Source organism: Marinobacter sp. V34, from assembly GCF_055524115.1.
On sequence record NZ_JBUPZY010000001.1, the window covers coordinates 170,593 to 628,261 of the forward strand.

Here is a 457,669-nt window from a genome sequence, read left to right on the forward strand (position 1 = left end):
TATCAACATACAGCCCGCAACTCACAGCTCGATGTAACCTTTTGGTGCATGCTACGGAGGTCCACTTTCTATGAGGGGGCTGAGTTCGTATAATGCGCCTTCCTTGGCAGGGGCTGCGGGCTCGTTGCTGCCGAGAAGCTGTCGCAAAGCCGCCGGGTTTTGCAACAGCTTTTCAAATGATAATGACTACAACGGGAGCACAGCGTTATGAGAATCATCATGTTAGGCGCGCCGGGCGCAGGCAAGGGTACGCAGGCCCAGTTCATCACCGAGCGGTTCGAAATTCCACAGATTTCGACTGGCGACATGCTTCGCGCAGCGGTGAAAGCCGAGTCTGATCTTGGCAAACAGGTCAAGGAAGTGATGGCTTCTGGCGGCCTGGTGTCTGATGACATTATCATTGCGCTCATCGAAGAGCGGGTTAAGCAGCCTGACTGTAAGAACGGTTTTCTGCTCGACGGTTTCCCCCGCACTATTCCCCAGGCTGAGGCCCTGAAAGATCAGGGCATTGTGATTGACTACGTGGTGGAGATAGCCGTTGATGACGAGGAAATCGTAAGCCGCCTGTCAGGTCGCCGCGTGCACGAGGGTAGTGGTCGCATCTATCACGTGAAGTACGATCCGCCCAAAACCGAAGGTAAAGACGACGAGACCGGCGATGCCCTCATCCAGCGCGAGGATGACAAGGAAGAAACCGTCCGCAAACGCCTGAAGATCTATCACGAGCAAACCGCGCCACTGGTCGGTTACTACCAGGACTGGGCGAAAGAAGCCCCTGCGGCTGCTCCGAAATATGTGCGCGTGAAAGGCGTCGGCAGCCTGGATGACATTCGCGACCAGATCCTTACCCAACTGAAGTAACTCTGTGAAATTACTGGCACTGGATACCTCATCAGAGGGCTGCTCGGCAGCCTTGCTGGTGGATGACAGTTTGGTGGAGCGGTTCGACCTGGCTCCCCGGGGACACACCCGCCTGTTGATGCCGATGATCCGCGAGCTTCTCGCCGAGAGGGAACTGGTGCCAGCGGACCTGGATGCGCTTGCATTTGCCTGCGGTCCGGGCTCGTTCACGGGCCTTCGCATTGCCACGGGGGTTGTCCAGGGTCTGGCCTACGGTCTCGGAATCCCCGTTATTCCGGTTTCGTCCCTGGCAGCCGTTGCCGAGGACGCGATACACCACTGGCAAATGCTGGACGGCGACGCAGTTGCTGTCGCCTTCGATGCCCGCATGGGCGAAGTCTATTGGGCCTGCTATATATGCCGCGATGGACGACCGGAGTTAATGGGTGACGAGCAGGTATGCTCTCCCGCGTCTGTTGCTCTGGCTGATGGCGCAGCCCGGTGGTTTGGGGTCGGGCAGGGCTGGAACCTGAAAGAAAACTTCCCGGACGGTATGGCCGCAACCATGGAACGCATCGACGAGACTCTGGTACCCAGGGCCTCCAGGGTAGCGGAAATCGCTGTCCGTGCCTTTCGAGCGGGCGCGGGTGTGCCGGCCGAACAGGCGCAACCAGTTTACATTCGTGATGAAGTGGCCTGGAAAAAACTGCCAGGCCGGTAACAACAACCTCACTGCTACCACCCGGAATCACTGCCCATGGAACTGTGGCACATTATTGTATTGGCCGTTATACAGGGGCTGACAGAATTTCTGCCGATCAGCAGTTCGGCCCATCTAATTCTCCCTTCACAGGTATTTGGCTGGCCGGATCAGGGCCTTGCCTTCGATGTCGCCGTTCATGTGGGGACGTTGGCGGCGGTGGTCTGGTATTTTCGCTCGGAAGTGTGCCGTCTCACCGTTGCCTGGGCTGGCGATACGGTACGGGGGCGCATTGGGCAGGACAGTGGTCTTGCCTGGGCGGTTATTGCCGGTACGGTTCCGGCCGGGCTGGCTGGCCTCCTGCTAAATGATTTCATTGAAACCTCACTGCGTTCCGGGCTGGTGATTGCGGCTTCGACCATTGGTTTTGGTCTGGTGCTGTGGTGGTCAGACGCAGTGGGGCGTCGCAATCGCGACCTTCCGGCATTGACCATGAAGGATGCGTTGATCATTGGCGTAGCCCAGGCGCTGGCGCTGATTCCGGGCACCTCCCGATCCGGTATTACCATCACGGCGGCTTTGTTTCTCGGGTTTGGCCGAGAGGCCGCCGCCCGATTCTCGTTCCTGTTGTCGATCCCGCTGATTCTCGCAGCCGGTCTGCTGAAAACCCTGGAGCTGGTAGAGCAGGGCGGGGCAACCGACTGGGCGGCCATTACCCTGGGTGCTGCGCTGTCATTTGTCAGTGCCGTGGTCTGTATCCACCTGTTCCTCAAGTTTCTTGAGCAACTTGGCCTGATGCCGTTCGTTATATACCGCCTGGTACTCGGCCTGCTGTTGCTTGTTATGCTTTGGTAGGGCAAAAATTGAACAGCCTGCTTTAAAATTGTTCCGGGATCTTCCATAATCCAGTACCTGTGGTCTTTTTAACCGGTGTGCCCGAATGATTGGTGGTGTTAACCCAAACAGCAGTCTTCCTTTCCAGTCCGGCAATAGTAGTCCGGTCCGTGAGCGCAGTGACGTCGCCCGTGCGCCTGCGTCGGCACCGGATAACGACAGTCAGGCAGTCCGCCGAGATCTCACCGACGCAAGATCCCCCAACGCCGAACAACGGCCGGTTCCTTCCGCCGAGTCGCTTGAGCGCCGGGTCGAAGCGCGTCAGGCTGCTGAAGATGTGCGCCTGGAGCGTTTTCGTGCCGATGAAGTCTCGCTGAGCACGTCCAGGGCCCTGTCCACGTTTGCTGATGTCGCCGCTGGGGGCGATGTCGCGGATGCGGGGCTCTCAGGCATTGATATCCTGGTTTGATGCCTCCCGGAAACAACCTGTCCCATCTCGCGGTCGGCTGTAGCCCCCTCGGCGATCTCCATGCCGCACGTTCCCTTGCTGAAGCATTGTCCCTGCCCTTCTTGGGTAAGGTTCGTCCGCGGGACATTGGTGATCATCCGGTGTTGCTGTTCCTGGACGAAAATGGCCTTGGCCTGCAGGTGACGGGCAAGGGCGCTCCAGGTCCGGTCAGGGCGGAGTTCGTAACCGGCAAGGCGGGATATCGGAGAGAGCACGGCGGTGGAACTGGCCAGTTGATCGCCAAGGCCGTTGGTCTGAAGAAAACCCGCCAGCCCCTGCATATTCTTGATGCAACTGCGGGCCTTGGCCAGGATGCGTTTGTATTAGCCTCCCTGGGCTGCAGCCTAACCCTTTTCGAACGATCGCCGGTCATCCATGCGTTGCTCAGTGATGGTCTTTCCCGCGCGGCGCTGAACGAGCAAAGTGCACCCATTGCGAACCGGATGGCTTTGCAGCCTGGTAACAGTATTGAGTGGTTGGCGCGGGCGGACGCGGGAGCAGCGGACGTGATCTATCTGGACCCGATGTTTCCCCATCGCGACAAATCGGCCCTGGTCAAGAAAGAAATGCAGGTGTTCCGTACTGTGGTGGGAGATGACGATGACTCACCGACGCTGCTGGAAGCCGCGTTGTCGGTGGCAACCTATCGGGTCGTCGTTAAACGCCCACGCAAGGCGGAGCCGGTTAGCGGCCCCGAACCCACCACCCGAATCGAAGGCAAGAGCAGCCGGTATGACATCTACTCCATCAAGGCGTTTCCCGCCGGATAGGTGATCGGGCGTGGGGCGTTCTCAGGCCCCGAGCATGGTCACCTGCTGGATGGCCTGGCGTTTTTCCACACTTAGTACCAAACGTGCGTCTTCTGCTACCTCATCCAGGCCGTCGGTGTAGCACAGCAGTCCGTCGTCGTCGGTGGTAATAACGCCATTGTGCTGCATGTTGGCGATGAAGTTACGGAACAGGGTCTTGTCGAAAAACTCCGGGGCATTGAGGCCGAACAGGATGGACATACGCTCTGCCAGAAGCGTGCTTTGCTCCTCCAGTTCGCCAGCGGTAATCTTGCCCGAACCGTATTTGCGCAGGATACCGATGGCAATGTGATAGCGCTCAAGGGTCTGGATAATGAATCGTGACAGCACCCGCAAGCGCAGCATGGCATCCGTGCCTTCCTCAGGGCGGCTGATCCTGTTGTCCTCTTCTTCGAACAGCAACCCTTTCGCCAACAGAACGTCGATCCATTGGTTGATGACCCCGTCGATGTCCTCGGTATCGTATTTGAGGAAAAGCTCGGACTTCAGATAGGGATACGCCACGCTGGCCAAAAACTCAATCTTGTCCCGACGCAGGGAATTCTTGTTCTCGAACAGGCTTGCGATCAGAGAAGGCAGGGCAAACAGATGCTGGATATTGTTGCGATAATAGGTCATCAGAATCGCGTTGCTGCCTTCCAGCGCGATGATGTCGCCCAGTTTCTGGGGCTGACGCGTGATCAGGCCCATGTTTTCGCAGTAGTCGACCCAATCTTTGCCGCTGCCTTCGGGTAGCGTGATGGTGTCGGCGTAGGGAAAGGCTTTCAGCAGGTCGGCATACTGGTCCATCAGGCGGATCAACTGGCCTTCATCCATAGCCAGGCGATCGGTGCCTAACAGGACCGTCGCGGTCATGCCAATGGGATTGACGGCTACGGATGCGTTAATGCTGGACGCAACACGATTGGACAATTCGGATACAGCTTGGTTGAGCCATTTTGGCCGGTACTCGGAATCGTAGGCTTCTTCCCGCCAGCTTGGTTCGACCTCGTTCAACACATCCGCAAGAGGAATGGCTTCACCGAAGTTTACAGCGACCTGGCCAAACGAGTTGCTCAACTTGCGAACCGTCTTGGCAATCGCGAACACGCTCTCTTTCTGTTTTTTCTTGCCCCTTAGTTCACCGAGGTAAGAGCGGCCTTCCATCACCTTCTCGTAACCAATGTATACCGGGACGAACACAATGGGTTTGCGGTGGTCCCGCAGGAAGCTGCGGACGGTCATGGACAGCATGCCTGGACGAGGCTGGAGCATGCGGCCGGTGCGGCTGCGCCCGCCCTCGACGAAGTATTCAACGGAATAGCCGCGGGAGAACATCACATGCATGTACTCGTTGAATACCGTGGCGTACAGCGGGTTGTCACGAAAGCTACGACGCATGAAGAAGGCACCGCCGCGTCGCAGGATGGGGCCAACAATGGGCATGTTCAGGTTGATGCCCGCAGCAATGTGTGGGGGCATCAGCCCGTTTTTATAGAGCACGTAGGACAGCAGAAGGTAATCAATATGGGAGCGATGGCAGGGCACATACACCACGGCATTGTCCTGGGCTTCTTCCTTGGCAACGCGGATGTTGTTGATGGCGATGCCGTTGTAGATGCGGTTCCACAGCCATGACAGCACCACTTCCAGGAAGCGTATGGTCACGATGGACATGCTGGCGGCAATCTCGTCCGCGTACTTGTAGGCCTTGGCGCGAACCTTTTCGGGGGGGATATCATCCTTGCGGGCCGTTTCCCGGATGGCTTCCTTGACCGCCTGGGTTCGCACCAGTCCTCCCACCAATGTGCGGCGATGAGACAGGTCTGGGCCGAGCACGGCTTGGCGTACCCGGCGGAAATGGGTGCGGAGAATGCGGGCCAGCTTGCGGTTGGCGCGTTCCTCGCTATGGCGGTATTCATCAATCACCTGTTTCAGGGACAGGGGCTGATTGAACTGCACGTAGGTGCTGCGCCCATGCACCATGATGATCAGGAATTTCTGCAAACGCCCAGCCACGGACCAGGTGTCGGACAGCAGCAGTTTGACCAGCGATTTTTCCTTGTCCGGGGAGCGGCCCCAGAACAGTGATACGGGGATGATCTGGACATCCTGCTCAGGGTGTTCCAGACCATGGCGAACCAGCGCGCGGAACTCACTGGTGGGTACCGGCGTCTGGCGACGACGGAATAGGCCGCCAATCCGACGGTAGAGGAAAAAGAAAGAGTGATTCGGCCCGTTCTTGACTGGCAGGGACGACTCGGCACCGGGTAGGCCGGCTCTCAGCACCTCCTGTTCCAGTACCAGCCGGCTGGACAGCGAGCTGTACTGCAGTACGTAGCAAACCGGTTTTTCCGGGTCTACTCCCAGGGCTTCCACGCTGTTGCCGCTCACATCTGTCCGGACCCACAAAAACAGGATTTTGCGAAAAAGGGTCAGGATCAGGCTGCGAAGGCCCAGGAAAAAACGCATAAATGGTCGCTCCGGTTCACAAAACAGGCGGTAAGTTTACTTGGTTGCGTGCAGTGCGGAAAGCCATGCGGTCGTTCTGTTGTGTTGTGCCGCTGTGATACATTTCCAGCTCTACCCACATAATAGCTTCTGGACACGGATTATGGCGTTATGGACTCCCGGCTGGTCTTCGAAAGGGCCCGACGATGACGATCTTGTGCTGACCATCGACGGTGATGCGGTGCTCAAGCCCGACATTGGCTGGCTGAAACCCTGGCGGATGGTTGTCTCTAACACGCCTGGTGATACCGGGCCGGTTTATGTTGGCCAGATGGACGGCAAGCCCGTTTATGTGGCGGAAGCCGACGCGGCCAGCCTGGCCGGATCTACAGAACGGGTGCCGCTTCGGGAAGCGCTGTTGATGATGGAGGATGCACCCGCGGAAATGCTGGGTACGGCATTCCAGGTGCATCAATGGTGGCGGGACCATCGCTTCTGCGGCCGCTGTGGTGAATTAACGGCGCAGCACCCGTTGGAGAGGGCCAAGTGGTGCGAGCCCTGCGGTATTCCCTGGTATCCCAGGCTGGCTCCCTGCGTGATCGTGGTCATCCGCCGTGGTGAGCGAATGTTGCTCGCGCGTTCATCGCGGACGAAGCGCCACTATTTCAGTCTGATTGCGGGCTTTGTGGAGCCGGGCGAAAACGTTGAAGAGGCGGTTGCCCGGGAAGTGAAAGAGGAAACCGGCCTTGATGTCAGTGGGGTTCGATACCACTCATCTCAGCCATGGCCGTTTCCCCATCAGTTGATGCTGGGCTTCTTTGCGGACTACGCTGGTGGCGAATTGGTGCTGCAGGAAGACGAAATTGCGGAAGCGGACTGGTTTCTGCCGAGCGATATGCCACCTGTACCGCCAGTGACAACCATATCCGGCAGCCTGATCCAGGCAATGGCGAGGGAAATCGAAGGGCAGGGGGCACCGTCGTGACCGTGCCAAGAGTGCTGGTCTTTGATTCAGGGGTTGGTGGGTTGAGCGTTGCTGCCTGTATCCACCGACAATTGCCAGGGGTGAGGTTAGTGTACCTGGCTGATAATGCAGGCTTTCCCTACGGCGACCAGCCAGAATCGGTGGTGATTGAACGCAGCCAGACTCTAATCCGGCTGGCGCTGTCGGAATTTCCCTGTGATGTGATTGTAGTGGCCTGCAACACCGCGAGCACAGTGGTGTTGCCGCATCTGAGGGCCATGACACCGATACCGGTGATCGGAGTGGTGCCGGCGGTAAAGCCTGCGGCGGCGGTGTCTGAAAATCGCCGTATCGGCGTGCTGGCTACTCCCGCAACCGTCCGTCGGCCCTACCTTGCCGACCTGATTGACGAGTTTGCCAGCGATTGCACGGTGGAACGGTTGGGACATCCAGACTTGGTTCAATGGATTGAAAATCTGGTATCCGGTTCGCCAGTCCCCGAACAGGCATTGTCCGCGGCATTGCAGCCGTTCCGGAGCGTGAATGTGGACACCGTGGTTCTGGGCTGCACTCACTATCCGTTGATAAAAGATCTGTTACAGCGACAGTTGCCGGCCGTAAAGCATTGGGTGGATTCCGGCGAGGCGATCGCCCGCCGGGCGACCTGGTTGTTCGAGCAGCAGGGACTGGGAGTGGAGAGTCTTATGGCCCTCAATAACGATGGAAGTGTGGTTGATGCCGCCCTGTTTTCCGGGGACATCCCTCGGGGTATTGGGGCGTTCCTGGATGGGCTCGGCCTGGCCACCAATGACCTCCGTGGTAACTGGTCCTCGTCGGCAGCCGGTGTTATAGCAAGCGGGTCAGCTTGAACATAGCCAGGAATTCCAACGCCGGCAAAGAGCGGCGGTGGCAACAGTAGGTTTTGAAGTTGTCGCCACGAAACCGTGACTTGGTAAACTCCAGCCCCTTGAAGTTATAGAGGAAATTCCCCTTCTCATACAGGCCATGCATGATGCGTTTGAGCAACCGGCTCTCCTGGTGCTCGGTGGCCGGGTCCAGTGATAGCGGAATCAAACCCAGGTCCAGGTAGGGCACGCCTTCGGCCTTGAACACATCCATGGCATGGGCCATCAGGGTGTAGAAAATACCCTGGCGGAAATCTGCGTTAGCCCTCGATATGTTAGGCACGTAACTGATGATTTCGTTATTGCGGTAGATAGGGTCGAAGTAGATAAAGCCCACCGCCTTGTCATCCTGGTAGGCGTAGAAATGGCGTTCGTTCTCCCGGTACTCCATCTCCATGGGGCGTATCAGGAAACGAATCTCCTTGCTCTTACATTTACGGGTGCGGATCCAGGCATCAGAGATTTCGCGGGTGTGGTCATCACTGAAGCGTTCCCTCACGGAGATGCCGTTTTTCTCTGCCTGGTTGAGGGCCGTGCGCAGGATCTGTTTTTTCTTTCCGCTGAGCGACCAGTTTTTCAGGTTTATACGGGATTCACTGCCAAACTGGGTGCCAAACAGGCCGAAGCGGCGGTAGAGGTAGTCCACGACAGGTTTGGAAACCTGGATATAGCAGGCGGCAGGGAAGCGCTGGTGAAATTGCTCCAGAATCACCTCAAAGTGTTCCGGGGCAGTGACCGGGTCGGAGAGCACAAAAGTACCTCCCCATTTGCGCATATACGCCAGGTAGCCAACGCCGGGCACATCGAAATACTGCATTCCGGGTTGTAGCGTTGAGAACGACTGTGAATGGGTGCCGTACTTCTTGAGGTAACTGATGCGCTCTGGAAAGGTGAACGCACCTTCGTCCAGCGAGCGGATGCCATCTAGTGAAAGGATCTGGTCTGACATTGTGAAACTCCCCCGTTTATTGTTGTAAATCCGGCGTGAGGCCTCGTGTCTATACCTGTTTCCGTCCCAGGATCGACCAGTAGCAGTTCATGTTCAGCAGTTTGAAATGCTTTTTCTCGGTGACCTGCAGGCCAAGGCGCTGCATGTGTTCGGGGTAGTTGTAAATCTTGTGAAAAGCGTTGTTGGCGAACAGCCAGAAGATGAAGACGGCCATGTACCAGTACATTTTCTTGAACAGGCGGGCCACGACGTTGCCGGTTGGGTAGCAGAAGTCGCCTACAACGACCCGGGCGTCGGCCTTGCCCAGACGGATCAGGTGCTCAAGCACCCGCACCATCATGTCTTCGTCAAACACATTGAGGAAAAAGTTGGCGACCACCATGTCGTACTGTTCGAACTCGTCAACCTTCATGATGTCGCTGTGAATGCGGCGGATGGTCAGGTGTGGCGCCTCTTTTTCCTGGGCTTCGGCAAATTTGCGCAGCATGGTCTCGGAGAGGTCTACCACAGTCACTTCCGCGCCCAGTTCCGCGGCACGGATCGCGTCACGACCATGGCCCACCCCGGCAAACAGGATGCGGGCACCGGGCTTTACGGTCTCCACGTCGAGCATGGCGGTCTTGCAGTGATGGATGTTCTTGCCGCTGTAGAGGTTGCTCAGAAAATCGTAAACCGGACCAATGTATTTGTATTTATCGCGCATGGTGACTTCTGCCTGTCCATATCCTGGGGATGCTTCCCTCCTTCTTGTGATTGTTGATCCACGCGAGGTGAATGGAAGGAAGCGCCTGTTGGATTTGAGCTTAGAGAAGCCGGTGGGGGAATTATGTGCAGTACCGCGCATTTCCAGATACATAACGTAACGAACAGCAACACTTTGCAAACCAGATCAACATTTTAGATCTGACTGTCCGACAATGGAGTATCGATAAAGCGGGAGGTTAGAAGGCGACTGCGCGCGCCGGGGTATGTCCGAGGGTTTTACCGATGACGTCTGCAGGCCGCGCCGGGCCGTAGAAGAATCCCTGAACCTGGTGGCATCCCAGGCTCTTGAGGTAGGTGAGCTGTTCATCCGTTTCCACGCCTTCGGCCACGATCTGAAGTTTCAGTCCATGGGCCATGGCGACAATGGCGTTTACGATACAGGCACCGTCTTCGCCTCTGCGGATGGCTTTGACAAAGGACTGATCGACTTTCAGGGTGTGGATGGGCAGTCGGTGAATATAATTCAGGGAGGAGTAGCCAGTGCCAAAATCATCAATGGCAATCCTGACGCCCAATGAAGCTAGTTCCCGGAGTTTCTGACTGATCTGCTCAAGATCGTTCATGATCACGTTTTCAGTGATCTCGATTTCCAGGTTCTGGGGCGGAAATCCGTGGGCTCGGAGTTGAGACATCAGGGTCTCTACAAACCTTGGGTGCTCCACCTGGACCGGGGACAGGTTTACGGCCAGTCGCAGGTCGCTGTGTCCTTCCCGAATCCATTGACCGACATCGTGGCAGGCCTGGTCGAGTACGCATTCACTGAGTTTGGCAATCAGTTTGGTTTCTTCTGCCAGTGGCAGGAAGTCCCGCGGATAGAGCAATCCCCTTTCAGGGTGTTGCCAGCGTACCAGGGCTTCCAAGCCCACCACGCGGTTGCTAGAGGAGCAGACTTGGGGCTGGTAAAACACCCGCAACTCGTCACGCTCCAACGCCATCCGCAGGTCCCTTTCCAGGCTCAGGCGATTGGCGGTGTCAATGCTCATGCTCTCGGAGTAGAAGCGATAGCCATCCTTGCCTCGTGCTTTGACGTGATACATGGCAATGTCGGCGTTCTGGATCAGTTGATCCATGGATTCGCCGGCTTCCGGATAGGTGGCAATGCCGATACTCACACCCACGAAGACTTCATGTTCGCCCAATTGAAAAGGCGCGCGCAGAGCCTTGATCAACTTCTTGGAAATCTGTCTTGCGTCCTCGTAACCGTGGATCGACGGCAACAGCAGAGTAAATTCATCACCCCCGAAGCGTGACAGGGTGTCTCCCTTGCGCAGGCATCGTTCCAGTCGTTGGGTGACCGCCTGTAGCAGGCGGTCACCCATGGCATGTCCCAGTGTGTCGTTGATAACCTTGAAGCGGTCGAGGTCCAGGAACATCACGGCCAGTTTCTGCTCACTGCGGCGTGCGTGGGTGATGGCCAGGTCGAGCCGGTCCTTGAAAAGGGCGCGGTTTGGGAGTCGGGTCAGCAAGTCGTGGTAGGCCTGGAAGTTGATAAAGGCTTCCGCTTCCTTACGCTCGGTCACATCGCGGGCGGTGCCGTAGTAGCGCGCCTCGCGGCCATTGTATTTGCCGTCGTCATGATTGGTGTGGGGCCAGGTTTCCGGGTCAATCGGAAACGCGGTAATTTCGAAGTGTCGGGTGGCTTTGCGGCTGCCACGGGTCTTGAGGCGAACTTCCAGTGTCCGGGGATTGTCGGCCGTAATGTTGGGGCCTTTCAGGGCATAGGTTCCCCGGGCGATGTCCCGGTCATCCAGGATGTGGCGAAAGTGACGTCCACACAGTTCGGCGGGCTGGTAGCCAAGCAGGCTCTCGATTTTGCTGTTCACAAAGCAGAAATGCCCTTCGCCATCGAGCATGAAAACGATATCGGGTGAACTGTTGACGATGTAGCGATGCAGTTCCTCGGATTTTTCCAGGCGCATTCGGATGTGCTCGTGGGCGCGAAGCAGTGAACGCTTGCCGAGCACGCCGTTGACCGTTGCCAGCAGTTCTTCCGGATCGAACGGTTTGCGGATATAGTCCAGTGCCCCCCTGCGCAGGGCGCGGCTGACGGAACTGAATGAGCTTTCACCGCTCACGACAATCACGCCACACTCTGGCTGCCCCGACGACAGGCGCTCCATCACGCCGAAGCCATCCACATCGGGCATGCGAAGATCAAGCATCGCCAGGTCGAACGATTCGGTTTCAAGGATGCGACACGCCATGCGTCCACCTTCCGCTTCGGTGACCTCGTACCCCTTGCTTCTGAGCAGTGAGGCAAGGCCGGAAAGCAGTCTCGGATCATCGTCGACGACCAGGATGCGTGCCTTTCTGTCGTCGCCGTAAGTCCACTCGGTGCTCGCAGGTTTCATGTCAGTACGCCCGTCGTTTCTTCGTCATTTTTCATCGTTTTTTTTATTTGCCGCCGCGGGAAACAGTATTCGGAATGCTGTCCCTCCGCGTCCCGTGCGGCAACTAATGATGCCCTCCATGTCATCAATCAACTGTTTGACCACGCTCAGACCCAGACCGCTGTGGCCCTTGCCCTTGGTGGATCGAACCGGTGAAAATAAGTGTTTTCGAACCTCGTCGGGAATTCCATTACCAGTGTCCGCCACTTCCAGTTCCACCCAGGTTTTTCCGCTCTGCCAGACTGGTGCCAGTGTGTGAATAGCCACTTCGCCGCCGTCAACGAGACATTCTGCCGCATTACGGACCAGGTTAATAACCACCTGCCGGATGACCGCGCCGGGCACGGTAACGTCGGTGGGATCCTCGCACAGATCCAATTCCAGTGACCTGTCGTCGTCGCTGAACAGGCTGTCTTCCAGTAAGTCCCGCAGAATTCTCAGTTCGTCATTAAGATTGCAGGCGCCGGTCGGGTTTGCTGCATCATGGCTCGGAGCCCGGCTGATCTGCAACAGGAGATCCCCTGCGCGATCGAGCTCGTCACGTATAACATCCAGCTCTTCCTGCACTTTTTCATCGTCCAGCCGGTTTCGCAGTTGATAGATATATTGCCGGATGATGGTCAGCGGGTTGCTCACTTCGTGGACCTGGCGCCGAATGGCCTGCCGGGCCAGTTCGGCTTCCATACCGTCCTGGGTGCCGCTATTGGCCAGCGTGGCGGTAACGGCGTCAGACAGTTTTGCGCTGAACAGGCGACCGATTTCTTCTGTCTGGTCAGAGCTGTCATGGTCGGTACCGACGATAAAGACGCCAGCACATTGATCTTCCCCACGAACGGGAATAGCCACCAGAGAAGGGCTTTTCAATAGAGAAAGCAGCTGGCGGTCCAGTACGGTCGTTGTGCGATTACCAAGACACAGGGCGCTGCCGCTGCTGTAGGCCTCGGTCAACACGCTGGTGGCTGGCCCGCTGGCAACCGTGAGATCAGGGATATCGCCGTTGCTGGCGGATAGCAGTGTCAGCCCGTCTCCGGTCTGACCAAAATAAAGTGCCGGCAGGCCGGTGATCAGCGTCAGGCTGGTGACGGTTGCAGCCAGGCTCTCCTGGGCAGTGCCTCTAATCGGCGACAGTTCCAGCGCCTGGCTGGCCATGGCCTGTTTCAGTATGGTCTGCTTGAGTTTGTGGTTGGAGTGGCGGGCGTCGTAGTCTTCCGAAAGCGGAATGCCCAGCGACTCGGCCACGCCGCTTACTTCCTGGTCGATCCTGCGGTTTATCTCTCGCGTGAGTTCTTCATTAAGGCCAAAAATGGTCCCCGCCGCAGCAACGCCCGCCGCGTCCGAAAGCGCCAGGCGGGTTGCCAGACTAATCAGTTTGACCAGATGTCCGGCATCGCGTATTTCCGTCGGCATAGCCTGCTGATAGCGCATAGCGTCAACCGCCATGGGGCCCAGGCCCCATGAATCAACCAGTTCGGCTGCAATATCGGACTGGTGGTCAAAGTAGTATTGCTGGGTTTCTCCAGGCGGGGTTTTTAGTGCGATCAGTTCACCGACGTTGTGCAACATACCCAGCATGAACGCCTGGTCGGGTTCGGGATAGCGGGTCAGTGTTGCCAGGGCTCTGGCTGTCAGTGCGGTGGTCAGTGAATGGCGCCAGAAGTCCCGCAACTGTTGCCACTGGTCTGCTCCGAGTTCGTAGAGAATTTGGCGTAATGCCGCGGTCAGGACCAAGGTATGGAAGCGTCGGGTTCCCAGCCTCAGAAGAGCCTGGTCAATGGAGCGTATTTGCGAGGAGGGGCCATACAGTGCGGAGTTGGCCAGGGCGAGAACGCGTGTAACCAGAGCGGTGTCGGCAGAAACAATATCACTTATGCGGCGATAATTTTCGTCTTGATGACAGGCTTCAAGCGCCCGAAGGGTAACCTCCGGGAGACTCGGTAGCTGTATGTCAGGGGCGATCTGCATAGGCCTGCCTGTTTAACGCGTCAGATATTGTCGTTGGTATCTGACGGATTGTTCATAAACGTTAACCCAATTGAGCTTAGACAATAACCTGCACTTATTAAACAGTTATTGTTCCTTTTTTAAGCAGAGTATTACCCGTGTTGTGATGTGTGTAAACTTTTTACAGGTTAAATGTCGCAAAACCATTCATTACCGTTCATTCAAGTTGCTTGTTTTTGTCTACAGTTAGAACTCCGTCCGGGTTACACTTTGACACAGTACTCAAATTTTTACCCGGATCACGTGTCAGTCGACGGACAAGACAGCGCCTATTAAGCATTCATGACCGACTCCCGCACTTCCAGGCACATTCCGAAGCAACCCAGAACACTGGCGATTACCGGTGGCAAGGGTGGTGTCGGAAAAACATCGGTGGCACTGAACCTTTCCCTGACCCTTGCGCGAGAGGGTTACAGAGTATTGTTGCTGGATGGTGACACGGACCTGGCCAATGTCAGTATCATGCTGGGCCGGTATCCGGAGCGCACCCTGGCCAACGTAATGGCCGGTGAGTGTTCCCTCCGCGATGTGATCATGGAAGCGGAGTGGGGGCTGCACATCATTCCCGGTGCCTCGGGGGTTGACCAATGTGTCGACATGGCCGCTGAAGAAAGCCTCCGTGTTCTCAAGGCGTTGTCGAGACTGGAAAAAGATTACGACTTCGTGATCACAGACACTGCCTCCGGTTTGCAGAAGACCGGCATGCACATGATTGCGGCGGCGGAACTAGCCTGTGTGGTGGTAACGCCAGACCCCGCATCGCTGACCGATGCCTTCTCCCTGATCAAACTGCTGATTCGCCGTGGTTACCGAAGGACGCCGAGCGTTTTGGTGAACATGGCCCAGGGCGCAAGCCAGGCCCGATCTGTATTTCAGCGCCTTGATGCCGCTGCAGTGCGGCACCTGGGGGTGCAGTTGCATTATCTGGGTGCTATCTGGCGTGACGAAACTTTGCGCCAGTCGGTGATAAATCAACGCCCTGTGGCACTGATGCCGGCTTCCGATCCATCCAGCCGTCAATTTCGAACATTGGCTGACATGCTGAACGTGCGGCTGCGCCAGTTGCCACCGAGAAAGGCGGGGATTGCGGCATACTGGCACCGGGTGTCTTCCGGTTCCGCGGACGCAGGGGCAGCATCTGGCGGTGGCGAGGCAAAAAAACCAAAGGAGCCGGCTCAGGAATGTAAGCGGCTGACCACAGAGCTTGGCGAGATACTCGCAGGCAGCAATGACAAGCCACTGCTGCGTTATGAAGCATTCCAGGGGCTTTTTGCACTGTTGGGGCGCAAAATGGACGCGGACACCATTGAGATTATCCAGACCGGTTTAGCCTCCCTCAACTGGGAAGAACTGGGAAAGGATCAGCGAGAGCATATGGCGACCCATCTCCGCCACCTCGCCGCAGAAGTTGACCCTGCGGCAGTTCCCCGCAAGGCTGGCCCAATAGCTAACAAACCGGAACGCGAGCCATACTATGACCGTATCAGCTTTGGCGAGCAGAATCGGTTGATTCGGGCGCTTAAGGAACAGCCGTCCAACATCTCCCTGGACCAGCTTTTGCGCTCGTTGGCGGACACCGACAAGAACGGCTCCTGAGTGTCATTTGTCCGGTTTTTCTCCACTCCTTTTTTTGCATTTGGTCACCTTATTTTATTGTCATTTTATTGATGCAGTTTGTAGCGTAACTTTGCTCTATGTCACCGCACTGTCATTCGGTCTGTGCAAAAATCAGCCTTATTCCCGGAATCGTGGCCCGCAAAATGCAGAGGTAGGAGGCAAGCAGTCTCTAGCCTGAAAACCTACTGCACTTGATGGCTACACAGTGAATTTGAGAAGGAGTTCTCGCCATGGCTATACAGCAGCAACAAAACGGAGCGTCGGCGTCCGGTGTTCTTGAACAACTACGCGGTAAACACGTGCTGATCACCGGTACCACCGGGTTTCTCGGCAAGGTGGTATTAGAGAAACTGATTCGCACGGTACCGGATATTGGCGGGATCCATTTGCTGATTCGTGGTAACAAAAGGCATCCAGCAGCGCGGGAGCGATTCCTTAATGAGATTGCCAGTTCTTCCGTGTTCGAGCGCCTTCGACACGATGACAACGAGGCGTTCGAAACCTTTCTTGAGGAACGCGTTCACTGCATCACCGGCGAAGTGACTGAATCCCGTTTCGGGCTTACGCCGGAGCGGTTCCGTGCGCTTGCCGGGCAGGTTGACGCGTTTATCAATTCCGCAGCCAGCGTAAACTTCCGGGAGGAGCTCGATAAGGCGCTGAAGATCAACACCCTATGCCTCGAGAACGTTGCCGCCCTGGCGGAGCTTAATAGCACTATGGCGGTTATCCAGGTGTCCACCTGCTATGTTAACGGCAAGAATTCCGGTCAGATCACGGAGTCCGTCATCAAGCCGGGGGGCGAGTCTATCCCCCGCAGCAGCGACGGCTACTATGAAACTGAAGAGCTTGTACATCTGCTGCAGGACAAAATTTCCGACGTGAAGGCCCGATACTCCGGCAAAGTGCTTGAGAAAAAGCTAGTGGACCTGGGCATTCGCGAGGCCAACAACTACGGCTGGAGCGACACCTACACGTTTACAAAATGGCTGGGTGAGCAACTCCTGATGAAAGCCCTGTCCGGGCGCTCACTCACGATTGTTCGCCCCTCCATCATTGAAAGTGCACTGGAAGAGCCCTCGCCGGGATGGATTGAAGGTGTGAAGGTGGCGGATGCCATCATCCTCGCCTACGCCCGTGAGAAAGTCTCACTGTTCCCCGGCAAGCGTAGCGGCATTATCGATGTGATCCCGGTAGACCTGGTGGCCAACAGCATTATTCTGTCTCTCGCCGAAGCCATTTCCGAACCTGGGCATCGCCGCATTTACCAGTGCTGCAGTGGCAGTTCAAACCCGATTTCGCTGGGCAAGTTTATTGACTACCTGATGGTGGAAGCCAAATCCAACCATGCGGCGTATGACCAGTTGTTCTATCGTCGGCCCACGAAACCATTTGTGGCGGTCAATCGAAAGCTGTTTGACGTTGTGGTTGGTGGTATGCGTGTGCCGTTATCCATTGCAGGCAAGGCCTTGAGACTTGCAGGCCAGAATCGTGAGCTGAAGGTTCTTAAAAACCTCGATACCACGCGTTCACTCGCCACTATCTTTGGTTTCTACACCGCGCCGGATTATATCTTCCGTAACGATTCGCTGATGGCCCTGGCTTCCCGCATGGGTGAACTGGATCGTGTTCTGTTTCCGGTGGACGCGCGCCAGATCGACTGGCAGCTATACTTGCGCAAGATCCACCTCGGAGGTCTTAATCGCTACGCACTCAAGGAGCGGAAACTGTACAGCTTGCGGGCCACCCAGACCCGCAAAAAGGCCGCCTGACACCCCGTCAATCGGCTGTCCTTTTTATTCGGATCCTGGTTCCCAGGGTCCGGAACGTTACTTGTTGTTTCTGCTGGCAGGTCTATCCTTTATGGCAGGCTCCAAAACAACAGGGTGCCCCTCGTGAAACCGTCATTCTGGCTAAAAGTGCTGGCGGATTGGGACGTTAGTCTAATTCATTGTTCACTGGCACGCGTGTTGAACTATGGGTATCCGTCTTCAGGGCTTTTTTTGCCCGTCACGCTCTTTATTAAATAACCGATAATGACAACAGACTCTGACTAATAAGGGGGAGCACAATGACTGATAAACAGGTTTATCCGGTAAGTCCGGACGTGGCCAAACAGGCCCTGCTAAATCGGGATCAGTACGAGAAGATGTACCGGCAGTCGGTGGAGGACCCGGAAACGTTCTGGGCCGAACACGGCAAGCGACTGGACTGGATCAAGCCCTTCTCGAAGGTAAAAAACACCACCTACGACTACGACAATCTCTCCATCAAATGGTTTGAAGACGGCCAACTGAACGCCGCCGCCAACTGTCTGGATCGTCACCTGGAAAAGCGCGGTGACCAGACGGCCATCATTTTCGAGGGCGATGACCCTGCCGATTCTCGCAACGTCACCTACCGCGAACTGTACGAAGAAACCTGTAAGTTCGCTAACGTTCTGAAAGACCAGGGCGTCAAGAAGGGCGATGTTGTCACTATCTACATGCCCATGATTGTTGAAACGGGTGTTGCCATGCTGGCCTGTGCCCGCATCGGTGCCATCCATTCGGTTGTCTTCGGCGGGTTTTCGCCGGAAGCACTGGGCGCCCGCATTGCCAACGGTAAATCCCGTTTCGTGGTCACGGCCGATGAGGGCGTTCGTGGCGGCCGCAAGATCCCGCTCAAGAAAAATGTCGACGCCGCGTTGAGCAAAGAAGCGGGCGCCGATGTGGACAAGGTAATCGTGGTCAAGCGCACCGGTGGTGACGTGCCCTGGAAAGACGGTCGTGACGAAAGTTACGAAGAGCTGATGAAAGGCGCATCCACGGATTGCCCGGCAGAGCCCATGAACGCTGAAGACCCGCTGTTCATGCTGTACACCTCAGGTTCCACCGGCGCACCGAAAGGCGTGTTGCACACCACTGGTGGCTACATGGTCTTCACCTCCATGACCCACGAGTATGTGTTCGACTACCACGACGGCGATGTCTACTGGTGTACTGCGGACTTCGGCTGGGTTACCGGCCACAGCTATATCCTGTACGGCCCGCTGGCCAATGGCGCTGTCACTGTCCTGTTCGAAGGTGTACCCAACTACCCTGACACCTCCCGCATGGGCCAGGTGGTGGACAAGCACAAGGTCAATATCCTGTACACCGCACCCACCGCCATCCGTGCCCTGATGGCCGAGGGCGAGTCCTGCATGAACGGCACTACCCGCGACAGTTTGCGTCTGCTGGGCTCGGTGGGCGAGCCGATCAACCCGGAAGCCTGGGAGTGGTATCACCGGGTGATCGGCAACAGCAAATGCCCGATCGTCGACACCTGGTGGCAGACCGAGACCGGCGGCATCCTGATTTCGCCGCTGCCGGGTGCCATTGATCTCAAACCTGGTTCCGCCACAGTTCCCTTCTTCGGCGTCAAGCCGGCGCTGGTGGACAACGATGGCAATATCCTGGACGGCAAGACCGAGGGTAACCTGGTAATCCTGGATAGCTGGCCTGGCCAGATGCGTACCATTTTTGGCGACCATGAGCGCTTCAAGCAGACTTACTTCAGCACCTACAAAGGTATGTACTTCACGGGTGACGGCGCCCGCCGTGACGAGGACGGTTACTACTGGATTACCGGCCGCGTGGACGACGTGCTGAACGTGTCCGGCCACCGTCTGGGTACGGCCGAGGTGGAAAGTGCCCTGGTGGCACACGATAAGGTCGCCGAGGCAGCTGTGGTAGGCTACCCTCACGAGATCAAGGGGCAGGGCATTTACGTCTATGTCACCCTGGTTCACGGAGAGGAGCCGTCAGACGAGCTCAAGAAGGAATTGGTCCAGTGGGTTCGCAAGGAAATCGGCCCCATTGCCTCTCCAGACGTGATCCAATGGGCGCCTGGACTGCCCAAGACCCGTTCTGGCAAGATAATGCGCCGGATTTTGCGTAAAATCGCGTCGAACGAGCACGATCAGCTGGGAGATACCTCCACCCTGGCGGACCCGGGTGTGGTGGATGACCTGATCAGCGGTCGTGCGAACAAGTAAAGCCTGCTTGTTATCAGGCTGTGACCCTGTGAGGAATCTGTTGAATGACACAAACCATTATCGTCGCCGATGATCACCCGCTGTTTCGGGCAGCTCTGAAACAGGCGGTCAGTCAGGCGGTACCTGATGCCAAGACAGTGGAAGTGGACAGCATCAAGGCGCTGCAGGCGGCGGTAGAGTCGCATCCGGATGCGGATCTGGTGTTACTGGATCTGAACATGCCGGGCGCCCACGGCTTCTCGGGGCTCGTGTTCATGCGCGGGCAGTATCCCGGCCTGCCGGTGGTGGTGGTGTCAGGATCGGAAGAGATGCAGGTGATGCGCCGTTCGATCGATTATGGGGCGTCGGGCTTCATTCCGAAGTCGGCGCCTCTGCCGACCATCACCGAGGCGATTCAGGCAGTCCTGGAAGGGGATGTCTGGTTGCCTGAAGGTGTGGCGGACAAGATCGAACGGATGCATTCGGACATGACGGACTTCTCCGAAAAACTGGCGTCGTTGACGCCGCAGCAGTTTCGGGTGCTGGGTATGCTGGCTGAAGGGCTTCTTAACAAACAGATCGCTTACGATCTGGATGTCTCAGAGGCCACCATCAAAGCGCATATCACGGCGGTTTTCCGGAAGCTGGGGGTTCGTAACCGGACCCAGGCGGTGATTGCGATCCAGCAGATGGAAATTGATCCTTCGGATACGTCGTTGTCTGGTAGCTGATTGGCCTGAGAAGGTTCTATTGATTCAAAAAAGCGGAAATCCTGTCTTGGGATTTCCGCTTTTTTGTTTGGGCGAGTGGGCTCACTTCTTACTGGCATACCCCAGCTTTTTGTCCACCAGATTGAACAACTCCTCACCCTGATGCCACCGATCCAGGTTCTCCAGGAACTGGTCGGTCAGTGCCCGCTTCCAGCCGATAAAGTCCCCGGACATGTGGGCAGTCATAATGACGTTCTCCATATCCCAGAGCGGATGATCGGCCGGCAGGGGTTCTTCCTCGAATACGTCCAGGGCAGCGCCGGCGATGTCGCCGTTGTTCAGGGCGGCAATCAGGTCGTCGGTCTTCACCACGGGTCCGCGACCGATGTTGATCAGGCGGGCGGACTTGCGCATGGACTTGAAGGCTTTCTCGTTGAACAGACCCTCGGTTTGTGGCGTTAAAGGTGCGGCAATGACAACGAAGTCCGCCAGGCCCAATTGTTCGGTCAGGTCGTCATTGCCGTGTACCGCAACAAAATCCGGGTCGTCGTGGCGAGGTTTACGGGCAATACCGTGGGGTTTCAGGCCGGCAGCCTTGCACAATCTGGCAATCTGGCCGCCTATGGAGCCGGCGCCGACGATCAGTACCTGCTTGCCTTCGGCTCTTTCGGTGTCCCGGTGCTGCCATTTGTGCTCAGCCTGCAGGCGCAGGGAGCGCGGAAAATCTTTGGCGAACATCAGAATCGTGCACAGCACGTACTCGGCAATGGTGCGGTCGAAGATACCCCGGGCGTTGGTCACGGTGACGTCGCCTTCAGTGAGGTCCGGGAACATCAGGGCATCCACGCCAGCACTGGTGGCGTGAATCCACTGCAGCTTGTCCGCCGACGGCCAGGCTGCGGCCAGGGCCTCGGTGCGAAAGTCCGTCACCATCATTACGTCGGTACCTGGCAACGTATCCCGCAGAGTGGGCTCGTCAGAGGCAAAGCGAACCTCTGCTCGTGCTCGCAGCGCATCCATGCCAGGAGGCTCTTTTTCGCCGGGTGCCGTCAGAACGGTTACAACCGGTTTGCTGTGTTGGGTCATCTGTCCTCCGCCAATGCAGTTTGTCCGCGTCCGGCCGCGGGAATCGACAGTCCGGATGTCGAGTCTACAGTCTGGTATCTGACTCTGAGCTGGTCAACCTGAGCCAATATAAGATAAAGGTCGTAGCCCCTGTCATGACGGCTATTGCAGCGTTTCGTCGGGGGTGCCGAATCTTTCTGTTTTATGTCTTGTACGGCCCCTGTTTACTGACTAACCTGCAGGAGTAGCTACTATTTGCCCTGCTTTCAGGAGGTGTTTATGGCAGAAGCCGCCAATCGAGAAACCGGCCAGACCAAACCGCGTAAAGTGAAATACCGGAAGAACAAGGCCAGTTGGAACCCGGCGATGCAGGCGGTTCCGGTGCCGGGCATCCGTCGCATGGTGAATATGGCGGCCACCATGAAGGATGTCATTCATCTTTCGATTGGTCAGCCGGACTTGCCGACACCCAAGCATGTTATTGATGCCTATGTTGACGCGCTGAATGCCGGGCAGACGGGTTACACAATGGACGCGGGCCTGCCCGAGCTGTTGGTTGCCCTGAGGGACTATTACGGCGCGCGCTACAATCGTAAGTTGACCCGCGACAACATTCTGATCACCAGCGGCGCTACAGAAGCCATGTACCTGGCTATTTCGGCAACGTCCGCGCCGGGCCGGCAGTTTATCGTGACTGACCCGTCGTTCCTGCTTTACGCGCCATTGATTCGTATGAACGGTGGCGAGGTCAAGTTTGTGCCGACTCGGGCCGAGAACAACCATCAGTTGGACCCGGACGAAGTGATTCGCGCCATGGGGCCGCGCACCTTTGCGCTGATTCTGAACAACCCCAACAACCCGACTGGGGCCGTTTACCCCCGCAGCACCGTCGAAACCATTCTGGAAGAATGCGCCTATCGGGGTATTCAGGTTTACGCGGATGAAGTCTACGACCACCTGATCTTCGATGATGACGATTTCGCCAGCGTACTGAACTGCTCAATGGACCTGGACAACATCATGTGCATCAGCAGCTTCTCGAAGACCTATAGCATGGCCGGATTGCGGGTAGGCTGGGTGATTGCAAGCCAGGCGGCGATCAAGTCGCTGCGGCGTTTTCACATGTTCACCACCTCTGTCGCCAACACGCCGTCCCAGTTCGCGGGGGTCGCGGCACTCACCGGAGACCAGCAATGCGTCAAGAACATGGTGGATATCTACCGTGAACGCCGCGACAAGGTGGTGGAACTTGTCGACCAGACACCGTATCTGACAGGGTACAAACCCGGCGGCGCCTTCTTTGCGTTCCCGGACTTGCCGCCCCATGTGGACGGTTCTGACCTGGCATTGCGCATGCTGAAGGAAACGGGTGTTTGCCTGGTGCCGGGAGATGCCTTCGGGGAAGGGTGCACGAACGCCGTTCGGATCAGTTTCTCGACCACGTGCGAGAAACTGGATGAAGCCTTCGACCGGATCATCCCCTGGATGGCCAAGCAGCAGTTTTGACCGTTATGTCGGCCCTGGATTCGGTACTTGTGCAATGCCCCTACTGTTGGGAGACGCTGGACATCAGCGTCGACCCCTCGGTGGAGGATCAGGAGTACGTGGAGGATTGCCAGGTGTGCTGCCAGCCGATCCTGATCCACGTAGTCTTCGACGAAAACCTGACCCCTTCCGTGACCGTCCGGGCCGAGAACGAATAGCCTCCGCCAGTCTGCTGCGGTGCCAATGCCATTCCTGAATGATGATTAACCCGCCCGGCTTGCCCGGGCGGCCACCTTGGCTCAGGATAGGAGAATCTGCAAAGGAGAGTTATTCGATGGTCAACGCATCAACCCGCCTGTTTTCTACCTTCATTCTGATTTCCATGATGGCATTGGGTGGCTGTGCCAGCCTGTCCCCCTATTCCATTTCCGAGGCGACACTTGAGCGTCACTTTCAGGACACTGTCAGCGATTTTGATCGCCGACAACTGCAGGGTGGGTCGCCACTCAGCCTGAGCCTGAGCAACGCGGATATTACCCTTGGCCCGGATGGTCGTGACGTGGCGGTCATTGACCTGAGAGGGCAGGTAGCCCTGAATGCGCTGATGGCAAAGCTACCAGTCGATATTGCTCTGAAAGTGGAAGGAGCGCCGGTGTACGACAGCGAGGAGAAAGCGATCTACATTCGGCGGCTGCAACTGTTGGAAAGCAGCATCGATTCGTCGTTTTTCAAAGGGGACCTCAAGCCGGTCACGGATAACGTCATGCGGGTGGTTGCCCAGATGCTGGAAACCATGCCGGTGTATCGGCTGGATGAAGCGGACTTCACCCAGCGCATGTTCGGCATGGTCCCCATGGACGTGAGGGTCGCGCCCGGGCGGCTTGAATTCGTTATGGCCGAGTAAGTGACTCCAGGCGCTCGCGCACGGCGGCGCCGATTTCCTGTGTACCTCTGGATTTGCCGGCGTTTTCTGCGAGGTCGGCGGCCACCGCATCAAACAATTCCCGCCCGGCAGTGGCCACCGCCGGGTCTTTCCGCCCCAGCCATTCCAACATGCGTGCCGTGGTGAACAGCATGGCCGTCGGGTCGGCCAGGCCCTGGCCGGCAATATCCGGTGCGCTGCCATGGGTTGGCTCGAACATCGACGGCATGCCATTTTCGTCGGGATTCAGGTTGCAGGAGGGCGCCACGCCCATGCCGCCGGACAATACGGCTGCAAGGTCAGTCAGGATGTCACCCTGCAGGTTGCTGGCCACCACCACATCGAACGCCCAGGGCGCCTGAACGAACTTCATGCAGGCCGCATCCACCAGTTCGTGGTGCGTTGCTACGTCGGGGTACTGTGTCGCCATTTCCTCGAAGGCTTCGGTGTACATGTCGCCCCAATAGCGCAGGGCATTGCGTTTGGTCACGATGCACACCTGGCTTTCACAGGTTTTACCGTCCAGCGTGCGGAACTGACGAACGCGACCCTCCTCGGCGCGAGCGGCGGCACGCAGGCGGGCCTGCTCGAAGCCGTAGCGGATAATCCGGTCCGTCGCCCGGCGGGTGAACACTTCCATCTGGGTGGCCACTTCGTCCGGCGCGCCCTTGCGGAGCCGGCCGCCCTGGCTGACATACTCGCCCTCGCTGTTTTCGCGAATCACCAGCATGTCGATGTCCTTAGCGCGCTCATCCGCCAGATACTGACGGGCACCGGGAAGCAGCCTGGCGGGCCGTTCGCAAACCCACTGATCAAATCCCTTGCGCATGTCCAGCAGGGGCGCGAGTGAGATACTGTCTGGCAACAGGTAGCGGTCAGGGTCGTCCACCGGGCCGGGGTCGCCCAGGGCACCAAGGAGAATGGCGTCGTAGGACTTCAACTGATCCAGCGCATCGGCCGGCATGGATTCGCCATTTTCCTCGTGCCAGGCATGGGATGGCCAGGGAAAGCGTGTCCACTCCATCGGCAGATCGTGTCGTCTGCGCAGGGTCTCCAGGCAATGTACCGCCTCGGCAACCACTTCAGGACCGATGCCATCACCGGGGGTCACGGCAATTCGGGTTTTCTGGGCCATTCCGGATACTCCTTCCTGTCGCTGTGATCTTAGTGTCAGTCGTGTGATTCAGTGTAGTCATGTGTCATGGGGATTCCACACCATTTAATCCCTCGTTTGTTTTACCAGTTATGGATTGCTGGTTATAGTGCTGTGGTTGACCAATTTGACTGAGGATTTACCTTGTTCTATCGCCTGATTACCGTCGTTGGCGGATTGTTGTTTGTTATCATCCTGTTCGCCCTGATCTGGTTCTTCTGCAAGCAGTTCCTGCTTCGTCATGGCGTCAGGGAACAGGTGTCTGATCGCGCTACGGTGCTGGCCACCTGGACATTTGCTGGCGTCAGTGTGGGGCTGGTGTTTGCGGTGTTGGGTGCCTTTATCCTTGGCCCCTGGGCGTTCTACCGCACGCTTCGAGGGCATGACGCGCAGGTGTCTGATGGCGCGGCCATCTGGTGGGGCTTTGGGATTGTTGTTGCGTCGTTGGGCATTACCGCAGCCGGATTTCTTGGTTTTCTGAAGCTGGTGGGGGCCTACTGATGGTGGCACTCACACAATGCTGGCCAACTGCTCCCGGAACCAGATAAGCGCTGGCTCCCGTTCATAGGCCTTGTGCCAGTATAGATGCACATCGATACCGGGCAGATCTACCGGAGTGGTCAGAATATCAATGTCTGCCCTCTCTGCGATGATACGGGCGTAGTTTTCCGGCATGGTCAGTAGCAGGTCGGTTCCCTCCGCTACCCGGCAGGCGGCGTAATAGTGCTGGCATCGCAGGCGGATATTTCGCTGCACTCCAAACCGCGACAGCTCAAAGTCCTCAATGCCCGGACCCTCGGAACGCGATGACACCAGCACATGTTTTGCCTGTAGATACTTGTCCATGGTCAGCCCTCCGCTTGTCAGCGGATGGCCCTTTCTCGCCAGCACCACCAGCCTGTCATGGCGTAGTAGTTCATGGCCCGTCTGATTGCTGACCGGCAACAGCACATCCACTGCAAAATCCAATTTTCCCGCCGCGAGCTGGGTTTCCATATCACGCCGGGGTACTCGCTGGCTGATGATCTCCAGCTCGGGGTAGCTTTCCAGTTTCCCCATCAGCTTTGGAAGAAATGTTGACTCCAGGATATCCCGCAGGGCCAGCGAGTAGGTTTTGCGCTGATTGGCCGGGTCGAAGGCGTGGAACTGGTTCACCGCACTCTGAATCTGGGTCAGCCCCGGGCGCATGGATTCCAGGAAGCGACGGGCCAGGGGCGTGGGCACCATCTGGTTGCCCTGACGGCTGAAGAGTGGGTCGTCGAAATGCTCCCGCAGGCGCGACAGGGAATGGCTGACTGCAGGCTGCGTAAGGTGCAGGGCCCTGGCCGCGCGGGTGAGGCTGCCTTCCCGATAAATGGTGTCGAATACGTGCAGCAGGTTCAGATCCAGTCGATTCAGTGCCATGGGCGCCTCCATTTCGCGAATAAGCCAGTCTTATGATAAATGATAAGAATAATTCAGTCGCGTAATAGTTGGTGGATAACTAGACTGGCTCCATATCGGTCAAACTACGAGGACACGGCAATGGATTTCAGTATTTCCGAGAAGGGCCAAGACTATCTCAAGCGCGTTAAAACCTTCATGAAGGAAGAAATCTTCCCGATTGAAGAGCAGTACCATAAGGAGTTGATGGCGCAGGAAAACCGCTGGGTAGTGCTGCCGATCATCAAAGAGTTAAAGGAAAAGGCCAAAGCTCAGGGCCTGTGGAACATGTTCTTTCCGGATGAGAAATACGGATGTGGTCTGCTCAACTCTGATTACGCCGTGATTGCCGAAGAAACCGGCCGCAGTTTTATCGCCCCCGAAATCTTCAACTGCAATGCGCCGGATACCGGCAATATGGAAGTGCTGATCCATTACGGTTCTGAGGAGCAGAAAGCCGAGTGGCTGCCCCGCCTGCAAAGCGGTGAGGTGCGTTCTGCGTTCTGTATGACGGAGCCGGCAGTGGCTTCTTCTGATGCGACCAACATGGAGGCGACGGCTGTTGTTGAGGGTGATGAAGTGATCCTTAACGGCCGCAAATGGTGGAGCACCGGTGTTGGTCACCCGGACTGCAAAGTTGCCATCTTTATGGGCCTGACCGACCCGGACGCCCACAAACACCGCCGTCACTCCATGGTGCTGGTGCCGCTGGATACTCCGGGGGTAAACGTGGAACGCATGTTGCCGGTTTTTGGTGCCTACGATGAGCCTTACGGTCATGGTGTTGTGTCTTTTGACAATGTGCGCTTGCCGAAGACCGCGTTTATTGCCGGCCCCGGCCGTGGTTTTGAAATCGCCCAGGGCCGTCTTGGGCCGGGCCGTGTTCACCATTGTATGCGGGCGATTGGTGCGGCGGAACGTACTCTGGAATTGATGATAAAAAGGGCGACCAGTCGTGAGGCGTTTGGTCGGCCGATCGCTAAACTGGGTGGTAATCCTGACGTCATCGCTAATGCCCGTATGGGGATTGAACAGGCGCGGCTGCTGACGCTGAAGTGTGCCTGGGCGTTGGATACCAAGGGTATTTCCGGGGCCCTTCAGGAAGTGTCGATGATCAAGGCGGTGATTCCGAAGATGCTTCAGCAGATTGTGGATGACACGATTCAGATTCACGGTGGTGCGGGTGTCAGCGACGACGATTTCCCGCTGACTCAGCTGTTTGCCTATGCTCGGGTTTTGCGCCTGGCTGATGGCCCGGATGAGGTTCATAGGGCGATGGTTGCTCGTCTCGAGCTCGCAAAATACCGAAAGTAAGCCCGCTGGTTTCGAAGTGTGAGCGGACGGACGGGGCGTTCTGAAACACGCTCCTTCGGCACATCCATGTGACGCTTGGACTCCGCCATCCATGGCTCCGTACAGTTTCAGAACGCCCCGTCCGTCCGCTCAGTCAAATTTTGGGAGTTGGCGTTTCGGGGGGCCAGCTCTTGCACGGATTCAGATAACTAAGACAACGGTGAAACACAGATGACACAGCGAGTATTTATAACCGGCGGGGCCAGTGGCCTGGGCCGGGCGATTGCATTGAGATACGCTAAAGAAGGCGCGAAAGTCTGTATCGGGGATATTAATCCTGAGCAGGGCGTTGCCGTCGAGCAGGAGATCAGCAACGCCGGGGGCGAGGGCTACTTCGTTGAGTGCGATGTGCGCCGTTTGACCGACCTGGAGAAGATCTGCGAAGACCTTACTGGAAAATGGGGTGGGGTGGATGTCGTGGTGAATAACGCTGGCGTTGCCTCTGCAGGCTCGATTGAAGACACCACCATGGCCGATTGGGAATGGATCATGGACATCAACGTGTTGGGTGTCGTTCGTGGCTGTAAAGCCTTTACCCCGCAGTTCAAGAAGCAGGGCTCCGGCGCGTTTGTGAACATCGCCTCTATGGCCGGGCTTATGCTCGCACCGTTGATGGACAGCTACAATGTCTCCAAGGCCGGTGTCATCGCGCTTTCGGAAACCCTCAGTCAGGAGCTGAGAGATTCCGGTATTCACGTTAGTTGTGTCTGCCCGGCGTTTTTCCAGACCAATCTGACCAGCAGCATGCGATCTGACATTCCCGGTATTCAGCAGAACGTCAACAAACTGATGAAGCGCTCCACTATCACCGCTGAAAACGTTGCCGACGACATTGTCCGCTCGGTAGAGAAGCGCGATTTCTGGGTGCTGCCCCATGCCAAGGAGCGTCGTATGTGGATGGTCAAACGCCATGCACCGAAGGCATTTGATTGGCTGATGCACCAGGAAAGCAAACGTTGGATGAAGAAAATGGGTGGGAAGGCCTGAGCGCCAGGCCCGTTGCCATTGTATAAATCATAGGAGAGCCCTGAATGACCCAGATCGACCAGGCTGTTGATATCCGCGAAGGCGAAGAGCTGGATGTCGTGGCTGTTGACCGCTTCATGAAGCAGGCCATTCCGGACCTTGAAGGTCAGCCTCAGATCAAGCAGTACCCCGGCGGTGCGTCCAACCTGACGTACCAGGTGGATTATGGCGACCGTTCTTACGTGTTGCGCCGGCCACCGTTCGGCAAGATCGCCAAGTCCGCCCACGACATGTTGCGGGAAGCGAAGGTGATGCGGGCCCTGAAGCCCGAGTTCTCCTACGTTCCCAATATCGTCGCCATCTGTGACGATCATGACGTACTGGGCTGCGATTTCTACGTCATGGAACGCCTGAAAGGCATCATCCTGCGCCAGGATTTCCCCAAGGATTTTGAGCTCAGCGAGGCGGATACCCGCAAGCTGTGCCTGAACGTCATCGACAAGCTGGTGGACCTGCACAATGTCGACGCCAAGGCCACAGGCCTGGACAAGTTGGGCAAGGGTTCCGGTTACGTACAGCGCCAGATCGGTGGCTGGAGTGACCGCTTCCGCAAGGCGAAGACGGATGACGTGGGTGACTTCGAAACGGTGATGGGCTGGCTGAATGACAAGATGCCGGACGATGTTGCCCAGGTGGTCATCCACAACGACTATCGCTTCGACAACGTGGTGCTCCATCAGGACAACCCGTTCGAGGTGATCGGCGTGCTGGACTGGGAAATGGCCACCATCGGCGACCCGTTGATGGATCTGGGTAACAGCCTGGCCTATTGGATTGAGGCTGATGATGAAGGCCCGTTCCAGATGTTGCGGCGTCAGCCGACCCACCAGCCGGGCATGCTGACCCGCAAGGAAGTGGTTGCTTACTACGCTGAGAAATCCGGCCGCCAAATCGACAATTTCGATTTCTATGAAATCTACGGGTTGTTCCGGCTGGCGGTGATCGTTCAGCAGATCTACTACCGCTACTACCATGGCCAGACCAAAGACAAGCGCTTTGCCGCCTTTGGTCATGCCGCGAACTACCTGGAAAAGCGCTGTCAGAGGCTGATCGAGGCGAGTGACCTGTAATGGCGACCATCTACCTGATTCGCCACGGCCAGGCCAGTTTCGGCAAGGAAAACTACGACCAGCTTTCGCCCCGTGGCTGGGAGCAGGGCCGTGTTCTTGGTCGGTGGCTTGCGGGAAAAGTGACGCCCAACGCCGTCTTTGGCGGCAACATGGAGCGCCATCGGGAAACCGTGGAAGCGATTGCCAGTGGTTACGGTGACGCACTGCCGGACATGCAGGCGGTTGATGGGTTCAACGAGTTCGACCATACCCAGGTGGTGGAGCGTTTACGCCCTGAGTGGCAAGACCGCGAACGTATGGCGCGGGATCTGGCAGCCTTCCCCAAACCGGCCAGGGCGTTTCAACAGGTGTTCGAGGAAGCCATGCAACGCTGGGTTAGTGGCGGGCACGATCACGAATACACCGAGAGCTGGGAAGCGTTCCGCCACCGGGTGATTACGTCGTTGGAGCAATTGATTGAATATGCCGACGGTGGCGAGACCCTGGTGTCCACCTCCGGCGGCCCGATTGCGGTGATTGCCCAGCATCTGCTGGAGCTGAGCGATCGCAGGGCGCTGGACATGAATTCCGTGATTGCCAACACCAGTGTGACCCGGGTTCTGCATTCCGGAGCGCGGCGCAGCCTGGCGGTGTTCAACAATTACAGTCACCTGGAAGCGGAAGACCCTTCTCTGGTGACCTTCCGATAACGCATTGAGGTGAAGAATGAGCAAGCAAGACCTGTTTGATCTGAGTGGGAAAGTGGCCCTGATTACCGGCGCCAGCCGTGGCATCGGCGAAAGCATTGCCCGCACCCTGGCCACATACGGCGCGCACGTAATTGTCAGCAGTCGTAAAATTGATGGTTGCGAGGCCGTCGCCAGTAGCATTCGCGAGGCTGGTGGCAGCGCCGAAGCCTATGCCTGCCACATTGGTGAAATGGATCAGATCGAAGACATCTGGCAGCACATTGAATCAAAGCATGGCAAACTGGATATCCTGGTGAACAATGCCGCAGCCAACCCCTACTTTGGGCCGATCGAAGATACCGACCTGGGCGCGTACCACAAGACCGTGGACGTGAACATTCGCGGCTACTTCTTCATGTGTGCCCGCGGCGCACAGATCATGAAGAAAAACGGCGGTGGCTCCATCATCAACGTCGCCTCGGTGAACGGTGTTAATCCGGGCCATTTCCAGGGGATCTACTCGGTGACCAAGGCGGCTGTGATTTCCATGACCAAATCCTTTGCCATGGAGCTGGGGCAGCAGAAGGTTCGGGTGAACGCGTTGTTGCCGGGTCTGACGGACACCAAGTTCGCCAGTGCACTGACCAGCAATGAGGCCATCAAAAAGCAGGCTATGGCCCATATCCCCATGAAGCGGGTGGCAGACCCGGACGAAATGGCAGGCACGGTTCTGTATCTGGCGTCGGGCGCCTCCAGCTATACCACGGGCACCTGCATCAACGTGGACGGCGGGTACCTGACCATCTGAGCCGGGTGTCCCGACATTAGCCGTTTAGATTTCCGGTATCCTCGCTGGTACAGGCGAGGGTATCGAAGTCGCTCCGCATGCTTTCCGCCTGTTCCAGCAGGTAGTCAAGGTGGTGCTGGTCGGCCTGCTGCAGTAGATCGGTCATCAGGCCCGCCATGGCTGTCCGGCTGTCCAACATCATCCGCTGGTATTTTTGCCCCCGCACTTCCTCGTAGTTGTTCATCAGGTAACCAACCCGGTTTGAAAAGTCGTTGCTGTTTCGTGTTTCCAGGGCATCGATTAATGCCTGTTGCCAGTTCCGGCGACCGTCCAGCCAGATTTCCGTCTGCTGGCCGCGGCCTTCCGACCAGGCGTTGACCGTTTCACGTTGGCGATCATTGAGGGAGCCCAGCCAGCGTTCAACCCGTTCCATCGTGCGCTCGGCCCGGGCCTCTCGGGTTTGTTCCGGATTCTCCGCCAGGAGTTCTTCTTCCAGTTCTTGTTGGTTCTCCCTCATATTGTTAGCCAATTGTTGCACCTGCTCATCGCTGAGGCTTGATAGCAGGCGCGTGGCTGCCGGCCTTGCGCGTTCCATAAGTGGTGGGAAGAAGGAAAGCAGCTGTTTCTGGTGGTGGGCGACGGTGGACTGATCCAGATCACCAGACCGAACATCGTGTTTTAGCTGGGTAAGCCATTGAGAATAACGTGGCAATTCAGTGGTGCAATGCCATTGGCGGATATCGCGGATATCCTGCTCGAGCCGTGATTCCTGTTCGGCGGTCATGGGAACGTAGTCGTCCACCCACCACACGATGCCCCAGTCTGCGTAGCGATAGGCCATCTTGGTGGAACTGCAGCCGGCCAGGAGAGCTAGGCTGAGCAGCGCAATGGAAACAATTCGAATCATGACCGGTCCTCGGGGAAAGCGGGTAACCTGATCAGATTCATACGCCTGGATTCAGGTCTTGGACCGTAATACTGATACTGCAGGGCTTTGTTTGACAGCCAGGCTGATCCAAAAGCGATGAGCAACGTATAAGACTTCAGAATCAGGTTGAAGCGTTGATTTTTTGCATCTTTGAAAAACGTGCCCCGGTTAAACCGGGGCTTTTTTATGGGCGATTGTCAGCGGGGCGATCAATTTTCCCGTGCTTCGATGTTGCCCTCTTCGTCAGAGATGACGATTTCCACACGGCGGTTCTGTTGTCGCCCGCCGGAGCTGTCGTTGCTGGCAACAGGGAACTGCTCACCAAACCCTTTTGTCTCCACGCGGCTTCTGCTGATGCCCATGTTGACCAGCGTATCGCTAACGGCTTGCGCCCGACGCTCAGAAAGGCCCTGATTGTAGGAAGCCTCGCCGGTACTATCGGTGTAGCCTTCGACGCGTACCCGCCGGTTTTCATACTCATTCATGAACTCAGCCAGGCGTCTGACCGTTGACTCTCCGGAAGGCTTCAGTTCTGCCCGATCCAGGTCGAACAGCACATCTCCGAGCGTCAACACCATTCCGCGATCGGTTTGCTCTGCCTGCATGGCTTCCATTTGCAGGCGAAGTTCTTTGGCTTCCCTTCTGGCCTGTGCAGCTTCGTCAGCGCGCATTTGCAGTTCCAGTTCCTTGCGACGCGCTTCTGCGGAATCAATCTGCTCCTGCAGCTCCGCGCGCTCGCCCTGCTCACCGGCTATTTGTGCATGACGGTTGGCAAGATAAGCCGCGTGCTCAATCTCGACAATGTCCGCACCATCAGCGAGGAGAGTTTCAGCGCGGGACAATTGCTCCCTTGCGCTCCTCAACTGGCGATCACCGCTGCGGGCTACGTTCGGGTCGTTGCTGATTTCCTCATAGGCGGCCCGAGCTTCATCGACCTTTGCGTTATCCTGGGGCGTGCTGGCGCACCCTGCCACGAGGACAGAAAAGCCTACAGCCATACCCAAAGTCATGTTGCGCTTGTTCATAACCATCTCCCGTTTTCGATGAGGCCTTTACTGACGTTCGTCGATTCGCTTGCGAAGAGACTCAATATTGCGATTGACCTCATCAGCCGCTTGTCTTGCTTTCGCGGTTTCCGATCGAGCGCCGGCCAGTTGCGCATCCACAGCTGCTTTCTCAAGTAGGCGGCTTGCTTCAAGGTATTGTTTCTGATTGATCATTTCCTCGGCATCGGCAACCCGGTTCTGTGCCTGGTTCAAGAGTACCGGTTCAAAATCCCTGGCATCGGACGATACCGCCTGCTGAATGGCTGACTCGGCGGACCGGAGTTCGCCATCCGGCCGTTCAACCGAACTTGCGCAGCCTCCGGCAATGACAGCGATGCTGATTACACCTGCAGCACCTAACATCGAAGTATGCTTGCTCATGCACAATCTCCTTGCAGTGAGGAACGGGGGCGATATGCCCCGTCCAGACTCTTGTTGGTACTTGTTTGGGGCACCACCTCTGATGGCTGGCGCCGAATCAGAGTACCTATGGTGGATACGCACAAGATTAGCAGCGGGATCTGATTCTGGCATGAAGGTATGGAAATAAACTTCGTAGGGGGAGGCGTCGCTACAACGTATCTGTTGCCGGATGCGCCATAAAGCGTTGCGGGTGTAGGGGTTGGGCTTTGGGCCGGAAAATGACAGAACGGTAACCCCCGGAACCAGGCAGCTACCGTTTATTGGTATGGTTCAGCGTATTTTAGTGCCGCTGGACTGTGCCCGGGAAAGCGTGGTTCCGGTGGGTGGGCGGTAGTGCAGGGAGTAAATAATTCGATCTAACACCGCCTGACCATTCCAGGCCGGGTCGTTGTTGATCATGCCTACAATAGCCCAGGTGGTATCGGTGTCGTCGCGGGTAAAGCCTGCGATGGAGCGAACGTTTTCAAGGTATCCGGTCTTGATACGCCCTTTGCCGTCCAGGCCGGAGTTCCGCAGCCGCCTGGCCATGGTGCCATCCATTGCAATCAATGGCATGGAGGCCATCAGGTCTGATGCGAACGGGCTGTTCCAGGCGTGCTGCAGAATCTGTGCACCCTGGCGGGCGGTAATACGGCCATCGCGTGTCAGCCCAGCGCCGTTTTCAATCACCAGGCCGGTGGTATTGACGCCTTTTTTCTGGAGCCATTCATGGATCACACGAATGCCGGCGATACGATCATCCTCCTCGTCTTCCAGCCGGTGTTCAGCGCCGATGGTCAGCAACAGTTGGCGGGCCATCACGTTGCTGCTCCATTTGTTGATGTCCCGCACCATGGTGACCAGATCCGGAGAGGTGGTTCGCAACAACAGGCGAGCGTTCTCCGGTGTTTTGGCCAGCAGGCTTTTGCCGTTGATCGTGATGCCCATGTCGGAAAGCAGCGACCGTATCAGCGAGGCCGTGTACTGCTCATGGGGCAGAAGCGACAGGTAGGCTGTGGTGCGGCAGCCCTGCGGCAACTTGCCGGACACCCGTACGGTAACCCGATGATCCTCGTGAAAAAACGGCTCCCAGGTAAAGTGACTACGGGCCGGGCAGGGTGCCTCTGCGATTGCAGTGACCCGGTTGTCGATCACCACGTCGTTCAACGATGGCGCACTCCATGCCTGGGTACCGCGCTCGTCCGCACGCACCTGAAAGTGCACCAGGTTGAGGTTGCTCAGGTACGGCGACGGCTGCACCAGGAAGGGCCTATGGGGGTTGTCGCCGTTATCGTCAAACGTTGGCTGCCCGTTAGCCAATCGAAAAACGTCGCCGTCCAACACCAGGTTGCCATTGATGGCGCTGATGCCCATGCCGCGCAATTCGTTCAGGGTGCTCCAAAGGCGCTCAATGGTTAGTTTTGGATCGCCCCCCATGTCAACGTAGAAATTGCCCTTGAGGGTATCGCCCACTAGCTCGCCATCGGTGTAGAAGTTGGTGTCCCAGTGATAGGTCGGCCCCAGGATTTCCAGCGCTGCGTAGGTGGTGACCAGCTTCATGATAGAGCCAGGGCTCATCAAGGCATCCGCGTTGATGTATTGCTCAATGCCCGGCCCATTCATCGGAATGGCGGCCAGGCTAAGCGCCTGTTCGTCATTCAGGGATTCGGTGGCGTAATCCCGCACCTGGTTGCTCCAGGTTTTCGTGGTGCCACCAGCCTCGGCTGACTCCGAGGCGAATGCACAGGCAGACCCCACTGACAGGACTGCAGCCATGGTAGAGACCACCATGCCACGGGCTACACGACCATGCTGGCGGATAGTTCCAAAACGGGACGTGTTCGGGTGGCGTCGTGCCTTCAGCAACATGGTGTGGCGCTCATTGATTTCAAGTGCATTAACAATAGCCCATATTCTACGCGTGTACTATGTGGAAAGGCTCTACATGACGTTAAAAAATGCCAGTAGGGGCGTTGTTTATATTGCGTTTTTGTTAACAGATGTAAGCGCCCATGCTAATCAATTGGTTAGCTTTTGTACAACCTCTTGATTAGTATGATGGAAACAGAAACTGGAGGACGTATGGCGAGCGAACTGACTCGACGGCGATTTCTGGCTGTCATGGCAGCGGCAGGTCTTTCATGTCGAATTTCTTCGCTGGCGGCGGCTCCGAAAGGGAGTGTGATCATGAATCCCATTCCCTCCTCCGGTGAAAGGGTGCCAGCCGTTGGCATGGGTACCTGGCGCACCTTCAATGTGGGAGGCGACCAGTACCTTATCGATCAGCGTACCGAGGTGCTGAGAACCTTTTTCGATCTCGGTGGCACCCTGGTGGACTGCTACCCCATGTACGGCTCGGCGGCAGCGGTGATGGGCGAGGCGCTGGCCGCCCTCAATGCCCGTGACAAGCTATTTTCCGCCACCAAGATCTGGACCGGAGACGGCGATGCAACCCGGCAACAGGACCGGGAATCACGCAGAAAGTGGGGCATTGAGCGTTTTGACCTGCAGCAGGTCCACAACCTGGTAGCCTGGGAGCAACACCTGGCAACCCTGCAGCAAATGAAAGCTGATGGGGACGTTCGCTATATCGGCATCACCACCTCCCACAGTCGCAGGCACGGGGATTTCGCACGCATCATGGAAACCGAACCGCTGGACTTTGTGCAACTGACCTACAATGTGCTGGACAGGGAGGCGGAAGATCGTCTGTTGCCCTTGGCAAGGGAGCGTGGGATCGCCGTGATTGTGAATCGGCCTTTCCAGGGAGGGCGCCTGTTCCGACGCTTCCAGTCCGAAGAGCTGCCATCTTGGGCCAATGAGGTGGGCTGTCGCAATTGGGCGGAGTTTTTCCTGAAGTACATCCTTTCCCATCCAGCCGTTACCTGTGCTATTCCGGCCACTACCAGCGTTGAGCATATGAAAGAAAATATGGGCGCCCTTTATGGTGCTTTGCCGAATGAGCAACAACGCCGCCGAATGGCGGGCTACGTCGCAGGGCTGTGATGGGTACGAACTGGCTCAGCTATTCCCTGTCGGATTTCCTGATGTTCGGGCCGGAAGTGTTTCTTCGGCTCTTTGTTCGCATCAACCAGGACATCTGGCCATGGCAGGGTGTTGCGGTGATGATGGTGATCGCTATTGGCGCCTTGCTGGTACGTGGGGACGCTATGGCGAGGCGTGGTGTACTGCTGCTGGTAGCCGCGGCGTGGCTGTGGAGTGGGGCTGGCTTTCTGATACATTACTATGGGCCGATCAATCCGCCGGCCATCTGGTTTGGTTGGATCTTCGTTCTGCAGGGTGCGTTACTGACGGTGGCGGCGCTGCTCTGGCCCTGGAATGCGGCAACAAACCGACATGCATGGTCGCGCTGGTCCAGGGGGGCTGGCTGGATTGCGTTGGTGGCGCTGTCACCGCTCATGGCTGTGGCGCAAACCGGCAATGGTCAGGCTTTGGCAATGTTCGCCATCACGCCTGACGTCACGGCGTTAGGGGCGGTGCCCTGTATGCTATTGCTTCCCCGACGGGTGCGATGGCTGTTTCTACTGCTACCAATGCTATGGTCGCTGTTCAGCGTGGCTACCCTGTGGACGTTGGGCACCGGATTTCTGGCTGTCATTCCGGGTGCCACGCTGGTATTGGCGGCGTTTGCCTGCTTCGTCAGTCCCAGGCGGGCGCGAAATCCGGATTAGCAATTCGTTCGCCACGGTCGAGCCCGTCAATCTCTGCAATCTCTTCCTTGCTGAGAGTGATGTTGAGCGCGTCCAGGTTGGATTTCTGATGCTTGGGCCGGGTGGACGATGGAATCGGTACCACACCACGGGACATCACCCAGGCAATGGCAACCTGCGCCGCCGAGGCATTGTGTTCGCGGCCGATGCGAGCCAGGGTTTCATCTTCCATTACCTTACCCACAGCCAGTGGCATGTAACCGGTTACGGTAATGCCCAGTTTCTGGGCATGCTCCACCACCTTGCGGTTGGCCAGGAATGGATGCACTTCCACCTGGTTGGTGAAAATCGGTGTGTCACCCAGTATTTCCTTCGCCTTCTCCATTTGCGCACAGGTGAAGTTGGACAGCCCGATGTGAGTAGTTAGCCCTTCCCGTTGCGCGTCGCGCAGCGCACCCAGGTATTCCTCCATGGGGATGGCATCGTCTGGCGATGGCCAATGGATCAGTGTGAGGTCGACATGGTCGGTCTTCAGGCGCGACAGGCTGTCATGCAGGCTGTTGATCAGGTCGCTGCGTTGCAACTGGTCGTGCCACACCTTTGTCGTCAGGAAAATCTCCCGCCGTGGAATACCGCTGGAGGTAATGCCATCGCCTACTTCAGCCTCATTCCCGTACATCTGGGCGGTATCGATATGCCGGTAGCCAAGGGAAAGGGCACTCTTCACGGCGTCTCGTGCGTCGTTGTCCTTCAGGCGGAATGTACCCATACCGATGTTCGGAAGCGTGCTGAATGCCATAGTGTCCTCCTTCGTGAACGCTGTGACTTATATGTGGTACCCGCCGGCTGGTTCTTCAAGTGGCGGGTGGTTATCATACCGGCCTTCGGAACCCGCAAGCGAAACCATGGTTGAGGTCACGTTATGCTGACAGGGCAATGCCTGTGCGGCGATATAAAACTTGAATACGACGGCCCGTTGGGGCCGATTGCCCTGTGCCACTGCAGCCAGTGCCGCCGGGCTCACGGCAGCGCATTTTCCGCCAGTGCGCCGATCCAGAAAATCCGTACCCGTTATACGGCGGGTGAGGACCTGATCTGTGAATACGAATCCCGGCCGGGAAAGTATCGTGGTTTCTGCCCCAGATGCGGTAGCCAGCTATACAGCCGTGTGGACGCTATTCCCGGTATTCTGCGCCTGCGGGTGGGTGTGATCAATGAACCCCTGGAAAAGGGGCCAGCCTCACACGTGTATGTGGGTTCCAAGTCGGACTGGTTCACCATCACCGACGATACCCCGCAGTTTGAGAAAACCGAGAGAACCAACGATCCGCACTGACGCTTCGCTGGTTCCTTTGCCGGGCTAGTCTGCCGGAACTATTCTGCTGGAACTATCCGGTAGACCTTGCCGTTGTCCGCGTCCGTCAACAGCCACAATGCTCCGTCGGGGCCCATTCGCACATCGCGGATGCGTTCACCCAGGTCCTCCAGAAGATCCTCTTCTTCCCTGACTGTGTCGTTCTCAATGCTCAGGCGCACCAGCTTCTGCATTTTCAGGGCGCCCACAAACAAGTCTCCCTGCCACTCGGGGAACGCCTCACCGGTATAGAATGCCATGCCGGAGGGGGCAATGGATGGGTCCCAATAGTGCAGCGGGTCCGTCACGCCCTTCATGGTGGTTTTGCTGGTAATGGGCACTCCGGAGTAGTCGATGCCATAGGTTACGTCCGGCCAGCCGTAGTTGTTACCCGCACGGATGATGTTGATCTCGTCGCCACCCCTGGGGCCGTGCTCATGGCTCCAGATGTCGCCCGTTTGCGGGTGAATGGTCATGCCCTGAATGTTGCGGTTGCCGTAGGTGAAGATGGTGTCATTCACTGACGGGTTGTCGACAAACGGATTGCCCGGCGCGGGGGCGCCGTCAACGGTCCGGCGGTGAACGCCGCCGGCATCGTCATCGGTGGCCTGGGCACGATCCATTTCACCCCGATCGCCCACGGCGACGTACAGATTGCCATCGCGATCAAATTCCATGCGACCCGCGAAATGACGGCTGGTGTTGCCTCGGGGGAGGGCCTCGAAAATCACTTCGACCTCTGACAGCCGGTCGTCGTCCAACGTTGCACGAGCCACCCGGGTTGTCAGGCCCTCGCGGCTGATCTTATGAGCGTAGCTCAGGAACAGGGTGCGGTTGTTTTCGAAGTCCGGGTGCAGAATCACATCCAGCAGGCCACCCTGGCCTGAGACTACCAGTTCGGGGACACCGGCAATCGGCTTGTCCTGCAATTCACCGTTCTCGATTCGGCGTAGCCGGCCTTCGCGCTCGGTCACCAACTGTGAGCCATCGGGGAGAAAGGCAAGGCTCCAGGGATGTTCCAGGCCCTCCGCGACCGTATCCAGACGAAATTCGGCTTTGTCTGAGCTGAACGTTTGCCCGAAGGCTGGCCCGGTTGCTGTCAGTCCGGCCAACGCCAGCAGAGTCGCCATGTTGCCGAGTCGGTTCATAAAGTGCTCTCCCTCCGCCAGATTATTCCTGCATCGATAAAGTCTAGCATTTGATACGAACGGAATGGCCGACAGTATCAGGCGATGACATTACGACTAGGACGTTACTAAAACTTTAATGAGAACGATTAACATCTGGACGAGTGTCATGTACAGTTGTCGCAGTATCAACGGGAACCATCCATACCCATGGACACAAGGAGACGTACAATGACCCCAGAAGAGGAAGCGATTGAAGGCCTGAAACTGGCCGCCGGCGCCGGTATGTTTATTCTGATCCTGGCCAGCATTTTATTGCTTTGGTAGCCGCCAGACGCCGCTATGGCTTGCCGTGGCGGCTCAACCCCCATAGGAAGTAGACGCCGCCAACCAGCGCTGCCAGCAGGCCCGCCGGCAACTGGTTGGGGAAGACCACGATACGCGACAGGTAGTCCGCCAGGGCTAACAGAAGGCCACCCACCAACCCGGCCACGACCAATTGCCTGCCAACGGTTTGCTGCCCCAATACCCTGGCCAGATGCGGTGCGATCAGCCCAACGAAACTCAGAGGGCCAATAACCACCGTAGCCGACGCAGTCAGTACCGCGGCAAGCAGCAGCAACAGCAGGCGGGCTTTAGTGACCGGAAGCCCGAGAGACGATGCCGACGTATCTCCCAAAGGCAAAAGCGTCAGGGGCCGCACAATCAGCGCCAACAGGCCGCAGATGAGAACGATGAACCCCAGTAGGCCAAACGCTTCGGTTTCAGAGACCAGCCAGGTGGAACCGTACATCCAGTTCAGCAATTGCGAAGCGACGGTGCCGCCGGAGGCCATGACCAATCTCAGCCCCGCATCCATGAATACATACAGGGCCAGGCCGCCCAGCAGCAGCTGGTTGCCAGCGAATCGATGCTTGCGGGCCAGGAGAATCAATAACCCAAGTGCGCCGGCAGCACCGAGGGTTGCAGCGCCAAGCTGCCCGGCCCGGCCCACATCTGCGCCGGTGAGCACGATCAGAACCATGGCCAGCGCGGAGCCCCCGCTAATGCCCAGCATCTCCGGGCTCCCCATGGGGTTACCCGTCATTCGCTGAATCAGCGTGCCTGCGAGACCCAATGCGACCCCGGCCAGCATGGCCGCCAACAGGCGTGGCCCGCGCCACACCCAGGCATCGTCCCATTGGGTGGTAGGCGTCCAGTTCCAACCATCCAGGCCCGGAGACCAACCCATGGAAACAACCACGGTGATTACGATCAGCCCGGTAACGATCCCGCTGACCAGCAAAGGCGGGCGCCGCCTGGGCTGGAAACCGGCAGGACTGGATTCCTGCCCGGGCATGTGATGGGTGTTTCTGAAACCCTGCAATGCCAGCAGGATAATGGGGCCGCCGATGAGTGCCGTGGTAGTGCCGGTGGGCACCAGGGAACCGTCGCCCCAGGTAGACGCCCAGTGCGCAAGGGTATCCGCCAGCAGCAATAGCCCGCCGCCCATGAGCGTGCTCCATAGAATGCGACTGGCCAATGTACGTGCACCCAACAGGCGTGCCAGTACCGGCGCCGCAAGACCCACAAAGGCCACCACACCCACCCGGCTGACAACCGTTGCCGTCATCAGCACCACCAGGAACAGCGTCAGTGCCCGAATAAGCCCGACCCTGGCACCCAGCGAGCTGGCAGACGACTGCCCTAGTTGCAGCACCTGCAGCGGGCGCATAAGCAGCAATATCAGTACCGAGATCACCAGTACGCGGGGCCAAAGCTCCATGAACGGCCCCCAGTTGTTCTGTACCAGGGAGCCGGCGCCCCAGATGAAAAGATTGCCCAGCCACTCACCCTTGAGCAGCAGAAAGGCCATGTTAAGTGCGCCCAGGAAGAAGGTGATGACAAGGCCGGCAAGGATCACCGTCATGGGCGAGAAGCCAAGCCGCCACGTCAGCGCGATGACCATGCCGATGGCGATCAGGCCACCGGCAATGGCCACCAGATCCGGGCTGAAGGCCAGCAATCCGGGTGCGAACAGTGTTGCAACCGTCACCCCGAATTGGCCACCCGCTTCCACACCGAGCGTGGTGGGTGAGGCCAGAGGGTTCCCCAGCACCTGTTGGGTGACTGCCCCGGCCAGCCCCAGACCGCAGCCGATCAGGACGGCGATAGATACGCGCGGCGCCCAACTGAAGTGGGCCAGAACTGATGAATAATTGTCCGGATTGAAGGCCCAAAACGATGACAGTACGGCACCGGCATCCAGTTGGTTGAGCCAGGGAGCGGCGCTGGCAAGCAAGGCGCCCAGCCAGAGGAGAATGGCCGCAATGGGCAGCCTGGCGGCCATAACCGGCCGGGAAGCTGGCATGGCGGAGGTGCTAGCGTACATTGTCGGAGCCCCCAGCCAGCAGGCTTTCTGTCAGCATGGTGGCTAGCCGTTTCACTGGAAAAACGCCGCCAAACGGCCAGATGGCGTCGATTTCGTAAACCTGGTGGCGGTTGACCGCCGGCAGGTATGTCCAGAACGGACTGCTGGCCAGGGTGTCAGCAAGCCCGGGGGCAGTGGGCGAAATCACTACGATACGGCTGTCTTCATAGGGGGCAATGGACTCCAGGCCGACCACTGAAAAGCCCCAGAAATTGCCTTGACGAGGCCAGGCGTTTTTCAGCCCGAGGGCGTTCAGGGCACTCTGGTAAAGGCCGTTGGGGGCGTATATGCGCACATGGCGAGCGTCCATGAAATTGACCAGCGCAACTGGCCGGTCCGTTAGTCCCGCCTCTTCCAGCCGGCGGCGTTGCGTTTTCAGGGTGGCGTCAATGTCCGCCAGTATCGATTCGGCGCGGTCCTCGCGGCCCAGCATCTCGCCGAGGGTGGTCAGCATGTCTCTGGCTTTTTCGAAGGGGTGGCTGCCTTCTTTGTACACACTGATGACGTAAGTTGGGGCGATTTGTTCCAGCAGCTTCGCGGCGGGTGCCATTTCCGCACTGGTGACGATCAGGTCCGGTTTCAGTTCGGCAATGGCCTCGAGGCTGGGGGCAACGCGGGTGCCTATGTTGGGAACCTGCTCCGGTAGCGCCGGCTTGTTTACCCACACGTCGTAGCCATCCCGGTCAGCGACGCCTACAGGCGTTATGCCCAGCAATAGCAGTGCCTCGGTGGCAGCCCAGTTCAGGGCAACAACCCGCTCAGGTTGCTTATCCAGGGTGAGGGTGCCGCCTTCGTGTTGCCAGGTGCCGGCGCTGGCGGGCAGCGACAGGGCGCCAATGAATATCAATGCAATCAGAGCTTGGGCGACACGCTCAGTGCACATACGAGACCCACTGGCCCGGCGCCCGCTCCATCACACCCATCGGCACGCCGTAGATGGATTCCAGGGTTCCTGAGTTCATAATGTCACGCGGGCTGCCATCGGCAATCAAACGGCCAGCTTTTAGGGCTACCAGGCGGTCGCAGAAGCGGGCGGCCAGGTCGACATCGTGCAGCACCACAATCACGGTCAGTTCCCGTTCTTCGGCCAGGCGGTGCACCAGGCGCAGGGTTTCCACCTGATGTTTCACGTCCAGGGCGGAAATCGGCTCGTCCAGCAGCAGGCAGCGGGTTTGTTGCGCCAGCAACATGGCGATCCAGGCGCGCTGGCGTTCGCCGCCGGAAAGCGTGTCTACGGAACGGTGCTGGAAGTGGTCAAGCCCGGTGTCGTGAATGGCCTGATCGATCAGTTGATAGTCTCCACTGTTGTAGCGGCCCAGTGGCCCGCGCCAGGGGTAGCGACCCAGGGCGACCAGCTCCCTTACGGTCAGGCCATCGGTACCCGGTGGGTGCTGGGGCAGGTAACCCACCGTGCGGGCGAATTCCCTTGCGCCGGTGGTTTGGAAAGAACTGCCAAGCAGGCTTGCGTGGCCGGAAGAGGGTGATAGCTGGCGGGCCAGCATTTTCAATAACGTGGATTTACCGGAGCCATTGTGACCGAGCAGGGCAGTGACCTCGCCTTCATGAAATTCGATGTTGATGTTTTCAAGGATGGCAGCGTCACCGATGTGCACGCCCAGGCTGGATACTTCGAAGAACGCAGACATGCAGGCTCCCGTAATTCTGAGGGCCTGCAGAATAATCTAAATGCGAATTACTATCAATGCTTGCATGGATGCAAGGGGACCGACCGGCTGTTACGCCTGGCCGGTCTGAACTCGCCACTGCGCGGAGTAGGGGCCGTTGTTCTCCAGCAGTTCCTCGTGGCGGCCGGATTCCAGAACCCGGCCGCCGGCGACGACGGCAATGGTATCCGCATCCACAATGGTGGACAGCCGATGCGCAATCATGATCACCGTGCGATTGTGCCCGATCCGTTTCAAGGAGCGCTGGATGGCTGCCTCGGTTTCGTTGTCCACGGCACTGGTGGCTTCGTCGAGCACCAGGATGGGTGGGTCTTTCAGTAGTGCGCGGGCCAGTGACAGGCGCTGGCGCTGGCCACCGGAAAGCCGAACCCCGCGTTCACCCACGGCGGTGGCAAGTCCCTCTGGTAGTGCTTCAATGAATGACCAGGCTTCCGCCGTCTTGGCAGCTTCAGTAATCTGTTCGTCACTCGCGCCGGGGGAGCCGTAGGCAAGATTGTCACGGATGCTGCCCTCAAACAGGTACACGTCCTGGCTGACCAGGCCGATGGCCTCCCGCAGAGATTTCAGGCTGACGGACTGGATAGGCTGGCCGTCGATGCGGATCTGGCCGCCCGTAGGATCATAGAAACGCAGCAACAGCTTGATCAGTGTGGACTTACCGGAACCCGTTGCCCCGACTAGCGCCAAGGTGTTTCCGGCTGGTACCGCGACAGAAATGTCATCAATACCGGCACCACTGGACGGATAGTGGAAGCTCACACCCTCGAAGGTGACTTCGCCCTTCACCGGTTGTTCCAGTGTTTTGCCGGAATCGTCCCGCACGTGAACCGGCTCAGCCAACAGGTCCAGAATGCGGCGGGTGCTCGCCATGGCCCGTTCAAAAAGGTCAATCACTTCCGCAAGGCCGGTCAGAGGCCACAGCAGACGTTGGGTCAGGAACACCAGCACGCCGTAGGCGCCCACATTCAGCGAACCTTCCAACGCCATCATGCCGCCTACAGTAAAGGTGGCCAGGAAACCCGCCAGAATTGCCATGCGGATGACCGGAATAAACGCGGAGCTGATGCGAATGGCCCGGCGGTTGGCATCCACATAGGCTTCGCTGCTGGCCTTTAATCGCTCCGCTTCCCGGTTCTCGGCCGTAAAGCTCTTAATGGTGGCAATGCCGCCCAGATTGTTCGCCAATCGGCTGGACAGGTCACCTACTTTCTCACGCACGTCGGCATACAGCGGGCCTGCCTTGCGCTGGAAGTAGAACGCTCCCCAGATGATCAGCGGAATCGGAGTAAACGCCAGCAGGGCAATGAGCGGTGATAACACGAAAAACACAGCGCCCACGGCAACGACCGTCACCACCACCTGAATCATCGCGTTGGCGCCGCCATCCAGGAAGCGCTCCAACTGGTTGACGTCGTCGTTCATGGTAGCGACCAGCTGACCAGAGCTACGGGCCTCGAAGAAGCTCATGTCGAGCTTCTGGGCGTGTTCGTAGGCATCCTGCCGAAGGTCAGATTGCAGGCGCTGGGCCAGGTTGCGCCAGAGGATCTGAAATAGGTACTCGAATATGGACTCGCCAGCCCAGATGAAAAACGTCAGGACGGCCAGAATGGTGATCTGTTCCTGGGCCGTATCGAACCCCAAACCAGCAACGAAGCTTTCTTCCTTGTTCACCACCACATCAATGGCGATACCGATCAGGATTTCCGGAGCGATATCGAACAGTTTGTTGATGACGGAACAGGTGGTGGCGGCAATGATCTGGCGACGGTAACCGCGAGCGTATTTCAGCAGTCGTCCCAGGGCGGCAAAGCTGCTGGTGGTATGAGGGGAAGACTCTGTCATGGTTCGCTCCGCTTGCGCCAGAAAGCGGCAAGGGTAGCGGATTTGTCCGTCGGTTAAAAGAGAATCATTATCATGAAGCCCCGCCGAAGCGCGGGGAATCTTTTGCTACAGAATCTCCACGCCCTCACATTTGTAGCGGCCTACCAGGGTGTCTTCCTGCAAAACCTCGCCGTCCAGGTTGAAGCAGAACAGCCAGGTTTCAGTATGATCACCGATTTCAACACTTTTCAGGCCAACGCACTCATTGGGGTAGCCTGGGATGACCTTGAACGAGGATATTCCCCGTTCCGGCACCCGTTCGCCAACTGTGAGGGTACGGATGTTGCTGAAATCCTCGTCTGCGACGATCAGGGTGTTGGCGCCGCGTTCCCGTTCATCGATAGGTTCGTCGAAGGGCTCCGTTGAAATTTTGCGGGGGAAGAACAGCCATTCCTTGCGGTCGGGATGCCACTCCGCGGCCTCGTGGATCACGTAGCCGTTCGGCCCAACCGCCAGGGCATCGCGTATGCGTTGGTAGTTTTCCCGCCAGTCGATGCTGCTCAGTGCGTACTGCCGGTCCAATACCTTGATCCACTCTTCCTGGGGCTTCTTGCCATGGCTGCCGACAATCATATTGTCGCCTTTTAAAGTAGCCCACTCGCTTTTAAAACCTTTGAACTTCTCGTCACCGCTACCGGTCATCAGGATGTGGCGGGGAACAAGCTGGTTCTCATTGCGGATCTCGCACACCAAGCCGGTGCGGTCATCAAAAGTGACCAACCGCTGTCCAAACTGCACCAGTTCGGAGAACTCCGCACCACGGCCGCCCTCGGCAATCAGGCTAATAAGGTGGTGTTCACCACCCTGGTCCTCCGGGATCTCTTCCAGGCGGTAGCTCACTTTTCCGGTATCCGGATGCACGTCGCGATAGAGCTTGTCGTAACGGAGAGTAGATTTCCAGGCGGTCTGGCCATCTTCCAACTCAACCTGGGAGGCGTGGTCTTCGTCAGTAATGATAGCAAGGGTGTATTCGCGGGTTCCCGGTTCATAGCGCTCGAAACGGGACAGGTCGGCGGGCTTCTGGCTCATGATTGTCCTCCCGGCGTTGGCTTGGCTACCTCCGTACCTTGGATGATGGCTCCAGCGATTTCCAGCCCCCGCTAATTAACGTTTCTTATTCTGTTGCAGCCAACGGTCGAGCTTGTCGGCGAATTCCTTGCGGTCGGTCTGGCTGAAGGGCGCGGGACCACCGGTGACCTGGCCGGCGTTGCGCATTTCTTCCATGAAGTTGCGCATGGCCAGGCGCTGCCGGATGTTCTCTTTGGTGAAAGCCTGGCCGCGCGGGTTAAACACGTCCGCGCCTTTTTCGATGGCTTCGGCAGCCAGGGGGATGTCCTGGGTGATCACCAGGTCGCCTTTTTCCATCTGGTCGATAATGTCATTGTCGGCCACGTCGAAACCCTGGGGTACCTGCCGGCGCTTGATGTAGGGGCTCGGGGGCAGGTTGATGGCGTGGTTGGCGATGAACGTGGTGTCCACCTGCCAGCGGGTGGCAGCGCGGCAGAGAATTTCACGGATAGGCACGGGGCAGGCATCGGCGTCGACCCAGATTGGCATGGTTGGTTCCTGTATTTGCTCAGTTATGGGCGAAGTTTACCTTTAGCAGGTGGAACCAAGGAAATTTCACAACACAGGAACCTTTTAACCGGCCTTGAGCTTTGGAACGCTATAAACCTCCTGTCCACTCAGTTGAAGGTATTTCTGAATCACCAACAGTGCAATGGTCAGTTCCATTTGTTGGTCAAAAAACTTCTCCACGTACCGGTTGGCGTTCGCAATGATCGCCTCGGCTTCGTCTGGGTGATCCTGGTAGTAACGAACCTTCTCCGGCAAGTCGGAGTGGTCGTCCGTCAGTTCCACGTAGTGGTAACCGGGCACTAGCGCACCTTCCATGAACCAGGTTTCGAAGCGGGGTCGGCGCATCAGGCACAGGGAGTTGGAGGCCATGATCCACTTCAGGTTCGTCGCCACATCAATACCTTCAACGCTCACCACGAACTGGTGCTGCAACTGCTCGTCAATGCCCATGAAGCCCTTGTGGTAGGACTGTGCCTCGGGTTCCTTATGCAGGGTACAGCCAATATCGCACAAGGGGTGGCCGATAAAGCGTGTGGCGAAATCGATACGGTGCTGGCGGTTGGACTTGCCCCGCCACACCGCCACGGGCTTCTTCTGGCGAAACGGTGTTGGGTCCTCAAAAAACTGGTAATGCCGAACCGTGTTGAGTTTGAGTAAGACTGAGTTGCGGTTGGATCCATTCTGCCGCACGGGCCGGCTTTTCACGAAACGGGCTTCGTCGGGAATCTCCGTAACATCCCCGAATTGGTAGTCCACTTGGCAGTGCCGGGGGAAACACTGGATAAGGTTGCGAAAATCGAAGCAGTAAGCGCTACTCTTGCCCGCGAAAGTAAAATCACCGGCGGGTTCTGACGTTGACGGCAGTGTGAACGGTGCCGACAGGCGATTGTAATAGGCTACCCTGGCGTCGATGGCCGCCTTGCGCTCGGGTGTTTCTGCCTCGTAAGCTGCCATCAGCAGGTCGCATTGGCGTTGCCAGTAGGCTCGGGGAATCAGGGAGCGCACCGCGTTACCGGAGTAGTAACCCAGTTTGTGCAGATTCTTGGAAAAATTGTCACCGACTCGCATTGTTGTCACCGGACGTTGATTTAGACGCCCTACCGTAACGGGCTAAGTGCAAGGAAATGTCAGGCAAACATCAATAAAACATCAAAGTGTGTCAGGAGGATGAAATGGGTGAGCCGTCTTTACAGCCTCTGCCGCCGGTGTTGGCCGGGCCGATTCTCCGGCACACCACGTTTAACCGGATCACGCTCTGGCTGGTTGGCTCGTGCGCGCTTTCTTTGAGGCTGCGCCTGTATCTGCCGGATTCGGACGAGCCGTGGATGGATCGGGTACTGGTGGAGAGAAACGTCACCAGAGTGCGTTTCGGAACGCATGCCTATCTCTACCTGATCGACGTTGAAACTGACGAAGCCTTGCCGGCAAATACCCGCGTGGGGTACGACTTGGGTGTTATGGAAGGCGCCCCGAATGCAGATGGAAGCGGCGTGCGCTGGATACGGGAATGGGCACCACACCTGTGCTTGCCGGACTCCGAACGGCCTGATTTCATAATCCGTGAGCGGTTGGACAGGATCGCCCACGGCTCATGCCGCCGGCCCCATTCTGCCGCTGCCGATGGCATGGTAAGAGTGGATCAATCGCTATTGGACGCCGGAGACAACATCTCTGGGCGGCCGGCAATGCTGCTGCTGGCCGGCGATCAGATCTACGCGGACGATGTGGCCGGCCCCATGCTGCGGGCCATACACCACTTGATCAATCGCTTGGGGCTCTATGAGGAAGCGCTTTCTGGTGGTTCGGTCAGCGACAGCAAAACCTTGCGGGAAAACGCAGATACTTACTTTCACCGTGAGAAACTGCTACCGGATGTGCGTAGTAACGAGGCGCTGATCGAGCGATTCTTCGGCGGTGTGCGAAAGCCCGTATTCACCACCGCCAGTGCCCATAATCACTTGATCTCCCTCAGCGAAGTGATGGCCATGTACCTCTTGGTTTGGTCACCTGTGTGCTGGGAACTGGTAGAGCGGGACCAGCCCGCATTGTCTTCCGAGGACGCCGCCGTTTTTCAGGACCAGCAGGCCGCCATTGATGACTTCGTTGCCGGCTTGCCGCGAGCTTCCCGGGCGCTGGCGCACCTGCCCACCTACATGATCTTTGACGATCACGACGTTACTGACGACTGGAATTTGTCTGCCCTTTGGGAAACTACAACTTACGAACACCCGTTCTCCCGGCGCATCGTTGGCAATGCCCTGGTGGCCTACCTTTTGTGCCAGGGCTGGGGCAATAACCCCGATGCGTTTGATGACATCATGCCTGACATCAAGGAACTGGCCGCCTCGGCAGAGCAGGGCGGTGTGTTCGACCAAACCGGGCAGGACCAGTTAATCGATACCCTGCTGCAGTTCCAGCAATGGCACTACACCCTGCAAACGTCACCCAAGGTGGTGGTGCTGGACACCCGCACCCGCCGTTGGCGAAGCGAACTCAACCGCGCCCGCCCCTCCGGCTTGCTGGACTGGGAGGCGCTGACGGAATTCCAGCAGGATGTGATGGGCGAAAAGGCCGTGATTGTTGTGTCTCCCGCCCCTATGTTCGGCGTGAAACTGATCGAAGCCATCCAGAGCGTGTTTACCTTCTTTGGCAAACCGTTGGTGGTAGACGCCGAGAACTGGATGGCCCACCGGGGCGCCGCCAACGTGCTGCTCAATATCTTCGGCCACTCCCGCACACCGGAAACTTTCGTGATCCTCTCGGGTGACGTGCATTATTCCTTCGTCTACGATGTTCGACTGCGCCACAGGCCGGAACGGCCCAGAATCTGGCAAATCACCAGCAGCGGCATTAAGAACGAATTCCCCCACACCCTTATGGAGTGGCTGGACAGGATCAACCGCTGGCTTTACGCGCCCTGGTCCCCGCTGAACTGGTTTACCAAACGCCGGCGCATGCGCGTAACCCCCAGGATGCCGGAAGGTCGCGACGCCGGCGAACGGCTATGGAACAACGCCGGCATTGGCATGGTGGAACTGGATGAAACCGGTGCACCAACCAACATTCGGCAACTGAACTCGCGCTCTGGCGGCACACAGTTTCGGAAACCGGAACGCCATGGCCCCGACGATCATTCCCATTAAAACAACCGTAGACGAGGTAAAAAGGAACATGAACTCACTCAAAAAACTGGCCACCAGCGCTCTGATCGCCTGCTACACACTGATCATCACCCCGGCCATGGCCCACGATCACTCCACGGATACCCTCACTGTTAATCACCCCTGGAGCCGCCCAACGCCCCCCGGAGTGCCCATGGGCGTTGGCTATATGGCTATTACCAATCACAGCGACAAAGACATCACCTTTACCAGCGCCACTACCCCAAGGGCAGAGAGCGTCTCTATCCACGAAAGCACCATGACTGACGGCACCATGAGCATGCGCCCCCTGAAAGGTGGCCTGACCATCCCCGCCGGTGAAACCGTAGAACTGAAACCCCACAGCTACCATCTGATGTTGGAAAAGCTGGATAAACCATTGAAGGAAAGCGAGCGCGTGCCTCTGACGATGAGCTTCGACGGCGTGGATTCAATGGACGTAATGCTGCATGTTGAACCGCTGGATGGCGATATGAAGATGGACGAGCACGGAATGGATCATTCCGGGCATTGATTGATGTTGACTGGGGTTTTACGAACGCTGGATATACGCCCAAGTTCGTATAACACACTGCTAGGGCTTACTACGTCCCAGCCAATAGCCAGGCTTTCGGGAGTGGTGGGCAATGGCAATTACGACCGTTTCTTCCGGCAACTCAATCGCGACTATGTCGTACGGGAAGCGGTCGAGGATTAGACGTTTTGCACCGGTATCGCCAGCTTCTTCGGGAGAGGTGATAAGAGGATAAAGTTTTCTTCAATCACGTCGATGGTGGCATCAATGGCAGCGAAAAACTCAGCTCCAAGTCCAGCCTGCTCATATTCGTACCATGCTGCTGCCTCTATTGCTTCCTGCGAGGCTTCTTCCAGTATCCTTACCGTTCGCACTGTTACTGGCCTAACCTAGCTCGCATCTTTGATCGGAATTCTTCACGGCTCAGCAGCGTGGCTTTTCCGCTCTTGACCTTGGATACACGGCGAACGATTTCATCGTTCCAAGCCTGCTCGACAGAGTCGTCGCGAGGGCCGTCCAGGCTCATTATGATCTCGCGAGCCAGCGCTGCACGTTCCGACTCGGAGAGAGTCGAAATCTGGGAGCGTAGGTGGTCTAATGTTTCGGTGGTCATGGTGCCTCCGCGACTGGCGATACGATTATGCTATCCCGATTCAATGGCCCTAACAAGGGACTGTGGACTCAATCTCTCTGGCGCTCAATTTCGCCGGTTATAAATACATTAGGAAGGGAATCATGAAACCGAAGATCAGTGTTATCACGCTTGGTGTGGAGGATCTGCAGAGGGCCACTCGCTTCTATGGTGAAGGTCTCGGTCTGCCAAAGCACGACTTTGAAGGTGGCACCATATCCTTTTTCAGTCTGGAAGGAACTTGGTTGGCGCTCTACCCGCGGGAGGAGTTGGCTAAGGACATCGGGTTAGCAGCTTCCACTCAGGTTGGCTTTTCGGGCATTACGCTGGCACACAATGTTGCAAGCAAGTCAGAAGTTGATGCTGTCCTCGATCAGGCAGTATCTGCAGGCGCCCAACTCATTAAACCGGCGGTGGAGGTTTTCTGGGGCGGCTACTCCGGTTATTTTCAAGATCCGGAAGGTCATTATTGGGAAGTAGCCTACAACCCTTATCAGGACCTGACGTAGTGGCGGAGCCATCGGCAGCTTCGTGCGTACATGCTTGGAAGCAGCTAACCAGGCGTTTCACTCGGATGCCTTTGTCTCCGTTCCGCTCTGTAAAGGCCATTGGTGAGCTCCGAGTTATGCACCAAGGAGAATGGAATGCCGATAACCGGCGAGTGTTTCTGCGGAGAGGTGAAGTACCAAGTCGATGGCAGACTTCGTGATGCGAGGTCTTGCCACTGTTCCCGCTGCCGCAAAGCATTCAGCTCCCAGGCGTCAGCATACGCATTGGTTGAACCAACTGAGTTCAGGTGGTTGTCTGGCGACGGATTGCTCACATCCTACGTCGGCAGTCATGGTTTTGGGTTGCAGTTTTGTAGTAGATGCGGGTCTACGCTTTGTGGCATTTTTGATGGCGTCATTCATGGCGTGACATTGGGTTGCGTTAACGGTGATCCGAACATCGAGATTGGTATGCACATCTTTGTGGGTTCAAAGGCTGCGTGGGAAGTTTTACCAGATACAGTGACTCAATATTATGCGCAGGGTCCGGATAGTGCATAACTGGGTAGTTAACCAGGCACTGAAAGAGTGGCCGCGTTTGGTTTCCTCGGCTGCACTCCGTACCGGCCCAGACGTTACAAATCAGGGAGTAGCCATCTGATGGAAGTGCGCAAGGACGATTACCTAATTACTGATGACGTATCCAAGGTGCAACTGGATGTCGTCCACCGCTTGCTTGCTACAACCTATTGGGGTGACCGCCGCCCCAGAGAAATCATAGAGCGCATGGTTGCGGGTTCCATCTGCTTCAGTCTTTACTTTGGTTCGGCGCAGATTGGTTTTGGGCGGGCAGTCACCGATAGTGCTACGTTTACCTGGGTAGCGGATATTGTGGTTGAGCCAGAGTTTAGAGGTGCCGGCTTGGGGCAGTGGATGATGGAATGTTTGGTCGCGCACCCTTCAATTAAGGAAACTCAAATGGTGTTGCAAACCCGTGATGCTCAAGAGCTGTACGAGAAGTTTGGCTTCGCTGGAAACAGTGCTCTCATGAGCACAAAAGTCACTGATTTATAAAAAGTCTTAGCAGTATGCGGCCGCCGGATGCCCTTTCTGTGGCTCTGTTGTCGCTTCTATAAGGTCGCCGCCTAAATGTTCACCTTTTTAAATTGTTCAAGGTTCAGCTATGGATCGACAACTATCGTTTCTGCGTGAGATAGATAAGCTCAAAAATGTGGTGCGGAAATCTCCGCTCATCGACCGGTCTCGCAAGGAGAATTCAGCCGAGCACTCCTGGCATTTGGCCATGTATGCGTTAATCCTGTCCGAATCATCAAATCAAGAAATAGATATCAACCGTGTGATTCGCATGCTTCTAATCCACGATATTGTAGAGATTGATGCCGGTGATCACCCAATACATGAATCTGCGAATAGAGAGAATCAGGATCTTTTGGAGCAGCAAGCAGCACGATGTATATTTGGCCTTCTTCCAGAGAGTCAAGGCAAGGAGTTGATTGAGCTTTGGCAAGAGTTTGAAGCGGGGACTAGTGATGATGCTGTATTTGCTAAAGCGCTAGATAGAATGCAGCCTCTCATCCATAACATTGCTACCGATGGAGGTACTTGGGCTGAATCCAATGTCACAAAAGCTCAAGTAAGGGAGCGCTATGGGCCGACTATCAACGAAGGTTCATTCAGTCTTTGGTCCAAAGCAGAAGAGTTGGTAGAAAAACACTTTGAGTAAACCTCTACTCCGTGCTAGGCGTCAGCATTTAACAAGGATGACTGTGTGAAGAGCTCGAAAGTTGGAGTGGTTCAAATTCCATCCGAAAGCGGAGGGGGAAATCCACAAACGGAGGCCATCCCAAAGGCCTCCGGGCTGGCGCCACCCAAGTGGGGATGACGACTGCAATCGAAGAGGAGTTCACATGAGCTACAAGGCGATAAACTTCAAAAACAAGCTCGATCTCTTTGATGAGCAGTGGTCGCCCAAGTTGATTGCCGAGATGAATGACTATCAGTTTAAGGTAGTCAGAATCCAAGGAGATTTTGTGTGGCACGACCATAAGGAGACGGACGAGACGTTCATTGTGCTTGAGGGCAGTCTTAGAATTGATTTCAGAGATGGCCATGTGAATCTTGCCGAGGGTGAAATGTATGTGGTTCCAAAAGGCGTTGAACATAAGCCCTATGCGGAACGCGAGGCGAAGGTTTTACTTATAGAACCGAGGGGAGTCGTGAATACCGGGGACGAGGGCGGTAGCCGCACGGCGGAAGGTGCCTGGATTTGAAGCAGCTGATAATCTGCGGCAGTTCTCCATAGAGTCTCCGTTGGTGATGGTGAGTTCTCACTTGGGTGCATTTTTGATAATGAACCGAAAAATCGGACTTTGGATGGATGATGGCGAGTGAAAGCTGGTTGTTAGTTGGTGGACTGGTCGCCATCGTTGTAGCGGTCGTCCATTCTGTGCTTGGCGAAGTTCTGATTTTCAAGCGCATGCGTAAGGAGACAATTGTCCCAACGCGGGGGCAGCCGGTCCTCAGAGAGCGTTACGTCAGAATATTGTGGGCCACATGGCACATCGTTTCAGTATTCGGTCTGGCCATTGCGGGGGTACTCGTTTTCATGTCTCTTTATCCGGTCACCGATGTCCGAGGCTTATTTCTCCGAGCGGTGGCAATTTCAATGGGCGTATCCAGCGCATTGGTTCTTTTCGCAACTAAAGGAATGCACCCGGGATGGGTCGGGCTACTGATCGTGGCGATATCAGCGGCAATGGCGTTCTAGGTCTGGGGGATGCATAACAATTCAATAAAGTTCGTTTTGCACTTCCCCCCCCCACTTCAATAGGCACGCATCGATAACTCCGCAAAGGGAGGAAACCGATGCCTGCTATCAAGACTGGCAAGGAAACCGAGAAGTCACGACGCGCAGCATGAATGCCTGGCGTCACAGTAGTCTTGGTTGTCGGACTTCGCTAGAGTTCGAGGGGAACAACTGATGGAGTGTGTCTGTTTTGGGGAAGCCCACTTATTTATGAATCAAAAATCGCGATTTTCACCAGGTGTAGCGTCAGAGGAACGGGTAGTTCTGTTTGATGGGGGATGTCGACTTTGCTCAGCCTGGGCACGTTTTCTTATCAAGTTTGATAGGAAACGTCAGTTCAAGCTGGCAACCGTACAATCATCGGAAGGAAAAGCTGTACTGCAATGGCACGGATTTCCAACCGATTATTACGAGACAATGTTGCTGGTTGAGGGAGGGCACATTTACACGAAATCTTCGGCATTTTTGAGAGTGATGCGGCGGCTTCCTTGGCCTTGGCCACTTGCGTGTATCGGCTGGGCTGTACCATCATTTATCCGGGATTGGCTTTACGATCGTGTCGCATTAAATCGTTACAGGCTATTCGGTCGATATGAGACGTGCGTTGTTCCGAATAAGGATCATGACTCCAGGTTCCTAGGTGAATAGTACATTTCTCAGTTACGCAGTTTGTCGGTGCACAATTGCCTTTGTTTGGTTCTATCATGGATTGGTTCCAAAACTGATAGATCCGCACGAAGATGAGCTGGCAATGAGTATGGCTATCGGGCTATCTCGGTCTGGTGCGGAAATGATGGCTACTATTGGTGGGGTGGTTGAGATAGCTATCTCAATTGCCGTTTTGGCATTCTGGCGCCAACGCTGGCCTCTGCTTTTGACCTTGGCAGCAATGGTCGGCCTGTTAGGATTTGTAGTTATGTTTCAGCCGGTGTTGTTAGGCGCTGCGTTTAACCCAATGACAACTAACATTGCGGTGATAGCACTTTCAGTCGTTGGTTTGCACCTTCAGCGCTTGGCGAATGTAGCGACAAGTGCGTGATGACGATGTTTTGAGGCTGTAGATAGAATCTGAAACCCCCCGGTTTTGATAGGGTCAGGCAGAAGAGGGTGCCGAGCCAGTGGCGACTATACTGCCTGGTTAGAGCTAAGTGAACCTCAATCTGAGGGAGACAAAATGAAGGTAAAACGAATAGTTACCAACATAGCGGCGGCAACCCCCTCAGAAGCAGAGAAGTTCTACTCGGCTATTTTTGGACTGAAGGTCGTGATGGATCATGGGTGGATACGAACCTATAGCTCGGGCGAGGAAATGACCACTCAGGTAAGTGTGGCATCGGAAGGTGGCTCTGGCACGCCAGTCCCTGACCTCTCTATAGAGGTTGATAACCTGGAGATCGCTTTGGAGAGAGTGAAGAACGGAAATGTTGAGATTGAGTACGGGCCGGTAAGTGAACCTTGGGGCGTTCGCAGGTTTTATGTCCGTGATCCGTTCGGGAAGCTCATCAACGTATTACAGCATGAGTAACCGTAGGGGATGCTCTAACAATTCGCTCCGTGTTAGTGGGTAAAGGTATGGAACCCGTTGTTCAGGAAGAAACCACTGGTTGTGGTATAGCCGCAAGTGCAGCTTTAGCAGGCATCAGTTATGCCGAGGCTAAACGGACTGCAAACGCGCTGGGTATTTACGCCGACGATACGGCGCTTTGGTCAGAGACAGATCATGTCCGGAAACTTCTACAGGAGTTTGGTCTCTCGGTGTCGCCTAAAGAAACGCCATTTGATTCCTGGGACTGCCTTCCCGACAAGGCCCTCTTGGCTATCAAGTGGCACATAGAGCGTGATAAGCCGTTCTGGCATTGGGTAGTCTTTGTCAGAGAGAGTGGTGAGGCAAAGGTGTTGGATTCCAAAAAGGCACTGAAAGCAAATGTTCGCAGGGATTTCGGGCGCATGAAACCCAAGTGGTACATTGAGGTGTAAAACTAATAGGCCGCAGCAGTGCGCGGCCTGAACTGAAGTTGATGTGTCAGAGTAGGAGAATCTGAAAATAAGATGTACTTACTTGGCGGTGAAAAAGTGGTAGGCATGTAACAGTTCATTCCGCCCAGGTTTTGACGGAATCAAACAAACGGACAAGGAGGTACACAAATGAAGCAAACGGGTAGCTGTCTCTGCGGAGGCATTCAACTGTGAAAGAAACCACGTCAGCAAAGCTTGTACCAGCAGCTAATCATACCGCTTCGCCATTTGGCACTGCGTTTTCTGATCAGATGACGCTCGTCCGTTATGCTGATGGGCGTTGGTCTGAGGTGGAGACGATGCCGGTAGGACCTTTGCCGCTGCACCCGGCATCTCATGTGCTGCATTATGGCAGTTCGTGTTTCGAAGGAATGAAAGCTTTTCGGATGCAGGACGGCAGCGTTCGTATCTTTCGCCTTGACCGTCATGTTGCACGTTTTCAGCGCAGCGCCGAGTTGCTTTGCTTGCCTCTGCCGCCCGCCAACATTGTTGAAGCAATGATCCGCCAACTCGTTGAATTATGCCTTGACGATATACCAGAGGCGCCTGGTGCGCTCTACCTAAGGCCGGCACTGATTGGCACGGAGGAGAATATCGGTGCAGCGGGTGCTCCCTCGGCACAAGCCATGCTCTATGTGTTGGCGTCGCCCGTTGGAGATTATTTCTCGAGAGGTGATCATGGTTTGACTATCCTGATCGAAGATCAGGAGTTGCGGAGTACTCCCGGCTTCGGCCAGGCGAAAGCTGGAGGTAATTATGCCTCAGCGCTTCGCCATGTCGTTAAAGCCAGGAAAGAACATGGAGCAGATCAGGTGTTGTTCTGCCCGAACGGCGATGTGCAGGAAACAGGGGCGTCGAACTTTTTCCTGATCAATGATTCTCAGCTGCTTACGAAGCCTTTGGATGCGTCGTTTCTGCATGGCGTCACCCGGGATTCGGTAATAACCCTTGCTCGAGACTTGAACTATGAAGTCATCGAACGAGATTTTACCGTTGCAGAGGTCATGGATTGGATTCAGGCCGGAGAAGCCGCGTTATCCGGCACAGCAGCTGTTCTTTCTGGTGTGGGATCGTTTGTGTACAAAGGTGCTACTTACAAGGTAGGCGATGGTAGCACCGGCCCTAATACTCGAAAACTGAGCGACGCACTGCGGGCACTGCAATCTGGTAGAACTGAAGATAGATTCGGCTGGCTGAGCTGATTGTTGCTTCTGGAGACGGGGTCACCGAGCTCTCGTTCTGAAGATGTTCGCCGTTTCCGCTTCTTCAAGGCTCCAAAATTACCGAAAAGTTCTGCGGAATGTTATCCAATTAGAGCGGAGGCACAGATGAAATCAATTGCGACGTCACTCATGTTTGTTGGAGAGCAGGCTGGGAAAGCCGAGGAGGCCATCAGGTTCTATACCTCGCTATTCGTTGGTTCAGAGATTGTCGATATTCAACGTTACCAAGCCGGCGAGCATGAACCAGAAGGGTCTGTGAAGATGGCGAAGTTTAAGATAAACGGTCGAGAGTTTATGGCGCTCGACAGCCACCTTGATCATCAGTTTACGTTTACGCCCTCCGTGTCACTGTATGTTGAGTGCGAGTCGGCGAGCGAAATTGAGGAAGTATTTAAAGCCCTGGCAGAAGGTGGCTCAGAGCTAATGCCGCTGGATAATTACGGTTTTAGCCAGAAATTCGGGTGGTTGAATGATAGGTATGGTGTGTCTTGGCAGCTAAACCTGTCGAACTAGTGAGTGGGAGACTCAGGCAATGGCTACAAATAAACAGCCACTACCGGAGGTCGTTTCTTCGGAACAGTGGAAAGCAGTCCTTGATCAGCTTCTTATAAAAGAGAAAGAGTTAACCCGGGCACGGGATGCACTGAACGCCGAGCGTCGGAAGTTACCGATGGTGAAGGTGGCTAAGCGCTATACGCTCCAGGGAGAAAATGGCGCAGCATCCTTGCTCGATTTGTTTGAAGGGCGCCGTCAGCTCATTGTCTATCATTTCATGTTTGCCCCGGATTGGAATGCTGGCTGCGACGGTTGCTCCTGGTTGGTCGATGCCATGACACACCCGGCCCACCTGCATGCTCGCGATACGTCGTTGGTTATGGTGTCACGCGCACCAAGGGAAAAGCTCACGCAGTACAGGTCGCGGATGGGATGGACGGCTCCTATTCCGTGGTATTCGTCTTACGAGAGCGATTTTAACGTCGATTTCGGCGCAACCACAGATAACGGCGAAAGGCACGGTGCCAGTGTTTTTATTCGCGACGGAGATGACATCTACCGCACCTACTATACGGGTGCGCGTGGCGTCGAATATCTCGGCACTCTCTGGACATACCTGGATTTGACCCCCTTTGGTCGTCAGGAAACGTGGGAAGACTCTCCGGAAGGCTGGCCGCAGACGGAGCCCTATGTATGGAATCGCCGCCACGACGAGTATGACGTCTGACAACTCGTATGGAGGAAAGATGATATGAACACGGCTCCCGCACCTTATCCCATCGGTAAACCTGGCACTCCCTGGGGTGAGATGGAACGTGCTGAGTGGTTGTCACAACAGACCCGTCAACGCAGCTACGAGTCTGATGTGTTGAGTGTGATCGAGCGTCTGAGCTCGCGTTTTGACGTGGAAGAGTATGGCCATCTGAACTATGGCCCCGAGAGTTTTCCGTTGATGGCGATCCGGAGTCGCGACTGGCACGACAATTTGCCGGTCGTGTTGGTAACGGGCGGGGTACACGGGTATGAAACCAGCGGTGTACACGGAGCGCTGCAATTCGTTGATCAACATGCGGCGGATTACGTGGGCCGCGTTAACCTATTGGTCGCGCCATGTGTCAGCCCATGGGCGTATGAGCGTATTCATCGTTGGAACCCGAATGCGGTCGATCCGAACCGTTCGTTCCGCGATGGGGGCTTGGCTGAAGAGTCAGCGGCGCTGATGCGATTGGTGGCGCCTGTCCGCGATCGTGCACGGCTGCATATTGACCTGCACGAGACCACTGACACCGACGAAACAGAGTTTCGGCCGGCGCTCGCGGCCCGTGACGGTGATCCGTTCGAGCCGGGCGAGATTCCGGACGGATTCTATCTTGTCGATGACAGCGATAGCCCTCAGCCTGAGTTTCAGCAGGCGTTGATCGAGGCAGTGGGGCAGGTGACGCACATTGCCCCGGCTGATGGTAACGGCGAGATCTTTGGCTCACCGGTCGCCGCTCCGGGCGTCATTCAGTACCCGCTCAAACAGCTGGGCTTGTGCGCCAGTACTACTCGCGCTCCCTACAGGACCACCACTGAGGTCTATCCCGACAGCCCACGTGTAACCCCAGAGCAATGCAATGCAGCGCAGGCGGCTGCAGTGTGTGCGGCGATCGACTACGTGCTGGCAAAACCGTAGGGAAGGGTGGCCAGGATTCTGCAACATAAAGTGCGTCGTTTTGAGGGGCGGCTGTCTATTTCGTAATTTGTCTCTGGTTGAAAAAGCCCCTTCCAGCCGTAACGTGATGAAGAGTGAAGCGAAAAAATTACCCATCACTCAATTGCACCAGTGGGAGGTAAGCAATGGCAAACGTGCAAAACTGGAAATCTGACCGCGAACAGTATCAAGCGGCCTGGGCCAAGTACCAGAATGTGGCTGAGCGGATAGATGCCAAATACGAAAGCCTTGATAGCGGCACCAAGGATCAGGCGCCCGCTGAGGAAGATTTATCTGAGTTACAGGAAGCTTGGAAAGAGCTTGAAAACGCTCGTGAGCGCCTTGGCGAGTATAACAATGAGCTCCATGAGCGGCATATGACCCAAGGTAAAAGCATGTGATTTTGTAGGTTTAATCTCAGCTTGAGAAAGGAAATCCGACATGACTATTTTTGAGCAGCTTCGGGCAGACCATGACACGCAGCGAGAGTTGATTGATCAGGTACTTGCAACCAGTGGGGCCAGTGACGAGCGTGATCGCCTGTTTTTGAACCTGAAAAAGCAATTGGAAGATCATGCGCTTGCCGAGGAACGTTATTTTTATGTCCCATTGATGAAGTTTGATGCAACTCAAGAGAAGGCCAGGCACAGCGTCGCAGAGCATCATGAGCTTGATGAGTTGATCGAGGCTGTTTCTGGTGCTGAACAGGACTCCGCAGCGTGGCTGTCTCACGCAAAAAACCTTGCTCACAAGCTGCTGCATCATCTTGAGGAGGAAGAGCGCGAAGTGTTTCCCAGCGCCGGCAAAGTGCTTGGTGAAGACGAAAAGTCTTTATTGGGGTCGGATTACCGAAAGGAGATGGACAAGAGGGCGTCACCCTGAGGAAGCGTTAGAGGCGTGTACTGAAGGCGTGTCTAGATAGCTTTTATCCGTGTCAAAGGCCGGAGAGTAGCGCTACTCTCCGGCCTTTGTATTTGGGATGGCAATTAAAGCCAGGTCAGGCCTGCGCTGATGATGATACCGGTGACGATCAGCAGCATTAGGCAGTAGCCCATGATGTCTTTGGCTTTCAGCCCGGCGATTGCCAGCACCGGCAGGGCCCAGAAAGGTTGCAGGAGGTTGGTCCAGGCGTCGCCCCAGGCAACGCCCATGGCTACTCTCGGTATGTCAGCGCCAAGCTCTTGTGCGGCAGGCAACATAACCGGCGCCTGAACAGCCCACTGGCCACCGCCGGATGGCACGAATATGTTGACCACCCCAGCGCTGATAAAGCTCCAGAATGGCAAGCTCTCGGCGCTTGCAATGGACACAAAACCGGTGGAGATACTTGCTGCCAGTCCAGATGCTGTCATCACGCTCATGATGCCTGCGTAAAACGGAAACTGGATAACGATGCCGGCGCCGCCTTTCACGGCTTCATTCAGGCTGGCAAGCAGACGTTTCGGGGTCTGGTGAAGGATGATTGCAACGAACAGGAACATGAAGTTCACAATGTTCAGGTTCAGTCCGCCGCCATCAATAAAGTACTGGAAGATAAATGCGATACCGCTGAAACCGATCAGCCAGGCAAGCGTTCTGCTGTTTTCCAGATAGTCGGCGGGGCGATTGATAACAACGGAGGTGTCGGGCTCGTCGTCCAGGATTTTAGGATCTGCGTACACACTGTCTCTTTCGTCGGGCAGCATGAGGCGGTTTACCAAGGGCACAACAATAAATAGTGCTGCGACAATGGCAAGGTTAAAGAAGGCGAAGATGGTTTCGCTGGTGCCGATAACGCCAATCACGTCGGCCGTGAAGTGGTTTTCGGTGGCAATTGTCAGCGGGATGGAGCCTGCAAGCCCGCCGTGCCAGACAATGAACCCGGAATAGGCACTGGCAATCAGCAACGGATAGTGTACGCGGATTTGCCGGGCGAGGGCTTTGGCAAACAGCGCGCCGACCACCAGGCCAAAGCCCCAGTTGATCCAACTGGCGACCAACGCGATGAAGGTAACCAGTACAATTGCCTGGCCCGGTGTTCTGGCAAGGCCTGCAATCCGGTTCAGGATGCCACGCACCAGTGGGGTGCTCGCCATCATAAAGCCGGTTACCAATACCAGCAGCATTTGCATTGAGAAGGTCAGCAGGTTCCAGAAACCGTCTCCCCACATCCCTACCACCGCCATGGGGCTATGCCCCTGGAACACCATAGCGGCAACGAATGACAGCAGCGTCAGTATGATGACGAACAGGTAGGGGTCTGGTAGATATTTGTCTACCAGACTGACCATTGGTTTGGATGCTCTGTCTAACACATTGACCCCCAAAATTTTTTCCAGCTTGTTTTATTGCTGGCAAGCTAAACTAAAAGCATGGGGTAGCACCAATTATCCTTTCGCCGTATTGCATTGCTCTCTCATTGGGGGAGGGTACTCCCACCTTCGTCTATTGCTCCCAGATAGCCCGATTTCTATAATCACTTGTTGGTCCGCTGCCTGATAGCGGCACAGCGATCTTCATAATCCCAATAAAAAGGAAAACCACATGTTGAAACGTCGCTCACTTCTGGCTGCCGCGGCGGCTACCCTGCTGTTCAGTGCTGTTACCCAAGCCGACTACAAGGATGAATACACGGTTTCCACCGTGCTGCCGTCTGCTTTCCCCTGGGGGCAGGCAGCTGATAAATGGGTGGAACTGGTGAAAGAGCGCTCCGATGGGCGTATCAACATGAAAATCTATAGCAATTCCCAGCTGGTCTCTGGCGATCAGACCAAGGAATTTTCGGCCATGCGTTCAGGGTTGATCGATATGTCAGTGGGGTCCACCATAAATTGGTCGCCACAGGTGCCTGAACTGAACCTGTTCTCCCTGCCTTTCCTGATGCCGGATTACGAAGCTATCGATGCGATCACTCAGGGTGAGGCTGGCGAAGCTGTCTTCGCGGCGATCAAGAAGCGTGGTGTTACTCCGCTGGCCTGGGGCGAGAATGGCTTCCGTGAGCTCTCCAACTCCAAGCTGACCATTGATGAGCCGGCCGATCTGGATGGCTTGAAAATCCGCGTTGTGGGTTCGCCGCTGTTCCAAGATACCTTCACGGCCCTGGGAGCCAACCCCACCCAGATGAGCTGGGCCGATGCCAAGCCGGCGTTGACCACCGGTGCTGTTGACGGCCAGGAAAACCCGTTGTCGGTCTTTGATGTGGCGCGTATTGATCAGGTTGGCCAGGAGTACCTGACCCGCTGGCACTACATGGCAGACCCACTGGTGTTCGCAGTCAGCAATACCATCTGGGACCAGTTTAGCCCGGAAGATCAGGCGCTGTTGAAGCAGGCGGCAATTGACGCCGGCCAGTGGGAAATCGAGAAATCCCGTAGCGAAGTCGACGCGACCCTGGCTGCCATCAAGGAGCGTGGCGTGGAGGTCACTGAACTGACTGACGAACAGCGTGATGCCTTCATGAAAGCCACGCAGTCGGTTTACGAAACATGGACTCCGCGCATTGGCGAGGATCTGGTCAAACACGCGCAGGAAGCGGTCGCCAACCGTAACCAGTAAGAGCGATCTGTTCAGGCGCCCACCATTGTCGGTGGGCGCTCTTTTCGAACCGGAGTTACCATGCCGTCCCGCCCCCCTAAGTTCCGGCTCGATGCCTGGCTGGCCACCATTGCCCTGGTTGCTATCTGCTTTATCAGCCTGGGCAATGTGATCGTGCGCTACGCAACAGATGCCTCTTTCGCCTTTACCGAAGAGTTCTCGGTTTTCCTTTTGGTGGTACTCACTTTTGCAGGCGCTGCGGTGGCTGCGCGACACAACCAGCACATTCGCATCGAGTTGATAGAGCATTACCTGCCGCCCTGGGCACGAAAGGTGGTATTTGTCCTGCAATGGCTGGGTGGTGTAGCGGTGCTGGGAATCATGACCTGGTACGGTAGTACCTTTGCTTTGCAGGAATATCAGTGGGAGTCGTTGTCACCGGGCCTGGGGTTGCCCAACTGGATTTACGTGATCTGGCTGCCACTGCTATCTGCAGCCATCATCATCCGCATGACCCAGAACCTGGTTGATCGCCTTCGCGGTAGGGAAGACCCGGAGGTGATCCATGAGTCCTGATCTGCTGATGATTGGCAGTTTCCTGCTGGCATTGCTGTTGGGCATGCCGGTGGCGATTGCCCTGGGCCTGGGTGGGCTGGTGGGTATCGTGGCGGGACTGCCGCCCGCGATGCTGGGCACGTTCGGCACCAATACCTATAACAGCGTGGCCAAATACCCGTTGATTGCGATTCCCCTGTTTATCCTGACCGGGCTGATATTTGAGCGTGCGGGTGTTGCCGCCGCGTTGGTGCGGTTTGCCCAGTCGATCATCGGCCCCCGGCATGGTGGCCTGACCGTTGTTGCGGTGCTGGTGTGCCTGATCATGGGGGGCATGAGCGGCTCTGGTCCGGCCGATGCGGCCGCTGTTGCCATGGTGATGCTGCCAAGCATGCAGAAGGCCGGTTATCCGAAGCCATTTTCGGCGTCGTTGATTGCGGCTTCTTCGTCTACCGCGATCTTGATTCCGCCGTCTATTGCGTTGATTCTCTATTCCATTGTGGTGCCCGGTGTTGATCTGCGTGCGCTGTTCGCCGCTGGTATTTTTCCCGGGATCCTGGCGGGCGTGTCCCTGCTGGCGCCAGCGTTGTATTTCGCGAAGAAGTACCGTTGGGAGGATCCGGAAGCGGTGGAGCGTCCGCCGTTTTGGCCCAGCTTAAAGGCAGCTCTGCCCGCCCTGTTTGCGCCAGTCATCATCCTTGGTGGCCTGCGTTCAGGCCTGTTCACACCCACTGAGGCGGCCGTGGTTGCGGTGGCATACGGGGTGCTGGTCGGTTGTGTGCTGTATCGCAATCTCAGCCTGCGGAACCTCTGGGGCCTGATGACGGACGCCGCCGTTACCTCCGGCGTGGTGATGTTCATCATAGCACTGGCAGGTATCTTCGCCTGGGCAGGCACCACCCTGGGCACCTTCCAGCACCTTGCCGATGCCCTGTTGTCGCTCTCGGAAAACGGCTGGGTTCTGTTGGGACTGGTGATGGTTCTGGTGCTGATTGCCGGGATGTTGTTGGATGCTATCTCCATCTATCTGATTCTGATCCCCATCGTGCTGCCGTTGATGACGCATTTTGGCTGGAACCCGATCTGGTTCGGCATCCTGCTGGCCATGAACATCGCCATTGGCCAGTTCACGCCACCCGTCGCCGTGAACCTGATGGTCACCACCCGCATTGCCAATATCCGGCTGGAGCACACCATCGGCTGGGCCATGGTTTTTGTGGCTGCGATGGCTGTCAGCCTGGTGCTGGTGATGTTGGTGCCGGGGATTGCGTTGTGGTTGCCTGAGAAGCTGGGGTACGTTGTAGGGCCATGGTAGGTGGGGTGCCGTCTGCCTAAGCCAATCATTGTTTGCTTAAGGAGAAGCAGTTTGAAGATAACGGACTTACCCTTTGGGGTTACGGACTGGTCTGAAGTTGAAAGGACTGAACACACCGGGGAGCAGGGGGTGGCTTATTGGCAGACTCGTACCTTTGGCGATATCCGTATTCGCATGGTGGAGTACAGCCCCGGCTATCTGGCCGATCATTGGTGTGCCAAAGGGCACATTTTGCTCTGCCTGGAAGGTGAGCTTCACACTGAGCTGAAGGACGGGCGCTGTTTTGTTCTCCACCCGGGGTCGAGCTATCAGGTAGCGGATGACGCTGAGCTTCATCGCTCCTCTACGGAGCAAGGAGCCAGGCTATTCGTGGTGGATTGATGTAGTCGGCACTGCCGGCGCAACGATCGTAACCTTGCACCGGCTTTGAACTCTCGTGCTTAGGGCTTTCGCGCCCGATACTCAGGCACAGGCAATCCTCCGATCCCCCAATCCGCCAGTGCCACTTCATCAATCACAACCATGGTCGACTCTGGATTCTTGTCCAGAACCCTAACGAGCAGGTCGGTAACGCCCGCGATGAGTTCTGCTTTTTGTTCAGGGGAAGGGCCCTTGCCCTCCGGGCCGCCTTCGCGGGTAATCTTGATATTGACGTATGGCATGTTCAGCCTCCTTGGATTGTTATTTCATAGTAAAAGATTTTAGCCATGATGGCCCAGCGGCCTTGATCGTAGATTAGGGTCAGGAAGTCGGTGTAGTCGCGGCCCATCAAGGTCATTTCCACTCTCGCGAACGCCAGGGTTGGGCCTCCTGTTTCGATTGAAATGATGCGCTCGTTGCGGGTTTCTCCGTTGCTTGCTGGCGGCACCCGTTGATCCAGCACCTTCCGGTATTCGTCGAACGACAGTACCCGGTAATCCTCTGGTGTTGCACTCACATACTGGGCGTGCGGATGGAACACGCCAGAGAGCATGGCGCTGTCGGCCTTGTGCAGTCCTTCAAAATAGGTTTCGAGCAGGACCGGGATGGCTTCGTAAGGCTTGGGTGAGTTCATTGTGCGACCAGTCCTTCCGACAACATTGCGGCTTTAACGCTCGGCCGGGCCGCGATGCGATTCCAGAGAGCGTTCAGGGATGGCCAATCCTTGAGATTGATCCCGGGCACGGCAGCCCAACTGCACACTACAAAAAGGTAGGCGTCAGCAACGGTGAAGGTGTTGCCCACCAGATAGGGTCGACCATCGTCGAGCAGAGACTCCAGGTAGTCGAAATGGCGGGGGATGGTCTCAAGTGCCTGGGCACGTTGTTCGTCCGTTGCGCTGGCTTTGAAGAAGGGACCAAAGGCCTTGTGCAGCTCCGATGCAATGTAGTTCAGGTGTTCCTGCAAACGGGCTCGCTCAAGGGTGCCTACGTCGGGTATCAACGTAGTTGATTCCGCCAGGTATTGGAGGATCGCAGCGCCTTCGGTCAGCACCGCTCTGCCGGTATCCAGCGACGGGACATAGCCTTTGGGATTGACGGTTTTATAGTCGATACCGGATTCGGTGCGTTGGGTTTGGGTATCAACGGACTCAAGGGTGAAATCAACACCCAGTTCTCTCAGTACAATGTGTGTGGCCAGTGAGCAGGCGCCGGGTTTGAAATACAGTTTCATGGGTAGATTTCCTCTATGTGATAAGCACTGGGCTTGGACAAAGAGGAGATTACTGCTTGCAATAAGAATAAAATAATATTGAGTTATTATGTTAATGATAATTTAATAGAATCATGTTTGGGTGGGCAAATAAGAGGCGTCGATGAAGCTGGAGCAATTGCGTGTACTGGATGCCATCGTGACGCAGGGCAGTTTTCGCAAAGCGTCTGAGGCGCTCTACAAATCCCAGCCCGCTTTGAGCCAGGCCATCAAGAACCTGGAGGAGGAAACCGGGTTAAGCCTGCTGTCTCGGGAGAGTTACCGCCCGGTGCTTACGCCAGCCGGTAAGGCCTATTACCGCCAGGCACGGGGTGTGCTGGATCAGGTACAGGCCCTGACGGAGTTGGCCGGAAAGTTATCGGCCAGCCAGGAAGCGGAGGTGCGGCTGTCGGTATCCGCCACTTGTCCGCTGGGTAATCTCCTGTCGGTGATTGGTGAGCTCAAGGAGGCATACCCAGCCACGGATATCCGGCTCATGTCCGATGCCATGGGTGGCAGTGCAGAACGACTCATGGCGGGTGAGGCTGATCTTATTATCGCCACTCTGGATGGTCTTTCCACAGAGGCAGTTCACGCTTCGCCTTACACCGCCGTGAATATCATCCCGGTGGCCCATCCCGGCTATGGTCCGGCAAGCAGTCGCATGCGGCTGAGCAATGCTGAAATGCGCCCCTACGTGCAGGTTGTGGTGTCGGGTACCGGGCAGGGTCAATATGACCAGAGCCGGGACGTGGTTCCAGACAGCCTACGGTGGACGGTGTCGGATTTTGCCGCTAAAAAAGAGATTGTGCTGGCCAGGATGGGATGGGGCGGTCTGCCGGAGCATTTGATTGCCAGTGAATTGGAGGCCGGCGAACTGGTACCTCTTGATCTGAAAGGTTACCCGATCCGCCGTTCACAGCTTCACCTGGTGCGTCGTCGGGAAGGCGCTCTGGGGGTGGTTGCCAATGAACTTTGGGAGCGACTCTCTCACTAGAAATCTACTCATCAACGGCTCAGGGGTAGCGTATGGACCTCTGCTGGTATTTCGGCAGGAATGGATTTGATGCTGGCTTTTATCGCGAGTACAGCCGGAGATGAAGTGGCGGGTCAGGTGCAATTCGCCTCTGAGTATTACCCGGATTCAATTAGTTATGGTGGGTTTGAGCGTCACCCCAATGCGCCGACGTATCTGAAACGCAATTAGTCAGTCTATAAATGCACCGGAATTGCTCGGGGTTTCTTTCCGGTCTCAAACCTGCAACTCCAGAGGGCACACCTTATGAACGAACAGGAATACGCTGGATTTTGGATCAGAACCGGGGCGGCACTTATTGATTCGCTCTTAATCCTGGTGATCGTTGCGCCGATCATCAGTCTTATCTATGGATCTGAATATTGGTTAAGCGAGTCGTTCATCGTCGGATTCTGGGACATTGTGTTGAACTATGTGTTGCCCGCAGTCGCGGTGATTGTGTTCTGGATATACAAATCGGCAACGCCCGGAAAAATGGCTACTCGGTTGGTGATCGTGGACGCCAGGACGGGTGAGAAACCCACCACCGCCCAGTTTATTGGCCGGTACCTGGCATACTACATCTCCATACTGCCGTTGTTTCTTGGGTTGATCTGGGTTGGCATCGATAAACGCAAGCAGGGCTGGCATGACAAACTTGCTGGTACGGTTGTTTTACGAAACAAGAAGCCGGAGCCGGTGACGTTTGAGGGCTAGTCGCCGCTATGATGTGGCGAAAGGCCAAATTAACCTTGTCTTCGTAGTTGCCTGCAATAGACTGATAACAGCAGCCGGAAACCCGTTTTAGGGCGTTGTGGCGGCTTGATAATCAAAGAAACGCCAACCAATGAGAGGAATAACCGTGCCCGCTATCTTTCCTTTTTACCGCGCAGCGGCTTTTACCCTTACTCTGATCGCCGGGCCGGCTATGGCTGCTGATCCAGTAGTGGTGTCGTCCAAGATCGATACGGAAGGCGCTGTGTTGGGCCAGATGATCCTGCAAACCCTTGAAGAAGCCGACATTCCGGTTGAGAACCGCCTGCAGCTCGGCGCGACCAGCATCGTTCGCAATGCTATCAAGGCCGGCGAGATAGATCTGTACCCGGAGTACACCGGCAATGCCGCTTTCTTCCATGATCAGGCAGACCGGGACATCTGGAAAGATGCCGCCAAGGCCTACGAGCAGGCTGCCAGCCTTGATAAGAAGGCACATGACATTGTCTGGCTAACGCCGGCGAAAGCCAACAATACCTGGGCCATGAGTGTGCGGGGCGATCTGGCACGTGAGAACGGCTTGAACACGCTTGAAGATCTGGCTTCCTATATCAATGGCGGCGGCGCCTTCAAGTTTGCAGCCAGTGCCGAGTTTGTCGAATCCGCCAGCGCGTTGCCGGCGTTCCAGGAAGCGTACGGTTTCAAACTGGGGTCTGATCAGTTGCTGATCCTGTCCGGCGGCAACACTGCTGCGACGCTCCGGGCTGCGGCCCTGACCGACAACGATGTGAATGGCGCCATGACCTACGGCACTGATGGTGGTCTGAACGCACTCGATCTGAAGGTGATGGAGGACACATTGGGTGTCCAGCCGGTCTATCAGCCCGCGCCTATCGTGCGCGCGGAGGTGCTGGAAACGTATCCGAACATCCGCGAAGTTCTTGCGCCGGTCTTTGAGTCACTGGACCTGGAAACCCTTCAGCGTCTGAATGGTCAGGTTGCGGTGAATGGTGTGCCTGCCGAAGCAGTTGCCCGGGACTATCTGGATTCCCTGGCTCAGGACTAAGATTTGGCGATCACCGAGACTTTGCGCCCAAACAGAGTCATTCCGGTGCTTGGAGTGTTGGCCCTGGCACTGGTCTGGTTGCTGGACCTTGGTACTATTCAGCCCAATCGTATTGTCCCGGGCACCGGCCATGGCCTGTTTTCGGCTGTGGGATGGACAGGGGCAGGGCTTGTTACGGGGATTCTGCTGGCGACCGTTGTGCTGTCGACACTGCCGTTGCGTCGGCGCTATGAGCTCCTGTTCGGCCTGACGGGGCTTTCACTGGCGATGATGCCTCTGCTGCTGGAGGTATTTGCCTCTCGCCATCTTCCCGAGGGATCGCCCTACGCGCGCTCGTCTGTAGGTGCGGGGCTCTGGTCCCTGCTGTTCCTGCTTTCTTTGATGTTGATTGAGATCCTTGGCCGGCTCAAAGCCCAGCGTTGGCTGCAGCTGATGCTGCTCGGGTTTATCGGTGGAAGCTGGCTTGTCTTTCTGCGTGGCGAGGGCCTGGAAAGTCTGTCGCTGGTGCGGGAATTCAACGCTCGCCCCGACAAGTTTCAGCAGGCACTCTGGGCGCATCTGGCTTTGGCTTTGGGGGCGGTCACGATCAGTGCCGGCCTGGCGTTCGCCCTGGCACTCAAAATGATCCGTAGCCCAGCCTGGCAACGTCCTCTTCTGGGAGCCGTGAGTTTCTTGCAAACCATTCCCAGCCTTGCGGTGTTCGGTTTGTTGATCGCGCCACTTAGTGCGCTCTCATCAGCGCTCCCGTTTCTGCAGAACCTTGGCATCCGTGGGATTGGTTGGGCGCCTGCGCTGCTGGCGTTGATCGCTTACAGTTTGCTGCCCATGGTGCGCAACACTTTTGTGGCACTTACCGAAGTTCCCGAAAGCCTGGCCGATGCGGCGCGGGGTATGGGTATGAATGAGCACCAGGTGTTTTTTCAGCTCAAGCTGCCGTTGGCGCTGCCGGTGATCATTGAGGGTGTACGCATCACAACGATCCAGGCGATCGGCCTGACGGCGGTAGCGGCCCTGATCGGCGCGGGTGGTTTCGGTGGTTTTATCTTTCAGGGGCTGGGGCAGGCGGCGATGGATCTGGTATTGCTCGGTGCCTTGCCTACTATTGCGTTGGCCCTGCTTGCCGACGCGTTACTCACGATGCTGGCAGCCAGTCTCAAGCCGGCTTCGACAACAGCCTGATAGGGGAAGGAACTGGTCGGATGATTGAACTGAAAAATGTCACCCGGCGCTTTGGCGAAACCATCGCAGTGGATGGGATTAACTTGACCATTGAAACTGGCGAGGTTTGCGTGCTGGTGGGCAGTTCCGGCTGCGGCAAGTCCACCACGCTGCGCATGATTAACCGCCTGTTGCCTCATAGTGCCGGTCAGATACTGGTGGACGGTGAAGACATTACCACCATGAACCCGGAACAGCTTAGGCTGAACATGGGGTATGTGATCCAGGGTACGGGGTTGTTCCCTCATTGGACGGTGGCGCGCAACATTGCCATGGTGCCCAGGCTGTTGAACTGGCCGAGAGAGCGGATCGACTCGCGAGTTGAAGAGTTGATGACCTTGTTGGATCTCGACCCCAGCGCCCACGCCAACAAATACCCCCAGCAATTATCCGGCGGCCAGGCGCAACGGGTCGGTGTTGCACGGGCGCTGGCAGCGGACCCCAACATTCTGCTGATGGATGAACCTTTCGGCGCGCTGGATGCGATCACTCGGGAAAACCTTCAACTCGAAATGCTGCGGATCCAGAAACAGGTCCGCAAAACCACCGTTTTCGTGACCCATGATATTGACGAAGCACTAAAGCTGGCCACCCGTATTGCCGTGATGGATCAGGGGCGCATCATCCAGCATGATACGCCAGAGAATATCCTTAGGTATCCAGCGTCAGACTTTGTTGAAAACCTGATCGGCAAGCAGGATCGTGGTCTCAAACTGATGAGCCTGCGGCCCGTGCGGGACCTGATGGCGCCTCATGCGGAGCCACGGCACTCTGAACCTGGGGAGCATGTGCTCCGGGAGGAAGACAGTATTCGCCTGGCTCTGTCGGTGATGCTCTGGCAGGACCTGCGGCAGGTTGCAGTGTTTAATACGCTGGGGCAGGAGACGGGGGTGATCACCCGTGAGCGCATTATTCAGGAAGGCGTGTAATGCGTATCTGGTTACCGGCCGTTCTACTGACCTCGCTACTGTTCGCGCTGAGTGCCGGAATGCCAGTGCTGGAACCGTTGTTTAACTGGGTACAGCCGGGTAAACAGCAGGTGATCTATGAACGGGAGAGCTTTGTGTTCCTGCTTCAGAATCACCTGTTGCTGGTTGTTGTATCGGCGGCTGTAGGTACCGTCGTTGCAGTGGCAGGCGGCATCTTCGTCACCCGTCCATTTGGTCGCGATTTCCTGCCCTTGGTTGGCCAGGTGGCCTCCATCGGCCAGACCTTCCCGCCGGTCGCTGTCCTCGCGTTAGCGGTGCCGGTGCTCGGTTTTGGCGAAGCACCGATTCTTCTTGCGTTGATCCTTTATGGTTTATTACCCATTCTGCGCAATACCCTGGCAGGCTTGGAAGGCATCGACCCCGCTGTGCGGGAGGCAGCGTTGGGTATGGGCATGTCACCCGTGCAGGTCCTCGTGCGAGTAGAGCTGCCTTTGGCCGGACGGGTTATTCTCGCGGGTATCCGAACCTCTGTTACTATCAATATCGCGACCGCCGCCATCGGCTCAACCATTGGTGCGCGCACACTCGGGGACCCTGTAATTGCGGGGCTGGTGAATGGCAATACCGCTTACGTGCTCCAGGGAGCAATACTGATCGGGTTGCTTGCGCTGACGACCGACAGCCTGTTTGAGGTAATTGAACGAACCTGGGAGCGTCAGTTTCAAACCGTGGAGGCATAGATGGGGAGTTATCTGCTGTTTGTGGTTATTGCAACAGCGACGGTGCTGAGTCCTGGACCGGGTGTGATGCTGACGCTGACAAACGCCATCCGATACGGCGTCTCCGGTGCTTGGGGCGGTATTCTCGGGATTGCCTGCGGTACGTTCATCGTTGCGGGTATCTCAGCAACCAGTCTTGGCATTGTACTGGCCACATCGGCGACGGCGTTTAGCATCATGAAGCTTATTGGTGCCGCCTACCTGATCTATTTGGGAGTAAAGCTGTGGCGGTCTCCCGTGACAAAAATGGAGGACAAAACGGCAGCGGTCAGAAGCAGAAAGTTCCAGTTCCTTGAAGGTCTGACGTTGCAGCTGACAAACCCGAAAGCCGTATTCTTTTTCCTGTCTGTTTTTCCTCAATTTATTGATTATTCGACTGAATTTGTCGGCCAATTCGCACTTCTGGTGGTGACATACAGCGCCCTGGTTGTCCTCATCCACTTGTTGTATGCGCGGCTCGCCAGATCAGCGCGTGGCTGGCTTTCATCCGAAAAAGGGGGGCACCTGGTCAATAAACTGGGTGGGGCGACGTTTGTCGGTTTTGGTGTGGGGTTGGCAACGGCGAGCAAGTAGCGGCGAATCCGTTTATGGGGAATTAGCATGGTGCAAGGCGAAGCAATGTCTCGGTTTAAAGCAGAACTACTTTGTCCGGCCAAGCCGTGCGATGACACGCCCTGGGTGTTTACGGTCTTGCCCCGAGAGGTAAGTGAAAAGCTTCCCAGGCGGGGAAGAACAACCGTAGAGGCCACCCTCAACGGACATCGCTTTCAGGTGACGCTTGAGCCTGATGGTCAATTGAGCCATTGGCTGAAGGTGAGCAACGAACACCTTGAAGCTGCAAGTGTGAGCGTCGGTGACGTTGTTGAGTTGGACATCAGGCCGGTGGATCAGGAGCCCGAGCCAGAGGTTCCCACGGACCTACAAGAGGCGCTAGCAGCGGCTCCCGAGGCTCGATCGGTTTGGGACGATACAACCACCATCGCGCGTGTGGACTGGATTCATTGGATTGTCTCAGCCAAGCAGGCTAAAACCCGAACGAAGCGGATCAACGATGCCTGTGACATGCTTGCATCGGGGAAGCGGCGGGTATGTTGTTTCGATCCTTCAGGTTATTACAGCAAAGCGCTCAGTGCGCCGAAGGCGGCGGACACTCAGGAGATTGGATGAAAAACCCTGTTTTACCAAGCCACTTGCGATTGACCCTTCCGCTCGTCGCGTTTCTTTTGTTCACCGCTTGCGATACGCCACAGCTGCTTCCGCCGGATGCCCGCCTTCCGGACGGCAGCACCTATTCCGGTGACCTACAGAACGGCTTTTTCCACGGTGAGGGTGTTCAGAAATTTGCCAGCGGGATGATTTATACCGGCCAGTTCCATGAAGGCTACTGGCACGGCCATGGCGAACTTGAATCCCCTGCGGGATGGCATTACAAGGGCGAATTCGAGAAAGGCACAATGTCAGGGAGGGGCGTGTTAGAAGATGACAGTAGCCGTTATGAGGGGGACTTCCGGAACGGCGAATTCCACGGCAAGGGGCGTTACGAAGCCGGTGGCAGCGTTTATATCGCTGAGTTTGAAGATGGCAAACCCGTGAAAGGCAAACACGTTACGGACTATGGCACTTATCAAGGACAGCTTCGGGACTGGTTCTACCATGGTGAAGGAACCTATACCTTCACCGGTGACGCTGAGGATCTGGGCAGCCTGACGGGAACCTGGGATTCAGGAGAGTTTGTTGATCAGGAAGGGTACGCCGCAGAAGAAGCTGTCCCGGATGAATCAACGCCTCTTACCGAGACCATTCTTACTGAAGACCGTCAGCGCCTGACCAGCCAGATCGAAAGCCTGGCCCCGGAACAGGCGGGTGCAGCAGACGCCTACTTCCTGGCGGTGGGTGGCGACGGTACCGAGTCGGTGTTCATGCGCGATATACAGGTTGCCAAAACGGGCCTTCAGGCACAGTTTGATGTGGAAAACCGCGCCATCATGCTGCTCAATCACCGGGACTATGAATCCTTCCCCCTGGCTACCCGACCATCCATTTCGGCCGCTCTGGAGGCATTGGATGCGCAGATGAATCCCGAGGAAGACCTGTTGGTGGTTCACCTGGTCAGCCACGGCATGCAAGACGGGCAACTGCTGTTGCAGCAACCCGGTATCGATTTGCCGAACCTCTCGCCGCAGAATTTTGCGGAAATGCTGGAACCACTGAATGTGCGCCGAAAACTGCTGGTGATTTCCGCATGCTACTCCGGCCAGTGGATAGAGCCCCTCAAGGATGCAGATACACTGATCATGACCTCCGCCCGGGCAGACCGTACCTCTTTCGGCTGCGGCGATGACTCGGAGATGACCTGGTTCACCAAGGCGGTTTATCAGAGTGTGGGGCTGTCATTGACCGATTCTGATGCGATGTTTGAAGACATTAACCAGCAGATTCGAACCTGGGAAGAAGAGATTGGTATGGAAGAACCGAATTGGTCCTATCCCCAGTCGCACGTAGGTGAGAACCTGCGGGAGTGGTTGAGCCAGTTGCCTCAGCCTAAGCCATAGAGAGCTAAAACACCGTGACGAGCCCGCGATGGACCCACTGATCACAGCCGCTGGCCGAGCACTTGCGATGGGCGACCCGTTGGCCGCGTTGAACGGCGTTGCCTTGCGCAACGATGCGCCGGCGCTTGCGCTGCGCGGCATCGCCATGGCCCAGCTCGGAGAACTGGATCGGGCCAGGGTGTTGATAGGCAATGCTATCCGTGCTTTTGGTTCGCAGGAACCACTGGCACGTGCAAAGTGCATTGTGGCCGAGGCGGAAATTGCGCTTGCTTCCCGTGATCTCGGCTGGCCATCCCGCAAGCTTGACGCAGCGCGCGAGGTGCTGGAACAGCAGGGCGACCGGGTGAACGCAACGCACGCGCGCTATATCGATATCCGGCGCCGGCTGCTGATCGGTCGACTCGACGAAGCTGAGCTCGAACTGGGGGTTATGGACGTAGCCTCTTTGCCGCCGGCGATGAGAGCCATCCACGAACTCATTGTTGCCGGGATTGCTATGCGGCGCCTGGAAACCCAGGTGGCACGCGATGCGCTGATGCAGGCCGAACGCGCGTCGCAGCACGCCGGTATCCCGGCTCTTGTGGCAGAAGTCGCCAGTAAAGTTGAACTCCTGGGTTTGCCCGCCGCTCGCCTGATCAGGATGGGTAGCGAGCGGCTGCTGCTTCTGGATGAGGTGGCAGCGTTGATGACGTCGCAGGCGTTTGTGGTGGACGGGTGCCGTTATACCGTGAAGCATAGGGAGGCCGTTGTGTCACTCGCGACGCGCCCTGTGCTGTTTGTGTTGCTTCGCATCATGGCTGAAGCCTGGCCCAAAGATGCATCCAGAGACGAGCTGATTGCACGGGCGTTTCGCATGAAACAGGCGGACGACTCCCATCGTGCACGTCTGCGGGTGGAGATCGGGCGCCTTCGTGAGTTATTGAAACCGTTGGCAACCGTGGATGCCACGTCACGGGGTTTTGCACTGGTGCCCCACGATGCGTGCGAGGTGGCCGTCCTGGCACAGCCAGTGGAGGAAAAGTACGCGCCTATACTAGCGCTGCTTTCCGATGGTGAATCCTGGTCGAGTTCCGCCTTAGCACTGGCATTGAATATCGGCCAGCGTAGCGTGCAGCGGGCACTCGATACGTTAGCGACAGAAGGCAAGGTTTACTCGTTTGGCCGGGGCCGCAACCGACGCTGGACAACGCCGCCCATCGCCGGATTCGCGACAATCTTGTTACTCCCTGGTTCACTGGCCCTTGGTTAATATGGGGACGTGATTCAGCCAACCAGGAGACAGCCATGAAACAGTTTAATGCAGAGATTCTAAACGAGTACGGCCCCTTCCACGGAGCTGAGCAGATCCATGGTGTTACATTCGATGGGCAACGCGTCTGGTTCGCATCCGGTGACAAACTGAATGCAATCGATCCGGATAGCGGCAAGCCGGTCGATTCCCTTAATGTGCCCGCAGAAGCAGGGACTGCTTTTGATGGGCACCATATTTTTCAGATTGCGGACAGCCAGATTCAAAAGGTTGATCCAAAAACCGGCGAGGTACTCGGAACCATCCCTGCGCCAGACGGCTGCTCGGGGCTGGCATGGGCGGAAGGTTCTCTCTGGGTGGGGCAGTATCAGGAGCGCAAGATTCATCAACTGGACCCGCACACAGGCAAGGTTCTTCGTAGCATCGAATCCAACCGGCATGTGACTGGCGTTACCTGGGTCGACAGCGAACTTTGGCACGCCACCTGGGACGGTGACGACAATGAGATCAGGCAGATCGACCCCCAGACCGGTGACGTTCTGAAAAGCATTGCAATGCCGCACGGTATTGGCATATCGGGGCTTGAATCCGATGGCCGTAGTCGCTTTTTCTGCGGAGGCGGAAAAAGTGGGAAGCTGAGAGTTGTTCGCTATCCGGAGTAGGCACGAAACACGTCCGTGAAACGAGATTATGAGGTACATAGTTCATTGACCGCGGAACAAATGGATACCCTGCTGGAAACCATCCCCGACGCCCGCGACGGTCTCACTCGTACCGAGCGGATCATTCTCTATGTATTACACGAAACCCAGCGAGAGTTACAAGGACGTAACGTGCCAACGGTTATGCTCTACGGTCGGGTGGTGGAATACGTCAACATCAGCGAAGCGGAGCTCCATGTCTATCTGGACAGGTTGGGTGTGAGAGGCGGCTGAGTTGCCCCAGGTCATTGATTTTCGCCGTTCATTATTTGCGCAAACGCCAATCCACTGTTAGGTTTCTAGTCATGGCTTCATCCTGAATTTTTAGGGAGAGCGCATGGCAGACACCGTCACTGACTTGCTGGCCCGCTACTGGGCCACCGGCTTCTTCATTGTTGCCACATTGGGCCTTTGCGCCTTTATGGTGGGCGCCTCCAGCTTGCTCGGGGGACGTAGCCGGGGTGTCAGCAAATCCCTCCCTTTTGAGTCCGGTATCGTCGGCACAGGCGATGCCAGACAACGCTTTTCCGTCAAGTTCTATCTGGTCGCGATGCTATTCGTGATCTTCGATATTGAGGCCGTGTTCCTGTTCGCCTGGGCCATCGTCATTCCTGACGTGGGCTGGACCGGATTCTGGGGCGCGGCGGTTTTCATCCTGATTCTGCTGGCCGGTCTGCTTTATGACAGTCGTACCGGTGCCCTGGACTGGGCCCCGGACTCATCCAGCGGTAGACCTCGTAGTCCGGCAGGCTGATTCAACGCACCCGTTCAAGGCGTGGGCCGGCGGTGATTTCACCGTTGGGTGCCACGCCCATGGAGGCGCATCATGTCTTACACACTGACCAGGGCAGAGCCATCGCCGGAAGGCGATAGCCGGTATCCGGTTCGGCAACAGGAACCTTCGGAAGATCCGCTCAAAAGCCAACTTGAGCGCAACGTGTTTACCGGTAAGCTCAGCGAGGTTCTTAACAATGCGGTCAACTGGGGCCGCAAGAATTCCCTTTGGCCCTACAACTTTGGGTTGTCCTGCTGCTATGTGGAGATGACCACGGCTTTCACCGCACCCCATGACATTGCCCGTTTCGGTTCCGAAGTTATTCGGGCCTCACCCCGTCAGGCGGATTTTATGGTGATTGCCGGCACCTGCTTCATCAAGATGGCCCCGGTTATTCAACAGCTTTATGACCAGATGCTGGAGCCCAAGTGGGTCATCTCCATGGGCTCCTGCGCAAACTCCGGTGGAATGTACGACATCTATTCAGTGGTGCAGGGCGTCGACAAGTTTCTGCCTGTGGATGTTTACGTGCCCGGTTGCCCGCCCCGGCCAGAGGCGTTTCTTCAGGGCTTGCAGTTGCTACAGGACTCCATCCAGGAAGAACGCCGACCTCTGTCCTGGGTGGTGGGTGACCAGGGAGTCTATCGGGCAGACATGCCCTCTCAACGGGAGAAGTGGCGCGATCAACGTATTCAGGCCACCGAACTTCGAACGCCGGACAAGCTGTGACTAACGCCACCATGACGACAGGTACCGCAGACTTCGAGAGCCTGCTGGGCGATTTCCGGAAGGATGTACTGCATGTACAGCCCACGCTGACAGGTATGCCCGTGTTTTGGGTGTCTCGCGAGAGCATCGTGGACATTCTGTCGCACCTGAAACAACAGCCGGCACCCTTTTCCATGCTCTACGACCTGTCAGCCGTGGATGAGCGCTTGCGTGGTCACAGGAAGGGGCTGCCAGAGGCTGATTTCACGGTGTTCTATCATCTGTTGTCCGTGCAGCGTAACGAAGACCTGATCCTGAAAGTGGCGCTGTCGGAGCATGACCTGCGGGTGCCCACTGTTAGTAAAGTCTTTGCCAACGCCAACTGGTACGAGCGGGAAATCCTGGACATGTTCGGCATCGCCGTGGCTGGGCATCCGCACCCCGAGCGCATTCTGATGCCGCCGACCTGGACAGGCCACCCGTTGCGGAAGGATTACCCGGCCCGGGCCACCGAGTTTGACCCCTACACCCTGACCGTGGAAGGCCAGGATATTGAGCAGGAAGCCATGCGGTTCGAGCCGGAAGCCTGGGGTATGCAGCGGGAGCGTGATGGGGCGGAATTCATGTTTCTCAACCTGGGGCCAAACCATCCGTCGGCTCATGGGGCTTTCCGCATTGTTCTGCAACTTGATGGTGAGGAGATCGTCGACTGTGTGCCGGACATTGGCTATCACCACCGGGGCGCCGAGAAAATGGCCGAGCGCCAGTCGTGGCATAGCTTTATTCCGTACACTGACCGCATTGACTACACCGGTGGGGTGATGAATAACCTGCCTTACGTGCTCGCCGCAGAGAAGCTGGCGGGCATCGAGGTGCCGGACCGGGTCAAGGTCATCCGCGTGATGATGGCCGAAATGTTCCGCATCACCAGTCATCTGTTGTTCCTTGGCACCTACCTGCAGGATCTGGGCGCCATGACGCCGGTGTTCTATACCTTCAGCGACCGGCAGCGAGGCTATGAGGTGATCGAGGGCATTACTGGTTTTCGCATGCACCCTGCCTGGTATCGCATTGGCGGTGTCATGCAGGATCTGCCACAGGGTTGGGAAAAGCTGGTGCAGGGTTTTCTGGACTGGATGCCTGCGCGCTTGAAAGAGTACGAGCGAGCGATGATGGAAAACGCCATCGTGCGTGAGCGTACCCGCCACGTGGCGGCCTTTAATACAGCCGAGGCGCTGGAGTGGGGGGTGACCGGGCCTAACCTGCGGGCGACCGGCTGTGACTTTGACTTGCGTAAGCAGCGGCCTTACTCGGGCTATGAGCAGTTTGAGTTTGACGTGCCGCTGGCTCACAACGGGGACGTGTTTGACCGGGGACAGCTGCGTATCGACGAGATGCGCCAGAGCCTGCGGATTATTCAGCAGTGCGTAAACAATATGCCCGCAGGTGACTACAAGGCGGATCATCCGCTAACCACGCCTCCGCCCCGGGAGCGCATGCTTCAGCACATTGAAACCTTGATTACCCACTTTCTCCAGGTGTCCTGGGGGCCGGTACTGGAACCCAATGAGTCTCTACAGATGATTGAAGCCACCAAGGGCATCAACAGTTATTACCTGACCAGTGACGGCAACACCATGAGTTACCGCACCCGCATACGTACTCCGAGTTTTCCGCACTTGCAGCAGATACCGTCGGTGATGCGCGGAGGTTTCGTGCCGGACCTGATCGCCCACCTGGGCAGTATCGATTTCGTGATGGCAGACGTGGACCGCTGATGATGGCAACGACACCGCAGACCACCAGGATTATTGGCAGCGACGGTTTTAACCTCCATCCGGAAGATGAGGCCGCGATGCGGGAGGAAGTGGCGCACTACGAGCAGCCCCAGGCCGCGTGTATCGAGGCCTTGAAAATTGTTCAGCGTCGACACGGCTGGGTGCCGGATGAAGCCATTGGCGCCATTGCAAAGGCGCTTGGTATTGGCCCCGCTGCGGTGGAGGGCGTGGCAACCTTCTATAGCTTGATCTTCCGTCAGCCAGTGGGGCGGCATGTGGTGCTGGTCTGTGACAGCAGTTCCTGTTTCCTGACCGGCTTCGATGAGCTGAAACAGGCGCTGGCCAGCCACCTGGGTATTGACTATGGCCAGACCACTGAAGACGGCCGTTTCACCTTGCTGCCGGTGTGTTGCCTGGGCGCCTGCGATGGCGCGCCGGCGTTGATGATCGACGACGACACCTATGGCCCGGTGTCACCGGATGATCTACCGGACCTGCTGGAGGGTTATCCATGAGTGAGACCATTCTCAGCCAGCGTGACTCAATGCGTTATCGCAGCCGGCTGTTGCAGCCGGAGGCTGACCGACACCCGGATACCCATCCGCTGACCTGGCGGCTGCGGGATGACGGCGAAGTGATCTGGCTTGACGAATACCTGCGCAAGGAGGGTTATCAGTCGGTTCGCGAGGCCCTGGAAAATGGCGACCCGCAGGCGATCATTGCCACCATGAAAGAGGCCAATGTGCGAGGTCGCGGCGGTGCCGGTTTCTCCGCCGGGCTCAAGTGGAGCCTGACCTTGCAGGGCGGCAACATGCCCCGTGGCTACCTGATCTGCAACGCGGATGAGATGGAACCGGGCACCTTCAAGGACCGCCTGCTGATGGAGCAACAGCCACATCTGCTAATCGAAGGCATGATTCTGGGAGCGTTGGCCAACAATGCGTTCTATGGCTACATCTTTCTACGTGGTGAATACGTGGAAGCCGCGCGAGTTCTGAACCGCGCTCTGGACGAAGCCAGGGAGGCCGGTTGGCTGGGTACTGACATCAACGGCAGTGGGTTTGATTTCGACATTGCCGTGCACACCGGCGCCGGGCGCTACATCTGCGGTGAGGAAACCGCACTGATCAATTCGCTGGAAGGCAAACGGGCCAATCCCCGCGCCAAACCGCCGTTCCCGGGACAGTCCGGGGCCTGGGGGAAACCCTCGGTGGTGAACAATGTGGAAACCCTGTGCAACGTGCCGGCGGTGATCCTCAAGGGCGCGGACTGGTATCAGGCACTTTCCGGTGATCGCACCGACGACGGCGGCAGCAAACTCTATGGCGTGTCCGGCCCGGTGGAGAAGCCCGGATTGTGGGAGCTGCCCATGGGTACGACTGGCGCCGAGATCCTTGAACGGGCTGGTGGCATGCGTGGCAACCGATCACTCAAGGCCTGGCTTCCAGGCGGCGCCAGCACGGGGTTTTTGTTGCCGGAGCATCTGGAGCTGCCGCTGGATTTCGACACCGTGGGCAAGGAAGGGAGCCGCTTGGGTACGGGCCTGCTGACGGTGGTGCCTCAGGAACAGAGCATGGTGGCGTTGATGCGTAACCTGGAGGAATTCTTTGCGCGGGAATCCTGCGGCTGGTGCACCCCCTGCCGGGACGGGCTGCCGTGGACGGTCAAACTGCTGTGGGCACTGGAACTCGGGCAGGGTGAAATCGGCGATATCGAGTTACTGGATAAGTTGGCGGCTGATTGTGGCCCGGGGTTGACCTTCTGCGCCCATGCGCCCGGCGCCGCCATGCCGTTACAGACGGCCCTCAAACACTTCCGGCAGGAGTTTGAGCAGGGCGTCGGCAAACCCAGGGGAAAGGCCCATCAGGACCCGATTCCGGTGGGCGGAATCTGAGCGAAAGTCATCGAAGGATAGGCAGGCATCATGGCGACGATTCACGTGGATGGACAACGCTATACGGTCAATGGAGCCCACAATCTGCTCCAGGCGTGTCTGTCCCTCGGCCTGGATATTCCCTATTTTTGCTGGCACCCGGCCATGGGGAGTGTGGGTGCCTGCCGCCAGTGTGCGGTCAAACAGTATAAGGACAAGGACGACGACAAGGGCATGCTGGTGATGTCCTGCATGACGCCAGCAACTGACCAGACCCGCATTGATATCGACGATGAGGAAGCCAAAGCCTTTCGCGCCAGTGTGGTCGAGTGGCTGATGATCAACCATCCCCACGACTGTCCGGTCTGCGAAGAAGGTGGCCATTGTCACCTGCAGGACATGACGGTGATGACCGGCCACGACCGCCGCCGTTATCGGTTCCGCAAGCGCACGCGCCGGAACCAGTATCTGGGCCCGTTCATTGCCCACGAGATGAACCGGTGCATTACCTGTTACCGCTGCGTGCGCTTCTACAACGACTATGCCGGCGGCACCGATCTGGGCGCCTTTGGTGCCAAGGACAATGTCTATTTCGGCCGCTACGAAGAAGGCATCCTGGAAAGCCCCTTTGCCGGCAACCTGACTGAAGTGTGCCCAACCGGCGTGTTTACCGACCAGAGCCATTCCGAGCGCTACACCCGAAAATGGGACCTGCAGTTTGCCCCTGGTATCTGCCACCAGTGTTCCATGGGCTGCAACATCAGCCCGGGGGAGCGGTACGGAGAGTTGCGCCGTATTGAGAACCGCTACCACGGTGAGGTGAACGGTTATTTCCTCTGTGACCGGGGCCGGTTTGGCTACGGTTACGTCAATCGGGCAGACCGGCCGAGGCTGCCGGAATGTCGGGAATCGTCAGATAATGAGCCAGTCACCCTGGAGGTGGACACCGCACTAGCCCGTATCAGCGACGCCCTGCGCCATTCGCGCCGGGTGATTGGCATCGGCTCACCACGGGCGAGCCTGGAGAGCAACCACCAGTTGCAGGTACTGGTCGGCGCGGAAAATTTCTCCACCGGCATCGAGTCGCGGGAACAGGCCTGCCTTGACCTGATGAACCACCTGCAGCGCCATACCGGTCTACCAACGCCCACGCCCCGGGATATGGAAAATCACGACGCCGTGCTGGTGCTGGGCGAAGACCCGGTACAGAGCGCCGGGCGCCTGGGCCTGAGCCTTCGCCAGGCGGCCCTGGCGCGGCGTGAAGCGCTGGGCGAGACCATTGGTGTACCCGCCTGGAATGCCGAAGCCCTCAAAACCCTGGCTCAGGATCGTTATCACCCTCTGTTTATCGCCTGGCCCACTGCTACGGATCTGGACGATGTGGCTGCGGCTCGTTATGCCTTGAGCCCGGATGACATCGCCCGTCTTGGCTTTGCCGTGGCCCACCGGATCGACCCGGCAGCCCCGCCAGTTGAAGGTCTCTCTGCAGACATGGCCAAAGCCGCTGAAGATATTGCCGCGGCACTGATGGCGGCGGAGCGCCCATTGGTGGTGAGTGGTGGCTCGCTGTGTTCCGAACCGGTGCTGGAAGCCGCCGGAAACGTCGCCCGAGCGCTGTCCCGGCGCGCAAAACGGGGCGGGCTGGCACTGATCCGGCGGGAGGCCAACGGCACGGGCTTATCCCTCATGGGCGGCCAACCACTGGACTGGGCGCTGGAGGAACTGACTAACGGTCATGCGGATGCCGTCGTGGTACTGGAAAACGACCTGTACCAACGACTGCCCCGGCAAACGGTGGACGACGCGCTGGCGCGGGTCGAGATCTGCGTTGTACTCGATCATCAACGTACGGCAACGGCCAACCGGGCGAACTTCCTGCTTTCCGCGGCCAGTTTCGCGGAGGCGGACGGTACGCTGGTCAATCTGGAGGGCCGGGCGCAACGCTTCTTTCAGGTATACGATCCTGGTTACATGCGGCCGGAAAGCCGTATTCATGAAAGTTGGCGCTGGTTGCATGCGCTGGCAGTGAACCTGCAAGGCGAGAAGGCCGGTGATATCACCCTGGATACCGTCATCGCAGCGTGTGTTGAGACTCATCCTGAGCTGGCGGGAATGGAGGAGGCCGCCCCCGGCTCGAACTACCGCATTGATGGGCTTCAGCTAGCGCGGGAGCCCCACCGGTATAGTGGCCGTACCTCCATGCGGGCCGACCAGGACGTCAGCGAACCACGGGTGCCGCAGGACCCGGATTCTGCGTTTGCCTATTCCATGGAGGGCTACAGCGGTTATCACGAACCCCGGCAACAGGTGCCGTTTGCCTGGGCGCCCGGCTGGAACTCGCCTCAGGCCTGGAACAAATTTACCGATGAAGTGGGTGGGCACCTGCGTGGCGGTGACCCCGGCGTGCGCTTGATTCGCCCGGTTCCGGGGCAGGGCCACTATAGCCCGTCGCCCCAAAGCGCCGGAGATGTCGAAACTGCTGAAGACTCGCCCGCTTTACGGGCCCTGATTCTGCCGCGGCTGTTTGGTGGCGAAGAGACGTCCTCATTGGCCGTACCTATTCAGGAGCGTACGCAAACGCCCAGTGTCACCCTGAGCCGAGAAGACGCTGAAAAGTTATCGGTCCGGGGCGGTGACACAGTGATCATTCTTGCGGAAACGCTAGCGGTGGTTCAGCAGGAAGGCTGGCCCAAAGGCTGGATAGGTCTTCCAGCCGGGCTGATTGCCGGACTGCTTCCTGGAGAACCCGTAACGCTGGACCACTCCGCCGGAGGTGAGCCATGAGCTGGTGGACCCCGCAACTGGCTGCCATTGCCTGGGGCATGTTCCAGGCCCTGGTGATCCTGCTCGGCGCGGTACTGCTGGGTGCCGTGATGACGATCGTTGAGCGTCGTCTGCTGGGGCTCTGGCAGGATCGTTACGGGCCCAATCGTGTAGGGCCGTTTGGCACCCTGCAACTGGTGGCGGATATGATCAAGATCTTCTTCAAAGAGGACTGGATACCGCCATTCGCCGACCGGCCGCTATTCGTATTGGCGCCGGTGATTGCCTTTGCATCATTGCTGCTCTCGTTTGTCATTATTCCCATAACCCCCGGTTGGGGCGTGGCAGACATGCACATTGGCCTGCTGTTTTTCCTGGCCATGGCTGGCGTCAACGTATATGCGGTGTTGCTCGGGGGCTGGTCCAGCGGCAACAAATACGCGCTGCTGGGCGCCATGCGGGCCACGGCCCAGACGCTGTCCTACGAAGTGTTCATGGGGTTGTCGCTGATGGGTGTGGTGGCCATGGCCGGGTCATTCAATCTACGGGACATCGTCAATGCCCAGGAGGGTTTCTGGTTCATCATTCCTCAGTTCTTCGGCTTTGCCACCTTCCTGATCGCCGGTATTGCCGTCACTCACCGGCACCCGTTCGACCAGCCTGAGGCGGAACAGGAACTGGCCGACGGTTACCACATTGAATACTCCGGCATGAAGTTCGGCCTGTTTTTCATCGGCGAGTACGTGGGCATGGTGTTGGTGTCGGCGCTGATCGTCACGTTGTTCTTTGGCGGATGGCACGGCCCGTGGCTGCCGCCAATCCTGTGGTTTGCGCTCAAGACCGGTTTCTTTCTGATGCTGTTCATCCTGCTGCGGGCGTCGTTGCCCCGGCCCCGGTATGACCGGGTCATGAGCTTTGGCTGGAAGGTGTGCCTGCCACTCACACTGATTAACTTGCTGGCCACGGGGGCGGTCATGCTCCTGGTGGCCGAATAAGGGAGGACTTATGGACAGAGAAAAGGTCCCGATCATCAAACACATGCTCTGGCTGGTGCCGGCCACCTGGTCGCAATTGCGCACACTGGGCATGGTGTTCATGCACAGCTTCCGCAAGCGGGAGACGGTGAACTACCCGGAGCAGGACGTCTATCTACCGCCTCGGTATCGAGGGCGAATCGTACTGACCCGTGACCCGGACGGAGAGGAGCGTTGCGTGGCCTGCAACCTGTGTGCGGTGGCGTGCCCGGTAGACTGTATTTCCCTGCAGAAGGGCGAGCAGGAAGACGGCCGCTGGTACCCGGAGTTCTTCCGCATCAACTTCTCCCGTTGCATCTTTTGTGGCATGTGCGAGGAAGCCTGTCCCACCTCCGCCATCCAGCTGACGCCGGACTTCGAAATGGGCGAGTACGACCGTCAACAGCTGGTGTATGAAAAAGAGGACCTGCTGATCAACGGCCCCGGCAAGGACCATGACTACCACTTCTACAAAGTGGCGGGTATGGCCATTGGTGGTAAGGACAAGGGCCAGGCCCAGAACGAGGAGGCGCCGGAGGATGTGCGCACGTTGTTGCCATAGTAGTTGCCGTAAAAGCGACCGGAAGCCGGAGGAGGCAACCTGATGGAGCTGGCCTTCTATGTCAGTGGTTTGGTGGCCGTGCTGGCGACCATTGGCGTGGTCACCGGCACCAGTCCGGTTCACGCGGTAGTGTATCTGATCGTGTCGCTGATCGCCGTGGCACTGGTGTTCTTTGCCCTGGGCGCGCCGTTCGCTGGCGCGTTGGAGATCATCGTATACGCCGGGGCGATCATGGTGCTGTTTGTGTTCGTGGTGATGATGCTGAACCTGCGGTCGGATGCGGAGCGGGAACAGTCCTGGCGGAATCCTCGCCATTGGGCAGGGCCATCGTTGCTAACGTTGCTGCTTCTGGGTGCCCTGGCGGCCCTGATCGGTCAGGGCGGCATGGGGCAGATGATCGATGGTGAGCTGCTGACCGCACGTGCCGTGGCCCTGACCCTGTTCGGGCCCTGGCTGATAGTGGTGGAGCTGGCCGCCATTCTCCTGCTGGCGGCCCTGGTAACGGCGTCCCATGTGGGCCGACGCTCAAATCCCCTGCGAAAGCAAACGTCAATGGACAACCGCAACCAGGGAGGCAACTCATGACAGGCATACCGATGGAACACGGGCTGATCCTGGCCGCTATTCTGTTCAGTCTGGGGCTGCTGGGGCTAATGCTGCGCCGCAGTATGTTGTTTGTGCTGATGAGTCTGGAAGTGATGCTGAATTCGGCGGCACTGGCATTTGTGGTGGGAGCGACAGCCTGGAACCAGCCCGATGGGCAGGCTATGTTCCTGTTGGTGATTACCTTGGCGGCGGCGGAAGCCAGTGTTGGGCTGGCGCTGATGATCCAGCTCTACCAGCGGTTCCGCTCCCTGAACCTGGATGCCGTTAGCAGGATGCGTGGATGATGGCGATGGCAGTGATTCTTTCGTTTCTGTTGCCTCTGGCGGGCACGCTGATCCTGGCGTTCAGCGGCGGACGCCTGGGTGCTTTAGGCAGCTCCATTGTGGGCGTGGGCAGTGTGGGACTGGCTGCGTTGGCAACGGGTTTGGTGGTGATGGGACATTCAGGCGGCAATGAAGGTATAACACTTTGGACCTGGATTGCCGTCGGTGATTTCCAGCCTACCATCGGCCTGGCGGTGGATGGCCTGACCCTGGTGATGATGTCGGTGATTACCGGTGTAGGCTTTCTCATCCACCTGTTCGCTGCCTGGTACATGACAGGGGAGGAGGGCATTACCCGCTTCTACGCGTGGATGAACCTGTTTGTGTTCAGCATGATGTTGCTGGTGCTGGGAGACAACCTGCTGCTGTTGTTCCTCGGCTGGGAAGGTGTAGGCCTCTGCAGCTATGGCCTGATTGGTTACTACTACCAGGGCAGTGCCAATGGCTGGGCGGCCTTCAAGGCGTTCGTGGTGACCCGCATTGGCGATGTGTTCCTGGCGCTCGGGCTGTTCCTGATCTTCATGGAGTTGGGCACACTCGATATCCAGCAATTGCTGGCCATGGCACCGCAGCAGTGGCAGGAAGGCAGTACGACCGCGAACCTGGCAGCGTTGTTGGTACTTGGCGGTGCCCTTGGCAAGTCGGCCCAGGTGCCGTTGCATACCTGGTTGCCCGACGCCATGGCGGGCCCTACGCCGGTGTCTGCGCTGATCCACGCGGCCACCATGGTCACGGCGGGCGTGTACCTGATTGCCCGGCTCAATGGCCTGTTCCTGCTGGCTCCGGATGTGCTCCTTCTGGTCGGCGTAATCGGGGCTGTGTCTTTGCTGCTGGCGGCCTTTGCGGCTCTGGCCCAGACCGATATCAAGCGCGTGCTGGCCTATTCCACCATGAGCCAGATTGGCTACATGTTCGTGGCTTTGGGCGTGGGTGCATTTGATGCCGCGATCTTCCATCTTGTGACCCACGCCTTCTTCAAGGCACTGCTATTCCTGTCTGCCGGAGCAGTAATCATCAGTTGCCACCATGAGCAGGACATGCGCCGACTGGGCGGGCTCTGGCGCAAGCTTCCCGTGGCCTATGGTGGCTTCCTCGTGGGAGGTGCTGCACTGGTGGCATTGCCACTGGTTTCGGCCGGCTTTTTCAGCAAGGACGAAATCCTGTGGCAGGCGATGGCAGCTGACCAGGCTGGCCTGCTGATGGTTGGATTGCTGGGTGCGGTGTTAACCGGCATCTACACGGTTCGGCTGATCTTTGGCACCTTCCATGGCGAGCCGGGCAGCGACCACGCCCGCCATCCCGAACCCGGCACCAACCCGCTAACCCATCACCTTCCGTTGATCGTGTTGGCGGTGCTGTCCACCTTTGTTGGGGCCTGGCTCTATCCGGGCCTTGGCGGGCTCTTCCCGGATGCACCCGGAGAAACGGCCGACACCGGGCACACCCTGCTGCAGGTGCTGGCCATGGGCGCCGCTATCGCAGGTTTATTGCTGGCAGCATGGCTGTTCCTGTGGCAAAGGGATTGGCTTGCAGAAAAGGCCGGGCAGGGCATAGGCGCCCGCTTATGGACACTCTGGCACCATGCGTGGGGTTTTGACGCCCTGTTTGACCGGGTGCTGGTGCGGCCCTGGCAGTGGATGGTGAAGGTCTTGAGGGTGGACCTGGTGAACCTGATGATGAATCTGCCCGCGCTTTTGGCACGTGTGCTTAATGCCGGGCTGGTGAAAAGCCAGAACGGTCGTGTGCGTAGCTACGCCTTGGTGATGGTGTTTGGCGCCACGATCATCCTGCTGGCTCTGGCGGTGTTGCCGGGAGGGCTAACATGATCCTTGTGTGGCTGATCCTGATCCCGTTTATGGGTGGCCTATTGTGCTGGCACGCGGATCAGTGGGGCGATCGAGCGCCTCGCTGGATAGCGCTGGCCACTATGTTGTTTGTTCTGGTCATCAGCCTGGTGCTCTGGATAACCGGCGATTTTGCATTGCCGGGTGAGGTCACCAGGCATTGGCTGCTGGAATGGAGAACGTCCTGGATTCCCCGTTTTGGCATTGAAATTCACCTGGCAATGGACGGCCTGTCGCTGATCCTGGTGGCGTTGACCGGTTTCCTCGGCGCACTGGCCGTGCTCTGTTCCTGGCACGAGATTGACCACCGTGTGGGTTTTTTTCACCTCAACCTGCTGTTCATCCTCGGTGGTGTTGTGGGTGTATTCCTGGCGCTGGACCTGTTCCTGTTTTTCCTGTTCTGGGAAATGATGCTGGTGCCGATGTACTTCCTGATTGCGCTCTGGGGGCACAGCGGCTCGGCGGGGCAGACCCGGATTCGCGCCGCTACCCGATTCTTTATCTACACCCAGGCAAGTGGCCTGCTGATGCTGGTGGCGATACTCTCGCTGGTGTTTGTGCATTATTCGAACACCGGCGAACTGTCCTTCAGCTACGACACTTTGCTGGGCACCGACGTTCCCGATGCGCTGGCGCCATGGCTTATGTTGGGCTTTTTCGTTGCGTTTGCCGTGAAGCTGCCGGTGGTGCCGTTCCACGGCTGGCTGCCGGATGCCCACGCCCAGGCGCCGACCGCCGGCAGTGTCGACCTGGCCGGTATCCTGCTGAAAACCGCCGCCTACGGCATTCTGCGGTTTGCGCTGCCCCTGTTCCCGGAAGAGTCTCAGGCGTTTGCGCCTGTCGCCATGACACTGGGGCTGGTGGGCATTATCTATGGTGCCGTACTGGCTTGTGGCCAGCAGGATATCAAGCGCCTGATCGCCTATACCAGTATCTCCCACATGGGCTTCGTACTGATTGCCTTGTATTCCGGCTCGGAATTGGCGATTCAGGGGGCGATCATCCTCATGGTGGCCCACGCGTTCTCCAGTGCCGGGCTGTTTATTCTCAGCGGCCAGTTGTACGAGCGTATCCACACCCGTGATATGCGGATCATGGGGGGCTTGTGGGGGCGTATACCGGTGCTGCCCGGGTTTACCCTGTGTTTTGTCGCGGCATCATTGGGTATGCCTGCCACCGCCAACTTCGTAGGTGAATTCATGGTGTTGTTTGGCACCTTCCCCAGCGCACCGGTCGTCGTGGTGATCGCCAGCGTCGGGCTGGTGCTGGCGGCGATCTACTCCCTGCTGCTGATGCAGCGGGTGCATTATGGTCCGGAATACCGCCAGGGCGCCCTGAGAGGGCCGGACGCGAGAGAATACGGCATGATGCTGGCGCTGCTTGTGCTGACGGTGATGGTGGGGCTTTATCCTCAACCAATACTCGACATTACCGCGCCGATAGCGGGCCCGGCTGCCGAACTGTTTCAGCAGGTCGGGGCAGAACTGGCTAGCCGCGCAGGAGAGGTGAACTGATGCTGACCCTGTCTAATCTGGTTGCACTCATACCACTGATTGTCGTCGGTGCCACCGCTGTGATCGTCATGCTTGGCGTAGCCTGGCAGCGGAACCATGGCGCCACGGCGCTGGTTTCGGCCGTCGGGCTGCTTTTGGCTCTGGCTTGCGTGCCTGTGGCTTCGACGGCAATGTCATCACCGCCTCTGATGTCTATGGATGGGCTGGCAATAATGGGCAGCGTGCTGGTGCTATTGTGCGCGCTGGTCACGGTGGCCCTGAGTCATCATTACCTGACCGGTTATATTGGCCCCAAGGAAGAGTTCTACCTGCTACTTCTGTGTGCGGTGACCGGGGCACTGGGGCTGGTCGCCAGCGACCACCTGGCGACTCTGTTCATCAGTCTGGAACTGTTGTCGATGCCCCTTTACGGCATGTTGGCCTATAGCTTTCGGGCAGAACGATCCCTGGAAGCCGGTATCAAGTATCTGGTTCTGTCTGCTGCGGCTACTGCGTTTCTGTTGTTTGGCATGGCGTTGATCTATGCCCGCACCGGGCATCTGGACCTGGCGGGCCTGGCGACGGGGCTGGCAAACACCACCGATGCATGGACGCTGGCTGGGGCTGTGCTGATGCTGGTGGGGCTTGGCTTCAAGCTCTCCATCGTTCCCTTTCATCTCTGGACGCCGGACGTCTACCAGGGCGGGCCCGCGCCGGCCACCATTTTCCTGGCCACGGTCAGCAAGCTCGCGGTGTTCGTGTTGTTGCTGCGTCTGGTGACCGTTGCGCCGGTGTTCAACAGTGACTGGTTGAACACACTGGTAACGCTGTTGGCCCTGCTTACCATGTTGGGGGGCAACCTGTTGGCGTTGTTCCAATCCAACCTGAAACGTCTGCTTGGCTATTCCTCCATTGCCCATTTCGGCTACCTGATGGTGGCCATCGTTGCCGGTGGCGCGCTGGCGGTAGAAACCGTGGGGGTCTATCTGATTACTTATCTGGTCACCACCCTGGCGGCTTTCGGTGTGGTCACCCAGCTGTCCAGCCCGTTCAGTGGTGAGGACGCCGCCGGGCTGCATTACTATCGTGGCCTGTTCTGGCGTCGGCCCTGGCTGGCGGCGGTGATGACAGTGAGCTTCCTGTCGCTGGCAGGTATTCCGCTAACCGCCGGCTTTATTGGCAAGTTCTATGTGCTGGCCCTTGGCGTTGCCGACAGCCGCTGGTGGCTGGTGGGCGGTATCGTGGCAGGCAGCGCCATCGGCCTGTTTTATTACCTGCGGGTGATGGTCACCCTCTACCTGCCTGAACCCGGCATGCGCCGGATGGATGCCACCAACGACTGGGGCAGCCGTATTGGCGGGCTTACGCTGCTGGTTGTTGCCGTATTGATCCTGGTTCTAGGCATTTATCCCTCGCCGATGATTCAGTGGGTGGCCGGACTATCTAAGGCCGCCTAGGGCCGCGTTCTGACCTGTGGCGTTTGCCGAATCAGTTATCGTTGATCACTTCGTGCTCGAAACGCCCAAGAACCACCATGATGATCAGCGCTAGTGCGGTGACCATGCCGGCCAGTGCGAGGTTGCCGATGCCGCACGCAACGCCAACCGCTCCCGCTGTCCAGATGGATGCACCGGTGGTGATACCCTGGATATTGCCGCGGCTCTGTATGATGCTGCCGGCGCCAAGAAAACCGATGCCGCCAATAACACCCTCAACGATCCGTGTGGGATCGATTCGTGCGGAAGGGTCGCCTTCAGCCGTGGCGAACAGGATGTGAATGCCCATCATAATGAAGGCCGAAGCCCCCAACGACACCAGCATATGGGAGCGCAGGCCTGCGGCTTTGCCTCTCAATTCCCTTTCCAATCCCAGTAACAGTGCCAGCCCGGCTGCGGCCAGTAGCCGGTACAACATATCCATCAGGGGAATTTCGCTGTCGAACATGGTGTGTCTCCTTTGTTGTTATTGAGTGATGAACAAGCCAACGGGATGTTTATTTTCCGAGCAGCTCACCTACCGGGCGTAAATTGACGACATGGTCGCACAGTGATTTGACGATCATCAGGATTGGAGTGGCAACCACGAGCCCTACGGGCCCCCAGAGCCACCCCCAGAACAGCAGGCCGATAAAAATGGCCACAGCATTGAGGCTTGAAATATGGCTGGTAAGCCACGGCGTCAGCAGATAGCCCTGAATACTGGTGATGGCCAGAGACGTACTAGCGACGATGATCGACATTTCCAATTCGCCAAACTGGATAAAGGCAGCCGCCCCCGTACCGATGAGCACAAGGAATGGCCCCAGATAGGGGATGGCACTGGCGACACCGGCCAGCACGCCCCAAAAGCCGGCTTGCTCAACCCCTAATGCCAGAAACGCCAGCCAGGTAAGCACGCCTACAAACACCGCACCTGCGAACATCACAAACAGAAACTGCCGTACGCTGCGATGGAACTCGTTCATGATTCGGGCAGCTTTGCGCATACGCGAGAAGGATGGCCCGGAGATCTTGACGATCTTGCGTCTGTACAGCGAGCCAATGGCGAGCATGAAATACACCAGCAACAACGCGGAGAAACATTGGGAGATCAGTACCAGCGCTGCTGGGGAGCCTTGAAGCACGTAGTCTTTGATTTCGAGTGGTTCGTCCACTACGCGCACCGGCGTTGCAGCAGATCGGGATGCGTCTCCGTTGTCCTGATCCGGACTGGCCGTTGCTTGAATTTTCTTCGCAGCGGATTGCGCTTTTTCCATCATGCTTTCCCCGTCCTTGGGGCGGTTTGCTTCATTCTGCTGAAACTGCTCGATCGCTACCGGTATCTTGTCCAGCATAGCCATCGCTTCCTGCTTCAGGGGGATGCTTGCTCCGGCGACGATCGAGATCAATAGAATCAGCACTACAGCCGCGGCCAGCGGGCGGGGTACTTTCAATCGGTTGATGGTGGCGACGAGGGGCTCAAGGGCGTAACTGATTAACACGGCCACCACTAGTGGCAAAAGGACAGCCTGGGCCCAGTCTATGAAGTACAGTGTTGCGATACTTGTGAGTGTGATAAGCGACATGCTGCGCATATTGATGGCGTCAATCAGCGCCTGACTGTTGTCAGAGTTGTGTTCTGCTCCCGGCTCGTCACGCTTAGTCTTGTCGCCGATCTCCATGGGGCATTGCCTCCGTGTTCAACCTCAAGGGTGTTTGAGAAGTAAGTCTACAGATTCGAACTATTCAGTACCTTTATGACACCGACAGCGATAACGGATCCAACCGGTAAAATCGGCGTAGTGCCTCGTAGACTTCCGGTTGTTCCGCTTTCAGATGTTCCGGCTGCTGGTAAAAGGCTTCCGTCAGCACTGCAAAAAATTCGGCGGGCTCGGTCGCGCCGTATGGGTCTAGCCAAGGCTTCTGGTGATGTTGAAGCGACTGCCTCAAATGGTCATAGGCCCGAGTCATGGTGTCCTGCCAATGGCGTGCCTGTTCCCCGCTAAGCGGCGGGGCACCATCAGCGGTGCCATCCAGGTAGTCTAGTTGATGGGCAAATTCATGAAGAATCACGTTGTGGTGCCCATCAGGATTGACCGCCCCTTCCTCGCATTGTGTCCAGGCCAGAACGACCTGGCCATGGCTGGAGGCTTCGCCAGCGCGAATCTCGTTGCTCTCGCTCACCACCAGACCATCATGCTCAATATCCCTGACACGATAGGCGTCCGGATAGACCAGAATGCTACTGATGTCGTCGAAATCGGAATAGTCGCGGTTCATGATGAGCACGCAGGCATGCCCCGCGATGGTCAAGCGTACCGTGTCGTCCACCTCGAACCCGTCGCAGCCGTAAAAGGATTTTTCCGTCAGAAACAGCTGCACATGTTGTTCCAGTTGCCGCTTGAGCTTTGCCGGCAACGTATTGAACAGAGGCACCTGGGACTCGAGCATCGCACGCCAGTGCTCCGGGAAGGGGGACTGAAGTTGTCTCTCGCGGCGCCAGTTGCGATAGAAGAACAGATAGAAAACCGAGGCGGCAATCACGGACAGCGCGCAGAGAGTGTAGATCAGCATTGGCAAGATTCCGGGCTCGTGTGATGACTTGACATTTTAGTTCAGTTTGCTAATTAATTAGATGTTGGGTAGCGACACTCCCACATCTTAATCGAATTCTGATGCCGTTCATCATAGGGGGTTGTAGGGCGGTCGTCAGGGAGCTTTTCGCTACTTCCTATCAGTAGTGGCCACCAGGTTGTTCCGTGGCATGGAAGCACAAAGGAATCTGCTCCATGTATATCGTAACCAATCGAACCGTCGATGAAAGCAAACACACTGAGAGCGAGGCTTTTGGCAGTAAACCCATCGAAGGCCCCAACGAGTTGCGGCTGGCGGAAGCATCCCGACGGCGAAACCGCTGGCATATCGATATCCTGCCTGACCAGATCACGCCGAAAATGGCGAAAAGTGTTGACCTCAATCCTGACACTATCTACCCCGCCAGCGCCTACGTGGCCCGGAAGCTGATCGAGAAATCCGGCCACGGCGCTGGTGCGCGCACAAACGGCAGGAACCTGCTGTTGTTTGTCCATGGCTTCAACAACGATATGACCGACGTGCTTGACCGAGCCGAAAGGCTGGAGCAGAACTATGGTGTTGAAGTCATTGTATTCAGTTGGCCCGCCAATGGTGGAGGGTTGCACGGAGTGCTCAGCTATAAGAGCGACAAGCGGGACGCCCTTGCCTCGGTAGGTGCATTCAACCGCGTGTTGGAGAAACTGGCAGCCCTGGTGAGTGAATTTCATGCCCAGTACGTGATGGAACTGGAGGCGCGGGCAGAAGCCCGATTTACGGACAACGCCGCCGCGTGGGATCGCTACTTTGCGAAGGAAGTCGAAAAACACTGCCCGTTCACGGTGAATCTGATGTTGCACAGCATGGGGAACTATCTCTACAAGCATTTGCTGGGGAGTTCAGTGTACAGCGGAGATCGGCTGCTGTTCGATAACGTTGTAATGGTGGCCGCGGACACCAACAATGAAAGCCACGCTGAATGGGTGGACCGAATTCCCTACCGCAATCGGCTCTATATCACCATCAACGAAAACGACGGCGCTTTGAAGGCCTCACGTTTGAAAATGGGCGAACAGCAAAAAGCCAGGCTTGGGCATTACATACGCCGGCTGGACTCGCGGGTAGCGACCTATATGGATTTTACCGGCCAGCCTCATGTGGGGGATTCGCATGCCTACTTTGAGGAAGCGCCATTAAAGAACGCGAAAGTACAGGATTTCTTCAAAGCGTCGTTGAATGGAAAGGTGGCGGAAAAGCCTACCCGTTTTGATCCGTCAAGGAACGTTCATCGGTTGTAGATCTTGGGGGTAATCCTCACCGGAGTAACTTTGTGACAGCGACCTGGTTATCTGGTCGTCAGTGCTGACAGCAGGTCGTAGGCGCTCCAGACCCTCGGAGTCTTCTCGCGCTCATGCATCAATTGCACGAGTCTGCGGTTGACTGGTGCATCCATCCCCAGCTTTTCGGCGAGTTTCACTACTTCGCCGTTGATCCAGTCAATTTCTGTCGGTCGCCCGGCCTGGAGGTCTTCCCACATGGAGGAGCGGGCGACGGGATCAATGGTGAGCATCCGTTTGGCCAACCGGGTAAACAGCCAATCCGGCAGCGACATCACTGATGGAATCAGATGGGTAGGCAGGCCTGTGAGCTTTACCGTTGGTATGCCTGCCACTTTAAGGAGTTGCAACGTCTCTCGCTGGGCCATCGCCAGGCAGCGGCGATAGTCCCGTTGTGAGAGTTCTTCCAACAGCGGAACGCCAGAAAGGGCGTTTACCGGGTTGTTCAGATTGAGTAGCAGCTTGGACCACATGACCGACTCGATATCGCGCCGTAGTTCCAGGGGGAGCCCGGCGTGTTCAAACCAGGGCAGGGCCGGTTGCAGTGACGGGTGCCGGTCGGCCATCAGGTGGCCCTCGGTGCCTTGATGGAAATGCCCCGGCTTCTGTTGCAGCACGTTGAACGGAACCATCCCGGCCAATACGTTGGCGTTAGGCATCGCGGCCTGGAGATGTTCTGCGTTGGAGATTCCGTTTTGCAGGCTGACCACCGGTATGCCATGCCTCACCCAGGGGGCGAGCTGTTTACCGGCCTCTGATGTGGCTGCGGACTTGACTGTTACCAGCACGAGATCTGCATTGCCCGCCGCCTCGGCAGAGGTCACATACTGATGGTCGGCCAGTTGGCTGTGGAAACGAAAACCCTCATAGTCGGTGACCGTCAGTGGGGTGGTTCGAAGGCGTTCCTGCGTGGTCTTTCGGCCTACCATGACCACGTTAACGCCGGAAGATAGCAGCCTGCCGCCTAGATAACAGCCGATACTGCCGGCGCCAAATATAACGACCTTGAAAGAGTTCTGCGTCACGGGCTTTGCCTTATTGTTTTCCTGAATAGTGGAAGGGCTGCCCGCGAGAGTCAACTGCCAGGGCTAGGGCAAAAAAGACGCCGAAGCCCCGTTTCGATGATTTTGTCTCAGATACGCTTCGGGTTCTGCACAGTGCCAGTCAGCCAGTGTGGCTGGACAGCTCGAAGGGTCAGATAAGCAAGTGGGGCAACTACGCCGAGCAATGGGGTGGCGATCAGGAAGGGAGCAAAGCTTCTGAAATGCCCACCTCGGGCCACGTGATCGCGGAACAGAAAGTACATCAGCAACAGCAGGGCGATGCCCAGGTCCAAGACGACCTGCAGCGATTCCTTTTCCGTGAACAGGCTGAGGAACCATTGCCAGAAATCCTTATCCGAGGTGGCCAGCACCCACAGTGTGAAGCCGGTGAAAAGTACGAAAGCCAGTGGGACGATGCGAGTCAGTATCATGGCAATATGGTTCCGTGTAGGGGGTGTAAAAATTGGTTATGCTTTCGACAAAGATCATGCGCCTGTAGCGATACCGGCGCACTTCCCGATTAGGTAAAGGCCAGGCAACATGACCACCAACGAAACGTCAATTTCCCGGGGTGGCGTACACAGCGCATTTGGCCACAAGCTGCGTTGTTGGCGCCGCCACCGGGGCATGAGCCAGCTGGATCTGGCGCTGGAGGCGGATATATCGCCCCGCCATCTGTCCTTTATTGAAATCGGCCGTTCCCGCCCGAAGCGGAACTTGATACTGAAGCTGGCGGGAACCCTTGAGGTTCCCTTGCGTGAGCGCAATGAAATGTTGATGGCTGCCGGGTTGCCGGCGGCCTATTTCGAGGAGGACTATGACAGCAAGGAACTGGCGGTCTACCGCAAGGCCATTCACGAGCTGATCAACAATCATCAGCCATATCCCGCTTTGGTGCTCAATCGCTGGGGTGATGTGGTGGATGGCAACGCGACCGCGTTCCTGATGTTTCCTGAGTTCAAAGCAGACCCGCCGGCCAACCTCTACCGGGAGTACCTGTCCTCAACGAAATGGAAAGAGTTGGTGGTAAATTGGGACGAGGTGGCTTGGGCGGCCTATGAACACCTGGTCAGTGATGCTTCACGCTACCAAGGCGACGAGCGCATGCAGGCGCTTATTCAGGAAGTCCAGGACCTGTTGCGGCACACCCCCAGGCCGGAATTGATGCCGGGCAGCCCGTCGATCCATACGCGCCTGAACATGGGGGGAGAAATTCTGGAAACCACCACAATGATTGCGCACTTCGGGCCCGCCAACGACGTGTTTCTCTCGGAGTTACGAGTCGAGATGATCTTTCCCGCCAATGAAAGCGCCCGGCGGTTTTTTTCACAGTTCGCGGGTTGAACCCTGCAATGGTGAGTCCGTATAACGGACCTTTACGCAAATAACAGGAGGATTTCATGCCTGAACAAAGAACCGTTGTGATTACCGGCGCCAATCGCGGCATCGGCCTTGAGTTGGCTCGTCACTACGCGGTAGAAGGTTGTGACGTGATTGGTGTTTGCCGGGAAGCATCCCCCGAGCTCAAGGAAGTGGCGACTCGAGTTATTGAATCCGTGGACGTCACCACGGCGAGCGGCCTTCAGACTTTGATTGATGGGTTGAAGGGCCAGTCGATCGATCTGCTGATCAACAACGCCGGTCTGCTGCAGGATGAAAAACTGGGCAGCATCGATTTCGATTCCATCCGTACCCAGATGGAAATCAACGCCTATGCGCCGCTGCGGGTGTCGGAAGCACTCATGTCCCAGATACAGCAAGGCGGCAAGATTGCCAACATCACCAGCCGGATGGGCTCCATCGCGGATAACGACTCCGGCGGCCGCTATGGCTATCGTGCGTCCAAGGCGGCGCTGAACGCCTTTGGCAAGTCCTTGGCGATGGATCTCAAACCCAAAGGCATTGCGGTGGCCCAGCTCCATCCCGGTTATGTACAAACTCGCATGGTGAACTTCGGCGGACTGATTACCCCCGAGGAATCAGCAAAGGGGTTGGCTGCAAGAATCGAGGGCCTGAACCTGGAAAACACGGGTTCCTTTTGGCACAGCAATGGTGAGGAATTGCCCTGGTAAGGACTTATTGGAGAGACATCCAAAACGAAAAAAGGCAGCCGAAGCTGCCTTTTTCAAACGTGCTGGCTGTTATTTAAACAGCAACAACGTTCTCTGCCTGAGGACCTTTCTGGCCGTCAGTTACAGTGAACTCAACCTGCTGGCCTTCTGCCAGGGTCTTGAATCCACCGCCTTGAATAGCGCTGTAGTGAACGAATACGTCCGGGCCGCTTTCACGAGTGATGAAACCAAAGCCTTTTGCTTCGTTGAAAAACTTAACAGTACCGGTAGTAGTAGACATAATGATAATCCTGAGATCGATAATTTAATGTGCTGATAGACCATCCGAAAGGACGACTGATCAGCGTTGTGCGGAAACAAAAAACGCGCGGAATCAAAAACAGGACGGAAAACTACCAGTAACAACGGTGATACGTCTTATTCGTGAAATGCTGTGCTAAATCTTTCCTACGAAGCGCACTTTACTCCTATGTCCCCGGAATTGCCAAGTTTATTTGTAGGCATTTACCGATGCGATCCAAAATCAAAACAACTACTCTGAGAGCCATAGGCCCGTTATTTGAGAAATTTCTATTTGGAACGAGGGTGAACTCATGAAATACATCTTCGAGGTTCGCATACGAGAAGGGCACACGGCAGAGGAATACGCCGATGCCTGGGTTCGCGCTAGCGAGATTATCCAGCAGGCGCCGGGTGCGCGTGGAACGGAGCTGCACCAGAAAATTGGTGACCCGAATGTGTTGATTGCCATCGCCAGTTGGGACAGTAAAGAGGCAAGGGACGCGATGGAAGGACAGCATAACCCGGAAGTGGCCCGCATTATCCGCAGTGCTGCGCCATTCTGTGATATCACCCCTCTCGGTGAGTTTGAAGACCCAGAGTGGGTGGTGGTGCCCGCTGGCAAGCGGAGTACCTGAAGAATCATGGCTGCAAGGCGCCCGCAGATTTCCTCCAGGGCCGCACTGGTATTCCAGGGCGGGATCGGTGTGCTGGGCCTGGTGGCAATCCTGCTGTTTGGTATTCCGGTCCAGAACGACGGGCTGGCAGTAGGCGCTGCGGTTCTCTGGGGACTGGCTGGAAGCGTGGCGACCTACGGCGTTATCGTGACGCTGAACTGGTTGCCCGGATTGCTGCGGCAATCCCTGGAATCCCAGATTGAGTTATTACACCGGTTTGCACGGGATTATTCCTGGCCAATTCTGGTGACCCTCTCCGTGCTGGCCGGCGTGGGGGAAGAGTTACTGTTCCGTGGTGCCATACAGGGCTGGCTGGCACAGCATCTTGACCAGAGCCTGGCTATCATGACGGCCTCGCTGCTGTTCGGGCTGGTGCACTATCTTTCTTTCACCTATTTCATGCTTGCAACCGGACTGGGGCTTGTTCTGGGAGCAACCTATGCCGTGACCGACAGCCTGTTGCTGGTGATGGTCTGGCATGGTGCTTACGACATGCTGGCACTGTACTGCCTGCGCCGATTTCCACAATGGTTCGGGGTTCGCAGTGAGTAATCCGAAAACACGTCGCCTGTTCTTTGGGCTGGAGGTTCCGGAAACCATTAAGCGTCGGTTGTTGTCGGTTCAGAAACCCGTGGCCGGAGCACGTTGGCAGCGTCCGGAACAGCTGCATCTGACCCTGTTGTTCCTTGGTAGTGTGGACAACCAGTGGTTGCCCGATGTCTGTGAGGCCGCCCTGAACCTTCCGGTTGGTGAATTTGATCTGACGGTCTGCGGCCTGGATTGCTTTGGTCAACCGGACTTTCCCAAGAACCTATGGGCCGGCGTGCAGCCGGTGGATAAACTTGCTGAGCTTCATGAGGTGCTAAGCCAGAGGCTCGCTTTATTCGGTTTCGAGCAGGAGGAACGCCGGTTTTGCCCACACATTACGCTGTCCCGTTTCAAGAGGGAGCGCGGGTCGGTCGCTGAACTGCTTGATACCCATAAGTGGCAACATGCGGGTACATTTTTAGCGTGTGAGATTGCGCTGTTCGAGAGCACCTCCGATACTCATGGGTCTGTCTATCACATCGTCGAAAGATTTCCCTTGGCCAAGGCAGAGAGGGATTAAATAGCCCTCAAAGGAGAAAATCCCGTAACATTCTGCCGTTAAGACAATACAAGGGGAGCCGAATGTTCTACTACGAAGCCGAACCAAGATTCAGCGATACCGATGCGCTCGGTCATATCAACAACACTGTCTACCCCGTCTGGTTCGAGCAGGCAAGAACCCCGATTTTCCGTATCTTCCATCCGTCCCTGGAGCCAAAAGGCTGGCCCTTGATCCTCGCCAGGATGGAAATCGACCTCAAAGCTCAGTGTTACTGGGCCTCGCCCGTGGAAGTCCGCTCCGGCATCGGCAAGATTGGCAATTCCTCTTTCGAAGTCATCCAGGAAGCTCGTCAAAACGACGTTGTGGTGGCGCGCGGCGTGACAGTGCTGATTCACTTCGATTATGAGACTCAAGCATCCGTTCCCATCCCAGAGGCAATTCGTGGCCAGCTCGCCAGGCATTCCTTCGAGGAATAGGGGATACAGAATCAGGAGATGTTGTGGAAACCGTTAACAAAAAAGAAGTGGAGCGGATTTTTTCATCCGCTCCGTTTATTGCTGACCTGGGCCTGGAGTTGGTTGCCATTGAGGCGGGTGAATGCCGCACCCGGCTGGCGCTCGAAAACAGGCACCTGCAACAGGATGGCTTTGTCCATTTCGGGGTTCAGGCCACCGTTGCTGATCACACGGCGGGGGCGGCGGGGGCCTCCATGGCTATGCCTGGGCAGATGGTGCTAACGTCCGATTTTTCACTGAAGTTGTTGAGGTCAGCCAGCGGTACGCATATCGAGTGTGTTGCCACGGTGCTTAAGGCGGGTGCGTCCCTGACCGTGGTAGAGTCAGAAGTATTCTGCGGAACGGTCGGTGACCTGCGGCTTGTTTCCAAAGCAACAGTGACATTAGCCGTTGTCAGTCCTCGCGGGACTCCCGAAAGGTAACTTGCGAATACCCCGAGCTGACTTTAAATGATGTGAGGTGGCGTGCAGTGAAAGATGTCTTTCGAAAGATTTTTTGGCCCATTCTCTTTTACTTTGAGAAGGGCGGAAGTGACGAGGGGTATCGCCCTTCCCACCGAAAAATACTGCTGGTGGTGGGCTTCCTGTTCCTGGTTTTGTCAACAGTGTCGCTGTTTTTCTCTATCTTTGCAGAAACCTTCAGTGCCCTTCTTCCCATCGTGCTGTTCTTCGTGATCAGCCTGGTCTGTTTTGTGGTGGGACTGCTCGGCAGCGACAGCGCTGTGGCCAGGATCTGGGGCACCCGATAGGCCATGAAACCTGCCATTCCACCGGAAAACTTTATCGACTTGCTGCTGGACGCCGTCTGCGTGGTGGATCGCGATGGCTACGTTCGCTACGTCAGCGCAGCCAGTGAGCGGGTGTTCGGTTATCTGCCCGAGGAAATGGTTGGACGTCGAATTCTGGGGTTTGTCCACCCGGAGGACCTGGAGAAAACGCGCAAGGCCGTCAAAGAAATCCTGCGGGGAGAGCTGAAGCCTTACTTCGAAAACCGGTACATCCGCAAGGATGGCTCGACGGCCTATATCATGTGGTCTGCCCGTTGGTCTGAGGAGGAACAGATCCGCGTGGCGGTTGCGCGTGATGTGACTCAGCGCAAACGGGCAGAAGCCATGCAGGCGGCCATGTACGCCATATCGGACGCAGCGAACAGTTCGGAGAGCCTGCCAGCCATGTTCCGACGAATTCATCAGGTGGTGGATGGCCTGATGTCGGCACCTGCTTTCATGGTGGCGCTTGAGGACCCGCAGGGCGGAGCGCTGTACTTTCCCTACAACGCCGACCGTCATGAGACGGGAACTCCGGGTTTCTCGCTGGATATTGGTTCTTTGTGCGAACACGTCATCCATTCCGCCTGTGCCATGTTGCTGATGCCGGGAAGCAACGTTGCGCCCCCGCCGCAGGCGAGCGATGCCACGCACGTTGAGATAGACCACCACTGGCTGGGTGTGCCGCTGAGATCCTCCCAGGGCGTGTTCGGGGCGATTGCCGTACAAAGGCATTCAAATGGTGCGTGTTACACGGACGAAGACAGAGAACTGTTGGAGTTTGTCGGCATACAAGTTGCCGCTGCGGTGGAGCGTAAGCAAATGCAATCGCAGTTGGAGCATATGGCCAGATACGACCAACTGACGGAATTGCCGAACCGCAGCCTGGTCCTGGACCGGATTCACACAGCCCTGGCGCGTGCAGCCAGGGAAACCGGTTTTCTGGCGATACTGTACCTTGATCTTGATGATTTCAAGCAGGTCAACGATACCTACGGACACACCGTTGGAGACCAGGTCCTGCAGGAAATGGCTCGCCGGTTGGTGCAGGGTGTTCGGGCAGCCGACACGGTAGGTCGGCTCGGCGGCGATGAGTTCATCGTGTTGCTTGATGGGATTGAGCAACCAAGCGATGCGGCCGGCGTTGCTGAAAAATTACGGACAACTCTCAGTGAACCCTATGAGTTATCCATGGCAACTCTGACATTGACTCCGAGTATTGGTGTGGCTGTCTATCCCGAACACGGCGACAGTCATGAAGCGCTGATTCGATATGCGGACAGCGCCATGTATCAGATGAAAAAAGGGAGACCTGACCCGGTTTCCTGAACGTATTCTCGTTACTCCCCCGCTCGTTTCCTCGCCTCGAAGTTTTCGAGCTCAACGTTGATGGCATTGGTCGAAATCACGATTTCGTACAGCGAGTACAACAATGATACCGATAGCAATATCAGACTGATGCCGAAGGCGATGGCCCCAGCGAGCTGGGCCCCCACAAACAGAACAAACATGGACATGGTGCAGACAAAAAAGCTGAGTACGCCGTATGCCTGCATCCGTTTAGTTAGCACAATGCGTTTGCGCAACATACTGATCTGCCGGGAGATCAGGGCGTGGTCTTCTTCCGTATCCATCTGTTTGAGTTGACGGATTAATTGGGCAAGTACGAGAAAGCGGTTGGTGTAAGCCAGCAGTAACAGTGAAATGGCGGGAAACAGAAGGGCAGGGGTGGTCAGTGTCAACGTCGACTCCTTGATCTGGACGAGTCAGACCAATATAGCAGGCTTTATCGAGCAGGTGGTGGTTACTGTAGCCCCAGCTCATGCTTGACGCGTTGGGAGGACGTCCAGGATTCATCACTGCGGTGTTGACGTTTTTGGTTGTGCCAGTGTCGTATTGGTTCAACCTGATAACTGAAAACAGGGTCACATTAGAGCTATCAACAACCCGGTAGGGGGAGATAGCAATGGCCGTTAAATTTGAGCAAGCACTTCTGGATTATCCACAGCAACGGGCGGGTGCCGCCCGCCAGCCTGACACTGTTGACCAGTCTGACCGTCGCGTTCCCATAAACCTTCGCCAGTCCGGCCCCACGCCGGTGGAGATGTTGATCTCCACTCGTGTGCGCAAGTCGCCCTATTGGCACCTGGCGTACGAAGCCGGTTGCTGGCGGGCGACCGTTTACAACCGCATGTATCACCCTCGGGGCTATGTCCGTCCGGAAGACGGCGGCGCCATGGTGGAATACGAGTCGCTGATTCATGACGTCACCATGTGGAATGTCGCCGTTGAGCGCCAGATTCAGGTCAAGGGTCCGGACGCGGAACGCTTCGTGAACTATGTGATCACTCGCGATGCCACCAAGATAAAACCCATGCGTGGCAAGTACGTCATCCTGTGCAATGAAGAGGGCGGTATTCTGAATGACCCGGTTCTGCTTCGTGTTGCCGAGGATGAATTCTGGTTCTCCCTTTCCGATAGCGATCTGGAGTTCTGGCTGCGGGGCGTCAACATCGGCATGGGATTCAACGTCAGCATTGCGGAAATCGATGTGGCTCCAGTCCAGATTCAGGGACCCAAGTCCGAAGCGCTTATGGCGGACCTTTTCGGTGAAAAGGTGAAAGACATTCCCTACTACGGGCTGATGGAAGGCCAGGTTGCCGGCCATGATGTGATTGTTTCCCAAACCGGTTTTACCGGTGAGAAGGGTTATGAGATTTACCTCAAGGAAGCCACCAAATACGCAGAAGACCTCTGGTACACAGTGCTTGCGGCCGGTGAGGCCCACAACCTGAGGGTAATTGCGCCGGCGCACCATCGGCGTATTGCTGCCGGAATTCTGTCCTGGGGCCAGGATGTTGACCAGGAAACGCTACCGTTCCAGTGCAATCTGGCGTATCAGGTGCCTCGCAACAAGGACGCGGATTACATCGGTAAGCAGAAGCTCGAAAAAGTCCGCGAGCAGCTGGATGCAGGCAGGCCGCCATTCAGCCACATCATGGTGGGTATTCGTTTTGGCGGTGGCCAGGTGACGGACTATGCCAACGATTTCTGGCTGGTGAGCGGACCGGATGGCGGCGAGCCGGAGGGCTATGTGACCTCGCCCTGGTACTCACCCGAGCTGGAAACCAACATCGCACTGGCCTATGTGCCGTTTGATCTGCGCGCCGTTGGCACCCGACTGACGGTCCATCTGCCGGTGGAATACGCCGCCGCGGATGGTTCAACGGCTGTTGAGGCGGAAGTGGTGGAAGTGCCCTTCCGGCCATCGGTGAACCCCAACGCTCGCGAGCGGGCGAGAGCGAAGGGTATCGACTTCGCTGACTAGCGTAACGGCAGGTTGGGCGGCTGGCGTCGCCTGACCTGACCAGTGGACATGGGTAGCAATGGGGTGCGTGGTTTATGAAACTGGTGAGTGATAAGCAGCCGTCCAGTGCCTGCGAAGAGGAAGCCGCTGTGCGGCTGCGCGCCCTGGTGCGACATGCGTCCATTGAGGCAACGCCCCGTCAGATACTGGCGCTGGAGCATTTGCCGGATTTGCTGCCTGTGGGCACGTGTGTTTACGTGCCCTTCCTGCCAAAGGGGCAATTCAGTGACACTCTTCAGGCCTGCCGACATCTCCTTTCTGTGGGTATGCAGCCGATTCCCCACGTACCCGCGCGCATGGCGGAAAGCCGGGGCCAACTGCGGGACTGGTTGTCCCAACTGGATGAAAGCGGCGTTGACCGGTTGTTGCTGATTGCTGGCGACAGCGATGCCATCGCCGGTCCCTTTCCGGATACGCTGGCGGTTCTGGAATCCGGGCTGCTTGCCCAGTTTCGGTTTCATGGCGTTGGGGTGGCCGCCCATCCGGATGGCCACCCCATGGCCGACCGAGCAACGCTATCGCAGGCCCTTGGCATCAAACGTGAATATGCTCGCACCACATCGACCCGGCTCTGGGTGGTCACTCAGTTTACGTTCGATGCCAATGTCGTCATCGACTGGCTGCAAAGCCTGGGCGACATCCTGGAAGAAGTGCCGGTGTACATTGGCATGGCCGGCCCCACGCGGGTGAAAACCCTCATTGCCTACGCTGCCCAATGTGGCGTAGGCGCGTCTGCCCGTTTGATGCTGAGACGCCCTGGCAGCGCCAAACTGTTGCGCGCGTGGACGCCGGACGGAATGGTGCGCGCGCTTGTCCAGTACTGCCTGAACAACCCGGATACCTTGCTACGAGGCATTCATCTTTTCCCATTCGGTGGCCTGCGCCAATCGGCGCAATGGATTCAAGAACACAGCGGGTCCGTTGAGGACCAGAGAGGTCAGTTCCATGAGTCTTCAGTACAGTAAGCTGACACCCGCAACACCACCGGAGGCCGACTTTCCGCCGCCAGGCACTCCGGATATTGAGATCGCCCGCTCGGTCCAGCCTCAGTCTATTCTGCTGCTGGCCCAACAGCGTTTTGGTCTGCCGGGGGAGAGCCTGGTGCCGTTCGGCCACTACAAGGCCAAACTGGACATGGCCTATGTGGATACCTCTGATACCGCACCTCGGGGCAAACTGGTGCTGGTGACCGCCATTACGCCCACGCCAGCGGGGGAGGGCAAGACCACCACCAGTGTGGGATTAAACGACGGCTTCAACCGCCTGGGGGTGCGTTCTTCCGTGTGCCTGCGAGAGCCCTCCCTGGGCCCCTGCTTTGGCATGAAAGGGGGCGCTGCCGGCGGTGGCCGCGCGCAGGTCATTCCGATGGAAGATATCAACCTGCATTTCAACGGTGATTTTCACGCCATCACCACCGCCCACAACTTGCTGGCGTCGTTGATCGACAACCACATTCACTGGGGCAATGAAACGGGCCTGGACCCTCGCTATGTGAGCTGGCGAAGAGTGATGGATCTGACCGACCGCTCCCTGCGCAACATGGTGTGTGGGCTTGGTGGTGCGGCTCATGGCGTGCCCCGGGAAACCGGGTTCGACATTACGGTGTCGTCCGAAATTATGGCGATCCTTTGCCTGGCGGACGGTCGGGCGGACCTGAAGCAGCGGTTGGGCAATATCATTATCGGCAGGCGGTCTGATATGACTCCGGTGACCGTTCGTGACCTGGGCGTGGAAGGGGCGCTGACCGTACTTCTGAGAGAGGCGCTGCAGCCCAATCTGGTCCAGAGCCTGGAACACAATCCGGTGTTCATCCACGGTGGGCCGTTTGCCAATATTGCCCACGGCTGCAACTCCGTAACCGCCACCCGTGCCGCCCTGGCCCTGAACGATGTGGTGGTCACTGAGGCAGGATTTGGCGCTGACCTAGGGGCGGAAAAATTCATTGATATCAAGTGCCGGCAAACCGGGCTACGCCCCGATGCTGCCGTGGTTGTCTGTACCATCCGGGCGCTCAAGATGCAGGGTGGTGTGCCTCGCAGCCAACTCTCCATTCCTGATCTTGCTGCCTTGAGGGCAGGCGCCGTCAACCTGGAACGGCATATTCTTAACCTGCAGCAGTTCGGGCTGACGCCGGTGGTGTGCATCAATCGCTTCCCGGACGATACCGAGGAGGAAATGTCGCTGGTGCAATCCATCAGCGAGTCGCTGGGTGTTCGTGCGGTGCCTGCCGACCACTGGGCCATGGGTGGTGAGGGTGCCACCGAACTGGCCCAGGCGGTGCTCGATCAGATGGACGAAGGCACACCGGAGGTGAACTTTCTCTATGAAGACAGCCTGCCACTGGCGGACAAGATTCGCACCATTGCCACGCGTCTTTACCACGCCGGTAGCGTGGAATTCACCACGGTGGCGAAGCGGCAACTGGAGGAATATGAAAACCTGGGGTTTGGCCACCTGCCGGTGTGTATAGCCAAGACACAATATAGCTTCTCGGCGGATTCGTCGGTGAAGGGAGCGCCATCTGGCCATACGCTGCCCGTAAGGGAAGTGCGCCTGGCGGCCGGAGCCGGCTTTGTGGTGGTGGTGTGTGGCGACATCATGACCATGCCCGGCTTGCCGCGCCATCCCGCGGCGCTGGATATCGCGCTGGATGAAAATGGCCTGGTGGTAGGGCTAACCTGAACCGGTGTCCTCGAAAATGCCATAGGTTGGTTCAGCCCGGGCGCGTCTCAATGCCTGCCGGGAGGAGGATGGCAGGCTGGCCATGGAATCGGTAAGAACCGTATTGGAAGAGCCCTGGGAATAAATCTCCATTCGCTCGTATTTGGGCGCGCGCCCCATGGTCTTGCGATAGCAGCGGCTGAAGTGAGTGGCAGACACGAAACCACACATGGAGGCGATTTCCACAATTGAGCAGGACGTCTGCTTGAGTAGTCGGCGCGCCCGGTTGAGACGTACCCGCAGGTAATAGCGTGAGGGCGTGCATCCCATGTGCTTGAGAAACAGCCGTTCCAGTTGCCGCCGCGAAATGCCGGCCAGTGTCGCCAGTTCCTTCAGTTCGATGGGCTCCTCAATATTCGCCTCCATCAACTGGGCCGCTTCCGCCAGTTTGGGTTGGGCGCACGCCAGCCGTGGATGCATGGGCATGGGTTGCTGTTCGCTTTCCTCGCGAACCCGGTCGCATACAAACATGTGGGATACTGCGTTGCTCAGTTCCTGGCCATGACGCCGTGCCAGAAAACTGAGCATCATGTGCATGGGTACGGTGCCGCCGGTGCAGGTCATGCGTTCTCGCTCGACAGTGAACAGGCGGTTGTTGGTCTGTACCCGTGGGAAGCCTTCCTGCATGGCTTCCAGGCACTCCCAGTGGGCGCTACAGGCATGGCCGTCCAGAAGGCCCGCACTGGCCAGTACATAGGGGCCGGTGCAGACTGCTCCGAGTAGGACGTGGCGCCGCGCCATCAGCTTCAGCCAGATGACCTCCTTGCGAGAGAAACTGCGTGTGACATCAATGCCGGCCACCACGATCACCAGGTCAAAGCGATGTTCTTCTTGGATAGACGCATCCGGCAACATGGAAATGCCATCGCTGGCACGGGCGGGTTCGCCTTCGGCGGTGAGCAGCTTCCAGGAATAGAGTTCAGTACCGGCCAGCTGGTTGGCCATGCGCAGTGGTTCAACGGCCGTGGCCAGGGCAATCAGGGTGAAATTATCGATCAGCAGAAAGCCGACCCGGTAGGGCTCTTGGGCGGGCCTGTCTGTGTGTGAGCCTTTGTCAGCGGTCATGGTAAACCCCCTTGCCCCGCCTGGGCCTGTCGCGGCAATGTCTGGCTGTCACACCTAATTTGATTGCCTCAACTTGAACACTAGCTGTTGCGCTTTCATAGTGCAATAAGTGATCAGCTCCAATGTGACCTCATTCTATGCTGGCGGCCCGATAGCGAATGGTCCATAACCGACACGCGACTTTGCGGAATGATCCAGATGCGACGTACATTCTGTTGTTAGAGGATCAGAGCTGTCGTAAACCATCGTTCGAGTGTCGTCAGCAAGCAGGCGTCGGACCGCCGATAGCGCTATCCTTGAATCACACCCCAAGGCAGGAGGCTGCAAAGTGGCTGTCAGTCTGTTTGAGCTGTTCAAGGCCGGCATTGGCCCGTCCAGTTCCCACACCGTCGGGCCCATGGAGGCCGCGCGCCGGTTTGCAGGTGGCCTGGCCGATAAACGTCTGCTGGCTTCCGTGCACCGGCTGAAGGTATCCCTGTATGGCTCTTTAGGTGCTACCGGCAAGGGTCATGGCACTGGCCCGGCTGTGATGATGGGGCTGGAAGGAGAGCGGCCGGCTCGGATTGATCCCGAGCAAATGCCGGGTCGGCTTGAGCGTATTCGAGGCACCGGAACCCTCAGCCTCGCCGGTCAACATCAGATTCGTTTCTGCGAGAGTACCGATATCGTGTATTACCGCCGAAAATCCCTGCCTGAACACCCCAACGGTATGGTCTTCCAGGCCCTCGGCGAGGACGGGCAGTGCCTGTGTGAGCACACCTATTACTCGGTAGGCGGTGGTTTTGTGGTGGCGGCGAACTCTGACGGTAGCCTGGAAATCCGCACAGACGACACGCCTTTGCCGTATTCCTTCAACAGCGGGAAAACCCTGTTGTCCCTGTGTCGGGAAAACGATCTCACCATCGCCGACATTATGTTGGCCAACGAGCAGGCCTGGCGTACGCCCGATGAGATTCGAGAGGGCATTCTCGAGCTCTGGCGAGTCATGCGTGAGTGCGTGCAAAACGGTATCCGCCATGAAGGCGAATTGCCCGGAGGCCTCAAAGTCCGGCGGAGGGCGGCGTCGCTGTATCGCTCGCTGATGGATAAAACGCGGGTGGACCTGATATCGCCGTCGTTGAGCGCGCTCGACTGGGTGAATCTCTATGCTCTTGCCGTGAATGAAGAGAACGCGGCCGGCGGCCGGATTGTGACCGCACCGACCAACGGTGCCGCCGGCATTATTCCTGCGGTGCTGCATTACTACTGGGAGTTCTGCCCCCAGGCGGATGAGGATGGTGTTATCCGATTTATGCTGACAGCAGCGGCGATTGGTGTGCTGTTCAAGGAAAATGCGTCCATTTCCGGGGCGGAAGTGGGCTGTCAGGGCGAAGTGGGATCGGCCTGTGCGATGGCTGCTGCCGGCCTGGCTGCTGCCACGGGTGGCTCACCTGAGCAAGTGGAAAACGCCGCCGAAATCGGTATGGAGCATCATTTGGGCATGACCTGTGACCCCATCGGAGGGCTGGTGCAGATTCCGTGCATAGAGCGCAACGCCATGGCGTCGGTGAAGGCCATCGATGCGGCCATTATGGCCCTGCGAGGCGACGGCAAGCATTTCGTCTCCCTCGACAAGGTGCTTCACACCATGCGGGAAACCGGCCGCGATATGCTGGACAAGTACAAGGAAACCTCAAGGGGCGGGCTGGCGGTCAACATCATCGAATGCTGACCGCCAGATAGCGAGACTTGACGCTGATCAGGACTTCACCCGTTCGTTGTCTGGATCAAACAGCGCGCGGTAACCCACCGCCTCGATGCGGACAGGGTAATGCTCCATGAAGTATTCCAGCATCAGTTCCCGCCCTTCCTGGGCGTACTCCACGGGAATGTAGCCCAGCAGGATAATCCGCCCCACAGAAGGCCCCCAGACCGCACTGGTGTTGTAGGAACGGCGGCCGTGTCTGTCTATCAGTACCTCGCCGGTTTGCGGGTCGAGGATGGGCCATTGGCCCACCGGATAGCGCAGCACGCCGTTGGCGTCCCGGTGGTCTGTCATGGTCATGGTGCACAGGTAGGCGGCCTGTTGAGGCCATTCCCGCTGCTCCAGATAGGCGGCCTTGCCGTGGAAATCCGCTTCTTTGACCTTGGGCCGTTGCAGCCCAGCTTCGTAAAGGTTGTATTCCGTTTCCAGATCCACGTTCTGCAGCCGCAGGCTCTTTTCCAGGCGTCGGGTGTTGGCGTAGGTTTCGATGCCCACGGGGGTAACACCAGCGTCGTAGAGCAGGTCCCAGATGCGCAGGCCGTAGCTGAACGGGAAATAAAGTTCCCATCCCTGCTCGCCCACGTAGGATATCCGGAACGCCCACACTGGCACGCCCTGAACGTTCAGTTCCCGCGCGGTGGCGAAGGGGAAGTTCTCAGCCGACAGGTCGTCAGGGTTGGTGACGAACTGTGCCAGCGTTTCCCGCGCCTTTGGCCCCCAAAGCCCCAGGGTGGCCAGGTCATCGGTGCGGTCCTGCAGGTGGATGTTGTTCAGACCTTTTTCCCGTGCGATGCGTTTGATCCAGCAATGGTCCCGATGGCCAGTGTCGCCGCCGCAGACCACCCGATAATCGTTGTCGCCCCGCCGGATGATGGTCAGGTCTGAGCGGATGCCGCCACGGGCATCGAGGAAGTGGGTGTAGACACCCTTGCCATGAGGAACGGTGCCGCCCACCTTGGCGACGGACAGATACTCAAGCAAGGTTTCGGCATCATCACCGGAGATATCGAAAATGGCGAAGTGGGAGAGGTTGATCATGCCCACGGATTCGCTCATTTCCAGTTGCTCGGCGTTGGACACTTCCCAGAAATGCCGGGCGTCCCATTCATGCTCCCGCACTGGAATGCGATCGCGATATTTCGCCAGCAGAGTGGGTTCGTTGGCAGCGTAACCATGGGCCCGTTCCCAGCCTGCGGCTTCCATAAAATAGGCGCCCAGTTCAACTTCCCGCAGATAGAACGGGCTAGTCCGCATCTTGCGGCCAGTCATGTAGGGCTCACGGGGATGAACCGCCGGGGTGTAGATTTTCTTGGCGGTTTCATAGCAGCGGCTATACACGTAGTCCGGGGTTTTCTGCAGTGGATAGTGGCGGGCGATGTCGATGCTGTGAGGGTCCATTTCCGGAGAACCATGGGTCATCCAGTCCGCCAGGACTTTGCCGGCACCGGGGCCGTCTTTGACCCAGACCGCTTCACAGAACCAGAGGTTGTGCACTTCCGGGGATTCCCCCATCAGTGAACCACCGTCGGGCGTCACCGACAGCAGGCCGTTGAAAGAGTGCTTTTCCTCCCAGCCCAGTTCGCCGAGGATCGGCGTCATTTCGATGGCTTTTTCGTACGCGTCCATAACCTGGTCCAGTGTCAGGTCACGCATGGAGGGCGACATTCGTGCCTCGCCGGGTTCGGAAATAGCGCCTGGGTAGACCAGCCGAGGGTCTTCCGCTTCGTAGTAGCCCCATTCAATGCGCCCACCTTCGGTGGTGGTGGGGTCGCCCGTGTCACGCACATAGGCGGAGTTACCCTGGTCCCGGAACAGGGGATAGACAATCTGCTTGCCGGTGCCGGCCAGCTCCTCGTAGGGGCCGAAGAACAGCAGCGGATGCTCCAGTGGCATCAGAGGCAGGGGCGAGTTGGCGGTGTTTGCCATCAGCGGTCCCCAGATACCCATGGAGAGCACAACATACTCGGTTTCAATGTAGCCCTTATGGGTCTCGACACCCCGCACCTGGCCGTCCTGTACGTCGATGCGGATGGCCGGGGTGTAGGCAAAGGCTTGCAGTTTACCAGTGGCGACGGCTTCCTCCACCAGGTCGCCCGCGACACTCTGGGAGCGGGGCACCACCAGCCCTGCGTCCGGGTCCCACATGGCGCCCTGGATACAGTCTTCGTTCAGCAGGGGAAACAGTTCTTTCGCCTGTTTCGGTGAGATCATACTGACGTTGGTGCCGAACGCCTTGCCGGAACCGACCTTGCGGTGGAGTTCGTCCATGCGCTCGTCGTCATCTACGCGGGCCACCTCCATACCACCGCATCTCACGTAATTGCCGCGTTTCTCATAGAACGCCTGGCTGTACTTGGTGGTATAGATGTTCAGCTTGTCGTGGGAGGTGGTGAAGCAGAAGTCCGAGGCGTGGGAGGTGGAACCGATGTCTGAGGGAATGGCGGACTTTTCCAGCCCTACGATGTCGTCCCAGCCCTGTTCTATAAGGTGGTGGGCTACCGATGAGCCAACGATACCGCCCTGGCCAATGATGACGACTTTTGCACGTTTCGGTAGTTGTGCCATCTTGATCCCCCTATACTCACAATGACAGCCGCATGCGCGGCCTTGATTCAATGTGGCCCGGATTGGTCATGGGTGGTAAATCCAATACGACACCAAGTCGTCCAAAAGCGGCAGAGACATTCGCGCAATATTCGCTCCTGACCGGTTTTCGAGGTGAACAGTTGAGTCCCGTGGCAATCGGGACTTTACTTGCGGTATGGACAGGAGCGGCGTTCGGCAGATCGTGTATCAGATTGGCATGGTGACAGTGGTGGCCATCGCCGTAGGGAGTGCTGCTTCGCTGGCAGCGATCGGATTTGTGGATGCGGTGCATTATCTAAACGACCGCCTGCTTGTTTCCCCTTACGCCCGCATACTCGCGGAGGACCAACCGGGGCTGGTAGCGGCTGCGACGCTTCTCGTGCCCACCGTTGGTGGCCTGATCGTCGGCCTGGTTGTGCACTTCCTGGTTCAGGAAAAACGTGGCCTGGCCCCGCCGGATGCGATCCTGGCTGCGCAGACCACCAGGCCGGCTCCTGGCTTCAGGAGCGGTGCGGCATCAACATTTGCGGCGCTGGTCTCTCTGGGTAGTGGTGCGTCGGTTGGGCAGTATGGTCCGTTGGTGTACCTGGGCGCGGTGTTCGGGAATCTGGTTGGGCGTCTGCGGCTCAATCTGCGTCACCAGCGTTCCATTGCGATTGCCTGTGGTGTGGCGGCGGCCATTTCCACGGCGTTCAATGCACCGATTGCAGGGCTGGTGTTTGCCCACGAAGTGATCCTGCGACACTATTCATTGCGTGCGTTTGCACCGGTTACGGTAGCCGCTGCGACCGGTTATATCATCGCCAATGTGATTTTTGACCGGCCCGCGCTTTTCCTGGTGCATTTTGATCGCGTGGCGCATAGCTACGAGTTCGTGTTCTTCGCTCTCGAAGGTGTGCTGTGCGCGGGGCTGGCCTGGGTGTTCATGGTGCTGCTTCGGGTCAGCACCAATGCCGCACATCGATGGATAGGCGTCGCGTGGGCACGACCGGCTGCTGCGGGGTTGACCGTGGGGCTGGTGGCCCTGTGGATACCGGAGGTGCTGGGGATTGGGCAGGAAACCCTGCGCTTTGCCACCATCGGGGGTGCATTCGGTATTGGTGAACTGGCGTTGATCATCGTTGCCAAGCTTGGGTTGACGGCGATGTGCGTGGGGTTTGGCTTTGTGGGTGGGGTTTTCAGTCCGGCCCTGCTGATCGGAATTCTCTTCGGAGCTTTTTTCGGTCTGGTGCTGCCCTATGTGGTACCAGTGCCCCACTCAGGCCTGGTGGTGTATGCCATTTGCGGCATGATGGCACTGGCCAGTTCCGTTATCGGGGCCCCGCTGACCACCATTCTGATTGTGTTCGAACTGACCCGCAGTTACGACCTGACGATCGCCGCCATGGTGTCTGTGGTGTTTGCCAATCTGATTTCCTATCGCGTGATTGGGCGTTCGCTGTTCGATCTGCAATTACGTGCCCGTGGCTTCGACCTGTCCCTGGGGCGCGACAAGGCGATACTGGAAACTCACAGGATCTGTGACTATCTCTCCAGGGTAGTGACCACGGCCAACGCCCACGACACAGTGGGCGATGTTCGTCAGCGCCTGGTGGAGGACCATCGTTCGGAGGCCATGGTCCTGAACCTGGAGGGCAAACTGCTGGGTGTGCTCAGGCTGCAGGGCATAGTTAACTGCGCCGCCGATACGCCGGTGTCTGACGTGGCGATCAGATCGTTCACCCTTTTCGATCACGACACCACGGTGTGGCAATCCATGGAGTTGTTGAGGGGGTTCCTCGGCGAAGCTGTACCGTTGGTGGACCGGGATGGCCGATTGATTGGTGTGGTTCCGGAAGAGGCGGTCATTCGGGCGTATCTTGAGATCGTGCATGACCTGCGAGAGGAAGAAAATGAAGCGGCTTAGCCTCTCGGCTCTTTGTTTGCTGATGTTCAGCCTGTTGATCTTTCCGGCAGCTTTGCAGGCGCAAAAAGAGGATGGGGAGCGCGAGGCGCTCACTGTTGTCACTTGGGGTGGTGCCTACGAGGACAGCCAGCGAAGGGCCTATTTCGAGCCTTATACGGCGGCAACCGGTGTCGAGATTGAGACCGTGCATTACGACGGTGGCGTGAAGGTGTTGCGGGAGCATCTTGCCGGTGATGGTGCCGAGTGGGATGTGATTGACATGATCCAGTCCGACGCCAGTGCTGCCTGTGAGGAAGGCCTGCTGGACTCCATTGACCCGGGCATTCTGGCACCCGCCCCCGATGGCACGCCGGCAGTGGATGATTTCATGGAAGACACCATTCATCGGTGTTTTATCACCCAGATTGTGTTCTCGACCGTTATTGCCTTCGACAACCGGGCGTTTCCGGGCGTAAAACCAGACAGTGTTGAGGACTTTTTCAATCTGGAGGATTTTCCTGGCAAACGGGCGCTCAGGAAGTCGCCGGTCGGGCTCTTCGAATGGGCGCTGCTGTCGCTTTCGGTGCCGAGAGAGCAGCTTTACGACCTGCTCAGTACCCGGCGCGGGCTGGAGTTGGCGTCCCAGCGGCTGGATGACATTCGCGAGGCGATCATCTGGTGGACTCGCGGAGACGAATCGGTGGAACTGCTGACCAGTGGCGAGGCGGCCATGGCTACGGGCTACAATGGTCGGTTCTTCCATGCCCGGGCCATGGAAGGTGCCCCGATCTCGGTTATCTGGGACGGACAATTGATTGGCTTTAACAGTTGGGCGATTCCCCGTGGCACCGATCAGTCAGACCTGGCGGCGGATTTTATCGCCTTCGCAACCCGGGCGGAAAACATGGCTGCCCAAGCCAACCTGATCAGCTATGGGCCAACACGCAAGTCGGCCCAGCAGAGGGTGGGGTTGCACACCGATGTAGGGGTGCCCATGCGGCCCTACATGCCAACGGCGCCCTCTCATTTGGACAGCGCTGTTATCCGTGACCACCATTGGTATTCGCAGACTGTTGAGCTGCGGGAGCAATGGCTGCAGGAGTGGTTGGAACGCCAGTAGGGCGTTCAGGTCAGTTCGCAGGCTTCGGTAATCACCCGGTTTCGACCAGCGGCCTTGGCGCGGTAGAGCATGGCGTCGGCCCTGCTGATGGCATCATCGATGCCCTGTCCGGGCAGGTACTCGGCAATACCGACCGTTGCGGTCACGGAGACACCTGCGATGGGTGCCCTCTCAATGGCGCGGCGGCAGCGCTGTGCAGCGTGGCGAGCGCTGCGAAGATCCACACCCGGTGTGGCGACGAGGAATTCGTCTCCGCCCCAGCGTGCGGCGAGGTCCACTTCACGAACGGTGTTGGAAAGGATAGCGGCGAAGCCGCGAATCACCGCATCACCAACTTCGTGACCGTAGTCATCGTTGATGCTCTTGAATTCGTCAATATCAATAAGAATGATGGTAAGAGGGCGCTGGTATCGGTCTGCCTGGGCGGTTTCGGCAGACAGGAAACGGTCAGCACCCCGGCGGTTTGCCAGGCCGCAGAGTGGGTCTGTGTTTGCCCAATGATGCAGAGTTTCGGCTCGCTCAAAGGCACTCCAGGAGCGTTCACGCAGCAGCGTTCCGGAGCTGGTTAGCACCAACAGCACGGTGAGGAACAGATGAATGCGCAGCAGGTATACCCAGTTTTGGCAGTGATCGCCCGCCGCCTGGAAGCATTGAAAGATTTCCTGGGTGGCCAGCGCACCCGAAAACAGCAGGGTCGCGACACCTGTCACCATGCCGCCCCGAAAACCAAGCGCAATAAATCCGCCAACAATCATTATACCCACCGCCCAGTAGTGCCCGCCCGTGAGCAGAAGAAGGTCTTCGCCGAGCGGGTCGCCAACCGCAAAATGCCATGCGAGGCGGCTGAGAATCATCGTGCCGACCACGGCGACGAGAGAAATTTCCATGGTTCTGAGCTGGAAGGATCGGTGCCAGAATGCGAAGCCAAGAACGGCGAGAGTGACGGAGAAAACAGGGTAGGCGATGGTAATGAACGGGTCGCCCTGTTCCCGGAAGGCCCAACTGAGCATCATGATAGCCACGGTCAGGGCCAGTACGCCAAAATAGGTGCGCCGCCGGTAGGTCTCAAGGCGGTTAAGTTCTGTTCTGACGGCGTGGAGGTGATTTCCGGGGGCTGGGTCCATAGCGTTTGTAATTCCGTATATTGCGGGCGCATTTGGGGCGCCGACATAACCACAGAAGATTGTAGGCATTAGCTACAGATATTAGCGTGCATTCCGTGTACGAGTCCACGTTTGCCCTCCGATGTTATCCGGCGGGATCATGGGAACCTGGCAATTTGTTAGAGTAGGCAGTCGTCATGGGTAACGTTTATCAGATTCTCGCTGATACTGTCCTGACCATTCATGTGCTGGTGGTGGCCTTCGTTCTGTTCGGGTTGGTTCTGGTGCTGGCAGGCAATGGCCTGGGTTGGCGCTGGGTGAACAATCTCTGGTTCCGGCTGGCGCACCTTGGCGCGATTGTCGTCGTGGTTGCAGAGGCCTGGCTTGGCATTGTCTGCCCGCTGACCACGCTGGAAATATGGCTAAGGTCAAAGGCCGGCGTTGATGGGTACGCCGGCAGCTTTATCGAGCATTGGTTGCAGCAGATTCTTTATTACGATGCGCCAGCCTGGATGTTTACTGCCGCCTATACGGTATTTGGGCTTCTGGTCGTCGCTACCTGGTGGTGGTTCCCGCCTCGCTCGCGCAGGTAGGCACCATTCTCACTCTTATCAAGGAGATTTTTAACGTGGAGCTGTCGTCTCCCGGAAGCTGGACCCTTCTTCAGGGTGGTCTCGTGTTTTGCGTGTGTGCAGTCGTCATTGCACTGGCCGGTACGCGTATCACACGGGTTGTGGATCAACTCGCTGACCGCACGGGAATAGGCGAGGCCGCGGCCGGTGCTGTGCTTCTGGGGGCTTCGACTTCCCTGGGCGGGTCGGTGCTGTCGGTGACTGCAGCGTGGCATGGCAACGCGGAACTGGCCGTGAGCAACGCCCTGGGTGGCATTGCTGTCCAGACGTTCTTCCTCGCGGTGGCGGACATGGTCTATCGTCGCGCCAACCTTGAGCATGCCGCTGCGTCGGTTCCGAACATGATGCAGAACGGCTTGCTGATCTGCCTTCTGGCGTTGATCCTGTTCGCTCCCCACCTACCGGACGTGACGTTCTTCGGTGTTCATCCGGTCACGCCGGTTCTGCTGGGCGCTTACATCTACGGAATTTACCTGGTGCGGGACGCATCGGAATCGCCCATGTGGCGGCCTTCAATAACCAGGGACACGTGGGAAGACAAGCCGGACGACGTAACAGCCATGCCGCCGTTGCTGCGGTTGTGGACTGAGTTCCTGGCGTTGATGCTGGTACTCGGCATTGCAGGCTGGATGCTGGAGCCGGCGGCAACGGTGATCGCGGACAGGACTAACCTGAGCCAGACCGTTGTCGGGGTGATGTTGACGGCAATCAGTACGTCAATACCCGAGCTGGTGACGTCCATAGCCGCTGTTCGTCGAGGCGCGCTGACCTTGGCCGTGAGCGGCATTATTGGCGGCAACGCGTTCGATACGCTGTTTACCGCAGCGTCCGATATCGCCTACCGGAAGGGGTCGATCTACCATGCCATGCCGGAGGATTCGGTATTCTGGGCGGCGCTCACCCTCTTGATGTCCGGTGTGCTGATGATGGGGTTGATCCGCCGTGAGCGCCACGGTATCGGTCAGATCGGTACGGAGAGCATGGTTATTATGATTCTCTACCTACTGGGCGTGGTGTTGCTGCTGGCGGGCTAATCAAACCGTCTTGCCTGACTGAAACGATCCCGCCAGTAGTATCCGTTCAGGGACGAGCGGGTAACGCCGATGGAGGTCGAGGAATGAATGAAACTGTCACCACCCATGTAGATGCCGGCATGCTGGTCCTTGCCTTTGATACGGAAAAATACCAGGTCGCCAGCACGCAGTTGGTCACGCCCGACCACGTCACCGGATGCCAGCATCTGTGAGGTTGTACGGGGTAGCTGGCGGCCGAGTGCTTCATCGAAGGCGGTGGCGATGAAGCCGGAGCAATCGAAGCCATTGGCTGACGTGCCGCCATAGCGATAAGGCGTGCCTTCGTAACGCTCGAATACCTGCCATAACCGATCCGCTGTCGCCGCATCCTCCGGTGTGGCGCTGTGAGAGGGCTGCCAGGTGGTGCCATTTGCTGGAGGCAGGTTCTGATTGCTGGCGCAGCCCGCCAGGCCGAGGGCCATCAGGGTTGCGAACAGCGGAAGCAGTAGGCGCCGATTCATGGGGAAACCTCAAATCATTATACAAAGACGTACTCTAAAAGGCCTGGCGGCAGTTTGTCAGGTTAAAGTTTGCTTCGATTTATTTTCTGTAGAGGCCACTTGACGGCTCAAGGACATTTCGCGAACTATGCCTTTAGGCTTTCAGCTTCCGAGGTTTCTATGAGTCCTCCCTTCTCAGACAAGACGCAGCGCCTTTACGTAAGAAATGCCTCCCTTGGCGATATACCGGGAATCATTGCCCTGAGCCGCCGAGTGTACGAGGGGACGGGGATGTACGGCTATAGCGCAGGCCCGTTAACCGGGCAGATCAACACCTTTCCGGAAGGCCAATTCGTCGCCATGCTCGGTGACCGGGTGGTGGGCTACTGCGCGACTTTCCGTATTGGAGAAGACATTGCGCTGGCGCCTCATGACTGGACAGAAATCACCGGTAACGGCTACGCGTCGCGCCATGACCCGGAAGGGGAATGGCTGTACGGCATGGAGGTGTGCGTAGACCCCGACTGCCGTGGCTACCGCATTGGTGAACGCCTGTACAATGAACGCAAGACGCTCTGTCAGGCACTGGCGTTGCAGGGAGTCGTGTTCGCGGGTAGGTTGCCGACGTTGGCCAAGCGCCTGAAAAAGTTCGAGTCAGTGGAAGACTATGTCGAGGCAGTGAAATCGAAAAAGCAGCGGGATCCGGTGTTGTCGTTCCAGTTGCACAATGGTTTTGAAATCCACGGCATTATTCCGCACTACCTGGATGCAGACCATGCTTCCCTTGGCTACGGTATTCACCTTTCTTGGCGGAATCCAAAGGTGGCCCGCAACGGCGATAACGGCAAACGCAAGCGATACGGCCGGCGAATGCCGGACACCGTTCGAATCGGCACCGTTCAGTACCAGCAGCGCCGGGTGGCATCGTTTGAGGAATTCAGCGATATCGTCCGGTACTTCGTGGATGTAGTGTCCACCTACAAAGGCGATTTCGTGGTATTTCCGGAATTGTTCACGCTGCAATTGCTGTCTATTGAAAGCCGTGAGGGCACCCCTGCGGAAGCCATCGAAGCGGTAACGGAATACGCCGAACCCTTCCGCAACCTGATGCGGGATCTGGCCCTGAGGCACAACATCAATATTATCGGTGGTTCCACGCCGGTCAAGGAAGAGGACGGCCGGGTTCGCAACGTCGCCTACGTGTTCCTGCGTGACGGGCAGGTGTTTTCACAGCCCAAGATTCACCCCACGCCGAACGAGGCCTACTGGTGGAATATCACCGGAGGTAGCCGTGTCACCGCTATAGAAACCGACTGCGGCCCCATTGGCGTACTGGTGTGTTACGACGCTGAGTTTCCCGAGCTGACCCGTCACCTGGTGGACCAGGGAATCCAGATCCTGTTCGTGCCTTTCTGCACCGATGAACGCCAGAGTTATCTTAGGGTTCGGTATTGCTGCCAGGCCCGCGCAGTGGAAAATCAGCTGTTCGTGATTATGTCGGGCAATGTCGGCAACCTGCCCAAGGTGCCCAACATGGAGTTGCAGTACGGCCAGAGTTGCATCCTGACACCCTGTGATTTTCCCTTCGCCCGTGATGGCATCGCCGCGGATACCACGCCGAACGTGGAGACCGTCGCCTTTGCCGATCTACGGCCGGAAACACTGCTTACCGCCCGCAACAGCGGTACCGTGAAGAACCTCAAGGATCGTCGCCACGACCTGTACACGGTGAACTGGCGCGGACACTGACCCATTGATGGCTGCTTTCATGACATTACGCCGATGCCTGCTCCTGCTTCTGAGCCTGATTGTGATGTTGTCGATGGCGGGTGGCCTGTACACCCTTGCGGCGTGGGAGACCTGGCGGAAGGCAAACGGCATCAGCAACCTTGAATGGCGATGGGGTGACGTCTCGCTGGCGGGCCTGCGGCTGGACCGATTGTCTGCGACCCAGAGCCGGGAAGGGCAGCGCTATCACATGGTGGGGAAGCAACTGTCGCTGGCCTGGAGCTGGCACTGGTATGGCCCCATGCCCGAGGCTATTGTGATCGATCAACTGGCACTGACTCTGCCGCAAGGTGTCCATGCCGAGGGCGACCTGACAATATCAAGGCCTCTGGAATCCGGTAAACGGCAGTTCACCACCAACGCCATGAAGATCGAAGGGCGCTTGGCCGAACGGGGCCTCGCTGGCTGGATTATGGGTGAAGGCCGGATAAATCTGACGGTCAGCGGTACAGCCAGCGAGCGGTCTGCAACATTGACCCTCGGCGAACAAAGCCGTGTCGAGTTCGACGATATTGCCGCACCCGGTAAGGATTCCCGGTTGGATAACCTCGGAGCCAACCTGGCCGGTGTGACTCTGGTCGGGGACTATCAGCTTGCCCCCATGGCATTGGAGCGTCTTGCGGTCGAGGGGCCGTTTGAGGCGACCGTCGCCACCATTCGCAACTCCCAGTTGCTTCCCCAGCCCTGGCGATTCGATGGGCAACTGGACGGTACCCTTACCGAATTGAAAATTGAGGGCCGGTTATCGTCGGACGCCGGCGTCGATGCTGACATGGACATGGACTATCCGTTCGAGGGCGTACCGGCGCTTGAGGTGAGCATGAACGCTGCCGGCGCAAGTGGCGGTCGCGCGCTGGCGGATACCTTCACTGCCTGGCCAACCGAACTTGAAGTCGGTGAGGGCAGTATCGAAACGGCCCTGCGGATACGTTTCCCGCCCCAGGGCATCCGCGTTCAGGGGAACATTGATTTCGATGGCCTTGGCGGATTGTATGCCCGGACAGCCTGGGCTGGTCTCAATGGCAGAGCGAGCCTGGACCTGGACGACGACCACGTGAATGTTCGAACATCCGAACTGGCATTGGATTCCCTCAACCCGGGCATAGCTCTACACGATGTCCGGGTCGCCGGCGTCTATGGCGCGCCCCGGGATCAGGTTGCCAACGGTGCCCTGGTTCTCGACCGGGCCTCTTCCGAGCTTCTGGGTGGCGAGGTTCGGGTCACTCCCGGAGAATGGCAACTCGCTGACATGCCGCTGCGGATTCCCCTTGAACTCAGCGGCATTGAGCTGGAGAAACTGATGCAGGTATACCCCGCCGAGGGATTGGCGGGCAGTGGTTTGCTTCGGGGCGCCATTCCGGTCCGGATTGGTCCGGAGGGTGTAAGCATCGATTCCGGGCAGGTCCAGGCTGTGGCCCCTGGCGGAACGCTAAAACTGCCCGCCGATCGATTGAAGGGGATGGCTCAGGGTAACCAGGCCATGGCACTGGTGGTCCAGGCCATGGAAAACTTTCACTACTCGGTTCTCAACAGCACGATAGACTACGCTCAGGATGGTACCCTTATGCTGGGATTGCGGCTGGAAGGCAGCAGCCCCGAAGTACGAGATGGTCATCCTATTGTCCTGAATATCAATCTGGAAGAGGACATCCCGGCGTTGCTGACCAGCCTGCAACTGAGTGGCCGGGTCAATGAAGCGGTGACAGAAAAAGTGCGCAACCTGATACGGGAGCGGGAAGCGCAACGTCAACCCACCGGGGCGGGAAACAATCAGGAGTAAGGCATATGGTCGCATTTGGGCCGGGCGGTTTGTCCGGAAAAGTTTGTTACACGCTGGTGCTGCTCGCACTGGCCCTGGGTACAGGGGCATGCACGCCTACCGTCAAGATGGAGGCACCCAAGGAACCCATCACCGTGAACCTGAACGTCAAGATCCAACATGAAATCTACGTGAAGGTGGATGAAGAGGTGGATGAACTCTTTGGCGAGAAGGGGTTGTTCTGATGGTTAAATCTGAAACCAGGGAGTCACTCATGAAACGGTTTTCCAAACTCGGCGCGTTTGTTCTTTTGTTTTGCCTGGCCATACCCGTAGCGGCCATGGGGTTGAATGAGGCCAAAAGCCAGCTTGATTCCGCTAAACAGCAAGGACTGGTGGGGGAGACTCCTACCGGTTATCTGGACGTGGTCAAAGCAAACGGAAATGCCCAGGGTATTGTCGAAGCCATCAACCAGGCCCGACGGGATGAGTATGCCCGTATTGCGGAGAAACACGACATTCCTGTCACCCAGGTGGAAACGGTGGCCGGCCAGAAAGCGCTGGAAAAAACACCGGCGGGGCAGTACATCCTGAAGGATGGCAAGTGGGTCAGAAAATAGATGGGCCGATTCCAGGAAATCGGTACCGCGACCATTCCCGGCAACGGGACCCGTTTGCGATTGCTGCAACGCAATGATGAGTTCTCCATCAAGATTGCCGGTACGACGGGCGAGCTGATGAACAGCCGCCTGCATGGCTCGGAAGATGCGCTGGCTACGCTCGCCTGCGAGCGCATCGGCGGCCTGGCGGGCCCGCGGGTATTAATCGGCGGGCTGGGCATGGGGTTCACACTCGCAGCCGCGTTGTCGGCACTGGCGAACGACGCCCGGGTAACGGTGGCTGAACTGGTACCCGAGGTAGAGGGCTGGAACCGTGGGCCGCTGGGCGCTGCCGCCGGATACCCCCTGAACGATGATCGCGCCAGTGTTCATGTGGGCGACGTGGCAGAGTTGCTCAGAGAAGGCGATGGCAACTGGGATGCCATCCTGCTGGACGTGGATAATGGTCCGGAGGGGCTCACCCGCAAGGAAAATAACTGGATTTACTCCCCTGAGGGTATCGCTGCCGCTCAGAAGTCCCTGAGCTCCAACGGCATACTGGCGTACTGGTCTGCAGGCCCGGAGCACGCATTCACCGAAAGGCTGCGCCGCGCGGGCTTTTCCGTGGAGCCGGTTACGGTCAGGGCCCTGCGCCCGGGCAAGGGCGCACGCCACGTGATCTGGCTGGCCTGGTAAAGAGGGTTCCCAGAGCGCCTTATTGCCGGATGGTCATTCGAAATACAGGCATGTGTGTTGTATGTTTATGGATAGGGGGGGCGATGCTCCACAGCAACGGCCCCATCCATTCGCTGAAAGACTCAGGAGGTATTGTTATGAAACCCTCAATGAGTTTGACCGGTGAGCACGAAGGCCACAAAGTGGCTGCCGTTTTCGAGACTGAGTCGGACGCCAACGGAACGGCAAAAGCACTGTGCGACGAGACAAGCCTGACCAATGATCAGGTATCCGTGCTCAGCCCCGCAGACCGGCACCAGGGAAAAGAGCTTGAACCTGAGGACCAGGGTATCTGGCAGACACTTGTTCGTTCCCATGTGGGTCTGGGTGTCGGCGGTGCCGTATCGGGCTTTATCGTCTATGTGATACTGAATGCCCTTGGCATTGGTTTTATCTCGCAGAATGCTGTGGTCTCAGCGTCCGCGCTCACTGCGCTTGGTTTGATGATCGGGCTGTTGCTCGCCGGAGGCATAACGATCCGCCCGGACCACACACTCTATTTGATGAAGGCACAGTCCGCGTTGCGAAAGGGCCAGTACGTATTGGCTGTTCACGCGGAAAGCACGCAGCAGTTGCAGGAAGCAAAGTCGCTTCTGAGCGCCCGGAATGTTAAAACAGTGCAGACTCTATGATTTAACAGGCCGGGATTCTGTTTATGGAAGATCTGAAGCGTTCGCGGGTAACCATTATCGCCGTCAGCGCCATTGTTTTATTCTTTCTCACTAACTATCTGGCGCGATTCCTGTTTGGACTGACAGGGGTGGTGGTATCGGTTGTTATCGCAGCGTTGATTGCAGCCTACATTGGCTGGTCGGTGGCCCGGGTGCTCAAACGGGTGCCGACCGATGAAGAGCGAGGGCGCGTGCTGTGGGCCTATGGCGGCTTTCTCGGCGCGCTGTTTGTGGCCTGGGGTGCCTATGTCGGCTTGTCCGCCGGGCTGGATTCTTCAGCGGTTCTGTTCCTGCTCAGCCATTACCTGCCGTATCCTGCGCTGGCCCACCTGATGTTGTCAGATCGCGTGGCAAGTCGGTTTGTGGAGAAAGCCGGTTAGTCGTCGCCCGCCTCAGCGTCCCTCAGGCGCTCCTGGCGTTCGCGCTCTTCCTCTTTTGCGGCATCAATAACCGCCATCAGCTCGTCCACATCCGCGCTTTCGGTGTCGTGCTCGAAACACCCGGTCAGCCGGCTGTTGGGGTGCAGGTCGCCAGACTCGTAGAGTGCCCAGATTTCCTTGCCATAATCCGTGTTCAACAGTTCAGGGGCGAAACGGCCGAAATAACGGCGCATGTTGTCCACGTCCCGTTCCAGCATTCTTTCGGCGCTGTTGTTGCCAGAGGCATTGACCGCCTGCGGCAGATCGATGATGACCGGGCCAGTAGCATCGACCAGGACATTGAACTCTGACAGGTCACCGTGGATCAGGCCGGCGCTGAGCATGCGTACCACGTCAGCAATGACTTTGCTGTGATAATCCCGCGCATGCTCTGGCGTCAGTGTGACATCGTCCAGCCGTGGCGCGGCTTTGCCGTCTTCGTCGGCAATCATCTCCATCAGCAGCACGCCATCCACGAATCCGAACGGTTCCGGTACACGCACGTCAGCACCTGCCAGGCGATAAAGGGCATCCACCTCGGCGTTCAGCCAGGCGTCTTCCTGTTCTTTCTGGCCGTAGCGTGTTTTCTTGCCCATGGCGCGGGCGCGGCGGCTGTTGCGAACCTTGCGGCCTTCCTGGTACTGAACGGCCTGTTTGAAGCTGCGTTTCTGAGCCTCCTTGTACACTTTGGCGCAGCGAACACTGTCACCACAACGCACCACGAACACCTGGGCTTCCTTGCCGCTCATCAACTGGTAGAGCACTTCATCCACCATGCCGTCATCGACAAGGGGCTGCAATCGTTTGGGTATCTTCATAGATCCTTTCGGTCGGCTGGTTGGGCCAGGCAGGTCATCGGGTGTCGACCAGCGTGTATGGAGGCATCTTACCTGAAATTGGTAAAAGACCCCTCATACTTGCATTTTTAGTGCGTGGCTTCGCTGGGGGGCTTCTGGTCCATGTTCCTGGCGAGGATCTTGTCGGCATCGAGAGAGGCGATGGGTACCTGGGTGTCTCGGGGTATATCACCACTGAGCTGCAGAGCAACGTAGCGCATGGCACATACCCTCAGAAAGGAGGTGAAGTTGCCCAGGTCGTGCCCGGCATCAATGGATTCGTGGTAGAGCTTGGTGATCATCTGGGGCAGGTTCATACTGTCCCGGGCCGCCATTTCTGTGAGCGCGCTCCAGAAAGCGTTCTCCATGCGAATACTGGTGACCATACCGTCGATGCGCAGGGAGTGGGTGCGGCTGATCCAGAGTTCGGAATCCGCGTGGACGAAGAGCTTACACATGGTGTGATCCTCGTGAATCCGGGGCCGCTTTGGCAGCCCCGTTTCCGTCACTTATCCAGCAGTTTGAAAAACTGTGCCAGCCATTGCGGGTGAGCTGGCCATGCCGGTGCTGTCACCAGATTACCATCGGTGACTGCGGCGTCAACGTCGATGGCGGCGAAGCGGCCTCCTGCCAACTCCACTTCCGGTTGGCACGCCGGATAGGCAGAACATTCGCGGCCTTCGAGCACGCCGGCGGCGGCCAGCAGTTGTGCGCCGTGGCAAATGGCGGCCACCGGCTTTTCGGTTTCAAAAAAATGGCGGACCAGTTTCTTGACGTCGTCGTTCAGGCGTAGGTATTCCGGAGCGCGGCCGCCGGGTACGACAAGCGCGTCATAATCCGCAGGATTTAACCCGGAAAAATCAGCGTTCAGAACGAAACGATGCCCCGGTTTTTCGGTGTAGGTCTGGTCGCCCTCGAAGTCATGGATGGCGGTGGCTACGGTGTCCCCTGATTTTTTATCAGGGCAGACGGCGTGCACCGTGTGGCCAATTGCCTGAAGTGCCTGAAAGGGCACCATGGTTTCGTAATCTTCAGTGAAATCACCAGTGATCATCAGTATTTTTTTACCGCTCATACCCATCTCCTTGTGCTTGTTGGTGGTAGCCTGACTACAGTATCAGCGGGCGAATCAGAGTGGGTATTAGGGGAATACTACAGTGTTATGTTATAACACAATGTTGTGCCGACCTTTTCTTTGAACGACACGGGCGATCTATGACTTCACCAATACCGACCAATCTGGTACTCGGCTTTCTGGGCGTGGGAAAGACCACTGCCATACTGGACCTATTGAAGAAAAAGCCGGAAGGAGAGGTGTGGGCGGTTCTCGTGAATGAGTTTGGCGAAGTGGGTATTGATGGCGCCTTGCTGGAGACTGAAGGTGCCTTCGTGCGGGAGGTGCCAGGTGGCTGCATGTGTTGCGTCGCCGGGTTGCCGATGCAAATCGGACTCAACCAGTTGATTCATAAAACCCGGCCAGACCGATTGCTGATTGAACCCACGGGCCTTGGGCATCCCTCACAGATTATTGAAACCCTGACGGGTGAACATTATCAGGATGTGCTTGAGCTGGGCCCGGTGCTTTGCCTGGTAGATCCGAGAAGGCTTGAGGAACAAAAGGTTCTGGAGAACGTACAGTTCCAGGATCAGGTGGCGGCAGCTGATATTGTTGTCGCCAATAAAACCGACCTTTGCACACCGGAACAGGTCGCCCGGTTTGATCATTGGGTGGCTGAGTTGCAGCCGGAAAAGACGACTGTTTTCCACACCCGGCAGGGCCGGTTGGAATCTGCCTGGCTCGATGGGGAGACTGCGCTCTCCGAGGTCAGTACGCCCCACGCGCACCATCACCATGACTCTTCGGAAGCTGCGCCGGTTCCCGATATCCAGGACGAACCGTGGCAGCGGGTCAGCAACCGGGGACAGGGGCATTTCAGCGTGGGCTGGCGGGTCCATCCAGACACGGTCTTCTCAGAAACCGCTTTGCTGGCATTGTCGCTCGATAGCCGTTTTGTCCGGTTCAAGGCTGTGGTTCGGAGCAGTGATGGCTGGCGGACGATCAACATGGCGGATGGCGCGCTGTCCGTGTTTGAGTGCGAGCCACGAGAACTGTCCCGTCTTGAAATCATTAGCGAGCAAAACCTGGACGTTGACGAACTGGATGCCAGCCTGCGTGAATCCATCGATAGAACGGAGCCCTCATGCTGAAAATTTCCAATGCGGTAGAGCTGGGGGACTGGGAGATTGAACTCACCCAGATCCGGGCCCAGGGAGCCGGTGGCCAGAACGTCAATAAGGTAGCCTCCGCCGTGCACCTGCGCTTCGACGTCCTCAGTTCCAGTTTGCCCCCGTTCTATAAAGAACGGCTGATGCGACTATCCGATCAACGCGTCAGCAAGGAAGGTGTCATTGTTATCAAGGCTCAGAAATTCCGCACGCTGGAGCTCAACAAGGAGGATGCGCTGGAGCGCCTGAAAGAGCTGATTCAGGACGCGGTAAAGCAGCAGAAGGCTCGTCGGCCCACGCGACCCACCAAGGGTTCACAGCGCCGACGGGTGGACAAAAAGACCCAGAAAGGTAAAACCAAGGCATTGCGGGGGAAGGTTTCTCTCTAGCCCTGCCCATCGGCTACTCGTTTTTATCCAGCAACCTCGCGCCGGGGCCTTCATCGCCAAGCTCGTCCCAGGGATTGCGTAGCCGGCAGGCGTCGATAGACAGGCAGCCGCAGCCGATGCAGCTTGTGAGCTGATCCCGAAGTCCGACCAGCAACTCTATGCGGTGATTCAGATCGGACTTCCATTGCTCGGAGAGTCGCTGCCAGTCGTGGGATGTCACGGTGCGGTCGGTTGGCAGGGTTGCCAGGGTTTCGCCGATCTCTGACAACGGAATGCCAAGCCGTTGCGCTACTTTGATAACGGCGATTCGACGCAACACGCCCCGATGGAAACGTCGCTGGTTTCCGGCATTGCGCCAGCTGTCGATCAGTCCTTTCTTCTCATAGAAGTGTATGGCTGAGACTGCAACTCCACTGCGTTCAGCAACCTCGCCTACGCTCAGTGCGGTTCTGATTTCTCCGTTTTCTATGCCTGCCATAGCCAACTCCAATCGCTGGATTTGTTGACCTAAAGTTTACTTCAGGTTTTAAGCTGCTGTCGAACCTGACACAACAACGGGAGGAAACGATGAGACAGATCCAGACTGATTTGTGGGAAACGGATGTTGAAAGCCCGTTTCCGGGGCTGACAACCCACGCCTATCTACTGACCCGGGACGACGGCAACGTACTGTTCTACAACACGGGCCATCATCACGAGATTGATAGAATGGCAGAGCTTGGTGGTGTCGCCCATCAACTCCTTAGTCATCAGGACGAATTGGGGGAAACGCTGGTGACGATCCATCAACGCTTTGGTGCCACTCTTGGCGGTCATGTCCGAGAGCGGGAGGTGTTCGCCAAGATCCGCGATCCCGACGTTCTGTTTGATCATCGTGAAACCATACTGAACAACATTGAGGTGATCCCGACGCCAGGGCACACACCCGGAAGCACCTGTTTCCAGGTGTTGTCTCCGAGTGGGAAGCGTTATCTCTTCACCGGCGATACCCTGTTCCTGTCCGAGTCCGGTGAGTGGCAGGCGGGTTACATCAAGGGTGTCAGCGACAGGGAAGAGCTGGCTCGCAGCGTGAGGTTGCTGAGTACCCTAACACCGGACGTGGTTATCTCCAGCGCATATACTGGCACGTCCGGGTTCAGGGAAGAGACTCCGGATGGCTGGGCGGGGGCCATCGAGAACGCGTTGAAACGGCTGGGGTAGACTACTCGTCCACAACCGTTTCAAATCCGCCATAAATGAGGCGTTTCCCATCGAAGGGCATGGGGTTTACATCCGTCTGGATACGGGGGTCTTCCATCACTTTTGGCATGCCCTTGTTCCGAGCCTCGCGTGAGGGCCAGAGTATCCAGGAGAACACCACCGTTTCATCGGGCTTGCACTTCACCGCCATGGGGAACGATGTGACCTCGCCGTCGGGCACATCGTCACCCCAGCATTCCACCAGTTTGAGGGCGCCGTGATCCTTGAACACCACGGCCGCATCGCTGGCGTGTTTGATGTATTGCTCATTGTTGGCGGTGGGGACCGCCGCTACAAATCCGTCGACATACGTCATGTTGAATCTCCTGGTATCAGTCCTTGGGAGGAAGTTCGCGCGCGGGCCTGACTTCAATGCTGCCAAAGCGCGCAGGGGGGATACGGCTCGCGAGTTGCAGAGCCTCGTTCAGGTCGTTGGCCTCCAGCAGGTAGAAGCCCGCCAGTTGTTCCTTGGTTTCGGCAAACGGGCCGTCTGAGATCAGCACCTCGTCGTCCCTGACTCTCACCGTTGTAGCCGTGTCGATGGGCTGCAGAGGTTGGCCTGTTACAAACTTGCCCTGACTGGTGAGCTTCTCCACGCCGGCAATACACTCCTGGTTGAGGTCGTGCCACTCCTGTTCCGTCATGTTGTTGATGATGCTTTCCTGGTAGTACACCAGAGCCACGTACTTCATGTGAATCTCCCTTTTTGCGTGTGGTTATCTGTATGTCGTACGGAAGGTGACTGAATCGACAGCCCGGGAAAATTTTTTATCACGCGCTGTCGAGAGCCGTCAGCCGCCGGCTCAGGTAGCGTTGTTCCGGCCCCTGTTGTGTGAGGGTCAATGCTCTCTGATAAGCCGTTCGGGCGCCTGAGAGATCGCCCGAACGGCGAAAGAGATCGGCGCGTGCGGCGTGATAGAGGTAGTAACTCTGGATGGCTTTGTGGCCGGCCAACTGGTCGAGCAGCTTCAGGCCTGCCTCCGGTGTGTCTCGCATGGCCACTGCCACGGCGTGGTTCAGGGCAATGACCGGGGATGGCTGACGTTGATAGAGAGCCTGATATAGCCTGGCGATACGGGCCCAGTCGGTATCCGAAGCGGTGGCGGCCTTGGCGTGGGCGGCGGCGATGGAAGCCTGGAGGGTATAGGGTGCCGTTGGTGTCAGTTCCAGGGCTCGGGCGAGCCAGGCCAGTCCGGAGCGAATCTGCTCCTGGTCCCAGAGGGCACGGTTCTGGTCCTCCAGGGTTATCAATTCGCCATTCTCATCCTGGCGAGCATGCCGCCGTGAATCGTGCAGTAGCATCAGCGCCAACAGGCCGAAGACTTCTCCATCCGGCAGCAGTTCGGACAGGAGTGTGGCCAGACGGATGGCCTCGCTGGCGAGACTGATATTTACGATGTTGTTGCCTTCGCTAGAGGAATAACCCTCGTTGAAGATCAGGTAGACGACCTTCAGGACGCTCTGCAGGCGCTGAGGGAGCTCCTTTCGTTCCGGAACTTCGTAGGGAATATTCGCTTCACGTATCTTGCGCTTGGCGCGGACAATTCGTTGCGCTGTGGTGGTGGGTTTCTGCAGCAGGGCGCTGGCGACCTGTTCGGTGGTAAGGCTGCATATCTCGCGCAACGTCAGTGCCAGTTGGGCCTCGATGGCAAGGCTCGGGTGGCAACAGGTGAAAATCAGCCGCAGCAGGTCGTCGTCAATGTGGTCGGTGTCTGGCTCTGGGGTGTAGGGCTCGTCCTCGGCGACGCGGGAAAGGTTATCCCGGGCGGTCTGTCGCCGGCGAATGTGGTCAATGCCGCGTCGATGGCCGGTTTTGATCAGCCAGGCCGCAGGATTGTCAGGAATGCCCTGTTCAGGCCACTGTTTCACTGCAGCGGCGAAGGCCTCCTGCATAGACTCCTCGGCCAGGTCAAAGTCGCCAAGCAGGCGAATGAGCGTGGCCTGCACCCGGCGTGACTCGGTTTGGTAAAGCGCGTTGATACGGCTGGCTATGGTCATAGTCGCTACACCTGGTCCCTTGCGGCGATTTTCTGATTGTTTTGATAACAGTAATCATTGTTTTATCGTGTAATCAAGTGAATGCGATGCAACAAATGGAGAGGACTATGACCGCATCAGAAGATCGGCTTCGCGTGTTCTACGATGGCGCCTGTCCAAGCTGTGTGAGGGATCGCAAATTCTATGAACGGCTGGCGGGCAAAACCGGAGACGCTGTCGAGTGGGTCGATATCACCGGCCGTGACGAAGAGTTAAAACAGCTGGGTATTGATCCGGTTGCAGCGCTTCAGGAACTGCATGTTGAAGATAGCCGGGGCAACATTCATCGGGAACTGGATGCCTACATCTTGCTGATGTCACGGGTGTGGGTGCTGAAACCACTGGCATGGCTAATTGGCTTGCCGGTGATTCGCCCGGCACTTGCCAAGCTTTATCATCGTTGGGTTGGTGAGCGGCTGGAGAGAACCGGTCGATTGCCAAAATAACCCCGCGCGAATCGACGAATGTCGTGAAGCAGGCTAGGGTTCAATTAAGACATCCCTGGAAGTGATCGGAGCCTGCCAATGCAAATAGCCTATCGCGCCCGAGATCTGGCCGAAGCCCATATCGTCGCCGGCCTCCTGCAGTCCAGAGGCATCGAGTGTCATGTGGGTGGTCATTACCTGCAAGGCGCGATGGGCGAGATTGGCGCCGCCGGATTTACCAATGTCCATGTCGAGGATGAAGATTACGTCCTGGCTCGTACTCTGGTCGACGAATACGAATCGGCAAATCCCTCGGAGAGCGCTTCTGCCGACGAGGAGGATCGGGTCAACCGTTATGCGACCTGGTTTCTGCTATTCCTGGCTGTTGTGATGGTTGTGCTCTTTGGCGCACTGTGACGGCTAGCCAGAAGCGAGGCACTCTCCGGGGCAAGCGCCCGGAGAGTGCCTCGGAGGTCAGTGGCCGTAAACCCGCATAGAGGTGTTCTGGATTGAAAGGTTATCCAGGCCTACCGAACCGATAGACGTGCCTCCCACCAGCACCTGGCCAATGGACATATCGGCTTCAAAGGTATTGATGTCGATAGCCAGGCTGTCGGTTCCCGCGGCATTGGCATCCTTGTAGATGTCCATATCAACCAATGTGAACAGTGGCAAAAGTGAGGGGTTGTCCGGGTCGTAACCGGCGCCGGTGATGCGCATGTCACGAATCCCCACAGCCATGAAGGGCACATCCAGTTCCAGCTCGTCGATGGCGAACCGTGTGGTCAGGTTCAGTGTGTCCGTGTCGGTATCAACGGTTGCCTGGGCCTGGAGTATAAGGCCTTCGGCCGAGAAGTTGTCCGCCAGCAGCGTGCTCTCGCCGCCGTTGCCCCGCAACTCCCAGGCGCCGGTGCGTACGGCGAAGTCCACGGGCCGTGCGGTTAAGGGGAATACGTTGATAATGGCGTCGCCATCGTCAGCGACATCCAGTTCAATCTTGATGTTGTCGATCAGATCCGTGCTGCTGGTGCCGAAAATGGCATCGCGGCCGGAGGTAAATTCCTCGAACATGTCGATGCGATCCGCACCGCCAATGAAGATGTCGCTGATACCCAGCGTGCCTTCATCGGTGTAGGTGAACTCGTCCATGGTAATCTGGGTTTCGAGCTCAATGGTAACGCCGGCTTGGCCGGTAATCTGGCCCATGTCGGCGTCATGCAGTGGTTTGAGTTCGGCATACCCGCTCAGGGGCAGGCCCGCCATGGCTAACACTAACGCTGATTGCTTCAGGCTTTTCATTATTATCATCCTTCCTGGTGTTGTTATGGTGGTTTGCCGGTGCCCACAAGGGCGGGTACCGGCAAACCGGGAGGCCTCTGGGGGCCTCCCTTACTTTCCTCAGAGGTTCGGGGTCAATGTCAGATCAATGCCATTGTCCGGACCGGCGAGGAACTGGTTGAGAACGTCGGTCAGCGGACCGCAGTTCTGCAGTGGTGGCAGTGTGTAGTTGCCAGTCACATCGCCGCCCTCGGACAGCGAGAAGTTGGTGCCTTCCACCGAAGCCAGCTCGATGTTGACCGGATCTGCCGTGCGGCAGTCCTTGCCACCACCCACCGGAATCTTCAGGCCGAACAGACGTACGGTTACCTTCGGTACTTCCACATACAGCGAGGAATTGGCTGTGAGATTGCCGTTGATCAAAGTGCCGGTTGTGATGTCCGCTTGTTCGAAAGTCACTTTTGCGTTGGCGGTCAGACTCTTGAACAGCAGGGGAATCTTGAACTGACCCTGGGTGGGATCCAGCGCAAGGTCTGCTTCGAACATGCCTGTTGCCAGTTCCAGTTGCGTCGCGATGCTGCCTAAAAGTGGCAGTGAGCTGCCGGAGGCGTTGATGTCGGTCTGTCCTTCCAGGTCCAGGAGCACTTCAAGGACGTCGTCGCTGCCATCGTTGCCCTGACCACTCAGTGCCACAGACACGTCTGGCATTTCCGGATCGTCAGAGGCAATGTTGAGCGTCGCGCTGCGTCCACCGGCGGCAGATGGCATGAAGCTGATTTCAACCGTACAGCTTCCATCCTGTGCAACCGTTGTACAGTCGTTGGTCTGGGTGAAATCGCTGCTGTTGGTACCGGCGATTTCGATGGCGTTGATCATCAGGGATGCGTTGCCTTCGTTGGCAATGGTGACCTGCGCGGTGGCAGTTTCACCCAGCATCACGGAACCAAAGCTGACGTCAGCAGGTGTAACGCTGATTTCCGGCACGGGAGTGAGCACGCTGGCGCCTGTCAGCGGTACATCCACCACAGGGTTCTCGGCGTCGCCGGATTCAATGCTCAGGGTGGCGCTCTGGTCACCTTCGCCGTCGGGAATATAGGTAACGCTCACGTCACAGTTTTCGCCGGCAGCAATGGTGGTACAGCTGTTGGTCTGGGTGAACGCTGCTGCGTCCGCACCGCCAAGGCTGATGTTGTTGATGCCAAGTTCGGCCTGGCCTGTGTTGGAGATGGTAACCACCTCTTCCGCGGTAGTGCCGGCCTGCACGTTGCCGAAGTCGATATTTTCCGGGCTGACCGCGATACGGGGTTCAAATTGCTCGTCGGGAACCACCTGTATGGTCTGCAGGATGTTGTCCTGGCCGGCGTTCTGAACACACTCAGAGGTGAATTCGCCGATGGGTGCAGGCGCGATATCGCCGTTTTCGACCCGGGCGATCATGTCGAGTGTAAGGCCACCGATGCTAATGACCGCCTCACCAACATCATCCTCGGTGAAGGTGATGGCCGGGGAGGTGCCTTGAGCCGGAACGGTGAATTCGCCGGTTTCATCGGGAATGGGCGACTGTGGAATGGTCAGCGGTACCGTCAGGTCAACCTCACGGCTTGGCGTGACAACGATGGTTTCATTGGTCGCTGTGCCTTCAATGGTGGCGGAACCCACCAGCTTGAGGCCCAGCCGCGAATCCTCATTCACCGTCGTCAGCGCATCTACCGTGAACTCCGGTGTGGGTTGCCCTACTGTTGCCTGAGTAGGAACGTCAGCGCTGATCTGCGCTCGAATGGGCTGTTCGCCAATTAGCGGGAACGGGCAAGTGAATTCCAGTTCCAGTGACACCGGTTCGGCAAAGGCATTGCCCGTACCGGTCATAAGCGCCGCGGCTGCTATCGCAGTACCGAGCGTGCGGGCGCTTTTGTTGGGATTCCTGAGTTTCATGAGTTCGTCCTCTAGGGTTTCAATCTTTGTTGTATGGGTATGCAGAAATCACCGATGAGGACTGCTGTATCGGTCTTGCAATGTGTCCCTTTATGACTGCGCGAGGCTTTTATTCCTGCGCAGAGCCATTAGGCCGTCGCCGAGCGGTTCGGGTCATTGCTAAGGCCGGCAAGGTTTTTGTTCAAAGCGGAGAGAGAGCCAGGGAAATTCCAATTTCGTGACGCCCTTCAAATCATGGGCGTCATTCAACGCGGGAGCTATTTGCGGTGGCGGGCCTGCCGGCGAACATCACCGGGTGTTTGGCCTGTCCAGGAACGGTAGGCTTTGGTGAAACCGGCCTGGTCGCTGAACCCCAGCTTCTCCGCAATGGAATCTAGCTGGATGACTGTATCGGTGAGGTACAGCGTGGCAAAGTTCTGGCGTATCTCGTTTCTGAGCGCCCTGAATGAAGTGCCTGCGGTCGACAGATGCTGTCGCAGGGTGCGCGGGCTCATGTCGAGCCGACGGGCAAGATTGTCCATGGTGCAGGGGCGGCCTGGCTGGCTCATGATCATCTCCCGCACCTGCATGACGGTCTCATCGGCCTGTTCGGACGGTTCCCGCTCTCGCGAGCGGGCGTTAGCCAGGATGAATTCCAGGCCGGTGTCGTCGTTGCGAATAGGGCGGCCGGACAACGGCATGGTGACCTGGCTGGCAGGAGCATTGAAGCGAAACTCACAGTCAGTGGCAATGCTGCGCCACTGCTCGGGTTCCAGGGATGAGTTGAAATCGAACTCAAAACAAAAGTGCTTACACACCTGGGATGAAATCCGGTGGATGCTGCCCATGTAGATCTTTGTCAGGCAGGGGCGAAGGTCGCCGAGCCCCCAGGTGTCGAGCAGTTGTATCCTGAAGGTGGACCCGGTTGAACTCAGATCCATATCCATTAGCGGCAGGCCCACGCGCAAGTACTGTACAATCATGCTGATCAGCCGGCGGGGGTTTTCCTGTCCGAGCACGGCAAAGCCAAGTAGTCCGTGGGCCGGGAGGTCCAGTTGCTGGCCAAACTGGAAGGCAGCCCTCTCGTCACCCATCAGCCACTCCGCTTTGCCCAGCAGTTGCCGGACCTGCCCCATGGACAGGCTCGCATCGGGATCATCCAGCATGTCGCTGGAGATGTCGGTATCTCCAAGGATGGCGTGACGCCTAACGCCTTTACGCTCCATAAACCGAATAAACTGCCGGGCGTAGCGCGCCGAGATCAGCGGCACTTCGAGCGCTATCGGGCTGGACGTTTCCACCGTTCGTTCCATGAGAGGTAGCCTTTTTTAACGGGAACTGCCGCGTTCAGCGTACAGTTGTTTACTCTGTCTTGGCCCAGTATAGGCAGGGTTATGCGGGTCGATTTTGTTCACCGGTCACGGTTCTGGTGTGATGGCCGGAAATGACAATGAAACATTCGTTAGATTTTGCAGGAGATCTCCTATTGAACGTTCCCTGTCCGGTGTGTGAAACACCTTCACTGGTGCCGTTCCAGACCATCAAAGACACACCGTATTATCGTTGTGAAACCTGTGAAGCCACAGTCATGGAAGGGTCTTGCTGGCTGGACGAGCGTCGGGAAAGGGAGATCTACAACCTCCACGACAATCATCCGGAAGATGAGGGCTATCGCCGCTTTCTTTCGAAGCTGACCGGCCCGTTACTCGAACAACTGGATGCGGGGGCACGCGGCCTGGATTTTGGCTGTGGCCCCGGCCCGGCGCTGGCCGGGATGCTGCGGGAAGCGGGTATGGATATGGCGCTCTATGATCCCTTCTTCCATCCGGAGACCTCCGTTCTGGAGCACCAATATGATTTCGTAACCTGCACAGAGGTGGTGGAACACCTTCATCGCCCGGCGGATACGTTCCGTCGGCTGGACAAATTGTTGAAACCCGGTGGTTGGCTGGGCGTGATGACCTGCTTTCAGACCGACGACCACCGCTTTGCCAACTGGCATTACAGGCGGGACCCCACCCACATCGTGTTTTACCGTGAGTCTACTTTGGTCTGGCTGGCCAGGGCGTATGGGTGGCGCCTGAATGTCCCGGCCAAAGACGTGGCGCTATTTCAGAAAATTTAGTGAGTCGGGGTAGGGCAGTTCAAAACGGGACACTCGACTGGGCGGGTTCCGTTGCTGTTTCTGTCGACACGGATGTTTCCATCGAAACGTTCAGGGGTGATGGCCTTGGCACAGCTGGCTGCGGTCTTCGATGCCGTGGCACAGCCTTGGGCGGCCAGTGCGTGGGCCAGGTTGTTCCAGCCTGCGGCCAGGTTCGGGAATTTGGCGGTCAGTCTCAGGAAATGTTGCGTGGCCAGATCCGCATGGCCCAGTTGCCAGGCAATATTACCCTGTCCCATGATGGCAGCCGGTTGGTCTGGCCAGGCCTGTTCGGCTGTTCGATAGGCTTCAGTGGCAGCAATGGTCCTGCCGGTGGTTTCCAGGTCGTTGGCGGATGTCAGATAGCGCAGGGGTTGCGCCGTCGCAGGTAATTGGTCGGGCGGCAGAATGACCGTGGCCCAATTGTCTGCACGGTCCCACGTGGCCATGAACACTTCCAGTGCCTGCTCGTGCTGCTCCTGGGTGCCCGTGTGAAGGATTATGGTACGGTCGCTGGCGTCGTAACCGATCACCACGGCGAAATGCCATTGTGGCCACCAGTCGAATCGCAAATTCTGCATCACCAGCACCGGGTGGCCAGACGTTATCTCCTCCAGCAGGCTTTTGAGTGAACCGTCCAGCGGGTAGACCACTAAGCCATGGGATCGGGCGGCGGACACCATTTCAACTTTCAGGCTGCCCTGGCGTGCAGGCAGGTACACCAGCTCCTTAAGCACGGCGGGATTGGTGTTCAGGCCCTGGCTGTTGAGCATCATGGCCAGGGACGCCGGGCCGCACTGGTAGAGTTCCTGAGCGTGGAAAGGTACGTGGTCCAGCACTTTCCGCTGGTCAACACCGGCCGTGTTCTGGGCGGTGGTGTCGGGCCATTGGGGACGGCTGGCGCAGCCCACTAGAATCGTTGCCAGTAGTAGACTGACAACGACTCGTAGCAGGTGCAGTTGGGTGGGATTGATCACGGAGCTGTTGCGCTACCGGATACAGTTGATGAACGGGAAGATGTTGGTGGCGCACAGCATGTCGGTGATGATGAACACCAGCAGGAACAAAACAATGATCCCGACAACGCCCTCGCCAACCGGAGCCTCGGCCAACTGTTGTTCAAAAGACGACAGTTCCTCTGGTGTCAGGTTCTGGATGCGCTGCTCAACCTGCTCCTGACTAACGCCCATCTCTGCCAGTTTTTCCTTTACGTCATCCCGCTCAAGCATATTGAGCAGCGACTGGCGGTCCAGATCGGTGCGTTGCTCGGTCAGCAGCTCATCGGTTCCAACCATGCCCGCTGAGGCTGACGATGCCCAAACGGAGCCGAAAGCCATCATGATGGCCATGACAAACGATACGTATCGCAGATGGTTTCTCAGGGTTTGCATTGCACTCTCCTGTTATTTTTCATTCAAGAAGCGGTCTTTCCGGTTGCTGCCTGCGATATAGCTGATCGCTAAATCCGACATTCAAGCTGACCTAATAGTAGCACGCGTTTTCTGCGTTCCAGGTTCCTCCGGATGAAGGACGCTTAAAACGTGGACAGTCCCGTTGCCTCCATCAATCTGTATTGCCAATACCGTATCCTGGACTCATCGGCCCAGGCATTGTAAGGCAGGCTCATCACCGGTGTTTCACCCGGCCCGTGGTTCCATTGCTCATCGAAGAAGCCGGCCGCTTTGCGAGCGATCTCTGAGTGCACGTTGGAGCGCACGAGCACGCTGGTTTCAAGGTTCAGGTCGTCGAGGTTGCGGCGGGTGAAATTGGCCGAGCCGAGCAGCAGTTGAGCGTTGCCGTGGGTGTCGCGCCTGATCAGTAATTTACTGTGGCACTGTTCACCTTCGGTATTGCACCAACGTACGGTAATGCCGGCGCCATTAAGCTCCATGGCCGCCTGTCGGTTGGGTATGCCACTTTTAGCCATACCAAAGGCATCGTTGTTGGCGTCCAGCAGTACCCGCACTTCGATACCGCGTTTGTGGGCTTCTTTCAGTTCTTCCAGCAACGTTCGGTGTGACAGGTAGAACATGGCCAGGTCCAGCCTGTCTCCTGCATTTGCGGTGCCAATGATGTCCCTGGCCGTGGCCCGTATGGCCGACTCTGTTAAGACCTGGATGGTATCGACCGAATCAATGCCGGCCGCGGCTTGTGGCAGGCTGCTGATCATTTCATCCACCACCTCGGTGTCTGCACCGGACATGGCCAGAACGGCACGCTCGCTGCGCAGCAGATCGGCCACGGCTGGCCCTCCGAATCGCAGGCCGATGTTGCTGTGCCTGCTACTGCCATCGTGGGGGTTGGCCGAGGTCACCAGGGCGTGGAAGCCCTCTGCGTTGTCGGTGATCAGTACTTTGCGGTGGTTGGCCTTGAAGTTGGGGAGTGCCAGGTAACTGCGCAGGGTGACCGGCTGCTCGCCGAGCGCGTTCGGTAGCCAGCCACCGGTTGCTGAATTGCCCATCCACTGACAACAGAAGCGCCACAGGCCGGACCAGGTCGGATTGCTGTCACGAAGGCGCTCCAACCTGGTTTCTATTACCGGAATGCCTGCCTGCCTTAGTTGCTGGAAATAAGGTGAGACCGTGCCGCCGTATACGGTGTTTATAGGGTCGGAAATAACGACAACACGCAAATCCGGATTCGCCTCCCGTTGCTTGAACAGTGCTTCGGTCAGCTCCCGAGCCAATGGCCGCTGACGGCTGCCCTCCTCACGGGTGCCATTGAAGAGGAACATGTCCACCAGGACGAAACGGCGGGCGGCCGAAATCATATTGAGGGCCTCATCGAAAATTTCGTGGTCCAGCCGTGGCTCTTCGTTGCCGAAATGCAGGGTCCTGTCGGTGAGCAGTCTGGCGTTCGTCAGAGGCTGCTCCGCGCCATGGAAACCGATACCGGGGGGCAAGGGCTTCAACGTGTGGTACAAGCCGGTAGTTGTGATGGTCAGAATAATTAGACCAATCAGTAACTTCACTGTCATTTTCATGCTTCCTGGCGGAAAAGATACAAAGACGAAACTATACTGCACAGGAACCCGTGCCGTCCTTACACCCATGTCATCCTGGATTAATAATGGCCGCGACGTGATCATGGTCCCAGGTAAACAAACACTTACAAAAAACGTCCGTCTTGAGCTATCGCTGCTGGCGTTCACTTTCTAAACTTGTTGGATCAATCATTTACGATAACGATTCCTGTGAATTCACTGGCTTTAATTGGTTCCCGTCTGTTCAGTCTGCGCCTGCTTATTGTTGTGCTGGCGCTGGTGTGTGTGTTTGTGGGTGACGCGTTGCCACTGTTGGGCTGGTTGGATCGGGTACTGTTCAGCGCGCTCGGCAACCCTGCGGGCATTGGCGATGCTGTTCGGGTTGTGGATATGACACCGGACGCATTCGCAACGGCGCTGCAGGCCCGGGGGCTTGTCGAGCCAGTGTGGTCAGCGCTGGCGATTCGCGCCGGATTGATGGCGTCGACGCTCATTCTGGTGCTCGCAGTTCCCAAAATGGGCGGCGCGGTCGCCCTGCCGGTGTTGTTGCTGATTGCCGGGGCGCTGGTGGTTCTGCAAGCAGCGTTCATGTTCTATCAGAGCGCCTGGCTGCCATTGGGTGAAGTGGTCACCCTGCTGATGGTCGGTTATGTCATTATGTTGTTCTGGCTGCAGCCGAAACGGGATATTATCGCGTTGTCGGAGAACGTCCGTGCAGCCCGCACCCGCCTTGGCCGCCTGTTGCTGCAACAGGGGCATTCCGATGAGGCGCTGGAAGTGCTGGCCGAATGCCCACCCACCGAAGAAACCCTGGCCCTGCAATACGATATTGCCATTCAGCAGGAGCGAAAACGTCAGTATGACAAAGCCTCTGCCACCTACCAGCAGATTCTTCAGCAGAAGCGAAAGTACCGGGACGCGGAAAAACGCCTGGCGGCACTCGGGAGCCTGACCACCGAGGCAACCGTTATTTCTCCCGGTGGTTTTGACAATACGCGAACCCTGGTCATGCCTGAGCAAAGCGTCAGCCGGCCCACCCTGGGCCGCTACGAGATCGAGCGTGAGATAGGGCGGGGCGCCATGGGTGTGGTCTATCTCGGCAAGGACCCCAAGATAGCCCGTACCGTGGCCATCAAGACGCTCAGTTACCAGACCTTTGAGGACAGCGAACTTCGGGACCTGAAATCACGCTTCTTTCGGGAAGCGGAGGCGGCGGGCCGCCTCAGCCACCCGGCGATTGTCACCGTGTACGACGTCGGGGAGGAAGCCGACCTTGCGTTTATCGCCATGGATTATGCCAAGGGCCGGCCGCTCAGTGAATTTGGCAAGCCGGGCCGATTGCTGCCATTGGCAACGGCGTTGGACATCGTCGCCCGGGTGGCGGATGCCCTTGATTACGCGCATCGCCAGAAAATCATCCATCGCGATATCAAACCGGGTAACATCATCTTCAATCCGGACAACGGTGAGATAAAAATTACCGATTTCGGCATTGCCAAGATCTCGGACGACTCCCGGACTCGCACCGGCAGTGTCATGGGCAGTCCACTGTATATGTCTCCGGAGCAGCTAAAGGGCCAGAAAGTCACCGGCGCCACCGACACCTACAGTCTGGGTATCACTCTGTACAAACTGGTCTGTGGGGAGACACCTTATCAAGGTGACACTCTCGCCAACTTGACCTACCAGATTCTGAACAAGCGCCCACGGAGTGTCCGCGAGTTCAACCCGGAACTTCCCAACGGTGTTGTCCGTCTGATTAATAAAGCCATACAACGGGAGCCTGACAAGCGCTTCCTGAGTGCCGCCACCATGGCAGAAGCGTTGCGAAGGCAGGCGAGCCGTGAGACAAGGGAGGAAGCATCGTGATGAACCCCCTGGTGGCTGGCATAACGGATGTCGGGGCGTTGCGAAAAACCAATCAGGACGCGATTGACTGGCGGGTCAGTGAGGATAACCGGCAGGTGCTGCTGGTAGTTGCCGATGGAATGGGCGGTTACCACGGCGGGGAAGTGGCCAGTCGCATAGCCGTGGATACGGTGATGGAGGTGCTGGTGCCCTGGTTGTCGCCGGATGAGGGTGTGCCGGAGGAGCCGGACGATGCCATCCAGTTTGCGATCAACCTGGCCAGCGAGCGAATTGCCGGTCGGAGGGCTACCGATGCGGACCTGGCCAAAATGGGGACCACGCTGGTTGTGGCCTGGGTGATTGACGGTGAGGCTCACATTGCTCACCTGGGAGATTCCCGCTGCTATCTCGTTCAAGGGAGCGAGCTGGTATGCCAGACTCGGGACGACACCGTGGTACAGAATATGCTGGACGATGGCAGCATCCGCCCTGATGACGTGCCCCATGTGCCTTTCCGTAATGTGCTCACGCGCGCGCTTGGCGCCTCATCGGCCATTGCCAGCTTCCGCCGCGTACGGTTGGCGGCTGGAGATTCCCTGTTGCTATGTTCCGATGGCCTTACGGGCGCTTTGCCGGAGGATCAATGGCAGTCGCTGATGTCTGTGTGTGAAACACCCGACGATAAGGTTCGGGCGCTGGTGGATGCGAGCCTTGATAACGAGGCGGCCGACAACGTGTCCGTTGTACTGTTGATTCTTAATTAATGGAGGAGGCCTGTATGGCGTCACTTTCCCAACTGGTGGACAATGTTGTGGTGACCACCTTTGAGCTGGATCAGGCGGAAATTCATGTCGGCAGGCGTGGCGATAACGATATCCGCATCGACGAGATTTCTGTCAGCGGCCATCACGCATTGATCGAGGCGGTGCCCAATGCCTACCTGGAAGGCACGGTAGACTACTACATCACCGACCAGAATAGCACCAACGGCACGTTTGTGAACGAACTCCGGATTGATCGACGCCAGCGCCTGAACAGTAACGACCTGGTTCGCATTGGCTGGAACGAATTCCGCTTCATTGACGAAGAGGAAAATGCGCTGGAGAAAACCGCCTACATACTGGATTAGTGGTCCATTGGCAGGCCGTCGAGCACCAGTCGGGAGAACCGACCGAGCAGGGACGTGGCGTTGGGCGCGTCGATCACGTTCTCAATCAGTGCCTTGGCATCCAGCCCTTCCTTTTCCAGATCGGGTGCCTGCACCTTGAGGTAGGCGCGCATCACCTCTGCTGAGAATTCCGGGTGGAACTGTATACCCCAGGCGCAGCGGCCCACACGAAAGGCCTGATGCGGTTCGAACTCGTTTCGGCCCAGAAGAACGGCATTTTCCGGCAACCGGAGTACGGACTGCCGGTGCGTTAATTGCGCCGGGAATGTTTGGGGTAACCCCTTGAATAAAGGGTCATCCATCGCAGCGTCCAGCAACTCTACCTGATGGGTGCCGGTTTCCCGGCCGCGTGGATTATAGCCAGCTTCGCCACCCAGCGCGTGGGCCAGCAACTGATGCCCGTAGCATACGCCAAGAACCGGTATTTCGTTGTTTACCGCTTCAGCTAGCCAGGTGCCTGCCTGTTCGCTCCAGGCGGCGCGATCACTCACCATGGCTGGTGAGCCGGTTACCACAATGCCGTCCCAGTCCCCGGGCTTGCCGGGAAGATCATCAACGGTGACATCCACCACCCGGAGATCGAGCTCCGGCGACAGTCTGGCAAGGAACCAGCTGTCGAAATCCCCGAATGCATCGAAAAGAGATGGGTAGGTAGTGCCTGTTTTGAGTATGACGACCCTGGCCAAGGTGATGCTCCCGTCAGTCTGCAATGACCGCGTTGTGGTAGACGTTCTGGACGTCGTCGAGGTCGTTCAGCATGTCCATGAATTTCTCGAACAGCTCAATGTCGTCGCCTTCGACAGTGGTGGTGGTCTGGGGCAGGAACTGGATCTCGTCCGCTTCAAACTCCAGGCCTTCAAATGCTTCCTGCAGTGCCTGTCGTGCCTTGGCGTATTCGGTGTGGGGTGCGAACACGGTAATCATGCCGTCTTCGTGTTCAATGTCGGTGACATCCACATCCGCCGTCATTAGCGCTTCCAGGGCCGCTTCCTCGTCGTCGCCCTTGAAACCGAGAATAGCGCAGTGATCGAACATGTGGCTGACGCTGCCCTGGGTGCCGATCTTGCATTTGGTCTTGGTGAACGCCAGGCGCACATCTCCGAAGGTGCGGTTGGGATTGTCGGTCAGGCAATCCACGATGGCCATGCAGTTGCCGGGGCCGAAACCTTCATAGCGGGCAGGGGAAAAGTCCTCACCGGCACCGCCGCGTGCTTTTTCCAGGGCCTTCTCAATCACGTGCGCAGGCACCTGATCTTTCTTGGCGCGGTCAATCAGGCCTCGCAGGCTGAGATTGGCGTCCGGGTCCGGGCCGCCGGACTTGGCGCATACATAAATTTCACGGCCGTACTTGCTGTAGACCTTGGTTTTGGCGGCGGCCGTTTTGGCCATGGAGTCTTTGCGATTCTGATAGGCTCTGCCCATTACGCTGCCTCAATGTCGTTTTCAAAGGTGCGGATTTTACTCGACTAGACTGGCTGGCGACAGCCTTATTTGTCGAGGCCGCCGATGACAACTCCATGATCAAAAAACGCCGTGTTTTAAGTGCTTTCAGGCCAACTTGGGGACCCTGCGGATGCCTTTGCGGATGCCCTGATCGAGGGCGGAACTGACCAGTTTGCCAGTAAAGGGCACGATGTCGTCAAAGGAAATGGTGTACTGGACACGAGTCCTGCCGTTGTCGGCATCGTCGAAACGGATGCGGCCGAGATGGTTGCGGATGGGGCTCATGCTGGAAATTGTGTACTCAATGAGCATACCCGGTTCGAAGGTAATGATGGTTTCTTCAAGGCCGATGGGACCGATGCCGATCTTACGGATGGACCCAAGGCCGTTGGGGTCGGCCTGATCGCTGTCTCGAATGCGCTTCACCGGTGCTCCCAATAACTTCCCGAAGCGCTCATGATCCGCAAACAGCGCAAACACACGATTGCGCGGCACATCAAATGTTTCATCAATTTCAATCTTGTAGTTCGCCATGTATGAACTCTTCAGAGACGATTTTCAATAGGGTATCCGGTTAAGTGTTACAACAAAAGTGACGTGGTGGCAATGACCGACCGATGACCCAAAAGGGCTGAATGGAAGGTGGGGGACAGGTACACTGAGCCTCGTGGTGCATTCGACGCTACACTTTCTATACAGCCCGATAAGGTGCACGGACCTGCATGAACAACGACAATGAACAACCCGCACGCTCAGATCTCGCGACACCACTGAATGGCCTCTTTGGCCTCGGGATACTCTATACCCTTTACGTTGCCCATCAGATAATCCTGCCAATTGTCCTGGCGGTCCTGACCAGCCTGTTGCTATTTCCCCTCGTCAAAAAAGCCTACGACAAAATCGGGATCCCAAGGGTGCTCAGCTCATTGGTATTGATGGTCGTGATGATCGCAAGTCTGGCGGGCATTGGGGCTGCCGTTGCTACTCCGGCCCTGGAGTGGGCACAGGAGGCGCCACAGGGAATCTCCCGACTGCTCATGGGTGAGAGCGGCATAAAAAGCCAGATCGAAAAGGTCAACGAATCGGCAAAGAAAGTGGAAGAGTCCATGGACGAACTGTCCAAAGACGAGAAAACCACAACCAACACCGTCGTCCTGAAGACGGACTCGTGGCGCAACCAGCTATTGAACAAGGCCCGTAACGGTGCCGCCGGCCTCGCGCTGGCGCTGGCCCTGACCTATTTCCTGCTGGTGGGCGGTGACCGCATCATCCTCAACTTCGTGCGACAGCTCCCGAAACGACAGCGCCGCAATGTGCTCCAGATTGCCCGCGATTCCCAGCAACAAATCGCCCAGTACCTGGCGGTACTCAGTCTCAGCAACCTGCTGGTTGGCATCACCACCGGGCTCATCTGCTGGGCTGTCGGCCTGCCGGATCCGGCCGTCTGGGGCCTTGTTGCCGGTCTGGCCAGATTCATCCCCTACCTGGGCGTCATCCTGACCATCATCCTGCTGGCAGTTGTGTCTGCGACCAGCCTCGACACACTCTGGATGATGGCCATCGCCCCGCTCGGCTACCTGGCCCTTACCTCCACCGTCGGTTTTTTCATCGAACCCTGGATCCACGGTTTCCGTATGGCCATCAACCCCGTAGTCATCTTCGTGTCCATCTTCTTCTGGGGGTGGTTGTGGGGCCCGGTTGGTGTGCTGCTGGCCGTCCCCCTGATGACCATCATCCAGGTGGTTCTCAAACAGATCCCGAAACTGCGGCCGATTTACAAGGTTATTGCGCGGTAAAAGCTGCTGGGGGCCCTGACACTGCTTTGAATCTGGCCTATCCTGACCTGATATCCAGCAAAACAGGAGCAGAACGCCCATGATCCCGACGACCATGAAAGCCATGCTGCTCACCGGCCACGGTGGCATCGAAAAACTGGAATACACCGAAGACGTACCTGTTCCCACTCCTGGTGAGGGAGACGTGCTCGTCCAGGTCACCGCCACCGCCAAGAACAACACCGACCGCAAAGCGCGGGAGGGCCTATACCCCACCAAGGATAAGGGCGACGTAACCTCCTTCCAGATGGGTGGCTCACCCACGCTGACGTTCCCCAGAGTTCAAGGTGCGGACGTTGTTGGGCGTGTTGTCGCCGTGGGGCAGGGTGTGGACGAAACACGGGTCGGCCAACGGGGCCTGTTGGACTTCAACCTCTACGCCGACGACCGCCGGGATATCAACCTGACCCCGGACTACTACGGCCACGGCGCCGATGGTGGGTTCGCGGAATATATCGCCGTGCCTTCCGACCAGTTCCACCATGTCGAGAATGCCGATTTGGCCGATGCCGAACTTGCCGCCATGGGCATGTGCTCCTACCAGACCGCCTTGCACATGCTCACATCCGCACGGGTAAAAGCAGGCGAGCACATCCTTGTAACCGGTGCCAGCGGTGGCGTTGGCACCGCCCTTATCCAGCTTTGCCGCATCATGGGGGCGATTCCCTATGCGCTGAGCCAACGTGATAAGGCCGATGCATTGCTCAAACTGGGCGCCGAAGCCGTGCTGGACCGTTCCGACATGGATAACTTCACGGACAAGGTGCGGTCTGTCACTGGTGGTCGGCCGATTGATGCCGTGATGGACCTGGCCGGTGGCGAGATGACTGACCAGTTTATCGATACCATGATCTTCGACATGAACGGCCGCAATGATTACCCAAGGCTCAGCATCGCCGGCGCCAGTGCCGGGAATGTCAGCGAAATCATGTGGACACGGATCTACCTGTATCAGGTGCAGGTGTTCGGCGTGTCACATGGTACCCGTGAAGAAGCGGAACAACTGGTTGCCTGGATTCGCAGCGGTCAGTTGAAGCCGGTACTTCACGCTGCTTTCAGGTTGTCTGAACTGCACGAAGCTGAACGCTATTTCGTCAATCGCAACAGCAACTACCTGGGCAAAATCGTGATCGTTCCTGATGCCCAATGGGCCGAGCATGGCGCCCCGTATGCCCTGGAGAAGCCCTGATGCATCCTGAACTCAAACTGCAACTGATGGACACCCACGCCGGCGGTGATGTAAGCCGAATCGTAACTGGCGGCATCTGCCCACTTCCGGGGGACACCGTGCGCGCCCAGATGGAGTACCTGCGGGACAAGGCGGATGGCCTGCGCACCCTGCTGCTGGAAGAGCCCTACGGCATCCCCGAAATGTCCGTGGACTTGCTGGTGCCGCCCACAAATCCCGAGGCGGTCGCCGGTTACATCATCATGGAAGTGATGGGATATCCGATCTACTCCGGTTCCAACACCATCTGTACCGCCACAGCGGTGCTGGAGAGTGGCATCGTCGCCAAGCGGGAAGGGTGGCAGAGTTTCGCCCTGGAAGCGCCAGCGGGCCTGGTCCACATCGACGCTCTTGTCCGGGACGGAGTTGTGGAAGCCATTACCTGTGGCGGGCTACCCAGTTACATTGACACCTACCAAGCCAGTATCCACGTGCCCTCGATCGGTGACGTATCCTACAGCGTGGCCTACAGCGGTGGTTTCTACGCCCTGGTGGACGCGACAAGCCTGGGATTTTCCCTGACCCTGGACGAAGAACGCAAACTCAGCGAATGCGCCTATCAGATCGTGGAGGCCATCCAGGCAGAGCGCGGCTTCTCCCACTACACGCTGGGTGATGTCGGACCCTTGCCCTTCCTCCATTTCATGGGGCCGGTTGAACAATTGTCTGATCATTCGTATCGCTCCCGGTCGGCCACTTATGTCCATCCGGGTGTCATCTGCCGCAGCACCACCGGCACGGGTACTTCCGCCCGGCTTGCGTTAATGAACTACGAGGGCAAAATCAGCCCGGGTGACCGCCTGGAAACCGTCTCCCTCCGTGAAACCGGGTTTATCGGAGAGTTCACCGGCGTGCGCCAGGAAGGGGAACACCAAGTGGTCGAGAATACCATCACCGGCAAGAGCTACGTGCTGAACCGGGCCGATATCATCGTTAATTGCGATGACCCGATGGTGGACTGTGGGGGCCTTACTCACATCCTTACCAGCGCACGCTCGGACGAAAACCAGCCGGGTTGATGTCGGAACCTGGCACAAACACTGCTTTGGTTGTGATGCGGGCCCGTGATTGGTAAGCATCCGACAGAGTGAGCACCCAAAAGCGCACCAGAAAGGTGCGACAAGCCCCAGTTTGGGGACATCCACCGTGGTGACATGGTGTTTTGTGGAATTGGCGTCAAAGTGATCAAACCTAAGCGTGGCCCCTACGATCTGCCTGATTAGCGGCGGGCAATGCCCAACAGAAAAGGTGTCACAAGTGGAAATGATCATGATGAGCAAAGAATTGATGACTGCAAAAATCCTGGAAGCTAAAGCGACCAAGGGCGTCTCCTGGGAAGCTCTTTCCGAAGCCATCGGCCTGTCACCAGTATTTACAACCTCCGGCTGCCTGGGCATGAACAGCATGACCGAGGACAAAGCGCTTGCGGTGTGCGAAACCCTTGGTCTTGATATGGTGGTGGCCGAAGCCCTGCAGGTTTGCCCGAAAAAGGCCTGGGACGGTGCTGTTCCCCAGGACCCTCTGATCTACCGTCTCTATGAGGTGGTCGGTGTGTATGGCGACACCCTGAAAGAACTCATCCACGAAAAATTCGGCGATGGCATCATGAGCGCCATCGACTTCACCATGCACGTGGACAAGGAGGAGAACCCCAAGGGTGACCGGGTTGTGGTTACCATGAACGGTAAGTTTCTGCCTTATAAGGCTTGGTGATCGGTTTTTGTTTCTGAGTTGCCTTCTCTTTCGTAGCCCGAGGGTTTTGCGGGCGGATACGGGGGGGGCTAACCGACAGCTCCAGGTCGACCTTTCCAGTCGCTTTTCTTTTTTTCGCGAACACGCCGTGGTTGGCTCGGCGCGGGGTGGTATCTGGATTTTTCGCCAGAAAAAGATGTCTGAGCGAAGCGAGTTCTTTTTCAAGAGAAATACAGATGCCACCCCGCAAGCCCGCTCGCAAAACCCTCAGGCTACGAAAGAGAAGGTAACTCCCAAAGCCTCAGGCAGTCTGAACCCGAACCCCCGAAACCTGACCAAGAGCAACCTCTGCGACCGTATGCAACTTCTCCAGTTGCGACTGGAGCATGGCAATCGGCCGGGTTCCCTCCAGGGTCAGGGTGATATCGAGATGCTCCCCGGCGGATTCCACCGCCATTGTGGCAATCCGGAAACCGCGAATACGGACCACCTGGCAAAGGCGCTCCAGGGCGGCCGCTTCCTGTGACATGCGGCAGTTGATTTTATAGCTCGGTGTTGAGGGCTCGCTTTGCGGTTTCATGCAACGTTTTCCTTGTTGTTGGTGCGTCGGGTTTCGTCGATCATTTCGCGGTTGCTGGCGCCGGGTTTGACGATGGGCCAGACGTTCTCCTCACGGCTGATGGCCACGTGCAAAAGCATCGGGCCGTTGTAGGCCAGAATGGTTTCGATGCCGCGGCGGATCTGGTCGGTACGGTTGATATGCAACGCCGGGATCTCAAAGGCGCGGGCCATGGCGACGAAGTCCGGGTTGTCATCCAGATTGATCTGGCTTTCCCGGTTGTCGTAGAACAACTCCTGCTGCTGGCGGACCATGCCCAGGCATTGGTTGTCCATGACGATCAGTTTTACCGGCAGGTTATAGCGGCGGATGGTGGCCAGTTCCTGAGCGTTCATCATGAACGATCCGTCGCCCGTCACGTTGATCACCGTGCTGTTGCGGTCTGCAAACTGGGCGCCGATGGCGGCGGGCAGGCCGAAGCCCATGGTGCCCAGGCCGCCACTGGTGAGGTGGTGGCGAGGGTGGTCAAACTCGTAGTGCTGGGCTACCCACATCTGGTGCTGGCCAACGTCGCAGGCGATGACGGTATCGTCCCGGGCAATTCGGGAGAGCTGGCGAACAAAGGCCGGGCCGGTGATCGGGGCCAGAGGTTCTTCGTTGTCAGCGGCGTGGAAGCCGCCGGTGGTATGCCAGGTTCGGCACTGTTTTTGCCAATCGTCTATGACCAGCGGCTTATCCTGCAAGGCATTGGTCAGAGCTTCGAGAATGTCATTCAGATCCCCGCGAATAGCCAGTTCGGTTGGGCGCAGTTTGTTGATCTCGGCGGCGTCGGCATCAATGTGGATCATCTTCGCGTTGGGGGCGAAGCCATTCAGGTTGCCGGTGGCGCGATCGTCCAGGCGGGCACCGATAACCAGCAGCAGGTCGCATTCATCCACTGCTTTATTGGCCGCCCGGGAACCATGCATGCCCAGCATGCCCAGGTTGTAAGGGTTATGTTTGCCGGGGTTGCCGATACCTTTGAGTGTTACCACCGCTGGCAGGGCGGCGGATTCAGCAAACGTGCGAAAGCGGTCTTCAGCATGGGCCAGGCTGATGCCGCCGCCGCTGTAAAGGATGGGTTTGCGGGCCGCCCGCAGCATGGTGAGTGCTTCGGCCAGATCCGGGAAGCTGGTCTCCGGTGGCTGGGACCGGGGCAAGGGGGTATCGCTGACGTCCGTCAGCAACAGATCCTTGGGAATATCAATCCACACCGGTCCCGGCCGCCCACTTTGGGCCAGATCCATGGCTTCTTCCATGATAGCGGGCAGGGCGTTGGCATCGTCAATCAGGTAACTGTGTTTGACGATGCCCAGCGTCATACCTAATACGTCGGTTTCCTGGAAGGCGTCGGTACCGATCAGGCCGGAAGGCACCTGGCCGGTGATGACCAGCATCGGAATGGAATCCCGGTGGGCATTGGCAACGCCTGTGATCAGGTTGGTGGCGCCGGGGCCGGAGGTGGCAATACAGACGCCCAGCTTGCCGCTTGCACGTGCGTAGCCGTCGGCGGCAAGGGCGCAAGCCTGCTCGTGGCGGCACAGAACGTGCTCCACGCCCACATCGTCCACCAGAGCATCGTATAGCGGCATGATGCAGCCGCCTGGATACCCGAAAACCGTGCCGATGTTGTGACGGTGGAACGCGTCAAGAATGTGCTGTGCGCCGTTCATGGTCGTTTTCCCTTTTTCCTGGTGCAAAAAAAAGCCCCCGGGACCTTTCGGTGCCGGGGGCTTTCGTGTGTTTGTCGAGTCTGTTTCTATCTCACTCGCTTGTCCACGCAGAAGCCCCCGGACGGTACCACGACCACCAGGACTAGCTTCACAAGGACAACCACTGCGTTGAGATTCATAAAATCAGTATCTGCTCTGAATCTGTGAGAAATTTATGTGTAGAATCTACCCCACGAAAACAACCGGATGCAACCGTTTTCTGACAGTTTTTAAAACGCGTGCCTGGACTGTAAACCGACATCACCCGAATTTAACTGCGAGCGATCAATGACCAAAGCAAAACTGGGATCCATCGGACTGTCCTTTCTGGTACTGGCTTTATTGGTGGTATGGATGGCGACCGGTGACGTCAAGGAAGCACGGGATGAGGCGCCAGAGGATACACCTGAGGAGGCGGTCAGCGTGCCTTCCGTTCAGGTCGATGTGCTGAGGGAAAGGCTTTACGAGCCTGGTTTAATACTGCAGGGGCAGTTGGAACCCTGGCGAACCGTGTCAGTTGGCGCGCGGGTAGCCGGCACGGTAGAAGAGTTGATGGTGGAACAGGGCGCACAGATTGAGGCGGGAGATGTCCTGCTTCGACTCTCCGAGGATGGGCGACGTACATCGGTAGAACAATGGCAGTCCCGCATTCGCAAACTGGAGGCCGATCTGTCGGCTTCCCAGAAGCTCCGCTCTCGGAATCTCACGTCCGAATCGGAAGTATTGACCCTGCAAAGTGAACTGTCCGCGGCCAGGGCGGAACTCGCGCAGGCACGCCTTGCGGTTGACAATCTGGAGCCACGCGCGCCTTTTGATGGAACGGTGAATCGCCGGGATGTTGATCTTGGGGATCTCGTTCAGGTCGGGTCGCCACTGTTGGAGCTGGTGCGCGTTGATCGGCTGAAAGCGACGGGGCAAATTCCGCAGCAGTCAGTGGGCGCTGTCGAAGAGGGGCAGGCGGTGACCATTCGCACGTTGGATGGCGACAGCCTGGAAGGCGTGGTGAATTTCGTGGCCAGTGCCGCAGACCCGGATACCCGCAGTTTCCCGGTGGAAGTGTCCATAGACAACCCGGAACGTAAGCGGGTTGCCGGCGGCAGTGCCACGTTACGCATTGCCTTGCCGGAAGTGGAGGCGATGTTCATTTCGCCGGCCTATCTCAGTCTTGGGGACGATGGCCGGCCCGGTGTTCGCTATGTGGGCGACAATAACGAAGTGGTGTTTACCACAGTCAAACTCCTGAACGTCACCACGGACGGTGCCTGGGTCACTGGCTTGCCGGACGAGATCCGGCTGATTACCCGGGGAGCGGGTTTTGTATCCATTGGGCAGCAGGTGCGCCCGGTCGATCGTGATTCGGACCGGGGCTGATTGTCATGCGAACCTTGATTTTCGCCGCTCTCGACCGTAGCCGGACCACACTGCTTACCCTGGTTTTTTTGATTCTGGGCGGCATTGCGGCGTTTCAGACCATCCCCAAAGAAGCGAACCCGGACATCACCATTCCCATGATCTATGTGTCAATGACACTGGAGGGAATCAGCCCGGAAGACGGCGAGCGCCTGCTTATCAGGCCTATGGAGCAGGAGTTGCGTTCCCTCGAGGGCGTCAAGGAAATGCGTGGTACGGCATCGGAGGGCCATGCCTCTGTGATGCTGGAGTTTGACGCCGGGTTTGACCCGGACATCGCGCTCCAGGATGTGAGGGAAAAGGTCGATACCGCCCGCAGCAAGCTGCCCCAGGAAGCTGATGAGCCGAGGGTGAATGAAATTAACGTGGCTCTGTTTCCGGTGATGTCTGTTGGCCTCTCAGGACCTCTTTCCGAACGCGAACTGGTCACCATTGCCCGGCGCTTTCAGGATGCCATCGAAGGCATCCCGGAAGTGCTGGAAGTGGACATTGGCGGTGACCGGGAAGACCTGCTCGAAATCGTGGTTGATCCGCAGGTACTTGAAAGCTATGGCGTCGATTTTGATCAGTTGGCGACGTTGGTCACTCGCAACAATCAACTGGTTGCTGCCGGAAGCCTGGATACCGGTGCTGGCCGCATGACCATGAAGGTTCCGGGCGTTATTGAATCTGTGGAAGATGTCATGGCCATGCCGGTCAAGGTAGGCGGCGACACCGTTGTCACCTTTGGCGACGTGGCTATGCTTCAGCGAACCTTCAAAGACCCGCGAGGGTTCGCCAGGATCAACGGTGAGCCGGCGCTGGTGCTGGAAGTATCCAAGAGGACCGGTGCCAACATCATCGAAACGGTGGAAAAGGTGAAAGCGCTGATTGAAAGTGCTGGGCCGCAACTGCCCGATGAGCTGGAAGTTCGTTACATCATGGACCAGTCAGGTGAAGTACGGGACATCCTTAGCGATCTGCTTAACAATGTGTTGACCGCCATCGTGCTGGTGATTGTCCTGATCATTGCCGCCATGGGTCCTCGTTCTGCCGTTTTGGTGGGACTCACCATTCCCGGGGCGTTCCTGACCGGTATCCTGGTGATTTGGGGTATGGGCTTTACCCTGAACATTGTCGTGTTGTTCAGCCTCATACTCGTAGCGGGGATGCTGGTGGACGGGGCGATCGTGGTGTCCGAACTGGCCGACAGGAACCTCTCCGAAGGCCAGAGTGTAACGTCCGCTTGGGGCGAGGCAGCCAGCCGCATGGCCTGGCCCATCATTGCATCAACCGCTACCACGTTGGCGGTTTTCATTCCCCTGTTGTTCTGGCCGGGTGTGGTTGGCGAGTTCATGAAGTTTCTGCCCACCACCGTCATCATCTGCCTAACCGCCTCATTGGCCATGGCTCTCGTGTTTTTGCCCGTCCTTGGCAGCATCAGCGGCGGAAAGCGTCGTCCTCAGGCGGCGATCAGTGGTCGGATGACGGACGCCTATCGTGGCGTTCTCGGGCGACTGTTGGCTAAGCCCGGTTTTACGCTTCTTGGAGTGCTTGGCATCGTTGTGGTGATCTATGTGGCCTATGGAAAGTTCAACCACGGTGTTGAATTTTTTCCGAGTGTGGAGCCGGATTCAGCGCAGGTACATGTCAGAGCCAGAGGGGATCTGTCGGTGCAGGAGCGCGATACTATCGTTCGACAGGTCGAGCAGCGTTTACAGGGAATGCCGGAGGTGAAAGCCCTCTATGCCCGCTCAATGATCAGCCCCGGTAACCAGATGGCGCCGGACGTAATCGGTGTGTTGCAGTTCCAGTTCACCGATTGGTTTGAGCGCCGATCGGCAACGAAGATACTGGAGGACTTCCGTACGCGTACGGCTGATATTCCCGGCATCGAACTGGAGTTTCGTAAGCAGGAGGGCGGCCCCGCGGATGGCAAGCCCATTGAACTTATGGTTAGCAGTATGGACAGCAACCAACTGGAGCGGTATGTCGCTCTTATCCGGGAACGGATGTCTGGCATCGATGGCTTTGTGGATGTCGAAGACGACCGCAGCCTTCCGGGTATTGAATGGCGACTGAACGTCGACCGTTCTGCCGCTGCCCGATTTGGCTCCGACGTGCTCAGTGTGGGCAGTGCGGTGCGACTGATTACCAACGGCCTGGTGCTTGCTACCTATCGTCCTGAGGACGTGCGCGACGAAGTCGATATCGCCGTGAGGGTGCCCAATAGTTGGCGCGAGCTGGACCAGTTCCAGCGCCAGACGATCAACACCAGTCGCGGACAGGTGCCGCTCTCGGAGTTTGTTGAGCTGGCTCCCGGTGACAAGATTGGCAGCATTACCCGGGTAGACGGACAGCGCACCATTACGATCAAGTCCGACATAGCGCCGGGTCGCCGTGCAGACGAGCTGCTGATGGCACTGCAGCAACAAATGCCGGAAACTCCCGAGGGGGTTTCCGTGCGATTTGCTGGAGAGAACGAGGACCAGCAGCAGGCGTCGAATTTTCTGGCATCGGCGTTTCTGGTGGCGATTGCGCTGATGCTGCTGATTCTGGTGACCCAGTTCAACTCCCTCTACCAGACCATGCTGATTCTGTCGGCCATTGTGCTTTCCACGGCCGGTGTATTGCTTGGCCTGCTGCTGAACGGGCAGTCATTTGGAATCGTAATGGTGGGTATGGGGATCATTGCCCTTGCGGGCATTGTGGTGAACAACAACATCATTTTGATCGACACCTACAACCACATGCGCCAAAGCGGTATGGCGGCCTTCGAAGCAGCCCTGGAAACCGGGTGCCTGCGCCTACGCCCGGTATTGCTGACGGCCATCACCACCATACTCGGGTTGATGCCAATGGTGCTGGGGGTAAACGTGGATCTGATAACGCCGTCTCTCGGCGTCGGTGCTCCGTCAACGCAGTGGTGGACCCAGCTATCGAGTGCCATCGCAGGGGGGTTGGCGTTTGCCACGCTGCTTACGCTGTTGCTGACCCCCGCACTGCTGGTGTTGGGGGACAAAGTAGGGCGGAAAATCAAACCGGCTGACCCCGACTCCTCCAGTGGCGAATGACACCGCGTCGGAATTGTCAGGGTAGTGGGAAAAACTCGTCCATGAGAGTATCGAACGGCAGGGGCTTGCTATAACGATAGCCTTGCAGATAATCACAGCCCTGCTGAAAGAGCCATTTTTCATGGGCTTCGGTTTCAACGCCTTCGGCGACGACCGAGAGCCCAAGCCCCCGTGCCAGACCGATAATCGACAGGGTAATGGCGCAGTCGTCTTCGTCGTCTGGCAGTTGACTGATGAAGGAACGGTCAATCTTGATCCGCGAGAAGGGCAAACTTTTGAGGCGGGAAAGAGATGAATAGCCAGTTCCGAAGTCATCTATGGAGAGGCTTGCACCATCGGCGACCAGCTCTTCCAGGATGCTGGTCAGTGAGCTGAAATCCCCTTGAATGGAATCCTCGGTTACCTCGAAATGCAGCGCGCTGACCGGCACGCTGTATTCACGGCAGGTTTCCCTGATCAGGCTCGGCAGTTCCGGTACCGATACCTGCTCGGCGGCCAGGTTGACTGAAGTCTCTGGCAGCGTGATGCCCTGGTTGTGAGCCTGTTGCCAGTGTTCGCACGCGCGGCGAAGCACACACTCCCCCAGCGCGTACATCAGGCCACCACTTCTGGCTATACCCAGAAATTCAATGGGTGACAACCAGCCCCGTTGCGGGTGTTGCCAGCGCACCAGGGCTTCCAGTGACTCTATGTTCAGGCCCGTGGCGTTCATGATGGGCTGGTAGAATACGTCCAGGGAGTGGTTGCTTATGGCCGCCCGCAAGTCGTTTTCCAGGGCGAAACGGGAGCGGGCTGTTATCTGGATGCTGGAGTCAAAGAAGCAGGCCTGATCCCGGCCTCGTTGCTTGGCGTTGTACATGGCAGCTTCGGCGCCACGTAACAGATCTTCGGTGGTTTGACAGTCTCCGGGCAGGTGACAGATCCCCAGGCTTGCACCCACGGTGATGGAATGGCCGGTGAGGCGGATGGGATTGTTAATGTGCTGCCGTATCCGCGAGGCCGTCAATTCCAGTGAGTCACGCGTGGTGTGGTTACGCACGATCAGGGCGTACTCATCGCCACCTATCCTGGCCAGTAGGTCCTTGCCCGGAACGGAAAGCTTTTTCAGGCGGCGGCCAACTTCGGCAATAACGTTGTCTCCCACCTGCGGCCCAAGTCCATCGTTAATGGATTTCAGGCGGTCCACGTCGATCCATATCAGAGCCAGGCTGCCAAGCCCCCGTCGCTCTATCTTGCTGGCAAGGTGGTTGATGCGGTCTCGCAGGGATTCTATGTTTGATAGCCCGGTGAGTGAATCGTAACGGGTGACGTATTCAAGGGTCCGTTGTGAATAGAGCCAGGCTTCGTGGGTGTTGATCAGGCTGATGGTATCGGCAATGGCGATGACGAAGGATATTTCCGGCAGGCTCCAGTTGCGTTGGTGCGTAGATTCCAGACAAACCACGCCGCTGAGCCGGGCACCATCAAACACCGGTGCATCAAGCATCGACACGATGTTCAGGGGGATAAGATAGCCCGGCGCAAATGCCCGGGTGCGTGGATCGTTCTGGGCGTCCCGAACACACAGCACGCGTTCGGTTTCCAGAGCTGAGAAGTACTCCGGGTTTCCGAACTGGTACAGGCTGGATTTGTCGCCGGTGGCAGCGTCCGTAGTATGAAGCCACTCGGACTCAATGCGATCACGTTGTTCCGGGAATTGCCAAACACTGACCCGTTCAACGTCGAGCAGCTTCGCGCAGAGTGCCGTCAGGTCTGCGAGCTTCTGCGGGCGCTCCTTGTCGATAAACGCCTGACTGTGGCTGAGTTCCGTCAGTGCCTTGTGAAAGGTCACGAAGGTATCCGTATCGTGCATAGGCTCTGGCTGTTCGTTCCGAGGACGATAATGGATGTACGAATGGAGCTGGCAATTGGTCGTCTCCATGCTGACATTTTCCACCTCACTCATACTGGCACTGGGTCTTGATGCTGTCCACACTGGGGCCTCATAAGGTTAGAAAGCATCTCATTTAGTGATGTTTTGTTGTCCGATTGAGTCATTTTATGGCTCCACGGGGCGGAGTCCCGATTTCTGGTTTATGCTGGTGACGAATAACCAATCAACACATTATGTCTCTGAATTGGGGATGTCTTTGGAAAAGGGTCTGATGCGGATTCTGTTCGCTGTGCTGCTCATTGCACTGTCGGCCCTCGTGTCGGCAGAGCCAGCGGTTTGGGGCGGTCACGACAAGCGCCTGGAGCTCCCAAGGTTCGTGGACTACTGGCAGGAGCCTGCCGACACGGTTTCCCTGGATTCGGTGAAACAGCTTCCCGAACAGGAATGGCAAACAAATGGCAAAGACAGCGTTAGCCTGGGATACGGTGACGAGGTTTACTGGTTTCGGGTAAACGTTCGTAACGCCGGTTCTGTCACGGTGCCCCTGTTCCTGGAAATCGGGTATCCGGTGCTGGACCACATTGAGGTTTATCTGCTTGACGATGGTGAACGGATTGAACAACACCTTTTGGGTGACAAATACCCCTTCTACCAACGCCTGATCTATCATCGTAATTTTCTCGTTCCTTTGAACCTGTCAGGCGGAGACAACCTGTCCATTTATCTTCGGGTGGACACCACCAGCTCCATGCAGGTACCCCTGACCCTTTGGGATCAGGACGCCTTCTATGTGGCCGAGCAGTCGCGCAGCCTGTTCGAGGGTATCTACTATGGCATTGTGCTGGTGATGATTCTGTACAACCTGTTTGTTTACATGGCGGTGGGTGAACGGAGTTTCCTGCACTACGTGGGCTACATTTCGGCCATGCCTCTGTTTCTGGCAAGCCTGCATGGCGTCGCCTTCCAGTATCTCTGGCCGGAGGCCACCTGGTGGAACGATCAGGCGATTATTGTGTTCCTTAATCTGGTGGTGCTGTTCGGCGGGACTTTCAGTATTCGCTTTATCAATGTGACACCCACCAACCATCCGGTTCTCAATAAACTGACGGTGGGCGTTGTTGTTATGGCCGGCGTTATGGCAGTTGCGGGGCTTCTGGTTCCGTATCGGCTGATGATCCTGCCGACCATCCTGCTCGCTTTCCTGGGCTGCACCACGATGTTGGTGCTCAGCATTGTACGCTGGCTAAAGAAGGATCCGGCAGCTCGGTATTATGCGTTGGCCTGGGTGTTCATGCTCTTCGGAGGGATTGTGTTGGCGCTCAGTAAGTTCACTATGCTGCCCCGTAACCTTCTGACAGAGAACGCGACCCAGGTGGGCTCCGCCATAGGCGTCATTCTGTTGTCGGTAGCGCTGGCAGACCGGCTCAACAGGGAAAAGAAGCGCGCTTTCGAGGCCCAGCAGCGCTTGTTGCTTGAAGAACGCAAAGCCAGGATGGCCCAGGAAAAATCCCTTCGTATCCAGCAGGAGGCCAATACGTTACTTGAGCAGAGAGTGCAGGAGCGCACGCGGGATCTTGAGTCGCTCAATGACCAGTTGCGTGAACTCAGTGCCACTGATTCCCTAACCGGACTCAAAAACCGGGGTCACTTTGACCGCACCTTCAGCTCCGCCGTCGTGAAGGCTTATCGGTTCAGTCAGCCATTGTCACTGCTACTCCTGGATATCGATCATTTCAAGAGATTCAACGACACACATGGTCACCTGGTCGGCGACGATTGCCTGCAGATGGTGGCCAACTGTATCCGCGAATACGTCACGCGCCCGCAGGATCTGGCCGCCCGTTATGGGGGTGAGGAATTCGTGGTTTTGTTACCGGATACCCCAAGAGAGGGCGCCCTGAGAGTGGCCGAGAAGATCCGTCGCCGGATTGAAGAAACCGGATTCCGGGTGTCGGATGAGGTCTTGCACCTTACGGTGAGTATCGGTTTGTGTGCCGTCTGCCCCAGCCAGGCGGATGCGACCAAAGACATCTTCTGTTGGGCTGATGAGGCCCTTTACGAAGCCAAGGGACGTGGGCGGAATCAGGTTGTCGCTTGCGAGCCCCCGTCCGTTCGCGGAGCGGAACCTGTCATGACCTGATGGGTTGAGCATCTATTCTGGGCCAGTTCATGGTCTCCTCCAGCAAAAACGCCAGTTCCAGCAGTGTCTTTTCACCCCCGTGCCTGCCCATCAGTTGAACGGAGACTGGCAGGCCCTGCTCATTCAGGCTGATTGGTAGTGAAATGGCGGGTGCGCCGGTGGCGTTGGCCAGTGGCGTGAAGTTCGCGTATTGGGTCAGGCGATCGAACAGGGTATCGAAGTCATTCGTGGGGCTCAGGTAACCGATTTCAGGCGTAGTGTGACCAAGTACCGGAGTGAGAACAGCATCATAATCGGACATGGCCCGGGCGTAGTCGTGATACGACCGGTGCAGACGCCAGAGCGCCGCTGGCAACTTGTAGAACTGCTTCCTGAAGGCCTTGTCCAGCCCAAGGGTCAGCCCGTCCAACCGTGATTTATCAAAGCTTGGATGAATCAACCGCTTGCCATTGGCGCGTACGCCGAAGGCCAGCATGCCCCAGTAAAGCGCAAAATCGTCCGGAAAGGTGGAGGCAGCAGGAACCTCCACCAGTTCCACCCTGTGGCCTAGGGTTTCCAACAACCGCGCTGTGTTTTCAACGGCTGCACGCGTTTGCGTGTCGGTGGCGTGACCGTTGATGGAGTCGGTCACCAGGCCAACCCTGAGTGAGCGCGTGGCGGGCCCCTCCACCTTTCCAATGGCCGGGAGCTTCGGGTTCCTGAAATAGCGTTCTGCCCCGTGGTAGAAATTGGCAGTATCCCTGACCGTACGCGTTACGACACCATCGCTGACGATATTGACAGGCAAGGCTTTTGCCGCATCGTTGTCGATCAGGCGGCCGCGGGTTGGTTTCAAACCCACCAGCCCGCAGCAGGCGGCCGGAATGCGGATAGACCCACCGCCATCGTTGGCGTGTGCGATAGGGATAACGCCTGCAGCGACCAGTGCTGCAGAGCCTCCTGATGAAGCGCCGGTGGAGTATTGAAGATGCCAGGGGTTGCGGCTCGGGGTGCCATGGGCGGGTTCCGTGGTGGCGTTGAAGCCGAACTCAGGCAGAGTGCTTTTGCCAAAGCACACCAGGCCCTGGGCCAGAAACTGGCGGGCAAAAGGGCTGGTTTTGTCTGCCGGATGGGAATCGATGGCCGCAGTGCCATGGGAGGTGGGAAAGCCTTTAACCTCGGTGTTGTCCTTGATTACCGTGGGAACGCCCGAAAAGATGCCAGACACCGTTTTTTGGGGCGGAATTTCATCCGCGATCATGCCCGCACCGTCATCTGGGATGGGGCCGACCAGGCCATGGATAAAAGGTTCGGCCAGTCGCGCCCGGGCGAGGGTGGCCTGAAGGACTTCGCCGGCTGATACGTCGCCGCTGCGAATCAGTTCGGCCAGCCCGGTGGCGTCGTGCCGGCCAAGCAGGTCGTCGCTGAAGGTGTGCAGGGTTTGCGGGTGGGGTTGCAAGTAGGGTTGCGACGGATGCTGGACGGTCAAGACAGATACTCCGTTTTGTTATCGGGGCTGCATCCACTGTATACAAAACCTAAACGTGACGATATGTCATATCAGGAAATTGCATTGCTCCGCTCAGAAAGTAAGAATCCAGTTTCCACCCGTTTTAGCCGGCGAGTCATGCTCTCCTGGGCATGGGCTAGCTGCGGGCCTCCTTGATCACGTCGTAGGCGTGACTGATCTCGCGGGTACGTCCTTCTGCCATTTCCCGCATGCTTTCAGGCAGGCCCCGTCCGGCCAATTTGTCCGGATGATTTTCACTCATCAGTTTGCGATAGGCTTTTTTGATCTCCGCATCGCTGGCGGACGATGAAACTCCCAGAACCTTGTAGGCATCGTCAATCTGGCTGGCGGACGATGCCTGGCCAGATGCGCCAGACTGCGCGCCCCGCAACATGGCTTCCAACTGATCCACCTGGGCCTCGGGCAGCCCCAGCCCTCGGGCAATGCGCACCAGCATCTCATGTTCGGCCGGGTGTACCACACCATCGGCGGCAACGGCAGACACCTGCACCTGAAGGAACATCTGAAGCAACGCGGGCTGTCGGCCACTCACCCGCAGGAAGTGTTGCAGTTCCGCATCCAGATCGAAGTCGTTGGCCTTGCCCCGGTTAAAAGCGGCCTTGGCCCGTTCCCGGTGTTCACCGGTCAGTCGAAATCGGTCGAACAGGCGTTCCGCCACCTGAATCTCGTCGCGAGTGACAACGCCGTCGGCCTTGCACAGGGCGCCCATCACCGCAAACACGGACTCCAGGAAGTCCGTCTGCACATTGCGCAATTTTTGCCACAGACGGCTCTTGATGTATCGGGTCAACAGTACGCCTGCCACAGCGCCAATCAGAAGGCCGGGGAAGCGGCCAAACAGGTAGCCGATCAAACCGCCGATAAACAGGCCGAACATGTCAGTGTCCTTTTCAAGTGTTTAAAACTGCGCAAAGTATACGGGTTTCGGGGAGAAATTCGAAAACAACCCGTCACAATGGAAGAATGTTCATGTCAGAAAGCGTTCTTCATCTACGGTGTCAATCTGCTCTGGGCGCAGATGTTGCTCCGCGTATCGGCGGTAGGTGCCTGACCTGACGAACAGTTGGAATACGTCCCGGTCGATGTGGCCCTCGTCCACCATTTTTTGCATGATGGTCAGGGATTCGGTCAGTGTCTTGCCGTCCTTGTAGGGGCGGTCCACGGCGGTCAGAGCCTCGAAGATATCCGCCACCGCCATGATCCGCTCGGGAATGCCCATCTCGTCTGCATTCAGCCGGCAGGGATAGCCTTCGCCGTCCATGCGCTCATGATGAGTGCCAGCCAGGTGGGGCACGTTTGCCAGCCTGTCAGGCAGGGGCAGGGCGTCCAGCATGCAGATGGTCTGTACGATGTGGTCGTTGATCCGAAAGCGCTCCTCGGGAGTCAGGGTTCCTTTTGCCACGGTCAGGTTGTGGAGCTCACCCTGATTGACGGCATACTGTGGGAGTGTCATGTCGAATCCCCACCGGTTTCTTGGGTCGTCTTTGGTAACGGGTGGCTTGTGCTCGCCCCAGGGGCGAAGGTGGCCGGGCTTGTCTGCCAGCAGGGGTTCGGTAGCAGGGAGCGCCTGCTCCGGCGTGTCAGTCAGCACCTGTTTTTCGTCGCCGGACAACCCCAGCCTGTCACTGAAATGACGCACCCAGGTGCGTTGGCCGATCTGTCGGATGTGTTCCATGTCGTCTTCTGACATGAATTCGCCACCAGTGTTGGCGTTGGCGACTGCGCGAAAGGCTTCCTGAAGCTCTTCCTGTTCCAGGTCCCGATCGATTTCCGCCTGCTGAGAACTCTCTCCATCCAGTTGTCTTTTCAGGCACCGGATCTGGGCATCCCGGTGCAGAACTTCAAAGCGGGTGCGAATCTCATGGATGCGGTTGTAGATCGTTTCCAGTTTGACCGCCTTGTCCACCACATGCTCTGGGCTGGTGATCTTTCCGCAATCGTGCAGCCATGCCGCCAGGTGGAACTCGTAGCGTTCATCGTCATTCATGGCGAAGTTGGCAAAGGGTTCTGCGGGGCTTTGGATGGCGTCATCCACCATCATCTGGGCGAGTTTGGGTACGCGGTCGCAATGGCCACCTGTATAAGGTGACTTGGCATCAATGGCGTTGGCAACCAGGCGAATGATGCCTTCAAGCAACGCCTGCTGGCTTTCAATCAGTTCACGGGTTTCGATGGCGACCGCGGCAGAGCCAGCGATCTCATTAACAAACACGATCAGGTCATCGCTCAGGTGGGTGTGGTCCCCATGCTCCATTTCGATGACAAGAGCCCCAATCAGCTGTTTGCGACGGTTCCTGAGGATGGCGAACACCGGGTGGCCTGAAAGGGCGTAACGAAGTGCCCGTATCACTTCGTTGTCGTCGTTCGTGGCGTTGACGCCGAAGATAGTTTCCGGCGGCTGTATGCCACGATCTACGGATAGCGAGAGCTTGCTATCTTGACGGCTCATCAGGTAAATAGCGCCCCGGGTCTGCCCGAGAATGTGAGTGATCTGTTCGAGGATATCCTTCAAAAGGCTATCCAGGTCCTGGCCTCGGTTGAGCGTGGTGGCGATGTTCTGGAAGCTGCGGATGGTGCTGGCCATGTCCTCCAGGGCGACGCTCAGTTGACGGGCTTCGCGAATGTGAGAATTGACGGAGATCGGCGTGTCGAAGCGAAAGCGTGAGAGTGCTCCAACTCGGCGGGTCAGTAATTCCAGCGGTCGGCCCACACGACGGCCCAGGAACCAGCCGATGACCAGCAGCAACAGTGCAATGGCACCTGCCAGGATGGTTTGCCGGGTCAGAGCCGCCCAGACATCGGCCAGCAGCTCGTCGGCGGGAATCGCCACGGCAATTTTCAGGTTTTCCTGGTCCAGGGACTCAAGGGGTTCTGTCATTCCATACCAGTCCCGGTTTTCGGTGGTAAAGCGGTTTGCCAATTCACTTTTGGCATGCTTGCTGTCGTGTTCCAGGACGGCGGTGAGGGCATCGTCATCAAACCCTTGCGGTTTGGAGGTGTCGGAAACTGCCTCGCTGTTGGTGGCATCGGGCCCTGTGTAGGCCAGAGGGGAGCCCTCGCCATTGACGATGGCAATGCGGGTGCCGGGCGTCTGCCGCAGCTCGGCTAGCTGTGTACTCAGGTCGGTGACGGTTACATCGATGCCAAAAACGGTATTGTTGTTCTGGCCATTCGCAATGGCTTGTCGTCGGGAAAGGGTCAAGCCGGTTTCACCCGTGGTAAAGAAAACATAGGGTGCGGTCAGTTTCGTGTTGCTTGAGGTGCCGGCGAGCTCGTACCAGCCACGGGCTCGCGGATCAAAACGGTAGTCGGAAGGTGTGCGGCGCTCCAGGAGGGAGCGGCTGGCGTCGTAAAAGTGCCACACGGGCTGCTGCTTTCCGTCCGCGGCTCGAGTAATGGATTGAAGCAGGTAGTGGGCGTTGGCGGGGGCGTCGGGAAACTGTGTGGCGCCGGAGCTGCGTATCTTGCGTAGCAGGAAGAAATCGCCGTTGGCGTATCCGGCGTAAACGGCACTGACAATGTGGCTACTGTCGAGAATATCGGCGACTACCGGCAGTCTGACCAGGCGTTGTTGCAATGTATCGGCGATGGCCAGAGGGTCGTGGCTGAGAACGGCGAGAGCGGTTGACGGCGGACCGGTGATGGCACGGATGCGGTCATCCACGCTGATGGCAAGCTGGCGGGCTGTGGCACTGGCAGCGGTAATCTTGGCGCTTTCCATGCCGCGAAAGCTTTGCCCGACCAGTACAATGGAGAGTACCAGCATGCCGAGCGTGATCGCGGAGGCAATCAGAAAGGCAAGTGATACCTGCGCTGACTGGCGGTTTCGACGCATGGTTCATCCTTAAACGGTGGTCTGGCGTATCAGAGCGCAGAGCACTGCACTGACCTAAGGGTAGACGTTAAACTCACGGTTTTCCTGATAATACGGTAAACGCTCAATGACCATGGATTTGTTCGAGTCATCTTCATCAGAGCCCTGGGTCGAGCCGCTTTGCGACGGAGCGATTGTCCTTCGCCGTTTTGCCCGTGCCGACGACAGCGAATTGCTGGAGGCGATTTTCGGCGTGGCGGAACAGGCTCCGTTTCGGCAAATGCAGACGCCAGGCGGCCACACCATGTCGGTGGCCATGACCTGTTGCGGAGAGTGGGGCTGGGTGACTGACGCGAGGGGCTATCGGTATCAGCGAACCGATCCGTTTTCGGGGGAACTCTGGCCGTTGATGCCGGCAGTGTTTCGGTCCCTGGCGGCCAAGGCGGCAAGCGCAGGGGGGTATACGGGTTTCGATCCAGATACCTGTCTGGTGAATCGCTATGCACCGGGCGCCAAAATGGGGCTCCACCAGGACAAAAATGAGGACGATTTCGATCAACCGATCGTTTCGGTGTCTTTGGGCACACTGGCCATGTTCCAGTTCGGAGGTGCCCGGCGCAGTGACCGACCACAGCGAGTGCCCCTTGAGCATGGTGATGTGGTGGTCTGGGGAGGCCCGGCGCGGCTGCGCTACCACGGCGTGTTAACGCTCAAGCAGTCACAGCATTCGTTGACGGGTGCCAGCCGTTACAACCTGACGTTTCGCCGTGCGCGGTAGTGGTTGGTGATGGCACCCTCAAGCGTGGTGGTCAAACGCTGTAGCAATTCGCCGCTGTGTCGCCAGAAATGCCAATAGAGGGGCACTTTCAGTTCATGCCCAGGCGCAAGGTTGATCAGGCCCCCATTGTCCAGCCAATGGCTGGCCTGGATCTGCGGAATCATGCCGTAGCCCATGCCGGCCCTGGCAAGTTGGACGAAACCCTCGGACGAGGGGCACAGATGGTAGGGGAAACGGCCGTGGTAGCCACATCCAGCCATGAATCGGTGCTGTAACTGGTCATTAGGGCCAAACACAATAGCCGGAGAGCTGGCGAAGGCGTCTGGAGTAATACCATCCGGAAAGAAATGGCGAACATACTGCGGGGTCGCCAGCGGCATGTAGGTCATCTCCCCCAGTGCCACGCAACGCCCTCCAGCAATGGGCTGGCTGCTGCTGCACAGACACGCGGCCACATCGCCGTCGCGCATTCGCTTCAGGCCCACGTCCTGATCCTCAATAACCAGATCCAACAGTAGTCCCTCCTGGCTGCAGAATTCCCCAACCACCGCCGCCCACCAGGTGGCCAGGCTGTCGGCATTGATGGCGATACGCAGCCGCGTGGTGTCTTCTGCCAGGGCAGGTATGGTTTTGCGTAGGTCCCGTTCCAGCAACTGTACCTGCTGGAAGTGGTTCAGCAGTTTGTTACCGGCCGGCGTCGCCTGCAGCTCCGGGTGCCTGACCAAAACCGGCTGGCCCAGGCGTACTTCAAGTGACTTGATGCGTTGTGATATGGCGGACTGGGTGAGCCCGAGTATCTCCCCGGCGCGTTCAAACCCGCCATTCTCGATCACTGCGGCAAGTGCCTGAAGAAGCTTGTAATCCAGCATAAGAAATATTCATGGGATATAAGGTTTATGATTTTTAAGTATAGCGATTACCCCTTAAGCTTCCAGCAAATTCGGAGGGAAAATGCTAACAAGTTATCTGACAGGGCTGCTGGTGTGCGGCGGTATCATCATCGCGATCGGCGCTCAGAACGCCTATATCCTGGGCCAGGCGATCCGCCGGGAACATCACTGGTATTGCGCGGCCATCTGCATGACAGCGGATATTTTGCTGTTCACGGTCGGCATGTTTGGTGTCAATGCGGCGCTGATGGCTGTGCCCGAGGCATTGGAGGTCATGCGATGGCTGGGTGTGGCCTTCCTCAGCTGGCTGGCGCTGTTGGCGTTTGTCCGTGCTGCGAAAGGGCGCGATGCACTGGATGCCAGGAAAGCGGACGTTTCGAGCCTGCGGACCGTGGTGATGACCACCCTGGCGGTAACGCTGCTGAATCCCCAGGTGTATCTGGATACTCTGTTGCTGATTCCTGCCATCGGCGCACAACAGGCCAGCCCGCTGGTGTTCGTGGCCGGCGCCGGCAGTGCGTCGGTCATGTGGTTCTGCCTACTGGCGTTCGGCGGGGCAGCGCTTTCCCCCTGGCTGTCGAGCCCCATGTCCTGGCGGTTCATTGATGGCGCCATTGGTTCTATGATGGCGGTCATTGCTTTTCACCTCGCCAGCAACGGCCTGTCCGGGCCGGTAGCGTAAACAGGGCCCGGTCTCCGGGCCCGCCGGTTACTTTTCCAGCACCGTTCTGGTATGCTTCGCCGCCTTTAATTCGCAGCCTATGAACGTACCTTAATGAACGTCCCCACGATAGTTACGACGATCACTCCGCCCTAGCGTCCTGCGCTCCCAGGTTAACGTCCTGATTCAACTCCGGTAGTCACCCGAAGATGGCTACAACCGGTTCTTACGTCCCGAATTTGCCCTCTCTGACTGGATACCAACGATATGGTGAACAAGCTTAAGGCCGACTGGCTTTCCAATATACGCGGCGATTTGCTTGCCGGCATTGTGGTGGCGCTGGCGCTGATTCCCGAAGCCATCGCTTTTTCCATTATCGCCGGCGTGGACCCGAAAGTGGGTCTGTATGCCTCATTCTGTATTGCTGTGGTAATTGCCTTCGTCGGCGGCCGCCCCGGTATGATCTCCGCTGCGACAGGGGCTATGGCACTGTTGATGGTGACTCTGGTCAAGGAACACGGGCTGGAATACCTATTGGCGGCCACGCTGCTGACCGGGCTGCTGCAGATTGGCGCTGGCTATCTGAAGCTTGGCGGCCTGATGCGCTTTGTGTCCCGCTCGGTGGTGACCGGGTTTGTAAATGCCCTGGCTATCCTGATTTTTATGGCGCAGTTGCCAGAGTTGACCAACGTCACCTGGCATGTGTACGCCATGACCGCCGCGGGCCTGGGGATTATCTATCTGTTCCCGCTGATTCCGGTGGTGGGTCGTATCCTGCCGTCGCCGCTGATCTGCATTGTTGCGTTGACGGCCATTGCGATGATCTACAACATCGATATCCGCACGGTCGGTGATATGGGGCAGTTGCCTGATACGCTGCCTATTTTCCTGTGGCCGGATGTACCGCTGAACCTCGAAACCCTGATGATCATCCTGCCTTACTCTGTGGGGCTCGCCATTGTCGGCCTGCTTGAGTCGATGATGACGGCCACCATTGTGGATGACCTGACCGATACCACCAGTGACCGTAACCGGGAATGCAAAGGGCAGGGTGTTGCCAATATCGGCTCTGGCCTGCTGGGTGGCATGGCCGGCTGCGCGATGATTGGCCAGTCCATTATCAATATCAAGTCCGGCGGCAGAACCCGGCTTTCAACCTTGACTGCGGGTGTATTCCTGCTAATTCTCGTGCTGGTGCTGGACCAGTGGCTGGTACAGATTCCCATGGCAGCGCTGGTAGCTGTGATGATCATGGTGTCCATCGGTACCTTCAGTTGGGCGTCAATCAAGAACCTGAAAGAGCACCCGCTTTCCACCAACATTGTGATGGTCGTGACCGTTGTTGTCGTTGTTGCCACGCACAACCTGGCTTTCGGCGTGCTGGCAGGCGTGCTTCTGGCGGCCCTGTTCTTTGCCAACAAGGTGGGCCATTACATGCTGGTGACGTCCGAGTTTGATGAGGCGTCCGATACCCGAACCTACAATGTGGTTGGTCAGGTGTTCTTCAGTTCCTCGGAAAAATTCACGGAATCCTTTGATTTCAAGGAAGCAGTGGATAATGTGGTGATTGACCTGACCCGGGCGCACTTCTGGGACATTACGGCAGTGGGCGCTCTGGACAAGGCCGTTATCAAGTTCCGTCGCGAAGGTGCGGAAGTGGACATTATCGGCCTCAATGAGGCCAGCGCGACTATTGTTGACCGCTTCGGGGTGCATGACAAACCCGAGGCTGTTGACCAGTTGATGGCGCACTGATATGACACAAGCCAAGGAATTCAACGACGTAACCGGTCAGAATAACAACCACAAGGATCATCAAGGCGAGGTTGAAATGCTACGAGTAGTTGCCTGTATCGACGGCTCCCGGGCTGCTCCGGCGGTGTGTGATTACGCTGCCTGGGCTAGCAAGCACATGGAAACCCCGATGACTCTGCTGCATGTTCTCGATGAGGAACGCTATCCAACAGAGCCGGATCTGGCTGGCAGCATTGGCCTGGGAAGCCGTGAGCAGCTAATGGACGAGCTTGCCGAGCTTGACCGCAAGCGCTCCAAGCTGGCTTTGGAGCACGGCCATCACATGCTGGATGAAGCCGAGCACCGGGTTAAAGAGCAGGGCGTTGACGATGTAATCAAACGCCAGCGCCATGGCGACCTCACCGAATCTCTGCTGGCCCTGGAGAACCAGACCCGCCTGCTGGTGATGGGGCTGCATGGCGAAAGCAGTTCTGACCGTGACGTACACGTGGGTAGCCAACTGGAAACGGTGATTCGCAGTGTCCACCGCCCGATTCTTCTGGTTCCGGACGAGTATGAGCAACCAAAGAGCGCCATGCTGGCTTTTGACGGCAGCGCCACGGCGTTCAAGGGCGTGGAACTTCTGGCCGGCAGCCCGGTTCTGAAAGGAATGCCGATTCACCTGGTGATGATCGGAGCGGACACCAGTGATCGCTGGGAACAGCTCAGGAAAGCCGAGAAAATGCTGGGTGATCTTGGCTCCGACATCACCCTGGCGATCCGCGCCGGGGATGTAGAGCCAACGCTCCACGCCTACCAGGAAGAACACGACATCGACATCCTGGTGATGGGTGCCTATGGCCATTCACGAATTCGCCAGTTCCTGGTCGGAAGCACCACAACCACCATGTTGAAAACCGCCAAAAAGCCACTGGTTATCCTGCGCTAATGCCATACCAGCACGGTTCTGTTGCCGGATGGATTTCAGCTCGCTACTGGTTATTGGTGCTGCTGACGCTGTTGACAGGCTGTGCCGGCGGTTTGCCGCCGGCCACTCATTCCGGAGCCGAAACCGCCGTGCAGAATGACAACAGTTTCCTTTCCAGTCAGTCCCGGCAACGGCTGGCTGATGCGAATGGTCAATCCGGTTACTACCTGTTGGATTCTGGCCAGGATGCCTTCCACTACCGGGCAGCTCTGATCGAAGCGGCCGAACACCGTATTGATGCCCAGTACTACATCTGGAACCATGATAATTCCGGACTGCACCTGGCGGGCCGGCTGTTACTGGCAGCGGACCGTGGTGTCCAGGTCCGGCTGCTGCTGGATGACTTCAACGCCGAAGGGATAGGCGAGTTGTTTGCCTCTCTGGATACCCACCCGAACATTCATATCCGGATTTTTAATCCTGCCAGAAATCGCAGTGGCTGGGGCCGATGGGTATCGTTTCTGATGGATTTTCAGCGTATCAACCGACGAATGCACAACAAGACCTTCGTGGTGGACGGGACTGCTGGCATTGTTGGTGGCCGCAACATCGGTGATGAGTATTTCGGCTTCAATGACGCCCGCTATTTCAGGGATCGGGATGTCCTTGCCCTGGGGCCGGTGGTTGCAGGGATGACCGATAATTTTCAGGCCTACTGGAGCAGTGCCTGGGCTTACCCCGCTTCCGATTTATACGCACCTGCTGACGCGGAAGTCGCCGAGACGCTGGATGGGCTTCGGCAGCAGGCCACCGCACAACCCCGGCTTCCCGTCTCTGCCCCCACAGGGGCGGAGCAGGGCAGACTTGAACTGGCCAATGTGTTCAACCGGATGACGGTTGCTCGGGGAGAACTGGTGTTTGACCCTCCCCCTGAAAACATGGGTGCGCCATCAGAGACACCCAAACGGAGCGCTCTGGCGTTACAACGCCTGTCGCAGACAGCCGCCCGGGAAATTCTGATCGAGTCCGCCTACCTGATCCTGGCCAAGAAACAGTTGCAGGCCCTGGGTGTCAATGAACGCCCTCAGTTGGAGGTTGCCGCATTGACCAACTCACTGGCTTCCAACGATCTGGTCACCAACCATGCCGGTTATGCTCGTTGGCGCCCCTACATGCTGGAGCAGGGCATAGACATCTACGAACTCAAGCCCGATGCCGAGGCCTGCCGACAATGGCTGAGCGCGGATGCATTCTGCTCGACTGGAGAGGTCAGCCTGCACTCGAAATCCGTGGTGTTTGACCGCAGCACCCTGGTAGTGGGCTCTTTTAACGTCAACCTCCGCTCCATTTACCTCAACGGTGAAACCGTACTGATTATTCACAGTGCCGAGCTGGCAGAGCGAGTGGCGGAAGATATACGGCTGACCATGGAGCCCCGTAATAGTTGGGAGGTTACCCAGGACGACGACGGGAATCTCCAGTGGCGTAGCGGTGAGGCGGTGTTTACCAGCGAGCCAACCGTGCATTGGTGGCGCCGGGCCAAGTCCGGTTTTCTGTCGTGGTTGCCGATTGAGAAATATCTCTAGAGTGCCAGCCGGCACTGGTGTCTTACAGCAGATACATCCTAAAGGGCATCCAAAGCCCCATGGCGATCATGATCAGGTTCTCCGTTAGGGAGACGAAGCCAAGGGGGACGTTGCTGTTGCCCCCTACGCAGGCGCATTTCAGTTCTCTGCGGTCAATGTACACCGCCTTCAACACCGACACGGCCCCCACGGTGCCGATAAACAGTGCCACCGGAGCCGCCAGCCAGATCAGCGCACCCGCCAGCATCAGGATGCCCGCGAAGGTTTCGCCGAAGGGGTAGAGGTAGCCATAGCCGACCTGCTTCTGCGCCAGCAGGTCATAGTTGAGGAACATGGTGCTGAAACTCTCCACGTCCTGCAGTTTTTGCAGCCCCAGAAGGATCATGGCAATGGCCACGAACTTCTCTATGGTCATCAGCGAGAAAATTGCACTGTTAAAAAAGGACATAATGGCAATGGCCATCAGCAGGGCTGTGCCGAAAATGGCGATCACCGGCTGGTAACTAGTCTCGGTGTCTGGGTCGTCAAGCCCGAAATATTCCCTGAGCTCATCATAACCACCGATGCGCTGGCCATCGATAAAGGCCTGGGGCGTAGTATCCACATTGTGCTTGCTCTGGAAGGTATCGGTTTCTTCCCGAGTGGTCAGGTGATGATCCTCTACTTGATAGCCCTTGCGTTTGAGCAGGAATTTGCTCTTCAGCCCAAACGGACACAAGTGTTCAGACATGACCATGCGGTAAAGCTGGGCGGTCTTGCTTTGGTCGTTGTCAGCCATAGTGCTGCGCTCCTCCATATGGGAATGGTCGCCCTGATAACGCCGCAAACAGGGACCAAAGGATTTATCGTCAGGCTAGCAGGTTCAGGAAGGCTTCAACGAGCAGTAGACGTTACATCCCGGTAATGTGACCTGTGCCGGGTCAAGTCTCTGGCACGACGCAATGGGGTGAAGGTGCAGTGTGTCCGGATAACAGAAATTGTTCGATTATCAAGCAATCATGCCCGCAACTGAGCGGTCATGGCGGTAATCCGCCCAGTCTGCGAGATTTGCTGAGTTGCTATGGGGAATCCGGGCTAGTCGTGGGCAGCACCCGGGAACGAAGGTAATAATCCATCAATCGATGATATTCCTCCGCCCATCCAGCATCGAATGGCCGGTTCTCTTCCGGCTGCTGATGGTTGAGCAGGGGATTATCTTCATGCCAGGGATAAAACAGTCCGGACCTGTCGTTACTGAACGCGCCATGCTCATTGATACTGCGCTTCAGGTTGAACCCCACGTTACTGACCCCCTGCGGTCCCAGCAGGTTTTCACCACCGAGGGTAATATAGTCCTGGTCTGACAGGCTGAAATGATACAGTGTCGGGAAGATATCCCGGTGCGACCCGATGCGCATCGGGTCATACCTGTGTGGCGTGTTTTCAAGGACCGGGTCCGGCACGTGCAGGAAGAATGGCACCGCATAGGTAAGACCATATTCCGTGGGTTCATCTGTACTCAGGTTCCGCACGCGGTGATCGCCGGTTACCGCAATAATGGTCTTGTCGCGCAGACTCGCTGACTGTTTGATACGCGTCATGAACTGACCCAGCGCATCAGAGGCGTACTGAAAAGTCTCAAGAAGCACCCTGGCCTGCTCGCCCTCATATTCGGCCCTGGCGGCAAACCGGTCGCTGATTTCCGTCGGTCCGGGCTCATAACTCTCCGGCACCTCGTACGGTGAATGATTGGTGGTGGTCATAATAAAGAGCAGGGTGGGCTTATCCGCCTCTTCCATCACCTTGTTGGCAAACTGGAACAGAAAGCCATCAGGCACGCCCCAGGTACCTGAATATTCAGCCGCCTCCGGAATCGCCTCAATAATGTCATTTTCATCATAGACACGGTCAAATCCCTGGGTAGGCAGATAGCTAGCCAGGTTACGCCACATGCCATTTCCACCGTACAGGAACGCCACTTCATACCCTGCCTGTTTGTAGGGTAGAACAGCAGAACCTGGCAAGGTGGTATTCTGGGCCGAGGAATGACTGATGGTTGCCACGGGACTATGAAACAGTGTCATTACAATACTGTCGATCGTCCCGGAAGTGCCCGCCAAAAAGCGCTGGAAAAGAAAACCGTCCGCAAAATGGGGGCGAAGACTTCCCAGCAGGTCGTTACCTGGGAGGTTGTCTTCCACCATAATATTCATGCCCATACCCTCCATCATGGCCACAACCACATGGGGCGGGTCCTGTTGGAGGTAATTGTTTTCCGGTGTGTGGTAAACCGGGGTCGGCTGGCCGAGCACTTTCTCCATCTGGGCGCTTAGTACGGCCTCAGAAACCGGCTCAAAGCGCTGCTGTTCCTGGTAATCAGAAGTCGCCCAGTCCAGTGCCATGAATACATTCGGGGTGATCATATTCAGCGGCTTGTACTGGGAAACGCTAGCGTGGTAGCGCTTGAGAGGATGGCTATCGAGAGTTCCTCGCGCTGTCACAAAGGTGGACAGAAAAATTGCGACTACCGCCAGTGACGTGACGCTCCAGTGCCAATAGGCTTGCGGGTTTATTCGACCCAACGGACTGCGGAGGAACCACCGAGAGGTCAGGTATGCCAGTGCGCCGATAATGAACGCCACCAGAAAACCACGCACCACGGGATAGTCTTCCCAAATATTGACAAGAACTGCGGCGGAGTCGTCTTCCCATAGCCCGAAAACAAACAGGTCAATATGGCTGCCATAGGTCGTGTAGTAATAGAAATTGCATATGCAACCGACCACATAGAGCGCGGCTACAACCGCATGGTAGCCGACCGCAAATCTTAGCCAGCGCTGGTAAGTGTTATGAAACGCGGCGGCGACAGAGCCGCTTAGCAACAGGGGTGAATAGACAATCGCAGTTACCTTGGCATCAAAACGCCCGCCAAAAAAGAAAGCCCTCCAGATGTCATCATCAACCCCTGTTTCTGGTAACACATCCTGTATATGCATAAAAAACAGGTAGCGTGAAACCATCAGTATGCTGAAGGAAAATAAAAAGCACTTGAATAAAAACAATGACAGATGACGAAAGCGGGATTGATATTTCATCTTGGGGAATAGCAACATGGATTAAGGGTCAGGAAAGCAAAAACTGGCTCAACTACAGTCTTCCGCATGGTAACGGTCGTCGAGCACTGGGGACGTTATGCATGACAAGCAAACACGTCTGAGTCCATCCATAGGAAGCAAATATTTTATCGCGAAAGAATGTCGGCTACTACAGCAATATGACGGATCGATGTCATTTCGATGTTTTTTGCCGGGGAGGCGAATTTGTCAGGAATTCACATCTATGGACAGACTACGGCTCTTTCCATCAGTGCTGACGGAAGGGGCCAAATCTCAGGCATTGCTCCCTGCTGCCACACCAGACGCCCAGGCCCACTGGAAGTTATGTCCCCCAAGGTGCCCCGTCACATCCACCACCTCGCCAATAAAGTACAAGTCGGGCCTGTCCAGGACCGCCATGGTTTTGGAAGATAGCTGGCGGATATCCACGCCGCCCAAAGTCACTTCCGCTGTTTTCCGAACACATCTCAGAAAGTTGTCAAAAATGGTCGCAAAGCGAACATTCGAATTCTGTGTTTAGCTGGGGGCAACTACAGTCTGCCCTAATCACGTATCAGGCCCACCCAGAGTTGGAAAAATCCGGCTCCTGCGATCGTAAGAAAAAATTAGCGTTGCAGTCCGGCATGTATTGCTTGCCGACGAACCCAAGCGCGCTGGGGGAACCGATACGGGCCCCACACCTTACGATTATCTGCTTGGCGGCCTGGGCGCCTGTACCGCGATGACTCTGCGCCTGGACGCCGAACGCAAGCAGCTTGCGTTGGATTGCGTCTGCGTGCGCCTGCATCATCAACGGACTCACGCCGACGATTGCGCTGATTGCGAATCCATTGCCGGCCAGATCAGCGAGATGTATCGCGATATCCGACTGGAAGGTGGTCTCTATCCGAACAGGATCGCGCCAAACTGCTTGAAATTGCCGATAAATGCCCCGTGCACCGGACCCTGGAGAATGAAATCAAGATTCGTACCCAGCTCGCGCAGGATAAGCCGAAATCTGCTTAAATGGCGAAAAGCGGATTACGCTGATCTTCCGGCCATCGTCGTCAACCAAGGCTTGAAAAGTGATGGCGCCAGCTCTCATACTCGCTTTTCAAGCGACGGCAGCGAGTTACCCGAACTCAAACTGCAAAACAAGGTATGTCTTATGTCTCGTGAATCAGCTCCCTCAATTCTTGTTTTCGATGTAAACGAAACGCTGCTCGATATCACGTCACTCGAACCGCTGTTTGAGCGCTGTTTTAGCGACAGCTCTGTTCTGAGAGAGTGGTTCGCCCAATTGATCCTTTATTCCCAAACTATGACCTTGTCGGGCCTTTACACACCATTCGGTGAGCTGGGCATTGGAACCCTGCGTATGGTCGCCTCAATTCACGGAGCAACGATCGAAGATAGCGACATTGATGAACTGAAACAGCGAATGGGCTCAATGCCAGCACATCCAGACGTCGTCCCGGCGCTTACCCGACTGCGCGATGCGGGTTTTCGGCTGGTGACACTGACCAATTCTGCGAGCTCATCATCGCCCACGCCGCTCGAACGCGCCGGGCTTGGCGACTTCTTCGAGCACTTTTTCAGCGTTGAGTCCGTTGGTAAATTCAAGCCGGCCTTAGCTACCTACCGTCACGTAGCACAGAAGATGAACGTCGAGACATCGGGGCTTTGCCTCGTCGCTTGTCATCTCTGGGATACGATCGGCGCCCAGGCGGCTGGTTGTCGCGGCGCGCTCATCACCCGCCCTCACAACGCTACTCTGCCCGCGGAAAAAGTGCCGACCCCTGACCTCGTCGCATCAGACATGGCCGACCTCACCGACCAGATTATTTTGAGCTGGCAGGTCTCGTGATGACCTACCTTGAGTTTAACTGTAGGAGGGTCAGGTAATGAATTGGCAATTTGCGCATCCATCGCTTCACAAGCTCTAAGTTATTCAGGAAGCGATTGGCAATTCAATACCCAACCCGGTTGAGATTTTTTTATACTGACAAATCCCCTAGGATGATCTGCTCAGCATAGCTACGGTAAGCCTCTTCAAGATGCTTGGCTGTTGAATCCGGGAAAAGATGAAAGTCCCCAGCTTCTAAGGCATCAACAATGCCTTCAGAAACAACGCTGGCGTTCGGCGCGCCGGAGAAACCCGCGTTATCGCCCATTTCGGTTGCAATGGGTCCCGGGTGGACGCTCAATACTTTCACGCCCTTTTCACCCAATTTCTCGCGTAAACCCTGTGTGACAGAGTATGACGCTGCCTTAGACGCGCAGTAAGTCGTCATATCACCAAAGGTCTTGATGGAAGCGATAGAGTTGAGCTGAACCAGAGCCCCCTGGTTTGTTTCGAGTATTTTGGCGAACGCTCTTGCTGTGCGGAGTAACCCGAACACGTTCACATCAAGCTCATGCTGAAGAGAAGCTTCAACATCATCACTTAGGGGTGATGCGAGATTCATCACGCCTGCATTGTTGACCAAGATATCAACATCAGTCGCCTGTTCTGCCAGAGATTGAAGCGAACCAGTATCGGTCACATCAGCACGCAGTACGACAACTTTGTCTCCGTATTGCACCTGCAGCTCCTGAGTGGACTCCGGGTTCCTCACTGCCAGGTAGATCTTCCTGACACCGTGCTCAAAAAATGATTCGACGATTGCCTTGCCAATACCGCGATTAGCACCGGTTACCAGTGCGACTTTATCTTTTACGGAAAAGCTCATACCTATCTCCTGCCAAGGATAATATTCAGAATTTAACGTACCGATCGGTACGGAATTAAATATACACCGACCGGTACGGAATTGAAAGAGAACTTTCCGTCTTTTTGTGGCGACAACAGGAGGTTTCAGAAGGGGGGGGGCTATGCAGTTACTGCTACGGGGGATGTATGAGGGTTTTCCGATGCCAGAGCGGCTATAGAATCAGTTCGGTACCAAACTGAAGTGTCTTAAGGAGGTTAATTACTTGATTCCTATACCGTGCAATGCGGTATTGACGACCTCATGCAGCTCGGTTGCTGTTACTCCTGAACGAGCCATCGACGCTGTGCCCTTCAAAACGGTGTAAATTGTCAGAGCATTGGTTTTGGCGTGTTTATCCAAACCCAACTCGACAGCTTCCGGGTCATTACGGAACAGGTTTTCAAACATTTGCTTGGCTGTTTTATCTTGTTTTTTTAGCAGTTCCGCTACCGCATCGGGAAGATCGCCAGCGACGATTTCAGACTGGCAGTGCACCAAAAAGCAACCTTTGGGACCGTCTGATGCGCACTGCATTCTGATCACGGAAAGCATGTAATTTTCCAGGCGCTCCCTTAATGGTGTATCCGTCTGCTCCATAATCTTGAGATGATTAAACATTTCCGTCTCAATGTAGAGCTTGGTTGCTTTAGCAAATAAGGAGGCCTTGTTCCCAAAAACGCTATACATGCTGGTTTTGTTAATACCCATTCTATGAGTCAGGTCTGACAAAGAAGCCCCGGAGTAGCCTTTGAGCCAAAAAACCTGCATTGCATTGTGAAGAGCCGTATTTTCGTCGAACTCGCGTTTACGCCCTACAGTCATTGTATCTACCTACCTGACAGAATCGGATCTATATTGTACCAATCGGTACTTATAGTATCAATTTGGGCTCACCTCAAAGGGCGGCAGAAGAATCACGTTCAGTTGTCGGCATTGAGCCGGGAAACGGACGACAGGAATTCCCAGGGCTGAGCCATACGCTCGGTGATCAAGTCCCGAAATGCAGCCACCCTGGCAGAGACCAGTTTTCGATCAGCCCACACCATGTAAACAATCCCGGTTGGGCACCCCACAGCGGGCAATACTTCAGTCAGACGATCTCGCTCGGCCAGCTGTGCGAGCAGCACCTTTGGAATCAGACACAACCCCAGCCCCTTGCAAGCCGCGTTAATGATCAAGCGAAGGCTATCGATCGAGTATCTTGGTTTGATGGGAATCCGAACGATTTGTCCCGACTCCCGAAATTCCCAGAATGGGATCTTGTTGCCGGCCAGCAAACGGTGACTGAGGAGATCTGAAGTGTCTGACGGCCAGCCATATTCAGACAAGTAGCCGGGTGACGCTGCCAGACCAAGTTCCATATCGAACAGCCGTCTCTGCACAAGATGCGGCGCTTGTGGTGGATTTGTTGAGATCGCCAGATCAATTTGATCGTCAAAGAAAGTGTTCGTATCGGACGAGAAATCAATATGTATGTTGACAGCGGGGTGATCTTTCATGAAATCAAAAGCCGCCTGCTGAAGAAAACTGTCCGCAAACGGTTCCGGGCAGGAAACGCGGATATCACCCGTTAGCTCCGATTGCAAACTGGATAGCTGCTCCCACTCTTCGTCCAGTTGCTGAAAGATAGGGGCGAACCGTCGGTAGTAATCTTCACCGGCAGCCGTTAGCTGGAACTGCTTTGCATTTCTGTGCACCAGTTTTTCTCCCAGCCTGTCCTCTAGCTGAGCCACTGCGCGCGACAAGGTTGGTGCAGAAACCCGGGTCTGGATGCTTGCTGGAGCAAACCCGCCCCACTCCGCAGACTGGCAGAACCAGTAAACACTCGACATTTCTTTGGCTTTCATATTTGCATTCTTATCTTTCAATTAAAGCTATTTTTGAACGATTGCCGTGATGATAGATTGAGTACAACTTTTAAACAACTGGAGCAATGGCATGAAAAAGTTTCCCCGCAAATTTCAATATCCTTTGATGGCTTCATTGGTTCTACCCACCATGCTTCTTGGCATGAGCGCCATCATGACCTATCAAAACCTGCCAGAGGGTGCCTCATTCCTTAACGCCTGGATGAACATGGTGGGCCAGGTTGTACCGCCCGCCTTATTGCTGCTAGCCGTCATCGCACCATCGGTACGACTCTTCGTTAGCCGGGTTCTTCTGGAGCCAGAGCAACAACAAACGGATCGATAGGCCGATAAGGAATGATCTTCTTCAACCGACTTCGAGACCCGCGACTATGAGTACACAACTTCTTATTGAGTTATCACTGATCGGCTCTGTCTTCTTAATCTGCGGTATCGGCTGGCTACTTTCGAGAAAGTCCCGGCGGACCGCAGGCCATACCGTCGAAAACGTACTCACCGGTATGCTTGGAGCCTTTCTGTTGATGGCTGGATTGGTCAAATTTTTTGACCCTTTCGCTCAAATGTTTGCCTCTCAGGTCGCGCTCAGCGGACTGCCCTTTCCTACACTGTCAAAGTGGGCCGGGCAGTTCGGCGAAATGTTCGCGGGCGGCCTGTTTCTCTTCGTCTTGTTCGCCGGAGGGAATCTAAAGAACACGATAACTGACCGTCTGTTTTTCAGTGCAACTGCATTGACGGCAATCATTATGATCGTGGCAGTTTATGTTCATCTGGAACCCAATGTTCCTGCATCGGTTCTACCACTGCAAACTAAACCACCGATATTGACGCTGATCGTGATGGCATTTGTTGGCTTTAACGCCTGGCTGCACATAACAAACAGTACACAGCAACGCGGTGCAGAGACACGTGTCATCAGTTGACGAATTCGGGAGTAGGCTTCTCGCCTATCTCCCGGGTCTTGGCTATTACCAGTAGCATACTACCCACCATCATCGTCGCAGCGGCGGTGTAAAGCCCCAGGGCGTAATCTCCTTTGTATTCACGGAGCACACCGGTGAACGCCGGAGCGACAATCTGGGCAATGCCAAAGGAGATTGTCATTTTCCCCATAAATTTGGCGGGCTGGGAGGGGTAGAAGCGACCGGCCATGGTCAGCACAAGACAGACAATGCCAACAAAAGTACCTCCGAAAAGAACTGCGCCCAACATCGTTAACAGGATATTGGGCGCAATGACTGGCAACAGAATACCCGCTGCCTGGAGCAGGCTGGCAGCAATCAGGGCATTCAGGTTACCTATTCGGCGCGCAATCAGGTCCCAGAGAACAGCACTGGGGGCTGCAGCCAGACCCATTACCATGAACGCACAGACGCCCTTCCCTTCCAGCCCGGGTAGCTCATCGACAATCGCCACAATAAATGTGGAACTGACAACGAAACCAACACCGGCGCAGAAATACGCGGCGGTAAGGAGCGCCATGAACGCTTTACCAGGCGGGCAGTCGCTCATGTTTCTATTGGCAGTGGTTACTGGCACAGATTCAGGCCGTGGTAGCCATGCCCAAGCCGGGACAAGAATCACGGCTCCGATCACCGTCAGAACCAGCCATTGCCGGTGCCAATCGAGCCAAGTGCTCATCAGCTCGACCGCAACCGCACACAGGACCATTCCCAGCCCGACGCCACTGAACTGAATGCCCAACTCACCACGGTGGTTGTTACGAATCAGCCAGCTCAGAACCAGCCCCGAACCAATCAACATACCGGCTGCACAACTCAGCCCCGCCAGAAAACGCAGGATTGACCAGAGCCAGACGTTTTCCGTCAGTCCCATGCCCGCCGTGGTTATGACCGCCGCCACCAGCCCGATACGATAAAGACGATCTTTCAATTTTAGATCACTGATCATGGAGGCGATGAGCGCGCCACAGAGATAACCCAGATAATTAATAGAAGCCAGCCAGCCGCCTGCCGCCTCACCCAGTCCTGCCTGCTCCTGCATAACAGGCAGTAGCGGGGTATAGGCAAAACGGGCGATCCCCATCACCAGTATCAGGTTGAGGACCCCTGCGGTCAGAACCTTATAGCGTTGAATTTCTTCACTCATATTCGCCCCATGAGCCAGTAAAGTAGAATTTGCGATCGAAGGTAGAGTTGTGGAAATCAGACAAGCGCTCTTCTGACCCAGTCCATTCGGTCCTGTCCAAAGAATAATTCTTCACCGACGAAAAATGTTGGTGCTCCGAACACCCCTCGCCGTGCTGCTTCATCCGTCGATTCGATTAACCCCGTTTTGATCGCGGGCAGGGCCATCGCCTGCATCACTTCATCCGCATCAAATCCTGCCTTGCTCAGAGTTTCGGCCAGCACCTCTTGGGAGGAAAGGTCTTTGCCCTCGGCCCAAGCAGCGGAGAACATGGCATGGTTATACTCTTCAATCCTGCCAGCGGACAGTGCCCAGAGGGCACCACGCATGGGGTTAACCGTGCTGAAAATAAAGTGCGGATTCATTTGGAATGGAATCTCATAGTAATCGGCGTGGCGCTGGAAATCGGCCTTGATCCAATCCCATTTTGCCGGGATCGTGACTGGGGAAGTATTGCCCGTCGCTTTGAATACACCTCCAAGCAGCATCGGCTTGTAGTTGATATCCACCTCTCTGTCTTCAGTCAGCTGCAACAACCGCATAAATGCAAAGTAAGATGCTGGACTGATGAAATCGTAATAGAAGTCGATACTCTTCTTCATATCAAATACCTTTCGTGAGCATAGGTTCACCAGGACTCCGAAAAAGGCCTCACATCCTGTTCGAATGTCCAGGCCGAACGGGGCTGGTTATGAAGTTGCCAATAAACCTCAGCGAGATCGTCAGGCTCAATGATTCCGTCGTCCCCCTTGCTGGCATACAGGTCGGGCAAAAATTCAGCGGTTGCCTCATTGCGTAGGAGCCCGTCAACAACCACATGCCCGACGTGGATGCCCTGAGGTCCCAACTCCCGGGCCATGCTTTGCGCCAGCGCCCTCAGGGCATGTTTGCCACCGGAAAAGGCGGCGAACCCACGCCCCCCCCTCAGACTTGCCGATGCTCCGGTAAAGAGAATAGTCCCCTCCTTACGGGCCAACATCTTTCTTGCGACCTCACGTCCTACCAAAAAACCTGCAAGTGCACACATCTCCCAGACCTTTCGATAGATCCGTGTGGTTGTGTCACAGATGTCAAACTGAACGTTTCCACCAACATTGAAAACCGCGACCCGTATCGGACCCAGTTCAGATTCCACCCGGTTAACCAACTCACTGACCTGCACCTCGTCCCGCGCGTCCGAATGAATCGCCGTTGCACTCGAACCAAGGGCATCAATTTCAGAGCTGAGAGTCTGCAAATCCCCCCGGCGCCGAGTAACCACGAGATGAAAGCCTTCCCGCGCAAAGCGACGAGCAATGGCTCCTCCCAGGTGATCTCCGGCCCCCACCACCAAAGCAATCGGCCTATCTTTCATCTGCATCGCACTCTCCATAAAGGCTGGAAACACTGGTAATAGCCTAATTCAGCGCTTAGCATAGATAAAATCGATTATTCTGATGCTAACGACAACTGAAGGTTATGGTATGGAGCTGCAACAACTGCGCCTTTTTCTGGCAGCCGCTGAGTCGGAGAGCTTTACTCGTGGCGCGAAGAGAGCATTCGTTTCCCAACCGGCATTGTCTGCCTCCATTGCGAAACTGGAAGGGGAGCTAGGAGTCCGGCTTTTTACGCGGAACAAACGCAATGTGGTGTTAACACCCGCCGGTCGAACTCTGTTTAAACGGGCCACGCAGATTGTCGACGAGTGCAACAGGGCCCGGGACGAACTGAAAAACCACGACCAACAACGAATGCTGCGCCTAGGCGTTGTAAATACACTGTCTATTACCAACATCGCTCGCCTGATAGAACCGTACCGCAGAGAGAATGCTAGGCTAAAGCTCCAGGTGTTTGATGCCTCAACTAACGAAATAGAGCGACTGGCGGAATCAGGCCGTATTGATCTGTCGCTCACCGTCCTCCCGGAGCGCACCGAGCCCGGCCGCCGTTTCAGCTACTCGAAACGCCTGTTTTCCGAGTCGTACAGGTTAGCCATGTCAGCCAGTCACCACCTGAGTGAGGCGCCGTCACTAAACCTTGCGGATCTTCGGAACGAACCTTTTGTGTCGCGCTCACATTGCGAATATCGCCAGATATTGCGGGAGCTCATGAGAACAGAGGGCATACAATTGAACGTAGCCTATGTGACCGATCAGGATGATCGTGCACTTTCCCTCGTGGAACAGGGCGTTGGCGTCGCTATCGTTCCCGAACATTACGAATCACCGAATCTCGTTAAGCGACCAATATCCGAGCTGACTTCAACACGTTCCATTGGGTTTGAATGGGGCGAAAACGAAAACCAGACCGAAATTGACCAATTTATTGCTTTCGCTTCGACAGTCAGGTGGCCAGAATAGCTGCTTACTTTAAATTTATGAGAAAGCCAACCTCAACGGTTGGCTTACCCATCGCATACTGCGGGTCAAAACCTTATCTCACTTCGTAATTGCTATTCGAGCGGATATAGATCGTCGTCTCTTCATCGCTATCATTCCTGAATCCGTGGGTAAACTGGCCGGTGGATTCCAGATAGCTTCCGGCGGCAAGGGTTTTGGTGTCACTCGAACCACGTGAGTTGTAATTGATGTGGGTTGTACCTCGTTGCTGCTGACATTCCTAAAAAGAGTCTGTACTTACCCCGGCCGTTTAATGCAAAGCCAATCTCTTCATGAAAAGGCCCCTTTCCCAATGGAAGAGCGGATCTTTAGAAAGCGCTGACTAATGTCCGCTTTTGTTTAAAAGCCGGCTTGGATGACCAGCGCTTCGTTCTCACTGGCGCCGTTCGGGCGCTCCCACATCCTGATCCTAGGTCACACCTTTGCCGAGCTATGTTTTTATCAGAAAACGGTCGTTTGTTGGATGCTCCGGCTCACCCCTCAAAATTACCCGGTTTCGGCTTGTTTCGCGTCCAAAAATCACGTACAACAATCTATGAACAGAAAAGGTACCTTTTATGATCATAGGTTATGCACGCGTCAGCACCCAAGATCAAAATCCAGAACTCCAGGTGGATGCTTTGAAAAAAGCTGGGGCCGAACAGGTCTTCCAGGAAAAATTTACCGGAACCTTACGTGAGCGACCCGAGTTGTCGCAGTGCCTCCGTATGCTCCGGTCGGGCGATGTCTTGGTCGTGTGGAAACTGGATCGCCTAGCTCGATCTTTGAAGGATCTCGTGGAGATTGTTCAGGACCTCCAGGATCGTGGCATCGGTTTTAAGTCCCTGACGGAATCCATCGACACCACCAGTTCAGGTGGTCGCCTGGTGTTCCATATTTTCGGGGCTCTGGCTGAGTTTGAGCGCGACCTGATCCGGGAGCGAACAATTGCTGGACTACAGGCTGCCAGGGCTAGGGGGCGTAAGGGTGGTCGGAAACCAGCAATGTCCGATGCTGATACCAGGAAAGCCGCCGCAATGCTGTTAGACCCGAAAATCACCAAAACAGAAGTAGCTGAGCACTTTGGTGTAGCCAGGGGTACCCTGAATGCTTCGCTTAAACGGCTACAAAACCGGTAAGATCAATAAAAACGATACTGTGCTAAGGAGTAGTTAGCTTGGAAGCCTTCATTGCAGATCCCTCTGCCGTCGATGAATTCCTCAAACGCTGGAAAGGCAACACAGGTAGTGAGCGAGCCAACTTCCAATCGTTCATGCGAGACCTCTGTACGCTGCTGGACCTTCCTCACCCAGACCCGGGTGAAGGCGACACCAGTCAGAACTCCTATGTATTTGAGCGGTTCATCGCGTCGGCCCGAGTCGATGGCAATACCGACAACCGGTACATCGACCTGTATCGTCGGGACTGCTTCGTATTGGAAGGCAAGCAAACTGGCAAGGAGCTGGCATCTCGAAGCCAACAGAACGCTGTTAATGCCGCTGTAGCGCAGGCTGAGCGATACATTCGAGGACTGCCCCAGGAAGAAGTAGAACATGGCCGCCCGCCATTCATCGTGATCGTCGATGTAGGCAACGCTATCTACACCTACTCCGAGTTTTCACGAACTGGCGGTAACTATGTTCCGTTCCCAGATCCCAGACATTATGAAATCCGACTGGACGACCTGCATAAACCCGATGTTCAGCACCGTCTTCGTCAGCTATGGCTGGAACCGGATCAACTCGATCCGAGCAAGCATGCTGCCAGGGTGACCCGGGAGGTCAGCACCAAGCTGGCTGAATTGGCAAAGTCTCTGGAGCACAGTGGATACGATGTCGGGCGGGTAGCCAGCTTCCTAAAGCGCTGCTTGTTTACGATGTTTGCCGAAGACGTAGAGCTACTGCCAAAGGCATCTTTCCAAAACCTTTTGATCGATATTAAAGACCGGAACCCTGAGGCCTTTCCGCACGCCGTGAAGGCGCTTTGGGAAACCATGAATGCTGGTGGCTACAGTGAGCGTCTGATGCAGACCATCAAGCGCTTCAACGGCGGACTGTTCAAAGGCATCGATCCGATCCCCCTGAATGTCCAGCAGATCCAACTGCTCATTGATGCGGCCAAAGCCGACTGGCGTTTCGTTGAACCTGCCATCTTCGGGACGCTTCTGGAGCGAGCCCTTGATCCTAGGGAGCGCCACAAGCTGGGTGCCCATTACACGCCCAGGGCCTACGTTGAACGCTTGGTCATGCCAACCCTGATCGAACCACTTCGTGAGCAGTGGGGCGACATCCGGGGTGCGGCGGAAACCCTGCTACGGCAAGGCAAAACCGACAAAGCTCTCCAGGAAGTCCAAGCCTTCCATTATCAGCTTTGCCAGACCCGAGTACTCGATCCCGCTTGTGGTAGCGCTAACTTTCTTTACGTGGCCCTTGAGCACATGAAGCGCCTGGAAGGGGAAGTCCTGGGCTTCATGTCCGAGTTAACCCAGGGTCAGGGTGTTCTGGAAAGTGAAGGCCTTACCGTTGATCCGCACCAATTCCTAGGCTTGGAAATTAACCCTCGGGCTGCCCAAATAGCCGAGCTCGTTCTTTGGATTGGCTACCTTCAGTGGCACTACCGGCTAAACGACCGACTGGACCTACCTGAGCCCATCTTGCGGGACTTCAAAAACATCGAGTGTCGGGATGCTCTGATCGAATACGACAGCCGAGAGCCAGAGCTAGATGACAACGGGGAACCGGCGACCATCTGGGATGGTATCAGCATGAAGGTCAGCCCCACGACCGGTGAGCTCATCCCAGATGAAGCAGGAAGGGCAACGGTTTACCGGTATCACAGTCCTCGAAGGACGGAATGGCCGGAGGCGGACTATATCATAGGCAACCCGCCATTTATCGGAGCATCCACGATGCGGCGTGCATTGGGGGATGGTTACGTTGATGCCGTGCGCCAAGTATTCGCGGGAGTGGTGCCTGACTCTGCGGACTTCGTTATGTACTGGTGGCACACCGCAGCTGAAAAGGTGCGACACGGGAACGCCCAGCGCTTCGGCTTCATAACTACTAATAGCTTGCGCCAGACCTTCAACCGCCGTGTCCTAGCACCCCACCTAAACGATGCCAAGCGGCCGCTTTCTTTGGCCTTCGCAGTACCTGACCACCCTTGGGTAGACGTTAACGACGGCGCCGCCGTGCGTATTGCCATGACAGTGGGCGTGGCTGGCGACCAAGTGGGCCAAATGCGTCAGGTCGTCAAGGAGACCTCTAGTGAAAACCGTGAAGCCCGAGAGGTGCAGTTTAGCCAACATGATGGGAAGGTGTTTTCTGATTTAACCATTGGAGCAGATGTATCGAGTGCAAAATCACTGCGCGCAAACGAAGGACTTGCCATCAAAGGGCTCGAACTGGGCAGTCAAGGGTTCCTTATGGACCGAGAGCGAGCGGAAGACATCCTAACCCAGCACCCCGAACTAAAGAGTTACCTGAAGCCGTATATGAATGGCCGTGACCTAACAATAGGGCCGCCAACTCGATATGTTATCGATTTTAATGGTCTGAACGAGACTCAGGCGCGTGCTGCCGCACCATTTTTGTATCAGTGGCTGCTTGATGCAGTAAAGCCTGAGAGGCAAGTGAATCGAGAAAGCCGGACTTCCTCAAAATGGTGGCTATTCCGGCGGTCCGGTTCTGAGTTGAGGAGTGCTGTAGCCGGAGTCGATCAGTTTATTGCGACAACCCGTACGTCTAAACACAGGATATTTCAGTTTCAACCTAGCTCCGTGGTTGCAGAAAGCAAAATTGTTGTTATAGCAATTGATAGCCCTTGGATGCTTGGAATCCTATCCTCTCGCCTTCATACCCTTTTCTCAGGCAGGGCAGGTGGTTGGCTGGGGGTAGGTAATGACAGCACCTACAACCATCTAGACTGTTTCGGAAAATTCCCATTCCCTATATGGACAAGCGCCAGCAGCAAAGAAATCGCAAAACTGGCAGCTGATATAGATCGACACCGCAAGCGACAACAGGTTGAGCACCCTTCTTTAACCCTCACCAACATGTACAACGTGTTGGAGAAACTTAGGGCCGGCGAAGAGCTCACCGACAAAGAAAAAAACATCCACCAACAAGGCCTGATTTCAATCCTGCGCGAACTTCACGATGGTCTGGACCACGCCGTCTTCGAAGCTTACGGTTGGTTAGATCTCGCCGAAAAATTGGTGGGGCGCCCCGGTGCCACAACACCACTTCCAGAGAAATCCGCTGATCAGACGGAAGCTGAGGAAGAGCTGTTGATGCGGCTGGTTGATCTCAACAAGCAGCGTGCCGAGGAAGAATCACGGGGCATCATTCGCTGGCTGCGTCCGGAGTACCAGGCACCTAATGCTGTGCAGGCTGAAGTAGAGATAGCGCCGAAGGCCGCCGCTACTAAATTGGAAGCGGTTACCAGCAAAGGCAAAGCAACATTCCCGAAAGCCATTCCCGATCAGCTTAGAGTGCTCCGAGAGACGTTGGCCGAACGCTCGTACACTACCGAAAGCCTGGCTGAGCTATTCAAACGGAAGCCGATGAAATCGGTTGAAGAGGGGCTGCAATCTCTGGTGGCTGTCGGTGTTGCAGAGTATGAAGAGCTAAAAGGTACCTGGCACCTCATCTAATTGAATGCTTTAAACCCAAGACTTCTTAGAAAAATTCTGAGAAGTCTTGGCGAAGCTTGTCTGCCAGCCAATGGTCGGGGAACCTTGTAATCGCTTCCCGCCATATAGACAGGGCTCGCACTCGCTGATCAGAGTTCCAACAAACCCCGCCCAAATTAAACCAAGCCAGATCGTAATTTTCATCCTGCTCGATAGCATGAAGATAAGCTGCGATGCTGCGCTCTGCATCGCTAGTGTGTTCGTACGCTATCGCAACCTGAAACCAGCTCATCGCATCAGGCAGATGCCTCTCTGCTTGATCGATCAAAATGGGTAAAGCTTCGGTATACCGCCCTAGGTGGTTCAGAGCTGTTCCGAAACAATAGCCATACAGCACCGGATCCATCAGAAACGCTTTCCGGTACGCCTTTTCTGCTTGCACCCAATCGCCATCGTATTGAGCCCAATGCCCGATACGATCCCAAAGAAATGCCTCATTCGAATCGTCGTAACTTAGTACTTCACGAACCTTGTTCTTGAAAGCCCCAAAATCTATCCCGGTGGGTTCACCGGCCGACTTGAGCTTCCAATGACACATCAGTTCTTCAGATTGAGCGACATGGTGTGTCGGGTACTTTTCTAAGTAGGCCTGCCAAAACTGGAGAGCATGCCGAGTTGCTTCAACTGATTTTCGGCCAAACTCAAACACCTCCCTCGCACACCATGGCCATATCCAGTTACAGCTATCGGCCTCTCCCAGCAAGGCTCTTATATCCCTGAAGGCGTCCGAGACCGCTCCTAATCTGAACAATAGGTTGATTCTCCAACCTTGAACAGCAGTCATTTTCAGCTCTGAATTACCTCTAGGCAGGATTTTATCGAGGTGATCCAAAGCCCTTTCTAGATTGTTGCCTTCACCGCGGTACCAAAGAGCGAGAGCAAAATGTGCCTCACTCAGCCCGGGGTCGATTTCAAGAGCTTGAACGTAGCATTTTCGAGCCTTTTCGTTATCGCCCAGGCGCTCCATCACCGAACCCAAATTCTTATAACACTGAGCCGCTATTTTTATGAGATCAGTTTGTTCCAGCTCACAAAGGGCAGAACGATACGTCGTCTTCGCTTTCTCATACTCCTGCAACGCTAACCAAGCGTTCCCGATACAATAAAGCATTGATCCAGGATACACCTTGCCTGCCTTCATTGACCGTTCCAGTGCTTCAATACCTGCCCTGACACGACTTTCGTCAATAGGGTGGCCATTAATACCTAGATTTATTTCTGCCATGTAGGCGAAATCAATAGCAGGGGAGGAGGGATCTAACACTGCTTCAAATTGCTCAAATGCGGCACTAATTGCAGCATCCTGGCCATCGTTGTATAGCTCAACAAGGATCTCTTGGGCTATCTCAGGGTTGGGCGGAACATGAATGGCTGGGGCCTTTCTAAGCAAACTGCCAATTTGTTTAGGTGGCGTCACCGTCCAAGCAAGGCGCCTATCCCTGGATGAATTGTTTGCAGCTATCGCCCGTTTACTCAAGCGATGCTGGAACGCCTCATTGAATGGCGACTGCAGATTAACAGTGATGGATTCCTGTTGCTCCCATTCATCTTCTCGATGGCTGTACTGGCGGTGAATTTCTTCAGCGTAGCAGGCGAGGAGCCGATCAGTTGGAAGGTGATAACACACATAGATCGACGCGGGGTGGGCGAGAAGGTAATTGAGGTTCGTCCTCTGAACTGAAACGCTAACCGAGCCGTCCTGGTTTGCTGGTTGATTTGTCCCCTTTAACTGCACATGGATCCGAACGTTTGTGACGCTATCTCCGCGTAAGGCTTCAATTTGTATGTCAGATCCATAATCCCGCCGGTCAGAGCCTTGGTTTATAAACAAGCCACAAGCCCCTATAGCTGAGAAGAAAACTGCCTCTGCCGCTTCCTCCGTACTATGGGAGGAGCCACGTTTGGGAAGGTCATTAATTGACATACGAATCTTCCTATCAGGACTCGGGCGCTATTGATAGTTTTAGGATACTGAACATAAAAACATAATGCGCATAATCTGAGGTTATGGTGAAACGTCTCTGGGTACAGGAGCCAAGCCTCTCCCTGGCGCGTCACACCACTGGGCAGGTGTCGCGTTTGCCTGGCATCCTTGCCGGCGTTGAGCCCCGATCCTACTGATCAATTGACTCCCAACTAGTATCTGCGACTTGGGCCCCCGGCGAAAGCCGATATCACTGCAAACGATTGGGATATCTCGTAAAGCGAGACAAGCGAGGCCGCGCCCGATACGATGGCCGCCAAATTACGCTTGTTGTATTTAAGGAGAAGTAGTTGCGGTATCTCCCGTCCTCATTACTGGCGCTCATACTCGTCATTGGGTTTGCACCCGTTGCAGCTGAGACAATAAAAAAGACGTCTTCGGGCATTTGTCATCCACCTGAAAGCTCATATTACGATCGCACCGAAAATTTCCACGGCTTTGACTCACTGGAGACATGCCTGGCCAGTGGCGGTCGCCTACCCAAGCAGTTGGCCTCTAATAACGCGCCCAAACTGAACAAACATCGGGCCGATTCGTACAGACGATCGGCCTTCGGACACGGCTGGGACGATGCCGATGGCGACTGCCAGAACAGCCGCGCTGAGGCATTGATTGCAAGTTCCAGTACGCCAGTGCGTTTCGCAACCGACAAGAGTTGCCGCGTGGTAACCGGTCGCTGGATCAGCCCTTTTACCGGAAACTTGATACAGAACAGCAGCGAAATCGACATTGATCACGTGGTGCCGCTCGCCTGGGCTTGGGAGAGGGGCGCAAGCAACTGGTCCGATGCGCGTCGAGAGAGGTTTGCAAACGACGAACGCAATCTATGGCCCGTTGAGGCCTCTTTGAACCGTAGTAAAGGTGCGAGAGGACCGAATGAATGGTTACCACCGAGTGGGGCCTGTAGCTACGTGGCTCGCTTTCATCGATTGACCAAGATATACAAACTTAAAGCGCGCCCCAAAGAGGCTACTTGGATCGGCGCATTTATAGATGAATGCCGGTCATAAATCGGACACTTAGTACCAATTAGTAATCCGCGTTACTAATTGGTACTAAGCCAGTAAGTCTCTAAAATTTCGATAAAAAATTTAGATCGGGCAGCATAGGGTTTACGCAGACGGCTCGATCGTCACAGCTCCTGCCAAATCTTTACCGTTATTGATTAGCAAAGTGAAACTGTCTTCGGGGTCAATGCGCTGCTCATACGCCTGTACTCGCTTCAACCAGCCCTCAGAGCAAAGACCGCTGAAATAGGGAGGCAACCCCTCTGTCTCATAAGGCTCAGAACGAAGAGGTAAGCTCATGCTGAGGGCACTACCGAATTTTAGGTATTGAGCGTCGTACTGAAACCGAACGCGGCGTCCAATACGTTCCATATGCCCTGCAAGCCTGCCATGCATAAATACGGTCGCCTTGGTGCTGAAGCGGCTCATTGATTGCACCTTTTGATGTTTGTAGTGGAAATTTGTAAGAGGAATATAATGCTAGGAATCATAGTATATGGGGTTTGGCAATGACGATTAAGCGCATGACTGAGCAGGAACTACTCCACGATCTCGACCCTCAAACGGCGCACGCCGACGAGCTGGCTAAATCGCTTCCCGAGGAGCTCACCCCTCTAGAACGACTCAAAGGATCAGTGAAGCGCTATGAGCGGCCAACTGATCCCGTATGGGAAGAATACTTTGATTTTAGTGAGGGCGTACACGACGACTTCATGGAAGATCGGGGCCAGCCTCCGAAAGATAGGAAATAATGTCTACCTTCTACATCACCGGTCTTACGGCACTCTGTATTCCTCAGCTCAGCCGGTTTAAGCCATTCTGGCATGGCATCGGGGCACCGGATGCTTGGTCAGTCGCCAGCCGGAATTATCCGGATACCTCATGCTTTTTCGGAGAGCGCGAGATTGTGGATGTATCGAAGTTTATGGTCCAGTCCGGACTACAAACCAACTTGAGCGGTTGCGCCAGCTATGAACGCGCTGTTTTCGAATCACTGTACCATCACATTGAACAGAAAAATCAAATGGTACCGAACGTGCAGCCATCCGACATCGATGATGTGGTGGACTTCGATCGTGTTAGGGACTGGAGTACCTCGTTTTGGCCACTCAGCTTTTCAGTAAACACCAGAATTATCTCTCGGATATCTACCTGCCCCTAAAAGACCGTTTGCTCCAGGCCAATGAAAGGAGCCTGCTCCCAAAGCTTCAGCTCCTCTGTAACCGGGGCATCCGGATCACACTGAGCTACAAGCTCTACGAGACTATAGGTTTTTCTTTTCTTCATTGCGCTCGCCCTATCGCAAGTGCCCACGACGTCCGACAAGAACGACGGCAGACACGGTGTTAGCGTGATCGCAGGAGGAGCCTTCATCATAAATGGCGCTGTCGCGCGATTCTTCATCGGTGAACCGTTCATCGGGATTGACGTAAGCGAGCAATCCCTCAAGGCCATCATGGATACCACTGTCGGCGCAGGGCGCTTCTAGTCGTCTATCGTATTCACTTCCCACTCCGCTGGCTGGTCCAGCCTAAACACCTCCAGGGCCCTCAAATTCACTATTTCGTCAAACCCCGTTTCGTAACCCTCTACCAGCACCGGCGTCTCCGGTGGTAGGCTTTTAAGCCGTTTGATCAGTTCTTCTGCAATCACTTCTCGTCTTCAGTTTTGTCAAAGGTCGAGAACGATCGGTGGGTTGGTGGGCGCATATCGTTCGGTGCAGGTGCTGGCATTGATTAACGGCGCCTCGCCGTGACGGTGCTCACCGTAGCCTTCGTGGATATGACCGAAGATGTGTGCTTTAAGCTTAAGCTGGTTAAGCCGATGCAAAAGATCAACACATCCCACGTTTTGGCATTTGAAGCCGAGGTTCACCTGGTCCCCGATACCCTTTGGTGGCCCATGGGTTATCAGTACATCGGTGTTGTCGGGGATTTGCTGCCACTTTTTATAAAGTGACTGGCCGCGATCCAGCATAAACGCCCAGTCCATGAATGCGGGTGTCCAGGGTGAGCCCCAAAACCGAACGCCTTCAACAATGACTCCGCTGTCCTCAAGATAGATGGCATTTGTCAGCGCTTCGACAGCGAGATCAGGCGTTACTTGAAACGCCCAGTCATGGTTGCCGGCAATCACAATTTTGTGCCTGTGTGGCAAAGTGCCAAGCCAATCGTTCAGATCTTCCACGTTATCCAGTGTGCCGGCTCCAAGACAATCTCCGGCATGAATCAAAACATCGCCATCTGGCACCTGCGGTATTCGGCGGTGCAAACTGTGAGTGTCAGAAATGCATACAAGTCTCATTAGTCTTCCTAGAATGTCGGCTCAGTCGTATCCAAGCCCCAGCTCTTGATCCAGCGTACTTAACCGATTCAGCACATCCAATCACTCAGCTACCGGTTCGTCAGCTCGGTTTCGAGTGACCAGTCCATGAAAGGCAATAGCCGGACGATGTTGCGTGCATCATCCACACCCCGGTGATGTTGCCCCTGGAATTCGAGCTCGTGAAATGCCAGGGCGTGGGCCAGCCCGTTCATTTTCTTCTGACCCGTTGTCCTACGCCAAATCCGTTTGAGGTTCAGGTGAGGGTAGTTCAGAAAACCCGGTGGCGATCCGTATTGTTCACTCTCCGCCTGAATGTGAAGTCGGTCGTAATTACCCCAGCTACACCAGATGAACTCCTCGGTCCGGCTGCCCAACCAAGTGTTGATCTCCTGACACACGTCCGCATATTCGGGTGCTGTATCCACCATTGTCTGACTAATGCCAGTCAGTTCTGTGCAGAAACCGCTCAGATGGGGATGGCGCATGGGTCGCACCAGAAAAGACTTGCTGTCCAATAGCGTTCCGTCACGAGTGGCCAGCGCACAACCAAACTCGATGATCTCCATGTTATGAATGCTTTGTGGCTCACTGGAGGGGGCCTTTCGACTTTCCCAGCAGGTCGCCTCTAAATCAACGACGAGAAGCGGTGAGTGATTATTCAGAGAACCCATCTGTCGCCTTACGTTTTTGGGTGTTAGTCCTTTGCAGAAGTTCCAGCAATGTTGGGGCGGCACTCGAAACCAATGAACCACCTAAGTTGAATAGAGCCTATATGGCCCCTTCAGATACCCTGTCATATGAAAATTTCCGACCAAGCTACAATACCCTCTCCCCGAATAGGGACAAAACTTCACTCCAGTATTGATTGCTCACACATAGATCAATAGTTTTCCTAGCGCCGTTATGTTCCGGTGCAGCATCCCATGTGCCCGTATTATCGATATCGAGTTCCCACTCCGTTGTGTAATCCTCTTTCTGCAGCACTTCAGACCTTTTAGTTTCGTCCGTGCTTTGCTTTGATGATTTTGGTGAAAATGAAACCACATGATGCCCTGGTAGGTCCTCACCAATTCTGCGTGCGAACTCTGTCAAACTGGGTTCAGCAAGGACGTAAAGCCAGCCACCAATGTCAGAGGGCTCCCCTGTTTGACGCCGGAGTATTCTGCCGAGAACTTGCCGAAAATGGAGCTCTGTTCGAATCCTGCTGAGGTGACAGCACACCTGCAATCTCGGGATGTCAGTTCCTTCACTGATCATCCCCACAGAAATGATCCATCGATCAGATGATGTTTTGAAGTTTGAAATAATTTGATGGGCTCCGGGCGTATTGTAAGTGACAACAACAGGCCTTTCTCCGAGCGCCGCAAGCCGAACTGCAATCTGCTTTGCATGTGCCGCTGTCGCAGCTACGACGAGGCCAGCAGCGGATGGAGCCTGCTTCCGGATCTCTAATAATTTTTTGGATGCTTCCGAGAGTGTGTGGTCGATCACTTCGTCCCGAAACAGAAAGTCAGGATATGTAATATGACCCTGACTGATTGTTTCCCGGATGCTGGAGTAGGTTTTGAGGCCGAGTTCCGATGACCTCAGGCTGATTTCCCGATTATCAGTGAGCACGATTTTTGGGGCTCGGCAAACGCCGTCGATAACCGCCCGCTCTAAACCGTATTCGTAATCGCAATGGAGCTCTCCGTCAGGCTGCGTGTAGCGAGAAAGTACGATTGGGTTGTCGTCACTCCTCCAAGGTGTTCCTGATAGCGCCATTGTGAGGGAGGCCTTTCCTTGAATCCTATCGAGAATTGTTCGCCCCCAACTGTTGCCAATTGTGAGTTCGTCCCAACTGCTACCGGAGCAGTGATGAATCTCGTCCAAAACCACGAAGACTCTGTGCTCACCCAGTACTTGCCATAGCTCTCTGGGAAGCGTGTTCATCGACTGATAGGTGTAAGAACCACCCGCGGCGCCAATTTGGCCATTGAAGCTTCGCCCAAGGATTTGGCTAAATGTCGAGGCGACGCTTTGCGACACTGTCCGTGACGGGGAGAAGCATAGGACGAAATCAATTTTATTGCGTTCCAGAAGGGCCTTAGCCACCGACGCTACCATGACGGTTTTGCCCGCCGCAGGTGTTGCGTGGCATAGAAAGTGGGTTTGGTACTCAAAAGCTTGAAGAGCTTGATCGACGCACTCGCGCTGCCAAACGCGCAATTGGATCATGCGGGAAACCCAATTTTTGTGATGACCGACTCTACAGCACGAAGTTGACCTAGTAGCTTTGTGCTTCTCTCCCGAGACTCCAGGTACTGCGCCTTCACGGCGCTCCGAAGTGCCGGGTACTTGTGATATAGGCGCTGGTATTCCTCCGCTTCACCAATACTGGCAATCAGTTCGACCTTTCTTTTAGAAAGCTCCTCCTGCAACGCCCGCTGTGTATCACTATCCATCGACGATTCAACGTGCCCATATGCAGCCCTAAATGGAGAAGGCTTGGATTCCAGGGAAATGTCTTGGTTGTTTGAACGGTAGATAAACTTGCATCCGCGACCAGTCGATCCCTCGTAGCGATCGATAACTTTTGCCTTTTCAAGGCGTAGAAGTTCTCTGTATATGTGCTTGCGAACTTGGTTGCGGCTTGGCCGCTGAACTTCGGGTATTTGACGAAGATACATATCCCGAATGCTGGTATTGGAAAAAGGAGTATCTGGCTGCTGTCTCAGGAGTTCGATCAGGATCTTGTCGACGCTCAGTGGTTGCGATTTTTTCATAAGGCGGTCCGATTGGTCTCTAGGTCGATCTGGTCGACCCCCGAAAAATGGGTAGTATATGCCGTGGTCTACCATGCCTCAAGAAACCATAGTCTTGTCTTTTGTGAGGGCAAGAAATGGGCTCACCGATTTGTGAGGCGTTTGGCCGGAATTTGCGTGCGATTCGAAAATCGAAAGGGTTTTCTCAGGAACGACTCGCTCATGAAACGGGAATTGATCGAAGTTATGTGGGGAAGATTGAGAGAGGAGAAGTGAATATCACTATCGAAAAAATCTACCTGCTAGCAGATCATCTACAGTGCTCACCTAAGGATCTGCTCACTTAGCCGTTGACTCCAGGTCGTCTGTTCTTCCGCTCTGTTCGATTGAATGTCAAATGCCAAAAACCATTCAGGCATGTTGTCCAGCGGCTACTCCAGAAGCCCAAGCCCATTGGAAATTATGACCGCCCAGATGACCAGTCACATCCAGCACTTCGCCAATGAAAAAAAGCCCTGGCTGATTGTTTGCTGACATCGTTTTTGATGACAGGTCACGAGTGTCCACTCCGCCCAAGGTAACTTCGGCTGTTTTGTATCCTTCCGTTCCTGCGGGTCGCACTTCCCAATGACTTAGGACGTCAGCTATCGCCTCTAAGTCTTCATTGCGGCAATACTGGAATGGTTTGTTCCACTGTTGGAGTTCGCAGAAAGCTTTTGCAAACCTTTTCGGCAAGAAATCTTCGAGAAAATGGCGGATATGGCTCTGTGGTTTTGTTTTGCGATGTTCGTGCAGCCTATCACGAACTGATACGCTCGGAAGAAGGTTGATCCGTATTGTATCTCCGGGATGCCAGAAGCTCGATATCTGCAGCATGGCGGGGCCGCTTAGACCACGGTGAGTGACCAGCATCGGTTCGCGGAAATTTTCGTTGTTACAGTGCACGTCCACAGGGCAGCTCACGCCGGAGAGTGGCGCCAGTTGCTCCTTTAGTTCTGGATACAGGGTAAAGGGTACAAGTCCTGCGCGGGTTGGAAGCACGGAAAGCCCAAACTGCCGTGCAACATCGTATCCGAAGCCCGTGGCGCCCATGGTGGGGATAGACAGCCCACCGCAGGCGATGACCAGCGATTCGCAGGTAAGGGTGCCGCTGCTGGTTTGTAGCTGATAGCCGTGATCGACACCGCTGATTTTATTCACGCTTGTTTTAAGTCGCACTTCTGCGCCAGCCCACTCGCACTCAGTGAGTAGCAGATTGAGGATCTCCTTGCTGCTGCCTTTACAGAAAAGCTGGCCTGCCGCTTTTTCCTCATGCTCAATGCGGTGGCGGTCTACCAATTCTAAAAAGTCTTGGGGCGTGTAACGCTTGAGCGCCGAAATGCAGAAATGGGGATTGTCAGACAGGAAATTCGCCGGGGTGCTGTTTAGGTTGGTAAAATTGCATCGACCGCCCCCGGACATGAGGATTTTCTTACCAGGTTTATTGGCATGATCAAGTACCAATACGCTTCTGCCGCGATATCCCGCTGTTGAAGCACACATTAGCCCGGCGGCACCTGCTCCTATAATGATTACATCATAAGTGCTGGACATAGCATCTCCTGAGGAAAATCCCGCTAGTGTAGGGTAGTCGGTGTAATGAGCCAATGGTTCGTTAGGGCTCGTAGCCTAAGTTCGGAAGTTCGCGACAAGATCTTCGATCTGATTGAGCTTGGCATTTAACTTCTCGATGGTTACGTTGCTAATCTGCTTTCCAGAAACATTCTGGACATCGCCTTTCAACTCGTTGGTTAGGTAGAAGATGCTCTTCAATCTGTCCTGAAGCTCTTTCACCTCATAGGAGTGTGCGAAGGCATCAAGCTCTTCCCAAGCCAAATCGATGTAATGCCACAATGAGTCAACACTTTTGTGGCCTGTAAAACTCGCGACTTTTTTGAGTATTGTTCGGTAATCACTGTCGGTAATGATGTGGCGGGTCTTTAATGGATTCTTATCCATGAAGCTAATAAAGTGGAGCTTTACCATATTGGTGATAAAACGATGTCTAAACATCTTCTGACAGTTCTTTTGCTTGATGCCAGCTCTTACCGTAAGCCTCCGAAATTCCTGATACGCGGCATCTGGAAGTACTTCTTTACCACTTTCAGAATTAAGATAGATTACATTGTCCACATCCTTCTCTGATTGGATAATTCCTGAAGTTAGAAGGCGTTCAATTAATTTTCTTCTGTAAGAATTAATGAATATTTCAATCTTCATCGCTAGGCTGCGTGGGATCGGAATCGTTCTCATATTATTTTTGGAGTCGATCCGGCCTTTGAGTGTGGGGAGAATCAGTTGCGATTTTCTCAGGCTAGCCGCATTGTTAGAACAGGGTATAGTGATTAATTCTTGAGGTCGGAGCCCCGTTGCTTCAAGCAACACCAGTTGCAACTCACGCCGTCTATGCATGTATTCAAGATGGTCCGCCTGCTGCTTTTTAGAGAAAAGACCTCGCAGTTTTCTACTCACATTCGTATCGCTTCGTGAAGCCTCAAGGGTATCCCACAATTTTCTGATGTTTATTGTTGAAATAGGGGTTGCGTTCGTCGTTGTCGCTCTTGGTATGTTCATCGGGAAAACGTTGTGAATGATCTGCCGACCAGTTCTATGCGCATAAACCTCTTGCTTTAGCTTTATCTGATACCTTTTATCAGCATCATCCACTCCCGCAATCAGTCGCTCAGTGGCAATGTTTTGCTGAACCCAAACCAGAAAATTAATGGCGGTTGCCACAATGGCTTTAACCGTGTTGTTGTTCCTGACGCGCTCGTTGTAGATATCAGTTTCTTGACAGAGTTCATAGATCAACTCATCGATATGGCTGTGTTTCAAATCAGCGAAATCCACCTTTCTCGCATAGCAAAATCGAACTAGGTGGGAAAGATTTCGCGCGTAATTCCCAAGTGTCCCACCATCCTTTTGGTTCACCGTCACAGTCCTGCTTCTATCGCATAAATACATTTCTGCGATTAAGCAAGGCGAGCCATTAGGCCAAACAAATGAGTAATAGCAATACCGTACACGATCATTCGAAATGATCTCACCGGTTTCACTATCGAATCTGTCTATTGTCGGAAGTCGAACATTCTTGATAAGGCGATAAAGTTGACTAGTCATTGTCGGCAACGAGCGTCAAAGAAAAATACTCCCGATACAGTTCGTTGTGCCTGTCCAAATCGTATTGGTATTCAGGGCTATTTTTGACTGCATCGAGACAGATCCTATTCAAGTCGGTGTATGCTCGGATGAGGATCGCTCGAAATCTTTCGGCTTCGTCGAGTTTTTCTTTATAAAATAGAGCCTTACGTTTAGTTTTATTCGAATTTTTGTTTCTCGAATTTTTGCTTTTCTTTTTGATTGCGACCCTTATTTTATCGAGTTGTTCGAAACCTCCGTCGAGTGCGGTATCTGAATACTTCTTGAACGTATTAAGAGTCATTGCATGGATGCCTACTGATTTTCGCTCAACAGAAGCAATCGCAGCCTGGCTCCCGCACTTAGATGTTATCCAAGAATATGCGTCAGGATTTTTCAATGCTTCAATCATTGAATGATAGAGCACTTTAATGGATTCTTTTCTTATATCAGACATCTCACCGCCTACGAAATCTTGATAGCAATGTCGACCTTTAATCCTTCATCGACATTCTCAATACCAAAAACAGTCACTTCGAAATGACCCGACTCAATTTGAATTTCAAGCCATTGTTTAAGTTCGTCTTCTTTAATCTCGGAAATAGAGTTAACCTTGAACTGATTGCAGACTTCGTCATAAACATCTTCGATGTTGCTGATGTCAGAGAGATTATTGCCGTCCTTGAAAAGCCTCAATTGCTGATACGCATATTCAGATTCAACCTCAACCATTTCCTGGCCTTCAAAGTTATCCTGAATATACTCGAAAATGTGATCTGGATTGGTGTGACCTGCCATCCACCGAGCGCTATCTAAGGAAGAAAATTTAAATGTCCAAAAAAAGTTCAAAAGAAACGATTTTCGTAATTCATGTGTATTGACGTACCATCGTCTTCCGTATTCATCGAGTGGGACTTCGATATGGTCACAGAAATAGGAAAGCCTTGACCTTATGAATTCATGATCGGCAATCGAAGCAGATGCCCAATCAAATCCGTAATTGATTCCATACAGCAGGTATTGTTCTTCTTTTTTTGAAGGGACATGTTTTCGCGCGTGTTTGTTCATTTCTTGAAGTAGTACGATGGCCCTAGCTGCAACACGCGGAATTGGTTTCGCATCTTCTGGAAGGATTCCGCGTATACCCGACTTTTCAATATCCTGTATGAGCCAAAAGCCATCGTTATCCTTGAAATATAAACAATCGTATTTTAATGAGGACAGTTCGTTTACTCTGATCGGTTTCATTGAAGCTATTATAATGAAACAAGCACCCTGCAAAATATCAATGAGATAAGTTAATGGAGGTTTTGATCTGAATGATTTTACATCACGAACGTTATAATCAAACGAACCGATCTCTATTATCTTACGATGTCGTTGAAGTACGTTTTCAACAACAATTTCTCGTTTCTTGTAGAGCTGAGTAAATGGTTTTTCAATGACTAATAAACCCTCGTTGTGCAAAGTGTCGAAAGCGTCTACCATGGCACTGATAATCGCCTCCCCTTTGTTAAGCACCCAATCAACCGAGGAGTTGATTATCTGCAGACAAACGGGCAGCGGAATCCAAGGTGTGTGTTTAATCTGCAATTGGTTGTTCTGTATGTATGTGTGGATCTCTTCAAACCTAAACTGCTCTGAATCGGGCAATTCACGGTGGAACAACTTCTTTGTAGATAGAAAAATTTTAAAGTAACCCAAGAACTGCTTTATGTTTTCCTTGTTAGCTATAACTTCAGAAATAAGCGGGGTCGTATGTCCAGGAAACTCATACTCAAGCGTCACAGGCACAAGAACGTCTTGGCTTTTCCTTAGTAGATCTGGCTCAAATTGTCTCAAAAACGCACTGAATTTATCGCTATGCGTAATTTGTTGTGGGAGCTCGAATGCCTCGACGAATTGCATGCGATCGATGACGGAATCACCGAATTTTGTTTTTCGGTAAAATCCTTTTGACTTAAAGACTCTGATTGCTTCGGTAATATCAGAGGATGTTAAATGGTAAATATCGTCGCTGATTAAAGCTGTACCGGACATCTCAAAAAAACGAGCTTTAAAAATCTCTGCAACGTCGAACAACTCCATGATTCCGCCGTGAATTTTCTCTCTTACGTAGCGAAAAAGTCGTTCTTGAGTGAGCTTTCTAAGAAACTCTGATCGTGGGCATAGATTAATATCTTTACGAAAGCACCATTGAGCAAAAGATAGAAGGTTATTAACTAGACCTGGTAGTGAGCTCACGGAGATGTTTGGAGCGATAGAGGTTGATTCTACTATCACGAAAATTGCTTTCTGGAGGAAGTCAAGAAAATCACGATTTTGAGGTGAATCGAGAAATGTTCCATCCGGAAGCCGTCTGTTCCAATTTATGGTTCGCACGTACTTATAGCTACCGTCGGCCCTTTTGACAGTTTTTACTGTTTTAATGATCCATTTACTTTCATGAATTCCAGATAGCAGCCAATCCGCGATAAAATCACCGGAATAGATGGTGATTCCAGAGTCATAGCCAGCGAGGTACTTTTGAATGCTTACTACGTCCGCTTGGCTCCAGTTTAACTGGACGCTGAGTTTTCTCATGAAATACTTGCTCGTCGCATGATAAGTCGATCCCACTCCAATTTTTCGGTCATCAATAATGCTTTGTCTTTTGCAGAAAAATTGGTTTCTCTGACGGAGTTTTCATTATGTTGAGAGAGTGTAGTGTTTAAGTGCTTTGCTAATGTAATGAAAGCGATAGGTGCCAAACCAGTTTTAGAATCCTTCTGTGCGAGAGCAGATGCGCTTATATTTTTGTTCTCGGCAATAATTTTATAAGCATACAAAAATGACAGAGACTTCTCTGAAATATTTACAATCAGATCGCCTTGAGGTCTTTGTGTTGCGTCGATTTTATCGTTAAGATAGCTAATAAGAGGATTGTTACCTTTGGAGTCAAGGGCAAGCATTTCGAGAATAAAGCTATGTAATTCATTCAAATTGCTAAAATCTACCGCATCGAGTAGATAATCCTCATTTGCACATGCGGAAACAAGCATCAGGTTCTGAAACCGTCTCACCTGCCTTGTGTTATATGCTGCTATGAGAGGTTTTGGAAGATAGTGCTCAAGCGCTACTCTTGTTCCGTTGCCTAATTTTCGAGAAACGGCTCTGATTGATCCAGTTCGAAAATACTCTAGAACGCCTTCTGAAGCTCGTAGTTTCGAGTGGGTAAGCTGATTTCGGTAAATCCCCGCATCAGCAAGGGACGGAAACAAAGTTCCGATGAAGAGTGAGCCGTCCTCTCTCCCGGTCAAATAGGCTGTTACTCTCGAATTTTGCGCACAGGTAAAAATCTTATCCTTTGAATTCATGGCGAGGATCACGAATAGGTACTTAGATAAATTGGTGGGGAGATTCGCGAGGTTGGCCGTGCGCATTTCTAAAAGCGTTGAGATAATCTCCAGACTTAAATCTGACAACCCTTCTTTCTTGAGAGCTTTGGCGCGACTCTTTTCAATCGTAAAGGAAATGGAGGTTTCCCCAATTTCGAGACGTGATTTGCCATCTTTGTCCTCAACCTTGCAGTTAAGCAAGGACAAAAAAGTAAACTTGGGATTCTCCATCATTAAAAGTGCGACGATAAAGGAAACATCCATGTTTCCCAGAAGCCCTAACATCCAATTCAGTTTTCCTGTATAGCCGGTTTTATCTTTTTCAATATGGCTCGGTGGGAATTGACTAATCCATAATGATTTGTTTTCCCACATAACGGCTCTGCTTGCCAGTCCGCAGTCTTCAATTTTGGATGAAAGCTTAACGAATCCTTTATATTTTTTGCTCAATGATAGATAGGCGGCAAAAGATTTCCTGTCATGTCCAGATGAAAATTGCCGTCTAATAGGGGGGATGCCATTTCCGCGAGGATATATGTCATAGAGATCTTTTGCTTTGACCCGTCGCTCAAGGATAGCTGGATCAATTTCGCTTAATAATTTCTGGCCAGTTTGAAAAAATGCTTTTAGGGTCTTCCAATAATCTGTTAACGCTCGATGCAATCTATTTCTTTTTCGTTCAAGATCGTAATAAAGCTCGTCTAAATATACAGAGTCAGTCCTACTCAAACTCACCGGGCAAATTAGTTTATCAAGTTGGTCTTTATTATTAACTTTGTATGCCGATTTTTCGCCAATTATGCTTACATTGAAGCTGGATTTTCTTTGGACTTGATTGACCTGCTTCATTGAGGGAATGAGAACTGAAATGGGTATCTGGTCTCGGTCTTGCAGGTACACCAAAAATGGGAGAAGATTTTTATTCCAAATAGCCACCCGTGTAGTAATGCTTGATTTAATTTCAGGCGTGATCAATGTCGTCAGGTATAGATTTTTGATTAGCGTCGACCAATCGTCGGCTTGCCTCGGAAAAGCTTTCATCTCAGAGTCAGTAATAGTAGGTCGCAACACGCTATTTAAGCGACTCCACCAGCTCTTTATTGTGATTGGTTTCTTCCCCGTGCAGTAATTAACTGCATGCTGTGCGAAAGTTTCCCAGCCTTTGACATGAGACAGATAGTGGATATTGATGTAGCTATAAGCCCCAGCTTCGGATTGTATTCTTAACTGATGCTCGCCATTTTTTAGGGTGACTTTCACTATATCTCTACTTCCGTTAACTGTCGTTCTCGTTTAAATCAATGGCGCCCGCATTTCAAGAACAGCATCTGCATGATCCGGCCTTAGCTCAGGTGAGATCTCTACCAAAAATTTGTCAAAAAATGTCTCTCAAAAATTGTAGCTGTCAGATCATGTAGGTCATTGCAGTGTAGGCGAAAAATGGGCGGGTTGGGCTTTTTTTGACAATTTAATGCGTTCGGAAAAAGGCCGTACGATAGCCTTCTGTGCCAGCGGGTTTGATGGCCCATTGATCCAGGGCTCGGGCTACCTGCTCAATGTCGCTGTTTTTGTAGCCTTGCAGTGGGCCGGCCCAGCCATGGAGGTCGTTCAGGGCCTGTGCAAAGCGTTTGGGCAAGTGTTGTGTGAGGTACTGAGCGATCGTGGATTGTGGGCGTGTTTTCCGTTGGTTGTGTAGGTCCTGTTCTACGCTGGCGCCAGGCAGCATGTTGATGCTCAGGTTGTCGCCGGGGTGCCAGAAACTGGATATCTGCAGCATGGCCGGGCCACTAAGGCCGCGATGAGTGACCAGCATCGGCTCGCGGAAATGGTCGTTGTTACAGTGTACGTCCACGGGGCAGCTGACACCGGACAGGGGCGCCAGTTGTTCCTTCAATTCCGGGTGCAGTGTGAACGGAACCAGCCCTGCGCGGGTTGGAAGCACGGAAAGCCCAAACTGTCGTGCGATGTCGTAACCAAAGCCGGTGGCCCCCATCGTGGGGATGGACAACCCACCGCAGGCGATGACTAGGGATTCGCAGGTCAGGGTGCCGCTGTTGGTTTGTAGTTGATAGCCATGATTGGCACCGCTGATTGTTTTAACGCTGGTTTTAAGCCGCACTTCTGCGCCCGCCCATTCGCATTCGGTGAGCAGCATGTTGAGGATTTCCTTGCTGCTGTCCTTGCAGAAGAGCTGGCCGGCGGCTTTCTCCTCATGTTCGATGCCGTGACGCTCCACCAGGTCAAGGAAGTGCTGTGGGGTGTAGCGTTTGAGGGCGGAAATGCAGTAGTGGGGGTTGTCCGAGAGAAAGTTGGCCGGCGTGCTGTTGAGGTTGGTGAAGTTGCAGCGGCCACCGCCAGACATGAGAATTTTCTTGCCGGGCTTGTTGGCGTGGTCGATCACCAGGACTTTGCGGCCACGGTAGCCTGCTGCGGCCCCACACATGAGGCCCGCGGCGCCGGCGCCTATTATGATGACGTCGTAGTTTTGGGTCGTCATGCCTTGCCAAACATCTTTGCTGTCCGCCCCGTGTATATTAGTTGGGCGCAGTATACATTTTTGCGAAGACGTTAGGGCAGCTCTACGTTTCCTTCCATATAAAACGCCGCCTGGCCCGCAATGGCGACGCGGTCGCCCTTAAGTTCACACCGCAGAGTGCCGCCTCTGGCGGAGACCTGATTTGCCAAAAGGTTGTTTTTTCCGAGTTTCTCAGCCCAGTAGGGCACCAGAACGCTGTGGATGGAGCCGGTAACCGGGTCTTCGTCGATGCCGCCGCCGGGGGCAAAGTAGCGGCTGACAAAGTCGCAGTCGCTACCCGGTGCCGAAAGAATGACCCCAAGGCTGCCGAGCTGCTTCAGTTTTCGGATGTCCGGTTGTGCAGCTTTTACTGCGGCTTCATCTTCTAGGATGACCATGTAGTTGGTGTCGCTGGGGACAAAAAACGACGTCTCCGGGACGCCATCCAAGGCATCCAGAATCAGGCTGGGCTTTGGGCGTTCTTCGAACGCCAGGTTCGGGAAATCCAGTTCCAGCCAGTCGTCGTCGGTTTGCTTTACGCCCAAGGGGCCACTTTTGGACTGGAAGCGTATCTGTTTCTTGTCCCAGCCCAGTTTGTTGAAGAGAACCCAGGCGCTGGCAAGGGTGGCGTGGCCGCAGAGTGGTACTTCGATGCCGGGGGTAAACCAGCGAATGTGGAAGTCTTCTTCTGTATCGTCGGGAAGGGCAACCAGAAAGGCCGTTTCCGAGAGGTTATTTTCCAGCGCCAGTTTCTGCATGGTGTCGTCTGGCAGCCATTCTTCAAGCGGCATGACAGCCGCGGGGTTGCCGCCAAAAACGTCGTTGGAGAAAGCGTCGACCTGGTAAATCGGTAGTGTTCTCATACCCTTTCCTTTGCAAGATTCGATGAGTGATGGCCAGGGTCACCATTCTCCGTTTATACAGACAACCATAACAGATTCAGATATTGTGATTTTGGACCGGTACAGGCTTTCTTGTTTAGCATCTGTGCTGGTGAGAATCTGTTTGATCTGTACTGCAGGCATTCTGGATTGATCTGGCAGGATGAAGTCATGGGCATTCTCTATAATCAGGTAGCAGACCAGTTACACGCATTGATTCGTGATGGGGTTTATCGCGAAGGGGAGCGGTTGCCTGGTGTTCGGGCGCTTAGCCGCCAGTTTGGCGTGAGCGTGTCCACGGTGCTCCAGGCACATCAGACGCTGGAGGCCCGAGGCTACCTAGAAGCGCGGGAGCGCAGTGGCTATTTTGTGCGTCTACCCAGGCGGGATACGCCAGAACCGGTGATGCAGAAGCACAAGGCGAAGCCGGTGCCCGTGAGTGCCCGTGATATGGCGCTCGATCTTTGTGCCGATGAAGAGAAACGCATGGTGCCTCTTGCGGCCGCTGTGCCACATCCTGATTTCCTGCCCGTGAGGCAGATTCAGCATGCCACTCTCTGGGCCGCGCGGCGCGGACTGGGAACATTGGACTATGCCTTTCCTGGCAAGATCGAGTACCGCCGTCAGGTGGCTCAGCGGATGGCCGCGCTGGGAATTATTACCACCCCCGACGACATTCTTGCTACCAACGGCGCCCAGGAGGCCATCATTCTTGCCTTGCAGGCGGTCACCTCGCCCGGGGATATCGTGGTTGTGGAGTCACCATCGTTCCCGGGTATTCTTCAGGCCCTGGACGTGGTCGGGCTCAGGGTCATCGAAGTGCCCACCCATCCCTCGGAAGGACTAAGCCTGGAGGGGTTGGAATTGGCGCTGGAACAATGGCCAGTTAAGGCGTGCGTGGTGGTTCCTAATCACAGCAACCCGATGGGTGCCCGGATGTCCGACATTCGCAAGCAACAGCTTGTGCAGATGCTGGAGGCAGCAGGTATTCCGTTGATTGAGGATGATATCTACGGGGATCTCTATTACGGCGCAGATCGGCCAAGGCCGGCAAAAGCGTTTGATCGCACGGGGAACGTGATCTATTGCAACTCTTTCTCCAAGACTATTTCACCGGGATTGCGACTGGGTTGGATGATGCCTGGCAAGTACCTGGCAGAGGCTAGTCAGCAGAAGTATTTTAGCAATCTGGGTACGGCGAGCGTGCCGCAGATCGCCGTGGCTCATTTTCTGGAGCAGGGCGGTTATGACCGTTACCTGCGTTCTGCCCGGCAGCGTTACCGCGAGGCAACGGACCGTATGCGTGCGGCAGTAGGGCGCTCGTTTCCGGAAGGTACTGCCGTCAGCCGGCCCCAGGGTGGTTTCGTACTGTGGGTTCAGCTTCCGGGCACAGTGTCGGGCACAGAGGTGTTTCGTCGGGCGCGGGAGGAGAATATCAACGTGGCCCCGGGGTTGATGTTCTCCATCACCGACAAGTATGAAAACTGCCTGCGATTGAATGGAGCCAACCCATGGAGCGAGCGGGTAGAGCAGGCGATTGCGCGCCTTGGTGCCATAGCGATAGCGGTCGCTGCCGCATCCTGAGTCTGACCCGGATCTACTCCTTACGCAGGTTCATCGGTTCCAGCAAGCCGATAGCAATTGCAATACCGGTGACGTCCGGCACGCGCTCCACACCCAGTCGTTTCATTACGCGTGCTCTGTAAAGATCAATCGTCTTAACGCCGATATCCAGTTGTTCCGCTATTTCCCTGCTGGTGTAACCTTGCGCCAAAGGCACGAATACATCCCGCTCCCGCGGTGTGAGAGAGTCGATCAAGGCGTCAGTGTGTTGGTCTCCACGTTGTCGGTTACTGGTTTTCTGGTGTTCCTGCAGTGCCTGCTGGACGCTATCCAGAAGCAGTTGTTCGTTGAATGGTTTCTCAATGAAATCAAACGCTCCGGATTTGAAGGCACGGACCACAATTGGCACATCCGCGTGGCCTGAGAGAAAAATGATGGGAAGTTGCGAACCCCTCTTCTGAAGCTCCTCCTGAACGTTCAGACCACCCAGGCCAGGCATCCGTATGTCGAGGACCACGCAGCCGGTATGCTCCGGGTTAACGGCATTCAAAAACTGACGCCCATCTGCATAAGGCTGTACCTGCAGGCCAACGGATTCCAGTAGCCACTGGGTGGACTCCAGCATGCCGGCATCGTCGTCTACGACATAAACGGTATGGTGTAAATCACTCATCCTGGCTTGTCTCCCTGAGGTTGCCGGATTCATTGTTGTGGCAGTGAGGAGCTGGGAAGCGGCAGAGCAGCATCAGGCCCCGATCCTCACCCGGTTGTGCATCCAGAAAACCGCCATACCCCTCAACTATGGAACGGCTCATGGAGAGCCCGAGCCCGAGCCCCTGAGGTTTGCTGGTATAGAAAGGCGTGAACATGTTTCGCAAGCCTTCCTCGTCAAGTCCTGGCCCCTGATCGGTTACCTTGATCAGTGTCTCTTGCGTGGGTGTTACGCAGGTTTCAATTTTAATGTGTGATGGCGTGCTGTTGTCCTCCCGGACTTCGGTATTGGCATCGATGCCGTTACGGATCAGGTTGATCAATACCTGCTCGAGTAAGACCGGGTCGGCAGTAAGTACAGGGTTGAGTGGCGTCAGTTTCTCCTGGATGACCACGTTATGTTTGTCCGCATCCCACTGGCAGAGTCGCTTTACGTTGGTTACGGTATCGTTGATGTTAACTGGAGCGGTGCGTTGCTGCCCCTTACGCAGAAAGGCCCTCAGTCGCTTTATGACTTCCGAAGCGCGGTTGGCATGGTGGGTGACTCGCTGGAGGCCGTCGTCCACCCGTTCAAGGCAATCCGGTTTCTCCTGTGCGAGTTTCAGATAGCGCTGGCTTGCGCTGGCAAAGTTAACGATAGACGCCAGCGGCTGATTCATCTCGTGGGCAATACTGGAAGCCAGCTCACCCAGGGTCGCCAGGCGGGCGGTGTGGGCGAGATCTTCCGCCAGGCGGCGGTTATTCTCTTCGGATTTTACCCTTGCGGTTATGTCTCGCGACACGCTGACGACCTCAATCACCGCTCCGGTGTAGGTTTCCCGGATCGCCCGGCTGGCGATTTCAAACCACCGCCTGGTGCCGTCCCGGTGAGTGATCTCAATGGTCATCGTGGCGTAGCCTTCGTCCCGAAGCCGGTTACGGGCGTCTTCCACTTCAGTGCTGACGGTATTGCTTCGGAATACCTCTTCAAGCGGTTTGCCCCTCAGTTCCTCGGGCCAGTACCCCAACAGCCTCCAGGACGCGGGTGTGGCATCGATGAATCTGCCATCCGGTGCATGTCGGGAAATAAGGTCTGTGGTGTTCTCGGTAATCAAGCGGTAAAGCCGGCTGGATCGGGTTGCCTCGTCCAGTTTTCGGATGTTGTCGGTGACATCCCGCCCTCGTGCCAGCACCTGTTGAGAGTTCTGGTCAGGAATAAACGTCCATGACAGCGTGGCGTTATGCAAACGACGCTCTACGCCTTCAATGGCCCGCCCTTGGCTAAGACAGGCATTGATCAAAGCTGAAAAATTAACCGGTAGCAGTCTGATCGGGTTGGCAGTTCCGGATTCTTCGCACAGAGCTTTCGCTGCCTGATTCCTGTCCAGCAACTGGCCGTTGGAATCGAGCACGAGCCCCGCCTCAGGATCAGCACTTGGAAGTTGAAAGGTCGTAATAGTGACTTCCTTGGTTGTTTCTCATTGTTATATGGTATTTATACTATAATACATTGGTGTAATTTCTAGTGTTATTGATATAAAATAGTATCCGGATACCACAGATTGTAGCTGTTTCAATGGAATTCTTTAATACACCATAAGAATAATGACGCTGATAGGACCATAACAATGACATCGATTTTTGATCAGGGCCTCGAGCCAGTCCACGCCAATTACTCTGCCCTTTCCCCTATCGACTTTATTGAGCGCACCGCCAGTGTGTATCCGGACTATCCGGCAGTCATACATGGGGCCATTCGCTATACCTGGGGCCAGACTTATGAGCGGTGTCGCCGGCTGGCCTCGGCGCTGTCCAGCAGGGGCATCGGCCATGGCGATACGGTGGCTGTGATGTTGCCAAACATTCCGGCGATGGTTGAGTGTCACTTCGGTGTGCCGATGATTGGGGCTGTGCTCAACACCCTGAACGTGCGCCTGGATGCAGAAGCCATCGCTTTCATGCTGGAGCACGCTGAAGCCAAAGTGGTGGTAGCCGACCGGGAATTCGGCAGTGTGATTCGAGATGCCATTAGTCGCCTGGATTCAAAGCCTCTGATCATTGATGTTGATGATCCTGAATACGGTGAAGGTGTTCAGGTGAGCGACCTCGACTACGAAGCTTTCCTTCTGGAGGGCGACCCGGAGTTTCAATGGAGCCTGCCGGGAAACGAATGGGACGCTATTTCCCTGAACTATACCTCGGGCACTACGGGTAACCCTAAAGGGGTGGTATACCATCACCGCGGCGCCTACATGAACAGCCTGGGTAATCAGGCCGTGTGGTCAATGGGACAACACCCGGTCTATCTTTGGACCCTGCCCATGTTCCACTGCAATGGTTGGTGTTTCCCGTGGACGGTTACCGCACTGGCGGGGACTCATGTATGCCTGCGTCGGGTAGACCCGGAGAAAATTCTTCAGTTGATTCGCGACCATCAAGTGACTCACATGTGTGGTGCGCCCATTGTGCTCAATGCCCTGCTGAACGTGCCGGAATCTGCAAAAGCGGGGATTGACCACGAGGTGAAAGCGATGACCGCCGGTGCGGCTCCTCCCGCACAGGTGATTGGGGCCATTGAGGAAATGGGCATCGCAATTACTCATGTGTATGGCCTCACCGAAGTTTACGGGCCGGTGACTGTGTGTGCGTGGAAGTCTGAGTGGGATGAGAAAACTCTGGATGAGCGAGCCACGATCAAGGCGCGTCAGGGTGTGCGTTATCACACTCTGGCCGGAACGATGGTGGGTGATCCCAGCACCATGGAGCCGGTGCCTAAAGACGGCAAAACCATTGGTGAGATATTCCTGCGTGGTAACACCGTGATGAAGGGCTACCTGAAGAACCCCAAGGCCACTGAAGAAGCCTTCACTGGCGGTTGGTTCCACACGGGCGACCTCGCGGTATGGCACGAGGATGGCTATATGGAAATCAAGGATCGACTGAAGGACATCATCATTTCCGGAGGTGAGAACATTTCCACCATTGAGGTTGAAGACACGCTGTACCGCCATCCAGCAGTGCTCGAAGCGGCCGTGGTCGCTCGGCCAGACGACAAATGGGGCGAAACCCCCTGCGCGTTTATCACCTTGAAGCCGGAAGCCGACGAAGTGAGCGAAGAGGAACTGATCGACTTCTGTCGGGGGCGGCTGGCCCGTTTCAAAGTGCCCAAGACGGTCGTATTCACGGACCTGCCAAAAACCTCGACCGGCAAGATCCAGAAATTCGTTCTGCGTGACCAGGCAAAAGAGCTTGGTTGATTTGGCGCTGCCATAGCCCGAAGCCCGGGCCAGGAAACCTTCAACAAAAAAACAACATCAGGTGCGGACAATTCCGCTCCAGGAGACGACTATATGCAAGTTTACCAACGTAAAAACGGGGAAGAGCAGCCGTATTGGCCCGCCGGCCCCTTCAAGATTCGACTGCCGTTTGTCCATTACCGTTGGGAATTCGCGGAAATGGTACAGGGGTTGATCATGTTCGTGGTCAGTCTCGCGATGATTCCGCTGCTGGAGAAATACCTGGGAGTGCCTTACGACGTCGCACTTGCCTATGTGGTCATCTGCGGCATCGGCTTCATGTTGCCGGCGTTGCTAGGTGTCCCCCTGGTACCTGGGTGGATCACGCCGGGTATCCCCGTGGTATTGCTGTTTCTGGGCGATTACGAGCCCGGGCCTGAAGCGATTCAGGCACTGTTTGCGCTGCAGTTCCTAGTGTTTATCATTTTTCTTTTCCTGGGCATCACCCGGCTGGGTAGCAAGCTTGTTGAGCTAATTCCCCGATCCATGAAGGGCGGTATAATTATTGGCGCGGGTATCGCTGCATTGATGGGTGAGATCGAAGCGGGCGGACGTCTGGCCGAAACCCCTATTTCGCTGATTGTCGGCGGACTGGTCTGTCTGTATCTGATGTTTTCCGTGTCTTTCAAAGGTTTTGTCGACACCAGTAATATTGCGCGCAAGATAGCGAACTATGGAATGGTTCCGGGGATGGTGGTTGCCATCCTGGTGGGCTTTGCCACTGGTGAGTATGCCGTTCCAGATGTGGCGTGGGGCATTACCAAACCGGCATTTGACGAGCTATGGAACTACCTGCCGTTTGCTGTTGGGTTTCCCGATGCAGAAGTGTTCATGTACGCCATTCCGACAGCGGTGATTGCCTATGTCATTGCCTTTGGCGACATCGTTGTCGGGCAGTCGTTGATGAATCGGGTGGATCACCTGCGAAAGGATGAGGATATTGATAACAGCATTGATCGGGTACACTTGGTGACGGCTATCCGCAACGGCGGGCACGCTTTCTTTGCACCATACCCCGGCCTTGCTGGCCCTATCTGGACAGCGGTTACCGCTACCATGGCAGAGCGTTACAAATATGGCCGCAACGCTATGGACTCCATCTACAGCGGTGGCGGTACGTTCTGGGTTACTGGTTTCATTGCGTTGTTTGTACTGCCACTGGTGAGCTTCTTCCAGCCTGTATTGCCGATTGCGTTGTCGCTGACTCTGCTGCTGACTGGCTATATCTGCCTGATGGTGGGTCTTGAGCAACTGGAGAACAACACTGAGCGTGGTATCGCCGGTACCATGGGTGTGGTTTTGGCAGTCTACGGCGCGGGTTGGGGCCTGGCGACTGGCGCTGTGCTGTATTTTCTCATCGAACGCACCAAACTGATTGGATTTACCGCCGACCCCGAAGCTCCGGGCGTTAAGGCAGCGGAAGAGCATTAAACCAGCAGCGTCTGAGCTGTTTGGACGCACCATACCCTTATGTGTCCTTGGAGGCATCGGCTTTGCCATGCCTCCTTTTTTGCGCTCCTTTTGGGCAAATTGTCATATTGTGACAATCTGTCCGGTTTCTGATTCACCGCCTTCCTTCCATGTTGAATTCGGGTTTAAACTGAAGTTTCTGATCAATTTTCGTACGCGACGTTGCCGCTGTACGGTGAATGCCGCTCCATAACCACAATAAACCGGAGGCAGTCATGACCATCAGTTCCACGCCCGAAGGCGTTTCAGTTGCACCCCGACACCTGCACTTCGATATTGCCGACGACCTAAAAACCCTGTGGCACGGCAACGACACCTTCCGCACGGCGTTCTTCAACGCGCTGTCGCTCCAGTTCCCGGATGGTGAACAGCAGTTTATCAATGCGGTTCGGCTCTACCGGGACAAGGTAGATGATCCCAAGCTTAAGGAAGAGATTCGCGGCTTCATTGGCCAGGAAGCGCTGCATAGCCGAGAGCATAAGCACTACAACGAGGCGTTGAAGGCTCGTGGGTACAACATCGATGCTATTGATGAGCGATTCCGAAGGCACATGGCGTGGGTGGGCAACCTGCCACCCAGTCGCCAATTGGCCGGAACCTGCGGTGCGGAGCATTACACAGCGGTATTGGCGAATGCGATTCTTCGCCACCCTGAATGGATGGAAGGGGCCACTCCGGGTATGAAGCAGCTTTGGCGCTGGCACGCCATCGAGGAGACCGAGCACAAGTCGGTGGCTTTCGATGTCTATCGGCACTGCGTAGGGAATGAGCGCCTTCGCCGGATCGTGTTCCTGTTTGTGACGTGGAATTTTTTCAAGTACACCTTCCTGAATACCTGCAGCCTGCTGAAAACCGACGGAAAGTTGTGGAATTTCGGCACATGGATCGGGGGTATTAACTTTCTGTGGGGTAAACCGGGGGTATTGCGCAAATGTATGCCGGATTTCCTGGCTTATTTTCGCAAAGGTTTTCATCCCTGGCAGCAAGATAATCGTGAACTGATCGAGAAAAACCTCAATGAACTTGATCTGAAGCGATCCGCAGGCGAGTGAAGTGCTGAAATGTTGATCGCTTTGTGTAAGACTGAGCGCAGCCAAAAACAATGACAATAAAGGGAAGCAACCAGGCCGGCTGGAATAGCTTCCCATAGCTGGAGGCCCCATGCGCGTTGGTCTTATCGTTGATTCTGCCTGCGATCTTCCCTATGAGTTCAGTCGCAAGCACGACTTGTTCATTTTGCCGGTTACCGCCGTTATCGATGGCCAGACTTACATCGACGAGCACGACCCAGTCAGGACCCAGGAATTCTACCAGAGCGGCCTGTTGCAGAAGGGCCACCACGCCGAAACACACGCCTTCTCCGCCGAACAGATCCACGACTTGTTCATGGAAAAAATTGTCACTGAATTCGACGTCGCCATCTGCGAGACGGTGACCCGTTCCCGAAGCCTGATTTTCCAGAACGCCACGGAAGCCATGAACAGTGTGATGGGGCACTACCATGAAACCCGCCAGGCCGCTGGGCGTGAAGGCAAGTTCTCCATGCGGGTGATCGACAGCAAGCAGATTTTTGCCGGTCAGGGTCTGCTGGCGGCTCACACCCTTCGCCTGATTGAACAGAAGTTGTCGAAAAACGCCTTACGTAATGAAGTCGACACGTTTACCGACAAAATCTATACCTGCGTGATTCCCCGGGATTTACACTATATCCGCGAACGGGCCCGCCGGCGCGGTGACAAGAGCGTTTCTGCCTTGGTGGCGTTTCTCGGTAAGGCTCTGAACATTACTCCGGTGATTTTTGGTCAGGGCGCTGAAGGGCAGCCCGCCGCCAAAACCCGGAGTTTCGACGTGGCGGTGGAAAAAGTGATGAATTACGCCACCGCGAGGGTGGAGGCCGGCTTGTTGACGCCCTATGTCAGCCTTTCCTGCGGCCTGACCTGGACCGAAATCGAGGACCTGCCGGGTTTGAACCGTCTGCGTGACGCCTGTGAGAGTAACGGCGTTGAGTTGTTGCTCTCCCAGATGGGCATTACCAGCAGCATCTACATCGGCCCCGGCAGTCTGTGCCTGGCGCTTGCCGCCGAACCCCACGAATTCATCGATTTTCAGTAGTCGGGAGTATCGGGCGCTTCAGGAAGCGCCTCTTGCTTCTTGGCCCACTCGCACGCCAATGGTTGTATCTTCGGCAAACGCAGCCAGTCGGGCTTCGTGTTAGCCTCTTGTCGTTCCGATTCCAGAAGCTCACTTCCAGACAGCACCGGACCCCGATTATGACCAAAGGTAAAACGGATATCGCCAATGCGTTGTTCGAGCAACACGTAAAACACGAATTGGCCTCCCTGAAAGGAGCCAAGTTACGGCGCTTTCTCGAAACCGAGGTGGATGAACTGTTTGACTACGCCGGGTCCATCACCCTGAACCGGCTGACATCGGCGGAACAGGTAATGGGCGTGATCCAGCGCATTGTAGTCAACATGGAACTGGATGCAGGCATACCCGAACTGGCAGCAGAGATGGCCACGGAGGTGCTGAATGCGCCGGTTCAGAAAACCTCGCGGCTGCGGGATATTATTACGCGGGAGCAGGCCACCGGGTTCCTCGAAGAGGCCCTTGAACTTCGTCAGCAGCGTGAGCGGGTGATCAGCGAGATCATGGCTCACCCGGTCTACCAGGAGTTGGTGTCTAATGTGGTGTATCAGGGCGTTGTGAACTACCTCTACGAGGACAACCTGATAACCAAGAGTGTTCCCGGTGTCGGCTCGATGATGAAGTTTGGCAAGCGCATGGCCAACAGGGCGGTTCCGGGCCTGGACGAGACCTTTGAGCGCCGTTTCAAGACCTGGCTGTCAGACAGCCTGCCAGGGTTGATCAGTCGCAGTGAACAGTTCCTGAACAAGGCGCTGACAGACGAGGAATTGCGCGACAGCGTGATGGCTGTATGGGTGTCCCTGGAAGATCGCACCATCGAGGAACTACACGAGGGGCTGGGTGACATACAGCTCCAGGAATTTGTGGTTTTGGGGTATGAGTTCTGGCTGCAGTTCCGCCAGACGGCCTATTTTGAGGGTTGCGCTAGGGCCGTGGTAGAGCACCTGTTCACCCTGTATGGCGATAAACCGGTGATTGAGCTATTGGGCGCTGTTGGGGTCGATCGCGATGTGGTCATGGTGGAGGTGGATGCCTACGCACTTCCTGTGATAGACGTGCTGCGGGAGGAGGGGTATCTTGAAGCCCTGATCCGTCGTCGTCTTGAGCCGTTCTACAAGTCGGCCGCGGCGAAAAAGATTCTGCAGCAGGAGAGCTGAGCACTCCTGCGTTTGTGTGGGTGTTTGGCAATGCTGGTACCAACTGAACTGTTCTGGGCCTATCTGGTGGCCATCTCGCTACTGACCGTCACGCCCGGGGTGGACACCCTGCTGGTAATGCGGAACGCCGGGCGAGGTGGAGTGGCAAATGGTTTGCAGGATGGCTGTGTGACCAGTGTGGGAATCTGCTGCGGGTTGTTTATCCACGCCACTCTGTCTGCTCTGGGTATTTCTGTGTTGCTAGTGGAGACGGCCTGGGCGTTTACCGCGGTCAAATGGGCAGGTGCCTGCTACCTGATCTGGCTGGGGCTGAGTTCGCTGCGTCAGGCCATGGTTCGGGCGCCCGCAAACGCCGATGGGCAATCCATGTCCAGCGCCGAGACCCCATTGATGAGGCCGATACCAACCACTTGGGGGGCGTTTCGCGAAGGCCTGCTGTCCAACGTGCTGAACCCGAAAACGGCGCTGTTCTATATGGCGTTGCTTCCTCAGTTTATCGATCCCGCGGGCAACGCGTTCCAGCAATCGCTGTTCCTTGCGGCGGTCCATTTTGTGCTGGCGATGACTTGGCAATGTGGACTGGCGCTGGTGGTGGTCAAATCCCGCAGACTCGGCGTGGGGCAGGGCGTAAAACGCATGCTGAACGCCCTGACTGGCGGCTTCTTCGTGGCTATCGGCGCAAAGTTGGCGATGCATTAACATTAGCGGCGGCGCACAAAAAAGGGGAGCCTGGGCTCCCCTTTTTTGATAGCAATGTGCTGAAAGCAGCAGTTACTTTTCGAGGTACTGCAGTTTGTCCGGCTTGCCGTCCCACTCTTCCGCATCTGGCAATGGGTCTTTCTTCTCGGTGATGTTCTGCCATTTGCCAGCGAGGTCGGCGTTGAGCTCCACAAACTGGGCCTGGTCCGCCGGCAACTCGTCTTCCGAGAAAATGGCCTCCGCAGGACATTCCGGCTCACACAGGGCGCAATCGATGCACTCGTCCGGGTCAATTACCAGAAAGTTCGGGCCCTCGTAGAAGCAGTCCACCGGGCATACTTCCACGCAGTCCGTGTATTTGCACTTGATGCAGTTATCGGTAACGACAAACGTCATAGTCAGATTCCTGGTCCAGTAGTCAATCTCATCAGTGTAATAATAATTGCGCGATATTGTATTGAGCGGCCTGCCCTGTCGCAAGCGCTGAGGCGCACTATCGTTATTACACAGATCAATTCTGCCGCTATGTTCCGCTATTTCCCAAGCAGTTCTTTCAATTCGTACAATCGGTTAAGGGCATCCCGTGGGGTCAGTCCGTCCACGTCCAGGTCGGCAAGGCATTCCTCCACTTTGCTCGGCTCCAGACTGGCGAACATGTCGGCCTGCATGACTGGCTCGCTAACGCGGACGGAGCGTTGCTGGTTCTCAGGTTCCGCCAGCGCCACGGCAGTATTATCAGCAGTCGGCCTGGCCGGCGCAGCGCCACCTTCAAGGTGAGACAGCTGCTCCTTGGCGTTGCGGATCACGTCCTGGGGTACGCCGGCCAGCTTCGCGACCTGCAAGCCATAGCTCTGGCTGGCCGGGCCGTCATGAACGTTGTGCAGGAACACGATGGTGTCGTCGTGCTCCGTGGCGGTCAGGTGAACGTTGACGGCGTGCTCAAGGTCGTCGGCCAGTTGCGTGAGCTCGAAATAGTGGGTGGCAAACAACGTGTAGCAGCGAATGTGCTTCGCCAGGTGTTCCGCCGTGGCCCAGGCCAGGGAAAGGCCGTCGAAGGTGCTGGTGCCGCGTCCCACTTCGTCCATCAGCACCAGGCTGTATTCGGTGGCGTTGTGGAGGATGTTGGCGGTCTCAGTCATTTCCACCATGAAGGTTGAGCGGCCACCGGCGATGTCGTCTGACGAACCCATGCGGGTGAAAATACGATCCAAAGGCCCGATGACCACACGGTTGGCGGGCACATAGCTGCCGGTATAGGCCAACAGGGCGATCAGCGCAGCCTGGCGCATATACGTGGACTTACCGCCCATGTTGGGGCCGGTGACCACCAGCATGCGCCGTTGCTGGTCCATCAGCAGATCGTTGGGCACGTACGGGTCGCTCAGTAGCTGTTCCACCACCGGGTGGCGGCCTTCTTCGATATCAAAGCCGGGCGTGTCGCTGAACTCCGGGGCATTGAAACGCAGGTTGGTGGCCCGCTCGGCAAAGTTGCTGAGCACATCCAGTTCCGCCAGGGCCTGGGCAGCGTCCTGTAGGGGCGCCAGTTCGGCGGCGACGGTCTCCAGAACCTCTTCGTAAAGGGCTTTTTCCCGCGCCAGTGAACGACTCTTGGCGCTCAGGGCCCTGTCTTCGAATTCTTTCAGTTCCGGGGTGATAAAGCGCTCGGCGTTTTTCAGGGTCTGGCGGCGGATGTAATCCACCGGCGCCTGCCCGGACTGCGCGCGTGTGATTTCAATGTAGTAGCCGTGTACCCGGTTATAGCCGACTTTCAGCGTACTGATCCCGGTACGCTCGCGCTCACGGGTCTCAACGTCCAGCAGGAATTGACCGGCGTTCTCGCTGATGTTGCGCAACTCGTCCAGCTCGTCATCAAAACCTTCACGGATAACGCCCCCATCCCGGATGACCACCGGTGGGTTGTCGATGATGGCCCGTTCCAGCAAGTCCGACAATTCGGGGTACTCGCTGATGATCGTGGCGAGTTTGACGACATGGTGTGAACTGACCGGTGTCAGCGCCTTCTGTAAATCCGGCAGGGTTAGAAAGGCATCCCGCAGTCGCGCCAGATCCCTTGGGCGCGCAGAACGCAGCGCCACACGGGCCAGAATCCGCTCGATATCACCGATGCTTTTCAGCAGGTCGTGAGCCGGTTCGTAATGGAAGCCGTCCAGAAGCGCTGACACCGCCTGCTGGCGTTGTTCCACCACGATAATGTCCCGTAAGGGTCGGTTCAGCCAACGTCGTAATTGACGTCCCCCCATGGCGGTCGCTGTCCGGTCCATCACCCAGGCCAGGGTGTGCTGGCTGCCGCCCATCAGGTTGGTGTCGATTTCCAGGTTGCGGCGGCTGGTGGCGTCCAGGATCACCGCTTCCTCGCGTCGTTCGCGGCTCAGTTTGCGAATGTGAGGCAGGGCGGTGCGCTGGGTTTCTTTGGCGTACTGCAGTAGGCACCCGGCGGCGCAGATGGCGAGCGTGAGATCTTCGCAGCCAAAGCCGGTCAGGTCGCGGACCTGCAGTTGCTGGGTAATCACGCGGCGTGCGGTATCGGATTCGAACAGCCACGGGCCTTGGCGGCGGATGCCGGTGTAGCCGTCCAGTATGTCCTGGTAGGGAAAGTCCTCGCTGATGAGTATTTCCGCTGGCTGCAGGCGCTGGAGTTCTCCTTGCAGGCCCTCCAGGTCGTCCAGTTCAGATACGGTAAACCGTCCGCTGGAGATGTCCAGAGAGGCAAAACCAAACTGCTCCCGGTGACTGTAGATGGCAACCAGAAGGTTATCCCGGCGGTCTTCCAGGAAAGCGTCGTCGCTCAGCGTGCCTGGTGTCACAATGCGCACCACCTTGCGCTCCACGGGCCCTTTGCTGGTCGCCGGATCGCCAATCTGTTCGCAAATGGCGATGGATTGACCAGCACGAACCAGACGTGCAATGTAACCCTCAGCGGAATGGTACGGAATGCCCGCCATGGGAATTGGATTACCCCCGGACTGCCCCCGGGCCGTCAGGGTGATATCCATCAGCTCGGCGGCTTTCTTGGCATCCTCGTAGAACAGCTCGTAAAAGTCCCCCATGCGGTAGAACACCAGCTCATTGGGGTGTTCGCCCTTGATTTTGAGGTATTGCCTCATCATTGGGGTGTGGTGGGACAGATCGGTCTGGGCTGCTGACATGAACGGTTCCGGATCCATTGGCTTTATGTGAAGGCAGGGATTGTAAGAAAATAACCGCCATGATGAAACGAAGGAGATCATTATGCCACTGACCGACGAGGCATTGGCGGACGCAGGCTCGCAATTGGCCGAGGTATTGAAGCAACGCGGGCTCACAATTGCCACCGCCGAAAGCTGCACCGGTGGCTGGGTTGCCAAGGTACTGACTGACCTTGCAGGCTCTTCATCCTACGTTCTGGCGGGGCTTGTGACCTACAGCAACGATGCGAAAAGGGGCTTGCTGGGGGTAACTGAGCCGTCTCTGGGCGAGCACGGTGCAGTCAGCGAACCAGTCGTGCGGGAAATGGTTGCCGGTGCCCTGGCGGCCACTGGTGCGGATGTGGCGGTAGCAATCAGTGGTGTAGTAGGCCCCGGTGGTGGCAGTGACGATAAACCGGTGGGCACGGTCTGGTTTGCCTGGGGCCGTTCTCCGGCTGACACCGAAGCGGTGGTTGAACGGTTCCAGGGCGACCGTGATCAGGTTCGGCGTCAGGCGGTTCTTTATGTGTTACAGGGAGTTAGGGGCTTTCTGGAAAACGCCTGAAACGGAGGGGTTGGTCTTATCTCCGTGTTGTGTTTTAATACTGTTCAAATATACAGGAGTCCGGTTTTTCCGGGTTTCTCAGTCCATGATTTTGGCCGCCGGGCTCCCGTCCCGATAACGGCATTGGCGACAGAGGGTTTGCAACGATGGAAGACAACCGCAAGAAAGCACTGGGTGCAGCACTGAGCCAGATCGAACGCCAGTTCGGCAAGGGTGCCGTCATGAAGATGGGCGATCAGCCCAGAGAAGCGATCCCTGCGGTATCCACCGGTTCCCTGGGCCTGGATGTGGCGCTGGGAATAGGCGGTCTGCCTTATGGTCGTATCTGTGAGATCTACGGCCCCGAAAGCTCCGGTAAAACCACGCTGACCCTGCAGGTGATTGCGGAAGCCCAGAAAGCGGGCAAAACCTGTGCGTTCGTGGATGCGGAGCACGCCCTTGACCCGGTCTATGCCGAAAAGCTGGGTGTGAACGTGGACGAACTCCTGGTATCCCAGCCGGACACCGGTGAACAGGCGCTGGAAATTTCTGACATGCTGGTGCGCTCCAACGCCGTTGACGTCATCATCGTGGACTCCGTGGCAGCGCTGACGCCCAAGGCCGAGATTGAAGGCGAGATGGGCGACAGCCACGTTGGCCTGCAGGCTCGCCTGATGTCCCAGGCGCTGCGTAAGCTGACTGGTAACGTCAAGCACGCCAACTGCCTGTTGATCTTCATCAACCAGATCCGGATGAAAATCGGTGTGATGTTCGGCTCCCCCGAAACCACGACTGGCGGTAACGCTCTGAAATTCTATTCCTCTGTTCGCCTCGACATCCGCCGTATTGGCGCGGTGAAGGATGGCGACGAAGTCGTGGGCAACGAAACCCGCGTGAAAGTGGTCAAGAACAAGGTTTCTCCGCCATTCAAGCAGGCAGAGTTCCAGATCATGTACGGCAAAGGCATTTACCACATGGCCGAAGTGCTCGATATGGGCGTGAAGGAAGGCTTCGTGGACAAATCCGGCGCCTGGTACGCTTACAAGGGTGACAAGATCGGCCAGGGCAAGGCCAATGCCTGCAAGTTCCTGGAAGAGAACCTGGAAATTGCCAATGAGGTTGAAGCAGCAGTGCGTGACAAACTGATGCCAAAGCCGGCCAAGAAAGACGCGGCCGAAGCCGAAGAGGCGACTGCAGACGCGAATGGTGAGCTTATTTAAGCTTTGTGGTTAGGTCCCGCACTACCGGGGAGGTGATATGGATGCGAAGAAGAAACTGCTGGTTGTCGCCCATGCCCCCTCCCCGAATACCCTCAAGCTGCGGGAAGCCGTAGAGCAGGGCGCGAGGCACGAAGACATTGAAAACGTGGAAGTGACCGTGCTTCCACCCCTGGAAGCCGGCCCGGAAGACGTTCTGGCCTGTGACGCCATCATTCTGGGCACCACCGAAAACCTAGGTTACATGAGTGGTGCTTTGAAGGATTTCTTTGACCGCAGTTACTACCCCTGTATAGAGAAAACCCAGGGCCTGCCCTTCACCTTCTACATCCGCGCCGGCCTCGATGGCACCGGCACCCATCGCGCAATCGATTCCATCACCACGGGCTTACGCTGGCGGCTGGTGCAGGAACCGTTGCTCTGTCATGGCGAGTATAGGGACGAATTCGAGGACCAGTGCCGGGAGTTGGGGCTCTACATGGCCGCCAGTCTGGATGCAGGTTTGTTCTAGAAAGGTTTAGCTGGCGTAGCGGCTATACAGGCCTTCAATGCGGGAGAGGGCGTTATCCACGGCCCTTGAGTAGCCTTTTTTGTCGAAACAGTAGCTGAACTGGATGCTTATCCGGTAACCGGTCTGATAGGGCTGGCAATTGATCACTCGGGCAGCGACACGGGACTCACGGATGTACTTGCCATCAAAGTCCATATAAAGGCGTGCGCCAGACTCCACTGGCCTCGGGCAAAGCACTGCCATGCCGTAGCGATTCAGGTCCAGGCAGGTGACAGTGGTTGAATTCTTCCCCCGCCCAAAGAAGCCGCGCTCCTGCAGCTGTACCTTCAGGCACATGGCAGGGTAGCGGTCCTTGATTCTGCGGTCTGCGGAACCACTCATCATACGTTGGCATCCGTTGCGTATCTTGTGATTGTTATTGGCCCGTTCTTCCACCGGGACGTTGAAGTCTAGTGCCCTCGATGGTGGCTGAAAAATGACCAAGCCAAGAACTGTGATCGGGTTATCAAAATGAAGCCGCGCTACCTCGGCTGCAGAACCGTGCCCGTTATGACATGGCAATCAGGCCCGGGTGCTGACCAGTCGTCCCCTGCGGTCTTCAGTGGGCGCGGCCTGGCCGGTTTTTGGGTTCAGTAATCGTGGGCTGCGCCTGGACCGCTTCTTGCGTCGGTCTGGCCCTTCAAACGCTATCTGTGCCCGGCGCCGGTCTGGTTGTACGCGTCGGTCGCCCTGCGGTTTTTCCGGTGACGGTGACGCCTGTTGCGGTTGCGGTGCGGTAAAGGGTTTGCGTTTCCGCAGTGACTCCAGCACCGTCAACGGTTGCGACTGATTCCGATAGATATCCATTGAGTGAGTGTCCTGCCCTGAGGTTGAGGCCTCTGTAATTATGCCCGATTGATCAATTTATCGACAAGTTGGGCTAAATCTTTAGCGAGAGCGCGACAGGGCCGGCCCCAGATTCTACAATGAGCGGCCAACACCAAAATGCTTTCATACCGTTACAGGACCGAACCTTGAAGTCACTGTCCCTGAACCAGCTCTACAAAGCCTGTGTTTTAAAAGATCTACCGTTCAAGACCACGCGACAGCTTGAGCCTCTGGCGGAAATCGTTGGCCAGAATCGGGCGCAGGCAGCGGTCCGATTTGCCCTGGCCATGCCCCACGGCGGTTACAACGTCTATGCGGTGGGTCGCAACGGCCTGGGCAAACGTACAATGATGCTGCGATATCTGGAGCATCATGTGGACACCGAGAACCAGAGCCACGACTGGTGTTACGTAGCCAATTTCGAGGAGCCGCGGATTCCCCGGGTTCTGAGGTTGCCGGCAGGTAAGGGCACTGAGCTCAAACAGGATATGGAAAAGTTGATGGGGCGTCTGATGAAGATGATTCCCCAGACCTTCGACAGCGACAGTTTCCTTGAGCGCGCTGAACAGTTGAAGAACGGGTATGGCAAGAAGCAGGAAGATGAACTGGAGAAGGTGGCGGCCCAGGCCAAACGCAAGAAGGTTAGCCTGAATATTACGACGCCAGGTGGCTATCGCCTGGTCGCGATGAACGGTGAGGAACCCCATACCGCCGAGTCCTTCCAGGCGCTAACGGAAGCTCAGCGGGACAAGTTTGAAAACGACATCAATAAACTTGAGAAGAAGCTGCGTCAGGCCCTGCGCAAACTGGCGGACTGGGAACAGGAATACGCCGAAAGCCAGCAGGCGCTCAACGAGGAGACCCTGGCAAGCATCTCCGGCCACCAGATCGACGAATTGATCGAGAAGTACAGGGATCTGCCTGACGTGGTTTCCTATTTCGAGGAAGTGCGCAAGGACCTGTCCGAAAGCCTGGAAATTTTTCTGGAAGACAATGAAGAGCAGGCTGCCATTGCCTATGCGTCGTTGGATAAAAAAATGCCCCGGCGCTATCTGGTCAACGTGCTGGTACACCAGAAAACCGATGAAGTGCCGGTTGTGGTGGAGGACAATCCCACCTACCACAACCTGTTTGGTTACGTTGAAAGTGTGACCTTCAAAGGCTCGGTGTTTACGGACTTCTCTCTTATACGCACTGGCAGTATTCACCGTGCCAATGGTGGCTATCTGTTGATGGATGCGATCAAGGTGCTTGAGCAGCCGTTTGTTTGGGATGGCCTCAAGCGAGCGTTGCGTTCGAAGTCCATCCAGATCAATTCCCTGGAACGGGAGTTGACCCTGTCGGGTACGATCTCGCTGGAACCTGAAGCGATTCCGCTGGACGTGAAGATCGTGCTGTTCGGCGACCGGGAAACCTGGATGCTATTGCAGGAATACGACCCCGAATTTGCCGAGCTGTTCCGGGTAACGGCGGATTTCGAGAACGAGATGATGCGTACGGATGAGAGCCAGCTTCTGTACGCCAAGTTCATCGCCAGCCTGGTGGATGAAAAGAAGCTTCTGCACTGCAGTAACAAGGCCGTGGCCCGTGTGATTGAGCACAGTTCGCGCATGGCGGAACATCAGGATCGGCTATCGCTGCACGCGGCGGATATCGCCAATCTGCTGAGAGAGTCCGACTACTGGGCACGGCAGGCGGGGGCCAAGCTGATTCAGAACTCCCATGTGGATCAGGCATTGGAGAGCGCCCGCTACCGCAGCAGTCGTATTCGGGATCAATTCCACGATTCAATCCGTGATGGCACCACACTGGTGTCCACCACCGGTACCTGCATTGGGCAGGTGAACGCGTTGTCAGTGCTCTCGACCGGCGGATTCGAGTTTGGTTTGTCCAACCGTATCACTGCCACCTGCTATTATGGAGATGGCGGCGTGATGGATATTGAGCGGGACGTCAAGCTGGGTGGCAATATTCACTCCAAAGGTGTGATGATCCTCAGTTCCTGGCTGTCCGCTCATTTTGCTGTGACTGATCCCATGCACCTGTCGGCCAGTCTGACTTTTGAGCAGAACTATGGTGAAGTCGACGGCGACAGCGCCTCGCTGGCGGAGTTGTGCGCCCTGGTGTCCGCTTTGTCCGGCCTGCCTGTGAGGCAGGACCTTGCGATCACCGGGTCGGTGAACCAGTTCGGAGAAGTCCAACCCATTGGTGGCGTGAACGAGAAGGTTGAAGGCTTTTTCAGCACTTGCCGGCTGACTGGGGAGCTCACGGGCACCCAGGGGGTGATCGTTCCCTCAACCAACGTCCAGAACCTGATGCTCGAGCAGGAAGTCATCCAGGCGGCCCGCGAGGGCAGGTTTGCGGTTCATTCGGTCAGCCGTGCCGAGGAAGCGATTACGCTGTTGCTCGGTAAACCGGCAGGTAAGGCTGATGACAAAGGCAGGTACCCTAAGCAGAGCGTTTTTGGCATTATCCAGCAACGTCTGGAGAAAATGCGCGAGCATGAGCGTCAGGAGCATGCCCGGGACGACCATAAAGATCCGTCGATTCACTGAGAGCCACGGCGGTCATTGAAAGGAGAGACAAGGCACATGACTGATACCCAGCAAACGGTCTACGTAGTTGAGGACGATGAGGCGGTTCGTGATTCTCTTGAACTGCTGCTGAAATCCGATGGCAAGCCGGTCAAGACCTATGACAATGCCAACGCATTCCTCAAGGATTACTCCGAAAAGATGGCCGGCTGTATCGTACTGGATATCCGCATGCCGGGCATGGATGGTATGGAGCTCCAGAAGAAACTGAATGAAAAGCACTCCATCCTGCCAATTATCTTTGTCACCGGCCACGGCGATGTCCCCATGGCCGTGGATGCCATGAAAGAGGGGGCTGTCGACTTCATTCAGAAGCCCTACCGGGAAGAGGCCCTGCTACAGAAAATCGAGGCCGCCCTGGAGCAAGACAAGGAGCAACGTAAAACCCTCGGTGAGAAACAGGAAATTCTGCGCCGTGTGAAAAGCCTGACACCCCGGGAGCATGAAATCATGGACCGGATGATTGCCGGGCAGGCGAACAAGGTTATTGCCATCGAGCTCGAGATCAGCCAGCGTACCGTGGAAATTCATCGCTCACGGGTGATGCATAAGATGGGTACTCATTCACTGGCACACCTGGTCCGTATGGTTCTGTCCGTAAAGGACCTTATCGACGCGCGCTGATTTGGCCGGCATCATGCATTCATCATCGTAACCGGCCGTACTTCTATGACAGATGCTGTCCTTGAGACAACAGACGTAACGGTTCTGCTCGTTGACGACAACCCGCAGAACCTCAAAGTTCTTTATGAAACCCTGAAAGACAAGGGTTATCGCCTGCTCATTGCCAACGATGGTGAAAAAGCGCTGGACCTTGCCCATCGCCATCAGCCGGAAGTGATCCTTCTCGACATCATGATGCCGGAACTCGACGGCTATCAGGTGTGTGAACGCCTTAAGGCAGACCCGGTTACGTCAGACAGTGCTGTGGTGTTCCTCTCCGCACTGGATGATCTGCAAGCGAAAGTACGGGGGTTCTCCCTCGGAGGCGCAGACTACATTTCCAAGCCCTTTCAGGCTCAGGAGGTGATCGCCCGGGTGAAAACTCACGCCAGGGTAATCCGCCTTGAACGGGCACTTCTGGCCCGTAACCGCCAGCTTGAAAACGATCAGGCCCGCATACTCAATTCCATCAGCGAAGGTATTTATGGCATCGACGCCAAGGGCACCATTGTGTTTGCCAATCCGGCGGCGGCGCTCATCATGCGCAGCCCTGTTGAGGAGTTAATTGGTCAGGGCTTTTTCGATCTCCATTTCCGCACGGCAAGCCACGGCTGTGAGTCGCTCCCGATTTATGCCACTTGCACCAGGGGTGTTGCGGAAAACCAGCGCGATATCGAGATGTTGCGCGCTGATGGTTCACCGTTTCCGGTGGAATATCGAGCGACACCGAAACTGGATGGTGACGAGTTGCATGGTGCGGTGGTGGTTTTCCGTGACATCACTGCGGAGCTTGAAAGTGAACGCGCGCTGGATGACGCCCGGCACATGGTTCAGGAACAACGTGAGCAGCTGGCCCACTTCTCCCGACTGACCACCATGGGGGAAATGGCAGCCGGTGTGGCTCATGAGGTTAACCAGCCGCTGACGGCCATCACCAACTATGCACGCGTTGCCAAGCGCGTATTGGCCAAGGAAGCGCCGGATCACGAGTTGCTTGAGGAAACGCTGGAGAAAATTGAAGCCCAGTCACACCGGGCCAGTGAGGTAATCCGACGTATCCGACGGTTTATGAAGAAGCCGGCTGCCGGAAAGGACGTCTTGTCGCTTGCGGCGCTGTTGGAAGATACCCGCCAGTTCGCAGAAGTGGATATCCGCAATAATGAGGGTGGTGTGGAAATTTCGGTGGCCGATGACGTGCCGGATGTCATCGCGGACCCGATTCAGGTGCAACAGGTTGCGTTGAACCTGATTCGTAACGCCTTGGAATCCACCCGCAGCGCTCAGTCGGAGAAGCCTGTGGAGGTGACCGTGGCGATGTCAGGCACGGGCTGTGTCCGTGTGGCAGTAACCGATCATGGTGTCGGCCTGCAGGACGATGCGGAAGAAAAACTGTTCCTGCCGTTCTACACCACGAAAGAAGAAGGCATGGGGATTGGTTTGCCCATGTGTCGATCTCTGATTCAGGCTCAGGGCGGTGATATCGGGTTTGAGCGGCCCGAGCACGGTGGTGCGTGTTTCTTCTTTACCCTGCCGGTCGCCGGTGCCGTGGGTTCGCCCTGTGCGTCCACTGACGGCTCCGGAGAGCCGACAGAGTAACCTCTATCCCCGCTTAACTGTCCCAATGTATCTCGCCGCTCAGGTGGGGGGCGTTTCCGGACGCGTTCAGTAGCTGATAGTCCCAGCCGTCTTGCCCCGCCTGCCAGTTGAGTTGTGCGGTTCCGGGAAGGAGCAGCGGCTTCTTGAACTGGCAGGAGACGGATATCGCGTTCGGGCGCCAGCCGCTTTGCTGTTCCAGTAATGCCAGCACTCGGGCCTTGCTCCACATGCCGTGGGCAATCGCCCGGGGGAAACCGAAGGCCTTTGCGGTCAGCGCATGAAGGTGTATCGGGTTTCTGTCGCCGGACACCCCAGCGTATTGCCGACCAATGGATTCCGCGGCACTGATGTCGGTGGTCTCAGGGTAGTGGGGCAATTCAGGCGGCTTTCCTCCCGAGGTTTTTTTGCTCTTATCCGGTTGCCGAAACAGGTTGGTGCTTGTCTCTTCCCACACCAGCCGCCCTGCGGACCAGGCTTCCGTGACCAGATCGAATTCCAGGCCCTTCGACGTGTTGTTCTGGCCGTCCAGCCGTGCGGTGATGTCCAGTGTTTCACCGGTGCCGATAGCACGGTGCTGCGTGATGTTGTTGCGAAGGTGGACGAGCCCCAGCAGAGGCAACGGGAAGGCCTTTTCCGTCAGCAGTTTCAGGTGTAGCGGGAACGCAAGGATGTGGGGCCAGGTGATGGGCACGGTAGCCTGTGTATCGAAGCCACATACCCTCCTGTAGCGTTTCAGGTTATGGTTGGCCGTACTGACGCCGATCAACCGGGCAGACAGTCCGGGTATATGGAGGTCGTCGCCGGACGGTGTGTTTTTGGGGAGTAGGGCCTTGCTATAAAGCGACCATAGGCCGGGTGGTTGGCTGTGGTAGATTGAAGTATCTGTCATATTGTTATCTCTCCTGGTACACCTGTGCGTCTCTGGCCTGATATGCTCTAATGTAAGACTAAGGTCTCAGAGTCTGGCAAACCCGGTCAGTATGAGCATTGACCTGGCTTGCCAGCAAGGTTGTCCGGCCGGCCAAGCCGATTAATAAACAACTATAAAGCGGGATTTTATGCAGGAACTTCGCGATGCGGGTGTGATGTTGCGCCTGATTTATCAGGCCATGAAACGCAAAGGGATTGATACCGATGCCATTTTTGCCCGACTGGGAGTGGATGAAGGCTATGTCTACACCGAGCAGCTAAGAACACCTCACAGTGCCCAGTTGTATTTCTGGCAGGTAGTTGAGGATGTATCGGGCGATCCCGACGCTGGCCTCCACCTTGGTCAGTTGTTGCCGGCCTACAAAGGGCAGGTTCTGGAATACCTGTTTCTGAGCAGCCCCACGTTTGGCGAGGGCCTTCGGCGGGCTCAAAACTATCAGCGCCTGCTGAGTGATGCTGCCAATACCGACTTCTTCATCGAGGGTGATGAGGCTTGCATGGTGCTGGATGCCGCTTCCAGCGAAGTCAGCCGTCTACGGCATTTCAATGAATGCTTCGTGCAGGGCCTGATAACCTTTTTCAAATCGATCACCGATGACCGCTTTTACCCCTCGCGCATCGAATTTGAGCATCAGCGCGAGCAGGGCCGGGACCATGTGATCGACGTGCTCGGTTGCGATGTCGTGTTTGGCGCCAGCGAAAACCGGCTGTATTTCCCCGCCACCCTGTTGTCCCACGCTTCGCCTCATGCCGAACCAGAGTTGTTGGACCTCCACGAGCGATTTGCCAGCGAGCAGGTAGCTCGCCTTGAGAAGAAAGACATCGTTGGACAGGTAGAGCGGATTGTCGCGGAACTGCTGGATAGTGGGGAGGTCACCCTGGATGCCGTGGCCGAGCGTCTTGGTATTAAGCCCCGAACCCTACGTACCCGCCTGACCGAAGCAGAAACGAGCTTCAACCAGATACTGGCGGATTTTCGTTATCGCCTGGCGCGGCAGTTGCTGGCGACCACCGATGAGTCGATTGACGAAATCGTGTATCTCACCGGCTTCTCGGAACCCAGTACTTTCTACCGGGCGTTTAAGCGTTGGTCGAGCATGACGCCTATCGAATACCGAAAGACCGCACAGGGAAAGGATGCCATGGTTGACGCCATGTAAGAGCGTCCCGATAACCGAACTTTTTTCATGAAAAACGTTGACATGCAGGGCGGCCTCTTTATAATGCGCCCTCGTTGTCACCGAGCAATCACACCCTTGATTGCGCCCGAGGTGGCGGCTCACGCGGAGCGGTAGTTCAGCTGGTTAGAATACCGGCCTGTCACGCCGGGGGTCGCGGGTTCGAGTCCCGTCCGCTCCGCCATTTTCCTTTCGCTGATTACCTCTTTTCATTGTCATTCCTGCTTCATCTCTGTGTAACATTCCTCATGTTATCGTTTTCCTGTTTGAAACATGGGAGACGAATGATGTCCGATTACGAAGAAGAACTGATGGATTGTCAGTTCGAAGATTATGATGACGACGATACTCTGGACGACGCTACTGAGTTGTAGTGATGCCTTCAGGTATTTCAGAGAATACCCTTGGCAGCCTGTTCCGCCAGGTACTGCTTTCGATGTTCCCCCGGGCTGGTGTTGAACCAGCGACGCCACGCCTTGTGAAATGCGGCCGGATTGGCGAAGCCTAGTAGCCACGCAATTTCTGATAGCGACACCCGTGTTTCCCGTATGTACTCGACAGCCAGCTCCCTGCGGGTGTCGTCCACCAGTTTCCGGAAACCGGTGTTCTCCTCCGCCAGTTGTCTTTGAAGTGTCCAGGGTGCGACGCCAAGCTTATGGGCGGCTGCCATGAGGGTAGGAGTGCCACCTTGTAGCAGAGGCGGGAGCTGGTCTTTCACTCGGTCGGCCGTGCTCCACCCGGCACGAATACGTGACAGCTCTGACGCGCACTGTCCTGACAGTGACTCGAACATGGCGGCCTGCGCCTGTAGCGAAGCGGCTTCCGCTATTCCCGGGGCCAGCCTAAGACTGTTGCATTCGGCACCGAATCTCACCGGGCACCCGAACCACTGTTCAAACACCTCGTCGTAACCTTGGGACGGGTACTCGATGCTGACCCGTTCAACGACCCTGTCGTGGCCAGTAATGAGCCTCAGGAATTGCGCCCAGGCAGCAAGGACTGAATCCACCACGAAAAAATTAAACACGTTGTAGGGTTTAATGGAGTAAAAGTGCGCTTCACGACCCTGGTTGGCTGTCCAGGGAGCACCCCTGCTGTTGCGGCTGGTGAGTAGGGAATAGTGAACCAGGGTACTGATGGCTTCGCCAGCGGTGGCGGCGGATTGGGCGGCAAGCCCTGCGATACCAGCGTCCACGGGGCGAGACAGCTGGCCCATCGTCAGGCCGAGCGCGGGGTTGCCGGTGAGGGCTATGGCTGCCTGGCCCATTCTCATGAATCGGGGGATGCTGATCCGTGCCGCCGGCGCTCCCAGGGCCTGTTCGTCCAGTCCGAACCGGCCCAGTAGGTCTGTGGGGTTTCGGCCTTCGGCCCGAAGTGCGCGGGCCATGACGGCAACGTACAGCACGCTGATATCGCCAAGGGGGTTCTTGTGTCGGGTGTTGGGTTTCATAATATCAGCATTGTCCGACAAGTCGTTACAGGATATCAAATTGTTGTTTCGGGATATTGTCTGGAAAGAGTCGGATGGCTAATTTAGAGCCCATATCACGGCATCGCCGATCCAATAAGAGGAGAGAGATCATGACCGAATCAACACCGGGCGTTAAACGTTACCCCAATTTGCTGGAGCCATTGGATCTCGGGTTCACACGTCTGCGCAACCGCACACTGATGGGGTCCATGCACACCGGCCTGGAGGAGGCGAAGAATGGTTTTGATCGGCTTGCCGCTTTCTATGCCGAGCGTGCCCGTGGTGGTGCGGGCCTGATTGTGACCGGTGGTATTTCCCCCAATGTGGAAGGCGCCGTGTTCCAGCACGCGGCCAAGATGAATACCCCGGAAGAAGCAGACAAACACCGGGTAATCACCCGGGCGGTGCACGAGGCTGATGGCAAGATCTGTATGCAGATTCTCCATGCCGGTCGCTACGCTTATCATCCGGAGCTGGTGGCACCATCCGCCATTCAGGCGCCCATCAACCCGCTGAAGCCGAGAGAACTGGACGAAGCGGGTATCGAAAAGCAGATTGAGGATTACGTCAATTGCGCGGCGCTGGCGCGAGAAGCCGGATACGACGGTGTGGAGATCATGGGTTCGGAAGGTTACTTCATCAACCAGTTCATCGTGGCCCATACAAACCATCGTACCGACCAGTGGGGTGGCAGCTACGAAAACCGCACTCGCCTGCCGATCGAGATTGTTCGCCGGGTTCGTGAGCGCGTGGGCAGCGACTTTATCCTGATCTACCGGCTGTCGATGCTGGACCTTATCGAAGATGGCAGTACCTGGGACGAAGTTGTACAACTGGCGAAAAAGATCGAAAAAGCCGGCGCCACGATCATCAATACCGGTATCGGCTGGCATGAAGCCCGTGTACCGACGATTGCTACCTCTGTGCCTCGAGGCGCGTTTACCAAGGTAACGGCCCGCCTGAAGGACGAGGTCAGCATTCCCCTGGTGACCACCAACCGCATCAACATGCCGGATGTAGCCGAGAAGATCCTCGCCGAAGGCGATGCCGATATGGTGTCCATGGCCCGTCCGTTCCTGGCGGATGCGGACCTGGTTCTGAAGGCCGCCGAAGACCGCGCGGACGAAATCAATACGTGCATTGGTTGCAACCAGGCCTGCCTGGATCACACCTTTAGTGGCAAGCTGACCTCCTGTCTGGTCAACCCCCGTGCCTGTCACGAAACTGAGCTGACCTACGTCAAAACCGCCGAGCCCAAAACGATCGCGGTGGTTGGGGCCGGCCCCGCAGGCCTGGCGTTTGCGACGGTAGCGGCGGAGCGTGGTCATAACGTAACGCTGTTTGACGCCGGTAGTGAAGTGGGTGGTCAGTTCAATGTAGCCAAGCGGATACCGGGCAAGGAGGAGTTCTACGAAACCCTGCGTTATTTCCGGGTCATGCTGGACAAGCACGGGGTGGACGTACGCCTGAATACCCGTGTGGATGTCGACGCCCTCAAGGCTGGTGAATACGACCATGTGGTTCTGGCCAGCGGCGTCAGCCCGCGGACACCGGAGATTGAGGGTGTGGATCATCCCAGTGTCATTGGTTACCTGGATGCGTTGTTGGGCCGCAAGCCCGTAGGTCAGAAAGTGGCGGTGATTGGTGCCGGTGGTATCGGCTTCGACGTCTCGGAATTCATTGTCCACAAGGGCAGTTCGGCTGCGCTGGATCCAGAGCACTTCATGCGTGAGTGGGGGGTGGACTTGAGTGTTGATCATCGTGGTGGCATTCAGGGCATGGAGCCGGAGGTGCCGGAACCGGCGCGTGAGGTATACCTGTTGCAACGCAAAGCGTCGAAAGTCGGTAAAAACCTGGGCAAGACTACAGGTTGGATTCACCGGACCTCGCTGAAAAATCGTCAGGTGCAGATGGTTCCGGGAGTGAGCTACCGCAAGATTGATGATGATGGGTTGCATATTACCGTCACCCCTAAAGGCGCCGAGCAGGGTGAAGACAGGGTGTTACCGGTGGATACCATTGTTGTCTGCGCCGGTCAGGAACCGTTGCGGGAGTTGCAGGATGGCCTTGAGGCCGCCGGCATTCAGGTGCACTTGATCGGTGGCGCGGACGTGGCCGCGGAATTGGATGCCAAGCGCGCGATCAATCAGGGCAGCCGCCTGGCGGCAGAGCTCTGACCACGAAAGCCGGACACCTGAACCCGGATCACAAAACGTTGCAGTTTTACTCTATCTTCAGGGTCTTGACCCGCTAGACTATTACTCGGAAGTCTGTCAGTTTGAAGCCGACCCCGCGCACTGTGCAGGGCCGGTTTCTGGTGTCTGACAGAAAAACGGAACACTTTTGGGGTGTTTGTCGTGTAGCGGTCGGGTTTTCGGAGAGTGGGGAGTCAGCAATGGGGTCTGCCGACCAGGCAAGCGATGGTTATTCGGCGGTGTTTTTCATGGACGGCAACGACGTGTCGCGCCAGATGCGTGCGTCTGAATTCGGGGCCTTCCTTGATGGCTACGTCGGCCTGTCCGATCTGGCGGATACTGATGTAAAGGCCGTTTATGTATTGCTTGGCAGCGACCTCCTGGTACGTTCGCTGGTTTTTTTCCGAATTTACTTTGATGAGGAGGGCAGGGCGGACAGTCATTGGAATCTGCCCGTAGAGAAACTGGCCCGAAAAGGCGCCAAGGGACCGGATATGGGCGCGGGTCCGATTCGATTGGTTTGTCGCAGTCAATGCCCGAAATCAGCCAGTGCCGAGGATTTCTGGGATCCGGATATGACCCCGGGAAGTAACCATTTCCAGGCAATTCGGCGCGCCGTGGATGCGAACAAACTGAAGTACCGCAAGGTGGAGCCGACGCCGGAAGAAGATATCCCTGTATTGGGTGCCGAGTCCCGTTCTCAGGAGGAGCCTGAGGTTTCCGCAGACCGCGTGCGGCTCGCCCGCGTAATCCGGGAGCAGCGGCTTCGCATCAAGACCCTGCAAAGCGTCCATCGCGATGCGCTGTCTGATCTACAGCGTGAAAACCGTCATGAGATGCAGGCCCTGCGTAATGAAACAGCGGAACTCCAGCAGAAGTATGAGCGCCAGAAACTCAGCAATGAGCAGCTAAAAAAGCGCCTTGCCGAGCGCAATGAACAGTACCTGATGATGCAGGAGCAGATCGCCAGTGGTGAGGCCCGTACTGAACGCGAGGGTGCCACGGCGGGCGCCGAGGTGGTGCTGCTGCGGGAGCAACTGGAGCGCCGTCAGCGCGAACTGGAACTGAGGGACGAAAAGATCGTGGTGCTGGAGCAGGAAAATTACGACTTGCGACACCAGCCGCCAACCGAAAATTCAGTCATGGATCACCTGCAAAACCATTCAGTCTTCCTGGTGGCCTATCACGCCGGGGTGGGCCATATTACCCTGCCTTACGACGATATTGAGGACTATTTCCGCAATCCTGTGGCTTACGCTGCTGAACGTTGCGGGCTCAATGAGCCTGCCTACCGGCAATGGCTTGACCACTATGAACACCCGGTCTGCCACCATAAGCTTTCCAGCGGTAAAGCCTGCGGTGAACCCGTCATGCGCGTCAGTCAGCCGGCAGAGTTCCGGGCGGATGTGGATGATCGCTGCGAACAGCATCGGCCGAAGGGCTCCAACTGACCCAACTCTAGCGGTTTCCTGAGGGATCTTTTTTCAGAATCGGTCCGTATTTCGTTACTATGGTTGCTGAGATGCTCCCGGGTGACGAATCAGCTCCGCCCCGGCCCAACACAGACACCCACAGGAAGCTACATGGATCAATTCAGAAACATTGGCGTGATTGGCCGCATGGGCAGCGTAAAGGTGGTCGAATCGCTGCGTCAGCTCAAACAGTATCTGGTGAGCAACAACTATCACGTGATTATTGAGGAAGACACCGCCAGTATGCTGCCTGGCCATGGTCTTCAGGTGGCCAGCAAGAAGCTGCTGGGGGAAATTTGTGACCTGGTTATTGTGGTTGGTGGTGATGGCAGTCTACTGGGCGCAGCCCGGGAGTTGGCGAAATCCAAGATTCCACTGCTGGGTGTGAACCGTGGCCGTCTTGGTTTCCTGACCGATATTTCTCCGTCTGACCTGGAGGAGCGACTGGGCAAAGTTCTGCAGGGAAAATACATCGAAGAGACACGCTTCCTGCTGGATGGGCACGTAGAGCGCAATGGTCAGCCCCTGGGCTTTGGGACCGCACTGAATGATGTGGTACTGCACCCAGGAAAATCGACCCGGATGATCGGGTTCGACCTCTATATCGACGGACATTTCGTATACAGCCAGCGCTCGGACGGGCTTATCGTGGCCACGCCAACCGGGTCGACTGCCTACTCGTTATCGGCGGGCGGGCCGATTATGCATCCGAAGCTCGATGCTGTCGTGCTGGTGCCCATGTTCCCGCACACATTGAGCAGTCGCCCGATCGTGGTGGATGGCAAGAGCGAGATCAAGCTGGTGATAGGTGAAACCAACGAAACCTATCCGCAGATCAGTTTCGACGGTCAGATGAACATTGCCTGTGCCCCCGGCGACATCATCCGAATCACCAAGAAACCCTTCAAGATTCGCCTGATTCACCCCGCGGATCACAATTTTTACGCCACATGCCGGGACAAGCTGGGCTGGGCCAGTGAGATTGCAGCGAGCTAACAACATGGCAGGACAGGAAAGATCCGCGAGCCGCGGCTACGATATTATCGGCGATATTCACGGATGCGCTCATACCCTGGTGCGGCTACTGGACCAGATGGGCTACCGCAAGGTTAACGGCGTCTATGAACACCCCCGGCGCCAGGCCATATTCATTGGTGACATCATTGACCGAGGGCCTCGGATCCGTGAGTCGCTTCATCTGGTCAGGGATATGGTCGAGCACGGTTCAGCTCGCATTGTGATGGGAAATCACGAGTACAACGCCTTGGGCTACTGCACCCGTGCCCGCCCCGGTAGTGGCAAGACGTTCCTGCGGGAGCACAATGCCCGTCACGACCGGTTGATCCGCGAGACTCTCGAGCAGTTCGAGCATTACCCCCACGAATGGAACGAATTTCTGGAGTGGTTCTACACCATTCCCCTGTTTATCGATGAGCCCGACTTCCGGGCAGTGCACGCGTGCTGGGACAGCGACCTGATTACCAAATTCAAGGAAAATCAGGGCGGCGCCTGTATCGATGACGAGTTCCTCCATGCGTCTGCAGCGATCGAGTCCTTTGCCGGCCAGGTCATGGATACCCTGCTGCGCGGTACCGATCTGCGATTGCCGCCGGGCGTGAAAATTACCGGCAAGGACGGCTATGTCAGGGAGTTTTTTCGCACCAAGTTCTGGGCTGATAACCCGAAAACATATGCCGACGTGGTGTTCCAGCCAGACCCCTTGCCGGAGGACGTCGCCCGCCGTGAGTTGACGGAAGCTGAGCGTAACCAACTGATCAGCTACCCCGCTTCAGAGCCGCCGGTGTTTGTGGGCCATTATTGGATGGAAGGCGAGCCGGCGCCACTGAAACACAATGTGGCCTGTATCGACTTTAGTGCGGTCAAATACGGCAAGTTGGTGGCCTATCGCCTGGATGGCGAACGTACTCTGTCCCGTGACAAGTTCGTGTGGGTGGATGTGGAGCGGCCGGAACAGCCGGACTACCCCACCAGCGAAGACAGTGTGGCGAGGTAACTTGTGTATCGTGTGAAGCAGATTGATACCGACATAAACTTGGCAGGTTTCAGTCGTTGGCTAAAAGAGCAGGGGGTGGAGCACCGGATTGCCGAGGAAGGTGGCGCACAGGTGCTGTGGCTCGAAAACCCTGAGCATACGGAGCCGGTATTACAGGCTCTTGAACGCTTCCTGAAGGAACCCGAGGTACAGGACGCTGTCAATACGACAGCGCAATCGCCGGTGTTCGTCGGGGGGCGCTGGCAGCCGTCGCCACGCCACGCACCCCTGGTGCTTGGTATGATTGCCCTGGCCGTATTGATGGCTTGGGTGACGGCCATGGGACAGAACCAGCTATCAACCCTGTTGATGTTCGTTGATCCGCGTTTCTATGATGTTGGTACCATGGCGGACCGAATCCAGGCGCTGTCTTCTACCTTGTCTGGGGGGCAGGTCTGGCGTCTGATCACGCCGGATTTCCTGCATTTCAGCTGGACCCATATCATCTTTAATTCCGTCATGTTGTGGTTCCTGGGCAGCCAGGTTGAGTGGTTCGATGGCCGTGCGCGGTTGCTTGCCCTGTTTGTGGTGACCAGCCTGCTGTCCAACGGATTGCAGTACATCGTGAGTGGGCCTCTGTTTGGCGGTCTGTCTGGCGTTGTGTACGGCATTCTGGGTTATTGCTGGCTCAGCCAGCGGCGTGTGCCCCGTTTCCAGTTTCCGCCTGCGCTGGTGACGTTTGCGGTGGCCTGGATGGTGATTGGCTTTACGCCATTTACCGAAATGGTGGGGTTGGGGCAGATGGCAAATGAAGCCCACCTGGGAGGCTTTGTGGCCGGGCTTGCCCTGGCAGCCATTTTGCCGGTACCAAAAAAAGCCCCGCGAAATCGCGGGGCATGAAAAGAGCGTATAGCTCCTGATGAGAGAGACCAAATGAACACGACCTTCGTCATTTGGTGAGTTAATGATAATCATTATCGTTTATTGTTGTCAACGGGTTGCCTCACATTTTTTTGCTAGCGAATGATTGGAGAACGAAATGACCTACGAAGAGCTGATTAAACGGCTGGACCCCGCTGTTTATCAGAGCCTCAAGCGCGCCCTTGAGCTGGGCAAGTGGCCGGATGGTCGTAAACTGAGTGATGAGCAGCGGTCGATCTGCATGGAGGCCGTTATTTATTACGAAGACCACCACAACACACCTATGAAAGAGCGAGTCGGTTATCTCGACCGTGGTGAAAAGGCGGGAACTGCGTGTGATCCCAGTGTTTCGCGCACGGCAGGGAAATCAGCAAACGGTGGGGCCGGCTCAGATCAGTACGTTGAGGTGAAGTCTTGACCGCATTGGTTGATGTGACCGGTCGCTTGCGCAAGATGCCTGCGGAGGCTGGTCATCCGGTCAGCTATACCATACGGGTAGGCGATACCCGCATACCCCTGAATGAGATGGTGGGGCGCCCATTGCAGTTTGATTTTGACGGCGTAATACGCTGCATCAACTGCGACCGTAAGACCAACAAAAGTTTCAGCCAGGGTTACTGCTATCCCTGTTTTCGCAAGCTGGCCGCCTGCGACAGCTGCATCATGAGCCCGGAAAAATGCCATTACCATGAGGGCACCTGCCGTGAACCGGAGTGGGGAGAGACTCACTGTATGATCGAGCATGTGGTCTATCTGGCCAACTCGTCCGGCCTCAAGGTGGGTATTACCAGGGGGTCCCAGGTGCCCACTCGCTGGATCGACCAAGGCGCTGTCGATGCCATCCCGATGGTCCGGGTGGCAACCCGCCAGTTGGCGGGGTTTGTGGAAGTCGCGTGCAAGAAATACGTCGCGGACCGAACCAACTGGCGGGCGATGCTTAAAGGCGACGTGCCGGAGCTGGATCTGGTTGAGGAGCGTCGCCGCATGCTGGAACAGATTGCCGACGATCTGTCGGAGCTGCGTGCAGCCCACGGCGAGCAAAGTATCCGGGCCGTCGATGAAGAGAGCCTGGCACTGAGTTATCCGGTCCAGGTGTGGCCCGAAAAGGTAAAAACCCATAATCTGGACAAAGCGCCCATGGCGGAGGGAGTGCTCCAGGGGATTAAAGGGCAGTACCTGATCCTGGACACCGGCGTCATCAATATCCGTAAATACACCGGTTATGAAGTCCGCTTCCGGGTCTTTCCAAACCATTGAGCCCGGCCTAACGAATTCTGGAGAAAGTGAATGCGTACCAGCCAGCCACAGACCATTTTCCTTAAGGATTACCGTGTGCCCGCCTTTCTGGTGGACCATGTGGATCTGCGTTTCGAACTGTTTGAAGATGGAGCCAGGGTTCACTGTACTCTGGCCATGCGCCGGAACCCTGACAGCGACTACTCGGAAAAGAGCCTTGAGCTGGATGGCGACAGCCTGACGACACTTGAGTCAGTGAGTCTGGATAGCAACCCATTGGAAGGCAGTGCCTACGAAGACCGTGACGACAAACTCGTCCTTCATGAGGTGCCGGATCAGTTTAATCTGGGGATCGTGACCTGGATCGAACCCCAGAACAACACGCGTCTGGAAGGTCTCTATAAATCGTCCGGCATGTTTTGCACCCAATGCGAGGCCGAAGGCTTCCGCTGCATTACGTACTTTCCTGACCGGCCCGATGTGATGGCCCGTTTCCGCACCCGCGTTGAGGCGGATAAAACCCGCTATCCCATCCTGCTGTCCAACGGCAACGATGTTGAAACTGGCGATCTGGACGACGGCAGGCATTTTGTCACCTGGGAAGATCCCTTTCCGAAGCCCTGCTACCTGTTTGCTCTGGTGGCTGGTGACCTGGTGGAAAAACGGGACAGCTTTAAGACCATGTCCGCTCGTGACATCGATCTGCGCATGTACGTTGAGCCCCGCAACGCCGAGAAGTGCGACCATGCTATGGACTCCCTGAAACGCGCCATGCGCTGGGACGAGGAGGTGTATGGCCGCGAGTACGATCTGGATATTTTCATGATTGTCGCGGTGGACGACTTCAACATGGGAGCCATGGAGAACAAAGGCCTGAACATCTTCAACTCCTCGTGCGTACTGGCCAGCCAGGAAACCGCGACGGATATGGCGTTCCAGCGTATCGAGTCCATCGTGGCCCACGAGTATTTTCACAATTGGTCCGGTAACCGCGTGACCTGCCGTGACTGGTTCCAGCTTAGCCTGAAAGAAGGCTTTACGGTGTTTCGGGATTCCTGTTTTTCTGCCGATGTGGGGTCACCCACCGTCAAGCGGATTGAGGATGCGACCATGCTTCGCACCGCTCAGTTCGCCGAGGATGCGGGACCGATGGCGCACCCGGTTCGCCCGGAATCCTACATGGAGATCACGAACTTCTACACGCTGACCATCTACGAGAAAGGTTCGGAAGTGGTGGGCATGATCCATACGCTGCTGGGGCCCGACCTGTTCCGCAAGGGCAGTGATCTGTACTTCGAACGGCATGACGGTCAGGCGGTGACAACAGACGACTTTGTCCGCGCTATGGAGGATGCCAGTGGTCGCGACCTGTCGCAGTTCCGTCTCTGGTATGAGCAGTCTGGCACGCCGGAGCTGACGGTTCGGGATGAGTTTGATGACGAAGCTGGCATCTATCGCCTGACCATCGACCAGTCGATTCCGGATACGCCGGGCCAGACCGGTAAGAAACCGCAGCACATCCCGTTTGCCATCGGCCTGCTGGGTGCCGATGGTGAGTCGTTGCCACTGAGGCTGGCTGCGGATGATGCCGAGGCGCCAATGGATCGGGTCCTGGAATTGACCGACGCCAGTCATACCTTCGAATTCCATGGTTTGTCAGAGCGGCCAGTCCCTTCATTGCTGCGGGGTTTCTCGGCACCGGTGCGGGTCTTTTATCCGTGGACACGGGAACAGCTCACCTTCCTGATGAGCCATGACTCAGACGGTTTCAATCGCTGGGATGCGGGACAACGCCTGGCGGTGGACGTCATCAACTCCCTGGTGTCGTCCATAGGTGGGGATGTGGATGCCGGACTGGTTGAGGCGTATCGCAGCCTACTGGCGGATTCGTCCCTGGATCAGGCGCTGGTTGCCAAAATGTTGCAGCTGCCATCCGAAGCCTATCTGATCGAACTGGCTGATCAGCCCAATGTTCCAACCATCCACAGGGCCCGTGAACGCGTGCTCGAGCATCTCGCCAGAGCTCTGAGGGACGAACTTCTGGCCTGCTACCATCGCAACACCCTGAGCGGTCGCTACGAGGTGACGCCGGAGGCCGTGGCGCGTCGAAGCCTGAGGAATACGGCCCTGGCTTGGCTTCTGCATATAGATGATGAAGAGGGCCGGGCGCTGGCGACAAGTCAGTTTGAAGGTTCCGATAATATGACGGATCGCATGGGGGCCCTTCGTGCCCTGGTGAATTCCGGTTACGAAAAAGAGCAGACGCAGGCGCTTGCAGACTTCTACCAGCAGTGGAAGGACGATCCGCAGGTGGTTGAACAGTGGTTCGCGGTGCAGTCGGGCAGCAGCCACACCGGAGGCCTGCGCAAAATCCGTGAACTGATGGAGCACCCGGCGTTCGACTGGAAGAACCCCAACAAGATCCGCTCTGTGATCGGGGTGTTTGCAGGCCAGAATCTCCCTGCCTTCCACGCAGAGGATGGAACCGGTTATCAGTTCCTGGCGGAGCAGGTGCGCAAACTGGATGACAGTAACCCACAGATTGCGGCCAGGCTGGTGTCCCCGCTCACCCGCTGGCGTAAATTCGCGCCGGTCCACGGCGAGCAGATGAAATCGGCGCTGGAGACCATTCGTGACAAGTCCGGATTGTCGCGGGATGTTTATGAGGTGGTTCACAAGAGCCTTGCCGGCCAGTAAGGAAACGAGATCGCTTGGGTATCCGCCTGCCGCAACGCGGGGCCTGTCACAGGCGGATACAAAATCGCACTTTCGGTCGATAGACAATATTGGCCAATCGGCTACTCTGTCAGGAGCCGATATTCCATGACAACACAATAAGAAAAGCCTTCCACAGGGCTTTCAGACAGGTTTAAGGTTAAAAAATGACATACAAGAACAATGTGATTTTGGGCAGTCTGTTTGCTCTTTCGGTTTTTGCCATGCCAGCCAGTTCCGCCGTTTCCAGTAGTGAAGCTGCTCGACTGGGCCAGGATCTTACCCCGTTTGGCTCCGTGAAAGCCGGTAACGATGCCGGTACCATTCCCGCCTGGACGGGTGGCCTCACCGACGCTCCTACTGGATATGAAGGTAGTGGTCAGCACCATATCAACCCTTTCCCGGACGATGAGGTGTTATTCACCATCAGCGCGTCCAACATGGATCAGTACGACGAGTACCTGACCGACGGCCTCCGCGCCATGCTCGATACCTATCCGACGACCTTCCGTATTCCGATCTACAAGAGCCGCCGCACACATGCGGTGCCGGATTGGGTTGCTCAAAATACCAGGGAAAACGCCGTAGAGGCTGAAGTAGTGGGTAAAGGCGAGGGCATCGATGGCGCCTTTGCCGGTTATCCTTTCCCCATTCTGCACGGTAATAATGAGCAAAAAGCCTGGCAGGTGATCTGGAATCACCTGACTCGCTGGCGTGGCGTTTCCGTAACACGCCGCTCGAGCGAAGTGGCGGTGCAGCCGGACGGTGACTATTCCTTGGTGACCTCTCAGCAGGAAGCCTTCTTCAACTACTACAACCCTGAGGGTAGTGAAGAAGAACTGGATAACGTCATTTTCTATTATCTGTCGTTCACCCAGTCGCCACCTCGCCTCGCCGGTGGTGCCATCCTGATTCACGAAACCCTGAACCAGGTTATCAACCCGCGTAATGGGTGGGGCTACAATGCTGGTCAGCGCCGCGTTCGGCGTGCGCCGAATCTGGGCTATGACTCTCCGATTGCAGCCGCAGACAATCTGCGAACAGCCGATGACACCGATATCTTTAACGGCGCTCTGGACCGCTACAATTGGGAATACGAGGGAATGCGCGAGATTTACGTTCCCTACAACAATTACCGCATTGGTGAGCAGGGCACGCCTTATTCCGAAATCCTGGGTATTTCCCACCTGAATCCGGACCTCACCCGTTGGGAGCTCCATCGGGTGCATGTTGTGGAAGCAACCCTGAAGGAAGGGGAGCGCCATATCTACGGCAAACGTCGCTTCTATGTGGATGCCGATAGCTGGAATACCTTGCTGCTGGACCAGTACGATGGCCGTGGTGAGCTTTGGCGCGTGACCATGGGCCTGGCGAAGAACTATTACGAATTGCCCGGCGTCTGGACAGTGCTGGATGTGTACCATGACCTTCAGGCTCGTCGTTATCACGTGCTGGGTCTGGATACCGAAGAGGGTTCCACCCGGAAGTTTACCAACGACGTGCCCAATCGACGGTATTTCTCGCCGGCCTCTCTGCGTCGCAGGAGCGTGCGTTAACCTCTTGACTCGTTGTCGGGACACGGTTTTCGCCAGAGACGGATGGCGACGGATATACCGGTGGTCGGAAGGCCGCCGGTATATTCATAGTATTGGCCGGTGCAACCGGCGAAATCAGAGTGACACGGTTCAACACAACATATAGGCAATCTGAATGGCTACAAGGTTGATGTGCAAGACTCTGGGAGCGGCCTGTCTTGGACTATCCATGGCATTGTCCGCGCCCACGGTGTTTGCGCTTGCAGATATCATCGAAACCCCATCCCGGCCCACTGCGCTTGCGCCAGAGCATCTGTTAAACGATGTCGACACGGCGGGCGAAAGAATCGTGGCAGCCGGTGTGCGTGGTCATATTATTTTTTCCGATGATGGTGGTGAAACCTGGGTGCAAGGTGAAGTTCCGGTCTCCGTCACATTGACCGGCGTGGATTTTGGCACCGAACAGCATGGCTGGGCCATAGGGCACAGTGGTGTTGTTCTCCATTCAGACGATGCGGGCGAAAGCTGGGACCTCCAGCTCACCGGCATCCGAGCTGCTGAATTGGCTATCGAAAGTCGCCAGGAGCAGATCGTTGAAATGGAGCAGAAGCTGGAAGAAGCCCCGGAGGACGAGAAAGACGACCTCGATTGGGCATTGGGTGACCTGTATTTCTCGCTGGAAAATTTGCAGGCCGACCTTGAGATCGGCCCGGTGAACCCGTTTCTGGATGTCTGGTTTGAAAATGAGAACCACGGTTTCGTTGTCGGTGCCTATGGCATGTTTCTGCGCACGACAGACGGCGGAGAGACCTGGAAAGACTGGGCACCAAAGCTTGAGAATCCCAGCAGTTTTCACCTGAACAGTATCGGCCGCATCACTGGCGGTGGCTTGGTGATCGTTGGTGAAGCGGGCCAGATTTTCGTGTCCGTCGACGGCGGTGATAGCTGGGAGAAACGTGAGAGCCCCTATGAAGGCTCCCTGTTCGGAGCAATCGGAACCGGCAATGTGAATGAGATACTCGCATTCGGTTTGCGTGGGAACATCTTCTTTTCGTCCGACCTGGGCAGAAGCTGGAAAGTGGTACCCAGTGAGTCGGATGCAACCCTCAATGATGGCACGGTGTCTGAAGACGGCCGTATCACGTTGGTTGGCAATGGTGGCGCAGTGCTAATGAGCACCAACGGTGGCGATACCTTCCGTCCCTACTTCCGGGATGACCGGGAAGGTGTGATGGATGTTGTCCCCGTATCGGGAACCAATCTACTGATTGTGGGCGAGGGTGGCGTGAAGCACACCGATGCCCGCGGCAAGAATCTTCAATAACGCCCTGATGCGGCACCAACAGATAGAAAATTAGAGGGGCTTTTGAATGTCGAACCCGAAGCATGACAAGGGCGAGCATTACCTGACTACACCGAAGGCAGAACCGTTCCTGGAGCGGCTGATCTTCAACAATCGGGCCATTATCCTGATTGCCTTTTTCTTCCTGACGCTGTTTCTTGGCTACAACGCAGTCAAGATTGAGCCGGATGCCAGTTTCGAGCGGATGATCCCGCTGGAGCATCCCTACATCGTCAATATGCTTGAGCACCGGGACGACCTGGAGAACCTGGGTAACTTTGTGCGTATCGCCGTGGAAGTGGAAGAGGGCGATATCTTCACCGCCGAGTATATGGAAACCCTGAAGCAGATCACTGATGAAGTGTTCTATCTCAACGGGGTGGACCGTTCCGGATTGAAATCACTCTGGACCTCTAACGTTCGCTGGGTTGAGGTGACTGAACAAGGGTTCCAGGGCGGCACCGTAATCCCGGATGGTTACGATGGTTCCCGGGCCAGCCTTGAACAGCTGCGCCAGAACGTACTCCGTTCGAACGAAGTAGGGCGCCTGATTTCCGACAACTTCCGCTCTACCATCGTGTATGCGCCGCTTTATGAGAACAACCCGGAGACCGGTGAACCGCTGGACTATGGTGAATTCTCGCGTCAGCTGGAAGAAAAGATCCGGGACAAATACGAGGCGCAGAATCCGAGTATCGAAATTCACATCGTTGGTTTCGCCAAGAAAGTAGGCGATCTCATCGAGGGTATTGGCTCCATCGCCTGGTTTGCGGGCATTACCATTGTTCTGACAACCCTGCTGCTGTTCGGGTATTCACGTTGCGTTACCGGAACACTGGTTCCGGTGTTTACCTCCATCATTGCTGTGTTCCTGCAACTGGGTACGTTGAGACTGTTGGGGTATGGCCTCGATCCGTATTCCGTGCTGGTTCCATTCCTTGTGTTTGCAATCGGTATCAGTCACGGCGTCCAGATCGTGAACGCCATGGCGGTGGAAGCGGCGAAAGGGTTTGATTCCGTTACCGCTGCCCGCCTTGCGTTCCGGGCGCTCTACATCCCGGGCATGCTGGCTCTGATCTCAGACGCGTTCGGCTTCCTGACACTGTTCTTCATTGAAATTGACGTGATCCGGGATCTGGCTGTCGCTGCCGGTGTTGGTGTGGCGTTTGTCATCCTGACCAACCTGGTACTGCACGTACTGATCATGTCGTACCTTGGCATTTCCAAGGGCGGTGTTCGTCATGTGCAAAATCATGGTGAAAAGCAGGATCGCAAATGGCGCGTCATGTCTTACTTCGCACATCCTGGTGTGGCACCGATCTCGCTGTTGATCGCGGTTATTGGCCTGGGTCTAGGCCTTTATTACAAGCAGGGTCTGAAGGTCGGTGACCTTGATCAGGGCGCACCGGAGTTGCGGGCCGATTCCCGTTACAACAAGGATAATGCCTACCTCATCAACAACTACTCAACGAGTGCGGACGTGTTGGTAGTGATGGTGAAAACCGAGGAAGAGCAGTGTACCCAGTACAATGTTCTCCGCGCCATGGACAACCTGCAATGGGAGCTTCAGAACACCCCTGGGGTGCAGTCCTCGGCGTCTTTGGCCGATGTGTCCAAGATTGTTACCAAGGCACTGAACGAGGGTAACTGGAAGTGGTATGAAATTTCCCGCAACCAGACCATCATCAATGCTTCGATCCGGGAGGCGCCGGCAGGCCTGATCAACACCAATTGTGACCTGACACCGGTGCTTGTTTTCCTTGAGGATCACAAGGCCGAAACGCTGGAAACGGTCACAGAACGCGTTGAGGAATTCGCCAGCAACAATAACAACGACGAATACACGTTCATGCTGGCCGCCGGTAATGCGGGCGTCGAAGCTGCCACGAATGATGTCATCTCAAGCGCGAAGAACATGATGCTGATCTTCGTCTATGGTGTGGTTGCGACGCTGTGCTTGCTGACGTTCCGTTCGATCCGTGCGGTCTTGTGTATCCTGATCCCACTGGGCCTCACTTCGATCCTGGCCGAAGCGATCATGGCGGTGTCAGGCATTGGCATCAAGGTGGCAACGTTGCCGGTTATTGCGCTGGGTGTTGGTATCGGTGTCGACTACGGCATTTATATCTACAGCAAACTCGAGAAATTCCTGCTGGAGGGTAAGACGCTCCAGGAAGCCTATTTCGAGACCCTGAGGTCCACTGGTAAGGCGGTTATCTTCACCGGTGTCACGCTCGGTATTGGTGTTGTCACCTGGATCTTCTCGCCGATCAAGTTCCAGGCGGATATGGGGCTGTTGCTGTTCTTCATGTTCATCTGGAACATGGTGGGTTCTATCTGGCTGCTGCCGGCCCTGGCGCGTTTCCTCCTGCGCCCGGATCGCATGGTTGCCAAGGCCCGCGCGAACAAATAAGATTCGCAACCGCCTGATCAGAAAAGCCCGCTTTGCGGGCTTTTTTGTTTTTTTGCTCAAGTGGTTAGCGAGCTAACCCTTGCTTTATTTATATCGCAAAGTGGTCTATGTTTTAAGGCGAAAGTGGAGAGTGTCCGTGTCGTTACGCGGGCCCAAAAAAGCAATAATGAACAGATAAGGGAAAAGTCATGGCACTGAAACAGAAATTTTCCGCACTTGCAGTAGCAGCAGCGGTCAGCCTCGGAACCGCCTCTACAGCGGTTACCGCGCAGGAGCAGAAATTTGTCACCATCGGTACCGGGGGCGTAACCGGTGTTTACTATCCGGCTGGTGGTGCGATTTGTCGCCTGGTTAACATGGATCGTAAGGAGCATGGTATTCGCTGCTCTGTCGAGAGCACCGGCGGTTCGGTCTATAACCTGAACGCAATTCGGCAGGGTGAGCTGGACCTGGCGGTAGCTCAGTCTGATTGGCAGTACCACGCGTACAACGGCACCAGCCAGTTCGAGGAAGACGGAAAGAACGAGAAGCTGCGTGCTGTATTCTCGCTGCACCCGGAGCCGTTCACGGTGGTGGCCAGCAAAGGGTCCGGCATCGAGACGTTTGAAGATCTCGCAGGCAAGCGGGTGTCTGTCGGTAACCCTGGTTCCGGCCAGCGAGCCACAGCGGAAGTGTTGATGGACGAAATGGGCTGGACCATGGACAAGTTCTCGCTCCCGGCGGAACTGAAGGCTGCAGAGCAGTCCCAGGCCCTGTGTGATGGCAATATTGATGCGTTCTTCTACACCGTTGGTCACCCCTCCGGTGCGATCAAGGAAGCGACCACGTCTTGTGACAGTGTGATCGTCAGTGTTAATAACGAGGCCACCAAGAAGCTGGTTGCAGACAACCCTTACTACCGTGAAGCGGTGATCCCGGGTGGTATGTATCGTGGTTCTGATGATGACGTGACCACGTTTGGTGTGGCAGCAACGTTCGTATCGTCTACCGACGTATCTGAGGACGTAGTGTACGAAGTGGTCAAGGCTGTATTCGAGAACTTTGATAGCTTCAAGCGCCTACACCCTGCGTTTGCCAACCTGAAGAAAGAAGAAATGGTATCTGACGCGTTGAGTGCTCCCCTGCACCCGGGCGCGGCGAAATACTACAAAGAAGCCGGCCTGATCGATTGATCCTGTAACCGGTAAAACGACACCGCGGGCATGCCCGCCCGCGGTGTTTTGATCTCCGACCCGCTATATCTTTACAGGACTCAGCTATGACCAATAGCGAACCGAGAGCCGGGGATACCATCGACAGCAAGAAGGTTGCAGAGGTTCTCCAAACCGAGACCGGTGGAAGGGCTGCGACCGGCACGGCTGCAAAGATACTCTTTGTTGTTCCCCTGCTCTGGTCCCTTTTTCAACTATGGATAGCATCACCGCTGCCATACATTGTCGAGTTTGGTGTTTTTAACTCGACGGAAGCAAGATCCATTCATCTCGCATTTGCCGCGTTCCTCGCGTTTGCGGCTTACCCCATGATTCGCGGCAGGAATGTCGATCACGTACCGATTTATGACTGGATTCTTGCACTGGCTGCCGCTTTTGCGGCCTCTTATCTCTATCTGTTTTACGACCAGCTTGCGACGCGTCCGGGCTCGCCTATTACCCAGGACCTGATTATTGCGCTTGGTGGTCTGGTGCTTCTTTTGGAAGCTACTCGCCGCGCTCTGGGACTCCCGCTGACCATCGTTGCGGGTGTGTTCCTCATCTACGCGCTGGCCGGCCCCTATATGCCGGATGTGATCTCCCACAAAGGGGCTAGCCTGAGCAAGTTGTCTTCCCACATGTGGCTGGGTACGGAAGGCGTGTTTGGCGTCGCTCTCGGCGTTTCCACCAGTTTTGTCTTCCTGTTCGTATTATTCGGTGCGCTGCTGGAACGGGCAGGGGCGGGCAACTACTTTATCCAGGTTGCCTACGCCATGCTTGGGCACATGCGTGGCGGTCCCGCCAAGGCTGCGGTAGTATCCAGCGGCCTGAGCGGTGTCATTTCCGGTTCGTCCATCGCCAACGTGGTGACAACCGGCACCTTTACCATCCCCCTGATGAAGCGGGTTGGTTTTCCTGCTACCAAGGCGGGTGCTGTTGAGGTGGCTGCATCCACCAACGGTCAGTTGACGCCTCCCATTATGGGCGCGGCGGCTTTTCTGATGGTTGAGTACGTGGGCATTTCCTACCTGGAAGTGATCAAGCATGCCATCCTGCCAGCGTTAATCTCCTACGTAGCGCTGATCTACATCGTTCACCTTGAGGCCTGTAAGCTCAAGATGAAGGGTATTGAGCGTCCAAATCGTCCGACGCTGGCCCAGCGCATGTTGAACTGGGTTGTGATTCTGATCGGCCTGAGCGCTCTTACGTTCATCGTTTATTACGGCATTGGCTGGTTAAAGGTGATTCTGGGTGAAGCTGCAGTATGGGTTCTCGGCCCACTACTGCTGTTCATTTATATAGGGCTGGTCTGGTACTCCACCCGTTTTCCGGAACTGGCTCAGGACGACCCTGAATCCGCAATGGATACGCTGCCGGACGTAGGGCCAACGGTTAAGACCGGCTTGTACTTCCTATTGCCAGTGGTGGTCCTGGTCTGGTGTCTCACGGTTGAGCGGTTTTCGCCCCAGCTATCAGCATTCTGGGCCACGGTGTTTATGATTTTCATCGTGATCACTCAGCAGCCACTGAAAGCATTTTTCCGCAAAAAGGGACACTTCCTCGCGGAAACAAAAACGGGCCTCGTCGACCTGACTCTCTCGCTGGTAACTGGCGCGCGAAACATGGTTGGCATTGGTGTCGCGACAGCCACTGCCGGCATTGTGGTGGGCACGGTGACGCTGACAGGCATCGGCCTGGTGATGACCCAGTTTGTGGAGTTTATCTCCGGCGGCAACTTGTTGCTGATGTTGGTTTTCACGGCGATTATCAGTCTGATTCTGGGTATGGGGTTGCCGACAACCGCCAACTACATTGTGGTTTCCACGCTGATGGCTCCGGTTATCGTAACGTTGGGCGCCCAGAGCGGTTTGTTGGTGCCTTTGATCGCTGTCCATCTGTTCGTGTTCTATTTCGGCATACTGGCGGATGATACGCCGCCCGTGGGGCTGGCCGCCTACGCGGCGGCGGCTATCTCAGGGGCGGACCCGATACGAACGGGTGTGCAGGGCTTCACTTACGATATTCGGACAGCGATCCTGCCCTTCATGTTCATCTTCAACACCCAGTTGTTGTTGATTGGCCTGACGGGTTGGGTGGATTTGCTGGTGACGATCGCAAGTGCGGTGACGGCCATGCTGGTGTTCTCGGCGGCCACCCAGGGTTACTGGTTTACCAAGAGCTACAAGTGGGAGTCGGCTCTGCTATTGCTTATCACGTTCACCCTGTTCCGTCCGGGTTACTGGTGGGATATGGTCTACCCGGCAACGCAGGACAAGCCGGGAACCGAGGTGATTGAGCATATTGAGAATGTGCCCGAAGGCGAGTCCATCGTTGTGCAGGCGTCAGGCATGTCCCTGAGTGGTGACGAGGTCTCCACCTATCTCAGTCTGGAGCTGCCGGCTGCTGAATCCCCGGAGGCGAGACTGGCGAGTGCCGGCCTCGAACTGTCGCGCCAGGACGACACGATGGTGGTGGATTTTGTTGGCTACGGTAGCCAGGCAGAGAACGCCGGTGTCAGTTTCGGCTGGACCATTGATGCCGTACAGGTGGAGAATGAGCGCCCGCCGAAGGAGCTTATGTTCATTCCTGCACTTATACTGCTTGGCCTTGTCGCGTTCGGCCAATTGCGGCGACGCACACCCGAAGAGGCCAGCGCCTACGGCTGACCCTTTTCCCTGTGAAGCCCGGCATTAACCTGTCGGGCTTTTTTCTGTTAAACTCCTGCCCGCAACGGTCCGCGGTTTGTATCGCGGCCAACCGTCAACATGTGGTCTTTGGTACGGATCACCTCTGAGCCCCTAGGAGCCTATTATGCCTGTCGTTACCCTGCCAGATGGCAGTCACCGCAGTTTTGCCGAATCTGTTACCGTTCACGATGTCGCCGCAGACATTGGCGCCGGGCTTGCCAAGGCCGCCATTGCCGGCCGTGTTAATGGCAAGTTAGTCGATACCAGTTTCCCTATTGAAGAAGACGCTGATCTCGCCATTGTTACCGAGCGGGACGAAGACGGTGTCGACATTATCCGTCACTCCACGGCTCACCTTTTGGCCATGGCCGTCAAGGAGCTGTTTCCATCTGCCCAGGTAACCATAGGCCCGGTGGTGGACAACGGGTTCTATTACGATTTCAAATTTGACCGGCCGTTTACCAACGAAGATCTGAGCCGGATCGAAAAGCGTATGGAAGAGCTTGCGAAGCAGGACATCCCGGTGTCCCGCTCGGTGATGTCCCGCGACGAGGCCGTCCGTCTGTTTGATGAGATGGGTGAGGAATACAAGGTTCGTATTATCGAGGACATCCCTGGCGAGGAGGATCTATCCTTCTACCGCCAGGGTGACTTTATCGATCTGTGTCGTGGCCCCCACGTGCCCAATACTGGCAAGCTCAAGGCCTTCAAGCTGACCAAGGTTGCCGGTGCCTATTGGCGCGGTGATACCAGCAATGAGCAATTGCAGAGGGTGTATGGTACCGCCTGGGGTAACAAGAAGGACCTGAAGGCCTATCTGCATCGTCTGGAAGAGGCCGAGAAGCGTGACCATCGCAAGATCGGCAAGAAACTGAGCCTGTTCCACATGCAGGAAGAGGCGCCGGGCATGGTGTTCTGGCATCCAGACGGCTGGTCCCTGTACCAGGAAATTGAGCAATACATGCGTCGCAAGCAGCATGAACACGGTTACCAGGAAATCAAGACACCGCAGGTGGTTTCCAGGGCGCTCTGGGAGAAGTCAGGGCATTGGGACAAGTTCAAAGACGACATGTTCACCACGGAATCCGAGAAACACGATTACGCCATCAAGCCGATGAACTGCCCTTGCCATGTTCAGGTTTTCAATCAGGGCCTGAAAAGCTACAAGGACCTGCCACTGCGGCTGGCGGAGTTTGGTTCCTGTCACCGCAACGAGGCATCGGGAGCACTGCACGGCCTGATGCGGGTGCGCGGGTTTACCCAGGACGACGCCCACATTTTCTGCGAAGAGGACGCCATTCAGCAGGAAGTGTCTGACTTTATCGGGATGCTCCACGAGATTTATGCGGATTTCGGGTATACGGAAATTCTTTACAAGCTTTCAACCCGTCCTGAAAAGCGGGTTGGCTCGGACGAGGTCTGGGACAAGGCAGAAGCTGCGCTGGAAGAAGCCCTGAACCGGGAAGGTGTCGATTGGGAGCTTTTGCCAGGTGAGGGTGCCTTTTATGGCCCGAAAATCGAGTTTTCGCTGAAAGACTGCATCGGTCGAGTGTGGCAATGTGGTACCATTCAGGTCGATTTTTCCATGCCGGGGCGGTTGGGCGCCCAATATGTGGCGGACAACTCTGAGCGTAAAACACCGGTGATGTTGCACCGGGCGGTTCTTGGCTCGTTCGAGCGCTTTATCGGTATCCTCATCGAGGAATACGAGGGTGCCTTCCCGACATGGCTTGCACCAACGCAGATCGCGGTACTGAATATTACCGACAATCAGCGGAATTATTGCCAGAATCTTGCGAAAAAATGGGATTCTCTTGGCTATAGGGTTAATGCTGACTTGAGAAACGAGAAGATCGGCTTTAAAATCCGCGAGCATACTATTAACAAAGTTCCCTTCCTTGTTGTTATCGGCGACAAAGAAGTTGAAAACAACGCTGTTGCGGTGAGAACCCGCAAGGGTGAGGATCTGGGAACTTTATCGCTGGAAGCGTTTGAGCAGCTGATGGCTGACGAAATCAATCGCAAAGGCAGAACCAAAACGGAGATCTGATTATTAAACAGCGAGCGAATCGGGGGCGCACTCCAAAAGCGCCGATCAACGAGAACATTGACGCAACTGAAGTCCGTCTGATCGATGCCGAAGGCAATCAGGTCGGTGTCGTACCGATTGAAGATGCACTCAAGCAGGCTGAAGAAGCGTCTCTTGACCTGGTTCAGGTTACGGATTCCGATCCGATCGTCTGTAAGATAATGGACTACGGCAAGAAAATCTTCGATGAGAAGAAGGCCAAAGCGGCTGCCAAGAAAAAGCAGAAGCAGACGCAGGTCAAAGAGCTTAAGTTCCGACCAGGAACTGAAGAAGGGGATTATCAGGTCAAACTACGCAACCTGGTACGTTTCCTTGAAAACGGGGACCGCGGCAAAATTACTATTCGCTTCCGTGGGCGTGAGATGGCACACCAGGAAATTGGTATGAAGCTCATGAACAGGATTGAAGTGGATATTGAAGAGCTTGCCCAGGTAGAACAGCGGCCGAAAATGGAAGGCCGCCAGATGACCATGGTAGTGGCCCCCCGTAAAAAGAAGTGAACCTGATCCGGTGTTGATCCCCCGCGGTCGCGGGGGATTTGTCGTTCAGGGGCACATTGATATCACTTAAAAACAGAATGCGGAGTTTTAAAAATGCCCAAGATGAAAACCAAAAGCGGGGCCACTAAGCGGTTCAAGAAAACCGCGACTGGCTTTAAGCATAAGCAATCCTTCACCAGTCATATCCTGACCAAGAAGAGCCCGAAGCGTAAGCGTCAGCTCCGTGGTACCAAGCTGATTGCCAAGTCCGATGTGGCTTCAATCAAGCGTATGACGGCGTGCTGATTCAGCCGCTAGCCATTTCTTTTCAGGTTTAAAGGTAGAAGGATTAACGTATGCCTCGCGTAAAACGTGGTGTGGTTGCACGCCGTCGTCATAAAAAGATTCTCAGTCAGGCCAAGGGTTATTACGGAGCGCGTAGCCGCGTCTTCCGCGTAGCCAAACAGGCGGTTATCAAGGCCGGTCAGTACGCTTACCGCGACCGTCGTAACCGTAAGCGCTCGTTCCGCGCACTGTGGATCGCCCGTATCAATGCTGGCGCCCGTGCTAACGGCCTGTCTTACAGCCGTCTGATTGCTGGCCTGAAGAAGGCCAATGTTGAGATCGACCGTAAGGTTCTGGCCGACTTGGCTATGAACGAACAGCAGGCGTTTACCGCTGTTGTTGAGAAGGCCAAAGCGTCTCTGTGATCGCTTAGCTCTTTCATCGGTTAACCGATCGATTCAGGCGTCTCCATGGTTTCATGAAGACGCCTTCTGATAGGGGAAGGGCGCGCTCTTCCCCTATTTTTGTTTAGAGTGATTCCATTTCTGGATTGGAGCAGGGGCAATGGAAAACCTGAATCAACTCGTTCAGGACGGCCTGGCGGCGGTTGAAAGTGCCGACAGTTTGCAGGCACTGGATCAGATTCGTGTTGAATACCTTGGCAAGAAGGGTGTGATTACCCAGCAGGCGAAGACACTGGGCAAGCTGTCTGCGGAAGAGCGTCCCGCCGCCGGCCAGAAGATCAACGAAGCCAAGGGGCAGGTGGAGCAGGCCATCAACGCCCGCCGAACGAACCTTGAACGTGCCGCCATTGAACAGAAGCTCGCCAGTGAATCCATTGATGTAACGCTTCCCGGGCGAGGCCAGGACCTGGGCGGCCTACATCCGGTTACCCGAACTCTTCAGCGTATTGAGCAGTTTTTCTCCCGTGCGGGCTATACGGTGGAGCAGGGGCCGGAAATCGAAGATGACTATCACAACTTCGAAGCTCTCAATATTCCCGGCCACCATCCCGCCCGTGCGATGCATGACACGTTTTACTTCAATCCTGGCACATTGCTGCGAACCCATACTTCACCGGTTCAGATTCGCACCATGGAAGATGGCAAGCCACCGTTTCGGATGATTTGCCCCGGTCGTGTCTATCGCTGCGATTCTGATATGACCCACACCCCGATGTTCCACCAGGTGGAAGGATTGTTGGTCGAGAAGGACGTTAGTTTCGCGGACCTGAAGAGCACCGTTGAGGAATTCCTGCGGGTATTCTTCGAGCGCGACCTGGAAGTACGTTTCCGTCCATCTTATTTCCCATTCACGGAGCCGTCTGCCGAGGTGGATATCGAGTGGGGGCGCGAAGAGGATGGCAGCATCAAGTGGCTGGAAGTGATGGGCTGCGGCATGGTTCATCCTAAAGTATTCGAGCATTGCGGTATCGACGCCGAGGAATACCGTGGCTTTGCGTTTGGTCTGGGCGTTGAGCGTCTTGCCATGCTTCGCTATGGCGTGAAGGACTTGCGAATGTTCTTCGAGAACGATCTCCGCTTCCTGCGGCAGTTCCGCTGAACACGCCATCAAGGTAAACGAATTAACAGGCAACACCGCATCAGAACAAGGCAGATACCATGAAATTCAGTGAGCAGTGGCTACGTGAATGGGTTAATCCGGCGAATGATACCCAGGCATTGATGGATCAGATCACCATGGCGGGTCTGGAAGTTGACGGATTTGAGCCGGTAGCCGGGAAGTTCAGTGGCATTGTTGTGGGTGAGGTTGTGTCGGTATCCCCTCATCCCGATGCGGATAAGCTTCGGGTCTGTCAGGTTAATAACGGCACTGAAACTGTCCAGGTTGTTTGTGGTGCACCCAATGTCCGCGACGGCCTGAAAGTCCCTTTTGCCGTAGTCGGGGCGGTGTTGCCGGGTGATTTCAGGATCAAGAAGGCCAAGCTGCGTGGGCAGTCTTCAGAGGGAATGCTGTGCTCCGAGTCAGAGCTTGGTGTTTCTGACAGCCATGACGGCCTGATGGAATTGCCTGACGATGCGCCGGTGGGTCAGGAGCTGAGTGAGTTTCTCAAGTTGAACGATGTCACCATCGACGTGGACCTGACACCGAATCGCAGTGATTGCCTGTCGATCAAAGGCATTGCCCGGGAAGTCGGGGTACTGAACAGTCTTGTGGTTGAGGGGCCCGAAATTCTCCCCGTGGAATCAGTGCACTCAGAGGTGCCTGACATCGCCGTGAAAGACCCCGAAGGTTGCCCCCGGTATCTGGGGAGAATCCTGCGCAATGTGGATCTGAGTATTGAGTCTCCGCTCTGGATGCAGGAAAAGCTTCGCCGCTCCGGGATCCGCTCCATCGACGCTGCGGTGGATGTTACCAACTATGTGATGCTTGAACTGGGTCAGCCCCTGCACGCCTTTGACCGTGAGGAAATAGAGGGCGGTATTGTTGTGCGCCGGGCAACGCAGGGTGAAAAGTTGGTATTGCTGGATGGTCAGGAAGTGGAACTGACCCCGGACACCCTGGTTATCGCGGATCACGCCAAGCCGATAGCGATTGCCGGTGTGATGGGTGGCGAGCATTCCGGAGTCAGTGAGCGAACCCGCGATCTGATCCTTGAGGCGGCTTATTTTGAGCCGATCACTCTGGCAGGTAAGGCGCGCCACTATGGCCTTCACACGGACGCTTCACATCGGTTTGAGCGAGGGGTGGACTACAACCTTGCCCGCGATGCTATGGAGCGCGCGACGGCCCTGCTGATGTCCATTGTTGGTGGCGAGCCAGGGGATATTGTAGAGGTTGTCAGTAAACAGGACCTGCCTGAGGACCGCACTGTGGACCTTCGGGAGAAGCGTGTTGCCGACGTGTTGGGGCTGGAGATTGACCGCACTACGGTGGAAGAGATACTCACCAGGTTGGGGTTGCACATCGACAAACTGCTGAAGGACGGTTGGCGCGTGCACGTGCCGAGTTTCCGCCCGGATATCAGTATCGAAGAGGACCTGATCGAAGAGATTGGACGGATATACGGTTACAACAACCTGCCGGTCACCGAGCCCACCGGCTCACTCGGCCTTCGCCCGCAGGAAGAGGCTGTCCGCCCGGTATCGGCTATCCAGAACTATTTCGTGGCATGTGGATACCAGGAAGCGATCACCTACAGCTTTGTAGACCCGAAAGTTCAGGGTCTGGTTGACCCCGAGCGGGAGGGCATTGCGCTGGCAAACCCGATTTCGTCGGATCTGTCCGTTATGCGCACCAGCCTCTGGAGCGGACTCCTGAAAACGGTGGCCTACAACCAGAATCGTCAGCAGCCGCGAATCCGCTTGTTCGAAACCGGTCTCCGCTTCGTTAAGGATGGCGATCGGATTGATCAGCAGCCCATGCTTGCGGGCGTGATTGCAGGTGGGCAGTTGCCAGAGAACTGGGTGAACGGTCGCAGAAACGCCGATTTCTTTGACGTAAAAGGAGAATTGGAGAGTCTGTTCCAGCTCCTTGGTATTGAGGTGCAGTTCCTCGCAAGTCAGCACCCCGCACTGCATCCGGGCCAGACGGCGGAATTGATCCGGGACGGAGAACATGTAGGCTGGCTAGGCACATTGCACCCACAAGTGCAGAAAAAACTGGAACTTAATGGCACGATTCTGATGTTTGAGCTATTCTTGAATTCGGTCGTTTCTGGATATGTGCCTAATTTCAAAGATATTTCAAAATTCCCAGAAGTTCGGCGGGATTTGGCTATTATTATCGGAAGCGACGTGGGGTTCGCAGACGTCGAGCGTGTAGCGAAAAAACACGCCGGGGAGCACCTCACGGCTTTGCGTGCGTTTGATGTTTATGAAGGTGAAAGCCTGGGTGAAGGCAATCGAAGCCTTGCTCTCAGCCTGTTCTGGCAGCATCCCGAACGCACACTAAATGAAGAAGAGGTGCATTCGCTCTTCAACGGTGTGATCGACGCACTGCGCGAAGAGCTGGGGGCAACACTGAGGAGTTAGCAGATGGCGGCTTTGACGAAAGCGGAGATGGCAGAGCGGTTGTACGAGGAATTGGGTCTCAACAAACGTGAAGCCAAGGAAATGGTGGAAGCTTTTTTCGACGAGATCAGAGGCGCTCTCAGCCACAACGAACAGGTGAAGCTGTCGGGATTTGGTAACTTTGATTTGCGTGACAAGAAGCAACGTCCGGGACGGAACCCGAAAACCGGTGAGGAAATTCCGATCAGTGCACGGCGCGTTGTTACCTTCCGCCCAGGACAAAAACTAAAACAGAAAGTAGAAGCGTATGCTGGAACCCAGTCATAACAACGAATTACCCACAATACCGGGTAAGCGTTATTTCACCATCGGTGAAGTTGCCGAACTTTGCGCGGTAAAAGCGCACGTGCTCAGATACTGGGAGCAGGAGTTCCCTCAGCTTTCTCCGGTCAAGCGCCGTGGCAACCGCCGCTACTATCAGCGTGCCGATGTCATTACCATCCGCCAGATTCGTAGCCTGTTGTATGACCAGGGCTACACCATTGGCGGGGCCAAGCAGAAGCTCAGCAGCCACGAGGTGAAAGACGATACCTCCCAGTACAAGCAGCTGATCCGGCAGATGATTACCGAACTGGAAGATGTTCTCGACGTGCTCAATACGCCGGTGAAGTGAGACGTTTTGAAGCTGAAAGCCGAAGGTCCGCCTTCGGCTTTTTTGTAGGTGGCAGTCGCTGAAATGAACAAATGGGTCGTATGATTGACCGGCACTCACATCGGAGAGGAACAACATGATTGGATACGTAACGATTGGCGTCAGTGATATGTCTCGAGCCAAGGCCTTCTATTCGGAACTGCTGGGGGATATCGGCGCTAAAGTCCTTCTGGATATGGGCCGCATTGCGTTTATTGGGGAGAGTATGAAGGCGCCGATGCTGGCTGTGTGCACCCCCTACGATGGCGAACCCAATCAACCGGGCAATGGCAATATGGTCGCCATTCACACAGGGTCCAAGGAGGCGGTAGATGCCCGCTACAAGCGAGCGTTGGAGTTAGGTGCGAGCTGTGACGGCGAGCCTGGCCAGCGGATCCCTGACCAGTTTTACGGGGCCTATGTAAGAGACCTCGATGGAAATAAACTGGCCTTTTTCCACTTCGGTTAGTCTGAATCCTTAAGGCACGTTGGTTTTCATGTGTTTGCGTCATTGTTCCTGAAGCAATGCCCATTTGTTGAGCATTTTCAGCAAATTGTATTTTGTCACGGGTTTAGATAGATAGTCGTCCATACCCGCCTCCAGGAACTTGTCCTGATCGCCAGGCATGGCATTCGCGGTCAGGGCAATAATGGCTTTGTCGCTCATTCGACCATCGCTACGAATGATTCTCGTGGCTTCCAGCCCATCCATTTCAGGCATGAAAATATCCATCAGGACAATGTCGTAATCCAGTCTTTTGATCGCCTCGACTGCCTCCAGACCGTTGCCGACCACATCCGCGATGTACCCGGTATCTGCGAGCATGGCCTTGAACACTATCTGGTTGGCAGGGGAGTCCTCTGCAATTAATACCCTGAGTGGTTCACCACTACATGGAAGCGGCGACAGGTCCACTATTTGCAGTTCTTCGTTGCCAAGGGATGACGGGGACTCTGAAATAACCGAGAGCGGAATCTCAAATTTAAAGACCGCACCTTTGTCAGGTTTGCCCCGGGCCGTAATAGTGCCGCCCATTGCAGAAACAAGGCGTTTGCAGATCGCCAGTCCCAGTCCGGTGCCTTCATGCCGTCGAGACGCTGTAGAGTCCAATTGGCTGAATGGCTGGAACAATGCCTCTGCTTGGCCATCGGAAAAACCGACACCAGTATCCGCAATGCTGAATATAAAATGATCGGGCGTCGATCTGAATCCGCTCAGTGAGACGGATCCCTCATCCGTAAACTTGATCCCATTGCTTAACAGGTTCATGAGAATCTGCTGAATGCGCCCAGCATCACCTTCAACGATCACGTTAGCCTGCTCACTGAGGTCATCAATGAGAGTCAGGCCTTTCTGATGAGCTTTTGTTTCGGATATTTTCAGTGTTTTCCGGATCAGCTGGGCAAGGTTGAAATGGTTCACTTCCAGTTCAACCTTCCCCGCCTCCATTTTCGACAGGTCGAGAAGCTCGTTCAGCAGGCTCAGCAAGTGTTCGGCCGATTCGTAGGTTGTATCAATAAACTCCTGGTTCTTCTGGCTAAGATTTCCGCTGGTCTGAACAAGATGAAGGAGACCGAGAATGGCGTTCATCGGGGTGCGTAGTTCGTGGCTTACGGTGGCAAGAAAGCGGGTTTTTGCCTGATTTGCGTTCTCGGCCCGGCTTTTTTCTTTGGCCAGTTCATGTTCCTTGTTCTTTAACTCAGAAATGTCTGTATAGGAGATGATGGTACCGCCGGAGGGGACCCTGGATTCCTCAGCACGTAACCAGCGCCCGGAGCGGAGATGGAGTTCGATGACGCCAGAGTCAAACTGACGGTGTTGTTGCAGCCGTTTGTCTATGTACTCTTGTCTGCTGCGGGGTGAATCGTCTTCCAGAACATAGCGGTTGGCTTCCACGCTTTCTCTGAGGAGGTCTTCGAAGCGCGTTCCGAGCGATATCAACTGTTCAGGTACGGCAAAGAACTCACGGTATTTCTGGTTGCACCGAACAAGCCTGTCCTCGCCATTGAACACTGCAAAGCCGTCTGGCAACGATTCAATGGCATCCTTGAAACGGGCATTGCTGCGATTTAGGTCTTCCTTGGCTTTATCAACGGCGCTGGCATAGCGAAAGGGTAGGCGGAGCACAAAGTAAACCAGGCAGGCAACAATCAGCGCGAGGCTCGCAGCAAACGCCCAGCGGGCCACAGGGACGTTAGTCAACGTGGTTGCCTCTGGCGCCGCAATGGCTATCTGCCAACTTCCTGAAGGCAGGGCCACATCTGCACTGAGATTGTGTCCGTCAAAGATCTCTGGAGAGCCATAAAATACGTCTCCGTTGGCACCCAGACCATTTCGGCCGCGGATCGCGATATTGCGATCTGGTGCCAGGTCGTTAAATCCAGCTTCTTCCAACAGAGGAGGCAAGTCTACGAGTACGGTTGCAAAACCCCAGAAGTTATCCGTTCCGGACCGGGAGTCTGTAACGAAAATAGGACGACGGCCAATAAGCGCGGTGCCCCCTTGAAGGAGCTCGAGAGGCCCCGCCACCCACAACTGCTTGGTTTCTATGGCTTTCAATGCAGCCATCCTTCGGTTCGGGTCCTCTAAAAGGTTGTGTCCAACGGCAGCCCGGTTAGTCGGTTCGGGCCACAGATACGTGACGATCCCGTCTGGCGCCAGTTGCAGGCTGCGAATACCTGTCAGGCTATTGCCGAGATCTGCAGCGAAGTTCTGAAAGCTATCCCGATCTATTCGGGCATTGCCGGACCGCACATAGCCCGCGAGTCCGTGTGTCAGGTGGAGACGAGCATTCACTTCGGTTTCCAGCCGCCCGCGAACGTTAAACAGCGTTTCAGACAGCGACGCCTGCTTCTGGAGGCGTTTGTTTTCAAGTTCATTCAGGAATTCCGCCTGTGCCACCAGCATAATGACGGAAAAAACCAGTGCCGAGATGATCAGTGCCACCGAGCGCTGTGAAATGAAGGAGCCAATCCTTTGCAAGGTGCGGCCGAACTGTTCGTCTTCGGTTGGCACATCTACGTCCTTTGGTGGTTGCTCACGAATTTCCCTATCAACCATCTCAGCAAGCTGCTTCAGAAGAAGACGATGGTTCTCTTTAAAAGGCCTGGGATGCTGGTCAATTATGCAAATGGCTCCCACCGCATGGCCGTCCGGTGAATGAATGGGGTGGCCAGCATAGAAGCGTAAGTGCATGTCACCCGTAACGAGAGGGTTGTCGAGGAACCGTGGATCCATGGAGGCGTCCTCGACGACCAGCATCGAGTCCGCAGTAACGGCATGGGAGCAGAAAGACACGCTTCTGGGAGTCTCGGTCTCGTCGGTTCCAATACTGGATTTGAACCACTGTCGATCTTCTTCCACAAGCGTTATAAGCGCAATCGGCACATCAAATAGCGCCCGGGCGATGGTCGTCAGGCGATCAAAACGTTGCTCAGGTGGACTGTCCATCAACTCCAGTTGCCGGAGTGCTATCAGTCTTTCCCTTTCATTGTTGTACGGAGACGTTTCAGTCATCGGGACGTTTCCTTTTAGTGACATAGTCTTCTCGCGGTGAGATAGGCGAGTTTCAGGTGTATGTGCAAGAGCAGTGCCATAGCTCCGTAATTCGTTGCGGCGGCTACGTGTGTATGGGAAAGCCCATATATGCGTTGCAATCTGATTTGCATATTGCGAATTGAAATGCGCGTTGACGCAGATTAGGGAGCAATTTGAATCGGAAACTGCGGAATATTCCGGATATGCGATAGTTGGACCGAAAAGTGCTTTGCAAACTTCATTGAGTGAGTGGCGAGGCTGCCACGGCCCCATTGGAGTCAACGTTATGAGGTTAGGTGTAGGGTGGTTAGTGCCAGTGATACTTGGTCTGTGGCTGCCATTAAGTGAACATGCCGTGGCGGAGGTGGATGAATCGGCCGTGTTAACGTTCGGTGTTGTTCCGCAACAGGCCAGTGAAAAACTGGCCAGAGACTGGGTTCCCTTAATGAAACTGCTTTCTGACACGGTCGGGCGGCCTATTCGCTTTGCAACCGCCCCAGACATTCCCGAGTTTGAGCGGCGGCTATCTATGGGGGCTTATGATGTTGCCTATATGAATCCATATCACTTCATTACCATCGGCGAGGGAGTTGGTTATCAAGCCCTTGCCCGTCAGAAAAATCATAAGCTTCGCGGAATTATTGTCGTATCGCGTGATCTTCGTTTTGAGTCAGTGGATGAACTCGCGGGAGAGTCCATTGCCTTTCCAGCGCCTATGGCATTCGCCGCCACTCTGGTGACTCGTTCGCATCTCAACACCCATGCGCCGGGATACAGGCCAACGTATGTTAACTCGCATGACTCTGTTTACCGCGGGGTGGCAGATGGATTGTTTGCCGCGGGGGGTGGCATTGTCAGAACCCTTCGGGAGGTAGCCCCGGATATCCAGGAAAAACTTGAAGTGCTGTGGTTGTCGCCGGGTTATACCAGCCATGCGATTGCAACGCACCCGCGGGTGTCTGAGGAGCTACGAGGACGGCTGGCGAATGCGTTTCTGACGCTTTCGGATGACGAGCTTGGGCAAAAACTGTTGCAAGCCCTTGGAATGAGCGGATTCCAGTCAGCCGCCAACTCGGACTGGGATGATGTCCGGCAGTTGGATTTCAGTACACGGTGACTGACTGGTTTTCAGTGTTTGTCTTGATTCGGTGGGAGACTCGTCAACATGTCCTTCAGGTGGAAGACCATTCTGGGTATTGGTCTGATTGAGCTGGTCTTCCTGTCACTACTGATCTGGCAAGCCTCTAGCTATCTTCGTGAGTCCAATGAAGATGCCATACTGGCGCGTGCTCGTGACACGCTGATGCTGGCGAGTTCTGTGATTACCAAATCAATGATTGCCTATGATCTGGCGAGCCTTGAAGAGCAGGCTGGGCAGATTCTGAAGGTGGAAGGCGTTGAGTATGTCCGAATCACCGGATTTGACCGGGTTCTGGTGTCAGTGGGATCTGAGCAGGATAGCGAGCGCACGCCAGACGGTACATTGGCAGAAGCTGAGGACGGTATTTTTGACCAGGCCCATGAGCTGATTGTCGCAGACCAGGTATTCGGTACGCTCGAAATTGGCATGTCTGTTCGTGAATTGAAGCAAACGTTGACTCAGGCTCAATTCCGATTCTATGGGATTGCTGCAGCGGAACTTGTCCTGGTGGCGTTGTGTTCCTGGATTCTCGCGAATTACCTTACGGGTAAGCTTAATAGGCTGAGGCGGGCCGCACAGGCACTTGCAGGCGGTGGGTTTCGAAAGCCCATACCCGTTAAAGGGGGCGATGAGCTTGCTGAGGCGCTGGTAGCTTTCAATACTATGGCTGAGGCTTTGCAGGAACGCGAAATGGCCCTGAAAACCAAGAACAATCAACTGGTTGAGTCGAACCAGAAATTAATTGCCCGGGAAAAGGAGCTTCTGGATGCGAAACACTTGGCCGAACAGGCGTCGTTGGCAAAATCCCGTTTTCTTACTCATATGAGCCACGAGATCCGGTCCCCTCTAAATGCCGTGCTGGGTTCGCTTGCCGTGATGATGGATCGTATTCAGCCCCACGATCCCAATGAGCGATTTATCCGACTCGCGCGTGGTTCCGGTGATGCATTGCTCCAAGTGGTGAATGAAGTTCTGGATTTTTCAAAAATTGAAGCGGGGTATATCAACTTCGATCAACATCGTTTCAGCATCAGGGAACTGCTCGAAGAAATTGAAAGTTCAGTGGGAGTGCGTCGATTCGACAGTCAGGTCCCTATTAACCGAGTGGTAGATGAGCATGTGCCAGGCATTATTCTTGCCGATTGCGACCACTTGAGGCAGGTGTTGACGATCTTGTTGGATAACGCCTGTAAGTTTACGGGGGCTGGCAATGTCCTGATGCGGGTAGGCGTGGATAGAGTGCCGACGGAGTCCATTGGCGGATTGCTGACGGTTGAGGTTAGCGACACGGGGCCCGGCATACCTCCGGATCAGGTGGAGACCGTTTTTCTTGAATTCGAGCAGGTTGATCCAGCCCGGGATTCTGGCCTTGGCGGGTCCGGACTAGGATTGGCTATTGCGCGACAGCTTACTGAGGGTATGGGCGGTGAAATCCGTGTAGAAAGCGAAGTCTCGGTCGGTACATCGTTCTTTGTGACAGTTCCTTTTTCGACATCGGAAGCACCTCTGGCAAATACCGCGAAAACGGTAGGAGCGGATCACACCTCCGGAGTAATGGCAGAGCCAGATACCGCTGCGGTCGTCAATCGAAGGTTGTCTGTACTTATTGTCGACGATGTTGAAGCCAACGTATTGATCGCATCAGAAATGTTAAAAAATGAGGGCTTTGAAGTGCACGCTGCGCAGGACGGAGTCGAAGCAGTCGATATGGCATCGGCAAGTCAGTATGACGTTATTCTCATGGATATAAGAATGCCGCGCCTTAATGGATTGGAGGCGACCCGGCGTATCCGTGAGAGTGGTGGGATAAACTCCATGACACCGATAATCGCGTTGACGGCCAACGCCGAGAAAACCGAAGTTCGACGCTGCAAAGAAGCGGGTATGGACGACTTTATCAGCAAGCCGTTTGCACGGGAGCGCCTTATCCAATCAATCCATCAATGTGTTCAGAGTGCTGCGAGAATCGATATGAAACAACAAGCATCAGGCAAGACGACTGAATTGCTGTCAGCGACTGTTTTACAACAACTGGCCCGGGATACCTCCGCCGAAGCACTTCCCAAGATGATCACGGTATTTCAGGGAGAGATGAGCAAGCGGGTCAAGCTAATCAACCGTTGTTTCGATGATGGCGACGTGAGCGAGTTGAGAGAGCAGGCTCATGCCCTTAAAAGTTGTGCCGGCACCTTTGGTGGTCTGCGTCTCCAGGAATTGGCAAAGTTTCTGGAGGAGGCCGCTGATGCTGGCAATACCCAAGAGTTATCCACATTGATTGAAGAGCTCGCAGAAGTGGCAGAGCAAACTCTGATTGAATACGCTGAGTATCAGAAGGATCTCGGGCGTGCGTTCTGATTTTTGGATCAACTTCTGTGAAAGGAACTGTAATGGCGAATAATGTCCGGCCCAGAGTGTTACTTGTGGAAGACAGCCCTTCCAACTCACTGGTTTATCAGAGCTACCTGGAGGTAACTTACGACGTTGACGTTGCTCACACGGGGCACGATGCGTTTATTTGTCTTGGTAAACAGGAATACCAGGCGCTGATAACGGACGTTCGCCTGCCGGATACCACGGGCTTGGACATCCTTGATCGTGTTCAGTCAGACACTCCGGATCTACCAGTTGTTGTGATCACCGCCCACGGTTCCGTGGATATGGTGGTAGACGCGATGCAACGCGGCGCTGCGGATTTCATCACCAAGCCGTTCGACAAGGCCAGACTTAACGTTACGCTCGCTAATATTTTCAAGAAGCAAAAGCTCGAAGACGTTGTAGCGGAATATGAAAAGTCTTTCGTTCGTGAGCAGTTCCACAGGATGATTGGTTCCTCGTTGCCGATGCAGAGTGTCTATCGGATTATCGAAAGCTCGGCCCAAAGTCGTGCGTCGGTCTTCATTACGGGCGAGAGTGGAACGGGAAAGGAGCTGTGTGCCGAGGCTCTGCACGCTGAAAGTGATCGTTCAGACAAGCCGTTTGTGGCTTTGAACTGTGCTGCCATTCCCCGCGATCTTATTGAAAGCGAGATTTTTGGGCATCTGAAAGGAGCCTTTACCGGTGCATCGTCTTCACGTGAAGGGGCCGCCCTTCGGGCAGATGGCGGGACTCTCTTCCTTGATGAAATCGGTGAAATGCCCCTGGATCTGCAAAGCAAGTTACTTCGCCTGATTCAGTCGGGAACGTTTCAGCCGGTTGGCAGCAGCAAGGAAGTCGCTGTTGATGTCCGCTTTGTCTGTGCGACTAACCGTAACCCTCTGATCGAGGTGCGGGAAGGCCGTTTCCGCGAAGACCTCTATTATCGCCTGCATGTCATCCCGATACAGATGCCACCACTCCGGGACCGGGGTAACGATATCCTGCTCATTGCCCGTTCGCTGTTGATTCAATATTCAGACGATGAGGGCAAGTCTTTCCGCTCTTTCAGTCGGGAGGTGGAATCCTTCCTGGAACGGAGTCGCTGGCAAGGGAACGTGCGGGAACTCAGCAATATCATTCGCAATGTGGTCGTTCTGAACGATGGCGAAACCGTGACCATGGCAATGTTACCGTCCACCATGACTGACACATGCCACTCGATTCCGGAAGTGCCACAGCACGTTGATACAGGGCTGTTCAATTCGGTTCAGGCCGCTATTCCTTCCGTATTGCCGGAACAGGGGAGTGACGAAACCACTCTCGGCAACAACCGGATACTGCCGTTATGGCAGGAGGAAAAGCGCATTATTGAGGCTGCAATTGCGCAATGCGACGGTAATGTGCCCAAAGCGGCAGCGTTTCTTGAAATCAGTGCGTCCACCATCTACCGGAAGCGCCTGCAATGGGAAAAGATGTAGGTTTCTGACACGCAATTCGATTCGCATTTTGCAGCGACCTCAAAGGAGGCGGTTCGAAGATGGTGTCGTGGCCCCTATCTTTCTGATAAATAATGATTTTAATAGCTGGCACGTAATCTGCTGAGGCTGTGTCAGGCGCCAGAAAACAAGGCTTCTGGCAATTGATGATTCATCAGTGGAGCACTGACATGCAAACCGCAATTTCGAGTAGTGATCGCCTCCTATCTTCACGAGGCCCGGAGCCTTCCCGTTTGCTGGTTGTCGACGATGATTCCGCTATTCGGATTGTTTCGCGTCTTGCGTTGGAATATTCAGGCTTCAGCGTTACCGAAGCCTGTGACGGCTACACTGCCTTGAGTTGGCTAAAGTCTCATCGTTTCGATGCGATTCTTCTGGACGCTCGAATGCCGGGCATCGATGGATTTGAAACCTGCCGACAAATGCGCGAAAGACTGGGAACGGACCCTGTCCCCATCGTGATCGCTACAGGGTTGGATGATGACGTATCTATCCAGACCGCTTTTGACTGTGGTGCCACTGATTTTGCGCCCAAGCCTCTTAACTGGCAGATAATCATCCAGCGCCTGCGTGCCTTGATCCGCGCTCGCGAAGCCAGCAATCACCTCAATGGGCGAAGCCTTCAGATTTCCTCGATGTTGAAAACGTCTTCCGAAGCTGTCCTGACTATGGACCGCAATGGCGTGATTCAGGAGCAAAAGCACACCGAAAAACTTCCTGAAGCGGTGAAAAAAATGTTTCGACCAGGATGCGCGTTTTTCGATTTGCTGCCGATTGAGTGTTCAGAGCGAGTTGCAAAAGCCTGGGAAAATGCAGTGAACGGCGACAGCATTGATGAGTTCATGCTTCAGTTTGATGCGAACGGTTCCGATATGAATATTCACGGACGGTTTATCGCCGGTGTCGAAAACGAAATGCTGTGCCTGCTCCAGGATCAAACTGAAGCTTTTGTTACCGAACGAAAAATGTATGAACTGGCCTATGCGGACCCGTGCACAGGTATCGCCAATGAAAAGCGTCTCATTTCAGAACTCACGCTGCGCCTGAAACAGGAGAGGGACGGTGGTCCCAGCACGGTGTTGATTCGTTGTGCCACGTCCGATTTCCAGGACTTTGAACCACGACTAGGACGTTCCGGGCTTAATAAACTTGCCTGCACCATCGTTGGTCGCATTAATAGCCGTGTAACAGAGTTCGCTAAAGATACCTCATTGGTTCTTATTGAACCGCCGCTCGTCGCCCGTATCTCGGAATCGCATTACGCGATTGCCCTTTCCGGAGAGGGCATTAGGGGAGACAACATCGAGGAATTGGCGCAGAGCCTTCTCAGCGTGCTCACTAATTGTGTCGAGATCGATGGGTTTTCATGTCCAATGGGCTGGAAGATTGGCATTGCAACCAGCACCGGAACAACCTCACCAGATGCCTTGCTGAGCGCCACCGCGTATGCCATTCAATCCGGTTTGGCGGTCAATGGAAGTGATCGTATCCGTTTCTATAATTCCGGTGTTCAGGAGGATATTGGCAGGGCGATGGAACTTGAGAGACTGCTTCGTAAAGACATTGCGGCAGGGGCTCTTGAAGTGTATTACCAGCCAAAGTTTGCGTTGTCTGATCGGTCGTTAATCGGTATGGAGGCGTTGGTTCGCTGGAACAGCCTGGAATTGGGGCCTGTCTCTCCAGCGCATTTCATTCCGCTGGCTGAACAGGCGGGTTTAATCATACCGCTGAGTCACTTCGTCATCGAAACGGTTCTTGATCAGATTGTGCATTGGCACGAAGAAGGGAGCCCTGCCGTTCCCGTTTCCATCAACATCTCAGGTCACCACCTCAACAGCCAAACGATTGTTGAGGAACTGATGGCTGGTATTGAGCAGCGAGACATTCCCTGCCATCTTGTGGAACTGGAGGTGACCGAAAGCATCATGATCGAAGGCGCTGGCAGGGCGCTGGCCAATCTTCATGAACTCCGGAAAAAGGGAGTTCGCATTTCAATTGATGACTTTGGTACCGGCTACTCATCTCTCAGTTACTTGCGAGAGTTGCCGATTGACTGTCTCAAAATCGACCGTAGTTTCGTGAATAGCATTGCCAGTGACCCAACCGCACACGCCATCGCGAAGGCGATTATCACCATCGGGCATGAAGTAGGCCTCCATGTCATTGCCGAAGGCGTGGAGACACCAGAGCAGATGGCCTGCCTTAAGGACGCGAAATGCGACTCTGTTCAGGGATACCTGACCGGACGGCCCGTAGACAGTGATCACTTTGACGTATTCTTTGGCGGATATGTTCCTCGTTCAACCCACTGATTGACGCAACCCTCGAAATCTTTGCGACGGCCAGGGAAGGGCCGTCGTCAACCATCTGAAACATCACTCTCGTCAAGTCTCCAGGTCCCTGCCCGGTGGGGGATCTCCCACGGTCCCAACCTTCGAACGTTTTAAACTCTCATCGCCAGGCCGGGTACTGCAAGTAGCTTTGCAATTTGCTACCCAATCAGCAAGTGCCAGTTTTCATAGTACTTTTAATCTCCGGATAACGTTCTAACTCTTTGATTGTAAATACAATAAAAAGTTGGCATTGAGTGTGCATTGAATAATTTGTGAGACACACTTCACACCCAACTTAAAACCAGAGCATAGTTTGAGGTAAATACAATGAAAAACATTCAAGTTAGCAAGCTGCCACGTAAGCAAGCGGGTTTTGTGATGACCACCGAGCTGGTCCTTCTTTCTACTGTCATGGTTGTCGGACTCGTTGCCGGGATGGTGACGATGCGGGATGCGTTGACCGCAGAAATGGAGGATGTTGCTGAAGCCATCGGTCATCTCGACCAGACCTACGCGTTTAACGGTATCGTAAATGGTCAAAAAACCGCAGCCATTGAAGGTTCTGTCTTTGGCGACGCGACTGACACCAACGCGGGTGATGATGTCGAGTTCACCTTTGTGGCCGCAACGCCGCTTGAGGGTGCTTCGACCGCAGCGAGCCTGGGTGCCAGCTCCTCAGCAAATACAGGCACTGTAAACACGCCGTAAGCTGAAGATAGATGACACGCCGCGGCGCTCTATGGTCGCGGCTGCTTTAAGCTCGAAATTCGGGGGTGGATCATGAAAAAGAAACTGACCGGAAGTACTACCGCCGCCATCAGCATGTTTCTGATTTCCGGAGTGTTTGCCAGTGTGCTTGGTGCAAGGCAGTTTGAGCGCTTCACTACTCATGAGGTACTTGGGCTCAATGGCGACTGGCCGGCAGGTGTATCTCTGCAACCGGCAATGCTGAAAAAAATCCGGGTTGATAAAGAGGTATCCGGAATTCCAGACCCACGGAAGGTTGTGGGGCTGACATTAAATGCTGCCAAGAAAGACGGCGAAATCCTTCGGCCTGGCGAACTCAAGCGTGCGAGGAAATCATGGCTGGCGCAACAGGTTCCTGACGGCAAAGTCCTTTACACGATGGTTCCTCAGCCAGGATCTATACCCTATACCCAGTTAAGAAACGGCGACTCGTTCGATGTTATTGCCACGGGGCGCGGAGGCGTTCGAACGGTAGCGCGAGATGTAAGATTGATCGGAGTCTCCGGTGGCCGCACAACAGGCAACAACACGGCGCTCGATCAGGGCGGTCTTTTCGGGCTGGCAAGCTCGAAGCCTGCACCCCGCGAGAAAGGTGTCTCTTTAGTGGTGGCGGTTGCGCCAGAGTATGTCTATCCGCTGGCACATATTAATCCGCAGGAAAAAGTATCCATTGTGCTTCATGGAGAAACCTCGGAAGTCTCAAGTCAAAGAGCGCACATTGATCCCCAGCCGACCCATCGACAGATTGAAGTCGTGTCCGGATTGAAAAGGAAGACCATTTCAGTGGCGATATCGGATCCATAAATAACGGTGTAGAGCCGGGCGTTCTCCCTCGTTCATTCTCAAGATTGGCGGCCGATGTATCAGGCCGCTTTTTTTATTTTCCTATTCGCTTTGCATTATGCAAATGCCTTGTGCAAAACGCTAAATCGTTTGTTCCATAATTTTCATGCCATTGATTTTTAAAGATAAAAAATTGATCACAATGTGGCATGCAACCTGCAAATTCCATGGAAGATGAGAACAACCAACAATTTCAGAGGTGTATAAAGTGAGGAGTTGTCACATGGTGAAGCCCGGCTGTTTATGCCTAGTGCTCTTGAGTGCCGGATGCGGACATATTCATCCCGCCATAGTTGACCTTCCGGAACAGACCCGGATTGAGGTTACCCAAGCCCGAAACATCTCGACTCACAGAGTCCTGGCGCAAGATATTGACTACCCGGACCGGGAAGGTACGGGACAGCCTATAGTGAACCGTCAGTGGGTTGCTCCCGGATGTCGGTTGCAGTTCTATACGCTGAACCATCGCCGGGCGAAGGATCACGAGTCGCCACTACAACGGTATCTCAATGACGGGATAGGTCCCGAAGCCGGTTACCTGTCGACCTACCAACGCCACGTTATTCGTTCCACCTTTGAACCGGGGATGTCCATGCTTTCAGAAGCCCTGAAAGCAGATCTGGAATGGTTTGCTCAATCGCTCACAGCTAACTCGGTTCTACCTCATGTTGTTGTTATTGGTCACGCCAGCAGTAGAGGTTCGGAAGGCTTTAACAACGCACTTTCTGAAGCCAGGGCTCGCAATACAACTCGTTACCTGATCCTGAACGGTATCTCTCCGGAGCACATTCATGTTGTCGCTGCGGGTGAGTCAATTCCACCGGCCTACGAAGACCCGGTTGTGTTGCATGAACGTAGTCGCCGGGTTGAACTCGCTACCTTTGTTCGTGCTCCTGAACCCAGGGGAGGTAGGTCAGATTGTCGCTCTCAAACTAACAGGATGGTTTCCGTCGCTAACTCAAGGGACACATTATGAGAGATCTACCGGTTTTTGCTGCCTGGCCCGGACTTCTGCTCTTGGCGCTGGCTTTGGTGTCGGTGTCCGCGCAGGGCGGTCTTGTCTATCTTGAAGACGCGACTGGTCGCCATACGTCGGAGAATCGATCCCTTATTCAATGGACCCATTCCCGGCTTGTATTTGACAGGGGAATTGAGCGGGTTGCCGTGGGCCAGGCTAAAACCCTCGAAGTAGAGGTGCTCGGAGGTAAGGAGCTGCTCCTCTTAGCCAAAGAGGTTGGGCGAACCACGTTGATCGTATGGTATCAGGGTGGCGAGACTGAAACGTTCCTGTTCAGCGTGACGGAAGACCTGTCGATACTGAAAGGAGCACTCAGGGATATTCACCCGGATATCCGGCTTGAGCTTGCACCGGACCGTCCTGCTCTGACATTGCGTGGTCGAGTACCCAGTGTCGATTTCAAGATTGCTGCTGAGGCTGCCGCCACTCACTATCTTGGCGCCAGTACCGACCGCAGGCGCCAGCAGGGTCGACTGCCGGGAGTTGGTGGGCAGACACTGGATAATAACCCGCTCCACATTCTAAGCCAGGTACAACAGTCACCGGGTGACGCTTTCCGGCTCAATGCGCAACATCTTTCTCAGAGCAGCCGGATTGCGATTATCAATCTGATTCAGATAGAAGAGCTCCCTGCCACCTTCGAATCAAAGATCCTCGAGGCTATCAGGCCAATGGGGGCTGGTAATGTGAAGATCCGCCGGGTGGTGCGTGGTGTGGTGCCCGATGATGTCCAGGATACGTTCATTCTGGAAGGGGAAGTCCGCGACCAGGTAACGCTGACGCGCGTACTCAATGTTGCCTCGAAGCTACTCCTGAATACCAGGGATGGTGCCACGGCCAACGGAGCACTGGTTGCCCTGACTGACGAGGCAGGCGGGCTTATAGGGGCAGGTGGAGGCGGTGTTGCCAACTTGTCCAATGCATTCGGCAATGGTCTGGGTTCCTCTGCCGGAGGCGGCCAGGGCAATCGGATCAAGTCGAACGTTGGGCGATCAAAGTTGATTTCGGTGGGTAATGGCCGTTTGTTGTCGGTCATTGAGGTTGGGGATTTACCGCAGGTGCGGGTTGCCGTTCAGATACACGAAATCAATCGTAACCGCATGTTTCGCTGGAGGCCCGATCTGTCGCTGGTGAGCGAGGGCTACAACACCAACGGACTGTTCTCGCTCGGAGGTCTGTCTTCACGCACCGCAGACAGTTCGATGGTTGAAAATGCTCTCCAGATTCTGGGTGGCACCTTGACCAACAATCTGCAAATCGGTGGAAGTGATGCAGCGTTTGATCTGCTGTTTTCACTGATGGAGCAGGATGGTATCTCCAGAACGTTGTCGCGCCCCAACCTGACGGTGATGGCAGGCGAATCCGCAGTGTTCAGTGTGGGTGGCGAAGTGCCGGTGCCAACGGCATTTGCCCCCAGCGGCCTGAAGTCTGGCGATGAGGTGGCGGCCAATACCCCGGGTGTCTTTAGTGGCACATCGTTCAAGTCTTTTGGTGTTGAGCTCAGTGTGCGCGCCATGGTGGATGAAGATGACCGCATTACGCTTGACATTAATCCGACGATTTCCGCGCCGGATACGTTATTGACGCAGCAAATCAGTCAGAGCACAGGCAGCAGTCTGAATTCCACCGCCTTCAACACGCGCAGTATTCGCACCACCACCCGTTTGAGTGACGGCCAGCCATTGATTCTGGGTGGCCTGATCTATCGAGAACAATCGACTCGGAACGATCACACCCCAGGCTTGCACGATATACCACTGATTGGTCAGCTCGCCGAAGCGACGTCAAAAAGTGAGCAGGACCGTGAACTGGTCATCGTGGTCACACCGACACTGATTCGGGAACCGAACGGGCTGATTCATCAATGGGCTTTCCCAGCGGTCACTGATATCGCTGATCGAACGCTATCGCTGTCTTCGCATGGTTACCAGGAGAATTGACACCATGAAAAACGTATCGGTATTGATCTTGCTGTTGCTATTGGTGACGTTGGCTGGCTGTGCAGCGCAGCCGCAAAAATACGTGACCGATGTGGTGGACCCAGCGCTGGAGGTGGATCGCCTGCTGGGATTGTATCAGGAAAACATGAGCAAAGGCCGGTCGTGTACGGGTGATCTGGGTAACGACTCCTTTCAGGAATGTGATGGAGTCCTTCGTCGCCTTTCCCAGATCTATGTGGTTTATCCCGACAATGAACGGGTGAATATGGCCATGGCGATCGTGAGCTATCAGTCGGGGCAGGTTGAGAAGGCACGTTTTGTTCTCGACCAGTTGCTGGCGAAAGGTCTTCCACGTCCAGAGGCTGCCGTATTAAGAGCAAGAATTGCGCTGGAAGAGGGGAATGTTAATCGTGCCAGGACCCTGTTGGAGGTGCAGGTACGCCAGAATCCAATGCACCCCGAATTGCATGAGATGCTTGCGGCCACCCATTACGCAAACCGGAAATTCCCGGAAAGCATGGCCAGTCTTGCGCTGGCGGAGCGGCTGGGGGCACCTGAATGGCGTATCGCTTACCACCGGGGGCTGATATTCGAAGCGAGAAAGAACCAACCGGCCGCCTGTGAGCAATACGTGACGTCGTACAGCCGAAATCGTGATTTTCACGCCCCCAGGGGTCGGCTGATGGCCCTTGCCGGGAACAAGGTTTGTTTTGAGCTGGCAGCCTTTGTAGAAGGAGACGCCTGATGCATCAAAGCACCGTCATGACGGATGACCTGGTTATCCGGCTCAGGCAGCACCTTCATCAACGGCTTATCGCTTCCGTTGAATCAGAACCGCCGGTAATCGGCAATCCGGAACGGCTTAAAAAGCGGTTGTGGCATTTGCTGGAGTCGATCAAGACAGCGACCGGTCTGCGACTGAGCTCCGAACAGGGTGACGTTATCTGTACAGAGGTTGCTAACGAGGTTATCGGCTTTGGCCCGTTGGCCAAACTTATGGCGGATCCAGACGTAACCGATATTCTGGTCAATGGTGCTGATGCCATCTGGGTAGATCGCTCCGGGCAGCTTGAGCTGACCGACGTCCAATTCGACGATGAAGCGCACGTTCGAAGATTTGTTGACCGATATGTGGGAGCCGAAGGCAAGCACCTTGATTCCACAACCCCGACCGTTGATACCCGACTGCCGGATGGCAGCCGCATGAACATTGTGATTCCGCCCCTGAGCCGCACAGGAACGGTTGTCAGTATTCGCCGCTTTCGGCCGTCCCATTCATCGGTGGATGACCTGATCCAGTCAGGCATGTTATCGCGCGAGATGGCAGACCTACTGATTCTTGCTGTAAAAGCCAGGGTCAATATTGTGTTCGCGGGTGGCGCCGGGGCAGGTAAAACGACGTTACTGAATGCTGTTTCGGAGTTCATTCCTGATAACGAGCGGATCATAACCATCGAGGAATCGGCTGAGCTCGCGTTGAGGCACCAGCATGTCATTACTCTGGAAGGGCGCCAGGGGAATAGCGAGGGCCGCGGTAAAGTCGACCTGAGACTGCTGGTACGGAACGCCCTGCGTATGCGTGCTGATCGTATCATTGTCGGGGAAGTCAGGGGCGATGAGGTTTTCGATATGCTCCAGGCCATGAACGTTGGTCATGACGGAAGCCTGACCACCATACATGCCAATAATCCCTATCAAGTGCTGAGGCGAATGGAGACGCTTGCCATGCTTGCCGATGGCCAGATTGCCAGAGAGACGGTTCGTAATCTGATCGAATCGGCGGTTCAGATCGTTGTACAGATTGCCCGAACGGCAGATGGCCATCGTCATGTGACGAGTATCTGTGAGGTCAGGGCAGGAGAGGCGGGGTATCTGTTAACCGAGCTTTTCTGCACAGCACGGGATACCGCATCTTCTCAGAGTGGTACCGGTCGCCGGCAGTTCGTATTCGAGGCAGGTTCCGTCCGACCTGGGTTTTTCGAGGGTACTTGGGAGAAGGGGTTGGAGGTACCAACGTCTTTGAACACTCTCTGGCCTGCCCGGGAGTCGGAATCATGCTGAATGTTATGGGAATTGCGGTGGCCTTGATTGTGTTTCTATATTCCGCACGCCTGGTTTATGTGAATCTCATCAAGGAGGATCGGGTTGGTTTTGTGGATTCTGATCAGTTTGCCAGGGTTCGCCTGTCACCGTTGCGAAGGGTACTCAAAGTACTCGAGATCAATTTGGAGCCATTGTTCTTTATCGCAGGTATCGTGCTGACGGGGACGGCTGTTTCTCTTACATTCTCGACGGTATTCCCCGATCACCCGGGGCTTTCTGCGTTGGCCGGTATCAGCTTCCTGCCGGTATCCTATTTCATCCTCAAGGATCTGCTTCTATGGCGTGCCCAGCGCTTTGAGCATGCCCTGGTGGATGTGCTCGATCTTATGACAGCCCTCAGTGCCAGTGGGGTGTCACCCTTGCATGCCCTGGAAACGGCTTCAAAAGGCTGCCCGGCTTTCATTAGCAAGCCGTTGCTGGAAATCGTCTCTCGCCTGAAACTGGGGGATACCGTTGAAAACGCAACGAGACCGGTATTGCAAGCCTATCGAAGTGAAGGGGTTCGCCTGTTCATTATGGCCCTCAGGTCCAGATGGCATGACGGACCGCATTTTGAGTCTCTGTTACGAGCCTTATCCGCAACCCTCCGCCAGCGTCGCCGATTTATGCTCCAGATGCGGGGGCAGTTGTCAGGCGCTCGCTATGCCCTGCTTTTTGCAGCCGGTTTTCCTTATCTGCTGATCCCATTTTTTATGTGGAAGGAACCGGACTGGTTACTACCTCTTACAGAGGCTTCCACGGGCCCAACCGTCCTTTATACGGCGATACTTTGTCAGATTGGCGGGTTGCTGTGGATGCGAACCATCATGAGGAAGCAGGCATGGTGACGTCACTGCTCATCGATATCGGTCTTTCTATTGGTATTCTATGCGGGATGGGGGGCGTTTATCTTCTCAGCCGCACCGAGCTTCGCCCAGATGCCGATGCACTATTAAGGGCATCAGGGGAACATCGGTGGCTCTATCCCGCGAAGCTAATGAGGCACGCCGGGATTATGCCGGCGGATTTCAGATTTGTGTACTGGCCTCTAAAAATTTCCCTGGCGGTAACAATGCCCCTGGTACTCGCGGAGCTAAACACCGAAGCGCCGATCTGGACATTGCTGTTGAGCTCCCTCAGTGCCTTTTTCACCCTGGATTTTCTATTGTGGCAACGTCGTAAGCAGCGTCGCCAGACACTACAGGGCAGCCTCAGTTTCTTTGTCGATCTGGTGAATGCGTATTTGCATTCTGGTGCTTCCATGGCGCGCGCCTTTGAATTGGCGGGGGAATTCGGCTTCGAACGACGACATCCTCTGGCTATGGAAGTGCAGTTGGTCGCGATGGAGATACGGGCAGGGGAATCTTACGCCAAGGCATTTGAGCGCCTGTATCTCAGAACAGGCGTGCGAGAACTTCAACGGTTGGCCGCGGTGGTTACTGTAGGGCGCCAGGCAGGTGCTGCAATGACAGACACCCTTGCCCAGCAGTCCGACGTTATAAGGGACCGCCAGGATGAGCTGAATCGAAAACTGATAAGCCAGAAAAGCATACTGCTTCTGTTTGCCATGATGGTCGTGGGCCTCCCTGTGTTTACGGTTATTGTGATCTTTCCGGCAATGATAAAGCTGGCTGAGATCTTTCAGTTACTTAAAGGCATTCTCTAGTGGATTGCATACATTCAGGAGTGTCTTGTCATGACTGGAACCAATAAGACGCGTCCAGGGTTGACGCTTTCGAATCAGAAAGGCTTTGTGGTGACGGTTGAACTGATTCTGATCATAACGATACTTGTGCTGGGCTCGCTCGTAGGCCTGATTGCGATTCGAGATGCGCTGTTCAAGCACTATGTGAACAAGCAATCGACGGAGGCGATTATTGCCGATGCAACTGGCAAGCCGCTGGGGAAGGCTGTTGACTTTGACGAACACGACGCACCCCGTATTTTTCTGTTTGATCGAACCCTGATTGATGGGCAGGCCCGACGAACTCTTGTCGGGGTGCGGGATGACCGCTTCACGTCACGAGAATCTGTTTACTATTCGCAACAAAACTGTAGTGGCACTCCCTGTATAAAAACAACGTCAGATGAAGCGACCGATAGCGTGGGTGCAGACAGTCAAACAGGTTCGGGGAATGTCAGTTATTTCAATGCACTGCAGGGGGTTCCAAATTACGCCGTAGGGCGTGGCAGCGAAGGCCTGCCTGGTGCGTTGTTTAGGGAAACTGCAGCAGCCTGTCCCGTCGATGCGGCCGGGATTCAGTCCCGCTGGGTGTCCCAGAAAGTTGTCTCCGGCGAGCCCTGCGAGCCGTTCAATGCAGATGATCAACCTTCAGACTCTGCCTACGCTGCCTGTCTTATTGAAACGCTGGAACCTTGCGAATGCCCGGGCAGTTACGAAGATGAATCAGACGTGCTTAATAATTATGTTCCCGAGATCAATCGCGTTCTTGAAGAAACCGTGGCATCCGTCAATGAGGTGCTCGGGCTGTTGGGGCCGCTAGTGGTGCCATCGGATTTAACGATAGGAACCCTGTGCTGCCGTGAAGCCTATGACCTGGATCCACAAGGACTGGTGGATGCGGTTGTATTTGTGGCCGTGGAGCAACTGATCGACGAACAGCTCGACCTGGCCAGCAGTCCAGTCGTTGACGAGGCGGTCTCAACGCTCATTTCGCCTCTTGAGGGGGAGATTAACTGCACCTCGTTCATTCAGTTTCAGGCGGCAGAATCCGTGCCGGATATCAATGATACGTCGAGTAACGTATTGGAGCAGTTCACCGCACCATTCTGGGTGAATGCACCGAGTGGACAGACAGAGGATGAGTGGTTTTCTACAGAGCCAACAGATAGTGAAGGGCGTTGAGCTTTGCTTTCCCGGCCTGGAAATGAAAAAGGCCAGTTCGAAGGACTGGCCTTTTTCATTACTGTAATTGGTCGGGACGGTAGGATTTGAACCTACGACCCCTTGCACCCCATGCAAGTGCGCTACCAAGCTGCGCTACGCCCCGAAATTGCCAGTGGCCAGAGAGAAACTTGAGAGATATCTCAGTGGCTTAGCGGGAGCGAAGTCTACACCAGCCTCGGATAAAAATAAACATCCAATCGCCGAATTCTTCGGGCATTTCTATCGCAGTTTGGTTTCCCGAAGCTGGCGAATAAACTCCGGCGGGTCGAAGCTGTCGGAGGTAGCATTCGACCAGTAGGTATCAAACACTCTTTCACCGGTCTCTCCTTCCAGCAGAAGGGCGCCCGGTTCCAGAAAGGGAAACAGGTCCATGTAGGAATGGGTCTCCGTCTTTGAGGTGCGGCGGATGATGTGTTCCGGCCCAAGTTCGGATGGGTGCTTGAGCCCTGACGCCTCAAGCAGGTTCATCAGCGCCTCCAGAGTGTTCTTGTGGTAGTTGTAAACACGCTGGCTCTTGTCCTCAACATCAAGCTTTTCACTTCGCCTCGGGTCCTGGGTTGCAACACCGCTGGGGCATTTTCCTGTATGGCAGTTGAGCGCCTGGATGCAGCCGAGAGAGAACATATAGCCTCTTGCCGCATTACACCAGTCTGCCCCCAGGGCCAGGGTCCGGGCTATGTTGAATGCCGAGGTGATCTTACCCGCAGCTCCTATGGCAATGTGTTCGCGCAGGTTAGTGCCCACCAGTGTGTTGTGTACCAGCAACAGGGCCTCCGTCATGGGTGTTCCAATGCGGTTGATGAATTCCAGGGGGGCCGCTCCGGTGCCACCTTCGCCACCATCCACAACGATGAAATCCGGTGTTTTTCCTGTCTCCAGCATCGCCTTGACGATGGCGAACCACTCCCAGGGGTGGCCAATCGCCAGTTTGAAGCCCACCGGTTTTCCACCTGATAGTTCACGAAGTTTTTCCAGGAACTCGAGAAGCTCCTTGGGTGTAGAGAAAGCTGAATGGCTGGCCGGGGAGACTACATCCTTGCCAGGTTCGACGCCTCGGGCCTCGGCAATTTCCGGCGTCACTTTCTCGCCGGGAAGAATGCCGCCATGTCCGGGTTTTGCGCCCTGGGATAGTTTGACCTCTATCATTTTTACCTGGTCGAGAGTGGCATTGCTGGCGAACTTTTCTTCGTTGAAGGTGCCGTCTTTGTTGCGGCATCCGAAGTAGCCAGAACCGATTTCCCAGACCAGATCTCCGCCGGGTTCCCGGTGATAGCAGGATATGGAGCCCTCGCCAGTATCGTGGTAGAAATCACCCATTTTTGCGCCAGTATTGAGGCTCAGGATGGCGTTGGCTGACAATGACCCAAAGCTCATTGCCGAGATGTTGAAGACGCTGGCGTTGTAGGGCTTGGTGCACTGTTTGCCAATCACGATCCGGAAGTCAGCGTCTTTCAGTGCAGAAGGCTGGAGGGAGTGATTGATCCACTCGAAGCCTTCGTCATACATACCCAGCTGTGAGCCGAAAGGGCGCTTGTCGAGCACGTTCTTGGCTCGCTGGTAGACGATGGTGCGCTGTTCTCGTGAAAAAGGGCGTTCGTCGATGTCGGACTGTATGAAATACTGGCGTATTTCCGGGCCAATCGATTCGAGAAAGTACCGAAAATGGGCGAGGATGGGGTAAATTCGGCTAACGGTGTGTTTATGCTGAAGAAGGTCCCACGTGCCGGTTGCCGCCAATACCCCGAACAGGATGGGCACAACATAAAACCAGCCTCCCCAAATGGCGCTGGCCAGTAACGAAACTATAAGGCCAGCCAGGCTTAGCGCATAAGCTGTATAGCGAAAGGGGAAGGTTTTGGTTTTATCCATAAGCTCCTCTGAGTGGATGTGCAGTTTGCTTGCAGAATATTAACAGTATCCGCGCGGGTCATACGTTTCAGTATGGCAGAGCGGATCAGGGAGTATTTTGCACGAACACTGAAATATTGGTCTAAGATTGTTTTCAGGGCGTAAGTGTCTGCTCTTTGATGTTTTGAACTCAAAGCAATAAGATGGCGAGCTTGTAACGTTTGCATCCGAAGATTGAAAAGATTTACACAAACAGGAGGCTCAAAACGTGGGCGACGTTGTAAAAGACGAATACCAGACGGATTACGTCGCAGGCCAGGATAATATCAATCCGTTTGGCCTGGACCTGCACGCGCCAGTTTTCCCGATTACAGCAATAATCGTTATTGCGTTTGTAATCGGGACGCTGATTTTCCCGGGAGAGGCAAAGGAACTCCTCGACGGCGCCAAGTGGTGGACTATCGGACAATTTGACTGGTTCTTCCTGATCAGTGCCAATATTTTTGTTGTTGTATCTCTCGCTCTTATATTCATGCCCGTTGGCAAAATTCGTATTGGTGGGATGGATGCCAAGCCGGAATTTTCAACGATGTCGTGGTTTGCCATGCTCTTTGCGGCAGGTATGGGTATTGGTCTCATGTTCTGGGCGGTTGCCGAACCGGTTGCCTACTACACGGGCTGGTATGAAACGCCGCTCGGCGTTGAGGCCAATACAGCCGAGGGTGCGAGATTGGCCATGGGTGCAACCATGTACCACTGGGGTCTGCATCCCTGGGCGATCTACGCGATTGTAGCGCTGTCTCTGGCGTTTTTTGCTTACAACAAAAACATGCCGCTAACCATTCGTTCTGCGTTCTTTCCGCTGCTCCGCGATAAAGTCTGGGGCTGGCCAGGTCACATCATTGATATCCTGGCAGTGGTGGCAACGATATTTGGTCTCGCGACTTCCCTTGGTTTTGGTGCTCAGCAGGCTGCTTCCGGCCTGGATTACCTGTTCGGTATTTCGTCAGGTATCAATGTGCAGATGGCGATCATTACCGGCGTGACGGCCCTTGCTCTGATTTCCGTTCTGCGCGGTCTTGACGGTGGCGTAAAAATCCTGAGTAACATCAACATGTCGCTGGCTGGCATTCTGTTGTTCTTCATCATTTTCGCCGGTCCAACCATGACCATCTTCGAGACCATCTGGGTAACCTCATCCAGTTACGTTGGCAACGCGGTGGCACTCAGTAACCCGTTTGGTCGCGAAGACCAGGCCTGGTTCCACGGCTGGACAGTCTTCTATTGGGCGTGGTGGATTTCCTGGTCACCGTTCGTTGGTATGTTTATCGCTCGCGTATCCAAGGGCCGCACGGTTCGTGAATTCGTGACAGCGGTGCTGATCGTGCCGACCGTCATTACCGTGGTCTGGATGAGCGCATTCGGCGGTTCCGCTCTGGAGCAGATCCAGGATGGCATTGGTGCTCTGGCTGAGAATGGCCTGACGGATGTGTCCCTGGCAATGTTCCAGATGTTTGCCAACCTGCCGCTCGTTGCCATCTCATCCTTCGTGGGTATCGTGCTGGTGCTGGTGTTCTTCGTGACCTCGTCTGATTCCGGTTCGTTGGTTGTGGACAGCATTACTGCGGGTGGTAAAACTGACGCCCCGACTGCACAGCGTGTGTTCTGGGTAGTGATGGAAGGTGCCATTGCCGCAGCACTGATTTTCGGTGGCGGTGAAGACGCACTGGGCGCGATCCAGGCGGCTGCCATTACGGCAGGGCTGCCGTTTACAGCTGTATTGCTGGTCATGACCTGGGGGCTGCTGAAAGGCCTCACTCATGAGCGCAAGCTGCTGATTGCAGAGGGCAAGCTCTGAGAAGTGTGAGAAAGTAAAAAACCGGGGTTCGCCCCGGTTTTTTTGTGCCTGCCATTCGCGGTTCAGGTTTTGGACGTGAAGGTGTCCATGGCGAATGCGGCCCTCTCTTCTGGGGTGAAGTGCGTCCTTCGGAGGGCTTCGATCTGTCTCAGACGCGGCAACAGCCCGCGACCATTGGCCATCTGGATGGCTAGGCCTGGGCGGGCGTTTAGCTCAAGGAGCATGGGCCCTTCGTGTGCATCTACGACCAGATCGACACCCATATATCCCAGCCCGGTTGCCTCATAGCATCGTGATGCCATTACCAGCATTTCCTGCCAGTCATCGATCACCAGGTTTTCCAGGGCAAGGCCTGTATCGGGATGCAGCGTGATCGGCCGATTGAACTGCACTGCGTTCAGGCTGTGGCCATTGGCGATATTCAGACCAACACCAACGGCGCCCTGATGCAGGTTGGCTTTGCCATCTGAGGCAGTCGTAGCCAACCGGAGCATTGCCATAACGGGGTAACCCTGAAAAACGACGATGCGGATATCCGGAACACCCTGGAAAGAATACCTGGCAAGCGATGGGATCGATTCCACCAGGTTTTCGACAATGGCGACATCGGGCGTGCCGGCCAACGAGTAAAGCCCGGCAAGAATGTTGGACAGGTGTCGCTCAAGGTGACTCGAGGAGACCCGTGAGCCAGAGGCCTTGACGTATTCGTTATCGTCCCGGCCAGTAATCACGGTAATCCCTTTGCCACCGGAACCTTTAGCCGGTTTGATGGCAAAGCCGTCCAGGTCCTCAGCCATCTCCCGGAAGTGGGATATTTCGTGTTGCTGACGAACCACCTGCAAGAGCTTGGGGGTGCGAACATCGTACTCGGCAACCACCAGCTTGGTTTTCAGCTTGTTGTCCACAAACGGGTATGATGAGCGGCTATTGTACCGCGCAATGTAATCGACATTGCGCCGGTTCATATTCAGCATGCCCAGTTGGTTCAACTTGAAGGGCGAAATCCAGCCCATCAGTTATACGCCTTCATCGGATAGAAGCGACGAAGCTCTGTGAGCTTATAGCCCGTGTACTGTCCCATCAGCAGAATCAGTCCCAAAACCACGAAATGAAGTTCCGGGAAATTAAACGTCAGGTGGCTCGCCAGGGGCGCGCTCATGATCAGGAACGCGCATACCGCGACAAACAAACTGCCAGCGCCCTGAACAAACACCTCCCGGGCGCCTTCCTCTTCCCAAAGTATGGACATACGTTCTATCGTCCAGGCGATAATTACCATCGGGAAAAAGGTGACGGTCATCCCGGTGTTGAAGCCCATTTGATAACCCGCGATGCTCAACCCGGCGGTGATAAAGATCACCAGAATGATGAGCGCGGAAATTCGAGAGACCAGGAGCAGGTTAAGGCTAGACAGGTAGCCGCGCATGAGCAGGCCGATTGCTACCACGGAAATAAAGGCTATGAGCCCCGGAATCAGAGTCGTCTGGACGAATGCCACGGCGATAAGTATGGGCATGAACGTGCCTGAGGTCCGTATGCCAACGACAATGCGCATAAAGGCGACTACGAGTGCGCCGAGGGGAAGCAGTAGAAGCATCCTGAACATGCTCTGTTCTTCGATGGGAAGCTGATACAGGCTCAGGAACCCAAGGCCATTCTCGCTGGATTGGGCCTGCGCCAGCTGCAGAGCCGGGATGGTTTGCCGAAGCATGGAGAAGCTAACGTCTGAATTATCGCCACCGACTATATCCAGTAGCGAGGCTGCTGCCTGTCGCCATAGCAGTACATGCTCTGGAAGCCCCTGTTCCGCCGTGCGGGGATTGAATGTCAGCCATCGGGAGCCATCGTAGATCTGCAGGAAAGGACGAAGTTGCTGGCGTCGTCTCGCATCTTCCAGAGCAAGGCCATCTGCCGTCCGGGCAGGAATCCCGGCATGGTTGAGCATTCGGGTTAGCAGGTCAATGTAGTTTGTTTCAGACACAAGCAGAGTGGTGTTCTGGGCGCCCTGGTCCGGTTGTAGCAGTTTGATCAGTTCCCGGGTCATGCTCTCGGGTGTGCTGGAGCGTTCAGCAGTCTGCTGTAACAACTCTTCTACGGCCGTTGCCTGTGGTTCTTCCCAAAACACCGGTTCCGGCTTGGGAGGTCGTTTGGGCTGACTGCCCAGGGCTCTGTCATCGGGAATCAGTTGGATCTTGAAGTAGAGCGTCTGCGGGCCACTGACATCGCGTTTTGACCACTCAGCCCGGCGCTTACCGGAGTCATCAACGATGGAAAAGCCGTAACCGGGAGACGCAGCCTGCTCCGAGAGAATACGGAATTGCGGCGGTTGGTCGGGGATGTTCAGGCTGGCGAGTACGGGTTCGCCAGTGCCGTCGAAGTCAACTCGGGCCTCCACCATCCAAACGGGCTTTTGCTCGCCGGTAAACCAGGGAATGCCCAGCTCCACATGCCGCCAAGTGGCGATAGAGATCCCAGCCGCAATGAGAAGGAGGATGGCGAAGAAAAACGGAATGCGCGAGCGGCTACTCAAGGTTGGCCCCCATTTTCTTCGGCTGGCAGTTTGTCTGGCAGTTCGGTGGCGAACTCCTTGCCCACATCAATCAGCATGACGTCCCTCAAAATATTGCGGCCAACCAGCACCGTGTGCGAGAGATGCTCTCTGTTGGTCAATGTAAACTCAGCCTGTTGTCTATGGTTGCCAATCATGAACTGCAACTCCACAACCACACGGCGTTCTGATTCCTCAGTGCTGGATTGGATAATCCTGACCCGGCGTGAGATTTCCCGTTCCAGCGTTACCATGTCATCGGAGTCAGGTACCGGCACGTCAAACCTTACCCAGTTATTACCATCGCGTTCAAACCGGGTGATGTCTCGGGCATCCAATGAAGAGGTTTCCGCCCCGCTGTCAATACGAGCGTCGTAAATCAAGCCCGGACCGGCCAGATAGAACTTCTCCAACTCGCCGACAACGACCTTTCCCTTGAGTCGGTCCGCCCTGCCGCTGCTGTCGGACCCAGACTGATTCACGGTACAGGTCTGCTTTTTGGGGGTGGGAGGGCAGGCGGGTTTCTCGACTTGCTCGGTGATGGCCTCGAGGATGGTTTTCGTGGATTCCTCGTTGAGACGGGTCAGCGCCTGGAAGTTTCCATCCGTCCGGTTCTCAAGGCGAACGACCTGTTCCCCCTGATTTATAACGGAGGTATTCAGCGCTTCAAGATCCTGCTTCGGCACCATGAAGTAACGATCCGCAGTGCAGCCGGTGATGAGTGATATCACAAGACCGGCCGCAGCCAACTTTCCAAACTCTGAACGTATAGACAAGATCCGAAACCCCTGAATCCACGGCTTTGATACTTTAATTACATAGCGCTGCAAGGATAATTCAGGTGTGCTAAAACAGCCACTTGTAATCACAAGCCGGCAGTATACAGCATCATAACTGTTGAGTCGGTTTACAGATCATTAACGGCGGGTATTATTTTCTTCCAGATGCCTGGGAAAGGAAGTGGTTCTTGGCAAGGACCTCTTCGGAGCGAAGGTATTCCTGCACGACAGGGGAACAGTTCAGATAAAACAGCAGCAGTTCTCTCTGGACATCCTGATCCTGAATGCGGGAAGCGAAGTGAATCAGGTCGCGGATGGACTCGTCCCCATTGTTCTGAAAGGTTCTGCCGTAGCGCCCCTTCAGGATGCCGGTCAACCGTTCCATGTGGAATTCCCCGGTGTGGGTCATATGGGGCAGAATCCGAAAACCGCCATGGCCGGCTTTCGGTCCGGACTTGCGATAGTCACCGCCTTCCATATCCGAACACCCGGAATGGGAGAATTCAGATCCCAGTTTTCTCCATAGCTCTTTGAGCATGTTGAATTCCTGTCCCTTATACTGCTCCTGGACCTTGGCACCCGGCGGCAAACCAGCCATTCTGTCGGTAAACAGGCCACATTCACCGTTTTAGATGATATTACGTTCCGAGTCCAGAGCCGGATGCCTTGGGTCGGGAAATTTGCCAATTGGTCCACTAGAACCAGTGAATGGCAAACCTTTGACGTGGGTTTGAGCAAAAAGGTTCCGCCAATACGATAAACTGTTGTTCTATCGTAATGTTTGAGTCAATTATTAGAGGAGATCGGGGTGCCCGAGGCAATCATCAATATAGTGGGGAGTAGGCCGGAAACGGCCACTTTGCTGATTTTGTTGGTGTTAACGCTGTGCTGTCTGGTGTCCGCAATGGTTAAGGGAGGCCGCGCCAGAACCGCACTCCGGGAGCTTGAGTACACACGGGCGATGGACGAACAGCGCCTCCATCAGCTTGAAGCTGCTCACGAAAACGGCAAAGCGGAGGTAGAGCAGGCCAGCCTGGACACCGAACACTGGCGACAGCGCGCGGCAACGCTGGAAAATCGGGTGGCCGGACTGGAATCTGAGAGTAAGGCGCGGCTGGAGCGTATAGAACAACTCGAAGCCGAGAAGAGGTCCCATCAGCAGCGAGCCGACGAGCTCTCCCGCGAGCTTGGCGACGCCAGGGTTGCCCAACGCGAGCAGGAAGTAACGCTGGACAAGGAGCGCCGTGCAACAACGGAGAAACTGGAGTTATTGGAGCGCAACCGTGATGCGTTGAAGCAGGAGTTCGAGAATCTCGCCAATCGTATTTTCGAACAGAAGAGCGAACGCTTCAGCCAGCAGACCCGTACCAGCATTGACACCCTGTTGAACCCTTTCCGGGATCAACTCCAGGATTTCCGCAAACGGGTAGAGGATGTTTATACCACCGAAACGCGGGATCGCCAGGCGTTAAGAAGTGAGATCAAGTCCCTGCAGGAACTGAATCGCCAGATTACCGAAGAAGCCTCCAACCTTACGAAGGCGCTTAAAGGTGACAAGAAAATCCAGGGCAATTGGGGCGAGTTGATTCTGGAGCGAGTCCTCGAACGCTCCGGTTTGCGAAAGGGTATCGAGTATGAAACCCAGGGCAGCTATCGCGATGATGACAACCAGTTGCTGCGCCCGGATGTCATCGTTCATTTGCCGGACAGTCGAAACCTGGTGGTAGATTCAAAGGTGTCCCTGCTGGCGTACCAGCAATGGGCAACGGAAGAGGATGAGACCGCCAAAGAAGAAGCCCTTCGCCAGCACGTTGAAGCGGTACGCAATCATATTCGCTCCCTGAGTGAGAAAGATTACAGCCAGCTTCATGGCCTGCACTCACCAGATTTCGTTTTTCTTTTCATGCCCATTGAACCGGCCTTCGTGGCTGCGTTTCAGCAGGACGAGAACCTATTCGCAGAAGCATTCGAGCGAAAGATTATTGTGGTAACACCAACGACATTGCTTGCAACTTTGCGAACCATTGAAAATATCTGGCGATACGAGCGTCAAAGCCAGAATGCGCGTAGGATTGCCGACCGTGCCAGTGCGGTGTACGACAAGCTGCGGGTGTTTGTGGAAGCGATGGAAAAGCTGGGCAGCCAGTTGCACACCGCACAAGGAACCTATGATTCGGCGATGAATACGCTCACCCGGGGGCGCGGCAACCTTATCTCGCAAGCCAATCGCTTTGTGGAGTTGGGCGTTCGTGTTAAAAAAGAACTCCCGAAAGCGATTTTGGATCAAGCCGAAGTGGACACCGATGGTGTTGATGACACCAACGATCCGGTCGAGCCCACGGTGGACGAAGACGCCGCCCGGGATAATCAGCAGGAGTAAACAAGATGGTGAAGATAACCCGAGTCGGGCGTCGTTCAGTCAGTGGCTTTATGTTGGCATCCCTACTGATGGCTGGTCAGGTTAGTGCCCTGGAGCCGGAACATGAGACCCGCCGATTAATGCTTGCCACTGAAGAGGCTGTTTCCGCGGAGAGCTGGGGCGAGGCGGGGGAGTACCTGAATCGTCTTCAGCAACTTGAAGGGCAGAAGCCAGCGAATTATTTCTATTTTCGCGGCCGCGTGATGCTGGAATCTGATCACTACAACGAGGCACAAGCAGCGTTGGAAAAGTACGTCAGTCTGGCGGGCAGTGAAGGCGAGCACTACACCGACGCACTGAAATTGATAACCAATGTTGAGAAAGCCCGTCAGCAAGAGGGCGCAAGTGCCAAGAACAATGGCTCTATTGATCCAGAGCCAGTGGCTATTATTGAGCCTGCAAGCGAGCAGTCACTGGGGAAACTCCGGGAACTCTATCTGGCGGATTCGAACGCCGACGCGCTGGTGATTCATGCCAATACGCTCCTGGACGTCGCTGGTTGGCGTGAAGATCAGCGAATCGTTAGGCTGGACCGTCCTGCCGATGTGTCGTACAGGATTGAGAGGCTGAACGACACTATCAGTATCCAGGAGTCCCGACGTGAGTCCGGTGGTCGTGTTGTCAAAACAACCGAGTCCATGGGCGTTTTCGGAGTCAATCCGCAGATTGAATGGAACTGCGAGAGTTCAACCGCCAGTTGCTGGATTTACGACCCGCGAGATGGCTCGCGGTTGATGAAGCTCAGCCCGGATCGCGAGCGGGCCGAAGAAATTGCCCGCACCCTTGGCCGCCTGATTCGCACCATGCAGAGCCCCAATCAATCCTGAAGCTGACCTCGTTCGCCTTCGCGATAAGCACCGGGAGTGACTCCCGTCCACTTCTTGAAGGCGCGGTGGAATGTTGAGGGTTCGGTGAATCCCACCCGAAAGGCAATGTCATTGATCGGCAAGTCAGGCCGGGACAGGTAATAGATGGCCATGTCCCGGCGTAGCAGGTCCTTGATTTCCTGAAAAGAGGTGTTTTCCTGCTTCAGCCGGCGGCGAAGGGTCTGAGGGCTGGTGTGAAGCTCTGTGGCTATCCATTCGAAATCGGGCAGGGAACGCGCAAAATCCCGTCCAATCAGTGCACGGATACGTCCGGTGAAGGTGTTGCTCTCGTCCGGGCGTGACAGCAGGTCGGCCGGTGAAGTTTTCAGGAACTGCCGCATTTCCGGCTTGTCGCGTATCACGGGTGCTTGCAGAAAACGCTTGTCGAACGTCAGGGCAGTTTCACTGGCTTCGAACGACAGTGGGCAATGGAAGATATGCCGGTATTCGTCGCCATGGGGCGGTCTGGGATAACTGAATTCCGCCTTAAGCAGCTCCACCGGTTGCCCGATCAACCAACTACCCAAGCGATGCCAGATGACCAGTATGCTTTCCCGGAAAAAGTGCATCGGGTCATTGATATCCCCTTCAATCGCCGTTACCAGCCGGGCACTCCTGTCGTCCACTTCCAGTTTCATGGTGACCATGGGCTCGAACAGGCGGCAAAAATCAAACGCCTGGCGATAGACCGCCTCCAGATTGGGACAGTCAATGACCAGCGCGCACATGGTGGCGAAAGTGCCGGTGCGGCAGCGTCGCGGGCCCAGGCCCATAAACTCATCGTCCATTGCGTTCCAGGTAGCCTGCATCAGCTGGCTGTATTGGGTGCTGCTCACCCGGGCCATTTCAATCCTCAGCAGGTCCGGTGAAATGCCGGCTTCGCGCAGCATTGTATGGGTATCAATCCCCGCTCTTTCGGCTCCAACCAATGCGGCTTCCACGAAGTGCCTGGAAACGGTGAGTTCCGACATATCATCCTTTATCCTTATTGAACGAAACCCATCATAAAACCCCTTGGGTACAATGCAACCACCACCCTCGCGCCGCACTGGAAGAAATAGTCAATTGGAATGATGGAACCGGCAGTTGGCCCCGCAGGGAAAACAGGGCAGCATCAGGGTTGTCCCAAAACAGAGAAGGAGGTTTGCATGCCCGGCCCACTGAACAACCTGAAGGTTCTGGATTTCAGTACCCTGCTGCCTGGTCCCTACGCTACCATGCTGCTGGCGGATATGGGGGCGGATGTATTGCGGGTGGAGGCCCCTGGCCGTCTGGACCTCACCCGAGTTATGCCGCCGCTGGAAGACGGCGTTAGCACGTCCCACACCTTCCTCAATCGGGGTAAACGATCCCTCGGGCTGGATTTGAAGCAAGAGGGCAGTGCGGATCTGGTCAAGCAGTTGGTGGCAGAGTACGACGTGGTGATTGAACAATTTCGCCCCGGCGTTATGGACCGGCTCGGAATTGGTTATGAAACCCTCAAAGCCATCAATCCAGATCTTATCTACTGTGCCATCACCGGCTACGGCCAGACAGGCCCCTATAAAAACCGGGCAGGGCATGATATTAACTACCTTTCCCTGGCCGGTGTTTCCAGCCACTGCGGCCGCAAGGAGAGTGGCCCCCCACCGATGGGTATCCAGATAGCCGATGTGGCAGGCGGCTCCCACCATGCTGTCATGGGCATCCTGGCGGCAGTGATTCATCGCCAGCAAACGGGGCAAGGGCAGTTTATCGATATCAGCATGACCGACGCCGCCTTTGCCCTCAATACGATGGCCGGCGCAGCAGCACTGGCTGGCGGGCAGGAACAGAAGCCGGAAGAGTCCATGCTCAACGGCGGCACTTTCTATGATTACTACCAGACCAGCGACAACCGGTGGCTGTCTGTGGGTAGCCTGGAGCCGCAGTTTTCCGGCCGGCTATGTGATGCCTTGGACATCCCCGACATGAAGAACCTTGCCCTGAGCCAGAACCCTGACGATCAGAGGGCTATCCGAGAGGCGTTGAAAGCCACCGTTGCGGGGAAAACACTGGCGGAATGGCAAGACGTCTTTGCGGGTGTCGATGCGTGCGTGGAGCCGGTGCTGACCATCACCGAGGCGGCCGAACATCCGCAACTGAAAGCTCGCGGCATGGTTGTTGAGGTCGCGAAAGGGGGCGGGGGAACCCAAAAGCAGATTGGCCACCCAATCAAATTCAGCGCAACGCCTTGTGAGAGCCGTTATATCGGTCGAGCATTGGGGGCCGACAACGGCGATTTCTGAGGCGCCTGGGTGGAAGCCACTTTCACATTGTTGCGGCCATCGTGTTTTGCCGCATACAGTGCCTGATCGGCCCTGAGCAGAGTATCGTCCGTGCTTTCTTCGCGGTGATATTCTGCCACACCAATCGATACGGTTACCTGGAAATCGTCCCCGATTTCGGGAAACGTCAGGCGCTCTATGGCTTCCCGTACCCGTTCTGCCTTGATGCGCGCGCCTTCAAGGGGAGTCTGTGGGAGGACCAGCAGGAATTCTTCTCCCCCGTAACGACCGAAACAGTCGATGGTTCTCAATCCATCCTTCACTGAGTGGGCGACGGCCTGCAGGATCGTGTCCCCGGCTTGGTGCCCATAGGTATCATTTACCTCTTTGAAATGGTCGATGTCCATCAGGCAAATGGAAAACGAGCCCGGCATTCGGCTGTAGCGATTGGACTCCTCGGAGATGACCTCGAACAGCCGGCGGCGGTTGTAGACACCAGTCAATGCATCCACGTTCACCAGTTCCCGAATCTGCTCCATGGCTTCACCCAATTCCAGGTTGCGTTGCCGCAGCTTACCCCGGAGGCTGCTGATGAAGCCGCCGATGATCGTGATCTCAGCCATAACAAGAGCAAAGGCCACCGTTTGTAGAACCTCTAGCTCGCTACTCAGTACTTCTGGCCGGTATGCCCATAGGCCAAGATGCAGCAGGCCATACAAAGCAAAAAACGATACGCCCACGACAATGAACTGGCGAGTTGTCAGCGCCAAAATGCCAAACAACATCGGTACAACTGCAATCAGCAGGAAGATGGCCCTAGCCTGACCTGCCTCGAGGAAGGCCATTACCCAAATGGGGGGAAGCAAAGACACGATCATCTGTGCCGATGTCATGCTTGGATCATGGAATTTCAGGTTTCGACCGGTATGGATCAACCACCAGAAAGTGGCGTTGATCAGTGAGGCGAATACCAGAAATCCCACCGTTACGCCTAACGAAATAAGGCCCTGCACCCAGCAGTATACGACGATGCTGAACGTGACCATGTAGGACCCGAAAGACATTCCGAGGCGCCGTAGGCGAAGCTTCTGCTCCCGTTCGGTGTTTTGAGCCGGAGATCTGTTGGCCCCGGTATTGTCAGGTTGACTCATAGGCTACTTGTTGTTGGGAATCCGAAGGACGCAAGCGACGCAAACCGCAATAGTGCCACGCTCAGCAAACATGATATGTGAAATGATTCATAATGCCACCCGGTCAAGAAATGAATAGCTTGTCAGACCTTAGCTAACGAGGGGTTTGTCTGCTAATTTGTGAGAGTGAGTCATCTTTGGCTTACCCATAACAATCACAATGGACGAATCACTATGAGATCGCTTTGCAAACCTTTGAGGAGCGCAGACAAAGGCGCGCTGAAGGCTGCCGGGGTAGCGCTGGTCAGCAGCTTTCTGATTGCAGGATGTTTCGATGGAAGCAGTTCTTCTTCCGACTCCGATAGCTCGGTGAACGAACAGCTTTTCCCGGCGGACGGTACGTTTGAGGCAACCATAAGGAGAACGACGAACGGGATTCCACATGTTAAGGCGGACAACCTTGCGTCTGCTGCGTTTGGTGCGGGCTACGCCCAAACTCAAGACAACGTCTGTCTGCTTGCCGAGGCTATTGTCAAAGCCCGGAGCGAGCGGGCCAAGTACTTTGGTCCCGGGCCGGGCGACATAAACGTTATCAACGACTTTAGCTATAAAGCACAGAAAATCCTCAGCGGCGCCGAGAAGGAGTATCCCAACCTGAGTGCGGAAACTCGAGCCATGATCGAGGGCTTCACCGCTGGTTATAACAAATATGTGAATGAAACACTCCCAGGAGATCTTCCAGGAGAATGCCGCGATCAGCCCTGGGTGAAGGAAATTACGCCGGTGGATCTGTTCGCTCACTATCGCATCGTTGGGCAGTATGCCAGTGGTGCGTTGTTTGCCACGGGAGCTGTGTTTGTTGCGGTGCCGCAGGGCGATTCACCTCTGCCAACGCCGGCCGCAGTCGTAACTGACACGACCGACCTAAAACAGGAAAATGACCTGAAGCGTATGGTGGCGAATGCCAGAATGGGAGCTTCAAGCCAGACTGATTTTCAGGACATTGGTCTCGGCAGTAACGCCTGGGGCATCGGCAGCGATATGTCTGAGCAGGGCAAGGGTGCTTTGCTGGCCAATCCACATTTTCCCTATACTGGGCATCGCAGACTTTACCAGGTTCAGTTGACCGTTCCGGGGTACCTGAACACTAACGGCGCGGGCTTGTTGGGCACGGCCATTCCATTGATCAATTTCAATGAGAATTTGGCCTGGTCTCATACCGTAACCACGAGCCGTCGGTTCACGCTTTACGAGCTAACGCTCAAAGATGGTGACAACTTCACCTACATAAAAGATGGCGTGGAAAAGCCGATCACCTCGGAAACCTATCAAGTTGAGGTGAACACAGGAGGGCCGACACCGCAGGTGCTGGAGAAAACCTTCTACTTCTCTGAGTATGGCCCGATGCTGGCTGCAGAAGCAGTGACCGGCGGTGCACTTCCGGCCTGGGGAGCCAACGGTACGGCATATACCTACCGGGATGCCAATGCCAGTACGGAAAAACTGCTGGATACCTGGTTGCAGATGAGCAGGGCATCCAATCTGGATGAGTTCCAGACTGTTTTTGAAAACTGTGGCACAACGTTCTGGACCAACACCACCTATGCCGACGATCAGGGCAACGCCTACTACATCGACAGCAGTTCCGTGCCAAACCTCTCCGGTGCTGCGCTTGCGGTGGTGGATTTCAAGCGCTCGGTCAATGCCGGCTACAATCAGTTGTTCAACAGTGGACTGACCCTGCTGGATGGCAGTAAATCCCGTGATGATTGGGTGGAAGGGGAATGCAACGGTCTCGTACCGTTTGAGCAACGCCCCCAGATGGTTCGTACGGATTGGGTCCAGAACTCCAATGACAGCTATTGGTCGACCAACCCGGATCAGTTTCTGACCGGATTCTCACCGCTCTTTGGCTCTGAGGAGACGCCGCTTAACCCGCGGACTCGCATCGGGATTTCAATGCTGCAGAATCCGATGAATGCTGGTTTCGCTGATCGCGCACCCGCGGGTCAGGACGGAAAATTCGGGGCGATTGATCTTATCGAAGTCATTTACAACAATCGCACATGGTACACCGATATGTTCCTGGCGGAGCTCAGGTCTCGATGCACAACGATCGGAGCGACCCCCGTCAACCTGTCTGCTGGAGGTACGCGCACCGTCGATACGGCATGTGACGTGCTGCAGAGCTGGGACGGTGTTTATAACACCGACAGCATTGGTGCTCACGTATTCAGGGTGTTTATTGCCAATTATCGGGAGGACTTCGGGACAGATCTGACTGTGCCGTTCGACGCAGCCGACCCCGTCGCGACGCCGTCAACCCCCTCGGCAGCCAACGCAGAAACCGCTGACGATACGATGTTGATTGCGCTGGCGGATGGCCTGGAAGCACTTGATTCCGTCGGTATCGCCTATGATGCCACGCTGGGAGACGTTCAGTATTATCAGCCTACAGGTGGCGTTCCACCTGGCGGTACACCAATCACCCTCGGCAACGCGTTTCCGTGGCACGGTGGGGATGGCTCCATTGATGGCGCCTTTAATGCGATTGGAGTGGTATCCCGCCCGTCTGACAGCTCGGTTGCGGTTGCCGAGGACACGGTCTTCCCGAGAATCGCTCCCGTAGTCCTTCCTAACACAGCGGGGCTTTCTAATCAGGCAGGTGAGGGATGGCAGATGGCCAGAGGCACAAGTTGGCATTTCGGTCTGGAGTTTACAGAGCAGGGGCCAGTGGCCTACGGGTTGACAAGCTACTCGCAGTCGTCTGATTCAGATTCAACCCACTTCAATGACCAGAGTCTCCGGTATTCTGAAGAGGACTATCGCCAGTTCTGGTTTGATGAGGCGGACATCGAAGCCAATCTCCTGACGAATGGTGAGATAACGATTTCTAATTGATACTGAGGTAGAGTAACGGTAATAACGCGGACACGCTGTATGTCCGCGTTATTGCATCAAAGCAGTGAGTCGGCCTGCCCCTAGTCATGTTTCCTCTCCCACCTTTGAATTACTCACTTGTTCCTGTCCAAGAACAAAAATGCCTTCTAACCGTGCTCTAGTATCCCTGTAAGGCGGAGCTATAGAGTGTCAATTGGGTGAGTTCTTTGGGGCACTAACTAGTAGGTGTCGATCATACTTTTGGGGAGGCGCTTACCTTAAAGCACAAACCCCCGCCAAGGTGACGAGGGTTTGTGCTTACAACCTGCCCCTCAAGCACTTGCTTGAGGGTGTTCTGTCATATCAAAGTTGTGTATTTGTTAGTTTGGAGGGCATGCTCCACCCATGTAGAGGGCGACAGTGCCACCAACCATCTGTGCAAACACACTTGCGGGGTCTGCAGAAGTGGGGGTGCCGTGGTTGGCGCCATCGGCGTCGTACTCCACGAAGCAGTTCGCGTCAAACGGTGCGGACAGCGGGAAGCCACCTGCTAGAGGCGCGTTGAAGCTGTCAACGGTCACGTTAATGGTTTGAGTCGGTGAAACCTGGAGCGGCAGGTTGCCTTCGAGAGGTGGAACTCCCCAAAGCATTTCGTCCGCGCCGTTTGGAATAACCGTATCTCCAACGACCTGTGAAAGCAGTGTCGGCGTTCCTTTGTCTGCAAGATTGTCGACAAAATTGACGGGATCAACTGTGTCGTAGGCAGCCTGGAACACATTGAGGTAGGTTTCCAGGCCAGAGTCGCCCTGTTCTAGACCAGCTGCCTGCTGGAGGCCAGCGAGTATACGTGGTGCAAATGAGGGCGAGTTTTCCAGCAGGCGCACAACGCCACCGCCGGGAGTCAGCAGGCTGGCGGACTGAACATCGTTAATTGCTGATGGGATAGAGGAGCTGCCGTCCGGCGCGGTGAACATGATGTCCGATACCTGGTTTTCGTTCACGCTGGCAATGAAAGGCGTTCCGGTAATTGTGCCGAGAGAGTGACCAGCAAAGTACATGGGAGTCGCAGCAGAGATAACGAGAGTGTTATCGGTGCCAGGAAGTTCCAGTGCTGTACCGGGGTTCGGATCTGCCAGACTGGCACGAAGGTTCATCTGATCCATTACGCTTTGTCGGCTGTTATCCCGGCTAGTGAGGAAGCTGGTCAAGTTAATGAACAGACTGCCAGAGTCACCCATACCTGCGTCATAGTCGATCGGTGTTGGAACGCTCGGCTGCGGCGCGTAGAGCCCGAAGTGGCGTTCATTGCCAATCTGCGGTGCCAGGCCGGGAATAGTACTTCCCGCATTCGCGACAGTGTTTTCAATGGCGACCAGTCCAGCCATCGATGCAGCAGCTGTAGCGTCGGTACCGTCGCACGCGCCACCCAAGACCTGCATGACAGCTGTGGCGTCGTCGGCATCCAGAGTGCATCCTGCGCCGCGTAGTTGCTGAAGAAGACCCAGGGAAAGTTGCCCGTTGATCAGAGCCCCACGATTCGTTTCGTTAACTTCAAGCCCCGCGCCGGTCAATAATTGGTCGGCGAGACCTGCTTGTTCCGCGTCTGTGAATGCAGCTACGCCATGGAGTGGCTGATCAATCGCTATAACAGCATAGCCATTTGCGGCCAGCGCAGTGCCAAAGGTCAGCGCAGCGCTTCGGTCGGTCGTAATACCGTGTTGGTAAAGTACGGCCCCGTTTATGTTGCCATCAGAGGGATAGAGAGCCAGAACAGGAACGTCCACGCCACCAGTAACCGTTCTTTCCGGGAACGGGAAGATATAGTTCACTGCGGTTGATACGTCTGGATTGCCTTGTGCAAACAGAGGCTCATCACTCACGCCGGAGAACAGGTCGTTAATGCCACCAGCCAGAGCAGAATCAGCCTTCCAGGAGTCTGTTACAACGCCTGGGGCGCTGTCTGCCAGGAAATATGGCAGATTGACGGTGCCCTGAGCAGCAAGAACGCCGTCAGAGCCGGTAATTGCACCTGCAACAGCAGAGACAAGCCCGACAGGGGAGACCGAACTCGGATCAATAGAGAAGTCTCCACCGTTACGGTTTACCCCAGGTATTGGGGTTGGAAATGTGTCAGCATTCAGGCCCACTAGCTGAGATGTAATGGCTACGCCGGTGCAGTCAAAAGCTGCCTGTCCGCTCGCCACTCCATTACAAGGTCCAGCAAACACGTCGGATAAAACATCCCGGAAGGTCTCAGTTTCGCTAACAGGAACGTCCGGGAACGCACCCATTGCACCCTGTACTACGGGGGCGACTTCCGCATAACTTGAAGCTCCACCCTCTTGCGCGCTGGTAGCAGCAGCCACTTTTACGAAAGTTTTGAGCTGATCGGAAAACCAGGCTGCTGGTTCGGCAATGTACTGCAGCACTTTCTCATCGTTGGACGTGGTAAAGCTGTAACTCAGAGCGATGTTTTCCTCTGCAATTCCAGCGGCTGCAGCGATTGGCTCCCAAAGCCCGTTGATAAGCGCTTTAACGGGTGCCAGAGCCGAGTTGCCGAGAGGCTGCTCCTCGTCCGACAGGCTTCCGTAGAAAGGAGATGGAACGATAGCGTCGCCATTAACGTCTTCAATGCCTGTGGTTACGACCGCGACATAACGTTTGCGTGGGTTCAAAGGCTCCAATGGCAGAATTCGAATCGCAGAGTTACCATCAAGCGTCACTACGTCGGCTCGATAGGCTGGCGTCGGCAGGCTGAGCGCAGCGCTTGGGGCAGGCGGTTCCTGGTTACCCAGACCTTGTACAGGGTCGCCACTGGCATAGGTAAGCTCGATCAGGAAGACCGTTTCACCGGTGACGACGGTGTCGGCATCGATTCGGCCGTTAAAGGCAATCACCGCTGGCGCAACCGTTGAAGCACCGCTCAGCTCATTCAGAGCCGTTGTAACCGGTGGCTGACTATCAGGAACGCCAAAGGTACCGTCACCTTGGGCAGAGTCAAAGTTAAGGTCACTTGGAATAGGTAGGTTGCCGGCTAATGGATCGAAGATCGGCCAGGTGCGCCCTGTGAAGTCCGGGTTGTTGATCTTGTAATCCGGATCCGCATTACTGGACCCGGAACCGGCGCTGTCAAAGCAGCCTGTCAGTCCAAGGGAAGAAGCCACGGCAAGACTTATTAGAGTTTTCTTGAACATGGGTGGAACCTTTTCCTGTTGTTGTGTCGTTATGTTCGGCAGCTGACGGGGCCGGTCTGGCCCGGTAAACCCGTTGTCAGTGGCCTGGTTTGCTTAGCTGTTGTCTGAAATTCTGGCCAGCGCTCTGTGCCCAATTTCTGTAACTCTGACTATAGCGGCAGTAAAGCAACAGTTGATCGCTCTAAAGTGTGATTCTGATCATTGGGAGCCTACCCGCACGGTCGGAGTTCGGCTTCATTGAAAAATAGTTGGCCCCAGGGCTTTTGTCGAGTCTTTCAGGGCAGGGGTAGCCAGCCTAGCTGAAGCTTGAAAAATCCGGTTTCCGCTTTTCAGTGAAGGCTTTGATGGCTTCAGCATTTTCCGGTGACTTCAGGCGTTCTGCGAACAGTTTACCTTCGGCCAGCATGGCGGCTTTCAGCTCATCACCGTTGGCGCGGTTAAGCAGTTCACGGGTAGCGCGGACGGCGGCGGGTGGCTGGGCAGCAAGCCGGGCACAGGCTTCCAGGGCTGTGGCTTCAGTTTGTGACGGTTCGCACACCCGGTTGATCAGGCCCATGCGCAGAGCATCTTCGGCTGTAAATGCGCCGCCCAACATCAACAATTCCGCGGCGCGTACTCGGCCGAGCCAGGAGGGTAACAGCAGACTGGAGCCGCCTTCCGGACATAGGCCGAGATTGGCAAACGGCATCTGGAAGCGGGTGTTGTTGCCAGCAAACACCATGTCGCAGTGCAGCAACATGGTGGTGCCGATGCCCACGGCCGGGCCATTTACTGAGGCGACGATCGGTTTGTTGGTGCTGGCCATTAAGAGCAGGAACCGGCCTACAGGGGTGTCTTTAAACTCGCCAGGCAAGCCTGCAGCAAAATCGCCCAGATCATTTCCGGCGGTGAAACACTCATCGCTTCCGGTGTATAGAATACAGCGGATGTCGCTGTCGTCGCGGGCCTGTTCGATTGCATCACCAAGGGCGGTGTACATATCGTGGGTGAGGGCGTTCTTGCGGTCCAGGCGGTTAATGCGGACGGTTAAAATATGGTTCTTTTTTTCAGTTAGGACGAGGTCTGTCACGGTGTCTCCTGCTGTTTTTATGTCGAAGATACCCGCGATGTTACATTTTTTCGTATCCGTTTAGGCAAGTTTGTCGTAAAAAACGTTCGCGCCGGGTTTGGTCCCTTGGTTTCGGATTTTCTGGTAAACTTCGCGCTTCCTTTTTAGACACATTTATAACCCCTAATAGATAAACCAGACCTGATGAGACGCCTATGACCACCGTAATCCGCCAGGACGACCTGATTGAGAGCGTAGCGGACGCGCTGCAGTTCATCTCCTATTACCACCCTAAAGACTTTATTCAGGCTGTACATGAGGCCTACAACAAGGAAGAGTCTCAGGCGGCGAAGGATGCGATGGCACAGATTCTGATTAACTCCCGTATGTGTGCTCAAGGCAAGCGGCCACTGTGCCAGGACACTGGCATCGTTACGGTGTTCGTGACGGTCGGTATGGATGTGCAATGGGATGCCGACATGGCGTTGGACGATATTATCAATGAGGGCGTTCGCCGGGCCTACATGCACCCGGATAATGTGCTGCGTGCCTCTATCCTGGCCGATCCGGATGGCAAGCGCACCAATACCAAGGACAACACGCCTGCAATCATCCACTACAAAATTGTGCCGGGTAATACCGTGGATGTGCATGTGGCTGCCAAGGGTGGCGGTTCCGAGGCCAAGTCCAAGTTCGCCATGCTGAACCCCTCCGACTCCGTGGTGGACTGGGTACTGAAAATGGTGCCGCAGATGGGCGCCGGCTGGTGCCCGCCAGGCATGCTGGGTATCGGTGTTGGCGGCACCGCCGAAAAGGCGATGGAGCTGGCCAAGGAATCCCTATTGGACCCAATCGACATCCACGATCTGCAGGCACGTGGCGCTTCCAACCGCTCAGAGGAATTGCGTCTGGAGCTGTTCGATAAGGTCAACGAACTGGGCATTGGCGCCCAAGGTCTAGGCGGCCTGACCACGGTTCTGGATGTGAAGGTCAAGGATTACCCCACGCACGCCGCCAACAAACCAGTGGCGATCATTCCCAACTGCGCCGCCACCCGCCATGCGCACTTCGTTCTGGACGGCTCCGGCCCCTCACTGCAGACGCCACCGAGCCTGGATGACTGGCCGGAAATCACCTGGGAAGTGGGCGACAGCGTGCGCCGTGTCAATCTGGATACGGTGACACCAGAAGATGTGAAGGACTGGAAGCCGGGTGAAACCGTACTGCTCTCCGGCAAGATGCTGACTGGCCGCGATGCTGCCCACAAGAAGATGGTGGATATGATCGAGCGCGGTGAAGAATTGCCGGTAGATCTGAAAGGTCGCTTCATCTATTACGTGGGGCCGGTCGACCCGGTACGCGAGGAAGTGGTTGGTCCCGCTGGCCCCACCACCGCTACCCGCATGGACAAGTTCACCCGCACCATGCTGGAGAAAACCGGCCTCACCGGCATGATCGGCAAGGCAGAGCGTGGCCAGGTAGCCATTGACGCTATCCGCGAGTTCGGCGCCGTCTACCTTATGGCTGTTGGTGGCTCTGCCTACTTGGTGTCCAAGGCTATCAAGAATGCAGAAGTGGTTGCCTTCGAAGAACTGGGTATGGAAGCCATCTATGAGTTTGAGGTAGAGGACATGCCCGTTACGGTTGCGGTGGATTCCAAGGGCTCCTCCGTCCACCAGACCGGTCCTGCTGAGTGGCACGAGAAGATCATCACCGCCAAGGCGGTGTGACCCTCGAACTCAGGAAGAACAACTGATACTCAGGTGCTTCCCCCAGTCCGGGGGAGGCGCTGAGTATTGTTCGAACTCCGGCTGTTCGTCGAACGGCTTCTTCAGTACCTCCAGTAACTCCTTCATCGGCTCGTAGTCGCCGTTCTGTGCTTCCAGTATCACCTGCTGCGCGAGATAGTTTCTCAGAATGTACTTCGGATTCACGGTGCGCATCTGGTACTCCCGCTCGTCATGGGCGCGGGTCTCGGATTGCAGGCGTCGTTCATACCGCTCGATCCAATCATCCGCCACATTGCGATCCACAAACAGGTCGCGGATCGGCGAAGAGCCTTTGGACGTGAGGTTGGACAGCCCCCGGAAAAACAGCGTGTAGTCGACATGGTGTTCGTGCAGCATGCTGAAGGTATCCATGATCCGGCTGAGGTCGGATTCGTCTTCCTGGGCCAGCCCCAGCTTGTCCCGCATGTTCTGCAGGAAGCGTTCGTTGTAGGCAAGTTCGTAACGCCGCAGCCCCCGTCGTACATCGTCCTCGTTCATGATTGGGAGCAGTGCGTTCGCCAGATACTGGCAGTTCACAAACCCAGCGTTGGGCTGGCGATTGTAGGCGTAGCGTCCGCCCTGGTCGGTATGATTGCAGATGTAACCGGCGTCGAAATCATCCAGGAACGCGTAGGGGCCATAATCAAAGGTGTCGCCGATGATCGACATGTTGTCGCTGTTCATCACCCCATGGCAGAAGCCCACTGCCTGCCAGTCTGCAATCATTCGCGCCGTGCGCTCGACCACCTCTACATACCACCTCTGGTAGCGCTCATCCTCCGGTAAATCAATCAGGTGAGGGAAGTGCAGCGCAATTACATGTTCTATCAGGGTTTTCAAAGCCTGCTCACCTTCGTGATGCGCCGCAAACTCAAAGTGCCCGAAACGGATGTGCGTCTGGGCCACCCGCACCAGTGATGCCGCCGTCTCAATCGACTCTCGCCGCACCGGGTCCTTGGCGCTCACCATGAACAGCGCCCGGGTTGTCGGAATCCCCAGTGCTGCCATCGCCTCGCTGCACAAATACTCCCGAATGGTCGACCGCAGCACCGCCTTGCCATCCCCGAATCGGGAATAGGGCGTTGTCCCTGCTCCCTTCAGATGCCAGTCCCAGCGTCGGCCATCAGGGCCAGCCGTCTCCCACAGTAGCAATCCACGGCCATCGCCCAGGTCCGGGTTGTACATTCCGAACTGATGCCCGGTGTATTTCATCGCCACCGGGTCCATCCCTTCCAGCAATTCCGTCCCGGCACCAATGCCGGTCCAGTCATCGGGGTTCTGCGCGTGAAAACCCATCTCCCCGGCCAAGTCGTGGTTAAAACACACCATCCGTGCGTCCTTCAACGGCGTGGGCGGCACCCGGGTGTAAAAACTGTCCGGAAGCTCAAGATAACGATGTTCGACTTTAAACTGGTTGCTGCTCATAGCGTCAGTGTCCCAGATAACCTCAATCTCCCACAATCCGAAAAACCACTGCCTATACTCCAATTGGTACAAAACCTGCAAAACCCAACACAAACCAACAGGGAAACCGTCAACCGTGTCCTCACCCGAATTGACCAACACCATCCGTACATTGATCAAACAGGAATCCCTTCCCGATTCCTACGCCGACACCGTCAAAAAGACCATCCTACCCCTGGCCCAACACCTGCACAGCCTCAAGCAGGCCCGAAATGAACCCATCGTTATAGGCATTCACGGCGCCCAGGGCACCGGAAAGTCGACCCTGACCCTGTTCCTCAGGGAACTGCTGACCCATCACTATCGAATTCCCACGGCCAGCTTTTCCCTCGACGACCTCTATCTCACCCGTGCAGAGCGGGAACAGCGAGCAAGTGAAATCCACCCGCTGTTCATAACCCGGGGCGTTCCCGGCACCCACGACCTGGCGCTGGGACAGCACGTTATTGACCAACTGAAAGCCGCCCACCAAGACACGGAAACCGCCGTTCCGGCGTTTGATAAGTCCCGGGACGACCGTTGCCCGAAAGCCCAGTGGCCTGTGTTCAAGGGCGGGGCCGACATCATCCTGTTGGAAGGTTGGTGCGTGGGAGCGGTGCCAGCGGGCAGTGAGGAGGAGTTGTTGGAGCCGGTTAACGAACTGGAACGGTCTGAGGACCCTGAAGGCCTATGGCGTCGAAACGTCAATAGCTGCCTGAAAGGCGAATATGGCCGGTTTTTCAGCCAGTTTGACAGCCTGATCATGCTGCGGGCGCCCTCCATGGAGTGCGTGCTGGCATGGCGCACCCTGCAGGAGCACAAGTTGCGGGATCGATCTCCATCTGCACCAAAAGAGGGCCCCGCGAACGAAAGAGCTCAATCCGAGTTGCGCATCATGAATGATGAGGAGATTGCCAGATTCATCATGCATTACGAGCGGATCACCCGTGCCAGCCTGCAAGAAATGCCGGCCCGCGCCGATTGCGTGATCAATGTGGGTGAAGACCATAGTTTCGGCGAACCGCTGATCCGTCAGCGACAGTAGAGGAATTGCCATGCCTAAACCCCGACTGCTTCTATTTACCGATCTGGATGGCACGCTTCTGGACCACGACAGTTACGACTGGTCACCGGCAAGGCCTGCGCTTGAGAGGCTGGCGGCGTCGAATATTCCGGTGGTCCTCAATTCCAGTAAAACTGCTGGAGAGATTCGGGCCGTGAGGAGGCAACTGGGAAACACGGCACCTTTCATCGTTGAAAATGGCGCCGCCGTTGTTATCCCGGCGAACTGTTTTGGACCGGGCTCCGAGCAAGTGCAGAGTTTTGGGGCATCCCGGGATGAGGTGTTGGCACTGTTGAAGAAATGTCGGGCTGAGGGTTTTCAGTTCCGCAGTTTTGCGGATATGAGCCCGGCGGAGCTGGCCGGGCACGCCAACCTCTCTGAATCCGAAGCAGAACTGGCGAAAGACCGGGCCGGCACAGAGCCAATGCTGTGGCAGGGAGACGAGGATTCCCTGGCCGGATTCCGCCAGAAACTGGGGGAGCAGGGCTGCCGCCTGGTGCAGGGCGGTCGCTTTCTCCATGCCATGGGCACCTTCGATAAAGCCGATGGGGTCCGTTTTTTGCTGGGTAAATACAGGGAACACTTTGTGTGGGAACGGTTGGTTGCCATCGCACTCGGCGACAGCCCCAACGATCAACACATGCTGGAGGAAGCGGATATTGCAGTTATCGTGCGGGGCGCTCACTCCGAGAGTGTGTCCCTGCCCTCACAGAGCCGGGCGATACGGTCCATCAAGGCCGGCCCAGCGGGGTGGAACGAATGCGTGCTGAATCTGCTGATTGAGTACGGTTACTGAAACCGGGTACTAACCACAGGAGAGCCGCCATGGGCGACTTTTACCAGAATGGCATCATTACAACCCTTCATAACCTATGCCGCCGGCCGGTGGAAGAGTTGGAGCGTGAACTCATGGGGTTCCGCAAGGAACGGCCGATGTCGCTGGTGCTGCCATCCCTGTACTCGGAGCTGAAAGGCCCGGCCCTTAAGAACATTGTGAAAGAACTCGCCAAAGTGCCGTACCTCGAGCAGATCGTCATCGGCCTTGATCGCGCCAACGAGGAGGAATATCGGCACGCCCTGGAATACTTCTCCGAGCTGCCCCAGCATGTGCGTGTGCTCTGGAACGACGGCCCCCGACTGAAAGCGCTGGATTTGCAACTGCGCGAGCAGAACCTGGCGCCCACAGAAATGGGCAAGGGCAGGAACGTCTGGTATTGCTTTGGTTACGTGCTCGCCTCAGGCAAGAGCAAATCGGTGGCCCTCCACGACTGCGACATCCTGACCTATTCCCGTGACCTGGTGGCAAGGCTGATCTACCCGGTGGCCAATCCCGGTTTCAATTACATGTTCTGCAAAGGCTACTACGCCCGGGTAGCGGATGGCTCAATGAACGGTCGTGTTAGCCGGTTGCTGGTCACACCGCTGATTCGTGCGCTGAAGAAGGTGTGCGGCCCCAGCGACTTCCTGGACTATCTCGACAGCTACCGGTATCCCCTGGCGGGGGAGTTCTCGTTCCGGACCGACGTCATTAACGACCTGCGCATACCCAGTGACTGGGGGCTGGAAGTGGGCGTGCTCTCGGAGATGAAGCGCAACTACGCGACCAACCGTCTTTGCCAGGTAGACATCGCTGACACCTACGATCATAAGCATCAGGAGTTATCACCGGAGGACGCCAGCCGCGGCCTGTCCAAAATGAGCACGGACATCAGCAAAGCCCTGTTTCGCAAACTGGCTACCAATGGTGAAATCTTTTCCAACGAAAAGTTCCGCACCATCAAGGCGGCCTACTTCCGCATTGCCCTCGACTTTGTTGAAACCTACCAAAGCGACGCAGTGATCAACGGGCTGAGCTTTGACCGCCACAAGGAAGAAAAAGCGGTGGAGTTATTTGCGCAGAATGTCATGCGGGCAGGGGCCTATTTTCTGGACAACCCCATGGATACCCCCTTCATTCCAAGCTGGAACCGGGTCACCAGTGCCATTCCGGATATCAAGCAGCAGCTTCTTGAGGCCGTGGAGCTGGACAATGAGGAGTATCGGTAGCATGAGCAACACCCTGCATCACAAGCTCACCACGATGCTGGATGTGGTTTACCCGGCAATTGATACGGGCTTTCTTGCGGATCAACTGCTTGAAACCATGGGAGTGGCCGCAGATACACCGGCACCGCCGGCCCACCAGAACAACTGGGACGAATCCGATGTCATGCTGATCACCTACGCAGACACGGTTCAACGCAATGATGAAAAGCCGCTCGAAACGCTGTACCGGTTTCTGGACGACTGCCTGAAAGACACCGTGTCCGCCGTGCACATCCTACCGTTCTTCCCCTACAGCTCGGACGATGGCTTTTCCGTTATGGATTATCTGGCGGTGAATGAATCTCATGGTGATTGGGATGACATCGAGCGTTTGGCCAGCGACTACAAGTTGATGGCGGACCTGGTGATCAACCACATGTCGGCCCGCAGCCGTTGGTTCGAGAACTTCAAAAAACGGATTGACCCGGGCAAAGATTATTTCTTCGAGGCCAGACCCACGGATGACCTGAGCGCCGTGGTCCGTCCCCGCACATCACCCTTGCTTAACGCCGTACAGACGGACGATGGTGAACGATACGTATGGTGTACGTTTAGTGAAGACCAGGTGGACCTGAATTTTGCGAATCCCCAGGTGCTGAACGAGTTTGTGGGAATCATCCGCTATTACCTGGAGCGGGGCGTGACCATTTTCCGGCTGGACGCGGTGGCATTTCTCTGGAAAGAGATAGGAACACCGTCCATCCACCTGCAGCAAACCCATGAACTGATCAAAGTCCTGCGGTTGTTGATAGAGCACCACACTCCTGGGAGCGTCGTGATTACGGAAACCAACGTTCCCAATCGCGAGAACCTGACCTACTTCGGCAACGCCAACGAAGCTCATGTGATCTACAACTTTTCACTACCACCGCTGCTGATCAACACCCTGGTCACCGGCAACTGCCGCCACCTGAAAACCTGGCTGATGAGCATGCCTCCCGCTCAGATGGGTACTACCTACCTCAACTTCATTGCCTCCCACGATGGAGTGGGCCTGCGCCCAACGGACGGCTTGTTGACGGAAGAAGAGAAGCTACGGCTGATCAACACCATGGAATCTTTTGGGGGGAAGGTGTCCTATCGGCGCACGCCAGATGGCAAGGATCAGCCCTATGAAATGAACGTAGCGCTGTTTGATGCATTGAAGGGAACAGCGGAGAGAGGCGCTGACCATTGGCAGTTGCACCGCTTTATCTGCGCTCATACGGTCATGCTGGCGCTGGAAGGGATTCCCGCGTTCTACATTCACAGCCTGCTGGGCACTGAGAACGACCATGAGCGGGTGGAGAACACCGGTCGGTTGCGTTCCATCAACCGTGGGCAGTGGAATCTGGATAAGCTGGAAGCTGAACTGGCGGACCCGCTGAGTCATCACCACAAAGTGTTCACCGAGCTCAAACGCCTGATTGCCATTCGCCGCAAGCAGCCTGCATTTCATCCCAATGCCACCCAGTTCACCCTGCACCTCGGGTTGCAGTTGTTCGGCTTTTGGCGCCAGAGCATGCGTCGTGACCAGTCCATTTTCTGCATTCACAACATCACCGATGAGGTCCAGCAGGTGTCTCTTGGCGACATTAACCTGATAGGAACCGACCAATGGCAGGACCTGATCTCCGGTCTGAAGGTTGACGACCTGTCTGGCAGCCTGACCCTCAAGCCCTATCAAAGTGTGTGGTTGTCGAACCGGGAATGATGGCAGAATGCGCGGATGCCATCGACAGCCCAGCCCCGCATTCTATTATTGTCCGCCTACGACGCCGGTAGCCATCAACGCTGGCGTGAACAACTGGTGGCCAGCCAGCCCGACTTCGATTGGGAGGTTCTGGCGCTCCCGCCCCGTTTTTTCCGCTGGCGGATCCGCGGCAACGCACTGACCTGGCTGCAGGAGCCAGCGCTCAAGGATGACTATGATCTGCTGATCGTCACCTCCATGGTGGATCTTGCGTCCCTGAAGGGGTTTCATCCCCATCTGGCGAGTACGCCCACCATTCTTTACATGCACGAGAACCAGTTCGCCTATCCGGATTCCGGCAGGCAGCATTCCAGTGCAGAGCCGAAAATCGTCAACCTCTACAGTGCCGTTGCGGCAGATAAAGTACTTTTTAACAGCACCTGGAACCGGGACAGCTTTCTGGACGGCGCCCGCCGTTTCCTGGAAAAGATGCCGGACGGGCTTCCCGATGGCCTGCTGAATGGTATTCGTGCAAAATCCGAGGTGGTTCCCGTACCGATCGAAGATCGCTTGTTTGTCGAAAGAGATACGCCGATCAACCCACAGTGTCCCCACCTCTTATGGAATCACCGTTGGGAATACGACAAGGCGCCAGACCGACTATCTCTGTTGCTGGACTCGCTTGCAGGGGCCGGCCAGAACTTCAGGCTGAGTGTGGTGGGTGAGCAGTTTCGTAAGGAGCCCGAGGCATTCGGGGCTATACGTGTGCGTCACCAGGAGCGCATTGTGAACTGGGGGTATCTGCAGAGCAGGTCGGATTACGACCGTTTGCTGGGCGAAGCCGATGTGGCTATCTCCACCGCCCTCCATGATTTTCAGGGGCTCTCGGTGTTGGAGGCCATGGCGTCTGGGTGCGTGGCATTGGCGCCTGACAGGCTGGCGTATCCGGAATACGTGCCGGCGGCGCAACGTTACGCCAGTCATGTTGATAATCCAGCAGCGGAGGCTGACGCTGCAACTGGCTTGCTAAGCGGCTTGTTACATCAATCTCCGGAGCCTTGCAGCCCCCGAGATTGGCGGCTCAGTGAACTGCAAAAGAAATATTACAAAGTGATCAGTGCAACCCTGAGCCAGCAGACGGTATCCTGAGCCTGATCCAAAAAACACGGAGTATGCGCAGATGATGAGAGCCATCAAGGTCAGTGGCGACACACTGAGCTGGGAGGCGTATGAAGCGCCTTCCGAAGTGCCCGAGAGTCATGTGGCTATTGATATTGCGTGGACCGCGATCAACCGTGCGGACCTGATGCAGAAGGCCGGTGTGTATCCGCCGCCGCCCGGCGCGTCGGACATTCTGGGCCTCGAAGTCAGCGGGGTTATCTCCAGGGTGGGAGAGGGCGTTCATCACCTCAAACCTGGTGATGAAGTCTGTGCTCTGCTCACTGGCGGAGGTTATGCCACCCATGTGGTGGTGCCTGCGGTTCAGGTGTTGCCCATTCCCAAGGGCTACACCCTGAAAGAGGCCGCCGCCATTCCGGAAGTGTTCGCGACTGCCTGGCTGAATCTCTATCACGAAGCCGCACTCAAGCCCGGTGAGAAAGTGCTGGTGCATGCCGCCGCCAGTGGTCTTGGTACGGCTGTCATTCAGTTGGCGACGGCGCTCGGCAACCCCGTGTTTGCCACGGCCGGTGACAACGATAAGCTCGAAGTTTGCAGGAAGTTGGGTGCCAGTGGCGTCTGGAACCGAAAAGACGGCTCATTCGTTGATGCCATCAAATCCTGGGGCGGGGTGGATATGGTGCTGGACCCGGTTGGCGGCAACTACATTGCCGAAGACCAGAAAGTGCTGAATATGGATGGCCGAATCATACTCATTGGCCTGATGGGCGGCCGCATGGCGGAAGTGGATCTGGGGCTGATGCTGATGAAGCGGCATCGTCTGATTGGCTCAACCCTGCGTTCCCGGCCCGTTGCGGACAAGGGCGACGTCATGAGTGCTCTGTACAAGCATGTCTGGCCATTGCTCAGTGCGCGGCAGATTGATCCCGTGATCGACAGCGCCTGGCCCATCGAGAAGGCTGGAGAAGCCATGGCCTACGTGGCGGAGAACAGGAATACCGGGAAAGTGCTGTTGCAGGTTGTCGGTTAAACCTCCTTCCCTGGAGGTTTTCCGGATCAGTCGGCGATGTGCACCAACTGTTTGCCGAAGTTTTTCCCTTTCAGCATACCCTTGAAGGCTTCCGGCGCATTTTCCAGGCCTTCCGCGACGGTCTCGTGGTATTTGAGTTCTCCGGAGGCCACGCGGTCCGTCAGGATGTTGGTGATTTCCTGATGTTTATCCTGCCACTCTGTGACCAGGAAGAAGCGGTGCTCCGGCACTGGGTCGAGCGCCTTGAGCACGTGGAAAGGTGTTTCCACTGAGCCCATGTCTTCGGCGTTGTAGGCAGACACGAAGCCGCAGATAGGTACCCGCGCGCCAGGATTGAGCAACGGTGCAACGGCACGGGTCACCGCTCCGCCCACGTTTTCAAAATAGATGTCGATGCCATCGGGACAGGCGGCTTTCAGGTCGGCTTCGAGATTGCCAGCCTTGTAATCCACGCAGGCATCAAAGCCCAGTTCTTCGACCACGTAGCGGCATTTCTCCGGGCCGCCGGCCACACCCACTGCGCGACAACCTTCTTTTTTGGCGGTTTGGCCAACCACGGTGCCTACCGGGCCGGAAGCAGCTGAGACAACAACCGTTTCACCCTTCGCTGGCTTGCCCACATACATCAGGCCACAGTAGCCGGTACGGCCAGGCATGCCCGCTACGCCAAGGTAGGTCTGCAGAGGCACATTGTCCTTCGGGTCAATCTTGTAGACCATCTCGGCATTGCCGGGGAACACTACGTACTCCTGCCAGCCCGAGTAACAGGTCACCAGATCACCGACCTTGAGATCGTTTGAACGGGACTCGACAATCCGCGCAACGCTCTCGCCAACGATCACCTCATCAAGGCCAATAGGGTCCATGTAGCCCTTGGCATCGTTCATACGGGGGCGCATGTAGGGGTCCAGGGACAGCCATAACACCTTGGCCAGAACTTCGCCTTCCTTCAGTTCGCGGACTGGCCGTTCTTCCAGTGCCAGATCGCCTTCCTGAATTTCGCCTTGAGGACGCTGTTTGAGAATCACCGCTCGATTGGTATGGTTGCTCACAAATCATCTCCGGTTGCATTATGAAACCAGATTAGAGTGCAGTAGATTCGTTTTGAGGTCAACATCCCGGCTTTGAGGAACCGGGGTTACATTCTCCAGCCTGATCGTTATAATCACCAAAGCTCAGGACGAGCCGTTTGTTGATTGACTCAAATTTCAGACTTCTTCAGGGACCGAAGACATGCCCCAGGCAACCGGACTGCAGTTCACGGCCACCCTTGGCCAACTCCCCAAAGACTTGTTCGTGGTCGCCCGCTTTGAACTGACCGAGTATCTTTCCAGGCTCTGCTACTGCAAGCTGGAGCTGGCCAGTACCTCACCCGACATCGCCCCCGAAGACCTTCTGGAACAGCCCATGGAGCTGGTGGTCTGGCAGGACGGCGTGCCCCTTCGGCGCTTCCACGGTGTGGTCAACGAATTCATCCGGGGCGACTCCGGCCATCGCCGTACCCGTTACGACGTCATCGTCCAGCCCCCGCTGTGGCGACTGGGCCTGATGCACAACAGCCGCATCTTCCAGACCCAGAGTACCGATGCCATCGTGCGCACCCTGCTGGAAGAGCGGGGCCTCATCGACACCGTGTTTGATCTGAAGCGTTCTCCCGAAGAACGGGAATACTGTGTCCAGCATCGGGAAAGCGACCTGGCCTTTGTCGAACGCCTGGCCGCCGAAGAAGGCTGGCACTATCGCTTCAACCACGGCGACGTGGAAGGCAACGAACAGCCCGCCCTGATCATCGCCGACCACCATGGCGACGCCCCGAAACTTGATCCGGTGGAATACAACGGCAAGGCTGGCGGCAGTACCCGCCAGAGCACGGTTTTCCAGTTTAGCTACCAGGAAAGGGTAAGAGCCGCATCCGTGGCCATGAAGGACTACACCTTCAAGAACCCCGCCTATGCCTTAATGCACGAACACCAGGCCGACAAACTTGAAGGCCAGCGGGAAGACTATCAACACTACGACTACCCCGGCCGCTTCAAACAGGACGCCAGCGGCCAGCCCTTTACCGAAACCCGACTGGATGCCCTGAGAAACGACGCCGCCACCGCCAACGGCCAGAGCAATCGCCCCGACTTCACCGTGGGCGCCAAAGTCGAACTCACCGAGCACGACAACCCACGCCTCAACCGGGAATGGCTGTTCACCCGCATCAGCCATACCGGCGAACAGCCCCAGGCCCTGGAAGAGGACGGCAACAACGGCGCCACCACCTACCACAACGCCTTCAATGCCATCCCCGCGGACCGTACCTGGCGACCACAGGTCAAACACCGCCCCCTGATGGACGGCCCCCAGATCGCCCTCGTCACCGGCCCTGAAGGCGAAGAGATCCACTGCGACGAATACGGCAGGGTCAAAGTGCGATTCCCCTGGGACCGCTACAGCAAAAACGACGAACACAGCAGCGCCTGGTTAAGAGTCAGCCAGGGCTGGGCCGGTGGCCAGTATGGCTTCATGGCCCTGCCAAGAATCGGCAACGAAGTTATTGTCAGCTTCCTGGACGGCGACCCGGACCAGCCGATCATTACTGGAAGAACCTATCACGCCACCAACACCCCGCCGTACGCGCTGCCGGAGCACAAGACCCGCACCACACTAAAAACCCAGACCCACAAGGGTGAGGGCAGCAACGAACTGCGATTTGAGGACGAAGCGGACAAGGAACAGATCTACGTCCACGCCCAGAAAGACCTGGACTTGCTGAGTGAAAACAACCGTACCGAGGTGGTTAAAAACGATAGCCATCGAACGGTGGACAGCAATGAGTTCAGCTACATCAAGGGCGATGATCACTGCACGGTGGACGGTGAAAGACGAGAGACTGTCGGCGGTGACTGCAGCCAGAACATTGGTGGCACCTTCCACCAAAAGTCCGCCCAGGGCACGCTCAGCGAAGCTGGCACCGAAATTCATCACAAGGCGGGCGCCAAAGTGGTGCTGGATGCCGGAGCGGAACTCACCATTTCCGCCGGTGGCAGCCTGCTGAAACTGGACCCGAGCGGCGTGACCCTGGCGGGGCCGGGTATCAAGATCAATTCCGGTGGTTCGCCGGGCAGTGGTTCCGGGCAGGGTGTGGTGATGGCGGAAATGCCGCAGGATTTGGAAGGGCTGGTTCATCAGGCTATTGAACCAGCAGCTTTGCCGGAGGTGCCCCTCACCGCACCACAGTTCAATAACCTGATGTCGGATGCACCATTCTGTGAAGAGTGTGTGAAGTGTCGGGACGGGGTGTGTGATGTCTGAATTGCAGGGTTTCTGGTCATGCCTTAACGACGTTTGCGAACAGGCTGATCCCGAGAGCTCCGTCTATCTCGTATTGAGTGGCACCAGTGCCGCGAAGCCGGTTCGCCATTTTTACGCGACGGATGGCCTGACTGCTCTCCCGTTGTTTCAGGGCACGCAATACGCCGGTTGGCACGAAGTGATGCCGTTCCTGGCGCAGGTGACGGAAACCAGCGCATTCCTGGGCTGGATTGACGAAACCGACAGTACCGACTGGGGCTGGGGATTGGTGAGTAACGCCACGCTTGAAGAGGTATTCGGCCACATCCGTAGCCTGACCAAGATTCTCCTGCCAGACCGGCAAGAGGTGTTCTTTCGATACTGGGACGCCCGGTATTTTGGCGCGATTCTGCATAGCGTTGATGACATCTGCCGCGCCCATTTGATGGGGCCGATCGCAACCATCGTGCTTCCAGAGGGTGAGGTCATTGACCATCCGAGTGTTCCGGATACCACTGGATCGGCACAAGAGTTCCCGTGGTTCTCACTGCCCGCCGACGCCCTGAAAAAAATTGCAGTCCTGTGTTGGGAACAGTTGGTGGACAATACGGTTTCGGCGCTCGGCAAGAAAAAGCAGACACCCTTGGTTCGTTATCCAGAGCCCATCGCCCGTCAGAAAGTTGAACGTCATTTGCGGCGGTTGACCAGCGGTGATGTCGTCACCGAATTGTCTCCGGAACACGTGCAAACCATACACGAAGCCCTGATGCGTGAGGCATTGCAGGGCGCACACTGATTGAGGATGAATCAATGATCGAGTCACGGACGGCTCTTCAGGCTTCAGAACAGACATCCGGCGCACTTCCGGATATCAATGCCATTACCCGGGAGCTTCGGGAATCCCTTGCCAGTTCCTACGATGACTGGCGTGATGGCTGGTTCTCATCGATTTTCATGGGCCACGAGCAGGTTTTGGAGGTCAACGGTGAGAACAACCGTGAAGACGTTGGTGAAAACGAGATTGTTTCGTCCACCGTTGCACCCTGCGAAGAAACCCGCAAGATCAAAATTGCCCACTTCCACGAGAATGTGAGCAAAACCCCGATACCGTCCACACGTTTCCAGATCCAGGAAAATACCGGATGGGTGTTTGATAGCTGGGACACGATTCACAGCGGCACCACTGATGAAAATGGTGTGGCGGAGGTGCCGGTGACACCGGGGAAGGAATACCGGGTGGTAATGTCCCCTGATGTCTCTCAGGCAGAGATGGATGCTCTCTATCAAACGTACGAGGGCTTTATAGATCGGTGCTGCGCCTTGCTGGAAAACACCTGGAACAACGGCGCCCGCCAGGAATGGGACAGTTATCTGTCTATGAGTTCCACGGAACAGTCGCTGGCCGTTTACGGTCGCCTTCAGGAAGGTATCGCTGATGGCTTTACCGCTGTTTTGGATGATATTCGTCGTATTTACGATGTAATCTGCGGCTTGCTGGACTACGACTTCAGCAACCTGCCGGACGACCTTCAGGAGCAGATGGAAACCCTGAAAAAAGCCGATGACGCCTACCTGAAAGCCTGCCTGGTCGCCAACGATGAAATCTTCCTGTTCCTAGTAATGTATACCGTTCGCCAGTACTTCCGGCTTCTGTCACCAACGCAGGTAGCCGAAGTCTCGGGTGAGCTGGTTGGGCAGATTCTGTTCGACGTGGTCGTCGGGCTGATTATTACCGGCGGTGCCGGCCTTGCCGCCAAATACGGCGTCCGTATTGGCAGTAAAACGGTTGCGGGCGCGATGAATGTGGCGGATGGCGCACGCACCAACAAAAACATTCTCGGGGAATTCCTTGGCCAGTTCGCCAGGGAGTTCCAGGATTTCATGGAGGATATCGGTACCAATCACCGCGCTATCCAGATAGCCGGTGGTAGCCGCTTGAACCCGTCCAGCACCCAACCCGGCCCGGACGTTCGGAATCGGAATGCAATGTATCAGCAGATCGCTGACGATGACGAGGTTGTGAATTTGCAGGCTGGAGGCCGTGATCATGCTGCCGCCAGTGAGGCCAGCAACGCTCCCGTGCGGGATGATCCATCGCCCTCTGAAACCGATCAGGGCCGGGTCACGCAGGACAATGAATCCACGGAAAGCGTGGAGGACCCGATCAGCACGGTTACCGGTGAAGAGGTGCTTGAGCTGACAGATGCGCGCCTCAGCGGCCCGTTGCCCTTCGAGTTCAAAAGAGTGTATCGCTCCGGTAGTAGTGATCGCCGCCTGGATATGGGGTACGGCTGGCGCCACAGCCTGAACCACAGCCTGAGTTTTGATGGCGGCAGCGTTACCTGGCACGACCACGAAGGCAAGAATACCCGACTGCCCGAGCTCGACAGTGCGCCCTTCGGCACCAATTCCCAGACCGGCATGGCAGCCTGGAAAGAGGGTGAGTACATTGTTGTCTGCGCCGGGGAAAAAGCACCGCGCTATCACTTCCGCCGTGAGGGCGATCACGGCATTCTGGCGCAGATTTCCGACCGGTACGGCAACAAACTACAGGTTGGCTATGACCTCCACGGCCAGTTGGAGAGAGTGGTCAGTGATGTTGGAGGCGCCCTTGCCTTCGAATTTGACGGTCCATATCTCAAAGCCGTTACCCGGCTGCGGCGCAAACTCACAGACACTGGCTATCAATGGCAGACACTTCGGACAGAGCGCCGTTACGAATACGATGACGGTGATGACCTGATCGCGGCTGAAGATGCGGTCGATGGCATCGAACGCTACGGTTATGACAACCACATGCTGACCAGCCGTCAGCTTGCCGGAGGATATAGCTTCTATCTGGAATGGGACGAAGCTTCGCCCAAAGGGCGTTGCGTTCACCAGTGGGGTGACAGTGCTCAGGTTGATACCCGGTTTGAATGGGATGACGACAACCATGCCTGCACCGTCAGCTACGTGGACGGCAGCAAGGAAATCTGGCACTACGATGGCGACGCCCAGCTGCAGGAAAAGATCGACCCGGACGGCGCCAAACACGTCAGCGAATACAATGACAAAGGCCACCTACAAGCCACCGTTGACCCCATGGGCGCCCGCACGGAATACCAGTACGACAGCAACGGACGCCTGCAGGGTAAAACCGGCCCCGACGGCCAGCCTGTCCTCTTCACCTATCGCAAAGGGCGGATCGCGGAAATCCACCGCAGCGGCCAGACCTGGGCGTTCGATTATACCCGATACGGTGACCTTGCCCGCGAAACCGATCCAAAGGGGCGCGCCACCCGCTACAACTACAACTCACAGGGTCAACTGACACAGGTAAATCTGCCCGACGGACGAACCCACAAATGGGGCTGGAACAACCATGGCCAACTGATCGAGGAAACCACCCCCACCGGCGCTTTTTACCAATACCGGTACGATGAATTCGGCCAGCTACTGGCGAAGAAGGACGCCCGGGGCACCATTACCCGCTATGAGTACGATGGCCTGGGGCGGGTGACCGACGAAATCCTTTCCGGCAACCGGCGCCGACAGTACCACTACAATCACTACAACAAAGTAACGCGCTTTGTTGACGAGAAAGGCCGGGAAACCCGATACGAATACGGCAATAACCTCCATCTGCTGACCCGACGCATTAACCCGGACGGCAGCGAATTGCGCTACCGGTATGATCACCACCGCTTCCTGCTCACCCACATCGAGAACGAACAGGGTGAAGAGTATCGCATCGACTATTACCCGAACGGTCTGGTCAAACAGGAAACGGCTTTCGACGGTCACAGGACGGCTTACCAGTACGACCTGAACGGTCACCTGATCGAAAAAGCCGAGTACGGCACGTCCACAGACGTACTGCAGACCACGGCCTACGAACGGGATGAGCTCGGTCAATTACTGAAAAAAGTGCTGCCAGACGGCCGCGAAATCCAGTATGGCTACAACGCCGACGGTAAGCTGACCGCTGTGGATGACGGGCGCTGGCCATTGGCCTTTGAGTACGATGAATTCGGCCTGCTGACAACGGAGCACCAGGGCTGGGCGACCCTTCGTTACCAGTACGACGAGATGGACCGCCTGCGCGGCATGGTGCTCCCGGATGGTCAGTCGCTGACTTACCAGCATGATAAATCTGGCCTTCTATCTTGTATCGACCTCAACGGAAAACCACTAACCCGCCATCGCATGGCTTCCACCGGCGAGGAAATCGAACGCCAACAGGGCGACCTGCTGAGTGCCTATGTTTACGATGAAGAAGGCCGCCTGACCCAGCACCGGGTGCACCAGGGGCGCATCAAGGACATCGCCGCCCAGCGGGATTACCAGTACGATCCAAACGGCAACCTAAAAGCCATCCAGGACAGCCGCAAAGGCCTGCGGGAATACGTCTACGATCCCATGGACCGGTTGGTTGGCGTGCGCGGCGACCTCTACGAACAACTGATCCACGACCCAGCCGGCAACCTGCTGGAACAAAGCCAAAGCCCAGCCAGTGGAAACACCGCCAACGTACGCGGCAACCGGCTCACCATGCATGGCGACTGCCACTACGAATACGACGAATTCGGCAACCTGACTGAAGAACGCCGTGGTAAGGACCAGAAACTGGTCACCCGGTACGCCTACGACTGCGAACACCGCCTGAGCAGCGTCACCAAACCGGATGGCAGCACCTGGCACTACGAATACGACGCCTTCGGCCGCCGAATCGCCAAAACCAACGGCCTGACCCGGACCGAATTCCTCTGGCAGGGCGACCGCCTGATCGCCGAGGAAACCGGCGACCAGTACCGCACCTACCTCTACGAGCCGGACACCTTCAAACCCCTGGCGCTGGTAGACGGCTGCGGCCCCGAACAGGCCAGCATTTTCTATTACCATCTGGACCACCTGGGCACCCCCCAGGAACTCACCAACGCCCAGGGCGACCTTGTCTGGTCAGTAACTTACCGCGCCTACGGCAACGTCGTCCGCGCCCTGGTCAACGAAATCGACAACCCGATCCGCTTCCAGGGCCAGTACCACGACCCGGAAACCGGCCTGCATTACAATCGCCACCGGTACTATAATCCGAACACCGGGCGCTTCCTGACCCCGGACCCGATTGGGCTTGCGGGCGGATTGAATAACTACCAGTATGTTCCGAATCCTACGGGGTGGGTGGATCCGTTGGGCCTGACCTCTGTCTCGAAGAATGACCCGAGTGAAAGTGGCTCACGACCTGATTTTTATGTGGGCCCTAGCGGACCAGATTCAACTATGCCCAGTACAGGTTATAGGTACATGAGGTACAAAAATGATGATGGATCCGTAAACAAATGGGCAGAAATGACGATGGAGAATAAATCTGCTCCAGTGACATATTTCGGTTTCGAAAAATACTCATCAGGCAGTGCAGCACGAAACGCTTTTCAGATAAAAGGACCTGATTTGGGCCCAGATTCATGGAGTGACGCAAGACTATTGGGAGAGTTTGATACCCTTCAACTGTACGAAAACGGGGTGCCTAACTCACGTATTCCATTTTGGGGGGGAGACAACCCTGCATCTGATAAATTGGAGCCATTCGCAGAAGCGTATCCGAAATATGGCGATGGTGGAGCTGTTCAAATGCATGCGGAGGGCCAAACAATAATGTTCAGAAAGCTCGAAATTTTACCGGAGGAATGATGAAGTTTCCGACAATCGATGAATGTAAAAGTGACCTGAAGAGAATTATAAGTCGAGTCGTTGTAAAAGAAGAGGATAAAAATAGGATATTGGATTTGCTATTTCTCGATCCAAAGATATTGCCAATGAAAGCAATTTTAGAAGAATTAGAAAGTGTCGCAACTTTAAAGTTGACGGATGATGAAAAAGAAATACTGCAGGATATAAAATTTATATATATATAGATCTGGTTCGATTCTAGGTTCTTAGAGGTCAACGGAGGAGGTAGAGCTGTTCAGTCCATGATCAAGAAAGATCTAGAAAGTGTTATTTATACGAGAGCGAACAGCACAGATGCCGCATTCTTGCGTGAGATAGTCTTGTCACCTGATTTTAGGTTCGTGAATGCAGCTTCTGTCAGTGTCGAGCCGAAGCATGAGGCTGAGCAGATGAAAATACACTACGATTCAGTTCTGAGTGCTGGATTTGAGAACTGGGGATTCGAATCAACGCTTGAGAAACTTAGTATTTCCGAATGTGAAAACATTCAGTTTATTGGTTTCAAAGGAGCTGGCTATTCAGCCAAGCTTTATTTTGAGGGCATACCGGAAAAGGTGATTGGTGTAATCGTAACTCGGCGCCCTTCAGTTTCACCCGCAATAAACCAATCTGGAAAGGCATTGTAGTCGACCTCATTCCACACACTGAACCTTATCCTCCACCACCAGATACCGAGCCGGCAAATTTGGCAGCGAAGTCGTAATCAAGTCCTCCAGCCTGCCGGACGTCCGCAGCTCGCTGAGCCCTTCATTAAACGCTTCCAGATAGCGCTCACTCTCAGGCACCCGCTTGGACAGAACCAGATACAGGTAATCCGATTGCAGCGGCGTGGTGTGGAAGGTAATTTTGTCGCTGAGCCCGAGCTCCTTCAGCATGCCCATTCCCACCGCGGGCTCCATTGGGAACAGGTCGATTCTGCGTGCTGCCAGTTTGCGAAAGTTGGATTTATCGGAGGTGGTGACATCCGCACTTATAGTTCCGGCGGCGACGGCTTCCTCGAATTCTTCACCGTAGTTGTAGTCCTGTGTCAGGCCTATCCGGTAGCTTTCCAGATCTTTCACCTCGTCCCAGTCAAAGTCCATGTCTTTACGATGAAACAGGGCGTAGTTGTGGGCGACAATGGGGTCGCTGAAGTGGAAATGCTTGAGTAATTTCCTGCGACATGTCCAGGCGACTGAACCGTCCCACCGGCCTTTTTCCGCTAGCAGGCGGGCGCGGGACCAAGGGAAAAAGCCATAGGTTACGGGAATGTCTTCGTTGGCAAAAGCCAGGGTGACGATCTGGGAAATGACTCCGAAATGAGGTGGGGTGTCTTCCATGTAGGGAGGCCAGTGCCCGTTGGTGAGCCTGATGGTCGGAGCCGCTTCGTCGGCTTGAAGCGGCAAGGCGAGGGCGCAGGCAATCAGTGCACTTGTAAGGGTAATGTAGAGGTGACTCAATAGCTGCCTGATCAACCGAATGAGTCGTCGATCGTATCTGGGCGATCCCTGCTTAACCATTTGTCCATCCACCAAAGCAGGTGCTGACCGGATGGCAGGGGTGGTTCACAACACCGCCATCGATCGGTCGCACTAAATGTTGAGGATAGTCAAAGAGTAGCAGTCGCTCAGATCATTACAACCAGTCAGCCTTGAGGCATGCCTAGCGGTGATTACCTCTCAGGGCTTTGACCTTTTCTTCCAACATTTCCGCATTGGCCTCCTGCGCGGTTACTGGCTCACCGGCAATGAGTTCAATCCGCGACCAGAACCGCCTGGGGAAATGTTTCAACGCAGGCCCGCCGCAGTGGCTGAAGAAGCTGCCCCACAGGCCTCGCAGTGCCATGGGAACTACGGGTACCGGGCGTCGTTCCAGGATAATATCCACGCCGCCGCGGAAGGTGGCTACTTCACCGTCGGAGGTCAGGCGGCCCTCGGGAAAGATGCAGACGACATGGCCGGCATCCAGTTCTTCGTCAATGCGCTCGAAGGCGGCGTCGTAGATCTCCGGCACCCGATTGCGGGAGCCAATGGGAATGGTCTTGGCGAGCCTGAAAATCGCGCCGAGTATCGGTGTTTTGAAGATCTGGTAGTCCATCACGAATCGAACCGGCCGCTTGATTGCGCCACCGATAACCAGAGCATCCATGTAGGTAACGTGGTTGCAGACCAGCAATACGGGGCCTTCTTCGGGAATGCGATGCAGGCCTTCATGGTGCACCCGGTAAAGAGTGTGGGAGAGCACCCAGATAATGAACCGGAGTGCGAATTCCGGCACTTGTTGGTACACAAACCCTGCCACGATCAGGTTCATGATGGACAGCACCAGGAAGAATTCGGGGATGCTGAGGCCGATAACGCCCAGCATCAGGACGCCCATGATGGCGCTGACCACCATGAACAGGGCGTTGAACACGTTCAGTGCTGCAATAACACGGGCACGCCGTTCCTCCGGGGTTTCCCGTTGTACGAACGCGTAGAGAGGCACGATGAACAGGCCGCCGAAGAAACCGATACCCAGCAGGTCAATGGCCACCTGGCGATGCTGGCTGTCGGTCAGGATCATCCACCAGTCGGTCGGAACGGGGTTGGCGGGCATGTTGAAGTAGAGGTCGAGTCCGAACAGGCTGATGCCGAGGGAGCCGATGGGCACGATGCCCAATTCTATCCGATGTCCGGAAAGCCGCTCACAGGCGACGGAGCCCAGAGCAATACCAACGGTGAAAATCGCCAACAACAGGGTTACGACGGTCTCGTCGCCCATTAGATCGGTCTGGGCGAAGCTGGGAAACTGAGTGAGGTAGGCGGCGCCCAAGAACCAGAACCAGGAGATGGCCATGATACACAACAGCACGGAATGGTTTTCGGCGGCCAGACGCATCAGGCGCCAGGTTTCCTGTAGGGGGTTTAGCCGTATGGTCATGTGGGGATTAGTGGCGCCGGTCACTGGTACTTGCCGCGCCGCCAGGTAGCCAATGACGGCCAGGGCAAGGACCCCAATGGCGGCGAGTTTCTCCGGCTGGTCGCTGCCCATCAGCAGTCCTGCGGTAAGTGTGCCCACCAGAATGGCCACGAAAGTGCCCATTTCCACCAGGGCGTTGCCACCCACCAGTTCATCGTCCCGAAGCACCTGGGGCAGGATGGCGTACTTCACCGGGCCGAAGAAGGTGGATTGCACGCCCATCAGAAACAACAACAGCAGCATCGATTCGTACCAGCCGACCCAGAGCCCGGCGGCCGCCAGCGCCATGATGGCTATTTCAGCCAACTTCACCCAGCGGATCACTCGCGATTTTTCATACTTGTCCGCCAGTTGGCCAGCGATGCCGGAAAAAAGGAAAAAGGGCAGGATGAAAAGAAACGCCGCTATATTCACCACCACATCAATCGGCATGCCTAGCAGGCCGCCAGCGGTGTAAGTGATCAGCAACAGCAGAATGTTGCGGAACAGGTTATCGTTGAAGGCCCCTGAAAACTGCGTCAGAAAGAACGGCAGGAAGCGTCGCTCGGAAAGCAGCCGGAACTGGCTGTGGTCGTCCATGATTGTGGCCCATCATCTCATTGTTGATGTGGATTATTCTGCCACAAACCGATTATCGAAGCAGGGTGCTGGCTGCATGGAGCGTCATGCTGCGCATAGTAGTTGTTTCAAAGATTTTCAGTATTTTACGTTTGTGATGAGCAGGTTTGTAATTTTCGGGGTAACCTGAAGACAACCGTTTTGGAAGTTACTGTTTATGAGTCAGGCCAGATCCATGTCTGCCAGGGAACCAATCAGGGAGCTTCGTCCACAGTTCTGGCAGATGGCCAGGCGGTGTTGCCAGATTGCAGCCACAGTTGATGTGGCGTTCTTCTTTCTTTTTCATATCCTCGGTTCACCGCTACTGGCATGGGTGAACGTTGTGAGTGTCGCCATGTACGTGGTTGCTTACCGGGCACTGGGGAACAAGCAGAACGGTCTTGCCATTGGCCTGATTTGGGCGGAAGTGATTATTCACGCCGGGCTGGGAATTGTGTTTATCGGTTGGGACAGTGGCTTTCACTATTACCTGCTGATGTTTATTCCGGCGCTGTTCGTCAGCCTGACGTTGCGCGCGGCGATGGTCTGCCTGATGGCGTTGTGGAGCTATTACATCGCCCTGCACCTGGTCATGTGGATTATCGAGCCCCTGCAGCCCATTGCCCCCGGAGCCCTGCTTGCCGTTTATCTGTTCAACCTGAGTGTGGTGTTCGCCATGTTCAGCTATCTGTCGTTTTTCTATCTCACCATGGTGACCACGGCACACCGGAAACTGCGGCGGATGGCAACAACCGACTCGTTGACGGGCCTCTTCAACCGGCGTCATGTGACCTATCTTGCGGAAAAGGAACTGGCGCGCTTCGGGAGGACGGGGCACCCGGTTGCGTTCCTGGTGCTCGATATTGACCATTTCAAGGCTATCAATGACCGTCACGGGCACGAGATTGGTGATCGGGTATTGATTGAAGTCGCCAATATCATTGAGGCCCAGTTGCGCACTCAGGACCTGATCTCCCGCTGGGGCGGTGAGGAATTTCTCGTTGTGCTTCCAGACACTGGCCTGGATAGTGCCCAAGCCAGTGCGGAGCGTGTGCGCAAGGCGCTTCTGGCTCACGACTGGCTGGCGACAACCGATGAGCCCATCGACCTGACCATCAGTGCCGGAGTCAGCGAGTTTCGCCGGGGCGACAACCTGAATTCCGCCGTCAGTCGTGCGGACCGTGCGCTCTATCGCAGTAAGGAGGGTGGCCGTAACCGGGTGGAGCTGGAGGCGATATAGTCAGTTGCTGTTCAGCCCAGGTCATGCGCTCCCGGCCAAGCACTCGGAACCACAAAAACCCGGGAGGTCTCACGCCAGTAGCCGTCTTCAGGTGACAGTTCCAGTACCGCAAACAGGCGGGGAATGCCGGCCGAGCGGACCACAGCCAATGCCTCTTCGGTGCTCTGCGGGTCTGGCGTCTCCTGTTGGCGCCAGGGGCCTAACCAGTGAGGTTTAATCAGTGGGATCCATCGTTTCCTGTCACTGATTTCTACCCTGCCTGCCTCATCCATTTCGTCGATATAGAGCCAGTCACCACGTAGGTGTCCTGCCGGAATGCTGTCTGGTGGTGACAGGGGGGTGGATAGGGGGTAGAACAGATAGCCGGGCATGAAAACTCTGGGCCGCACGGGCGTTTCGATGCCCAGAGATGCCAGCAGGTTGCGAGCCTCGGGTCTTTCCGTCAATTGGCTCTGGTGGTCCGTCAGTCGCCGTGTTTTGATATCCAGCCGGTCCCGAGCATTAGGCCCGTACCAGAGCGGCCTGTCCTGAGTGGCATCCTGATGGCCGAGGTAGAATTTCACGGCTATTTCGTGGTGTTCGACAACGTTATCCGCAGGATTGCGGACCAGAAAATCCAGTTCACCCAGAGTGATGCCGTTGCTGCGAACTGGCTGGTTCTTGAGCAGGATGTCCCATCCCAGGAGATTTTGCATCAGGCACTCGTACAAGCGCTCAAAGTAGTGCCCGAGCCTTCGCGCCGGCTGTTCTGTGAGCACTTCGGGGCCATGTTGAGGGGCGTTGTCCCAGTCTCGCAGGCGTTCATCGGTATCTTCCGGAAGGTGATTTTCTGGATCAAATCCCATGGGAGAACTGATAAGCTGGGGCGCATGACACATCCATGCCAGATGGCGCACGGCTGGAACGCGGTACTGAAGATGGGCTGTCGTTTCAGGACGTCGATTCATGGAGGCAGGATACCCTAAACCAGCGGTTTGATCAGTCCCCGCCGTATGCCCCGGGGCAATGCTTCAGGAGACGCGATATGCAGTATCTTCACACAATGATCCGAGTCAGCAACCTCGAAGAAACTCTGCACTTTTTCTGCGAGTTACTGGGTATGGTGGAAATCAACCGCAAAAGCAGTGAGAAGGGGCGCTTCACGCTGGTCTTCCTAGCGGCTGCGGAGGATGAGGCGCGGGCAAGGGACGATCGGGCCCCGATGATAGAGCTCACCTATAACTGGGACCCCGAAGAATACACAGGTGGCCGCAACTTCGGACATCTGGCGTATCGGGTGGACGACATCTATGCACTTTGTAGCCACCTACAGGCCAACGGCGTTACCATCAATCGTCCGCCGCGCGACGGCCATATGGCGTTTGTGCGGTCGCCAGACGGTATTTCCATCGAACTGCTCCAGAAAGGCGACTCACTGCCAGCGAAGGAGCCTTGGGCCAGTATGGAAAACATTGGCACTTGGTGATGGTGAGTAAAGGTTTGCAGATTGGAACCTGTTAACTCGCCATCGGCAGGACAGGTTGGCAGTTTTTGGGGTAAAATTCGCGAAAATTCAAGACAAGGACGACCCATGCTTGCAGTGATTCTTTCTGGTGGTTCTGGCACCCGTCTCTGGCCGCTGTCCCGTGAAGCCTATCCCAAGCAGTTTCTACCGGTGGTGTCTGACGATTCCCTGCTGGCGGAAACCATTGACCGTGGCCTGGCACTGGATGACACCGCCCGGGTAATGGCCATTACCAACGAGGAGCACCGGTTTGTGGTGGCCGCCCATTTGCAGGCCCAGGCACCGGAACGTACCGCGGGGATCATTCTCGAGCCGGTCGGCCGCAATACCGCCCCGGCAATCGCCTTGGCGGCCCTGGCAGCGGCGGAGGAAAACCCGGAAGAGCTGTTGTTGGTGATGCCCTCAGATCACGTATTGAAGAGCCAGGACGTGTTTCGCCAGGCGGTTAGTCAGGGCGCTGAAGCCGCCCGTTCCGGCAAACTGGTCACCTTTGGTATTGTGCCCAGCGCCCCCCACACTGGCTACGGTTACATCAAAGCCGGTGCGGCTCACGAAGGGTACAACGATGTGGCGGCTTTTGTGGAAAAGCCGAACGAGAAAACCGCCCGCGAATACCTGGATGAAGGTGACTATTTCTGGAACAGTGGCATGTTCCTGTTTCGGGCCGACCGTTACCTGAAAGAACTGGAAGACCAGCAACCCGAGATGATGAATGCTTGCCGTGCTGCGTGGAAAGAACGCAATGCCGACATGGATTTCACCCGCGTTGGCGCCGAGAATTTCAAGTCCTGCCCGGACGATTCCATCGACTATGCCGTGATGGAGAAAACCCGCGACGCGGTCGTGGTGCCGCTGGATGCCGGTTGGTCGGATGTGGGTTCCTGGTCTGCGCTATGGGATATCCAGCCCCACGACGAAAACAACAATGTGTGTCGGGGAGACGTGATTACCGAAGACGTTTCCGGCTCCTATATCCATTCCGAAGGCCGACTGATTGCCGCACTGGGTATCACGGACCACGTGATCGTTGAAACCGATGACGTGGTGCTGGTGGCCGACCGCGACCGGGTTCAGGATGTGAAGAAGCTGGTTGCCCAGGTCAAGGCCCAGGGACGTCATGAGCACCGGTTCCACAAGAAGGTTCACCGCCCCTGGGGCACCTATGAAGGCATTGCCACGGGGGAGCGTTTCCAGGTCAAGCGAATTACCGTGAAACCGGGGGCATCCCTGTCGCTGCAGAAGCATCACCATCGGGCCGAGCACTGGGTTGTGGTGAAAGGAACCGCCACGGTTAATCGCGGTGATGACGTGTTGTTGCTGACTGAGGATCAGTCCACTTATATTCCATTGGGCGTGACCCATAGGCTGACCAACCCGGGTGTCATTCCCCTGGAGCTGATTGAAGTGCAAACAGGCAGCTACCTGGGTGAAGACGACATCGTGCGTTTCGAAGATACCTACAACCGGGTCTGATCGGTATACCTGAAATGGCATCAGGACGATGCCTGTTAACACAAGGAGAAGTGAATGGAAGACTGGCAAGGATGCCTGAGCCCCCTCTGTCAAACCGCACTGCAACGGGCGCGTGACAGCGTTGCCCAGCGCGGTGGTTATGCCATCACCGTTGAGGATTTCCTGCTGGCGTTGCTGGATGGTGAGCCTGATATCTGCGGGTTCCTGCGAGGCCGTGGTGTCGATATAGATGAACTCACCCGTACCATCCAGTGCGAACAGCCAATCGTGACCGAAGTGGGTAGTGAAGGCCAACTGTCCTCACAACTTTTGTACTGGTTCTCCTCGGCCCGTGAACTGAGCAATGCGCCCTGGCTGGACTGGCCCATTCTGTTGTCGGTGCTGACTCGTAATGCCGAGCGTCTGCAGGAAAAGGCATACGTGGCGGTGCTGGAACTGGTCGACCGCTGGCCAGCTGCCGATGAAAGTCAGCAGCATGCCGCCGAAACGCCCAGCAAAGGTGATGTGCCTGTTGTGATTACCGATCTGGAATGGCTTGAGCTGGCGGAGGAGGTGTCAATCACCTTGGCCTCGGTTCCGCGTGCGCTGGTGTGGGTGAGGGGTCAGAGAGGCTGCGGGAAAACCAGTTGGCTGCAGGCCCTGTTACCATTCCTGCACCGCGGTTTCGTGAAGCTGGACCTTCGCAATGAGGCGGAAGTGATGGCCAGTGATAGCCCCGTTATTCCGTCCAGTGGTGTCGACCGAATGGACTATCCCGCGCTGGTTCTGGATAACGTTTCGCCGGCAGATCTGGCCACCATGATGACATCCGAGCTCAGTGTGGCCCGAAGCCTGTTTAGTGGGTATATGGGCCCTGTGATTATGCTGGGCCCCGATTCGCCGGAGACAGGCGCTGCCGTTGAGCAACTGGAGCGGTGGCTGGGACGGGATTTCGATATCTTTGATATGCCCCGCATGAGTCCCGGCCAGAAAGTCGCCATACTGACCTCACATCAGCCAGCGATTGAAAAACGTTGGAATATTGAACTGTCCCAGACCCTTATCCGCTATGCCGCTTCAAGCCGAAGCCGTCTGGTTGGTTCTCCAGGCGGCATGATCCAGTGGGTGGAGCGGGCGGCAGCCAGGTTGAGCCTGTTTGCCGAACGGGGGCCCATTGTGGGCATGGCGATGGCCGGCACAGCCGATACGCTGCGGCGCCAGTCTTTGGTGGCAATGGCCAGGCAGCAGTCCACGGAAACGCTTGAGCGATCCCTTGAGAGCCTGGCCGTTGAGCGTGCGGCTGCAGAAGTGGCATGGCATGAGCGCAAAGCGGAGGGTACTCTGAGGACCCTGAAAGTGGACGACCTCCGCCATGAACTCGAACGCTGGGTTGCAGCCCGTCCCGGGCCGGTTCACTATGTGGTCCATTGTGATCAACGGGTAGGAGAAACAGAAGGTGCGGGATCTCGAAATCTACATTCGTGACCTGGGGTCGTCAGCGGTATCGGGTTGGCTCGCCAGTCACCTGGACGAGATTGACCTCCCAGACGATGCGCTGGGTAATAGGGCAGTGAAAGGCTCAGCTCGGTATCAGTCGCATAGGGTCCGCATTAGTCTGTATCCCGGCGCGGGTGGAAAGCGGTACACATCACTGATCCTTGAAGGTGAGGATCTGCCCTGGGTTTCCGATCTCGATTGCGCCCGTAGTGCCTGGCGTGCCGTGGATACTGAGATTCGCTGCAGCCCTGGTGACTGGAAAGAAGGGGAGTCGGTGGAAGAGGAGAAATGGTGGCGGCTGGACCAGCGCGGTGAACAGTTGGCGGTCTGGAACTGACTCTCTTCGCGGCAACAAAAAAGGGGGCAGCCAATCGGCTGCCCCCTTTTTTTGATACAGGTTCTTGCGAATCAATCGCTCAGGATGGACACGTTGTCCGCCTGTAGGCCCTTGTCCGCCTCGACAACGCTGAAACGGACCAACTGACCCTGGCGCAGTACCCGGCGGCCACGGCCGCGGATGGCACGGAAGTGTACAAAGACTTCATCGCCGCTATCGCGAACAATAAACCCGAAGCCTTTTTTGACGTTGAACCACTTAACGGTGCCTTCTTCATTGCCCTCGGGGGTGCTGTCGTCGTAGTCATCGTCGTCATCGTAATCCGGTTCGGACTGCTGCTTGCGCGGGGAAGGCTGACGTGGTGCGGCGCTGGTGCGGGGGGCTTGCTGTTTGACGGCTGATGGTTTCTTGGCTGCCAGAGCTACGGTCACGAAGCCAGCCAGGCCGAAAAGAACAACGGCAATCACATAGGCGGCAATACCCTGGGCGCTGCCCAGTACAAACGGGGTACTGTTTGCCAGCTCGCTAGTGCGAGACTGAGACAGAATCTGGAAGAGTTCCGGGGTGAAAGTCACCAACAGAAAGCCGAGGATAAAAGGTGACGGAATCGCGACCAGTAGAGCAAGAACGATCGCTTTTGCTGGGTTTTGCATGGACTGAAGTTTCTCCATTCATCTAACGCTAACGATAAAGAGCCGGATATCGGGTAAAATCGGGTCTCCGGCGGTGAAAACCGTCAGGGTACTGCAAGGTATGAAAGTGCCTTGCACGTTCCCCGGCGGGCAAAAGCGGGATGATACCAGATAACGGGGAGCGCTGACCAAGCGGCGTGGCCGCCGACACCAAATTGATCACATAATATATTGATGGGAGTCCTTCCCGGAGAACCAAAAACCTTATGAGCGACAAAGATCTACAAGCCCGGCTGGATGAACTGGAAACGCGGCTGGCATTCCAGGACGACGTCATTCATACGCTGAGCGAACAAGTGGCCCGCCAGGAACTGGATATCCGGGAACTCTGGGAGGCGAAGAAGCAGCTGAATCATCAGCTCAAGGAAGTATCGTCATCGAACATCAGAAAGGAGGAGGACGAAACGCCTCCTCCCCACTACTGATCAGGCCAACAGTTCAACAAGAACCTGTTCGTAGATTTCGGACAGGGTGTCCAGGTCAGCGGCTTTCACGCATTCATTGACTTTGTGGATGGTGGCGTTGATGGGGCCAAGCTCCAGAACCTGTGCGCCGGTAGGGGCGATAAAACGCCCGTCTGACGTGCCACCAGAGGTAGACAGTTCGGTTTCCCGACCGGTCACGGAGCGGATGGCACTTTGTGCCGCCGAGACCAGTGATCCACTATCGGTCAGGAACGGACGGCCGCTAAGATGCCATTGCAGATCGTATTTCAACTCGTGGCGGTCCAGAATCGCAACCACTCGTTCTTCCAGGCTTTCCGCCGTGTTTTCCGTACAATAGCGGAAATTGAAATGAACCAGGCACTCCCCGGGAATGATGTTGCTCCCGGTGCCAGCTTCGATCTTAGTGATCTGGAAGGTGGTGGGTGGGAAGAAGTCATTTCCGTCGTCCCAGAACTCCTTCGCCAGGGTGTCCAGCGCCGGGGCAATGGTATGAACCGGATTCTCAGCCAAGTGCGGGTAGGCCACGTGTCCCTGAGTGCCGCGCACCGTGAGGTACCCATGGAGTGAGCCACGACGACCGTTCTTGATCACATCGCCCACCTCATGGGTGCTGGAGGGCTCGCCAATCAGGCACCAGTCGATTTTCTCGTTCCTGGCTTCCAGGGTTTCCACCACTTTCACGGTGCCGTCCTGGGCTGGACCTTCCTCGTCGCTGGTGATCAGCAAAGCGATGGAGCCCCGATGATCCGGATGGTTGGCCACAAACCGCTCGCAGGCCGTGACAAAGGCCGCCAGGCTGCCTTTCATGTCGGCGGCGCCCCGGCCATGGAGGAAACCATCGTCAATCACTGCGTCGAACGGTGGATGACGCCAGTTTCTTTCCGGGCCGGTGGGCACCACATCCGTATGGCCTGCAAACGCCAATAACGGGCCATCCGAGCCCTTACGGGCCCATAGGTTGTCGGTTTCGCCAAAGCGCAGGGCCTCGCCCTTGAAGCCAAGGGCGGAAAGCCGCGACATCATCAGTTCCTGGCAACCGGCGTCGTCCGGGGTGACGGACGGCCGGCGGATCAGGTCAACGGCCAGCTTGAGGGTTGGGGAAAGCTCGGCGGAATTAGTTGTTTGCATGCAGTTCTTCGTTCAGCTCGATGGCGGACTTGTTGGTTTTGCATTCAACCGCGCCGGTCTGGCTGTTGCGGCGGAAAAGAAGGTCCGGCTTGTTGGCCAAATCCCGGGCCTTGATGACCTCAACCAGCTCGTTGTTGTCGTCCAGCAGGGCCACCTTGGTACCGGCGGTAATATAGAGGCCGGCTTCCACTTTGCAGCGGTCACCCAGAGGGATGCCTATGCCGGCGTTGGCGCCAATAAGGCAGTTCTCGCCCACTGAGATGATGATGTTGCCGCCGCCGGAGAGGGTGCCCATGGTGGAGCAACCGCCACCCAGGTCTGAGCCCTGGCCGATCATCACGCCAGCGGAGATGCGGCCTTCGATCATGCTGGTGCCTTCGGTGCCAGCATTGAAGTTGATAAAGCCTTCGTGCATCACGGTGGTGCCTTCACCCACGTAGGCGCCCAGACGAACACGGGCGGTGTCGGCGATGCGTACGCCTTTCGGTACTACGTAATCGGTCATTTGTGGGAACTTGTCGACAGACTTCACTTCCAGTGTGCGGTCTTCGAGGCGCGCTTTGAGCTGGCGCTCCGGCAGTTCATTCAGGTCGATGGCGCCTTCGCTGGTCCAGGCCAGGTTGGGCAGCAGGCCGAAAATACCGTCCAGCTTCAGCTCATGGGGTTTGGCCTGGCGGCTTGAGATCAGATGCAGCTTGAGGTAAACCTCGGGTGTGCTGGAAGCGGTGTCATCGGTGTCTAGCAGGGTAATGACTACCGGGCGACGGCTTTCGGCTGCTTTACCGGCAAGGGCGGACTGTTCCATCTGGCCCAACTGGCGCAATCCGTCTGAGAGCGCCTTGAGCTGATCAGGAGTCACCGACACAGCCTGATTGCCTCCCTGGTAATCCAGAACGTTTTGAGCCACTTCGATGAGGCCGGTATCGGGGGTGATGACCGGCTGCTGGTAATACACTTCCAGCCACTCGCCCTGTTTGTTCTGGCTGCCGATACCAATTCCGAATGCAAAACTCATTGATGTGCTCCTGGTTCTCAGTGTTTAAATCGTTCGGCCCACTCACCGGTGTTAAAACCGACGCTGACCGTGTCGCCGTGCTCAACCACGGGCCGCTTGATGATGGATGGGTTGTCGAGCATCAGGCTGTGGGCGGACTGGGCGCTAATATTATCACGAACCTCGTCCGGAAGTTTGCGCCAGGTGGTGCCGCGACGGTTCAGCAACACTTCCCAGCCGGCCGCCCGCTCCCACTGGCGAAGTCGGTCGGTGTCCAGGCCGTCCTTCTTGAAATCGTGGAATTCATAGTCGATGCCGGCGTCGTCCAGCCATTTCCGGGCTTTCTTGACGGTGTCGCAATTTCGGATGCCGTAGAGCTTCATGTCCTGTTTGCCTTTACAAAAGTCACAATGCGTTTTGCTGCTTCCACGCACTCTTCAACCGGCGCCACCAGAGCCATCCTCACACGGTTTTCGCCAGGATTATGGCCATCGACGGTGCGGGAGAGGTAACGGCCGGGGAGTACATGCACATTTTGCTGGGCCGACAGTTCCCGTGCGAAGGTTTCGTCGTCCATCGGGGTTTCGGGCCAGAGGTAGAAGCCGGCATCGGGAAAGTCCACGTTCATTACTTCCCGCAGAATGGGGACCACTGCCTCAAACTTTGCGCGGTAGGCGGCGCGGTTTTCCCGCACATGCTCCTCATCGTTCCAGGCGGCAATGCTTGCCAGCTGATTGTGGATGGGCATGGCGCAGCCGTGGTAGGTGCGGTATTTGAGATAGCCTTTGAGGATTTCGGCATCGCCGGCCACGAAACCGGACCGCAGGCCAGGAAGGTTGCTCCGCTTCGACAGGCTGTGGAACACGATGCAGCGGGCGAAATCATTGCGGCCAATGGCAGCACAGGTTTGCAGCAACCCTTCCGGTGGCCGGCCTTCGTCGGGGTAGAGCTCGGAATAGCATTCGTCCGACGCGACGATGAAATCGTGTTTGTCCGCCAGTTCGATGATCCGTACCAATGTTTCCCGGGGGATCACCGAACCGCTGGGGTTACCGGGCGAGCACAGAAACAGCACCTGGCAGTCCTTCCATACGGATTCCGGAACTTTATCAAAGTCTGGTATGAAATGGCTGTCTGCGTCGCAGGCAAGGTAATGGGGCGTTGCGCCGGCAAGGAATGCGGCGCCTTCGTAGACCTGGTAAAACGGATTGGGGCTGACCACGGTGGCACTCTGGCTGGAATCCACTACCGATTGCACCAGTGAGAAGATACCTTCCCGAGTGCCATTTACCGGAACGACATGCTGCTCAGGCGTCAATGACCCAGGTGTCAATTCAAAACGGCGGGTGGCCCAGCGTGCGATGGCCTGACGCAGCTCATCGGTGCCTTTCGTTGTCGGGTAATTGGCGAGCTTTTCCAGATTATTCGCGATCACCTGTTTGACGAATTCCGGAGACGGATGCTTGGGCTCGCCAATACCCAGTGAGATTGAACTCAAATCCTCAGGAACGCTGATGCCGGCCTTTAGCCTGGTTAATTTCTCAAAAGGGTAGGGGTGGAGTCTGTCCAGGTCGGGGTTCATTGGGTGTCATCCAGCATTTGGCAAAGATCCTGCTGCAGGGCCTGGCAGACCGTGGGGTCGCTGATCTGCTCACCGTGCTCGTCGGTTACAAAGAATACGTCTTCCACCCGTTCACCCAGCGTCGCAATCTTGGCGTTGGTCAGCCGCACGCGATGCTCCAGCAATACCTGTCCAACGCGGGCCAGCAACCCCGGGCGGTCGGGTGTGATCACCTCCATTACCGTGCGCAGGTTAATGGTATCGTTGGAGAAGGTCACTTCCGTTGGGAAAGCGAAGTGTTTCAGCTGTCTGGGCGTACGCCGGTGGATGATGTCGGGGTAATCTTCCGGATCATCCAGCTCTTCGATCAGGCGCATGCGAACCCGATCCTTTCGAGCCGGGTCAATGCCCAGGGGTTTGCCTTTCTCGTCCAGAACAATGTAGGAACTGATAGAGAATGGGCCTTCGCTGGAGCTGATGCGAGCATCGACGATGTTGAGATTAAGTTGTTCCAGTACCGCCGTGGTGGCCGCGAACAGGTCAATACGGTCACTCATATAAATGATGATCTGGGAGTAGCCGTCAGTAGGGCCTCCACGGGTGTCTCGAATCAGTACCAGCGGGTCGGGGTCGTCTCCATGCCGGATGATGGCGGCGGTCTGCCAGGCAATGTCCACTGTGGAATCCTGCAGGAAGTAGTCCTCGTCCAGGGTTTCCCAGATGCTGTCGACCTGCTCGTCCGTCATGTTCTGGGCATGTAGGATCTCTCGCGCCTCCGACTGGGTAGCGCGCACCCATTCCTGACGGTCCACCGGTGTTTCCGAGCCACGCCTGAGCGCTCGTTTGGCTTCGATATAAAGCTGGCGCAGAAGCGATGCCCGCCAGGTATTCCAGAGTTTGGGGTTGGTGGCGCTGATATCGCACACCGTTAGCACGTAGAGATAATCCAGGTGCACCTGGCTGGGTACGGCGCGGGCGAAACCGTGAATGATGTCCGGGTCGGAAATGTCCTTGCGCTGGGCGGTCATCGACATCAACAGATGATTCTCCACCAGCCAGGAGGCCAGCTGGGTGTCTCGTTCGCTGAGGTGATGGCGCTCGCAGAAGCTTTCCACGTCAATTGCCCCCAACTCTGAGTGGTCGCCGCCCCGACCCTTGGCTACATCGTGATAAAGGCCCGCTATGTAGAGTGTTTCCAACTTCGGTAACCGGTGAATCAGGCGCGACGCCAGCGGGTATTCATTGCGGGCTTCGGCGCTGTCCAGTCGTACCATATTACGGATCACCCGCATGGTGTGGGCGTCTACGGTGTATATATGAAACAGGTCGTGCTGCATCTGGCCGATAATCTGGCCGAATTCGGGCAAGTAGCGGCCCAGCACGTTGTATTTCTTCATGGCCGACAGGGTCTGGTCGAGAGCGTGCGGCGTCCGCAGTAACTCCATGAACAGGGAGGTAACGGCCAGATCCGAGCGGAAAGCATCGTCAATCAGGTGGCGGTGCGCCCGCAGCGAGCGGATGGTGGTGGCGCGGATGCCCTTGATCTCCGGGTGCTGTGCCATCAGCACGAAAATTTCCATGATGGCATAGGGCGCGTAGGCAAAGACCTGATTATTAACAGCTTCAATGTAGTAGTTGCGAATCTGGAAGCGTTTGTTCAGGGGCAGGATGTCGTCGTCACTTCCGGCGCCTAGTATGGCTTCGTCGTAGTACTGCAGGATAACGTCGGTCAGCTCTGCCAGGGCCAGCACAGTGCGGTAGTAGGACTGCATCATCAGCTCAACACCCAGCCGCTTGCCCTCATCCTTATAACCCAGCATTTGAGCCAGTGCCCGTTGATGGTCAAACAGGAGGCGGTTCTCGTTGCGGTCGGCAATCAGTTGCAGACCAAAGCGAAGTCGCCACAGGAAGGTTTCGCCCTGTAGCAGTATCTGGTGCTCTTCTTCGGTCAGGATACTAAAACGTGTCAGGTCCGCGATATTCTGCAAGCCGAAGTGTCGCTTGGTAATCCAGCCGATGGTCTGTATATCTCGCAGAGCCCCTGGAGATCCCTTTACATTGGGCTCAAGGTTGTATTCCGTGTCCCCGTATTTCGCGTGGCGCTGCTTCTGTTCTTCGCGTTTGGCGATGAAGTAATCGCGGTCAGAGCTGATGGCATCTGAATAAACCTGATGACTGAGTTCATCGCGTAGGTCATCGGAGCCGGCAATGGTACGGGTTTCCAGCAGGTTGGTGAGGATAGTCACGTCTTCCCTGGCGGCGTCCATGCTCTCCTGGATGCTGCGGACGCTATGGCCGATATCCAGTTTCAGGTCCCACAGGAGTGTAATGAAGGCGCCAAGGTCTTCCTGCCAGTTTTCTTCTATACCGCTCCGGGTGAGGATCAGCAGGTCGATATCGGAGTGAGGGTGGAGCTCCCCCCGACCATAGCCGCCGACAGCAACGAGTGAGACATCGGCAGACGCGGAAAAGGCGTAGCGGTTCCAGATCAGGGCGAGGACAGTATCCAGGGTGCCGGACCGGGAATGGACCAGTGCGCGAACATCGGCCCCCTGTCGGAACGCTTCTGCATCAGCGTTGTAGCGTTCCTTCAACAGCTCCCGGGCCGATACAACAGGCGAGAGGTCGTTGCTTATCCTGGATTCCAGTTCGCTAAGGTCCACCTAGAATGACTCTTCCGTGCGCTTGGTCAGTACCTCATGGCCGTCCGACGTTACCAGGATCGTGTGCTCCCACTGCGCGGAGAGCTTGTGATCCTTGGTAACCACGGTCCAGCCATCCGGCAGCAGTTTGGTGTGATACTTGCCTTGGTTAATCATCGGTTCGATGGTAAAGGTCATGCCTTCCTGCAGTTCCATGCCGGTGCCGGGCTTGCCGTAGTGCATCACCTGAGGGTCTTCGTGAAACACTTCTCCGATGCCGTGGCCGCAATAGTCGCGCACCACAGAATAACGATGCTTCTCAGCATGCTGTTGGATCACGTGACCGATGTCGCCAAGCCGGGCGCCGGGCTTCACCAGCTCGATTCCCTTATAAAGACACTCCTGGGTGATCTGAATCAAGCGTTCGCTGCCGGGCTTGGGTTTGCCGACGATGAACATCTTGCTGGTATCGCCGTGCCATCCGTCCTTGATCACCGTGACGTCGATATTGACGATATCACCGTCCTTTAGCACCTTCTTCTCATTCGGGATGCCATGGCAGACCACATGATTTACTGAGGTGCATACCGATTTCGGGAAACCCTTGTAGTTCAGCGGCGCCGGGATGGTCTTCTGCTCGTCCACCATATAAGCGTGGCAAATATTATCGAGCTTCTCGGTTGTTACGCCCGGTTTGACGTGTTCGCCAATCATCTCAAGAACTTCGGCCGCCAGGCGGCCAGCGACACGCATCTTCTCGATTTCTTCCGGAGTCTTGATCGATACCTGCATTGGGGTTCCCGTTGATTTGGATCAAACACGCATTTTAAGGGGGAGTGTTGCCCGGTACAAGGAAGAGGCGGTTTTGCCGTGCTTTCCGGGACACAAATTAATGGAATCCGGCGGGGGATTTATGGTATAAACGCGCCCGCTGGAAACAAATCCGGCAAATTCGCACACACGTCGGCACGTTGTCCCAGGGTGCCTGCTCATGTTGTCTCTATATAAAAGGCAACGTAGCCAGGTTGGGGCAATCGGACGTGTGGAGGACTAACCCGAAGCTAAAAAGGTAAATATCATGGCTCAGGTAAATATGCGTGACCTGCTGAAAGCAGGCGCCCACTTCGGTCACCAGACTCGCTACTGGAACCCGAAAATGTCGAAGTTCATCTTCGGCGCTCGTAACAAGATTCATATCATCAACCTTGAGCAGACTGTTCCTGCCATGAACGATGCGTTGAACTTCGTTCATAATCTCGCGGGCAACAAGAACAAGATCCTGTTCGTTGGCACCAAGCGTGCGGCGGCCAAGATCATCAAGGAAGAAGCGCTGCGCTCCAGCCAGCCATACGTGAACCATCGCTGGTTGGGCGGCATGCTGACCAACTACAAGACCATTCGCCAGTCAATCCGTCGCTATCGCGACCTGGAATCACAGAGCCAGGACGGTACTTTCGACAAGCTGACCAAGAAAGAAGCCCTGGATCGTACACGCGAAATGGACCGTCTTGAGCGCTCCATCGGTGGTATCAAAGACATGGGCGGCCTGCCGGACGCCATGTTCGTAATCGACGTTGACCACGAGCGTATCGCGATCAAGGAAGCCAACAAGCTGGGCATTCCTGTTATCGGTGTTGTTGATACCAACAGCGATCCTGACGGCGTTGATTACGTGATTCCTGGCAACGATGATGCCATCCGCGCGATCCAGATCTACGTGCAGGCTGTTGCTGAAACCTGCATTGAGGCAGGCCAGTCTGCCGGTGCCGGCACTGACGAGTTTGTAGAAGTCAGTGAAAACGCGGAAGGTGCTGCTCCCGCTGCGGAGTAATAGTTCCTTCGCGAACAGGTTGTAGGGTGTGCCCGTGGTTTACCGCCGGGCACACCGGTCCAGAATTCGGAACAGTTAAGAGGAATGAACATGGCTGCAATTACTGCTGCAATGGTCAAAGAGCTTCGTGAGCGCACCGGCCTTGGCATGATGGAGTGCAAAAAGGCGTTGGTGGAAGCTGGCGGAAGCGTTGATGCTGCAATCGAAGAACTGCGCAAGTCTTCCGGCCTGAAGGCTGCCAAGAAGGCGGGTCGTACCGCCGCTGAAGGTGTCTCCCTGATCAAGGTGTCCGACGACAACACTGTCGCTTACATCCTGGAAGTGAACTCCGAGACTGATTTTGTTGCTCGCGATGACAACTTCATGAACTTCGCCAACGACGTTCTGAATGTTGCCTTTGAAAACAGCAGAACAGACGTTGCCGAACTGATGGAAGGCGATCTGGAAGCCAAGCGCGAGGCGCTGGTTCAGAAAATCGGCGAGAACATCACCGTTCGCCGTATTGTACGGGTGGAAGGCCCGGTTGTGGGCGCCTACGTTCACAGCAACAACAAGATTGCCTCTGTCGTTGCCCTGAGCGCCGGTGACGCGGAAGTGGCCCGTGATATCGCTATGCACGTCGCCGCTGTTAACCCACGGGTTGGCAAGCCGGAAGACATGCCGGCCGATGAGCTTGAGAGAGAAAAGGATGTCATCAAGGCCCAGCCGGACATGGAAGGCAAGCCTGCTGAAATCATCGAGAAGATGATGGGCGGCCGGATCAAGAAATTCCTGGCAGAGAACAGCCTGGTCGAGCAACCGTTCGTCAAGAATCCTGACCAAAGCGTGGGTCAGTTGATCAAGGACAACGGCGGTGAGCTGGTTAGCTTTGTTCGCCTGGAAGTCGGTGAAGGTATCGAGAAGGAAGAAGTGGATTTTGCTGCAGAGGTCGCTGCGGCGGCAGGCACCGGCAAGTCCTGATCCTTCTGACAGGTGCCAGGGCGATGTCCGGGGCACCTTCCAAGTCTGCCACGTTAGCCGGAGTTGTCCGGTTCTCGTGGCGGGCTTGTATCTGAGATACCCCTTTTCATTGAGGAGTATGTCAGATACAAGCCTGAGAAGCTTGTCCTGCCAGGCACCACGCCAGACACATAGAAGGGGATCCCCATGCCGAAGTCGTCCAATACCCAGCCCAGATACAAACGTGTCCTGCTCAAGCTCAGCGGTGAAGCCTTGATGGGCGAGCACGATTTTGGCATCGATCCAAAAGTGCTTGACCGGATGGCATTGGATATTGGTTCGCTCATTGGCATTGGTGTTCAGGTAGGCCTGGTCGTTGGCGGTGGCAACCTGTTCCGTGGTGCGGCGTTAAACGCCGCCGGCATGGACAGGGTGACCGGCGACCATATGGGCATGCTGGCGACGGTCATGAATGGCCTGGCCATGCGGGACGCCCTGGAACGATCCAATATCCGTACCCGGGTTATGTCTGCCATCCCTATGAGTGGTATTGTTGAGCATTATGATCGCCGGCGGGCGGTGCGTGATCTGAAAGACGGCGATGTGGTGATTTTCTGTGCAGGCACAGGTAACCCGTTCTTCACGACCGACTCAGCCGCCTGTTTGCGGGGTATCGAAATTGAAGCGGATGCCGTGCTGAAGGCAACCAAGGTTGATGGCGTTTATTCCGCCGATCCTTACAAGGATCCGACTGCGGAGAAATATGATCGTCTCACCTATGACGAGGTGCTGGACAAGAAGCTGGGCGTGATGGATCTGACCGCTATATGCCTTGCGCGAGATCATGGTATGCCTCTGCGGGTTTTCGACATGAACCGCTCCGGTGCGCTGACCCGTATCGTGACCGGGGAGTCGGAAGGCACATTGATCGAGTGATCTGATTGAGACATTTTGAACAACGAATCCGAGGACGCTGCAGTGATTGACGATATTAAAGCTGATGCTGAAAAGAAGATGAAGAAAAGCCTTGAATCCTTGAGCTGGGCTTTTAACAAGATCCGTACCGGGCGAGCGCATCCGTCCATTCTGGACAGCGTGACCGTGGATTATTACGGCCAGGAGACACCGCTCAAACAGGTGGCGAGTGTGACCGTCGAGGACAACCGTACGTTGGCAGTGTCGCCTTGGGAGAAACCGCTGTTACCGAAGATCGAAAAAGCGATCATGATGTCGGACCTGGGCCTGAACCCCTCCAACAACGGTGAGGTTATTCGAATCCCCATGCCGATGCTGACTGAGGAAACCCGTAAGGAAATGGTCAAGCAGGCCAGGGCTGATGCGGAGCACGGCAAGGTTTCCGTCCGCAACGCGCGTCGTGATGCCAACAGCACGCTGAAAGAGCTGCTGAAGGAAAAAGACATCAACGAAGACGAAGAGCGCCACGGTGAGGAAGAGATTCAGAAGTTGACCGACCGTTATATCGCCGAGATCGAGAAGCAGCTCAAGGCCAAGGAAGAGGACCTGATGGCTGTCTGATCAGCCGGTCCAATTCAGCACAATGATCAGCCGGTGCCATTGCAGTTGTCCGGTATCGGCTGAACAGGGGATTGCATGACGGAAAAAGTATCCGCAGAGATTCCGGTTTCGGCTGGTGGCCGGCCCCGGCATGTGGCCATTATCATGGATGGTAACAATCGCTGGGCAAAAGCCCGGCGACTGAAAGGCGTCGCCGGCCACAAAGCCGGCGTAAAAGCGGTTAGGTCGGTGGTGGAAACCTGTGCCCGGGAAGGGGTGGAGGTGCTTACCCTGTTTGCGTTTTCCAGCGAAAACTGGCGCCGTCCCGAAGATGAAGTGTCGGCCCTGATGCGCCTGTTCCTGTTTGCGCTCGAGCGGGAAGTCAAAAAATTACACCGCAACGACATCTGTCTGCGCATTGTCGGTGATCGCTCTGCGTTCAGCGCCAACCTGCAGGAGCATATGGAGCGCGCCGAGGCGCTTACCCGCGACAATACCCGGATGACGCTGGTCATCGCCGCCAATTATGGCGGGCACTGGGACATCACCCAAGCCAGTCGTAAAGTGGCTGAGAAGGTCCGCTCTGGAGAACTGTCGCCCTCCGACATCACCGACGATCTCATCCAGCAACACCTGTCCATTGGCGACCTGCCTATGCCGGATCTGATGATTCGTACGGCGGGCGAGCAACGCATCAGCAACTTCATGCTCTGGCACCTGGCCTATACCGAACTGTATTTTTCTCCTGTTTACTGGCCCGATTTCCAAGAGCAGGAAATGAGTCAGGCGCTACAGGCGTATGCGGGTCGGAAACGCCGATTTGGTCAGACAGACGACCAGATCGCCGGCGTTTCGTCAGAACAATAACGACAAGATAGCGAACGATATCGTGCTTAAAACCCGTATTATTACCGCGCTTATCCTTGCCCCCATCGCCATTGGCGGAATTTTCTTCCTGCCGCCCCTGGGATTTGCTCTGTTTACCGGGGCGATTATTACCCTCGGTGCCTGGGAGTGGGCGAATATGTCCGGCCTGACCACGCAAGCAGCTCGTGTTGTTTATGCCCTTGTGGTCGCGGCGGTGCTATATGGACTGCTGAACGTTCCGGCTGTTGCGGTACTTTGGCTAGCATTGTTCTGGTGGGTACTGAGTTTCCTGCTGGTAAGAAATTACCCCAGTGGTTCTGAGCGCTGGGGCGGTGTGCCTGCCCGCGCCCTGATGGGCTTATTGGTGCTGGTTCCCGCGTGGGTAGGGTTGAACCATCTTCGCACCGGCGGCTTTCAGTTCGGTGACAGCGCCAATAACCTCCTGCTTATTCTCTATGTGTTCTGCGTGGTCTGGGTGGCGGATATCGGCGCTTATTTTGCCGGCCGTGCGTTTGGTAAGGCGAAGCTCGCGCCCCGGGTCAGTCCGGGAAAATCCTGGGCTGGTGTCTGGGGTGGTCTGGTGGCGGTTGCTGTCTTCGCGATTATCATCAGTGCACTGGCCTCAGCCACCGCTATCCAGGTTCTGCTATTGGTTATTGCCAGCCTGATCACCGGTGCCGTTTCCGTGCTTGGCGATCTGCTGGAAAGCATGCTGAAGCGTTTCAGGGGTATTAAGGATAGTAGTCAGTTGTTGCCGGGCCATGGGGGCATCATGGACAGAATTGACAGTCTGACGGCTGCCATTCCGGTATTTGCCCTGATCATTACCCTGATGGGTTGGTTGACGACGGGGCAGTGGTGACTATTGTGAAGCGTCGTGTCTCGATACTAGGGGCGACTGGCTCCATTGGCCTGAGTACGCTTGATGTCATTCGGCGCCATCCAGACCGGTTTTCGGTTTCAGCGTTAACCGCCAGTACCAGTGTCGATAGCATGGTGGAGCTTTGTCATGAGTTTCGTCCGAGGTACGCGGTCATGGCCGATGAGAATGCGGCCGCCGCGTTGTCTCGTGCGTTGGGTGATCTGCCTTCTGTAACGGTTCTCGGCGGCTCGGAAGCACTATGTCAGGTCGCGGGCGATGGTGATTCCGATACGGTTATGGCTGCGATCGTTGGAGCCGTAGGGCTGCCGCCCACGCTTGCCGCGGTGCGGGCTGGTAAGCGCGTTTTGCTGGCCAACAAGGAAGCGCTGGTTATGTCGGGCCAGCTATTTATGGATGCGGTTTTGGCCTCGGGCGCAGACGTCCTACCGATCGACAGCGAACATAACGCCATCTTCCAATGTATGCCCCCGGATAAGATCCGGGATACCCGTGGCGCGGGTATTACACGAATTCTGCTCACTGCCTCGGGCGGGCCATTTCGTACTCACTCAGCCGAATCCCTGCGTAACGTGCTGCCTGCTGAGGCTTGCAACCATCCGAACTGGTCGATGGGGCAGAAGATTTCGGTGGATTCGGCAACCCTGATGAACAAAGGTTTGGAATTGATAGAAGCATGCTGGCTGTTCAATACCACACCGGAAATGATTGAGGTTCATGTTCACCCGGAAAGCATTATTCACTCCATGGTTGAGTACGCCGACGGGTCTGTTCTGGCGCAGCTCGGTAGTCCCGACATGCGCACTCCCATCGCCAATGGGTTGGCCTGGCCTGAGAGAATTGAGGCCGGCGTTGCGCCGCTGGACCTGTTTCGTATCGGGCGGTTCCACTTTGAGCGCCCTGACCTGGAACGCTTTCCGTGCCTGAAGTTGGCGGCGGAGGCGTTCTATAAGGGCGGAACGGCACCAGCGGTAATGAATGCCGCAAACGAAGAGGCCGTGGCAGCCTTTCTTTCCGGTAACCTGTGTTTTGCGGATATCCCCCTTATCATAGAGCGTACGTTGGCAGCCACCGAGGTTGTGCCGGCGGACAGTTTCGATACCATCTTCGCGAAGGATGCTGAGGGCCGGGCCGTCGCACGGGAACAGATACGGGCGCTGGCTGTCTGAACCATGCGAGCCCTGAGAGGCGGTTCTATCATCACCAACAGAGAGCATTATGCAGATCGTTGAAACCGTATTGGCGTTGATACTGACGCTGGGCATTCTGGTGACGCTCCATGAAGCTGGTCACTTTTGGGTGGCTCGCCGCTGCGGTGTCAAGGTCTTGCGCTTTTCTGTCGGTTTCGGGAAGCCTCTGTTTTCGTGGTACGACCGGCAGGGAACCGAGTTTGCGGTTGCTGCCATCCCTCTCGGCGGCTATGTGAAAATGCTGGATGAGCGGGAAGGGCCGGTGCCTGAAGAGCTCAAGAACCAGGCGTTCAATGCCAAGCCCCCCTCAAAACGTATTGCCATTGCCGCCGCAGGGCCCGTAGCGAATTTCCTGTTTGCCATCGCCGCCTACTGGCTGCTCAGCGTGGTTGGCTTCACCACGGTTGCGCCAATTGTTGGGGAGGTCAGTCAGGGCAGCGTCGCGGAACGGGTGGGGCTCACCAACGGCATGGAAATCCACCAGGTCGACGGCCGTCGTGTGACGTCCTGGCGCGACGTGAACATGCGCCTGCTTGAGCGCACGGGGGAGTTTGGTGAGGTAACCATCGATGTCTCGCAGAATGGTAATCGTGGGACATTGCGGGGGGCTCTGGGTGGTTGGAGTTTAAGTGAGGATACTCCGAACCCATTGAACGAATTTGGTGTGACGCCCTGGCGCCCCGATGTACCAGCAGTACTGGGGGAGATATCACCAGGTGGCCGGGCGGAGGCCGGTGGGTTGAAGTCTGGCGACCGTGTGGTTGCGGTGGACGGCAAGCCGGTATCGGACTGGTTCGAACTGGTGGCGTTCATACGCGAGGCGCCCGAAACGTCCCTGGAACTGACGGTCGAGCGCGATGGTCGCATGGAAAAGGTGCGTGTTACGCCGGCTGAAAGAGCGGCAGACGATGGCAGCGTTACCGGTTTCGTGGGCGCAGGTGTCAGTGAAGTGACCTGGCCTGACCACGTACTCAGGGATGTAAGTTATGGTCCCCTGGCAGCGATTCCCAATGCGCTCTCCGAAACCTGGGGTGACACTCGTTTGACCCTGGTCGCGATTAAAAAAATGGTGACCGGATTGCTTTCTCCCACTAACCTTAGTGGCCCGATTACCATTGCCAGGATAGCGGAAGCCAGTGTAAGTTCCGGTTTCGAAGACTTTATTCGTTTTCTTGCCTACCTCAGTGTCAGTCTTGGGGTGCTGAACCTTCTACCAATACCGGTTCTTGATGGTGGGCATATTGTCTATTACACCATTGAAGCCATTCGCCGGAAGCCTCTTTCAGAGCAGGCCCAGGCATTCGGATTGCGTATTGGAATGGCAATGATCCTTACATTAATGGTGTTCGCACTTTACAACGACCTGATGCGGTTGTGAGAATTGCGAACTCCTTACGCGCATCAACAGGCGAAATTATTGAATGAGACGTTCTCTTCTGGGTATAGCTGTAGGCTTGGTAGTCGCCACCTCAACCATAAAACCGGCACTGGCTGATGAATTCACCGTATCCGATATCGAGGTAGAAGGCCTTCAGCGGGTATCCGCAGGGACGGTATTTTCCGCATTTCCCGTTTCGATCGGGGAACCGGTCGATGAGGTGGAGTTGTCCGACGCCATCAAAGACCTGTTTCGCACCGGCCTGTTTACCGACATCAAGGCCAGCCGCGATGGTGGTGTGTTGATCCTTACGGTTCAGGAGCGGCCTTCGATCACGTCCATAGAGATTGAAGGCAACAAGAACATTGAAACCCCCATGCTGATGGATGCGCTATCCGGAGCCGGGCTCCAGGAGGGGCAGGTATTCCGTCGGGCAACCCTGGAACGGCTGGAGCTTGAGATACTCCGGTCCTACATCAGTCAGGGTCGTTACAACGCGCGGGTGAAAGCCACCGCAGAGGATCTTCCCCGCAATCGCGTTGCCATCAAGCTGGATATTAACGAAGGCACGGTTGCGGCTATCCAGCACATCAATATTGTGGGTAATGACGAGTTTGACGACGAAACGCTGCTGGATCTGTTTGAGCTCCAGACCACCAGCTGGTGGAATTCCATTACCAGTGCTGACAAATACGCCCGGGAACGCCTGAGCGGCGACCTGGAATCACTGCGGTCTTTCTACCTTGACCGCGGCTACATCGACTTTACGGTTGAATCCAGCCAAGTCTCGATTTCCCCCGACAAGAAACAGGTTTTTATTGCCATCTCGTTGAATGAGGGGCCGCAGTACACGGTATCGGATGTCAATCTGCGCGGCGAACTGATCGTACCTGAAGAAGAACTGCGGGAGCTTATTCCCATTGAAGAGGGCGATGTTTTCTCCCGTTCCCGCATGACGGCGATTTCGGAAGCGCTTTCCCGTCGTCTTGGCCGCGAAGGCTATGCGTTTGCAAACGTGAATGCGGTGCCGGAGCCTGCCGATGACAATACAGCTTCTGTGACATTCTTTGTGGAGCCAGGTAAGCGGGCGTATGTCCGGCGCATCAATTTTGATGGCAACGTGTCTACCCGGGATGATGTATTGCGCCAGGAAATGACCCAGATGGAAGGCGGCGTTGCCTCCACCGACCGGATTGAGTTTTCGAAAACTAAACTGGAGCGGCTTGGCTTCTTTGAAACCGTCGATGTGGAGACAGTTCCTGTCCCCGGTACCGACGATTTGGTCGACGTTAACTATTCCGTAGCAGAACAGGCAACGGGTAGCCTGTCGGCGTCTGTCGGCTTCTCTCAGGCTTCCGGGGTGATCCTTGGCGCAAACGTGTCCGAGAATAATTTCTTTGGCAGCGGCAAGCGCGTGTCGTTCGGTGTAAACGTCAGCGATTCCATTAAAAGCGCCAACTTCTCCTATCAGGACCCGTATTACACCGTAGATGGTGTTAGCCGTGGCTTCAGCGTGTTTGCCCGTGAAACCGATTTTGAAGAGCAGGACATTTCATCCTATCTGCTGGATGAGTACGGCGGCCGGCTTACCTTCGGCTACCCCACGGACAACATTACCCGTCTCAATTTCGGCCTGGGTTATACGCTGTCCAAAGTGAAGGCGGGCGCATTCACTTCGGAGGAAGTCAAAACCTTCATTGAGGAAGAAGGCAACGATTTCAACAATTACTTCCTGTTCGGTTCGTGGCGGCGCAGCACATTGAACAGGGGCGTTCTTCCGACCGATGGGTACAGTCTGTCACTATCCGCTGATGTGGCCGTACCCGGCAGTGACCTGACCTTCTATAAACTGAGTCAGAAAACGGACTTCTATCACCCGCTGAACGATAACCAGACCTGGGTGTTCAGGGCGCGTTCAGAGATTGGTTACGGCGACGGCTACGACGGTCGAAGCGTGATGCCGTTCTACGAGCACTTCTATGCCGGTGGCTATGGTTCGGTGCGTGGTTATGAGGCAAACTCTCTCGGCCCGCTGGCCACGAACGCGCCGAATGACTTCTCCGATCCTGATCCCTTCGGTGGTAGTTTGCTGACCGAGGGCGGTTTTGAACTTATTTTCCCCACACCGTTCGCTGGTGATACCCGCTCCATGAGAACGGCGTTCTTCGTGGATGCTGGGCAGGTATTTGATGCTGACCGGAATTTTGACCCGGCTCTGGATGAAATTCGCCTGTCAGCCGGTGTAGGATTCCAATGGATTACCGCGGTTGGCCCGCTGGCGTTCAGCCTTGCCAAACCTTTGAACGACAAGAGCGGTGATGACACTCAGATATTCCAGTTCTCCCTCGGCCAGACATTCTGATCGTCAGGGATAGAGGGAGTGCGAAAGACAATGATAAATAGGAGAAACAACATGTTCCGATATTCCGTTGCAGCGGTCCTGGCAGCGCTGCTGGTCGCATTCCCGGTTGCTGCCGAAACCAGAATAGGCGTGGTTGATCTTCGCCAGGCCCTGTTCTCGTCCAGTGATGCGCGCGCGTTCAGTGAGACACTGCAGAAAGATTTCGCGGGCGAGGAAGCCAAGGTTCGTGAAGCCCAGGACGCTGCCCGCAAGCTCAAGGAACGCCTTGAGAAAGACGGTGCCATGATGAATGAGTCAGAGCGCCAACAGATGGCGGCTGAGTTTCAGGAGAAGGTAAAGGAATTCAATTTCCTCAAGCAGCGCCTGGACTCCACCGTGGCCAACCGCAAGCAGCAGTTCCTCGAAGAAGCCCGCCCGGAGGTGGACGCAGCGGTCAAGGAACTTCTGGAAGAGAACGACCTGGACATCATTCTTCCCAGCGAAGCGGTGGTGTACGTAAAACCTGAAATGAATCTGACCGATGAGTTGCTAGAGAAACTGGACCGCTGATACCTCGGGCCGGATAATGGCCAGCCTGGATAACTTTGTGGAGCTGACAATGACAAAGCGTTCGTACCGGCTGGGCGATATTGCTTCTGAGCTTGGCGCGGAGCTCAAGGGTGATTCCGATACGGAAATCATGGGGCTTGCGACGCTTCAGGCGGCCTCTCCGGGCCAGATTGCCTTCCTGGCCAACTCGTCGTACGGCCGCTACCTGAACGAGACCAGTGCGTCAGCGGTTATTCTTTCTCCATCGGTTGCGGACCAGTGTCCCACCAATGCTCTGTTACTGGACAATCCCTACCTTGGCTACGCTCGCCTGAGCCACTGGTTTGATCCAGCGCCTGTGGCTGAGCCCGGGGTGCACCCATCAGCGGTCGTGGCGTCTTCCGCGGAGGTGTCGACAACCGCCCGTATAGGGCCCCAGGCCGTTGTCGAAGCCGAGGCCGTCATAGGAGAGAGCGTCGTTGTCGGCGCTGGTTGCGTTGTCGGGGCCAGGTGCCATATTGGTGAACAGTCTATACTGCGTCCAAGGGTCACCCTTGCCCACGATGTCGTTGTGGGTAAGCGTTGCTATATCCTCAGTGGTGCGGTCATTGGCTCCGACGGGTTCGGTTTTGCCAACGAGAAGGGCGCCTGGCATCGCATCGCCCAACTTGGCCGGGTCATTCTGGGTGACGATGTGGAAGTAGGGGCAAACACAACGATCGACCGGGGCGCGTTGGACGATACGATTATCGGCGACGGCGTGAAGCTGGACAATCTGATTCAGATTGCCCACAACGTCAGTATCGGCGACCACAGTGCCATGGCAGCAATGGTGGGTATAGCGGGCAGCACGCGTATCGGTCGTCATTGTGTTTTCGGCGGCCAATCGGGCGTAGCAGGGCACCTGACGATCGCTGACCAAGTCCACCTGACCGGCATGACGCTGGTTTCCGGAGACATTCGGGAGTCTGGCGTGTATTCGTCGGGAACCAGCGCCGATAGCAATCGGCAATGGCGTAAAAACGCCGTGCGTTTTCGTCAGCTTGATGCCTTGGCGCGTCGGCTTAAAGAACTGGAAAAGAAAATTGAGGGCTGAGGCCGCAACTGATGATGTACATCGACGAAATCATGGAATACCTGCCCCATCGCTACCCGTTTTTGCTGGTTGATCGGGTAACCGAGGTGGAAAAAGGACAATTCATCAAGGGCTATAAGAATATCTCCCTTAATGAGCCGTTTTTTACCGGCCACTTTCCCAATAATCCGATTATGCCGGGCGTGCTGATCATCGAAGCCATGGCACAGCTTTCGGGGATTCTCGGTTTTATGACAGTGGGCCGGAAACCGTCTGATGGCGTGGTACAATATCTGGCTGGTTCCAGCAAAGCGCGGTTCAAGCGCCCCGTTGTTCCGGGTGACAGGTTGTGCATGGAGTCACAGGTTATTTCCGGAAAGCGTGGAATCTACAAATTCGAGTGCCGCGCACTGGTTGATGGTGACGTCGTCTGTGTGGCAGAAATATTGACCGCTGAGAGAGAAGTTTGATGGCGACAAAAGAATGGTCGGGAGTCCATCCTCAGGCGATTGTGGACCCCTCTGCCAAGCTTGCCGACAACGTAACGGTTGGCCCGTGGAGCTACATCGGCCCAAACGTTGAGATCGGAGAAGGGACCGAAGTGCTGTCCCATGTTGTTATCAAGGGGCCAACAAGAATCGGCCGTAACAACCGCATATTCCAGTTTTCCAGTGTAGGGGAAGAGTGCCAGGACAAAAAATACGCGGGTGAGCCAACCACTCTGATCATCGGTGATGACAATATCATCCGCGAGAACTGCACCATTCATCGTGGCACGGTTCAGGATCGCGGCGAAACCTGTATCGGCAATGGCAACCTGCTCATGGCCTACGTGCATGTGGCGCATGACTGCCTTATCGGCAATAACACTATACTGGCCAATTGTGCGACGCTGGCTGGCCATGTGTCCGTTGGTGACTTCGCTATTCTGGGCGGCGGCACCATGGTTCATCAGTTCTGTCATATTGGAACCCACAGCATGAGTGCTGGCGGAAGTATTGTGCTGAAAGACATCCCCGCCTACATCATGGCAAGCGGGCAATCTGCACAGCCGTTTGGTATGAACGTGGAAGGCCTTCGCCGCCGTGGTTTCAGTAAGGAAGTGTTGTTGGCTCTGCGTCGTGCTTACAAGATTATCTATCGTCAGGGCCTGACCACGGAGCAAGCCGTAAAAGAGCTCGAAAAAGCCTACTCCAACATTCCCGAAGTGATGCCCCTGATCGATTCCCTTCGTGGTGCAGACCGCGGCATCATCCGCTAACCAGGGAGTGACCGCCCCGGTGACGGACCATCACGAAAATTCTGTTGTTAGTACCCGCAAAGTGACTTTCGCCATCGTGGCCGGAGAGGCGTCAGGAGATATCCTTGGCGCCGGCCTGATTCGTTCCCTGCGGCTAAGATATCCGAACGCGCGGTTTGTCGGCATCGGTGGTGACGAGATGATTGCGGAGGGCTTCCATTCTCTCGTTCCCATGGAGCGATTGTCCGTAATGGGGCTTGTGGAAGTGCTTGGGCGAATACGGGAGCTGTTCGATATACGCGCCCGGTTGATGAACTACCTGCTGGCGACGCCGCCGGATGTTGTTATTGGTATCGACTCTCCGGACTTTACCTTGGGTATTGAGCGCAGGTGTCGTGACGCCGGTATTCCGACCGCCCATTATGTCAGTCCGTCCGTTTGGGCCTGGCGGCAGAAACGGATTTTCACGATCGCCAAATCCGTTAACCTTATGCTTACCCTGTTCCCGTTCGAAGCCCGTTTCTACGAAGAGCACAACGTGCCCGTGGCATTTGTAGGGCACCCCCTGGCGGACCGCATCCCGATGACGCCTGATACAACCGGTGCCCGTCGGTCTCTGGGGCTTCAGGAAAACTCGCCGGTGCTGGCTATTCTTCCGGGTAGTCGGGGCGGGGAAGTGGAGCGCCTGGGTACTCTTTTCCTGGAAGCCGCCCGTTGGATCCAGGGCAAGCGTCCTGATTTGCAGCTAGTGATCCCCTGCGTGAACCGGGAGCGGGAAAGGCAGGTTCGGGAACTGGTTGAAGCCCTGAACGTGAAGCTGGCGGTGACCATTGTGCGGGGGCGTTCTCGAGAAGTGATGGCATCGTCTGACGTGGTATTGCTGGCATCCGGAACCGCCACTCTGGAAGCCATGTTGCTGAAAAAGCCTATGGTGGTGGGTTACCGGTTAAGTCGTGTCAGTTACGCATTGGTCTCCAGGCTGGTCAAGGTGCCCTATGTGGCCTTGCCAAACCTGTTGGCTAAGGAGCAACTGGTTCCGGAGTTATTGCAGGATAATGCTTCGCCTGAGGCTCTCGGAGAAGCTGTGCTTGAGCGCCTTGAAAATGAATCCGAGCGCACCCGTCTGACAGCCGCATTTTCTCAATTGCATGAACAGTTGCGACAGGGGGCCGATGAGCAGTCTGCTGCAGCCGTTTCCGCATTAATAGAAGGCGGAACAATATGAGCAAACGACCTCTACCGCCGTTTGAGTGCCAATACCAGGGGCGACTATTAGCCGGTGTGGACGAGGTGGGGCGTGGGCCGCTGGTAGGGGCTGTAGTGACTGCCGCCGTTATCCTGAATCCGGAAAAGCCGATACCGGGCCTGGCGGATTCGAAGAAGCTGACGGATAAGCGCCGTGAGGCTCTTTACGAGCAGATCATTGAACACGCAGCCTCATGGAGCCTGGGTCGCTGTGAAGCCGGTGAGATCGACAAACTGAACATATTTCAGGCCACTATGGTAGCTATGGAGCGTGCCGTGGCGGGGCTGCATGTCGAGCCGGAATATGTGCTGGTAGACGGTAACCGCTGCCCCAAATGGCGCTGGGCCTCGGAGCCTGTAGTGAAGGGCGATAGCCGGGTGGAAGCCATTAGTGCTGCGTCCATTATCGCCAAGGTAACTCGGGACAGGGAGATGGTTGTGCTCCATGAAGAATTCCCTGAGTACGGCTTTGCAGGCCACAAGGGTTATCCAACGCCCGTGCACCTCGAAGCGCTCGGTAGATTGGGTGCGACCGCCCACCATCGTCGCTCATTCCGCCCGGTTCAGGAAGCGATTGATGCCGTGGGTTTGTACAGCCATGCCGGGGATCAGGAATTGCAATATCCTGCCGATTTGTTTGAAAGTATCGATTGACAGGTTCCGATCAAATCCTTAGTATACGCGCACGTTGATCGGGGGAAGCTCCGGTAAACAACCAGTTTGATGCGGGGTGGAGCAGTCTGGTAGCTCGTCGGGCTCATAACCCGAAGGTCGTAGGTTCGAATCCTGCCCCCGCTACCACTATTAAAAAGCCGGTCTTTGACCGGCTTTTTTTTGTTTGTTCAGTCTATATCCGTATTGATATTCCGCCCCGCACACTTTTCTACCCTTTTGCAATTCCCTTTCAATCGGTTTTTCTCAAATCTAATACTTTCGTACCAAAAGTAACCGCCAATTTTTGCCCTCTGGGCAAAAAATTGCTCGAAGAATCAGTGTGTTCCGTCGTTTTGTTACAATTATCCGTCAACAAATTGACGAAAATGTAACTTGGGAAATGACGTCATTCACATCGATACTTGCCCGCGTTTTATACAATTCAACAAATACGGCAATTTATTGGTGTAAAAAATATATGAAACGCGTCATTAGAATGTCACCGGTATGGATTGCCGCACTTTTAGTAGTAGTTGGGCTTACAGGCTGTGGTGGCTCATCTAGTGGTAGCTCCAGCAGCGCTGCATCAGCGTCGCTGAGCTGGAACGCGCCTGCAACCCGGGCGAACGGGGAAGGAATCAAGATGGGTGAGCTGTCTGGTTATGTGATCAGTTACGGTCAGAACCCGAACGAGCTTTCCGAAGCTATTCGCATCGATGATGCCACTACTATGAACTACACCATCAACAATCTGGATAATGGTACCTGGTACTTTATTGTTCAGGTAGAAGACGTTGACGGCCTGGTCAGTGCGCCGTCAGAGCGGGTGAGTAAGACGATCTGATCTGAGTCCCAATGCTCTGGGCTTGTGGTTATTCGATTGGGTGCGTCACCGGCAATTTTAGGGTAAAAGCCGAGCCTTCCCCCAGGCGAGAGTGGACGTAAATGTCGCCACGATGCTTTTCCACTACTACGTTGACAAATGAGAGCCCGAGGCCGGTGCCATGGTTGCCGGATAGTTCGCTGGTTCTCTGACGCCGATAGCGTTCGAACAGATGGGGAAGCTCGTCTGGAGCGATGCCTTCCCCCTCGTCACTGACGGTCAGGCATGCCTGATGGCCGGCCAGGAACACCTGAATATTGATGGTGGACTGTGGCGGACTGTACTGTACCGCGTTGGTCAGCAGGTTGATCACCGCCCGCTCCAGCAATTCCGCGTTGCCCTTTAACCACAGGTCTTCGGTTCCCTGCAGTATCAGCTGGATGCCTTTCTCTACAGCTTGTTCGCTGACGCTATCCCTGGCGTTTTCCACAATGGCCAAGAACTCGCATTCGTAGAAGCGGGTTTCGGTCAACTGTTCGGCTCGGGCCAGTTGTACGAACTCCTCCGCCAGGTGATAGCTCCGTTTTGCGAGTCTGCCAAGTTGATCGAGCTGTTCCGGTGCTACCTGGCCCTGGTTTCGCTTCAATTGTTCGATCAGCGCCAGCTGCGATACCAGCGGCGAGCGAACGTCGTGGGATATGAAGTCGATGGCTTCCCGGTGCTGGCGTTGTTGCTCCCGCAGTTCGGAGATATCGGAGATGTTGGCAATGATGCCGCTCTGATCGCTGTCTGGCAGGGAGAACGGCGCAAAATGGATCAGGAAGTCCTTGCCGTGAATGCGCAGGTCCACGGTGCGGCTCTGTGCCAGGGTCAGCGTTTCTGACACGGTTTCGTGCCAGGGTGGCGTTTCTCTCGGATCGTGGCCTTCCAGAAGCCGCGCCAACGGCAGGCCGTTCAGGCTTGGCATGGGTTCGCGGAACCACTCCTCGATATGGCCGTTGGCAAAGCGGATAACACCCAGTTCGTCGGTCACGATAATGCCGTCTGGCATACGCTCAAAGCTGCGGCGTATGAATATCTGCATTTGGCTCATGCGTTCGGTCGCCACACGTACTCGCTCGATTCGGGCGGAGATGTTTTCCCGTGGCCCCGTTTTGCGCACCGGCGAACGGGTATTGGACAGTGGCAAACGGCGAAGGTAGCGCTGGGTGGCCTCCCGACTCAGGTCGTTGGGCAGTTTGAGCCCGATTTTGTAGGTTACGCCATTGCGTACCAGGCTGACCCAGCTCTGGCCATCGATGTGATGCCATTGCCCCGGTGTGTCTAGTGGCGGGATATCACCGGCGGCGAGGCCGGACGACGTCATCACCTCATCACCTTCAGCCAACAACCAGCCCTCTGGTTGAAGCAGAGCCCGGAAATGGCTGAGTAGTTGCGGCGGGTGCCTCAGTGACGGTTCTTCGAGGGTCATGGTGGGTCCGCGGGCAAGTTCGTCAAGCTGCCGGTTGAGGAAGCTGTTAGTCATGGCCAGCCGTAGCGCGCTGGACACGGGTAGCGCCAACAGAGGAATCACGATGGCATAGGAGATAGGTAGCCAGAGCTTGGCTCCGATCAGCAGCAGCGCATGCAGGAGGGCCAGTAGGCCGAGACTCGTAAGACACAAGAGAATGGTACGGGCCGGCCTCATGCGGGGCAGGCTGAATGACAGCAGAACAATGACCAAAACGGCGAGACCAATCGCGATAGGCTTTGATACCCGCGATATCAATTCATCTTTTACCAGTGCGGAATAACTGTTGGCGTGGAACTCAACGCCGGACATGGGCTGATTGAGGCCCGAAAACGGGGTGGGCAGGATGTCGCCAAAGCCTGGTGCGGTTGCACCCACAAACACGGTCTTCCCCTTGAAAGCGTCCTTTGCGGGTGGCCCGTCAAGCACCTTGATATAGGAATAAGAGGGCAGAGTTCCGGCACCACCAGCCATTGGAATGGTGCGGTAGTGCTGTCTAACATTTGTGTAGGGCGGCGCACTGGATGTTTTTGGGCCTGGTGACGGCGTGTCAGAGGCCGCCAGGGCCAGACTGGGCCACAACTGACCACCGAGGCCATTCAACAGGTAAAACCCCCGAGCCAGGCCGTCTTCATCAAGCTCAACATGGGCATGCCCAATCGTTGCAGCTGCGGACGCCAATGCAGGGGCAGGAAGCTGCTCGCTGATCAGGTAGTGCCGGGAAGGTGGTGACAGATGAAGTGGCAGGATGACGTTGCCGTGTTCCTGCATGGCGCTGGCCATCGCCTGGTCTTCCGGCGATGGTTCGGGGAACAGAATGTCGAACACAATGGTTTCGGCGCCGGCCTGGTGGAGTTTCTCGATGAGTTGCGCATGGGTTGTCCGTGGCCAGGGCCAGCGCCCCAGGCGATCCATGCTCAGTTCGTCAATGGCGATAACAACCACGTCATCGGCGGGTTCTGCGGGTGTTGCGGTGATGAGGGTGTCGTAAAGCCAGAAGTCCAGACGCTCTGGAGCTGAGGTTGTCTGGAACAGTAGCAGAAATGTCAGTAGTGGCAGGCCCAGCGTCCAAGGTGTTGTCTTAATGGGAAACCAGTTCCGGGTCATGGGGCCTGCTGTCGGGTATCAGGAAGTTGTGGGTTATTCCAGAAACAATTCCCTCCCTGGTCCCCACCGGCTTTCAAGCGGGCCGTCAGAGAGGGCTTTCAGGCGAACAAAATACCGTCTTCCGGGAATGAGGCGCAAGGCTGCTGTGGTATCCGACAGCGTAGCCTCTTTGATTATGTTGTTGAATCTCGGCTCTTCAGATAGCTGCAGGCGATAATCGGTCGCGGTATCCACCTTCTGCCAGAACACCCTTACCTGGCTGTCAACGTAGTTGACGCTGATGATGCGAACCGGTGGCAGGGTCCCGTTCACGACCAGTGAACGTGCCTCACTCGTGGCCACAGAATTGCCGCCGGCCTCGGTGACCACCCGCCAGTAGTATTGCCCAGGTGTCAGTGGTCGAGAGGGCAGCGCACTTTCATCGGGCGCCCACTCGCTGGTGGCAATCGTGTTTCCAAAGTCTTTGTCCTCCGCAATTTCCACCCGGGCGACTTCGTTTTCGCCACGCAACTGCCATCGGAATTCGGGCATGTCGTCGTTAACCGTCTCTCCTGGTTCAGGTTGTTCCAGTGCGGCGGTCCGGGCCTGTAGGTCGACTTCAAAGGACATGACGCCGGGCATGCCAGCCATGCCACGATTGTCGACGGCGGCAAGGTGAATCTCGTAGCGGCCATTGTCCAGCAGGTTAATATCGAAATCACTGTCGCTGACTTTGCTGCTGTTAATCCAGCGGCCGGAATCGGCATCAAAGATATCCACGCGATGGCTGTTGGCGCCGTTGGGTGTCCAGCTCAATTGTGCAGGAAGTTGCTTCAGTTGCTGCGGCAGGGGGTTAATCTCCGGAGCTGGGGGCAGGCGGCGGATGTTCATTCTGCCCACACCTGCGGTTGAAACGCTGGCGCTATAACCGGCTGGAATTCGGCGTGTTTGCCCCGGCGGGCCAAACGATACCTCGCCCTCGGTGACCCGCAGATCGGTCATGCCGGGCGCAGTCCGTAGGGTGAACATGGTGCCCCTGACCGCCGCTACAGCGGAGGGTGTTTCAATCTCAAAGCGTGAACCGCCTTCGATCACCGGTTTCACCTGGGTTTCAATTTCGCCCTGATTGAGGCGCAGGCGAGTGTCCACCATGCCGGACTTCCCGTACTGTGTCAGGCGATTGAAGGCGAGGCGGGAATGCGGTGATATCCGCACCACAGAGCCGTCAGCGAGTTCGATGGTTGCCGTGCCAGCGTGTGACTGGATTTCATCGCCCACCCGGACCAGGGAATTGCTTGTTAGGGGGCGCTTGGTGCCGTCGCTGCCGGAAATCAGTTGTACCTGGCCGGTCACCGAATTGACTCGGGCGGGGTCGGGTTGGCGCTGAAGCCAGGCAAGGGGAACTCGCAGGCTGTCTCCGCTGCTTATCGTGGCGGGGTTGTCTATCCCGTTGTGCTGTAGCAGGCGAATGGCGGGAATGCCCTTGGCCAATAATGCGTCAGCGATCTCTACAAAATTTTCACCGGGTCTTACCGTATAGATCCACTCCGGCGTCGCGTTGGATTCCGGGGCAACGGCGGCCGCCTGAGAACCCCGGGTGACCGAAAGTTCCGCCTGTACTGGCAATGCCAGCAGTGAACCGGCCAGAAATATCAAACCGGTGAATGTTCGCAGGGTAACGCATTGGCTCATGTCAGGCTTGTTCCATGGCCGGTACGTTCTCGTTCGGGCCTGAGGCCTTCATCGCCTCAAGACGATAGCCGCGCTGGTAGATGGTCTTGATCCGGAAACCGTTCTCGGGATTAAGGCCCAGTCTGCGGCGAAGTCGGCTCATGTGAGTATCCACGGTACGGGTATTGATGTCTTTCGCCAGCCCCCATACACGTTCAAGCAACATCTCGCGGGTCAGTAGCCGGCCCTGGTTCTGGAACAGGAACAGGGTCAGGTCAAAGTCCTTGTCGGTCAGCGTCAGTACGTTGCCGTGAAGCGCAATGGTTCGAAGCTGGGTATTGATCTCGAACGGGCCGTACTGCAACGATTCTTTTTCGACATCGGGGCTGGTGCGACGCGCCAGCGCATTGATGCGTGCCACCAGTTCTGCCTCGCGAGCGGGTTTAGCCAGGTAGTCGTCGGCACCGGCATCCAGCGCACGTACAATGTCTGTTTCGCTGTCGCGCTGGGTGAGAAACACCACCGGAATCTGCCAGTTCAACTGCGCACGTACACTTTCCAGAACCTCAATTCCGGTCATGTCGGGTATTTGCCAGTCCATCACCAGCAGATCGTAGCTGCGGTGAAGGACCGCGCTCAGGAATGCCTGGCCTGACGGAAAACTGTCACAGTGGTGCCCGCGCTCGGACAGCACAGACTGAATGTGCTGAGCCTGTTCATGTTCGTCCTCAAGCAGAGCAATTCGCATCAAACGTCTCCCGACATCAAAGCTGTCATATTCAGGCTTCCCGACCGACGTCGGGGAATGGTTATTGAATTCAGCTTCATATTATTACAAATCCGCAATTTCGCTTCAGTGTCGTTATGTAGTGTTGCGTAAACGAATCGCAGGCTTTCCATTGTCGTCATCCAGTGTTTGTCGGCAGCCGGGAAAATTACTACAGCCCCAGAACCAGCCTTTTTTGCCTTTTCTGCGCACCAATGGCGAAAAACAGTGCGGGCAGGGAATAGGTTTTTCTCCCGTGCCATCCGCCGGCAACTGGTCCTCAATGGGCCGCGTGCCTTTGCAGTCCGGAAAGCGTGTGCAGGCATGAAAGGCACCAAACTTGCCCTCGCGCTGGCGCATCGGGGCGCGGCACTTGGGGCAATGGGGCTGCCCTTCGGGTGATGGGGCTGCCCTGGCTTCTTGCTCAGGGGTGTTGATGAAGCCGCGTATCTGTTCTTTCAGATCCGCAATAAACTGTTTGGGGTTGCCCTCGCCCCGGCGAATACTTTCCAGGGTGGCTTCCCAAATGGCGGTCGTATCCGGCTTGCTGACAGACTCCGGCAACGATTCAATCAACGCCTTACCTTTCGGCGTTGACCGGATGTGGCGTTTGTCCCGGTATAAATAGTCGCGCCGGAACAGGGTGTCAATAATCGCCGCCCGTGTGGCCTCAGTGCCCAGCCCATCGGTTTCGCGCAAGGTTTTTCGAAGCTCAGGGTCGCTGACAAAACGGGCGATGTTGGTCATTGCTGACAGCAGCGTGGCGTCGGTGAAATACTGGGGCGGCTGAGTTTTGCGCTCGGCGATGTCCACCGAGTCACAGAGTATGGGATCATCTTTGTCCAGGCGGGGGAGAGGACTTTTGGCGGCCTCTTGTCGGCTTTCCCGCTGACGGATTTCCAGGGTTTTCCAGCCGGGCTGAAGAACAGCGGTTTCGGTTGCTTTAAAAGTGTGATCACCAATTCCAACGGTCAACTTGCCTTCCCGGTGGATTGCGTCTGTGCTGAACTGCATCAGGTAATATCGGCTGATCAGTTCGTAAATATTCTTCTCAGCCTCGCTCAGACGCCCATTGGGAGCCTTTCTGGCCGTGGGGATGATGGCATGGTGGGCATCCACCTTTTTGTCGTTCCAGGCTTCGGTATGGCGGTTCAGGTCCGCCGCCTCACACGCCGTTGCCAGTTCGCCGGCGACATTGCCAATGGCCTGAACCACACTCTGCCGCTGGTCAAAATGCCCTTCCGGCAGATAGCGGCAATCCGAACGGGGATAGGTAATCAACTGATGGCGTTCGTACAGGTTCTGGGCGGTATCCAGCACGTCTTTCGCGCCCATCCGGAACAGTCGTCCTGCGTCGATCTGTAAAGCAGAGAGTGAGAGCGGTAAAGGTGGCGCTTCGTTTCTGTCGCGGAAACGGGATTCTGTAACCTTGCCTGGCCGCCCCTCGACAGCCTCGGCAACTTGCCTGGCCACGTCGCTGTCCAGCAACCGGTCATCCTCATCCAGGTATTCCCGGTAGGCTTCAGAGGGCTGCCAGCGCGCCGTGAACGCCTGCTGGTCCAATTCTTCATCCACTGCATGGCACGTTGCCTGAATGCGGAAGAAGGGTTTGGGCTGGAAGTTCTCAATGGTATTGTCCCGAGCCACCACCAGCCCGAGCACCGGCGTTTGTACTCGGCCAACGGAATATACGCCCTGCTGGCCCTGTTGCTGATACGACAGCGTATAGAAGCGCGTGAGATTGATGCCATAGAGCCAGTCCGCTCGCTGACGGGCGAGGGCGGAATGGGACAGACGGCGGAATTCGAGGTTGTCTTTTGGTGCCTGGATGGCCTTTGCCACGGCCGCCGGAGTCAGATCATTGATCAGAATTCTCTGCACCGGGCAGGTGGCGCCCGTGTAGCGGATGACTTCGTCCACCAGCAGTTGGCCTTCCCGGTCCGGATCGCCGGCGTGGACGATGGTCTCCGCTTTGCGGATCAGCGATTCCAATACCTTGAGCTGCTGGCGCACGCTGTCTTTGGGCATTACCTCCCAGCGCTCTGGAAACAGGGGCAGGTCTTCCTGTCGCCATTTTTTCCAGCGCGGGTCGTACTGCCCGGGTTCCGCCGGCTCCAGTAGGTGGCCAATGCACCAGCTTACGGTGCAGGCGTTGCTTCCCTCGCCACAACGAATCCAGCCCGTACCCTTTTGATGCGGAGCGGGGAGGGCGGCAGCAATTGCCCGGCCCAGGCTTGGTTTTTCAGCAATGTACAGGCGCATAAGTCGGAAGCAGTTTTCGGATGGGGATGGAAGATGGCGCTTTGTTGGTATCCTGTCAAGGTAACATAGCGTTTGGTGTAGTAGACTGTTCCATAACACATTCAATCAGGAGCAGGCCTGTTTATGTCCACACAACAAGCCATTGAACAAAAGCTGACAAGCGCGTTCGACAGCCAACACCTCATGGTTGAAAACGAGAGTCACAAACATAGCGTGCCACCCAACTCTGAAACCCATTTCAAGGTGACCCTGGTGTCTCCAGAATTTGAGGGGCAGGGCAAGGTCAAGCGGCATCAAGCCATCTACAAAGTACTGGCGGACGAAATGGCCGGTGGCGTCCACGCCCTGGCGCTGCACGTGTATTCACCACAGGAGTGGGAGGCGTCCGGCCAGGCAGCGCCCGACTCTCCCAATTGCATGGGCGGCTCCAAAAACGACCCGGCCTTTGCATCCGGAGGTGGCCAGTGAGCCAGTTCTTCCAGATTCACCCGGAAACGCCCCAGAAACGTCTGATCAACCAGGCCGTGGATATTCTCCGCAAGGGAGGCGTTATTGTGTACCCGACGGATTCTGCCTACGCCGTCGGCTGCCATCTCGGTGACAAGCAGGCAGCGGATAGAATCAAACGTATTCGCCGCCTGGATGACAAGCACAACTTCACCCTGATGTGTCGGGACCTGTCGGATATCGGCGTGTTCGCGAAGGTTGATAACACCCAGTATCGGCTTCTAAAGAACTTCACGCCGGGGGCTTACACATTCATTCTGGACGCCACCAGTGAAGTACCGCGCCGCCTGCTGCACCCCAAACGCAAGACCATTGGCATGCGGGTGCCGGACAACGCCATTGTGCAGGCGCTGCTGGCGGAGCTGGGCGAACCCATCATGAGCAGCACGCTGATATTGCCGGGTGACGAGGACCCGATGACGGATCCTTATGACATCCGGGAAACTCTGGAGCACGAGCTGGATCTGATCATCGATGGTGGTTTTTGCGGCCTGGAGGCGACCACCGTGGTGAACATGACAGGGGATGCGCCTGAGGTAACTCGCGTCGGTAAAGGAGATCCCGAGCCCTTCCGGATTTAACGGAATCAGGCCCGGGTGTTCAGGCTCAGGGCGAAATTTTTGCGGTCTGCGTAGTTGGTGGCCTGATCGGTATTTATGGTTCTGCGCAGGCTGTCGTATCGGTGCGCCAGGTCCTGCAGGCCGTTGAATTGCTGGTTGTCGCTGACCAGGGTATCCAGCAGTGAGTTGTTCACACCGTAGGCTTTGTTCAGCTTGAGCGCGTTGTCCACAAAATGCAGGGTGGGTTCGCTGGCACTGAGACGGCTGAACGCCTCCCGGAACGGCTTGCTGTTGTTCAGGTCCTGCTCGATTCGGTTGCGGGTTTCCTCTGGTATGCCGCCGCCAACGCTGATCTTGCCTTCGTCGTTCTTCGAGACTTCCACACTGGTTGCCGGGTTGAGTTTGTATTCGGCAAGTTTATGCCGCAGCGTTTCTCGCATATAGGCAAGGTCCTGCCCGACGGTTTGTTTGTATTCCGCCATCTGCAATCGGGTGGACTTGGGGTGGCCGGTATCGAAACTCGCCCGCTCGGACAGGGTGAACCGGTCATCAGTTGCGGAAGCCGGCGCCTCCGGGGCTGTGGGCTTTGGTGCCGCATTGCCCGATGCCGCCGGCTGTTTCTTTTCCATGGCCTGCTGGAACTGGGTGCTGGCTTTGATCAGCGATGTGAGTAGCGACATGGCTCTGTTCCCCTCCCACGGCCATTGAGGAAATGTTGACGGTTTTGGTGTCTTGGGGAGGTTTAAGCATAAAGCGGGCCATGGCGACTTATTGCAGTGCATTTCTAATACCCTGAATAGTTGGCAGGAGGGCCGGCCGCGAGACCGGCCCTCCCTTGGTAGGATCACCCGGATTTATAACGCTCTTCGCAACTCGCCATAATCTCCGCCCGTTCTCAGCACGAGGGTGATGTTGTTGTCGTTTCGGTTTCGGAAAAACCAGCCGTGGTTGCCAGTGAACGCCGCCACAAGCTTGCCGTCATCTGCTGGAACGCCTCGGCCCTTCTCGTAAGAGATGTTTTGGCCACTGCCATCGCCGTGAGTGTCGAAATTGATCGGGCCGCCTTCAGACACCCAGGAGAATCGGGCTGTCGCACCTTCTTCCATGGTAAGTTTGAACTCAGTGCCTTCTCCTGGCGTGAGAACTACACGCACTTCATCCTGCCACTGTGGTTCCGCAGGTATTGGTTCTGATGCTGGATCTTCCTCGGCAGGCGCAAGCTCAGGTTCTGGAGCCGAGGCTGTCTCCTGAACAGGTTTGGCAACTGGCGGTGCCGTCTGTTCCGCCGAAGGCTGCACGGCAACCATTTGGGCAGCAGCGTCTGCAGCCGCCTCCTCGACAAGCTGCTCCTTGATTTCACCCATTTCAGTCAATCCCAGAAGTTGGCCCGCACCCGTTGGGTCCAGGGCATATTCCGCAGGCATCACCACGGAAACGAGCAATAACAGCGCCACGATGGCAGCGATGATCGTTGAGCGAATCAGTCTCGGGGTACTGGGTAATTCTTCACGGTTGGGCATATCAGTGTTGTACATAGTGAATCTCCAGAATTAAGCGACAAAATAGCCGGTGACCTGATAGCCAAAGAGCAGGAAGCCTGCGCTCATCATGGCCACATTGGCGGTGTAGGCATGGCGAAAGAAACCATCGGTTTTACGCCAGAAACTCATCACAATCAGAATCATGGCAAGGGCAATGAGCTGTCCGATTTCCACACCCACGTTGAACGCGAGAAGGTTCGGAATCAGTCCATCCGACGAGATGTCGTATTCAATGATTTTTGTGGATAGACCAAAGCCATGGAAGAACCCGAAAATGAGCGTGGCTGCTTTGGTATTGGGCTGGAATCCAAACCAGCGCTGATAGGCTCCAATGTTGTCCAGTGCCTTGTACACAATAGACAGGCCGATAATCGCATCGATGATGTAGCTGTTGATGCCGACGTTGAAGTACACGCCCAGCAACATGGTGGTGGAGTGCCCCAGCGCAAACAGGCTCACGTATATGGCAATGTGCTGCATGCGGTAGAGGAAGAAGATCACACCCAACAGAAACAGCAGGTGATCATATCCGGTGACCATGTGTTTGGCCCCGAGGTAGATGAACGCAATGAGGTTTACACCGGTGATTTCCTGAATGTACCCCTTGTCGCCTTGGGCGACAGCATGGGCCAGCACATCGGTACTCAAGCTCAGTAATCCGAGTGTCAGAAATATCCAGAAGAGACGACTGCCTCCGCGCGCTAGACGCGCATTACGGCAATCGTCAAGCAAGCTTGACAACATAAAGACTCCAATCAAATTTTTAAGGTCCGCGTAGGCGGCAAGAATCAAGCAGAAAGGAGTGCTTTAGGAGGGCGTTCCAGCCGATAGCGCAAATTGCGGGGAGAGCCACCGACAAAGGGTGCCGGTTGCCGGAGCGCGGCGATGCTTTGGGAGGCAAGAGGACTTGGCAGTTGGTCTACTGTCTCGTGGGTATGATTGCCGGCGTCGTGATGCGGTGAAACTTTACCCGTTTCACCGACATCGTGGCTGTGCCCGTTATGACTGTGTGATTGGTTGGCCTGACCGATTTCCGGGCTTTCTTGCAGTTCAGCCACACCGTGCGAGAAAGCCTCACCGATCACCGAGAGAGACAAGCCTGCCAGGGCCAGTAGCATGATCAGAGTCGCGAGCAGCTTTTTACGGTGAATGGCCGTAATCATAAGTCTCAGAGCACAGATCCGGTTGTTGGATTACAATGGAGCCCAAGGATAACATCCCCCTCATGGGGGGTGAGAATTAAATATGGTCAATGAATACACGCACCCATCGCATCCGGACATCATTAAATGCCTCAAGTGGGTGTTGGTTCAGGGTCACATTGAACACTGCCTAGACGATGCCATCGGACCTCTGGCACCGGATCAGCAACGTTGTGCGGACGAATTCAAGGCCATTGCCCGGTATCTGTGATTCTGTCAGTAGCCAACTCCCGGATTCAGTCACACCGTAGCGGCTCAACCGTTACATGCACCAGTGACTGGCACTGGTTCTGAATGCGGCTTTTGTAAACAGTGGGTGACTCAGGCTGGTGGGAGACAACCGAGACAATGGCTGCATGAATGTTTGGCCCAATCGCCCACACATGCAGATCACTGACTTTGGCGTCGTTGTCCTCTACGGCTTGTTTTACCGCCTCTTCCATGTCCTGGTGCTGCTCGTCGAGGAGTACCTTTGAGGTATCTTTGAGCAGGTACCATGACCAGCGCGTCACCAGTATGGCACCGATAATACCCATCATCGGATCCATCCAGTTCCATCCCGCGTATTTTCCGGCAAGAAGGGCGACGATTGCCAATACCGACGTCAGGGCATCGGCGAGCACATGGAGGTACGCAGCTCTGCGGTTATGATCATCGTGGTTGTGATGGCCGTGTCCGTGGCCATGATCATGGCCATGGTCATGGCCTTCCTCACCCAGTATCCAGGCGGAAACGCCATTGACTACCAAGCCGATAAAGGCCACTAAAATCGCGCCATCGAATGAAATATCGACCGGTTGAATGAAGCGGCCAACGCTCTCGATGACCATGTATGACGCGAATACGGCCAGCAACGCCATCGAGCCGTAAATGATCCCGGCGAGGATTTCCCAGACCATCATCGCCAGGGTCAATGCCACCACAATGAGCGTGCGAGTTTCGCCGGAGCGCTTTAGGTGCTGCCCGAAACTAAGTGTTTCAAAACGCACCTTTGCAAAGTAGACCGGACTTGGATAGTCTCCTTGACAAATTATCGACGCTGATGAGATACCACGTGCTTTTGAGCCAGGCTCGATTTTCCACAGGCAGAAAAATTTCGGTGGTGGCCATGCTGTCACTGATGATGCTCTATAGTGTCGCCTGGGCTTCAGATCAGAACGTTCATGAGGCGTCACAGAGCCTTTCTATTGCAAAGTTTGTCGAGAATCACGGTCATACTCATCCGTCCTCACTTGAGCACCTCCACGTTTATACTCCGGACATGTCGGACCGGGATCATCTACTACTTCATGCGTTTGGCGCAGTTGAAAAGCACATGCCTCTCACTTTGGCGGCAGTGCCGGTTTCCCGCCGTCAGGACAAACCTGAGCTTCAAAAAACACCGTCTCCCTTGCCGGAGCAAACGTCCGCACTTTATCGCCCTCCGAAAGCCTGAAAACTTAAAAATGATTGGCGCCTTAGCGTCTTTATAAATTTAAGTCGATATTATCGGAGATAACCGAATGAATCAGAAGCCGATTCTGCGCTTTTCATGCGCAGGCCCGGGTGCGCGGTGGCTATCCGTTTTTGCGACGGCCTTCGTTTGCCTGATGTTCTCTCCCCTGCTGTTTGCCCATGGTGTCGAGGAAGGTGACGCCACGTTTATAGAGCAGGCCAGCGGGGCACAGTTGCTGCCGTTTATCTATCTCGGTGCCAAACACATGGTCACCGGCTATGACCACCTCCTGTTCCTGGCAGGGGTCATCTTCTTCCTCTACCGCATGAAGGACGTGGGTATCTACGTCACTCTTTTTGCGGTTGGGCACAGTGTCACTCTTCTGTACGGCGTGCTCAGTGAGACCAACGTTAACGCTTATATGGTGGATGCAATCATCGGCTTTTCTGTGGTCTACAAGGCCCTGGATAACCTTGGTGCTTTTCGGCGTTGGTTTGGTTTTCAGCCAAATACCAAGGGCGCTGTCCTGATTTTCGGGTTTTTCCATGGGTTTGGTTTGGCCACAAAGCTCCAGGACTTCACGTTGTCGGAAGATGGTCTGGTGGCCAATATCCTGGCGTTTAACGTCGGTGTTGAGATTGGTCAGTTGATGGCTTTGGGCATCATTCTGATTGCTATGAATTTCTGGCGTAGAACCGATGTTTTTCCTCGGCAGGCGCTTGCAGCCAACGTCCTGCTAATGAGCGCCGGTTTCATGTTGATGGGCTATCAGCTGACAGGCCTTTACACGGTTTCCTGAGGAGATAAATCATGCAAGACATTTCAAATATGAATCGTGAGGGGCTCCCTTCCTCGAAAAGCCTTTTCAAAGCGACCGGAGTGGCTGCAGCTATAGGGCTTGTGGTTCTGGTCACAACCATTCTTCCTGCTGAATACGGAATTGATCCGACGGGACTGGGCCAGACGATGGGGCTTACCGTGCTCAGTCAGGCCAATGCGGCAGAATCAACATCGACAGAGACGGCTTCGGCTTCATCATCGGGCAACATGTTATCGCTTCCCGCTGGCCCTGTCTGGAAAGCGTCAGGAGGACTGGATTCCGATGCCACTACCGTTACTTTAAAGCCGAACGAGGGGCTGGAAGTGAAAGCCACAATGTCAAAGGGTGACCGCTTGGTCTTTAACTGGACCACCGAGGGCGGCCCCGTAAGCTTTGATATGCACGGTGAGCGGTTCAATGATGGTGACAACTTTACCAGTTACTGGCAGGGGCGCGACCAAGTATCTGCGAGTGGCGCCTTCGAGGCGCCCTTTGACGGTACTCATGGCTGGTACTGGCAGAATAACGGAGGCGAAACGGTCACAGTTGTTCTTGAAACCAGTGGGTTTTACAACGGCATAGGTAAAAAGTAATCCAACCATTTTCAATCAGGAGTTATCTCATGAAAAAGATCATCCACGCTTTCGCAATCGTCATGTCTCTGTCATTTGCAGGCAACGCAATCGCCGGGGCGGGGCACAGCCATGGCGCAGCGGAGCCTGTTTCAAAAGACCAGGCAACTGAACGGGCCGTTGCGGTTAAGCAGCAACTCGTCAGTTCAGAACAGATTGGGTCTACCTGGGCACAGGTTTCTATGGGCACCGCCAAGCAGCGTTCTACGTCAGAGGGCAAACTATGGGTAGTCCAGTTTGATAACCCTGATTCCGCCGATGAAAACAGGGCGAAACTGTTCGTGTTTGTCGATGAATTCGGCAACCCCATTGGCGCTAATCATTCCGGCAAATTGTAAAGCCGGAGGTCACTTAAAGGCCCGTTGAACCAAAGGTTGCGGGCTTTTAACGGTTAGACTGAGCCAAAGCAATGGGAACGCTGCTGACGGATATTTTGGCCCATACCTTTGGGTGGGCGCCTATGACACGCCCCCGTAACTGATGGGGCATAGCCTCGTGTTTTAGGAGAACCATGCTTCAGATTTTACAGAACCGTACATACAGGCATTTGTTTTTAGCTCAGGTGGTGGCCCTGCTGGGAACGGGCCTGGCAACGGTTGCGTTAAGCCTCCTGGCGTTTGATCTGGCCGGCGACGAGGCGGGGCAGGTCGTTGGCACGGCCATGGCCATCAAAATGGTCGCCTACGTGTTTATCGCCCCCCTGGCAGCGGCGCTGGCTGAGAGTATACCCCGCCGGGTGATGTTGGTTTCGCTGGACCTGATGCGAGCCGCCGTAGCGCTGGCACTGCCTTTTGTGACTGAGGTCTGGGAAGTGTATGTGCTGATCGCGATACTGCAATCGGCGTCTGCAGCCTTCACGCCGACGTTTCAGTCCACCATACCGGATACCTTGCCGAACGAAGATGATTACACCCAGGCGTTGTCCCTTTCGCGCCTTGCCTACGACCTCGAAAACCTGATCAGTCCGGCACTGGCCGCGGTGTTGCTGCTTGTCACCAGTTGGCACGGGTTGTTCTCGGGCACGGTGGTGGGCTTCCTCGCGTCTGCACTGTTGGTGGTGTCGGTGATTCTTCCGGTTGGGTCCAGGCCGGAGAAACGTCGGGGCATCTATGAGCGGGCCCGCCGCGGGTTCCGCATCTTTATGGCCACACCGCGACTTCGAGGGCTGATGGCGCTGAATGTGGTGGTCAGCATGGCCGGTTCGATGGTGATTGTGAACACGGTGGTAATCGTGCAGGGCAGTTTTGGCCTGACGGCTCAGCACACCGCCATGGCGTTTGCCGCTTTTGGGGGCGGCTCTATGCTGGCGGCTCTGGTGTTGCCCGCTTTACTAACACGATGGAAGGATCGCCCAGTGATGCTGTCAGGGGCATGGGTATTGCTCGGTGGCTTGGGTGCGGCCCTGTTCGTGGATAGTATCTACACGCTGTTGCCAGTCTGGGCGTTGCTTGGTACTGGGTTCTCAACAGTACAGACTCCAATAGGTCGGTTGCTCACCCAGTCCTCACATGGTGAAGATCGCCCGGCGTTTTTTGCTGCGCAGTTCTCGCTCTCTCATGCTGGGTGGTTGGTTGCCTATCCGCTGGCGGGATGGCTTGGCTCATCTGCCGGCATCCAGCCAACGCTGATTGTGTTGGCGGTTCTGGGACTTGTCTTCCTGATTGCAGCCACCCGACTGTGGCCCGCCGATGATTCATTGGTGATTGCCCATAGCCATCATGACCTGCCACGCGACCACCCGCACATAACGGAATCGGAAGCGGAGCATTCCCACCGGTATGTGATTGATGAACTGCATCCTCGGTGGCCGGGTTAATAAGTGGCTGTTGGAACCGTCAGGGGGATGTCCACCACCACCTGCAGTCCGCGTACAGCCCCCGCAGAAAACTGAAGAGTTCCGCCGTAGCGTTCGACAATTTCACGCACAATGGCGAGTCCGAGGCCGTGGCCTGGTGTTTGTTCGTCAAGTCGCAGCCCTCTTTGTCCGAGCTTGCCGATCTCGGTGTCTGTGACCCCCGGGCCATCATCCACGACATCTATGTTCAGCATTCCGGAGCCTTGCGACAGTGAAAGCTCCACACAACGGCCTGACCACTTGCCTGCGTTATCCAGGAGATTGCCCATGATTTCATTCAGGTCGTGCTCCTCAATCGGCCAGCGGGCATCCTCGGGGAGAGAACTCGACAATTCGAAGGATTTTTCCGTGTACAGTCGTCCCAGCATCCAGACCAGATCCCGGGCCTGTTTCATGGGATAAGCGCTTTTTCCGACTTGTGGTCCTGCAAAGCGGCTCCGTCGCATTTCTGCTTCAAGCTGTTTGTCGATGTCGTTGAGTCTTGCGGTCATTTGGAGCCGCAGCTCGTTGGATAGCGGGCGGCTGGTGTCCTCAAGAATCTGCCGGACAGCGGCAATCGGGGTCTTTACGCTGTGGGAAAGATTTGCCAAAGCGTCCCTTGAGCGTTCCAGTCGTTGATCCAGAGAGTCGAGGAGCTGGTTGAGCTGTTGTACAAGTGGGCGGAATTCTTCAGGTGCCCTGACATGAATCCGAGAGACTTTGCCGTCCTGAAGTTGCTTTAATGTGGCCCTGAGGGCTACAACGGGACGCATGGAGAGGTTGATGCCGAACCAGATTACGACGACCAGCAGTAAAATCAGCAATATGGAGACAATCGCCGTCCATGCGTGTAACTCGGCCTGGCTGCGTTTCAGTGCGCCCAGATCCTCGGACACAATCACCACGATAGGCGTGTCGCCCACGCGAAATGACTTCCGGTAAGCCAGAATATCGGCTGGCGTATCGGCCTTTCCAGAGTCCTGTACACGATGGGTTCCGTCCTGCCCGGATTCAATCAGTGACATCAATACTGGCGCCCAGGAATCCGGTGAAATAATGGATCTGGACGGTGAATGTATGGCAAATGCGTGGTGAAAGACCTCCTGAAAGTAGTCACCAGTCTGGAGGGTGTCCAGTTTGCCGTCGGAATCACGAATCTGATGTTCAAGGAATGCCACTTCATCTTTCAGCCGCGTCTCAACGAAATCCCGGGACATTCGGTCCAACAAAACACCGTGTACCAGCCATGCAAGGCCCATCAGGGCGATGCCAGCAGGCAGTAACAGCGCCAACAGAGTTCCCTTAACGGAAGCCGGCTTTCTAAGCAATGTCATTGAACAGATACCCCTGGCCGCGACGGGTGGAGATAGTATCGTTGCCGACAAGCTTCCGTAATCTTCGGATGTAGGCTTCGATCACATTCTCACTGGGGTTGTCGTTCAGGTTATAGAGCTGTTCCATCAACTGTTCTTTCGAGAAGACATGCCCGGGACGGCTCATCAGGCAGCGTAGCAGGCGGAATTCGGTACCTGTCAGGCTGTGTTCGGTGCCATCGTCGGATTTCAGGCTCTGACGATTTTCGTCCAACTCGTAGCGCCCGGCTTTGACCAGAGAATGAATGCGGCCTTCGCTTCGACGCACAATGGCATTCAGTCGGGCGATTAACTCTTCTGTCTGGAAGGGTTTGGCGAGGTAGTCATCCGCCCCGGCTTTCAGTCCTTCGACTTTATCGTGCCAGTCACCCCTTGCGGTTAAAATTAATACCGGAAAGGCAATGCGATCCTTCCTCCATTTTCTCAGCACGTCCAGGCCGTTGCCATCTGGCAAGCCAAGGTCAAGAATAATGGCACGGTATTCCTCCTGTCCTGCCAACATCCTGGCTTCTCTGGCCGTGTGTGTTGTGTCAACGCTGAACCCCGCCTTTTCAAGTTGACTACTTAAACCATCAGCCAGCAAACGGTCATCTTCAACGAGCAGTAATCGCATCGGGCCATCCCTCTCGTAACTCAAGTGGGTGTAAGTGTCGCTTATCAAACTGAATTCAGCCTGAACGATTAAAAATCTGGCATTTTCAGCAAGGATTCAGGTAAGTGCGCGATGGTGTGGTTCTTATTTTGGCATGGCTCAGTGTCCTGAGCTAACCAACACCCGTGTTAACGAACCTGTCGTCGTAGGAGAAAGTGAAATGAAAGCATCAAAGATTTTTCTGGTAGCAGCGTCCATGTCCATGTCTGCAGCAGCCATCGCTGCCGGCGCCCATGGTGGTGGCCACGGTGCAGGTAGTGGAGAGCCGGGCAAGGCATCGGAAGCCTCTCGCACCATCACTGTTGAAATGTACGACAACTACTATGAGCCGGAAGAAATCAGTGTTGAGCCCGGTGAAACGGTTCGCTTCGTCGTTAAGAACGAGGGCAGTCTGGTTCACGAGTTCAACATCGGCACCCCATCCATGCACGAAGGCCATCAGAAAGAAATGATGATGATGGTAGAGCACGGCGTGATCCAGGGAGGCAAGCTCAACCACGACATGATGAGCATGGACATGGGCAACGGAAAAACCATGAAGCATGACGATCCAAACAGCGTGTTGCTTGAGCCTGGACAGAGCAAGGAAGTTGTCTGGAAGTTTACGGAAAAAGGTGACATTGAGTTCGCATGCAACGTGCCAGGCCATTACCAGGCCGGTATGTACGGTGACGTTAACTTTGAGTAAACCGGCGTACTGAAAACCCCGCGAATGCACGGGTTGGGACTGTGTCCCAGCCCCGCTTCAACGACGTGCAGTTTGGAGTTCAAAAAGATGAAAACACGCCTACTGACGGGACTTTTGAGCCTGTTAATGCCGGTGATAGTTCTGGCCGCTGAGTACGACCTGACGGTCGACCGGGTTGAAATTGACACCGGTGATTTCGTCAAGGAGGGCATTGGCTACAACGGGAAATCTCCCGGGCCGGTGATGCGATTCAAGGAAGGCGAAAACGTCAGGATCAATGTGACCAACAACCTGGATGAGATGACCTCAATCCACTGGCATGGTTTGATTCTTCCCTTCAACCAGGACGGTGTGCCCGGCATCAGTTTTCCGGGTATAAAGGCGGGTGAAACCTTCACCTACGAATTCCCAATCCAGCAGGCTGGTACTTATTGGTTTCACAGCCACTCCGGTTTTCAGGAGCCGGACGGTGCCTATGGTGCCATTGTGATTGAACCCGAGGGCCGTGAGCCGTTCCGCTACGATCGCGAATACGTGGTTCAGCTAACCGATAAGCACCCGCACTCCGGTGATCGCATCATGCGTAACCTGAAGATGATGCCGGATTACTACAACCGCGAGCAGCAGACCGTCGGCGAGTTTTTCTCTGACGTGTCCGAGAATGGCCTGATGAACACCGTTCGGGACCGTATGGCCTGGGGCGGCATGCGGATGATGAAAGCGGATGTCGAAGACTTGCAGGGCTTTACAGGGCTGATCAACGGTAAAGGGCCGGAGCAGAACTGGACTGGGCTTTTTGAGCCGGGCGAACGCATTCGGCTGCGCTTCATCAACTCCTCGGCGATGACTTACTTTGATATCCGGATCCCCGGTCTGGACATGACCGTTGTGCAGGCTGATGGCAACAACGTTCAGCCGGTTAATGTGGATGAATTCCGGATTGGTGTGGCGGAAACCTATGACGTCATCGTGCGCCCGAAAGAGAAGCAGGCATACACCATCTTTGCCGAATCCATGGGGCGTTCAGGCTATGCCAGAGCGACACTGGCCCCAGAAGAGGGTATGGAAGCGGCTGTGCCGCAACTGCGTAAACCTGCGCGCCTGACCATGGCTGACATGAGCGGAATGCACGGAATGGACCATGGCAGCATGGCTGGTATGGATCATGGAAACATGGATATGGGCAGCTCAAAAGGTATGTCCGGGATGGATCACTCAAACATGAAAGGAATGGATCATTCGGGCATGGCCGGCATGGATCATGGTTCCATGGCGATGGGGAAGGAAAGCCCAAGCGACCCTTTCTATGCCAAGGGCAGTGGCCTCGTGCCCACGGCGGCCAATGGCGGAAAGTTCCTCTCCTACGCTGACCTGAAGGCCCAAAACCCACTGTATGAAGATCGTGAACCGACTCGGGAAGTCGAGCTTCGCCTCACCGGCAACATGGAGCGCTACACCTGGAGCATTAATGGCGTTAAATACGAAGACGCTGATCCGATTCGCCTGAAATACGGTGAGCGGGTTCGCTTCAAGTTTGTCAACGAAACCATGATGACACACCCCATGCACCTGCATGGCATGTGGTCCATTCTCGATGTCGGGGCAGGCCAGTGGAATCCCATCAAGCACACGATCAGCGTGCAACCCGGCACCACGGTCTATATGGAAACTGAGGTCGACGAGCCAGGCCAGTGGGCTTTCCACTGTCATCTGTCCTATCACGCGGCAGCCGGTATGTTCCGCAAGGTGATTGTTGAAGGTGGGCCAGAATCGAAGCAGGCCAAAACAGACGTGATTGCTGAAGAAGGAGGAGAGGCATGAGCCGTATTCAATCAGTTGTTGCCGTCAGTTTCCTTGCCTCCATGGGATTCTCAACGGCAGTGGCGGCCCAGGAAATGATCTCCGACACCACCGCTCGTAAACAGCCGCTCACAACCTGGGGTGTTCAGTTCGAGGAGTTTGAATACCGCTACAGCGACGATAACGAGGAACTGGGCGTCTGGAACGCAGACGCCTTCTATGGCACCGACGAGTTTAAAATCCGGCTGCTGACAACCGGGGAATACGAGATAGAGGAGCAGGCCTACGAAACTCTGGAAAACCAGTTGGTTGGCCAGATCCCTATCTCCAAGTTCTTCGACGCCAAAGCGGGTGTGCGCTTTGATACCCCCGAAGGCCCGGATCGAACCTATGCGGTGCTGGGGGTTGCCGGGTTGGCGCCCCAGTGGTTTGAGGTCGACGCCAATCTTTATGTCAGCAAGGATGGCGACACTTCTACCGAGCTTGATGCGGAGTACGAGCTGCTTCTCACCAACTACTGGATTCTGGCGGCCACCCTGGATGCAACGGTGGCGTTCAGCGAGGATCGGGAGATTGGCGTTGGTAAAGGACTTGTTTCTACTGAAACCGGTCTCAGGTTGAGCTATGACTTGATCGACCGAGCGTTCTCACCCTATGTAGGCGTTGTTCATGAGCGTAAGTATGGTGATAGCGCCGACTTCGCCGAAGCGGATGGTGGCAGTACAGAAGACTGGTTTGCCGTGATTGGCGCACGTATCGCGTTCTGATCGGCTATGTTGGGGCCAAAGATATTTCTTCGGCCGTTTTTCTCGATATTGATGTAAGTGAGGTATATCAAAGCCAGCACTGGCTATCTATTGAATATTAAGCGCCGTTCAAAGCAACAGGAGGTTGAATGAGCAGCAAGCACGACAGAACCACGCACTATCAGGAAGGCAGTCTCACACTCCCGGGAACCGTTATGCTGGGTACCGGAGTGATGATTGGCGCCGGTATCTTTGCACTTACCGGGCAGATGGCGCAGATGACGGGTGTTCTTTTCCCGTTGGCTTTTCTGGCCGCGGCGGTAATCGTAAGTTTCAGTGCCTATTCCTACATCAAAATTTCCAATGCCTACCCGTCAGCCGGGGGCATCGGCATGTACCTGCACAAAGCCTATGGCAACCGGCTACCGACAGCGTTTAACGCTTTGCTGATGTATTTTTCGATGGTGATTGCCCAGAGCTTTCTTGCGCGAACCTTCGGTTCTTACACCATGCAACTGTTCGGTGGCGATGAAAGTGGTCGCATGGTGCCCATTCTTGGCGTCTCACTAATTCTGGCCGCGTTTCTGATCAATCTGTTGGGCAACCGAATGATTCAGGGCGTGGCCTCCTTTATAGGTATCCTGAAGATCGGAGGCATTCTGGTTTTCGGGCTGGTGGGTATCTGGATTGCCGACAGTGTTTCTGTTGATTTCTCTAGCCCCGGTGAGGCTGGAACCTTTGGCAATTTCCTGGGGGCAACGGCCCTTGGCATTCTGGCCTTCAAAGGTTTTACCACCATCACCAACAGCGGCTCGGAAGTCATAGACCCCAAGAGAAACGTGGGGCGAGCGATTATTATTTCCATCGCAGCCTGCGTGGTGATCTACACCCTGGTCGGTTTCGCCGTTGCCAGTAACCTGTCCCTGGCGGAAATCATCAAGACGCAGGACTACTCTCTGGCGGCCGCTGCGCGTCCCGCATTGGGCGACTACGGCGTCTGGTTTACCGTCGCCATTGCCATGATGGCCACCGCCGGTGGCATTCTGGCCAGTATTTTCGCCGTCTCACGCATGTTGGCCATGCTGACTGAAATGAAGCTGGTCCCCCACAGTCATTTCGGCATGCCCGGTAGCATCCAGAAGCACACGCTGGTTTATACCGTGGTGCTTGGGCTTATCCTCACGGCCTTCTTCGACCTGTCCCGAATTGCAGCGCTGGGCATCATTTTTTACCTAATCATGGACATTGCTATCCATTGGGGCGTTCTGCGCTATTTATGGGAGGATGTAAAGGCCAATGTGTGGGTGCCCACGGTGGCAATTGTTCTGGATTTGCTCGCTCTTGGTGGCTTCGTTTGGGTCAAACTGAATACTGACCCGTTTGTTATTGGCGTGGCGGTTGCCACCATGATTGTTATCGCAGTGGCCGAGCAACTGTTCCTGAAAAAGGCCACAGAAGCCGAAGAAGCGGGACACAAAGAATCTAATGCTCATCATCACTAATCACCAGAACTCGATAGGGAGGGATCGGCCATGACGGCTGAGCACACGGTCAAAGATCCTGTTTGCGGCATGTCGGTGAATCCACACTCGGCGGAGCATCGCAGCGAGCATGGCGGGAAAACCTGGTATTTCTGTTCTTCGGGGTGCAAATCGAAGTTTGACAGCGACCCGGGACACTACCTCAGTGGAGAACAGAAACAGGACGAACCCGTGGCTCCGGGCACCATGTACACCTGCCCGATGCATCCGGAAATCCGGCAGCAGGGTCCCGGGGATTGCCCGATCTGTGGTATGGCTCTGGAACCCGAGCAAGTAAGCCTGGACGATGGCCCTTCGGCTGATCTAAAAGACATGACTCGCCGATTCTGGATTGGCTTGGTGCTGGCCCTGCCAGTATTGGTGCTGGAAATGGGCGGGCATCTCACCGGCCTTGATCAGATCGTTGCCCCACAAATATCTAACTGGATTCAACTGGTATTGGCAACGCCCGTTGTGGTCTGGTGTGGCTGGCCTTTCTTTGTCAGGGGTTGGAAATCAGTGATCAACCGTCATCTGAACATGTTCACTCTTATCGCTATTGGTACCGGTGTCGCGTTGATCTATAGCCTGGTGGCGACTCTGGCTCCCCAGATTTTTCCCGATGCCTTCCGACAAGAGGACGGTTCGGTTGCCGTCTATTTTGAGGCCGCTGCTGTGATTGTCGTACTGGTGCTGCTTGGCCAAGTGCTGGAACTGAGAGCCCGGGAAAAAACCTCGGGCGCGATTAAGGCGCTGCTGGATCTGGCACCGGCGACTGCTCGGAAACTGGATGATCAAGGTGACGAGTCCGATGTGTCGCTGGATCAGGTCGAGGTGGGTGACCGTTTGCGCGTGCGCCCCGGAGATAAGGTGCCGCTAGACGGCGAGGTAATTGAGGGCGGCTCCAACGTGGATGAGTCCATGGTGACCGGAGAGCCCCTCGCAGTCAGTAAGAAATCCGGTGACCAGGTCATTGGCGGCAGCATTAACCAGCAGGGCAGTTTTATCATGCGCGCCGACAAGATTGGCCGCGACACGATGCTGTCCCAGATTGTTCAGATGGTTGCGAGTGCCCAGCGCAGCCGCGCACCGATCCAGGGGCTGGCCGACAAGGTCGCGGGCTGGTTTGTACCGGCGGTGATTTTGATTGCCATTGTCGCTTTCATCGCCTGGTCAATCTTTGGCCCCGCGCCGCCCATGGCATTCGGGCTGATTGCGGCGGTCAGTGTTCTGATCATCGCCTGTCCCTGCGCACTGGGCCTGGCTACGCCCATGTCGATTATGGTGGGTGTTGGTCGTGGTGCCCAGAGTGGAGTGCTGATCCGCGATGCGGAAGCACTGGAGCGCATGGAGAAGGTGGACACCGTGGTGGTGGATAAAACCGGCACGCTGACGGAGGGCAAGCCGCAAGTCACTCGACTGGTCGCGGCGAACGGGTTCAGTGACAGTGATCTAATGCGTTATGCCGGCGGCCTGGAAAAGGGCAGTGAGCATCCGCTGGCCCACGCCATTCTCGACAAAGCCAAAGGCATGGATCTGAAGCTTCCGGATGCCGAAGACTTTGATTCCCCGAACGGCAAAGGGGTGACCGGGCGAATCGACGGCAAGCAGGTGCTGCTCGGAAACCGTCTTCTTATGGAGGCAGAGAACATCGACACGTCGCGATTTAACGATGACGCGGATGAGCTTCGCAAGGATGGAGCCACCGTCATTTTTGCCGCCGTCGATGGAAGCGTGGCTGGGTTGCTGGCCATTGCCGATCCAGTTAAGGAAACCACTGAGGCCGCTATTTCGGCCCTGCAAGAAGACGGTATTCGGGTGGTCATGCTGACTGGCGACAACCGCACCTCGGCCGAGGCGGTTGCTCGCAAACTGCATATTGATGAAGTGGAAGCGGAAGTCCTGCCGGAGGACAAGGGCAAGATTGTCCAACGTCTGAAAGACGAAGGCCGTGTTGTCGTGATGGCAGGAGACGGCGTAAATGATGCACCTGCATTGGCAACCGCGGATGTCGGTGTGGCCATGGGCACGGGCACGGATGTGGCCATTGAAAGCGCGGGCATTACTCTACTGCGTGGCGACCTGATGGGTATCGTCGAAGCGCGCCGGTTGTCGCTGGCGACCATGCGCAATATTCGGCAAAACCTGTTTTTTGCCTTCGTTTATAACTCTGCTGGTGTTCCGATAGCGGCCGGGGTTCTTTATCCATTTCTAGGCGTGCTGCTTTCCCCAGTCTTCGCGGCGGCTGCCATGTCGCTGTCGTCGGTCAGTGTGATCGTGAACGCATTGCGGTTGAGGGTAGTACGGTTGGCGCCAAAGCGGTGACACATCAATGTTCAGTTAGTGAGAGATAACCGACCTCCGCCATTTTTACGGGGGTCGGTTATTTGTTTCAATTAGATTATCTGACTCGGTTTATGAGTGTTCTTGGCTCATTTTTTCGTCTTTCTTCATATGCTCCATGCATGTTTCCACTTTTTTATCTTCAACCATCTTATCGGGATAAGTGCGAGCCTCGTTAATACGGTCCGCCAAACCTGAATTGGCTGAGGCCATGGTTGAAAACAAAGCTACGATTGCCGCGATCACCATTACTTTTTTCATGACATTCCCCTTTTAACCGTAAAACCAGTTTAGTATTTCAGCCTGATTTCAGGTTCGTATGGTTTAATTGCTCATGTCTCCATGAGTTAACTTGGCCGAAGGGTTCACCCTGCGGTATTTTTCCCCGCATCTTCCAGTGCTCTGTGGTAGGCCCGGCCCTCTTCAGTAGTAATCATTTCCACGCGAGCCTCCATTCCAGGCTCTGACATACCGTAGAGTGTCATCCGTTTGTGTAAGCGTTTCATTTCTTCATTGTTGAGAATGTTTTCAAAGGAGCGCTTATCTTTAGACTGATCGTACGTGGCTTTCATATTATCATCTGATGACATGTTGCCAGCAAATGTATAGGTTGAGAGGGCAATTGTTGCAGTAAATAAAAGTATATTATTCATAATCGACACCTCCTATTTCGTTGTCGATTATATTTAATCACTAGTTTCTGAAATGTTCCTGAAAACGATAAAATAAAAATTACTATAAATTTACGTGAGAGTGACTATTAAAAATAGCTGTGCAGATGAACGGTATAAAGATATGGGGTAGGGCATTAACAAACGCCAAAGCAGCGGGTTTTCCAGGCTGGTGTTATCGCTACTGGCTCTCTGTCGCCTGGTACTTCCGTTGTTCATCGGTCCAGAGCGTTCTCAGGTACTCAATGACTGACTGAATTTCCTGTTCGGTGAGAGCGTGTTCGAACGCTGGCATGGTCAGCCGATCGGTTTTGTTGAAGGGGTGCCGCCAGCCCTTCTCGATCATCTTGAACAGCATGGCGTCGCTGTGGCGCCAGGTGTGGCCGGTTTCATCGTGAGGCGGTGCGGGCATTTCGCCCTTCTCGTCCGGCTTTTTCCAATTGGCAGCGCCCTCAGCCTGCCGGCCATGGCAGGCGGCGCAGTATTGTTGATAAATTTGTCGACCCTGCGCCACATTCGCGGGCGCAGGGTCGGTACTCGCCGGTCGGCCGGACGCGATCGCAACGGCCGGCACAACGAACAGAATCAGCAAGCCGATCCACTTATTCATACACTGGCGTCCATTCGCCGCCGTCGCCATGGGCAAACAGGTTGCCGCCCTCAACGGCTGTTACGAACCCATGAACTGGCGAGAAAGTCAGTGCCGTCACGGTTCCGGGTGCCTTAACGTTTGCCCAGGTTTCGCCGCCATCGTTACTGTGATGGAGTTGTCCCTCGACGACCGCATAGACGTTTTCCGGAGCGGCGGGATCATAGCTGATGGCCGACACGGTACCTCGCAGGTCTCCCGCATCGCCCCAGAAGCAGAAACAGTCCATGGAGCGGGCGACGCCGCGCGTCGTGCCGGCGAAAAGCCAGCCACTTTCCATACTGCCGGGCATATCCGAGTGCAGGAATGCCCGCACTGGTTCCCGGGGGCCACCATCGACTTTGATCCATTCGGCGCCACCGTCCCTGGACCGGAACATGCCATCTTCTCCGAGGTACGCGTAGAGAGTTCCGGCTTGGGTCGCATGAGTGGCCATGGCAGTGACGCCGAGATCGGGCAAGGTGTCATTGAGGGCTTGCCAGCTATTGTTGGCACTGTTGTAGCGCCAGACGCCCAGGCCGGGGCCGGCAAGGTAAATACTGCCATCGGCTCCTTTTGCCAGAGACGTGGGTTGCGCGCCCGCATCCGGGGTTGGTAGCGGAATTTCAGTGGATGTGTCACCTTCAATGGCAAACAGTCCGCGGTCACGCAGCACTACAAGGGTCCCTGACGGGTTGCTCGTCAGGGCCTTCACTGATTGGCCATCGCCCGCAGACTGGGCATGTACCAGTGCCGGCAAGACAACAGCCAGAGTGGTCAGGAAAAAGCGCAAGAGTGCGGGCTTCAGGCGATAAACGATCGCTGTCATGGCGCTGACCTCAGTAATCCTTGTGTTCGCGGAAAACGCGCTGCTGGCCATTGGCGCTGAAAGCGATGACCTGATAATCCTCTTTCCGGCCGGTTTCCATGCCGGGGCTGCCCTGGACCATGCCGGGCACAGAGAGGCCAAGGGTGTTGAACTGCGGGTTTTCGAGGTAAGCGACAATATCATCCGCCGGCACATGGCCCTCAATTACCAGATCACCAATCAACGCAGTGTGGCAGGATGCCATTTCGCGGGGCACGCCATGGGACTGCTTGATTTGATTGAGATCGTCGGTTTCAACAATGTCGGTTTCAAAGCCATTGGCCGCAAGATGCTCGGCCCAGGACTGACAACAACTGCAGTTGGGGCTCTTGTAGATGGTGATGGCTGTGCCAGCGTCTGCAGTGGGTGCGACTGCGACTGCGGCTGATGGCTCGGCAGACTCACCAGCCTGGATTGCCAGTGTGGTAGCGCCGGCAACGAGAACGACAGCGGCTACACCTGTAAACAGAGCAAGTTTCTTGGTTTTCATGGTAATCCTCGATTTGATTCGGTCATCGGCAATGCAAGGCCCGGGGGGCGCATTGGCTTCCCCGGGCAATGGGTGTTTGATCGGGTCAGGCGTCCTGATCCTTCTCGCCACCGCCCATGTGATCGCCGTTATGGCTCTGCATCATCTTCATACAGGCTTCTTTCATGGCTTTGCGATCTTCTTCAGGCATCTCGGACATCATGCCCATCATGCCACCCATTCCATGCATGCCTTCGGAGGACATCATTCCATTCTCCTCGGAGTCAGGGTCCATCATTCCGTTGCCTTCGGCATGGGCGAACACAGAGAAGAAAGCAACACTACCCGCGAAAATGGCAGCGGTGATTGAAAGCTTGATATTTGAATTGCGCATTTGGTTTGCTCCAGTTAAAGACTCGTGACGAATAGGTATGAACACGAGGCTTTCTTGTAAGAATTAACGTTAATGACATTGCCGCAATGGGCAAAAGTCCGGGTTAAGACTCAGGAGCGAAATTGTGGAGGGGGGGTGATAGAAGCCAGGAAAGGGTCTTGGTAGTCGTTCTCAAGGGCGCTTAAAACCGGTTGGGAACTGGCATCAATCAAGCCGTTGGGGCCTGTTGGCAAAAGACCGATACCGACACCACAGCTGTTCAGCCCGCTGGCAGTCTGACAGGCCATGTCTGAACCTGTGAAACAATTGATTCTGTTATCAGAAGCAGATCCGCTGGTTCCGGTTGCATCGGACATCATGGAACTGCAATCCATCATCATGGGCGCATCCGCCTGACCGTCGGCCATTTCAGAAATAGCCAAAGCAGGCCCACTTATCACCATAATAAGTGATAGCAGCAGAGACATAATTCGGCGGTTTGTTGCGGTCATCCTGATTTCTAGCACCACACTGTGAACATTAGTGGCTGTGACACCCAGTAAATCGTTTAGTTCACCGGATGCTAGCAGTTTTTTATTTCAATGACACCGCTACATTCTGTGATCGTATCGTCCGAACCCTTTTCTAGTTCCGCCTTGTAACGCCATAGCTCAGTGGGGTCGGCCGGGAAGTATGCCAACAGAATCGGGAGTGGCGCGTAGGCTCAGTTCCACATCGTAGTTTTTCAGGTCCAGGCCAAAAATGTCCGGCGGCCAGAAGCGCTCGGCCTTCAGAAAAGCTCTTGACCTTAAAGTGTACTTCAAGGTTATTGTTGGCCCTGTGCTTCCAAGACTACGCCTGAGGTGCGTGAATGAAAACGTTCAATATCGGTGAGCTCTCCGAAAAAAGTGGTGTTGCCAGCCATGCAATCCGCTTCTACGAGCGGGAGAATCTCATGCCCGAGCCAGCGCGCACTTCGTCCAACTATCGCCGTTACCCGGAGGATGCGATTGCCCGGTTGCAGTTCATTATTCACGCTAAGCAATGGGGCTTCACCCTTGATGAGATTCGCGAACTGCTGATGCTTCAGGATGCCAATGGTGATAGAGCCGATGCCAAACGCATCGCCAGAAAGCAACTGGAAAAGATTCGACATCAGATCCAGAGTCTTTCCCGCATTGAGGCGGTCCTGTCGGATTCTCTGGAGGCATGTTCCGGCGAGGGGCCGATGGACGACTGTCCGATTGTCGAAGCTATTGCCCAGAGAGGGTAATGTCATGGCCAACTCCACTAAAATCCAGGCAACAAAAGACTTGACCTTAAAGCCAACTCTAAGGATACCGTCTTGGCGAATGGGAGTAACAAAGCGTATGCCGCCGCGAACCCATGTAATGGTGATCAACCGTCGGGGTGGGTCAGTGATACGCACCAAGTCTTAATATGCGCGCATTTTTGTCAAAGCATTTTTAGAATCATCAATATAGGTCACTCCATTTGCCACGCTCAAAAACGCCTAAAGCCATTGTTAACCTGCTGTTGCTGATCATGGCAATACAGCCGGTGCTGGCGTTTGGGCAATTTACGGCGGACGCATCGGAACCTCCTGCCCGTTTCAGCCAAATGGCCATGATGGATTGTTGCAACGCTGATTTAGCCAGTACTAACGGGCATTCGGAACAGAATATGGCCTGTGGCGATATGGCATCGGCGGATTGTGCTGTCGCCGCCACTCAGGGCAACTGCGGTACGATGCTATGTGCACTGGTTTCTGAAAAAGCAGTTGCGCCGGTGCAATCTCTGTCAGACTCCGCCCATCGTTGCCCCCATGAAGGCTATCTCAGCATCATCCTCGATACCTTCACACCACCTCCCAATTCCTCAAAAGCCTGACCTGAGTCGTTAATTCGCACGTCCAACCGGCCCTATAGGCCACGAGCGTGCGCTCATAAGCTTTAAACGAGGAAACATCAATGCGCATTGCCCTGGTGGCGATAGTGATCGCTATTGCCTTTGGTCTTGGCTGGCTGACCAGTCAACAAACCATGCCGATGTCCGAGTCAGCCGGTTCTGGCAACCCTGCTGAAGAATCATCTGATAGTAAGCCCTTGTACTGGGTTGCACCCATGGACGCCAACTACCGCCGTGACAAGCCCGGCAAGTCTCCAATGGGTATGGATCTGGTGCCGGTGTATGCCGAGGAAAACAGCGGAAGGGACGACGGTGGGGTAACGATAAGCGCCGCTGTCCGGGCCAATCTGGGCGTTAAAACCCAGGCGGTGTCCCGGGGTTCGGTTTCTGTTCCGGTCCGAACCGTGGGCTACGTCACCGACGATGAAGACCAATTGATCCACGTTCACAGCCGCATTGCCGGTTGGGTTGAGGTGCTGCACGTGCGCTCACGGGGAGAAACGGTCAACCGTGGAGAGCCGCTGTATGAGCTCTATTCACCGGAGTTGGTGAATGCTCAGCAGGAATTCCTGATGTCTGAACGCCTTAGACGGGGGTCTGAGGTGACGGCCACCGGCGGAAAGCTGCGCGCGCTGGGTATGACGGATCGCCAGATTGCCGACCTTAAAAAAACCGGAAAGGTGCGCGAGCGCATCACCGTATTTTCTCCCGGTGCCGGTTATGTGGCCGCTTTGCCCGTCCGTGCCGGTATGTACGTGCGCCCGGATACCGAAATCATGGCCATTGGCAACCGCGATTCGGTGTGGGTAATCGCCGAGTTCTTCGAGCGCCAGGCCGGGCTGGTTGTGGCCGGTCAGGCGGTTGAATTCACCACGCCATCCATGCCGGGTACGCAGTGGCAAGGCACCATCGACTACGTCTATCCGGAGCTGGATGCGAAGACGCGGACTCTGCGGGCCAGGGTGCGTGTTCCCAATCCCGAGGGCCGTCTACGCCCCAATATGTTTGTCAATCTCACCATGGAGGCTCCCATCGGTGAGGACCTGCTCACCATCCCGCGCCCGGCGCTTATCCAGCGAAGCGACAGTCAGCATGTGCTGCTGGCCGAGGATGATGGCTACTTCCGTCCGGTGCCCGTTACCACCGGCCCGGAAGCTGGAGGCAGGGTGGTCATTCGCGAGGGGCTGACAGAAGGGCAGCAGGTGGTGGTCTCCGCCCAGTTCCTGATTGATTCAGAAGCCAGCCTCGAGGCCGCCATGCTGCGCTTGGAGCCGGAGGAGCAAAACACTGCCGGGATGGCGGATAACAGTATGGGTTTGATGTCCGGCATGGACACTAAAGAGTCCGCTGGCCCGGTTCAGAGCCGGGGTGTGATCACCGCAATCAACACCGAAAAACGCAAAGTAACGCTGAATCATGAGCCCATTCCGGAACTGAGCTGGCCGAGCATGACCATGGGGTTTTCCGTAGCGCCTGAGGTGGTGCTGGACGGCCTTGGCAAGGGCGACACGGTTGTCTTCATTCTGACGCCCGCTGGCAAGGGCCAGCATGTGACGTCTATCAGTAAACAGTAGTGATAGCCCGGGGGCGCCGCCATGCGGGCGCTTCCGGCCATCACCAAACCGGATTCAGCTAATGATTAATGCCATTATCCAGTGGTCGCTGCATAACCGATTTTTTGTATTGCTCGCCACCCTCATTCTGACGGGGTGGGGGTTCTATTCCGTCAAAGAAACGCCCATTGACGCCATACCGGACCTGTCAGACGTGCAGGTGATCGTCAAGACACCCTATCCGGGCCAGGCGCCTCAGGTGGTGGAAGATCAGGTGACCTACCCGCTCACCACCGCCATGCTGTCGGTACCGGGGGCCAAGACCGTTCGCGGTTATTCTTTCTTTGGTGACTCCTTTGTCTACGTAATCTTCGATGACGACACCGACCTGTACTGGGCCCGTTCCCGTGTATTGGAATACCTGAGTCAGGTGGCCGGGCAACTGCCCGATGCTGCCAAACCGGAACTGGGGCCGGATGCCACCGGCGTTGGCTGGGTGTATTCCTACGCTCTGGTAGACCGCACTGGTCAGCATGACCTGTCGGAACTGCGGGCCATTCAGGACTGGTTCCTGAAGTTTGAACTGCAAACCGTGCCCGGGGTATCCGAGGTGGCCAGTGTCGGTGGTATGGTCAAGCAGTATCAGGTGGTGGTGAACCCGGACCGACTGCGTGCCCACGACGTTACCCTTCAGCGCATTCATGCCGCCATCAACAATGCCAACCAGGAGACCGGCGCTTCGGTGGTGGAAATGGCCGAGGCCGAATACATGGTGCGAGTAACTGGCTACCTGCAGAACGAGGACGACCTGCGGCAGGTGCCCCTGGGTGTTAATGACAATGGCAAGCCCTTGTTATTGAGGGACGTAGCGGATATCCAGCTTGGCCCGCAGATCCGCCGGGGTATCGCCGAACTGAATGGAGAAGGCGAGGTGGCCGGCGGTATCGTGGTGATGCGCTTCGGCGAAAACGCGCTGGCAACCATTCAGGGCGTTAAACAACGGCTTGAGGATATCAAGGTCAGCCTCCCGGACGGCGTAGAAATCGTGCCCACCTATGATCGTTCCACCCTGATCAATAACGCCGTGGACAATCTGTATGGAAAGCTGTTGCAGGAATTCCTGGTGGTCATCCTGATCTGCGCGGTATTCCTGTTTCACCTTCGTTCCTCTCTGGTGGTCATCGTCAGCCTGCCCGTAGGCATCCTCGCTGCGTTCGTGGTGATGCACGCCCAGGGCATCAACGCCAACATCATGTCCCTCGGTGGTATTGCCATTGCCATCGGTGCCATGGTGGACGGGGCCATCGTGATGGTGGAGAACGTCCATAAACACATGGAACGAACCCCGCTGACACCGCAAAACCGATGGGCCGTGATGTCACGGGCTGCCGGTGAGGTCGGGCCAGCGCTGTTTTTCTCGCTGATGATCATCACCGTCAGCTTTCTGCCAGTGTTCACCCTGGAAGCCCAGGAAGGCAAACTCTTCGCACCCCTGGCCTTCACCAAGACCTACGCCATGGCCGCGGCGGCGGGGCTGGCCATTACCCTGGTGCCGGTGCTGATGGGCTATTTTATCCGTGGCAAGGTATTGCCAGAGCATCGCAATCCCATCAACCGGATGCTGATCGCGCTCTACAAGCCGGTAATTGGCTGGGCTCTGCGGCGGCCGGTCCTGATGCTTGCGGGCGGCCTGGTGGTGCTGATCATCGGCTTCTGGCCGGCCAACAAGCTGGGCAGTGAATTCATGCCGCCCCTGGACGAGGGCGACCTGATGTATATGCCCACCACCTACCCTGGTATTTCCATTGGCAAGGCGCGGCAGATTCTGCAGCAGACTGACAAACTGATCGCCAGCATCCCGGAGGTAGAGACGGTATTCGGCAAGATCGGCCGGGCCGACACCGCCACCGATCCCGCACCCCTGACCATGATCGAGACCTTTATCCAGTTCAAACCGCGGGACCAGTGGCGACCGGGCGTAACACCGGAATCCCTGCGCCGGGAGCTGGATAACACGGTGAGGCTGTCCGGCCTGACCAATGCCTGGGTCATGCCCATCAAAACCCGCATCGACATGCTCTCCACCGGCATCAAGACCCCGGTGGGCATCAAGGTAGCCGGGCCCGACTTGTCGGTTATCCAGAGCATAGGAGAAAAACTGGAGCAGGTTTTGGTTGATATACCTGGCACTGCCTCCGCCTTCTCCGAACGGGTGGCCGGCGGACGCTACATCAAGGTGGACATCCAGCGCGAGGCCGCCGCCCGTTTCGGGTTGAATATCGCCGACATTCAATCCGTAGTGCGCACCGCTATTGGCGGCATGAACGTGGCCAGTACGGTGGAGGGCCTGGAACGTTATCCCATTAACCTGCGCTATCCCCAGGGCTACCGGGATTCGGTGGAACAGATGAGGCTGTTGCCCATGGTGGCGCCCAATGGCCAACGCATTGCCCTGGCCGATGTCGCGGATATCCGGATCGACCAGGGGCCGCCAATGATCAAATCGGAAAATGCCCGCATCAACGGCTGGACCCTGGTGGACATCGAAGGCCGGGATCTTGGCAGTTGGGTCAGAGAAGCCCAGGCCGTGGTGCGGAAACAGATCGATCTGCCCGCCGGCTATTCGCTGGCCTGGTCCGGCCAATATGAGTACATGCAGCGTGCCAAGGAACGCCTGACCCTGGTGGTGCCGCTGACTCTGGCGATCATCATCATTCTGCTGTATCTGAACTTCCGCAACCTGACAGAGGTGGGCATTATCCTCGGCACCCTGCCATTCGGCATGATCGGCGGCATCTGGCTGATGTATCTGCTGGGTTACAACCTCTCCGTGGCCGTGGCCGTCGGTTTTATTGCCCTGGCCGGGGTGGCCGTGGAAATCGGTGTGCTGATGCTGGTGTACCTGAACCAGTCCCTGCACAACGCCTTGGAGACCGTCGATCACCAGCCAGGGGCGTTGTCGGCGAATGCCCTGCGCCAGTCGATCAGTGACGGCGCTGCCCAGCGGGTTCGCCCGATCATGATGACCTTCGCCGCCATTGTGGCCGGCCTGGTGCCCATCATGCTTGGCAGCGGCACCGGCTCGGAAGTGATGCAGCGGATCGCTGGCCCGATGATTGGCGGCATGGTCACCACGCTGATACTGACCCTGCTGCTGATTCCGGTGATTTTCTATCTCTGGCAGCGTGCCCGCTTGAAAAAACTTGCCCAAAAAGGAGCGATCCAATGATTCGACGCCTTGGAACTCAGGCAACTCTGGCGGCATTCATCGCACTTTCGATGCCGGCTGTAGCAGAAACCCGTGAAACGTTAGAGCAATGGACTGCGGAGGCGCTGGCCAACAACGCCTCCCTGAGTGCGCAGCAAGCCGCAATTGCGGCAGCGGAGGCGGATGTGGAAGGTTCAGATACCTGGGCTGACCCTGTCGTCAAGTACGGCATCGCACCGGAAACCCTTGAAGGTCCCAATATCGTCGGGCACCGGTTTGAGGTCAGTCAGAAACTGCCTTGGCCGGATCAGCTATCGGCGTCCCGTGGAGCCTCGGAGGCAGGCGTACGTGCTGCAAGACAGGATACCCTGTGGCAGACATGGAAACTGACTGCCTCCGTTAAGGAGGCCTATGCCCGCTTGTGGTATTCGGCCCAGGCTATTGAGTTGCATCACGAGACCCGCGCCCTGGTGGAGCAATTAGCGGACATAACCCGGCAAAGACTGGAATACGGCGAAGGTACCCAGAGCGAGTTGCTCAGGATAGAAACGGAACTGGATACTCTGGATGCGCAACTGGTTGAGCTTCGGGCTGAGCAGGGCCGCCTCTCCGCCAGCCTGATTCCTTTGTTGGGGCGTCGTCCGCAACCATCCGAGCTGGTGTTGCCCGTGCCTCCCCGGATGCCAATGGTGGCGGATATCCCCGTGGAAACTGATCACCCACTGGTTCAGGCCGCCGAGGCGCGAACCGCTGAAGCACGGGCCCGACTGGACGTCGCAGAAGCCAACCGCAGGCCCGTGTTTACCGCGAGTGCGGGCTACAACAGCCTGTGGGCTGACGAAAGCAAACGCTGGATAGTGGGCCTGGGGATTCAGATCCCGCTTAGCGGACAACGGCAAAACAGTGCCGTTAGCAGGGCCGCAGCCGAGGTGTCCCGGCGACAGTGGCAAACCACTCAGGCCCACCGCGATTTGTTGGGGTCAATCGGAGACGTGAAGGCGGCTGTTGTGGCAGGCTATGATCACCTTGAAATCCTTGATGAGCGGCATCTTCCCAACCAGCGCGCCCATTGGGAAGCCAGCCTGAACGAGCTGGCCAGTGGCACTGGCAGGCTGGAAGATGCCATAAACAGCGCAAGACAGCTCACTGGCGTAAAACTGAGTCGGGAAGCGGTCATTCGCGACCTGTTCCGTGCCAGGGCAAGATACGAAGCCTTGCAACCAGCGCAAGCCATCAGCGTGTCAAACTAGAAGGGGACTCACCATGAAGCGATTACTGGCAATGCTATTCACACTGACCCTGTTACCCGGAGTGGCGCTCGCGGCCCCTGAGGCCGGGTTCTGGGAGGCCTGTAATTCCATGATGTCTGGCATGGGCTGGATGATGCTGCCCATGATGATCATGCCGCTACTGCTGATCACGCTACTGGTGTTGGGCATCCTGGCGCTGATTAAATATTTGCGAAACCGATAACGACGAAACCGTCTCAATCCGCACAGGAAAACCAGATCAACTGCCATGTTCCGCGACATGGCAGTCCTTCACATTACCCCGATGTCATCCGCGTAGCGCTTGATTTTAGAATCGATATATCTTTAAATACGAATAAAAATGATTATCATTTAAATTATATTGATTGCGGAGGTTATGTGCTGACAGTTAACCAGGCGCGTCAGAAAGTCTCCCAGAGCCGCTCGGCGTATGGACTGCTTAACGCAGTGCCAACGCCATGGATGGTAGAGATGATCGGCCACGCCGGCTATGACTTTGTCATATTGGACACAGAGCACATGTCCACCAACCCAGAGTCCCTGGAACACATGATTCGTGCCGCCGAGTGTGCCTCCGTCACACCCCTGGTGCGGGTGCCTGGGGTTGATCGTGCGGCGATTACCCGGGCGCTGGATAGCGGTGCTCAGGGGATCGTTGTGCCGCGTATCCGTAACGCAGAAGAGGCACACGAGGTTGTTCAAATGGCACGTTACGCCCCTGCGGGGCAACGTGGTATCACTGGCGGCCGGACGACCGGTTTCGGAACCCTCCCGCTGAAAGACTATCTCAGCCAGGCGAACCAGGAAATCCTCATTGTGCTCATGATTGAGGATCAGGACGGCATGGATAACCGTGAAGCCATTCTGAGTGTTCCTGGTGTCGACTGGGTGCTTCCCGGGGCGGTGGATCTGTCGCAATCCCTGGGCTGCCCGGGTGACCCGTTCCATTCGTCTGTCAGTCACGCCATTACGGAACTGGCAACTAGTTGCCGCGGACGGCCGGTGGAATTTTGCGCCTTGCCCCGAAGTCCTGACCAATTAACGGAATGGCGGGAGTGGGGGGCGAGGGCCTTTCTCCTGGGAGAAGACCGCAGTTTGCTCTTCAAATACCTCAAGTCACATCTCGCGACCTGCCGTACCGAGTGAGCCCGCCGTCTTCCTGAGGCAACCATTCTTCTTCAAGCCTGACACGAGTTTTCCTATGCGCGATACCGTACTTTTTCTTGCTCATGTTCCAACAGAAGCCCTGAACCGGGGATTCCTGCCAGCTGCCCAGTCGATGGGGCTGAAAGTGATCCTGCTGACAGACCAGGCAGCAACTCATCACCACTATTTCAGTCAACCGGACCTTCCCGCCTATCCGGATCAGATTCTCCAGTGTGATGTATTTAATCCCCTGTCTGTTATCGATCTTCTCTCAGAACTACCGTCGCCGGTGGGCGTGTTCTCCAACAGCGACCACTTGCAGACGGTGACTGCCTTGACCGCAGACTATCTTGGGTTGCCCGGCAAAGACTGGCAAGCCTGCTACCGGGCAAAAAACAAGGCGGCCATGCGCCAGTACCTGAAAGCGCTTGATGACGGCGCATGCTGGTTCCGGGCGGTGAATGAGCAGGCGTCCCTGGCGGAAGTGATCAACGACGTTCCATTCCCATGTATTGCCAAGCCCCGTGAGGGCGTCGCGAGCCTCAACGTCAGGCGCCTCGACAACGCTGCGCAACTGCAATCGTTCTGTGATCAGTTCTGGCAAGAGCAACCCGGGCAACCGTTGTTGTTGGAAGAATTTCTGTCAGGCCCCGTTCACACTCTGGAGACCATTGGGGACGGAAATAGCCTGATTGCGCTCGGAGGATTTGAAGTACGGCTTTCCGAGCCGCCGCACTTTGTCGAACTTGAAGCGACGTGGGTACCCTACCAGCCGGACAGTCCTCATCTGCAGGAGATGTTCAAGCAGGTACGGCACTTCGGTGTGGGCCTTGGCTCTTGCCATTCCGAATTTGTGATAACCGACAATGGGCCAAGACTTATCGAGATCAATTACCGCACGGTGGGGGATGGCCGCGAATTCCTGCTTGACCGTATGATGGATCGTGGATTGTTCCGTGCCATCCTTCAGGCCCATCTCGGCAACCCTCTGGAATTATCCCCTCCCACGCAGGCAGCGCAGATACGCTACCTCAGCGCGTCAACCAGTGGACGGGTTCGCCGTTCAGCTCCTGAGCGCAGGGAGCCGTGCGGTGACGGCATTGCCGAGTTTGAGCCGTTGAGGGAAGTGGGTGATGACGTCCGGTTGACTCACTCAAACAAGGACTACCTGGGTGTGTTGCGGTTGTTTTCAAGCGATTCCTCCCGGGTAGAGGATACGTTGGCCGAATGGGCCACCGATCTTGAAGCAGAGTGGGAGATAGGCTGATGACCAGGGACACCGCTCTGTCTTCAACTGACTCCGGGCAGTATCTGACCCAGAGGCTGGTGAATGCCCTGATCCGCGAGGATGTAGCCGGATGCCAAAGCGATTCTCAGGCACTCCCTGCGGACAGAGTACCCGGCTCCCCCGAAAGGCCGGCCACCTGGTTACGGTGGACGTTGGCGCGAGGCGTCATGTGGTTGCCCGTCAATCCGGCGACCTTCATGCAGCGTTGGCAGTGGAGTGGCGACGCGCTCATCTGGCAGCCCGCAGATCAAACCGAAAGCGTGTCAGAAGTGGATCACTACGAGCAGGTTCTGGCATGCCTTACCGCGGACGAACACGACGACTCCGGAGAGCAGTTGGCGGTCTATGCCGACGAGTGCAGAACGGCGGAGTCTCACGCTGCCTTCTGCCAGAAGGAGCGGTCCAGGTGGTTTGACGAGATCCGCCACCAGGGGCAAAGCTGGAAGGACTTCCCCCGGCTATCCGAGCGCCTGCTTTACTTTGATCGCCTCGCGGCCTTTCTTGATCACCCGTTCTATCCCAGCGCCCGCGCCAAGAGCGGTTTTGATGAGGCGGCATTGGCGGCGTACGCGCCTGAATTTGCCCCGCATTTCCGGTTACGGTGGCTTGCCGTGCCCGGCACGGAAGTCACTGCGGTGGGAGAGCTCCCGGGTTGTTGGCCGGATTTCAGCGAGGTAGGGCTGGATAACCGGCTTGCTGACAGCTACCACTTGTTGCCGGTGCATCCTCATCTTTGGGACACCGCGCTGAGTGACTATCTGTTGAACACAGAGATCGGTGCCAGGGTCATCCGCGCACCAACGCCCGCGCTTTGGGTTCGGCCAACGCTGTCGGTACGAACCCTCCAGCTTGAGGCAGCGCCGGAGGTCCACGTGAAAGTCCCTTTGACCATTCGCACACTGGGCAACCGGAACATTCGAACGGTCAAACCGAGCACGCTTTACGATGGTCATACGGTTCAGCAAATCCTGCAGGAGATATCCGGCAAGGACCCGGTCCTTAAATGGACCTTTTCTGTAACCGACGAATCCTCAGGCCTGCACGTTGGCGACTTGCCGTGGCTGGGCTGCATTGTGCGCCGGTTTTGCGGGTTTTCCGACCAGCAGCAAATTGTGCCCGTTGCCTCCCTGTTAGCCGACAGCCCGGACGGTCGCTGCGTTGCCCAGATGATGGCGGACGAGTTCAATAGTGGCGACTTGACGGAATGGGTGCGCCAGTACGTTGCCCTGACGCTGACGGTGCACCTGCGGCTGTGGCTTGTCTACGGCATTGCACTGGAATCCAACCAGCAGAACTCCATGGTGTTGCTCACGCCAGGGCGGCCACCGCAGTTGCTATTCAAGGACAACGATGCCCCCAGGTTATGGCCAGACAGGCTATGCGGTCAGATGTCGTCCATGGACTCAAAAGTGGCGCAACTTCGGGATCAACGCATTCTGGTCAACGATGACACACCCCTGGCACAGATGTTTACCACCATTACCCTGCAACTGAACCTGGCGGTTATCCTTGAGGGTCTGGCCGCACGGGGGCTCGATTCACCGAGCCACTGGTATAGGTTGCTTCGTGAGGAGTTGATCAGCGTACTCGATCTGCTTGACGACGATGGTGTCAATACCCAGCCAGCGCGCAAAGTGCTGCTGGAGGATCGCCAGCTTTATACCAAGTATCTTCTCAGGGCAGGCAGCCTGGAAAGCAAGTCCCGCACGGGCGCCGCTGACATCAATAAATTCTATGGCAAGCTGGCTCCGAACTTTCTTGGGCAGGAGTCATGAGTCAATCCGTTCTGCCGGTGGTCCTGCTTAGCCACTTTACCGCGGCCTTGGTGGCGCTGGGGATGCCACCGTTTTTTGGGCTGATTCTGACGGACACATTTGCGGTTGAACACACCGTCTGGGTGGGCTGGTTCTATATTATCCCGACGGTTTGCACAGCGCTGGCGGCGCCGTTCTGGGGCAGAATAGCGGATCGTTTCGGTCGCCGCTGGTCGCTCCTTCGGGCTCAGATCGGTCTCGCCGTGGCCTTCGTGATCGCCGGATTGGCGCCGGGCGTGATCACCTTTGCCATGGCGCTGATGGTTCAGGGCTTTCTGGGCGGAACCTTCGCTGCCTCAAGCGCTTACCTTTCCACCGTCGCTCGCGGCCAAAACCTGACCCAGTCACTGAACTGGATGCAGGGCTCGGCCAGGTCGGCCATGATACTGGCGCCCATCCTTTTCGGTTTTTTCATGACCTGGGTCCCAGCGCAGCATCTGTATCTCTACATGGCGGTTCTACCCATCCTGGCGGCGCTGCTGGTATGGAAGCTCGCTCCCCCGGACGAGGTTTTGGGTGGGTCTCGTGGTCAGAAACAGCCTCGCGAAAGGGCTCCGGCATCCACCAGTTGGCGGCGGCTGAGGTTGCTTTACTTCGGTTTCAATTTCGCACTGGTGGCCAGTTTTCCCTACTTCATTCCCTGGACCCAGGAACGAACGGGCAGCACCGCCGCGATGGCCGGAGTTCTCTACAGCCTCCCCCATGCCATTTACCTGATTATTCTGGTCAGCCCACTGCGACGAAGCGTTGTTTTCGGTAAGTCGTGGAGCTTGCCCGCGGGCCTCGCACTGTTCGCGCTGTCGTACGTTATGCAGGCCACTGCTGGCACAACGGCCGCAATTCTCGCCGGACGTTTGGTGATGGGGCTGGGCATGACGATCTGTCTTTTCGCCCTCAATGCGGAGACCGCACGCCTCACACGCATGGAAAACGCCGGCCAAAGCTTTGGCGCCCTCGACAGTGCCGGCAAATGGGCCGGTGTCGCGGCCGGAGTGCTCGCGGGTGTCGCCACGGGTATGAGCAACCAGACGGCGCCACTTTGGCTGGGCGCCGTGGTGACCCTTTTCACCATCACTCTCACCGTCACTCTCCGTCAATCTCAGCGGCTACCGGGCCAACGCCCCGGCCATCGACAACCATGAACGCTTGGAAAAGGAATGAAGCCATGTCAATGACAGCGTCACACCACTATTTCAGGGATCAGCACTGCGACTATCAGGCGGATCAAGCCAGTATGGAAGCCCTGCTGAATTGCTACTGCCGGGATATTGCCCAGCCGTCTGGGGAGCTGTTGGTTCAGGTTGGCGAAGGGGGCCGGTCCTGGCCCCAGGGACTTCGGGTCCGCCTGGCGCTCGAATCCGCCAGTGTGCTGCAAATCGAATTTCCCGATTGCGAAGAGATCCTGCTGGTTCTGGTGGCGGGAGACTCACGGACATGCAACTACCGCTACCTGTCTGCGCCCTACTACAAGTCTGCGCTCAAGGGATGGCGGGTACTGGGGCTGGAGCAACTGGGCCGGATACTGCTTCATAAAATGGCGCAGCGTTTCGACGAACCTTTCAACAGCGAGCTCTACCGGCAGATTCTTCTCAGCCGGAACGTCATGCGGAGCATCCTGGCATATACCCGCGTGCCCGAAGACTGGGGGCAGGGGCTGGAGGCGTTCCGTTGGTCTGAGCAGTCCCTGAGTTTCGGACACCGTTACCATCCGGCACCAAAATCCCGGGAAGGGTTCGACACCGAGGACATCCTGCAGTACTCCCCGGAAATGGGCGCGGGGTTTGCCCTCTATTACTTTGCGGTTCACCCGGACGACCTTCGCACCCGGGGTGACATTGCCGGGCCGGTAGCCGGGTCAGACGCGGATATTGAGGTGGACGTGCCAGACGGATGGGTCACGGTTCCTGTGCACCCCTGGCAGGCGCGCTACCTCATGCGCCTGCCCATCGTTCGCAGTGCCATCCGATCCGGGCGGATCTTGCCACTGGGCCAGGCCGGCCCACGATTCTACCCAACTGCATCGGTTCGTACGCTTTACCAGCCGGGCAACCCCCATTTCCTGAAATTCTCAACCCATGTTCGCCTGACCAACTGCATCCGGAAAAACGCCGTTTACGAACTGGAAAGCGCCGTTGCCCTCTCCGCAGCCCTGAAGGCTCACCTTGCGCCCTCACTGGCCCGGTGGCGCGGGTTCCGGTTGCTGTACGAACCGGCTTACCAGACCCTTGATTTCACCGACCACTCCGAGCCGGATCGCCGAACCATTGCGGAAGGTTTCGGCGTTATCCTGCGGGACAACCTGGAACCCTACCTGGATACAGGCGTAACACCGATGCTGGCCGCAGCGCTGTTCAGCGATGATCGCTTTGGCCGCTGCCCAGCCACGGAGGCAGCGGGAGTCTGGGCTGCTGCCAAAGGAACCACGAATCAGGAAGCCAGGGTGCAATGGTTTGAGCAATATCTCGCCTTGCTGATCCCCCCTCTCTTTGAGTCGCTGTTCCACCACGGTGTGGCTTTTGAACCACACCTTCAGAACGTGGTGGTTGGCATTCGGGAGGGATGCCCTGTTCAGGTCTTTGTTCGTGACCTGGAGGGAACAAAACTGGTGCCTGGCCGCTGGTCGGGACGGCTGCCCGACACTCTCGATGAACAAACGCTGGCGTCCGTCCAGTACAGCCAGGACAAAGCCTGGAAACGGATCGCCTACTGTCTGTTGGTAAACCATCTGTTCCAGGCCGTGGCTTGCCTCTCCCGGGGGGAGGGCCACATCGAACTCCGGCTGTGGGAAACGCTCGCCAGGGCCGTGGGCGACTGGCTCGGAGGCACCGACGACTCCTGGGCGGCCGATGTTCTGGGCAGGCTGTTGGCTGGCGAGCCCATTCCGAACAAAAGCAACCTGATGACCCGCCTTTTCAAGCGTCCGGATCGTGAGTCGCAGTACACCCGGGTACCAAACCCGCTGGCGGTGGCTCTGCCCCGAGCCGTAGACAGCAGGGGAGGGCAGTGCAATGCCTGAAGTACCTGTTTCCGTTCAGCGAGCCATCAAAGAACTGAAAGGCCAGGACAGCGACCCGCTGTGCGCCTACGTGTATGACCTGCCTGAGCTCCGTAACCGGGCGCAGGGCATAGTCGAGTGTTTACCGCCCGGTTGTGAGATGTTCTATGCCGCCAAAGCGAATCCCGCCTTACCGGTGCTCGGCGCTTTGGCGCCCTTTGTACATGGCTTCGAAGTGGCATCCGGCGGTGAGTTGGACTGGGTACGCCGTCATTTTCCCGACACGCCTGTGATTTTTGGTGGTCCCGGCAAACTGGCCTCCGATCTGGAAAAAGCCATGGATCAGAACGTTGAACTGATCCATGTGGAAAGCCTGCTGGAGTTGCAGCGTTTGTGCGACATAGCCGGCCGCAAGCAGGCTCACCAGGACATTCTGTTGAGGATCAATCTCGAACTGGCTGACACACCCTCTACACGGCTTACCATGGGCGGTGTGCCTACTCCGTTTGGCATGGAAGAGGCCTGTATACCCGACGCGCTTGCGCTGCTGGCAAGGCAGGAGAGGGTCAGACTGCGTGGTTTTCATTTTCACCTGATGTCGCATCAACTCGATGAGAAACGCCACCTGACGTTGATAAAGCACTACCTGGAGACCGTCCGCACCTGGGAGGCCCAGTATGGACTGAGTCTTACCGAGATAAATGTCGGGGGCGGAATCGGGATAAATTACACCCAGCCCGATCAGCAGTTTGATTGGGCCGGATTCTGTACTGGCCTGGATGAACTACTTCATGCCTATTCGGACCGCGCCTGGAAAATCCGGTTTGAATGTGGCCGTTTCATAACCGCGCCCTGTGGTTTTTATGTTGGCGAAGTTCTGGATGTTAAACGCTGCGGCGAGGAATGGTTTGCCGTCTGCAGGGGTGGCACCCACCACTTCCGGACACCGGCGGCCCAGGCCCACAACCATCCGTTTGAGATACTGCCCACCAACGACACGGAGGCTGCAACACCAGGCGTTGCCGATCACTCCGTCACCCTGGTCGGTCAGTTATGTACGCCCAAGGATGTGTTTGCCCGCCAGATTCATGTCGCGTCGCTCGGGGTTGGTGATCTGGTCGTATTCCATTATGCCGGTGCTTACGCCTGGAACATTTCCCATCAAGCGTTTCTGATGCACCCCCACCCACAAGAGTACTTCATTGAATAACCCGGTAAGCGGATCTTCAGGCAGCAACTACCTGTTTTAATTGTAATGCGAATTATTATCAGTAGAATGCTCAATCAAAATTTATAACACGTGCTGGAGAACACAATGTCGAAGTCTGAAGTCTCAAAATCGCTGCGCCGCCACCGACTGTCTGTTGCCATAGCCATGCTCCCTGTGTCGCTCCTGGCTATTGGCGCAGCACCTGTTCTGGCACAGGAGCAGGCCGATGCGCCCGTCCAGCTACCCGGCATCAACGTTACCGCCGACTGGCTGGGGCCGCCGACTGAAGAGTCCGAGAAGACCTACACTGGGGCGCGCACGGTGGTGGAGGAGGAACAGCTCCAGGCGACCGGAGCGCTGAATCTGGACGATGCCCTGCGCCCGGTACCCGGTGTCACAGTGCTTGATGAAACCGGTACGGGCATTCTTCCCAATATCGGTGTGCGTGGCCTGAACCCGCTGCGCAGTGAACGACTTCAGATTCTGCTGGACGGTTACCCGATTGCCATCGGCCCTTACAGCAACGTCGGCGTGTCGCTGTTCCCCGTTACCCTTCCGAGCCTGGAAGTCGTGGATATTGTCCGGGGTGGCGCCTCAGTTCATTACGGCCCCAACAACGTGGGCGGTGTGGTGAATTTCGTCACCAAACCGATTCCGGCGGAAACCTCCCAGACCCTTCGTGAGCGGGTGACCATCGCGGAAGAGACCGGCAACGTCTTTACAGATACCTATTACCGTGTGGGCGGCCGGGCGACCGACAAGCTCGACCTGCAGTTCCAGGCCAACGTCCAGCGCGGCGATGGCTTTCGCGACCACTCCGATACCGAAGTGGATAACCTGATTCTGGACGCCCGGTATTACCTGAACGACCAGCATGAACTGGCCACCCAGTTGCAATACTACCGCGTCGATGCCGAACTGCCTGGCGCCCTGACACCGCAAGCCTATGAGCAGGACCGTACCCAGAGCCAGCGCCCACATGACGGCTACGAAGCGGACATGAGCCGCGCCACCTTCACCTGGACGTACACGCCGGCCGACAACATGGAATTCCAGTGGCGCAACTTTGTGCACGATGCCGACCGCACCTTCTACTTCGGCCAGAACCTGAGCGGCACCGGCCACTGGGCGGACCCAGGGCTGGATTCCACCCACGTTGCGGATTCACCGCGATTGTTCACTGTCTACGGTTCCGAGCCTCGGGTCGCTATCCGTTACGGCCGCCACGACATTACCCTGGGCGCACGGTTTGTCAGCGAGGATGTGGAATTCGACGTCAACCGCCTGGAATTTTCCTCCGGTAACCGTTCCGTGGCGCGCGACTGGCATCTGGACACCCGGGCGATGGCGTTTTATATCAGTGATACCGTGTCGTTCCTGGATGACCGCCTGACGGTGACGCCGGGCCTGCGTTATGAAGATGTCGACATGGACTTCCGTGACAACCTTACGGGCAACACTGAGGAAAACAATGCTGATGAGCTGTTGCCGGGCCTGACCGTAGGCTATCAGGCGTCTGACGATCTGTTTGTCTTTGCCAACAGTCAGCGCTCTCTGGTGCCGGTACAGATTGCCCAGACCACCCGTGACGGTGCCGTTGCCAATGAGACATCGTGGAACCACGAGCTAGGCGCCCGCCTGCAAGTCACCCCCGACCTGCTGTCTTCAGCCACCCTGTTCCGCATCGATTATGAGGATCAGATTCAGTTTAACCAGTCAACTAGCCGTTTCGAAAACCTTGGCGAAACCCGTCACCAGGGTATCGAACTGGCGAACCGCTGGAACCTCAACAGCCAGTGGGAGCTGGGCCTTGGCTATACCTTCCTCGATACCGAACAGTTGACCGGCGACAACGAGGGCAACGAGTTACCCAATGCTCCCACCCATAAAGTCAGCGCCGATGCGGTGTACAGCTACCAGGCCTGGGATGCCAGCCTGAACTGGGTGTATGTCAGCTCAAGCTATAGCGATGCAGACAACACGGAAGAAGAAACCAGCAATGGCAGCGCCGGTGAGTTGCCGGACTACCATCTGGTCACCACCAGAGTCGGTCGCGATTTCGCCATTGGCGGTGATCGTGTGCTGAACCTTGGCCTGGCCGTCAACAACCTGCTGGATGAGGATTACTACTTCCGGGGCGTGGACGTGAGTCCGGTCGGACGTGTACCGCAGCCCGGTCGAAGCTTTATCCTCGAGGCGCAACTCGATTTCTGATGGCCTGCTTACGGAACCGGATCGTAGAGATCCTGCTCGTTGTTTTGCTATCGCCTGCGTCAGGATGGGCGCAGGATCAGGCTGTCAGTTTGACGGACGACCGCGGGGAGACCCTGCGGTTGTCTGAACCGGCGGCCCGGCCCGCTGCGATCTCGACCTTTGGGGCCGATGTCGCACTGGCGCTGGATACACCGCCGGTTGCCGTCACCGACTACGGACTTCAGGGCGTGCCCGACTACCTGGCGTCACAGTTAGACGGGGTGACGGGGCTCGGCCCGCGACATCAGCCCAACCTGGAGGTACTGTCGTCTGTCCGGCCGGATCTCGTCATCGCCATACGTCGCTATACCGAGAAAGACGGTGACCAGATAGAAGCCATCGCGCCGATGTTGGCTCTGGACCTGATCACGGTCCAGGACAGCCTGCGGGGTGTTGAGTTGGCGGGGCAGGCACTGGGTGCACCGGCGAAAGCCAGTGCACTCAATGCCCGCCTTCTTGATCGCGTTCAATTACTCGCGGACCGTAACAAACCAAAGCCTGCCGAGACGGTGGCGCTGCTGACCAGCGGCAGTGAAACCCCTTTCGTCTATTATGACCATTTTCTGCCGACGGCGTTGCTGGAGCGTCTGGGCTTCGACAATATCGGGGGCCAGCCACCGAATCCCGACAGCGGCATCCCACTGGGCTACCGGATCAGTCTTGAAGCCTTGCTGGAACTTAATCCGGATACCATTCTACTGTTGCCCACCAGCCGTCAGCGCGCGTTCACGATGAACCCCATCTGGCCCTATCTCAAGGCGGTGCGCACGGGCCAGGTCTACGAAGTGCCTCACTATTGGAAAGAAGGTGCCGGTCCGATTGCCCGGGAGCGTATCCTGGACGACATACAGCGGCTGTTGCTGACCTCGGAATCCAACAAATGACGGGTGATGATTCAACCACACGCCCCATGGGTCTTTATGGAGCAGCGGTATTTCTCCTCGTGCTGTTGTTCTTCGTTGGCCTGATGGCGGGCTCTCGATGGGTGTCGCCGACCTTGTTGCTGTCAGCCATCGACGGCAGCAGCGACTTGTTGACGCGCATCACCGTGCTGGAGCTGCGGCTGCCGCGAAACCTGCTCGGTATTCTCGGTGGTGCCGCTCTCGGGGTTGCTGGTGCTGTCATGCAGGGCGTTACCCGGAATTCGCTGGCATCCCCCGGTCTGACCGGCGTGATTGCCTCCGCCGCCCTGGCAGTCGTGTCGCTTCGAACTCTGAGTTCACCGGGCGCGATGTGGCTGCCGTTGATGGCCCTTGGCGGCGGCCTGCTGGGTGGCGCACTGACCTTTGCCATTGCAGGCCGGCGCCAGCTTCAGCCCGAGCGGGTGGTGCTGGCCGGCATCGCTGTCACGTCGCTGGCCACCGCACTGACCACGGGCCTTCTGTTGGTTTCCGGTGCGGAAGCGGCAGAGCTCTACTATTGGCTGGCGGGTAGCCTGATGGGGCGGGGCTGGCTTCAGCTCCAGTTGGTGCTGCCCTGGCTGCTGCTTCCGCTCGGTGCCCTGTTAGTGATGCAGAGGCCCTTCCGTTTACTGCAACTTGATGATGATCTGGCTTTGGCCATGGGGCTATCGGTCGGCCGCTGGCGACTGATATTTTTGCTGCTGGCCCTACTGCTGGCTGCAGCGCTGGTCGCCTTCACCGGCCCAATCGTTTTTATTGGACTGGTGGCGCCGCACATTGCCAGGCGGCTGGCCGGCAACCAGATCCAGCACTGGCTGCCCCTGAGTGCTCTGTTTGGAGGGCTGTTGTTGCTGGCGGCGGATATCCTGGCTCGGCAACTGGCCTTTCCCCAGGAGCTACCCGTCGGTATGCTGACGGCCCTTATCGGGGCCCCCTGGCTGATCTATCTGCTTAACTCGCGAACCTCACCCCGGAGCGCATAACGTGACCCATCCGGCTACGACAACGCCTCGGGCAGGCCGCCGTGGCATGCGGATTCCAGGCGCCGGCCCCGTTGCCCGGCTGCTTCTGGCTGGCGGGCTCAGTCTGGTTGTTGTCATCGTCGCGGGCGTCCAACTGGGGGCGGTGGACCTGACGTGGTCCCAGATGTGGGCCGGGTTGACCGGCGACAGCACTCAACACGTGCAGCGAGTGGTCTTCGAATTACGGTTGCCCCGCACCCTGACCGGCGCCCTGATTGGTATTCATTTTGCCCTGTCAGGGTGGCTGTTACAGTTGCTTAGCCGCAATCCGTTGGCAGAAGCCGGCATTCTCGGCATCTCCGCCGGCGCCAGCCTGGTGGCGGTCGTCGCTTTTATTATCGGAGACTGGTTGGTGTCCAGTGCCGATCCCTACAACAATACGTCGTTTGCCCTTCAATATTTGCCCCTGTTTGCCATGGCAGGCGGGCTGGTAACGGCGCTTGCGGTTTATTTCCTTGGTATGCGGCATGGCCAGTTGTCGCCAGTCAAAATGACGCTGACCGGTGCAGTCATTGCCGGCATGTTGCACGCACTGACCACCGGTGCGCTAGCGTTCTGGGGCCATGCCCATACCGAGCTGGTTGCTCAGTGGCTGGCCGGCTCACTGTATGGCGCAGAATGGCAGCACCTCCGCACATTGCTGCCATGGACAGCGATTGGTCTTGTCGGTGTCGCGCTGCTAGTGCGCCCCCTGGAGGTCATGCAGCTTGACGATCAACACGTTCGCACTCTGGGCCTGGGCCTGAACCGCTGGCGTGCCTTTGCCCTGCTGATTGCCACCCTGCTGGCGGCCAGTGCCGTCGGAGTGGTTGGGCCGGTTGGCTTCATTGGCTTGCTGATTCCTCACATCAGCCGACGGCTGGCAGGCGCCAATCTTCCGGTCCAATTGGTGTTGTGTATACTATTGGGCGCGGTGCTGGCGGTACTGGCGGATTTACTCGGCCGGACACTGTTTGCGCCCTATGAAGTGCCCGTGGGTGTGGTTTCCGCCGTCCTCGGCGTACCGTTTTTTCTGTATCTGTTATCGCGTCAACCCTGAGGCCGGTATCCTCCATGTTACGAACCGAGCATCTCTCACTGGCATACGGCGACAAGCCGGTTGTGGACAACATCTCGCTGGCCATCCCCGAAGGCGGGATTACCTGCCTGCTGGGCCCCAACGGGTCCGGTAAGAGTACCTTGCTGAAAAGTTTTGCGGGCCTGCTGCCGGCCCGGTCCGGTCAGGTTTACCTGGACGACCGGCCGGTTGGGCAATGGGACCGGGGCAAGCTGGCTCTCAGGCTCGCCATGCTGCCTCAGAAACCCATTGTGCCTGATGGCATCCGGGTTCGGGATCTGGTCGCACTGGGCCGTTTTCCCCACCGGAAATGGTGGCAGAGAAACCTCACCACCGACGACAACGCAACCTTCGAAGCCATGGCCATGACCGGGGTTTCGGATCTTGCGGACCGACCGGTGGAAGCACTCTCCGGAGGGCAGCAGCAGCGGGTATGGATCGCCATGGCCCTGGCCCAGGAAACCGACATTCTGCTGCTGGACGAACCCACCACGTTTCTGGACTGGGGCTACCAGCTGGAAGTACTGGAATTGCTGTCCAAGCTGAATCGTGAACACGGGTTAACCGTGGTGATGTCACTCCACGATCTCAACCAGGCGGCGCAGTTTGCGGATCGGATTGCGGTGCTCGCAGGTGGCAGACTCGACACTATAGGTCGCCCCTGGGAGGTGATCACCGAACCCCTGGTCAACCGGGTGTTTCGGGTACAGACCAAAATCACTGTCGGGCAGGATGGTCGCCCGTTCTGTTCCGGGTTTGCCGGCTCTCTCAACGACAAGTCGCCAGAGAGTGACAAGGGCCTGACACCAGCTGATACCGTCCAGAGTGAGACAGGCTAGTCTGGCTGCTATTTCCAGACTCGGTTGTCGGCAAAGTTCACGCTCCACACAGCTCCGTCGCTCCCGACGGTAACTCTCGTTGCGATATGGCCCGGGTTATCTGGCTCACTGCCGATACGGTGAGATAGTCCCTTTACTTTGACACTTTCTTGACGAAACCTCCACGCAGCCCTCACAACGGGCGGGCTAACCTTTGTACCCATCGTTTGTCCATCTTTCCCGGGTTCAATATGGTTGCGCACGTCATGCACAAACGCCTATCTCTCCAACTAAGGGGGTTTCTTACCGCTGGCGGTCTGGCCACGCTGTTTCATTGGTTTGTCATGGCAGGACTGGTCGGTGCCGGACTTGAACCCACGCTCGCCACAGCGGGTGGAAGTTTTTCCGGTGCGGTAATGAACTACGGGCTTCAGCGCCATCTGGCTTTCCGTAACGCCGGCCCCCACAGGTCCACGGTATGGCGCTACCTGGCGTCCTGCGGCCTCGCCTGGTTTTGCAACCTGGTTTTTTTCTACATGCTCAATCACGCCCTTGGCCTGCCAGTCATGCATTCTCAGGTGGCTACTACCGGCCTGGTAGCGGCATTGAACTACGTGGTCTATCAGAGACTGGTGTTTTATGAACAGAGATACTGAACATTCCGTCGGCCGCGCAGGCCGAAGCCTGGTGTCGGTGGTGGTGCCCGTTCTCAACGAGCGAGTGATGCTACCGCTATTCCTTGAGCGTGTTCTACCGATTCTCGCTGCACTCGACGAGCATCACGAGATTGTATTGGTGGATGACGGCAGTGAGGATGGTAGCGCCGGATACATCCGTAGCCAGATCGTGCGCAATCCCGGCATTCGCCTGGTTAAGTTAAGCCGGAATTTCGGCAAGGAGGCCGCAGTAACGGCGGGGCTGGAGCATGCAAGAGGTGACGCAGTGATTGTGCTGGATGCCGATCTGCAGGACCCGCCTGAGCAGATACCGGCTATGATCGAGTGCTGGCAATCCGGTACCGACGTTGTCTTGATGCAGCGCCGTTCCCGCTGTGGGGAAACCATTCTCAAGCGCTGGAGTGCCCACCTGTATTACCGGTTGTTGAACCGGACCAGCCGGACCGATATCCCGGTAGATACTGGGGACTTTCGGCTGATGAGCCGCAGGGCGGTTGATGCGTTGCTTACCCTGAAGGAGCGCAACCGCTACATGAAAGGGCTGTTTGCATGGATAGGCATGCCAACCCAAGTGATCCAGTACGACCGCGAACCAAGAGCAGCCGGGGAAACAAAGTGGGATTACCCCGGATTGGTCGGGCTGGCGCTCGAAGGGTTGACCTCGTTTTCAGTATCACCACTGCGCTGGGCGACAATCATCGGGCTTATTGCCGCAAGTATCGGCGGGATGTTCGGGCTGTGGATTGTGGTCAAGGCCATGATGTTGGGGGATGCTACCAGTGGTTACCCGTCACTTGTCGCCATTATCAGTTTTCTGGGAGGGATTCAGTTGGTGAGTATTGGCATCGTCGGGGAATACGTTGGCAAGACCTACCTGGAAGCGAAGCAGCGCCCCGTCTATCTGACGGAAGATGTGGTGGAAAATCCGGTTGGCGAGAGTCGCCAGGTCGGCGAAAATCCGGTGGAGACGCGTCATGTCAAAGCGGTTTAGCCTTTGGCTACTGGTGCTGGCAGCTGTGTTGATCAGCCGGTTTATCGGGATGGCATTTTTTCCCTTCGCCGACACTACCGAGCCCCGCTACGCGGAAATCGCTCGATGGATGGCCGAAACCGGCGACTGGATTACCCCCTGGTTTGAGCCCGGTGTGCCGTTTTGGGGAAAGCCACCATTGTCTTTCTGGGCCCAGGCGGTGGCTATCAAGGTGCTGGGTATCTCGGAATTCTCGCTGCGTTTGCCGTCCTGGCTGGCAACCATTGCCACGGTATGGCTGGTTTGGCGTTTGGCGCGGCAGATCTGGGATGTTCAGGCGGCGAAATGGAGTAGTCTGGTCTTTGCCACCATGGCTCTGACCTACATCAGTGCCGGCGCGGTAATGACGGATTCTTTTCTGGCCCTCGGAACGACCCTGGCTCTGGTCAGCTTCTGGCTGGTGATGTCGGGTGAACGCGGTCTTTGGCAATGGTTTTTCTTTATAGGAGTGGTCATCGGGTTGCTCTCGAAGGGCCCGCTGGCTGTTGTGTTGATCGGAATTCCAATAGTTTCGTGGCTACTGTTGTCCCGGCAGGAGGTCGGCAGTTTACGAAAGCTCCCTTGGTGGAGAGGGGCAGTATTGACAATTCTTCTGGTCGGTCCGTGGTATGTGCTGGCGGAACTTAAAACGCCTGGATTTCTGGACTATTTTATTGTCGGCGAGCACATTCGACGGTTTCTGGACCCGGGGTGGGCTGGCGATCTTTACGGCAGTGCGCATGACCAACCAAAAGGTATGATTTGGGTATTTTGGCTGTGGGCGTCGTTCCCCTGGGGCGTTGTTGCTCTGGCGGGCTTGGTTGCTGGCTGGTTTCAAGGCCGGGGTTCAGACGTCATACGCAACGCCGTCTCGGTCTCCGGCCCGTGTTTTTTGCTGATGAGCGCCTTAGCCCCGATGTTGTTCTTTACGGTTGCTGGCAATACGCTCTGGACCTATGTTCTGCCCTCGTTGCCATTTACGGCCCTCCTGATCGGGTGTTGGGTAGCGGAACTGGAATCTGGTTGGTTGTTTCGGGGACGGGTCGTTATGGTGGGGCTCGTTCCCCTCTTACTGACCGTTTTCGTGGGCGTGGCGGCGACAGGCTGGGAGACACTGAAAACAGAAAAAAAACTGGTACTCTACTATCAGCAGACAAGAAAGACCGATGACAGCCCATTGCTCTATCTGGACGATATCCCTTTTTCGGCCAGGTTCTACTCGCAGGGAGCGGCTCGGGAGGTCACGGAGGAAGGCGTGATCGATATGCAACAAAAAGGCGACTATCGACACCTTTATTTGGCAGTTCCCCGAGACTGGTCTGCCCGGCAGGTAGCTGAGTTAACGGGGTCGGCTACCAGAGTCCTTGAAAACCGCCGCTACCAATTGCTGGCAATTGAGGTTTTGCAGGGGGATCAGCAACCCGTCTCTGACGCCAGTGGAGTTCGCTTGAATGACAGCTAACAGGCCGCCTATCAGATTGCTGATTGTGGAAGATCAGGTTGACCTTGCGGAAAATCTGTACGAGTTTCTGGGCGAAGATCACTACTCTCTCGACTTCGCTGCTGACGGTTTGACAGCCCTGCACCTTCTGGCCACGCAGAGTTATGATGTTGTTGTTCTTGACTTGATGCTGCCTGGGGTTAATGGGTTTGATATTTGCCAGCGCATTCGTCAGGACCTGCAGTGCGCGGTTCCTGTTATTCTGATGACCTCCCTCAGTGCTCTGAGCGACAAGGAAAAAGGGTTCGATTGCGGTGCGGATGATTATCTCGTAAAACCGTTTGAACTAAGGGAACTGCAGTTGAGAATCGAAGCGCTTCATCGGCGTCATTCGCCACAGAGGCCGGTTCTTCAAGCGGGGGAGATCCGGTTTGATCCAGGCACGTTGGAAGTCCGGTTCAGGGAACTGAAGACGGTGCTAACAGGTACACCAGCTCGCCTTTTCGAACTGCTGATACGCGCGTATCCAAATTTTCTCAGTCATGAGGCGCTGAGTGATGCTGTTTGGGGAGGCGCTCGGTATGGGGATGCCGAAGGCAACAGTTTGCGCACCCACATCTACACCCTTCGACGATCCTTGCACTCACATCTTGGTGCCGGCCTGGTAAAAACGGTCCATGGACGGGGTTACCGCCTTGAGTCTCCAGAAGACGAGGACCGGGATACAGCATGAAGTCATCGCTGACCACTCGCCTGACCCGAACCTTATTCGCCCTTATTGCTGCCACTGCAGCGGCATCCCTGTTCATTGTTGAACAGTTTGTTGATGACGTTGAAAACACCATTCTGGATCTTGAACTGAAGGCCGATGCGGAGTATTTCAAGGACCAGCTCCGCAAAGGTCAGTTCAGGCCCGTGAAAACGGCACGACTGGAAGCCATCTTCCTGCCCGAGGGAGACATGGAAGCGGGTCTGCCTCACTACTTTCAGACTCACAACCTGCCACTTTCCCGGGAGGTCGAGGTGGGTGAGACGACGCTGCTGATTGTCGGCGAGCAGGTGAAAGAGCCCGAGGGCAAACTCTTCCTGGCCCAGGACATTACCATCATGGAGAACCGTGAATACCTGGTTCAGCTTGTTCTGGTCTTTGTGGCGGCCGGTATGCTTCTGGTCGGCTATTTTATTGCCCGTGCGGGTGCCCGGTATCTGGTGCGGCCATTCAGAAAGCTCATTCGTGAGGTGCTGGGCACGGAGCCTGGGTCTGCAATGCCAAGAATCTCGACCAATTACCGAGACCAAGAGTTTTGCGACATTGCCGACGCATTCAACCGCTTCCTCTCGGAACTTGAACGACATATCCAACGGGAAAAATCCTTTGTGAAACTGGCCAGCCATGAACTTCGCACACCTCTGGCTGTGATGAGTGGTGCCCTGAATGTGCTGGAGCAACGCCAGAGTCTCTCAGCGGCCGACCAGAAAACCCTGGGCCGGATACGCCGTGCCATGCAGACCATGCGCGACGATACGGAAGTTCTTTTGGAACTCGCCCGTAGTGAGACGTCGAGCGACGGAGCCAAAACTATCCAGTTACAGGAGATTGTGCAGAATACAATTGATGATCTGGAACAGGGCAGCCCAGCCCAGGCCGGTCGTATCACGGTATTCGATGGGTATCCGGATCTGAGAGTCAGGGCGCATCCTGTCCTTGTGCGTATGTTGCTGCGAAATCTTTTGCAGAACGCCCTGCGACATACGCTATCGGCTGTTGAAGTTCATATCCTGCCGGACGGAATTCTGATAAAGGATTTTGGCTCAGGGCTTCCGGATACGGTGGCAGAGAATCTCAGTTTGTCGAGCGTATCGGGGGAGGGACTAGCCAAAACGGATCAACTAAACAACACAACCTTCGGCTTGCTCATTGTCCGTCTGGTTTGTGAGCGGCTCGGTTGGGAGCTCAAAATTTTACAGTCAGATGACCGTGGTACTGAATTCCAGGTTGAGATCGACACCCTGGTTTGATGCCATGTTCGTTAACGATGTCTCGTGAGGATTAGGCCCGGGTTATTCCCCGGGCAAGCCATAGGAGCGATCGCTGTATAGTTTTAGTGGCAGAAGAGCGTGGGCCAGTGCTTTTCTGACCTGGTTCTCATTCGGCGCCTGCTCCAGGTATTGAGTCTGCCCTGTTTCTCTGGAATACACGCCCGCTATAGGTGCCTGGTCGGGTCGCAACACAGTGACATTGAAGCGGTTGTCCATCCAGGCGTAATAGTCGTTAAACTGCATGATCGCTCGACCGGGAGCATTGGGGAAGGCTGCCAGGTCATGTCCCACCAGCGGGTGCTCTGCAGCAACGCCCATTAGCGAAAGAAGCGTTGGCGCGAGATCGATCTGGCTGGCGACGGTCTGAATTCGTCGGCTTTCGATATCGGCCCCCAGAATCAGCCCGGGAATCTGAAAGTTTTTGATGGGTACCAGCTCACTGCCCCAGACTCTGGCGTCGTGATCGGCAACGATCATAAACAGCGTATCCTTCCAATAGTCGCTGTTCCGGGCAGATTTTATGAACTTACCCAGGGCATGGTCTGCATATTTGACAGCATTGTTAACGGTGTTTTTCTCCTGATCGTACGGTTCAATACGTCCGTCAGGAAATTCAAACGGCGTGTGATTGGAGGACGAAAAAACCAATCGGAAAAAAGGTTCCCCCGACGCATGGAGTTGTTTGAGATCTTGATGGGTCTTTTCGAACAGATCTTCATCGCTGACCCCCCAGCTTCCGGTAAACGTGGGGTCCTGATAATCCTGTTGATCAACAATCGTGTCGAAGCCATTACCGGTGAAAAAGCTGCGCATGTTATCGAAATGGGCTTCGCCACCATAGATGAAACCGGTGTCATAGCCTTTTCTCTTCAACAGTTCCCCGAGCGTAAAAAAATCGGTCTGTGATAGCGATAGCTTAACCACGCTGCGTGCCGGGGAGGGTAGGAAACCAGACACCACTGCTTCGATGCCGCGAACCGATCGCGTGCCCGTCGCGTACAGGTTTTCGAACCACCAGCCAGAGTCCTTCAGCGATTCAAGCTGGGGAGTTACCGGTCTTCCGCCCAATGATTCCACAAAAGTCGCACCCAGGCTCTCCTCAAGTACGATCACCAGATTGAGAGGTCTTGCGCGCTTTCTTGCTGGGGTTTGGTGATGCAACGTCGGAAACTGCTCGGACCTGAACTCGATATCGCTGAGCCATGGCTCGTTCCGTACCTCATCCAGCATGGCTGGCATTGCCATTGAGCCATAGCTGTCACTGGCGTCTGCTTCGTGCTTGAGATTATAGATCGCGAACGCAACTGACCAGGTTGAGTTTAGGATCAGCGAATTCACAAGAGCGTCGGAGGTCAGCGCAAACATGGCGGGGTTGGCGGGGCGGTGGCCTGTTGTGGAGCGAACACTGATAAATACCGCCAACACCACCACGGGCCATAACAGTAAGGCTTTGCGGTAACTGCCGGGCTTGGTTTCGTGTAGCCATGGTCGCATAAAACGGGTGAAGAGTAGGGTAAGCATTACAACCAAAAACACGCCCGACAGTACAGTGGGTAAATATCCTTCCCAAAGCATGCCTAGCACTTCGCGGGGATAATTCAGGTATTCGATAAACAGACGGTTGGGCCGGGTATCGTATTCAGCGATGAAAGTTGGCGTGGATACTTCCATGAACAGGAACGAGAAAACGACAACCAGGGCCCATATTGCTGTCAGGCGCTTCCAGATTGTCCAGCAGTACCGGTGGCCAAGAAATGGCAGAATCAACACCATCGGTGCTGCCACCAGCCCGGCCATGATCAGATCTACCCGCAAGCCGTGAAAAAAAATATCAGGCCACACAGGAGTCGCAGCAACACGATCAAATTGCCACAGTACAAGCAGTACCCGGGACAAGCCCCCAAGGAGAAGAATTGTGCTAGTGAGCATCAATATTGGTGTGTAGGCACCGGCCCATTTGAAGCACTGGTATAACCGGTCGGGCAGGGAGCGATTCTTGAAGAGAAATGAAGTCATGACGGCACTCTTGGGTAGCATTTCTGGAGGAGTGCAGGGTAGAGGTGGTTTCGTCAGGGGCAGATCATGGAAGTATCAAGAATTTGTCAAATTTACACATGCTGGTTCTGCAAACCTGCTAGCGGCATACACTGCGTTGCCGGGCGCTGGGCACAAAGAAACCATCGAGCGTTTTCTGACTATTTTGGATGTCTGGTGAAATTCGAGCAGCCGGAGACGGTTTGTTGCTGGACCGTCTGGGGCCGATGGCCTGAAGCGTTGTGGTGATCTGCAAACTGTAATTATCGGTTGCTAATCGTCTAAACTGGTTTTATATGTTCTCCATCTTAGGGAGTCGAAGATGATTCCTCGCTTTGTATTATTTCTGACGTGTTTTTTAGCGGCCGGCGAGGGCTTAGCAGAGGAACGAACCGTAACCTTGGTAGGGGACGAGTGGTGCCCTTTCAATTGCAAAGAGCATCCGGAGCACCGCGGCCTCCTTGTGGAAAGGGCGGCAGACGCGCTGGCCGAAGAAGGGATTCGAGTTGAGTATTATGAGATCCCCTGGAGCAGGGCGATCATTGAGGTTCGAAATGGGCACTATGATGCGATAGTGGGGGCAGGTCTATTGGAAACACCGGATTTTTATTTTCCGACGGAACCATTAGCGATTGCTCGACACAGCTTTTATACGCTTCCTACCTCAAACTGGAGGTATCACGGGCTTGAATCACTGCAGGCGGTACGCATTGGGGTGATTCAGGATTACTCGTACGGCGGCCTGTATGAGGACTATATTAAAGCAAACCGTAACGATGAAGACCGGATAGTCACTCTAAGAGGTGATAGGGTTTTGCCTCGTCTTATAAAAATGCTCAAGCTGGGCCGTGTCGATGCGTTGGTCGCAGAGGAACGAGTGCTGAATTACCACTTCAAGTCGAGAGAAGAAAGAAACCCGTTGAGATATGCCGGGCTTGCCAACAAAGAAGATCTGTACATTGCATTCTCACCCGCGTTGGATGATGGCGCTGAATTGGCGGAAGCCCTGGGCCAAGGGTTCATCGAAGCCGCCCTCGGTGTCGATTGAACCAAAAGGCTTTTGTCTGATGTCAGGTGTCCTCCTGAACAAGCGCTACAAGGTCATCGCGAATCTCTTGGGCGCTCAGGTCTGGTCGAATGAGTAGCCGCGGATTGCCCTCGCGATCAAACACATAGACCGCGCTGCTGTGAGAAACTGCATAGTTGCCGTCCGGGTCCGGTTCCTCATAGCCAAAAGTAGTTCGGTATCGTTTGGCCAGTTCGCGAAGTTGAGGTTCTTTTCCGGTGAGCCCCACAATATTGTCACCAAAAAAATCCACGTATTTTGCGAGGCGCTCAGGCGTATCACGTCGAGGATCGACACTCACGAACAAAGTGAGTACTTCTTCCTGAAGCTTTGGGTCCAGGCCACTGGTTGCCTGATTGAGTTTTTGCAGCGCCGTCGGGCAAACATCGGGGCACGAGGTAAACCCGAAAAACAGCATCCTCACGCGGCCTCTGTAATCATCCCCTGAAACAGGGGTGCCCTGGCTGTTGATTAAATCGAATTCCAGCTCGGGCATCAGGCCACTGATGTTTTTTCCATGCCAGCCCTCATCGTTGCTAAAGCAACCAGTCAGCAGTGTGGATACCACCAGCAATGAAATGGCCGGTAGGGTCTTAGTGCGATGTCGCCAGAAACGGGTGCTCATGACGCTGTTTCCTTCAATTTTTTGGAATGATTGGTGTATTTCCCATCTTCATGCATGGCGCGACGAAGGATAAGCAGAATACCGAGGATGCTCATCATGGCCGGTGGTATGTAGGTCAGCATGCCTCCAAGGAGTTGGTCGACTTCCGGGTCCAGGGGCCAGGCACGGCCACAGACTTCGTAAACGTCGTAAACCATGTCTCTGGAAAATACGATCCATGCGCCCAGAAACATCTGGAGCACGCCTGCCGCAGCCAGAATCAGCATGCGTTTGCCATACCCCAGCGATGAGGTGATGGCGGGCGGTCGCGGGTCAAAGATCAGCCACCAGAACAGCAGGCCATCCAGCAACATGCTCCAGTTCATGATCCAGTACAGATCCCGGCTGAGCATGGCGTCAAAATGAATTGACGGCCAGAGCCAGAAATAGATAAGCCCCACAAACAGAATCAGGGCGATCAGGGGGTATTGAAGCACTTGATACACCCAACCCACTGGCCTGAAGCCTTTTTTCAGGCTGGGTGTCATTTTGGCGTGCCAGAATCGCATCACTGGCAAGGGGTTCGACAGGGCGATGAGGATCGGGCCGATATGGTGAAGAATGAGATGCTGGCCGCGATGTACGAAGAACATATACTGGGCGTAGTAGTCGAAGCGGGTTTGCATGACGCCATAACAGATCATTACGCCCAAAACGAATGCGAAAATTCTCAGCACGCCAGGCCGATCTTCATCGGGCATTCGCAGAAGACCAACGCCGTAGAATCCCAACACAAGCATGTAGCTCAGCACGGTCAACGGCGAGAAATCGTAAGGCAAAAGGTAGTCTAGCAGTGACATGGCATTACCGGATAGGTGGTGTTGTTCAGTTCAGCGCATCAACTTCTGACTTCACCAGATCGTACAGTTCCTGTGGTCCCAGCTTGCTCAGCTCCTGACCATTAACATAGAACGTTGGTGTACCCTTTATTTTGACGCTCTGAACATCGCCCATATCCTGCTTGATAATTTTATCAATGTCAGGTGAGTCGAGCTGGTCGCGAGCGAGATCTACGTCTAGCCCAGCCGACTCTGCTGCTTCCCAGGCCGCTTTCACTTTTGGGTCATCATGCCATTGGGGCTGTGATTTCACGACTGCATCAAGCACGGGTTTGTAAACACTCTGCATGCGCGCTGTCTCAAGAATTCTCACGGCTTCTTCCGAACCGCCGTGAAACAACACATAGCGCAATACCAGACGCACGTCATCAGGGTATTCGGCGAGAATCTGTTTCACATAGGGATACATGGCCCGACAGCCCTCGCAGGAGGGATCAAAAAACTCAACGATCGTGACCGGGGCGTTTTCCGGGCCAATGACCGGCGAATAGTCTCTGACCAGAGGGGGCTTATCGGCCGTGGTGTCCCGAGTGGTGCTATCCCTCGCATCCTGGGGGCGTTCATAGAACAAAAAGGCAGCGCTGAACGGAATCAGGCTCAAGGCAATAAGACCCAGAGCGAGGGTGCGGTTTTGCATGCAAAATCTCCGAAGGTTGAGTGTCTGCGTTTTATGCTTCAAATGATTGAGTGAATTGGCAACTGAGAAAGAGCATCGTTCCAAACAGCTCTATTGCCAGCACTATTGCACCACGCAGTGAGCTTTGTTCGGGCATCGATCATCCCCTCGCTCCCATTGGATGGTCGTATGCTGGATGCCAAAGTGCTCGTTGAGCATTTCAGCGGCTTCACTAATGACCTGATCGTCGCTCTCAGGGTCCGGTTTCACCAGGTGAACGGTTAGCGCATTTTCGGTCGTACTCAATGCCCATATATGGAGGTGATGGGCAGATTGTACACCGGGTAAATTCTCAAGGCGTTCATGGACCGCGGAAGGATCAATGCCCTTGGGTACGGCATCGACCGCCAGCTTTACCGAGTCCTTCAATAGCTGCCAGGTGCCCATGAAAATCACAACGGCAATGATAAGGCTGACGATCGGGTCAATCCAGGTCAGGTTGGTAAACATCAGTATCATGCCGGAGATCACAACGCCCACCGAAACCGCCGTGTCTGCGGCCATGTGCAAAAAGGCGCCCCGGATATTGATGTCGCCTTTCTGCCCTTTGAGAAACAGCATCATGGTGGCGCCGTTAATCAGTACGCCAATGCCAGCAACCACTACGATGGTCAGACCGGCGACGTCGGCGGGATCTGTCAGTCGTTGAATGGCTTCCCAGGTAATGCCACCGACAGCGGCGATCAGAATCAGAGCGTTAAAAAGAGCCGCCAGGATGGTGGTCTTCTTTAAACCATAGGTCTTGCCGTATGTTGCTGCCTTGCTGGCGAGCCAACTGGCCACCCAGGCCAGAATCAGTCCCATAACATCGCTCAGGTTGTGACCGGCATCGGCGAGCAGTGCGAGCGATCCGGACACAACGCCGTATACCGCTTCGATGACGACAAACAGGGTATTGAGAATCACCGCAATGGCAAACGAGCGGTTGTGGGTGTCGAAATGATGGCTGTGATCGTGACTGTGGTCGTGCATTTCTGCCTCTATCAGCGAAGATTGATCCACAGTTATGAACCCTGTAGCAACTATAGGGTCAAATGTTGGCGGCTGGTTTCTCCTTGAATGAATGGTGGCGGGACCCTCCTGAAGGGCCCCGCGCTCACAACTCAAGCTTTTTATTAGTCCGCTGCCGTCGCATTCTGCGTACTTCCGTGGTCAGCATTGATGGCATTACGGAGAAGTTCAACCATCTCTGGGCTGTGCCAGTTCTTTGGGCCTGTTAGGCGTGCAACTTCATATCCATCTCGATAGAGCAGCACATATTGAGTAGCACAACTTTGCCCATGAATGCCTCCCGGCTCAGTGTTTCTTCCGCGTCATGCTTGAAAAATTCGCCATAAATCTAACCTGTAGTGTGATCCTTGAAGGGGGCGTGCGGTACCCTCAAACGCTAGCTGACTTCGGAGAGCTGCCGTAGATCCGCAACAATCGCGTCCACTGGGTCGCTGGCTCGGATCAAAAGCCGTATGTCACCTTCGCGATCGAATGCGAACACGGCACCTGAGTGCGAAACGTCATAATTGCCGGATTCATCCTTATCGCCGTAGCTGTAAGTGGTGCTATACCGGTCTGTAAGCGCGTCAAGCTCTGCTTTATCGCCGGTGAGCCCGATGAACTGCGGCCCGAAAGCATCGGTGTAGCTGCGTAGCGTCTGCGGATCATCCCGCGCTGGATCGACCGATACGAACAGGACCTGCAGATCTTCTCTTACTTCTTCATCCAACTGCCTTGCGGCACTCGCGAGCTGTGCGAGGGTAGTCGGGCAGATATCCGGGCAGTTCGTAAAGCCAAAAAAGAGCAATGTAGGCTTACCAAGGTAGTCGTCGGCGTTCACCGCACGACCATTTTCATCTGTGAGCCTGAATTTGAGTTCAGGCATCGCCCCCGGGATATGGGTAGTCTGCCAGGTCTGTTCGCCACAGCCAGCCAGCAGTAATACAGTCAGTATGAGAAAGAATTGCTTACCCATCTATTCACCTCCTACATAGCCGCTGGAGACACGGCCTTAAATAATAGTGACAGACGCTGCCCATCTGCGAAAACGAGCGTTATTGGCACCTCATCTCCCAACTCGATCGGGCTCCGTCGCTTCATCAGCATGAGATGGTAGCCCCCTGGCGAGAACTCAACAGCGCTTCCCGCCGCAAGTTCAAGTGTTGGCACGGGCTCCATGCCTGACATTCCGTTGTTCTGGGTGCTCTGATGCATTGTCACCTGTTCAAAAGCCGGGCTCTCTGCTCTTACCAAGGTCACAGATCCGCCGCTTGTGTTGCCCAGCCTGAAGTAACCGGCAGCAGGCAGATCGCCAGGCAGCAGCCTCAGCCGGGCATCCGTTACCTTGAGATCGGCTGCCAATACCGTGGCAGACAAAACACAAACCAGAAGTCCGCATAGCAGTCTTTGGTGAATAAGCCCCATTTTTTCCTCCTGGTGATTATAAAGGCCCAGCCCAAACAGATTCTTAAGGTAGAACGTCCTGAGTTCACGGTTCATCCCAGCCTTCCGAGTACCGGAAATGTGGATAACATCCATGATGCGAACCGGGTCATTTGACCGGTCAGCACCATTACCCCCATAACGATCAGAACCAGCCCTGCCAGAATTCTCAGTGACTGACTCCAGCGGCTCATCCAGCGCACTCGCGCCCGGAACTTTTCGATGAAGAGGGTCGTTGCCAGGAATGGAAGTGCCAGGCCCATGGAATACACGGCCAGGTACAGCATGCCGGTCTCGGCATTTGCGTGGGTGGAACTGAGCGCCAGGATAGCGCCCAGTATCGGACCGATGCAGGGTGTCCAGCCGACGGCAAAGGCCAAACCGAGAAGAAACGCTGCCGTGGGCCGTCCCCCCTCAAGAGTTTGCCCAAAGCGCCAGTCGCGCTGTAGTGCGGGCAGGCTCCACCAGCCCAGCATAAACAGCCCCATCAGCACGATCAGAATACCCGCCACCAGGTTGGCTTCCCGACGGTAGGCCATCAACCACTGACCGAGCAGACTGGCGCTGGCACCAAAAGCGATGAAGACCACGCTGAACCCGAGGACAAAACAGATGCTGAGCCACAGAGCTTTCAGTCGATTCGAACTGTCTGTGACGGTGCCGCCCGTCACGACCGAAAGATACCCCGGAACCAACGGCAGAGTGCAGGGAGAGAAAAAAGACACCAGGCCGCCAAAAAAAGCAGCCAGCATTCCCCATGTCGCAAGATCAGGCATTTCCGTGATTCCTCAATTCGCTGAGTTCGGGAGGAGGTCGAAAGCGTCAAGCCACCCCTGTTTCACTCGACGGCAATGGACTATTGCTCTGCGTCCGGGAGCGACTGCTGAACAAGGCGCAGTAGCGGTTTGGCACCAAACTCCGTGAGTCGGCGGCCATTCACGAAAAAGGTCGGGGTGCCCCGAACACCGATGGTTTCTACGTCCTGCATGTCCTTCTCAAGGATGGCGTTTATCCGTTCGGATTGCATGTCTTCACGAGCTTTGGCCAAGTCCAGACCTGCGGCCTCGGCTGCCTCCCAGGCCTTAGCAACCTCCGGGTCATCGTGCCAGTCAGGTTGCGCCTCCAGTACTGCGTCAAGCACCGGTTCGTAGACGTTTTGCAGGCGAGCGGCTTCCAGAATCCTGGAGGCTTTCTCAGAGCCCTGGTGGAACAGTGTGTATCGCAAAACCAGGCGCACCTGTCCTGGATACTCAGCAAGAACCTGTTTCACGATGGGGTAGAACGCCCGGCAGGCTTCACAGGAAGGGTCGAAGAATTCAACGATGGTCACCGGTGCATCGGCAGGCCCGAATGTGGGCGAATGGAAGCGAACCAGAGCCTGTTGATTTGCGACCGGTTGGGCAGTGGCGATGGGCTTTTCACTGGTGGTCGCCGTTTTTTGCGGCTGCTGGGGCTGTGGCTTGAACAGGACAGCGGCCCCAAAGGCTGCGACCAGCAGTAGACATACAACAATAACGATGACACGACGATTCATGAATGAATTCTCCGACGGATAAGCAAAAGCAGAACGATGATGGCAACAAAGATACCCAGTGACAGGAATGGTAGCGGCAACCCGCCGAAAATCGTCATTCCGTCACCTGAGCAGGAAGGACCTGTGGCTGTGCAGGGCTGAATAGGCTGTGGAATCAGCCCAATGTAAAGCAGCGAGTGGGCCAGTGCGAATAGGGCGCCAATGACCGCAAGGGGCAGAGCGTAGCGCCAGACGTTAAAATCCGAGTAGTAGCAGGCGACTGCGAGAATCACCGCCAACGGAAACATGAAGGCGCGCTGAAACCAGCACAGAACGCACGGAGCCTGCCCGAGAACTTCCCCGATGTAGAGGGCTGAAAGCGAGGACACCACGGCCAGAAGCCAGGCCGTAAGCAGCAGGCACCATGGGACTACCTGGTCATTGTTGGTCACCTGGATTTTCCTCCGGATTCACTGGCACAGGTGCTTTGCGATGACGAGCAGCAGCTGTCTCCAGTGGTGTCGGCCTCAGTTTTGTCCGATTGATTGGCAGTTTCAGCGCCACCGGCACGCCATTCCTCCATACCTTCACGGATGACATGCCAGGCGGAGTGCAGGAAGAGCGCGGCAATAGCGAGGCCCACAACGATATCGGGCCATAGAGTATTGGTGACGGCGACCAGTCCAGCAGCAATGATCACACTGCTGTTGGCGAACAGATCGTTTCTGGAACACAGCCAGGTGGAACGCATATTGAGATCGTCCGCGCGATGGCGGTAGAGCAATGCGAAACAAACGCCATTTGCAAGCAGTGCAAGGACGCCGACCGCTCCCATCCAGTCAGCAGCGGGTACCTCCTGAATTAAGATCTTACGTATCGCATCGGCCACGACAACGATACCGAATAGCAGCATAAAGCCGCCTTTAAACAGGGCCGCCCCAGCGCGTGCGCGGCGGCTTCGGTCCAGCACAAAGAGTGTCAGCGCATAGACAGACGCATCGCCGAACATATCCAGCGAATCGCCCAGTAGGGCAGTGGAGTTTGCAATCCAGCCAGCGCTGAACTCCACAAGAAACATCACCGCGTTGATGGCAAGCGCAATGTAAAGCACCCGGCTCTGACTCGCTCTCAGTTGTGCCAGTTCACCGGCCTTGTTTTCACAGCAACTGTCCACGATGAACCCTCCTAAAACTTGCAATGTATCGATATACTGAGGGTTATAGTTACTATAAGGTCAATGGCGATGCGCGAAAAACGCTACACGGTCGGTCGGCTATCTGATCACACAAGCATCAAGCCCGTAACCATCCGATACTATGAAAAAGTTGGGCTCATACCGAAAGCCGCCCGTTCGGAATCCGGCTATCGCCTGTACTCCGAAGCGGATCATTCGCGGTTGCTGTTTATCCGACGAAGCCGGGGGCTTGGATTCAGCCTTGACGACATCCGTGAACTGCTCTCGTTAGCCGACCGACAGCAGGACTCCTGTGCTGGCGTCGATGCCAAAGTTGAGCAACAGTTGGAGCAAGTCCGCTCCCGACTAAAAGATTTGCGTGCGATGGAACACGAGTTGGAAAGGTTGAGTGCGTGTTGTGACGGCGGGGTTATTATGGACTGCCGAATTATCGAGACTCTGTCCGGCGAGACATAGGTGCGCCCCTTCAGAAGCGGCATCGAGAGGGTAATTGGTCCCCCCCCCGGCCTCGGTTCCACATGGCAGCCCCGGTGAGTTGCTGGCTTACACTTTTCAGTCCAGTTTCTGGACAACCAACTCTTCGATAGCTGTCGCAACTGCCTTACATTTCCTGGCATTCAACGCATCCGAGTGGGGCTGGCCGAACCGACAGGCCTTTCCCTTCAATGCCAGCATTGTCAGACCTCCACAACGACCTTGCCGATTGCCCGGCCGCTGGTGAGGCGATCATGGGCTTTTCCCACCTCCAAGAGGCTGAATGTCTGCTCATCCAGGAGGGGTGTAAGGCCACCTCGATCCACGATCTGCGCCAACTGCGACAGAATGTCACCGTGCACTTTCCGATGATGGTTGTGCAACATGGGAATCAGCATGAAGACCACATGAATCGACAGACCTTTGAAGTGAGCGGCGGTGAGATCCAACTCAACCATGGCTACGGTCGTGCTCACATTGCCATTGAGGGCCGCAGCTTCAAAACTGTTGGCCAGGTTCGCGCCGCCAACGGAGTCGAAAACCACATCAAACCCGGCGCCTGAAGTGTGGGCCTGAACGTAGTCGGCAACGGTTTCAGTCTTGTAGTCAATCGGCGTAGCGCCGTAACCTTTGATGATATCGAATGCCTGGTCACCCGTGGCCGTTGAATAGACATTGGCTCCGAAATGCCTGGCCAGCTGAACCGCAACATGGCCAACGCCGCCAGTTCCACCTTGGACCAGCACTTTCTGTCCGGCCTTTACGCCGGCTCTTTGAAGGCCTTCAAATGCAGTGATACCAACTAGGGGTAGAGCGGCTGCTTCACGCATCGACAGGCTCTTGGGCTTGTGAGCAATTAGCCGTGCGTCAGCGGGCATGAACTCAGCCAGTGCACCCTGCAAATCGGCCAGGCCGCCAGCACATCCGTACACCTCGTCGCCGGATACAAAGCCAGTCACACCTTCGCCCACCGCCTCAATAGTTCCGGCGAAGTCCATGCCGAGCACTGCGGGCAGGTCAGGGGAAAGGGGGAGATCCTTGCCCATCTGGCGGATCATGGTGTCGACGGTGTTGATGCTCGTTGCCGCAACGCGGACGATCACCTGGCCGGGTTGCGCCGAGGGTGTGGCCATTTCCGTTTGCTCAAACGCTGCCTGCTCGCCGTATTGGTTGAGAACCATCGCTTTCATTGTGTGCCTCCAATTCATTCTGTGGTTTGTTCAGGTATCTACCGAACAGAATAGAGGGTCGTATAATCGGAATAAATGGCTAATAATGGTTTTCAGAATTCGCAAAATGGATATAAAGGCGTGGACACTCAAGGAATAAAGTTGTTTGTTTTGGCGGCGGAGAAACTCAACATCAGTGCCGCCGGGCGGGAATTGGGCATGCCTCCGGCTGTCGCCAGTGCAAGGCTGGCCAAACTGGAGAAAACGGTCGGGGCCGATCTTCTGCGGCGTTCCACTCGGAAAGTGGCACTGTCTACTGAGGGCGCGGAGTTTTTGCCATTCGCAAAGGAAATTCTGGCGCAGGAGAACGCTGCACTAGCGGCAATGGGGTTCGGCAATGAGCACGTGTCGGGCACCCTGCGATTCGCTGCATCCAGCACCTTCGCTCAGCAATACGTTGTGCCGCTGGTACCTGCGTTTCTGGAGATGTATCCGGGCATCAATCTGGATCTGCGGTTGTCAGATATGGAGTTGGATCTTATCCAAGGCAGTTTCGACCTCGCGCTGAGGGATGCTGTGTTACCGGACAGCAACCTGAAAGCGCGAAAGCTGGCCGACGACAGGCGCATATTCTGCGCATCCCCAGAGTACCTGAAGAAATGGGGGATTCCGGAGCATCCCGATGATTTGAAGTCCCATCAATTGGTGGCTTTTAAATCCCAGGCTACGATAGCGTTGGTTGGCCCCCGAGGGGAAAAGGGGCAGTTCAACCCTCGTGATTCTCAGAATCGACTGACTATTGACGATGGTTTGAGTCACAAAATCGCGACCATGGAGGGGGCGGGAATCGCCATGCACGCCCTTTGGAGTGTTCATCGAGAACTTGCAGCCGGGGCTTTGGTACAAGTCCTTCCAGACTTCCGAATGGACGTAGAACCGGCACTTTGGTTGGTGTATCCGAAATCCAACGTATTAACGGCCAAGGTTCGGGTATTCATCGATTTTTTGCTGGAACGGATTGGGGACAGACTGGCCTGGTATTAAACCCAAAGAAACATCCACCGCAAAACTAGTGATGATCAAGAGGCGCTGGCGCCTCGAGGCCTTAGCTGCCTCACAGCTTACTCAACTACAGTACACCTAAAACAGCATTTGCGCTTGACCAGTTTAAAGTCAGTCCTTGAAGACCTTAACCCTCCATTAACCAGCCTTTCGATAGTCTGAATCCAGTCGATTACCGCAGCCCCGATCGTGCCTGACTGGATTTTGTTTATGTGTCGCTTCCCCTGCTCGAAAGTATTACTGATTGCTTTGTGCTGCTTGACTGCTGCCGGCTGCAGTTCGTTGTCCACAAGCCCGGATTATCTGGCTCAGGCCGATTCTGACCGTCAGAACCTTGTCTCCTGGTCTGAGCTGGACGAAGGTTCCGAAACAGCCTACCTGGATGATCTGGTCAATAGCGATGCTCTGAGCGCGCTGATTGCCGAAGCGCGCGCAGCCAACCCGGATCTGGGGCAAACGCTGCTTTCCCTCGAAATTCTCCAGGCTCAATACCGGGCGACTCGGGCAGACCAGCTCCCCGAGGTCGAGGCTGGCTTCGGCGCCAATAAAACGGAAGACCTCGATACTTTCTACACCGGCAGCATCAGCGTCAGCTGGGAACTGGATTTGTGGGCGAAGATCTCTGATGAGGCGTCGGCAGCTGAGAGCGATGTCGCCGAACAGCTGGCTCTCTACCAGGCTGCCCGGGATACGCTCGCAGCCGAGGTTATGCAGGGCTGGCTGAAGCTGGTTAATCTGAATCGATCTGTTGCTATCGCAGAACAACGCGTGGAACTGCTGGAAAAAAACGAACAGTGGATTCTTCAGCGCTACCGATCCGGTTTGGGTGACCTTGAGGACCTCGACAGTGCCCAAAGCTCGGCAGCCAGTGCCAGAGCGACGCTGTTTGCCACTCAGGAATCCCTGCAGCAGCAACAAAGAGCTTTGAACCTGTTGCTCGGCCGGAGTCATGGCAGCACGGCCATTGCCGCCGACTACCCGCAAGTTCTTTTGCCCCTGGCCGACCTTGCCGACCAGACGTTACAGCGCCGACCAGACCTTAAAGCAGGCTATCTGGCCATAGAAGCAAGCGACTTTCGTACGTCTGTTGTCTACAAAGAAATGCTGCCATCGATCAGCCTGGGAGCGGCCCTGAGCGACACAGGCACATCGCCCGGCGAGGCTCTGTTGAAAAACCCGGTTTGGTCATTGCTTGGTCAATTAACGGCGCCTTTGTTTCGTGGAGGTGAGCTGAAAGCCAATGCGGAAGCCGCCGAACTGACCACAGCCAGGAGCTATCAGGCATACCGGGAAACCTTACTGAACGCAGTGCAGGAAGTTGAAAATGCAATCGGCCAGGAATCAAGTCTGGCCAAACAGCAACAGCAGATAGACAGCGCATTGCTGAGTGCCCGCCGCAACTATCAGCAGTACCAGCAGAAATACCGGAATGGTCTGGTTTCTGTACTCGACCTACTCGAAGTGCAACAGCAGACCTTTGATCTGGAATCACAACTTAACGACTTAAACTACGAACGTCTGGGCAACCGAATCACACTCGGGCTTGCACTGGGGCTGGGCATCAAGGAGACCGATCAGTCATGACCCGACCATACGCAAAATGGCTTGTTTTGTTGGCCGCCGTTGGCGTGCTGATCACCGTATTCCTTTATAACGGTCAGAAGCTTCAGGAACAGGAAAGTCGATCACTGCCCGCGAAAGAGGATGGGGGTATTGCACCGGATGTCGGTGTTATTCCGGTAATAACAGGATCTCATGCCGTCAACGTTGAAGCTTTTGGTGCGGCCAGGTCGCGATATGAGATAACTCTCACTGCCCAGGTTTCCGGTCAGGTCTCTGAACTGGCAAGCGCGTTTGAATCCGGACGTATCGTAAGCAAGGGCGACCTTCTTTTGGCATTGGAAGACAGCGATTATCGTGCAGCGCTTGCCAGTGCAGAAAACGATCTGGCCAGTGCGCAGGTAGATCTTCTCGAGGCCGAAAGAGAAGCAGAGCAGGCCGTTCTGGAGTGGAAGGCTTCCGGAATGACCGGCGAGCCGGACTCTTCGTTGGTCCTGCATGAACCTCAAGTAAAACAAGCCCAAGCGGCAGTCGCTAACGCCGAAGCTGCGGTAATCAGTGCCAAAAAAGATCTGGCGCAAACCCGTGTTAAAGCGCCTTTTGACGCGCTGGTTGTCAGCCGCTCAGTCTCACCGGGCAGCTATTTGCAGGCCGGTAACGACATAGCTGAACTCTACAGTGTGGACCGAATCGAGATCTCTTTGCCTTTATCTCAACTCGACTGGCAGAAGCTGCCGGGTATCGAAGTGCTGGATAACGGTGAATGGCCGGTAAAGCTGGTTTCTGTTGAAACCGGGCAACAATGGCAAGGTTATATCCAACGCACGCAACTGCACCTGGATGAGACAAGCCGACAGCAGTCAGTGATCGCAGCTTTAGATCGGCCACTGGAGCAGGCCAGCATGCTGGCGCCTGGTACATTCCTCAGGGCGGAAATCGAGGGCCGTGAACTGAGCGATCTCTGGCGCTTGCCTTCGTCCTCACTCAGCCAGCGAGGGGAAGTCTGGTACGTAAACGATGGCGTTCTGGCCAGGTTCTCTGCAGACCCGGTTGCCAGAGATGAGCAGGCCATCTATATCCGTCCACCAGCCTCCCTTTACGGCCAAACTGTGAACGTGCTGACGCATCCATTGAGCACCTATCTGCCAGGCATGGCTGTTCATCCGGTGGAGGCGTCCGATGACTGATCAAAGCTGGAACAAAGGCATCATACCCTGGTTTGCCAATAACCCGGTTGCGGCCAACCTTCTGCTGATCTTGGTGATCGGCCTTGGCGTTCTCCAGGTTGGAGATCTTCGCAAAGAAGCGTTTCCGAGCACAGAACCAGACAGCATTTCTGTCTCGGTCAACTATAACAGTGGCTCAGCACAGCAGTCGGAAGAAGGGCTGGCTATCAAGATCGAGGAACAGCTGGAAGATGTTAACGGCATAGATGACATCACCAGTACGTCTACCTCCAGCGGCACAAAAGTTACTATCGAAAAGAAAAGTGATTACGACCTGGATGTGTTGTTGCGGGACGTAAAAAACAAAGTGGATGCGATTTCCACCTTCCCGGCCGATGCCAAGAGCCCGGTTATTGAAAAAGCGGAACGTGAGGAGCACTCGCTCTGGTTGCAGCTCCATGGTGAAACCGACCGTCACACCCTGCAGCAACTGGCCGAAGAACTGAAAGCTGACCTGCTGGCAAAGGCTGACATCAGCCGGGTCAGCAAATCCGGTTGGCTTGACCCCATGATGTCGATAGAGATCGATGAGGGGCGTTTACAGGCCTACGGTTTGTCCCTGTCGGATGTCGAGGATGCGATCAATCAGGGCTCCTCCAGCACAATGACAGCGGTCCTGAAAAATGAACAGGTCTATCTTCAACTGAAAGCTTCGCAACAGGCTTATCTTAAAGAAGAATTTGCAGCCATTCCTCTGATCACCAGCAGCGATGGTGTGATTGTAGCCCTGGGTGATCTCGCTTTCATTAACGACACCTATGATGATGATACCGCGGTGCTGTCCCGCTTTGCCGGCGAAAACAGCATTGCTCTGCAAGTGATCACCACCGGCTTGGACGACATCACCGAGACGGTTGAAGCGGCCAAGCAGGTAGTCGAAGAATGGCACGGCAACGGAGCTCTGCCACAGGGCGTAGAGCTTACCAGCTGGTACGACCGGAGCACCTCTATCAGTGAACGGCTGGACCTGCTCGTCACCAACGCACTGACCGGCATTTTGATGGTGTTCGTTCTTCTGGCGCTGTTTCTGAACCTGACAGTGGCGTTCTGGGTATCCATGGGTCTGCCATTTATCTTCTTCGGAACCCTGTATTTCATGGGCGACCGGTTTGCCGGTCTTTCGCTGAACGAGTTCACCACCTTTGGTTTCATCATGGCTTTGGGAATTGTGGTGGATGATGCCGTGGTTGTGGGCGAAAGCGTTTACACCGTGCGCAAACAGGATGGCGACACCCTTCGCAACACCATCCGAGGCACCCTGCGCGTGGCGGTGCCCACACTCTTCGGTGTGTTTACCACCGTAGTGGCCTTCTATTCCCTGTCGAATCTCAGCGGCAAGCTTGGGCAGATATACGCCCAGTTCGCTGCCGTCGTCACTATTTGTCTGCTGTTGTCCATCGTCGAGTCGAAGCTCATTCTGCCGGCCCACCTGGCACACCTGAATACCCACCGCAGAGCCAGCAAGAACCCGCTCCTTGAAATCTGGCGACGTATCCAGCATGGAGCAGATTCTGGTCTTCAGTGGTTCAACGACCGGATCTATAAAACCGTTATCGACTGGGCACTTGCTTACCGGTATGCCGTTCTGGTTTTATTCCTTGCTCTGTTTGCACTGGTTATGGCGATGCCTTTTAACGGTACGGTCAAGACCAGTTTTTTTCCGAACATACCTGGTGACACGGTCCGGGCAAACGTCGCCATGGAAACCGACGCCAGCTTTGGCCTGACTCATTCCGCTCTGCTTGCTCTGGAGCAAAAAGCTCATCAGGTGGATGAGCAACTTATTAAGCGCGCCAACGTCGAAGCAGAAACCGGCATTGCCAACCTTCAGGTACTTTCCGGAAGTGACCAGGCCGGCACAGTCACGGTAGAGCTGGCGTCGGACTCCCCATACGATATCAATACCTTTTCCAACCAATGGAAACGCAGCGCTGGCCTGCCGGAAGGTGTGCGCACCCTTAGTGTCGCCAGCCGGCGCGGATCGGTAGACGCACTTCGTATTGAGCTGAGGGCTTCTGACGATGAATTGCTGACAGCAGCCGGACGGGATATCAAGGAACAGCTCGCAACCATCCCGGCGATCAGTGGCATTGAAGACAACATCGAAGCCAGCCAGCCCCGCCTGTTCCTGGAACTCAATGCACAGGGCAAGGCCCTGGGGCTGAGCACCGATACGCTGGCCCAGCAGGTGCTTCAGGCCTTCAGTGGTCAGGTGGTACAACGCTATCAGCGCAATAACGACGAAGTAGAGGTTAAAGTTCGCTACCCGGAAAGTGCCCGGGAAAACCCAACGGACGTACTGAGTGCCAACATTCGCACAGGCGACGGCACAGTGCTGCCCCTGTCCAGTGTTGCTACGGTCACCTACGGCTACTCCAGGGATACCATTACCCGGATTGACGGCAAGCGGGCGCTTTATCTCTCCGCCGAAGTGGACAAGGACATGTTGTCGGCGTCTGAATTGGTCGCCAGCCTGCAGCAGGATCTGGTTCCGACATTGGAGCGGCAATACCCGGGGCTGGATATCAATTTTGCCGGTGAAGCGGAGCAACAGGCAGAAACACAGAACTCTATGGTGCATGTGTTCATGATCGCCATGTTGGTCATCTACATGCTGTTGGCAATCCCCCTGAAATCCTACATTCAGCCCGTCCTGATCATGACCGCCATTCCATTTGGAATCGTCGGAGCAATCCTGGGGCACTGGATGAACGATCTTTCCATCAGCATTCTGTCGCTCAATGGTATTATTGCGCTCAGCGGTGTTGTCGTGAATGACAGTCTTTTGCTGGTGTCTCGTTACAATGAACTGAAACCCGATGCAGATCATCAAATCGAAGCGATCAGTAAAGCGTGCCGGAGCCGTTTGCGTGCGGTTCTTTTGACGTCATTCACAACCTTTGCCGGCCTGGCGCCTCTGCTGTCTGAAACATCAGCGCAGGCACAGTTTCTGATACCAGCCGCCGTGGCATTGGGATACGGGATTATGTTCGCAACCGTCATCACCCTCATTCTGATACCTGTACTGGTCGCTATTCAGCACGATGTGACCGAAAGATTCACAGATATTCGCCGCTGGTTTACTGTGGGGCCAGATAAACAAGAGTCCGATCCATGCTGAAACTGTTATTGGCCGAAGACGATCTCGACCTGGCTCAGACGCTGGTGCAATACCTGGAGCTGGAGGGGTTCATCTGTGACCATGTTAGCAACGGCATTGCCGGGCTGAATTTGATTAAACAAAGCAGCTACGATGTCCTGTTGCTGGATATCAATATGCCTCGCCTGGACGGGCTTGGCCTTTGCCAGCGTATACGGGAGCAGGGCATCGATACCCCCGTATTGATGCTGACAGCGCGCGATCAGCTTGACGATAAACTGCAGGGATTCAACGCCGGCACCGATGATTATCTGGTTAAACCCTTCGAAATGGAGGAGCTATTGGCCAGGGTCCGGGCGCTCTCACACAGACGCAGCGGCCAGATTCAAAAACTCACCTGCGGTGATCTGCAGATGAACCTCAGTGAGAAGAGCGTGCAGCGAAACGGTCAGGCCCTGAAATTGTCGCCCACGAGTTGGCGACTGCTCGAACGCCTGATGCGTGCCTCACCGTCCCCGGTATCTCGTGAGGAGCTGATGGACTCTGCCTGGGGGGATGACCACCCCGATAGCAACAGCCTCAAGGTGCATATTTACAACCTGCGCAAGGCCATCGATGGGCCCTTTGACGAGCCGCTGCTGCACACGATCAGCGGAGCCGGCTTTGCTCTCAAATCTCCCGGAACGGCCAAAACAGATGTTTAGATCCAGGATCAGCCTCAAAACAGTTCTGATAGCCTCCTTTGTGGCTTTGGGGCTCATTCTGGTCGCTGCCTACACACTGGTCGCGAAGGAGCATTTCATCCGGGGGCTCGATGCGGCGATGGCCGGCAATATGGAAAAAGCAGCTCAAACGTTCAGTGAGGTGATTGGCGCAGAGGAAAGTGAGCAGGTCAGAGAGTTCAGCGGTTTTGACGTTGCAACACAATGGAGTAACTTGCCGGCCTACGCTCTTCGGGCCTTTCCGAATGGGCCGGGCAAATCTGGCCAATTACTTAAACAAGAAAACAGCGCGTGGTTCAGCCGTCCGAAGTCGATCGTCTTTGCGATGCGCGACGATACCGCTCACGGTCCACTTTACCTGAGTCAGAAAGTGACACCTCGACAAGCATCGGAGGTGCTACCTCAAGCCTCGCGGCAAAACCGAGTGTTCACTCTGACCGTCAGTATGCTGGTGATTGGTTTTGTTTCTATTGTTGGCTGGCTGCTCTTGTGGCATGTGTCCCGCCCCATGGCAGCTTTGCGAGCCTGGACCCATTCCCTCGACAACGAAAAACTCTCGCACCCTGTGCCAGATTTTTCTTATCCCGAGCTGAATGAAATGGCTGAGCTTATCCGCAACAGTCTCTCCTCGGTGCAGCAAGCGGTAGACCGTGAGCGACGCTTTCTCAGACACGCCAGCCATGAGCTCCGGACACCGATCAGCACAATCCGCTCGAACATCGAGCTACACCGAAAGCTAACTCAAACGCGAGAAAAGTTAGCGGACGAGCAAAGCATCGTCGATCGTATCGACCGCGCCAGTCTGACTATGAAGCATCTAACTGAAACGCTGCTCTGGCTGAATCATGAACCGGACGCCCCGCTTCAGTCCGAGGTAGTCGATCTGTCAGAGTTGGTGCGCGAGTTGTCGGCCGAGATGACGTATCTTTTGGCCGGCAAACCGGTGACTACAGAAATCAGTACCTTGCCATATAGTTGCTCTGTGCCTTTGGTGCCCGCACGTATCATTCTGGGCAACCTCATCCGAAATGCTTTCCAGCACTGTTGGGAGGGCACCGTTGTAATTGAACAGCAGGAAGGCAGGGTTACGATCAGCAATCCGGTAGAACCAGATGCACAAAACCCTTCCCCGGCATCGTCAGAAAATACGGGTTACGGCCTGGGGCTGGAGCTGACAGCAAGCCTCAGTCAAAGAATCGGATGGCATTACACATCGAGCCGCGAGGGCAACTATCATCGCGTTGTTGTTGAGATTGGAACTAAAACGGTTGGTTGAGACGGTTTGGGTAGATGTGGAAGGATGGCTGGTACCCCCGGCAGGACTCGAACCTGCTACCTTCCCCTTAGGAGGGGGACGCTCTATCCAGATGAGCTACGGGGGCTAATCGTCAGAAGGCGGGTATGATAGCGGGCTCGGTGAAGTGTCTCAAGGGCCTGCGGGATTACTTCCGGAATAGAAGGAGAACGCAATGGCAGAAATTCGACTGAAGCGAGCTTATGATGAGCCAGCTCGATCAGACGGACCAAGGCTGTTGGTCGATCGTGTGTGGCCCAGGGGCGTTGCCAAGGAGCAGGCTAACCTGGCTGAGTGGCTTAAAGGTTTGGCGCCTTCCACAGAGCTTCGAAAATGGTTCGGTCACGACCCAGCCAAATGGGAAGGGTTTTTGGAAAAGTATCTGCAGGAACTGGCGTCGGCCGATAATGCAGATCTGAATGCTCTGGCCTCCTATGTTGATAAGCACGATCGAATCACGCTGGTATTTGCGGCCAAAGATACAGATCATAATAATGCGGTAGCGTTGAAACAGTTTATTGAAACGAAGCAGTTACCAGCCTAGTCAGTCACCGGGGATACCAATCGCATTGAAGACAGCATTACACCAATCTTCAGAACCGTCACCGCTGCGCGTGAGTTGCATTGTGCCGGTATGGCAGGAAGCGGGTGCTATTCGCGACACTTTGAATCATTTGCAGCCACTCAGGGCGGCGGGCCATGAAGTGATTGTGGTGGACGGTGGCAGTGATGATGGCACCGTAAGGCTGGCGGAGGGGCATTGTGATCGGGTTATCCAGTCGAAGCTCGGGCGGGCTGCGCAAATGAACGCGGGAGCGCAGGCTGCCAATGGCGATGTTTTGCTGTTCCTGCATGCGGACACCCGCCTACCGGATTCCGCTCTGGCGGCGCTGGAGCAATTCCAGTTCAATCGCAAAGCATGGGGGCGATTCAATGTACGCCTCAGCGGTCAGCGTATGGTCTTCCGGGTGATTGCATGGTTTATGAATCAACGCTCCTGGCTGACGGGCATCGCCACGGGTGACCAGGCGTTATTCGTGCGTCGGCCGGTGTTTGAGGCCTTGCGCGGATTTGAAGAGATTCCGCTGATGGAGGATGTGGAGCTATCCTCCCGGTTGAGACTGGTGTCACGACCGTTTCGCATTACCGATCCTGTGGTTACGGACAGTCGTCGCTGGGAACAGCAGGGCGCCTGGCGTACCATCCTGCTGATGTGGCGGTTGCGCTGGCGCTATTGGCGCGGCGACTCGCCGGAAACCCTTGTCGCTTTCTATCAATCGGATGTTCGTAATGCCCGCAAGTCCTGATGCTTCTGCGTTGGTTATGCAGTTCTCCAAATGGCCGGAAGCGGGCAGGGTGAAAACCCGTCTGATGCCGGAACTCGGCGCCAATGGCGCGATGGCGGCGCACGTCAGGCTCAGCCTGGCGGTGCTCGACAATCTGGTTGCCAGTGGTTATACCGTCCGCTTCCTGTGGGACCGGGCGTTAAAGAATGCGCCGGAAGGTGCCACGCCGGTTCTGGAGCGACTTGACGTCCATGGTGTTGAGCAGTCCCTGCAGGAAGGTGATGTACTGGGAGAGCGCATGTCGCGGGCGCTTGAATCGGCGTTGCGTGGGTTTGGTAAGGCGATGATCGTGGGCAGCGATTGCCCGTCGGTGGATGCGGAGTATGTGCGTCTGGCCGTGGCGGCACTGGATGAGGTTGATGTGGCGCTAGGGCCATCGGAGGACGGAGGCTATGTCCTTATTGGTGCGCGCCGGGTAATCCCTGGCATGCTGGCCGACGTGGCATGGGGGACGGACAGGGCTTTGTCGCAAACCTGTGACCGTCTTGCGCAGGCGGATGTGTCGTTCAGGTTGCTGCCACAAAAGTGGGATGTGGACGAGCCTGAAGACTGGCACCGATTTATTGGCCAGTCTTCAGGTTGAAGGCCGGTCAGGCGTCTGGAACACCGCCTCGTTGCAGTAGCTGTTCAACCATGTTGGGTTGGTCTTTGGCCTCTGCTGCAGTGAACACCCGCAGTGCCTGTTTACGTTCAATGACCTGTTTTTGCAGGGTGTTGACCAAGGCTTCCCGGGTAACGTCTTTGATGGCGTTCGCCAGTTTCTCACGGGAGTTGAAATCGGTCTCGCCCCGGTCGATTTCCCGCCAGTAACGTTCCGAAATTTCGCCCAATTGCCGATCCTGCTCCATCAATTTGCTGATCACAGCCTGTTTCTCGCGTGTCAGATCCTTCTCTGAGAGGTTGGACAGGGTGTCCTTGAACGCTTTGGAAAATTCCCGCACAGCCTGATCGATCTCGTCGCCGCTGGCCCCCGGAGACTGAACCACAAAGCCCAACGCTGGCGTCTCCAGCATTTCGAATGGAGTGGCGTAGACGATATAACCAAGTTGGCGGTTGGTGCGCAGCTCTTCATAGAACGGGCTGCTGATGATCTGGCCCAGCAGGCGGAAAACGGCACGCTCTTTAAAGCCAGTGTTATCGCCCTGAACATACAGTGTGTAGCCGGTGTCCGGATGGTCTACTTCCATCGGCAACACGGTTTCACCGTCCGGAACGGCGCGAACGTGGCTGCGTTCTACCGTTGTCAGATCACTGTCGTCCAGCACCATGGCGCGGATACGGTGGGTGAGGTTAAGGGCAGAGGCTTGCGTCATGTTGCCATGGGCCAGTAATACTGGGTCAACCTGGGATACAAACGCTTCGGCAAAGGATTTGAGCTCATCCAGCGTAACGTCCCTGGCGGCCTTGAGCTTCTCTTCCGTGCTCCAGGCGCCTTCGATCAGCAGGCTCTGGATGAATCCCGAAGTCTGCTGGGCCGGGCGTTCCTTTGCCTTGTTCTGAAGCCCATCAATCATGTTCTGGCGCGCAATGCGAAAACGCTGCTCGGTGAGCGTGGGGTCCGCCACTTGGGTAAGGATACGGGCCATCAGAGTGTGCAATTTGTCGCTGTAACCGCCAACGCGGATGGTGATGCCCCGGAGGTGAGGATAGATGCTGTAATCCAGCCCCGCTAACTGGGCGGGATAGGCCCAGGCGTTCACGTTGGTATTGATGGCATCCACCAGCAATGAAGACAACACATTGCTGCGGGCAGATGCCCGTGTCGCCGGGGTTCGCAGGCTGAGGTACACGTTGGCCTTAGGGGTTTCAAACCGGGTGTCCCGGGCGTACCAGACGTCCATGCCGCTGATGGTGCCCATGGCGACGGGCTGCTCCATGGTTGCGCCATCGATCATGCCGAGTTCTTCGGGAATAAAGGGGTTTTCGAGCGGCAGAGCCAGCCTTGTCACCATGCGGTTGTCGTCCCGAGGCTGAAGGTCCGGGGTGTTGAGCGTCTTCAGTTTCCAGGCGGCGTCGTACCACTGGGTCAGGTTGGGGTTCTCAAGGTTGGGCTCTGTTTCCAGGACGGATACCAGCACGTTATCCGTGGTAAGACGGTCCAGAATGCTCCGATACTGATCAGGTGCGTAGCTCTCCATCATCCACGGCGCTTGCAGGACGTCTTCCGGCGCCACGTGCCGCATCTGCATGGACAGGTGCATCACTTCCTGCACGGGCTGGCTTTTTTCCCGGAACCGGAAATCGATCTGAGCCAGTTGTTTCATCTCTTCGAAGCGGGTCCGGGAGATGCCTTCCTCGCGTACCTTGTCGATGTAGGCAAAGGTCAGTTCGAGGATGTTTTCCTGCTTTTCAAGGCCTTCCGGCGTCAGCGCCATGTTCAGTTCCAGGGTGGCCTCCTGGCCGGTATCCATGCCGTTACCAGCTGACAGGCTTTCCACCAGGCCGGCCTTTTTCAGCACATCAAACAGGCTGCCCGGGCCTTCGTGGCCTAACAGGCTGGCGACGTAGTTGGCTGGCTTGTCGCGGTAATGGTCTTCCTGGGACGGAATGGGGAAGGTCAGCGTCAGGTTGCGGATATCCTTCAGCGCATCGGCGTGCACCCGGGCGGGCAGGGTGTCCGGGCTGAATAGCGGCTCGCTGTGAACCTTTGCATTCAGGTTGCGGTTTTCGATGCGATCGAAGCGACCCCGTACCATGGCTTCGAGCTGGTCCAGCGATTGCGGGCCGTAGACGGCGAGTGCCATCAGGTTGGCCGAATAATGGGTTTTCCAGAAGTCGATCAGGTCCGGGCGTAGAGGTCGCTCTTCGGTGTTCTCCAGGGTGGTCAGGTTACCCACGGCAAACTGGTGAAAAGCATGGTCAGGATTGCTGACGGCCTTTTTGACGGAGTAGAAGCGGCGGCTGTCGTCTTTCTGTTTCGCGCTGTACTCTGAGTGTACGGCGCGGCGTTCGCGATCCACCAGTTCCGGTGTGAACAGCGGTGCTGAAAATTGCTCGGCGAAGCGATCCAGGGCATCTTTCAGGTGCTCGGCTTGTACGTCAAAGAAGTAGTTGGTGTCCTGAAACGCGGTAAACGCGTTGTGGCTGCCACCATGGCTTTTGATGAACTGCTGGTACTCGCCAGGGTCGGGGTACTTTTCCGTGCCCAGGAACAGCATGTGTTCAAGGAAGTGAGAAAGGCCTTCGCGGTTGGCAGGGTCATCGCCACTGCCGACGGCGACGTTCATGGATGCTGCGGCTTTGTCGGAGCCCGGCGCGGAAATCAGTAGCACCCGAAGCTGGTTGTCCAATTGCACATAACGGTAAAGGTTGTCGTCGTTCGGGCTCTTTATGGGCGATTGGCCCGCGAGGGCAACCGAACTGAAGACTACTATCAGCGCCAGAAGAAATCCTTGCTTCAGGCCAAGGAAACCTTGGGCAAATCCAGGGATGCCAGGGTGCATACAGTCTCTCTTTGCGTTGAAACGTTAGTGAATCAGTGCGTTACGGGTGCTTTCCGGTTGTTGATCCAGGGTTTTCTTCGCCAGGCTGGCGGCAGCATCCGCATCGAGTTGGCCCGAGGCAATGCGCTCAAGAACCGTCCCCATCACCGCGACGGACTGGCGATAATCCGCGAATTCGGCCTGGAAGGCGTGGTCAATGGCCTGATACACCGCCTGGATTTTCTGTTCCCGGCTGCCGGCGTCGGCAGCTGTGTCGTTGATGGCCTTCAAGCAGGCACGTGCAATGGCAATGTAGCGTTCAGCGTTGGGGTCGTCTTTGTTCATGTTCCGGGTTCCGAAGTGCGGGAAGTGTAGAAAGTGTAGAAAGTGTAGAGACAGAAACTGCCGTTGATGGTTCCGATTATGTCACTGCAACCGTCAGGTTTCATTTCCTTCCGGTAATGGTAGGGATTTGCGGGCAGCCTGCCCACCTTGTGCTAGTCTCAATTTCAGCGTGTCGGTTAACCGAGCAGGTTCCGGCGTGTATTGCATGCATGAACTAGAGTAAACACTCTAACTAAAACAAGAGTTTACAGAGCAATTGCTCTAAAAAAGTTCGATACATGAGTGTTGCAATTAAGTACAATGCCGGCGTGCATCAGCCATATAAGACTTTGGTCTAATATGGCTGATGGCAACAAAGGAAAAAGACAACAACTGAGCAACAAGCAGGGTGGACTATCAATGAATTACTTTCTGACGGGTGGCACCGGATTTATCGGCCGTTTTCTCGTTGAAAAACTGCTGGCTCGCGGTGGCACAGTGCATGTACTGGTGCGCGAGCAATCACAGGGCAAACTGGACCAGCTCAGGGAGCGCTGGGGCGCGGACGAGTCCAGGGTGAAAGCAGTGATCGGCGACCTTACCAGCCCGAATCTGGGCATCGACGCCAAGACGATGAAATCGCTCAAGGGTAACATTGACCATTTCTTCCATCTTGCTGCGGTATACGACATGGGGGCGGACGAAAAGTCCCAGCAGGCCACCAACATTGAGGGCACCCACAGTGCCGTCAATGCGGCAGCGGCCATGGAAGCCGGCTGCTTCCATCATGTTTCCTCCATCGCGGCGGCTGGCCTGTTCAAGGGCACGTTCCGCGAGGACATGTTCGAGGAAGCTGAAAAGCTCGACCATCCCTACCTGCTGACCAAGCACGAGTCTGAAAAGGTGGTTCGCGAGAGCTGCACCGTTCCGTTCCGGATTTACCGTCCGGGTATGGTGGTTGGCCACTCAAAGACCGGGGAGATGGACAAGGTCGATGGGCCCTATTACTTCTTCAAGATGATCCAGAAAATCCGCCACGCACTGCCCCAGTGGGTGCCGACGATTGGCATCGAGGGTGGACGCCTGAACGTTGTACCGGTGGATTTTGTGGTGAACGCCATGGACCACATCGCGCACCTTGAAGGCGAGGACGGTAACTGCTTCCACCTTGTGGATTCTGACCCCTACAAAGTGGGAGAGATTCTCAATATCTTCTCCGAAGCTGGTCATGCACCCCGTATGGCGATGCGGATCGATTCCCGCATGTTCGGGTTTGTACCACCGTTTATCCGCCAGAGCCTGAAGAATCTGCCGCCCGTTAAACGCCTGACAACGGCATTGCTTGACGACATGGGTATTCCACCCTCTGTGTTGTCGTTCATCAATTACCCCACGCGGTTTGACGCCCGCGAGACGGAGCGGGTCCTTAAGGATACCGGCATCGAAGTGCCGCGCCTGGAAAGCTACGCTGCGGTGCTGTGGGACTTCTGGGAGCGCAACCTGGACCCCGACCTGTTCAAGGATCGCACTCTGCGTGGCACGGTGGAAGGAAAGGTCTGTGTGATCACCGGTGGGACTTCTGGTATCGGCCTGGCGACGGCCGAAAAGCTGGCGGATGCCGGTGCCGTCCTGGTGATTGGCGCGCGTAAGAAAGAACGCCTGATGGAAGTGGCTGCGGCACTGGAAGCCCGTGGGGGCAATGTTCATGCCTATCAGTGTGATTTCGCCGACATGGATGACTGTGACCGCTTCGTAAAAACGGTGCTGGACAATCACGGCCATGTGGACGTGCTGGTCAACAATGCTGGCCGTTCCATTCGTCGCTCACTGGCGCTGTCGTTCGACCGCTTTCACGATTTCGAGCGTACCATGCAGCTGAACTACTTCGGCTCCGTTCGCCTGATCATGGGCTTTGCACCGGCTATGCTGGAACGTCGTCGCGGCCACGTGGTCAATATTTCGTCCATCGGTGTGTTGACCAACGCGCCCCGTTTCTCGGCCTACGTCGCGTCCAAATCAGCGCTGGATACATTCAGCCGTTGTGCGGCAGCGGAATGGTCGGACCGCAACGTGACCTTCACCACCATTAACATGCCGCTGGTGAAAACGCCGATGATCGCGCCCACCAAAATCTATGACTCGGTGCCCACGCTGACGCCGGACGAGGCGGCGGAAATGGTGGCTGACGCCATCGTGTATCGTCCCAAGCGCATCGCCACGCGTCTGGGGATTTTCGCTCAGGTCATGCAAGCGCTGGCGCCGAAGATGGGTGAGATCGTGATGAACACCGGTTACCGCATGTTCCCGGATTCTCCGGCCGCTGCCGGCAGCCGTTCCGGCGAGAAGCCAAAAGTCTCCTCCGAGCAGGTGGCCTTTGCTGCGATCATGCGGGGTATCTACTGGTAACATTGCCCCTGAAGACCAGAAAACCCCGCTTCGAGCGGGGTTTTTTGTGGTTGTCTATCAAGGCGCCTGTTCAGTGTCGTCTGGTACCGGTGGCGGTGGAAAACCACCGATTTCGCGCCAGCGATTGACGATGCCACAGAACAGATCGGCGGTTTTCTCAGCATCATAGGCAGCCGAGTGCGCTTCCTTGTTGCTGAATGGAATGCCTGCCAGCTTGCAGGCCTGGGCCAAGACGGTATGGCCGTAGGCCAGACCAGCCAGCGTTGCCGTGTCGAAGGTGGAAAACGGGTGAAACGGGTTGCGGCGGATGTCCGAACGCAGGGCAGCGGCGAACACAAAGTTGTGGTCAAAGGTCGCGTTGTGGCCAACGAGCACGGCTCGTTTGCAATCGTGGGCTTTGACCGCCTTGCGGATGGGCCCGAAAACCTCGCTCATACCCTCACGCTCCGGAACGGCTTCCCGCTCCGGGTTCCACGGGTCGATACCGGTGAAGTCCAGCGCAGATTGTTCCAGGTTGGCGCCTTCGAATGGGTCGATCTGCTGCACGTGGGTTTCAGCCCGTTTCAACCAGCCGTCGTCGTCCATTGTCAGTATGACCGCAGCAATTTCCAGTAGGGCATCCTTCTCAGGATTGAAACCACCGGTTTCCACATCCACCACAACCGGCAGGAAACCACGGAAGCGGCGGGACATGGGATGCGGTTCTTTATGTTCTTCAGTCACTTAAACTCCCGGAGCGTCTGGCCAGGGTCACAGGCCTGGTAAAGGAACGATTGATGATAAGGATCGGTTGGTCGGAGTGGTGTTCAGGCAAGCCGCCATCTCAGGCTTTCTCCTGCCTTCAAAGGGACAATGGTACCGTCAGCCAGAGGCAGTTCGTCGGGCATATCCCAGGATTCTTTCACCAGCGTGATGGTATCGCTGTTTCTGGGCAGGCCATAGAAGTCAGCGCCATTGAAGCTGGCAAAGGCTTCCAGTTTGTCCAGTACGCCCAGGTCCTCGAAAATTTCCGCATACAGGGGCATGGCACTGTATGCGGAGTAGCAGCCTGCGCAGCCACAGGCGGTTTCCTTTTTGTCTTTTGAGTGCGGCGCCGAGTCCGTTCCCAGGAAGAAACGAGGGTCACCGCTGACCACCGCATCCCGTAACGCCTGTTGGTGTCGGTTGCGCTTGAGGATGGGCAGGCAATACAGGTGAGGGCGAATGCCGCCGACCAGCATGTGGTTACGATTGTACATCAGGTGTTGCGGCGTGATGGTGGCACCCAGGTTGTTTCCGTCATGGTCACGTACGAATTCGGCCGAATCGGCGGTGGTGATGTGCTCCAGCACCACCCGCAAATCCGGAAACGCTTCCATGGTGGGCGCCAGTACGCGCTTGAGGAAGATCTTCTCCCGGTCGAAGATGTCGATGTCCGCGTCGGTGACTTCGCCGTGGACCAGCAACAGCATGCCGCAATCACTCATGGCCTCCAGCACCGGATAGATGTTGCGGATGTCGGTCACACCGGATGCGGAGTTGGTGGTGGCGCCGGCTGGATACAGTTTGGCGGCAACCACGCCCGCGGACTTGGCTTCCCTGACTTGCTCAGGCGTAGTGGCTTCCGTGAGGTAGAGCGTCATCAGCGGGTCAAAGTCGGTGTCGCCGGCAGCGGCCAGTATCCTGCTGCGGTAGGCCATGGCCTGTTCAGCCTCCGTCACCGGTGGCGCCAGGTTCGGCATGATGATGGCGCGGCCAAAGCAGCGGGCGGTAGCGGGTACTACGTCCTGGAGAATGTCGCCGTCCCGTACGTGGAGGTGCCAGTCGTCAGGACGGGTGATGATCAGTTGTTCGGTCATTTACGGTTCCGGGATGTGCTGGGGCCGGTCAAACGTGAACCCCTGGAAAATTCTGGCGAAATTATATCAGAAGCCGACAGCGATTGTTTTGGCGGGTGCCCTAAAGAAAGGCCAGATTCAGCCGTTACAAGAGTAGTGAATCTTTTCTGACGGATGGATGGTATGGCACGAATTTTCGCCTTCCTGCGTGGTGCAGTGATTTCCAGTGCGATTGGTGTACTGATGGCAGGCTCTGTCGCGGCGCAGGCCGCCACCTTTGGCGCAGGTATCGAGAACAGCCAGTGGTACCTGTCGGAGTCCGTGTTCGAGTGCACTCTGGTGCACCAGGTCCCGGGCTACGGTCGTGCCGTATTCCGCCATAAGGCGGGTGAGTCGCTGTCCTTTTTCCTGGAGTCGGAAACGCCGCTCATGCGTCCAGGTCAGGCTCAGTTGGTGATGGAAGCGCCATCCTGGCGCCCGGGAATCGCCCCACGTCCCCTTGGTCGGGTAAATGTGGACGACAGTCGTCGACCGGTGATGCTTGAATCTCGTCTGGCCATGGTGCTTGTCCAAAGCTTGCTGGAGGGGATGGACCCAACGGTTACGCGCGAATCCTGGTACGACGGCAACCCGGTTCGAGTGAAAGTGTCCAACATTAACTTTGCGGGCCAGTTCTCCGGTTATCGCAACTGTACTGCCGGTCTGTTGCCGGTGAACTACGATCAGATCAAGCGTTCCCGCATTTCTTTTGCGTCGGGCAGCACCAGCCTGTCCGACGCTGACCGGCGGTTCCTCGACAACATTGTGATTTACGTCCAGGCGGATTCCACGGTGGAGAGAGTGTTCGTGGATGGCCATACCGACAGCAGCGGCAGCCGGATCGACAATCGTGCGTTGTCGGAAGAGAGGGCCAATGCGGTAGCGGACTACCTGATAGGGCAGGGCATCGATGCAGATTCCGTAACGACTAGAGCTCACGCGGACCAGTACCCGGTATCACGCCGCCCGGCGGACAACCGGCGCACGACGATTCGCCTTCAGCGGGAAGGCGAGCGGCCGGACCTGCAACAAGCCAATGGCTATGAGGCCGCAACACCAAATACCTGACGTTGCGCGCGGTATTTTCAGTGGATGGCGTTGAGTACCTCGAGGTGAGCGTTGACACTCTCTGCCAGCGCCCTCAAATGATAGCCGCCCTCCAGGGTTGAGATAACACGGTCGTTGGCATGGTCGCGAGCCACGCTGGTGATCATTTCCGTCAACCAACGGTAATCCGATACTTCCAGATTTAGCTCCGCCATTGGGTCCAGCAGGTGGCCGTCAAAGCCGGCGGAGATCAGCACCAGTTGCGGGCGGAAGTCCTGTAGCCGTTTCAGCCACGCCGCTTCCACGATCTTTCGGTATTCGTTCGCTGGCGAGCCTGCCTGGATGGGCGTATTGATGATATTTTCGGCCTGACGATGCACGTGGGAATGCGGGTAGAACGGGTGCTGGAAACTGGAACACATCAGGATGCGTTCATCGCCGCCCACGATGTCCACCGTGCCGTTGCCCTGGTGAACATCGAAATCAATGATCGCTACCCGCTCCAACTGGTGAAAGTTCAGGGCCCGCATAGCGGCCAGCGCGATGTTGTTGTAGAAGCAGAAACCCATGGATTTACTGCGTTCGGCATGGTGCCCTGGTGGCCTGGCGCACACAAACGCGTTGGTAAGCTGGCTACTGAGCACCATATCGACCGCTTCAATACTGGCGCCAGCGGCGAGGCGGGCGGCTCTCAGGGTGTCAGGCATCATGGCAGTGTCGGGGTCGGTATACACCCGTCCCCTGGTGGGTTGCATCAGATCAAGTTGGTTCAGGTAGCGTTCGGGGTGCACGGTCAGTAACTGGTCCCGAGTGGCTTCGTCGGGCCGCACCCAGTCGAGGTCTTGCCCCAGGCCGGTGTCGGCCAGGTAACTGGTGATGGCTGCAAGTCGCTCCGGGCACTCAGGGTGCTCCGCGCCCATATTGTGTTTCATGCAGTCGTCGTGAGAGAAAAATCCCGTTGTCATACTGGTTCCGAACGCTCTGGCCGTGCTTGTATTTTGTCCAATATTATCAGGGATAGAGTGGGCTTTCTGCGTTTCTTTGGTCTTATAGCGGCGATAGCCGTTTTACATCGCCAGGCAAGCGCCTAAGATAAGGTGTACGCACGCCCGGTCGACCCGAATCAAGGAGTGAAGTTTGAGCACCCGTTATCTGGAAAGCCTTTTCAACCCTTCCTCTATTGTGGTTATCGGCGCCTCGGAACGGGCAGATAATCTGGGCGGCATGGTGCTTCGAAACCTGTTGGGGGGTGGTTATCCCGGTCAGTTGATGGTGGTCAACCAGAACGATTACGACAACGTCCATGGTGTGTCCTGCGTCAAAAAGGTATCCCGCATGGGATTCAGCCCCGACCTGGCGATTATCTGTACACCCCCGGATACTGTGCCGAAGATGATCAAGCGATTGGGGGAGGCAGGCGTTCGTACGGCCATTGTGATGACTGGAGGCATGTCCAGAAGCCACAGCAAAACCGGCCAGCCCCTGATGTATTCGGTCCGCGATGCTGCCCGGGAAACCGGTATCCGGGTACTTGGCCCTAATACCATCGGGTTGATGGTGCCAGCTCGCAGCTTGAATGCCACGTATGCGCATATGGGGGCTATTCCCGGAAAGGTGGCGTTTGTGGGCCAATCCGGCACCATCGCCAGTTCGGTCATTGATTGGGCGTTCGCCCGGGGTGTGGGTTTTTCCTACTTCCTGACACTGGGCGATGGGATGGATATCGACCATGACGACCTGATCGACTATCTGGCACAGGACAGCCAGACCCGCGCAATATTGCTGCACATTGAGAACATCCCCAACCCCCGCCGCTTTATGTCCGCCGTACGTGTGGCCTCCCGCACCAAGCCGGTGATTGCAGTGAAAAGTGGCCGTGTGCCGGAGTCCGAGTGGTTCCCTCACGAGCTGCCTGCAGGGCTGACACAGAGTGATCCCATATACGATGCCATGCTCCAGCGTGCCGGTGTGCTGCGTGTGGATGGATTGGGGCAGATGTTCGATGCGCTGGAAACTCTGACGCGAATGAGGCCCCTGAGGCGCGAAACCCTGGCTATTATGGCCAACGGTGTCGGGCCGGGAGTGCTGGCGGTGGACCGGTTGGCATATCTGGGTGGTGAGCTGGCGAAGCTGTCAGGCAAGTCGATTGATTCGCTGGCGGAACTTCTGCCACCGTACTGGACCCGAAAGAACCCGATAGACCTCGGTTATGCCGCCTCGCCGGAGCTCTACGCTCAAGCCATCAAAATTCTTGCCAAAGACCCTGAAGTGGCCAACGTTCTGGTGATGTACGCTCCCAGCCTGACTGAGGACAGCCTGCGGATTGCCGATGCTGTGGTACAGGCGGTCAAGGGTACGCGTCTTAATGTGTTCACCTGCTGGCTGGGGCAAAGTACGGTGCTGGATGCCCGCGATGAGTTTTATCGGGCGGGCGTACCCTCGTTCTTCAACCCCGAGAAGGCCGTTATGGCGTTCATGCAGCATGTGCGACACCAGCGTGTGCAGCGGCTGCTGACGGAAACGCCGGAGTCTTTTACCGACCACCTGGCCGACCACACCCAAACACGGCGTATCGTAGTGAATGCCATTCGCTCCGGTCGGGCGCATCTGTCCAATCAGGAGGCCCGCGACGTGATCCGGAATTACGGCATTAACGCCGTAGAGACCATGTATTGCGACGATATGGAGGAAGTGCTGGAAGTCTTCGCCGTCGAGCGTCGTCCTGTGGACATCACGCTGATCCATGAACAGGCCTGTCATCCACTCGTGGAGCTCAGTCCGGGACAGCGTCGTTACAAGGGCACGGTTCAGAAACTGAATAGCGAGGGGGCGATTATGGATTCCTGTCGCTTCCTGATGGACGAATACCAGAAACATTACCCTGACAGCGGATTTCTGGGGTTTGCGGTGCAGCGCTCTTACCAGCATGTTGGTGGCATCGAATTCAGTGTGGGGATCACCCGGGATAAGTTATTTGGGCCGTTGGTGGTTTGCGGCGCTTCCGGGGCGCATATCAACGTAATGACGGATCGGCAGATTGCGTTGCCACCGTTGAATATGGTGCTGGCCAGGGAGCTATTGCGGCGCACCTACATGTACAAGTTGCTGAAAGAACATAGCCTGAAGCCCGAGGAGGATATTCGCGCTGTTTCGGAAACCCTGGTGACCCTGTCCCAGATTGTGATCGATATTCCTGAGATTCGCGGGCTGGAGATCTCACCACTGTTGTTCAACGATCAGGGCACGGTTGCAGTGAACGTGGCGATCGACCTGGCGGATAAGCCGGGGCGGCCGATTATCCAGCCGTACCCCAGGGAGCTGGAGGAGTGGATCGTGCTGCCGAAGTCCGGGCGCCGTGTGATCATTCGCCCGGTGCTAGCGGAAGACGAACCAGCTCATCGTGCGTTCCATGAGCTTCAGTCTCCGGAGTCCATCCGTTACCGTTTTTTCCAGTACCGCAAGCACTTCTCCCGTGAAGACGTGGCCCAGATGGTGCAAATCGACTACGACCGGGAAATGGTCTTTATTGCCAACGCGCCAAGGGAGGACGGCGAGGGGGAAGAGACCCTGGGAACGGTGCGAACCTGGACCGATGCCGACAACCTGCGCTGTGAGTTCGCGGTGATGGTGCATGACAGGATGAAAGGCGAAGGACTGGGTGTGGCCCTGATGCAGAAGATGATCGACTATTGCCGTGCCAAGGGCACGGTGGAGATGGTGGGTGATGTGTTACCGGACAATCGCCCCATGCTGCAACTGGCCGAGCATTTGGGCTTCGAGATCCACTACAACTCGGAAGAGGAAGTGATGGACCTCACCCTGGTGCTGAATGAGCCGGAGAAAGACTGGCAGCGGGAGCGTCTGGAACAGACGTCCCACTGAGTTTTTGGGTTCAGCTTTCTTCCACAATGGCGGAACGGTCTTCGCCGCCCAGGGCTTCCAGAAGGCCGGGAATCAGCCTGGCCAGTTCCAGAGTCATCAGCGAAAATGCCGCGTCGAAGCGCGCTGCGGCATCATCTGCATCCACATCGTCCAGCTTTTCCTGAAGGGTGTCGCCGAATTTCAGGCGACGGATGCCCAGTTCCTCGTCCAGCACGAATGACAGGCTGTCGTCCCAGGTAACAGACAGCTTGGTGACTTGCATGCCGGCGTCCAGATGACTGCGGATTTCATCGCCCTGAAGATCCAGGCCTTTGCAGCGCACCACGCCACCGTCTTCGGAGGTATCTTTCAGCTCGCACTCATTACCCAGCTCGATGCTCGCGGGTAGGTCGATGGACTCGTTCAACCAGCCGGTGAAGGTGAAGGCGGGTGCCTGCTCCACGGCTGGCGGGCGAACGGGCAGGGAACCCAGGCTTTTGCGAAGCGTTGAGGCGAGATCTTCCGCCTGTTTGGAGGAGCCTGCGTCAACCACGAGTACACCGTCTGCCGGTGCAAGATACGCGTAGCAGCGACGGTTCTTGGAAAATGCCCTGGGCAGCATTTCCAGCATCACTTCTTCTTTCAATTCGTCCTTTTCCTTACGCCGCACCTTTCGGTGCTGTTCCGCTTCAATCATCTCAGCCTTCTCGTCTACAAGCTCCTTGATGACGGAGGCGGGCAGCAGTTTCTCCTCTTTGCGCAGGGCAATAAGGTGATAGCCGCCGGCGCTATGAACCAGCAGATCGCTGTGCTTACCCATGGGCGATACCCAGCCCTGGCGTGAGGTTTCCTGGGGACCACAGGGCTTGAAGGCGTCTTCCTGGAGTTTTTCTTCCAGGGCTTCGGCGGTTATTTCGAATGGCTTGGTAAAACGGAATACGCGGGCATTACGAAACCACATGGTCCGGGTCCTTGTTGGTTATTCGATGATGGTGAGAGTCTGAAAAGGGTGGGGATGATACGGCCACGGGTCCGTGGCCGTAAAGTGACAATGCTGAAAACCTCATCTTGGGCCGCTAGAGCTTCATAATCTCCACCATCACGGTCTTGATGATGAACCCCACCACGCCAGCACCGAGTATGGTGAACAAAATGATGGTGCCAAACCGCCCGGCCTGGGACTTTTTGGCCAGATCCCACACGATGAATCCCATCCAGACGATCAGGCCAGTGAGAAAGACCAGCATGGCGAGCTGGGAAAAAACGGCTTCACTCATTAATGTCTCCGGATTCAGTGAACGGTTTACGGCTTATCCCGTAGGAATACCCAGCTGTCCGCATCGGACTGCTCTTCGCTGAACCGGTAACCTTCCAGGTCAAAGCCTTTCAGGTCACTGGCCTGGGTGATGTTGTTCTGGATGGCGTAGCGACACATCAGGCCCCGGGCCTTTTTGGCGTAAAAACTGATCATCTTGTATTGGCCGTTTTTCCAGTCCTTGAACTGCGGTGTAACCAGACGGCCTTCAAGATCCTTTTTGCGAACGCTCTTGAAGTATTCGTTAGAGGCCAGGTTTACCAGCACGCCGTCATCAGCCTTCAACAAGCGGTTAATCTCATCGGTTACCTTGCTGCCCCAGAAAGCGTACAGATCCTTGCCCCGGCGATTTTCGAACTTGGTACCCATCTCCAGACGATAGGGTTGCATCAGGTCCAGCGGCTTGAGCACACCGTAGAGGCCGGACAGAATTCTAAGCCGCTTCTGGGCAATCTCGAATTCTTTCTCACTGAAGCTTTCCGCATCCAGGCCGGTGTAAACATCACCCTTGAAGGCAAGCACCGCCTGGCGGGCGTTATCCGGTGTGAAGGGGGTGTGCCAAATGCGAAAGCGTTCAGCATTGAGCTGACCGAGCTTGTCGCTGATCCCCATCAGGTTACTGATGTCATGGGGTTCCAGGTCTTTAAGCTGGTCTATCAGTTCACAGGCATCGTCGAGAAAGTCCGGCTGGGTTGTCTTTTGGGTCGCCAGCGGGCTTTCATAGTCCAGTGTCTTGGCGGGGGATATCACCATCAACATGTTGGGCTGTCCTCATCGAAGAAAATTCATTAACTGGTCGCTGGTGAACGGCCAGTCCAGTTCCTCACCGGTATCGTTGCGGCGCAACACTGGAATCCGGGTGCCGTAGCGTTCAACCAGCTGGTCGGACTGGGCAATATCCACGGCGTCCACGGGAACCGGTTCTGGCATGGGCGTGCTGACCAACAGGGCTTCCGCCAGTTCGCACAGATGGCACTGTGACGTAGTGTAGAAAATCAGTTCCATTACTTCGGCTGTGCGTCTATCTGCTGGCCATTCACGTCGTGGCTGTCCTTTCCCATCAGGTACAGGTACACCGGCATCAGTTCCTCCGGCGCCGGATTCTGGTCCGGATTTTCAGCGGGGTACGCGGTGGCTCTCATATTGGTACGGGTGGCACCGGGATTAAGACTGTTCACGCGGACATTGTGGCGGTCGTCATCCAGTTCCTCCGACAGCATCTGGCTCAGGCCTTCGATGGCGAATTTGGAGACCGCGTAGGCACCCCAGTAGGGCTTGGCCCGACGCCCGACACCGGAGGCCGTGAAAATCACCGAGGCATCGTCAGATTTGCGCAGTAATGGAATCATCGCCCGGCTCAGCAGGAAGGGCGCGGTGGCATTGACATGCATGACCTTGTTCCAGATTTCCGGATCGTACAGTTCAATCGGGCTGCGAGTGCCGAGAATGGCGGCGTTGTGGAGAAGGCCGTCGATACGGTCGAAGTTGTCTTCAATGGTCATGGCCAGCTCTTCATACTCTTTCACCGCGGCGCCTTCGAAATTCAGCGGTACGATGGCTGGTTTGGGATGACCCGCCGCTTCGATCTCATCGTAGACGGATTCCAGTTTGGAGACGGTGCGGCCGACGAGAATGACGGTGGCGCCGTGAGCCGCATAGGCCTTTGCTGCAGCCCTTCCTATCCCGCTGCCGGCACCGGTCACCATGATGATGCGTTCCTTCAGTAAATCAGCCGGTGCTTGATAGTCCTGCATTCTGAGTCTCCATTTGGGAAGTACGAAAATGATGCTGCCATCGGCGCTATTGTAACAGTTTTGCCAGGTCGCTGACGGTGTCCGCAATAAGGTCGGCTTGCCACAGATCAACGGTTTCCGGCTGCTCGATATAACCGTAACGAACTGCAATGGTTGTCATTCCGGCGTTGCGCCCGGCTTCGATATCGCGCTCATGGTCGCCTACGTAAACGCCCGCTGTCGGTTCGACACCCACTTCTTTACAGGCGAGAAACAGAGCTTCTGGATGCGGCTTACGGTGGGTGACATGGTCGGGGCAGATCACCGCTGCACAGCGGTTTGCAAGTCCCAGGGCTTCCACCAACGGAACGGCGAAGCGAACCGGCTTGTTGGTGACAATGCCCCAGGGGATACCTCGTGCTTCGAGGCTTTTCAAGAGGTTGTCCATGCCCTCAAACAGAGTGGTTTCTACGGCGACGCCGGCCTCGTAGAGGTCGAGAAAGGCAGTGTGCTTCTCCAGGTAGTCAGGATGGTCCGGGTCGAGCCCGAAGCCAATCTTGATCATGGCCCGGGCCCCGTTGGAGACAGAGCGCCGGATATGCGGTGCGGGCAGGCCTGGTAAACCGTGTGAGAGCCGCAGTTCGTTCAGGCAACGAATAAAGTCCGGTGCGGTATCGATCAACGTACCGTCCAGGTCAAACAGGACGGTCGACGGGTTTGCTGGCATGGCTGACTCTGGGGGTGTGGCGCTCACGACGGCGTACTGTCCTCTCGTGTGTCCATGGCGTGCATCATGTAGTTCACGTCCACATCCCGCCCCAGGCGGTAGGCTTTGGTAATCGGATTATAGGTCATGCCGGTCAGGTCGCGGATGTCCAGGCCAGCGTGGCGGAGATGGTCGGACATCTCGGACGGCCGGATGAACTTGCGCCACTCGTGGGTACCCTTGGGCAGCAGGCGGAGCATATATTCCGCACCGACGATGGCGAACAGGAAGGATTTTGGATTGCGGTTGATGGTAGACACGAACAGATGCCCGCCCGGTTTGAGCATGGTGGCGCAGGCGCTGATCACCGACGCCGGGTCGGGCACATGCTCAAGCATTTCCAGGCAGGTCACCACATCGTACTGGCCTGCGTGTTCCGGGTCTTGCGCCAGTTCTTCCACGGTGATCTGGCGGTAGTCCACCTCAATGCCGCTTTCCATACCATGGAGTCTGGCGACGGATAGCGGTGCTTCTCCCATATCAATGCCGGTGACATGGGCACCGCGCAGTGCCATGCCCTCGGAGAGCAGGCCACCACCGCAACCGACATCCAGCGCCCGCTTGCCGGCCAGGGGCGCACGTTCATCGATGTAATTGAGTCGCAGGGGGTTGATGTCGTGCAGGGGCCGGAATTCGCTGGTGGGGTCCCACCAGCGGCTGGCCAGTGCCTCGAACTTGGCGATTTCTTTCTGGTCTACGTTGTGGTTACTCATGTGCCGTTCTGCCTGGTCGCTGAGAGTGTGAGCGTCAACTGGTTTGCTGTTCGCGAATACGGTCGGCCCAGCCCTGGACGCGTAGCATCAGGTCCGGGACGTCAATGCGGGTGAGCTTGCCTTCCTGCACCTGGGGTACGCCGTTGATCCAGCTATGGCTTACCTGGCGGCCATGGTTGCTGTACACCAGATGAGAGGCGGGATCATACACCGGCTGCAGGAACGGGTCGCCAAGATCCACGGCGATAATGTCCGCCAGTTTGCCAGCGGCCAACGATCCCAGCTCATGATCGCGCCCAAGAGCCCTGGCTCCCTGGATGGTCGCCATAGCCAGTGCCTCGTGGGCGGACAGTGCCGAGGCGTCGTCTGCGACCACCTTGGCCAGCATGGCGGCGGTGTTAAGCTCGCCGAACAGGTCCAGGTCATTGTTACTGGCCGCGCCATCCGTGCCAATGGCGACATTGACGCCGGCCTTGCGGAATGTTTGCACCGGGCTCAGGCCGCTGGCCAGTTTCAGGTTGGATTCCGGGCAGTGGATAACGTGGGCACCGGTCGCCTGGAGCAGCGCTATGTCTGACTCATCAATCTGCGTCATGTGCACGCACTGGGTGTTGGTCCCGAGTACTTTCAGCTCCGCCAGGCGGGCAGTAGGGCGCTTGCCGGACTTTTCCATGGCGTCCGCAACTTCGAAGGCGGTTTCATGCAGGTGAGTCTGGATCGGGGCACCCGTCGCCTCCGATAGCGCTACGGCTTTTCTCAGTGGCTCGTCGGATACGGTGTAGGGCGCATGGGGGCCAATGGCCGGCATGATGAAGGCGTTGTCCTGCCACTGTTTTATGAACGCTTCGCCTTTGGACAGGTATTCATCCGGCCCGCTCCCCCAGGGTGTGGGGAAGTCCAGCAGCGGAAAGCAGATCTGTGCGCGCATGCCGGCGTCGTGCGCAAGCTGGGCAACGATTTCCGGAAAGAAGTACATGTCGGAAAACGTGGTAGTGCCGGTGCGCAGCATTTCCGCCATGGCAAGCTGGGTGCCGTCGGCAATGAACGCTTCGCTGACGAACGCGCCTTCGGCAGGCCAGATGTGGTCATTAAGCCAGGTCATCAGGGGTAAATCGTCGGCCATGCCACGGAACAGTGACATGGCAGCGTGGCCATGCATATTGATGAGGCCGGGCAGCACCACATGGCTGGGAAGGTCGATCACTTCCTTGGCACGGAAGCGGGCATCCGCCTCGTCCTGCGATACGACAGCGGCAATCCTGTCGCCCTGGACGAGAACAGCCTGGTATTCCAGAACCAGATCGGCGGGTTCGATGGGAATCAGCCAGCGTGCGTTGATGCGAATATCCGCGGCGGTAATGGTATCTGCCGTCATTAACCTTACCTTTGTACGTACAGCCTGGAACGGGGCCACGCTGTCTGGAAATGTAGCCCGAAAGTATAGCGACCGGCCCGGTTGAGAACTACCCTGGGGGCTGAGTTTACCGTATTAACACAGGTATACTGCTGTTTTGTAATCCCTCAGGAGTTAATGAATGAGTCGCGCCCCTGTTTCATCTGGCAACCGTGCTATCGGAACCGTCGCCATTCGCTGGCATGGAGGAAGCCTCGAATTACTGGATCAGCGGCTGCTGCCGGACCAGGAACACTGGATTACGCTGGAGGGCTCCGCCGGTGTGGCCCAGAGTATCCGGGATATGGTGGTGCGTGGGGCGCCAGCGATTGGAATCAGCGCAGCGTACGGTGTTGCCCTTGCGGCCCGGCATGCTGGTGGCGGTGACTGGAAAGCTGAGATCAAGCAGGCCATCCGCGAGCTGGCAGCTTCCCGGCCAACGGCGGTGAACCTGTTCTGGGCGCTGCAGAAAATGGAACAGGTGTTCTCAGAGTGTCATTCCCTGGACGAAGCGGTAAAGCGCCTTGCCGAAACGGCGGTTCAAATTCACAAGGACGACCTGTCCGCCAATCTGGCGATGGCGGATTACGCACTGGCTCAAATGGATGCCAGCAAACCGTTTTCGGTTCTGACCCACTGCAATACCGGGGCGCTTGCCACCGGCGGCTACGGGACCGCACTGGGAGTGATCCGGCGGCTGCATGAGAAAAAGCTGTTAAAGGATGTGTTTGCCGATGAGACCCGGCCTTGGCTGCAGGGCAGCCGATTAACCGCTTGGGAGCTGGCAAGGGATGGGATTCCGGTGACGCTCAATGCGGATGGGGCGGCTGCATCGATACTTGCGGCGGGTCATGTGCGTTGGGTGATTGTTGGCGCGGACCGAATTACGGCCAATGGTGATGTGGCCAACAAAATCGGTACCTATAGCCTGGCGGTCCTGGCCCGGCATCATAAAGTTGGTTTTATGGTTGTGGCACCGTCCAGTACGGTAGATATGGCCCTCGCGTCGGGCAAGGACATCCCGATTGAAGAGCGCGACGGGGAAGAGCTCAGGCAGGTTCGGGGCGTTCAGGTCGCCCCTGCTGGCGTGAAGGCATTCAACCCCGTGTTCGACGTGACGCCGGCCAGTCTGATCGACGTCATCGTCACTGAGAAGGGCGTCGTCAGCACGCCGAACCTGACCGGCATGGCGGGATTGTTTAGCTGAGTCCCTTTACTGGCCTGACTTGCCGCTCAGTGTGTCCGCCTGGGCGGTGATCTGCTTCGGGATCAGTATGGACGCCATGTGCTGATCCAGCTCAAGCATATCCGCCATGATGTTACCGCCTTCACGGATAATGAAATCCAGTTCGTCGTCTGCGCTGTCCGGTTCCGCCGCCTGCTCATCCTGCCAGTCATCCAGCTCGTCCAGATTTTCGAATGCGTCTTCACCGTGTATTGCACGGCGTGCATTGGCGATGGTCAATCGGGTGCTCTCGATCTGTGACTGATATTCCTTGCGCTTTTCGAGGTTCAGGCTGACGTATTCCTGTTCACGTTGTTGCTTCAGGAACTCAATTTCTTTCTGTAGCAGACTGAATTCCGGGTTCTCTTCAAAGCGAGTGTCGTGGCGCTTCCGGAGTTCATCGATAACACCGCTGAAATCGAAGTAGCGCGCATGGGGTACCGCTTCGATCTGGTCCCAGGGCAGGGCGTGGTCCAGTGCATCTTCCCCGATACGGGTCTTGTCCACGCGGGACGGGATCTCAATATCCGGGATCACGCCTTTGTGCTGGGTTGAGCCGCCGGACACCCGGTAGAACTTGCTTTGGGTGATTTTCAGCTGGCCGTGATTCAGCGGGCGAACGGCCTGTACCGTGCCTTTTCCGAAGGTCTGGGAGCCAACCACAAGGCCCCGGCCATAATCCTGGATGGCACCGGCAAAAATTTCCGATGCGGAGGCACTCATTCGGTTGACCAGCACCACTAGCGGCCCATCATAGGCAACGGATGGGTCCTCGTCGTTGAGTACCTGTACGTCGTTGTTGGAGTTGCGAATCTGTACCGTGGGGCCTTCTTCGATGAACAGGCCGACCAGGTCGTTGGCTTCATGGAGTGCGCCACCGCCGTTGTTGCGGAGGTCCATCACCACGCCGTCGACGCCGTCCGCCTTCAGCTCGTCGATCAATTTGCGAACATCCCGGGTGGTGCTTTTATAGTTGGGGTCGCCATCCTGCATCGCCTTGAAGTCGGCGTAGAAGGTGGGGATGTTGATCACGCCAATGCTATAGGTGTCGTTATTCCTTTCAAATTCGATGACTTCCTTGCTGGCACTTTGTTCCTCCAGCTTCACTTTGTCCCGCTCAATGGCGATGGTTTCAGTGACGGTTTCATCCGGGGCGTCGGCGGGGATGACTTCCAGGGTCACCGTGGATTCGCGGGGGCCGCGAATCAGGTCCACAACCTCGTCGAGGCGCCAGCCGATGACGTTGACGGGTTTTTCCTCGTCGTCCTGTTTGACCGACACGATGCGGTCTGCCGGCTCAAGCTGGCCCTGCTTTGAGGCAGGCCCACCCGGCACCAGGCGCACCACCTTGGTGTATTCGTTGTCTGATTGCAGCACTGCGCCGATGCCCTCGAGGGACAAGCTCATATTGATGTTGAAGTTCTCGGATGTGCGCGGTGAAAAGTAGGAGGTATGTGGGTCCCACATGCCCGCGAAGGCGTTCATGTAGGCTTGGAACGCGTCCTCGCTACGTGCCTGGTAGGCGCGCTTCAACTGGCCTTCATAGCGCCGGCGCAGCGCCTCCTTGATGGACTCGTCATCGGAATCGTTGAGGCGTTGGGCCAGGACCGCGTTCTTGATCCTTTTTACCCAAAGGTCATCCAGTGCTTCCCTGTCGGCGGCCCAATCGGCGTCGGATCGATCCAGCAGGATACGTTCGTCGGCACTGAAGTCGAGCTTGTCGATACCGTTGTCGATCAGGTCGAGAGCGAACTCGAGGCGCTCAATGATGCGTTGCTGAACCAGGTTGTAAATATCGAAGCCTGGTTGCAGTTGACCGGTTTTGAGCGCCGAGCCGAGCCCAAGCCGAATTGCACTGAATTTGTCGATGTCTTTCTGCGTCAGGTAAACGCGCTGGCCATCCAGGTAGTCAAGGTAGGCATCAAACACATCGCCGGACAGTGAGTCATTAATACTCATATCGCGGAAGTGGGTAAACTGCAGCTGACGGGCAATCAATATGTTGGCGCGGGCCTGCTCCACCGTTGGAGACACCGGCTGGTAGACCTTGTCGGTGTCCAGCTTGGCCGATACAGGCACAGAGAGTGCGAGCGTGAGAGCCAGGGCAAAGGTTTTTTTGCCGGGCATAATCCCACCCATGGTCGTGCTGTATCGGGTGACAAATCGTTCCGCGATGCTCATAAGCTTAGTTACCTGACGGTGTGGACGATACCGGGCGCTGCGGAGAGGGGCCCTTGATGAGCGGCCGCTGGCAGTTGCTTAAGCGCTTGCTGGGTATCGCTGGATTGGCTCATGGTTTTATTGTAGGCAAGCACAGAACCGGTTGCCATAGCGGGGAAGTTTCGGCACGTGACAATCTGTCCATGAAGTCGTCAGGTTTGTGAACGTTTGTGCGGAATGCGGGCCCGTGTGGGCGCCTTACCGGAGTGCGCAAAGGCAGCTCCGGTAAGGATGGGCGTTGGTTACTCGAAAAGCGTATTGGTTTCGGCTTTGTCCAACAGCAGGCGTGGTGGGTTGAATCGTTCGCCGAAGCGCTCCGCCAGGTTTTTTGCCCGTTCTGCGAAGGCTCTCACACCGTATTGGTTAATGAACTGGATGGCACCGCCAGTCCAGGGGGCAAAGCCAATACCGAAAATGCTGCCGATGTTGGCGTCTTCAACGGTCCGGAGCACGCCTTCTTCCAGGCAGCGTACGGTTTCGATGGCCTGGATGAACAGGATGCGGTCTTTGAGCTCCTGGAGGTCAGTGCTTCGGGCTTTTTCCTGGTCCACAAACAGTGTGTCCAATTCTGGCCAAAGATGCTTCTTCCCTGATTCTGGATACTCGTAGAAGCCGGCACCGGCGGCCTTGCCCTTGCGGTCGTGGCTGCCGACCATCTGGTCGATGACGGCTTCCGCCGGGTGCGCGTTCCAGGTTTGACCGGCCGCTTCCGTGTCTTTTTTGCTCTGGTCGCGGATATGTTGCATAAGGGTCATGCTGACTTCATCAGAAATCGCCAGCGGGCCGACCGGCATGCCGGCCAATACGCCTGCGTTTTCGATGCTGGCCGGATGGATACCTTCACCCAGCATGGCGATACCTTCATTGACGAAGGTGCCAAACACGCGGGAGGTGAAGAATCCGCGACTATCGTTGACCACAATGGGGATTTTGCCGATCTGTTGAACGTAATCAAAGGCGCGGGCGAGGGTGTCATCGGTCGTTTTCTCACCCACGATGATTTCCACCAGTTGCATTTTGTCTACGGGTGAGAAGAAGTGCAGCCCGATGAATTTATCGGGCCGAGCCGAGGCTTTGGCGAGCTGGGTAATGGGAATGGTGGAGGTGTTGGAGGCAAAGAGACCGTTCTCGACGAGTTTTGCTTCTGCTTCCTGGGTTACCTTTGCTTTCAGGTTGCTGTCTTCAAAAAC

425 protein-coding genes, 4 tRNA genes and 1 pseudogene (1 of these 430 cut by a window edge) are annotated in these 457,669 nt (G+C 56.1%); 267 read left to right on the top strand and 163 right to left on the bottom strand.

The window, feature by feature from the left end; all coding sequences use genetic code 11:
* Window positions 1-207: 207 nt before the first annotated feature.
* From adk to AC0B60_RS00845, 5 genes are all read left to right on the top strand, one after another.
* Window positions 208-861, top strand: a complete 654-nt coding sequence (gene adk / locus AC0B60_RS00825) for an adenylate kinase (protein WP_036204233.1) — start codon at window positions 208-210, stop codon at window positions 859-861.
* Window positions 862-865: 4 nt separating this feature from the next.
* Window positions 866-1,561: a tRNA (adenosine(37)-N6)-threonylcarbamoyltransferase complex dimerization subunit type 1 TsaB gene (gene tsaB, locus AC0B60_RS00830; protein WP_465083277.1), complete on the top strand. Its 696-nt coding sequence runs from the start codon at window positions 866-868 to the stop codon at window positions 1,559-1,561.
* A gap of 36 nt (window positions 1,562-1,597) precedes the next feature.
* Window positions 1,598-2,395, top strand: a complete 798-nt coding sequence (locus tag AC0B60_RS00835) for an undecaprenyl-diphosphate phosphatase (protein ID WP_465083279.1) — start codon at window positions 1,598-1,600, stop codon at window positions 2,393-2,395.
* An 85-nt stretch (window positions 2,396-2,480) separates the two neighbouring features.
* A complete protein-coding gene (locus AC0B60_RS00840; RefSeq protein ID WP_465083281.1) occupies window positions 2,481-2,843 on the top strand; it encodes a UDP pyrophosphate phosphatase in 363 nt (120 codons plus the stop codon).
* A complete protein-coding gene (locus AC0B60_RS00845; RefSeq protein ID WP_465083283.1) occupies window positions 2,843-3,652 on the top strand; it encodes a class I SAM-dependent methyltransferase in 810 nt (269 codons plus the stop codon). Before AC0B60_RS00840 ends, AC0B60_RS00845 begins: the two co-directional genes overlap by 1 nt.
* Window positions 3,653-3,673: 21 nt before the next feature.
* Here AC0B60_RS00845 and plsB read toward each other — a convergent pair whose 3' ends face one another.
* Window positions 3,674-6,142 (bottom strand): glycerol-3-phosphate 1-O-acyltransferase PlsB, encoded by a 2,469-nt coding sequence (gene plsB / locus AC0B60_RS00850; RefSeq protein ID WP_465083285.1) that lies wholly within the window; start codon window positions 6,140-6,142, stop codon window positions 3,674-3,676.
* A 142-nt stretch (window positions 6,143-6,284) separates the two neighbouring features.
* Here plsB and nudC point away from each other — a divergent pair, with 142 nt between their 5' ends.
* Both nudC and murI read left to right on the top strand, forming a co-directional pair.
* Window positions 6,285-7,106: an NAD(+) diphosphatase gene (gene nudC / locus AC0B60_RS00855; protein WP_465083287.1), complete on the top strand. Its 822-nt coding sequence runs from the start codon at window positions 6,285-6,287 to the stop codon at window positions 7,104-7,106.
* Window positions 7,103-7,954, top strand: coding sequence for a glutamate racemase (gene murI, locus AC0B60_RS00860; RefSeq protein WP_465083289.1), 852 nt, complete (start codon window positions 7,103-7,105; stop codon window positions 7,952-7,954). Before nudC ends, murI begins: the two co-directional genes overlap by 4 nt.
* On the opposite strand, the gene AC0B60_RS00865 is transcribed toward murI, so the two are convergent.
* From AC0B60_RS00865 to AC0B60_RS00880, 4 genes are all read right to left on the bottom strand, one after another.
* Entirely contained in the window at window positions 7,932-8,939 is a 1,008-nt protein-coding gene (locus AC0B60_RS00865; protein ID WP_465083290.1) for a DUF2156 domain-containing protein, read from the bottom strand. The genes murI and AC0B60_RS00865 overlap by 23 nt on opposite strands.
* A 49-nt stretch (window positions 8,940-8,988) precedes the next feature.
* On the bottom strand, window positions 8,989-9,642 hold the full coding sequence (locus AC0B60_RS00870; RefSeq protein WP_465083292.1) for a class I SAM-dependent methyltransferase: 654 nt from the start codon (window positions 9,640-9,642) through the stop codon (window positions 8,989-8,991).
* A gap of 238 nt (window positions 9,643-9,880) precedes the next feature.
* Window positions 9,881-12,055, bottom strand: coding sequence for an EAL domain-containing response regulator (locus tag AC0B60_RS00875; RefSeq protein WP_465083294.1), 2,175 nt, complete (start codon window positions 12,053-12,055; stop codon window positions 9,881-9,883).
* Window positions 12,056-12,079: 24 nt separating this feature from the next.
* Window positions 12,080-14,056, bottom strand: a complete 1,977-nt coding sequence (locus AC0B60_RS00880; protein WP_465083296.1) for an HDOD domain-containing protein — start codon at window positions 14,054-14,056, stop codon at window positions 12,080-12,082.
* A gap of 321 nt (window positions 14,057-14,377) precedes the next feature.
* Here AC0B60_RS00880 and AC0B60_RS00885 point away from each other — a divergent pair, with 321 nt between their 5' ends.
* The 4 genes from AC0B60_RS00885 to AC0B60_RS00900 all read left to right on the top strand — a co-directional run bounded on the left by AC0B60_RS00885 (window position 14,378) and on the right by AC0B60_RS00900 (window position 20,437).
* A complete protein-coding gene (locus tag AC0B60_RS00885; RefSeq protein WP_465083298.1) occupies window positions 14,378-15,691 on the top strand; it encodes a MinD/ParA family ATP-binding protein in 1,314 nt (437 codons plus the stop codon).
* Between the two features lie 251 nt (window positions 15,692-15,942).
* A complete protein-coding gene (locus tag AC0B60_RS00890; RefSeq protein ID WP_465083300.1) occupies window positions 15,943-17,481 on the top strand; it encodes a fatty acyl-CoA reductase in 1,539 nt (512 codons plus the stop codon).
* Window positions 17,482-17,780: 299 nt separating this feature from the next.
* The gene (gene acs / locus AC0B60_RS00895) at window positions 17,781-19,727 is read left to right on the top strand and encodes an acetate--CoA ligase (RefSeq protein ID WP_465083302.1); all 1,947 of its coding nucleotides are present in this window, start codon (window positions 17,781-17,783) and stop codon (window positions 19,725-19,727) included.
* 44 nt (window positions 19,728-19,771) lie between these two features.
* Window positions 19,772-20,437: a LuxR C-terminal-related transcriptional regulator gene (locus AC0B60_RS00900; RefSeq protein ID WP_007152036.1), complete on the top strand. Its 666-nt coding sequence runs from the start codon at window positions 19,772-19,774 to the stop codon at window positions 20,435-20,437.
* Window positions 20,438-20,518: 81 nt separating this feature from the next.
* Here the strand turns inward: AC0B60_RS00900 and AC0B60_RS00905 are convergent, their stop codons facing one another.
* Window positions 20,519-21,502: a D-2-hydroxyacid dehydrogenase gene (locus tag AC0B60_RS00905; RefSeq protein ID WP_465083304.1), complete on the bottom strand. Its 984-nt coding sequence runs from the start codon at window positions 21,500-21,502 to the stop codon at window positions 20,519-20,521.
* A gap of 258 nt (window positions 21,503-21,760) precedes the next feature.
* On the opposite strand from AC0B60_RS00905, the gene AC0B60_RS00910 reads away from it, so the two are divergent.
* The 3 genes from AC0B60_RS00910 (at window position 21,761) to AC0B60_RS00920 (ending at window position 23,870) form a co-directional block, all read left to right on the top strand.
* Window positions 21,761-22,987 carry a pyridoxal phosphate-dependent aminotransferase gene (locus tag AC0B60_RS00910; RefSeq protein WP_465083305.1) on the top strand — a complete coding sequence of 409 codons (1,227 nt, stop codon included), beginning with the start codon at window positions 21,761-21,763 and terminating at the stop codon, window positions 22,985-22,987.
* Between the two features lie 5 nt (window positions 22,988-22,992).
* Window positions 22,993-23,184: a CPXCG motif-containing cysteine-rich protein gene (locus AC0B60_RS00915; RefSeq protein ID WP_465083917.1), complete on the top strand. Its 192-nt coding sequence runs from the start codon at window positions 22,993-22,995 to the stop codon at window positions 23,182-23,184.
* Between the two features lie 116 nt (window positions 23,185-23,300).
* The gene (locus AC0B60_RS00920) at window positions 23,301-23,870 is read left to right on the top strand and encodes a YceB family lipoprotein (protein WP_465083307.1); all 570 of its coding nucleotides are present in this window, start codon (window positions 23,301-23,303) and stop codon (window positions 23,868-23,870) included.
* Here the strand turns inward: AC0B60_RS00920 and AC0B60_RS00925 are convergent.
* The gene (locus AC0B60_RS00925) at window positions 23,857-25,023 is read right to left on the bottom strand and encodes an isocitrate/isopropylmalate dehydrogenase family protein (RefSeq protein ID WP_465083309.1); all 1,167 of its coding nucleotides are present in this window, start codon (window positions 25,021-25,023) and stop codon (window positions 23,857-23,859) included. The two genes, AC0B60_RS00920 and AC0B60_RS00925, sit on opposite strands and share 14 nt — an antisense overlap.
* A gap of 162 nt (window positions 25,024-25,185) precedes the next feature.
* On the opposite strand from AC0B60_RS00925, the gene AC0B60_RS00930 reads away from it, so the two are divergent.
* On the top strand, window positions 25,186-25,542 hold the full coding sequence (locus AC0B60_RS00930; RefSeq protein WP_465083311.1) for a hypothetical protein: 357 nt from the start codon (window positions 25,186-25,188) through the stop codon (window positions 25,540-25,542).
* 9 nt (window positions 25,543-25,551) lie between these two features.
* Here AC0B60_RS00930 and AC0B60_RS00935 read toward each other — a convergent pair whose 3' ends face one another.
* Window positions 25,552-26,445 (bottom strand): LysR family transcriptional regulator, encoded by an 894-nt coding sequence (locus AC0B60_RS00935; protein ID WP_465083312.1) that lies wholly within the window; start codon window positions 26,443-26,445, stop codon window positions 25,552-25,554.
* Window positions 26,446-26,565: 120 nt separating this feature from the next.
* On the opposite strand from AC0B60_RS00935, the gene AC0B60_RS00940 reads away from it, so the two are divergent.
* The 5 genes from AC0B60_RS00940 to AC0B60_RS00960 all read left to right on the top strand — a co-directional run bounded on the left by AC0B60_RS00940 (window position 26,566) and on the right by AC0B60_RS00960 (window position 31,388).
* Window positions 26,566-27,777, top strand: a complete 1,212-nt coding sequence (locus AC0B60_RS00940) for an acyl-CoA dehydrogenase family protein (RefSeq protein WP_465083314.1) — start codon at window positions 26,566-26,568, stop codon at window positions 27,775-27,777.
* A gap of 210 nt (window positions 27,778-27,987) precedes the next feature.
* Window positions 27,988-28,803, top strand: a complete 816-nt coding sequence (locus tag AC0B60_RS00945) for an SDR family oxidoreductase (RefSeq protein WP_465083315.1) — start codon at window positions 27,988-27,990, stop codon at window positions 28,801-28,803.
* A 44-nt stretch (window positions 28,804-28,847) separates the two neighbouring features.
* Window positions 28,848-29,912: a phosphotransferase family protein gene (locus AC0B60_RS00950; RefSeq protein WP_465083317.1), complete on the top strand. Its 1,065-nt coding sequence runs from the start codon at window positions 28,848-28,850 to the stop codon at window positions 29,910-29,912.
* On the top strand, window positions 29,912-30,601 hold the full coding sequence (locus AC0B60_RS00955; protein ID WP_465083319.1) for a histidine phosphatase family protein: 690 nt from the start codon (window positions 29,912-29,914) through the stop codon (window positions 30,599-30,601). The genes AC0B60_RS00950 and AC0B60_RS00955 overlap by 1 nt, the downstream gene beginning before the upstream one ends.
* Window positions 30,602-30,617: 16 nt before the next feature.
* Window positions 30,618-31,388 (top strand): SDR family oxidoreductase, encoded by a 771-nt coding sequence (locus AC0B60_RS00960; protein WP_465083320.1) that lies wholly within the window; start codon window positions 30,618-30,620, stop codon window positions 31,386-31,388.
* 16 nt (window positions 31,389-31,404) lie between these two features.
* On the opposite strand, the gene AC0B60_RS00965 is transcribed toward AC0B60_RS00960, so the two are convergent.
* The 4 genes from AC0B60_RS00965 to dacB all read right to left on the bottom strand — a co-directional run bounded on the left by AC0B60_RS00965 (window position 31,405) and on the right by dacB (window position 35,612).
* Window positions 31,405-32,274 carry a DUF6279 family lipoprotein gene (locus AC0B60_RS00965; protein WP_465083322.1) on the bottom strand — a complete coding sequence of 290 codons (870 nt, stop codon included), beginning with the start codon at window positions 32,272-32,274 and terminating at the stop codon, window positions 31,405-31,407.
* A 230-nt stretch (window positions 32,275-32,504) separates the two neighbouring features.
* A complete protein-coding gene (locus AC0B60_RS00970) occupies window positions 32,505-33,320 on the bottom strand; it encodes an OmpA family protein (protein ID WP_465083323.1) in 816 nt (271 codons plus the stop codon).
* A 27-nt stretch (window positions 33,321-33,347) separates the two neighbouring features.
* Window positions 33,348-33,722 carry a DUF4398 domain-containing protein gene (locus AC0B60_RS00975; protein WP_465083324.1) on the bottom strand — a complete coding sequence of 125 codons (375 nt, stop codon included), beginning with the start codon at window positions 33,720-33,722 and terminating at the stop codon, window positions 33,348-33,350.
* Window positions 33,723-34,034: 312 nt separating this feature from the next.
* Entirely contained in the window at window positions 34,035-35,612 is a 1,578-nt protein-coding gene (gene dacB / locus AC0B60_RS00980; RefSeq protein WP_465083325.1) for a D-alanyl-D-alanine carboxypeptidase/D-alanyl-D-alanine endopeptidase, read from the bottom strand.
* 318 nt (window positions 35,613-35,930) lie between these two features.
* Here dacB and AC0B60_RS00985 point away from each other — a divergent pair, with 318 nt between their 5' ends.
* Complete coding sequence (locus AC0B60_RS00985; protein ID WP_465083327.1) at window positions 35,931-36,749, top strand: aldo/keto reductase; 819 nt, start codon at window positions 35,931-35,933, stop codon at window positions 36,747-36,749.
* On the top strand, window positions 36,749-37,435 hold the full coding sequence (locus tag AC0B60_RS00990; RefSeq protein ID WP_465083329.1) for a DUF6064 family protein: 687 nt from the start codon (window positions 36,749-36,751) through the stop codon (window positions 37,433-37,435). The genes AC0B60_RS00985 and AC0B60_RS00990 overlap by 1 nt, the downstream gene beginning before the upstream one ends.
* On the opposite strand, the gene dkgB is transcribed toward AC0B60_RS00990, so the two are convergent.
* Window positions 37,404-38,213 (bottom strand): 2,5-didehydrogluconate reductase DkgB, encoded by an 810-nt coding sequence (dkgB, locus tag AC0B60_RS00995; RefSeq protein ID WP_465083330.1) that lies wholly within the window; start codon window positions 38,211-38,213, stop codon window positions 37,404-37,406. The two genes, AC0B60_RS00990 and dkgB, sit on opposite strands and share 32 nt — an antisense overlap.
* A gap of 123 nt (window positions 38,214-38,336) precedes the next feature.
* Between dkgB and AC0B60_RS01000 the strand changes: the two genes are divergently transcribed.
* Entirely contained in the window at window positions 38,337-38,750 is a 414-nt protein-coding gene (locus AC0B60_RS01000; protein ID WP_465083332.1) for a GFA family protein, read from the top strand.
* A 38-nt stretch (window positions 38,751-38,788) separates the two neighbouring features.
* Here AC0B60_RS01000 and AC0B60_RS01005 read toward each other — a convergent pair whose 3' ends face one another.
* The 8 genes from AC0B60_RS01005 to AC0B60_RS01040 all read right to left on the bottom strand — a co-directional run bounded on the left by AC0B60_RS01005 (window position 38,789) and on the right by AC0B60_RS01040 (window position 48,517).
* The gene (locus AC0B60_RS01005; RefSeq protein ID WP_465083919.1) at window positions 38,789-39,898 is read right to left on the bottom strand and encodes a PQQ-dependent sugar dehydrogenase; all 1,110 of its coding nucleotides are present in this window, start codon (window positions 39,896-39,898) and stop codon (window positions 38,789-38,791) included.
* A gap of 337 nt (window positions 39,899-40,235) precedes the next feature.
* On the bottom strand, window positions 40,236-42,266 hold the full coding sequence (fhuB, locus tag AC0B60_RS01010) for a Fe(3+)-hydroxamate ABC transporter permease FhuB (protein ID WP_465083333.1): 2,031 nt from the start codon (window positions 42,264-42,266) through the stop codon (window positions 40,236-40,238).
* Window positions 42,256-43,188 (bottom strand): iron-siderophore ABC transporter substrate-binding protein, encoded by a 933-nt coding sequence (locus AC0B60_RS01015; protein WP_465083334.1) that lies wholly within the window; start codon window positions 43,186-43,188, stop codon window positions 42,256-42,258. The genes fhuB and AC0B60_RS01015 overlap by 11 nt, the downstream gene beginning before the upstream one ends.
* Window positions 43,178-43,951 carry an ABC transporter ATP-binding protein gene (locus AC0B60_RS01020; RefSeq protein WP_465083335.1) on the bottom strand — a complete coding sequence of 258 codons (774 nt, stop codon included), beginning with the start codon at window positions 43,949-43,951 and terminating at the stop codon, window positions 43,178-43,180. The genes AC0B60_RS01015 and AC0B60_RS01020 overlap by 11 nt, the downstream gene beginning before the upstream one ends.
* 90 nt (window positions 43,952-44,041) lie before the next feature.
* Window positions 44,042-45,832 carry an ABC transporter ATP-binding protein gene (locus AC0B60_RS01025; protein WP_465083337.1) on the bottom strand — a complete coding sequence of 597 codons (1,791 nt, stop codon included), beginning with the start codon at window positions 45,830-45,832 and terminating at the stop codon, window positions 44,042-44,044.
* A 105-nt stretch (window positions 45,833-45,937) separates the two neighbouring features.
* Window positions 45,938-46,900 carry a hypothetical protein gene (locus AC0B60_RS01030; protein ID WP_465083339.1) on the bottom strand — a complete coding sequence of 321 codons (963 nt, stop codon included), beginning with the start codon at window positions 46,898-46,900 and terminating at the stop codon, window positions 45,938-45,940.
* 75 nt (window positions 46,901-46,975) lie between these two features.
* Window positions 46,976-47,428: a YaiI/YqxD family protein gene (locus AC0B60_RS01035; protein ID WP_465083341.1), complete on the bottom strand. Its 453-nt coding sequence runs from the start codon at window positions 47,426-47,428 to the stop codon at window positions 46,976-46,978.
* 84 nt (window positions 47,429-47,512) lie between these two features.
* Entirely contained in the window at window positions 47,513-48,517 is a 1,005-nt protein-coding gene (locus AC0B60_RS01040) for a glycosyl transferase family 90 (RefSeq protein ID WP_465083343.1), read from the bottom strand.
* 104 nt (window positions 48,518-48,621) lie between these two features.
* On the opposite strand from AC0B60_RS01040, the gene AC0B60_RS01045 reads away from it, so the two are divergent.
* Together AC0B60_RS01045 and AC0B60_RS01050 are read left to right on the top strand one after the other, a co-directional pair.
* Window positions 48,622-50,592 carry a metallophosphoesterase family protein gene (locus tag AC0B60_RS01045; protein ID WP_465083344.1) on the top strand — a complete coding sequence of 657 codons (1,971 nt, stop codon included), beginning with the start codon at window positions 48,622-48,624 and terminating at the stop codon, window positions 50,590-50,592.
* Window positions 50,593-50,620: 28 nt separating this feature from the next.
* Window positions 50,621-51,124, top strand: coding sequence for a copper chaperone PCu(A)C (locus AC0B60_RS01050; protein ID WP_465083346.1), 504 nt, complete (start codon window positions 50,621-50,623; stop codon window positions 51,122-51,124).
* Between the two features lie 179 nt (window positions 51,125-51,303).
* Here the strand turns inward: AC0B60_RS01050 and AC0B60_RS01055 are convergent, their stop codons facing one another.
* Window positions 51,304-51,498, bottom strand: a complete 195-nt coding sequence (locus AC0B60_RS01055) for a hypothetical protein (RefSeq protein WP_465083347.1) — start codon at window positions 51,496-51,498, stop codon at window positions 51,304-51,306.
* Between the two features lie 2 nt (window positions 51,499-51,500).
* Window positions 51,501-51,737 (bottom strand): addiction module protein, encoded by a 237-nt coding sequence (locus tag AC0B60_RS01060; protein WP_113862274.1) that lies wholly within the window; start codon window positions 51,735-51,737, stop codon window positions 51,501-51,503.
* 122 nt (window positions 51,738-51,859) lie between these two features.
* Between AC0B60_RS01060 and AC0B60_RS01065 the strand changes: the two genes are divergently transcribed.
* From AC0B60_RS01065 to AC0B60_RS01140, 16 genes are all read left to right on the top strand, one after another.
* Window positions 51,860-52,264 (top strand): VOC family protein, encoded by a 405-nt coding sequence (locus tag AC0B60_RS01065; RefSeq protein ID WP_465083349.1) that lies wholly within the window; start codon window positions 51,860-51,862, stop codon window positions 52,262-52,264.
* A 135-nt stretch (window positions 52,265-52,399) separates the two neighbouring features.
* Window positions 52,400-52,804: a GFA family protein gene (locus AC0B60_RS01070; RefSeq protein ID WP_465083350.1), complete on the top strand. Its 405-nt coding sequence runs from the start codon at window positions 52,400-52,402 to the stop codon at window positions 52,802-52,804.
* A gap of 99 nt (window positions 52,805-52,903) precedes the next feature.
* Entirely contained in the window at window positions 52,904-53,317 is a 414-nt protein-coding gene (locus AC0B60_RS01075; RefSeq protein ID WP_465083351.1) for a GNAT family N-acetyltransferase, read from the top strand.
* A gap of 109 nt (window positions 53,318-53,426) precedes the next feature.
* Window positions 53,427-53,987: an HD domain-containing protein gene (locus tag AC0B60_RS01080; RefSeq protein ID WP_465083352.1), complete on the top strand. Its 561-nt coding sequence runs from the start codon at window positions 53,427-53,429 to the stop codon at window positions 53,985-53,987.
* Window positions 53,988-54,171: 184 nt separating this feature from the next.
* Window positions 54,172-54,534 (top strand): cupin domain-containing protein, encoded by a 363-nt coding sequence (locus AC0B60_RS01085; protein ID WP_465083353.1) that lies wholly within the window; start codon window positions 54,172-54,174, stop codon window positions 54,532-54,534.
* A 107-nt stretch (window positions 54,535-54,641) separates the two neighbouring features.
* Window positions 54,642-55,031 (top strand): hypothetical protein, encoded by a 390-nt coding sequence (locus AC0B60_RS01090; protein ID WP_465083355.1) that lies wholly within the window; start codon window positions 54,642-54,644, stop codon window positions 55,029-55,031.
* A 249-nt stretch (window positions 55,032-55,280) separates the two neighbouring features.
* Window positions 55,281-55,718: a thiol-disulfide oxidoreductase DCC family protein gene (locus AC0B60_RS01095; RefSeq protein ID WP_465083357.1), complete on the top strand. Its 438-nt coding sequence runs from the start codon at window positions 55,281-55,283 to the stop codon at window positions 55,716-55,718.
* Window positions 55,711-56,109, top strand: a complete 399-nt coding sequence (locus tag AC0B60_RS01100) for a DoxX-like family protein (RefSeq protein WP_465083358.1) — start codon at window positions 55,711-55,713, stop codon at window positions 56,107-56,109. Before AC0B60_RS01095 ends, AC0B60_RS01100 begins: the two co-directional genes overlap by 8 nt.
* A 135-nt stretch (window positions 56,110-56,244) precedes the next feature.
* Window positions 56,245-56,595, top strand: a complete 351-nt coding sequence (locus AC0B60_RS01105; RefSeq protein WP_465083360.1) for a VOC family protein — start codon at window positions 56,245-56,247, stop codon at window positions 56,593-56,595.
* A 47-nt stretch (window positions 56,596-56,642) separates the two neighbouring features.
* Complete coding sequence (locus AC0B60_RS01110) at window positions 56,643-57,047, top strand: hypothetical protein (RefSeq protein ID WP_465083362.1); 405 nt, start codon at window positions 56,643-56,645, stop codon at window positions 57,045-57,047.
* A 209-nt stretch (window positions 57,048-57,256) separates the two neighbouring features.
* Entirely contained in the window at window positions 57,257-58,288 is a 1,032-nt protein-coding gene (locus AC0B60_RS01115; protein WP_465083364.1) for a branched-chain amino acid aminotransferase, read from the top strand.
* 126 nt (window positions 58,289-58,414) lie between these two features.
* Window positions 58,415-58,822 (top strand): VOC family protein, encoded by a 408-nt coding sequence (locus AC0B60_RS01120; RefSeq protein ID WP_465083366.1) that lies wholly within the window; start codon window positions 58,415-58,417, stop codon window positions 58,820-58,822.
* Between the two features lie 19 nt (window positions 58,823-58,841).
* On the top strand, window positions 58,842-59,531 hold the full coding sequence (locus tag AC0B60_RS01125) for a DUF899 domain-containing protein (RefSeq protein ID WP_465083368.1): 690 nt from the start codon (window positions 58,842-58,844) through the stop codon (window positions 59,529-59,531).
* 24 nt (window positions 59,532-59,555) lie between these two features.
* Window positions 59,556-60,479, top strand: a complete 924-nt coding sequence (locus tag AC0B60_RS01130) for a M14 family metallopeptidase (RefSeq protein ID WP_465083370.1) — start codon at window positions 59,556-59,558, stop codon at window positions 60,477-60,479.
* A gap of 164 nt (window positions 60,480-60,643) precedes the next feature.
* Complete coding sequence (locus AC0B60_RS01135; RefSeq protein WP_465083372.1) at window positions 60,644-60,898, top strand: hypothetical protein; 255 nt, start codon at window positions 60,644-60,646, stop codon at window positions 60,896-60,898.
* Window positions 60,899-60,938: 40 nt separating this feature from the next.
* Window positions 60,939-61,379: a hemerythrin domain-containing protein gene (locus tag AC0B60_RS01140; RefSeq protein WP_465083374.1), complete on the top strand. Its 441-nt coding sequence runs from the start codon at window positions 60,939-60,941 to the stop codon at window positions 61,377-61,379.
* A 104-nt stretch (window positions 61,380-61,483) separates the two neighbouring features.
* Here the strand turns inward: AC0B60_RS01140 and AC0B60_RS01145 are convergent, their stop codons facing one another.
* Entirely contained in the window at window positions 61,484-62,791 is a 1,308-nt protein-coding gene (locus tag AC0B60_RS01145; RefSeq protein WP_465083376.1) for a short-chain fatty acid transporter, read from the bottom strand.
* 229 nt (window positions 62,792-63,020) lie between these two features.
* Between AC0B60_RS01145 and AC0B60_RS01150 the strand changes: the two genes are divergently transcribed.
* Genes AC0B60_RS01150 through AC0B60_RS01165 form a run of 4 tightly spaced genes read left to right on the top strand, consistent with a single transcriptional unit; the run spans window position 63,021 to window position 66,261 of the window.
* Window positions 63,021-64,031, top strand: coding sequence for a DctP family TRAP transporter solute-binding subunit (locus tag AC0B60_RS01150; RefSeq protein WP_465083378.1), 1,011 nt, complete (start codon window positions 63,021-63,023; stop codon window positions 64,029-64,031).
* Between the two features lie 60 nt (window positions 64,032-64,091).
* Window positions 64,092-64,586, top strand: coding sequence for a TRAP transporter small permease (locus AC0B60_RS01155; RefSeq protein WP_465083380.1), 495 nt, complete (start codon window positions 64,092-64,094; stop codon window positions 64,584-64,586).
* Entirely contained in the window at window positions 64,576-65,880 is a 1,305-nt protein-coding gene (locus tag AC0B60_RS01160) for a TRAP transporter large permease (RefSeq protein ID WP_465083381.1), read from the top strand. The genes AC0B60_RS01155 and AC0B60_RS01160 overlap by 11 nt, the downstream gene beginning before the upstream one ends.
* A gap of 51 nt (window positions 65,881-65,931) precedes the next feature.
* The gene (locus AC0B60_RS01165; protein ID WP_465083383.1) at window positions 65,932-66,261 is read left to right on the top strand and encodes a DHCW motif cupin fold protein; all 330 of its coding nucleotides are present in this window, start codon (window positions 65,932-65,934) and stop codon (window positions 66,259-66,261) included.
* 59 nt (window positions 66,262-66,320) lie between these two features.
* Here AC0B60_RS01165 and AC0B60_RS01170 read toward each other — a convergent pair whose 3' ends face one another.
* From AC0B60_RS01170 to gstA, 3 genes are read right to left on the bottom strand one after another with little or no spacing between them, the layout of a single operon-like run.
* Complete coding sequence (locus tag AC0B60_RS01170) at window positions 66,321-66,542, bottom strand: tautomerase family protein (protein ID WP_465083384.1); 222 nt, start codon at window positions 66,540-66,542, stop codon at window positions 66,321-66,323.
* 2 nt (window positions 66,543-66,544) lie between these two features.
* The gene (locus AC0B60_RS01175) at window positions 66,545-66,934 is read right to left on the bottom strand and encodes a nuclear transport factor 2 family protein (protein ID WP_465083386.1); all 390 of its coding nucleotides are present in this window, start codon (window positions 66,932-66,934) and stop codon (window positions 66,545-66,547) included.
* Window positions 66,931-67,533: a glutathione transferase GstA gene (gstA, locus tag AC0B60_RS01180; RefSeq protein WP_465083388.1), complete on the bottom strand. Its 603-nt coding sequence runs from the start codon at window positions 67,531-67,533 to the stop codon at window positions 66,931-66,933. Before gstA ends, AC0B60_RS01175 begins: the two co-directional genes overlap by 4 nt.
* Before the next feature lie 142 nt (window positions 67,534-67,675).
* Between gstA and AC0B60_RS01185 the strand changes: the two genes are divergently transcribed.
* The 25 genes from AC0B60_RS01185 to nuoN all read left to right on the top strand — a co-directional run bounded on the left by AC0B60_RS01185 (window position 67,676) and on the right by nuoN (window position 92,969).
* Complete coding sequence (locus AC0B60_RS01185; protein ID WP_465083389.1) at window positions 67,676-68,548, top strand: LysR family transcriptional regulator; 873 nt, start codon at window positions 67,676-67,678, stop codon at window positions 68,546-68,548.
* Between the two features lie 285 nt (window positions 68,549-68,833).
* Entirely contained in the window at window positions 68,834-69,283 is a 450-nt protein-coding gene (locus AC0B60_RS01190; RefSeq protein WP_465083391.1) for an RDD family protein, read from the top strand.
* 211 nt (window positions 69,284-69,494) lie between these two features.
* A complete protein-coding gene (gene osmF / locus AC0B60_RS01195; RefSeq protein ID WP_465083921.1) occupies window positions 69,495-70,346 on the top strand; it encodes a glycine betaine ABC transporter substrate-binding protein OsmF in 852 nt (283 codons plus the stop codon).
* A 3-nt stretch (window positions 70,347-70,349) separates the two neighbouring features.
* Window positions 70,350-71,525: an ABC transporter permease gene (locus AC0B60_RS01200; RefSeq protein WP_465083393.1), complete on the top strand. Its 1,176-nt coding sequence runs from the start codon at window positions 70,350-70,352 to the stop codon at window positions 71,523-71,525.
* A 20-nt stretch (window positions 71,526-71,545) separates the two neighbouring features.
* A complete protein-coding gene (locus AC0B60_RS01205) occupies window positions 71,546-72,493 on the top strand; it encodes an ABC transporter ATP-binding protein (protein WP_465083394.1) in 948 nt (315 codons plus the stop codon).
* Complete coding sequence (locus tag AC0B60_RS01210; RefSeq protein WP_465083395.1) at window positions 72,493-73,233, top strand: ABC transporter permease; 741 nt, start codon at window positions 72,493-72,495, stop codon at window positions 73,231-73,233. Before AC0B60_RS01205 ends, AC0B60_RS01210 begins: the two co-directional genes overlap by 1 nt.
* A complete protein-coding gene (locus AC0B60_RS01215; protein WP_465083396.1) occupies window positions 73,234-73,845 on the top strand; it encodes a LysE family translocator in 612 nt (203 codons plus the stop codon).
* Window positions 73,846-73,872: 27 nt separating this feature from the next.
* The gene (locus AC0B60_RS01220) at window positions 73,873-74,439 is read left to right on the top strand and encodes a YdeI/OmpD-associated family protein (RefSeq protein WP_465083397.1); all 567 of its coding nucleotides are present in this window, start codon (window positions 73,873-73,875) and stop codon (window positions 74,437-74,439) included.
* On the top strand, window positions 74,436-75,824 hold the full coding sequence (locus AC0B60_RS01225; RefSeq protein WP_465083399.1) for a C13 family peptidase: 1,389 nt from the start codon (window positions 74,436-74,438) through the stop codon (window positions 75,822-75,824). Before AC0B60_RS01220 ends, AC0B60_RS01225 begins: the two co-directional genes overlap by 4 nt.
* A gap of 28 nt (window positions 75,825-75,852) precedes the next feature.
* Window positions 75,853-77,073, top strand: coding sequence for a helix-turn-helix domain-containing protein (locus tag AC0B60_RS01230; RefSeq protein ID WP_465083401.1), 1,221 nt, complete (start codon window positions 75,853-75,855; stop codon window positions 77,071-77,073).
* Between the two features lie 35 nt (window positions 77,074-77,108).
* Entirely contained in the window at window positions 77,109-77,735 is a 627-nt protein-coding gene (locus tag AC0B60_RS01235) for a Vgb family protein (protein WP_465083403.1), read from the top strand.
* Between the two features lie 60 nt (window positions 77,736-77,795).
* A complete protein-coding gene (locus tag AC0B60_RS01240) occupies window positions 77,796-78,008 on the top strand; it encodes a hypothetical protein (protein ID WP_465083923.1) in 213 nt (70 codons plus the stop codon).
* A gap of 103 nt (window positions 78,009-78,111) precedes the next feature.
* On the top strand, window positions 78,112-78,528 hold the full coding sequence (gene ndhC, locus AC0B60_RS01245; RefSeq protein WP_465083405.1) for an NADH-quinone oxidoreductase subunit A: 417 nt from the start codon (window positions 78,112-78,114) through the stop codon (window positions 78,526-78,528).
* A gap of 72 nt (window positions 78,529-78,600) precedes the next feature.
* A complete protein-coding gene (locus AC0B60_RS01250) occupies window positions 78,601-79,278 on the top strand; it encodes a NuoB/complex I 20 kDa subunit family protein (protein WP_465083407.1) in 678 nt (225 codons plus the stop codon).
* A gap of 11 nt (window positions 79,279-79,289) precedes the next feature.
* The gene (nuoC, locus tag AC0B60_RS01255; RefSeq protein ID WP_465083925.1) at window positions 79,290-81,035 is read left to right on the top strand and encodes an NADH-quinone oxidoreductase subunit C/D; all 1,746 of its coding nucleotides are present in this window, start codon (window positions 79,290-79,292) and stop codon (window positions 81,033-81,035) included.
* The gene (nuoE, locus tag AC0B60_RS01260; RefSeq protein ID WP_465083408.1) at window positions 81,035-81,550 is read left to right on the top strand and encodes an NADH-quinone oxidoreductase subunit NuoE; all 516 of its coding nucleotides are present in this window, start codon (window positions 81,035-81,037) and stop codon (window positions 81,548-81,550) included. Before nuoC ends, nuoE begins: the two co-directional genes overlap by 1 nt.
* The gene (gene nuoF, locus AC0B60_RS01265) at window positions 81,547-82,929 is read left to right on the top strand and encodes an NADH-quinone oxidoreductase subunit NuoF (protein ID WP_465083410.1); all 1,383 of its coding nucleotides are present in this window, start codon (window positions 81,547-81,549) and stop codon (window positions 82,927-82,929) included. The genes nuoE and nuoF overlap by 4 nt, the downstream gene beginning before the upstream one ends.
* A gap of 30 nt (window positions 82,930-82,959) precedes the next feature.
* Complete coding sequence (gene nuoG / locus AC0B60_RS01270) at window positions 82,960-85,692, top strand: NADH-quinone oxidoreductase subunit NuoG (RefSeq protein WP_465083412.1); 2,733 nt, start codon at window positions 82,960-82,962, stop codon at window positions 85,690-85,692.
* Window positions 85,689-86,666 carry an NADH-quinone oxidoreductase subunit NuoH gene (nuoH, locus tag AC0B60_RS01275; protein ID WP_465083414.1) on the top strand — a complete coding sequence of 326 codons (978 nt, stop codon included), beginning with the start codon at window positions 85,689-85,691 and terminating at the stop codon, window positions 86,664-86,666. Before nuoG ends, nuoH begins: the two co-directional genes overlap by 4 nt.
* Before the next feature lie 31 nt (window positions 86,667-86,697).
* Window positions 86,698-87,246, top strand: coding sequence for an NADH-quinone oxidoreductase subunit NuoI (nuoI, locus tag AC0B60_RS01280; RefSeq protein WP_465083927.1), 549 nt, complete (start codon window positions 86,698-86,700; stop codon window positions 87,244-87,246).
* Between the two features lie 42 nt (window positions 87,247-87,288).
* Window positions 87,289-87,831: an NADH-quinone oxidoreductase subunit J gene (gene nuoJ / locus AC0B60_RS01285; protein WP_465083415.1), complete on the top strand. Its 543-nt coding sequence runs from the start codon at window positions 87,289-87,291 to the stop codon at window positions 87,829-87,831.
* Complete coding sequence (gene nuoK / locus AC0B60_RS01290) at window positions 87,828-88,136, top strand: NADH-quinone oxidoreductase subunit NuoK (protein WP_007151973.1); 309 nt, start codon at window positions 87,828-87,830, stop codon at window positions 88,134-88,136. The genes nuoJ and nuoK overlap by 4 nt, the downstream gene beginning before the upstream one ends.
* A complete protein-coding gene (gene nuoL, locus AC0B60_RS01295) occupies window positions 88,133-90,001 on the top strand; it encodes an NADH-quinone oxidoreductase subunit L (protein ID WP_465083417.1) in 1,869 nt (622 codons plus the stop codon). The genes nuoK and nuoL overlap by 4 nt, the downstream gene beginning before the upstream one ends.
* Window positions 89,998-91,533: an NADH-quinone oxidoreductase subunit M gene (gene nuoM / locus AC0B60_RS01300; RefSeq protein ID WP_465083419.1), complete on the top strand. Its 1,536-nt coding sequence runs from the start codon at window positions 89,998-90,000 to the stop codon at window positions 91,531-91,533. The genes nuoL and nuoM overlap by 4 nt, the downstream gene beginning before the upstream one ends.
* The gene (gene nuoN / locus AC0B60_RS01305; protein ID WP_465083421.1) at window positions 91,533-92,969 is read left to right on the top strand and encodes an NADH-quinone oxidoreductase subunit NuoN; all 1,437 of its coding nucleotides are present in this window, start codon (window positions 91,533-91,535) and stop codon (window positions 92,967-92,969) included. The genes nuoM and nuoN overlap by 1 nt, the downstream gene beginning before the upstream one ends.
* A gap of 31 nt (window positions 92,970-93,000) precedes the next feature.
* On the opposite strand, the gene AC0B60_RS01310 is transcribed toward nuoN, so the two are convergent.
* The 3 genes from AC0B60_RS01310 to AC0B60_RS01320 form a co-directional block, all read right to left on the bottom strand.
* Window positions 93,001-93,456, bottom strand: a complete 456-nt coding sequence (locus AC0B60_RS01310) for an MgtC/SapB family protein (protein ID WP_465083422.1) — start codon at window positions 93,454-93,456, stop codon at window positions 93,001-93,003.
* A 49-nt stretch (window positions 93,457-93,505) separates the two neighbouring features.
* Window positions 93,506-94,672: an AI-2E family transporter gene (locus tag AC0B60_RS01315; protein ID WP_465083423.1), complete on the bottom strand. Its 1,167-nt coding sequence runs from the start codon at window positions 94,670-94,672 to the stop codon at window positions 93,506-93,508.
* A 73-nt stretch (window positions 94,673-94,745) separates the two neighbouring features.
* Window positions 94,746-95,564 carry a M90 family metallopeptidase gene (locus tag AC0B60_RS01320; protein WP_465083425.1) on the bottom strand — a complete coding sequence of 273 codons (819 nt, stop codon included), beginning with the start codon at window positions 95,562-95,564 and terminating at the stop codon, window positions 94,746-94,748.
* Window positions 95,565-95,779: 215 nt separating this feature from the next.
* Between AC0B60_RS01320 and AC0B60_RS01325 the strand changes: the two genes are divergently transcribed.
* Window positions 95,780-96,859, top strand: a complete 1,080-nt coding sequence (locus AC0B60_RS01325; protein WP_465083426.1) for an alpha/beta hydrolase — start codon at window positions 95,780-95,782, stop codon at window positions 96,857-96,859.
* 47 nt (window positions 96,860-96,906) lie between these two features.
* On the opposite strand, the gene AC0B60_RS01330 is transcribed toward AC0B60_RS01325, so the two are convergent.
* Window positions 96,907-97,923, bottom strand: a complete 1,017-nt coding sequence (locus AC0B60_RS01330; protein ID WP_465083427.1) for a 2-dehydropantoate 2-reductase — start codon at window positions 97,921-97,923, stop codon at window positions 96,907-96,909.
* Between the two features lie 107 nt (window positions 97,924-98,030).
* On the bottom strand, window positions 98,031-98,372 hold the full coding sequence (locus AC0B60_RS01335; protein WP_465083429.1) for a hypothetical protein: 342 nt from the start codon (window positions 98,370-98,372) through the stop codon (window positions 98,031-98,033).
* 109 nt (window positions 98,373-98,481) lie between these two features.
* On the opposite strand from AC0B60_RS01335, the gene AC0B60_RS01340 reads away from it, so the two are divergent.
* Both AC0B60_RS01340 and AC0B60_RS01345 read left to right on the top strand, forming a co-directional pair.
* Complete coding sequence (locus AC0B60_RS01340) at window positions 98,482-99,285, top strand: helix-turn-helix domain-containing protein (protein WP_465083431.1); 804 nt, start codon at window positions 98,482-98,484, stop codon at window positions 99,283-99,285.
* Between the two features lie 56 nt (window positions 99,286-99,341).
* On the top strand, window positions 99,342-100,013 hold the full coding sequence (locus AC0B60_RS01345; protein ID WP_465083432.1) for an SDR family oxidoreductase: 672 nt from the start codon (window positions 99,342-99,344) through the stop codon (window positions 100,011-100,013).
* A 73-nt stretch (window positions 100,014-100,086) separates the two neighbouring features.
* Here AC0B60_RS01345 and AC0B60_RS01350 read toward each other — a convergent pair whose 3' ends face one another.
* Window positions 100,087-100,293, bottom strand: a complete 207-nt coding sequence (locus AC0B60_RS01350) for a cold-shock protein (RefSeq protein ID WP_007151952.1) — start codon at window positions 100,291-100,293, stop codon at window positions 100,087-100,089.
* Between the two features lie 313 nt (window positions 100,294-100,606).
* Here AC0B60_RS01350 and AC0B60_RS01355 point away from each other — a divergent pair, with 313 nt between their 5' ends.
* The 7 genes from AC0B60_RS01355 (at window position 100,607) to AC0B60_RS01385 (ending at window position 104,669) form a co-directional block, all read left to right on the top strand.
* Complete coding sequence (locus tag AC0B60_RS01355) at window positions 100,607-100,930, top strand: antibiotic biosynthesis monooxygenase family protein (protein WP_465083433.1); 324 nt, start codon at window positions 100,607-100,609, stop codon at window positions 100,928-100,930.
* A 6-nt stretch (window positions 100,931-100,936) separates the two neighbouring features.
* The gene (locus tag AC0B60_RS01360) at window positions 100,937-101,521 is read left to right on the top strand and encodes a lysostaphin resistance A-like protein (protein ID WP_465083434.1); all 585 of its coding nucleotides are present in this window, start codon (window positions 100,937-100,939) and stop codon (window positions 101,519-101,521) included.
* Window positions 101,514-102,077 (top strand): RNA 2',3'-cyclic phosphodiesterase, encoded by a 564-nt coding sequence (thpR, locus tag AC0B60_RS01365; protein WP_465083436.1) that lies wholly within the window; start codon window positions 101,514-101,516, stop codon window positions 102,075-102,077. The genes AC0B60_RS01360 and thpR overlap by 8 nt, the downstream gene beginning before the upstream one ends.
* A gap of 62 nt (window positions 102,078-102,139) precedes the next feature.
* Window positions 102,140-102,535 carry an acyl-CoA thioesterase gene (locus tag AC0B60_RS01370; protein ID WP_465083438.1) on the top strand — a complete coding sequence of 132 codons (396 nt, stop codon included), beginning with the start codon at window positions 102,140-102,142 and terminating at the stop codon, window positions 102,533-102,535.
* A 23-nt stretch (window positions 102,536-102,558) separates the two neighbouring features.
* Window positions 102,559-102,996, top strand: coding sequence for a PaaI family thioesterase (locus tag AC0B60_RS01375; RefSeq protein WP_465083439.1), 438 nt, complete (start codon window positions 102,559-102,561; stop codon window positions 102,994-102,996).
* Window positions 102,997-103,043: 47 nt separating this feature from the next.
* Window positions 103,044-103,322, top strand: coding sequence for a hypothetical protein (locus AC0B60_RS01380; RefSeq protein WP_465083440.1), 279 nt, complete (start codon window positions 103,044-103,046; stop codon window positions 103,320-103,322).
* A gap of 3 nt (window positions 103,323-103,325) precedes the next feature.
* A complete protein-coding gene (locus AC0B60_RS01385) occupies window positions 103,326-104,669 on the top strand; it encodes a diguanylate cyclase domain-containing protein (protein WP_465083442.1) in 1,344 nt (447 codons plus the stop codon).
* Window positions 104,670-104,680: 11 nt separating this feature from the next.
* On the opposite strand, the gene AC0B60_RS01390 is transcribed toward AC0B60_RS01385, so the two are convergent.
* Window positions 104,681-105,082 (bottom strand): DUF2721 domain-containing protein, encoded by a 402-nt coding sequence (locus tag AC0B60_RS01390; RefSeq protein WP_465083443.1) that lies wholly within the window; start codon window positions 105,080-105,082, stop codon window positions 104,681-104,683.
* Between the two features lie 224 nt (window positions 105,083-105,306).
* Between AC0B60_RS01390 and AC0B60_RS01395 the strand changes: the two genes are divergently transcribed.
* From AC0B60_RS01395 to AC0B60_RS01405, 3 genes are all read left to right on the top strand, one after another.
* Complete coding sequence (locus AC0B60_RS01395) at window positions 105,307-106,668, top strand: glycine cleavage T C-terminal barrel domain-containing protein (RefSeq protein ID WP_465083445.1); 1,362 nt, start codon at window positions 105,307-105,309, stop codon at window positions 106,666-106,668.
* Window positions 106,669-106,742: 74 nt separating this feature from the next.
* Window positions 106,743-107,672 carry a methylenetetrahydrofolate reductase gene (locus AC0B60_RS01400; protein WP_465083446.1) on the top strand — a complete coding sequence of 310 codons (930 nt, stop codon included), beginning with the start codon at window positions 106,743-106,745 and terminating at the stop codon, window positions 107,670-107,672.
* The gene (locus tag AC0B60_RS01405; protein WP_465083448.1) at window positions 107,653-109,389 is read left to right on the top strand and encodes a formate--tetrahydrofolate ligase; all 1,737 of its coding nucleotides are present in this window, start codon (window positions 107,653-107,655) and stop codon (window positions 109,387-109,389) included. Before AC0B60_RS01400 ends, AC0B60_RS01405 begins: the two co-directional genes overlap by 20 nt.
* Here AC0B60_RS01405 and gbdR read toward each other — a convergent pair.
* On the bottom strand, window positions 109,381-110,493 hold the full coding sequence (gbdR, locus tag AC0B60_RS01410) for a choline metabolism transcriptional regulator GbdR (RefSeq protein WP_465083450.1): 1,113 nt from the start codon (window positions 110,491-110,493) through the stop codon (window positions 109,381-109,383). The genes AC0B60_RS01405 and gbdR overlap by 9 nt on opposite strands.
* Window positions 110,494-110,821: 328 nt before the next feature.
* Between gbdR and AC0B60_RS01415 the strand changes: the two genes are divergently transcribed.
* On the top strand, window positions 110,822-112,204 hold the full coding sequence (locus tag AC0B60_RS01415; protein WP_465083452.1) for an L-serine ammonia-lyase: 1,383 nt from the start codon (window positions 110,822-110,824) through the stop codon (window positions 112,202-112,204).
* Between the two features lie 27 nt (window positions 112,205-112,231).
* Here the strand turns inward: AC0B60_RS01415 and AC0B60_RS01420 are convergent, their stop codons facing one another.
* Window positions 112,232-114,802, bottom strand: a complete 2,571-nt coding sequence (locus AC0B60_RS01420; protein WP_465083454.1) for a GcvT family protein — start codon at window positions 114,800-114,802, stop codon at window positions 112,232-112,234.
* 196 nt (window positions 114,803-114,998) lie between these two features.
* Here AC0B60_RS01420 and AC0B60_RS01425 point away from each other — a divergent pair, with 196 nt between their 5' ends.
* Window positions 114,999-116,729 carry a chloride channel protein gene (locus AC0B60_RS01425; protein WP_465083455.1) on the top strand — a complete coding sequence of 577 codons (1,731 nt, stop codon included), beginning with the start codon at window positions 114,999-115,001 and terminating at the stop codon, window positions 116,727-116,729.
* Window positions 116,716-117,828, top strand: a complete 1,113-nt coding sequence (locus AC0B60_RS01430) for an ABC transporter substrate-binding protein (protein ID WP_465083457.1) — start codon at window positions 116,716-116,718, stop codon at window positions 117,826-117,828. Before AC0B60_RS01425 ends, AC0B60_RS01430 begins: the two co-directional genes overlap by 14 nt.
* Before the next feature lie 5 nt (window positions 117,829-117,833).
* Here the strand turns inward: AC0B60_RS01430 and AC0B60_RS01435 are convergent, their stop codons facing one another.
* Window positions 117,834-118,952, bottom strand: a complete 1,119-nt coding sequence (locus AC0B60_RS01435; RefSeq protein WP_465083459.1) for a GGDEF domain-containing protein — start codon at window positions 118,950-118,952, stop codon at window positions 117,834-117,836.
* Window positions 118,953-119,128: 176 nt separating this feature from the next.
* Between AC0B60_RS01435 and AC0B60_RS01440 the strand changes: the two genes are divergently transcribed.
* Window positions 119,129-119,524, top strand: coding sequence for a DUF2784 domain-containing protein (locus AC0B60_RS01440; RefSeq protein ID WP_465083461.1), 396 nt, complete (start codon window positions 119,129-119,131; stop codon window positions 119,522-119,524).
* Between the two features lie 35 nt (window positions 119,525-119,559).
* Window positions 119,560-120,597, top strand: a complete 1,038-nt coding sequence (locus AC0B60_RS01445; RefSeq protein ID WP_465083463.1) for a sodium:calcium antiporter — start codon at window positions 119,560-119,562, stop codon at window positions 120,595-120,597.
* Here AC0B60_RS01445 and AC0B60_RS01450 read toward each other — a convergent pair.
* Window positions 120,594-121,097: a C40 family peptidase gene (locus AC0B60_RS01450; RefSeq protein ID WP_465083464.1), complete on the bottom strand. Its 504-nt coding sequence runs from the start codon at window positions 121,095-121,097 to the stop codon at window positions 120,594-120,596. The two genes, AC0B60_RS01445 and AC0B60_RS01450, sit on opposite strands and share 4 nt — an antisense overlap.
* Window positions 121,098-121,256: 159 nt before the next feature.
* Between AC0B60_RS01450 and AC0B60_RS01455 the strand changes: the two genes are divergently transcribed.
* The 7 genes from AC0B60_RS01455 (at window position 121,257) to AC0B60_RS01485 (ending at window position 127,007) form a co-directional block, all read left to right on the top strand.
* Entirely contained in the window at window positions 121,257-122,825 is a 1,569-nt protein-coding gene (locus AC0B60_RS01455) for a nitrilase-related carbon-nitrogen hydrolase (RefSeq protein ID WP_465083466.1), read from the top strand.
* Window positions 122,826-122,844: 19 nt separating this feature from the next.
* Window positions 122,845-124,644, top strand: coding sequence for an intermembrane phospholipid transport YdbH family protein (locus tag AC0B60_RS01460; RefSeq protein WP_465083468.1), 1,800 nt, complete (start codon window positions 122,845-122,847; stop codon window positions 124,642-124,644).
* 5 nt (window positions 124,645-124,649) lie between these two features.
* Window positions 124,650-124,868, top strand: a complete 219-nt coding sequence (locus AC0B60_RS01465; RefSeq protein WP_465083470.1) for a YnbE family lipoprotein — start codon at window positions 124,650-124,652, stop codon at window positions 124,866-124,868.
* Between the two features lie 29 nt (window positions 124,869-124,897).
* A complete protein-coding gene (locus AC0B60_RS01470) occupies window positions 124,898-125,242 on the top strand; it encodes a YdbL family probable chaperone protein (RefSeq protein ID WP_465083472.1) in 345 nt (114 codons plus the stop codon).
* A complete protein-coding gene (locus AC0B60_RS01475) occupies window positions 125,243-125,917 on the top strand; it encodes a polyamine aminopropyltransferase (RefSeq protein ID WP_465083473.1) in 675 nt (224 codons plus the stop codon).
* A 137-nt stretch (window positions 125,918-126,054) separates the two neighbouring features.
* Complete coding sequence (locus AC0B60_RS01480; protein WP_465083475.1) at window positions 126,055-126,588, top strand: hypothetical protein; 534 nt, start codon at window positions 126,055-126,057, stop codon at window positions 126,586-126,588.
* A 23-nt stretch (window positions 126,589-126,611) separates the two neighbouring features.
* Window positions 126,612-127,007 (top strand): hypothetical protein, encoded by a 396-nt coding sequence (locus AC0B60_RS01485; RefSeq protein ID WP_465083476.1) that lies wholly within the window; start codon window positions 126,612-126,614, stop codon window positions 127,005-127,007.
* On the opposite strand, the gene AC0B60_RS01490 is transcribed toward AC0B60_RS01485, so the two are convergent.
* The 3 genes from AC0B60_RS01490 to AC0B60_RS01500 form a co-directional block, all read right to left on the bottom strand.
* Window positions 127,004-127,864 carry a PA4780 family RIO1-like protein kinase gene (locus AC0B60_RS01490; RefSeq protein WP_465083478.1) on the bottom strand — a complete coding sequence of 287 codons (861 nt, stop codon included), beginning with the start codon at window positions 127,862-127,864 and terminating at the stop codon, window positions 127,004-127,006. The two genes, AC0B60_RS01485 and AC0B60_RS01490, sit on opposite strands and share 4 nt — an antisense overlap.
* Window positions 127,865-127,971: 107 nt before the next feature.
* Window positions 127,972-128,340, bottom strand: a complete 369-nt coding sequence (locus AC0B60_RS01495; protein WP_465083480.1) for a ribbon-helix-helix domain-containing protein — start codon at window positions 128,338-128,340, stop codon at window positions 127,972-127,974.
* A gap of 47 nt (window positions 128,341-128,387) precedes the next feature.
* Window positions 128,388-128,957 (bottom strand): DJ-1/PfpI family protein, encoded by a 570-nt coding sequence (locus AC0B60_RS01500; RefSeq protein WP_465083482.1) that lies wholly within the window; start codon window positions 128,955-128,957, stop codon window positions 128,388-128,390.
* A gap of 140 nt (window positions 128,958-129,097) precedes the next feature.
* On the opposite strand from AC0B60_RS01500, the gene AC0B60_RS01505 reads away from it, so the two are divergent.
* Both AC0B60_RS01505 and arfB read left to right on the top strand, forming a co-directional pair.
* Window positions 129,098-130,090, top strand: a complete 993-nt coding sequence (locus AC0B60_RS01505) for a CobW family GTP-binding protein (protein ID WP_465083483.1) — start codon at window positions 129,098-129,100, stop codon at window positions 130,088-130,090.
* Window positions 130,084-130,497, top strand: a complete 414-nt coding sequence (gene arfB / locus AC0B60_RS01510; RefSeq protein WP_465083485.1) for an alternative ribosome rescue aminoacyl-tRNA hydrolase ArfB — start codon at window positions 130,084-130,086, stop codon at window positions 130,495-130,497. The genes AC0B60_RS01505 and arfB overlap by 7 nt, the downstream gene beginning before the upstream one ends.
* Before the next feature lie 13 nt (window positions 130,498-130,510).
* On the opposite strand, the gene soxR is transcribed toward arfB, so the two are convergent.
* Window positions 130,511-130,975, bottom strand: coding sequence for a redox-sensitive transcriptional activator SoxR (soxR, locus tag AC0B60_RS01515; protein ID WP_421910422.1), 465 nt, complete (start codon window positions 130,973-130,975; stop codon window positions 130,511-130,513).
* An 89-nt stretch (window positions 130,976-131,064) separates the two neighbouring features.
* Here soxR and AC0B60_RS01520 point away from each other — a divergent pair, with 89 nt between their 5' ends.
* Entirely contained in the window at window positions 131,065-131,697 is a 633-nt protein-coding gene (locus AC0B60_RS01520) for an MBL fold metallo-hydrolase (protein WP_465083487.1), read from the top strand.
* A gap of 1 nt (window position 131,698) precedes the next feature.
* Here AC0B60_RS01520 and AC0B60_RS01525 read toward each other — a convergent pair whose 3' ends face one another.
* From AC0B60_RS01525 to AC0B60_RS01535, 3 genes are all read right to left on the bottom strand, one after another.
* Window positions 131,699-132,052 carry a DUF1428 domain-containing protein gene (locus tag AC0B60_RS01525; RefSeq protein ID WP_465083488.1) on the bottom strand — a complete coding sequence of 118 codons (354 nt, stop codon included), beginning with the start codon at window positions 132,050-132,052 and terminating at the stop codon, window positions 131,699-131,701.
* Between the two features lie 16 nt (window positions 132,053-132,068).
* Complete coding sequence (locus AC0B60_RS01530; protein WP_465083489.1) at window positions 132,069-132,428, bottom strand: YciI family protein; 360 nt, start codon at window positions 132,426-132,428, stop codon at window positions 132,069-132,071.
* 79 nt (window positions 132,429-132,507) lie between these two features.
* A complete protein-coding gene (locus tag AC0B60_RS01535) occupies window positions 132,508-133,734 on the bottom strand; it encodes an RNA polymerase sigma factor (protein ID WP_465083490.1) in 1,227 nt (408 codons plus the stop codon).
* Between the two features lie 107 nt (window positions 133,735-133,841).
* On the opposite strand from AC0B60_RS01535, the gene AC0B60_RS01540 reads away from it, so the two are divergent.
* On the top strand, window positions 133,842-134,219 hold the full coding sequence (locus AC0B60_RS01540; RefSeq protein ID WP_465083491.1) for a thiol-disulfide oxidoreductase DCC family protein: 378 nt from the start codon (window positions 133,842-133,844) through the stop codon (window positions 134,217-134,219).
* A gap of 78 nt (window positions 134,220-134,297) precedes the next feature.
* Window positions 134,298-134,615: a putative signal transducing protein gene (locus tag AC0B60_RS01545; protein WP_465083492.1), complete on the top strand. Its 318-nt coding sequence runs from the start codon at window positions 134,298-134,300 to the stop codon at window positions 134,613-134,615.
* 57 nt (window positions 134,616-134,672) lie between these two features.
* Here the strand turns inward: AC0B60_RS01545 and AC0B60_RS01550 are convergent, their stop codons facing one another.
* From AC0B60_RS01550 to AC0B60_RS01560, 3 genes are all read right to left on the bottom strand, one after another.
* Complete coding sequence (locus AC0B60_RS01550) at window positions 134,673-135,497, bottom strand: DUF6160 family protein (RefSeq protein WP_465083494.1); 825 nt, start codon at window positions 135,495-135,497, stop codon at window positions 134,673-134,675.
* Window positions 135,498-135,596: 99 nt separating this feature from the next.
* A complete protein-coding gene (locus AC0B60_RS01555; RefSeq protein WP_465083495.1) occupies window positions 135,597-137,408 on the bottom strand; it encodes a choice-of-anchor D domain-containing protein in 1,812 nt (603 codons plus the stop codon).
* Window positions 137,409-137,665: 257 nt separating this feature from the next.
* Window positions 137,666-138,700 (bottom strand): AraC family transcriptional regulator, encoded by a 1,035-nt coding sequence (locus tag AC0B60_RS01560; protein WP_465083496.1) that lies wholly within the window; start codon window positions 138,698-138,700, stop codon window positions 137,666-137,668.
* A gap of 137 nt (window positions 138,701-138,837) precedes the next feature.
* On the opposite strand from AC0B60_RS01560, the gene AC0B60_RS01565 reads away from it, so the two are divergent.
* Complete coding sequence (locus AC0B60_RS01565) at window positions 138,838-139,512, top strand: class I SAM-dependent methyltransferase (protein WP_465083497.1); 675 nt, start codon at window positions 138,838-138,840, stop codon at window positions 139,510-139,512.
* Here the strand turns inward: AC0B60_RS01565 and AC0B60_RS01570 are convergent.
* The 3 genes from AC0B60_RS01570 to AC0B60_RS01580 form a co-directional block, all read right to left on the bottom strand.
* Window positions 139,509-140,507: a PA2778 family cysteine peptidase gene (locus AC0B60_RS01570; RefSeq protein ID WP_465083499.1), complete on the bottom strand. Its 999-nt coding sequence runs from the start codon at window positions 140,505-140,507 to the stop codon at window positions 139,509-139,511. The genes AC0B60_RS01565 and AC0B60_RS01570 overlap by 4 nt on opposite strands.
* Before the next feature lie 12 nt (window positions 140,508-140,519).
* A complete protein-coding gene (locus AC0B60_RS01575; protein WP_465083500.1) occupies window positions 140,520-140,921 on the bottom strand; it encodes a PA2779 family protein in 402 nt (133 codons plus the stop codon).
* Window positions 140,922-141,064: 143 nt separating this feature from the next.
* Window positions 141,065-142,507 (bottom strand): phospholipase D-like domain-containing protein, encoded by a 1,443-nt coding sequence (locus AC0B60_RS01580; RefSeq protein WP_465083501.1) that lies wholly within the window; start codon window positions 142,505-142,507, stop codon window positions 141,065-141,067.
* Window positions 142,508-142,723: 216 nt separating this feature from the next.
* Here AC0B60_RS01580 and AC0B60_RS01585 point away from each other — a divergent pair, with 216 nt between their 5' ends.
* Genes AC0B60_RS01585 through AC0B60_RS01595 form a run of 3 tightly spaced genes read left to right on the top strand, consistent with a single transcriptional unit; the run spans window position 142,724 to window position 145,490 of the window.
* Complete coding sequence (locus tag AC0B60_RS01585) at window positions 142,724-144,382, top strand: protein kinase domain-containing protein (protein ID WP_465083502.1); 1,659 nt, start codon at window positions 142,724-142,726, stop codon at window positions 144,380-144,382.
* The gene (locus AC0B60_RS01590; protein WP_465083929.1) at window positions 144,382-145,125 is read left to right on the top strand and encodes a PP2C family protein-serine/threonine phosphatase; all 744 of its coding nucleotides are present in this window, start codon (window positions 144,382-144,384) and stop codon (window positions 145,123-145,125) included. Before AC0B60_RS01585 ends, AC0B60_RS01590 begins: the two co-directional genes overlap by 1 nt.
* Before the next feature lie 14 nt (window positions 145,126-145,139).
* Window positions 145,140-145,490 (top strand): FHA domain-containing protein, encoded by a 351-nt coding sequence (locus AC0B60_RS01595; protein WP_465083504.1) that lies wholly within the window; start codon window positions 145,140-145,142, stop codon window positions 145,488-145,490.
* On the opposite strand, the gene AC0B60_RS01600 is transcribed toward AC0B60_RS01595, so the two are convergent.
* From AC0B60_RS01600 to AC0B60_RS01610, 3 genes are all read right to left on the bottom strand, one after another.
* Entirely contained in the window at window positions 145,487-146,215 is a 729-nt protein-coding gene (locus AC0B60_RS01600; RefSeq protein WP_465083505.1) for a glutamine amidotransferase, read from the bottom strand. The two genes, AC0B60_RS01595 and AC0B60_RS01600, sit on opposite strands and share 4 nt — an antisense overlap.
* 13 nt (window positions 146,216-146,228) lie before the next feature.
* Window positions 146,229-146,951, bottom strand: a complete 723-nt coding sequence (locus AC0B60_RS01605) for a YebC/PmpR family DNA-binding transcriptional regulator (protein WP_465083506.1) — start codon at window positions 146,949-146,951, stop codon at window positions 146,229-146,231.
* Window positions 146,952-147,077: 126 nt separating this feature from the next.
* Window positions 147,078-147,506: an SRPBCC family protein gene (locus AC0B60_RS01610; RefSeq protein WP_465083507.1), complete on the bottom strand. Its 429-nt coding sequence runs from the start codon at window positions 147,504-147,506 to the stop codon at window positions 147,078-147,080.
* 188 nt (window positions 147,507-147,694) lie between these two features.
* On the opposite strand from AC0B60_RS01610, the gene AC0B60_RS01615 reads away from it, so the two are divergent.
* The 4 genes from AC0B60_RS01615 (at window position 147,695) to cynS (ending at window position 151,748) form a co-directional block, all read left to right on the top strand.
* On the top strand, window positions 147,695-148,768 hold the full coding sequence (locus AC0B60_RS01615) for an AI-2E family transporter (RefSeq protein WP_465083508.1): 1,074 nt from the start codon (window positions 147,695-147,697) through the stop codon (window positions 148,766-148,768).
* Window positions 148,769-148,847: 79 nt separating this feature from the next.
* Window positions 148,848-149,996, top strand: coding sequence for a zinc-binding dehydrogenase (locus AC0B60_RS01620; RefSeq protein WP_465083509.1), 1,149 nt, complete (start codon window positions 148,848-148,850; stop codon window positions 149,994-149,996).
* Window positions 149,996-151,054: a proline racemase family protein gene (locus tag AC0B60_RS01625; RefSeq protein ID WP_465083510.1), complete on the top strand. Its 1,059-nt coding sequence runs from the start codon at window positions 149,996-149,998 to the stop codon at window positions 151,052-151,054. The genes AC0B60_RS01620 and AC0B60_RS01625 overlap by 1 nt, the downstream gene beginning before the upstream one ends.
* 250 nt (window positions 151,055-151,304) lie before the next feature.
* Window positions 151,305-151,748 (top strand): cyanase, encoded by a 444-nt coding sequence (gene cynS / locus AC0B60_RS01630; protein ID WP_465083511.1) that lies wholly within the window; start codon window positions 151,305-151,307, stop codon window positions 151,746-151,748.
* A gap of 280 nt (window positions 151,749-152,028) precedes the next feature.
* Here cynS and AC0B60_RS01635 read toward each other — a convergent pair whose 3' ends face one another.
* Together AC0B60_RS01635 and ilvG are read right to left on the bottom strand one after the other, a co-directional pair.
* Window positions 152,029-152,307 (bottom strand): ACT domain-containing protein, encoded by a 279-nt coding sequence (locus AC0B60_RS01635; RefSeq protein WP_465083512.1) that lies wholly within the window; start codon window positions 152,305-152,307, stop codon window positions 152,029-152,031.
* A complete protein-coding gene (gene ilvG / locus AC0B60_RS01640; protein ID WP_465083513.1) occupies window positions 152,304-153,998 on the bottom strand; it encodes an acetolactate synthase 2 catalytic subunit in 1,695 nt (564 codons plus the stop codon). Before ilvG ends, AC0B60_RS01635 begins: the two co-directional genes overlap by 4 nt.
* Window positions 153,999-154,325: 327 nt before the next feature.
* Here ilvG and AC0B60_RS01645 point away from each other — a divergent pair, with 327 nt between their 5' ends.
* Window positions 154,326-155,408 carry an efflux RND transporter periplasmic adaptor subunit gene (locus AC0B60_RS01645; RefSeq protein ID WP_465083514.1) on the top strand — a complete coding sequence of 361 codons (1,083 nt, stop codon included), beginning with the start codon at window positions 154,326-154,328 and terminating at the stop codon, window positions 155,406-155,408.
* A gap of 5 nt (window positions 155,409-155,413) precedes the next feature.
* Window positions 155,414-158,500, top strand: a complete 3,087-nt coding sequence (locus AC0B60_RS01650; RefSeq protein WP_465083515.1) for an efflux RND transporter permease subunit — start codon at window positions 155,414-155,416, stop codon at window positions 158,498-158,500.
* Between the two features lie 16 nt (window positions 158,501-158,516).
* Here the strand turns inward: AC0B60_RS01650 and AC0B60_RS01655 are convergent, their stop codons facing one another.
* The gene (locus AC0B60_RS01655; protein WP_465083516.1) at window positions 158,517-160,421 is read right to left on the bottom strand and encodes a putative bifunctional diguanylate cyclase/phosphodiesterase; all 1,905 of its coding nucleotides are present in this window, start codon (window positions 160,419-160,421) and stop codon (window positions 158,517-158,519) included.
* Window positions 160,422-160,644: 223 nt separating this feature from the next.
* Here AC0B60_RS01655 and AC0B60_RS01660 point away from each other — a divergent pair, with 223 nt between their 5' ends.
* Window positions 160,645-162,513: a sensor domain-containing diguanylate cyclase gene (locus AC0B60_RS01660; RefSeq protein WP_465083518.1), complete on the top strand. Its 1,869-nt coding sequence runs from the start codon at window positions 160,645-160,647 to the stop codon at window positions 162,511-162,513.
* Here the strand turns inward: AC0B60_RS01660 and AC0B60_RS01665 are convergent.
* The 3 genes from AC0B60_RS01665 to AC0B60_RS01675 all read right to left on the bottom strand — a co-directional run bounded on the left by AC0B60_RS01665 (window position 162,503) and on the right by AC0B60_RS01675 (window position 167,858).
* On the bottom strand, window positions 162,503-163,981 hold the full coding sequence (locus AC0B60_RS01665) for an amidase (protein WP_465083519.1): 1,479 nt from the start codon (window positions 163,979-163,981) through the stop codon (window positions 162,503-162,505). The genes AC0B60_RS01660 and AC0B60_RS01665 overlap by 11 nt on opposite strands.
* Window positions 163,982-164,138: 157 nt before the next feature.
* On the bottom strand, window positions 164,139-164,900 hold the full coding sequence (djlA, locus tag AC0B60_RS01670; RefSeq protein ID WP_465083520.1) for a co-chaperone DjlA: 762 nt from the start codon (window positions 164,898-164,900) through the stop codon (window positions 164,139-164,141).
* A 90-nt stretch (window positions 164,901-164,990) separates the two neighbouring features.
* The gene (locus tag AC0B60_RS01675) at window positions 164,991-167,858 is read right to left on the bottom strand and encodes an HD domain-containing phosphohydrolase (protein WP_465083522.1); all 2,868 of its coding nucleotides are present in this window, start codon (window positions 167,856-167,858) and stop codon (window positions 164,991-164,993) included.
* A 106-nt stretch (window positions 167,859-167,964) separates the two neighbouring features.
* Between AC0B60_RS01675 and alkB the strand changes: the two genes are divergently transcribed.
* A complete protein-coding gene (gene alkB / locus AC0B60_RS01680; RefSeq protein WP_465083523.1) occupies window positions 167,965-168,615 on the top strand; it encodes a DNA oxidative demethylase AlkB in 651 nt (216 codons plus the stop codon).
* Here the strand turns inward: alkB and AC0B60_RS01685 are convergent.
* Window positions 168,585-169,484, bottom strand: a complete 900-nt coding sequence (locus tag AC0B60_RS01685; protein WP_465083524.1) for a LysR family transcriptional regulator ArgP — start codon at window positions 169,482-169,484, stop codon at window positions 168,585-168,587. The two genes, alkB and AC0B60_RS01685, sit on opposite strands and share 31 nt — an antisense overlap.
* Window positions 169,485-169,566: 82 nt before the next feature.
* Between AC0B60_RS01685 and AC0B60_RS01690 the strand changes: the two genes are divergently transcribed.
* The 4 genes from AC0B60_RS01690 (at window position 169,567) to AC0B60_RS01705 (ending at window position 174,414) form a co-directional block, all read left to right on the top strand.
* On the top strand, window positions 169,567-170,187 hold the full coding sequence (locus tag AC0B60_RS01690; RefSeq protein ID WP_465083526.1) for a LysE/ArgO family amino acid transporter: 621 nt from the start codon (window positions 169,567-169,569) through the stop codon (window positions 170,185-170,187).
* Between the two features lie 246 nt (window positions 170,188-170,433).
* The gene (locus AC0B60_RS01695) at window positions 170,434-171,921 is read left to right on the top strand and encodes a SulP family inorganic anion transporter (protein ID WP_465083527.1); all 1,488 of its coding nucleotides are present in this window, start codon (window positions 170,434-170,436) and stop codon (window positions 171,919-171,921) included.
* 1 nt (window position 171,922) lies between these two features.
* The gene (locus tag AC0B60_RS01700) at window positions 171,923-172,849 is read left to right on the top strand and encodes a universal stress protein (protein ID WP_465083529.1); all 927 of its coding nucleotides are present in this window, start codon (window positions 171,923-171,925) and stop codon (window positions 172,847-172,849) included.
* Window positions 172,849-174,414, top strand: a complete 1,566-nt coding sequence (locus AC0B60_RS01705) for a phospholipase D family protein (protein WP_465083530.1) — start codon at window positions 172,849-172,851, stop codon at window positions 174,412-174,414. Before AC0B60_RS01700 ends, AC0B60_RS01705 begins: the two co-directional genes overlap by 1 nt.
* A gap of 22 nt (window positions 174,415-174,436) precedes the next feature.
* Here the strand turns inward: AC0B60_RS01705 and AC0B60_RS01710 are convergent, their stop codons facing one another.
* From AC0B60_RS01710 to AC0B60_RS01720, 3 genes and pseudogenes are all read right to left on the bottom strand, one after another.
* Window positions 174,437-175,192, bottom strand: coding sequence for a MauE/DoxX family redox-associated membrane protein (locus tag AC0B60_RS01710; protein WP_465083531.1), 756 nt, complete (start codon window positions 175,190-175,192; stop codon window positions 174,437-174,439).
* A 280-nt stretch (window positions 175,193-175,472) separates the two neighbouring features.
* Window positions 175,473-177,413, bottom strand: coding sequence for an LTA synthase family protein (locus AC0B60_RS01715; RefSeq protein WP_465083532.1), 1,941 nt, complete (start codon window positions 177,411-177,413; stop codon window positions 175,473-175,475).
* A 369-nt stretch (window positions 177,414-177,782) separates the two neighbouring features.
* Window positions 177,783-177,965 (bottom strand): annotated as a pseudogene (locus AC0B60_RS01720) (NAD(P)/FAD-dependent oxidoreductase); the annotation flags it as partial.
* A gap of 172 nt (window positions 177,966-178,137) precedes the next feature.
* Between AC0B60_RS01720 and AC0B60_RS01725 the strand changes: the two are divergent.
* Window positions 178,138-179,355, top strand: coding sequence for a haloacid dehalogenase type II (locus AC0B60_RS01725; protein WP_445474033.1), 1,218 nt, complete (start codon window positions 178,138-178,140; stop codon window positions 179,353-179,355).
* A 130-nt stretch (window positions 179,356-179,485) separates the two neighbouring features.
* On the opposite strand, the gene AC0B60_RS01730 is transcribed toward AC0B60_RS01725, so the two are convergent.
* The 3 genes from AC0B60_RS01730 to AC0B60_RS01740 all read right to left on the bottom strand — a co-directional run bounded on the left by AC0B60_RS01730 (window position 179,486) and on the right by AC0B60_RS01740 (window position 182,088).
* Window positions 179,486-180,220 (bottom strand): SDR family oxidoreductase, encoded by a 735-nt coding sequence (locus tag AC0B60_RS01730; protein WP_445474032.1) that lies wholly within the window; start codon window positions 180,218-180,220, stop codon window positions 179,486-179,488.
* Between the two features lie 240 nt (window positions 180,221-180,460).
* On the bottom strand, window positions 180,461-181,063 hold the full coding sequence (locus AC0B60_RS01735) for a TetR/AcrR family transcriptional regulator (RefSeq protein WP_445474031.1): 603 nt from the start codon (window positions 181,061-181,063) through the stop codon (window positions 180,461-180,463).
* Between the two features lie 98 nt (window positions 181,064-181,161).
* Window positions 181,162-182,088 (bottom strand): LysR family transcriptional regulator, encoded by a 927-nt coding sequence (locus tag AC0B60_RS01740; RefSeq protein ID WP_445474030.1) that lies wholly within the window; start codon window positions 182,086-182,088, stop codon window positions 181,162-181,164.
* A gap of 91 nt (window positions 182,089-182,179) precedes the next feature.
* Here AC0B60_RS01740 and AC0B60_RS01745 point away from each other — a divergent pair, with 91 nt between their 5' ends.
* Window positions 182,180-182,434, top strand: coding sequence for a DUF2798 domain-containing protein (locus AC0B60_RS01745; protein WP_445474029.1), 255 nt, complete (start codon window positions 182,180-182,182; stop codon window positions 182,432-182,434).
* Window positions 182,435-182,480: 46 nt separating this feature from the next.
* On the top strand, window positions 182,481-183,029 hold the full coding sequence (locus AC0B60_RS01750) for a hypothetical protein (RefSeq protein ID WP_445474028.1): 549 nt from the start codon (window positions 182,481-182,483) through the stop codon (window positions 183,027-183,029).
* Here the strand turns inward: AC0B60_RS01750 and AC0B60_RS01755 are convergent.
* From AC0B60_RS01755 to AC0B60_RS01765, 3 genes are read right to left on the bottom strand one after another with little or no spacing between them, the layout of a single operon-like run.
* Window positions 183,022-184,215 (bottom strand): YbfB/YjiJ family MFS transporter, encoded by a 1,194-nt coding sequence (locus AC0B60_RS01755; RefSeq protein ID WP_445474027.1) that lies wholly within the window; start codon window positions 184,213-184,215, stop codon window positions 183,022-183,024. The two genes, AC0B60_RS01750 and AC0B60_RS01755, sit on opposite strands and share 8 nt — an antisense overlap.
* A 56-nt stretch (window positions 184,216-184,271) precedes the next feature.
* The gene (locus tag AC0B60_RS01760) at window positions 184,272-184,856 is read right to left on the bottom strand and encodes a 2-hydroxychromene-2-carboxylate isomerase (protein WP_445474026.1); all 585 of its coding nucleotides are present in this window, start codon (window positions 184,854-184,856) and stop codon (window positions 184,272-184,274) included.
* A 26-nt stretch (window positions 184,857-184,882) separates the two neighbouring features.
* Entirely contained in the window at window positions 184,883-185,614 is a 732-nt protein-coding gene (locus AC0B60_RS01765; RefSeq protein WP_445474025.1) for an SDR family NAD(P)-dependent oxidoreductase, read from the bottom strand.
* Between the two features lie 103 nt (window positions 185,615-185,717).
* On the opposite strand from AC0B60_RS01765, the gene AC0B60_RS01770 reads away from it, so the two are divergent.
* Window positions 185,718-186,593: a LysR family transcriptional regulator gene (locus tag AC0B60_RS01770; protein WP_445481294.1), complete on the top strand. Its 876-nt coding sequence runs from the start codon at window positions 185,718-185,720 to the stop codon at window positions 186,591-186,593.
* Window positions 186,594-186,666: 73 nt separating this feature from the next.
* On the opposite strand, the gene AC0B60_RS01775 is transcribed toward AC0B60_RS01770, so the two are convergent.
* Entirely contained in the window at window positions 186,667-186,822 is a 156-nt protein-coding gene (locus tag AC0B60_RS01775) for a DUF4437 domain-containing protein (protein ID WP_445474034.1), read from the bottom strand.
* Window positions 186,823-187,189: 367 nt separating this feature from the next.
* On the opposite strand from AC0B60_RS01775, the gene AC0B60_RS01780 reads away from it, so the two are divergent.
* Entirely contained in the window at window positions 187,190-187,750 is a 561-nt protein-coding gene (locus AC0B60_RS01780) for a recombinase family protein (RefSeq protein ID WP_445473845.1), read from the top strand.
* Between the two features lie 38 nt (window positions 187,751-187,788).
* Complete coding sequence (locus AC0B60_RS01785) at window positions 187,789-191,265, top strand: class I SAM-dependent DNA methyltransferase (RefSeq protein ID WP_445473844.1); 3,477 nt, start codon at window positions 187,789-187,791, stop codon at window positions 191,263-191,265.
* A 25-nt stretch (window positions 191,266-191,290) separates the two neighbouring features.
* Here the strand turns inward: AC0B60_RS01785 and AC0B60_RS01790 are convergent, their stop codons facing one another.
* A complete protein-coding gene (locus AC0B60_RS01790) occupies window positions 191,291-193,228 on the bottom strand; it encodes a tetratricopeptide repeat protein (protein WP_445473843.1) in 1,938 nt (645 codons plus the stop codon).
* A gap of 722 nt (window positions 193,229-193,950) precedes the next feature.
* Here AC0B60_RS01790 and AC0B60_RS01795 point away from each other — a divergent pair.
* Complete coding sequence (locus tag AC0B60_RS01795) at window positions 193,951-194,298, top strand: HNH endonuclease family protein (RefSeq protein WP_465083931.1); 348 nt, start codon at window positions 193,951-193,953, stop codon at window positions 194,296-194,298.
* Between the two features lie 102 nt (window positions 194,299-194,400).
* On the opposite strand, the gene AC0B60_RS01800 is transcribed toward AC0B60_RS01795, so the two are convergent.
* Window positions 194,401-194,724, bottom strand: a complete 324-nt coding sequence (locus AC0B60_RS01800) for a HipA N-terminal domain-containing protein (RefSeq protein WP_445473842.1) — start codon at window positions 194,722-194,724, stop codon at window positions 194,401-194,403.
* A gap of 80 nt (window positions 194,725-194,804) precedes the next feature.
* Here AC0B60_RS01800 and AC0B60_RS01805 point away from each other — a divergent pair, with 80 nt between their 5' ends.
* The 3 genes from AC0B60_RS01805 (at window position 194,805) to AC0B60_RS01815 (ending at window position 195,784) form a co-directional block, all read left to right on the top strand.
* Window positions 194,805-195,047 (top strand): AbrB/MazE/SpoVT family DNA-binding domain-containing protein, encoded by a 243-nt coding sequence (locus AC0B60_RS01805; protein ID WP_445473841.1) that lies wholly within the window; start codon window positions 194,805-194,807, stop codon window positions 195,045-195,047.
* Window positions 195,047-195,457: a hypothetical protein gene (locus AC0B60_RS01810; RefSeq protein WP_445473840.1), complete on the top strand. Its 411-nt coding sequence runs from the start codon at window positions 195,047-195,049 to the stop codon at window positions 195,455-195,457. The genes AC0B60_RS01805 and AC0B60_RS01810 overlap by 1 nt, the downstream gene beginning before the upstream one ends.
* Window positions 195,458-195,646: 189 nt before the next feature.
* A complete protein-coding gene (locus AC0B60_RS01815; protein ID WP_445473838.1) occupies window positions 195,647-195,784 on the top strand; it encodes a hypothetical protein in 138 nt (45 codons plus the stop codon).
* Here AC0B60_RS01815 and AC0B60_RS01820 read toward each other — a convergent pair.
* From AC0B60_RS01820 to AC0B60_RS01840, 5 genes are all read right to left on the bottom strand, one after another.
* Window positions 195,781-195,948, bottom strand: coding sequence for a hypothetical protein (locus AC0B60_RS01820; RefSeq protein ID WP_465083536.1), 168 nt, complete (start codon window positions 195,946-195,948; stop codon window positions 195,781-195,783). The two genes, AC0B60_RS01815 and AC0B60_RS01820, sit on opposite strands and share 4 nt — an antisense overlap.
* A gap of 18 nt (window positions 195,949-195,966) precedes the next feature.
* Window positions 195,967-196,599 carry a metallophosphatase domain-containing protein gene (locus tag AC0B60_RS01825; protein WP_445473837.1) on the bottom strand — a complete coding sequence of 211 codons (633 nt, stop codon included), beginning with the start codon at window positions 196,597-196,599 and terminating at the stop codon, window positions 195,967-195,969.
* A gap of 89 nt (window positions 196,600-196,688) precedes the next feature.
* Complete coding sequence (locus tag AC0B60_RS01830; RefSeq protein WP_445473836.1) at window positions 196,689-197,291, bottom strand: 3'-5' exonuclease; 603 nt, start codon at window positions 197,289-197,291, stop codon at window positions 196,689-196,691.
* Between the two features lie 145 nt (window positions 197,292-197,436).
* Window positions 197,437-198,837, bottom strand: coding sequence for a DEAD/DEAH box helicase (locus tag AC0B60_RS01835; RefSeq protein WP_445473835.1), 1,401 nt, complete (start codon window positions 198,835-198,837; stop codon window positions 197,437-197,439).
* On the bottom strand, window positions 198,834-199,385 hold the full coding sequence (locus tag AC0B60_RS01840; protein ID WP_445473834.1) for a hypothetical protein: 552 nt from the start codon (window positions 199,383-199,385) through the stop codon (window positions 198,834-198,836). Before AC0B60_RS01840 ends, AC0B60_RS01835 begins: the two co-directional genes overlap by 4 nt.
* 116 nt (window positions 199,386-199,501) lie before the next feature.
* Here AC0B60_RS01840 and AC0B60_RS01845 point away from each other — a divergent pair, with 116 nt between their 5' ends.
* A complete protein-coding gene (locus AC0B60_RS01845) occupies window positions 199,502-199,711 on the top strand; it encodes a helix-turn-helix domain-containing protein (protein WP_445473833.1) in 210 nt (69 codons plus the stop codon).
* 64 nt (window positions 199,712-199,775) lie between these two features.
* On the opposite strand, the gene AC0B60_RS01850 is transcribed toward AC0B60_RS01845, so the two are convergent.
* The 7 genes from AC0B60_RS01850 to AC0B60_RS01880 all read right to left on the bottom strand — a co-directional run bounded on the left by AC0B60_RS01850 (window position 199,776) and on the right by AC0B60_RS01880 (window position 209,296).
* On the bottom strand, window positions 199,776-200,957 hold the full coding sequence (locus tag AC0B60_RS01850) for a BaiN/RdsA family NAD(P)/FAD-dependent oxidoreductase (protein WP_445473832.1): 1,182 nt from the start codon (window positions 200,955-200,957) through the stop codon (window positions 199,776-199,778).
* 75 nt (window positions 200,958-201,032) lie between these two features.
* On the bottom strand, window positions 201,033-202,334 hold the full coding sequence (locus AC0B60_RS01855; RefSeq protein WP_445473831.1) for a hypothetical protein: 1,302 nt from the start codon (window positions 202,332-202,334) through the stop codon (window positions 201,033-201,035).
* A gap of 181 nt (window positions 202,335-202,515) precedes the next feature.
* Complete coding sequence (locus AC0B60_RS01860) at window positions 202,516-202,998, bottom strand: hypothetical protein (protein ID WP_445473830.1); 483 nt, start codon at window positions 202,996-202,998, stop codon at window positions 202,516-202,518.
* An 8-nt stretch (window positions 202,999-203,006) separates the two neighbouring features.
* Window positions 203,007-205,124: a hypothetical protein gene (locus AC0B60_RS01865; RefSeq protein WP_445473829.1), complete on the bottom strand. Its 2,118-nt coding sequence runs from the start codon at window positions 205,122-205,124 to the stop codon at window positions 203,007-203,009.
* On the bottom strand, window positions 205,121-207,178 hold the full coding sequence (locus tag AC0B60_RS01870; protein ID WP_445473828.1) for a hypothetical protein: 2,058 nt from the start codon (window positions 207,176-207,178) through the stop codon (window positions 205,121-205,123). The genes AC0B60_RS01865 and AC0B60_RS01870 overlap by 4 nt, the downstream gene beginning before the upstream one ends.
* Window positions 207,179-207,386: 208 nt before the next feature.
* The gene (locus tag AC0B60_RS01875) at window positions 207,387-208,415 is read right to left on the bottom strand and encodes a BaiN/RdsA family NAD(P)/FAD-dependent oxidoreductase (protein WP_465083537.1); all 1,029 of its coding nucleotides are present in this window, start codon (window positions 208,413-208,415) and stop codon (window positions 207,387-207,389) included.
* Window positions 208,416-208,486: 71 nt separating this feature from the next.
* Window positions 208,487-209,296, bottom strand: coding sequence for a PhzF family phenazine biosynthesis protein (locus tag AC0B60_RS01880; RefSeq protein WP_465083538.1), 810 nt, complete (start codon window positions 209,294-209,296; stop codon window positions 208,487-208,489).
* A gap of 189 nt (window positions 209,297-209,485) precedes the next feature.
* On the opposite strand from AC0B60_RS01880, the gene AC0B60_RS01885 reads away from it, so the two are divergent.
* Window positions 209,486-210,898 carry an aminotransferase-like domain-containing protein gene (locus tag AC0B60_RS01885; protein WP_465083540.1) on the top strand — a complete coding sequence of 471 codons (1,413 nt, stop codon included), beginning with the start codon at window positions 209,486-209,488 and terminating at the stop codon, window positions 210,896-210,898.
* A 13-nt stretch (window positions 210,899-210,911) separates the two neighbouring features.
* On the opposite strand, the gene AC0B60_RS01890 is transcribed toward AC0B60_RS01885, so the two are convergent.
* Together AC0B60_RS01890 and AC0B60_RS01895 are read right to left on the bottom strand one after the other, a co-directional pair.
* Entirely contained in the window at window positions 210,912-211,550 is a 639-nt protein-coding gene (locus AC0B60_RS01890) for a response regulator transcription factor (protein ID WP_465083542.1), read from the bottom strand.
* Window positions 211,543-212,979 (bottom strand): sensor histidine kinase, encoded by a 1,437-nt coding sequence (locus AC0B60_RS01895; RefSeq protein ID WP_465083543.1) that lies wholly within the window; start codon window positions 212,977-212,979, stop codon window positions 211,543-211,545. The genes AC0B60_RS01890 and AC0B60_RS01895 overlap by 8 nt, the downstream gene beginning before the upstream one ends.
* Window positions 212,980-213,195: 216 nt before the next feature.
* On the opposite strand from AC0B60_RS01895, the gene AC0B60_RS01900 reads away from it, so the two are divergent.
* The 6 genes from AC0B60_RS01900 to AC0B60_RS01925 all read left to right on the top strand — a co-directional run bounded on the left by AC0B60_RS01900 (window position 213,196) and on the right by AC0B60_RS01925 (window position 220,337).
* Complete coding sequence (locus AC0B60_RS01900) at window positions 213,196-214,824, top strand: acyl-CoA synthetase (RefSeq protein ID WP_465083545.1); 1,629 nt, start codon at window positions 213,196-213,198, stop codon at window positions 214,822-214,824.
* Window positions 214,825-214,917: 93 nt separating this feature from the next.
* On the top strand, window positions 214,918-216,294 hold the full coding sequence (locus AC0B60_RS01905) for a xanthine/uracil/vitamin C permease (protein ID WP_465083546.1): 1,377 nt from the start codon (window positions 214,918-214,920) through the stop codon (window positions 216,292-216,294).
* A 254-nt stretch (window positions 216,295-216,548) separates the two neighbouring features.
* Entirely contained in the window at window positions 216,549-217,385 is an 837-nt protein-coding gene (locus AC0B60_RS01910) for a metal-dependent hydrolase (protein ID WP_465083547.1), read from the top strand.
* 109 nt (window positions 217,386-217,494) lie between these two features.
* Window positions 217,495-218,445 carry a DegV family protein gene (locus AC0B60_RS01915; protein WP_465083548.1) on the top strand — a complete coding sequence of 317 codons (951 nt, stop codon included), beginning with the start codon at window positions 217,495-217,497 and terminating at the stop codon, window positions 218,443-218,445.
* A gap of 158 nt (window positions 218,446-218,603) precedes the next feature.
* Window positions 218,604-219,638: a hypothetical protein gene (locus tag AC0B60_RS01920; RefSeq protein WP_465083549.1), complete on the top strand. Its 1,035-nt coding sequence runs from the start codon at window positions 218,604-218,606 to the stop codon at window positions 219,636-219,638.
* 30 nt (window positions 219,639-219,668) lie between these two features.
* A complete protein-coding gene (locus AC0B60_RS01925; protein ID WP_465083550.1) occupies window positions 219,669-220,337 on the top strand; it encodes a LysE family translocator in 669 nt (222 codons plus the stop codon).
* 72 nt (window positions 220,338-220,409) lie between these two features.
* Here the strand turns inward: AC0B60_RS01925 and fdxA are convergent, their stop codons facing one another.
* On the bottom strand, window positions 220,410-220,733 hold the full coding sequence (gene fdxA, locus AC0B60_RS01930; RefSeq protein ID WP_465083552.1) for a ferredoxin FdxA: 324 nt from the start codon (window positions 220,731-220,733) through the stop codon (window positions 220,410-220,412).
* Window positions 220,734-220,870: 137 nt separating this feature from the next.
* On the bottom strand, window positions 220,871-223,504 hold the full coding sequence (gene mutS / locus AC0B60_RS01935; protein WP_465083554.1) for a DNA mismatch repair protein MutS: 2,634 nt from the start codon (window positions 223,502-223,504) through the stop codon (window positions 220,871-220,873).
* A gap of 82 nt (window positions 223,505-223,586) precedes the next feature.
* Here mutS and AC0B60_RS01940 point away from each other — a divergent pair, with 82 nt between their 5' ends.
* The 3 genes from AC0B60_RS01940 to AC0B60_RS01950 all read left to right on the top strand — a co-directional run bounded on the left by AC0B60_RS01940 (window position 223,587) and on the right by AC0B60_RS01950 (window position 225,794).
* Window positions 223,587-224,087: a nicotinamide-nucleotide amidohydrolase family protein gene (locus AC0B60_RS01940; protein WP_465083556.1), complete on the top strand. Its 501-nt coding sequence runs from the start codon at window positions 223,587-223,589 to the stop codon at window positions 224,085-224,087.
* 146 nt (window positions 224,088-224,233) lie between these two features.
* Window positions 224,234-225,286: a recombinase RecA gene (gene recA / locus AC0B60_RS01945; protein WP_465083557.1), complete on the top strand. Its 1,053-nt coding sequence runs from the start codon at window positions 224,234-224,236 to the stop codon at window positions 225,284-225,286.
* Between the two features lie 37 nt (window positions 225,287-225,323).
* Complete coding sequence (locus tag AC0B60_RS01950) at window positions 225,324-225,794, top strand: flavodoxin family protein (RefSeq protein ID WP_465083558.1); 471 nt, start codon at window positions 225,324-225,326, stop codon at window positions 225,792-225,794.
* A gap of 6 nt (window positions 225,795-225,800) precedes the next feature.
* Here the strand turns inward: AC0B60_RS01950 and AC0B60_RS01955 are convergent, their stop codons facing one another.
* Both AC0B60_RS01955 and AC0B60_RS01960 read right to left on the bottom strand, forming a co-directional pair.
* Window positions 225,801-226,178 carry a PilZ domain-containing protein gene (locus AC0B60_RS01955; protein WP_465083559.1) on the bottom strand — a complete coding sequence of 126 codons (378 nt, stop codon included), beginning with the start codon at window positions 226,176-226,178 and terminating at the stop codon, window positions 225,801-225,803.
* Between the two features lie 177 nt (window positions 226,179-226,355).
* Window positions 226,356-226,640, bottom strand: coding sequence for a hypothetical protein (locus AC0B60_RS01960; protein WP_465083561.1), 285 nt, complete (start codon window positions 226,638-226,640; stop codon window positions 226,356-226,358).
* Between the two features lie 167 nt (window positions 226,641-226,807).
* Here AC0B60_RS01960 and AC0B60_RS01965 point away from each other — a divergent pair, with 167 nt between their 5' ends.
* From AC0B60_RS01965 to AC0B60_RS01975, 3 genes are read left to right on the top strand one after another with little or no spacing between them, the layout of a single operon-like run.
* Entirely contained in the window at window positions 226,808-229,216 is a 2,409-nt protein-coding gene (locus AC0B60_RS01965; protein WP_465083562.1) for a Lon protease family protein, read from the top strand.
* Between the two features lie 36 nt (window positions 229,217-229,252).
* The gene (gene fixJ / locus AC0B60_RS01970) at window positions 229,253-229,879 is read left to right on the top strand and encodes a response regulator FixJ (protein WP_007151863.1); all 627 of its coding nucleotides are present in this window, start codon (window positions 229,253-229,255) and stop codon (window positions 229,877-229,879) included.
* A gap of 45 nt (window positions 229,880-229,924) precedes the next feature.
* Window positions 229,925-231,514, top strand: a complete 1,590-nt coding sequence (locus tag AC0B60_RS01975; protein WP_465083563.1) for an ATP-binding response regulator — start codon at window positions 229,925-229,927, stop codon at window positions 231,512-231,514.
* Window positions 231,515-231,527: 13 nt separating this feature from the next.
* Here AC0B60_RS01975 and AC0B60_RS01980 read toward each other — a convergent pair whose 3' ends face one another.
* A complete protein-coding gene (locus AC0B60_RS01980) occupies window positions 231,528-232,403 on the bottom strand; it encodes a MaoC family dehydratase (RefSeq protein WP_465083564.1) in 876 nt (291 codons plus the stop codon).
* 169 nt (window positions 232,404-232,572) lie between these two features.
* Between AC0B60_RS01980 and AC0B60_RS01985 the strand changes: the two genes are divergently transcribed.
* Both AC0B60_RS01985 and AC0B60_RS01990 read left to right on the top strand, forming a co-directional pair.
* Window positions 232,573-233,604 (top strand): AraC family transcriptional regulator, encoded by a 1,032-nt coding sequence (locus AC0B60_RS01985; protein ID WP_465083565.1) that lies wholly within the window; start codon window positions 232,573-232,575, stop codon window positions 233,602-233,604.
* Between the two features lie 125 nt (window positions 233,605-233,729).
* Window positions 233,730-233,806, top strand: a tRNA-Asp gene (locus AC0B60_RS01990).
* A gap of 207 nt (window positions 233,807-234,013) precedes the next feature.
* On the opposite strand, the gene AC0B60_RS01995 is transcribed toward AC0B60_RS01990, so the two are convergent.
* Complete coding sequence (locus AC0B60_RS01995) at window positions 234,014-235,072, bottom strand: AraC family transcriptional regulator (protein ID WP_465083566.1); 1,059 nt, start codon at window positions 235,070-235,072, stop codon at window positions 234,014-234,016.
* Window positions 235,073-235,203: 131 nt separating this feature from the next.
* On the opposite strand from AC0B60_RS01995, the gene AC0B60_RS02000 reads away from it, so the two are divergent.
* The 22 genes from AC0B60_RS02000 (at window position 235,204) to AC0B60_RS02105 (ending at window position 262,779) form a co-directional block, all read left to right on the top strand.
* Window positions 235,204-237,270 carry an oxidoreductase gene (locus AC0B60_RS02000; RefSeq protein WP_465083567.1) on the top strand — a complete coding sequence of 689 codons (2,067 nt, stop codon included), beginning with the start codon at window positions 235,204-235,206 and terminating at the stop codon, window positions 237,268-237,270.
* Between the two features lie 218 nt (window positions 237,271-237,488).
* On the top strand, window positions 237,489-238,739 hold the full coding sequence (locus AC0B60_RS02005) for a DNA repair protein (RefSeq protein ID WP_465083569.1): 1,251 nt from the start codon (window positions 237,489-237,491) through the stop codon (window positions 238,737-238,739).
* A 132-nt stretch (window positions 238,740-238,871) separates the two neighbouring features.
* On the top strand, window positions 238,872-239,756 hold the full coding sequence (locus AC0B60_RS02010) for an NAD(+) kinase (protein WP_007151855.1): 885 nt from the start codon (window positions 238,872-238,874) through the stop codon (window positions 239,754-239,756).
* A 4-nt stretch (window positions 239,757-239,760) separates the two neighbouring features.
* A complete protein-coding gene (locus AC0B60_RS02015) occupies window positions 239,761-240,774 on the top strand; it encodes a metallophosphoesterase (protein WP_465083571.1) in 1,014 nt (337 codons plus the stop codon).
* A 3-nt stretch (window positions 240,775-240,777) separates the two neighbouring features.
* Complete coding sequence (locus AC0B60_RS02020) at window positions 240,778-241,653, top strand: rhomboid family intramembrane serine protease (protein WP_465083573.1); 876 nt, start codon at window positions 240,778-240,780, stop codon at window positions 241,651-241,653.
* 139 nt (window positions 241,654-241,792) lie between these two features.
* Window positions 241,793-242,092, top strand: coding sequence for a YeaC family protein (locus tag AC0B60_RS02025; RefSeq protein WP_465083575.1), 300 nt, complete (start codon window positions 241,793-241,795; stop codon window positions 242,090-242,092).
* A gap of 35 nt (window positions 242,093-242,127) precedes the next feature.
* Window positions 242,128-242,931, top strand: coding sequence for a DUF2797 domain-containing protein (locus AC0B60_RS02030; RefSeq protein ID WP_465083932.1), 804 nt, complete (start codon window positions 242,128-242,130; stop codon window positions 242,929-242,931).
* A 30-nt stretch (window positions 242,932-242,961) separates the two neighbouring features.
* A complete protein-coding gene (pepN, locus tag AC0B60_RS02035) occupies window positions 242,962-245,607 on the top strand; it encodes an aminopeptidase N (protein WP_465083577.1) in 2,646 nt (881 codons plus the stop codon).
* Window positions 245,608-245,792: 185 nt separating this feature from the next.
* On the top strand, window positions 245,793-247,181 hold the full coding sequence (locus AC0B60_RS02040; protein ID WP_465083579.1) for a DUF1329 domain-containing protein: 1,389 nt from the start codon (window positions 245,793-245,795) through the stop codon (window positions 247,179-247,181).
* A 154-nt stretch (window positions 247,182-247,335) separates the two neighbouring features.
* Entirely contained in the window at window positions 247,336-248,484 is a 1,149-nt protein-coding gene (locus tag AC0B60_RS02045; RefSeq protein ID WP_465083581.1) for a YCF48-related protein, read from the top strand.
* 46 nt (window positions 248,485-248,530) lie between these two features.
* Window positions 248,531-250,915, top strand: coding sequence for an efflux RND transporter permease subunit (locus AC0B60_RS02050; RefSeq protein ID WP_465083583.1), 2,385 nt, complete (start codon window positions 248,531-248,533; stop codon window positions 250,913-250,915).
* 188 nt (window positions 250,916-251,103) lie between these two features.
* Window positions 251,104-252,087 (top strand): TAXI family TRAP transporter solute-binding subunit, encoded by a 984-nt coding sequence (locus AC0B60_RS02055; RefSeq protein ID WP_465083584.1) that lies wholly within the window; start codon window positions 251,104-251,106, stop codon window positions 252,085-252,087.
* A gap of 86 nt (window positions 252,088-252,173) precedes the next feature.
* Window positions 252,174-254,771 (top strand): TRAP transporter permease, encoded by a 2,598-nt coding sequence (locus tag AC0B60_RS02060; RefSeq protein WP_465083586.1) that lies wholly within the window; start codon window positions 252,174-252,176, stop codon window positions 254,769-254,771.
* Between the two features lie 145 nt (window positions 254,772-254,916).
* Window positions 254,917-256,842, top strand: a complete 1,926-nt coding sequence (thrS, locus tag AC0B60_RS02065) for a threonine--tRNA ligase (RefSeq protein ID WP_465083588.1) — start codon at window positions 254,917-254,919, stop codon at window positions 256,840-256,842.
* On the top strand, window positions 256,839-257,381 hold the full coding sequence (gene infC, locus AC0B60_RS02070) for a translation initiation factor IF-3 (protein WP_075195579.1): 543 nt from the start codon (window positions 256,839-256,841) through the stop codon (window positions 257,379-257,381). Before thrS ends, infC begins: the two co-directional genes overlap by 4 nt.
* Before the next feature lie 93 nt (window positions 257,382-257,474).
* A complete protein-coding gene (gene rpmI / locus AC0B60_RS02075) occupies window positions 257,475-257,666 on the top strand; it encodes a 50S ribosomal protein L35 (protein WP_007151842.1) in 192 nt (63 codons plus the stop codon).
* 50 nt (window positions 257,667-257,716) lie between these two features.
* Window positions 257,717-258,070, top strand: coding sequence for a 50S ribosomal protein L20 (rplT, locus tag AC0B60_RS02080; RefSeq protein WP_007151841.1), 354 nt, complete (start codon window positions 257,717-257,719; stop codon window positions 258,068-258,070).
* Between the two features lie 139 nt (window positions 258,071-258,209).
* Entirely contained in the window at window positions 258,210-259,208 is a 999-nt protein-coding gene (gene pheS / locus AC0B60_RS02085) for a phenylalanine--tRNA ligase subunit alpha (protein ID WP_465083593.1), read from the top strand.
* Between the two features lie 59 nt (window positions 259,209-259,267).
* Window positions 259,268-261,640, top strand: a complete 2,373-nt coding sequence (pheT, locus tag AC0B60_RS02090) for a phenylalanine--tRNA ligase subunit beta (protein ID WP_465083595.1) — start codon at window positions 259,268-259,270, stop codon at window positions 261,638-261,640.
* 3 nt (window positions 261,641-261,643) lie between these two features.
* Window positions 261,644-261,946 (top strand): integration host factor subunit alpha, encoded by a 303-nt coding sequence (gene ihfA / locus AC0B60_RS02095; RefSeq protein ID WP_007151838.1) that lies wholly within the window; start codon window positions 261,644-261,646, stop codon window positions 261,944-261,946.
* Window positions 261,927-262,292, top strand: a complete 366-nt coding sequence (locus AC0B60_RS02100) for a MerR family transcriptional regulator (protein WP_036204624.1) — start codon at window positions 261,927-261,929, stop codon at window positions 262,290-262,292. The genes ihfA and AC0B60_RS02100 overlap by 20 nt, the downstream gene beginning before the upstream one ends.
* A gap of 115 nt (window positions 262,293-262,407) precedes the next feature.
* A complete protein-coding gene (locus AC0B60_RS02105; RefSeq protein ID WP_465083598.1) occupies window positions 262,408-262,779 on the top strand; it encodes a VOC family protein in 372 nt (123 codons plus the stop codon).
* Window positions 262,780-262,818: 39 nt separating this feature from the next.
* Here the strand turns inward: AC0B60_RS02105 and AC0B60_RS02110 are convergent, their stop codons facing one another.
* On the bottom strand, window positions 262,819-266,121 hold the full coding sequence (locus AC0B60_RS02110; protein ID WP_465083600.1) for an ATP-binding protein: 3,303 nt from the start codon (window positions 266,119-266,121) through the stop codon (window positions 262,819-262,821).
* Between the two features lie 13 nt (window positions 266,122-266,134).
* Here AC0B60_RS02110 and AC0B60_RS02115 point away from each other — a divergent pair, with 13 nt between their 5' ends.
* From AC0B60_RS02115 to AC0B60_RS02175, 13 genes are all read left to right on the top strand, one after another.
* On the top strand, window positions 266,135-266,965 hold the full coding sequence (locus AC0B60_RS02115) for a phosphate/phosphite/phosphonate ABC transporter substrate-binding protein (RefSeq protein WP_465083602.1): 831 nt from the start codon (window positions 266,135-266,137) through the stop codon (window positions 266,963-266,965).
* 48 nt (window positions 266,966-267,013) lie between these two features.
* A complete protein-coding gene (locus AC0B60_RS02120) occupies window positions 267,014-269,344 on the top strand; it encodes a response regulator (protein ID WP_465083604.1) in 2,331 nt (776 codons plus the stop codon).
* A 32-nt stretch (window positions 269,345-269,376) separates the two neighbouring features.
* Window positions 269,377-270,822 (top strand): sigma-54-dependent transcriptional regulator, encoded by a 1,446-nt coding sequence (locus AC0B60_RS02125; RefSeq protein WP_465083605.1) that lies wholly within the window; start codon window positions 269,377-269,379, stop codon window positions 270,820-270,822.
* 251 nt (window positions 270,823-271,073) lie between these two features.
* Window positions 271,074-273,152 carry a putative bifunctional diguanylate cyclase/phosphodiesterase gene (locus tag AC0B60_RS02130; RefSeq protein WP_465083607.1) on the top strand — a complete coding sequence of 693 codons (2,079 nt, stop codon included), beginning with the start codon at window positions 271,074-271,076 and terminating at the stop codon, window positions 273,150-273,152.
* Window positions 273,153-273,500: 348 nt separating this feature from the next.
* Window positions 273,501-273,881 (top strand): hypothetical protein, encoded by a 381-nt coding sequence (locus AC0B60_RS02135; protein ID WP_465083609.1) that lies wholly within the window; start codon window positions 273,501-273,503, stop codon window positions 273,879-273,881.
* A gap of 72 nt (window positions 273,882-273,953) precedes the next feature.
* Window positions 273,954-274,724 carry a hypothetical protein gene (locus tag AC0B60_RS02140; RefSeq protein ID WP_465083611.1) on the top strand — a complete coding sequence of 257 codons (771 nt, stop codon included), beginning with the start codon at window positions 273,954-273,956 and terminating at the stop codon, window positions 274,722-274,724.
* A 448-nt stretch (window positions 274,725-275,172) separates the two neighbouring features.
* Entirely contained in the window at window positions 275,173-275,739 is a 567-nt protein-coding gene (locus AC0B60_RS02145; RefSeq protein WP_465083612.1) for an OmpA family protein, read from the top strand.
* Window positions 275,736-277,721 (top strand): pilus assembly protein N-terminal domain-containing protein, encoded by a 1,986-nt coding sequence (locus AC0B60_RS02150; RefSeq protein WP_465083613.1) that lies wholly within the window; start codon window positions 275,736-275,738, stop codon window positions 277,719-277,721. Before AC0B60_RS02145 ends, AC0B60_RS02150 begins: the two co-directional genes overlap by 4 nt.
* A gap of 4 nt (window positions 277,722-277,725) precedes the next feature.
* Window positions 277,726-278,466: a tetratricopeptide repeat protein gene (locus tag AC0B60_RS02155; protein WP_465083615.1), complete on the top strand. Its 741-nt coding sequence runs from the start codon at window positions 277,726-277,728 to the stop codon at window positions 278,464-278,466.
* The gene (locus AC0B60_RS02160) at window positions 278,466-279,782 is read left to right on the top strand and encodes a CpaF family protein (protein WP_465083617.1); all 1,317 of its coding nucleotides are present in this window, start codon (window positions 278,466-278,468) and stop codon (window positions 279,780-279,782) included. Before AC0B60_RS02155 ends, AC0B60_RS02160 begins: the two co-directional genes overlap by 1 nt.
* Window positions 279,776-280,651 (top strand): type II secretion system F family protein, encoded by an 876-nt coding sequence (locus tag AC0B60_RS02165; protein ID WP_465083619.1) that lies wholly within the window; start codon window positions 279,776-279,778, stop codon window positions 280,649-280,651. Before AC0B60_RS02160 ends, AC0B60_RS02165 begins: the two co-directional genes overlap by 7 nt.
* A complete protein-coding gene (locus tag AC0B60_RS02170; protein WP_465083620.1) occupies window positions 280,645-281,469 on the top strand; it encodes a type II secretion system F family protein in 825 nt (274 codons plus the stop codon). Before AC0B60_RS02165 ends, AC0B60_RS02170 begins: the two co-directional genes overlap by 7 nt.
* A gap of 30 nt (window positions 281,470-281,499) precedes the next feature.
* A complete protein-coding gene (locus AC0B60_RS02175; RefSeq protein WP_465083622.1) occupies window positions 281,500-282,669 on the top strand; it encodes a hypothetical protein in 1,170 nt (389 codons plus the stop codon).
* Between the two features lie 68 nt (window positions 282,670-282,737).
* Here the strand turns inward: AC0B60_RS02175 and AC0B60_RS02180 are convergent.
* Window positions 282,738-282,814, bottom strand: a tRNA-Pro gene (locus AC0B60_RS02180).
* A gap of 116 nt (window positions 282,815-282,930) precedes the next feature.
* Window positions 282,931-284,580 (bottom strand): FMN-binding glutamate synthase family protein, encoded by a 1,650-nt coding sequence (locus AC0B60_RS02185; protein ID WP_465083623.1) that lies wholly within the window; start codon window positions 284,578-284,580, stop codon window positions 282,931-282,933.
* Between the two features lie 247 nt (window positions 284,581-284,827).
* On the opposite strand from AC0B60_RS02185, the gene AC0B60_RS02190 reads away from it, so the two are divergent.
* Window positions 284,828-286,417 carry a BCCT family transporter gene (locus AC0B60_RS02190; RefSeq protein ID WP_465083625.1) on the top strand — a complete coding sequence of 530 codons (1,590 nt, stop codon included), beginning with the start codon at window positions 284,828-284,830 and terminating at the stop codon, window positions 286,415-286,417.
* Between the two features lie 62 nt (window positions 286,418-286,479).
* Here AC0B60_RS02190 and AC0B60_RS02195 read toward each other — a convergent pair whose 3' ends face one another.
* From AC0B60_RS02195 to AC0B60_RS02210, 4 genes are all read right to left on the bottom strand, one after another.
* Window positions 286,480-287,430: an alpha-L-glutamate ligase-like protein gene (locus AC0B60_RS02195; protein WP_465083626.1), complete on the bottom strand. Its 951-nt coding sequence runs from the start codon at window positions 287,428-287,430 to the stop codon at window positions 286,480-286,482.
* Window positions 287,430-288,947, bottom strand: a complete 1,518-nt coding sequence (locus tag AC0B60_RS02200) for an inactive transglutaminase family protein (protein ID WP_465083627.1) — start codon at window positions 288,945-288,947, stop codon at window positions 287,430-287,432. The genes AC0B60_RS02195 and AC0B60_RS02200 overlap by 1 nt, the downstream gene beginning before the upstream one ends.
* Window positions 288,944-289,741, bottom strand: coding sequence for an ATP-dependent zinc protease family protein (locus AC0B60_RS02205; RefSeq protein WP_465083629.1), 798 nt, complete (start codon window positions 289,739-289,741; stop codon window positions 288,944-288,946). The genes AC0B60_RS02200 and AC0B60_RS02205 overlap by 4 nt, the downstream gene beginning before the upstream one ends.
* A 154-nt stretch (window positions 289,742-289,895) precedes the next feature.
* Entirely contained in the window at window positions 289,896-290,282 is a 387-nt protein-coding gene (locus tag AC0B60_RS02210) for a hypothetical protein (protein ID WP_465083630.1), read from the bottom strand.
* Window positions 290,283-290,648: 366 nt separating this feature from the next.
* Here AC0B60_RS02210 and AC0B60_RS02215 point away from each other — a divergent pair, with 366 nt between their 5' ends.
* Together AC0B60_RS02215 and AC0B60_RS02220 are read left to right on the top strand one after the other, a co-directional pair.
* The gene (locus AC0B60_RS02215) at window positions 290,649-292,124 is read left to right on the top strand and encodes a DNA recombination protein RmuC (protein WP_465083632.1); all 1,476 of its coding nucleotides are present in this window, start codon (window positions 290,649-290,651) and stop codon (window positions 292,122-292,124) included.
* Between the two features lie 5 nt (window positions 292,125-292,129).
* Window positions 292,130-292,990 carry a hypothetical protein gene (locus tag AC0B60_RS02220; RefSeq protein ID WP_465083633.1) on the top strand — a complete coding sequence of 287 codons (861 nt, stop codon included), beginning with the start codon at window positions 292,130-292,132 and terminating at the stop codon, window positions 292,988-292,990.
* Here AC0B60_RS02220 and AC0B60_RS02225 read toward each other — a convergent pair.
* The gene (locus AC0B60_RS02225; RefSeq protein WP_465083635.1) at window positions 292,981-294,000 is read right to left on the bottom strand and encodes an AraC family transcriptional regulator; all 1,020 of its coding nucleotides are present in this window, start codon (window positions 293,998-294,000) and stop codon (window positions 292,981-292,983) included. The genes AC0B60_RS02220 and AC0B60_RS02225 overlap by 10 nt on opposite strands.
* A 177-nt stretch (window positions 294,001-294,177) precedes the next feature.
* On the opposite strand from AC0B60_RS02225, the gene AC0B60_RS02230 reads away from it, so the two are divergent.
* Window positions 294,178-295,296 carry a CaiB/BaiF CoA transferase family protein gene (locus tag AC0B60_RS02230; RefSeq protein WP_465083637.1) on the top strand — a complete coding sequence of 373 codons (1,119 nt, stop codon included), beginning with the start codon at window positions 294,178-294,180 and terminating at the stop codon, window positions 295,294-295,296.
* Here AC0B60_RS02230 and AC0B60_RS02235 read toward each other — a convergent pair.
* Window positions 295,254-296,339 carry a GGDEF domain-containing protein gene (locus tag AC0B60_RS02235; protein WP_465083639.1) on the bottom strand — a complete coding sequence of 362 codons (1,086 nt, stop codon included), beginning with the start codon at window positions 296,337-296,339 and terminating at the stop codon, window positions 295,254-295,256. The two genes, AC0B60_RS02230 and AC0B60_RS02235, sit on opposite strands and share 43 nt — an antisense overlap.
* Window positions 296,340-296,639: 300 nt before the next feature.
* Here AC0B60_RS02235 and AC0B60_RS02240 point away from each other — a divergent pair, with 300 nt between their 5' ends.
* Window positions 296,640-299,306, top strand: a complete 2,667-nt coding sequence (locus tag AC0B60_RS02240; RefSeq protein ID WP_465083641.1) for a penicillin acylase family protein — start codon at window positions 296,640-296,642, stop codon at window positions 299,304-299,306.
* A 359-nt stretch (window positions 299,307-299,665) separates the two neighbouring features.
* Here AC0B60_RS02240 and AC0B60_RS02245 read toward each other — a convergent pair whose 3' ends face one another.
* Window positions 299,666-302,479 (bottom strand): hypothetical protein, encoded by a 2,814-nt coding sequence (locus AC0B60_RS02245; RefSeq protein WP_465083643.1) that lies wholly within the window; start codon window positions 302,477-302,479, stop codon window positions 299,666-299,668.
* A gap of 295 nt (window positions 302,480-302,774) precedes the next feature.
* The gene (locus AC0B60_RS02250) at window positions 302,775-303,548 is read right to left on the bottom strand and encodes an enoyl-CoA hydratase (protein ID WP_465083644.1); all 774 of its coding nucleotides are present in this window, start codon (window positions 303,546-303,548) and stop codon (window positions 302,775-302,777) included.
* Between the two features lie 194 nt (window positions 303,549-303,742).
* Between AC0B60_RS02250 and AC0B60_RS02255 the strand changes: the two genes are divergently transcribed.
* Complete coding sequence (locus tag AC0B60_RS02255; protein ID WP_465083646.1) at window positions 303,743-305,257, top strand: fumarate hydratase; 1,515 nt, start codon at window positions 303,743-303,745, stop codon at window positions 305,255-305,257.
* A gap of 9 nt (window positions 305,258-305,266) precedes the next feature.
* Here AC0B60_RS02255 and AC0B60_RS02260 read toward each other — a convergent pair whose 3' ends face one another.
* On the bottom strand, window positions 305,267-306,721 hold the full coding sequence (locus tag AC0B60_RS02260; RefSeq protein ID WP_465083647.1) for a protein adenylyltransferase SelO: 1,455 nt from the start codon (window positions 306,719-306,721) through the stop codon (window positions 305,267-305,269).
* Between the two features lie 115 nt (window positions 306,722-306,836).
* On the opposite strand from AC0B60_RS02260, the gene AC0B60_RS02265 reads away from it, so the two are divergent.
* From AC0B60_RS02265 to AC0B60_RS02290, 6 genes are read left to right on the top strand one after another with little or no spacing between them, the layout of a single operon-like run.
* On the top strand, window positions 306,837-307,784 hold the full coding sequence (locus AC0B60_RS02265; RefSeq protein WP_465083649.1) for a hypothetical protein: 948 nt from the start codon (window positions 306,837-306,839) through the stop codon (window positions 307,782-307,784).
* Window positions 307,785-307,794: 10 nt separating this feature from the next.
* A complete protein-coding gene (locus tag AC0B60_RS02270; RefSeq protein WP_465083650.1) occupies window positions 307,795-308,598 on the top strand; it encodes an HAD-IIB family hydrolase in 804 nt (267 codons plus the stop codon).
* A gap of 29 nt (window positions 308,599-308,627) precedes the next feature.
* Entirely contained in the window at window positions 308,628-309,848 is a 1,221-nt protein-coding gene (locus AC0B60_RS02275) for a glycosyltransferase family protein (protein ID WP_465083652.1), read from the top strand.
* A 1-nt stretch (window position 309,849) separates the two neighbouring features.
* Window positions 309,850-311,580: a sugar phosphorylase gene (locus tag AC0B60_RS02280; protein ID WP_465083654.1), complete on the top strand. Its 1,731-nt coding sequence runs from the start codon at window positions 309,850-309,852 to the stop codon at window positions 311,578-311,580.
* A 15-nt stretch (window positions 311,581-311,595) separates the two neighbouring features.
* Window positions 311,596-312,708, top strand: coding sequence for a tRNA-queuosine alpha-mannosyltransferase domain-containing protein (locus AC0B60_RS02285; protein ID WP_465083656.1), 1,113 nt, complete (start codon window positions 311,596-311,598; stop codon window positions 312,706-312,708).
* A 34-nt stretch (window positions 312,709-312,742) separates the two neighbouring features.
* Window positions 312,743-313,708 (top strand): NAD(P)H-quinone oxidoreductase, encoded by a 966-nt coding sequence (locus AC0B60_RS02290; protein ID WP_465083934.1) that lies wholly within the window; start codon window positions 312,743-312,745, stop codon window positions 313,706-313,708.
* Between the two features lie 26 nt (window positions 313,709-313,734).
* Here the strand turns inward: AC0B60_RS02290 and AC0B60_RS02295 are convergent, their stop codons facing one another.
* On the bottom strand, window positions 313,735-314,760 hold the full coding sequence (locus AC0B60_RS02295; protein WP_465083657.1) for an NADP-dependent oxidoreductase: 1,026 nt from the start codon (window positions 314,758-314,760) through the stop codon (window positions 313,735-313,737).
* A gap of 181 nt (window positions 314,761-314,941) precedes the next feature.
* Between AC0B60_RS02295 and AC0B60_RS02300 the strand changes: the two genes are divergently transcribed.
* Genes AC0B60_RS02300 through AC0B60_RS02320 form a run of 5 tightly spaced genes read left to right on the top strand, consistent with a single transcriptional unit; the run spans window position 314,942 to window position 323,325 of the window.
* A complete protein-coding gene (locus AC0B60_RS02300; RefSeq protein ID WP_465083659.1) occupies window positions 314,942-317,008 on the top strand; it encodes a type VI secretion system Vgr family protein in 2,067 nt (688 codons plus the stop codon).
* Window positions 317,001-317,783 carry a DUF4123 domain-containing protein gene (locus AC0B60_RS02305; RefSeq protein ID WP_465083660.1) on the top strand — a complete coding sequence of 261 codons (783 nt, stop codon included), beginning with the start codon at window positions 317,001-317,003 and terminating at the stop codon, window positions 317,781-317,783. Before AC0B60_RS02300 ends, AC0B60_RS02305 begins: the two co-directional genes overlap by 8 nt.
* A gap of 14 nt (window positions 317,784-317,797) precedes the next feature.
* Window positions 317,798-322,660, top strand: a complete 4,863-nt coding sequence (locus AC0B60_RS02310) for an RHS repeat-associated core domain-containing protein (RefSeq protein WP_465083662.1) — start codon at window positions 317,798-317,800, stop codon at window positions 322,658-322,660.
* Window positions 322,660-322,884: a hypothetical protein gene (locus AC0B60_RS02315; protein ID WP_465083664.1), complete on the top strand. Its 225-nt coding sequence runs from the start codon at window positions 322,660-322,662 to the stop codon at window positions 322,882-322,884. Before AC0B60_RS02310 ends, AC0B60_RS02315 begins: the two co-directional genes overlap by 1 nt.
* A gap of 57 nt (window positions 322,885-322,941) precedes the next feature.
* Window positions 322,942-323,325 (top strand): hypothetical protein, encoded by a 384-nt coding sequence (locus AC0B60_RS02320; RefSeq protein WP_465083665.1) that lies wholly within the window; start codon window positions 322,942-322,944, stop codon window positions 323,323-323,325.
* Window positions 323,326-323,331: 6 nt separating this feature from the next.
* Here the strand turns inward: AC0B60_RS02320 and AC0B60_RS02325 are convergent, their stop codons facing one another.
* Complete coding sequence (locus tag AC0B60_RS02325; RefSeq protein ID WP_465083667.1) at window positions 323,332-324,198, bottom strand: substrate-binding periplasmic protein; 867 nt, start codon at window positions 324,196-324,198, stop codon at window positions 323,332-323,334.
* A gap of 142 nt (window positions 324,199-324,340) precedes the next feature.
* The gene (locus AC0B60_RS02330; RefSeq protein WP_465083669.1) at window positions 324,341-326,218 is read right to left on the bottom strand and encodes an MFS transporter; all 1,878 of its coding nucleotides are present in this window, start codon (window positions 326,216-326,218) and stop codon (window positions 324,341-324,343) included.
* Window positions 326,219-326,414: 196 nt separating this feature from the next.
* Here AC0B60_RS02330 and AC0B60_RS02335 point away from each other — a divergent pair, with 196 nt between their 5' ends.
* On the top strand, window positions 326,415-327,476 hold the full coding sequence (locus AC0B60_RS02335) for a GGDEF domain-containing protein (RefSeq protein WP_465083670.1): 1,062 nt from the start codon (window positions 326,415-326,417) through the stop codon (window positions 327,474-327,476).
* An 11-nt stretch (window positions 327,477-327,487) separates the two neighbouring features.
* On the opposite strand, the gene AC0B60_RS02340 is transcribed toward AC0B60_RS02335, so the two are convergent.
* Complete coding sequence (locus tag AC0B60_RS02340; protein WP_465083672.1) at window positions 327,488-328,423, bottom strand: DUF1853 family protein; 936 nt, start codon at window positions 328,421-328,423, stop codon at window positions 327,488-327,490.
* Window positions 328,424-328,500: 77 nt separating this feature from the next.
* On the opposite strand from AC0B60_RS02340, the gene AC0B60_RS02345 reads away from it, so the two are divergent.
* The 4 genes from AC0B60_RS02345 to AC0B60_RS02360 all read left to right on the top strand — a co-directional run bounded on the left by AC0B60_RS02345 (window position 328,501) and on the right by AC0B60_RS02360 (window position 332,266).
* A complete protein-coding gene (locus AC0B60_RS02345; RefSeq protein WP_465083673.1) occupies window positions 328,501-328,941 on the top strand; it encodes a VOC family protein in 441 nt (146 codons plus the stop codon).
* 105 nt (window positions 328,942-329,046) lie between these two features.
* Window positions 329,047-330,453, top strand: a complete 1,407-nt coding sequence (locus tag AC0B60_RS02350; protein ID WP_465083675.1) for a mannose-1-phosphate guanylyltransferase/mannose-6-phosphate isomerase — start codon at window positions 329,047-329,049, stop codon at window positions 330,451-330,453.
* A gap of 54 nt (window positions 330,454-330,507) precedes the next feature.
* Entirely contained in the window at window positions 330,508-331,917 is a 1,410-nt protein-coding gene (locus AC0B60_RS02355) for a hypothetical protein (RefSeq protein ID WP_465083676.1), read from the top strand.
* Window positions 331,889-332,266: a hypothetical protein gene (locus AC0B60_RS02360; protein WP_465083678.1), complete on the top strand. Its 378-nt coding sequence runs from the start codon at window positions 331,889-331,891 to the stop codon at window positions 332,264-332,266. Before AC0B60_RS02355 ends, AC0B60_RS02360 begins: the two co-directional genes overlap by 29 nt.
* Window positions 332,267-332,337: 71 nt before the next feature.
* Here AC0B60_RS02360 and AC0B60_RS02365 read toward each other — a convergent pair whose 3' ends face one another.
* Entirely contained in the window at window positions 332,338-332,919 is a 582-nt protein-coding gene (locus AC0B60_RS02365) for a cold-shock protein (RefSeq protein ID WP_465083680.1), read from the bottom strand.
* Window positions 332,920-333,164: 245 nt separating this feature from the next.
* Between AC0B60_RS02365 and AC0B60_RS02370 the strand changes: the two genes are divergently transcribed.
* Entirely contained in the window at window positions 333,165-333,383 is a 219-nt protein-coding gene (locus AC0B60_RS02370) for a SlyX family protein (RefSeq protein WP_465083681.1), read from the top strand.
* On the opposite strand, the gene dapE is transcribed toward AC0B60_RS02370, so the two are convergent.
* Genes dapE through map form a run of 6 tightly spaced genes read right to left on the bottom strand, consistent with a single transcriptional unit; the run spans window position 333,384 to window position 340,521 of the window.
* Window positions 333,384-334,532, bottom strand: a complete 1,149-nt coding sequence (gene dapE, locus AC0B60_RS02375) for a succinyl-diaminopimelate desuccinylase (protein ID WP_465083683.1) — start codon at window positions 334,530-334,532, stop codon at window positions 333,384-333,386. It abuts the gene before it with no gap.
* On the bottom strand, window positions 334,519-335,547 hold the full coding sequence (gene dapD / locus AC0B60_RS02380; RefSeq protein ID WP_465083685.1) for a 2,3,4,5-tetrahydropyridine-2,6-dicarboxylate N-succinyltransferase: 1,029 nt from the start codon (window positions 335,545-335,547) through the stop codon (window positions 334,519-334,521). Before dapD ends, dapE begins: the two co-directional genes overlap by 14 nt.
* 17 nt (window positions 335,548-335,564) lie before the next feature.
* The gene (locus AC0B60_RS02385) at window positions 335,565-335,909 is read right to left on the bottom strand and encodes an ArsC family reductase (RefSeq protein WP_465083686.1); all 345 of its coding nucleotides are present in this window, start codon (window positions 335,907-335,909) and stop codon (window positions 335,565-335,567) included.
* Entirely contained in the window at window positions 335,906-337,108 is a 1,203-nt protein-coding gene (gene dapC, locus AC0B60_RS02390; RefSeq protein ID WP_465083688.1) for a succinyldiaminopimelate transaminase, read from the bottom strand. The genes AC0B60_RS02385 and dapC overlap by 4 nt, the downstream gene beginning before the upstream one ends.
* Window positions 337,105-339,750 (bottom strand): [protein-PII] uridylyltransferase, encoded by a 2,646-nt coding sequence (locus AC0B60_RS02395; protein ID WP_465083690.1) that lies wholly within the window; start codon window positions 339,748-339,750, stop codon window positions 337,105-337,107. Before AC0B60_RS02395 ends, dapC begins: the two co-directional genes overlap by 4 nt.
* Complete coding sequence (map, locus tag AC0B60_RS02400) at window positions 339,751-340,521, bottom strand: type I methionyl aminopeptidase (protein WP_465083692.1); 771 nt, start codon at window positions 340,519-340,521, stop codon at window positions 339,751-339,753.
* A 286-nt stretch (window positions 340,522-340,807) separates the two neighbouring features.
* Between map and rpsB the strand changes: the two genes are divergently transcribed.
* The 17 genes from rpsB to AC0B60_RS02485 all read left to right on the top strand — a co-directional run bounded on the left by rpsB (window position 340,808) and on the right by AC0B60_RS02485 (window position 356,277).
* Window positions 340,808-341,560 carry a 30S ribosomal protein S2 gene (gene rpsB, locus AC0B60_RS02405; protein ID WP_465083694.1) on the top strand — a complete coding sequence of 251 codons (753 nt, stop codon included), beginning with the start codon at window positions 340,808-340,810 and terminating at the stop codon, window positions 341,558-341,560.
* A gap of 90 nt (window positions 341,561-341,650) precedes the next feature.
* Window positions 341,651-342,520: a translation elongation factor Ts gene (gene tsf / locus AC0B60_RS02410; protein ID WP_465083696.1), complete on the top strand. Its 870-nt coding sequence runs from the start codon at window positions 341,651-341,653 to the stop codon at window positions 342,518-342,520.
* A gap of 186 nt (window positions 342,521-342,706) precedes the next feature.
* Window positions 342,707-343,435 carry a UMP kinase gene (gene pyrH, locus AC0B60_RS02415; RefSeq protein WP_007151790.1) on the top strand — a complete coding sequence of 243 codons (729 nt, stop codon included), beginning with the start codon at window positions 342,707-342,709 and terminating at the stop codon, window positions 343,433-343,435.
* A gap of 42 nt (window positions 343,436-343,477) precedes the next feature.
* Window positions 343,478-344,035, top strand: coding sequence for a ribosome recycling factor (frr, locus tag AC0B60_RS02420; protein ID WP_465083698.1), 558 nt, complete (start codon window positions 343,478-343,480; stop codon window positions 344,033-344,035).
* Window positions 344,036-344,110: 75 nt separating this feature from the next.
* Window positions 344,111-344,881 carry a polyprenyl diphosphate synthase gene (gene uppS / locus AC0B60_RS02425; RefSeq protein WP_465083699.1) on the top strand — a complete coding sequence of 257 codons (771 nt, stop codon included), beginning with the start codon at window positions 344,111-344,113 and terminating at the stop codon, window positions 344,879-344,881.
* A gap of 22 nt (window positions 344,882-344,903) precedes the next feature.
* Window positions 344,904-345,743 carry a phosphatidate cytidylyltransferase gene (locus AC0B60_RS02430; protein ID WP_465083936.1) on the top strand — a complete coding sequence of 280 codons (840 nt, stop codon included), beginning with the start codon at window positions 344,904-344,906 and terminating at the stop codon, window positions 345,741-345,743.
* Window positions 345,744-345,745: 2 nt separating this feature from the next.
* Window positions 345,746-346,930 carry a 1-deoxy-D-xylulose-5-phosphate reductoisomerase gene (gene ispC / locus AC0B60_RS02435; RefSeq protein WP_465083938.1) on the top strand — a complete coding sequence of 395 codons (1,185 nt, stop codon included), beginning with the start codon at window positions 345,746-345,748 and terminating at the stop codon, window positions 346,928-346,930.
* A 49-nt stretch (window positions 346,931-346,979) separates the two neighbouring features.
* A complete protein-coding gene (rseP, locus tag AC0B60_RS02440) occupies window positions 346,980-348,329 on the top strand; it encodes an RIP metalloprotease RseP (RefSeq protein WP_465083701.1) in 1,350 nt (449 codons plus the stop codon).
* 43 nt (window positions 348,330-348,372) lie between these two features.
* A complete protein-coding gene (gene bamA / locus AC0B60_RS02445; RefSeq protein WP_465083702.1) occupies window positions 348,373-350,691 on the top strand; it encodes an outer membrane protein assembly factor BamA in 2,319 nt (772 codons plus the stop codon).
* Between the two features lie 51 nt (window positions 350,692-350,742).
* Window positions 350,743-351,240, top strand: a complete 498-nt coding sequence (locus AC0B60_RS02450; protein ID WP_465083703.1) for an OmpH/Skp family outer membrane protein — start codon at window positions 350,743-350,745, stop codon at window positions 351,238-351,240.
* Between the two features lie 49 nt (window positions 351,241-351,289).
* The gene (gene lpxD / locus AC0B60_RS02455; RefSeq protein ID WP_465083705.1) at window positions 351,290-352,315 is read left to right on the top strand and encodes a UDP-3-O-(3-hydroxymyristoyl)glucosamine N-acyltransferase; all 1,026 of its coding nucleotides are present in this window, start codon (window positions 351,290-351,292) and stop codon (window positions 352,313-352,315) included.
* 11 nt (window positions 352,316-352,326) lie between these two features.
* Complete coding sequence (gene fabZ, locus AC0B60_RS02460; RefSeq protein WP_465083707.1) at window positions 352,327-352,764, top strand: 3-hydroxyacyl-ACP dehydratase FabZ; 438 nt, start codon at window positions 352,327-352,329, stop codon at window positions 352,762-352,764.
* Window positions 352,764-353,555 carry an acyl-ACP--UDP-N-acetylglucosamine O-acyltransferase gene (lpxA, locus tag AC0B60_RS02465; protein WP_465083709.1) on the top strand — a complete coding sequence of 264 codons (792 nt, stop codon included), beginning with the start codon at window positions 352,764-352,766 and terminating at the stop codon, window positions 353,553-353,555. The genes fabZ and lpxA overlap by 1 nt, the downstream gene beginning before the upstream one ends.
* Window positions 353,556-353,574: 19 nt before the next feature.
* A complete protein-coding gene (lpxB, locus tag AC0B60_RS02470) occupies window positions 353,575-354,759 on the top strand; it encodes a lipid-A-disaccharide synthase (protein ID WP_465083710.1) in 1,185 nt (394 codons plus the stop codon).
* A complete protein-coding gene (rnhB, locus tag AC0B60_RS02475) occupies window positions 354,756-355,433 on the top strand; it encodes a ribonuclease HII (protein WP_465083711.1) in 678 nt (225 codons plus the stop codon). The genes lpxB and rnhB overlap by 4 nt, the downstream gene beginning before the upstream one ends.
* A 70-nt stretch (window positions 355,434-355,503) precedes the next feature.
* Window positions 355,504-355,580: transfer RNA gene (locus tag AC0B60_RS02480), tRNA-Met, on the top strand.
* 496 nt (window positions 355,581-356,076) lie between these two features.
* Window positions 356,077-356,277, top strand: coding sequence for a fibronectin type III domain-containing protein (locus AC0B60_RS02485; RefSeq protein WP_465083713.1), 201 nt, complete (start codon window positions 356,077-356,079; stop codon window positions 356,275-356,277).
* Window positions 356,278-356,305: 28 nt separating this feature from the next.
* On the opposite strand, the gene AC0B60_RS02490 is transcribed toward AC0B60_RS02485, so the two are convergent.
* From AC0B60_RS02490 to AC0B60_RS02505, 4 genes are all read right to left on the bottom strand, one after another.
* Window positions 356,306-358,873, bottom strand: a complete 2,568-nt coding sequence (locus tag AC0B60_RS02490) for a CHASE2 domain-containing protein (RefSeq protein WP_465083714.1) — start codon at window positions 358,871-358,873, stop codon at window positions 356,306-356,308.
* Window positions 358,874-358,906: 33 nt separating this feature from the next.
* The gene (locus AC0B60_RS02495) at window positions 358,907-360,544 is read right to left on the bottom strand and encodes a FecR family protein (RefSeq protein WP_465083716.1); all 1,638 of its coding nucleotides are present in this window, start codon (window positions 360,542-360,544) and stop codon (window positions 358,907-358,909) included.
* A gap of 1 nt (window position 360,545) precedes the next feature.
* Window positions 360,546-361,271, bottom strand: coding sequence for a response regulator transcription factor (locus AC0B60_RS02500; RefSeq protein ID WP_465083717.1), 726 nt, complete (start codon window positions 361,269-361,271; stop codon window positions 360,546-360,548).
* 114 nt (window positions 361,272-361,385) lie between these two features.
* Window positions 361,386-363,551 (bottom strand): DNA topoisomerase III, encoded by a 2,166-nt coding sequence (locus AC0B60_RS02505; protein WP_465083719.1) that lies wholly within the window; start codon window positions 363,549-363,551, stop codon window positions 361,386-361,388.
* A 123-nt stretch (window positions 363,552-363,674) separates the two neighbouring features.
* Here AC0B60_RS02505 and AC0B60_RS02510 point away from each other — a divergent pair, with 123 nt between their 5' ends.
* On the top strand, window positions 363,675-364,019 hold the full coding sequence (locus AC0B60_RS02510; RefSeq protein ID WP_465083720.1) for a BolA family protein: 345 nt from the start codon (window positions 363,675-363,677) through the stop codon (window positions 364,017-364,019).
* The gene (locus AC0B60_RS02515) at window positions 364,016-364,639 is read left to right on the top strand and encodes an L-threonylcarbamoyladenylate synthase (protein ID WP_465083722.1); all 624 of its coding nucleotides are present in this window, start codon (window positions 364,016-364,018) and stop codon (window positions 364,637-364,639) included. The genes AC0B60_RS02510 and AC0B60_RS02515 overlap by 4 nt, the downstream gene beginning before the upstream one ends.
* Window positions 364,640-364,644: 5 nt before the next feature.
* Here AC0B60_RS02515 and AC0B60_RS02520 read toward each other — a convergent pair whose 3' ends face one another.
* The 4 genes from AC0B60_RS02520 to AC0B60_RS02535 all read right to left on the bottom strand — a co-directional run bounded on the left by AC0B60_RS02520 (window position 364,645) and on the right by AC0B60_RS02535 (window position 367,322).
* Window positions 364,645-365,298, bottom strand: a complete 654-nt coding sequence (locus AC0B60_RS02520) for a hypothetical protein (protein WP_465083724.1) — start codon at window positions 365,296-365,298, stop codon at window positions 364,645-364,647.
* A gap of 174 nt (window positions 365,299-365,472) precedes the next feature.
* On the bottom strand, window positions 365,473-366,153 hold the full coding sequence (locus tag AC0B60_RS02525) for a hypothetical protein (RefSeq protein WP_465083725.1): 681 nt from the start codon (window positions 366,151-366,153) through the stop codon (window positions 365,473-365,475).
* 15 nt (window positions 366,154-366,168) lie between these two features.
* A complete protein-coding gene (locus AC0B60_RS02530; protein ID WP_465083727.1) occupies window positions 366,169-366,903 on the bottom strand; it encodes a HupE/UreJ family protein in 735 nt (244 codons plus the stop codon).
* Window positions 366,904-366,947: 44 nt separating this feature from the next.
* Window positions 366,948-367,322: a hypothetical protein gene (locus tag AC0B60_RS02535; RefSeq protein ID WP_465083729.1), complete on the bottom strand. Its 375-nt coding sequence runs from the start codon at window positions 367,320-367,322 to the stop codon at window positions 366,948-366,950.
* 82 nt (window positions 367,323-367,404) lie between these two features.
* Here AC0B60_RS02535 and AC0B60_RS02540 point away from each other — a divergent pair, with 82 nt between their 5' ends.
* Complete coding sequence (locus AC0B60_RS02540; RefSeq protein WP_465083730.1) at window positions 367,405-367,572, top strand: metal-sensitive transcriptional regulator; 168 nt, start codon at window positions 367,405-367,407, stop codon at window positions 367,570-367,572.
* A gap of 25 nt (window positions 367,573-367,597) precedes the next feature.
* Here AC0B60_RS02540 and dmeF read toward each other — a convergent pair whose 3' ends face one another.
* Window positions 367,598-368,350: a CDF family Co(II)/Ni(II) efflux transporter DmeF gene (gene dmeF, locus AC0B60_RS02545; protein ID WP_465083732.1), complete on the bottom strand. Its 753-nt coding sequence runs from the start codon at window positions 368,348-368,350 to the stop codon at window positions 367,598-367,600.
* A 119-nt stretch (window positions 368,351-368,469) separates the two neighbouring features.
* On the opposite strand from dmeF, the gene AC0B60_RS02550 reads away from it, so the two are divergent.
* The 5 genes from AC0B60_RS02550 (at window position 368,470) to AC0B60_RS02570 (ending at window position 372,064) form a co-directional block, all read left to right on the top strand.
* Window positions 368,470-368,796 carry a hypothetical protein gene (locus tag AC0B60_RS02550; protein ID WP_465083734.1) on the top strand — a complete coding sequence of 109 codons (327 nt, stop codon included), beginning with the start codon at window positions 368,470-368,472 and terminating at the stop codon, window positions 368,794-368,796.
* Window positions 368,797-368,863: 67 nt separating this feature from the next.
* A complete protein-coding gene (locus AC0B60_RS02555; protein WP_465083736.1) occupies window positions 368,864-369,595 on the top strand; it encodes a HupE/UreJ family protein in 732 nt (243 codons plus the stop codon).
* A gap of 11 nt (window positions 369,596-369,606) precedes the next feature.
* Window positions 369,607-370,209, top strand: a complete 603-nt coding sequence (locus tag AC0B60_RS02560) for a hypothetical protein (protein WP_465083738.1) — start codon at window positions 369,607-369,609, stop codon at window positions 370,207-370,209.
* 29 nt (window positions 370,210-370,238) lie between these two features.
* A complete protein-coding gene (locus AC0B60_RS02565) occupies window positions 370,239-370,586 on the top strand; it encodes a DUF6488 family protein (RefSeq protein ID WP_465083740.1) in 348 nt (115 codons plus the stop codon).
* Between the two features lie 173 nt (window positions 370,587-370,759).
* Complete coding sequence (locus AC0B60_RS02570) at window positions 370,760-372,064, top strand: MFS transporter (protein ID WP_465083742.1); 1,305 nt, start codon at window positions 370,760-370,762, stop codon at window positions 372,062-372,064.
* On the opposite strand, the gene AC0B60_RS02575 is transcribed toward AC0B60_RS02570, so the two are convergent.
* Window positions 372,061-373,416 (bottom strand): ATP-binding protein, encoded by a 1,356-nt coding sequence (locus AC0B60_RS02575; RefSeq protein WP_465083743.1) that lies wholly within the window; start codon window positions 373,414-373,416, stop codon window positions 372,061-372,063. The genes AC0B60_RS02570 and AC0B60_RS02575 overlap by 4 nt on opposite strands.
* The gene (locus tag AC0B60_RS02580; protein ID WP_465083744.1) at window positions 373,403-374,068 is read right to left on the bottom strand and encodes a response regulator transcription factor; all 666 of its coding nucleotides are present in this window, start codon (window positions 374,066-374,068) and stop codon (window positions 373,403-373,405) included. Before AC0B60_RS02580 ends, AC0B60_RS02575 begins: the two co-directional genes overlap by 14 nt.
* 199 nt (window positions 374,069-374,267) lie before the next feature.
* On the opposite strand from AC0B60_RS02580, the gene AC0B60_RS02585 reads away from it, so the two are divergent.
* From AC0B60_RS02585 to AC0B60_RS02605, 5 genes are all read left to right on the top strand, one after another.
* Window positions 374,268-374,795 carry a cupredoxin domain-containing protein gene (locus AC0B60_RS02585; protein ID WP_465083746.1) on the top strand — a complete coding sequence of 176 codons (528 nt, stop codon included), beginning with the start codon at window positions 374,268-374,270 and terminating at the stop codon, window positions 374,793-374,795.
* A gap of 87 nt (window positions 374,796-374,882) precedes the next feature.
* Window positions 374,883-376,616 (top strand): copper resistance system multicopper oxidase, encoded by a 1,734-nt coding sequence (locus AC0B60_RS02590; RefSeq protein ID WP_465083748.1) that lies wholly within the window; start codon window positions 374,883-374,885, stop codon window positions 376,614-376,616.
* Window positions 376,613-377,362 carry a copper resistance protein B gene (locus AC0B60_RS02595; RefSeq protein WP_465083750.1) on the top strand — a complete coding sequence of 250 codons (750 nt, stop codon included), beginning with the start codon at window positions 376,613-376,615 and terminating at the stop codon, window positions 377,360-377,362. Before AC0B60_RS02590 ends, AC0B60_RS02595 begins: the two co-directional genes overlap by 4 nt.
* A gap of 128 nt (window positions 377,363-377,490) precedes the next feature.
* The gene (locus AC0B60_RS02600) at window positions 377,491-378,843 is read left to right on the top strand and encodes an APC family permease (protein WP_465083751.1); all 1,353 of its coding nucleotides are present in this window, start codon (window positions 377,491-377,493) and stop codon (window positions 378,841-378,843) included.
* Between the two features lie 30 nt (window positions 378,844-378,873).
* Window positions 378,874-381,186, top strand: coding sequence for a heavy metal translocating P-type ATPase (locus tag AC0B60_RS02605; protein ID WP_465083753.1), 2,313 nt, complete (start codon window positions 378,874-378,876; stop codon window positions 381,184-381,186).
* Window positions 381,187-381,276: 90 nt separating this feature from the next.
* On the opposite strand, the gene AC0B60_RS02610 is transcribed toward AC0B60_RS02605, so the two are convergent.
* The 7 genes from AC0B60_RS02610 to AC0B60_RS02640 all read right to left on the bottom strand — a co-directional run bounded on the left by AC0B60_RS02610 (window position 381,277) and on the right by AC0B60_RS02640 (window position 384,725).
* Window positions 381,277-381,465 (bottom strand): hypothetical protein, encoded by a 189-nt coding sequence (locus AC0B60_RS02610; RefSeq protein ID WP_465083755.1) that lies wholly within the window; start codon window positions 381,463-381,465, stop codon window positions 381,277-381,279.
* A 104-nt stretch (window positions 381,466-381,569) separates the two neighbouring features.
* Window positions 381,570-381,857, bottom strand: coding sequence for a hypothetical protein (locus AC0B60_RS02615; RefSeq protein ID WP_465083756.1), 288 nt, complete (start codon window positions 381,855-381,857; stop codon window positions 381,570-381,572).
* A 199-nt stretch (window positions 381,858-382,056) separates the two neighbouring features.
* Window positions 382,057-382,485 (bottom strand): c-type cytochrome, encoded by a 429-nt coding sequence (locus AC0B60_RS02620; protein ID WP_465083758.1) that lies wholly within the window; start codon window positions 382,483-382,485, stop codon window positions 382,057-382,059.
* Window positions 382,478-383,332, bottom strand: coding sequence for a WD40/YVTN/BNR-like repeat-containing protein (locus AC0B60_RS02625; RefSeq protein ID WP_465083760.1), 855 nt, complete (start codon window positions 383,330-383,332; stop codon window positions 382,478-382,480). The genes AC0B60_RS02620 and AC0B60_RS02625 overlap by 8 nt, the downstream gene beginning before the upstream one ends.
* A 10-nt stretch (window positions 383,333-383,342) precedes the next feature.
* Complete coding sequence (locus tag AC0B60_RS02630; RefSeq protein ID WP_465083762.1) at window positions 383,343-383,861, bottom strand: DUF411 domain-containing protein; 519 nt, start codon at window positions 383,859-383,861, stop codon at window positions 383,343-383,345.
* Between the two features lie 85 nt (window positions 383,862-383,946).
* Complete coding sequence (locus AC0B60_RS02635) at window positions 383,947-384,234, bottom strand: hypothetical protein (protein ID WP_465083763.1); 288 nt, start codon at window positions 384,232-384,234, stop codon at window positions 383,947-383,949.
* A gap of 110 nt (window positions 384,235-384,344) precedes the next feature.
* A complete protein-coding gene (locus AC0B60_RS02640) occupies window positions 384,345-384,725 on the bottom strand; it encodes a hypothetical protein (protein ID WP_465083765.1) in 381 nt (126 codons plus the stop codon).
* 359 nt (window positions 384,726-385,084) lie between these two features.
* Here AC0B60_RS02640 and AC0B60_RS02645 point away from each other — a divergent pair, with 359 nt between their 5' ends.
* The 22 genes from AC0B60_RS02645 (at window position 385,085) to AC0B60_RS02750 (ending at window position 411,804) form a co-directional block, all read left to right on the top strand.
* A complete protein-coding gene (locus AC0B60_RS02645) occupies window positions 385,085-385,486 on the top strand; it encodes a MerR family transcriptional regulator (RefSeq protein WP_085681284.1) in 402 nt (133 codons plus the stop codon).
* A gap of 221 nt (window positions 385,487-385,707) precedes the next feature.
* Window positions 385,708-386,103, top strand: coding sequence for a hypothetical protein (locus AC0B60_RS02650; RefSeq protein WP_465083767.1), 396 nt, complete (start codon window positions 385,708-385,710; stop codon window positions 386,101-386,103).
* A gap of 80 nt (window positions 386,104-386,183) precedes the next feature.
* Window positions 386,184-387,695: an efflux RND transporter periplasmic adaptor subunit gene (locus tag AC0B60_RS02655; protein ID WP_465083769.1), complete on the top strand. Its 1,512-nt coding sequence runs from the start codon at window positions 386,184-386,186 to the stop codon at window positions 387,693-387,695.
* Between the two features lie 61 nt (window positions 387,696-387,756).
* A complete protein-coding gene (locus tag AC0B60_RS02660; protein ID WP_465083771.1) occupies window positions 387,757-390,903 on the top strand; it encodes an efflux RND transporter permease subunit in 3,147 nt (1,048 codons plus the stop codon).
* The gene (locus AC0B60_RS02665) at window positions 390,900-392,132 is read left to right on the top strand and encodes a TolC family protein (RefSeq protein ID WP_465083773.1); all 1,233 of its coding nucleotides are present in this window, start codon (window positions 390,900-390,902) and stop codon (window positions 392,130-392,132) included. Before AC0B60_RS02660 ends, AC0B60_RS02665 begins: the two co-directional genes overlap by 4 nt.
* A 13-nt stretch (window positions 392,133-392,145) precedes the next feature.
* Entirely contained in the window at window positions 392,146-392,355 is a 210-nt protein-coding gene (locus AC0B60_RS02670; RefSeq protein ID WP_465083775.1) for a hypothetical protein, read from the top strand.
* Between the two features lie 176 nt (window positions 392,356-392,531).
* Window positions 392,532-393,299 carry an HpcH/HpaI aldolase family protein gene (locus AC0B60_RS02675; protein ID WP_465083777.1) on the top strand — a complete coding sequence of 256 codons (768 nt, stop codon included), beginning with the start codon at window positions 392,532-392,534 and terminating at the stop codon, window positions 393,297-393,299.
* 55 nt (window positions 393,300-393,354) lie between these two features.
* Entirely contained in the window at window positions 393,355-394,566 is a 1,212-nt protein-coding gene (locus AC0B60_RS02680; protein ID WP_465083779.1) for an ATP-grasp domain-containing protein, read from the top strand.
* Entirely contained in the window at window positions 394,566-396,362 is a 1,797-nt protein-coding gene (locus AC0B60_RS02685; protein WP_465083780.1) for an IucA/IucC family protein, read from the top strand. The genes AC0B60_RS02680 and AC0B60_RS02685 overlap by 1 nt, the downstream gene beginning before the upstream one ends.
* On the top strand, window positions 396,359-397,543 hold the full coding sequence (locus tag AC0B60_RS02690) for an MFS transporter (protein WP_465083782.1): 1,185 nt from the start codon (window positions 396,359-396,361) through the stop codon (window positions 397,541-397,543). The genes AC0B60_RS02685 and AC0B60_RS02690 overlap by 4 nt, the downstream gene beginning before the upstream one ends.
* A 23-nt stretch (window positions 397,544-397,566) precedes the next feature.
* Window positions 397,567-399,417 (top strand): IucA/IucC family protein, encoded by a 1,851-nt coding sequence (locus tag AC0B60_RS02695; protein WP_465083784.1) that lies wholly within the window; start codon window positions 397,567-397,569, stop codon window positions 399,415-399,417.
* Window positions 399,410-400,606, top strand: a complete 1,197-nt coding sequence (locus AC0B60_RS02700) for a type III PLP-dependent enzyme (RefSeq protein WP_465083786.1) — start codon at window positions 399,410-399,412, stop codon at window positions 400,604-400,606. Before AC0B60_RS02695 ends, AC0B60_RS02700 begins: the two co-directional genes overlap by 8 nt.
* A 105-nt stretch (window positions 400,607-400,711) precedes the next feature.
* Window positions 400,712-402,820: a TonB-dependent receptor family protein gene (locus tag AC0B60_RS02705; protein ID WP_465083787.1), complete on the top strand. Its 2,109-nt coding sequence runs from the start codon at window positions 400,712-400,714 to the stop codon at window positions 402,818-402,820.
* Window positions 402,821-402,939: 119 nt separating this feature from the next.
* Window positions 402,940-403,743, top strand: a complete 804-nt coding sequence (locus AC0B60_RS02710; protein WP_465083788.1) for an ABC transporter substrate-binding protein — start codon at window positions 402,940-402,942, stop codon at window positions 403,741-403,743.
* Window positions 403,740-404,744, top strand: a complete 1,005-nt coding sequence (locus tag AC0B60_RS02715; protein ID WP_465083790.1) for an iron ABC transporter permease — start codon at window positions 403,740-403,742, stop codon at window positions 404,742-404,744. Before AC0B60_RS02710 ends, AC0B60_RS02715 begins: the two co-directional genes overlap by 4 nt.
* A gap of 1 nt (window position 404,745) precedes the next feature.
* Window positions 404,746-405,822 (top strand): FecCD family ABC transporter permease, encoded by a 1,077-nt coding sequence (locus AC0B60_RS02720; protein WP_465083792.1) that lies wholly within the window; start codon window positions 404,746-404,748, stop codon window positions 405,820-405,822.
* 14 nt (window positions 405,823-405,836) lie between these two features.
* Window positions 405,837-406,679, top strand: coding sequence for an ABC transporter ATP-binding protein (locus tag AC0B60_RS02725; RefSeq protein ID WP_465083794.1), 843 nt, complete (start codon window positions 405,837-405,839; stop codon window positions 406,677-406,679).
* Window positions 406,680-406,924: 245 nt separating this feature from the next.
* A complete protein-coding gene (locus tag AC0B60_RS02730) occupies window positions 406,925-407,314 on the top strand; it encodes a GtrA family protein (protein ID WP_465083796.1) in 390 nt (129 codons plus the stop codon).
* Entirely contained in the window at window positions 407,298-408,326 is a 1,029-nt protein-coding gene (locus tag AC0B60_RS02735; RefSeq protein ID WP_465083797.1) for a glycosyltransferase family 2 protein, read from the top strand. Before AC0B60_RS02730 ends, AC0B60_RS02735 begins: the two co-directional genes overlap by 17 nt.
* Complete coding sequence (locus AC0B60_RS02740; protein WP_465083799.1) at window positions 408,310-409,806, top strand: ArnT family glycosyltransferase; 1,497 nt, start codon at window positions 408,310-408,312, stop codon at window positions 409,804-409,806. The genes AC0B60_RS02735 and AC0B60_RS02740 overlap by 17 nt, the downstream gene beginning before the upstream one ends.
* Window positions 409,796-410,518, top strand: a complete 723-nt coding sequence (locus tag AC0B60_RS02745) for a response regulator transcription factor (protein WP_465083801.1) — start codon at window positions 409,796-409,798, stop codon at window positions 410,516-410,518. The genes AC0B60_RS02740 and AC0B60_RS02745 overlap by 11 nt, the downstream gene beginning before the upstream one ends.
* Window positions 410,515-411,804 carry a sensor histidine kinase gene (locus AC0B60_RS02750; RefSeq protein WP_465083802.1) on the top strand — a complete coding sequence of 430 codons (1,290 nt, stop codon included), beginning with the start codon at window positions 410,515-410,517 and terminating at the stop codon, window positions 411,802-411,804. Before AC0B60_RS02745 ends, AC0B60_RS02750 begins: the two co-directional genes overlap by 4 nt.
* 42 nt (window positions 411,805-411,846) lie before the next feature.
* Here AC0B60_RS02750 and AC0B60_RS02755 read toward each other — a convergent pair whose 3' ends face one another.
* Window positions 411,847-413,841, bottom strand: coding sequence for an LTA synthase family protein (locus AC0B60_RS02755; RefSeq protein WP_465083804.1), 1,995 nt, complete (start codon window positions 413,839-413,841; stop codon window positions 411,847-411,849).
* A 340-nt stretch (window positions 413,842-414,181) separates the two neighbouring features.
* On the opposite strand from AC0B60_RS02755, the gene AC0B60_RS02760 reads away from it, so the two are divergent.
* On the top strand, window positions 414,182-414,907 hold the full coding sequence (locus tag AC0B60_RS02760; protein ID WP_465083806.1) for a substrate-binding periplasmic protein: 726 nt from the start codon (window positions 414,182-414,184) through the stop codon (window positions 414,905-414,907).
* A 22-nt stretch (window positions 414,908-414,929) separates the two neighbouring features.
* Here the strand turns inward: AC0B60_RS02760 and AC0B60_RS02765 are convergent, their stop codons facing one another.
* The 10 genes from AC0B60_RS02765 to AC0B60_RS02810 form a co-directional block, all read right to left on the bottom strand.
* On the bottom strand, window positions 414,930-415,550 hold the full coding sequence (locus AC0B60_RS02765) for an SCO family protein (protein WP_465083808.1): 621 nt from the start codon (window positions 415,548-415,550) through the stop codon (window positions 414,930-414,932).
* Entirely contained in the window at window positions 415,547-416,389 is an 843-nt protein-coding gene (locus AC0B60_RS02770) for a cytochrome c oxidase assembly protein (RefSeq protein ID WP_465083810.1), read from the bottom strand. Before AC0B60_RS02770 ends, AC0B60_RS02765 begins: the two co-directional genes overlap by 4 nt.
* Window positions 416,390-416,414: 25 nt before the next feature.
* The gene (locus AC0B60_RS02775; RefSeq protein WP_465083811.1) at window positions 416,415-417,065 is read right to left on the bottom strand and encodes a DsbA family protein; all 651 of its coding nucleotides are present in this window, start codon (window positions 417,063-417,065) and stop codon (window positions 416,415-416,417) included.
* A 102-nt stretch (window positions 417,066-417,167) separates the two neighbouring features.
* Entirely contained in the window at window positions 417,168-418,076 is a 909-nt protein-coding gene (locus AC0B60_RS02780; RefSeq protein ID WP_465083813.1) for a cation diffusion facilitator family transporter, read from the bottom strand.
* 415 nt (window positions 418,077-418,491) lie between these two features.
* Window positions 418,492-419,070 carry an SCO family protein gene (locus tag AC0B60_RS02785; protein ID WP_465083814.1) on the bottom strand — a complete coding sequence of 193 codons (579 nt, stop codon included), beginning with the start codon at window positions 419,068-419,070 and terminating at the stop codon, window positions 418,492-418,494.
* Between the two features lie 11 nt (window positions 419,071-419,081).
* On the bottom strand, window positions 419,082-419,594 hold the full coding sequence (locus AC0B60_RS02790; protein ID WP_465083816.1) for a copper chaperone PCu(A)C: 513 nt from the start codon (window positions 419,592-419,594) through the stop codon (window positions 419,082-419,084).
* Window positions 419,591-420,313, bottom strand: coding sequence for a cytochrome c biogenesis CcdA family protein (locus AC0B60_RS02795; RefSeq protein WP_465083818.1), 723 nt, complete (start codon window positions 420,311-420,313; stop codon window positions 419,591-419,593). Before AC0B60_RS02795 ends, AC0B60_RS02790 begins: the two co-directional genes overlap by 4 nt.
* An 80-nt stretch (window positions 420,314-420,393) precedes the next feature.
* Window positions 420,394-421,071 carry a DsbA family protein gene (locus AC0B60_RS02800; RefSeq protein ID WP_465083820.1) on the bottom strand — a complete coding sequence of 226 codons (678 nt, stop codon included), beginning with the start codon at window positions 421,069-421,071 and terminating at the stop codon, window positions 420,394-420,396.
* The gene (locus AC0B60_RS02805; protein WP_465083821.1) at window positions 421,068-421,502 is read right to left on the bottom strand and encodes a disulfide bond formation protein B; all 435 of its coding nucleotides are present in this window, start codon (window positions 421,500-421,502) and stop codon (window positions 421,068-421,070) included. The genes AC0B60_RS02800 and AC0B60_RS02805 overlap by 4 nt, the downstream gene beginning before the upstream one ends.
* Window positions 421,499-422,224 carry a cation diffusion facilitator family transporter gene (locus AC0B60_RS02810; RefSeq protein ID WP_465083822.1) on the bottom strand — a complete coding sequence of 242 codons (726 nt, stop codon included), beginning with the start codon at window positions 422,222-422,224 and terminating at the stop codon, window positions 421,499-421,501. The genes AC0B60_RS02805 and AC0B60_RS02810 overlap by 4 nt, the downstream gene beginning before the upstream one ends.
* 69 nt (window positions 422,225-422,293) lie before the next feature.
* Between AC0B60_RS02810 and AC0B60_RS02815 the strand changes: the two genes are divergently transcribed.
* Window positions 422,294-422,701 (top strand): MerR family transcriptional regulator, encoded by a 408-nt coding sequence (locus AC0B60_RS02815; RefSeq protein WP_465083824.1) that lies wholly within the window; start codon window positions 422,294-422,296, stop codon window positions 422,699-422,701.
* Between the two features lie 96 nt (window positions 422,702-422,797).
* Here the strand turns inward: AC0B60_RS02815 and AC0B60_RS02820 are convergent, their stop codons facing one another.
* Entirely contained in the window at window positions 422,798-422,920 is a 123-nt protein-coding gene (locus AC0B60_RS02820; RefSeq protein WP_465083825.1) for a hypothetical protein, read from the bottom strand.
* A 2-nt stretch (window positions 422,921-422,922) separates the two neighbouring features.
* Window positions 422,923-423,909, bottom strand: a complete 987-nt coding sequence (locus AC0B60_RS02825; protein ID WP_465083826.1) for a zinc-dependent alcohol dehydrogenase family protein — start codon at window positions 423,907-423,909, stop codon at window positions 422,923-422,925.
* A 141-nt stretch (window positions 423,910-424,050) separates the two neighbouring features.
* On the opposite strand from AC0B60_RS02825, the gene AC0B60_RS02830 reads away from it, so the two are divergent.
* The 6 genes from AC0B60_RS02830 (at window position 424,051) to AC0B60_RS02855 (ending at window position 432,834) form a co-directional block, all read left to right on the top strand.
* Window positions 424,051-424,932 carry a LysR family transcriptional regulator gene (locus AC0B60_RS02830; protein ID WP_465083828.1) on the top strand — a complete coding sequence of 294 codons (882 nt, stop codon included), beginning with the start codon at window positions 424,051-424,053 and terminating at the stop codon, window positions 424,930-424,932.
* 300 nt (window positions 424,933-425,232) lie between these two features.
* Window positions 425,233-426,534 (top strand): TolC family protein, encoded by a 1,302-nt coding sequence (locus tag AC0B60_RS02835; protein WP_465083829.1) that lies wholly within the window; start codon window positions 425,233-425,235, stop codon window positions 426,532-426,534.
* A complete protein-coding gene (locus AC0B60_RS02840) occupies window positions 426,531-427,697 on the top strand; it encodes an efflux RND transporter periplasmic adaptor subunit (RefSeq protein WP_465083831.1) in 1,167 nt (388 codons plus the stop codon). Before AC0B60_RS02835 ends, AC0B60_RS02840 begins: the two co-directional genes overlap by 4 nt.
* Window positions 427,690-430,857 (top strand): efflux RND transporter permease subunit, encoded by a 3,168-nt coding sequence (locus tag AC0B60_RS02845; RefSeq protein WP_465083832.1) that lies wholly within the window; start codon window positions 427,690-427,692, stop codon window positions 430,855-430,857. Before AC0B60_RS02840 ends, AC0B60_RS02845 begins: the two co-directional genes overlap by 8 nt.
* Window positions 430,851-431,540: a response regulator transcription factor gene (locus AC0B60_RS02850; protein ID WP_465083834.1), complete on the top strand. Its 690-nt coding sequence runs from the start codon at window positions 430,851-430,853 to the stop codon at window positions 431,538-431,540. Before AC0B60_RS02845 ends, AC0B60_RS02850 begins: the two co-directional genes overlap by 7 nt.
* Window positions 431,500-432,834 carry a HAMP domain-containing sensor histidine kinase gene (locus AC0B60_RS02855; RefSeq protein ID WP_465083836.1) on the top strand — a complete coding sequence of 445 codons (1,335 nt, stop codon included), beginning with the start codon at window positions 431,500-431,502 and terminating at the stop codon, window positions 432,832-432,834. The genes AC0B60_RS02850 and AC0B60_RS02855 overlap by 41 nt, the downstream gene beginning before the upstream one ends.
* A gap of 29 nt (window positions 432,835-432,863) precedes the next feature.
* Here AC0B60_RS02855 and AC0B60_RS02860 read toward each other — a convergent pair.
* A tRNA-Arg gene (locus tag AC0B60_RS02860) sits at window positions 432,864-432,940 on the bottom strand.
* An 87-nt stretch (window positions 432,941-433,027) separates the two neighbouring features.
* On the opposite strand from AC0B60_RS02860, the gene AC0B60_RS02865 reads away from it, so the two are divergent.
* Genes AC0B60_RS02865 through AC0B60_RS02875 form a run of 3 tightly spaced genes read left to right on the top strand, consistent with a single transcriptional unit; the run spans window position 433,028 to window position 434,781 of the window.
* Entirely contained in the window at window positions 433,028-433,396 is a 369-nt protein-coding gene (locus AC0B60_RS02865) for a DUF488 domain-containing protein (RefSeq protein WP_465083838.1), read from the top strand.
* Between the two features lie 25 nt (window positions 433,397-433,421).
* The gene (locus tag AC0B60_RS02870) at window positions 433,422-434,159 is read left to right on the top strand and encodes a TIGR04283 family arsenosugar biosynthesis glycosyltransferase (protein WP_465083839.1); all 738 of its coding nucleotides are present in this window, start codon (window positions 433,422-433,424) and stop codon (window positions 434,157-434,159) included.
* On the top strand, window positions 434,143-434,781 hold the full coding sequence (locus AC0B60_RS02875) for a TIGR04282 family arsenosugar biosynthesis glycosyltransferase (RefSeq protein WP_465083840.1): 639 nt from the start codon (window positions 434,143-434,145) through the stop codon (window positions 434,779-434,781). Before AC0B60_RS02870 ends, AC0B60_RS02875 begins: the two co-directional genes overlap by 17 nt.
* A gap of 7 nt (window positions 434,782-434,788) precedes the next feature.
* On the opposite strand, the gene AC0B60_RS02880 is transcribed toward AC0B60_RS02875, so the two are convergent.
* Both AC0B60_RS02880 and AC0B60_RS02885 read right to left on the bottom strand, forming a co-directional pair.
* Entirely contained in the window at window positions 434,789-437,641 is a 2,853-nt protein-coding gene (locus AC0B60_RS02880; RefSeq protein WP_465083841.1) for an insulinase family protein, read from the bottom strand.
* A gap of 24 nt (window positions 437,642-437,665) precedes the next feature.
* Complete coding sequence (locus AC0B60_RS02885) at window positions 437,666-437,965, bottom strand: hypothetical protein (RefSeq protein WP_465083842.1); 300 nt, start codon at window positions 437,963-437,965, stop codon at window positions 437,666-437,668.
* A 399-nt stretch (window positions 437,966-438,364) separates the two neighbouring features.
* Here AC0B60_RS02885 and AC0B60_RS02890 point away from each other — a divergent pair, with 399 nt between their 5' ends.
* Window positions 438,365-440,350 (top strand): SDR family oxidoreductase, encoded by a 1,986-nt coding sequence (locus tag AC0B60_RS02890; RefSeq protein WP_465083843.1) that lies wholly within the window; start codon window positions 438,365-438,367, stop codon window positions 440,348-440,350.
* A gap of 57 nt (window positions 440,351-440,407) precedes the next feature.
* Here the strand turns inward: AC0B60_RS02890 and rnt are convergent, their stop codons facing one another.
* Window positions 440,408-441,043 carry a ribonuclease T gene (gene rnt / locus AC0B60_RS02895; protein ID WP_465083940.1) on the bottom strand — a complete coding sequence of 212 codons (636 nt, stop codon included), beginning with the start codon at window positions 441,041-441,043 and terminating at the stop codon, window positions 440,408-440,410.
* 113 nt (window positions 441,044-441,156) lie between these two features.
* Window positions 441,157-442,188, bottom strand: coding sequence for a dihydroorotase (gene pyrC / locus AC0B60_RS02900; RefSeq protein WP_465083844.1), 1,032 nt, complete (start codon window positions 442,186-442,188; stop codon window positions 441,157-441,159).
* Between the two features lie 153 nt (window positions 442,189-442,341).
* Between pyrC and AC0B60_RS02905 the strand changes: the two genes are divergently transcribed.
* Window positions 442,342-443,274, top strand: coding sequence for a flagellar protein MotY (locus AC0B60_RS02905; RefSeq protein WP_465083845.1), 933 nt, complete (start codon window positions 442,342-442,344; stop codon window positions 443,272-443,274).
* A 17-nt stretch (window positions 443,275-443,291) separates the two neighbouring features.
* On the opposite strand, the gene AC0B60_RS02910 is transcribed toward AC0B60_RS02905, so the two are convergent.
* Complete coding sequence (locus AC0B60_RS02910; protein WP_465083846.1) at window positions 443,292-444,218, bottom strand: histone deacetylase family protein; 927 nt, start codon at window positions 444,216-444,218, stop codon at window positions 443,292-443,294.
* Window positions 444,219-444,390: 172 nt separating this feature from the next.
* Between AC0B60_RS02910 and AC0B60_RS02915 the strand changes: the two genes are divergently transcribed.
* Window positions 444,391-447,135 (top strand): bifunctional acetate--CoA ligase family protein/GNAT family N-acetyltransferase, encoded by a 2,745-nt coding sequence (locus AC0B60_RS02915; protein ID WP_465083848.1) that lies wholly within the window; start codon window positions 444,391-444,393, stop codon window positions 447,133-447,135.
* A gap of 10 nt (window positions 447,136-447,145) precedes the next feature.
* Here AC0B60_RS02915 and rdgC read toward each other — a convergent pair whose 3' ends face one another.
* The 8 genes from rdgC to AC0B60_RS02955 all read right to left on the bottom strand — a co-directional run bounded on the left by rdgC (window position 447,146) and on the right by AC0B60_RS02955 (window position 453,016).
* The gene (gene rdgC, locus AC0B60_RS02920; RefSeq protein ID WP_465083850.1) at window positions 447,146-448,075 is read right to left on the bottom strand and encodes a recombination-associated protein RdgC; all 930 of its coding nucleotides are present in this window, start codon (window positions 448,073-448,075) and stop codon (window positions 447,146-447,148) included.
* 115 nt (window positions 448,076-448,190) lie between these two features.
* Complete coding sequence (locus AC0B60_RS02925; protein ID WP_199480788.1) at window positions 448,191-448,391, bottom strand: DUF2788 domain-containing protein; 201 nt, start codon at window positions 448,389-448,391, stop codon at window positions 448,191-448,193.
* Between the two features lie 26 nt (window positions 448,392-448,417).
* A complete protein-coding gene (gene yaaA / locus AC0B60_RS02930; protein WP_465083851.1) occupies window positions 448,418-449,188 on the bottom strand; it encodes a peroxide stress protein YaaA in 771 nt (256 codons plus the stop codon).
* A gap of 12 nt (window positions 449,189-449,200) precedes the next feature.
* A complete protein-coding gene (locus tag AC0B60_RS02935) occupies window positions 449,201-449,434 on the bottom strand; it encodes a glutaredoxin family protein (RefSeq protein WP_465083852.1) in 234 nt (77 codons plus the stop codon).
* On the bottom strand, window positions 449,434-450,183 hold the full coding sequence (locus tag AC0B60_RS02940) for a YciK family oxidoreductase (protein WP_465083853.1): 750 nt from the start codon (window positions 450,181-450,183) through the stop codon (window positions 449,434-449,436). The genes AC0B60_RS02935 and AC0B60_RS02940 overlap by 1 nt, the downstream gene beginning before the upstream one ends.
* A gap of 46 nt (window positions 450,184-450,229) precedes the next feature.
* The gene (locus AC0B60_RS02945; protein WP_465083941.1) at window positions 450,230-450,889 is read right to left on the bottom strand and encodes an HAD-IA family hydrolase; all 660 of its coding nucleotides are present in this window, start codon (window positions 450,887-450,889) and stop codon (window positions 450,230-450,232) included.
* A gap of 23 nt (window positions 450,890-450,912) precedes the next feature.
* Window positions 450,913-451,641 carry a bifunctional 2-polyprenyl-6-hydroxyphenol methylase/3-demethylubiquinol 3-O-methyltransferase UbiG gene (gene ubiG / locus AC0B60_RS02950; protein WP_465083854.1) on the bottom strand — a complete coding sequence of 243 codons (729 nt, stop codon included), beginning with the start codon at window positions 451,639-451,641 and terminating at the stop codon, window positions 450,913-450,915.
* Between the two features lie 34 nt (window positions 451,642-451,675).
* A complete protein-coding gene (locus tag AC0B60_RS02955; RefSeq protein ID WP_465083856.1) occupies window positions 451,676-453,016 on the bottom strand; it encodes a TRZ/ATZ family hydrolase in 1,341 nt (446 codons plus the stop codon).
* Between the two features lie 160 nt (window positions 453,017-453,176).
* Here AC0B60_RS02955 and mtnA point away from each other — a divergent pair, with 160 nt between their 5' ends.
* Window positions 453,177-454,241 (top strand): S-methyl-5-thioribose-1-phosphate isomerase, encoded by a 1,065-nt coding sequence (gene mtnA / locus AC0B60_RS02960; protein WP_465083857.1) that lies wholly within the window; start codon window positions 453,177-453,179, stop codon window positions 454,239-454,241.
* Between the two features lie 6 nt (window positions 454,242-454,247).
* Here mtnA and AC0B60_RS02965 read toward each other — a convergent pair whose 3' ends face one another.
* Window positions 454,248-456,440: a carboxy terminal-processing peptidase gene (locus AC0B60_RS02965; protein ID WP_465083859.1), complete on the bottom strand. Its 2,193-nt coding sequence runs from the start codon at window positions 456,438-456,440 to the stop codon at window positions 454,248-454,250.
* Between the two features lie 281 nt (window positions 456,441-456,721).
* Window positions 456,722-457,669, bottom strand: the 3' end of a protein-coding gene (locus AC0B60_RS02970) for a 3-hydroxyacyl-CoA dehydrogenase NAD-binding domain-containing protein (protein ID WP_465083860.1). It continues 1,203 nt past the right edge of the window; 948 of the gene's 2,151 nt are visible here — the last part of the coding sequence; its start codon lies off the right edge, out of view — the gene reads right to left on this strand; it ends in the stop codon at window positions 456,722-456,724.

Excerpts from the sequence above, each read along its gene's own strand:
- adk (WP_036204233.1), top strand. The coding sequence starts at position 208 with ATGAGAATCATCATGTTAGGCGCGCCGGGCGCAGGCAAGGGTACGCAG.
- AC0B60_RS00835 (WP_465083279.1), top strand. The coding sequence starts at position 1,598 with ATGGAACTGTGGCACATTATTGTATTGGCCGTTATACAGGGGCTGACA.
- AC0B60_RS00840 (WP_465083281.1), top strand. The coding sequence starts at position 2,481 with ATGATTGGTGGTGTTAACCCAAACAGCAGTCTTCCTTTCCAGTCCGGC.
- AC0B60_RS00845 (WP_465083283.1), top strand. The coding sequence starts at position 2,843 with ATGCCTCCCGGAAACAACCTGTCCCATCTCGCGGTCGGCTGTAGCCCC.
- plsB (WP_465083285.1), bottom strand. The coding sequence starts at position 6,142 with ATGCGTTTTTTCCTGGGCCTTCGCAGCCTGATCCTGACCCTTTTTCGC.
- nudC (WP_465083287.1), top strand. The coding sequence starts at position 6,285 with ATGGCGTTATGGACTCCCGGCTGGTCTTCGAAAGGGCCCGACGATGAC.
- AC0B60_RS00865 (WP_465083290.1), bottom strand. The coding sequence starts at position 8,939 with ATGTCAGACCAGATCCTTTCACTAGATGGCATCCGCTCGCTGGACGAA.
- AC0B60_RS00870 (WP_465083292.1), bottom strand. The coding sequence starts at position 9,642 with ATGCGCGATAAATACAAATACATTGGTCCGGTTTACGATTTTCTGAGC.
- AC0B60_RS00875 (WP_465083294.1), bottom strand. The coding sequence starts at position 12,055 with ATGAAACCTGCGAGCACCGAGTGGACTTACGGCGACGACAGAAAGGCA.
- AC0B60_RS00880 (WP_465083296.1), bottom strand. The coding sequence starts at position 14,056 with ATGCAGATCGCCCCTGACATACAGCTACCGAGTCTCCCGGAGGTTACC.
- AC0B60_RS00885 (WP_465083298.1), top strand. The coding sequence starts at position 14,378 with ATGACCGACTCCCGCACTTCCAGGCACATTCCGAAGCAACCCAGAACA.
- AC0B60_RS00890 (WP_465083300.1), top strand. The coding sequence starts at position 15,943 with ATGGCTATACAGCAGCAACAAAACGGAGCGTCGGCGTCCGGTGTTCTT.
- acs (WP_465083302.1), top strand. The coding sequence starts at position 17,781 with ATGACTGATAAACAGGTTTATCCGGTAAGTCCGGACGTGGCCAAACAG.
- AC0B60_RS00900 (WP_007152036.1), top strand. The coding sequence starts at position 19,772 with ATGACACAAACCATTATCGTCGCCGATGATCACCCGCTGTTTCGGGCA.
- AC0B60_RS00905 (WP_465083304.1), bottom strand. The coding sequence starts at position 21,502 with ATGACCCAACACAGCAAACCGGTTGTAACCGTTCTGACGGCACCCGGC.
- AC0B60_RS00910 (WP_465083305.1), top strand. The coding sequence starts at position 21,761 with ATGGCAGAAGCCGCCAATCGAGAAACCGGCCAGACCAAACCGCGTAAA.
- AC0B60_RS00915 (WP_465083917.1), top strand. The coding sequence starts at position 22,993 with ATGTCGGCCCTGGATTCGGTACTTGTGCAATGCCCCTACTGTTGGGAG.
- AC0B60_RS00920 (WP_465083307.1), top strand. The coding sequence starts at position 23,301 with ATGGTCAACGCATCAACCCGCCTGTTTTCTACCTTCATTCTGATTTCC.
- AC0B60_RS00925 (WP_465083309.1), bottom strand. The coding sequence starts at position 25,023 with ATGGCCCAGAAAACCCGAATTGCCGTGACCCCCGGTGATGGCATCGGT.
- AC0B60_RS00935 (WP_465083312.1), bottom strand. The coding sequence starts at position 26,445 with ATGGCACTGAATCGACTGGATCTGAACCTGCTGCACGTATTCGACACC.
- AC0B60_RS00940 (WP_465083314.1), top strand. The coding sequence starts at position 26,566 with ATGGATTTCAGTATTTCCGAGAAGGGCCAAGACTATCTCAAGCGCGTT.
- AC0B60_RS00945 (WP_465083315.1), top strand. The coding sequence starts at position 27,988 with ATGACACAGCGAGTATTTATAACCGGCGGGGCCAGTGGCCTGGGCCGG.
- AC0B60_RS00950 (WP_465083317.1), top strand. The coding sequence starts at position 28,848 with ATGACCCAGATCGACCAGGCTGTTGATATCCGCGAAGGCGAAGAGCTG.
- AC0B60_RS00955 (WP_465083319.1), top strand. The coding sequence starts at position 29,912 with ATGGCGACCATCTACCTGATTCGCCACGGCCAGGCCAGTTTCGGCAAG.
- AC0B60_RS00960 (WP_465083320.1), top strand. The coding sequence starts at position 30,618 with ATGAGCAAGCAAGACCTGTTTGATCTGAGTGGGAAAGTGGCCCTGATT.
- AC0B60_RS00965 (WP_465083322.1), bottom strand. The coding sequence starts at position 32,274 with ATGATTCGAATTGTTTCCATTGCGCTGCTCAGCCTAGCTCTCCTGGCC.
- AC0B60_RS00970 (WP_465083323.1), bottom strand. The coding sequence starts at position 33,320 with ATGAACAAGCGCAACATGACTTTGGGTATGGCTGTAGGCTTTTCTGTC.
- AC0B60_RS00975 (WP_465083324.1), bottom strand. The coding sequence starts at position 33,722 with ATGAGCAAGCATACTTCGATGTTAGGTGCTGCAGGTGTAATCAGCATC.
- dacB (WP_465083325.1), bottom strand. The coding sequence starts at position 35,612 with ATGTTGCTGAAGGCACGACGCCACCCGAACACGTCCCGTTTTGGAACT.
- AC0B60_RS00985 (WP_465083327.1), top strand. The coding sequence starts at position 35,931 with ATGAATCCCATTCCCTCCTCCGGTGAAAGGGTGCCAGCCGTTGGCATG.
- AC0B60_RS00990 (WP_465083329.1), top strand. The coding sequence starts at position 36,749 with ATGGGTACGAACTGGCTCAGCTATTCCCTGTCGGATTTCCTGATGTTC.
- dkgB (WP_465083330.1), bottom strand. The coding sequence starts at position 38,213 with ATGGCATTCAGCACGCTTCCGAACATCGGTATGGGTACATTCCGCCTG.
- AC0B60_RS01000 (WP_465083332.1), top strand. The coding sequence starts at position 38,337 with ATGCTGACAGGGCAATGCCTGTGCGGCGATATAAAACTTGAATACGAC.
- AC0B60_RS01005 (WP_465083919.1), bottom strand. The coding sequence starts at position 39,898 with ATGGCGACTCTGCTGGCGTTGGCCGGACTGACAGCAACCGGGCCAGCC.
- fhuB (WP_465083333.1), bottom strand. The coding sequence starts at position 42,266 with ATGTACGCTAGCACCTCCGCCATGCCAGCTTCCCGGCCGGTTATGGCC.
- AC0B60_RS01015 (WP_465083334.1), bottom strand. The coding sequence starts at position 43,188 with ATGTGCACTGAGCGTGTCGCCCAAGCTCTGATTGCATTGATATTCATT.
- AC0B60_RS01020 (WP_465083335.1), bottom strand. The coding sequence starts at position 43,951 with ATGTCTGCGTTCTTCGAAGTATCCAGCCTGGGCGTGCACATCGGTGAC.
- AC0B60_RS01025 (WP_465083337.1), bottom strand. The coding sequence starts at position 45,832 with ATGACAGAGTCTTCCCCTCATACCACCAGCAGCTTTGCCGCCCTGGGA.
- AC0B60_RS01030 (WP_465083339.1), bottom strand. The coding sequence starts at position 46,900 with ATGAGCCAGAAGCCCGCCGACCTGTCCCGTTTCGAGCGCTATGAACCG.
- AC0B60_RS01035 (WP_465083341.1), bottom strand. The coding sequence starts at position 47,428 with ATGCCAATCTGGGTCGACGCCGATGCCTGCCCCGTGCCTATCCGTGAA.
- AC0B60_RS01040 (WP_465083343.1), bottom strand. The coding sequence starts at position 48,517 with ATGCGAGTCGGTGACAATTTTTCCAAGAATCTGCACAAACTGGGTTAC.
- AC0B60_RS01045 (WP_465083344.1), top strand. The coding sequence starts at position 48,622 with ATGGGTGAGCCGTCTTTACAGCCTCTGCCGCCGGTGTTGGCCGGGCCG.
- AC0B60_RS01050 (WP_465083346.1), top strand. The coding sequence starts at position 50,621 with ATGAACTCACTCAAAAAACTGGCCACCAGCGCTCTGATCGCCTGCTAC.
- AC0B60_RS01060 (WP_113862274.1), bottom strand. The coding sequence starts at position 51,737 with ATGACCACCGAAACATTAGACCACCTACGCTCCCAGATTTCGACTCTC.
- AC0B60_RS01065 (WP_465083349.1), top strand. The coding sequence starts at position 51,860 with ATGAAACCGAAGATCAGTGTTATCACGCTTGGTGTGGAGGATCTGCAG.
- AC0B60_RS01070 (WP_465083350.1), top strand. The coding sequence starts at position 52,400 with ATGCCGATAACCGGCGAGTGTTTCTGCGGAGAGGTGAAGTACCAAGTC.
- AC0B60_RS01075 (WP_465083351.1), top strand. The coding sequence starts at position 52,904 with ATGGAAGTGCGCAAGGACGATTACCTAATTACTGATGACGTATCCAAG.
- AC0B60_RS01080 (WP_465083352.1), top strand. The coding sequence starts at position 53,427 with ATGGATCGACAACTATCGTTTCTGCGTGAGATAGATAAGCTCAAAAAT.
- AC0B60_RS01085 (WP_465083353.1), top strand. The coding sequence starts at position 54,172 with ATGAGCTACAAGGCGATAAACTTCAAAAACAAGCTCGATCTCTTTGAT.
- AC0B60_RS01090 (WP_465083355.1), top strand. The coding sequence starts at position 54,642 with ATGATGGCGAGTGAAAGCTGGTTGTTAGTTGGTGGACTGGTCGCCATC.
- AC0B60_RS01095 (WP_465083357.1), top strand. The coding sequence starts at position 55,281 with ATGAATCAAAAATCGCGATTTTCACCAGGTGTAGCGTCAGAGGAACGG.
- AC0B60_RS01105 (WP_465083360.1), top strand. The coding sequence starts at position 56,245 with ATGAAGGTAAAACGAATAGTTACCAACATAGCGGCGGCAACCCCCTCA.
- AC0B60_RS01110 (WP_465083362.1), top strand. The coding sequence starts at position 56,643 with ATGGAACCCGTTGTTCAGGAAGAAACCACTGGTTGTGGTATAGCCGCA.
- AC0B60_RS01120 (WP_465083366.1), top strand. The coding sequence starts at position 58,415 with ATGAAATCAATTGCGACGTCACTCATGTTTGTTGGAGAGCAGGCTGGG.
- AC0B60_RS01125 (WP_465083368.1), top strand. The coding sequence starts at position 58,842 with ATGGCTACAAATAAACAGCCACTACCGGAGGTCGTTTCTTCGGAACAG.
- AC0B60_RS01130 (WP_465083370.1), top strand. The coding sequence starts at position 59,556 with ATGAACACGGCTCCCGCACCTTATCCCATCGGTAAACCTGGCACTCCC.
- AC0B60_RS01135 (WP_465083372.1), top strand. The coding sequence starts at position 60,644 with ATGGCAAACGTGCAAAACTGGAAATCTGACCGCGAACAGTATCAAGCG.
- AC0B60_RS01140 (WP_465083374.1), top strand. The coding sequence starts at position 60,939 with ATGACTATTTTTGAGCAGCTTCGGGCAGACCATGACACGCAGCGAGAG.
- AC0B60_RS01150 (WP_465083378.1), top strand. The coding sequence starts at position 63,021 with ATGTTGAAACGTCGCTCACTTCTGGCTGCCGCGGCGGCTACCCTGCTG.
- AC0B60_RS01155 (WP_465083380.1), top strand. The coding sequence starts at position 64,092 with ATGCCGTCCCGCCCCCCTAAGTTCCGGCTCGATGCCTGGCTGGCCACC.
- AC0B60_RS01160 (WP_465083381.1), top strand. The coding sequence starts at position 64,576 with ATGAGTCCTGATCTGCTGATGATTGGCAGTTTCCTGCTGGCATTGCTG.
- AC0B60_RS01170 (WP_465083384.1), bottom strand. The coding sequence starts at position 66,542 with ATGCCATACGTCAATATCAAGATTACCCGCGAAGGCGGCCCGGAGGGC.
- AC0B60_RS01175 (WP_465083386.1), bottom strand. The coding sequence starts at position 66,934 with ATGAACTCACCCAAGCCTTACGAAGCCATCCCGGTCCTGCTCGAAACC.
- gstA (WP_465083388.1), bottom strand. The coding sequence starts at position 67,533 with ATGAAACTGTATTTCAAACCCGGCGCCTGCTCACTGGCCACACACATT.
- AC0B60_RS01185 (WP_465083389.1), top strand. The coding sequence starts at position 67,676 with ATGAAGCTGGAGCAATTGCGTGTACTGGATGCCATCGTGACGCAGGGC.
- AC0B60_RS01190 (WP_465083391.1), top strand. The coding sequence starts at position 68,834 with ATGAACGAACAGGAATACGCTGGATTTTGGATCAGAACCGGGGCGGCA.
- osmF (WP_465083921.1), top strand. The coding sequence starts at position 69,495 with ATGGCTGCTGATCCAGTAGTGGTGTCGTCCAAGATCGATACGGAAGGC.
- AC0B60_RS01205 (WP_465083394.1), top strand. The coding sequence starts at position 71,546 with ATGATTGAACTGAAAAATGTCACCCGGCGCTTTGGCGAAACCATCGCA.
- AC0B60_RS01210 (WP_465083395.1), top strand. The coding sequence starts at position 72,493 with ATGCGTATCTGGTTACCGGCCGTTCTACTGACCTCGCTACTGTTCGCG.
- AC0B60_RS01215 (WP_465083396.1), top strand. The coding sequence starts at position 73,234 with ATGGGGAGTTATCTGCTGTTTGTGGTTATTGCAACAGCGACGGTGCTG.
- AC0B60_RS01220 (WP_465083397.1), top strand. The coding sequence starts at position 73,873 with ATGGTGCAAGGCGAAGCAATGTCTCGGTTTAAAGCAGAACTACTTTGT.
- AC0B60_RS01225 (WP_465083399.1), top strand. The coding sequence starts at position 74,436 with ATGAAAAACCCTGTTTTACCAAGCCACTTGCGATTGACCCTTCCGCTC.
- AC0B60_RS01230 (WP_465083401.1), top strand. The coding sequence starts at position 75,853 with ATGGACCCACTGATCACAGCCGCTGGCCGAGCACTTGCGATGGGCGAC.
- AC0B60_RS01235 (WP_465083403.1), top strand. The coding sequence starts at position 77,109 with ATGAAACAGTTTAATGCAGAGATTCTAAACGAGTACGGCCCCTTCCAC.
- AC0B60_RS01240 (WP_465083923.1), top strand. The coding sequence starts at position 77,796 with ATGGATACCCTGCTGGAAACCATCCCCGACGCCCGCGACGGTCTCACT.
- ndhC (WP_465083405.1), top strand. The coding sequence starts at position 78,112 with ATGGCAGACACCGTCACTGACTTGCTGGCCCGCTACTGGGCCACCGGC.
- AC0B60_RS01250 (WP_465083407.1), top strand. The coding sequence starts at position 78,601 with ATGTCTTACACACTGACCAGGGCAGAGCCATCGCCGGAAGGCGATAGC.
- nuoC (WP_465083925.1), top strand. The coding sequence starts at position 79,290 with ATGACGACAGGTACCGCAGACTTCGAGAGCCTGCTGGGCGATTTCCGG.
- nuoE (WP_465083408.1), top strand. The coding sequence starts at position 81,035 with ATGATGGCAACGACACCGCAGACCACCAGGATTATTGGCAGCGACGGT.
- nuoF (WP_465083410.1), top strand. The coding sequence starts at position 81,547 with ATGAGTGAGACCATTCTCAGCCAGCGTGACTCAATGCGTTATCGCAGC.
- nuoG (WP_465083412.1), top strand. The coding sequence starts at position 82,960 with ATGGCGACGATTCACGTGGATGGACAACGCTATACGGTCAATGGAGCC.
- nuoH (WP_465083414.1), top strand. The coding sequence starts at position 85,689 with ATGAGCTGGTGGACCCCGCAACTGGCTGCCATTGCCTGGGGCATGTTC.
- nuoJ (WP_465083415.1), top strand. The coding sequence starts at position 87,289 with ATGGAGCTGGCCTTCTATGTCAGTGGTTTGGTGGCCGTGCTGGCGACC.
- nuoK (WP_007151973.1), top strand. The coding sequence starts at position 87,828 with ATGACAGGCATACCGATGGAACACGGGCTGATCCTGGCCGCTATTCTG.
- nuoL (WP_465083417.1), top strand. The coding sequence starts at position 88,133 with ATGATGGCGATGGCAGTGATTCTTTCGTTTCTGTTGCCTCTGGCGGGC.
- nuoM (WP_465083419.1), top strand. The coding sequence starts at position 89,998 with ATGATCCTTGTGTGGCTGATCCTGATCCCGTTTATGGGTGGCCTATTG.
- nuoN (WP_465083421.1), top strand. The coding sequence starts at position 91,533 with ATGCTGACCCTGTCTAATCTGGTTGCACTCATACCACTGATTGTCGTC.
- AC0B60_RS01310 (WP_465083422.1), bottom strand. The coding sequence starts at position 93,456 with ATGTTCGACAGCGAAATTCCCCTGATGGATATGTTGTACCGGCTACTG.
- AC0B60_RS01315 (WP_465083423.1), bottom strand. The coding sequence starts at position 94,672 with ATGGAGATCGGCGACAAGACTAAGCGTGACGAGCCGGGAGCAGAACAC.
- AC0B60_RS01320 (WP_465083425.1), bottom strand. The coding sequence starts at position 95,564 with ATGCTGATCTACACTCTCTGCGCGCTGTCCGTGATTGCCGCCTCGGTT.
- AC0B60_RS01325 (WP_465083426.1), top strand. The coding sequence starts at position 95,780 with ATGTATATCGTAACCAATCGAACCGTCGATGAAAGCAAACACACTGAG.
- AC0B60_RS01335 (WP_465083429.1), bottom strand. The coding sequence starts at position 98,372 with ATGATACTGACTCGCATCGTCCCACTGGCTTTCGTACTTTTCACCGGC.
- AC0B60_RS01340 (WP_465083431.1), top strand. The coding sequence starts at position 98,482 with ATGACCACCAACGAAACGTCAATTTCCCGGGGTGGCGTACACAGCGCA.
- AC0B60_RS01345 (WP_465083432.1), top strand. The coding sequence starts at position 99,342 with ATGCCTGAACAAAGAACCGTTGTGATTACCGGCGCCAATCGCGGCATC.
- AC0B60_RS01350 (WP_007151952.1), bottom strand. The coding sequence starts at position 100,293 with ATGTCTACTACTACCGGTACTGTTAAGTTTTTCAACGAAGCAAAAGGC.
- AC0B60_RS01355 (WP_465083433.1), top strand. The coding sequence starts at position 100,607 with ATGAAATACATCTTCGAGGTTCGCATACGAGAAGGGCACACGGCAGAG.
- AC0B60_RS01360 (WP_465083434.1), top strand. The coding sequence starts at position 100,937 with ATGGCTGCAAGGCGCCCGCAGATTTCCTCCAGGGCCGCACTGGTATTC.
- AC0B60_RS01370 (WP_465083438.1), top strand. The coding sequence starts at position 102,140 with ATGTTCTACTACGAAGCCGAACCAAGATTCAGCGATACCGATGCGCTC.
- AC0B60_RS01385 (WP_465083442.1), top strand. The coding sequence starts at position 103,326 with ATGAAACCTGCCATTCCACCGGAAAACTTTATCGACTTGCTGCTGGAC.
- AC0B60_RS01395 (WP_465083445.1), top strand. The coding sequence starts at position 105,307 with ATGGCCGTTAAATTTGAGCAAGCACTTCTGGATTATCCACAGCAACGG.
- AC0B60_RS01400 (WP_465083446.1), top strand. The coding sequence starts at position 106,743 with ATGAAACTGGTGAGTGATAAGCAGCCGTCCAGTGCCTGCGAAGAGGAA.
- AC0B60_RS01405 (WP_465083448.1), top strand. The coding sequence starts at position 107,653 with ATGAGTCTTCAGTACAGTAAGCTGACACCCGCAACACCACCGGAGGCC.
- gbdR (WP_465083450.1), bottom strand. The coding sequence starts at position 110,493 with ATGACCGCTGACAAAGGCTCACACACAGACAGGCCCGCCCAAGAGCCC.
- AC0B60_RS01420 (WP_465083454.1), bottom strand. The coding sequence starts at position 114,802 with ATGGCACAACTACCGAAACGTGCAAAAGTCGTCATCATTGGCCAGGGC.
- AC0B60_RS01425 (WP_465083455.1), top strand. The coding sequence starts at position 114,999 with ATGGACAGGAGCGGCGTTCGGCAGATCGTGTATCAGATTGGCATGGTG.
- AC0B60_RS01430 (WP_465083457.1), top strand. The coding sequence starts at position 116,716 with ATGAAGCGGCTTAGCCTCTCGGCTCTTTGTTTGCTGATGTTCAGCCTG.
- AC0B60_RS01435 (WP_465083459.1), bottom strand. The coding sequence starts at position 118,952 with ATGGACCCAGCCCCCGGAAATCACCTCCACGCCGTCAGAACAGAACTT.
- AC0B60_RS01440 (WP_465083461.1), top strand. The coding sequence starts at position 119,129 with ATGGGTAACGTTTATCAGATTCTCGCTGATACTGTCCTGACCATTCAT.
- AC0B60_RS01450 (WP_465083464.1), bottom strand. The coding sequence starts at position 121,097 with ATGAATCGGCGCCTACTGCTTCCGCTGTTCGCAACCCTGATGGCCCTC.
- AC0B60_RS01455 (WP_465083466.1), top strand. The coding sequence starts at position 121,257 with ATGAGTCCTCCCTTCTCAGACAAGACGCAGCGCCTTTACGTAAGAAAT.
- AC0B60_RS01460 (WP_465083468.1), top strand. The coding sequence starts at position 122,845 with ATGACATTACGCCGATGCCTGCTCCTGCTTCTGAGCCTGATTGTGATG.
- AC0B60_RS01465 (WP_465083470.1), top strand. The coding sequence starts at position 124,650 with ATGGTCGCATTTGGGCCGGGCGGTTTGTCCGGAAAAGTTTGTTACACG.
- AC0B60_RS01470 (WP_465083472.1), top strand. The coding sequence starts at position 124,898 with ATGAAACGGTTTTCCAAACTCGGCGCGTTTGTTCTTTTGTTTTGCCTG.
- AC0B60_RS01475 (WP_465083473.1), top strand. The coding sequence starts at position 125,243 with ATGGGCCGATTCCAGGAAATCGGTACCGCGACCATTCCCGGCAACGGG.
- AC0B60_RS01480 (WP_465083475.1), top strand. The coding sequence starts at position 126,055 with ATGAAACCCTCAATGAGTTTGACCGGTGAGCACGAAGGCCACAAAGTG.
- AC0B60_RS01485 (WP_465083476.1), top strand. The coding sequence starts at position 126,612 with ATGGAAGATCTGAAGCGTTCGCGGGTAACCATTATCGCCGTCAGCGCC.
- AC0B60_RS01490 (WP_465083478.1), bottom strand. The coding sequence starts at position 127,864 with ATGAAGATACCCAAACGATTGCAGCCCCTTGTCGATGACGGCATGGTG.
- AC0B60_RS01495 (WP_465083480.1), bottom strand. The coding sequence starts at position 128,340 with ATGTGTAAGCTCTTCGTCCACGCGGATTCCGAACTCTGGATCAGCCGC.
- AC0B60_RS01500 (WP_465083482.1), bottom strand. The coding sequence starts at position 128,957 with ATGAGCGGTAAAAAAATACTGATGATCACTGGTGATTTCACTGAAGAT.
- AC0B60_RS01505 (WP_465083483.1), top strand. The coding sequence starts at position 129,098 with ATGACTTCACCAATACCGACCAATCTGGTACTCGGCTTTCTGGGCGTG.
- arfB (WP_465083485.1), top strand. The coding sequence starts at position 130,084 with ATGCTGAAAATTTCCAATGCGGTAGAGCTGGGGGACTGGGAGATTGAA.
- soxR (WP_421910422.1), bottom strand. The coding sequence starts at position 130,975 with ATGGCAGGCATAGAAAACGGAGAAATCAGAACCGCACTGAGCGTAGGC.
- AC0B60_RS01520 (WP_465083487.1), top strand. The coding sequence starts at position 131,065 with ATGAGACAGATCCAGACTGATTTGTGGGAAACGGATGTTGAAAGCCCG.
- AC0B60_RS01525 (WP_465083488.1), bottom strand. The coding sequence starts at position 132,052 with ATGACGTATGTCGACGGATTTGTAGCGGCGGTCCCCACCGCCAACAAT.
- AC0B60_RS01530 (WP_465083489.1), bottom strand. The coding sequence starts at position 132,428 with ATGAAGTACGTGGCTCTGGTGTACTACCAGGAAAGCATCATCAACAAC.
- AC0B60_RS01535 (WP_465083490.1), bottom strand. The coding sequence starts at position 133,734 with ATGACCATAGCCAGCCGTATCAACGCGCTTTACCAAACCGAGTCACGC.
- AC0B60_RS01540 (WP_465083491.1), top strand. The coding sequence starts at position 133,842 with ATGACCGCATCAGAAGATCGGCTTCGCGTGTTCTACGATGGCGCCTGT.
- AC0B60_RS01545 (WP_465083492.1), top strand. The coding sequence starts at position 134,298 with ATGCAAATAGCCTATCGCGCCCGAGATCTGGCCGAAGCCCATATCGTC.
- AC0B60_RS01550 (WP_465083494.1), bottom strand. The coding sequence starts at position 135,497 with ATGAAAAGCCTGAAGCAATCAGCGTTAGTGTTAGCCATGGCGGGCCTG.
- AC0B60_RS01555 (WP_465083495.1), bottom strand. The coding sequence starts at position 137,408 with ATGAAACTCAGGAATCCCAACAAAAGCGCCCGCACGCTCGGTACTGCG.
- AC0B60_RS01560 (WP_465083496.1), bottom strand. The coding sequence starts at position 138,700 with ATGGAACGAACGGTGGAAACGTCCAGCCCGATAGCGCTCGAAGTGCCG.
- AC0B60_RS01565 (WP_465083497.1), top strand. The coding sequence starts at position 138,838 with ATGAAACATTCGTTAGATTTTGCAGGAGATCTCCTATTGAACGTTCCC.
- AC0B60_RS01575 (WP_465083500.1), bottom strand. The coding sequence starts at position 140,921 with ATGCAAACCCTGAGAAACCATCTGCGATACGTATCGTTTGTCATGGCC.
- AC0B60_RS01580 (WP_465083501.1), bottom strand. The coding sequence starts at position 142,507 with ATGACAGTGAAGTTACTGATTGGTCTAATTATTCTGACCATCACAACT.
- AC0B60_RS01590 (WP_465083929.1), top strand. The coding sequence starts at position 144,382 with ATGAACCCCCTGGTGGCTGGCATAACGGATGTCGGGGCGTTGCGAAAA.
- AC0B60_RS01595 (WP_465083504.1), top strand. The coding sequence starts at position 145,140 with ATGGCGTCACTTTCCCAACTGGTGGACAATGTTGTGGTGACCACCTTT.
- AC0B60_RS01605 (WP_465083506.1), bottom strand. The coding sequence starts at position 146,951 with ATGGGCAGAGCCTATCAGAATCGCAAAGACTCCATGGCCAAAACGGCC.
- AC0B60_RS01610 (WP_465083507.1), bottom strand. The coding sequence starts at position 147,506 with ATGGCGAACTACAAGATTGAAATTGATGAAACATTTGATGTGCCGCGC.
- AC0B60_RS01615 (WP_465083508.1), top strand. The coding sequence starts at position 147,695 with ATGAACAACGACAATGAACAACCCGCACGCTCAGATCTCGCGACACCA.
- AC0B60_RS01620 (WP_465083509.1), top strand. The coding sequence starts at position 148,848 with ATGATCCCGACGACCATGAAAGCCATGCTGCTCACCGGCCACGGTGGC.
- AC0B60_RS01625 (WP_465083510.1), top strand. The coding sequence starts at position 149,996 with ATGCATCCTGAACTCAAACTGCAACTGATGGACACCCACGCCGGCGGT.
- cynS (WP_465083511.1), top strand. The coding sequence starts at position 151,305 with ATGATGAGCAAAGAATTGATGACTGCAAAAATCCTGGAAGCTAAAGCG.
- AC0B60_RS01635 (WP_465083512.1), bottom strand. The coding sequence starts at position 152,307 with ATGAAACCGCAAAGCGAGCCCTCAACACCGAGCTATAAAATCAACTGC.
- ilvG (WP_465083513.1), bottom strand. The coding sequence starts at position 153,998 with ATGAACGGCGCACAGCACATTCTTGACGCGTTCCACCGTCACAACATC.
- AC0B60_RS01645 (WP_465083514.1), top strand. The coding sequence starts at position 154,326 with ATGACCAAAGCAAAACTGGGATCCATCGGACTGTCCTTTCTGGTACTG.
- AC0B60_RS01650 (WP_465083515.1), top strand. The coding sequence starts at position 155,414 with ATGCGAACCTTGATTTTCGCCGCTCTCGACCGTAGCCGGACCACACTG.
- AC0B60_RS01655 (WP_465083516.1), bottom strand. The coding sequence starts at position 160,421 with ATGGAGACGACCAATTGCCAGCTCCATTCGTACATCCATTATCGTCCT.
- AC0B60_RS01660 (WP_465083518.1), top strand. The coding sequence starts at position 160,645 with ATGCGGATTCTGTTCGCTGTGCTGCTCATTGCACTGTCGGCCCTCGTG.
- djlA (WP_465083520.1), bottom strand. The coding sequence starts at position 164,900 with ATGTTCGGCCTGTTTATCGGCGGTTTGATCGGCTACCTGTTTGGCCGC.
- AC0B60_RS01675 (WP_465083522.1), bottom strand. The coding sequence starts at position 167,858 with ATGCGTCGAAACCGCCAGTCAGCGCAGGTATCACTTGCCTTTCTGATT.
- alkB (WP_465083523.1), top strand. The coding sequence starts at position 167,965 with ATGACCATGGATTTGTTCGAGTCATCTTCATCAGAGCCCTGGGTCGAG.
- AC0B60_RS01685 (WP_465083524.1), bottom strand. The coding sequence starts at position 169,484 with ATGCTGGATTACAAGCTTCTTCAGGCACTTGCCGCAGTGATCGAGAAT.
- AC0B60_RS01690 (WP_465083526.1), top strand. The coding sequence starts at position 169,567 with ATGCTAACAAGTTATCTGACAGGGCTGCTGGTGTGCGGCGGTATCATC.
- AC0B60_RS01695 (WP_465083527.1), top strand. The coding sequence starts at position 170,434 with ATGGTGAACAAGCTTAAGGCCGACTGGCTTTCCAATATACGCGGCGAT.
- AC0B60_RS01700 (WP_465083529.1), top strand. The coding sequence starts at position 171,923 with ATGACACAAGCCAAGGAATTCAACGACGTAACCGGTCAGAATAACAAC.
- AC0B60_RS01705 (WP_465083530.1), top strand. The coding sequence starts at position 172,849 with ATGCCATACCAGCACGGTTCTGTTGCCGGATGGATTTCAGCTCGCTAC.
- AC0B60_RS01710 (WP_465083531.1), bottom strand. The coding sequence starts at position 175,192 with ATGGCTGACAACGACCAAAGCAAGACCGCCCAGCTTTACCGCATGGTC.
- AC0B60_RS01715 (WP_465083532.1), bottom strand. The coding sequence starts at position 177,413 with ATGGTTTCACGCTACCTGTTTTTTATGCATATACAGGATGTGTTACCA.
- AC0B60_RS01730 (WP_445474032.1), bottom strand. The coding sequence starts at position 180,220 with ATGAGCTTTTCCGTAAAAGATAAAGTCGCACTGGTAACCGGTGCTAAT.
- AC0B60_RS01735 (WP_445474031.1), bottom strand. The coding sequence starts at position 181,063 with ATGACTGTAGGGCGTAAACGCGAGTTCGACGAAAATACGGCTCTTCAC.
- AC0B60_RS01740 (WP_445474030.1), bottom strand. The coding sequence starts at position 182,088 with ATGAAAGCCAAAGAAATGTCGAGTGTTTACTGGTTCTGCCAGTCTGCG.
- AC0B60_RS01745 (WP_445474029.1), top strand. The coding sequence starts at position 182,180 with ATGAAAAAGTTTCCCCGCAAATTTCAATATCCTTTGATGGCTTCATTG.
- AC0B60_RS01750 (WP_445474028.1), top strand. The coding sequence starts at position 182,481 with ATGAGTACACAACTTCTTATTGAGTTATCACTGATCGGCTCTGTCTTC.
- AC0B60_RS01755 (WP_445474027.1), bottom strand. The coding sequence starts at position 184,215 with ATGAGTGAAGAAATTCAACGCTATAAGGTTCTGACCGCAGGGGTCCTC.
- AC0B60_RS01760 (WP_445474026.1), bottom strand. The coding sequence starts at position 184,856 with ATGAAGAAGAGTATCGACTTCTATTACGATTTCATCAGTCCAGCATCT.
- AC0B60_RS01765 (WP_445474025.1), bottom strand. The coding sequence starts at position 185,614 with ATGCAGATGAAAGATAGGCCGATTGCTTTGGTGGTGGGGGCCGGAGAT.
- AC0B60_RS01770 (WP_445481294.1), top strand. The coding sequence starts at position 185,718 with ATGGAGCTGCAACAACTGCGCCTTTTTCTGGCAGCCGCTGAGTCGGAG.
- AC0B60_RS01780 (WP_445473845.1), top strand. The coding sequence starts at position 187,190 with ATGATCATAGGTTATGCACGCGTCAGCACCCAAGATCAAAATCCAGAA.
- AC0B60_RS01790 (WP_445473843.1), bottom strand. The coding sequence starts at position 193,228 with ATGTCAATTAATGACCTTCCCAAACGTGGCTCCTCCCATAGTACGGAG.
- AC0B60_RS01800 (WP_445473842.1), bottom strand. The coding sequence starts at position 194,724 with ATGAGCCGCTTCAGCACCAAGGCGACCGTATTTATGCATGGCAGGCTT.
- AC0B60_RS01805 (WP_445473841.1), top strand. The coding sequence starts at position 194,805 with ATGACGATTAAGCGCATGACTGAGCAGGAACTACTCCACGATCTCGAC.
- AC0B60_RS01810 (WP_445473840.1), top strand. The coding sequence starts at position 195,047 with ATGTCTACCTTCTACATCACCGGTCTTACGGCACTCTGTATTCCTCAG.
- AC0B60_RS01825 (WP_445473837.1), bottom strand. The coding sequence starts at position 196,599 with ATGAGACTTGTATGCATTTCTGACACTCACAGTTTGCACCGCCGAATA.
- AC0B60_RS01830 (WP_445473836.1), bottom strand. The coding sequence starts at position 197,291 with ATGGGTTCTCTGAATAATCACTCACCGCTTCTCGTCGTTGATTTAGAG.
- AC0B60_RS01835 (WP_445473835.1), bottom strand. The coding sequence starts at position 198,837 with ATGATCCAATTGCGCGTTTGGCAGCGCGAGTGCGTCGATCAAGCTCTT.
- AC0B60_RS01840 (WP_445473834.1), bottom strand. The coding sequence starts at position 199,385 with ATGAAAAAATCGCAACCACTGAGCGTCGACAAGATCCTGATCGAACTC.
- AC0B60_RS01845 (WP_445473833.1), top strand. The coding sequence starts at position 199,502 with ATGGGCTCACCGATTTGTGAGGCGTTTGGCCGGAATTTGCGTGCGATT.
- AC0B60_RS01850 (WP_445473832.1), bottom strand. The coding sequence starts at position 200,957 with ATGTCCAGCACTTATGATGTAATCATTATAGGAGCAGGTGCCGCCGGG.
- AC0B60_RS01860 (WP_445473830.1), bottom strand. The coding sequence starts at position 202,998 with ATGTCTGATATAAGAAAAGAATCCATTAAAGTGCTCTATCATTCAATG.
- AC0B60_RS01865 (WP_445473829.1), bottom strand. The coding sequence starts at position 205,124 with ATGAGAAAACTCAGCGTCCAGTTAAACTGGAGCCAAGCGGACGTAGTA.
- AC0B60_RS01875 (WP_465083537.1), bottom strand. The coding sequence starts at position 208,415 with ATGACGACCCAAAACTACGACGTCATCATAATAGGCGCCGGCGCCGCG.
- AC0B60_RS01880 (WP_465083538.1), bottom strand. The coding sequence starts at position 209,296 with ATGAGAACACTACCGATTTACCAGGTCGACGCTTTCTCCAACGACGTT.
- AC0B60_RS01885 (WP_465083540.1), top strand. The coding sequence starts at position 209,486 with ATGGGCATTCTCTATAATCAGGTAGCAGACCAGTTACACGCATTGATT.
- AC0B60_RS01890 (WP_465083542.1), bottom strand. The coding sequence starts at position 211,550 with ATGAGTGATTTACACCATACCGTTTATGTCGTAGACGACGATGCCGGC.
- AC0B60_RS01900 (WP_465083545.1), top strand. The coding sequence starts at position 213,196 with ATGACATCGATTTTTGATCAGGGCCTCGAGCCAGTCCACGCCAATTAC.
- AC0B60_RS01905 (WP_465083546.1), top strand. The coding sequence starts at position 214,918 with ATGCAAGTTTACCAACGTAAAAACGGGGAAGAGCAGCCGTATTGGCCC.
- AC0B60_RS01910 (WP_465083547.1), top strand. The coding sequence starts at position 216,549 with ATGACCATCAGTTCCACGCCCGAAGGCGTTTCAGTTGCACCCCGACAC.
- AC0B60_RS01915 (WP_465083548.1), top strand. The coding sequence starts at position 217,495 with ATGCGCGTTGGTCTTATCGTTGATTCTGCCTGCGATCTTCCCTATGAG.
- AC0B60_RS01920 (WP_465083549.1), top strand. The coding sequence starts at position 218,604 with ATGACCAAAGGTAAAACGGATATCGCCAATGCGTTGTTCGAGCAACAC.
- AC0B60_RS01925 (WP_465083550.1), top strand. The coding sequence starts at position 219,669 with ATGCTGGTACCAACTGAACTGTTCTGGGCCTATCTGGTGGCCATCTCG.
- fdxA (WP_465083552.1), bottom strand. The coding sequence starts at position 220,733 with ATGACGTTTGTCGTTACCGATAACTGCATCAAGTGCAAATACACGGAC.
- mutS (WP_465083554.1), bottom strand. The coding sequence starts at position 223,504 with ATGTCAGCAGCCCAGACCGATCTGTCCCACCACACCCCAATGATGAGG.
- AC0B60_RS01940 (WP_465083556.1), top strand. The coding sequence starts at position 223,587 with ATGCCACTGACCGACGAGGCATTGGCGGACGCAGGCTCGCAATTGGCC.
- recA (WP_465083557.1), top strand. The coding sequence starts at position 224,234 with ATGGAAGACAACCGCAAGAAAGCACTGGGTGCAGCACTGAGCCAGATC.
- AC0B60_RS01950 (WP_465083558.1), top strand. The coding sequence starts at position 225,324 with ATGGATGCGAAGAAGAAACTGCTGGTTGTCGCCCATGCCCCCTCCCCG.
- AC0B60_RS01955 (WP_465083559.1), bottom strand. The coding sequence starts at position 226,178 with ATGATGAGTGGTTCCGCAGACCGCAGAATCAAGGACCGCTACCCTGCC.
- AC0B60_RS01960 (WP_465083561.1), bottom strand. The coding sequence starts at position 226,640 with ATGGATATCTATCGGAATCAGTCGCAACCGTTGACGGTGCTGGAGTCA.
- fixJ (WP_007151863.1), top strand. The coding sequence starts at position 229,253 with ATGACTGATACCCAGCAAACGGTCTACGTAGTTGAGGACGATGAGGCG.
- AC0B60_RS01975 (WP_465083563.1), top strand. The coding sequence starts at position 229,925 with ATGACAGATGCTGTCCTTGAGACAACAGACGTAACGGTTCTGCTCGTT.
- AC0B60_RS01980 (WP_465083564.1), bottom strand. The coding sequence starts at position 232,403 with ATGACAGATACTTCAATCTACCACAGCCAACCACCCGGCCTATGGTCG.
- AC0B60_RS01985 (WP_465083565.1), top strand. The coding sequence starts at position 232,573 with ATGCAGGAACTTCGCGATGCGGGTGTGATGTTGCGCCTGATTTATCAG.
- AC0B60_RS01995 (WP_465083566.1), bottom strand. The coding sequence starts at position 235,072 with ATGAAACCCAACACCCGACACAAGAACCCCCTTGGCGATATCAGCGTG.
- AC0B60_RS02000 (WP_465083567.1), top strand. The coding sequence starts at position 235,204 with ATGACCGAATCAACACCGGGCGTTAAACGTTACCCCAATTTGCTGGAG.
- AC0B60_RS02005 (WP_465083569.1), top strand. The coding sequence starts at position 237,489 with ATGGGGTCTGCCGACCAGGCAAGCGATGGTTATTCGGCGGTGTTTTTC.
- AC0B60_RS02010 (WP_007151855.1), top strand. The coding sequence starts at position 238,872 with ATGGATCAATTCAGAAACATTGGCGTGATTGGCCGCATGGGCAGCGTA.
- AC0B60_RS02015 (WP_465083571.1), top strand. The coding sequence starts at position 239,761 with ATGGCAGGACAGGAAAGATCCGCGAGCCGCGGCTACGATATTATCGGC.
- AC0B60_RS02025 (WP_465083575.1), top strand. The coding sequence starts at position 241,793 with ATGACCTACGAAGAGCTGATTAAACGGCTGGACCCCGCTGTTTATCAG.
- AC0B60_RS02030 (WP_465083932.1), top strand. The coding sequence starts at position 242,128 with ATGCCTGCGGAGGCTGGTCATCCGGTCAGCTATACCATACGGGTAGGC.
- pepN (WP_465083577.1), top strand. The coding sequence starts at position 242,962 with ATGCGTACCAGCCAGCCACAGACCATTTTCCTTAAGGATTACCGTGTG.
- AC0B60_RS02040 (WP_465083579.1), top strand. The coding sequence starts at position 245,793 with ATGACATACAAGAACAATGTGATTTTGGGCAGTCTGTTTGCTCTTTCG.
- AC0B60_RS02045 (WP_465083581.1), top strand. The coding sequence starts at position 247,336 with ATGGCTACAAGGTTGATGTGCAAGACTCTGGGAGCGGCCTGTCTTGGA.
- AC0B60_RS02050 (WP_465083583.1), top strand. The coding sequence starts at position 248,531 with ATGTCGAACCCGAAGCATGACAAGGGCGAGCATTACCTGACTACACCG.
- AC0B60_RS02055 (WP_465083584.1), top strand. The coding sequence starts at position 251,104 with ATGGCACTGAAACAGAAATTTTCCGCACTTGCAGTAGCAGCAGCGGTC.
- AC0B60_RS02060 (WP_465083586.1), top strand. The coding sequence starts at position 252,174 with ATGACCAATAGCGAACCGAGAGCCGGGGATACCATCGACAGCAAGAAG.
- thrS (WP_465083588.1), top strand. The coding sequence starts at position 254,917 with ATGCCTGTCGTTACCCTGCCAGATGGCAGTCACCGCAGTTTTGCCGAA.
- rpmI (WP_007151842.1), top strand. The coding sequence starts at position 257,475 with ATGCCCAAGATGAAAACCAAAAGCGGGGCCACTAAGCGGTTCAAGAAA.
- rplT (WP_007151841.1), top strand. The coding sequence starts at position 257,717 with ATGCCTCGCGTAAAACGTGGTGTGGTTGCACGCCGTCGTCATAAAAAG.
- pheS (WP_465083593.1), top strand. The coding sequence starts at position 258,210 with ATGGAAAACCTGAATCAACTCGTTCAGGACGGCCTGGCGGCGGTTGAA.
- pheT (WP_465083595.1), top strand. The coding sequence starts at position 259,268 with ATGAAATTCAGTGAGCAGTGGCTACGTGAATGGGTTAATCCGGCGAAT.
- ihfA (WP_007151838.1), top strand. The coding sequence starts at position 261,644 with ATGGCGGCTTTGACGAAAGCGGAGATGGCAGAGCGGTTGTACGAGGAA.
- AC0B60_RS02100 (WP_036204624.1), top strand. The coding sequence starts at position 261,927 with ATGCTGGAACCCAGTCATAACAACGAATTACCCACAATACCGGGTAAG.
- AC0B60_RS02105 (WP_465083598.1), top strand. The coding sequence starts at position 262,408 with ATGATTGGATACGTAACGATTGGCGTCAGTGATATGTCTCGAGCCAAG.
- AC0B60_RS02110 (WP_465083600.1), bottom strand. The coding sequence starts at position 266,121 with ATGGGGCCGTGGCAGCCTCGCCACTCACTCAATGAAGTTTGCAAAGCA.
- AC0B60_RS02115 (WP_465083602.1), top strand. The coding sequence starts at position 266,135 with ATGAGGTTAGGTGTAGGGTGGTTAGTGCCAGTGATACTTGGTCTGTGG.
- AC0B60_RS02120 (WP_465083604.1), top strand. The coding sequence starts at position 267,014 with ATGTCCTTCAGGTGGAAGACCATTCTGGGTATTGGTCTGATTGAGCTG.
- AC0B60_RS02125 (WP_465083605.1), top strand. The coding sequence starts at position 269,377 with ATGGCGAATAATGTCCGGCCCAGAGTGTTACTTGTGGAAGACAGCCCT.
- AC0B60_RS02135 (WP_465083609.1), top strand. The coding sequence starts at position 273,501 with ATGAAAAACATTCAAGTTAGCAAGCTGCCACGTAAGCAAGCGGGTTTT.
- AC0B60_RS02140 (WP_465083611.1), top strand. The coding sequence starts at position 273,954 with ATGAAAAAGAAACTGACCGGAAGTACTACCGCCGCCATCAGCATGTTT.
- AC0B60_RS02150 (WP_465083613.1), top strand. The coding sequence starts at position 275,736 with ATGAGAGATCTACCGGTTTTTGCTGCCTGGCCCGGACTTCTGCTCTTG.
- AC0B60_RS02155 (WP_465083615.1), top strand. The coding sequence starts at position 277,726 with ATGAAAAACGTATCGGTATTGATCTTGCTGTTGCTATTGGTGACGTTG.
- AC0B60_RS02160 (WP_465083617.1), top strand. The coding sequence starts at position 278,466 with ATGCATCAAAGCACCGTCATGACGGATGACCTGGTTATCCGGCTCAGG.
- AC0B60_RS02165 (WP_465083619.1), top strand. The coding sequence starts at position 279,776 with ATGCTGAATGTTATGGGAATTGCGGTGGCCTTGATTGTGTTTCTATAT.
- AC0B60_RS02170 (WP_465083620.1), top strand. The coding sequence starts at position 280,645 with ATGGTGACGTCACTGCTCATCGATATCGGTCTTTCTATTGGTATTCTA.
- AC0B60_RS02175 (WP_465083622.1), top strand. The coding sequence starts at position 281,500 with ATGACTGGAACCAATAAGACGCGTCCAGGGTTGACGCTTTCGAATCAG.
- AC0B60_RS02185 (WP_465083623.1), bottom strand. The coding sequence starts at position 284,580 with ATGGATAAAACCAAAACCTTCCCCTTTCGCTATACAGCTTATGCGCTA.
- AC0B60_RS02195 (WP_465083626.1), bottom strand. The coding sequence starts at position 287,430 with ATGGGCTGGATTTCGCCCTTCAAGTTGAACCAACTGGGCATGCTGAAT.
- AC0B60_RS02210 (WP_465083630.1), bottom strand. The coding sequence starts at position 290,282 with ATGCTCAAAGAGCTATGGAGAAAACTGGGATCTGAATTCTCCCATTCC.
- AC0B60_RS02215 (WP_465083632.1), top strand. The coding sequence starts at position 290,649 with ATGGTTAAGGGAGGCCGCGCCAGAACCGCACTCCGGGAGCTTGAGTAC.
- AC0B60_RS02220 (WP_465083633.1), top strand. The coding sequence starts at position 292,130 with ATGGTGAAGATAACCCGAGTCGGGCGTCGTTCAGTCAGTGGCTTTATG.
- AC0B60_RS02225 (WP_465083635.1), bottom strand. The coding sequence starts at position 294,000 with ATGTCGGAACTCACCGTTTCCAGGCACTTCGTGGAAGCCGCATTGGTT.
- AC0B60_RS02230 (WP_465083637.1), top strand. The coding sequence starts at position 294,178 with ATGCCCGGCCCACTGAACAACCTGAAGGTTCTGGATTTCAGTACCCTG.
- AC0B60_RS02235 (WP_465083639.1), bottom strand. The coding sequence starts at position 296,339 with ATGTCTTTCGGGTCCTACATGGTCACGTTCAGCATCGTCGTATACTGC.
- AC0B60_RS02240 (WP_465083641.1), top strand. The coding sequence starts at position 296,640 with ATGAGATCGCTTTGCAAACCTTTGAGGAGCGCAGACAAAGGCGCGCTG.
- AC0B60_RS02245 (WP_465083643.1), bottom strand. The coding sequence starts at position 302,479 with ATGTTCAAGAAAACTCTAATAAGTCTTGCCGTGGCTTCTTCCCTTGGA.
- AC0B60_RS02255 (WP_465083646.1), top strand. The coding sequence starts at position 303,743 with ATGACCACCGTAATCCGCCAGGACGACCTGATTGAGAGCGTAGCGGAC.
- AC0B60_RS02260 (WP_465083647.1), bottom strand. The coding sequence starts at position 306,721 with ATGAGCAGCAACCAGTTTAAAGTCGAACATCGTTATCTTGAGCTTCCG.
- AC0B60_RS02270 (WP_465083650.1), top strand. The coding sequence starts at position 307,795 with ATGCCTAAACCCCGACTGCTTCTATTTACCGATCTGGATGGCACGCTT.
- AC0B60_RS02275 (WP_465083652.1), top strand. The coding sequence starts at position 308,628 with ATGGGCGACTTTTACCAGAATGGCATCATTACAACCCTTCATAACCTA.
- AC0B60_RS02280 (WP_465083654.1), top strand. The coding sequence starts at position 309,850 with ATGAGCAACACCCTGCATCACAAGCTCACCACGATGCTGGATGTGGTT.
- AC0B60_RS02285 (WP_465083656.1), top strand. The coding sequence starts at position 311,596 with ATGCCATCGACAGCCCAGCCCCGCATTCTATTATTGTCCGCCTACGAC.
- AC0B60_RS02290 (WP_465083934.1), top strand. The coding sequence starts at position 312,743 with ATGAGAGCCATCAAGGTCAGTGGCGACACACTGAGCTGGGAGGCGTAT.
- AC0B60_RS02300 (WP_465083659.1), top strand. The coding sequence starts at position 314,942 with ATGCCCCAGGCAACCGGACTGCAGTTCACGGCCACCCTTGGCCAACTC.
- AC0B60_RS02305 (WP_465083660.1), top strand. The coding sequence starts at position 317,001 with ATGTCTGAATTGCAGGGTTTCTGGTCATGCCTTAACGACGTTTGCGAA.
- AC0B60_RS02310 (WP_465083662.1), top strand. The coding sequence starts at position 317,798 with ATGATCGAGTCACGGACGGCTCTTCAGGCTTCAGAACAGACATCCGGC.
- AC0B60_RS02315 (WP_465083664.1), top strand. The coding sequence starts at position 322,660 with ATGAAGTTTCCGACAATCGATGAATGTAAAAGTGACCTGAAGAGAATT.
- AC0B60_RS02320 (WP_465083665.1), top strand. The coding sequence starts at position 322,942 with ATGATCAAGAAAGATCTAGAAAGTGTTATTTATACGAGAGCGAACAGC.
- AC0B60_RS02325 (WP_465083667.1), bottom strand. The coding sequence starts at position 324,198 with ATGGTTAAGCAGGGATCGCCCAGATACGATCGACGACTCATTCGGTTG.
- AC0B60_RS02330 (WP_465083669.1), bottom strand. The coding sequence starts at position 326,218 with ATGGACGACCACAGCCAGTTCCGGCTGCTTTCCGAGCGACGCTTCCTG.
- AC0B60_RS02335 (WP_465083670.1), top strand. The coding sequence starts at position 326,415 with ATGAGTCAGGCCAGATCCATGTCTGCCAGGGAACCAATCAGGGAGCTT.
- AC0B60_RS02340 (WP_465083672.1), bottom strand. The coding sequence starts at position 328,423 with ATGAATCGACGTCCTGAAACGACAGCCCATCTTCAGTACCGCGTTCCA.
- AC0B60_RS02345 (WP_465083673.1), top strand. The coding sequence starts at position 328,501 with ATGCAGTATCTTCACACAATGATCCGAGTCAGCAACCTCGAAGAAACT.
- AC0B60_RS02350 (WP_465083675.1), top strand. The coding sequence starts at position 329,047 with ATGCTTGCAGTGATTCTTTCTGGTGGTTCTGGCACCCGTCTCTGGCCG.
- AC0B60_RS02355 (WP_465083676.1), top strand. The coding sequence starts at position 330,508 with ATGGAAGACTGGCAAGGATGCCTGAGCCCCCTCTGTCAAACCGCACTG.
- AC0B60_RS02365 (WP_465083680.1), bottom strand. The coding sequence starts at position 332,919 with ATGCAAAACCCAGCAAAAGCGATCGTTCTTGCTCTACTGGTCGCGATT.
- AC0B60_RS02370 (WP_465083681.1), top strand. The coding sequence starts at position 333,165 with ATGAGCGACAAAGATCTACAAGCCCGGCTGGATGAACTGGAAACGCGG.
- dapE (WP_465083683.1), bottom strand. The coding sequence starts at position 334,532 with ATGCAAACAACTAATTCCGCCGAGCTTTCCCCAACCCTCAAGCTGGCC.
- dapD (WP_465083685.1), bottom strand. The coding sequence starts at position 335,547 with ATGAGTTTTGCATTCGGAATTGGTATCGGCAGCCAGAACAAACAGGGC.
- AC0B60_RS02385 (WP_465083686.1), bottom strand. The coding sequence starts at position 335,909 with ATGAAGCTCTACGGCATCCGAAATTGCGACACCGTCAAGAAAGCCCGG.
- dapC (WP_465083688.1), bottom strand. The coding sequence starts at position 337,108 with ATGAACCCCGACCTGGACAGACTCCACCCCTACCCTTTTGAGAAATTA.
- map (WP_465083692.1), bottom strand. The coding sequence starts at position 340,521 with ATGCAGGTATCGATCAAGACTCCGGAAGAAATCGAGAAGATGCGTGTC.
- rpsB (WP_465083694.1), top strand. The coding sequence starts at position 340,808 with ATGGCTCAGGTAAATATGCGTGACCTGCTGAAAGCAGGCGCCCACTTC.
- tsf (WP_465083696.1), top strand. The coding sequence starts at position 341,651 with ATGGCTGCAATTACTGCTGCAATGGTCAAAGAGCTTCGTGAGCGCACC.
- pyrH (WP_007151790.1), top strand. The coding sequence starts at position 342,707 with ATGCCGAAGTCGTCCAATACCCAGCCCAGATACAAACGTGTCCTGCTC.
- uppS (WP_465083699.1), top strand. The coding sequence starts at position 344,111 with ATGACGGAAAAAGTATCCGCAGAGATTCCGGTTTCGGCTGGTGGCCGG.
- rseP (WP_465083701.1), top strand. The coding sequence starts at position 346,980 with ATGCAGATCGTTGAAACCGTATTGGCGTTGATACTGACGCTGGGCATT.
- bamA (WP_465083702.1), top strand. The coding sequence starts at position 348,373 with ATGAGACGTTCTCTTCTGGGTATAGCTGTAGGCTTGGTAGTCGCCACC.
- AC0B60_RS02450 (WP_465083703.1), top strand. The coding sequence starts at position 350,743 with ATGTTCCGATATTCCGTTGCAGCGGTCCTGGCAGCGCTGCTGGTCGCA.
- lpxD (WP_465083705.1), top strand. The coding sequence starts at position 351,290 with ATGACAAAGCGTTCGTACCGGCTGGGCGATATTGCTTCTGAGCTTGGC.
- fabZ (WP_465083707.1), top strand. The coding sequence starts at position 352,327 with ATGATGTACATCGACGAAATCATGGAATACCTGCCCCATCGCTACCCG.
- lpxA (WP_465083709.1), top strand. The coding sequence starts at position 352,764 with ATGGCGACAAAAGAATGGTCGGGAGTCCATCCTCAGGCGATTGTGGAC.
- rnhB (WP_465083711.1), top strand. The coding sequence starts at position 354,756 with ATGAGCAAACGACCTCTACCGCCGTTTGAGTGCCAATACCAGGGGCGA.
- AC0B60_RS02485 (WP_465083713.1), top strand. The coding sequence starts at position 356,077 with ATGGGTGAGCTGTCTGGTTATGTGATCAGTTACGGTCAGAACCCGAAC.
- AC0B60_RS02490 (WP_465083714.1), bottom strand. The coding sequence starts at position 358,873 with ATGACCCGGAACTGGTTTCCCATTAAGACAACACCTTGGACGCTGGGC.
- AC0B60_RS02495 (WP_465083716.1), bottom strand. The coding sequence starts at position 360,544 with ATGAGCCAATGCGTTACCCTGCGAACATTCACCGGTTTGATATTTCTG.
- AC0B60_RS02500 (WP_465083717.1), bottom strand. The coding sequence starts at position 361,271 with ATGCGAATTGCTCTGCTTGAGGACGAACATGAACAGGCTCAGCACATT.
- AC0B60_RS02505 (WP_465083719.1), bottom strand. The coding sequence starts at position 363,551 with ATGCGCCTGTACATTGCTGAAAAACCAAGCCTGGGCCGGGCAATTGCT.
- AC0B60_RS02510 (WP_465083720.1), top strand. The coding sequence starts at position 363,675 with ATGTCCACACAACAAGCCATTGAACAAAAGCTGACAAGCGCGTTCGAC.
- AC0B60_RS02520 (WP_465083724.1), bottom strand. The coding sequence starts at position 365,298 with ATGTCGCTACTCACATCGCTGATCAAAGCCAGCACCCAGTTCCAGCAG.
- AC0B60_RS02525 (WP_465083725.1), bottom strand. The coding sequence starts at position 366,153 with ATGTACAACACTGATATGCCCAACCGTGAAGAATTACCCAGTACCCCG.
- AC0B60_RS02530 (WP_465083727.1), bottom strand. The coding sequence starts at position 366,903 with ATGTTGTCAAGCTTGCTTGACGATTGCCGTAATGCGCGTCTAGCGCGC.
- AC0B60_RS02535 (WP_465083729.1), bottom strand. The coding sequence starts at position 367,322 with ATGATTACGGCCATTCACCGTAAAAAGCTGCTCGCGACTCTGATCATG.
- AC0B60_RS02540 (WP_465083730.1), top strand. The coding sequence starts at position 367,405 with ATGGTCAATGAATACACGCACCCATCGCATCCGGACATCATTAAATGC.
- AC0B60_RS02550 (WP_465083734.1), top strand. The coding sequence starts at position 368,470 with ATGCTGTCACTGATGATGCTCTATAGTGTCGCCTGGGCTTCAGATCAG.
- AC0B60_RS02555 (WP_465083736.1), top strand. The coding sequence starts at position 368,864 with ATGAATCAGAAGCCGATTCTGCGCTTTTCATGCGCAGGCCCGGGTGCG.
- AC0B60_RS02560 (WP_465083738.1), top strand. The coding sequence starts at position 369,607 with ATGCAAGACATTTCAAATATGAATCGTGAGGGGCTCCCTTCCTCGAAA.
- AC0B60_RS02565 (WP_465083740.1), top strand. The coding sequence starts at position 370,239 with ATGAAAAAGATCATCCACGCTTTCGCAATCGTCATGTCTCTGTCATTT.
- AC0B60_RS02570 (WP_465083742.1), top strand. The coding sequence starts at position 370,760 with ATGCTTCAGATTTTACAGAACCGTACATACAGGCATTTGTTTTTAGCT.
- AC0B60_RS02575 (WP_465083743.1), bottom strand. The coding sequence starts at position 373,416 with ATGACATTGCTTAGAAAGCCGGCTTCCGTTAAGGGAACTCTGTTGGCG.
- AC0B60_RS02580 (WP_465083744.1), bottom strand. The coding sequence starts at position 374,068 with ATGCGATTACTGCTCGTTGAAGATGACCGTTTGCTGGCTGATGGTTTA.
- AC0B60_RS02585 (WP_465083746.1), top strand. The coding sequence starts at position 374,268 with ATGAAAGCATCAAAGATTTTTCTGGTAGCAGCGTCCATGTCCATGTCT.
- AC0B60_RS02590 (WP_465083748.1), top strand. The coding sequence starts at position 374,883 with ATGAAAACACGCCTACTGACGGGACTTTTGAGCCTGTTAATGCCGGTG.
- AC0B60_RS02595 (WP_465083750.1), top strand. The coding sequence starts at position 376,613 with ATGAGCCGTATTCAATCAGTTGTTGCCGTCAGTTTCCTTGCCTCCATG.
- AC0B60_RS02600 (WP_465083751.1), top strand. The coding sequence starts at position 377,491 with ATGAGCAGCAAGCACGACAGAACCACGCACTATCAGGAAGGCAGTCTC.
- AC0B60_RS02605 (WP_465083753.1), top strand. The coding sequence starts at position 378,874 with ATGACGGCTGAGCACACGGTCAAAGATCCTGTTTGCGGCATGTCGGTG.
- AC0B60_RS02610 (WP_465083755.1), bottom strand. The coding sequence starts at position 381,465 with ATGAAAAAAGTAATGGTGATCGCGGCAATCGTAGCTTTGTTTTCAACC.
- AC0B60_RS02615 (WP_465083756.1), bottom strand. The coding sequence starts at position 381,857 with ATGAATAATATACTTTTATTTACTGCAACAATTGCCCTCTCAACCTAT.
- AC0B60_RS02620 (WP_465083758.1), bottom strand. The coding sequence starts at position 382,485 with ATGAATAAGTGGATCGGCTTGCTGATTCTGTTCGTTGTGCCGGCCGTT.
- AC0B60_RS02625 (WP_465083760.1), bottom strand. The coding sequence starts at position 383,332 with ATGACAGCGATCGTTTATCGCCTGAAGCCCGCACTCTTGCGCTTTTTC.
- AC0B60_RS02630 (WP_465083762.1), bottom strand. The coding sequence starts at position 383,861 with ATGAAAACCAAGAAACTTGCTCTGTTTACAGGTGTAGCCGCTGTCGTT.
- AC0B60_RS02635 (WP_465083763.1), bottom strand. The coding sequence starts at position 384,234 with ATGCGCAATTCAAATATCAAGCTTTCAATCACCGCTGCCATTTTCGCG.
- AC0B60_RS02640 (WP_465083765.1), bottom strand. The coding sequence starts at position 384,725 with ATGACCGCAACAAACCGCCGAATTATGTCTCTGCTGCTATCACTTATT.
- AC0B60_RS02645 (WP_085681284.1), top strand. The coding sequence starts at position 385,085 with ATGAAAACGTTCAATATCGGTGAGCTCTCCGAAAAAAGTGGTGTTGCC.
- AC0B60_RS02655 (WP_465083769.1), top strand. The coding sequence starts at position 386,184 with ATGCGCATTGCCCTGGTGGCGATAGTGATCGCTATTGCCTTTGGTCTT.
- AC0B60_RS02660 (WP_465083771.1), top strand. The coding sequence starts at position 387,757 with ATGATTAATGCCATTATCCAGTGGTCGCTGCATAACCGATTTTTTGTA.
- AC0B60_RS02665 (WP_465083773.1), top strand. The coding sequence starts at position 390,900 with ATGATTCGACGCCTTGGAACTCAGGCAACTCTGGCGGCATTCATCGCA.
- AC0B60_RS02670 (WP_465083775.1), top strand. The coding sequence starts at position 392,146 with ATGAAGCGATTACTGGCAATGCTATTCACACTGACCCTGTTACCCGGA.
- AC0B60_RS02680 (WP_465083779.1), top strand. The coding sequence starts at position 393,355 with ATGCGCGATACCGTACTTTTTCTTGCTCATGTTCCAACAGAAGCCCTG.
- AC0B60_RS02685 (WP_465083780.1), top strand. The coding sequence starts at position 394,566 with ATGACCAGGGACACCGCTCTGTCTTCAACTGACTCCGGGCAGTATCTG.
- AC0B60_RS02690 (WP_465083782.1), top strand. The coding sequence starts at position 396,359 with ATGAGTCAATCCGTTCTGCCGGTGGTCCTGCTTAGCCACTTTACCGCG.
- AC0B60_RS02695 (WP_465083784.1), top strand. The coding sequence starts at position 397,567 with ATGTCAATGACAGCGTCACACCACTATTTCAGGGATCAGCACTGCGAC.
- AC0B60_RS02700 (WP_465083786.1), top strand. The coding sequence starts at position 399,410 with ATGCCTGAAGTACCTGTTTCCGTTCAGCGAGCCATCAAAGAACTGAAA.
- AC0B60_RS02705 (WP_465083787.1), top strand. The coding sequence starts at position 400,712 with ATGTCGAAGTCTGAAGTCTCAAAATCGCTGCGCCGCCACCGACTGTCT.
- AC0B60_RS02715 (WP_465083790.1), top strand. The coding sequence starts at position 403,740 with ATGACGGGTGATGATTCAACCACACGCCCCATGGGTCTTTATGGAGCA.
- AC0B60_RS02725 (WP_465083794.1), top strand. The coding sequence starts at position 405,837 with ATGTTACGAACCGAGCATCTCTCACTGGCATACGGCGACAAGCCGGTT.
- AC0B60_RS02730 (WP_465083796.1), top strand. The coding sequence starts at position 406,925 with ATGCACAAACGCCTATCTCTCCAACTAAGGGGGTTTCTTACCGCTGGC.
- AC0B60_RS02735 (WP_465083797.1), top strand. The coding sequence starts at position 407,298 with ATGAACAGAGATACTGAACATTCCGTCGGCCGCGCAGGCCGAAGCCTG.
- AC0B60_RS02740 (WP_465083799.1), top strand. The coding sequence starts at position 408,310 with ATGTCAAAGCGGTTTAGCCTTTGGCTACTGGTGCTGGCAGCTGTGTTG.
- AC0B60_RS02745 (WP_465083801.1), top strand. The coding sequence starts at position 409,796 with ATGACAGCTAACAGGCCGCCTATCAGATTGCTGATTGTGGAAGATCAG.
- AC0B60_RS02750 (WP_465083802.1), top strand. The coding sequence starts at position 410,515 with ATGAAGTCATCGCTGACCACTCGCCTGACCCGAACCTTATTCGCCCTT.
- AC0B60_RS02755 (WP_465083804.1), bottom strand. The coding sequence starts at position 413,841 with ATGACTTCATTTCTCTTCAAGAATCGCTCCCTGCCCGACCGGTTATAC.
- AC0B60_RS02760 (WP_465083806.1), top strand. The coding sequence starts at position 414,182 with ATGATTCCTCGCTTTGTATTATTTCTGACGTGTTTTTTAGCGGCCGGC.
- AC0B60_RS02765 (WP_465083808.1), bottom strand. The coding sequence starts at position 415,550 with ATGAGCACCCGTTTCTGGCGACATCGCACTAAGACCCTACCGGCCATT.
- AC0B60_RS02770 (WP_465083810.1), bottom strand. The coding sequence starts at position 416,389 with ATGTCACTGCTAGACTACCTTTTGCCTTACGATTTCTCGCCGTTGACC.
- AC0B60_RS02775 (WP_465083811.1), bottom strand. The coding sequence starts at position 417,065 with ATGCAAAACCGCACCCTCGCTCTGGGTCTTATTGCCTTGAGCCTGATT.
- AC0B60_RS02780 (WP_465083813.1), bottom strand. The coding sequence starts at position 418,076 with ATGCACGACCACAGTCACGATCACAGCCATCATTTCGACACCCACAAC.
- AC0B60_RS02785 (WP_465083814.1), bottom strand. The coding sequence starts at position 419,070 with ATGGGTAAGCAATTCTTTCTCATACTGACTGTATTACTGCTGGCTGGC.
- AC0B60_RS02790 (WP_465083816.1), bottom strand. The coding sequence starts at position 419,594 with ATGAACCGTGAACTCAGGACGTTCTACCTTAAGAATCTGTTTGGGCTG.
- AC0B60_RS02795 (WP_465083818.1), bottom strand. The coding sequence starts at position 420,313 with ATGCCTGATCTTGCGACATGGGGAATGCTGGCTGCTTTTTTTGGCGGC.
- AC0B60_RS02800 (WP_465083820.1), bottom strand. The coding sequence starts at position 421,071 with ATGAATCGTCGTGTCATCGTTATTGTTGTATGTCTACTGCTGGTCGCA.
- AC0B60_RS02815 (WP_465083824.1), top strand. The coding sequence starts at position 422,294 with ATGCGCGAAAAACGCTACACGGTCGGTCGGCTATCTGATCACACAAGC.
- AC0B60_RS02820 (WP_465083825.1), bottom strand. The coding sequence starts at position 422,920 with ATGCTGGCATTGAAGGGAAAGGCCTGTCGGTTCGGCCAGCCCCACTCG.
- AC0B60_RS02825 (WP_465083826.1), bottom strand. The coding sequence starts at position 423,909 with ATGAAAGCGATGGTTCTCAACCAATACGGCGAGCAGGCAGCGTTTGAG.
- AC0B60_RS02840 (WP_465083831.1), top strand. The coding sequence starts at position 426,531 with ATGACCCGACCATACGCAAAATGGCTTGTTTTGTTGGCCGCCGTTGGC.
- AC0B60_RS02845 (WP_465083832.1), top strand. The coding sequence starts at position 427,690 with ATGACTGATCAAAGCTGGAACAAAGGCATCATACCCTGGTTTGCCAAT.
- AC0B60_RS02850 (WP_465083834.1), top strand. The coding sequence starts at position 430,851 with ATGCTGAAACTGTTATTGGCCGAAGACGATCTCGACCTGGCTCAGACG.
- AC0B60_RS02865 (WP_465083838.1), top strand. The coding sequence starts at position 433,028 with ATGGCAGAAATTCGACTGAAGCGAGCTTATGATGAGCCAGCTCGATCA.
- AC0B60_RS02875 (WP_465083840.1), top strand. The coding sequence starts at position 434,143 with ATGCCCGCAAGTCCTGATGCTTCTGCGTTGGTTATGCAGTTCTCCAAA.
- AC0B60_RS02880 (WP_465083841.1), bottom strand. The coding sequence starts at position 437,641 with ATGCACCCTGGCATCCCTGGATTTGCCCAAGGTTTCCTTGGCCTGAAG.
- AC0B60_RS02885 (WP_465083842.1), bottom strand. The coding sequence starts at position 437,965 with ATGAACAAAGACGACCCCAACGCTGAACGCTACATTGCCATTGCACGT.
- AC0B60_RS02890 (WP_465083843.1), top strand. The coding sequence starts at position 438,365 with ATGAATTACTTTCTGACGGGTGGCACCGGATTTATCGGCCGTTTTCTC.
- rnt (WP_465083940.1), bottom strand. The coding sequence starts at position 441,043 with ATGTCCCGCCGCTTCCGTGGTTTCCTGCCGGTTGTGGTGGATGTGGAA.
- pyrC (WP_465083844.1), bottom strand. The coding sequence starts at position 442,188 with ATGACCGAACAACTGATCATCACCCGTCCTGACGACTGGCACCTCCAC.
- AC0B60_RS02905 (WP_465083845.1), top strand. The coding sequence starts at position 442,342 with ATGGATGGTATGGCACGAATTTTCGCCTTCCTGCGTGGTGCAGTGATT.
- AC0B60_RS02910 (WP_465083846.1), bottom strand. The coding sequence starts at position 444,218 with ATGACAACGGGATTTTTCTCTCACGACGACTGCATGAAACACAATATG.
- rdgC (WP_465083850.1), bottom strand. The coding sequence starts at position 448,075 with ATGTGGTTTCGTAATGCCCGCGTATTCCGTTTTACCAAGCCATTCGAA.
- AC0B60_RS02925 (WP_199480788.1), bottom strand. The coding sequence starts at position 448,391 with ATGAGTGAAGCCGTTTTTTCCCAGCTCGCCATGCTGGTCTTTCTCACT.
- yaaA (WP_465083851.1), bottom strand. The coding sequence starts at position 449,188 with ATGTTGATGGTGATATCCCCCGCCAAGACACTGGACTATGAAAGCCCG.
- AC0B60_RS02935 (WP_465083852.1), bottom strand. The coding sequence starts at position 449,434 with ATGGAACTGATTTTCTACACTACGTCACAGTGCCATCTGTGCGAACTG.
- AC0B60_RS02940 (WP_465083853.1), bottom strand. The coding sequence starts at position 450,183 with ATGCAGGACTATCAAGCACCGGCTGATTTACTGAAGGAACGCATCATC.
- AC0B60_RS02945 (WP_465083941.1), bottom strand. The coding sequence starts at position 450,889 with ATGCCAGCAAACCCGTCGACCGTCCTGTTTGACCTGGACGGTACGTTG.
- ubiG (WP_465083854.1), bottom strand. The coding sequence starts at position 451,641 with ATGAGTAACCACAACGTAGACCAGAAAGAAATCGCCAAGTTCGAGGCA.
- AC0B60_RS02955 (WP_465083856.1), bottom strand. The coding sequence starts at position 453,016 with ATGACGGCAGATACCATTACCGCCGCGGATATTCGCATCAACGCACGC.
- mtnA (WP_465083857.1), top strand. The coding sequence starts at position 453,177 with ATGAGTCGCGCCCCTGTTTCATCTGGCAACCGTGCTATCGGAACCGTC.
- AC0B60_RS02965 (WP_465083859.1), bottom strand. The coding sequence starts at position 456,440 with ATGAGCATCGCGGAACGATTTGTCACCCGATACAGCACGACCATGGGT.